At 39.4% G+C, this 461,373-nt stretch carries 382 protein-coding genes, 3 tRNA genes, 1 pseudogene and 1 riboswitch (2 of these 387 cut by a window edge); of the genes and pseudogenes, 190 read left to right on the top strand and 196 right to left on the bottom strand.

Going from position 1 to position 461,373, the window contains the following annotated elements; genetic code table 11:
• The 6 genes from IV512_RS06815 to IV512_RS06790 all read right to left on the bottom strand — a co-directional run.
• Nucleotides 1-169: the 5' end (the start) of an ABC transporter permease gene (locus IV512_RS06815; protein ID WP_209401825.1), read on the bottom strand. 2,210 nt of this gene lie to the left of the window's left edge; 169 of the gene's 2,379 nt are visible here — the first part of the coding sequence; the start codon lies at nt 167-169; its stop codon lies off the left edge, out of view.
• 137 nt (nt 170-306) lie between these two features.
• Nucleotides 307-2,736, bottom strand: coding sequence for an ABC transporter permease (locus IV512_RS06810; protein ID WP_209401823.1), 2,430 nt, complete (start codon nt 2,734-2,736; stop codon nt 307-309).
• A gap of 111 nt (nt 2,737-2,847) precedes the next feature.
• Nucleotides 2,848-5,262, bottom strand: a complete 2,415-nt coding sequence (locus tag IV512_RS06805) for an FtsX-like permease family protein (protein ID WP_209401821.1) — start codon at nt 5,260-5,262, stop codon at nt 2,848-2,850.
• A gap of 75 nt (nt 5,263-5,337) precedes the next feature.
• Complete coding sequence (locus IV512_RS06800) at nt 5,338-6,033, bottom strand: ABC transporter ATP-binding protein (RefSeq protein WP_100869979.1); 696 nt, start codon at nt 6,031-6,033, stop codon at nt 5,338-5,340.
• Between the two features lie 67 nt (nt 6,034-6,100).
• On the bottom strand, nt 6,101-7,351 hold the full coding sequence (locus IV512_RS06795; RefSeq protein ID WP_209401819.1) for an efflux RND transporter periplasmic adaptor subunit: 1,251 nt from the start codon (nt 7,349-7,351) through the stop codon (nt 6,101-6,103).
• Between the two features lie 29 nt (nt 7,352-7,380).
• On the bottom strand, nt 7,381-8,727 hold the full coding sequence (locus tag IV512_RS06790; RefSeq protein ID WP_209401817.1) for a TolC family protein: 1,347 nt from the start codon (nt 8,725-8,727) through the stop codon (nt 7,381-7,383).
• Between the two features lie 214 nt (nt 8,728-8,941).
• Here IV512_RS06790 and IV512_RS06785 point away from each other — a divergent pair, with 214 nt between their 5' ends.
• Nucleotides 8,942-10,309 carry a sigma-54 dependent transcriptional regulator gene (locus tag IV512_RS06785; protein WP_209401815.1) on the top strand — a complete coding sequence of 456 codons (1,368 nt, stop codon included), beginning with the start codon at nt 8,942-8,944 and terminating at the stop codon, nt 10,307-10,309.
• A 10-nt stretch (nt 10,310-10,319) separates the two neighbouring features.
• Nucleotides 10,320-11,666, top strand: coding sequence for a PAS domain-containing sensor histidine kinase (locus IV512_RS06780; RefSeq protein ID WP_209401813.1), 1,347 nt, complete (start codon nt 10,320-10,322; stop codon nt 11,664-11,666).
• A gap of 7 nt (nt 11,667-11,673) precedes the next feature.
• On the opposite strand, the gene IV512_RS06775 is transcribed toward IV512_RS06780, so the two are convergent.
• From IV512_RS06775 to IV512_RS06755, 5 genes are all read right to left on the bottom strand, one after another.
• On the bottom strand, nt 11,674-12,009 hold the full coding sequence (locus IV512_RS06775; RefSeq protein ID WP_209401812.1) for an MGMT family protein: 336 nt from the start codon (nt 12,007-12,009) through the stop codon (nt 11,674-11,676).
• Nucleotides 12,006-12,635 (bottom strand): LysE family transporter, encoded by a 630-nt coding sequence (locus IV512_RS06770; RefSeq protein WP_100869985.1) that lies wholly within the window; start codon nt 12,633-12,635, stop codon nt 12,006-12,008. The genes IV512_RS06775 and IV512_RS06770 overlap by 4 nt, the downstream gene beginning before the upstream one ends.
• 2 nt (nt 12,636-12,637) lie before the next feature.
• A complete protein-coding gene (gene trmB, locus IV512_RS06765) occupies nt 12,638-13,306 on the bottom strand; it encodes a tRNA (guanosine(46)-N7)-methyltransferase TrmB (protein ID WP_209401810.1) in 669 nt (222 codons plus the stop codon).
• Nucleotides 13,307-13,327: 21 nt separating this feature from the next.
• Entirely contained in the window at nt 13,328-14,410 is a 1,083-nt protein-coding gene (locus tag IV512_RS06760) for a cell wall metabolism sensor histidine kinase WalK (RefSeq protein WP_209401808.1), read from the bottom strand.
• A 98-nt stretch (nt 14,411-14,508) separates the two neighbouring features.
• Nucleotides 14,509-15,195, bottom strand: a complete 687-nt coding sequence (locus tag IV512_RS06755; RefSeq protein ID WP_100869988.1) for a response regulator transcription factor — start codon at nt 15,193-15,195, stop codon at nt 14,509-14,511.
• A gap of 226 nt (nt 15,196-15,421) precedes the next feature.
• Here IV512_RS06755 and IV512_RS06750 point away from each other — a divergent pair, with 226 nt between their 5' ends.
• The 4 genes from IV512_RS06750 to IV512_RS06735 all read left to right on the top strand — a co-directional run bounded on the left by IV512_RS06750 (nt 15,422) and on the right by IV512_RS06735 (nt 20,795).
• Nucleotides 15,422-16,879 carry a hypothetical protein gene (locus tag IV512_RS06750; RefSeq protein ID WP_209401806.1) on the top strand — a complete coding sequence of 486 codons (1,458 nt, stop codon included), beginning with the start codon at nt 15,422-15,424 and terminating at the stop codon, nt 16,877-16,879.
• 112 nt (nt 16,880-16,991) lie between these two features.
• Nucleotides 16,992-19,829, top strand: coding sequence for a TonB-dependent receptor (locus IV512_RS06745; protein WP_209401804.1), 2,838 nt, complete (start codon nt 16,992-16,994; stop codon nt 19,827-19,829).
• 147 nt (nt 19,830-19,976) lie between these two features.
• The gene (locus tag IV512_RS06740) at nt 19,977-20,285 is read left to right on the top strand and encodes a T9SS type A sorting domain-containing protein (RefSeq protein WP_209401802.1); all 309 of its coding nucleotides are present in this window, start codon (nt 19,977-19,979) and stop codon (nt 20,283-20,285) included.
• Between the two features lie 192 nt (nt 20,286-20,477).
• A complete protein-coding gene (locus tag IV512_RS06735) occupies nt 20,478-20,795 on the top strand; it encodes a T9SS type A sorting domain-containing protein (protein ID WP_209401800.1) in 318 nt (105 codons plus the stop codon).
• A 59-nt stretch (nt 20,796-20,854) separates the two neighbouring features.
• Here the strand turns inward: IV512_RS06735 and IV512_RS06730 are convergent, their stop codons facing one another.
• The gene (locus IV512_RS06730) at nt 20,855-21,286 is read right to left on the bottom strand and encodes a peptidylprolyl isomerase (RefSeq protein WP_209401799.1); all 432 of its coding nucleotides are present in this window, start codon (nt 21,284-21,286) and stop codon (nt 20,855-20,857) included.
• A gap of 218 nt (nt 21,287-21,504) precedes the next feature.
• Between IV512_RS06730 and IV512_RS06725 the strand changes: the two genes are divergently transcribed.
• Nucleotides 21,505-22,482 (top strand): acyl transferase, encoded by a 978-nt coding sequence (locus IV512_RS06725; RefSeq protein ID WP_209401798.1) that lies wholly within the window; start codon nt 21,505-21,507, stop codon nt 22,480-22,482.
• Here the strand turns inward: IV512_RS06725 and IV512_RS06720 are convergent.
• Together IV512_RS06720 and tyrS are read right to left on the bottom strand one after the other, a co-directional pair.
• A complete protein-coding gene (locus IV512_RS06720; RefSeq protein ID WP_209401797.1) occupies nt 22,479-23,009 on the bottom strand; it encodes a hypothetical protein in 531 nt (176 codons plus the stop codon). The genes IV512_RS06725 and IV512_RS06720 overlap by 4 nt on opposite strands.
• A gap of 96 nt (nt 23,010-23,105) precedes the next feature.
• On the bottom strand, nt 23,106-24,401 hold the full coding sequence (tyrS, locus tag IV512_RS06715) for a tyrosine--tRNA ligase (protein WP_209401796.1): 1,296 nt from the start codon (nt 24,399-24,401) through the stop codon (nt 23,106-23,108).
• Nucleotides 24,402-24,502: 101 nt separating this feature from the next.
• Between tyrS and IV512_RS06710 the strand changes: the two genes are divergently transcribed.
• Entirely contained in the window at nt 24,503-25,510 is a 1,008-nt protein-coding gene (locus IV512_RS06710; protein WP_209401795.1) for an NAD-dependent epimerase/dehydratase family protein, read from the top strand.
• On the opposite strand, the gene IV512_RS06705 is transcribed toward IV512_RS06710, so the two are convergent.
• Genes IV512_RS06705 through IV512_RS06695 form a run of 3 tightly spaced genes read right to left on the bottom strand, consistent with a single transcriptional unit; the run spans nt 25,464 to nt 27,992 of the window.
• Nucleotides 25,464-25,910 carry a DUF4296 domain-containing protein gene (locus IV512_RS06705; RefSeq protein WP_209401794.1) on the bottom strand — a complete coding sequence of 149 codons (447 nt, stop codon included), beginning with the start codon at nt 25,908-25,910 and terminating at the stop codon, nt 25,464-25,466. The two genes, IV512_RS06710 and IV512_RS06705, sit on opposite strands and share 47 nt — an antisense overlap.
• Before the next feature lie 17 nt (nt 25,911-25,927).
• Nucleotides 25,928-27,262 (bottom strand): dihydroorotase, encoded by a 1,335-nt coding sequence (locus IV512_RS06700; protein WP_209401792.1) that lies wholly within the window; start codon nt 27,260-27,262, stop codon nt 25,928-25,930.
• Between the two features lies 1 nt (nt 27,263).
• Nucleotides 27,264-27,992, bottom strand: coding sequence for a polyprenol monophosphomannose synthase (locus tag IV512_RS06695; protein ID WP_209401790.1), 729 nt, complete (start codon nt 27,990-27,992; stop codon nt 27,264-27,266).
• A 159-nt stretch (nt 27,993-28,151) separates the two neighbouring features.
• On the opposite strand from IV512_RS06695, the gene IV512_RS06690 reads away from it, so the two are divergent.
• Genes IV512_RS06690 through IV512_RS06680 form a run of 3 tightly spaced genes read left to right on the top strand, consistent with a single transcriptional unit; the run spans nt 28,152 to nt 31,232 of the window.
• Complete coding sequence (locus tag IV512_RS06690) at nt 28,152-29,819, top strand: glycosyltransferase family 39 protein (RefSeq protein WP_209401788.1); 1,668 nt, start codon at nt 28,152-28,154, stop codon at nt 29,817-29,819.
• Nucleotides 29,819-30,475, top strand: coding sequence for a DUF4271 domain-containing protein (locus IV512_RS06685; RefSeq protein ID WP_209401786.1), 657 nt, complete (start codon nt 29,819-29,821; stop codon nt 30,473-30,475). Before IV512_RS06690 ends, IV512_RS06685 begins: the two co-directional genes overlap by 1 nt.
• A 10-nt stretch (nt 30,476-30,485) precedes the next feature.
• Complete coding sequence (locus tag IV512_RS06680) at nt 30,486-31,232, top strand: uroporphyrinogen-III synthase (protein WP_209401784.1); 747 nt, start codon at nt 30,486-30,488, stop codon at nt 31,230-31,232.
• A gap of 77 nt (nt 31,233-31,309) precedes the next feature.
• Here the strand turns inward: IV512_RS06680 and pckA are convergent, their stop codons facing one another.
• Nucleotides 31,310-32,926 (bottom strand): phosphoenolpyruvate carboxykinase (ATP), encoded by a 1,617-nt coding sequence (gene pckA / locus IV512_RS06675; RefSeq protein ID WP_209401782.1) that lies wholly within the window; start codon nt 32,924-32,926, stop codon nt 31,310-31,312.
• Nucleotides 32,927-32,975: 49 nt separating this feature from the next.
• Nucleotides 32,976-33,365: a DUF423 domain-containing protein gene (locus IV512_RS06670; RefSeq protein ID WP_209401780.1), complete on the bottom strand. Its 390-nt coding sequence runs from the start codon at nt 33,363-33,365 to the stop codon at nt 32,976-32,978.
• A 77-nt stretch (nt 33,366-33,442) separates the two neighbouring features.
• Here IV512_RS06670 and IV512_RS06665 point away from each other — a divergent pair, with 77 nt between their 5' ends.
• On the top strand, nt 33,443-34,816 hold the full coding sequence (locus IV512_RS06665; protein ID WP_209401779.1) for a saccharopine dehydrogenase family protein: 1,374 nt from the start codon (nt 33,443-33,445) through the stop codon (nt 34,814-34,816).
• A 72-nt stretch (nt 34,817-34,888) separates the two neighbouring features.
• The gene (locus IV512_RS06660) at nt 34,889-35,359 is read left to right on the top strand and encodes an Lrp/AsnC family transcriptional regulator (protein WP_100870005.1); all 471 of its coding nucleotides are present in this window, start codon (nt 34,889-34,891) and stop codon (nt 35,357-35,359) included.
• A 70-nt stretch (nt 35,360-35,429) separates the two neighbouring features.
• Here the strand turns inward: IV512_RS06660 and IV512_RS06655 are convergent, their stop codons facing one another.
• From IV512_RS06655 to IV512_RS06645, 3 genes are all read right to left on the bottom strand, one after another.
• Entirely contained in the window at nt 35,430-36,125 is a 696-nt protein-coding gene (locus tag IV512_RS06655) for a zinc metallopeptidase (protein ID WP_100870006.1), read from the bottom strand.
• Nucleotides 36,126-36,250: 125 nt separating this feature from the next.
• Nucleotides 36,251-37,351, bottom strand: coding sequence for an alanine dehydrogenase (gene ald, locus IV512_RS06650; protein WP_209401778.1), 1,101 nt, complete (start codon nt 37,349-37,351; stop codon nt 36,251-36,253).
• Nucleotides 37,352-37,535: 184 nt separating this feature from the next.
• Nucleotides 37,536-40,622, bottom strand: coding sequence for a leucine--tRNA ligase (locus tag IV512_RS06645; protein WP_209401777.1), 3,087 nt, complete (start codon nt 40,620-40,622; stop codon nt 37,536-37,538).
• Nucleotides 40,623-40,702: 80 nt separating this feature from the next.
• Here IV512_RS06645 and IV512_RS06640 point away from each other — a divergent pair, with 80 nt between their 5' ends.
• The 5 genes from IV512_RS06640 (at nt 40,703) to IV512_RS06620 (ending at nt 44,278) form a co-directional block, all read left to right on the top strand.
• Complete coding sequence (locus IV512_RS06640) at nt 40,703-41,581, top strand: ABC transporter permease (RefSeq protein WP_209401776.1); 879 nt, start codon at nt 40,703-40,705, stop codon at nt 41,579-41,581.
• An 89-nt stretch (nt 41,582-41,670) separates the two neighbouring features.
• Complete coding sequence (locus IV512_RS06635) at nt 41,671-41,937, top strand: DUF3098 domain-containing protein (RefSeq protein WP_100870010.1); 267 nt, start codon at nt 41,671-41,673, stop codon at nt 41,935-41,937.
• A 3-nt stretch (nt 41,938-41,940) separates the two neighbouring features.
• Entirely contained in the window at nt 41,941-42,735 is a 795-nt protein-coding gene (locus IV512_RS06630; protein WP_209401775.1) for an undecaprenyl-diphosphate phosphatase, read from the top strand.
• A 32-nt stretch (nt 42,736-42,767) separates the two neighbouring features.
• On the top strand, nt 42,768-43,490 hold the full coding sequence (truB, locus tag IV512_RS06625) for a tRNA pseudouridine(55) synthase TruB (protein WP_209401774.1): 723 nt from the start codon (nt 42,768-42,770) through the stop codon (nt 43,488-43,490).
• A 62-nt stretch (nt 43,491-43,552) separates the two neighbouring features.
• Complete coding sequence (locus tag IV512_RS06620) at nt 43,553-44,278, top strand: hypothetical protein (protein ID WP_209401772.1); 726 nt, start codon at nt 43,553-43,555, stop codon at nt 44,276-44,278.
• On the opposite strand, the gene IV512_RS06615 is transcribed toward IV512_RS06620, so the two are convergent.
• The gene (locus IV512_RS06615; protein WP_209401771.1) at nt 44,255-44,881 is read right to left on the bottom strand and encodes a thioredoxin family protein; all 627 of its coding nucleotides are present in this window, start codon (nt 44,879-44,881) and stop codon (nt 44,255-44,257) included. The two genes, IV512_RS06620 and IV512_RS06615, sit on opposite strands and share 24 nt — an antisense overlap.
• A 223-nt stretch (nt 44,882-45,104) precedes the next feature.
• Between IV512_RS06615 and IV512_RS06610 the strand changes: the two genes are divergently transcribed.
• The 3 genes from IV512_RS06610 to IV512_RS06600 are packed head-to-tail and all read left to right on the top strand — an operon-like array spanning nt 45,105 to nt 46,944.
• Complete coding sequence (locus IV512_RS06610) at nt 45,105-45,668, top strand: DNA-3-methyladenine glycosylase I (protein ID WP_209401769.1); 564 nt, start codon at nt 45,105-45,107, stop codon at nt 45,666-45,668.
• 12 nt (nt 45,669-45,680) lie between these two features.
• Nucleotides 45,681-46,277: a hypothetical protein gene (locus IV512_RS06605; protein WP_245224688.1), complete on the top strand. Its 597-nt coding sequence runs from the start codon at nt 45,681-45,683 to the stop codon at nt 46,275-46,277.
• Nucleotides 46,264-46,944, top strand: coding sequence for a DUF2490 domain-containing protein (locus tag IV512_RS06600; RefSeq protein ID WP_245224687.1), 681 nt, complete (start codon nt 46,264-46,266; stop codon nt 46,942-46,944). Before IV512_RS06605 ends, IV512_RS06600 begins: the two co-directional genes overlap by 14 nt.
• Here IV512_RS06600 and aat read toward each other — a convergent pair.
• The 3 genes from aat to IV512_RS06585 all read right to left on the bottom strand — a co-directional run bounded on the left by aat (nt 46,915) and on the right by IV512_RS06585 (nt 49,054).
• Nucleotides 46,915-47,568, bottom strand: a complete 654-nt coding sequence (gene aat, locus IV512_RS06595) for a leucyl/phenylalanyl-tRNA--protein transferase (protein WP_209401765.1) — start codon at nt 47,566-47,568, stop codon at nt 46,915-46,917. The two genes, IV512_RS06600 and aat, sit on opposite strands and share 30 nt — an antisense overlap.
• Before the next feature lie 98 nt (nt 47,569-47,666).
• Nucleotides 47,667-48,044: a DUF3127 domain-containing protein gene (locus IV512_RS06590; protein WP_209401763.1), complete on the bottom strand. Its 378-nt coding sequence runs from the start codon at nt 48,042-48,044 to the stop codon at nt 47,667-47,669.
• Between the two features lie 125 nt (nt 48,045-48,169).
• Complete coding sequence (locus tag IV512_RS06585) at nt 48,170-49,054, bottom strand: flavin reductase family protein (protein WP_371743265.1); 885 nt, start codon at nt 49,052-49,054, stop codon at nt 48,170-48,172.
• 150 nt (nt 49,055-49,204) lie between these two features.
• Here IV512_RS06585 and IV512_RS06580 point away from each other — a divergent pair, with 150 nt between their 5' ends.
• On the top strand, nt 49,205-50,365 hold the full coding sequence (locus IV512_RS06580; protein WP_209401761.1) for a PAS domain-containing sensor histidine kinase: 1,161 nt from the start codon (nt 49,205-49,207) through the stop codon (nt 50,363-50,365).
• Between the two features lie 10 nt (nt 50,366-50,375).
• A complete protein-coding gene (locus tag IV512_RS06575) occupies nt 50,376-50,729 on the top strand; it encodes a hypothetical protein (protein ID WP_209401760.1) in 354 nt (117 codons plus the stop codon).
• A gap of 12 nt (nt 50,730-50,741) precedes the next feature.
• On the opposite strand, the gene IV512_RS06570 is transcribed toward IV512_RS06575, so the two are convergent.
• Together IV512_RS06570 and greA are read right to left on the bottom strand one after the other, a co-directional pair.
• Nucleotides 50,742-51,131, bottom strand: coding sequence for an HIT family protein (locus IV512_RS06570; protein ID WP_209401758.1), 390 nt, complete (start codon nt 51,129-51,131; stop codon nt 50,742-50,744).
• A 23-nt stretch (nt 51,132-51,154) separates the two neighbouring features.
• A complete protein-coding gene (greA, locus tag IV512_RS06565; RefSeq protein WP_100870021.1) occupies nt 51,155-51,631 on the bottom strand; it encodes a transcription elongation factor GreA in 477 nt (158 codons plus the stop codon).
• A gap of 331 nt (nt 51,632-51,962) precedes the next feature.
• Between greA and IV512_RS06560 the strand changes: the two genes are divergently transcribed.
• Entirely contained in the window at nt 51,963-52,400 is a 438-nt protein-coding gene (locus tag IV512_RS06560; RefSeq protein ID WP_209401756.1) for a hypothetical protein, read from the top strand.
• A 7-nt stretch (nt 52,401-52,407) separates the two neighbouring features.
• Here the strand turns inward: IV512_RS06560 and IV512_RS06555 are convergent, their stop codons facing one another.
• From IV512_RS06555 to IV512_RS06545, 3 genes are all read right to left on the bottom strand, one after another.
• Nucleotides 52,408-53,067: a hydrolase gene (locus IV512_RS06555; RefSeq protein WP_209401754.1), complete on the bottom strand. Its 660-nt coding sequence runs from the start codon at nt 53,065-53,067 to the stop codon at nt 52,408-52,410.
• Between the two features lie 73 nt (nt 53,068-53,140).
• Nucleotides 53,141-54,127: a Gfo/Idh/MocA family protein gene (locus IV512_RS06550; RefSeq protein WP_209401753.1), complete on the bottom strand. Its 987-nt coding sequence runs from the start codon at nt 54,125-54,127 to the stop codon at nt 53,141-53,143.
• Between the two features lie 185 nt (nt 54,128-54,312).
• The gene (locus IV512_RS06545; protein WP_209401751.1) at nt 54,313-56,595 is read right to left on the bottom strand and encodes a TonB-dependent receptor; all 2,283 of its coding nucleotides are present in this window, start codon (nt 56,593-56,595) and stop codon (nt 54,313-54,315) included.
• Between the two features lie 92 nt (nt 56,596-56,687).
• Nucleotides 56,688-56,782, bottom strand: a riboswitch (TPP riboswitch).
• Nucleotides 56,783-56,926: 144 nt separating this feature from the next.
• On the opposite strand from IV512_RS06545, the gene IV512_RS06540 reads away from it, so the two are divergent.
• On the top strand, nt 56,927-59,413 hold the full coding sequence (locus tag IV512_RS06540) for an ATP-binding protein (protein WP_209401749.1): 2,487 nt from the start codon (nt 56,927-56,929) through the stop codon (nt 59,411-59,413).
• Here IV512_RS06540 and IV512_RS06535 read toward each other — a convergent pair.
• From IV512_RS06535 to IV512_RS06485, 11 genes are all read right to left on the bottom strand, one after another.
• Nucleotides 59,388-60,776, bottom strand: a complete 1,389-nt coding sequence (locus IV512_RS06535) for a sigma-54 dependent transcriptional regulator (protein WP_209401747.1) — start codon at nt 60,774-60,776, stop codon at nt 59,388-59,390. The genes IV512_RS06540 and IV512_RS06535 overlap by 26 nt on opposite strands.
• Nucleotides 60,777-60,953: 177 nt before the next feature.
• The gene (locus IV512_RS06530) at nt 60,954-61,259 is read right to left on the bottom strand and encodes a hypothetical protein (RefSeq protein ID WP_100870028.1); all 306 of its coding nucleotides are present in this window, start codon (nt 61,257-61,259) and stop codon (nt 60,954-60,956) included.
• Nucleotides 61,260-61,662: 403 nt separating this feature from the next.
• Nucleotides 61,663-61,968 (bottom strand): hypothetical protein, encoded by a 306-nt coding sequence (locus IV512_RS06525; protein ID WP_209401745.1) that lies wholly within the window; start codon nt 61,966-61,968, stop codon nt 61,663-61,665.
• Between the two features lie 402 nt (nt 61,969-62,370).
• Entirely contained in the window at nt 62,371-62,676 is a 306-nt protein-coding gene (locus IV512_RS06520; protein WP_209401743.1) for a hypothetical protein, read from the bottom strand.
• 460 nt (nt 62,677-63,136) lie between these two features.
• On the bottom strand, nt 63,137-63,439 hold the full coding sequence (locus IV512_RS06515) for a hypothetical protein (RefSeq protein ID WP_209401741.1): 303 nt from the start codon (nt 63,437-63,439) through the stop codon (nt 63,137-63,139).
• A gap of 373 nt (nt 63,440-63,812) precedes the next feature.
• On the bottom strand, nt 63,813-64,121 hold the full coding sequence (locus tag IV512_RS06510; protein WP_100870031.1) for a hypothetical protein: 309 nt from the start codon (nt 64,119-64,121) through the stop codon (nt 63,813-63,815).
• Between the two features lie 219 nt (nt 64,122-64,340).
• A complete protein-coding gene (locus tag IV512_RS06505) occupies nt 64,341-65,882 on the bottom strand; it encodes a DUF4301 family protein (RefSeq protein WP_209401739.1) in 1,542 nt (513 codons plus the stop codon).
• The gene (locus tag IV512_RS06500) at nt 65,879-66,445 is read right to left on the bottom strand and encodes an AAA family ATPase (protein WP_100870033.1); all 567 of its coding nucleotides are present in this window, start codon (nt 66,443-66,445) and stop codon (nt 65,879-65,881) included. Before IV512_RS06500 ends, IV512_RS06505 begins: the two co-directional genes overlap by 4 nt.
• Nucleotides 66,400-67,038, bottom strand: a complete 639-nt coding sequence (gene pnuC / locus IV512_RS06495) for a nicotinamide riboside transporter PnuC (protein WP_209401737.1) — start codon at nt 67,036-67,038, stop codon at nt 66,400-66,402. The genes IV512_RS06500 and pnuC overlap by 46 nt, the downstream gene beginning before the upstream one ends.
• Nucleotides 67,022-67,282 carry a YkoF family thiamine/hydroxymethylpyrimidine-binding protein gene (locus IV512_RS06490; protein ID WP_209401735.1) on the bottom strand — a complete coding sequence of 87 codons (261 nt, stop codon included), beginning with the start codon at nt 67,280-67,282 and terminating at the stop codon, nt 67,022-67,024. The genes pnuC and IV512_RS06490 overlap by 17 nt, the downstream gene beginning before the upstream one ends.
• Before the next feature lie 33 nt (nt 67,283-67,315).
• Entirely contained in the window at nt 67,316-67,948 is a 633-nt protein-coding gene (locus tag IV512_RS06485; RefSeq protein ID WP_209401733.1) for a 4'-phosphopantetheinyl transferase superfamily protein, read from the bottom strand.
• Between the two features lie 83 nt (nt 67,949-68,031).
• On the opposite strand from IV512_RS06485, the gene ahcY reads away from it, so the two are divergent.
• Complete coding sequence (ahcY, locus tag IV512_RS06480) at nt 68,032-69,348, top strand: adenosylhomocysteinase (RefSeq protein ID WP_209401731.1); 1,317 nt, start codon at nt 68,032-68,034, stop codon at nt 69,346-69,348.
• A gap of 75 nt (nt 69,349-69,423) precedes the next feature.
• On the opposite strand, the gene IV512_RS06475 is transcribed toward ahcY, so the two are convergent.
• From IV512_RS06475 to IV512_RS06440, 8 genes are all read right to left on the bottom strand, one after another.
• Nucleotides 69,424-69,903 (bottom strand): GAF domain-containing protein, encoded by a 480-nt coding sequence (locus IV512_RS06475; RefSeq protein ID WP_209401729.1) that lies wholly within the window; start codon nt 69,901-69,903, stop codon nt 69,424-69,426.
• Nucleotides 69,904-69,917: 14 nt separating this feature from the next.
• Entirely contained in the window at nt 69,918-70,079 is a 162-nt protein-coding gene (locus tag IV512_RS06470; protein ID WP_157813189.1) for a hypothetical protein, read from the bottom strand.
• Between the two features lie 192 nt (nt 70,080-70,271).
• The gene (locus tag IV512_RS06465) at nt 70,272-71,288 is read right to left on the bottom strand and encodes a phytase (protein WP_209401727.1); all 1,017 of its coding nucleotides are present in this window, start codon (nt 71,286-71,288) and stop codon (nt 70,272-70,274) included.
• Nucleotides 71,289-71,359: 71 nt separating this feature from the next.
• Nucleotides 71,360-74,236 carry a TonB-dependent receptor gene (locus IV512_RS06460; RefSeq protein ID WP_209401725.1) on the bottom strand — a complete coding sequence of 959 codons (2,877 nt, stop codon included), beginning with the start codon at nt 74,234-74,236 and terminating at the stop codon, nt 71,360-71,362.
• 155 nt (nt 74,237-74,391) lie between these two features.
• The gene (locus tag IV512_RS06455; protein ID WP_209401724.1) at nt 74,392-75,861 is read right to left on the bottom strand and encodes a transcriptional regulator; all 1,470 of its coding nucleotides are present in this window, start codon (nt 75,859-75,861) and stop codon (nt 74,392-74,394) included.
• A 245-nt stretch (nt 75,862-76,106) separates the two neighbouring features.
• On the bottom strand, nt 76,107-76,367 hold the full coding sequence (rpmA, locus tag IV512_RS06450; RefSeq protein WP_100870041.1) for a 50S ribosomal protein L27: 261 nt from the start codon (nt 76,365-76,367) through the stop codon (nt 76,107-76,109).
• A 78-nt stretch (nt 76,368-76,445) separates the two neighbouring features.
• Nucleotides 76,446-77,138, bottom strand: coding sequence for a 50S ribosomal protein L21 (gene rplU, locus IV512_RS06445; RefSeq protein ID WP_209401723.1), 693 nt, complete (start codon nt 77,136-77,138; stop codon nt 76,446-76,448).
• 210 nt (nt 77,139-77,348) lie between these two features.
• A complete protein-coding gene (locus IV512_RS06440) occupies nt 77,349-77,819 on the bottom strand; it encodes a DUF4199 domain-containing protein (RefSeq protein WP_209401722.1) in 471 nt (156 codons plus the stop codon).
• Nucleotides 77,820-77,986: 167 nt separating this feature from the next.
• Between IV512_RS06440 and IV512_RS06435 the strand changes: the two genes are divergently transcribed.
• Both IV512_RS06435 and IV512_RS06430 read left to right on the top strand, forming a co-directional pair.
• Nucleotides 77,987-79,309, top strand: coding sequence for a pitrilysin family protein (locus IV512_RS06435; protein ID WP_209401721.1), 1,323 nt, complete (start codon nt 77,987-77,989; stop codon nt 79,307-79,309).
• A gap of 47 nt (nt 79,310-79,356) precedes the next feature.
• Nucleotides 79,357-81,426 (top strand): pitrilysin family protein, encoded by a 2,070-nt coding sequence (locus tag IV512_RS06430; protein ID WP_209401720.1) that lies wholly within the window; start codon nt 79,357-79,359, stop codon nt 81,424-81,426.
• A gap of 38 nt (nt 81,427-81,464) precedes the next feature.
• Here IV512_RS06430 and IV512_RS06425 read toward each other — a convergent pair whose 3' ends face one another.
• Nucleotides 81,465-82,340, bottom strand: coding sequence for a DMT family transporter (locus IV512_RS06425; protein ID WP_209401719.1), 876 nt, complete (start codon nt 82,338-82,340; stop codon nt 81,465-81,467).
• Nucleotides 82,341-82,635: 295 nt separating this feature from the next.
• Between IV512_RS06425 and IV512_RS06420 the strand changes: the two genes are divergently transcribed.
• Both IV512_RS06420 and IV512_RS06415 read left to right on the top strand, forming a co-directional pair.
• Nucleotides 82,636-83,055 (top strand): hypothetical protein, encoded by a 420-nt coding sequence (locus IV512_RS06420; RefSeq protein WP_209401718.1) that lies wholly within the window; start codon nt 82,636-82,638, stop codon nt 83,053-83,055.
• A gap of 95 nt (nt 83,056-83,150) precedes the next feature.
• The gene (locus tag IV512_RS06415) at nt 83,151-83,582 is read left to right on the top strand and encodes a hypothetical protein (RefSeq protein ID WP_209401716.1); all 432 of its coding nucleotides are present in this window, start codon (nt 83,151-83,153) and stop codon (nt 83,580-83,582) included.
• Nucleotides 83,583-83,588: 6 nt separating this feature from the next.
• Here IV512_RS06415 and gldD read toward each other — a convergent pair whose 3' ends face one another.
• From gldD to mutY, 4 genes are all read right to left on the bottom strand, one after another.
• Nucleotides 83,589-84,167: a gliding motility lipoprotein GldD gene (gene gldD / locus IV512_RS06410; RefSeq protein WP_209401714.1), complete on the bottom strand. Its 579-nt coding sequence runs from the start codon at nt 84,165-84,167 to the stop codon at nt 83,589-83,591.
• Between the two features lie 31 nt (nt 84,168-84,198).
• Nucleotides 84,199-85,512 carry a gliding motility-associated protein GldE gene (locus tag IV512_RS06405; protein WP_371743264.1) on the bottom strand — a complete coding sequence of 438 codons (1,314 nt, stop codon included), beginning with the start codon at nt 85,510-85,512 and terminating at the stop codon, nt 84,199-84,201.
• Nucleotides 85,513-85,642: 130 nt separating this feature from the next.
• On the bottom strand, nt 85,643-86,104 hold the full coding sequence (locus IV512_RS06400) for a single-stranded DNA-binding protein (protein ID WP_209401712.1): 462 nt from the start codon (nt 86,102-86,104) through the stop codon (nt 85,643-85,645).
• 20 nt (nt 86,105-86,124) lie between these two features.
• Nucleotides 86,125-87,171, bottom strand: coding sequence for an A/G-specific adenine glycosylase (mutY, locus tag IV512_RS06395; protein WP_209401710.1), 1,047 nt, complete (start codon nt 87,169-87,171; stop codon nt 86,125-86,127).
• A 176-nt stretch (nt 87,172-87,347) separates the two neighbouring features.
• Here mutY and IV512_RS06390 point away from each other — a divergent pair, with 176 nt between their 5' ends.
• The 3 genes from IV512_RS06390 (at nt 87,348) to IV512_RS06380 (ending at nt 90,077) form a co-directional block, all read left to right on the top strand.
• The gene (locus IV512_RS06390; protein ID WP_013992739.1) at nt 87,348-87,638 is read left to right on the top strand and encodes an HU family DNA-binding protein; all 291 of its coding nucleotides are present in this window, start codon (nt 87,348-87,350) and stop codon (nt 87,636-87,638) included.
• 320 nt (nt 87,639-87,958) lie between these two features.
• Nucleotides 87,959-89,506: an Rne/Rng family ribonuclease gene (locus IV512_RS06385; protein ID WP_209401708.1), complete on the top strand. Its 1,548-nt coding sequence runs from the start codon at nt 87,959-87,961 to the stop codon at nt 89,504-89,506.
• 103 nt (nt 89,507-89,609) lie between these two features.
• Nucleotides 89,610-90,077 carry a regulatory protein RecX gene (locus IV512_RS06380; protein WP_209401707.1) on the top strand — a complete coding sequence of 156 codons (468 nt, stop codon included), beginning with the start codon at nt 89,610-89,612 and terminating at the stop codon, nt 90,075-90,077.
• 33 nt (nt 90,078-90,110) lie between these two features.
• Here IV512_RS06380 and IV512_RS06375 read toward each other — a convergent pair whose 3' ends face one another.
• The 8 genes from IV512_RS06375 to IV512_RS06340 all read right to left on the bottom strand — a co-directional run bounded on the left by IV512_RS06375 (nt 90,111) and on the right by IV512_RS06340 (nt 97,562).
• Nucleotides 90,111-90,611, bottom strand: a complete 501-nt coding sequence (locus IV512_RS06375) for a DUF6646 family protein (RefSeq protein WP_209401706.1) — start codon at nt 90,609-90,611, stop codon at nt 90,111-90,113.
• A 13-nt stretch (nt 90,612-90,624) separates the two neighbouring features.
• Nucleotides 90,625-91,485, bottom strand: coding sequence for a cupin-like domain-containing protein (locus IV512_RS06370; RefSeq protein ID WP_209401705.1), 861 nt, complete (start codon nt 91,483-91,485; stop codon nt 90,625-90,627).
• A 79-nt stretch (nt 91,486-91,564) separates the two neighbouring features.
• Nucleotides 91,565-92,659: a biotin synthase BioB gene (gene bioB, locus IV512_RS06365; protein WP_209401704.1), complete on the bottom strand. Its 1,095-nt coding sequence runs from the start codon at nt 92,657-92,659 to the stop codon at nt 91,565-91,567.
• A gap of 77 nt (nt 92,660-92,736) precedes the next feature.
• Nucleotides 92,737-93,930, bottom strand: coding sequence for a beta-ketoacyl synthase N-terminal-like domain-containing protein (locus tag IV512_RS06360; protein ID WP_209401703.1), 1,194 nt, complete (start codon nt 93,928-93,930; stop codon nt 92,737-92,739).
• A 15-nt stretch (nt 93,931-93,945) separates the two neighbouring features.
• Nucleotides 93,946-95,247, bottom strand: a complete 1,302-nt coding sequence (gene bioA / locus IV512_RS06355) for an adenosylmethionine--8-amino-7-oxononanoate transaminase (protein ID WP_209401702.1) — start codon at nt 95,245-95,247, stop codon at nt 93,946-93,948.
• Between the two features lie 151 nt (nt 95,248-95,398).
• A complete protein-coding gene (bioD, locus tag IV512_RS06350) occupies nt 95,399-96,016 on the bottom strand; it encodes a dethiobiotin synthase (RefSeq protein WP_209401700.1) in 618 nt (205 codons plus the stop codon).
• 1 nt (nt 96,017) lies between these two features.
• Nucleotides 96,018-96,401, bottom strand: coding sequence for a DUF2007 domain-containing protein (locus tag IV512_RS06345; protein WP_209401698.1), 384 nt, complete (start codon nt 96,399-96,401; stop codon nt 96,018-96,020).
• A gap of 3 nt (nt 96,402-96,404) precedes the next feature.
• A complete protein-coding gene (locus tag IV512_RS06340) occupies nt 96,405-97,562 on the bottom strand; it encodes an 8-amino-7-oxononanoate synthase (RefSeq protein WP_209401696.1) in 1,158 nt (385 codons plus the stop codon).
• 121 nt (nt 97,563-97,683) lie between these two features.
• Here IV512_RS06340 and IV512_RS06335 point away from each other — a divergent pair, with 121 nt between their 5' ends.
• The 3 genes from IV512_RS06335 (at nt 97,684) to IV512_RS06325 (ending at nt 101,502) form a co-directional block, all read left to right on the top strand.
• A complete protein-coding gene (locus tag IV512_RS06335) occupies nt 97,684-99,495 on the top strand; it encodes a M61 family metallopeptidase (RefSeq protein WP_209401694.1) in 1,812 nt (603 codons plus the stop codon).
• Nucleotides 99,474-100,019 (top strand): GNAT family N-acetyltransferase, encoded by a 546-nt coding sequence (locus IV512_RS06330; protein ID WP_209401692.1) that lies wholly within the window; start codon nt 99,474-99,476, stop codon nt 100,017-100,019. The genes IV512_RS06335 and IV512_RS06330 overlap by 22 nt, the downstream gene beginning before the upstream one ends.
• A gap of 160 nt (nt 100,020-100,179) precedes the next feature.
• Nucleotides 100,180-101,502, top strand: coding sequence for an ATP-binding protein (locus IV512_RS06325; RefSeq protein WP_209401690.1), 1,323 nt, complete (start codon nt 100,180-100,182; stop codon nt 101,500-101,502).
• A 24-nt stretch (nt 101,503-101,526) separates the two neighbouring features.
• Here the strand turns inward: IV512_RS06325 and IV512_RS06320 are convergent, their stop codons facing one another.
• Nucleotides 101,527-102,735 carry an ATP-binding protein gene (locus IV512_RS06320; RefSeq protein WP_209401688.1) on the bottom strand — a complete coding sequence of 403 codons (1,209 nt, stop codon included), beginning with the start codon at nt 102,733-102,735 and terminating at the stop codon, nt 101,527-101,529.
• A gap of 372 nt (nt 102,736-103,107) precedes the next feature.
• Between IV512_RS06320 and IV512_RS06315 the strand changes: the two genes are divergently transcribed.
• The 10 genes from IV512_RS06315 to IV512_RS06270 all read left to right on the top strand — a co-directional run bounded on the left by IV512_RS06315 (nt 103,108) and on the right by IV512_RS06270 (nt 126,121).
• On the top strand, nt 103,108-105,543 hold the full coding sequence (locus IV512_RS06315; RefSeq protein ID WP_209401686.1) for a hypothetical protein: 2,436 nt from the start codon (nt 103,108-103,110) through the stop codon (nt 105,541-105,543).
• 103 nt (nt 105,544-105,646) lie between these two features.
• Complete coding sequence (locus IV512_RS06310) at nt 105,647-110,347, top strand: fibronectin type III domain-containing protein (RefSeq protein WP_209401684.1); 4,701 nt, start codon at nt 105,647-105,649, stop codon at nt 110,345-110,347.
• Nucleotides 110,347-111,249 (top strand): hypothetical protein, encoded by a 903-nt coding sequence (locus IV512_RS06305; protein WP_209401682.1) that lies wholly within the window; start codon nt 110,347-110,349, stop codon nt 111,247-111,249. The genes IV512_RS06310 and IV512_RS06305 overlap by 1 nt, the downstream gene beginning before the upstream one ends.
• 185 nt (nt 111,250-111,434) lie before the next feature.
• On the top strand, nt 111,435-112,001 hold the full coding sequence (locus tag IV512_RS06300) for a transposase (RefSeq protein WP_209401680.1): 567 nt from the start codon (nt 111,435-111,437) through the stop codon (nt 111,999-112,001).
• 47 nt (nt 112,002-112,048) lie between these two features.
• The gene (locus IV512_RS06295; RefSeq protein ID WP_209401678.1) at nt 112,049-112,198 is read left to right on the top strand and encodes a hypothetical protein; all 150 of its coding nucleotides are present in this window, start codon (nt 112,049-112,051) and stop codon (nt 112,196-112,198) included.
• A 2-nt stretch (nt 112,199-112,200) separates the two neighbouring features.
• Nucleotides 112,201-112,635 (top strand): hypothetical protein, encoded by a 435-nt coding sequence (locus IV512_RS06290; protein ID WP_209401676.1) that lies wholly within the window; start codon nt 112,201-112,203, stop codon nt 112,633-112,635.
• A gap of 174 nt (nt 112,636-112,809) precedes the next feature.
• Nucleotides 112,810-113,376: a transposase gene (locus tag IV512_RS06285; protein ID WP_209401674.1), complete on the top strand. Its 567-nt coding sequence runs from the start codon at nt 112,810-112,812 to the stop codon at nt 113,374-113,376.
• 656 nt (nt 113,377-114,032) lie between these two features.
• Complete coding sequence (locus tag IV512_RS06280) at nt 114,033-119,120, top strand: hypothetical protein (RefSeq protein WP_209401672.1); 5,088 nt, start codon at nt 114,033-114,035, stop codon at nt 119,118-119,120.
• A 1-nt stretch (nt 119,121) separates the two neighbouring features.
• A complete protein-coding gene (locus IV512_RS06275) occupies nt 119,122-121,212 on the top strand; it encodes a hypothetical protein (protein WP_209401670.1) in 2,091 nt (696 codons plus the stop codon).
• A gap of 4 nt (nt 121,213-121,216) precedes the next feature.
• Nucleotides 121,217-126,121 (top strand): T9SS type A sorting domain-containing protein, encoded by a 4,905-nt coding sequence (locus tag IV512_RS06270; RefSeq protein ID WP_209401668.1) that lies wholly within the window; start codon nt 121,217-121,219, stop codon nt 126,119-126,121.
• Nucleotides 126,122-126,198: 77 nt separating this feature from the next.
• Here the strand turns inward: IV512_RS06270 and IV512_RS06265 are convergent, their stop codons facing one another.
• The 7 genes from IV512_RS06265 to IV512_RS06235 form a co-directional block, all read right to left on the bottom strand.
• Nucleotides 126,199-126,477 (bottom strand): F0F1 ATP synthase subunit epsilon, encoded by a 279-nt coding sequence (locus IV512_RS06265; protein WP_100870073.1) that lies wholly within the window; start codon nt 126,475-126,477, stop codon nt 126,199-126,201.
• Between the two features lie 71 nt (nt 126,478-126,548).
• The gene (atpD, locus tag IV512_RS06260; protein WP_209401666.1) at nt 126,549-128,057 is read right to left on the bottom strand and encodes a F0F1 ATP synthase subunit beta; all 1,509 of its coding nucleotides are present in this window, start codon (nt 128,055-128,057) and stop codon (nt 126,549-126,551) included.
• A 183-nt stretch (nt 128,058-128,240) separates the two neighbouring features.
• On the bottom strand, nt 128,241-129,860 hold the full coding sequence (locus IV512_RS06255; protein WP_209401665.1) for a G-D-S-L family lipolytic protein: 1,620 nt from the start codon (nt 129,858-129,860) through the stop codon (nt 128,241-128,243).
• A gap of 7 nt (nt 129,861-129,867) precedes the next feature.
• Nucleotides 129,868-132,675, bottom strand: coding sequence for a TonB-dependent receptor domain-containing protein (locus IV512_RS06250; protein ID WP_209401664.1), 2,808 nt, complete (start codon nt 132,673-132,675; stop codon nt 129,868-129,870).
• 191 nt (nt 132,676-132,866) lie between these two features.
• Nucleotides 132,867-134,714 (bottom strand): glutamine--fructose-6-phosphate transaminase (isomerizing), encoded by a 1,848-nt coding sequence (glmS, locus tag IV512_RS06245; RefSeq protein ID WP_100870075.1) that lies wholly within the window; start codon nt 134,712-134,714, stop codon nt 132,867-132,869.
• A gap of 165 nt (nt 134,715-134,879) precedes the next feature.
• Nucleotides 134,880-136,715 (bottom strand): DUF4270 family protein, encoded by a 1,836-nt coding sequence (locus IV512_RS06240; protein ID WP_209401663.1) that lies wholly within the window; start codon nt 136,713-136,715, stop codon nt 134,880-134,882.
• Between the two features lie 5 nt (nt 136,716-136,720).
• On the bottom strand, nt 136,721-137,530 hold the full coding sequence (locus IV512_RS06235; RefSeq protein ID WP_100870077.1) for a glycogen/starch synthase: 810 nt from the start codon (nt 137,528-137,530) through the stop codon (nt 136,721-136,723).
• Nucleotides 137,531-137,634: 104 nt separating this feature from the next.
• Here IV512_RS06235 and panC point away from each other — a divergent pair, with 104 nt between their 5' ends.
• The 6 genes from panC to radA all read left to right on the top strand — a co-directional run bounded on the left by panC (nt 137,635) and on the right by radA (nt 144,895).
• On the top strand, nt 137,635-138,480 hold the full coding sequence (gene panC / locus IV512_RS06230; protein WP_209401662.1) for a pantoate--beta-alanine ligase: 846 nt from the start codon (nt 137,635-137,637) through the stop codon (nt 138,478-138,480).
• Between the two features lie 39 nt (nt 138,481-138,519).
• Nucleotides 138,520-138,870, top strand: a complete 351-nt coding sequence (gene panD / locus IV512_RS06225; RefSeq protein ID WP_209401648.1) for an aspartate 1-decarboxylase — start codon at nt 138,520-138,522, stop codon at nt 138,868-138,870.
• A gap of 3 nt (nt 138,871-138,873) precedes the next feature.
• Nucleotides 138,874-139,839, top strand: a complete 966-nt coding sequence (locus tag IV512_RS06220; protein WP_209401646.1) for a lysylphosphatidylglycerol synthase transmembrane domain-containing protein — start codon at nt 138,874-138,876, stop codon at nt 139,837-139,839.
• Nucleotides 139,840-139,865: 26 nt separating this feature from the next.
• Nucleotides 139,866-141,008: an alpha/beta hydrolase gene (locus IV512_RS06215; RefSeq protein ID WP_209401644.1), complete on the top strand. Its 1,143-nt coding sequence runs from the start codon at nt 139,866-139,868 to the stop codon at nt 141,006-141,008.
• Between the two features lie 205 nt (nt 141,009-141,213).
• Nucleotides 141,214-143,433 carry a polysaccharide lyase family 8 super-sandwich domain-containing protein gene (locus IV512_RS06210; protein ID WP_209401642.1) on the top strand — a complete coding sequence of 740 codons (2,220 nt, stop codon included), beginning with the start codon at nt 141,214-141,216 and terminating at the stop codon, nt 143,431-143,433.
• A gap of 100 nt (nt 143,434-143,533) precedes the next feature.
• Entirely contained in the window at nt 143,534-144,895 is a 1,362-nt protein-coding gene (gene radA / locus IV512_RS06205; RefSeq protein WP_209401640.1) for a DNA repair protein RadA, read from the top strand.
• A 104-nt stretch (nt 144,896-144,999) separates the two neighbouring features.
• Here the strand turns inward: radA and IV512_RS06200 are convergent, their stop codons facing one another.
• Together IV512_RS06200 and IV512_RS06195 are read right to left on the bottom strand one after the other, a co-directional pair.
• On the bottom strand, nt 145,000-146,040 hold the full coding sequence (locus IV512_RS06200) for an NADP(H)-dependent aldo-keto reductase (RefSeq protein ID WP_209401638.1): 1,041 nt from the start codon (nt 146,038-146,040) through the stop codon (nt 145,000-145,002).
• Between the two features lie 73 nt (nt 146,041-146,113).
• Entirely contained in the window at nt 146,114-146,878 is a 765-nt protein-coding gene (locus tag IV512_RS06195) for an exodeoxyribonuclease III (protein WP_209401636.1), read from the bottom strand.
• Nucleotides 146,879-146,908: 30 nt separating this feature from the next.
• Between IV512_RS06195 and IV512_RS06190 the strand changes: the two genes are divergently transcribed.
• Complete coding sequence (locus IV512_RS06190) at nt 146,909-149,065, top strand: TonB-dependent receptor domain-containing protein (protein ID WP_245224686.1); 2,157 nt, start codon at nt 146,909-146,911, stop codon at nt 149,063-149,065.
• A gap of 76 nt (nt 149,066-149,141) precedes the next feature.
• On the opposite strand, the gene IV512_RS06185 is transcribed toward IV512_RS06190, so the two are convergent.
• From IV512_RS06185 to IV512_RS06160, 6 genes are all read right to left on the bottom strand, one after another.
• A complete protein-coding gene (locus IV512_RS06185; protein WP_209401634.1) occupies nt 149,142-150,086 on the bottom strand; it encodes a DUF4625 domain-containing protein in 945 nt (314 codons plus the stop codon).
• A gap of 19 nt (nt 150,087-150,105) precedes the next feature.
• Complete coding sequence (locus IV512_RS06180) at nt 150,106-150,582, bottom strand: DUF4625 domain-containing protein (protein WP_209401632.1); 477 nt, start codon at nt 150,580-150,582, stop codon at nt 150,106-150,108.
• A gap of 56 nt (nt 150,583-150,638) precedes the next feature.
• Nucleotides 150,639-151,439 (bottom strand): DUF4625 domain-containing protein, encoded by an 801-nt coding sequence (locus tag IV512_RS06175; RefSeq protein ID WP_209401630.1) that lies wholly within the window; start codon nt 151,437-151,439, stop codon nt 150,639-150,641.
• A gap of 30 nt (nt 151,440-151,469) precedes the next feature.
• A complete protein-coding gene (locus IV512_RS06170) occupies nt 151,470-153,746 on the bottom strand; it encodes a TonB-dependent receptor domain-containing protein (protein ID WP_371743263.1) in 2,277 nt (758 codons plus the stop codon).
• 235 nt (nt 153,747-153,981) lie between these two features.
• Complete coding sequence (locus IV512_RS06165; protein WP_209401627.1) at nt 153,982-154,281, bottom strand: hypothetical protein; 300 nt, start codon at nt 154,279-154,281, stop codon at nt 153,982-153,984.
• A 113-nt stretch (nt 154,282-154,394) separates the two neighbouring features.
• A complete protein-coding gene (locus IV512_RS06160; protein ID WP_209401626.1) occupies nt 154,395-154,799 on the bottom strand; it encodes a MerC domain-containing protein in 405 nt (134 codons plus the stop codon).
• Between the two features lie 78 nt (nt 154,800-154,877).
• Between IV512_RS06160 and IV512_RS06155 the strand changes: the two genes are divergently transcribed.
• A complete protein-coding gene (locus IV512_RS06155) occupies nt 154,878-155,258 on the top strand; it encodes a Fur family transcriptional regulator (RefSeq protein ID WP_209401625.1) in 381 nt (126 codons plus the stop codon).
• Between the two features lie 101 nt (nt 155,259-155,359).
• On the opposite strand, the gene IV512_RS06150 is transcribed toward IV512_RS06155, so the two are convergent.
• Nucleotides 155,360-156,904: a glycine--tRNA ligase gene (locus IV512_RS06150; RefSeq protein WP_209401624.1), complete on the bottom strand. Its 1,545-nt coding sequence runs from the start codon at nt 156,902-156,904 to the stop codon at nt 155,360-155,362.
• Between the two features lie 37 nt (nt 156,905-156,941).
• Nucleotides 156,942-157,838 (bottom strand): hypothetical protein, encoded by an 897-nt coding sequence (locus tag IV512_RS06145; RefSeq protein ID WP_209401623.1) that lies wholly within the window; start codon nt 157,836-157,838, stop codon nt 156,942-156,944.
• 95 nt (nt 157,839-157,933) lie between these two features.
• Between IV512_RS06145 and IV512_RS06140 the strand changes: the two genes are divergently transcribed.
• Together IV512_RS06140 and IV512_RS06135 are read left to right on the top strand one after the other, a co-directional pair.
• Complete coding sequence (locus IV512_RS06140) at nt 157,934-158,605, top strand: ComF family protein (RefSeq protein WP_245224685.1); 672 nt, start codon at nt 157,934-157,936, stop codon at nt 158,603-158,605.
• Between the two features lie 39 nt (nt 158,606-158,644).
• Nucleotides 158,645-160,261, top strand: coding sequence for an Ig-like domain-containing protein (locus tag IV512_RS06135; protein ID WP_209401621.1), 1,617 nt, complete (start codon nt 158,645-158,647; stop codon nt 160,259-160,261).
• On the opposite strand, the gene IV512_RS06130 is transcribed toward IV512_RS06135, so the two are convergent.
• A complete protein-coding gene (locus tag IV512_RS06130) occupies nt 160,245-161,021 on the bottom strand; it encodes an amidohydrolase (RefSeq protein ID WP_209401620.1) in 777 nt (258 codons plus the stop codon). The two genes, IV512_RS06135 and IV512_RS06130, sit on opposite strands and share 17 nt — an antisense overlap.
• 92 nt (nt 161,022-161,113) lie before the next feature.
• On the bottom strand, nt 161,114-161,584 hold the full coding sequence (locus tag IV512_RS06125; RefSeq protein ID WP_209401618.1) for an ankyrin repeat domain-containing protein: 471 nt from the start codon (nt 161,582-161,584) through the stop codon (nt 161,114-161,116).
• Nucleotides 161,585-161,827: 243 nt separating this feature from the next.
• On the opposite strand from IV512_RS06125, the gene IV512_RS06120 reads away from it, so the two are divergent.
• The 3 genes from IV512_RS06120 (at nt 161,828) to IV512_RS06110 (ending at nt 164,910) form a co-directional block, all read left to right on the top strand.
• Nucleotides 161,828-164,035: a PAS domain S-box protein gene (locus IV512_RS06120; protein WP_209401616.1), complete on the top strand. Its 2,208-nt coding sequence runs from the start codon at nt 161,828-161,830 to the stop codon at nt 164,033-164,035.
• Between the two features lies 1 nt (nt 164,036).
• Nucleotides 164,037-164,444 carry a response regulator gene (locus tag IV512_RS06115; RefSeq protein ID WP_209401614.1) on the top strand — a complete coding sequence of 136 codons (408 nt, stop codon included), beginning with the start codon at nt 164,037-164,039 and terminating at the stop codon, nt 164,442-164,444.
• Between the two features lie 64 nt (nt 164,445-164,508).
• The gene (locus tag IV512_RS06110) at nt 164,509-164,910 is read left to right on the top strand and encodes a response regulator (protein WP_209401613.1); all 402 of its coding nucleotides are present in this window, start codon (nt 164,509-164,511) and stop codon (nt 164,908-164,910) included.
• A gap of 35 nt (nt 164,911-164,945) precedes the next feature.
• On the opposite strand, the gene IV512_RS06105 is transcribed toward IV512_RS06110, so the two are convergent.
• Together IV512_RS06105 and IV512_RS06100 are read right to left on the bottom strand one after the other, a co-directional pair.
• Nucleotides 164,946-166,322 carry a DUF5689 domain-containing protein gene (locus IV512_RS06105; RefSeq protein ID WP_209401612.1) on the bottom strand — a complete coding sequence of 459 codons (1,377 nt, stop codon included), beginning with the start codon at nt 166,320-166,322 and terminating at the stop codon, nt 164,946-164,948.
• A gap of 60 nt (nt 166,323-166,382) precedes the next feature.
• On the bottom strand, nt 166,383-169,112 hold the full coding sequence (locus IV512_RS06100; RefSeq protein ID WP_209401611.1) for a TonB-dependent receptor: 2,730 nt from the start codon (nt 169,110-169,112) through the stop codon (nt 166,383-166,385).
• 120 nt (nt 169,113-169,232) lie between these two features.
• Between IV512_RS06100 and IV512_RS06095 the strand changes: the two genes are divergently transcribed.
• On the top strand, nt 169,233-170,300 hold the full coding sequence (locus IV512_RS06095; RefSeq protein WP_209401610.1) for an endonuclease/exonuclease/phosphatase family protein: 1,068 nt from the start codon (nt 169,233-169,235) through the stop codon (nt 170,298-170,300).
• Between the two features lie 22 nt (nt 170,301-170,322).
• Here the strand turns inward: IV512_RS06095 and IV512_RS06090 are convergent, their stop codons facing one another.
• From IV512_RS06090 to uvrC, 10 genes are all read right to left on the bottom strand, one after another.
• Nucleotides 170,323-170,910, bottom strand: a complete 588-nt coding sequence (locus IV512_RS06090) for a DUF1080 domain-containing protein (RefSeq protein WP_209401609.1) — start codon at nt 170,908-170,910, stop codon at nt 170,323-170,325.
• 67 nt (nt 170,911-170,977) lie between these two features.
• Nucleotides 170,978-171,418, bottom strand: a complete 441-nt coding sequence (locus tag IV512_RS06085) for a hypothetical protein (protein ID WP_209401608.1) — start codon at nt 171,416-171,418, stop codon at nt 170,978-170,980.
• A 91-nt stretch (nt 171,419-171,509) separates the two neighbouring features.
• Nucleotides 171,510-174,065 (bottom strand): TonB-dependent receptor, encoded by a 2,556-nt coding sequence (locus IV512_RS06080; protein WP_209401606.1) that lies wholly within the window; start codon nt 174,063-174,065, stop codon nt 171,510-171,512.
• Between the two features lie 172 nt (nt 174,066-174,237).
• Nucleotides 174,238-175,875 (bottom strand): glucose-6-phosphate isomerase, encoded by a 1,638-nt coding sequence (gene pgi, locus IV512_RS06075; RefSeq protein WP_209401604.1) that lies wholly within the window; start codon nt 175,873-175,875, stop codon nt 174,238-174,240.
• 68 nt (nt 175,876-175,943) lie between these two features.
• On the bottom strand, nt 175,944-177,242 hold the full coding sequence (locus IV512_RS06070; protein WP_209401602.1) for a peptidoglycan DD-metalloendopeptidase family protein: 1,299 nt from the start codon (nt 177,240-177,242) through the stop codon (nt 175,944-175,946).
• Nucleotide 177,243: 1 nt separating this feature from the next.
• Nucleotides 177,244-178,212 (bottom strand): tryptophan 2,3-dioxygenase family protein, encoded by a 969-nt coding sequence (locus IV512_RS06065; RefSeq protein ID WP_209401600.1) that lies wholly within the window; start codon nt 178,210-178,212, stop codon nt 177,244-177,246.
• A gap of 5 nt (nt 178,213-178,217) precedes the next feature.
• Nucleotides 178,218-178,997, bottom strand: coding sequence for a DUF3108 domain-containing protein (locus IV512_RS06060; RefSeq protein WP_209401599.1), 780 nt, complete (start codon nt 178,995-178,997; stop codon nt 178,218-178,220).
• Between the two features lie 449 nt (nt 178,998-179,446).
• The gene (gene hppD, locus IV512_RS06055; RefSeq protein ID WP_209401597.1) at nt 179,447-180,589 is read right to left on the bottom strand and encodes a 4-hydroxyphenylpyruvate dioxygenase; all 1,143 of its coding nucleotides are present in this window, start codon (nt 180,587-180,589) and stop codon (nt 179,447-179,449) included.
• Between the two features lie 205 nt (nt 180,590-180,794).
• The gene (locus IV512_RS06050; protein ID WP_209401595.1) at nt 180,795-183,056 is read right to left on the bottom strand and encodes a patatin-like phospholipase family protein; all 2,262 of its coding nucleotides are present in this window, start codon (nt 183,054-183,056) and stop codon (nt 180,795-180,797) included.
• Between the two features lie 21 nt (nt 183,057-183,077).
• Complete coding sequence (gene uvrC / locus IV512_RS06045) at nt 183,078-184,865, bottom strand: excinuclease ABC subunit UvrC (protein WP_209401593.1); 1,788 nt, start codon at nt 184,863-184,865, stop codon at nt 183,078-183,080.
• A gap of 501 nt (nt 184,866-185,366) precedes the next feature.
• Between uvrC and IV512_RS06040 the strand changes: the two genes are divergently transcribed.
• Complete coding sequence (locus IV512_RS06040) at nt 185,367-185,942, top strand: 5-formyltetrahydrofolate cyclo-ligase (protein ID WP_209401591.1); 576 nt, start codon at nt 185,367-185,369, stop codon at nt 185,940-185,942.
• Here the strand turns inward: IV512_RS06040 and IV512_RS06035 are convergent.
• From IV512_RS06035 to ileS, 4 genes are all read right to left on the bottom strand, one after another.
• Nucleotides 185,921-186,583, bottom strand: a complete 663-nt coding sequence (locus IV512_RS06035) for a lipoprotein signal peptidase (protein WP_209401589.1) — start codon at nt 186,581-186,583, stop codon at nt 185,921-185,923. The genes IV512_RS06040 and IV512_RS06035 overlap by 22 nt on opposite strands.
• A 36-nt stretch (nt 186,584-186,619) precedes the next feature.
• A complete protein-coding gene (locus tag IV512_RS06030; RefSeq protein WP_209401587.1) occupies nt 186,620-187,237 on the bottom strand; it encodes a hypothetical protein in 618 nt (205 codons plus the stop codon).
• A gap of 76 nt (nt 187,238-187,313) precedes the next feature.
• Complete coding sequence (locus IV512_RS06025) at nt 187,314-187,697, bottom strand: TraR/DksA C4-type zinc finger protein (protein ID WP_100870110.1); 384 nt, start codon at nt 187,695-187,697, stop codon at nt 187,314-187,316.
• A 4-nt stretch (nt 187,698-187,701) separates the two neighbouring features.
• Nucleotides 187,702-191,100: an isoleucine--tRNA ligase gene (gene ileS / locus IV512_RS06020; RefSeq protein ID WP_209401585.1), complete on the bottom strand. Its 3,399-nt coding sequence runs from the start codon at nt 191,098-191,100 to the stop codon at nt 187,702-187,704.
• A gap of 264 nt (nt 191,101-191,364) precedes the next feature.
• Between ileS and IV512_RS06015 the strand changes: the two genes are divergently transcribed.
• The gene (locus tag IV512_RS06015; RefSeq protein WP_209401582.1) at nt 191,365-191,727 is read left to right on the top strand and encodes a hypothetical protein; all 363 of its coding nucleotides are present in this window, start codon (nt 191,365-191,367) and stop codon (nt 191,725-191,727) included.
• A 384-nt stretch (nt 191,728-192,111) separates the two neighbouring features.
• Here the strand turns inward: IV512_RS06015 and IV512_RS06010 are convergent, their stop codons facing one another.
• From IV512_RS06010 to IV512_RS05985, 6 genes are all read right to left on the bottom strand, one after another.
• Nucleotides 192,112-194,523 (bottom strand): TonB-dependent siderophore receptor, encoded by a 2,412-nt coding sequence (locus tag IV512_RS06010; protein ID WP_209401580.1) that lies wholly within the window; start codon nt 194,521-194,523, stop codon nt 192,112-192,114.
• Nucleotide 194,524: 1 nt separating this feature from the next.
• Complete coding sequence (gene recO / locus IV512_RS06005) at nt 194,525-195,244, bottom strand: DNA repair protein RecO (RefSeq protein ID WP_209401579.1); 720 nt, start codon at nt 195,242-195,244, stop codon at nt 194,525-194,527.
• Between the two features lie 109 nt (nt 195,245-195,353).
• A complete protein-coding gene (locus IV512_RS06000) occupies nt 195,354-196,319 on the bottom strand; it encodes a hypothetical protein (protein WP_209401578.1) in 966 nt (321 codons plus the stop codon).
• The gene (locus IV512_RS05995) at nt 196,320-197,420 is read right to left on the bottom strand and encodes an MBOAT family protein (protein ID WP_371743262.1); all 1,101 of its coding nucleotides are present in this window, start codon (nt 197,418-197,420) and stop codon (nt 196,320-196,322) included.
• A gap of 463 nt (nt 197,421-197,883) precedes the next feature.
• Complete coding sequence (gdhA, locus tag IV512_RS05990) at nt 197,884-199,227, bottom strand: NADP-specific glutamate dehydrogenase (protein ID WP_209401576.1); 1,344 nt, start codon at nt 199,225-199,227, stop codon at nt 197,884-197,886.
• 128 nt (nt 199,228-199,355) lie between these two features.
• Nucleotides 199,356-200,510: a cystathionine gamma-synthase gene (locus tag IV512_RS05985; RefSeq protein WP_209401575.1), complete on the bottom strand. Its 1,155-nt coding sequence runs from the start codon at nt 200,508-200,510 to the stop codon at nt 199,356-199,358.
• Between the two features lie 83 nt (nt 200,511-200,593).
• Between IV512_RS05985 and IV512_RS05980 the strand changes: the two genes are divergently transcribed.
• On the top strand, nt 200,594-201,340 hold the full coding sequence (locus IV512_RS05980) for a DUF3298 and DUF4163 domain-containing protein (RefSeq protein ID WP_209401574.1): 747 nt from the start codon (nt 200,594-200,596) through the stop codon (nt 201,338-201,340).
• On the opposite strand, the gene IV512_RS05975 is transcribed toward IV512_RS05980, so the two are convergent.
• Nucleotides 201,341-201,799, bottom strand: a complete 459-nt coding sequence (locus IV512_RS05975) for a DinB family protein (RefSeq protein WP_209401572.1) — start codon at nt 201,797-201,799, stop codon at nt 201,341-201,343. It lies immediately after the preceding gene.
• A gap of 87 nt (nt 201,800-201,886) precedes the next feature.
• Between IV512_RS05975 and IV512_RS05970 the strand changes: the two genes are divergently transcribed.
• A complete protein-coding gene (locus IV512_RS05970; RefSeq protein WP_209401570.1) occupies nt 201,887-202,240 on the top strand; it encodes an arsenate reductase family protein in 354 nt (117 codons plus the stop codon).
• Nucleotides 202,237-203,148: a DMT family transporter gene (locus tag IV512_RS05965; protein WP_209401568.1), complete on the top strand. Its 912-nt coding sequence runs from the start codon at nt 202,237-202,239 to the stop codon at nt 203,146-203,148. The genes IV512_RS05970 and IV512_RS05965 overlap by 4 nt, the downstream gene beginning before the upstream one ends.
• A 70-nt stretch (nt 203,149-203,218) precedes the next feature.
• On the opposite strand, the gene IV512_RS05960 is transcribed toward IV512_RS05965, so the two are convergent.
• Nucleotides 203,219-203,698 carry a thioesterase family protein gene (locus IV512_RS05960; RefSeq protein WP_209401566.1) on the bottom strand — a complete coding sequence of 160 codons (480 nt, stop codon included), beginning with the start codon at nt 203,696-203,698 and terminating at the stop codon, nt 203,219-203,221.
• A 74-nt stretch (nt 203,699-203,772) separates the two neighbouring features.
• The gene (locus tag IV512_RS05955) at nt 203,773-204,861 is read right to left on the bottom strand and encodes a Gfo/Idh/MocA family protein (RefSeq protein ID WP_209401565.1); all 1,089 of its coding nucleotides are present in this window, start codon (nt 204,859-204,861) and stop codon (nt 203,773-203,775) included.
• Between the two features lie 154 nt (nt 204,862-205,015).
• Here IV512_RS05955 and IV512_RS05950 point away from each other — a divergent pair, with 154 nt between their 5' ends.
• The 4 genes from IV512_RS05950 to IV512_RS05935 all read left to right on the top strand — a co-directional run bounded on the left by IV512_RS05950 (nt 205,016) and on the right by IV512_RS05935 (nt 207,876).
• A complete protein-coding gene (locus IV512_RS05950) occupies nt 205,016-205,990 on the top strand; it encodes a nitronate monooxygenase family protein (RefSeq protein WP_209401563.1) in 975 nt (324 codons plus the stop codon).
• 33 nt (nt 205,991-206,023) lie between these two features.
• A complete protein-coding gene (locus tag IV512_RS05945; RefSeq protein WP_209401561.1) occupies nt 206,024-206,986 on the top strand; it encodes a YheT family hydrolase in 963 nt (320 codons plus the stop codon).
• A 42-nt stretch (nt 206,987-207,028) separates the two neighbouring features.
• Nucleotides 207,029-207,514 carry a cytochrome c family protein gene (locus tag IV512_RS05940; protein WP_209401559.1) on the top strand — a complete coding sequence of 162 codons (486 nt, stop codon included), beginning with the start codon at nt 207,029-207,031 and terminating at the stop codon, nt 207,512-207,514.
• A 212-nt stretch (nt 207,515-207,726) separates the two neighbouring features.
• Nucleotides 207,727-207,876: a hypothetical protein gene (locus IV512_RS05935; protein ID WP_209401558.1), complete on the top strand. Its 150-nt coding sequence runs from the start codon at nt 207,727-207,729 to the stop codon at nt 207,874-207,876.
• Here the strand turns inward: IV512_RS05935 and IV512_RS05930 are convergent.
• On the bottom strand, nt 207,871-209,499 hold the full coding sequence (locus IV512_RS05930; RefSeq protein WP_209401556.1) for a SulP family inorganic anion transporter: 1,629 nt from the start codon (nt 209,497-209,499) through the stop codon (nt 207,871-207,873). The genes IV512_RS05935 and IV512_RS05930 overlap by 6 nt on opposite strands.
• A 293-nt stretch (nt 209,500-209,792) precedes the next feature.
• Here IV512_RS05930 and IV512_RS05925 point away from each other — a divergent pair, with 293 nt between their 5' ends.
• Nucleotides 209,793-210,305 carry a DUF421 domain-containing protein gene (locus IV512_RS05925; protein WP_209401554.1) on the top strand — a complete coding sequence of 171 codons (513 nt, stop codon included), beginning with the start codon at nt 209,793-209,795 and terminating at the stop codon, nt 210,303-210,305.
• 86 nt (nt 210,306-210,391) lie between these two features.
• Here IV512_RS05925 and IV512_RS05920 read toward each other — a convergent pair whose 3' ends face one another.
• Nucleotides 210,392-211,300 (bottom strand): nicotinic acid mononucleotide adenyltransferase, encoded by a 909-nt coding sequence (locus IV512_RS05920; RefSeq protein WP_209401552.1) that lies wholly within the window; start codon nt 211,298-211,300, stop codon nt 210,392-210,394.
• A 147-nt stretch (nt 211,301-211,447) separates the two neighbouring features.
• Between IV512_RS05920 and IV512_RS05915 the strand changes: the two genes are divergently transcribed.
• Both IV512_RS05915 and IV512_RS05910 read left to right on the top strand, forming a co-directional pair.
• Nucleotides 211,448-212,449 carry an NAD(P)H-dependent glycerol-3-phosphate dehydrogenase gene (locus IV512_RS05915; protein ID WP_209401550.1) on the top strand — a complete coding sequence of 334 codons (1,002 nt, stop codon included), beginning with the start codon at nt 211,448-211,450 and terminating at the stop codon, nt 212,447-212,449.
• A gap of 147 nt (nt 212,450-212,596) precedes the next feature.
• Complete coding sequence (locus IV512_RS05910) at nt 212,597-214,099, top strand: DUF1573 domain-containing protein (RefSeq protein ID WP_209401549.1); 1,503 nt, start codon at nt 212,597-212,599, stop codon at nt 214,097-214,099.
• A 65-nt stretch (nt 214,100-214,164) separates the two neighbouring features.
• Here the strand turns inward: IV512_RS05910 and IV512_RS05905 are convergent, their stop codons facing one another.
• The 4 genes from IV512_RS05905 to IV512_RS05890 form a co-directional block, all read right to left on the bottom strand.
• On the bottom strand, nt 214,165-215,835 hold the full coding sequence (locus tag IV512_RS05905) for a glycerol-3-phosphate dehydrogenase/oxidase (protein ID WP_209401548.1): 1,671 nt from the start codon (nt 215,833-215,835) through the stop codon (nt 214,165-214,167).
• Between the two features lie 14 nt (nt 215,836-215,849).
• The gene (gene glpK, locus IV512_RS05900; RefSeq protein ID WP_209401547.1) at nt 215,850-217,331 is read right to left on the bottom strand and encodes a glycerol kinase GlpK; all 1,482 of its coding nucleotides are present in this window, start codon (nt 217,329-217,331) and stop codon (nt 215,850-215,852) included.
• A gap of 225 nt (nt 217,332-217,556) precedes the next feature.
• Nucleotides 217,557-217,871 (bottom strand): antibiotic biosynthesis monooxygenase, encoded by a 315-nt coding sequence (locus tag IV512_RS05895; protein ID WP_209401546.1) that lies wholly within the window; start codon nt 217,869-217,871, stop codon nt 217,557-217,559.
• Nucleotides 217,872-217,916: 45 nt separating this feature from the next.
• Entirely contained in the window at nt 217,917-218,273 is a 357-nt protein-coding gene (locus IV512_RS05890) for a hypothetical protein (protein WP_209401545.1), read from the bottom strand.
• Nucleotides 218,274-218,393: 120 nt separating this feature from the next.
• Here IV512_RS05890 and IV512_RS05885 point away from each other — a divergent pair, with 120 nt between their 5' ends.
• The 8 genes from IV512_RS05885 to IV512_RS05850 all read left to right on the top strand — a co-directional run bounded on the left by IV512_RS05885 (nt 218,394) and on the right by IV512_RS05850 (nt 226,222).
• Entirely contained in the window at nt 218,394-218,918 is a 525-nt protein-coding gene (locus tag IV512_RS05885) for a CvpA family protein (protein WP_209401544.1), read from the top strand.
• A 291-nt stretch (nt 218,919-219,209) separates the two neighbouring features.
• Entirely contained in the window at nt 219,210-219,686 is a 477-nt protein-coding gene (locus IV512_RS05880; RefSeq protein ID WP_209401543.1) for a CAP domain-containing protein, read from the top strand.
• Nucleotides 219,687-219,821: 135 nt separating this feature from the next.
• On the top strand, nt 219,822-220,361 hold the full coding sequence (locus tag IV512_RS05875; protein ID WP_209401541.1) for a 3-hydroxyanthranilate 3,4-dioxygenase: 540 nt from the start codon (nt 219,822-219,824) through the stop codon (nt 220,359-220,361).
• 90 nt (nt 220,362-220,451) lie between these two features.
• Entirely contained in the window at nt 220,452-222,056 is a 1,605-nt protein-coding gene (locus IV512_RS05870) for a CHASE domain-containing protein (protein WP_209401539.1), read from the top strand.
• A 41-nt stretch (nt 222,057-222,097) separates the two neighbouring features.
• Complete coding sequence (locus IV512_RS05865) at nt 222,098-222,454, top strand: DUF1304 domain-containing protein (protein ID WP_209401537.1); 357 nt, start codon at nt 222,098-222,100, stop codon at nt 222,452-222,454.
• Nucleotides 222,455-222,562: 108 nt separating this feature from the next.
• Nucleotides 222,563-224,116, top strand: a complete 1,554-nt coding sequence (locus tag IV512_RS05860; RefSeq protein WP_209401535.1) for an aldehyde dehydrogenase family protein — start codon at nt 222,563-222,565, stop codon at nt 224,114-224,116.
• A 599-nt stretch (nt 224,117-224,715) separates the two neighbouring features.
• Nucleotides 224,716-225,627 (top strand): OmpA family protein, encoded by a 912-nt coding sequence (locus tag IV512_RS05855; RefSeq protein ID WP_209401533.1) that lies wholly within the window; start codon nt 224,716-224,718, stop codon nt 225,625-225,627.
• A 25-nt stretch (nt 225,628-225,652) separates the two neighbouring features.
• Nucleotides 225,653-226,222 carry a hypothetical protein gene (locus IV512_RS05850; protein ID WP_209401531.1) on the top strand — a complete coding sequence of 190 codons (570 nt, stop codon included), beginning with the start codon at nt 225,653-225,655 and terminating at the stop codon, nt 226,220-226,222.
• Nucleotides 226,223-226,309: 87 nt separating this feature from the next.
• Here IV512_RS05850 and IV512_RS05845 read toward each other — a convergent pair whose 3' ends face one another.
• From IV512_RS05845 to IV512_RS05830, 4 genes are all read right to left on the bottom strand, one after another.
• Nucleotides 226,310-227,308 (bottom strand): acyl-ACP desaturase, encoded by a 999-nt coding sequence (locus tag IV512_RS05845; RefSeq protein WP_209401529.1) that lies wholly within the window; start codon nt 227,306-227,308, stop codon nt 226,310-226,312.
• Between the two features lie 63 nt (nt 227,309-227,371).
• Nucleotides 227,372-228,097, bottom strand: coding sequence for a metallophosphoesterase (locus tag IV512_RS05840; RefSeq protein ID WP_209401527.1), 726 nt, complete (start codon nt 228,095-228,097; stop codon nt 227,372-227,374).
• Complete coding sequence (locus IV512_RS05835; protein WP_209401525.1) at nt 228,094-229,176, bottom strand: DNA helicase PriA; 1,083 nt, start codon at nt 229,174-229,176, stop codon at nt 228,094-228,096. Before IV512_RS05835 ends, IV512_RS05840 begins: the two co-directional genes overlap by 4 nt.
• A 61-nt stretch (nt 229,177-229,237) precedes the next feature.
• A complete protein-coding gene (locus tag IV512_RS05830) occupies nt 229,238-230,374 on the bottom strand; it encodes an SPFH domain-containing protein (RefSeq protein WP_209401523.1) in 1,137 nt (378 codons plus the stop codon).
• A 170-nt stretch (nt 230,375-230,544) separates the two neighbouring features.
• Between IV512_RS05830 and IV512_RS05825 the strand changes: the two genes are divergently transcribed.
• Complete coding sequence (locus tag IV512_RS05825; protein ID WP_209401522.1) at nt 230,545-231,495, top strand: carbohydrate kinase; 951 nt, start codon at nt 230,545-230,547, stop codon at nt 231,493-231,495.
• 8 nt (nt 231,496-231,503) lie between these two features.
• Here the strand turns inward: IV512_RS05825 and IV512_RS05820 are convergent, their stop codons facing one another.
• The 3 genes from IV512_RS05820 to IV512_RS05810 form a co-directional block, all read right to left on the bottom strand.
• Nucleotides 231,504-232,640 (bottom strand): ATP-binding protein, encoded by a 1,137-nt coding sequence (locus IV512_RS05820; RefSeq protein ID WP_209401521.1) that lies wholly within the window; start codon nt 232,638-232,640, stop codon nt 231,504-231,506.
• 153 nt (nt 232,641-232,793) lie between these two features.
• A complete protein-coding gene (locus IV512_RS05815) occupies nt 232,794-233,549 on the bottom strand; it encodes an SDR family NAD(P)-dependent oxidoreductase (RefSeq protein WP_209401520.1) in 756 nt (251 codons plus the stop codon).
• Nucleotides 233,550-233,565: 16 nt separating this feature from the next.
• Nucleotides 233,566-234,441: an aldo/keto reductase family oxidoreductase gene (locus tag IV512_RS05810; RefSeq protein WP_209401519.1), complete on the bottom strand. Its 876-nt coding sequence runs from the start codon at nt 234,439-234,441 to the stop codon at nt 233,566-233,568.
• A gap of 156 nt (nt 234,442-234,597) precedes the next feature.
• On the opposite strand from IV512_RS05810, the gene IV512_RS05805 reads away from it, so the two are divergent.
• The 20 genes from IV512_RS05805 to IV512_RS05710 all read left to right on the top strand — a co-directional run bounded on the left by IV512_RS05805 (nt 234,598) and on the right by IV512_RS05710 (nt 257,833).
• The gene (locus IV512_RS05805; RefSeq protein WP_209401518.1) at nt 234,598-235,599 is read left to right on the top strand and encodes a MoxR family ATPase; all 1,002 of its coding nucleotides are present in this window, start codon (nt 234,598-234,600) and stop codon (nt 235,597-235,599) included.
• A gap of 89 nt (nt 235,600-235,688) precedes the next feature.
• Nucleotides 235,689-236,555 carry a DUF58 domain-containing protein gene (locus IV512_RS05800; RefSeq protein ID WP_209401517.1) on the top strand — a complete coding sequence of 289 codons (867 nt, stop codon included), beginning with the start codon at nt 235,689-235,691 and terminating at the stop codon, nt 236,553-236,555.
• Nucleotides 236,555-238,216: a BatD family protein gene (locus IV512_RS05795; RefSeq protein WP_245224684.1), complete on the top strand. Its 1,662-nt coding sequence runs from the start codon at nt 236,555-236,557 to the stop codon at nt 238,214-238,216. The genes IV512_RS05800 and IV512_RS05795 overlap by 1 nt, the downstream gene beginning before the upstream one ends.
• Before the next feature lies 1 nt (nt 238,217).
• Nucleotides 238,218-239,216, top strand: coding sequence for a VWA domain-containing protein (locus IV512_RS05790; RefSeq protein WP_209401516.1), 999 nt, complete (start codon nt 238,218-238,220; stop codon nt 239,214-239,216).
• A 28-nt stretch (nt 239,217-239,244) separates the two neighbouring features.
• Entirely contained in the window at nt 239,245-240,291 is a 1,047-nt protein-coding gene (locus tag IV512_RS05785; protein WP_209401515.1) for a VWA domain-containing protein, read from the top strand.
• Nucleotides 240,292-241,149: a tetratricopeptide repeat protein gene (locus tag IV512_RS05780; protein ID WP_209401513.1), complete on the top strand. Its 858-nt coding sequence runs from the start codon at nt 240,292-240,294 to the stop codon at nt 241,147-241,149.
• Nucleotides 241,149-242,933, top strand: coding sequence for a BatD family protein (locus IV512_RS05775; RefSeq protein WP_209401511.1), 1,785 nt, complete (start codon nt 241,149-241,151; stop codon nt 242,931-242,933). Before IV512_RS05780 ends, IV512_RS05775 begins: the two co-directional genes overlap by 1 nt.
• Nucleotide 242,934: 1 nt before the next feature.
• On the top strand, nt 242,935-243,729 hold the full coding sequence (locus IV512_RS05770) for an SH3 domain-containing protein (RefSeq protein ID WP_209401509.1): 795 nt from the start codon (nt 242,935-242,937) through the stop codon (nt 243,727-243,729).
• Between the two features lie 57 nt (nt 243,730-243,786).
• Nucleotides 243,787-244,083 (top strand): hypothetical protein, encoded by a 297-nt coding sequence (locus tag IV512_RS05765; protein WP_209401507.1) that lies wholly within the window; start codon nt 243,787-243,789, stop codon nt 244,081-244,083.
• 86 nt (nt 244,084-244,169) lie between these two features.
• Complete coding sequence (locus IV512_RS05760; protein ID WP_209401505.1) at nt 244,170-245,762, top strand: SulP family inorganic anion transporter; 1,593 nt, start codon at nt 244,170-244,172, stop codon at nt 245,760-245,762.
• A gap of 5 nt (nt 245,763-245,767) precedes the next feature.
• Nucleotides 245,768-246,583, top strand: coding sequence for a universal stress protein (locus tag IV512_RS05755; RefSeq protein ID WP_209401503.1), 816 nt, complete (start codon nt 245,768-245,770; stop codon nt 246,581-246,583).
• Between the two features lie 10 nt (nt 246,584-246,593).
• Nucleotides 246,594-247,247: a carbonic anhydrase family protein gene (locus IV512_RS05750; RefSeq protein ID WP_371743269.1), complete on the top strand. Its 654-nt coding sequence runs from the start codon at nt 246,594-246,596 to the stop codon at nt 247,245-247,247.
• 270 nt (nt 247,248-247,517) lie between these two features.
• Entirely contained in the window at nt 247,518-249,410 is a 1,893-nt protein-coding gene (locus IV512_RS05745; protein WP_209401499.1) for a SulP family inorganic anion transporter, read from the top strand.
• A gap of 132 nt (nt 249,411-249,542) precedes the next feature.
• On the top strand, nt 249,543-250,562 hold the full coding sequence (gene pheS, locus IV512_RS05740) for a phenylalanine--tRNA ligase subunit alpha (protein WP_209401498.1): 1,020 nt from the start codon (nt 249,543-249,545) through the stop codon (nt 250,560-250,562).
• A gap of 12 nt (nt 250,563-250,574) precedes the next feature.
• Nucleotides 250,575-250,973, top strand: a complete 399-nt coding sequence (locus IV512_RS05735) for a hypothetical protein (protein WP_209401497.1) — start codon at nt 250,575-250,577, stop codon at nt 250,971-250,973.
• A 102-nt stretch (nt 250,974-251,075) separates the two neighbouring features.
• On the top strand, nt 251,076-251,561 hold the full coding sequence (locus tag IV512_RS05730; protein WP_209401496.1) for a GbsR/MarR family transcriptional regulator: 486 nt from the start codon (nt 251,076-251,078) through the stop codon (nt 251,559-251,561).
• Nucleotides 251,562-251,580: 19 nt separating this feature from the next.
• Nucleotides 251,581-252,657 carry an efflux RND transporter periplasmic adaptor subunit gene (locus IV512_RS05725; protein WP_209401495.1) on the top strand — a complete coding sequence of 359 codons (1,077 nt, stop codon included), beginning with the start codon at nt 251,581-251,583 and terminating at the stop codon, nt 252,655-252,657.
• A gap of 21 nt (nt 252,658-252,678) precedes the next feature.
• Nucleotides 252,679-255,834 carry an efflux RND transporter permease subunit gene (locus IV512_RS05720; protein ID WP_209401494.1) on the top strand — a complete coding sequence of 1,052 codons (3,156 nt, stop codon included), beginning with the start codon at nt 252,679-252,681 and terminating at the stop codon, nt 255,832-255,834.
• Between the two features lie 10 nt (nt 255,835-255,844).
• Nucleotides 255,845-257,245: an efflux transporter outer membrane subunit gene (locus IV512_RS05715; protein WP_209401493.1), complete on the top strand. Its 1,401-nt coding sequence runs from the start codon at nt 255,845-255,847 to the stop codon at nt 257,243-257,245.
• A 15-nt stretch (nt 257,246-257,260) separates the two neighbouring features.
• A complete protein-coding gene (locus IV512_RS05710) occupies nt 257,261-257,833 on the top strand; it encodes a TetR/AcrR family transcriptional regulator (protein ID WP_209401491.1) in 573 nt (190 codons plus the stop codon).
• A gap of 18 nt (nt 257,834-257,851) precedes the next feature.
• On the opposite strand, the gene IV512_RS05705 is transcribed toward IV512_RS05710, so the two are convergent.
• A complete protein-coding gene (locus tag IV512_RS05705; RefSeq protein ID WP_209401489.1) occupies nt 257,852-258,319 on the bottom strand; it encodes a CYTH domain-containing protein in 468 nt (155 codons plus the stop codon).
• Nucleotides 258,316-258,984, bottom strand: coding sequence for an NAD(P)H-binding protein (locus IV512_RS05700; protein ID WP_209401487.1), 669 nt, complete (start codon nt 258,982-258,984; stop codon nt 258,316-258,318). The genes IV512_RS05705 and IV512_RS05700 overlap by 4 nt, the downstream gene beginning before the upstream one ends.
• A gap of 28 nt (nt 258,985-259,012) precedes the next feature.
• Between IV512_RS05700 and dinB the strand changes: the two genes are divergently transcribed.
• Nucleotides 259,013-260,110 (top strand): DNA polymerase IV, encoded by a 1,098-nt coding sequence (gene dinB, locus IV512_RS05695; RefSeq protein ID WP_209401485.1) that lies wholly within the window; start codon nt 259,013-259,015, stop codon nt 260,108-260,110.
• A gap of 134 nt (nt 260,111-260,244) precedes the next feature.
• Here the strand turns inward: dinB and IV512_RS05690 are convergent, their stop codons facing one another.
• The 9 genes from IV512_RS05690 to IV512_RS05650 form a co-directional block, all read right to left on the bottom strand.
• Nucleotides 260,245-261,450 (bottom strand): FAD-binding oxidoreductase, encoded by a 1,206-nt coding sequence (locus IV512_RS05690; RefSeq protein ID WP_209401483.1) that lies wholly within the window; start codon nt 261,448-261,450, stop codon nt 260,245-260,247.
• Between the two features lie 87 nt (nt 261,451-261,537).
• On the bottom strand, nt 261,538-263,676 hold the full coding sequence (locus IV512_RS05685; protein ID WP_209401481.1) for a catalase: 2,139 nt from the start codon (nt 263,674-263,676) through the stop codon (nt 261,538-261,540).
• Nucleotides 263,677-263,854: 178 nt separating this feature from the next.
• Nucleotides 263,855-264,259: an alternative ribosome rescue aminoacyl-tRNA hydrolase ArfB gene (gene arfB, locus IV512_RS05680; protein WP_209401479.1), complete on the bottom strand. Its 405-nt coding sequence runs from the start codon at nt 264,257-264,259 to the stop codon at nt 263,855-263,857.
• 3 nt (nt 264,260-264,262) lie between these two features.
• Nucleotides 264,263-265,243, bottom strand: a complete 981-nt coding sequence (locus IV512_RS05675; RefSeq protein WP_209401477.1) for an ABC transporter ATP-binding protein — start codon at nt 265,241-265,243, stop codon at nt 264,263-264,265.
• A gap of 89 nt (nt 265,244-265,332) precedes the next feature.
• Complete coding sequence (locus IV512_RS05670) at nt 265,333-267,489, bottom strand: prolyl oligopeptidase family protein (protein WP_209401475.1); 2,157 nt, start codon at nt 267,487-267,489, stop codon at nt 265,333-265,335.
• A 104-nt stretch (nt 267,490-267,593) separates the two neighbouring features.
• On the bottom strand, nt 267,594-268,583 hold the full coding sequence (locus IV512_RS05665) for an aspartate-semialdehyde dehydrogenase (protein WP_209401473.1): 990 nt from the start codon (nt 268,581-268,583) through the stop codon (nt 267,594-267,596).
• A gap of 214 nt (nt 268,584-268,797) precedes the next feature.
• Entirely contained in the window at nt 268,798-269,208 is a 411-nt protein-coding gene (gene mscL, locus IV512_RS05660) for a large conductance mechanosensitive channel protein MscL (protein ID WP_100870177.1), read from the bottom strand.
• Between the two features lie 84 nt (nt 269,209-269,292).
• Entirely contained in the window at nt 269,293-270,402 is a 1,110-nt protein-coding gene (alr, locus tag IV512_RS05655; RefSeq protein WP_209401471.1) for an alanine racemase, read from the bottom strand.
• Entirely contained in the window at nt 270,389-271,039 is a 651-nt protein-coding gene (locus tag IV512_RS05650; RefSeq protein ID WP_100870179.1) for a thymidine kinase, read from the bottom strand. The genes alr and IV512_RS05650 overlap by 14 nt, the downstream gene beginning before the upstream one ends.
• Before the next feature lie 166 nt (nt 271,040-271,205).
• On the opposite strand from IV512_RS05650, the gene IV512_RS05645 reads away from it, so the two are divergent.
• The 4 genes from IV512_RS05645 to IV512_RS05630 all read left to right on the top strand — a co-directional run bounded on the left by IV512_RS05645 (nt 271,206) and on the right by IV512_RS05630 (nt 273,595).
• Nucleotides 271,206-271,901 (top strand): hypothetical protein, encoded by a 696-nt coding sequence (locus IV512_RS05645; protein WP_209401469.1) that lies wholly within the window; start codon nt 271,206-271,208, stop codon nt 271,899-271,901.
• An 85-nt stretch (nt 271,902-271,986) separates the two neighbouring features.
• Entirely contained in the window at nt 271,987-272,658 is a 672-nt protein-coding gene (gene rsmI / locus IV512_RS05640) for a 16S rRNA (cytidine(1402)-2'-O)-methyltransferase (RefSeq protein ID WP_209401467.1), read from the top strand.
• Nucleotides 272,659-272,662: 4 nt separating this feature from the next.
• Complete coding sequence (locus IV512_RS05635) at nt 272,663-273,007, top strand: HopJ type III effector protein (RefSeq protein ID WP_209401465.1); 345 nt, start codon at nt 272,663-272,665, stop codon at nt 273,005-273,007.
• A 9-nt stretch (nt 273,008-273,016) separates the two neighbouring features.
• On the top strand, nt 273,017-273,595 hold the full coding sequence (locus tag IV512_RS05630) for a uracil-DNA glycosylase family protein (RefSeq protein WP_209401463.1): 579 nt from the start codon (nt 273,017-273,019) through the stop codon (nt 273,593-273,595).
• 360 nt (nt 273,596-273,955) lie between these two features.
• Here the strand turns inward: IV512_RS05630 and IV512_RS05625 are convergent, their stop codons facing one another.
• A complete protein-coding gene (locus IV512_RS05625; protein ID WP_209401461.1) occupies nt 273,956-274,558 on the bottom strand; it encodes a carboxymuconolactone decarboxylase family protein in 603 nt (200 codons plus the stop codon).
• 50 nt (nt 274,559-274,608) lie between these two features.
• Between IV512_RS05625 and IV512_RS05620 the strand changes: the two genes are divergently transcribed.
• From IV512_RS05620 to recJ, 3 genes are all read left to right on the top strand, one after another.
• On the top strand, nt 274,609-275,037 hold the full coding sequence (locus tag IV512_RS05620; RefSeq protein ID WP_100870184.1) for an OsmC family protein: 429 nt from the start codon (nt 274,609-274,611) through the stop codon (nt 275,035-275,037).
• 75 nt (nt 275,038-275,112) lie between these two features.
• Complete coding sequence (locus IV512_RS05615; protein WP_209401459.1) at nt 275,113-275,409, top strand: four helix bundle protein; 297 nt, start codon at nt 275,113-275,115, stop codon at nt 275,407-275,409.
• On the top strand, nt 275,394-277,082 hold the full coding sequence (gene recJ, locus IV512_RS05610) for a single-stranded-DNA-specific exonuclease RecJ (protein WP_209401457.1): 1,689 nt from the start codon (nt 275,394-275,396) through the stop codon (nt 277,080-277,082). Before IV512_RS05615 ends, recJ begins: the two co-directional genes overlap by 16 nt.
• A gap of 66 nt (nt 277,083-277,148) precedes the next feature.
• Here recJ and IV512_RS05605 read toward each other — a convergent pair whose 3' ends face one another.
• The gene (locus IV512_RS05605; RefSeq protein ID WP_209401455.1) at nt 277,149-278,702 is read right to left on the bottom strand and encodes an HmuY family protein; all 1,554 of its coding nucleotides are present in this window, start codon (nt 278,700-278,702) and stop codon (nt 277,149-277,151) included.
• A gap of 9 nt (nt 278,703-278,711) precedes the next feature.
• Nucleotides 278,712-280,862 carry a TonB-dependent siderophore receptor gene (locus IV512_RS05600; RefSeq protein ID WP_209401453.1) on the bottom strand — a complete coding sequence of 717 codons (2,151 nt, stop codon included), beginning with the start codon at nt 280,860-280,862 and terminating at the stop codon, nt 278,712-278,714.
• 109 nt (nt 280,863-280,971) lie between these two features.
• Between IV512_RS05600 and IV512_RS05595 the strand changes: the two genes are divergently transcribed.
• From IV512_RS05595 to IV512_RS05585, 3 genes are all read left to right on the top strand, one after another.
• Complete coding sequence (locus IV512_RS05595) at nt 280,972-281,898, top strand: DUF6607 family protein (RefSeq protein ID WP_209401451.1); 927 nt, start codon at nt 280,972-280,974, stop codon at nt 281,896-281,898.
• The gene (locus IV512_RS05590; RefSeq protein ID WP_209401449.1) at nt 281,882-282,454 is read left to right on the top strand and encodes an FMN-binding protein; all 573 of its coding nucleotides are present in this window, start codon (nt 281,882-281,884) and stop codon (nt 282,452-282,454) included. Before IV512_RS05595 ends, IV512_RS05590 begins: the two co-directional genes overlap by 17 nt.
• 294 nt (nt 282,455-282,748) lie before the next feature.
• The gene (locus tag IV512_RS05585; protein WP_209401447.1) at nt 282,749-284,011 is read left to right on the top strand and encodes an MFS transporter; all 1,263 of its coding nucleotides are present in this window, start codon (nt 282,749-282,751) and stop codon (nt 284,009-284,011) included.
• Between the two features lie 232 nt (nt 284,012-284,243).
• Here IV512_RS05585 and IV512_RS05580 read toward each other — a convergent pair whose 3' ends face one another.
• Together IV512_RS05580 and IV512_RS05575 are read right to left on the bottom strand one after the other, a co-directional pair.
• Complete coding sequence (locus IV512_RS05580; protein WP_209401907.1) at nt 284,244-285,002, bottom strand: UDP-2,3-diacylglucosamine diphosphatase; 759 nt, start codon at nt 285,000-285,002, stop codon at nt 284,244-284,246.
• A gap of 50 nt (nt 285,003-285,052) precedes the next feature.
• Complete coding sequence (locus IV512_RS05575; RefSeq protein ID WP_209401445.1) at nt 285,053-285,505, bottom strand: 6-carboxytetrahydropterin synthase; 453 nt, start codon at nt 285,503-285,505, stop codon at nt 285,053-285,055.
• An 89-nt stretch (nt 285,506-285,594) separates the two neighbouring features.
• Here IV512_RS05575 and IV512_RS05570 point away from each other — a divergent pair, with 89 nt between their 5' ends.
• Nucleotides 285,595-286,236: a 2OG-Fe(II) oxygenase gene (locus IV512_RS05570; RefSeq protein WP_371743261.1), complete on the top strand. Its 642-nt coding sequence runs from the start codon at nt 285,595-285,597 to the stop codon at nt 286,234-286,236.
• 9 nt (nt 286,237-286,245) lie between these two features.
• Here IV512_RS05570 and IV512_RS05565 read toward each other — a convergent pair whose 3' ends face one another.
• The 4 genes from IV512_RS05565 to IV512_RS05550 all read right to left on the bottom strand — a co-directional run bounded on the left by IV512_RS05565 (nt 286,246) and on the right by IV512_RS05550 (nt 290,505).
• A complete protein-coding gene (locus IV512_RS05565) occupies nt 286,246-287,448 on the bottom strand; it encodes a histidinol-phosphatase (RefSeq protein ID WP_209401443.1) in 1,203 nt (400 codons plus the stop codon).
• A 388-nt stretch (nt 287,449-287,836) separates the two neighbouring features.
• On the bottom strand, nt 287,837-288,604 hold the full coding sequence (locus IV512_RS05560; protein ID WP_209401441.1) for an enoyl-CoA hydratase/isomerase family protein: 768 nt from the start codon (nt 288,602-288,604) through the stop codon (nt 287,837-287,839).
• 55 nt (nt 288,605-288,659) lie between these two features.
• Entirely contained in the window at nt 288,660-289,994 is a 1,335-nt protein-coding gene (locus IV512_RS05555; protein WP_209401439.1) for an MATE family efflux transporter, read from the bottom strand.
• 10 nt (nt 289,995-290,004) lie between these two features.
• Nucleotides 290,005-290,505 (bottom strand): GNAT family N-acetyltransferase, encoded by a 501-nt coding sequence (locus IV512_RS05550; protein WP_209401437.1) that lies wholly within the window; start codon nt 290,503-290,505, stop codon nt 290,005-290,007.
• Between the two features lie 49 nt (nt 290,506-290,554).
• Here IV512_RS05550 and IV512_RS05545 point away from each other — a divergent pair, with 49 nt between their 5' ends.
• On the top strand, nt 290,555-291,355 hold the full coding sequence (locus IV512_RS05545; protein ID WP_209401435.1) for a universal stress protein: 801 nt from the start codon (nt 290,555-290,557) through the stop codon (nt 291,353-291,355).
• 75 nt (nt 291,356-291,430) lie between these two features.
• A tRNA-Ala gene (locus IV512_RS05540) sits at nt 291,431-291,504 on the top strand.
• A gap of 931 nt (nt 291,505-292,435) precedes the next feature.
• Here IV512_RS05540 and IV512_RS05535 read toward each other — a convergent pair.
• A complete protein-coding gene (locus IV512_RS05535; protein WP_209401433.1) occupies nt 292,436-293,032 on the bottom strand; it encodes an RNA polymerase sigma factor in 597 nt (198 codons plus the stop codon).
• Nucleotides 293,033-293,137: 105 nt separating this feature from the next.
• Here IV512_RS05535 and IV512_RS05530 point away from each other — a divergent pair, with 105 nt between their 5' ends.
• The 4 genes from IV512_RS05530 (at nt 293,138) to IV512_RS05515 (ending at nt 300,843) form a co-directional block, all read left to right on the top strand.
• Nucleotides 293,138-294,307 (top strand): FecR family protein, encoded by a 1,170-nt coding sequence (locus IV512_RS05530; protein ID WP_209401431.1) that lies wholly within the window; start codon nt 293,138-293,140, stop codon nt 294,305-294,307.
• Nucleotides 294,308-294,509: 202 nt separating this feature from the next.
• Complete coding sequence (locus tag IV512_RS05525; RefSeq protein WP_209401429.1) at nt 294,510-297,953, top strand: TonB-dependent receptor; 3,444 nt, start codon at nt 294,510-294,512, stop codon at nt 297,951-297,953.
• 27 nt (nt 297,954-297,980) lie between these two features.
• Complete coding sequence (locus IV512_RS05520) at nt 297,981-299,504, top strand: RagB/SusD family nutrient uptake outer membrane protein (protein ID WP_209401427.1); 1,524 nt, start codon at nt 297,981-297,983, stop codon at nt 299,502-299,504.
• A 325-nt stretch (nt 299,505-299,829) separates the two neighbouring features.
• A complete protein-coding gene (locus IV512_RS05515; RefSeq protein ID WP_209401425.1) occupies nt 299,830-300,843 on the top strand; it encodes a metallophosphoesterase in 1,014 nt (337 codons plus the stop codon).
• A gap of 10 nt (nt 300,844-300,853) precedes the next feature.
• On the opposite strand, the gene IV512_RS05510 is transcribed toward IV512_RS05515, so the two are convergent.
• Nucleotides 300,854-301,081: a hypothetical protein gene (locus tag IV512_RS05510; protein WP_209401423.1), complete on the bottom strand. Its 228-nt coding sequence runs from the start codon at nt 301,079-301,081 to the stop codon at nt 300,854-300,856.
• A 68-nt stretch (nt 301,082-301,149) separates the two neighbouring features.
• Between IV512_RS05510 and IV512_RS05505 the strand changes: the two genes are divergently transcribed.
• A complete protein-coding gene (locus tag IV512_RS05505) occupies nt 301,150-301,491 on the top strand; it encodes a hypothetical protein (RefSeq protein WP_209401421.1) in 342 nt (113 codons plus the stop codon).
• Between the two features lie 105 nt (nt 301,492-301,596).
• On the opposite strand, the gene IV512_RS05500 is transcribed toward IV512_RS05505, so the two are convergent.
• Nucleotides 301,597-302,025 carry an EthD family reductase gene (locus IV512_RS05500; RefSeq protein ID WP_209401419.1) on the bottom strand — a complete coding sequence of 143 codons (429 nt, stop codon included), beginning with the start codon at nt 302,023-302,025 and terminating at the stop codon, nt 301,597-301,599.
• Between the two features lie 128 nt (nt 302,026-302,153).
• Here IV512_RS05500 and IV512_RS05495 point away from each other — a divergent pair, with 128 nt between their 5' ends.
• The 8 genes from IV512_RS05495 to IV512_RS05460 all read left to right on the top strand — a co-directional run bounded on the left by IV512_RS05495 (nt 302,154) and on the right by IV512_RS05460 (nt 310,399).
• The gene (locus IV512_RS05495) at nt 302,154-303,035 is read left to right on the top strand and encodes a LysR family transcriptional regulator (RefSeq protein ID WP_209401417.1); all 882 of its coding nucleotides are present in this window, start codon (nt 302,154-302,156) and stop codon (nt 303,033-303,035) included.
• Between the two features lie 377 nt (nt 303,036-303,412).
• On the top strand, nt 303,413-303,769 hold the full coding sequence (locus IV512_RS05490) for a fructose 1,6-bisphosphatase (protein WP_100870195.1): 357 nt from the start codon (nt 303,413-303,415) through the stop codon (nt 303,767-303,769).
• Nucleotides 303,770-303,887: 118 nt separating this feature from the next.
• Complete coding sequence (locus tag IV512_RS05485) at nt 303,888-304,691, top strand: roadblock/LC7 domain-containing protein (RefSeq protein WP_100870196.1); 804 nt, start codon at nt 303,888-303,890, stop codon at nt 304,689-304,691.
• The gene (locus IV512_RS05480; RefSeq protein ID WP_209401415.1) at nt 304,678-305,184 is read left to right on the top strand and encodes a Rab family GTPase; all 507 of its coding nucleotides are present in this window, start codon (nt 304,678-304,680) and stop codon (nt 305,182-305,184) included. Before IV512_RS05485 ends, IV512_RS05480 begins: the two co-directional genes overlap by 14 nt.
• Nucleotides 305,168-306,670, top strand: a complete 1,503-nt coding sequence (locus tag IV512_RS05475; RefSeq protein ID WP_209401413.1) for an ATP-binding protein — start codon at nt 305,168-305,170, stop codon at nt 306,668-306,670. The genes IV512_RS05480 and IV512_RS05475 overlap by 17 nt, the downstream gene beginning before the upstream one ends.
• Before the next feature lie 607 nt (nt 306,671-307,277).
• Complete coding sequence (locus IV512_RS05470) at nt 307,278-308,579, top strand: DUF5690 family protein (RefSeq protein WP_209401411.1); 1,302 nt, start codon at nt 307,278-307,280, stop codon at nt 308,577-308,579.
• Complete coding sequence (locus IV512_RS05465; protein WP_209401409.1) at nt 308,563-309,726, top strand: TIGR03364 family FAD-dependent oxidoreductase; 1,164 nt, start codon at nt 308,563-308,565, stop codon at nt 309,724-309,726. Before IV512_RS05470 ends, IV512_RS05465 begins: the two co-directional genes overlap by 17 nt.
• Nucleotides 309,719-310,399 carry a phosphonatase-like hydrolase gene (locus IV512_RS05460; RefSeq protein ID WP_209401407.1) on the top strand — a complete coding sequence of 227 codons (681 nt, stop codon included), beginning with the start codon at nt 309,719-309,721 and terminating at the stop codon, nt 310,397-310,399. The genes IV512_RS05465 and IV512_RS05460 overlap by 8 nt, the downstream gene beginning before the upstream one ends.
• A gap of 77 nt (nt 310,400-310,476) precedes the next feature.
• Here the strand turns inward: IV512_RS05460 and IV512_RS05455 are convergent, their stop codons facing one another.
• Complete coding sequence (locus IV512_RS05455; RefSeq protein ID WP_209401405.1) at nt 310,477-311,043, bottom strand: helix-turn-helix transcriptional regulator; 567 nt, start codon at nt 311,041-311,043, stop codon at nt 310,477-310,479.
• A gap of 269 nt (nt 311,044-311,312) precedes the next feature.
• Here IV512_RS05455 and IV512_RS05450 point away from each other — a divergent pair, with 269 nt between their 5' ends.
• From IV512_RS05450 to IV512_RS05385, 14 genes are all read left to right on the top strand, one after another.
• Complete coding sequence (locus IV512_RS05450) at nt 311,313-314,489, top strand: SusC/RagA family TonB-linked outer membrane protein (RefSeq protein ID WP_209401403.1); 3,177 nt, start codon at nt 311,313-311,315, stop codon at nt 314,487-314,489.
• A 29-nt stretch (nt 314,490-314,518) separates the two neighbouring features.
• A complete protein-coding gene (locus tag IV512_RS05445) occupies nt 314,519-316,072 on the top strand; it encodes a SusD/RagB family nutrient-binding outer membrane lipoprotein (protein WP_209401401.1) in 1,554 nt (517 codons plus the stop codon).
• Nucleotides 316,062-317,717 (top strand): alkaline phosphatase family protein, encoded by a 1,656-nt coding sequence (locus IV512_RS05440; RefSeq protein WP_209401399.1) that lies wholly within the window; start codon nt 316,062-316,064, stop codon nt 317,715-317,717. The genes IV512_RS05445 and IV512_RS05440 overlap by 11 nt, the downstream gene beginning before the upstream one ends.
• A 4-nt stretch (nt 317,718-317,721) precedes the next feature.
• Nucleotides 317,722-318,990, top strand: coding sequence for a ComEC/Rec2 family competence protein (locus IV512_RS05435; protein WP_209401397.1), 1,269 nt, complete (start codon nt 317,722-317,724; stop codon nt 318,988-318,990).
• Nucleotides 318,977-320,335 carry an aspartate aminotransferase family protein gene (locus IV512_RS05430; protein ID WP_209401395.1) on the top strand — a complete coding sequence of 453 codons (1,359 nt, stop codon included), beginning with the start codon at nt 318,977-318,979 and terminating at the stop codon, nt 320,333-320,335. The genes IV512_RS05435 and IV512_RS05430 overlap by 14 nt, the downstream gene beginning before the upstream one ends.
• Nucleotides 320,336-320,352: 17 nt before the next feature.
• Nucleotides 320,353-321,939 (top strand): fibronectin type III domain-containing protein, encoded by a 1,587-nt coding sequence (locus IV512_RS05425; protein WP_209401393.1) that lies wholly within the window; start codon nt 320,353-320,355, stop codon nt 321,937-321,939.
• Nucleotides 321,936-323,018 carry a sulfatase-like hydrolase/transferase gene (locus IV512_RS05420; RefSeq protein WP_209401391.1) on the top strand — a complete coding sequence of 361 codons (1,083 nt, stop codon included), beginning with the start codon at nt 321,936-321,938 and terminating at the stop codon, nt 323,016-323,018. The genes IV512_RS05425 and IV512_RS05420 overlap by 4 nt, the downstream gene beginning before the upstream one ends.
• Nucleotides 323,019-323,411: 393 nt before the next feature.
• Complete coding sequence (locus IV512_RS05415; protein ID WP_209401389.1) at nt 323,412-324,278, top strand: UDP-2,3-diacylglucosamine diphosphatase; 867 nt, start codon at nt 323,412-323,414, stop codon at nt 324,276-324,278.
• 21 nt (nt 324,279-324,299) lie between these two features.
• Nucleotides 324,300-325,313: a glycosyltransferase family protein gene (locus IV512_RS05410; protein WP_209401387.1), complete on the top strand. Its 1,014-nt coding sequence runs from the start codon at nt 324,300-324,302 to the stop codon at nt 325,311-325,313.
• A complete protein-coding gene (locus IV512_RS05405) occupies nt 325,313-326,719 on the top strand; it encodes a GH1 family beta-glucosidase (protein WP_209401385.1) in 1,407 nt (468 codons plus the stop codon). Before IV512_RS05410 ends, IV512_RS05405 begins: the two co-directional genes overlap by 1 nt.
• Before the next feature lie 262 nt (nt 326,720-326,981).
• Nucleotides 326,982-328,751, top strand: a complete 1,770-nt coding sequence (locus IV512_RS05400; RefSeq protein ID WP_209401383.1) for an alkaline phosphatase — start codon at nt 326,982-326,984, stop codon at nt 328,749-328,751.
• Between the two features lie 385 nt (nt 328,752-329,136).
• Complete coding sequence (locus IV512_RS05395) at nt 329,137-332,127, top strand: TonB-dependent receptor (RefSeq protein ID WP_209401381.1); 2,991 nt, start codon at nt 329,137-329,139, stop codon at nt 332,125-332,127.
• Nucleotides 332,128-332,146: 19 nt separating this feature from the next.
• A complete protein-coding gene (locus IV512_RS05390) occupies nt 332,147-333,910 on the top strand; it encodes a RagB/SusD family nutrient uptake outer membrane protein (protein ID WP_209401379.1) in 1,764 nt (587 codons plus the stop codon).
• An 87-nt stretch (nt 333,911-333,997) separates the two neighbouring features.
• Nucleotides 333,998-335,899 carry a metallophosphoesterase gene (locus IV512_RS05385; RefSeq protein WP_209401377.1) on the top strand — a complete coding sequence of 634 codons (1,902 nt, stop codon included), beginning with the start codon at nt 333,998-334,000 and terminating at the stop codon, nt 335,897-335,899.
• On the opposite strand, the gene IV512_RS05380 is transcribed toward IV512_RS05385, so the two are convergent.
• From IV512_RS05380 to uxaC, 4 genes are all read right to left on the bottom strand, one after another.
• Entirely contained in the window at nt 335,896-337,206 is a 1,311-nt protein-coding gene (locus IV512_RS05380; protein WP_209401375.1) for a TRAP transporter large permease, read from the bottom strand. The genes IV512_RS05385 and IV512_RS05380 overlap by 4 nt on opposite strands.
• A 1-nt stretch (nt 337,207) precedes the next feature.
• On the bottom strand, nt 337,208-337,678 hold the full coding sequence (locus IV512_RS05375) for a TRAP transporter small permease (protein ID WP_209401373.1): 471 nt from the start codon (nt 337,676-337,678) through the stop codon (nt 337,208-337,210).
• Nucleotides 337,678-338,634: a TRAP transporter substrate-binding protein gene (locus IV512_RS05370; RefSeq protein ID WP_245224681.1), complete on the bottom strand. Its 957-nt coding sequence runs from the start codon at nt 338,632-338,634 to the stop codon at nt 337,678-337,680. Before IV512_RS05370 ends, IV512_RS05375 begins: the two co-directional genes overlap by 1 nt.
• A 164-nt stretch (nt 338,635-338,798) precedes the next feature.
• The gene (gene uxaC / locus IV512_RS05365; RefSeq protein ID WP_209401371.1) at nt 338,799-340,205 is read right to left on the bottom strand and encodes a glucuronate isomerase; all 1,407 of its coding nucleotides are present in this window, start codon (nt 340,203-340,205) and stop codon (nt 338,799-338,801) included.
• Between the two features lie 249 nt (nt 340,206-340,454).
• Here uxaC and IV512_RS05360 point away from each other — a divergent pair, with 249 nt between their 5' ends.
• Nucleotides 340,455-341,168, top strand: coding sequence for an SDR family oxidoreductase (locus IV512_RS05360; protein WP_209401370.1), 714 nt, complete (start codon nt 340,455-340,457; stop codon nt 341,166-341,168).
• A gap of 62 nt (nt 341,169-341,230) precedes the next feature.
• Here the strand turns inward: IV512_RS05360 and IV512_RS05355 are convergent, their stop codons facing one another.
• The 3 genes from IV512_RS05355 to kbl form a co-directional block, all read right to left on the bottom strand.
• Nucleotides 341,231-343,972 (bottom strand): PD-(D/E)XK nuclease family protein, encoded by a 2,742-nt coding sequence (locus IV512_RS05355; RefSeq protein ID WP_209401369.1) that lies wholly within the window; start codon nt 343,970-343,972, stop codon nt 341,231-341,233.
• 64 nt (nt 343,973-344,036) lie between these two features.
• The gene (locus IV512_RS05350) at nt 344,037-345,377 is read right to left on the bottom strand and encodes an OmpA family protein (RefSeq protein ID WP_100870235.1); all 1,341 of its coding nucleotides are present in this window, start codon (nt 345,375-345,377) and stop codon (nt 344,037-344,039) included.
• A gap of 113 nt (nt 345,378-345,490) precedes the next feature.
• Entirely contained in the window at nt 345,491-346,684 is a 1,194-nt protein-coding gene (kbl, locus tag IV512_RS05345) for a glycine C-acetyltransferase (RefSeq protein WP_209401368.1), read from the bottom strand.
• A 126-nt stretch (nt 346,685-346,810) separates the two neighbouring features.
• On the opposite strand from kbl, the gene IV512_RS19950 reads away from it, so the two are divergent.
• Nucleotides 346,811-346,945, top strand: a complete 135-nt coding sequence (locus tag IV512_RS19950; protein WP_256439269.1) for a hypothetical protein — start codon at nt 346,811-346,813, stop codon at nt 346,943-346,945.
• 11 nt (nt 346,946-346,956) lie between these two features.
• On the opposite strand, the gene IV512_RS05340 is transcribed toward IV512_RS19950, so the two are convergent.
• Nucleotides 346,957-350,073 (bottom strand): exodeoxyribonuclease V subunit beta, encoded by a 3,117-nt coding sequence (locus IV512_RS05340; RefSeq protein ID WP_209401367.1) that lies wholly within the window; start codon nt 350,071-350,073, stop codon nt 346,957-346,959.
• A gap of 119 nt (nt 350,074-350,192) precedes the next feature.
• On the opposite strand from IV512_RS05340, the gene IV512_RS05335 reads away from it, so the two are divergent.
• On the top strand, nt 350,193-350,801 hold the full coding sequence (locus IV512_RS05335) for a superoxide dismutase (RefSeq protein ID WP_100870238.1): 609 nt from the start codon (nt 350,193-350,195) through the stop codon (nt 350,799-350,801).
• Nucleotides 350,802-351,750: 949 nt separating this feature from the next.
• On the opposite strand, the gene IV512_RS05330 is transcribed toward IV512_RS05335, so the two are convergent.
• From IV512_RS05330 to IV512_RS05315, 4 genes are all read right to left on the bottom strand, one after another.
• A complete protein-coding gene (locus tag IV512_RS05330; RefSeq protein ID WP_209401366.1) occupies nt 351,751-353,649 on the bottom strand; it encodes an amidophosphoribosyltransferase in 1,899 nt (632 codons plus the stop codon).
• A 51-nt stretch (nt 353,650-353,700) separates the two neighbouring features.
• Nucleotides 353,701-354,627 carry a PfkB family carbohydrate kinase gene (locus IV512_RS05325; protein WP_209401364.1) on the bottom strand — a complete coding sequence of 309 codons (927 nt, stop codon included), beginning with the start codon at nt 354,625-354,627 and terminating at the stop codon, nt 353,701-353,703.
• A gap of 89 nt (nt 354,628-354,716) precedes the next feature.
• Nucleotides 354,717-355,352 carry a viroplasmin family protein gene (locus IV512_RS05320; protein WP_209401362.1) on the bottom strand — a complete coding sequence of 212 codons (636 nt, stop codon included), beginning with the start codon at nt 355,350-355,352 and terminating at the stop codon, nt 354,717-354,719.
• Nucleotides 355,352-355,927, bottom strand: coding sequence for a phosphoribosylglycinamide formyltransferase (locus IV512_RS05315; protein WP_209401360.1), 576 nt, complete (start codon nt 355,925-355,927; stop codon nt 355,352-355,354). The genes IV512_RS05320 and IV512_RS05315 overlap by 1 nt, the downstream gene beginning before the upstream one ends.
• A 263-nt stretch (nt 355,928-356,190) precedes the next feature.
• Between IV512_RS05315 and IV512_RS05310 the strand changes: the two genes are divergently transcribed.
• From IV512_RS05310 to pyk, 5 genes are all read left to right on the top strand, one after another.
• Entirely contained in the window at nt 356,191-356,424 is a 234-nt protein-coding gene (locus IV512_RS05310; protein ID WP_008269813.1) for an acyl carrier protein, read from the top strand.
• Between the two features lie 112 nt (nt 356,425-356,536).
• Nucleotides 356,537-357,790 carry a beta-ketoacyl-ACP synthase II gene (fabF, locus tag IV512_RS05305; protein ID WP_209401358.1) on the top strand — a complete coding sequence of 418 codons (1,254 nt, stop codon included), beginning with the start codon at nt 356,537-356,539 and terminating at the stop codon, nt 357,788-357,790.
• A 5-nt stretch (nt 357,791-357,795) separates the two neighbouring features.
• The gene (gene rnc / locus IV512_RS05300; protein ID WP_209401356.1) at nt 357,796-358,533 is read left to right on the top strand and encodes a ribonuclease III; all 738 of its coding nucleotides are present in this window, start codon (nt 357,796-357,798) and stop codon (nt 358,531-358,533) included.
• 109 nt (nt 358,534-358,642) lie between these two features.
• Entirely contained in the window at nt 358,643-359,107 is a 465-nt protein-coding gene (locus tag IV512_RS05295) for an IPExxxVDY family protein (RefSeq protein WP_209401354.1), read from the top strand.
• Nucleotides 359,108-359,111: 4 nt separating this feature from the next.
• Nucleotides 359,112-360,560, top strand: coding sequence for a pyruvate kinase (gene pyk, locus IV512_RS05290; protein ID WP_209401353.1), 1,449 nt, complete (start codon nt 359,112-359,114; stop codon nt 360,558-360,560).
• A gap of 11 nt (nt 360,561-360,571) precedes the next feature.
• Here the strand turns inward: pyk and IV512_RS05285 are convergent, their stop codons facing one another.
• On the bottom strand, nt 360,572-361,084 hold the full coding sequence (locus IV512_RS05285) for a PAS domain-containing protein (protein WP_209401352.1): 513 nt from the start codon (nt 361,082-361,084) through the stop codon (nt 360,572-360,574).
• Nucleotides 361,085-361,597: 513 nt separating this feature from the next.
• On the opposite strand from IV512_RS05285, the gene IV512_RS05280 reads away from it, so the two are divergent.
• Nucleotides 361,598-362,038: a small multi-drug export protein gene (locus IV512_RS05280; RefSeq protein WP_209401902.1), complete on the top strand. Its 441-nt coding sequence runs from the start codon at nt 361,598-361,600 to the stop codon at nt 362,036-362,038.
• Nucleotides 362,039-362,055: 17 nt separating this feature from the next.
• Here IV512_RS05280 and IV512_RS05275 read toward each other — a convergent pair whose 3' ends face one another.
• The 9 genes and pseudogenes from IV512_RS05275 to pdxA form a co-directional block, all read right to left on the bottom strand.
• Entirely contained in the window at nt 362,056-362,526 is a 471-nt protein-coding gene (locus tag IV512_RS05275) for a 3-oxoacyl-ACP synthase (protein ID WP_371743259.1), read from the bottom strand.
• A complete protein-coding gene (locus IV512_RS05270; protein WP_209401351.1) occupies nt 362,513-364,237 on the bottom strand; it encodes an IlvD/Edd family dehydratase in 1,725 nt (574 codons plus the stop codon). Before IV512_RS05270 ends, IV512_RS05275 begins: the two co-directional genes overlap by 14 nt.
• Nucleotides 364,238-364,318: 81 nt before the next feature.
• Nucleotides 364,319-365,429 (bottom strand): annotated as a pseudogene (locus IV512_RS05265) (NAD(P)/FAD-dependent oxidoreductase).
• Nucleotides 365,430-365,512: 83 nt separating this feature from the next.
• Nucleotides 365,513-366,865, bottom strand: coding sequence for an acetyl-CoA carboxylase biotin carboxylase subunit (gene accC / locus IV512_RS05260; protein WP_209401350.1), 1,353 nt, complete (start codon nt 366,863-366,865; stop codon nt 365,513-365,515).
• 87 nt (nt 366,866-366,952) lie between these two features.
• Entirely contained in the window at nt 366,953-367,447 is a 495-nt protein-coding gene (gene accB / locus IV512_RS05255; RefSeq protein WP_209401349.1) for an acetyl-CoA carboxylase biotin carboxyl carrier protein, read from the bottom strand.
• Nucleotides 367,448-367,476: 29 nt separating this feature from the next.
• On the bottom strand, nt 367,477-368,472 hold the full coding sequence (locus tag IV512_RS05250; protein ID WP_209401348.1) for a beta-ketoacyl-ACP synthase III: 996 nt from the start codon (nt 368,470-368,472) through the stop codon (nt 367,477-367,479).
• A gap of 285 nt (nt 368,473-368,757) precedes the next feature.
• Nucleotides 368,758-368,955, bottom strand: coding sequence for a 50S ribosomal protein L32 (gene rpmF, locus IV512_RS05245; RefSeq protein ID WP_100870255.1), 198 nt, complete (start codon nt 368,953-368,955; stop codon nt 368,758-368,760).
• Between the two features lie 6 nt (nt 368,956-368,961).
• Complete coding sequence (locus IV512_RS05240) at nt 368,962-369,495, bottom strand: DUF177 domain-containing protein (protein WP_209401346.1); 534 nt, start codon at nt 369,493-369,495, stop codon at nt 368,962-368,964.
• A gap of 129 nt (nt 369,496-369,624) precedes the next feature.
• Entirely contained in the window at nt 369,625-370,671 is a 1,047-nt protein-coding gene (gene pdxA, locus IV512_RS05235; protein WP_209401344.1) for a 4-hydroxythreonine-4-phosphate dehydrogenase PdxA, read from the bottom strand.
• 60 nt (nt 370,672-370,731) lie between these two features.
• On the opposite strand from pdxA, the gene IV512_RS05230 reads away from it, so the two are divergent.
• Nucleotides 370,732-371,325, top strand: a complete 594-nt coding sequence (locus IV512_RS05230) for a riboflavin synthase (RefSeq protein WP_209401342.1) — start codon at nt 370,732-370,734, stop codon at nt 371,323-371,325.
• A gap of 23 nt (nt 371,326-371,348) precedes the next feature.
• Here IV512_RS05230 and IV512_RS05225 read toward each other — a convergent pair whose 3' ends face one another.
• Nucleotides 371,349-372,434, bottom strand: a complete 1,086-nt coding sequence (locus tag IV512_RS05225; RefSeq protein ID WP_209401340.1) for an acyltransferase family protein — start codon at nt 372,432-372,434, stop codon at nt 371,349-371,351.
• Nucleotides 372,435-372,837: 403 nt separating this feature from the next.
• On the opposite strand from IV512_RS05225, the gene IV512_RS05220 reads away from it, so the two are divergent.
• A complete protein-coding gene (locus IV512_RS05220; protein WP_209401338.1) occupies nt 372,838-373,248 on the top strand; it encodes a hypothetical protein in 411 nt (136 codons plus the stop codon).
• Between the two features lies 1 nt (nt 373,249).
• Here the strand turns inward: IV512_RS05220 and IV512_RS05215 are convergent, their stop codons facing one another.
• Nucleotides 373,250-375,061, bottom strand: a complete 1,812-nt coding sequence (locus IV512_RS05215; protein ID WP_209401336.1) for a sodium:solute symporter family protein — start codon at nt 375,059-375,061, stop codon at nt 373,250-373,252.
• Between the two features lie 84 nt (nt 375,062-375,145).
• Here IV512_RS05215 and IV512_RS05210 point away from each other — a divergent pair, with 84 nt between their 5' ends.
• The 3 genes from IV512_RS05210 (at nt 375,146) to IV512_RS05200 (ending at nt 380,232) form a co-directional block, all read left to right on the top strand.
• Nucleotides 375,146-375,901 carry a sulfite exporter TauE/SafE family protein gene (locus tag IV512_RS05210; protein WP_209401334.1) on the top strand — a complete coding sequence of 252 codons (756 nt, stop codon included), beginning with the start codon at nt 375,146-375,148 and terminating at the stop codon, nt 375,899-375,901.
• 59 nt (nt 375,902-375,960) lie between these two features.
• Nucleotides 375,961-377,358 carry an AGE family epimerase/isomerase gene (locus IV512_RS05205; RefSeq protein ID WP_209401332.1) on the top strand — a complete coding sequence of 466 codons (1,398 nt, stop codon included), beginning with the start codon at nt 375,961-375,963 and terminating at the stop codon, nt 377,356-377,358.
• A 306-nt stretch (nt 377,359-377,664) separates the two neighbouring features.
• Entirely contained in the window at nt 377,665-380,232 is a 2,568-nt protein-coding gene (locus IV512_RS05200) for a zinc-dependent metalloprotease (RefSeq protein WP_209401330.1), read from the top strand.
• 25 nt (nt 380,233-380,257) lie between these two features.
• Here IV512_RS05200 and IV512_RS05195 read toward each other — a convergent pair whose 3' ends face one another.
• The 4 genes from IV512_RS05195 to IV512_RS05180 form a co-directional block, all read right to left on the bottom strand.
• Nucleotides 380,258-381,319: a mandelate racemase/muconate lactonizing enzyme family protein gene (locus IV512_RS05195; protein ID WP_209401328.1), complete on the bottom strand. Its 1,062-nt coding sequence runs from the start codon at nt 381,317-381,319 to the stop codon at nt 380,258-380,260.
• Nucleotides 381,316-382,389 (bottom strand): DUF1611 domain-containing protein, encoded by a 1,074-nt coding sequence (locus IV512_RS05190; RefSeq protein ID WP_209401326.1) that lies wholly within the window; start codon nt 382,387-382,389, stop codon nt 381,316-381,318. The genes IV512_RS05195 and IV512_RS05190 overlap by 4 nt, the downstream gene beginning before the upstream one ends.
• A gap of 12 nt (nt 382,390-382,401) precedes the next feature.
• Nucleotides 382,402-383,463 carry a pyridoxal-phosphate dependent enzyme gene (locus IV512_RS05185; RefSeq protein WP_209401324.1) on the bottom strand — a complete coding sequence of 354 codons (1,062 nt, stop codon included), beginning with the start codon at nt 383,461-383,463 and terminating at the stop codon, nt 382,402-382,404.
• A 93-nt stretch (nt 383,464-383,556) separates the two neighbouring features.
• Entirely contained in the window at nt 383,557-384,585 is a 1,029-nt protein-coding gene (locus tag IV512_RS05180) for a kelch repeat-containing protein (protein ID WP_209401322.1), read from the bottom strand.
• A gap of 125 nt (nt 384,586-384,710) precedes the next feature.
• Between IV512_RS05180 and IV512_RS05175 the strand changes: the two genes are divergently transcribed.
• The 4 genes from IV512_RS05175 to IV512_RS05160 all read left to right on the top strand — a co-directional run bounded on the left by IV512_RS05175 (nt 384,711) and on the right by IV512_RS05160 (nt 390,766).
• Nucleotides 384,711-385,664, top strand: coding sequence for a 2-dehydro-3-deoxygalactonokinase (locus IV512_RS05175; protein ID WP_209401320.1), 954 nt, complete (start codon nt 384,711-384,713; stop codon nt 385,662-385,664).
• Nucleotides 385,654-386,286 carry a bifunctional 4-hydroxy-2-oxoglutarate aldolase/2-dehydro-3-deoxy-phosphogluconate aldolase gene (locus IV512_RS05170; protein ID WP_209401318.1) on the top strand — a complete coding sequence of 211 codons (633 nt, stop codon included), beginning with the start codon at nt 385,654-385,656 and terminating at the stop codon, nt 386,284-386,286. Before IV512_RS05175 ends, IV512_RS05170 begins: the two co-directional genes overlap by 11 nt.
• A 372-nt stretch (nt 386,287-386,658) precedes the next feature.
• Nucleotides 386,659-387,036: a hypothetical protein gene (locus IV512_RS05165; RefSeq protein WP_209401316.1), complete on the top strand. Its 378-nt coding sequence runs from the start codon at nt 386,659-386,661 to the stop codon at nt 387,034-387,036.
• Nucleotides 387,037-387,202: 166 nt separating this feature from the next.
• Nucleotides 387,203-390,766, top strand: coding sequence for a metallophosphatase (locus IV512_RS05160; protein ID WP_209401315.1), 3,564 nt, complete (start codon nt 387,203-387,205; stop codon nt 390,764-390,766).
• Between the two features lie 133 nt (nt 390,767-390,899).
• Here IV512_RS05160 and IV512_RS05155 read toward each other — a convergent pair whose 3' ends face one another.
• A complete protein-coding gene (locus IV512_RS05155) occupies nt 390,900-391,499 on the bottom strand; it encodes an RNA polymerase sigma factor (protein ID WP_245224678.1) in 600 nt (199 codons plus the stop codon).
• An 89-nt stretch (nt 391,500-391,588) separates the two neighbouring features.
• Here IV512_RS05155 and IV512_RS05150 point away from each other — a divergent pair, with 89 nt between their 5' ends.
• From IV512_RS05150 to IV512_RS05135, 4 genes are all read left to right on the top strand, one after another.
• Nucleotides 391,589-392,737 (top strand): FecR family protein, encoded by a 1,149-nt coding sequence (locus IV512_RS05150; RefSeq protein WP_209401313.1) that lies wholly within the window; start codon nt 391,589-391,591, stop codon nt 392,735-392,737.
• Between the two features lie 89 nt (nt 392,738-392,826).
• Nucleotides 392,827-396,138 carry a TonB-dependent receptor gene (locus tag IV512_RS05145; RefSeq protein ID WP_209401311.1) on the top strand — a complete coding sequence of 1,104 codons (3,312 nt, stop codon included), beginning with the start codon at nt 392,827-392,829 and terminating at the stop codon, nt 396,136-396,138.
• A gap of 3 nt (nt 396,139-396,141) precedes the next feature.
• On the top strand, nt 396,142-397,806 hold the full coding sequence (locus IV512_RS05140) for a RagB/SusD family nutrient uptake outer membrane protein (protein ID WP_209401309.1): 1,665 nt from the start codon (nt 396,142-396,144) through the stop codon (nt 397,804-397,806).
• Between the two features lie 42 nt (nt 397,807-397,848).
• Nucleotides 397,849-399,480, top strand: a complete 1,632-nt coding sequence (locus IV512_RS05135) for an arylsulfatase (RefSeq protein ID WP_256439268.1) — start codon at nt 397,849-397,851, stop codon at nt 399,478-399,480.
• Between the two features lie 180 nt (nt 399,481-399,660).
• Here the strand turns inward: IV512_RS05135 and IV512_RS05130 are convergent.
• Nucleotides 399,661-399,734: transfer RNA gene (locus IV512_RS05130), tRNA-Ile, on the bottom strand.
• 131 nt (nt 399,735-399,865) lie between these two features.
• Complete coding sequence (gene mce, locus IV512_RS05125) at nt 399,866-400,270, bottom strand: methylmalonyl-CoA epimerase (RefSeq protein WP_209401305.1); 405 nt, start codon at nt 400,268-400,270, stop codon at nt 399,866-399,868.
• Nucleotides 400,271-400,342: 72 nt separating this feature from the next.
• Here mce and rbfA point away from each other — a divergent pair, with 72 nt between their 5' ends.
• Entirely contained in the window at nt 400,343-400,735 is a 393-nt protein-coding gene (gene rbfA / locus IV512_RS05120) for a 30S ribosome-binding factor RbfA (RefSeq protein ID WP_209401303.1), read from the top strand.
• A 2-nt stretch (nt 400,736-400,737) separates the two neighbouring features.
• Nucleotides 400,738-401,925 carry an FtsX-like permease family protein gene (locus tag IV512_RS05115; protein WP_209401301.1) on the top strand — a complete coding sequence of 396 codons (1,188 nt, stop codon included), beginning with the start codon at nt 400,738-400,740 and terminating at the stop codon, nt 401,923-401,925.
• 4 nt (nt 401,926-401,929) lie between these two features.
• Here the strand turns inward: IV512_RS05115 and dusB are convergent, their stop codons facing one another.
• On the bottom strand, nt 401,930-402,925 hold the full coding sequence (dusB, locus tag IV512_RS05110; RefSeq protein WP_209401299.1) for a tRNA dihydrouridine synthase DusB: 996 nt from the start codon (nt 402,923-402,925) through the stop codon (nt 401,930-401,932).
• Nucleotides 402,926-403,004: 79 nt separating this feature from the next.
• Nucleotides 403,005-405,434: an outer membrane beta-barrel family protein gene (locus IV512_RS05105; protein ID WP_209401297.1), complete on the bottom strand. Its 2,430-nt coding sequence runs from the start codon at nt 405,432-405,434 to the stop codon at nt 403,005-403,007.
• 244 nt (nt 405,435-405,678) lie between these two features.
• Here IV512_RS05105 and lepA point away from each other — a divergent pair, with 244 nt between their 5' ends.
• Together lepA and IV512_RS05095 are read left to right on the top strand one after the other, a co-directional pair.
• Nucleotides 405,679-407,475 (top strand): translation elongation factor 4, encoded by a 1,797-nt coding sequence (gene lepA / locus IV512_RS05100; protein WP_209401295.1) that lies wholly within the window; start codon nt 405,679-405,681, stop codon nt 407,473-407,475.
• 225 nt (nt 407,476-407,700) lie between these two features.
• Nucleotides 407,701-407,934: a GTP-binding protein LepA gene (locus IV512_RS05095; protein ID WP_209401294.1), complete on the top strand. Its 234-nt coding sequence runs from the start codon at nt 407,701-407,703 to the stop codon at nt 407,932-407,934.
• On the opposite strand, the gene IV512_RS05090 is transcribed toward IV512_RS05095, so the two are convergent.
• Nucleotides 407,931-409,790 carry a sodium:proton antiporter gene (locus tag IV512_RS05090; protein ID WP_209401292.1) on the bottom strand — a complete coding sequence of 620 codons (1,860 nt, stop codon included), beginning with the start codon at nt 409,788-409,790 and terminating at the stop codon, nt 407,931-407,933. The two genes, IV512_RS05095 and IV512_RS05090, sit on opposite strands and share 4 nt — an antisense overlap.
• 252 nt (nt 409,791-410,042) lie before the next feature.
• Between IV512_RS05090 and IV512_RS05085 the strand changes: the two genes are divergently transcribed.
• The 6 genes from IV512_RS05085 (at nt 410,043) to IV512_RS05060 (ending at nt 417,496) form a co-directional block, all read left to right on the top strand.
• Nucleotides 410,043-410,906, top strand: a complete 864-nt coding sequence (locus IV512_RS05085) for an MBL fold metallo-hydrolase (RefSeq protein WP_209401291.1) — start codon at nt 410,043-410,045, stop codon at nt 410,904-410,906.
• On the top strand, nt 410,887-411,795 hold the full coding sequence (locus tag IV512_RS05080; protein ID WP_209401290.1) for an SMP-30/gluconolactonase/LRE family protein: 909 nt from the start codon (nt 410,887-410,889) through the stop codon (nt 411,793-411,795). Before IV512_RS05085 ends, IV512_RS05080 begins: the two co-directional genes overlap by 20 nt.
• Nucleotides 411,796-411,810: 15 nt before the next feature.
• Nucleotides 411,811-413,442, top strand: coding sequence for a S8 family serine peptidase (locus tag IV512_RS05075; RefSeq protein ID WP_209401289.1), 1,632 nt, complete (start codon nt 411,811-411,813; stop codon nt 413,440-413,442).
• Nucleotides 413,443-413,490: 48 nt separating this feature from the next.
• Nucleotides 413,491-415,347: a M1 family metallopeptidase gene (locus tag IV512_RS05070; RefSeq protein WP_209401288.1), complete on the top strand. Its 1,857-nt coding sequence runs from the start codon at nt 413,491-413,493 to the stop codon at nt 415,345-415,347.
• A gap of 96 nt (nt 415,348-415,443) precedes the next feature.
• Nucleotides 415,444-415,842 (top strand): ribonuclease P protein component, encoded by a 399-nt coding sequence (gene rnpA, locus IV512_RS05065; RefSeq protein WP_209401287.1) that lies wholly within the window; start codon nt 415,444-415,446, stop codon nt 415,840-415,842.
• Nucleotides 415,843-415,864: 22 nt separating this feature from the next.
• The gene (locus tag IV512_RS05060) at nt 415,865-417,496 is read left to right on the top strand and encodes a S41 family peptidase (protein ID WP_209401286.1); all 1,632 of its coding nucleotides are present in this window, start codon (nt 415,865-415,867) and stop codon (nt 417,494-417,496) included.
• Between the two features lie 49 nt (nt 417,497-417,545).
• Here IV512_RS05060 and IV512_RS05055 read toward each other — a convergent pair whose 3' ends face one another.
• Nucleotides 417,546-420,188 (bottom strand): glucosidase, encoded by a 2,643-nt coding sequence (locus tag IV512_RS05055; protein ID WP_209401285.1) that lies wholly within the window; start codon nt 420,186-420,188, stop codon nt 417,546-417,548.
• A gap of 404 nt (nt 420,189-420,592) precedes the next feature.
• Here IV512_RS05055 and IV512_RS05050 point away from each other — a divergent pair, with 404 nt between their 5' ends.
• The 4 genes from IV512_RS05050 to IV512_RS05035 are packed head-to-tail and all read left to right on the top strand — an operon-like array spanning nt 420,593 to nt 424,090.
• Nucleotides 420,593-421,984 carry a metallophosphoesterase family protein gene (locus tag IV512_RS05050; RefSeq protein WP_209401283.1) on the top strand — a complete coding sequence of 464 codons (1,392 nt, stop codon included), beginning with the start codon at nt 420,593-420,595 and terminating at the stop codon, nt 421,982-421,984.
• Between the two features lie 30 nt (nt 421,985-422,014).
• Nucleotides 422,015-422,908, top strand: a complete 894-nt coding sequence (locus IV512_RS05045) for an SMP-30/gluconolactonase/LRE family protein (protein ID WP_209401281.1) — start codon at nt 422,015-422,017, stop codon at nt 422,906-422,908.
• Nucleotides 422,908-423,690, top strand: a complete 783-nt coding sequence (locus tag IV512_RS05040) for an SDR family NAD(P)-dependent oxidoreductase (protein WP_209401279.1) — start codon at nt 422,908-422,910, stop codon at nt 423,688-423,690. Before IV512_RS05045 ends, IV512_RS05040 begins: the two co-directional genes overlap by 1 nt.
• A gap of 4 nt (nt 423,691-423,694) precedes the next feature.
• A complete protein-coding gene (locus IV512_RS05035) occupies nt 423,695-424,090 on the top strand; it encodes a VOC family protein (protein ID WP_209401277.1) in 396 nt (131 codons plus the stop codon).
• Here the strand turns inward: IV512_RS05035 and IV512_RS05030 are convergent.
• The 6 genes from IV512_RS05030 to IV512_RS05005 form a co-directional block, all read right to left on the bottom strand.
• Nucleotides 424,083-424,427, bottom strand: coding sequence for a DUF86 domain-containing protein (locus tag IV512_RS05030; RefSeq protein ID WP_209401275.1), 345 nt, complete (start codon nt 424,425-424,427; stop codon nt 424,083-424,085). The two genes, IV512_RS05035 and IV512_RS05030, sit on opposite strands and share 8 nt — an antisense overlap.
• A complete protein-coding gene (locus IV512_RS05025; protein ID WP_209401273.1) occupies nt 424,420-424,710 on the bottom strand; it encodes a nucleotidyltransferase family protein in 291 nt (96 codons plus the stop codon). The genes IV512_RS05030 and IV512_RS05025 overlap by 8 nt, the downstream gene beginning before the upstream one ends.
• Before the next feature lie 114 nt (nt 424,711-424,824).
• The gene (locus IV512_RS05020; protein WP_209401271.1) at nt 424,825-425,286 is read right to left on the bottom strand and encodes an RES family NAD+ phosphorylase; all 462 of its coding nucleotides are present in this window, start codon (nt 425,284-425,286) and stop codon (nt 424,825-424,827) included.
• The gene (locus IV512_RS05015; protein ID WP_209401269.1) at nt 425,283-425,723 is read right to left on the bottom strand and encodes an antitoxin Xre/MbcA/ParS toxin-binding domain-containing protein; all 441 of its coding nucleotides are present in this window, start codon (nt 425,721-425,723) and stop codon (nt 425,283-425,285) included. Before IV512_RS05015 ends, IV512_RS05020 begins: the two co-directional genes overlap by 4 nt.
• An 84-nt stretch (nt 425,724-425,807) precedes the next feature.
• Nucleotides 425,808-426,608 (bottom strand): DUF1080 domain-containing protein, encoded by an 801-nt coding sequence (locus IV512_RS05010; protein ID WP_209401267.1) that lies wholly within the window; start codon nt 426,606-426,608, stop codon nt 425,808-425,810.
• A 27-nt stretch (nt 426,609-426,635) separates the two neighbouring features.
• Nucleotides 426,636-427,742: an acyltransferase family protein gene (locus IV512_RS05005; RefSeq protein WP_209401265.1), complete on the bottom strand. Its 1,107-nt coding sequence runs from the start codon at nt 427,740-427,742 to the stop codon at nt 426,636-426,638.
• Between the two features lie 133 nt (nt 427,743-427,875).
• Here IV512_RS05005 and IV512_RS05000 point away from each other — a divergent pair, with 133 nt between their 5' ends.
• The 6 genes from IV512_RS05000 to IV512_RS04975 all read left to right on the top strand — a co-directional run bounded on the left by IV512_RS05000 (nt 427,876) and on the right by IV512_RS04975 (nt 433,551).
• On the top strand, nt 427,876-428,613 hold the full coding sequence (locus tag IV512_RS05000) for a phytanoyl-CoA dioxygenase family protein (protein ID WP_209401263.1): 738 nt from the start codon (nt 427,876-427,878) through the stop codon (nt 428,611-428,613).
• On the top strand, nt 428,606-429,472 hold the full coding sequence (locus IV512_RS04995; RefSeq protein ID WP_209401261.1) for a fructosamine kinase family protein: 867 nt from the start codon (nt 428,606-428,608) through the stop codon (nt 429,470-429,472). Before IV512_RS05000 ends, IV512_RS04995 begins: the two co-directional genes overlap by 8 nt.
• A gap of 87 nt (nt 429,473-429,559) precedes the next feature.
• Complete coding sequence (locus IV512_RS04990) at nt 429,560-429,910, top strand: pyruvate kinase (protein WP_209401259.1); 351 nt, start codon at nt 429,560-429,562, stop codon at nt 429,908-429,910.
• 60 nt (nt 429,911-429,970) lie between these two features.
• The gene (locus tag IV512_RS04985; RefSeq protein WP_209401257.1) at nt 429,971-432,103 is read left to right on the top strand and encodes a PQQ-binding-like beta-propeller repeat protein; all 2,133 of its coding nucleotides are present in this window, start codon (nt 429,971-429,973) and stop codon (nt 432,101-432,103) included.
• Between the two features lie 77 nt (nt 432,104-432,180).
• The gene (locus IV512_RS04980) at nt 432,181-433,056 is read left to right on the top strand and encodes a hypothetical protein (protein ID WP_209401255.1); all 876 of its coding nucleotides are present in this window, start codon (nt 432,181-432,183) and stop codon (nt 433,054-433,056) included.
• A 3-nt stretch (nt 433,057-433,059) separates the two neighbouring features.
• Complete coding sequence (locus IV512_RS04975; protein WP_209401253.1) at nt 433,060-433,551, top strand: hypothetical protein; 492 nt, start codon at nt 433,060-433,062, stop codon at nt 433,549-433,551.
• Between the two features lie 106 nt (nt 433,552-433,657).
• Here the strand turns inward: IV512_RS04975 and IV512_RS04970 are convergent, their stop codons facing one another.
• Complete coding sequence (locus IV512_RS04970) at nt 433,658-434,866, bottom strand: C40 family peptidase (RefSeq protein ID WP_209401251.1); 1,209 nt, start codon at nt 434,864-434,866, stop codon at nt 433,658-433,660.
• 41 nt (nt 434,867-434,907) lie between these two features.
• On the opposite strand from IV512_RS04970, the gene dcm reads away from it, so the two are divergent.
• The 3 genes from dcm (at nt 434,908) to IV512_RS04955 (ending at nt 437,384) form a co-directional block, all read left to right on the top strand.
• The gene (gene dcm, locus IV512_RS04965) at nt 434,908-436,134 is read left to right on the top strand and encodes a DNA (cytosine-5-)-methyltransferase (RefSeq protein ID WP_209401249.1); all 1,227 of its coding nucleotides are present in this window, start codon (nt 434,908-434,910) and stop codon (nt 436,132-436,134) included.
• Between the two features lie 4 nt (nt 436,135-436,138).
• Complete coding sequence (locus IV512_RS04960; RefSeq protein WP_209401247.1) at nt 436,139-436,741, top strand: hypothetical protein; 603 nt, start codon at nt 436,139-436,141, stop codon at nt 436,739-436,741.
• Between the two features lie 268 nt (nt 436,742-437,009).
• Nucleotides 437,010-437,384 (top strand): hypothetical protein, encoded by a 375-nt coding sequence (locus IV512_RS04955; RefSeq protein WP_209401245.1) that lies wholly within the window; start codon nt 437,010-437,012, stop codon nt 437,382-437,384.
• A 51-nt stretch (nt 437,385-437,435) separates the two neighbouring features.
• Here the strand turns inward: IV512_RS04955 and IV512_RS04950 are convergent, their stop codons facing one another.
• The 3 genes from IV512_RS04950 to IV512_RS04940 form a co-directional block, all read right to left on the bottom strand.
• Entirely contained in the window at nt 437,436-437,882 is a 447-nt protein-coding gene (locus tag IV512_RS04950; RefSeq protein WP_209401243.1) for a GNAT family N-acetyltransferase, read from the bottom strand.
• A gap of 1 nt (nt 437,883) precedes the next feature.
• Nucleotides 437,884-438,798 (bottom strand): cation diffusion facilitator family transporter, encoded by a 915-nt coding sequence (locus IV512_RS04945; RefSeq protein ID WP_209401241.1) that lies wholly within the window; start codon nt 438,796-438,798, stop codon nt 437,884-437,886.
• A 103-nt stretch (nt 438,799-438,901) separates the two neighbouring features.
• The gene (locus IV512_RS04940) at nt 438,902-439,333 is read right to left on the bottom strand and encodes an RpiB/LacA/LacB family sugar-phosphate isomerase (RefSeq protein ID WP_209401239.1); all 432 of its coding nucleotides are present in this window, start codon (nt 439,331-439,333) and stop codon (nt 438,902-438,904) included.
• Nucleotides 439,334-439,998: 665 nt separating this feature from the next.
• On the opposite strand from IV512_RS04940, the gene rnr reads away from it, so the two are divergent.
• The 3 genes from rnr to IV512_RS04925 all read left to right on the top strand — a co-directional run bounded on the left by rnr (nt 439,999) and on the right by IV512_RS04925 (nt 443,715).
• Nucleotides 439,999-442,194, top strand: a complete 2,196-nt coding sequence (gene rnr, locus IV512_RS04935) for a ribonuclease R (protein WP_209401237.1) — start codon at nt 439,999-440,001, stop codon at nt 442,192-442,194.
• A gap of 57 nt (nt 442,195-442,251) precedes the next feature.
• The gene (locus IV512_RS04930; protein ID WP_209401235.1) at nt 442,252-442,932 is read left to right on the top strand and encodes a head GIN domain-containing protein; all 681 of its coding nucleotides are present in this window, start codon (nt 442,252-442,254) and stop codon (nt 442,930-442,932) included.
• Between the two features lie 102 nt (nt 442,933-443,034).
• On the top strand, nt 443,035-443,715 hold the full coding sequence (locus IV512_RS04925) for a LysE family translocator (protein WP_209401234.1): 681 nt from the start codon (nt 443,035-443,037) through the stop codon (nt 443,713-443,715).
• A 64-nt stretch (nt 443,716-443,779) separates the two neighbouring features.
• Here IV512_RS04925 and IV512_RS04920 read toward each other — a convergent pair.
• The 6 genes from IV512_RS04920 to IV512_RS04895 all read right to left on the bottom strand — a co-directional run.
• Nucleotides 443,780-443,853, bottom strand: a tRNA-Cys gene (locus tag IV512_RS04920).
• Between the two features lie 44 nt (nt 443,854-443,897).
• Nucleotides 443,898-444,260 carry a dihydroneopterin aldolase gene (gene folB, locus IV512_RS04915; RefSeq protein WP_209401232.1) on the bottom strand — a complete coding sequence of 121 codons (363 nt, stop codon included), beginning with the start codon at nt 444,258-444,260 and terminating at the stop codon, nt 443,898-443,900.
• A gap of 61 nt (nt 444,261-444,321) precedes the next feature.
• Nucleotides 444,322-445,275: a type IX secretion system membrane protein PorP/SprF gene (locus tag IV512_RS04910; RefSeq protein WP_209401230.1), complete on the bottom strand. Its 954-nt coding sequence runs from the start codon at nt 445,273-445,275 to the stop codon at nt 444,322-444,324.
• Between the two features lie 21 nt (nt 445,276-445,296).
• Nucleotides 445,297-458,985 (bottom strand): T9SS type B sorting domain-containing protein, encoded by a 13,689-nt coding sequence (locus IV512_RS04905; protein WP_209401228.1) that lies wholly within the window; start codon nt 458,983-458,985, stop codon nt 445,297-445,299.
• The gene (locus IV512_RS04900) at nt 458,986-461,106 is read right to left on the bottom strand and encodes a type IX secretion system membrane protein PorP/SprF (RefSeq protein WP_209401227.1); all 2,121 of its coding nucleotides are present in this window, start codon (nt 461,104-461,106) and stop codon (nt 458,986-458,988) included.
• A gap of 11 nt (nt 461,107-461,117) precedes the next feature.
• Nucleotides 461,118-461,373: the 3' end of a gliding motility-associated C-terminal domain-containing protein gene (locus IV512_RS04895; protein ID WP_209401226.1), read on the bottom strand. It continues 2,003 nt past the right edge of the window; 256 of the gene's 2,259 nt are visible here — the last part of the coding sequence; its start codon lies off the right edge, out of view; the stop codon is at nt 461,118-461,120.

Raw genomic sequence — 461,373 nt, 5'->3', positions numbered from 1 at the left:
TACGTTCTTTTTTGGCATACATACCATCAAAACTGCGTTCGTTGGCTATATAAAGTGCCAATAGAATAATAATGGCTAACCCCACTGAAAGTCCGGCCACGTTGATCGCGGAAAACAGGCGATCGGACTTAAAGCCCCGGAATGCCATTTTTAGATAAGTTTTGACCATTTTGGTTTATGGTTTATGGTTTATTGTTGTTCGTTGTTCTTTCATCTCGACTGCGCTCGATGTGACAGTTCGTTGTTCGTAAGGGAGAAAGTATCATTTAACGTCTCACTAGTAACTCATAACTTTTAACTATAGATTCACTCCGTTCGTAAACTCTTCACCGGATTCGCCACCGCAGACCTCAACGACTGCATGCCCACCGTTAATAGGGTAATCATTAGGGCAAAACCGCCACTTAGCACAAATACCCACCATTCAATTTCAATGCGGTACGTAAAACCTTCCAACCAGCGCGACATCAACAGATAAGCTATGGGTGAAGCAATCAAAAAGGCTATCAGCACCAGTTTCACGAAGTCTTTTGTCAGCAATTGCACTACTGAATGCACACTTGCTCCCAATACTTTCCGAATTCCTATCTCTTTTTTCTTTTGTTCGGTTACATATGAAATCAATCCAAATAGGCCCAAACAGCTAATGAATATCGCCAAAAAGGTAAATGCCACGGAAATGAGTCCCAATCGCTTTTCCTCATCATAGAGACGCTCTACTTCCTTATACACAAAACGGTAATCGAAGGGCACGTTGCTTACGGTAGATTTCCATTGGTCTTCCATTCCTGCAAGTAGGCTTCCATAATTATCCGTATTGGTTTTCAAGAATAGCCAATTGGGTTCCGTTTCCTTATGAAGAAACAGGGGCTGAATCTCTTCCCGAAGGGATGCAAAATGATAATCTGCCACCACACCTATGATGCGCATTTCAAAGGTTTCTTCATCTGTGCCTTGAAGTAAGGTACTACTCAAAGCATTCTCAAGTTTTATATTAAAAGCTTTTAAAGTAGCCTCATTTACAATAATTTGGTCAACGGTATCGGCCGCCGTAAAGTCACGTCCTTCCAAAATGGATATACCCATAGTTTTGAAATAACCATCGCTCACTCCATTTCTTTTTACCACCGTTCTGTTTTCGCTGTTCCCTCCGGGAAGGTAAAAACCGTTGTCGGCCAAAATCATTTCCGAAGGGGCATAATTACCACTCGCCACACTGGTCACCCCTGGAATGTTTAAAAAAGATGATTTTAAGGATTCAAACTTGCTGGAAGCTTCTTCCGTACCGATTCTTAAAGCAATTAGGTTGTCTTTTTTATAGCCCAAATCTTTGGTCTGGGTGAATTTAAATTGTTGGGAAATAATGATTACCGTTGCGACAAGTCCGATAGAGACCACAAACTGAAATACGACCAAGGCCTTCCGGAAATTTCCGCTACCAGATTGTAGAACAGTAGCACTTTTAAGTGCCTTGACCGGTTTAATGGAAGAAAGGATAATGGCAGGATAAATACCGGCCGCCAAGCCCGTAACAACTCCTATCACCAACAAAAGTGACACAATCTGCCATTGGTATAGATGCAAATAGGTCAAAGATTCTTGAGTCAGGTCATTTATAATTGGCAGTAAAAGAATTACGATGGGTATGCTGATAAGCATCGCAAAAAGTGACATTAACAGCGACTCGCCCAAGAACTGCCGCATTAAGGCATTTTTTCCGGCACCTACAACCTTACGAACCCCTATTTCACGAGCCCTTTTACTTGCTCTGGCCGTACTGAGGTTTATAAAGTTAATACAGGCCACCAACTGAATAAAAAAGGCCAAGCTCAACAGAAAATATAGAAAGGTAATATCAGAAACTTTGTCCAGTTGGTTGCTTCTACCCTCACTGTACAAATGAATGTCTTTTATTTTTTTCAGTTCTAAAATCTTATTGCCCATTCCAGCACTCTTCAAATCTTCGGAAGCCCTTTCTTGTATAAACCCCGGTAATTTCGCTTCCAATTGGGAGGCATTAACGTTGGGATCCAATTTCACATAACTATGCACAAAGTTGTTGGTAGCGAAATTGTCAAAATTCTGGACGAAGGTGCCCATCCCGGGGGTGCCCATACTTACCAAGTAGTTAGGGTTGAGGTGTGACTTTTGGGCCTTCTCATCAAAAACCCCTTTTACCGTTAGCGTAAGTGCTCCATCACCGCTTCCCCAAACAATAGCTTTGTTCAAAACCTCTTTCTGCCCGAAAAGTTTATCGGCCAAACTAGACGAAAGCACTACTGCATTGGGCTCATTGAGTGCAGTTGTCTTATCACCTTTCAAAAATTTGAAATCAAAAACCTTAAAAAAGGTGGAATCTGCCATATAGACCCGAGATTCGTAGTACGAGTCTTCGCTATCGGCGGCACGCATCAACATACTATAGAAAACGTCGGTTAGCACTACTCTGGTAGCTTCCTCTACTTCAGGATAATCTTCTTTCATAGCAAAAGCGATGGGTGGTGATGAAGTTGACGAGTCAAAAGGCTCTTGGCCATCGCGTTCAATGACCGTTTCAACACGGTAAAGACTATCGGCATTATCGTGATGTTTGTCATAGCCCAACTGCGCAAAGACATACAGAAGAATGGCCAAGCAACTAACTGTACCCATGGTAAGGCCCAAGAGATTAATGATAGTCTGCTGTTTATTTTTCAGCAGGTTTCGCCAAGCGATTTTTATATAGTTTTTTAACATGATGATCTTTTTTATTTATGTCTGTTCGAGTACCTCAACTCTAATTCTGTATAAAATTTGTCTTAAACCAATGACCTCTAGACTGCGCACTAAGGGACAAAGTATACAACTTCATTCTGTTCTTAGACTTTTTACAGGGTTAACACTGGCCACTTTAATCGCTTGAAAACTCACGGTTAATAGCGTAATAAGCAACGCCCCACCAATAGCCAACCCGAAAACCCACCAAGAGATTACCATACGGTATTCATAGTTTTGTAACCATCGATGCATAAAATGATAGATGAGGGGAATTGCAATTGTGCATGAAATCAATACCAGTAAAACAAAGTCTTTCGACAGCATTCTCCATAAATTCAGCATAGATGCCCCCAAGACCTTTCGCACGCCAATTTCTTTAGTGCGTTGTTCAGCTACAAAAGAGGCTAGACCAAAAAGACCCAAACAACTTATAAGAATGGCCAAGAACGTAAATACCCCCGCCAATCTTCCTAAACGTTGTTCCGACTCGAATTTGACAGCATATTCTTGATCTACAAACTTGTAATCGAATTTAGCGGAGGGCACTACCTTGGCAAATACGGTCTCTATTTTAGAAATGGCAGAACTTATACTTGTTTCCGGTTCTAACTTGATGTTTATATGATTTACATTATCATAATCGATATAAAAAAAGGCTTGTTTTACAGGCTCGTAAGGCGATTGCATTACCATATCTTTTGTTACCCCGATTATCTGTGCACGGTTAGGCCCCCCAAATTCAATGAAGGTTCCAACGGGGTTTTCTAACCCCATATAAGCAACAGCTGATTCGTTAATTATAATTGCCAATGAGTCTGAAGCGTAATCCCTTGAAAAATCCCTTCCTTCTACAAATTGCCACCCTACCGTTTTTCCATAGTCATGTGTAACTCTTAGAATTCCGAAATCAGGTGACAATTCGGGATCTTTGCCAACCCAATTAAGACCTCCTCCACCGTTGCTGTGAACACCCATTAAGGGCGAAGATGATTGAGTCATTTCTTCAACTGCACCTGTATTCTTCAGTTCGGCACGAAGCAAATCGTACTTACCGGCGTATTCCGGATTATTCATCGGAACCGATATCAAATTATTTTGGTCATAGCCAAGTGGCCTGTCTTTAGTAAATTCAATCTGATTGAAGACAATGACGGTACCCACGGCTAGCATTATGGAGACCGCAAATTGAAACACGACCAGCACCTTTCTTGGAGCGGTTGCGTAACGACCAGCCTTAAAGGTGCCCTTTAAAACTTTGACCGGTCTGAAAGAGGAAAGATATAACGCCGGGTAACTACCTGCCAATAGACCGGTGATGAGTATGGTAAATACTATGGCCAACCAAAAAACTGGATTTGCCCAAGGGATTTCCATTGCTTTTCCGGCAAGGTCGTTAAACCAAGGAAGGGATAACAGTACCAATAAAAAAGCCAATACCGTTGCCAAACTGGAAATCAATAGCGATTCACTCAAAAAATGAAGTACCAACTGCTTCTTTTTAGAACCAAGCGTTTTTCTAATACCTACCTCCTTCGAGCGTTTTTCGGAACGTGCCGTACTTAAGTTCATAAAGTTGATGCACGCTAAGAACAGAACGAATGCTCCGATTGCGATAAACAGCCATACAAAAGTGATCCGACCCTCAGTTGGTTTGCCTTGCTCATCGAATTCGGAGTATAAGTGCCATTTGTCCATCGGATAGGCAAAGGGATGCAAACCACGTCTTCCAAAAATCTCGAGTTCATCAGAAGGGCCGTATTGTGTATATAGATTTTGTAAGGCGGTATTCGTCGATTCAAAATCGATTCCGGGTTTCAATTGCACGTAGAGCTGAAAAGACCAATCGTCCCAAACCGTTTTGATTCGTTTAAAACGTTCGGGTTCGTTGGCCTCCACTAAATTCCAATTACCAAAAAACTTTAAATACCCAAAACTGTTATTTTTGGGCAAATCTTTATAAACTCCCTTTACAACGGCATCCATTTCGTTATTGATCTTTATGGATTTTCCTATGGGATTTTCATTTCCGAAAATAGCTGTAGAAGCTGATTCTGATAGTACGACGGCATTTAATTCTTCTAAACTGGCATGAGAACCTTGAATCATTTCCAACGAAAACATATCAAGAGCTCCACTTTCAATAAACTGCCCGCTTTGGGTGAAACTTTCCCCAGATTCAGTAAGTACATAATCACCACCCCAAGTCGAGCGTAAAACGTGATCGAAGTAATCGGAATAATTCTCCTTTATAACAGTTCCCATGGTATATAAAGTAGAGTTAAATGTACCTATTTCACCGGTAGTCAAGTTCTGCCCTCGATTATAAATTTGAGCGATTTTATCATGGTTTGTATGGTACTTGTTAAATGTAAATTCATCGATGACCCAAAGACCGATCATGATTACCACAGCCATACCCAAAGCCAAACCCCCGATATTAATAGCTGAATATCCCTTATTCCGTTTTAAGTTTCTCCACGCTATTTTTAAATAGTTTTTGAACATGACTGCTGTTTTTAGATTGATTCTGTTGACGTTTGTCCTTGATTAGAGGCTGCTTGATTGATGAATAAACTCCTTTTACATCATGGCTCCTATAGCTCTATTTTGGCTTTCGGTTACGATTTGGCCATCGAATAAATTGACCACCCGATGTGCATAATGCGAGTCTCTATCTGAGTGTGTAACCATAACGATAGTGGTGCCTTCTTGATTCAGCTCAGTCAGCAAGTTCATGACCTCGATGCCATTTTTAGAGTCTAGATTACCCGTAGGTTCATCGGCAAGTATCAATTTCGGGTTGGTAACGACTGCCCTAGATATGGCCACACGTTGTTGCTGGCCCCCTGATAATTGTTGTGGAAAATGTTTCTCTCGATGGGCAATTTTCATACGCTCCAAAACCACACGTACTTTTTCACGACGCTCTTTTTTATCCATTTTAAGATAAATCAAGGGCAACTCAACATTTTCGTAAACGGTAAGCTCGTCAATAAGGTTGAAGCTCTGAAATACAAAACCTAAATTACCCTTTCTTAATTCGGTGCGTTGTCTCTCTTTAAGGTTGCTTACCTCATGCCCTGCAAAATTGTAGCTACCCTCGGTAGGGTTGTCCAACATGCCTATAATATTCAGCAATGTAGATTTACCACAGCCCGACGGCCCCATTATGGCCACAAATTCGCCTTCTTCGACTTTCAAATTCACCTTGTTCAAGGCCAAGGTTTCCACCTCCTCGGTTCTGAAGCTCTTTTTTAGATTCTGTATCTGTATCATTTTTTGATTGATTTTAGGTTGTTATTATAAAAGACTATCATTTAATAGCTTAGTGACAGTTTTCGGCTTACTTTAATACAATTTTTTCGGCTTCCCCAAAGGAATCATAATTACTGGTAATCACCTTCTCGCCAGCTTCAAGACCTTCAAGCACCTCATAATATCTAGAGTTTTGCTTTCCGATTCTAATATTTCTCTTCATAGCTTCATCACCATCCGGAGCAACTACAAAAATCCATTGTCCGCCTGTGCTTTGAAAGAAACTTCCTTTGGGCAACAATAAGGCATCACTAGATTCACCCAACTGTAATCGAATATTATAACTCTGCCCAGAGCGAATGGTCTCTGGTTTCTCTTCGGTAAAGACCAAATCTACTTTGAACCTGCCGTTACGAACTTCAGGATATACTTTTCTTACCCGCAACGGGAACTGATTACCATTTCTTTCCAACACCGCAACAAGATCTCTCTTGACCCGGTCGATGTAATGCTCATCTATATTGGCTTCAATCTTATAATCGGTCAACACATTAATCTGTCCTATCCTTTCACCTTGAGATATACTTTGGCCAATCTCGGCGTCAAGAAACCCCAATTGCCCATCGGCAGGGGCCCGTACATTTAGATGGTCTAATCGCTGGTAGACCATACCCAATGTTTTTTGCATTCGGTTCAAATCGGCATCAAGACCTGTAAGCGATGTTTTTCTAAGTTCATCGTCTTGCTCCGTTTGTAGCTTTACAATGTCATACTGTTTTTGGGAAAGCTCAAAATTTTCTTTGGACAGTAAATACTCTTCTTTCGAAATAAGTTCCTCGTCATAAAGAGCCTTATTCTGTTCAAAATTTCTCTTTAGACGTTGCAAATCTGTACTTGCGGTTGCGAGAGAGCGCCTACCTTCCACTTGGCGGGAATCAAACGTCAACTTGGTAGACCTTAAATCATTTTGTTTGAGTGCAAGGTTACTTTCGCTCGCTAAAATTTGCTCATACAAATTCATGTTTTCAAGCTTCAAAATAATATCGCCCTTTTTGACCATTGCCCCTTCTTCAATCAATTTTTCGCTAACTCGGCCACCTTCATAGGCATCCATATAAATCGTGGCAATCGGTGCAACGTTGCCGCTGATCGTGATATAGTCATCAAATTTTCCTTCGGTTACCGCAGCTACGGAAAGTTTTTCTTTATCGGTTCGAAAAGTAGATACCGAACTGGCGAACAGCAGTTGGTATCCCACAAAAAGCAGCAGCAGGCCCAAGGCAATGTAACCGTAATGTTTGAGCCGTAATCCTTTTTTCTTTTCTAATTGTATATCCATTATATATTTATTATCGTGGTTAGTTGCTTTTATTGAATGTCAAAAACGGGTAGTCCGCGGTAAAAATCCAATGTGCTTTTATTGATTTCCGACTGAAGCCGTACCTGTAAGTTCTCGTTTTGGGCGCTTGCGAACAAATTCTTTGCGGTAAACAGCTCTAAGGCATTTATAAGTCCCTTTTCATATCTCTTTTGAGCGATGGTAAAAGCCAATTCTTGTGCCCGTACTTTTTGAGTGCTTTGTTCTCGCTGTATTTCTAAAGATTCATATTCTTGCACCAGCTGTTGAATGGCCTGAAAAATCACTTGCTGTTGAACTTTGAGGTTATTTTCCGCCCTAGACCTTTCTATTTTTTGCTGTTTTATTTGAGAGCGTGTGGCCCAAGCATTACTGATAGGAACATTTAGACTCACCCCGATAAACTGGGAAGTATTGTCTCGAAACTGGTCTCTAAAAGGTACTGTAACCCCTAAAGAATCTCTTGTTGTTTCAAAATAACCGGTAGAGGTACCAGCAAATAATGCCAATGATGGGTACAACCCACCTCTTTCCGCAGCCAATCTTTTTTTGGCAGCCTTTACTCGTAGTTGCTGTGCCTTAAGCATGGGCATAAACTCTTGCGCCTCACGAAAAATAGAATCCGATTGCATAGGCTGGCTTTCTTGAGCTGAATCATCAAAACTTAGATTTTCTTGTATTTCTATATCGCTCGCACCTTCTAAGTTCATTTCTTGAATCAATTGCAATTTAGCAGCTACCAATTGGTTTTCACTTTGAGTGAGATTCAGTTTATCGGTCAGCAATAAAGATTCGGCCTCATAGAGGTCTGCACCGGCTTTGAGCCCTAACTCGATTTGTTTGGCGACCAAATCATAGTTGGCTTGAGATACAGACATCTGTTCTTCTGAAATGGCCACAAGGCCCTTGAAAAATTTAATATCGTAAAAGGCCTGCATTACTCGAAAAGCGAGTAAATACCGTTGCTGCAAATTTTCTTCTTGAGTTGCCTTATAAAGAAATTTCGTAGCCTTAATATTATTCAGCTTTTGAAAACCCCTAAACAAATCGACCGAACTCTCTAAGGTATATCGATTGGAAAAGAAATCGGTGGTTACAACATCATTGGTAAAAGGGTCGGTACTACGACCAAAATTAATTACGTAATTACCCGATCCCGTAACCGTAGGAAGCAAATTTCGAATTGATTGACGATAGCTTTCCCGGTTGGCATCGGTGTTATAGGTAAAATCTTTCAGTTGCAGGTTATTTTTTAAGGCATAGGCCACACATTCATCTAGCGTATAAACTTCTTGCGCCGTTAGCTTGGCAGTGATGAGCAGAATAACTAAAACTAAAAATCTAAATAATTGAATCATAATCTTGTTGGTGTGCCAAACTTAATACGATTCCCGTGCCAACTAATTAAAAAACTATAAATCAGATGATTGCAATAATCAAAATGAAGATAATGATTTCAAACTGTAAAATATATATACAACAAATGTCAAATTTTTTGACAGTGTTCAAAATTTGTAAAATTCGAATTGTAGTTTTAATCTTAATTGGTAAAGCCTCTAGCACTAATAACCGATGGTTGAAGCGAACATATTAATTATTGATGACAACAAGAGTGTACTTAGCGCCCTTGAAATTCTGTTACAGTTTGAATACAAAAATATTCAGACCATTTCGAACCCCAATCAAATTACTTCATTCCCCAAGTTAAATGATATTGATATTGTGCTGCTCGACATGAACTTTTCTGCCGGGGTAAATACGGGCAATGAGGGACTTTACTGGTTACGTGAACTGCAAAAAAAGGCGCCCCAAACTTCAGTAATAATGATGACGGCCTATGGGGCCGTTGACTTGGCCGTGAAGGCGTTAAAAGAAGGCGCTTCAGATTTCATACTTAAACCTTGGAACAATGATAAGCTTTTGGCCACAGTTAAGTCAGCCTATGAACTCAGAAAATCAAAGCAAGAGGTCACCGAACTCAAACAAAAAGAAAGTCGTCTAAAGCAGGTCATCAACCAAGGCAAGAACTACATTATTGGCAATTCAAAAGCTCTAAATTCAGTACTGAAGCTAGTTTCGAAAGTGGCGAAAACCGATGTCAACGTTTTGATAACGGGAGAAAACGGTACCGGAAAAGAACTGATTGCACGAGAACTTCATAGGCTTTCGAGCCGAAACAACGAAGTTTTCATATCTGTTGATATGGGTTCGATTTCAGAAAATCTCTTTGAAAGTGAGCTATTCGGGCACACCAAGGGCTCTTTTACCGATGCTAAGGAAGATAGGGCCGGAAAATTCGAGGCAGCTAATGGGGGCACCTTATTTCTAGATGAAATCGGCAACCTCTCATTGCAGGCACAGGCCAAGTTGCTCTCCGCCATTCAGAACAGAACCATTGTACGCGTAGGGTCTAATAAGCCTATTGCCGTTGATATTCGATTAATTTGTGCGACCAATGAGAATTTGGACCAAATGGTGGCAGACGGACTTTTCAGAGAAGATTTGTTATACCGTATCAACACCATACGAATTGAAGTACCGGCCCTGAGAGAAAGAGATCAAGATATTTTGGTTCTATCGGATTTCTACCTTAAAAAGTTTACTTCAAAATATGGAAAGCCCGGGTTACGAATAAATCAATCTGCCCAAGAGAAGTTATTAAGTTATAGTTGGCCGGGGAATATTCGAGAGCTTTTACATACCATAGAAAGAGCGGTTATTTTATCTGAGGGAAATGTGTTGAAACCGGAAGATTTTTTACTTAGCAACAAGACCACGGTCTCATCAAATTTAAGCGGACCTTCAACCCTAGAAGAGATGGAACTCTTTATGATCAATAATGCTCTTGAACAAAACGAAGGAAATTATAGTGCGGCAGCGGAACAGTTGGGAATTTCAAGGCAGACACTTTACAATAAACTTAAAAAAACAGGAAAGTAAGTGCACAAAAATGGTCAGTAAACATATTTACATACAATTGGTTCTACGAATCATACTAATTACCCTTACCGCACTCTTGGCAGGTTTTCTGTTTTTTAGCGAACGCTACATACTTTCTTTTGTCATTCTTTTTTTGCTCGTTTTACAAACCTATTTTCTCATCTATTATGTCAATCAGACCAACCGAAAGATTGCTTATTTCTTTGATGCCATAAAAAATGAGGATTTTACCCTTCGATTTCCTGAAAAGCTTAGCGTGCAATCATTGAAAGAGCTGAACCATAGCCTTAATATGTTGAATTCGTTGATTCAAGATATCCACCTAAAAAAACAGGCCCAAGAACAATTTTACCAAGAAATTCTTAAGCAGGCCGATATTGGTATTATGACCATCAACTCAAAAGGCCATATTCTCTATGCCAATCCCACCATAGAGAAATTACTGAATTACCACCCCTTGAACCATGTTAAACAATTAAAACAAATCGACGAAAGTCTATACTCAAAATTCGCTGACCTAAAACCCTTTGACAGCAGTATACATCAATTGACCAATGAACGTGAAAAAACCGAGCTTGCGATAAAAGCAACCGCTGTAAATGTTGAAGAACAATCTCATTTATTGGTGGTCGTACAAGACATTCGCAAAGAGTTAGATGAGCGCGAAACCGACTCATGGGTGAAACTGATTCGTGTGCTCACCCATGAGATCATGAACACCATTACACCAATAACCTCAATTTCTGAATCTATTCTGAAGTATTACCAACTGGGGGAAACTTCAATAGCAGGGAAAGATTTGCCCGAACGACATTTGAAGAGTACGGTTAAGGGCCTCGAAGTAATTCACGAACAGGGCAACGACTTGATGAATTTTGTACAGTCGTATCGAAAATTTCTTAGCGTACCAGAACCTGACAGAGAGCTTGTACCTGCCTCTAAGTTATTAGAAAAAGTTAGCCTTTTATTAGAAGAGCAATCGAAAATCGAACATTTTAAAATTGAGACCTTGGTCGCTCCTAAAGATTTAGAACTCTTTATCGATGTTAAGCAAATCACTCAAGTTTTGGTGAATTTGGGTAAAAATGCAAAACAATCGCTTGCGGCTCAAGAAGATGGCAAAATAAAATTTTTGGCCGGTGTCGATAAAAAAGATAAGAAATTCATACAGGTTTGGGACAATGGCCCAGGGATACCTTCTGACCTTATCGATGAGATTTTCGTTCCTTTCTTTACCACCAAAAATACGGGTACCGGTATAGGGTTAAGTCTTTCTAAGCAAATTATGAGGTTGCACCGCGGCACTATTCAAGTAACTTCGGGCCAGCAGACCATTTTTACGTTGACTTTTGATTAAAATAAAGCTAACCCAGCTCTTTAAAGGGATCCCAAAAGTGCTTTTCTAAATTAATGATTTGATTATCAACTACCTTAACCCCTTCATTTTCTAACAATTGTTGCATCAAGTTGGTACCGTCGAAATGGTGTTTGCCCGTAAGCAGACCAGCTTTATTGACTACACGATGCGCAGGCACCCCTTCAACCGTGCCGGCCCCGTTCAATGCCCAACCTACCATTCTAGCACTGCGGGCGGCACCTAAATACTTGGCTATCGCCCCATAGGAAGTAACACGACCTTCAGGTATTTCTCTGACCACCTCATACACTTTTTGAAAAAAATTTTTGTTCTCGGGTTTCATCTGTAGAATATTCTCGAAAGCGTTATGGCCAAAAGAATTAGCATTAATAGACTTAAAATATAATTACTGTTCTTAGAAAATCTGTTGGTCTTGTTCTCTAACTTGTTGAAATATACCGTATACATGTATAATACCGCAAAAGTACCCAGACCTGCAGCGAGAATAAAGACAAGAATATCCGCAACCTGAAATTTGATCCATCCAGAGGCATTCCACATAATATTGAGTCCGCTGTAATAGGGTATGGTCAATAAGTTGACAGCCCCCAACAGCATACCCTTGAAATAACTGTTCTTCTTGCTGACCTTAACAAATTCTGGCTTTTTTCGTTTCTTTTTTTTTGCCGCCACATAGAAATAGATGGTGAAAAATGCAAATACCCCGACCGCAAACTTCAAGAGTAAATCGATAATTTCGGGGTTTTTATAAAGAAACTTTGAGATATATACCGCTATTGTGGCCTGCATAAGTACCACGGTCGAAACACCGAGACTAAAGATAATACCGTTGGTCTTTCCTTTTTCTACACTGGTTTTAGCAGCGTTCATGTTCAATAGACCAGGGGGCACCGTTGCCATGAAGGCAGCTGAGAATGTAGCAAAGAATAAAATCAACAAATGCAACATAATCAGTTAACCTTGAATTGAATATAGGTAATCGGTTTTCCGATTTCAAGGTACTGTTTTTCATAAAATGTCTGAAGCTCCAATACTTCTTTGGGGCTTCCTTCATTTTTATACACATCGTGGTTCGCATAGGTAACCTCTAGCCCTAGACCATGTAGTAAACCAAGGGTGTAACCATGCATAAATTCACTATCGGTCTTTAGGTGCATTTTACCATCCGCTTTTAAAATACTCCGATATTTGGTCAGAAATGACTTATTGGTCATTCTATGTTTGGTACGCTTATATTTTATTTGGGGATCGGGAAAAGTGATCCATATTTCAGAAATCTCGTTTTCAGCAAAGACCTCATCTACCAGCTCTATTTGGGTTCGTAGAAAAGCAACGTTCGACATGTTTTCTTCCATGGCCGTTTTGGCACCTCTCCAAAGGCGCGCACCTTTAATATCAATGCCTATAAAATTTTTAGAACCATCCCTTTGGGCAAGTCCTACAGTATATTCACCTTTGCCACAGCCTAATTCTAAAACTATTGGGTTATCATTACCAAAATGTTCTGCCCACTTACCTCGAAGTGAAAATCCGTTCTTGATTTCTTCCCTACTAGGTTGAATTACATTGTCGAACCCTTCGTTCTCTCTAAATCTCTTAAGCTTGTTCTTACTTCCCACTCAACACTACTTTTCTTAATTTCAATTTTCAATATTTTTTAAATGATCTTCTTCATCCTCGTCCGTGGCCTTTTCCAAGGTAAATGAAAATTCAGAGCCTACACCTATTTCACTTTCGACATAAATTTTCTCTTTATGCGCTTCAATAATATGTTTTACAATCGACAGCCCTAAACCGGAACCTCCCTCACTACGGCTACCACTTTTATCGACCCGATAAAAACGTTCGAAAAGACGTGGAATATGCTGCTGAGGAATACCCTCGCCGTTATCGGTAACCCTAATAATGACCTTATTTTTAATAAGATTTTCTACGCTCACCTCTGTCGTACCCTCTGGATGACCATATTTTATAGAGTTCACCAGTAGGTTTGTGACCACTTGTTGAATTTTGTCTTTGTCACCGAATACATATATAGGTTTACTATAATCCATATCAAAGGTGAGAACAATATTCTTTTTTTCGGTTTTCATTTCAAGAAGGTCGAAAACACTCTGAATAAGATCGATAATATCGAATTTCTCTTTTCTTAGATTAAGATCGCCCACCTCAAGTTTAGTAATAAGGTCGAGATCTTTAACAATGTAAATAAGACGTTCTACCCCTTTATTGGCCCGTTGCAGGTACTTCTTTCGAACGCTTTTGTCATTGATCGCACCATCTAACAGCGTTTCTATATAGCCTTGTACCGTAAATAATGGAGTTTTCAATTCGTGGGAAACATTACCTAAAAAATCTTTTCGATATTCTTCACGAATCTTTAAAGTATCGATTTCTACCTTTTTGTCTTTGGCAAATTTCTCGATTTCTTCGGTCAAGGTTTTCATATCGGTGGTAATGGGCCCCGACACCAACGAAGAAGACTCTAACAAAGCCACATCGTCGTAAATCTGTTTGATGCGGCGATAAATAAAATGTTCGATACGAATTTGAAGCACAATAAAAGCGACCACAAATAGCAACAAAACAGTAATAGCGACCATTACCAAGTCAAAGGAATTAAACAGAAATAAAATTCCGGATAAAACCAACGCAAAAACTAAAGAGATAAAGATGGAAGATCTGAGCGCAAACCGGTACGACCGTTTTAACTTTGTGGCCATTTTTTACTTTGAGTTTATAACTAGCTGCACCACGTCGTACACCGTGGGCAAAAGCCCAAAATTAACGCAAATAAGTCAAACCGAAGGAAAGATATGCGCTAGAGTACAAATTTGTACCCAACACCCTTGACGGTTTTAAAGTGGTTTTCACCAATTTTTTCACGAAGTTTTCTAATGTGTACATCGATGGTACGGCCACCGACCACTACTTCATTACCCCAAACCCGATCAAGAATGACCTCTCTCTTGAACACTTTACTAGGCTTAGACGTCAACAATGCCAATAGTTCGAATTCTTTACGGGGAAGAACGATTTCTTCACCGTTATTTACAATTTTATACTCTTCTCTATTTATTACGATATTGCCCACCTTCACAATATCTTCCTGTGGCGATGCATCTTCTTTGAGCCTTCGTAAGAGGGCCTTTACCTTACTCACCAAAACTTTGGGTCGAATCGGTTTTGTAATATAATCATCGGCCCCGGCATCAAACCCGGCAACTTGAGAATAATCTTCACCGCGAGCCGTTAGAAAGGCGATAATAGTGTTTTCTAGACCCGTTGTGCCACGAATAATCTCGCAAGCCTCGATTCCGTCCATTTCAGGCATCATTACATCTAAAATGATTAAGTGAGGCTGCTTTTTTTTGGCGATCGCCACACCCTCTACACCATTCTTGGCAGTAAAAACCGTATACCCTTCCGAAGTAAGGTTGTACCCTATAATCTCCAGAATATCAGGCTCATCGTCTACCAATAGTATTTTAATGTCTTTCTTTTTCATTTGGTACTGGTCTATGTTAACTGGCCGAAGATAAAGATAATACATGATCTCTTAAACCGCTTAACATTCATTTAATGTTATAACGTTAAACTAACATTATTGCAATATACATTTAACATGTGCGTAACTCGACTTTTACAGCCCCTAGCTTTATTTGCGGTGTTCAATTGTTGAGTACCAACTAATAAATACTCACACCTTAATTATGAAACTTAATACTGACAAAATGAAAAGAATTGTATTTGCAATGATGGCTTTTGCCACATTAACCTTCGTTAGCTGTAGCGATGATGATGGCGGACCTGATACTTCATCAGAAACTTGTAGTGACGGAATTCAGAATAATGGTGAAACCGGAATCGATTGTGGAGGACCCAATTGTAATGCCTGCGAAGATTCGGTGGGAGACCCTACATGTTCCGATGGTGTTAAGAATGGTGACGAAACCGGAATTGATTGTGGTGGTTCTTGTGAAGCCTGTGCTGAAAGCAGTGAAGTTACGGTTAGCGACAATGTTACCGAAGATACTACTTGGACTGCTGATAACATGTACTTCTTAGACGGAAGAATTTTCGTTGAGCCTGGTGCCACTTTGACTATCGAAGCCGGTACTATTATTAAAGGTAATCCTGGAACAGGAGCAAATGCTTCTGTACTGGTAATTCCTGCTGGTGCGAACATCGAAGCAATCGGTACTGCTGAAGCCCCTATAATCTTTACTTCTTCTACTGACGATATTGCTATCGGTCAAACTTCTGGTTCTAATCTTGATGAGAATAACAGAGGTGAATGGGGTGGTCTAATCATATTAGGTAACGCACCTGTATCTCTTGACGGTGATGCACCACAGGCACAAATAGAAGGTCTTCCAACTGAGGATAACAACTTCGGTCTATATGGCGGCGATGATCCTACAGATGACTCAGGCACACTTAAATACATCTCTATCAGACACGGTGGTGCTTTAATCGGTGAAGGAAACGAAATCAACGGACTAACCCTTGGTGCGGTTGGTTCAGGTACAGAAGTAGACCACATCGAAGTTGTTGCCAACGTTGATGATGGTATCGAATTCTTCGGAGGTACCGTAAACGCAACGAACCTTTTCGTTTGGGCGCAAGGTGATGATGCAATCGATATTGACCAAGCATATTCAGGTACTATTGACAATGTAGTTATCGTACAAGGTGGTGTTTCTGACCACGCCCTTGAAATTGATGGACCTGAAGGTTCATTGGAAGGTAGATTTACCTTGACCAATGTGACCATGTTCGGAAACGATGCTGCTGAAGATGGTGAATACGCCGACTACAGAAGTAACGCGATGGGTATGACAAGCAATGTATATGCTGTAGGTTTCCCTGCAGGCAAAGATGTTGAACTTGACAACAATGCCGTGGCACAGAACTTTCTTGATTGGGATGCTGATCGCACAATGGAAGTCGGTCTAGCGTTTGATGCTTGGGAAATCGAAGGGTTTGGAAATGAAATCTTCGTCGAAGGTGTTGCCAAAGACGACAACGATGTTGAAATCGAAGATCAAATTATCTTAGATCCGACATTTACTGAGAGAGCTGCAGACTGGACAACGATGATTGAAGCTGGCGCTACCGCTTCTGTGGGTGCCGATGTATCAGCATTCGCTTGGACATATGCTAACGTAAAAGCTAGTTTAGGTTTCTAATAAAAATTGAAGAGAGCCAATTGAATTGGCAACCTAAGATATAATTGCTCGCTTCCATTATCATGAAGCGAGCAATTTATTTTTTTAAAATGATATTGTAAAATTATACGAAATGAAATTTCAAACTGCATTTCTCTTTGTCGTAATGTTGGCCGTTCAATATAGTTTTGGCCAAACCGGAATTATATCAGGTACTTTGAACGACGGAGAGTTTAATGATGTTCTCCCCTTTGCGAATGTGGTAATCAAAGGAACTACAACTGGAACAACATCTGATTTTGATGGCAAATATGCCTTAAATGTAGAACCAGGGTCTTATACCGTAGTATATTCCTATTTGGGTTATGAAACCAAGGAAATTACAGGGGTCGAAGTAACAGATGGAGGGGAAACCACGGTCGATGTGACCCTGAACCCCGCCGCCAATTCTTTAGAAGAAGTTGTTGTAACAACTACTGTTTCTAAAAATACCGAATCTTCAGTCTTAAATTTACAAAAACGTTCGGTAGCTCTTATGGATGGGCTTTCTATTCAAAGTATAAAAAAATCTGGGGCCAGTGATATCGCCGGAGCGGTTAAAAGTGTTCCCGGTGTTTCAGTTCAAGGTGGCAAGTTCGTCTATGTGCGAGGGCTCGGTGACCGCTACACAAAATCTATTCTTAACGGAATGGATGTACCCGGTCTTGATCCTGATAGAAATACGTTGCAATTAGATATCTTTCCGACCAATATACTCGACAATATTATAGTGGTCAAATCTGCAACTGCAGACCAACCTGCTGATTTCACCGGCGGCGTCGTCGATATCGTGACCAAAGATTTACCAACGAGACCTGAATACAGTGCCTCGTTTGGACTTGGTTACAATTCAAGTATGCACTTTAAAGATAGCTATCTGAATTACCAAGGTAGCGATACAGACTTTTTGGGTTATGATGATGGCCTTAGAGATTTGCCTATTCAACAAAGCACCGATATACCGTTGCCGACACAAGATGGCGAAACGGCTCGCCTGCTCACGAGACGTTTTGACCCAAACTTAAAGGCGTTACAGGAACAAAGTAATATGGACTATAATTTTGGCATTACCGCCGGCAATCAATACGATCTTAACGAAGAAGGTTCGAAAAAAATCGGTTATTTGGCCTCGTTGTCCTATAAAAACAGTACCGAATACTATGAAGACTATGTTAATGGTCAGGTTTTCAGAAAAGATGATCAAGATAGATCACAATTAGAACTGAACAACGACCGTACCCAAGCGGGTGATTTAGGTACAAATAATGTTCTTATAAGTGCTCTTGCCGGACTCTCATTAAAGACCGGCAAGTCAAAATACAAGCTGAACGGTCTTCATATTCAAAACGGTGAATCAACAGCTTCATACATAAGACAACAGAATTTTAGCGTGAATTCAAACATTGTATTTAAAGATGTTTTGACTTACACTCAACGATCCATCACCAATGTACTATTGAACGGTGAGCATACCAATGATGATGCAAGCTTCAAAGTAGAATGGAAATTGTCTCCTACACTATCAAGAATCTACGACAAAGACTTTCGTACCACACCGTTTCGTTTTAATCCAGAATCGGGCAACTATAGTATATCCCCTAGTGAATCTGGTGACCCAAGCCGTATATGGCGAGACTTAGAGGAAATCAACCTTGCAGGGAAACTGAACATTACCAAGAATCATAAATTCTTCGGAAGGGATGCTAAATTTAAAATAGGCGGTGCCTATACCAATAAGCAAAGGGAGTTTACCGTTGATCAATTTTCATTTCCGGTACAATCTAGAGGTGCCAATTATAGTTTAAATTTCGAAGGTAATGCCGATAATGTTCTTCTTTCAGATAATATATACCGTTTAGATTCCAGAGAAGGTGTTTTTGTGCGTAGAGATTCAAATACTTCAGATTCTTTTGACTCTGAAATTTCGGTAGCTGCTGGTTATATATCCGATGAGTTTAAAATGACCGATAACTTCAACGCCATTGTAGGAGTTCGTGTTGAAAAATTTGACTTGATATATACAGGTGAACAACAAGACGGCACTCGCCTTGACAAAGAAAAAATATTGGACAAAACAGACTTCTTTCCCTCGGTCAATCTTATTTATGAAATAGGCGAAGATGCGAATAAGAAAATAAGAGGTTCTTTTTCAAAAACAACTGCTCGGCCCTCCTTTAAAGAAGCGTCAATAGCTCAAATTTTCGACCCGGTGTCAAGCACTTTTTTCATCGGCAACATCAATTTACAGCCAACCTATATCAGCAACTTTGATTTGAGATTTGAATCTTATGGTGAGGGCACTAACTTTTTTGCTGTAAGTGCATTTGCCAAAAGTTTTACCGACCCTATCGAACTTACTTTCATTCGTGAAGCCAGGGGTCAGTTCACACCTCTAAATCTAGGAGATGCCAACGTATACGGTGCTGAATTGGAAATACGCAGAAATCTAGGTTTCATCCCCGGATGGGATAACTTCAATATCAATACCAATATATCGGTTATTGAGTCTCAACAATCTTTTAGTGTAGACGAAGAGAGCGCTAGAAGAGATAATCTTCGAGACGGAGAAACCCTTGATGATAACAGAAAATTACAGGGCCAGTCACCATTATTGATCAATTTTGGAATAGATTATGACAATAATGAAAACGGATGGCAAGCAGGTCTTTTTTATAATGTACAAGGAGAAACCCTAGAAATTGTAGGTAATGGCGATATCCCAGATGTCTTTACAAAACCATTTCATAATTTAAGAATGAACTTTAGCAAAGAATTCGGCAAAGATAACAGCAATAAAATATCTCTTCGCTTTTCCAATATTTTGAGCGATAAGATTGAAAGTGTTTATAAATCGTTCGGAGCAGAAGATAAAATCTATTCATTAAGAAATCCTGGTCAGGCGATTTCTTTAAGTTACAGTGTTAATTTCTAGATTCGGCTCTGAATCAAGATATTAAAACCCCGCAAATGCGGGGTTTTTTACTATATGACCATAAAACCATACCGTTCATACATGCGCCGCAACGAACGAAACAAAGATTTAGTATATTTGTGGTACATTATTTGTTCAACCAACTGCATGAAGCACTTTTACTTAATTGTAACATTTTTATTTATCTCCTTTAGTTACGCACAAACGGACCGTAATAATGGGGATATCGATGGGTTCAAACTCTACCCCAACCCGGTTACAGAAGGTAAAATATACATCAGCACTTCAAAAAATGCAGCTAAACGAATTGCCATTTACGATGTTTTAGGTACTCAAGTGTTAGAAACCAAAATAAACGGAAAAGAACTTTTTCTAGGCGATTTAGATGCCGGCGTATATGTTTTAAGGGTTTATGAACTTAACAAAGTCGCAACTCGTAAGCTTATCGTAAAGTAGACTTTGCAATTTTATAGGCATCAACTACATCGGTGTAATTCGTTCATTTTTCATTTCGATAATCGGCTCATAAATTCCGATGAACGACAAGCGACCCTCTAGACACCTACAATAATGTAGCTTTCACAACATTCTTATTCTCTTAATCTCTTCAATCGTTATTTTTAAGGTGTTGATCCCAAATCAATTACCATGCGACTGCTTTACCTGACCTTAACCTTGTTTTGCTCTGTTACCATATATTCGCAAGAAGTAGACAATTTTCAATCTCAAACAGAGCAACTAGAATTAAAACTTTACCCTAATCCCGCCTACGGCGAAACTGTACAGATTGTCACAGATAGTAACCTGCCAAAAGAAGTAACCGTTTATGATGTGTTTGGAAAAATTGTATTGACAGATAGAATTTACCGAAACAACCTTAGCATTACATCTCTACATTCTGGAATCTATATGCTACAAATTACCGAAAATCAAAAAACCGTAAATAGAAAACTAGTTATAAAATAAAAAGCCCTCAATGAGGGCTTTTCCATATACAATAGAAACAAAAATGTCTCGTTAAAATCTTACATAATCTCGACCAATTCTAAGTCGAAAACTAGGTCTTTACCTGCCAATGGATGGTTACCATCGACCACGATAGAATCATCTTTTACATCTTTTACAATTAGGTTTATCTCTTGCCCGTTCGGGGTTTGAGAAACCAAGCCCATACCAACCTGCGGCTCGATATCGTCAGACAATTGACTCTTCGGAACTTCCTGTATCAGCTGCTCATTAGTCTCCCCATAAGCTTCAGTTTTAGGAATATTCACTGTCTTCTTTTCATTCACCTTCATATCGATCAAACCCTTTTCGAAACCGGGTATCAATTGGCCTTGACCCAAAGTGAACTGTAATGGTTCTCCTCTTTCTACAGAACTATCGAAAACCTGGCCGTCTTCTAACTTACCTGTGTAATGTACTTTAACCGTATCATTATTCTTTACCTGACTCATACTTTAGTCTTTAGTTTTAATTTAATATAATCTAGAAATCGATTAGCGCCAAAGGTACAGGTCTAAACTCCGCTTCAAAATCTTACCGTATTATTTTAAATTATTAAGAAAAGATTAACTACTACATAGCTCTAATGTTAATTTATTAACATTAGAGCGGCGTGGATAAATAATATTTAAAACGCTTGATATCGTTACTTTTGTGATACCGAATCTATATGAAAGACAATACTATTTTTACTATTTCTACACCAAGCGATTTTGAAGCTCAGGCCTTGGATACTTTTCGTTTTCAATTTCGGAACAATAAAGTCTATCAAGAATTCTGCAGCTATTTGGGCAAATCAGATTCAAATGTTCATCGATTAAGAGAAATTCCCTTTCTACCTATTTCCTTTTTTAAATCTAAAACCGTTCTGGCCACCCAAGACCGACCGAATACCCTTTTTACAAGTAGTGGAACTACAGGAAATCGGACAAGCAAACATTATGTGACCGATATTCAGCTCTACGAAAAAAGCTTTCAAAAGGCTTTCGAAATATTCTATGGCAATGTTACCGATTACTGTATTCTTGCACTTTTACCCTCTTACCTAGAACGTGAAGGCTCTTCATTGATTTATATGGTCGACCGACTCATTGAACAAAGCGGACACCCCACAGGCGGATTTTATCTCAACGATTTAGATGAACTGAGGAAAAAACTATATCAATTGGAAAAGGAAGGCCAAAAAACCTTGCTTATAGGTGTCTCTTTTGCGCTTCTTGATATGGTAGAAGAAGGCAATATGAAATTAGACCACACCATTGTAATGGAAACCGGAGGAATGAAAGGTCGCAGAAAAGAGCTCATTCGTGAAGAACTACATGAAATCTTAAAAATCGGATTTGGGGTCAACCAGATCCATTCAGAATACGGAATGACCGAACTATTATCTCAAGCCTATTCAAAAGGCAATGGCATCTTTAACACCCCATCTTGGATGAAAGTGCTCATTCGTGATACGGAAGACCCTTTAACTTATCAAGATAATGGTAAAACTGGCGGCATAAACGTTATTGATCTTGCCAATAAGTATTCATGCTCGTTCATAGCCACACAAGATCTGGGCAAAGAACTTTCAGATGGTTCATTTGAAATTTTAGGTCGTTTTGACCATTCAGATATTAGAGGTTGTAATCTAATGGTACTTTAAAGTCCTAAAATTTTTGCATCGACGAAGAAGGTCGAATTCACTTCAATTTCATGGTCTCTGCTAATCGCCTCATCGGTAACAGTCTCTAATCTAAGGTTAAACTTGTCTTTCTTGATGTATTCTTGAAGATCGACATCTATTACATCAACATCAAGAGTGTTTCCTGTATTTGGGTCTACCTCTGCTTCTTCAGCAATCTTGATCTCGTCTAAATCTTCCGCAGATATATATATTACAATAGATTCAAGAAAGCTAAAATCGGCGTCATCAGGAGAGGTGATTTTCAAAATCAATTCTGTCAACCTGATGTCTTCAATCAAATCTTTACGCGTATCGTTTACCTCAAATTCAGAATCAGAATTTGTTTCCATATCAGGGGTAAAAACATCAAAGGGCAAATCGATACCGGTAGTTGAAGGTATGGTAACATTACTTTTATACTCGATGTCAAATTTGGTGAGTTCATCGAGCTTATCGCAACTCAGAAGCATGATAAATGCGAACAGGCCTAAGGCTAAATTTTTCATAGTTATCCAAGATTATAGGGATATATGAAAATCTAACGCAGTAAGGTTGAATTTATTGGCAAGCCCATAAAATTAACACAGCAGCTCTTTGCTACCTTACACCACAACTAGCACAAAATAATTTTTCTTTCCTCTTTGTAGAAGAACGAATTTCTCATTGATAAGATCTGAAGCAGTAATCATGTAGTCTGCCTTCACCTTTTCTTTGTTGACTGAAATTGAGTTTTGTCTCAATTCTCTTCGCGCTTCGCTATTTGAGCCTAAGAATCCCGTTTTATCAGCAAGGGCTCCAATCATATCTAGTCCGTTCTCAAGTTCTGAAAGGGCAATCTCCGCTTGCGGAACCCCTTCAAAAACATCTAAGAACGTTTTCTCATCGAGTTTTTTCAAATCTTCGGATGTCGACTTGCCGAATAGAATAGTACTGGCCTTTTGAGCATTTTCTAAATCATCTTTAGAATGTACCATGGTCGTAATCTCTTCTGCCAAACGCATTTGCAAACTTCGAAGGTGAGGCGCTTCTTGATGTGTCGCAATCAAGCCTTCAATCTCACTCTTAGTTATAAAAGTGAAAATTTTGATGTATTTCTCGGCATCTTCATCAGAAGTGTTGAGCCAGTATTGATAAAAACGATACGGCGAGGTTCGCTCTGAATCTAACCAAATGTTACCACTTTCGGTCTTGCCAAATTTGGTGCCGTCGGCTTTGGTAATTAACGGGCAGGTAAGTGCATAGCCCTTTCCATTACCAATTCTTCGAATTAACTCGGTACCGGTGGTGATATTGCCCCATTGATCGCTTCCGCCCATCTGAAGGGTACAATTGTGATTTTTATAGAGGTGAAGAAAATCATAACCCTGCACCATTTGATAGGTAAACTCAGTAAAAGACATTCCTTCTTTCGCTTCCGCGGAAAGGCGTTTTTTCACCGAATCTTTGGCCATCATATAGTTCACGGTAATATGCTTGCCTACATCACGAATGAAATCGAGAAAAGAAAAATCTTTCATCCAATCATAATTATTGACCAAAACAGCGCCATTATCGGTAGTACTATCAAAATCTAAAAAACGAGAAAGCTGTTCTTTTAACGCCTCTTGATTATGTCTTAAGGTAGCTTCATCCAATAGGTTTCTCTCAGCAGATTTTCCCGATGGGTCACCGATCATTCCCGTGGCACCACCTATTAAAGCATAAGGTTTATGACCCGCCAATTGAAAGTGACGAAGCATCATAACACCCACTAAATGACCGATATGCAGCGAATCTGCAGTGGGGTCTATACCTACATAGGCCGATTGCATTCCGCTTAAAAGATGTTCTTCAGTACCGGGCATTGCGTCATGCAACATACCCCTCCATTTCAATTCTTCTACAAAGTTTGAAGCCATTTTACCTCTTTCTAAATTTTCATGCAAATATAAAGGTAAATCGGGGCTTACCCTTGTGACAAGACAGGAAATTATCCAAGTCTATTCGCTAACTTTGAAACATGATTTTGGTTACAGGCGGAACAGGTTTAGTAGGTGCACATCTTTTGCTTAAACTTCTAAAAGAAGGTTTTGCCGTAAGGGCCATCCATAGAAAAAATAGCGACCTCGACAGGGTGAAAAAAGTCTTCGCTTATTACGGTAAGAGCGCTGCCAATCTATATGATAAAATTGAATGGGCCGAAGCAGACCTCAATGATATACCTGCTCTCGAAACCGCTTTCGTAGATATTGAGTACGTCTACCACGCAGCAGCCTTAATTTCATTTGATCCCAGCGATTATAACAAGTTACACAAAATAAACACCGAAGGCACGGCAAACATTGTAAATCTTTGTATTCTTAACCGTATTAGAAAGCTTTGCTACGTAAGCACGATAGGCACGATAGGCAAAAGTCTTCACGGAAAAAAGGCTAATGAAGATACAGCATGGACGCCCCAGACCGCCAATGTCTATGCCCTAACAAAATATGATGCGGAGATGGAAGTTTGGCGTAGTTCTCAAGAAGGCCTTGACGTCATAATAGTTAACCCTGGGGTTATTATCGGACCAGGTTTTTGGGATAGCGGAAGTGGTGCATTGTTCTCGGTGGCCAAAAAAGAACACCGTTTCTACCCGCCCGGTGGTACCGGTTTTATTTCGGTCAACGATGTGATTAAAATGATGTTGGAATTAATGTATTCCGATATTAAAAACGAGCGTTATATCGCCGTTGCCGAAAACTGGACCTACTTTGAAATTCTTACAAGAATCACCGATAAAATGGGACTAAAGCCACCTAAGAGGGAGTTGAAATTCTGGCAACTTGAAATAGGCCGTTGGTTTGATTGGTTGGGTAATCTACTGTTTAAGAAAGGGAGAAGGATTACGAAAAACTCCGTTAGGTCATTAAAACAACGGCAGATTTTTGATAACCACAAGATCAGTCGTGACCTAGGTTTTGAATTTGAACCACTAAACCCTATTCTTCAGTTTTGTTGCGAGAAATTTCTTGAAGAGAATCCTTGACTCTTTTTGCTTCCTTTTGCTTCTGCTCCATTTCTAGTCTCCGTAGACTATCTTGCTCTGCCTTAGCCTCTTTAAAAACATTTTGTTCATTCTCTAAAATGGCCTCGACCTTTTTATAAATATCTTGATACTCGCCCGGTAAAGAAGCATAATACCTATCACTTTCAGCAAATTGCAAGCTATCAATACCATGTTTTTCAAAAACATAAGTCATAGGCTCTACATTATTATCTCGTAAAACACTGATATTAGTGGTCTTTGCCGCATTTATAATGGCTACATCTTTTAAGACCTGAACCATTTTATCTTTAGCGATAAGGCCATCTGGCTTTTCAAGCAACTTTTCATTGCAAGAGCACAAACAGAGCACTAGAAATAATATGTTGATTTTTTTTATCACTACAACTTAGCTTATGCCTATCTATCGAAAGTCAATCTTCTACCATGTCGTTCTGGAGAAAAATTTCCGTTTTCATAGGCCAAGTGACCGTTGACAAAGGTATGGGTTATTTTTGAGCGAAAAGTATTGCCCTCGAAAGGAGACCATCCGCATTTATAAACGATATTATCTTTGGTTACTGCCCAAGAACTGTTCATATCAACAACAGCCAAATCTGCGAAATAGCCCTCTCGCACATAACCTCTTTTCTCAATATCGAAGAGTATCGCAGGGTTGTGGCACATCTTCTCCACCATTTTTTCTAAAGAAATAACACCTTCATGATATTTTTCTAGCATCGCCGGCAGGGCATGCTGTACTAGCGGCCCGCCAGAAGGTGCCTTGATATAAACATTATCTTTTTCATCCCATTGATGTGGCGCATGGTCTGTGGCTATCACATCTAAACGGTCGTCAAGAAGAGCTTCCCATAGTTGGGCACGATCTTCGGCTGTCTTTACGGCAGGGTTCCATTTTATTAGTGTTCCTTTACTATCATAATCCACATCGGAAAACCAAAGGTGGTGAATACACACCTCAGCGGTAATTTTTTTATCTTTTAATGGAATGTCGTTTCTGAAAAGGTCGGTTTCCTTACCGGTTGATAAATGGAAAACATGCAAACGTGCACCTGTTTTCTTGGCCAATGCTATCGCTTTCGACGATGAAAGATAGCATGCCTCTTCACTTCGTATCAACGGATGATATTTAATGGGAATATCGTCGCCATACTCCGATCTATATTTTGCCAAATTAGCACGTATAGTACCCTCATCTTCACAATGTGCCGAAATCACCATCTCGGTACTGCTAAAAATTTTTTCGATAACCGCCTCATCATCTACTAGCATATTACCGGTAGAAGACCCCAAAAATAACTTTACTCCAGAGCATGCATTCTTATCTAACCGCTTGATTTCTTCAAGGTTGTCATTGGTGCCCCCGAACAAAAAGGAATGGTTTGCATACGACGTTTTCGAAGCTAGGGCGAATTTCTCTTCGAGTTTCTCGATTGTAGTCGTTTGCGGATCGGTATTCGGCTGTTCCATATACGAAGTGATACCTCCGGCAACAGCGGCCCTACTTTCAGAAGCTATATCACCTTTATGGGTCAACCCTGGTTCTCTAAAATGCACTTGATCATCAATGATGCCAGGCAATAGATATTTGCCATCTATATCGATAACCTTTGCCGTATCGTCTGAAATATCTTTACCGATCTTTGAAATCAGGTCACCTTCTAAAAGTACATCACTTTCGAGAACAGTATTTTCATTGACGATGGTTGCATTTTTGATCAGAATTTTCCCCATACTAAAATTTATTTTTTTGAAATAGGCTTCGCACTTTCATCATAAAGACTCCCACTATAGCTTCATTAATAATCGATGATGACATTTTGGATTTGCCTCTCACGCGATCTCTAAAAATTATGGACACTTCTTCTATTTTGTAGTTTTTCAGGTAGGCTCTGAATTTCATTTCGATTTGAAACGCATACCCTACAAAACGCACAGAATCTAAACGTATGTTTTCAAGAACATGTCGTTTATAGCAAACAAAACCCGCCGTGGGATCATGTACTCGCATTCCTGTTATAATTTTTACATAGAATGATGCACCATACGACAATAACACACGATACAATGGCCAGTCTACGACATTCACACCTTTCTTATACCGAGAGCCCACCGAAACATCGGCACCGTTCACACAGGCCCGATAAAGTCGTGGCAAGTCTTCTGGGTTATGAGAGAAATCGGCATCCATTTCAAATACATAATCGTACTTTTTGGCTATCGCCCATTTAAAACCGTGAATGTATGCAGTACCCAGGCCAGATTTTTCCGTTCGAGTTTCCAAGAACAGAGAGCCGCTATATCGGACCTGCATTTCTTTAACCTTTGCTGAAGTGCCGTCGGGAGAGTTATCATCTACAATAAGTACATGAAAATCTTTAGTCAGACCGAAGACTGCCTCGATTATGGCTTCTATATTTTCAATCTCATTATAAGTGGGTATAATGACCAGACTATCTGACATACGATGGTTGCTAGTGGGGCAAAAATAGCATTTTCAAGTGTGTTCGAGCTTCTCAAGCTACGAATTGTGAAATTTTTAGCCATTACGACTGTATCATAATTTGTAATTTTACCCGTTGTATTACCGAAAGCCTGTTAAAACTGAGTTATTCAACGAAAAATGAAGTCTAAATTTCCGCAATTATTCTTACTTCTATTAGGCGCCATTTTTGTTCTCAACCTGCTACAATCGTATTTCACTCCCTTAATTTTTGATGAGGCCTACTATTGGCATTATGCACAAAATTTGAGTTGGGGCTATTTTGACCACCCCCCTTTGGTAGCGTTGATGGTTAAAACGGGCAGTTTAATTTTTGACGGGGAACTGGGTGTTCGTTTTGTAAGTTGCATTCTCTCGACATTGATGTTCGTAGTTTTATGGGCCTGCATAGAAAATAAAAAAAAGAAAGATTACGTACTACATTTTTTCATTCTCATTTTCTCGATGGCGTTATTGAACGCTTACGGGTTTTTCACTTTGCCAGACACCCCCTTATTGTTCTTTACAGCCCTTTTTCTATATGTTTATAAAAGGTTTCTGCAGAACACGACATGGCTTTGGGGCGTTATTCTGGGGCTTACCATGGCCGGATTAATGTACAGTAAATATCATGCGGCATTGGTGATCATATTTGTTTTGCTCTCCAATTTAAAATTGGTCACCTTAAGAAATGCTTGGCTAGCCGTCATAGTAGCACTTTTGTGTTATACCCCCCACTTTATATGGTTATACCAGAACGATTTTGTGACTATAAAGTACCATTTATTCGACCGACCCAACGACCCTTATAATTTTACCAAATACACTTTAGGCTATCTGGTGAACCTCATAGCCCTTTTTGGGCTGACCTTCCCTTGGGTGTATTGGTCCTTATTTAAAACTATAGAGCGCGATAAATTCACCCGTGCAATGCTTTTTTTGACCTACGGGATTATTATTTTCTTTTTCATGTCAAGCTTTAACAGGCGAATACAGACGCAATGGATTATTATTATTGCCATTCCGCTAATCGTTCTTGTTTTCCGACAGGTCATGCTAAATGAAACGATCCGAAAGTGGATCTTTCGAACTGGGCTTATCAATGCGGTTCTTATTTTATACTTGAGAATCGGATTGGTTCACGAACCATTGTCGCCAATTTATTATGAAACTCACGGTAACAAAGAATGGGTCGCTGAGATACAGTCTGAAATAGGTGATATGCCGGTTGTCTTCGAAAATTCATATAGAAATGCACCGATGTATGCTTTCTATGCAGGCGTACCCACTTTTTCTTTGAACAATATGATGTATCGACGCAATCAGTACTCTATCGATGATTCTGAATCAAAAGTTCAGGGGAAAAAAATTCTCTACATTTCAAGACGCAAACAAAATAAAGCAGATCTACAGTTGCCCAAAGGCGATGGAAAAATGTATTATGGCAAGTATTTCGATAATTTTGAATCGTTTCGAAAACTACGCACCTTGGTCGAAGAACCCATAAGCCTAAATCTAGAAAGAGAACAAGAATTCAAATTATATAACCCCTATGATAAAACCATCGATTTGAACAAATTAAAATTTAATGTTGCTTATTTGACTAGTTTTAAAGACGTGAAAGATCGATTTGCGATCGACCCGCTTCCGACAGATAAAGATTTAACTACTATAGCAGCAAAAGATACCGTGACCTTTAAATTCAAATTTCCGAAACCTGAAATGGAAGACCCATCCTATTTTAGAATAGGTATCTCTGAAAACGGCTTATTATATGGTATTAATGGTATAAATACAAAATTCGAGTAATGGAGCCCATTTTACGCACTTCGGGGGTCGCCGATTGGATGACCATCTTACTCATCTTAAGCCTTGTGTTTTTGGTCTTGGCCAAACGTCTTTTTTATCATCGTTTTTTGAACTTTATTATTTTACCTTTTAATAACAAGTACATTTTTATGTACAACAAGAAAGAAAAATTGGTCAATTGGTTCCATATCTTCTTCACCATCTTTCAGACCATCAATTTTGCACTATTTGTCTATCTCTCAAGAAAACTATTGATAGCATCACCTAATGACGAGTACCCATTTATGTTTCCAGTAATTTTAGGGTGCATTTTATTTTTTATCTTGGTTAAAATGGGTTTGCAACTAGGTAATGGATTTATTTTTGGGTCAAATAAGACGATTAGTGAACTAATTTTTAAAAAATTATCATATTTAAATTACAGTGGTCTCGTGATGTTCATTGCGAATTTGCTAGTGATATATGTAGTAAAAAACTCAATCGTTGTAGTATATGCGTCCATTTTCATAATTCTATTGATAAATATAATCGGTTGGGTCACAGTACTGAGGAATCATCAAAAATTCATTACCAACTACTTTTTCTATTTTATTTTGTACCTTTGCGCTCTTGAAATTTCCCCGTTCATTATCATTGGCAGTTATCTGAAATTATAATTAGAGTTATATGAAAGTAAAGACGATTTTGGTCTCTCAACCAGAACCGAAGATGGAAAACTCACCTTATTCAAGGCTGATAGATAAGGAAAAAGTCAAAGTCGATTTTGTACCTTTCATCCACGTTGAGGGAGTAGACGCAAAAGACGTTCGCCAGCAGAAAATCGATTTAAAGAACTACTCTGCTATTATTTTAACAAGTAGAAATGCGGTAGACCATTTTTTTAGAATTGCTGAAGAAATGCGATTCAAGGTACCCGATTCTATGAAATATTTTTGTCAATCTGAGGCGGTAGCATATTACCTTCAAAAATATGTTGTTTACCGTAAGCGTAAGATTTATGTAGGACAAAGAAATTTTCAGGAGTTGGTTCCTTTATTTAAAAAGTATAAGACCGAAAAGTTTTTGTTGCCCTCCTCAGATGTTTTAAAAGAAATCATACCCAACACGTTGAACGATTTAGGTATTGACTGGAAGCGTGGCATATTCTATAAAACAGTTATTAGCGACCTCTCAAACCTTAGAGACGTTTATTACGACATCTTGGTTTTCTTTAGTCCTTCTGGTATAGAATCACTATTGAAGAATTTTCCTGACTTCGAGCAAAAAGACACCCGTATTGCTGTATTTGGTAATTCGACCATCTCAGCTGCTACCGATGCCGGGTTGCGTATCGATATAAAGGCACCGACACCGGAAACGCCATCAATGACTATGGCTCTTCAGAAGTATATTACCACGGTGAATAAGAAGTAAGTAACCTAAAATTTCCACAAAAAAAGCGGTCTATATGCTAGACCGCTTTTTTTGTGGAAATTAACTATACTATTAAATTAAAAAGCATACCGCTGTGGCCCACCGCGTCGAATTTCTTCACTAGCGTAGGCTTCAAATTTCTTAAAGTTCTCTCGAAAGGCATTGGTCAGTTTAAAGGCCGTCGTATAATAGGCCTTATCATCGTTCCATGTGGCTCTCGGACTCAAAACACTGGTCGGCACCCCAGGGCACTCTCTGGGTTGTGCTACACCAAATACGGAGTGTATGTGGTACTCATCGTAATTATATAACCCTAAATCACCATTAAGTACGGCATTAATCATAGCGCGGGTGTATTTTAATTTCATTCGAGTACCAACACCGTAAGGGCCTCCCGTCCACCCGGTGTTCACCAACCACACGTTAACGCCCGCCTCCTGCATTTTTTTACTTAACATCTCGGCGTATTTAGCGGGATGCAAGGGCATAAACGGCGCTCCGAAACATGCAGAAAACGAAGGAATTGGTTCTACCACCCCCGCTTCGGTACCGGCCACTTTAGCTGTGTAACCCGATATAAAATGATACGCCGCTTGACTGGGAGTCAGTTTTGATATAGGAGGTAAAACACCAAAGGCATCTGCAGTCAAAAAGAAAATATTCTTCGGATTCTTACCAATAGATGGGCGCTGTACATTTTCTATATGGTATATGGGGTAGCTCACCCGAGTATTTTGAGTGATAGAAGTATCGGAGAAATCGACATCTCCTTTATCATCTAAAATTACATTCTCGAGAATAGCACCTTTCTTGATGGCCCCAAAAATTTCGGGCTCACTTTCTGCCGACAGGTTGATTACCTTGGCATAACATCCGCCTTCAAAATTAAAAACGGCATTTTCATTGTTCCAGCCATGCTCATCGTCACCTATCAATTTTCGGGAAGCATCTGTTGACAAAGTTGTCTTTCCGGTACCGGACAAACCGAAAAAAATCGCAGTATCCCCCTCTCGCCCCACGTTGGCCGAACAGTGCATCGGCATCGTATTTTTCATAACTGGCAATATGAAATTCAAGGCCGAAAATATACCTTTCTTGATTTCTCCCGTATAACCTGTACCACCGATCAGTGCCACCTTTTTGGTAAAGTTGAGAATGGCAAAATTATGCTGTCTGGTGCCATCGACTTCAGGGTCTGCCATAAATCCGGGGGCATTGATCACAGTCCATTCAGGATCGAAGTTTCTTAACTCTTCCTCCGTAGGTCGAATAAACATATTGTAGGCAAATAGATTAGACCAAGGGTACTCGGTCACCACCCTAATATCCATACGATAGTTATGGTCGGCACAGGCATAACAATCACGCACGTAAAGCTCTTTCTCGTTCAGATAAGAAATCACCTTATCATAAAGCGATTCAAATTTTTCTGGAGTAAAGGGAATGTTTATATCACCCCACCAAATTTTGTCTTGGGTCACCTCATCTTTAACAATGAAACGATCCTTAGGTGATCTACCGGTAAATTCACCAGTGTTGATTGCCAAAGCCCCTGAATAGGCCTCTCTACCCATACCTTTTTCTATGGTAATTTCATGAAGTTCATCAGGCGTCAGTTGATAATTGAAATTTGTGTGCGTGATACCGTAAGCTTTCAAAGAAATTGAACGCTTGCTAGTTGTTGAGTTGTTCATTAAGTTGAGTTTTAGCTGAAAAGATTACTGATATGTAGTTATAAAATATTCATTGACTGAAACGACTATAAATTTTGTACCCGAACAATCCCCATGCAATAATCAATAAGGCACCTCCGATAGGTGTCACGAAGCCAATGGTTCGAAAATCAAAACCCGTCAATGCATTGGTTGCCAATAAGTATATGGAAAAGGAAAAAAAGATAATACCGCTGACGAGAAGATAGAAAACCACTTTTTTGTCCTCAGGCTTTAATTGAGGCAACCCTCCAAGAATCAGCAAGAGTAGCGCATGATACATTTGATAGTCTATACCGGTTTCAAAAGTTTGAACGCTGTTCTGATCAATCAACTTTTCTAGACCATGTGCACCAAATGCCCCAAGAATTACAGCAGACATGCCAAATAAGATTCCAGCACCGCAAATTGTTTTGTTCATAACATCAAATATATTCTTTTTTAAAATTATAACAATTTATACCTTAGTGGATATACGACAAACTTAAAGAAAAGTACATGCTTCGAAAAATTCTGGTTATCGGCGCAGGAAAATCTACCTCATATCTTCTTGATTATTTCTTGGAAAAGGCCGAATCTGAACAGCTTCAAATAACTATAGGTGACTTGCATCCGGAAATGATTCCATCCAGAATTAAAAATCAAGTGGCTTGCGAAATCATACAACTTGATATTTTTGACGAGGCCCTACGAAAAAACCTGATCAGCCAATCAAATATTGTAGTATCGATGCTTCCGGCAAGCTTGCATATATTGGTCGCCCGTGACTGTATTGCTCTCAAAAAACATTTGGTCACCGCTTCTTACATCAGTAAAGAACTAAAAGAAATTTCGCCCGCGGCAGAACAAAAGGGACTTATTTTCATGAACGAGATGGGTCTTGACCCAGGCATCGATCATATGAGTGCAATGCAGGTAATTGACCGAATTCGTGAAAAAGGTGGAAAAATGTTACTTTTTGAATCTTTTACAGGAGGATTGGTCGCCCCTGAAAGCGACACCAACCTTTGGAACTACAAATTTACCTGGAACCCTAGAAATGTAGTTCTGGCCGGTCAAGGTGGTACGGCTAAATTTATTCAAGAAGGCACCTATAAATATATACCCTATCATAGACTGTTCAGAAGAACCGAATATTTTGAAATCGAAGGTTATGGTCGTTTTGAAGGGTATGCAAATAGAGATTCGCTAAACTATCGAGAAGCATACGGACTACAAGATGTACTCACCCTCTATCGCGGCACTTTACGAAGGGTAGGGTTTTCAAAGGCATGGAACATTTTTGTTCAATTGGGCATGACCGATGACAGCTATGTCATCGAAAACAGCGAGAAAATGTCATTTCGTGATTATACCAACCTTTTTCTTCCTTACTCCCCTACAGATTCGGTTGAACTAAAGCTGAGACACTATTTGAAAATTGACCAAGATGATATTGTTTGGGAAAAGCTTTTAGAGCTTAATCTATTCGATTCGAAGAAAACCATTCCCCTTGTGAAAGCCTCACCTGCTCAAATGCTTCAATATATATTGGAACAAAAATGGTCGCTAGGCGATGATGATAAAGATATGATAGTGATGTACCACAAATTCGGTTATGAACTTGATGGTGAAAAACGACAGATCGATAGCAATATGGTAGTTACCGGAAAAAACAGAACACATACGGCCATGGCCAAAACTTTAGGTCTGCCCGTTGCGATGGCCACTCTTGCGATTTTAAATAAAAAAATTACGACGCCCGGGGTACAGATACCCATTCGAAAAGAGGTTTATAAACCTATTTTAGCCGAACTTCAAAAATACCATATCCGATTTAGGGAATATGATGTCCCTTATTTTGGGTATAATCCTGATACACAAATAATTTAACAGGGGAGCTTTTAATCTTGTTTTAATCCTTAATAAATTCTGTATTTTTAACGATAACTTGAAACAAGAACTATGAAATCTAATGACGAAAATGTCAAAATCGACGGAATTGACAAGAAAATTCTAAGGTATTTAATGGAGGATGCCCGAAAACCGATTCTTGAAATTGCCCGTAATATAGGCATTTCGGGTGCAGCCATTCATCAACGGTTGCGAAAACTCGAAGCCTCGGGCCTATTAGCAGGTTCTAAATTCGTCATTAACCCAAAAGTGATGGGGTACACTACCATGGCATATATTGGTATCTATCTCGATAAGGCCATGAGCAACCCTGTTGCCGTAAAGCAGCTGGCCAAAATACCGGAAATATTGGAATGCCATTACACTACGGGAAACTGGTCAATTCTAATCAAAGTACTTTGCCGTGACAATGAACATCTAATGCAGGTATTAAATAAAGAAATACAGCAAATCGAGGGGGTATCCCGTACAGAAACTTTTATCTCTCTGGCCCAACAAATCGATAGACAGATTACTATCTAAAATCACCCTCCTTAAACTAAAAAAGCCTGCTCAAACGAGCAGGCTTTCCCATATCTATTTTCTAAACATCTTAATCTCTACCTCCGAAAACCTGAAGCCCCCAGTAAACTAGAGTCGCCAAAGAACCGATGGCTGCTACCAAATAAGTTCTGGCCGCCCATTTTAAGGCATCTTCAGAACCTTTATACTCTTCGGGAGTCACAACATTTTTCGCTTTTAACCACGCCAATGCCCGGTTACTTGCGTCATATTCTACCGGAAGCGTAATAAAACTGAACAAAGTTGCCAAGCCCATCATGACCAATCCGGCAACGGCGACCCAATATCCAAGCCCGACACCAGCGGCGGCACCCAACATTAATCCCCCAAAAACTACCCACATCGACATGCTCGAAGTAACACTTACCACGGGCACTAATTTTGATCGCAGCGTTAACCACTCGTAAGCTTGGGCATGTTGTACCGCATGACCACATTCGTGTGCTGCAACCGCAGCTGCAGAAGCGTTGCGCTGATTGTATACACCTTCACTAAGGTTGACCGTTTTGTTCGCAGGGTTGTAATGATCAGTTAACATTCCAGCAGTGGAAACCACCTTTACATCATTAATACCGTGATCGGCCAACATTTTCTCCGCGATTTCCGCACCGCTCATTCCATTGCGCAAATGCACCTTTGAATAGTGCTTAAATTTGCTTTTAAGCCTACTACTAACGAGCCAGCTCACCAAGGCTATGGCTCCTATCAATATATAATAACCCATCATAACTTTTCTATTTTAAATTATCTTAAAGATACTAAGTTTCCCTTTTCAATCGGAAACACATTTCAAGAAAAGCAAAAACCCCGCCATATTCGGGCAGGGCATTTTTACTGACAAAATGTACTTTTCTAAACGGCCGATTCGGCCCAATCAAAGGTTTCGGCAATTTCTTTATAAATCACCTTTCCATTACTGATGTTCAATCCCTTTTGCAACGAGGCATCTGCTTCACATGCCTTTTTCCAGCCTAAATTGGCCAATTTTAAAACGTATGGCAAGGTAACATTGGTCAATGCCATAGTCGAAGTGTAGGGCACCGCCCCTGGCATATTGGCTACGGTATAGTGAACCACATCATCAATAATATAAATAGGGTCTTCATGTGTAGTAGGTCTAGTCGTTTCAACACAGCCTCCTTGGTCTACGGCAACATCGACGATGACCGTACCGGGCCGCATTTCTTTCAACATATCTCTAGTAATCAAGTTCGGGGCCTTGGCCCCTTTTAAAAGAACACCTCCAATAATCAAATCATGGGTCTTTATATGCTTTCGGATGTTAAACTCGTTCGAGAACTCGGTTACCACATGGGGCGGCATCACATCGTTTACATAACGCAAACGCTTCATGTTGATATCGAGGATGGTTACATGCGCACCCAAACCTGCTGCCATTTTAGCAGCTTGAATACCTACAACACCCGCGCCAAGCACCAAGACCTTACCGGGAGCGACCCCGGGAACTCCCCCCAAAAGCACACCTCGACCTTTGACCGGTTTTTCTAGATATTTCGCACCTTGCTGTATCGCCATACGGCCTGCAACTTCTGACATTGGGGTCAATAAGGGCAAAGTGCCCTCATGGTCTTCTACCGTTTCGTAAGCAATACAGGTAGCTCCACTTTTGATCATCGCTTTGGTTAGGGCCTCACTAGAGGCAAAATGAAAGTAGGTGAAAACCACTTGCCCTTTTTGAACCATTTCATACTCTTGCGCTATCGGCTCTTTCACTTTTACGATCATTTCGCTGATACCATAAACTTGGCCGATGGTATCTAAAATAATGCCTCCGGCTTTTTTATAGTCTTTGTCAAAAAACCCACTGCCCTCACCTGCGGTAGACTGAATATAAACGGTATGGCCATTTTTGGTCAGTTCATAAACCCCAGCTGGGGTCATACCAACTCTGCTCTCATTGTTCTTGATTTCTTTTGGAATACCAATATTCATAAGGTAGTGGATTTAAAATTTGCCTCTAAATTCCGACAAAAAACAATGACACAAAAACAAACTCGTTAAAAATTAGAGGTCTTCAGATGAAAAAATATATTTTTATAACAGAACACCCCTCAAAATAGAGGGGTATCAATTTATTTACATGTATTTTCTGAAGTTCACATCGAATAAAAAATACCTAGCCTACAATATTCACGATTTTGCCGGGTACCACGATTACTTTTTTAGGAGTTCTACCTTGCAATTGACTCTGGGTCTTTTCATGAGCCATTACCGTAGATTCAATTTCTTCTTTCGACATATCTAAAGGAAGTTCAAGCTTAAAGCGCATTTTTCCGTTAAAGGAAATTGGATACTCTTTACTGCTCTCGACCAAATATTTTTCTTCGAACTTTGGAAAGGGCGCCTCGGAAATCGATTCTTCATGGCCCAACTTTTGCCATAACTCCTCCGCAATATGCGGCGCGTACGGACTTACCAAAATAGCCAACGGTTCTAGAACAGCCTTACTGATACATTTCTGGCCGCTCAATTCGTTTACACAGATCATAAATGTGGAAACCGTAGTATTAAAGCTAAAGTTCTCGATATCTTCTTCGACCTTTTTGATGGTCTTGTGCAACGTTTTCCAAGAATCTTTTGAAGGCTCGGCTTCGCTTACCTCAAAAGCACCGTCTGCTCCTGAATGATACAAACGCCATAATTTCTTCAAGAAACTATGTACTCCCGTGATACCAGCGGTATTCCAAGGTTTTGATTGCTCCAAAGGCCCTAAAAACATTTCATACAACCGCAAACTGTCTGCTCCATACTCTTCACAAATCGCATCAGGATTCACAACATTGAACTTGGATTTAGACATTTTTTCGATTTCACGGCCGACGATAAATTTACCGTTTCCTTCTTCGATAATCTCACCATCCTCCCCAATAAAAACAGCTTCAGCATATTCAGGGCGCCACTTCTTGAATCCTTCTACATCCAACTCATCAGAAGCGTTTACTAAATCCACAAGTACGTGAGTCCTAAAATAAGACCTTAGACCGTTATCTATTACTACCTTGCCACTCAGGCCCATTTTCTCGATATCGCGACCTATAGGTTCTATAAGGAATTTATCTATTTTTTCAACCAATTTATTATGTTCCTCCTGCTCCTTATTATCAACTTTCCTATAAGAAACGCGCATTTTTTTCACAATCCCCTCAGAAAGGTATCTATCCTTTATAATAGAATATTTATCATTTATCAGCTTTACATTTTCCTTTTCTTCATTCGACAAACTATCTAAATAATCTGCTAAAACCACTATTTGGTAACCAACTCTCTTAGCAAAAGCACTCGTCCCTGTAATCATCCCTTGGTTGATGAGTTTTTTAGCAAACTCATCTTTGGGCACTAGACCTTTATCGAACATAAACTTTTGCCAAAAACGGCTGTACAATAAATGGCCGGTGGCGTGCTCGCTACCACCAATGTACAAGTCTACATCTTGCCAATAGTTAATGGCCTCTTGCGAGAAGATTTCCTCATCGTTATGGGGATCCATATAGCGATTGAAGTACTGCGAACTACCCGCCCAACCGGGCATCGTATTTAAATCTAACGAAAATACCGTTTCGTTATCGATTTTACCGTTGCTTACCACTTTATTGGCAGCCGTATCCCAAGCCCATTCGGTGGCGTTGCCCAAAGGCGGTTCACCGGTTTCTGTAGGCAGGTATTTATCCACTTCCGGCAAGGTAATGGGCAAATATTGCTCTTCGATCATATGTGGCAGACCATCGGCATCATAATACACCGGAAAAGGTTCGCCCCAATAGCGCTGACGACTAAAAACGGCATCACGAAGTCGGTAATTTATCTTTCCTTCTCCCTGACCCAATTTTTCCAGTTCAGCAATCGCTTTTTTGGTGGCTTCCTTATAGGGTAGGTCGTTGAGAAAATCAGAATTGGCAATGACGGTATTTTCCTTGTCCGCAAAGGCTTCCTCAGAAATATCGACATCCTTAAAAATATTGGGAATATCGATACCGAAGTGCTTGGCAAAATCATAATCACGTTGATCCCCGCAAGGCACCGACATCACGGCTCCTGTTCCATAGCCTGCCAAAACATAATCGCCGATCCAAATAGGTATAGACTCTTTCGTAAAAGGATGCTCGGCATAGGCCCCGGTAAAAGCACCGGATATCGTTTTAACATCGGCCATTCGTTCACGTTCCGAACGTTTTGCCGTAGCTTCAATATAAGTCTCTACTGCCTCTTTTTGTTCGGCTGTAGTTATCTGTTGCACCAAGTCGTGTTCGGGTGCCAAGGTCATAAAACTAACACCAAAAATGGTATCGGGCCTAGTGGTAAAAACAGAGATTTCTTTATCCGATCCTTTCACTTTAAAACTGACCGACGCCCCAACACTACGACCGATCCAATTGGTCTGCGAATCTTTTAAAGGTTGTGGCCAATCCACTTTTTGAAGTCCATCAAGCAAACGCTGGGCATAAGCGGTTATACGCATGCTCCATTGGGTCATTTTTTTTCGTACCACAGGATGACCGCCACGCTCAGAAACGCCGTTTACGATTTCATCATTGGCCAGTACGGTTCCTAAAGCAGGGCACCAGTTGACCTCACTTTCTGCTAAATAGGTCAATCTATATTTGAGTAGGGTTTCTTGCTTTTCTTTCTCTGAGAAGGCGTTCCATTCCGCGGCCGAAAAGTTAGATACGTCATCATCACAAACCGCATGTATACTGCTATTCCCTTCCTTCTCAAAAACGGAAACCAAATCGGTGATCGCTTCCGCTTTATCGGAATCTTTATTGTACCAAGAATTGAACAATTGAATGAAAATCCACTGTGTCCACTTATAGTATTTGGGGTTGGAGGTGCGTACCTCGCGACTCCAATCAAAAGAAAAACCGAGTTGGTCTAACTGCCTACGGTAGGTTGTTATGTTTTTCTCGGTCGTAACCGCCGGATGCTGTCCTGTTTGAATGGCATACTGCTCCGCCGGCAAACCGAAAGAATCATACCCTTGAGGGTGTAACACGTTAAAACCTTTATGTCTTTTGTAACGTGCATAGATATCACTGGCGATATAACCGAGCGGATGCCCCACATGCAAACCTGCCCCCGAGGGGTAAGGAAACATGTCCAACACATAGAACTTCTCCTTTTCAGAATTGTTCTGCGCCTTGAACGTTTGGTTCTTGGCCCAGTATTCTTGCCATTTTTTCTCTATGCTATTGAAATCGTACTGCATCGGTTGTCCGTTTTTTCTATGTCGCGCAAAAATAAGTTTATTCGATTTACTTTCCTAAATTTACGGTCGTATAGACACTTATGGGAAAATCTTTTGAACAGTATCAAAAACAGAAATTAATATCGTCTTACTTCTCGGTTGCGTTAAGTATCGGTCTTGTTCTGTTTTTATTGGGCATTTTGGGGCTTTTGGTGTTGAATACCAAAAAGATGGCCGACCATTTTAAAGAACAGATTACCATTTCTGTTTTCTTGAAAGACGAGGCCAAAGAATCAGAAGTCGATCAACTGCAAAAAACATTGCTACAGACCGAGCATACGAAAGCGGCCATCTATGTTTCTAAAGAAGAAGCGGCCAAACAACACAGCGAAGAGATCGGCGAAGATTTTCAAGACTTCTTGGGCTATAATCCTTTAAAAAACTCAATTGATGTTCAATTAAAGGCTGATTTCGTAACCCCTGAACAAATCGCAGAAATCGCAGAAAATCTTTCCGCTAAGACCTATGTAGAAGAAGTAAGCTATGACAAACCCTTAGTGGGCCTGCTTAGCGAAAACGTAAAGAGAATCAGTTTTTGGATACTCGTCGCGAGCGGTATTTTTACTTTTATCGCCTTTTTATTGATCAACAGTTCGATCCGTTTATCGATTTATTCGAAACGATTTATTATCAAGACCATGCAAATGGTCGGGGCGACCAAAGGCTTTATCCGCCGTCCTTTTTTATGGACGAACATTAAACTGGGCATGCTGGGCGCATTTATTGCGGCAGCTGTGCTAGGGATAGTTCTCTTCTATTTAGACAAGAACTTTCCTGAGCTTGAACTTTTCAAAGAGGTGGAAATATTGGGTATGCTTTTCGGGGCGATTTTCTTGCTGGGCGTTCTCATTTCGTTAATCTGCACTTTCTTTGCCACCCAACGTTTTTTAAATTTGCGAACCGATGAGTTATACTATTGACAAGCAATTTATGTTGTGTTACGGTCGCAAACATGTTAACTGTTACCAATAAGACCGATAACAAATAACTTTTTCGCTAAATTTGCAGCATGGGCAAAAAACACCAAAAATCGACGAGCCAGCCAAAGCAAGAATTCATCTTCCAGAAGAAAAATTACACCTTTATGTTCATAGGCCTTGCCTTTATCGTATTGGGTTTTATTTTGATGAGTGGTGGAGGTAGTGACGACCCCAATGTGTTCAACGAAGATATCTACAGTTTTCGCAGAATTCGTTTGGCGCCTACCTTGGTCTTGATTGGTCTTGGTATTGAAATCTATGCCATATTGTTGAATCCGCACAAGAATAAAAAATAACTTTTGGATACTTTAGACGCCATCATTCTCGGTATCATTCAAGGATTGACCGAATTTTTACCTGTATCATCAAGCGGACATTTAGAACTAGGCAAGGCCATTCTTGGTGATAATTCAGTACCAGAAGAAAGCCTGCTTTTTACCGTAATACTTCACTTTGCAACCGCCTTAAGTACCTTGGTCGTCTTTCGAAAGGATGTCTGGGAAATTATTAGCGGACTCTTCAGTTTCAAATGGAACGAAGAAACACAATTTTCTTTAAAAATCATCATTTCGATGATACCTGCCGTCATCATTGGCCTGTTCTTCGAAGAACAATTGGAAGCCTTTTTTGGCGGAAATATTCGGTTCGTAGGGTTCATGTTATTGATTACCGCTGTGCTGCTTTATCTGGCCGATAAGGCCGAAGACACCGAAAGAAAAGTAAGTATCGGCAATGCATTCGTTATCGGCGTGGCTCAGGCAGTAGCTATGCTGCCGGGTATTTCGAGAAGTGGGGCGACAATATCGACTTCGGTTCTTTTGGGAGTGGACAAAACAAAAGCTGCCCGATTTTCTTTTCTTATGGTAGTGCCCTTAATTTTCGGAAAAATAGCTAAAGACCTGATGAGTGGCGAACTCGCCTTCAACGGTGACAACGGTGTTGCCATGGGTGCTGGTTTTATTGCTGCATTCATAGCCGGTCTAGCCGCTTGCACCTGGATGATTCGATTGGTCAAGAAGAGTAAACTTTCTTATTTTGCCATATACTGCCTCATCGTAGGTATTATTGCTATCGCCTTCGGCTTCTTAGGATAAGGTCTCGAACCACATAAAATTTGTAAAACGGAATGGACAACCGTACCAAAGAAGAATTTCTTAACGGACAACTATTACTCATTGACAAACCTTTGGGCTGGTCATCTTTTCAAGCGGTAAACAAATTGAAATGGGCCATTCGCAAAAAATTCAGTCTAAAGAAGATAAAAATTGGCCATGCCGGAACTTTAGATCCGCTGGCTACAGGTCTTCTACTTATCTGTACGGGTAAGTTCACCAAAACAATTCCCGAACTTCAGAGTCAGGCCAAAGAATACACCGGCACAATAACTCTGGGTTCAACTACGCCATCTTACGACTTAGAGACCGAAATTGACCAAACCTACCCGATTGAACATATTTCGGAAGAAATGATCCAAGAAGCGGCCCAAAGTTTTCTTGGAGCGATAGAACAACGGCCCCCGGTTTTTTCGGCTATTAAAAAAGACGGCAAAAGACTATACGAATATGCCAGAAAAGGCTTGGAAGTCGAAATTAAGACCCGTACTGTTCATGTTTCGGCCTTCGAAATCACTGAAATAAACTTTCCTGAAGTTAAATTTCGTATCGAGTGTAGCAAAGGCACTTATATTCGAAGTTTAGCACATGATTTGGGGCTAAAGTTACAGGCAGGGGCACATTTGTCTGAACTACGAAGAACCAAAATAGGAGATTACAACGTAAATAAAGCCCTAGACCCCAATGTTTTTGCAGAAAATCTGCTGGGGCCTTCCGAAGATGGAAAAAAGTCTTAACCAAGAATTTCCGTTCAACGAAAAATTAAAATAATTTTAAAAATTTAGGGTTATAGATTAATATGAACCTCAACCGCAAGCAGTTATCTCTTTTAATCACCATGTTCTCAATGGCCATAGTGGTATTGTGCCTATACAACATTCAGTTGGGGGGTCAACAAGAAGAAGACGAGTATGTGGTAGAGATGGTTCTTGACGAAGAACTGATAGAAGAGCTTCTAGAGGAAGAAGAGCCTGAGGAAGAAATGGAAGACATCGACCCGGTCAAAAGTCATATGGCCTACAATGAAACCGCCGAGGCCAGCCAGGGCAGCCCTGAACCCTTAAAAACCTTGCAGGAAATATTGGCCGAACGGGAAGCCGCCGAAAACGCTGAAGATAGCGAGCCCTCCGATTCAGACTATGCCGAACGGGTCAAAGAATTAAGAAAAAAACGTGAAGAGGCCAAACAGAAACTTGGTGAAAAAGAGGCCCATAAGCAAGAATTCACGAACAACTTGGCCAAACGCCGTACATCTGTATCGTTCTCATTGATACAGCGCAACGGTTATAAGCTGCCCCCACCGATATATACCTGTATCGAAGGTGGTAAAGTGGTCATTAATATCGAGGTGAATTCTGCCGGTAACGTAATCGATGCCGATTATAATTCTAAAAGTTCAGGCACTTCCAACGGATGTTTAGTTGAAAATGCCATTGCGTATGCCTACAAATCTAAGTTCAGCTCTGCATCTAGAGCCTCACAAAAAGGTACTATCACCTATTTATTTCAGGGGAAGGCTCGCTAAGAGTTCTTTCAAAATTGTTTGCCCCTTATCTTTATTATACCATTGCTGAAGCTCCTCTTTGAGTTCAGGTAAAATGGTGCCGTGTTCGGCCTTATGGTCTGAAACCAATTTTGCAGCTGGCTTCGGGCGTGGTCCCCAATCTGAAAGTACCTCTTTAATTTTGGAATCAAAGATTATCAATTTAGGTATCGACATTCCCCCATTGGTCAAAAAACGGTTCATTAAACCTAGGTTCTCATCACGAAGAACTACTTTAAAATCTATTTTCGAATTAAGCTCTGCTATTTTATTCATTACCGGTAACGAGGGCGCCGCATCACCACACCAACTTTCGGTAAGCACCAAAAAGGTTACATTCTTGTCTAACTCCTGAAGCTGTTCAATAACTGTGTCATCAAGCTTTACCGTTTTATCGAAACGCTTCATCCGCCTATCGTTCAACATGGTATAATTTGCCAATGCCTCGGTTTGCTCAGGCCCAGTGGCTTTACCCTCCAATGCCAATTGATTTACCATCACCCTGTAGTCGCTATAAGAGATGGCTTGCGATAAAGCTTCTTGAATTAATTCTGAAGTCGATTTATTTGTTATTGATACGGACATTCTTTGGTATAGTTTATTTGTATTTTCAGGATTGTTCCTCTCTAATATGAAGTGTTATTGGTAGGGTTTTCTCCAGAAAACTTACATCCGCATAAAATAACGTTTTGTACCATCAAAAAATATATCAGTTGCTCAAGCAAATTTTCAATTTAAACTCTAATTTACCTATTTGGCTTATTGTATCTTTTTCGATTACTATATCTTTAGTTTTAAAATCATTAAGATGGATAAACACAGATGTGGTTGGTGCATTGGCGATGAACTCTACGAAGCCTATCATGATGAAGAATGGGGCCTACCAGTGAAAGACGATTCGACCTTGTTCGAGTTTTTATTGTTGGAATCTTTTCAAGCGGGCTTAAGCTGGATAACCATTTTAAGAAAAAGGGAAAGCTTTCGGGAAGCCTTTGATCAATTCGATTATCAAAAAATTGCGGCATACGACCAGGCCAAGAAAGATAGGCTCTTACAAAATGCCGGAATTATAAGAAACAGATTAAAGATTAATTCTGCAGTCAGCAACGCCCAAGCCTTCATGAAAATTCAAGATGATTATGGTAGCTTTAGTAGTTACATATGGTCTTTCGTTGACCATAAACCTATTAAAAATGAGGTGGTAAATTATAAAGAGGCACCTGCGACTACGGTTATTTCAGATGCTATAAGCAAAGATTTAAAAAAGAAAGGCTTTAAGTTTGTGGGCAGTACTATTGTTTATGCCTTTATGCAAGCTACCGGAATGGTCAATGACCACGAAACGACCTGTTTTAGATACAACGAAGTTTGAAATGAATATATTATGAGTTTAAAAAAAAGATACCTCACCGTTTTACCATGCATTCTTTTTCTTTTTTATGGTCAAGTGATTCTGGGCCAGAATAAATACGAAAGAGAGTATAGAATCAAGAAATCGCAATTTCCAAAAGCGGCCCTAGATTACATTTCAGATAAAATCGAAGACACTAGACGCTTACGATTCTACAAAGAGACCGACAGCACTAAGATTAGCTATGAGGCCAAATTCAAAAAAGACCGGCTTCGGTATAGTGTAGAATTCGATGAAGACGGAACTCTAGAGGATATTGAAATTTTAATCAAAGAAGTAGATATACCAAATGACTCCTACGCCCAAATCTCAAAATATCTCGACGCACAATTCAGCAAATATCGTATTAGGCGCATGCAACAGCAATATCCGGTAGGTGAAGATGATATTGAGACTACGATAAGAAATGCCTTTCAGAATCTAATGCTGCCCAATATAAATTATGAATTTATCGTTTCGGGCAAAAAGAAGAATGGCTATGAGCAATTTGAAATATTATTTGACTCGCAAGGCAATTTTGTAAACCTAAGAAAATCGTTACCCCCTAATTATGACCATGTACTTTATTAAGAAATGCGTTGTAATTCTTTTCTTCTTATTGGCATGCGCAACCCATGGTCAAGATAATTTCACCTTCTATATAGAACCGGCAATTTCTTTAAATTACGACGTTGCTACCAACTACACCCATAATTTTGAAATTGCCAATCGAAGTTATATTTATGATGAAGATGTAGCACTTAGTGTTCGCCAATTAGAAATAGCCCATTTCTCAAAGCTTGAAATTGGTTTTGATCAAAGTATTGCATTCGGTATCAAATACCGATTTAGAGAAGCTTTTGAAAGTGACGAGGAAAATGAATTAAGACTCACGCAACAATACAACTTCACTAAGCGTGACGGAAATGCCCGTATAGGTAATCGAATAAGACTCGAACAGCGCATAAGGCCATCTATCACTATACACCGTCTTAGGTATCGCTTGGCATTCGACACCCCCTTAAATGGCGAACAATTAGATGTAGGTGAGGCCTATTTTGTGGCTTCAACCGAGGCATTATTGAGCCTGGCCAAAGCGAGTAAACCTGAATTTGACCAACGTTTCACCTCTCAAATTGGGTGGTTATTGAACCCTGAGACCAAACTTCAAACAGGTATCGAATATCGGTTTGAAAATTACGGTCAGAAAACAGAGAATGTATTGTTCTTATTGGCCGGCCTGGTCTTTTCTATGTAGTATTTCAATAAACTCTTGCCTAGGCATTTCCTTAGCACCCAAACTTGCCAGGTGGTCGGTATACAATTGACAATCAATTAAGCGGTATTGCTTTCGCTCCATTTCTTGAGCCATTTTGATAAAAGCGAATTTAGAGGCATTGCTTACCGTACTGAACATGCTCTCGCCACAAAAAACATGGCCTAGGTCAATTCCATAAAGTCCACCTACCAAGAGCCCATTTTGCCATACCTCATATGATTGGGCAAGCCCGTTCTCATGTAAAGCGATGTAAGCCTTTTGCATCTCACTAGTTATCCAAGTACCTTCTTGCCCTTTTCTTTTGATATGGGAACACTTTTCAATAACCTTATCGAAACAGGTATTTTTGGTCAACCGGAAATTCTCGTTTTTAATCACTTTTCGCATACTCTTCGAAATTCGAACCTCACTAGGTATCAAAACCATTCGAGGGTTGGGACTCCACCATAGAATCAAGGAACCCTCATTGAACCACGGAAAAATTCCATTGCGGTAAGAAAGTGCTAATCTAGCAGGTGAAAGGTCTCCACCGACGGCCAATAAGCCTTCATCATTAGCAAGATTTACAGGAGGAAATTCAAGCTTATCGGTAACGAAAAACATGGGTTGTTATTTGCCTTAAAAATACATTTATGGTGCTTATAAAAAAACCTGCAAGCTTAATGGCCTGCAGGTTTTTATTCCCTTTAGAATGTTTTTTTTTAAAAAGGTAGATCGTCGTGATCTTCTTCATTCAAGTCATCAGCCGGAGCGAAGGCTTCCGCTGGTGGCACCGGAGGCATTTGACCGCCACTTGGCTCTTGTTGAAGGCTTTCTATACGCCAACCTTGAATCGAGTTAAAGTATTTTACTTCACCCTGAGGGTTAGTCCATTCCCTTCCGCGAAGGTTGATGCTGATCTTCACATCTTGCCCTACCTTATAATTGTTCAACAAATCTGTCTTGTCTTGAACAAACTCTATCATTATATGTTGCGGGTATTGTTCTTCTGTGGTAACTACCACTTCACGTTTTCTAAAACCGTTATTTCCGAAGGTCTGTGTTTCTCCTACTAGCTTAATTTTACCTTGTACTTCCATGACTATGAATTATATGTTAACTGAAACTATATTACGGTTTAAAAGTAAAATTTAAAGCACGATCCACCTAACAAAAATCAGATAAGTTATCATTGATCATAAACAGGTTTTGCACCGTAAAATTTTCATTGCGCCAATAGAACTTTCCAAGCGGAAAGCACATCATTTTGTTGCAAATACTCTTGCGCCCGACGTTCAAGTGGTTCTCGCTCTCCACCACTGATCAATGTTCGAACTTCCATATTGGAAGCCACAAAATCATTTACTTCACTTGTATCGGGAATTCGCTCTACGTTACCTAAAAGACCCAAATCGTTACCGGTCAAAACCTTGCTCGCCCTAATATGACCTGGCATACTGTCTATACCCACGCCCAGTTTAGACAAGGGTTTTGGCACTTCAAACAACCCTTTATTGGCCCTGCTGTACCAATTGCCACCCATTCGGGCAACTTGATCAATCTTTAGCTGATCGATATTTCCGTTTTCATCAAGAATATTTCTGTCTATATGAATCTTTACTACCTCTGAAAAAATAAGGTTACCTGCCCCACCATCTTTGCCCAAAGCCTCGACCTTGGTTACTTTACATTCAAATTGCACGGGAGATTCCCCTACACGATACGGCTTTACCAAATCTGATTTTACCATGGTTAGCCCTGCCTTTTTAAACTCATTTTCGCCTTTACCATATTCGGTACTCGACAGTGACATCTGTTGTACCATATCATAATTAACGATATTGATCACTACTTCCATCGTCAAGAGTACATTTTGCAACGTATGCTTGGTGGAGTTGTTTCTCACCCTTCTTGCCGGTGAAAAAATTAAGATAGGGGGATTGCTACCAAACACATTGAAAAAACTAAAAGGAGCCAAATTCGGCCTTCCCTTTTCATCGACTGTGCTAGCGAACGCAATAGGCCTTGGCCCAATAGCACCTAATAAATAACCGTGCAATTCACCCGTAGAAACCGTTTCGGGAAGCACTGAAATCATTTCTTTATCCATAAGCCTAAAGATACATATTTTAGTACCGTTTCGTGAAAGGAGCGGGTACCACCACATACCAATTTGCCAGCATTTGCGTTATATTTGACGAGAACCTTGTTGAAGAAGCACCTACCATGTTCAAAAGGGCCTTAAAAGACAATTCGCTCAATGAACTTTAATCCTCAAAAGAAGACTAGCAATTTGATATTATTACTATCATCTTTTGTTATTGTCAGCTTAATTCTTTGGAACACCAATAGTTTTTTTAAGAAGTTCAAGGAAGAAGAGCGCCTAAAAATGGAGATTTGGGCAACTGCTCAATCGGAATTTCAGCAATCATCGGAAGATGCCGATTTGGGCAACCTTCATCTCAAAGTATTTCAGAACAACACCTCTACCCCGATGATTTTGGTAAACAAAGACGGCTCGATAAAGACCAATAATATGTCTGCCGAAAAGATTACCGACACCCTATTTATTCAAAGGCGAATCAAAAAATTCAGAAGTGAAAACACCCCAATATCAATTGACCAACAAGGGGAACATTTAGCAACGCTTTACTATGGAAATTCTGAGGTATTGAACAAGTTAAAATATTACCCCGTAGCCCTGCTTCTTATTATATTTCTTTTTGCGGCCGTAATTTTCTTTTTCTTTAAGACCAACAAGGCTTCAGAACAAAATAAACTCTGGGCGGGCATGGCAAAAGAAACCGCACATCAAATCGGAACACCTCTTTCGTCTCTTTTAGGTTGGAACGAGCTTTTAAAAACGGAAGACATCAACCCAGAAATAACCAAAGAGATACAGAAAGATATCTCACGTTTGGAAACCATTACAGAACGGTTCTCTAAAATTGGCTCGCTTCCGAAGCTAGATGCTTTAGACATTGTAGAACAGACCAAAGAAGCGTATGAATACCTTAAGCTAAGAAGTTCTGACCTGATCCATTTTTCGTTCAGCAGTCAAATAGAACAGGCATCAGTGCTTTTGAACCCTTCGTTATATCACTGGACCATCGAAAATTTGGTCAAAAATGGTATCGATGCCATGAAAGGGAAGGGTAATATCGGAGTTAAAATCTTTTCCGATGGAAAGCACGTACATATTCAAGTTTCCGATACGGGGCACGGTATTGCTAAAAGTGATTTTCAGACCATTTTTAACCCTGGCGTTACTTCTAAAAAAAGAGGTTGGGGCTTGGGTCTTTCGTTGGTCAAGCGTATCGTAGAAGAATATCATAAAGGAAAAATAAAAGTACTTACATCTAACAAAGAAGGTACGATTATGCAGATTACTTTGCGCGTAATGGAAGCTCAAGCAGCATAAAACTATTAAAATGGCGAAGGAAAAATTAGTAGCAATAAAAGAAGCAGACCTCACGAACAACTGTCCGGAATGTTTTAATCAAGACCTTAAGCTATCTTTTTATCAAAAACACTCTTACACTAAACTTGCACATAGAACCACCAACATTATCACACATCAACTAGTCTGCAACAAATGTGGAAGTACTATCTACCCCGTTAGCTGGACGGACGATATTGAAAGAACGTTCGAATATTACCAGAAGATGGTAGAACCCAAACCTAGCGCGCTAAGTCTCACGTCTTTATTTTGGGTTCTGATTTTGGTATTGATTGTAATTGTAGGCGGTGGCATCTACCTACTTCTTCAACAACAGGTTTTTTGATTTTATAATCAACTAAAGTCTTGCACGAATAGCCTCGGCAGTAGCTTCAAACTCATCTTTACTTAGAGAAGCCTTCTTTTGAAAAGTAGCATCTTGCATATCATTGAGTGGAATCAAATGTACGTGCACATGTGGCACTTCAAGACCAATAACGGTCATACCTACACGTTTGCAGTCAATTGCGGCTTCGATGGCCAAACCGACTTTTCTCGAGAAAGCCATAAGCCCTGCATAGGTTTCCTCATCTAGATCCATAATTTTGTCCACCTCTTTTTTGGGCACACATAAGGTATGCCCTTTAGCATTCGGGTTAATATCCAAGAATGCAAAATAGTTATCGTCTTCAGCTATTTTGTAACAAGGTATTTCACCTTCTATGATTTTCGTGAATATAGATGCCATAAGGTTTTGTAATCTAGTGTTTACTAATTTCTCGTAATTTCAAGAATATCGAATTTCATAGTACCATTAGGCACATTGATTTCAGCAGTGTCGCCTACCTTTTTGCCTAAAAGCCCTTTTCCGATAGGTGAGCTTACGGAAATTTTACCCGCTTTTAAATTGGCCTCACTTTCGGCTACCAAGGTATATTTCATTTCCATACCGTTGGTTTGATTCTTCAATTTTACGGTAGAAAGAATCAATACTTTAGAAGTATCTAATTGCGATTCATCGATTAAACGGGCGTTAGCCAAGGTAGCTTCCATTTTAGAAATTTTCATTTCTAAAAGACCTTGGGCTTCTTTGGCCGCATCGTATTCCGCATTTTCAGAAAGGTCACCTTTATCCCGTGCTTCTGCAATAGCCTGAGAAGCCTTAGGCCTTTCTACATCTTTTAATTGATTTAGCTCGTCTCTCAAATTTTTCAAGCCCTCTGCAGTATAGTAAGATATATTGCTCATAATAATTTCATTTTATACATAAAGTTCTCGCCAATTACGCTATCCGTAGAATTCGAAATAATTAAAGATTCACTAAAAACGTACAGTAAATCGCAGAGCGAGAAAACAAATGATGATTCTCAAAACCATTTGTACCGTAAAGTAACCTACGCGCTCTTGAAATTAATCTCGACTTCATGGCCGCTCAAATGGCAGAACCCATAAAAGTAATAAATAAGAAAAATCCTCTACTTACACCGAGATTAGGTCGGCTTTTTTAGAGAGGATTTAACGCAAATATACATAATTTTTGTTCAATTTTGTTGTAATATATTGAAATTGAATTAGTGATATGCCCCGATTTTTGTGTGTTCTGCTTTTAGTTGGTTTGCTCTCGTGCGATAATGATCGGGGAGAACGCAATCCGTTTTTACAGGAAATCGGTTTTCGATTTGACATGAACCTCAACCTACCCCTCTATAGTCCATTAACGAATTTGGGCAATGCAGTTTATGTTCCGAATCCGGGGGTTGGCATCAAGGGAATTTTTGTAATCAAATCAAATTTTGACCAGTATCGTGCCTTTGAGGCCAGTTGCCCCAACCACATACCCAATGAATGTTCTACGATGGAGTTAGACGGACAAATAGTGACCTGTTCGTGCGAAGACTATGAATACTATCTTTTTACCGGTCAACAAAAAGATAGACCAGACGACGGCAGCCGATATTATAACCTGCTTGAATACAGAGCTACACAAAGTGGTAACATAGTAATTGTAACCAATTAGAACATATTTATTCATTACGATACTTCTCCATAGTCGTTTTAAAAAGGTCGCCGGTAGAAGGTGGCGTGTACGATATGGCATTCGCCCCTGAAAGAATAGCCTGCCGAATGGTTTCATCGGTTTTGCCCCCAGTGGCTATAATCGCCACTTGGTCATTGATATCTCGAATTCGCTTCACTATATCGGCGGTGTTAACCGCTCCAGAGACATTAAAAATATCAACTCCGGCATTCAATCGACCCTTGAAGTCATCCTTTTCGGAGACCACGGTCACGGTAACCGGAATATCTATTTTGTCTTTTAGGCGTTTTATCAGATCGTTGGGAGCGGGCTTGTTCAAGACTACCCCGAGCGCCCCTTGAAATTCAGCATGGCTTGCGAGCTCTACGGAACGGTCGCCAGTGGTTATACCGCCTCCAACCCCACAAAAAATAGGTTTATCGGCAGCTAAAATCAAGGCTTGGGAGATTGCAGGCTGCGGAGTAAAAGGATATACGGCGATGATAGCATTCGCATTCGTATTTCGAATAATGGCCACGTCGGTACTGAATAGAAAAGATTTCAGCAGTTGACCAAAAACCCGAATGCCCGAACAGCTGTTAATTACTTCCGGTATCGCTACAATGTTCTTTCGAAGCTTGCTCCCAAACTCGGGTATTTTTTCCATAGCAGTTCTTATACCACCTATTGCACTATAAGCAGGTATACTAAAAGTAGTACAGAAAAAGACACGGAAGGTCTTAAATATTACCCAAAATTTTGTCCATCACCCAACTTGTATGGAGTGCTGTCTTACCGGTAGACGGATGCTTTTCGCCACCGAACAAATCTTCTTTCATACTGGCTACATGATGCTCTTGTACATGCTTGGGGTGTTCGATAAATTCTCTCGTTTCCCCATCTTGATTTTGAAGTACGATGTCTTCTTCTTCAAAAATGGCAAAGCTGATTTTACCTTTACTGCCGAAAATCTCGACAATATCTTCTCTACGGTCGCAACCAAAATTCCATGTTCCTTCACCGGTAACCCCATTTTGATGCCGCCAAGTACCCGTAATGGCATCTTTGGCCGAATAGAGCCCTTGTTGGTTGAGGGAAATACCAAAAACCTCTTTATAATCTCCCAATAGGTAAGCGAACAGGTCAAGTCCGTGACTTGCCAAATCATCAAAATACCCGCCGGGGGCTACCTTAGCATCGGTACGCCAATTGTGCTCTCCGCTTAAATCTACCTCACTAGGGGGCTTACTCAAAAACCAACGTACATGGCGTACTTCACCGATAGCATTATTTTCAAGCCATTCCTTAACTTTCCAAAAACGGGGTAAATTTCTTCGGTAGTAAGCCACAAACAATGGCAATTTCTTTTTCTCGAACGCTTCATATACCGCCAAACTATCTTCATAACTAGGGGCCAAAGGTTTTTCGATACAACAAGGCTTACCTGCCTCAGCTACCTTAAGTGCGTAGAGTTTATGACTATCGGGAGGAGTAGCGATATATACGGCATCGACCTCAGCATCGGCAATAAGTTCATCGGCATCGGAGTAGTGCTTCGCTATATTGTGCCTTCGGGCATAGTCTGCCGCTTTTTCAGCATTACGGCGCATTACGGCCACTATTTCGAAACCCTCGGTCTGTTGATAGGCAGGACCACTTTTTACTTCGGTAACGTCTCCGCAACCAATAATGCCCCAGCGAATGGTTTTTTGATCGGTATTTTCCATTAGATTTATCAGTTAAGTTGAACTCTTTAATGAATATCTATTACTTAAGTATTCAAATGAAAGAAAGCTAAAGTTAAGAGTTTTGAGAATTTTATTTCGCTGAAGCGTTGAATCTAATGAAATAATATTTATAAAAAAGCCACCAACCTCAAGGTCAGTGGCTCCAATTAATACTATAATACTTTCTAGAAAAGTACGGTAGCACCCAATAAAAAATTTGTCCCCGCTTGTGGGTAGTACCCCGCACCCTCAATGGTCTGAACAGTGCCAGATGAATCATCATCATAGGTATAGAAATACCCATTCGAAATGATATCGGCATCGAATAAATTGTTCACCAACCCAGAAAAAGTAATACTCTCTAAAATACTGTCAAATTCAATGGTATACTGAACATTGAAATCGGATTGGGAGTAAGCATCTAATTTCGAACCTTCAGCATCTATATTACCCATATATTGTTCTCCTACATACTTGGTCAAAAATGACACCTGAAAGTTATCAAGCGGAGTATAAGTAAGTCGATTGCCAAAAATAATATTCGGAGAATACGCAATATTGGTATTGCCTAGATCTTGCAACTCTCCGTCTCTTTGAAAGACAAAATCTACATTTTTATTAGTACTCAATGCGATATTCGGGCTTATTTGAAAAGATTCGCCCAAAAGAATAGTAGCATCTAGCTCTAGCCCTGCTCTATAACTATCACCAACATTCGCCCGTAACGGAGCACCTACGTCATTTAACTCACCGGTCAACACCAATTGGTCTTTATAGCGCATATAGTATGTATTTGCGTTCAATCGGAATTTCGGAGAAACATAGCGCCACCCCAATTCAAAATCGTTCAACCGTTCGGGTTTGGGATTTCCACTTTCATAATCGTTACGATTAGGTTCACGGTTAGCCACTGCATAGCTGAAGTAAAAATTATTATTACTGTTAAGGTCAAATACAATACCTCCTTTTGGGTTGAAGAAACGAAAGGTATCATCTACCAATCCGGTTTCATCACCATTGGCCGTATAACCTACCCTTCGGTATTGTAAATCTCCGAAAAGGCTCCATTTTTCATCTAAACTATAGTTCGCCTTAGCGTAAAGGTTAAAGTCGCTCTTGTTCGAATCGTTGTCGTAGTATTTATCTCTGATATTGCTTTTTGATGCATATCGTGCCCAGATGACCTCACCAAAATGAGCCCCTTGATACGAGTTCCATCCTCCACCTAAAATCAGGTTCAATCTATCTTTGTTATAGTTTGCGGAAAACACTGTGCCGTAGAATTCGTTATCGAGCCACCTTCTGCGCACCAAATCGGTAGTATTCTGAGTTTCGCCATCGACCATGAAGGTTTCAAACCCGTAGGTAGCAAAATCGTCATCTTCACGAAACTGTTCAAAATATCCTCGGCCATTGGTAAAATGAAAAGCTATATTGGTACTCCATGTATCTGAAAGTTGTTGGTTCCATAAGAGTTGGGCATGATCTTGACGATAATTATCCTCTTCTTTATCATAGAACTGACGGTTACCATCATCATCAAAATATACCCCTGAGACGTTAAATGTTCTATTCTCATTTATATTTGGATTAGCACCTAAAGCCTCTACAAAGGGGGCTTCAAAACCATACCACGATTGATATGTAATTTCGTGCCCTCCAAAAATGATGGCTTTTAGCAAGGTATTATCATCTTTATATGCGGCCTGCAAAAAATAGGATTCAAGCTCGCAAGATGCCCTGTCGATATACCCATCGGAGGTAATTCGCGACAATCTACCTGAAATTTCAACATGGTCGTTCAACAAGCCTGTACTGAATTTGATATTGTTACGAAGTGTATTAAAGCTGCCAATTGAAGATGAAATTTGACCATAGGCATCTTCGGCAATAGCATCGGTCAATAGATTTAAGCTGGCTCCGAAAGCACCCGCACCGTTGGTGGATGTACCGACCCCACGTTGAAGCTGTAAACTTTCGGTCGAAGATGCGAAATCGGGCATATTTACCCAAAAGGTACCATGTGACTCTGCATCATTATAAGGTATTCCATTAATCGTCACGTTTACCCGAGTGGCATCGCTTCCACGAACACGAATACCCGTGTACCCCACACCAGCTCCTGCATCTGAGGTAGTGACCACTGCAGGCAAGTAATTCATTAAAACAGGAATGTCTTGCCCTAAATTTCTTGGGGCAATCTCTTCTTTTCGTAGGTTGCTAAAGGTTACAGGCGATTCTTTGTTCACTCTTACGGCCTGTACAAACACCTCGTCCAACACCACTTTAGTACCTTCGAGCGAATCTGTTGGTTGTTGGTCTTGTGCAGAAAGGGTGAAGATTTGTACGGACAAGGCCGCAGTAGTAAGGAGATTTTTGAATCGGCCCTTTTGATTTTTCAAGAAATGAATTGAACAACCGGCCAAACCAGTGCTCTTAGAATTGAAAATGGTAAAATGAAGTTTCATTCGTACTAAAAAATTAGACACGAATAAAAGGGGCCATTATTCTAAAGTTAAACATGATTTTTTGGTTTCATAGAAACCATTGGAAATTCCAAATAGCGACTTTATCGCGTCCCTTGGCAGCATTATCCGCCCAGGTTCATTGGGTATAATCTCAGCCCGTTAATACAAGCACCCCTTTGAGACGCGGCAAATATAGTTGCGACTCCTCTAATTTCATAACAAAATTTTCAAAATCTCATAACCCCATTTAGTATCAAACAATTAACGCTTCGTTATAAACCCTATTGGCTTTATATACGTATTTTTATTGATGCTTTTTTAAAAATGAACTATGACGAGCGAATCAGGGAGATCTAAGAACAAATTCACCTTAAAAATTGTTGCGAGTTATTTGGTTTTGGCTCTTCTTACCGCTGGAGTCGGCTATTTTATATACACTGAGATACAGACCTATATTTCTACCGAAACCAACGACAATAATGATGAAAAGCTACTCAAGACCAGCTCTTTGGCAACTAATCTTTACGAAGCGGAAAGCCTCTCTAAATTGGCCATTCAAAATGGCAACCAGCTATCTTTTGAGGCCTACTCCAATAAAATCGATTCGATTCAAATCGAAATAGACACCCTTAAACAATTAATGCTTGGGGAGGAACCAAAAAACCTGTTGGACAGTCTTCAGGTGCTTTTGAATGAAAAAGTAGCCAACAACAGTGAGCTTAAAAAACTTAAAATACGCAGTTCAAATAATAATTCATTAGACAAAGCCTTAAAAGAGTTCGATAAAATAGAGGAGTCTTTAGGAAAATTTTCCGCTGAAAATCTTTTTACGGAATATGATAAGGTATCGCCCGAGGTACAAAAATGGCTGCGTGATTATGCCGAACTTTTTAGTAGCAATGCGCCCAAAGATCAAGATGCCACTCAAAATGCGGCTTATGTCGATTCAATTTTGAACGTTTCGAAAAACATGATTAGAAAGGCCAAGCTGGCCGATAGTCGTTCGCAGCGTTCATTGGCACAGAAAGAGATAGAAATGAGTAGAAACGACCTTGAACTCTCTCAACAGCTTCGCAACATCATCGCGGCCTTTGAACAAGAGGTCATGGTCAGTAGTTACAACAATAGCCTTAAGAAAAGAGAAACTTTAAGACGAACCACCCGTATTGCCGGTTTGGCCGCTTTATTAGGTTTCTTTATCGTAGCCATCTTTTCATTTTTGATAACGAGAGATTATTGGAAGGTTCAAACTTATAGGGTTCGATTGGAGAAGGAGAAAAAGTTCTCGGAATCTCTTTTAAGAAGTAGAGAACAATTAATTTCTACCGTAAGTCATGACCTACGCACCCCGCTCAATACTATTGGCGGGTATTCAGAACTATTGGAGAGCACCAATTTGTCACAGAAACAAATGGGCTACATTGCCAATGTAAAGTCTGCTTTAGAATATGTCGGCAATTTGGTGAACGACCTACTTGATTTCTCAAAATTAGAAGCGGGTAAACTGAATGTCGAGAAAGTGCCGTTTATACCTGCCAACCTTATTCAAGAAACTGCCGAAAACCTACAGGAAATTCATAAAAAAAAGGGTTTACGATTGGTATTGAACATAGACCCACAACTCGAACAGACTGTATTGGGCGACCCTTTTAGAATTCGCCAAATACTTACCAATTTACTAGGCAATGCTTTTAAATTCACTGAAGAAGGTCATGTGAAAGTAGATGCCGTAGTAGAAAAAGGCAAAGGTAAGGCGATAATTGCCAAGATAGCCGTGTCTGACACCGGAATAGGTATTGCCAAAGAGAAGCAGCACTTAATTTTTAAAGAATTTACGCAAGCGGAAAAGAGTACCGAGAAAAAGTTCGGTGGTTACGGGTTAGGGCTTACCATTTCAAAAAAGCTAGCGGAACTGCTGAAAGGTAAATTGACATTGGAAAGCAACTTGGGAAAAGGAAGCACCTTCAGTCTTCAATTGCCCTTAGAAATCACCAAGGCCGTAGAAGAGAAAGATAAAGAGATGCCCTATATGGCACCCAAATTACGCATGCTTATCATAGATGATGATACGGCACTGCTTCACATGCTTAGAGAATTGGCCGAAAGTATGGGCATAACAGCACATACGTATACAAACTTTCTCTCCATAGAAAAAGATTCACATCTCGCTTATGATATCGTGTTAACCGATATACAAATGCCGCAGGTTACCGGTTTTGAAGTTCTTAAGAAACTACAATCAGGAAAATATAAGCACTACAAAAACCAGCCGATCATTGCCATGACGGGTCGTAGAGACCTCGGCCCGGAAGCATACATAGGCGTAGGCTTTACCCAAGTACTTCAAAAGCCTTTTTCGAAAGGTGAGCTCGTAGCCACGTTAAAACTTATGGGCATCGAAGCCGAAAAGGAAGTGCCAAAAGTTGAAACATCAGAACCTGTAGATGTGAAAATTACTTCAACCCTTTATAGTTTAGATATTATTCATTCATTTTTGGGCACTAACGAAGATGCAATTTATGATGTATTGCAAACCTTCTTAAGGGATACGGATACCAATATGGCTCTACTTGAAGAAACGGTAAAGTACAAAGACTACAAACAGGTAAACCAAGTGGCCCACCGAATGCTACCGATGTTCAGACAGCTTAAGGTTGCGCAAAGCGTGTCGATTTTAGAAAAAATGGAATTGGCTACTTCAGATAAAATTGAAGAGAATACCCTTGACCAATGGTTTTATCAATTAAAAAAGGAAGTAACGCTACTCATCTCAGAACTGGAAGAGCGATTGGCTACAAGTCCAAATTATAGTGGTTGATTTTATTGTAAAGCGTTTTTCGGGTCACCTGTAATAACTTGGCCGCTTTCGACTTGTTGAAATTGGTCTTCTTTAAGGCCTTTATAATCCGTTCTTTTTCAAATTCAGATTTCGAAAAGCCATCGGCCACCGATACTTTTTCCTGGGGCTGTAATACTTCTTTCGGTAAAGCAGAAACTTCGACCTCGTCACCAACGGTCAATAGTACCGCACGCTTAATAACGTTTTGAAGTTCTCGTAAATTACCCGGCCAGTGGTATTGCTGAAAGGCCTCCCAAACTTCCTTTGAAAAACCTTGTACGTTCTTGTCAAGATTTATATTTGCTTTATTAAGAAAGTTCTCTGCAAAGAGCATCAAATCTTCAAACCGGTCTTCTAATGAAGGTATTTCAATAGAAAATTCATTCAAACGATGATAAAGATCTTCCCTAAATGTGCCTTTTTCCACAACATCGGTTAAATCTTCATTGGTTGCCGTAATTATACGAACATCTACTTCTATTTCTTTGGTACTACCGACTCTTTTGATTTTCCTTTCCTGTAAAGCTCTTAATAATTGAATCTGATTTTCGTAGCTCAAGTTTCCGACTTCATCTAAGAAAAGAGTTCCCTTATTGGCAGCCTCAAAATTACCTACTTTGTCTTCAACCGCCCCTGTAAAGCTTCCTTTGATATGGCCAAAAAACTCACTGGTTGCCAATTCTTTCGGAATAGCACCGCAATCAACGGCTACAAAATTAAAATCTTTTCTTTTGCTATTATCATGAATCGCCCTTGCCGTGACCTCTTTTCCCGTGCCACTTTCCCCAGTAATCAAAACAGACATGTCGGTCGGTGCTACAAGTTTAATATAGTCTTCGAGTTTTTTTGAGGCTTCACTGATTCCCTTTACAATTTTAGACCCTTTTTTTAAGGTATTGGAGGTAATGGTATCAGTCTCTGAGGCAACCACCGTATCAGAATCTTCGTGAAGTTCTTCAGCAATGATGTTTGTCGCAGAAGCTTCTACTTTTAGGGCATTATCCAACACCATTACGATTTCGTCGGGGGTAAAGGGCTTAGAAATATAATCGAAGGCACCTTTTTTCATCGCATTGACCGCCGAACCAACTTCGGCATAACCGGTCATAACGATTACTTGAGTTTTAGGATTTACCTGTTTGATATCAGTTAATAACTGTATACCATCATAATCTGGCAAACGTAAATCGGTAAGTATGAGGTCGAAAGTATTTTTCTCTATCTTGAGTTTTGCATCGGGGGCCGTAAAACTAGTCTCAACTTCGTAACCACGCTTGGTCAAAAACTTTTGCAACATTTGGCAAAAGGCAGCATCATCTTCAATTATCAAAAGGTTTGGCATACAGAAAATATAGATTCTATTTCTATTTACGTAAAAATAACACAAGAAAGCTGTTTCTCCTTTAAATTTCTCTTAAAAGATGTTCAAACCCAATTACTGCAAACAAAAAAGGAACCGTATTTCTACGGTTCCTTTTTATATATTTTCGGGATTTACCCCGGATAAGAATCTCTATTCTTATTGCTCGATAGCGTTACCTTCTTCATCGACCAATAGGGCACCTGAAGTACCGTCCTCTAGAGAAACCTCGATCTTGTACTGGCTCTCTTCGTTCTTGTGTGCCTTGTTGATAGTAGCACCTGGGTAGTTGGTCTCGATCATTGAAGTAACTGCCTCAGGAACCTCTTCCAAAGATACTTCTGAGAAACCATCTTGGGCTACTGCTTCAGTCGCTGCATCTTGAGCTTCTGTTGCTTGCTCCTCTTGAGCGAATGCTGTCATTGTTCCTAATGCGAATACGGTGGTGATAAATAATTTTTTCATCTTCTTGATTTTAATATTTATGATTAATATGTGTTATTCAAATTCATAATATCTATTGAAAATATGATACCAAATTCATCGAAAAATGCATGTCACTGATTAACAGCGCCTTAAAATAATTTCATATTTTCAATCTGGGTAATACTGTGTATTTCGATTGAGAACTGTGTAAAAGGGAGCAGTTTATACAGCAATAACCCAAGTTGAAAAGATTACGTTTAGATACGGGATTTTGAAAAACGTCTAAGCCGTTCTTCTAAAAGCGCCCGATAGGAGCTGAAAATTTCACGGATGTAGCAGACCTATTCGACTTTCAGATATATTCAAACAAAAAAAAGAACCGTATTTCTACGGTTCCTCTTTATATATTTTCGGGATTTACCCCGGATAAGAATCTCTATTCTTATTGCTCGATAGCGTTACCTTCTTCATCGACCAATAGGGCACCTGAAGTACCATCCTCCAGAGAAACCTCGATCTTGTACTGGTTCTCCTCGTTCATGTGTGCCTTGTTGATAGTAGCACCTGGGTAGTTGGTCTCGATCATTGAAGTAACTGCCTCAGGAACCTCTTCCAAAGAAACTTCTGAGAAACCATCTTGGGCTACTGCTTCAGTCGCTGTATCTTGGGCTTCTGTTGCTTGCTCCTCTTGAGCGAATGCTGTCATTGTTCCTAATGCGAATACGGTGGTGATAAATAATTTTTTCATCTTCTTGATTTTAATAATTATGATTAAATGTGTTATTCAAATTCATAATACCTATTGAAAATATGATACCAAATTCATCGAAAAACACAAACCGCTGATTAACAATACATTAAAATAAATTCTATATTTTTAATCTGGGTAATACTGTGTATCTTGATTGAGGACTGTGTAAAAGGGGGCAGTTTATACAGCAATAACCCAAGTTGAAAAGATTACGTTTAGATACGGGATTTTGAAAAACGTCTAAGCTGTTCTTCTAAAAGCGGCCGATAGGAGCTGAAAATTTCACGGATGTAGCAGACCTATTCGACTTTCAGATATATTCAAACAAAAAAAAGAACCGTATTTCTACGGTTCCCTTTATATATTTTCGGGATTTACCCCGGATAAGAATCTCTATTCTTATTGCTCGATAGCGTTACCTTCTTCATCGACCAATAGGGCACCGGAAGTACCGTCCTCTAGAGAAACCTCGATCTTGTACTGGTTCTCCTCGTTCATGTGTGCCTTGTTGATAGTAGCACCTGGGTAGTTGGTCTCGATCATTGAAGTCACAGCCTCGGGAACCTCTTCCAAAGAAACTTCTGAGAAACCATCTTGGGCTACTGCTTCAGTAGCAGCATCTTGGGCTTCTGTTGCTTGCTCCTCTTGAGCGAATGCTGTCATTGTTCCTAATGCGAATACGGTGGTGATAAATAATTTTTTCATCTTCTTGATTTTTAATATTTATGATTAAATGTGTTATTCAAATTCATTAGGTACATTGAAAAGATAGTGCCAAAAGCGCCACAAGACATATATATCTCAAAAACAGCTACTTACAATTTCATCGTAAACAGAATCTTGTGTATTTATGGGAAACCATAGGGTTTATGGGAAATTTTTATACAAAATAAAAACCTAGCATATTCGTATAGATTATGCTAGGTCTATTGGTAGGTAATGGGACGTACTTAAAAACTAAAATTGCGGAAAAAGGTAATATGGAAAGAAACGTGGGGTCAGAATTAAATAGTAGGTTCAATAAGTTCGAAAAGAAGAAAATATGGTTTTTCCTGGGGACAATAAATATAGGGTTCTTATGTGAAATTGGAAAAAAGAAAAGGGTTACTAAAAGCAACCCTTTTCCGACCAAACCAACTTGATACAAAACAAATAACTCAAGTTATTACATTTCAATCCAGTTACCATTCTCGTCAGCATACAAAGTACCAGCAGTACCATCTTCTAGAGATACTTCCAGTTTGTATTGCTTAGCTTCGTTTGTATATGCCTTATCGATAGACGCAGTAGGATAGTTCTTAGAAACAGCCGCTGTTACCGCTTCCGGTAATTCTTCGGCAGCTACTTCAGAAAAATCGTCTTGTGCAACGGCTTCAGTAGCCACTTCTTCTACAGATGTAGCGTCCTCTTGAGCGAATGCTGTTAAACTTCCTAGTGCGAATACTGCAGTGATAAATAATTTTTTCATTGTTTTTCTTTTTTAAAAAGTTAACTGTAAAGGATATAGAAAAAATGATACCATAAAATCAAATAATTACAAGTATTTGATTTTAAACAACTTAACACTTCGCCCATAAGATTAAAGTGTGTAATAGTGGGTATTAGCGTCTTATAATGTGTAAATTATATACGCAGGTTCGAGTTCGACTTCATAGGTATTTATTTGCAATCTTTTCTTTTTTGAACTCGACTATTATTTCTAGATTTCTAAATCTTAGGCAATATGGATTAATCAAATATTCAAATCACTATATTATTAATAACGTAAAAAAGCCCCGTCGACCATTTAAGGTGACGGGGCTTCTTATCGTCGATAAAATCGACTATTAAATTACGAGGGATTATTTTTCAATCCAGTTACCTTCGGCGTCAGCATACAATTCAGCAGTTTCACCATCTTCTTTAGCAACTTCTAATTTGTACTCAGAAGCTTCGTTCATGTAAGCTTTAGAGATAGTAGCACCTGGGTGCGCAGCCTCTAGGGCTTCAGAGATAGCAGCTGGTACTTCTTCAGCAGCGATTTCGCTATATTCATCTTGTGTAGCCTCAACTTGTTCAGTAGCTACTTCTTCAACAGTTGTTTCTTCTTCTTGAGCAAAAGCAGTCATTGTACCTAAAGACAATACTGCAGCAAACATTAAATTTTTCATCTTAATAGTGTTTTAATTATTATTATTTGTTTTGATAATCGTTTAATATAGAGAGAAAACAGTGCCAATTCTACCAAGCTTTAAAGAATCGACATAAAGCATTGATTATTAAAGTTTTATAATTAAACCTCTTTTAACAAGAATGGGTACCAGTGTGTAAAAACAAAAAAAAGTGTGTAATAGTTACACACTTTTTTTAACATTTTACAAATTAATATATTATTTCACTTGATGTGCAGGTCTCAATAAATCATTGACCGTCTTAACAGGATTGAAAGTTGACGAAGGCACTTCTACAAAAATTGTATTCCAGAAGGCCATGGCACCATTCCATAACCCTGGTAATTCTAAAGCCTTTAATTCTCTACCCTCTTTGGTCTTACCTGTTATAAAGCCTTGCTTGGTATCGACAAAATTCATCAAATTGTATTTCTCACCTTTGTAATTCTTCACTGCACAGACCAAATCTACCGGATTAAAGTGTGTTGAATTCTTTAAAATATTAGATTGGCCGGAATCGTTCATATCTATTTGAGCCGATTCTATAATCTGCAAGGATATATTACCTTTTCGATCATTTATCCAAAAAGGACCTCCACCTGGCTCACCTTCATTTTTCACCATTCCACATATTCTAATGGGTCGGTTTATTTTATCCTTTAAAATTTCAACTTGCTGGTCTAAATTGAAAGCCATAAACTTTTCGGTAAACCTTACATTCAGCTCGGCCTCTAAAAATGCCTTTATCTCCCCCAACTGTTCTGCGGAAAGATTGTCTTCATCTAAACTTTTGGCAAATGCGAATGCTTTTTCTTGTACCTCTAACAAAACTCCGGCCAAAACCTTCTTACTATTGGCCATTTCATCTGCAAATCGAGGTACCGTAACATTATCTATATTCTTGATAAAAATAATATCGGCATCTTGTTCATTTAAGTTTTCAATTAGTGCCCCATGCCCACCTGGTCTGAACAATACAGAATCGTCGGCGTTACGAAAAGGCTCATTCTTTAAATCAACCGCTATGGTATCGGTTGATGGTTTTTGATAGGAATAGCTTACTTTAAAAGAAGTTTTGGTCGCATCAGAAACCCGCTGTTTTACCGATTCAAATTCGGTATTGAACATTTCACCATGCTGAGGAGAGATTGTGAAATGTAACTCTGCGGTATCGCCTGACTTGGCATACTCAGCAGCTTCTTTTAAATGCTCTTCAAAAGGAGTTGATGCATAATCTCTGTACTTATGAAAAGGCAATAGACCTTTGGGGTAAAAACCATAATTCAGACCTTCTTCAGACATCATCTCTTCTACAAAATGGTAAACCTCTTCATTTTTTGAAGAACTTTTACCTGATATTCTTGATTTTACCAAATCGTAGAAAGCAAAATCGGTAAGACCCTCTGAAAATACTTTTAATGCCTTATCTCCTGTTCGTTCAAAATAATCTTCTAGACTTTCATTAGAGGGGTCATATGCCTTTAAAAAATTGAATAGAGCCTTGAACATACGTGAAGCAGCACCCGATGCAGGCACGAATTTAAGTAAAGACAGACCTTCTTTAGAGGCAGCCTCGAATTTTTCGATTTTACTTTTTTCTTCGTCTGGTGAAAACTTAGAGATACCTTCACCAATAGTTACTGCTTTCTCTAATTGTACGAACGGTATACCTTCTTTGAAGGTATCAATCTGTTCAAGTACTTTTCCTTCAGATATTCCTTTTTCTGAAAGTAATGTCAGGTCTTTTTCTGTCAAATTCATAAGTTATTCAATAAGTGGTCTATATGTTTAATGGCCTCGGCCAAACGTTCTTCTTTATTGCCTTTTAATATAGTGAAATTTCGACCATAGCGCTTTAAGGTATCATTAAAATAGGCAAACATTCTTTCTCTTTCATCTGGCTTATCGCGAAGATCATCTGCTTCCCATGGTATATCAATATAGGTTAGAAAATACAGGTCATAAGTGTTCTCCAAAGCGAATTTTTCTAAAAGTGGGTCGCATTGCCCCACGTAATATGCCTCTGAATATACTTTAGTCTCTAAAAGATCGGTGTCGCAAATAAGAACATTTGTAGCTTTTTTGGTCAGCATATTCTCTAATTTCATCTGACCCCTCGCAATTGGCAATAGATCATGAGGTTCACATACCTTTTGCACTCTGTTCCATTTCTCTTGAAGATATTCACGGGCATACTCGGGCACCCAATAGGTATTATAATGCTCGGCCAATTGCTGTGATAGGGTTGTCTTTCCTGTAGATTCAGGTCCGAACAGAACTACCTTAATAAGGTCTGAGGGCTCTTGTTTAAGTGATTCTTCCATGCGAGGTAGCCAAATATGGCTATAATGGTTAAAACGAAATATAAAATGGCGCTAAATATAAGACCTTTATACAAATAGAGTGGCACGGTAATAATATCACCCACAATCCAATACAACCAATTTTCGAGTTTCTTTTTAGCCATCAACCACATGCCAACAAAAAATATTGCCGTGGTCAAGATATCGGTATAGGCCGTCCACGTATCAAATCTGTCAGTTACACCATACACTAAAGTAACAAAGACTATAGTACCTAAAAATAGGAGAAAGGACCATTTTTTTTCTTTTGCCGTAGTGATTGTGACCGGTATATAATGGTTATCATCAACCTTACGTGTCCATTGATACCAACCTACAATACTCATAATAAAGTAATACGCATTAATGAGCATGTCGCCTAGAAGACCATACACCAATAAAATATAAACTGCTATTCCCGTTCCGATAATTCCCGTAGGAAATACGAGTATGTTCTCACGCTTGGAATAGATTACACTCAACAACGCAAAGAATACACTTATCAGTTCTAGTACGACAATGTGGTTCGGCGTATTTTCATATTGGGCGAATAGCCAATCAAAAATGAGGCTCATACTCGCTTCGGTCAGATTTTACCAATTTCATATACATCAAGCCTCTTTCCATAAGTTCAAAAGCCTCTTTTATTTCTGCTTGCAAAATTTTCATGACCTCATCGTAGTCGCCGTACACTTGAGTGCTTAATGGGTTTTCCAGTACCGTAAGGCCCGAAGCTCTTAGTTTTTTGATGAAATTGATAATGTGTTGTTCGAAATCTTCTTGTAAGGGAGAAAAAGTAAGTTCTACTGAAATATTCATTAGCAAAGTAAATGTAAGTTTAGATACGCATTCTCAATTTCTTACGGCATACACACATGTGAAACCTTCAAATTCAAAAAACCGAATATCATAAAATGAAGAGTCGCCATGGTAGAGAATCTCTGCAGTACTTTGTGCGCTATCGAGTCTAAAATCTCTCACATTGATATGATGTATAAAACTTAAACCCGGTTCGGCATATATTTTATAGAGCGATTCTTTACTACCCCAAACGATAGTAAGTTTACGTATCAAAGCATCGGTATTGGCAATAGTTCTATACTCTTCGATAGGCGTGAACTTGTGGGCGATACGCAGAATCTTTTCACGCTGTTTTTCGATGTCGATACCAACCTCTTGATCTTTACTAACAATTATGCCTGTAAAATCATTTGAATGGGTAATCGATATTTTCTTTCCATCTTTTAAATGGGGCTTCCCAAATTCATCATAATACAAATCGGCATCAACATAACCGGCCTCGGCCATTAAATGACGGATACTTAAGAATGCCCTTCGATGCAACTCCGATTTCATGCCATCCATACGGGTTTGGCAATGTTCGGTCAAAACGATACCCTTTGAAAGGTATGACTCTGATTCGAGCACCTTCCAAATATATACTGTAGTCGAGGCATTTACCTTGAGTATCTTGTAAATTGGCATAACGTTCTGTACCTTTTTCTTAACTTTGCAACCACAAAAAGTGGCTTGCCCGCTTATTACGAAAGTAAAAAATAAAAAAGACTATGGATACCAAAACTGTTTCCTATCTACCGTATAAGGTAAAAAATATTTCTTTAGCGGATTGGGGAAGAAAAGAGATTGAACTTGCCGAGGCCGAAATGCCGGGCCTAATGTCACTTCGCGAAGAGTACGGAAACGAACAGCCGCTCAAAGGCGCTCGAATCGCCGGCTGTCTGCATATGACCATACAAACGGCCGTTCTCATTGAAACCCTAGTAGCCTTGGGTGCAGATGTTACCTGGAGTTCGTGCAATATATTTTCTACACAAGACCATGCTGCGGCAGCAATTGCAGCGGCAGGCATACCAGTTTACGCTTGGAAAGGTATGAGCGATAAAGAATTTGACTGGTGTATCGAGCAGACCCTATTTTTTGGAGAAGACAGAGAACCTCTAAATATGATTCTTGATGATGGCGGAGATCTTACCAATATGGTTTTGGACAAGTACCCTGAATTGGCAAAAGATGTGAAAGGGCTTTCTGAAGAGACTACTACTGGTGTTCACCGTTTGTACGAACGTATGAAAAAAGGAACGTTACCGATGCCGGCCATTAATGTGAACGACTCTGTGACCAAATCGAAATTTGATAATAAATACGGATGTCGTGAGAGCGCCGTTGATGCAATTCGAAGAGCTACTGACACTATGCTAGCTGGCAAACAAGTTGTCGTATGTGGTTATGGAGATGTTGGTAAAGGTACAGCTGCCTCCTTTAGAGGTGCAGGTTCTATCGTAACCGTTACCGAGATAGACCCAATATGTGCATTACAGGCTTGTATGGATGGCTTTGAAGTAAAACAGTTGGAAACCGTAATCGGTAAAGCCGATGTAGTAATTACTACTACAGGTAACAAAGATATCATTCGTGCCGAGCACTTCAAAGCACTCAAAGACAAAGCGATTGTCTGTAATATCGGTCACTTCGATAACGAAATCGATATGGCTTGGTTAAACGGAAACTTCGGTGATACCAAAGATGAAATTAAACCTCAGGTAGACAAGTATACTATCGATGGAAAAGATATAATTATTTTGGCAGAAGGAAGATTAGTAAACCTAGGTTGCGCTACAGGCCACCCAAGCTTTGTGATGAGCAACTCTTTTACCAATCAAACTTTGGCACAAATCGAATTGTGGAAGCATAGCGACAATTATAAAAATGAGGTCTATATGTTACCGAAGCATCTCGATGAAAAAGTTGCGGCGTTGCATCTTTCACGTTTGGGTGCCGAGCTTACCGAACTTAATCAAGAACAAGCCGAATATATCGGCGTTACTGTTGACGGACCGTTCAAACCGGAGTATTACAGATACTAATAAAGGTCGATAGAGATTATATTGTACGAAAAAAGGCCCTTGAATAGGGCCTTTTTTATGTTTTTACACTAGATTTCAACCAATTGAAGTTGCGATAGCCTCTCCGATTTTGAGAAGTTCATTTTTCTCAGCTTCGGTAAAATCATAGGGTACTGGTTTAGCGATGCCCAAAGTGCCTTGCAAAACCTCTTCTTTTAATAACGGAACGGCTATAGAACCTTCTACTTTTGTTTCTTTGGCGGCAGGTCTTGCAACCCCAGAATCATCGGTCTGAAGATTGCACATCTCTACCGGGGCTTTTCTCTCGGCTGCTATACCCGCCATACCTTTACCGATAGGTATAGTTTCTAACTTAGGAATTAAAAATGAAGGAATACCAATCTGTGCCTTTAACTGTAAAAACGATGTCTTTTGTTCAAGAAAGTGCAGTGTGCCTGTTGAACAACCAAATCTTACTATTATAGACTTTAGCACGGCTTCCCAATTAGGTTCTTCCTTTAGTATTTCTGTATAAATCTCTTCTAGTTCTGGCAAACCTAGCTTGTTAACATCCATAGAAATAAAATCAACTAATGATTGAATTTACGCATCAGCTCTTTATACTTATCCGATACCTCTTTTGAGTGGTTTCCATAATCATCCATTATGGTATGCTCAATGTTGTTCGCCTTTAAAAAAATAGATACTCTTTCCAATTTTTCAGGAGTACCTTTAATTTCAATTTTAGCCATTTCTTTACACTTTTATTTGAAATTCAATTTATAATGAATTAATCGGGGCAAACTTCGCCTTCAAAAATAAAGGGGCAGGATACAAAATTACAGAAATTGATGAGATGTACTATATCTAAATACACGCAAAAAAGACCCATTTACATATAAATAGGTCTTTTTAACAATTTAATAAGCAGAAAACTGTGTTCTTTACTCAAGCCCAAGTTTACCCAGGTCATAAAAGAAGAAGTTCTTTTCATCGTTCATAGCCACAAAAAGACCATTTTTGAACGTACTGTTCAGAGGTACGGTCACCACATCGCAGCCATCGGTTTCCAGCGTGGTCAAGTTTACAGCTTTGATAAAAGAATTATCTTCTCTTGAATAAATATTGAACTCACCTTGTTGTTGATTAGATACGATAATGTACCCCTTACCATTCGGATATGTAGCTATCGCTATGCCCTCAATATCTTCTTTAAAATTAGCTCCACCGAAACAGGAAATTTCTTCATTGCCTTTAGAAGGTTCGGCATAATATTTACGTATGCAAACCCCTTCATCTGAATAATAAATCAAACCATTTTTATCATCTACGGCGATGGCCTCGATTTCTTTCTGACCGCTGAATGCACCGAACTTTCTGACCAGTTCCATCTGAACACCAGAACTATTTGCCTGCAATTGATATTGATATAAGTAATCTATTTCCGGACCCGATTTTCTACCAACTATAGCATAAATTTCACCATCAATCGGTGACTTATATATAGCAATGCCCATCGGCAGATTATGTTCAGGCTCTTTGGCATCGGTAAAAACTTTAAAGCCCCCATTATCCAATGGCTTCATATCAGGCACACTGAACAAGCGCACCTGTTGCCTTTCCCTTTCCGTAAACATAATAATATCGACTTTGGTAGAATCATTAAGCTCAAACCCATATTCCAGATCAACATTGTTAGGTCTTTTTATATCGGTTATGGATTTCTCCTTGATTATTTTACCCTGTAAATCGTAAGCATAAACACCTCCATTAGTTTCTTTATCCGTGCCAAAAACAATACTCTTCGATGCATCATTCGGGTTCACCCATATGGCAGGATCATCTGTATCGTTCAAAGTCTTTTCCGTTATTATATCGGGAGCTATAGCCGGTAATTTACTTTTTGTCTTACACCCAATAAACCCTATGGCCATAATGGCCATTACTGCTAATTTTTTCATCTTATTTTCTTATGGTAAGAGAAAGCTTCAGATACACACACATTCTGCAGCTTAATAATTAATACTATGTTTTACTTCTTGAACAAATCATATTTAAGACCGAACGTACACTTCAAGCTATAGTACTCAGCTTGCATAGTGCGATTGCTTACTCCTTGATAATAGCGCAAGGGTTGGTTTGTGATGTTATTTAAATCGGCATAAACACTGAGATTCTTATTGATCGAATAAGTTGTACTAAAATCTAGAAAGAACTGTTTGTCATAATATCTATCTTCAAAGGCATTTCCCCCAATTTCATCTACATAGGCATCTGAAAAGTTAGCAGACAATCTCGCACTAAACCTATTATCGGCATACCCTAATGAGCCGTTAAACATGTTTGGGGCGGTATTGGGCAGATCTAAATCATCTCTTTCTTCTCCATCTTCATTTCTAATACCGTTGGCATTTGAACTTAAATAGGTATAATTCAAATAGAGACTTAGATTCTTCAAGAAACCAGGCAGAAAATTCAATTGACGCTGTAAAGCCACTTCTGCCCCAAAAATAGAAGCATCATCACCGTTCAACGGTTGGTAAACCTCAAAACCCTCGGTATCTGTACCAAAGCTATTATCGGTAGTCTCAGCTTGAAAAACATAGATAAAATCATTAATACTTTTATGAAACAACCCGCCCGAGAGTATACCTACACTTTGAAAATAATGTTCTGCCATAATATCGAAGTTCATCGACGTGGTCGGTTCTAATTCAGGGTTACCCAAATAAATTTCATCATCAGCGCTTACAACATCGATATAGGGCGTTAAATCAACGTAATTAGGTCTCGCTAAAGTATTGGTCCAGGCGAATCTCAGAACTGTATTATCGGTAACATCGTATTTCAAGTGAACGCCAGGCAGCAAATTGGTGTATGAGCTCTCTTCGGTAATTTCTCCTATTACATCTTCTTCATCCTCGATCTGATTGCCGGTAGCGGTAATATTTGTGCTTTCTAGACGAAGCCCCAATAACAAACTCAGTTTATCTGAAATGTTTTGATTGGTCATGGCATAAGCTGCCCACACATTTTCTTCAACCTTAAAATTATCTCTTACAAACTCATCCGGTACCGAAGAACCTGTATTTTCGTTAAGGTCTAAACTGCCCAACCACTCTTCAGTAGGAAAGAAGCCTGCGTCATATTGTGTCCCTGCAAGAAAATCATCATCTGTCACGCTTTTTGTCGGAACATCGGCCATGGTAGAGAATTGAGTTTCCAAGCCTTCAAATTCGAAGAAATTATTATCTCTGAATTTATTTTTGAATCTGCCGCGAGCACCAAATTTTACAATACCACCTTCATTACCGAAGAAATCTACAGGTAACTCAAAATTAGCGAAGAAGTTCATGTCTTCTTCTTCGGTATATTGGTTTTCGTTAGTTACTTCATCAAACTCAAAAGCACTTAAATCATTGGTATCTGAGGTGTTTTCTGCACTAATCATCGGAAACTCAGTATCACTATTGTCATTAGAGGCTATATATTCTGCCGCATAAACTGCATACCGTTCATTCAGTCGCTCTTCCGAAGCTTTGGCGTAAGAGGCCATCCAATCAAACTTTAAATTTGCGAACAAGTGATTACCGCCCAAGGTATAATTTTGCATTCTTTGGTCTTCTAGCCTTCTGTTTTTGTTCCTGTCACTATTAATACCTCCTTTGGTTTCTCTGACCGCCTCAACGGGGAATCTTGTTGGCACACCGTTCGTAATGGTAAAATCACCCGCTTCAATATCTTCTGCATCCAATATTTCGTGTGAGATCACAAATCGGTTTTCACGATCATCACGCCAGTTGTACATACTTTTAAAATAAACATTATGAGCCGGGGCTATTTGATAATCTAGATTGGCGGAAAAGCTTCTTCTTGTTCTTCTAACCAAGTATTTTCTTTGCTCAAAAACGTTTGTATAAGGGTCAACCTCTACCCCTTCTATAATAGGCTCTCCCTCTAGGTCATCTTCACCAGTATAAAATTCAAACTCGTCCGTCCATTCTGCTTCTATATTGTCGGAGCCAAAATCGTTGTCGTTGATCGTAGCGGATACCATCCAACCCAACTTGCCGTCTTTAGTACGGTCTCCCACCAAAACCGAACCATTCCAAATAGGCTTGTCCGTGATTAAATTTATTCCTGATCCCGCAGTTGCAGAAAGCCTAAACCCATGGGGAGCGGTACGAGTTACGAGGTTGACAGATCCGCCCATCGCATCGGCATCCATATCCGGAGTTACAGCTTTACTTACTTCTATCGACTGAATCATATCGGATGGAATCAGATCCATCTGAACATTTCTATTATCGCCTTCGGCGGATGGAATACGGCTACCATTCAGAGTTACCGAGTTTAATTGTGGAGAAAGACCCCGAACGATTATGTTTCGAGCTTCACCTTGATCGACCTGCATGGTAATACCGGGTATACGTTTTACCGCATCACCGATATTCGCATCAGGAAATTTGCCGATCTGGTCGGTAGAGACCACATTGGTAATGTTCATATTGTTTTTTTGAGTATTCAAAGCCCGTGATTGACTTCCCAACCCGAAACCAAGAACTTCAACCCCATCAAGTTCTAGTGTTTTAGGAGTGATAAATACGGAAATAGGCGTAGTTTTATCTGCCTCGACCGTTATCTCTTGCTGTACATCTGAATACCCTAAATAGGTAATACTTAAGGTGTAATTACCTGCTGGTACATTTACTAAAGTAAAATTACCGTCAAAATCGGAAATCACCCCTTTGTTCAATTCAGAAATTACAACATTGGCACCAGGTACCGTAATACCGTTTTCATCTGATATCTTACCCTGCAAATTGCCATTCTGCGCAAAAACGGGCAAGACTGCAAAGGCAACAAAAAGTATTGCCAGTGCAAATTTTAATGGTTTTTTAGAATTCATTTTAGATTGGTTTTGTGAATCCAAAATTATGTATATCAACCACATATGATGTTTACAAAAAGGAAACAAATGGGAAACAATTAAAAAATATAAGGAAACAAGAAGGCAACAATTAAGATAAATTTACATTGGGGTAACCTAAAAGAAATAATGGGTCATAAACGGGTCAAATAAGCGCTTAATTCTTCTTTGGCCTGTAAGGGTAATTTCTTTCTCAACCTATATCGTGCAACACGAACACTATCTGGAGTCAACCTTAAGATAGATGCTATTTCCTTTGAAGATAAATTGAGCCGTAGAAGTATGCTCAACCGCTTTTCCGCGGGTGATAAAATCGTTGATGCAGCATTCGATAGTTTTTTCAAAAACTGCGGATGTATCTCTTTGAAAAAAGTTAGAAACTCATCCCACTCATGCTCCTGTGCCAAGTCGAGGTCAATTTCTTTTACCACATTTTCAAGTTTACGTTTCAGGTCAAGATTAGAGCGACCTAAACTGTTCTTTAAGGTCTGTGACAAGTTCGATAACATTTTATTTTTTTGCGCCAAATGAAGACTGTATCTCGAAAGTGAAGCGTTCTTGATATTTACCTCCCGTTGAAGATTCTCTTCTTCTACCTGTTTCTTTTCCAATTCTACCTGTAGAAGTTTTTTCTCATAACCTTGCAGACGAATTACCTCCCCTCTTTTTCGCTTGAGGTATAGAGACCATAAAATCGCAAATAATACAACAGCGCAAATTGAGAGTAACAGTAAGAGCTTTTCTGCCTTATCGATTTTGCTGTCGTGCATAAGTTGTTGAATTCTGGTCTCTTTTTCTTTTGTGTCATATATATTCTGAAGAGCACTGGCTTGATTGGCACGGTACAATACCCTATTAGCCTCATCTAGCTCTAAAAATTTACTGAGTGCTTGATATGCGAGGTCTGATTTGCTAGAAAGTTGATAGCTTTTCGAAAGATCTTTATAGGCACTGGCTTCTTCCTCAAGATTACCTATGAGTTTTGAAATATGTAATGACATTTGGGTATACTCTAGCCCTTTTTCTAATTTACCCGTCTTTCGGTAGATATCGCCTAGATTATTTAAAATATTGGCCAACCGTACATCTTTGTTTTTATTATGATATCCGTATGCGGACTCAAAATATTTTAATGCTACCTTATAATCCTGTAAATCTTCGTGTATACTACCGAGACTCTCGTTTACTATAGAAAGACCGACCGAATCTTGAAGATTCTGATAAATCTTCAAACTTTTGTTCTGATATTCAAGCGCTTGAACATAATTTCCTTTTTTCTCAAAGCAGGCCCCTAAGTAACTGGTAGAACTGGCAAGTGTTTTTAATGAATTATACAACTGGGCCGATTCGATTGCCCGGTTGAAATAGTCTACAGCATTATCGTAATTTTTTAAAAATACATGAACCTTACCTATGCTGTTAAGAGTATTGGCATAGCGTGGGTCGCTTTCATTATTTTTCAATAATATCAGTACCTTATTAAATTGGGTCAACGCTTCGGTATAGACCCAATTATCTTCACAAAAATAGGCCAGATTTAAATGGGCGTCTATGACCTGACTCTTATTTCCCTCCTTTTCTGCAGACTTTAATTTTTGATTCAAGTCAGAAAAAGTTTGGTCTAGGCTATATCCATTTTTGCCGCTACCTTGAGAAAAAGAAATTGCAGACCAAAAGAGAAGGATGAAAAATATTGAAAAACGGAATACCATAATCACTATTGAGACGAGGCAAGATATTCCTTATACAATTTCTTTACTTTAAGTAAATATTATTTTAACGTAAGGGGAAAAAAAAAGGCCTCATCCGTATTCGGAAAAGGCCTATAAAATATTTAAATGGATGTTTCTTAAGCTTCGAAAGGTTCTATCGAAACATAAGACTTACCACCAGCTTTCTTTTGAAACTTTACAATTCCGTCAATACGGGCATGTAAAGAATGATCTTTACCGGCGTACACATTCTCACCTGGATTGTGCTTAGTACCACGTTGTCTTACAATGATATTTCCGGCAATAGCGGCCTGGCCACCAAAAATCTTAACGCCCAAGCGTTTCGATTCCGACTCCCTACCGTTTTTAGAACTACCTACACCTTTTTTGTGTGCCATGATATTAGTTTTTATAAGTGTCTCACCTAAAACGGGAGAACACGCAATTAATTATATACTTTGTTGTCTTCGGTGAGCTTACGCTTTACCACCGTCTAGCTCATCTTGCCACTTCTTCAACTCGTCCCACTTGCCTTCAGCAGCCAATTTAGCTTGTGCTGGCCATGTATCGGTAACGTGGTTACCTCTAACATCAGCAATGATTTCAGAAATTTTGTCAGAATCGGTCTTAGCCAATTCGTCAAAAGTAGAAACACCTGCCGCAACCAAAGTTTCAGCAATTTTAGGTCCGATACCTTCGATTTTCTTCAAATCGTCAGCTTTAGTAGATTTTTTTGGAGCAGCTTTCTCAGCTTTTGGTTTTGAAGCCACTGAAACCTCTACATTAGCATCTTTACCTTTTGTTTCAGGTTTAGCTGCTTTCTTAGGCTCTTCTTTTTTTGCTGATTTTTTAGCTCCTTTGGCAACAATACTTTCAATAACGATTTCCGTCAATGACTGACGATGACCATTTTTGGTTTTGTAACCCTTACGTCTTTTCTTTTTAAAGACGATTACTTTGTCACCTTTTAGGTGCTTTACGACTTTGGCCTCAACAGCCGCGCCGTCTATAGCCGGGGCGCCAACAGTTATGTTCGAACCATCTGCCAAAAGAAGCACGTTGTCAAAAACAACTTTCTTGCCTTCTTCTGTTTGCAAGCGGTGAACATACACTTTTTGGTCTTTCGCAACTTTAAATTGCTGCCCTGCCATCTCTACGATTGCGTACATAATGTATATTATAAATTAGTTTTGAAATACACCCATTTTTCAATAAGCGGATGCAAATATACGCCTAAATCATTAATGTACAACACAATCGAATAGTTTTTACATCATAAAAATCATTGCCAAATCAAATTAGCTACACTATGACTTTAATTTCGCTTAGAATAGGGCATAAAAATAATAACTTATATACCCATACAAAACATCATATACCTAGTGAAGCTCACTTGAAACCTGCTTTTTAACCGGGTTGTTGCTGGTCTTGAACAATTGCATAAAAGACAGCGTCAAAACCAATGAGGTAGCAAAACCCATGATGGCAACAGTAAAGAATACAATACCCTCGAAACTCTTGAAATCATTGAACCAAACCGTGGTCAACTCTTGTAGAAAAGCAGCGTTTATTTCCGTGGCGTACAAAGCGAAAAACAAGGTAAATACTAATGTGGCCACAAAACCGGTAACCAGACCAGCAGTAAAACCTTTACCATAGTCAAACCCTTTCTGTACTTCCAATTTGTAATACTTTATAGATTCATAAATACCAAAGCCCGTTATCACACCATTAAAAAGGCTATAGAAAACATTTGTATGTAAATTAAAAAGAGCCAAAATCAAAAAATAGGCTATCAGGCAGCCACTTGTAGCAATGCCAAAACGAATAGGTAGAGCAAACTGTTTCATATTCTCTATATTTAAAGATTCACCCCTTTAAATTACTGAAAATAAGAATCATAATTCTATATTTCTTGTTAAAATGGATGGCCTCGCAGTGAATATCTTACAAAAATTCAATATTCTTGTAACAATACTTTTTCCTCCGCTACATATTGATATCTAAACAGTTCACTATGACTAAAAAAACTACCCTAGCCTGTTACTTTTTGCTTATGGCGATTACCCTGAATGCCCAAGAAGTAACTTATGAAGAATATAATCTAGATAATGGTTTACATGTAATCTTACACCAAGATGACTCTGCACCTGTCGTGACCACCTCGGTAATGTATCATGTTGGGGGTAAAGATAGAACTGAAGGCCGTACGGGTTTCGCCCATTTTTTTGAACATTTACTTTTTGAGGGCACCAAAAACATAGAACGTGGCAAGTGGTTTGAAATCGTGTCTTCCAACGGTGGTCAGAACAATGCTAACACCTCTCAAGACAGAACCTATTACTACGAAGTATTTCCATCGAACAACCTAGAGTTAGGCCTATGGCTCGAATCGGAACGTATGCTTCACCCGGTCATCGACCAAAAGGGTATAGACACACAACAAGAGGTAGTCAAAGAGGAGAAAAGACTTCGATACGACAATCGCCCTTACGGACAACTAATAACTGTCGTAGGTCAAAGCCTCTTTAGCAAACACCCTTATAAAGACCCGAATATTGGTTACATGAAAGATTTGGATGCTGCCACTATTGAAGATGTTGTCGCATACAACAAGAAATATTACGTGCCAAATAATGCCGTTTTGGTGGTTGCCGGCAATATCGATATAGAGCAAACCAAAAAATGGGTCGACGCTTATTTTGCATCTATACCCAAGGGTGAAGCCATAAACCGCAACTACCCAAAGGAAAACCCGATACAACAAGAAATTAGGGTTCAAGCCTATGATCCAAACATTCAGATACCCGCTTATGTTATCTCTTATAGAACACCTGGTTTTAGAGAGAGAGATGCCTATGTTCTTGAGATGATTTCTTCATATCTAAGCGATGGCCGAAGCTCGAAGTTGTACAAAAAAATGGTCGATGACCAAAAGCAAGCTTTGCAGGTCGGTGCTTTTAACGTAGGCCAAGAAGACTATGGAATGTATCTTGTTTACGCAATGCCCGTCGGAGAAACCAGTGCCGAAACACTACTAGCAGAGATGGAAGAAGAAATTGCAAAGGTCAGGGAAGATCTAATCAGCGAAAAAGACCATCAAAAATTACTGAACAAATTTGAGAACCAGTATGTGAACGCAAACTCTAGCATTTCAGGCATTGCCAATTCGTTGGCAAGAAATTATTTACTCTATGGCGACACTGAACTGATCAATAAAGAGATTGAAATTTACCGCTCGATAACTAGGGAAGAAATTAAAGAAGTGGCCAATAAGTACTTTAAGTCCAATCAGCGTGTAATCATCGATTACCTACCTGAGGAGGCACAAGCCAACTAAACCATATACAAGACCATTCCATTTTAGGAAATTAAAAATTACAACAGATGAAAAAATTATACTCCACCCTATTCTTGATGTTTTTGGCCTTAGGTGTACAAGCTCAAATTGATAGGAGCAAAATGCCCGAACCCGGACCGGCACCTGAAATCAATATTCAAAATCCGAAGACATTCAATCTTAAGAACGGTTTGGAAGTCTTAGTTGTCGAAAATCATAAACTACCCCGGGTATCCGCTCAACTTCGCATTGACAACCCGCCAATCTTAGAAGGCGACAAGGCAGGTGTTTCGAGTTTGACGGCAAGTCTCTTGGGCAAAGGTTCAAAAAATATTCCGAAAGATGAGTTCAATGAAGAAGTCGATTTTCTGGGCGCTAGAATTAACTTCGGATCTCAAAGTGCTTTTGCCACATCGTTATCGCAATACTTTCCTAGAATATTAGAATTAATGGCAGATGCAGCCATCAATCCTAATTTTACCCACGATGAGTTCGAAAAAGAAAAACAAAAAATATTGACAAACCTAAAGGCTGATGAAAAAAATGTACCGGCAATCGCAAGAAGAGCGGTAACAGCATTAGCCTATACCAAAAAACACCCCTATGGCGAATTTATTACAGAGGAAAGCGTAAATAACGTCAGCATAACAGATGTTATTCAATTCTATGAAACTTATTTCGTGCCAGCCAATGCCTATTTAGTAATTGTCGGGGATGTAGAATTTGAAAATGTAAAAGAATTGGTGGAGGAGCAATTCACCCCTTGGACAAAAGCCGCGCCGTTATCTTTCCAATTTTCAAGACCTTCTGATGCGCTTTACACTCAAATTAATTTTATAGACGTACCCAATGCCGTGCAGTCAGAAATCACGGTCGAGAATCTTATCGACCTCAAAAAGAACGATCCCGATTATTTAGCGGCCGTAATGGCAAATGAAATATTAGGTGGCGGTGGTGAAGGTCGTTTGTTTTTGAATTTGAGAGAAGACAAGGGGTACACCTACGGTTCGTACTCCGGAATAGGCTACGACAAACATGCCCCTGCTCGCTTTAGGGCGACGGCAAGCGTTAGAAATGCGGTGACCGATAGTGCGGTGGTAGAAATTCTTAAAGAAATAGACCTCATACGCTCAGAACCGGTAGCGGTCCAAGAGTTGAAAAACACCAAGGCCAAGTATACAGGGCGTTTTGTAATGGCTCTTGAGGATCCTGCCACCATAGCCGAATATGCATTAGACATTGAAACAGAAAATCTACCCAAAGATTTTTACCAAACTTATCTTGAAAAAATAAATGCCATAACCGTTGAAGAAGTTCAGCAAGCCGCCCAAAAGTATTTGAAACCTCAAAATTTGCGTATCGTAGTTACTGGCAAAGGCAGCGAAGTTTTAGAAAATCTAGAACAAATCACATTTAAAGGAAAACAAATACCTATTAGCTATTACGACAAGTTCGCCAACAAAACCGAAAAACCTGATTATAATGTAGAAAAACCTACTGATTTAAGTGCAAACGATGTTCTGCAGAAGTATATTGAGGCCATCGGCGGAGAGGCAAAACTTAAAGAAGTAGAATCATATATTATGCTAGCGGAAGCCGAGATGCAAGGCATGAAACTCAATTTAGAAATGAAAAAAACATCTAAAAACCAATTTAGGCAAGATGTTAAGGTTGCCGGAAACTCAATGAGCCTGCAAGTCTTCAATGGCGAGCAGGGCTATATGGTAATGCAAGGTCAGAAAAAAGAAATGGGAGAAGCCGAAATTGTTAAGATTAAAGACGAAGCGGCTCCGTTTCCTGAACTAAACTATTTGACTAGTGAGACCAGTTTAGAAGGAGTAGAAGCTGTCGGCGATTCGAAAGCTTATAAACTAAAAATTTCCGATGAGAAATCGATTTACTTCGATATTGATAGCGGATTGAAGGTTCAGGAAGTCAATACTGCCGAAATGAACGGTCAAAAAATTACGAGTACTATCAATTATAGTGATTACAAAGAAGTTTCGGGTGTAAAGTTTCCGTTCGTTCTTGCACAGACGGTAGGCCCTCAGAGTTTCGATTTTATCGTTACGGAAGTAAAAGTGAACGAAGGGGTGTCCGATTCAGATTTTGAATAAACAAAGTACCGAGCCAATAGCTATTTTAGGAAAGTATATTAACGTTTACGTTTGTTCACTAACCACACTCCGAAAAGTATAATACCACCTCCCACGAGTTGGTATACGTTCACCGTTTCTCCATCTAGTACTGCCCACATTATGGCAACCAGGGGTATGGTGTAGGTCACGGAAGCAGCAAAAACCGGACTAGATAACTGAATTAAGCGGTTGAAGAATATGTTGGCTATCGAAGTACCGAATAATGCCAAGGCAAGCAGATACCAAAGGGCTCGATGCATTTCTTTGTTCTCGACTACCTCATTAAAAAAATCGGAATACAAGACCAGCAACAAGGCGGGCACAAAAGCAACTGCAAAACTTCCTGTAGTTACCGCCAACGGACTTAAGTGAGTCAAGTGCTTTTTAATTATATTGATATTCAACGCATAACCTAATGCAGAAAGCAATATAAATATTGAATACCAATAGTTCTGGTCGGGATCAAACTCTACCCCGGCCAATACAAGTGCGACAGTACCGAACAAGCCTATAAAAACACCTAAAATTTGCCGCTTGGTGACTAAAACACCGAACAAAACCATACCGACTATCGTGGTGAACAAAGGCACTACCGAATTAAAGATAGAGGTGGTACCACTATCAATTTCAGTTTGCGCCAGCGCAAATAATAAAGGTGGCAAAAAAGAACTTAACAAGCCGGCTATGGCCATCCATTTCCAATCGCTTTGAGTGATTGTGCTCAAACTTTTATATCCAAAAATAAATAAGAAAAGGGAAGCAAAAACAATTCGTAAACCCCCTAGCTGAAGAGCCGTAAGGCCCAAAAGTGATTTTTTAATCAGTATAAAAGAAGAGCCCCAAACCAATGAAAGTAATATAAGATATAGCCATTTTCGGGTATTGTCTTTCAATGGGTCGGTTTTAGGCAAATTTCAAACTAATTTTTAAAATGAGCACTATACCTTTATGAATCAAGACTATGAAAATAGTAGTATCTCAACTTTGATAAAATCTATAAGGTTAGTTAGTTCACAAATAAAAATCGAAGAATTGGTCTAAAATTCAGAAATACATACCGTAACGCCGATTCTATTTTAAAAAGAAAATCACTATACTTAGATTTCCGAAAAAATATAGGTCATTTACGATTGTGAACTGTTTATGTGCTAATGGTAATGGCTTATATTTGTAATAAAGCTATAGTTTATGAGAAAGTTAATAGTGCTGCTTACCCTTCCTTTTCTATTTATAAGCGCCTGCAAAGAGCAGAAAGAAACCTCGCAAATGAAAGAGGTAATGGCCATACATGACGAAGTTATGCCAAAGATGAGCAAGTTAGGTGATTTAGTAGGCGAATTGAATTCTAAAGAGAACGACAGTACTGAAATAGGCAAGAAATATAAGCAAGCTAGAAAAGACCTTCAGGTTGCCCATAAATCTATGATGGATTGGATGCAAAATTTCGGGAACAGATTTGACCCTGACGAAATTTTGAACGGTAAAGAACTTAGTGAGCAAAAACAGCAATGGCTTGATGAAGAAGAAGAAAAAGTAAAAGAACTTAAAGAGCACATCAACAACAGCATCGATAACGCAAACTCACTTTTGGGTCGTGATAATGAGTAAAATTCATGCGTAAAATCGATTAATACCTTACTTTGAAAAAATAATACATCTGTAGCGCCTATAGGTTATCTACTTTTGAGTACAAATGAATTACTATGGCCTTTATAAATAATAGGTTGCCCGCACTTTTTACTCTCTTACTATTGTTAAATATCTCGACAAGTTGTGGTCAAGAGTCTGAAACAAAACCGACTAAAATGGAAGAGGTGATGGCATCACATGACGAGGTTATGGATGAGATGCCCAAACTTTCGAAATTGATTAATAAACTTCAGACCAGAGCCAATGCTTCTTATAAAAAAGATAAATATGAGAAGGCCATTAAAGACCTTAAGTTGGCAAACCAATCAATGATGAGTTGGATGAGTGGTTTCGGCAAGCGTTTTGAAGTTGATGAAATGATGAAAGGTAAGAAGCTCACTGAACAAAAACAGAAGTGGTTACTTGAAGAAGAGAAAAAAATAGCGGTGTTGAGAGAGGAAATTGAGCTAAGTATCGATCAAGCAGAAAAGATTCTAGCCAATTAAGACCACCTATTCTTTCCATTTTAAACTTTCCATAATACCGCGAATGTCATTTCTCAAGTAAGCTGCCGCAGGATATATCGAATCGTAATTGGGCTTGGTAAAAAAGTAAAGCGAACCGGTTACAAAATTGCGAGTACTATCGGTCACATAAAACTGCGCCTGAGATGCGGCATTACCACTAACCTCATAAAACATTCCAAAAACCTTGTCTTCTTCGTTAATGAACGGCTGCTCTAATATACCATCTGCTTTTACCGAATGTTCATAACTGAATTTTTGGGCATCAGACAACAATTGTTCAAGGTTACCGTCGATTTTTTTGTAGTTGATGAAAATTTCACCTTTCATTTCAGGGTACTCTAAAGTCATTGAATTAGCGGTCTCATCTTTAATTTGGGCCAAATCGTTGTATTGAAATTTGAATTCATTCAATTCTAACTGCGCCTTTGTTGGTTGTTCATACTCCAAACGTAACTGAGCCTTTGGCTTTGGCAGCACATCTTCTTTACAAGAAACCATCGTTACTACCCAAAACGCAAAAACACACTTAAGGAAAAATGAGAGAATATTTTGCAAACTGTTCATTATACCATAAAATTAAACTATTTACCAGCAACTATTCCGGTTGGGGCAATGTAACCTTTATCTGCTTCAATCGCTTCTTATCCATACTTTCTACAACAAAGGTATAGTCGTTAAAAACATTCTTTTCTCCCCGTTTAGGAAAACTTCCGGCTATTTCTAAAACAAACCCAGCAATAGTTTCCGCCTCACCTTTTTGCTCTTCAAACACTTCATCATCTTCGATTTTGGTGACCCGATAGAAATCTCTAAGGGCGGTCTTTCCATCGAACACAAAATTATAGTCATCCAATTTCGAGAAAATCAAATCTTCATCATCGAACTCATCGGTAATATCACCAACGATCTCTTCGATTATATCTTCTAAGGTAACAATGCCTGAAGTACCCCCGTACTCATCGACAACAACCGCCAAATGGTTTTTCTTTTCTTGAAACTCGAGCAAAAGATCATCGAGTTTCTTGTTCTCAGGAACAAAATACGGTTCTCTGATCAAGCTCATCCAATTGAATGTTTTACGGTCGATATAAGGTAAAAGATCTTTGACGTACAACACCCCAAGCACATTGTCCATATTCTCAGAAAAGACCGGTATACGCGAGTAACCATTCTTTTTGATTTCCGTCATCACTTCAGGAAATTTCATGTCTTCACTTAGCGCAAAAATGTCAATTCTGGGGCGCATTACCTGCTTGGTGTCCGTATTTCCGAAAGAAACTATGCCTTCAAGAATCTTCTGTTCTTCTTTAGTTGTATCGCCTTCATCGGTAAGTTCCAATGCTTGCGAGAGGTGATCGATACTTAAATTAGACCTCTGTTTGCCCAATTTGTTATAAAGAAACAGAGTACCCGAACGCATGGGTAAACTGAGCGGTGAAAAAAGGACATCTAGCAACTTTAAAGGAAAAGCCATTAAATGTGCAAAAGCTATGCGATTTCTATTCGCATAAACTTTCGGTAGAATCTCGCCGAACATCAAAATAAGAAAAGTAGCTACGACCACTTCAAGTACAAATCGGGCCCATTCTAGTTCAACGTTAGCGAATAAGCTATCGCCCACACTACTGAAAAGCAAAACCACACCTATATTTATAGCATTGTTGGCGATAAGAATGGTCGCCAAGAGCTTTTTGGGCCGTTCGAGCAACTTAACGATAATATTACCTTGGGGCGATTTCTTCTCCGCTACATCCTTCACCTCTGTTGCAGACAGACCAAAAAAGGCTACCTCTGCCCCAGAAATTAGTGCAGAACAAATAAGCATCAAGACCAGTATGGCGACTTTGAAGGCAAATTCGCCTCCGTAGGCAATTAGAAAGGGTAGAACACTAAAAGGGTCAGGGTCCAATCGTTAAATTTTAATGTTAAAACGAGGTTTAATATTAATAATTATATAGTTCTACTAGATTATTTAGAATCAATAGGGGAATCAAAATTTTTAATAGTTTACCAAGCGAAAAACTATCTTCTGTCCATTTTTAAAACGGCAAGTCATCATCTTCGGCCTCATTCACCGACTGTGGCTGATTTGACTGGGCCGGCTGAGCCTTGGGCTGGTTCGAAGGCTGCGATGAACTAGCTTGGCTATTTGCCATACTTTCCTTTTTCGTCGTCAAGAACGTAAAATCTTGCACATGTACCTCTGTGGTATAGCGGGTATTGCCATCTTCACCTTGCCACTGCCTATTTTTCAAACGCCCTTCTACATATACCTTATCTCCTTTGCTCAAATACTTTTCGCAAATTTCGGCACCCTTGTTACGAACCACGACATTATGCCAATCGGTATTGGTGACTCGTTCTCCCGTTTGCTTATTGGTATAGGTTTCATTCGTCGCTATCGGAAATCTGCCGATACAACCTCCTCCTTCAAAATAGTGCATTTTAACCTCATCGCCCAAATGCCCGATCAACATAACCTTATTCAACGTACCACTCATAATCTCGTCTCATTTAATGGTCAAAAGTACGAATTTTTAAATGTTTTCAAGAACTCCGCAATTAAAACCGGAACCGGAAATTTCTCTGCTTCTTGAAATGAAAAACCCTTGTTGATGTCATTTTTCAGCTCGGCGATCCAAAAAGTGGTGTATAAATGACGGTGCGAGAGCTTATGCACTATCGGAACGGCATTATATTGATGAATTTTTACTCCATTTTCTACAGATAGAATTTCGCTTATTCTTGTATTAATAACTTCTTTGTCCGCTTCTTTTTCGGTTTCGAGCAACGGAAACTCCCAAAGATTTTGCCAAATACCCTTGCCTTTACGTTGCCTCAATACTGTTTTGTTCGTTGGTGAAATAGTAACTATATAATTAAAGAAAAGTGTTTTGACCTTTGTCTTGCTCAACTTGATGGGCAGCGAACTTACTTTATCGTTTTGCAGTGCGGCACAACCCGAATTTAATGGACATTCATTACAATTCGGATTTTTGGGCGAACATTGGATCGCTCCGAACTCCATGATTCCTTGATTGTAATCTCTAATATTCTTAACATCCATCACCTCATGTGCCAGTTGCTTGAAGTACTTGATACCTTCTGTACTATTAATAGGAAGTTCGACACCGAAAAACCGCGCCAATACGCGATAGACATTACCATCTACTACAGGCTCAGGCCTATCGAAGCAAATGGAAGCAATGGCACTTGCCGTATAATCACCGACTCCCTTTAATTTCAACAATTCTTTATAGGTATCTGGAAATTTACCACCTAACTCTTCGGTTACCATTTTGGCGGTAAAATGAAGGTTCCTGGCCCTTGAATAATAGCCAAGACCTTGCCAAAGCTTTAAAACCTTTTCTTCTGAAGCACCGGCCAAGTCTTCGACAGTAGGAAAGTTTTCGACGAATTTTTGGTAGTAGGGCATGCCCTGAGCAACACGTGTTTGCTGCAACATAATCTCAGAAAGCCATATTTTATAAGGGTCTCTGGTACTACGCCAAGGCAGGTCACGCTTATTTATACGGTACCAGCTAAGTATTTGTTTTGAAAATGCCATCGATTACAATAAGGTGCCAAAAATAAAGGTTTACCCATCATAGCAAAATGCACTAATATGTTAATTATGAAAAGTAATGGTGAACTACTTAAAATTAGTTCGTTAGCAGAAAAAGAATGAATTTAATTTATATATTTGCATCCCAAAAAAATTATACTGAAAATTTAACACGACAAATGACGAAAGCAGAAATTGTATCAAAAATCTCAGACAAACTGGGAATTGAAAAAGGAGATGTTCAGGCGACTGTAGAAAGTTTTATGGAAGAGGTGAAATCATCTCTTGAAGGCGGTGACAATGTTTACTTACGTGGCTTCGGAAGCTTTATTATCAAGACTAGAGCTGAAAAGACCGGAAGAAACATCAGCAAGAATACAACAATCAAAATACCAGCTCACAATATTCCGGCGTTTAAACCGGCCAAGGTTTTTGTAGAGGGTGTTAAAAGTAACGTTCAGGTTAAATAATATTAATCATATAAATTAGGAATTTATGCCGAGTGGTAAAAAAAGAAAAAGACATAAGGTGGCTACACACAAGCGCAAGAAGCGTAGAAGAGCCAACCGTCACAAGAAAAAATAGACCGTAAGGAACTACGAAAAAGGGCTGATTATTTCAGCCCTTTTTATGCTAGACCCTTATTTTTTCTTCATTACGTTCATTGACATAGAAATTCAAAAGAAATTTCGGCGGATTTTACTACAAATCCGTTTCAATCATTGTTTAATCGATTTTTCCTTTTCGACGGTATATCACCGTTAACAAGGATCAATACAAATACATTCAGGTGAATAGAGAATTAATCGTAAGATCTAGTTCCGATGCCGTTGATTTTGCCCTGCTTAAAGATGGTAAGCTCACTGAATTGCATAAAGAGGAAGACAACAATAATTTTTCCGTTGGCGATATATTTTTGGCCAAAGTACGGAAGCCCGTTACCGGCTTGAACGCCGCATTTGTAAACGTTGGGTATGAAAAGGATGCTTTTCTACATTACCACGACCTAGGGCCACAATTATCCTCTTTACTCAAGTTCATAAAACAAGTGAGTACAGGCAAACTAAAAGATTACTCTCTCAGCAATTTTAAGTTCGAGAAAGACATTGACAAAAATGGTGTGATAACAGATGTTATCAAAGCCAACCAATCTATATTGGTTCAAATCGTAAAAGAACCAATTTCTACCAAAGGACCAAGAATAAGCTCCGAACTTTCCATTGCGGGACGCTATTTGGTTATGGTACCCTTTTCAGACCGTGTTTCGGTATCTCAGAAGATAGGAAGCAACGAAGAAAAAGAAAGACTGAAAAGGTTAGTAAAAAGTATAAAACCTAAAGGATTCGGTGTCATAATAAGAACGGTTGCAGAAGGTAAAAAAGTAGCGGAACTTGACAAAGATCTAGAAAACCTGTTGGCCAAATGGTCAGCAATGTGTAAAAAATTGTACAAAGCGCCAACCCCGTCTAAAGTATTGGTCGAGCTCAATAGGGCATCTTCTATACTTCGGGACATCTTTAATGATACTTTTACGGGTATTCATGTAGATGATGACACGCTGTACGAACAAATTCAAGACTACGTGCAAGAGATTGCGCCTGGTAAAGAATCGATTGTTAAGCAGTATAAGTCTAACGTACCTATTTTTGAAAAGTATGGTATCGAGCGCCAAATAAAAACTTCATTTGGTCGCACAGCCAGCATGAGCAAAGGTGCGTATCTTATAATTGAGCATACCGAAGCACTTCACGTTATCGATGTGAATAGTGGTAATCGCTCGAACAAGGCGAAAAATCAAGAAGACACCGCATTAGAAGTAAATATTCTAGCGGCCTCTGAAATTGCACGACAATTACGTCTTCGCGATATGGGCGGTATAATCGTAGTCGATTTTATCGACATGGTAAAAGCTCCTAACCGCAGAAAGCTTTTTGATCATCTTAGAGATGAAATGAAAGACGATCGTGCTAAGCACAAGATACTTCCGCCGAGTAAGTTCGGACTTATACAAATTACAAGACAACGGGTAAGACCCGAGATGAATATCAAAACAACCGAGGAGAACCCTAATGGTAATGGTAAGGAGATTGAAGCTCCTATCGTTTTGATAGACAAGATCAATTCAGATCTTGAAAAATTATTGAAAGGGCCCAAAAAAGATAACGGTATTACGTTGAATATACACCCGTTTATTTCGGCCTATATCACCAAAGGTTTTCCATCCATACGTTCTAAGTGGTTTTTAGAGCATAAAAAGTGGATTAAAATACAGCCTAGAGATGCCTATACGTATCTCGAATACCGTTTTAAAGACAAAGACGGCAAAACCATTTATTAAAAATTTCAAAGCGACCTTCGTTCAAACGAGGTCGCTTTTTTTATGACCGAAATTTAAGCTTGCAACCCTTACATTTGTAGCACTTATGCATGTACTACTTTAAATGAACAAAGCCTACACCTTACAAGAAGCGATGAGCAAGTTAGAGTATTATTGCGCTTATCAAGACCGATGCCATAAAGAAGTGGTAGACAAACTTCGGCAAATGAGAATGATACCACAGGCTATAGATCAAATCGTTGTTCATCTCATCGAAGAGAATTACCTAAACGAAGAGCGATTTGCCCAGAATTTTGCCCGTGGTAAGTTCAATGTCAAAAAATGGGGCAAACGTCGAATTGTAAACGAGCTGAAAAGTCGAAACATTTCTAGCTACAATATAACTACCGCCCTAAAGGAAATTGATGAGACCGACTATTTGCAAGCCTTCGATAAACTTGCCGAAAAAAGATCAGCACAATTAACCGATGGAAATGCCCAAAAAAGAAGGAAAAAGTTAGCGGACTACCTTCTCTATCGAGGATGGGAGTCTCATTTAGTCTACGACAAAGTTAAAGAGCTCATACCCTAACACAAGAGAGGCCTGCCAAAAGAAACTTCGATTTTAAAGGAAATTGAAAACTACCCCAATATTGGCCGTAAACTGATTATGAAATTTATCGGAAGGGGTCAAATCTTCCGTTTGGTATTTGGCTATCGGAAAACCTAATTCGGTATATACCCCTAGCCCATCAGAAAAGAAATATCGAGCCCCGGTATGAAAACCGAAATTCTTCAGCCCTAAATCTAAACCTGGGTAAAGGTCGAATTTACTACTGGCACCAATTATAGAACCTAAATGTGCACTAAAACGCACCTTAGCATCAAAACGCTCTCGAGTATCGTCATCTACTCCACTAGCTATACCCAATAAGTAACTTGATGTCGCACCTACCGAGATATTCTCCCCTAAACCATAATCATACGAGGCTACGATTCCTGAACCATTTTCCTGTAGGTTGGCCCCCACTTGAAACTTTTGATCGCCTCTACCCGAATAGGCCTGAGCAGAAATTAAGTTGATGGTTAAAACTGTAAATACAAGAGTGAATAAAATGTGTTTCATGTAAAATTGAAATTTATGCGGATAGCATTCGTTGTGTGCGCTTAATTGCACGGTTATTTTTACGTTCGATCCATTTCTGGCCTTGAATTTTACGCATCACGATGTCAAAACTACGCATTACAAATACGTTGTAAAGCCCTTTCGCAAAGTTCAAGGGATTTTTAGGCCACGACCTCAAGCTCATCGAAAAGCCGGGAGTGTGATATTTCATATAATGCCAAAAGCCCTCGGGCATATACAGCACTTCACCATGATTAAGTTCAGTGCGATAACCTCTGGCCGCTTTCAACGCCGGCCATTTTTCGAAATCAGGATTTGAAAAGTCTATACTTTCGTGCGTTATCAAAGAATGTGGCACCTTATAAAGGTATTTTGTTTCCGATGGAGGAAATAGAATGCACTCTTTCTTTCCGTCAAAATGAAAATGAAAGATATTGGCCATATCAATATCGTAATGCATAAAAGTATACGAATCTCTTCCCCCGAAGAAAAGCATCGGAAGGTTCTTTTTCAGTTTGAGTCCGAAATCGGGATAATCAAAGTCTTTCTGAAGTTCTGGTACTTCCTTTAAGATATTCCAAAGAAAAATACGGTATTTGGTAGGTTCAGATTTCAACAACTCAACGTACTCCGCCATTTTCATCTCAGCGTGTGGTTCATTAAAACCATCTTTATGGTTTACTGGTCGATCATCATACAAGGGCACTGTTTTATCACCGGCTACCTGCTGCATATAGCTCAGATTCCATTTTTGAAAAGCCGGCCAATTCTCCATAGCCCTTTCAATAACCACAGGTTTCTGCGGTTTAAAATATTGCTCTATGAACTCTTCCTTCGTAATGGTACTTACCCGAGGAATTGCTTCTAATTTCAATAGTTTGTACGTTGATTTTTGCGCATCAAATTTAATTAACCTTAAGGAAAGATTTTCTTAAAATTTAGCTAATGTAAGATTATTCAACCAACTTCGATTTGGCCTTTGCCTCTTCATTTCTGGGAATGGTATGCCCAGGTCTGCTCCATTTTGGCTTCTCGCCCATGGGCTTAAATTCAGATTCGACCGCTTCGACCGTTTTGGGTTGAGATACTTTGGTAAATGGTTTTTGTGGATTCAAACCTAAAAGCTTAAACATTTCCATATCTTCATTTACGTCAGGGTTGGGTGTGGTCAATAACTTATCACCCGCAAAAATAGAGTTAGCTCCGGCAAAAAAGCACATGGCTTGACCTTCTCGACTCATTTGGGTACGACCCGCCGATAAGCGAACCTGGGTCTCTGGCATTACGATTCTGGTGGTGGCGACCATTCGTACCATTTCCCAAATGGAAATAGGCTCCATATCTTCCATAGGAGTTCCTTCAACCGCTACAAGTGCATTGATGGGTACTGACTCCGGTTGCGGACTCAAAGTGGCCAATGCCACCAACATACCTGCGCGGTCTTCAATAGCTTCGCCCATACCGATAATACCACCGCTACAAACAGTAACATTACTCTTGCGCACATTATCAATGGTATCTAAACGATCTTCAAAAGCTCGTGTAGAAATCACATCTTTATAATAATCTTCCGACGTATCAAGATTATGGTTATATGCATATAGGCCAGCTTCTGCCAAACGTTTTGCTTGGTTCTCTGTCAACATTCCTAAAGTACAGCAGACCTCCATATCAAGTTTATTGATCGTACGCACCATTTCGAGTACCTGATCAAACTCAGGACCATCTTTTACATTACGCCAAGCAGCGCCCATACATACACGTGAACTACCTGAGGCCTTAGCGCGTAATGCCTGGGCCTTCACATGAGAAACCTGCATTAGATCGTTACCTTCAATATCAGTGTGATAGCGAGCAGCTTGCGGGCAATACCCACAATCTTCTGGGCACCCTCCTGTTTTTATTGATAAAAGCGTAGAAACTTGAACTGTATTGGGGTCATGATATTGCCGATGAATTGTTGCTGCATCGTAAAGCAGTTCCATCAAGGGCTTGTTATAAATTTCAAGAATTTCATCTTTAGTCCAATCGTGCCTTTGTTCGCTCATAGTTTTTATAAATCTGGGTCAAAAATAACCTTTCTAAAATTGAATTTGCAAAAATCATCTTCAAAATGGGGAATGTACTATTCCGTAGAACAACGCTCGAGCAAAACACTCACGGCATTTCCCCCGAACCCCACGGCATTTACCATAACCTTTTTAATATCTGATTTGACCTCCTTAATTCTCTCAAAGGGGCTGTCAATAAATTTTTGATGCCGAAGCATTAAAACCGCAAGTTCAAGACTCAACATACCCGAAGTAGCAAACGTGTGCCCCACCTTCCATTTGTTGGTGGTCAGCATCAGCTTGTCATCTCCGAATACTTTCTTGATTGCTCTATATTCAGATAAATCACCTTTTATAGTACCTGGGGCATGCATGACTACCACATCTACCTCATTCGGTTTCGTCGTACCCAATGCCATTTGCATCGATCGTTGAAAACAAATAGCATCTGTAGTAATTGAGATATTGTGTTTTAAAGGTTCGGTGGCATAACCCACCCCAGTTATATGTGCCAATGCATTATTTCGAACCCCCGTTTCTAAACAGGCAACCGAAGCCCCTTCGCCCAAAATCATAGTGTTTTCGCTCTTTTCTAAATCGAGTGCCAAACAAGGGTAGTTGTCCACAGACAATTGCTCTTGATTCTTCAAACCTCTTCTAGAGTACACCTTCAAGGCTTTCATTTGAGAAATGGTAAAAGGCGTTAACGGTGCCTCACTACCGCCGACCAAAAACTTATCGGCCATTCCACTTTTTAACCAAGCTACACCATTGAGTACGGCATGCAAACCGGTCGAGCAAGTTATTGAATGTGAAATTTCTGGTCCCTGCGTCTGAAGGTCATGGGCGAGCCATGAAGAGATATTTCCCAAAGTTGTCGTTGGTGAAGACAAAGTTGAACTTCGTTGGTTCTTGAGAAAATCTTCGTGGTATTTTTCGAATAACTCGGTAGCACCTCTAGATGACCCTATGTTGATGCCGAAATTGTCTTCTGCTCGCCAAGCTGCTTGTCGCACGGCATTTCTAGCCGCAAAAAGTGCGAATAGCACGGTTTTATCTAAATTTTTATACTTTGGGTCCGATTCTCTAAGATTCTCAATTTTTTTATAATCTTCTTCGGATATGGAGGCTACCCATTCAAAACTACCTGAAAATTCTTTCTGAGAAAATTGGTGTTCACGGTTTTGATAAGCTTCCCAAATTTTATCCGTCGAAATTCCTAGAGGGGAAATAGAGGAAAGGCCGGTTATAGAAATAGGTTCTGTCACAGGTTTGATTGAAACTTAAATATTATCTAGAGCACTGGTAATCGTATCATAAATCTTTTTCAGCTGTTCGTCGGTGATTACATATGGGGCCGAAATATATATGGTATTTCCCAGTGGTCGTAAAAACACTCCGTTATCCATGAAATGACGAAATAACCGGTCTCGTAAATTACCGTACCGCTCCATTTTCACATCTAAATCGAGAGCATAAATAATACCACATTGTCGTGTATTCGCAACTTTAGGATGATTTTTAATAGTGGAATCGAACTGTTGATGCGAAGCCATAATTCGACGTATGTTCGCCTGCATAGCATCCGATTGCAACAATGCGACACCAGCTAATGCCGAAGCACAAGCCAGCGGATTGGCAGTATAGGTATGCCCGTGAAAAAGGCCTTTTGAAATTTCGTCACTATAAAAGGCATCGTAGACTTCTTGTGTACAACTGGTCACCGCCATGGGCATAAGCCCCGCCGTTAAGGCCTTTGATAAACAAATAATATCAGGTTTCGTAGACAGATGATCGGATGCAAAGTGTTTTCCAGTTTTACCAAAACCCGTCATTACCTCATCGGCAATCGTAAGCACCCCATACTCTTTCAAGAGTTTCAGAATTGAGTCAAGTTCGCCAGCACCATGCATTTTCATAGCGGCCGCCCCTTGTACCAGAGGTTCGTAGATGAACCCTGCTATATCATTCTTTTGCAAACGAGCTTCAAGTTGGGCTAGAATCTGCTGAATATTGTTCGTGGTCGGCACAGGTATTCTTTCTACCTCTATAAAGAAATCTTCAAACGGGCCGTTATAGACCGAAAGGCTTGAAACCGACATCGCACCAAAGGTATCACCATGAAAACCTTCTTCAAAAGCCAACATAATGGGGCGTTTTTCACCTCGGTTAAAATGGTACTGTAGGGCCATTTTAATACCGATTTCGGTAGCTGTAGAACCATTGTCGGAGAAAAATAGTTTCTCTTGGTTATTCGGTAATATCTTAATGAGCTCTTCGGATAGTCTCACGGCAGGTTCATGCGTAAAACCACTAAATACAACTTGATCTAACTGCTGCATCTGCGCTTGTACACGCTCAAGTATATAATCATTGCAATGGCCGTAGACACTAGTGTACCATGAGGCTATCCCATCAATATATACCTTACCGCTTTCGTCGTACAAAAGTGCCCCTTTAGCCTTGACGATGCCCAACATGCTCGGGTTCAGTTTGTGTTGGGTCAACGGGTGCCAGATATGTTTCTTATCTCGTTCTGAAAGACTGCCGGACACCTTCACATTTGGTTCAGATACATTATTCATTATGCAAAGATGAGGAATAAAAAATTTCTTTATTAAGAATTAGCTCCTCTTTGTTTTACAACGGCACACCATCACAAAACTTTAAAACCTTAACGTTTTACAGCTTGCAGTTGCCTGAATGATAATCTTCTTTAACTATAAATAACAGAACTTAAAGCGTTTGAAGTACCGGCCTAAAAAGCTCAGCATACTTTTTAATTGTTGCTTTATCAAAACTTTTCTCTTCATCGATTCTACCGATTAAAGATGCACCCGTTTTGTGAATAATAATATTTTCAGTTTGCGGATTCGCTTCACCGCTGAACAGTACAGAAACATCGTAGCCCTTCTGCATGAGCCAGTTTATAGTCAAAAGCGAATGATTGATACTGCCCAAATAATTTCGGGAGACCACCACAACCTTATAGGTGGGCATAATAATATCGAGCACCGTATCGCTATCGTTAAAAGGCACTAAAATGCCACCACAGCCCTCGATTACCAAATGATTATCGGTCTGAGGCTCAATAATTTGCTCACGATCAATAAAGACCCCATCAATTTCTGCGGCTGCATGCGGACTCATCGGTTCGTTTAATTCGTAACTGCTTTTATGAATTACCGTTTTTTCATTCGATATCAGCGATTTTACCTTATGGCTATCGGTATTTTCTAAATCGCCTGCTTGAACGGGTTTCCAATAATCTGCTTCCATAGCCTCAGCAATTATTGCAGAAGCTATTGTTTTTCCTACTTCCGTAGAAATTCCTGTTACGAAAAATTGTATCATATTACTCTTGATTTGTGATCATGCCACAATTTAGGCATTTGTATTTTCTTTTCTCAAAAAACGGAAAAAGTTTATTTAACACTCCCTGTCGTTTATAGTAAACTTCTGATTTTTTGGCCTTACAGTTAGGGCAAACGATTACTTTTCCGTCATCGCCGACCGCATAAGCCCTAATTTCATCGTAAATAGCCATAGCCTTATCTTTATCTTCAGTATACACTTGCAACTTTACGCCTCCAATAGCATTACTAATTATAGGGTCAGAATTAAGGGTGTTTTCGTCGCGAAGAAATACGGCAATACCTTCAGACTCTAATCTGCCCTTTAAGATTTGAACATCGGCCGGAAATTCAAAAGAAGCGACCGTAAAAAATTTTTCTGCCATTGGTTACGATACTAAAACTGATAATAATCGAAGCATTTTTAATATTTCTTCGTCTGTATTATAACTATGTAGGCAAATGCGCAAACGTTCTTGCCCCTCAGGAACTGTTGGAGATAAAATCGCTCGTACATCACACGCCCCTTCTTGAAGTTTCAGTGAGAAAGTTTTTGCCTTATCAATATTTGCCACTAGAAAGCAATGTATCGCTGAATTACTATTGATAAATCTAGAAGACAGATTCAACCTTTCAGCCTCTATTTTAAAAAACTCTATATTCTTTCGTAACTGCGAAATCGCCTTTGACTTTTTGTCAAGTTCATCATAGGCCATAAATATGGTAGCCAACGAATGCGGTGACAGCCCTGTAGTATAAATAAAACTTCGTGCAAAGTTTATCAGATATGACTTTAAGCTTTCACTTGTTAATACGACTGCCCCGTGACACCCCACACCCTTACCGAAAGTAACTATGCGAGCAAATATTCTTTTTTGCAAGTTCAACTGTTGTACCAAACCTTCACCTTTATCACCGAAAACTCCAACAGCATGAGCTTCATCCACGACCAAATAACAGTTGTTCACCTCACAAAAATCGACCAATAATTTTAAGTCAGGTGAATCACCGTCCATAGAAAAAATGGACTCTGTCACTACATAGACCACCGCATTTTCTAAAATTTTAGCCCGTTCTCTATTCAGTTTATTTTTTAGGTCGTCTAAACTATTATGCCTAAACTTAATAGCTTTGCCTTGCCCTAGAGATAAACCATCACGTATACTGGCATGAATGTATTCATCGTACAAAATAATATCGCCCCGCTGGGGAACAGAAGCAAAAAAACCTAAATTGGCATCGTAGCCCGAATTGAAAATCAAGGCAGACTCCGATTGATGAAATTCACAAAATTTTTTCTCTAGAGTCACATAAAGTGGATGATTGCCCGTAATCAATCGAGAACCCGTAGAACCATTTCCGAAACTTTGTGTTTTGTTCAGAAAATCATCCGCAGCTCTAAAAAGAGCCCTACTTCTAGCCAAACCCAAATAATCGTTCGAAGAAAAATCTATTAAATCATGGTTGACATCGGGCAAATGCCTAAAGGCATTTTTCTCTCGTCTTTGGTCAAGTTTTCGTGCTAATTTTTGAGGCAAATCTACCATAAGTCAAATGTAACATCTTTATAAGAGAAAAATCTATACATTATTAAACACTCCGCTTCAAAAACCTAGTATAGGCCCTGCCATTATTAAATACTATATTAGCTTTGACAAATTTTTATCAATGAAACTAAGCATTTATCTTTTTTTATTTGCCCCATTTTTAGCTTCGGCACAGACCAATTTCTATGAGATTTCTTTTGAAAATGCCGTGCACCATGAAGCTGAGATTAAAGCCAGTTTTTCAGAATTAAAGTCCGACACCATTGCGTTTAGAATGAGCCGTACTTCGCCCGGCCGCTATGCCTTACATGAATTTGCCAAAAACGTATATAATTTTAAGGCTACCGACGGAAAGGGGAATGTATTGGAAGTTCATCGGCCAGACCCCTACCAATGGCAGGTGTTCGGTCACGACGGAAAAATAAGTATCAGCTACACTTTATTCGCCAATCGCGGTGACGGCACCTACTCTCAGGTAGATGAAACGCATGCGCATTTGAATATTCCCGCAACGTTTATGTTCGTACCCGAACTAAAAGACCGAAAAATAGAAGTTGACTTTAAAGCAAGAGAAGACCTCGATTGGAAGATAGCCACTCAATTACCGCTCGTTTCGGGCACCACCTATATGGCCCCGAACCTTTACTATTTTATGGATAGCCCTACGGAAATCAGCAATCACTCCGTTAGAGAATTTGAAGTCAAAGAAAACGGTACAGCACAAAAAATTAGATTTGTATTGCATCACAATGGTACCGAAGAAGAACTGGACACTTATTTTGAAAACGTCAAGAAAATTGTTTTGGCCGAAAAGCAAGTATATGGCGAGTTGCCCAACTTCGATTACGGCACTTATACGTTCTTGGCCTGCTACATACCCAACGCTTCAGGTGACGGTATGGAACACCGAAATTCTACCATTCTGACCAGTACACGCGCACTTGGGGATGGCGGAATAAAAGGCAATATCGGAACCGTATCACATGAATTCTTTCATGCTTGGAATGTTGAGCGTATTCGTCCGAAATCTTTGGAGCCCTTTAATTTTGAAGAAGCGAATATGAGCAGTGCCCTTTGGTTTGCAGAGGGTTTTACCAGTTACTATACAGGTTTAAGTTTATGTAGGGCAGGTGTAATAACTGATGATGATTATATCGAAGGTCTTTCGGGAACATTCAATTATGTGTGGAATTCACCGGCAAGACAATTTTTTAATCCTATTGAAATGAGCTACCAAGCTCCGTTCGTAGATGCGGCCACCTCCGTCGATCCCGTAAACCGAGAAAATACATTTATCTCTTACTATTCGTACGGAAGTATTTTGGGGCTGGCCCTTGATTTATCGCTTCGTGAGCAAAAACTCAACTTAGATGGTTATATGAATATGGTATGGTCGACCTATGGTAAAGAAGAAAAAAGCTATACCATAAACGATCTGCATGAAACACTGATTGAATATGCAGGAAAAAGCTTGGCCGACAAATTTTTTAATGATTACATCTACAAAAGCAAAATGCCCGACTATAAAAAGTTGTTGCAGAGCGTCGGTGTTAGTTTATCACAGAATCAGGATAAGCCGTACTTTGGGGCAAAGGTCAGCTTGAACGGAGACGGCCATGGTGAAATTGATTCGAACCCTAAAATGAATACCCCGGCATATGCTTCAGGCTTGAACAAGGGAGATGTAATCACTACCATCAATGGTGAAAAATTTCCGAACGGTCAACCCTTCATAACTTTTATCGAAAAACATCAGGTGGGCGATACTTTAACTTTGGGTTTTGAACGCTACGGAGTCTCTAAAAAAACTACTCTGACCTTAGAAGCGGATCCGGAGTACAGTATAATTTCCATGGAAAAAACAGGTGAAGATCCAAATAAAAGACAACTTAACAACAGAAAATCGTGGTTATGGACACCCAATCAGAAATAGTTTATAAAAAATGTTCTTCAGATGAAGAATTGAAGCAAATACTTAAGTTACAAGAGGAAAACCTACGAAGCTCTGTTTCTGGTGAAGAGAAGGAACGAGAGGGTTTTGTAACCGTTCACCACACCTTTGCTATTTTGAAGGAAATGAACGAAACCTGCCCACATATTATAGCCGTAAGCAATAAGAACGTCATCGGCTATGCACTTTGTATGCATCCGAAATTTGGTAAGAAAATAGCCGTTCTTAAACCCCTATTCGATATATTGGAAACGTTAAAGCCAAAAATTGAAAATTATATGGCCATGGGGCAAATCTGTATTTCAAAAGAGTATAGAAAAAAAGGAGTTTTTAGACAACTTTATCGAACTATGCGCGCTGAAATTACACCAGAATTCACCTCAATTATTACCGAAGTTGCTATCGAAAACAAAAGATCTTTAGCAGCACATTACGCAATTGGTTTTGAAGATCTGCTAACGTATCAATCGGGTGATATTACCTGGAAAACCATTCAACTGAGATAGGCCGTTCGTTTACTTCTGAAATCGAAGGTTTCCGTAAGCTTTGAGCATCTTCTATGGTTAAACAACCATAATATCTTAACTTGTGAACCTTCTATGAACTCCACAGGAAAATTAATTAAAAATTCAAAAGTAAGCCTTTCAAAAAGCTTGACTATTATTTATGAAAATTGCTGATGACCATCATAGAGAAGCTGAGCGTCTCGAACACTTAGAATCTTACTCTGTACTGGATACCTTGCCGGAAAAAGATTATGACAACTTGACCAAACTTGCTGCCGAAATCTGTCAAACCCCTATATCTCTGATTACCCTGTTAGACGATGAGCGTCAATGGTTTAAATCGAATCACGGTCTCAATGTTCGTGAGACCCCAAAAGAACAATCTTTTTGCAGTCATGCAATTACCACCCATGAAGACATTTTCACGGTCAAAGATTCTCGTGAAGACTCCCGTTTTTTTGACAATCCTTTGGTCACGGGCAACCCTAGGGTAGTATTCTATGCCGGTGTTCCCTTAAAAAATGCATCGGGCCTGCCCTTGGGCACCTTGTGCGTTATAGACCATGAACCCCATTCGCTCAGCAAAAGTCAAGAAGAAGCCCTTGCCATATTAGCGGAACAAGTGATGAATTTACTTGAATTAAGAAAAAGTAAAATTGAGCTAGAAAACAAAAACCATGATTTACAAGAGCTCTCTAACGAACTTGAAATCAAGGTGCAGCAAAGAACAAAAGAGTTGGAGGTACAGAACAATGAGCTTGAAAAAATGAATGCAGAACTGCAATCGTTCGCTTATATTTCGAGCCATGACATGCAAGAACCGCTCAGAAAAATACAAACATTCGCCTCGCAATTGCTAGCCACCGAACATGCCAATCTTTCTGAAAAAGGTATTCATAGGTTTAACAGAATGCAGTTGGCTGCCAATCGTATGCAAAATCTGATTCAAGATCTTCTTGCGTATTCAAAAGCCGAAAAATCAGGTAAAATATTTGAGCTCACCCGCTTTGAGGTCTTAATTGAAGATATAAAAGACAGCTTAATGGAAGAGTTTCAGGCCAAAAAAGCATCTTTAAAAATATCTGGCGAAAGTCATGCTGAAATAATACCTTCACAATTCAAGCAACTATTTGCCAATCTCATCGTAAACTCTCTAAAATTTGCCAAAAAAGACATTGCCTCGGTTATAAAAATTGATATGACTACGGTGACCGCTAAAGAAGATAACTCAGTTCCTCTTCTTGATCATATGAAGTATGCGAGAATTACATTGACCGATAACGGTATCGGGTTTGAGCAAACATCGGCAGAGCAAATCTTTAAAATTTTTCACAGACTGCATAACCGTAAAGAATATGAAGGTACCGGCATCGGGCTGGCCATCGTAAAAAAAATTGTGCTGAACCATAAAGGCTATATTATTGCGAACAGCAAACCGGGCGAAGGGGTAACCTTTAAAATCTATGTGCCTACAAAACATTAATATCGGGATCGAGTTTTGAAGTCTCTATTTTTCAATAGTGAAAATGAACTTTGAGCCTTTGCCCATTTTTGAAATCAGGGTTATTTCACCACCCAAATTGTTGACCGTACGTTTCACCGTAGCCAAACCAATACCTGTGCTTACCTCGCCAAACCGGTCATTTTCTTCTAATTTCTGAAACAACTCAAAAATTTTCTCTTGATCTTTAATAGCTATACCGGGCCCGTTATCGGCTACTGATATTCTATAGTGAGTATCGCTTTGCCCTACAACCAAATTAATATCAATGGTATCTTTATCATTATGCTTTATAGCATTGGCGATTAAATTGATGAGAATTTGTTCTAAGGCCGTTCTATTTACCTTAATACTAGTCAATTCGGAGTTTATCGTAATTTGAGAATTCTCTACGGAAACAAAAAGTTCGGCCAAGTTCTGATGTAGATCATCGAGCACAACATCTTCATGATGCTCATGTAATACAGATGTTGAAGTGCTGAAGACTAAAAGCCCATCAATAAATTTTCTTAACGTTTCCGATGAGTTTCGAATATGTAAAATAATATCTTCTCCCCGGGGGGTCATATGTCCTTTAAATTCCTCTTTCAAAAATCCACTAAGCGACCATATATTGTTCAAGGGCGACTTTAGATCATGTGCCGCCACCCTAGCGAAGCGTTCTAACTCAGCATTGTTTTTCTTAAGTATTTCAACTGTCGATTCTAATTGCTTCTTACTCTTTCTGAGCTCTAAAAGGTTCATAACCTGTTTGCTCAAAATTTTAAGGGTCTCGATCTGGCTATCGGTTAAAGATTTGCTCTTGTGATCGATAACACACAAGGTGCCCAATGGTAGGCCACTAGGCGTAACCAAGGGAACCCCAGCATAAAAAATCACATTCGGATCACCTACCACTAGAGGGTTGTCGGCAAATCGAACATCTTTACGAGCATCCTCTATAATAAAGGCATCACCATCATTAGAATCATTGATTGCATGTGCACAAAATGCATAATCTTTTGATGTCTCTTTGACCTTTAAACCATGATTCGATTTAAACCATTGCCTATGATCATCGATTAAGCTAACAAGTGAAATCGAGGTACCGCATATCTCAGCAGCTATTTTGGTAAGGTTTTCATAGTCATCTTCAGGAAGCGTATCAAGAATTTTGTAAGACTTTAGAGCCTTAACCCTTTCTTCTTCTTCAGCGTGATCTTCAGGGTATTTCATAGTTTAGCTAGTTTTCATAAGTCAGTCGTAAAACACCCTTAAGCTAACCGTTTCTTGCCGAATAAATGACACAATCACGTCTTTTAATAACCTTTTTACTAGCAAGAATTTAGCATTCTGAAAATTATAATAGTACAAATCACATGAAAAATTCTAGTTATAATAAGGTGATATTATAAAATTTTCTCCCCTGTTTTTAATCAGGGTCAACCCCAGTAATTTACAGGCAATCGAATATAATGGACGTTTTCAGTAAGATTATTCTGTAGAAAGTCAAGTGTTCTTCGTCGAAAAATTTTACGCGATAGATTGCATTAACTTATATTTAACGTTTATAACGACCAACATTTGAGCCGGTTTATAGTTCCCTTTATGATGTATTGTGCATTCGGTTTTTCCCAAAACATCAATTTTGACCAGTTGGGCAAGGAGAAATGGCTACGCTATAATGGAGGCATCGCCGCCAATTCAGTGTACTATGATGGCAACGCCAATCGACAGGCACTTACCTATTACCTAACTGGTAGTGTTAATTTTAATATTGCCGGGCTGTACAGCATACCCTTATCGTTTACTTATTCCAATCAAGAATTCGATTTCCCGAATCCTTTTAATTTTAATAGGCTAAGCCTACACCCTTCGTACAAATGGGCCACTGCACATATTGGGGATGTAAGTATGACATTTTCGCCATACACCTTGGCAGGGCATCAATTTACCGGTAGCGGTTTTGATTTGAATCCTGAAGGAAAATTTCAGATCAGTGCCATGTACGGCCGATTTTTAAAGGCGACGGAGTATGATGAGGAACACCCCGAAGCACTAACGGCCTTTAAGCGAATGGGCTACGGACTAAAAACGGCCTATGATTTTGATTTTATGAAACTGGGTATCATTCTTTTCAAAGCAAACGATGAAGAGAATTCTTTGCTGAACCCGTACCCAATTGAGTTGGGACTTTCCCCTAAGGACAACGCCGTGGTTTCTTTTGAATCGGAGTTCAGATTATTCGATAAGGCTCGAATTCATATCGAATACGCCATTTCCGGGGTGACGGAAGATAGCCGGCTTACCGAAAACAGACCTTCTTCCGGTATGCTTTCCTTTTTGTTGGATGAGAATATCAGCACCCAATATTACAATGCGCTGAACGCTTCTTTTGACTACCCCGCCGGAAACGGAAGTTTAGGTTTAGGCTACGAACGCATCGACCCCGATTACAAAACCCTAGGTGCCTATTATTTTAATAACGATTTGGAGAACATTACGGTAAACGCCAGCCAGTCCATTTTCGATAACAAGTTGAACCTTAACGTGAATGCCGGTTTGCAGCGAGACAACCTTAACAATGCCAAGTCTTCGGACCAACAACGGGTGGTGAGTGCCATCAACGCCAATTATACGGCCTCTGAACGCTTGGGCATCAACGCTAGCTACTCTAATTTTCAATCGTACACCAATATCAGGGACCAGTTCGATTATATCAATCAAGTGGGGGCGTATGACAATGTAGACACCCTTAATTACCGACAAATCTCTCAGAACGCCAATTTGGGGATGAATTACATCTTGAGAAAAACGGAAACCAAACAGCACAGTACCAACCTCAACCTAGTATATCAAAACAGTACCAATCAACAAGAGGGCGAAACCATTGAGGGCGGTGAAAATTCATTTTATAACGGAGTGGCTTCCTATACTTTGGGGTTTCCACAACAAGCACTGAATGTTTCTCTGGCCGGTAACGTTTCGTATAATACAGTGGCGGAAGACAACAACATGACCTTGGGGCCCACTCTTGCTATCGGTAAACAGTTTTTTGACAAAAAACTACGCAGTAATTTTTCGAGTTCGTACAACAGTTCCTTTGCCAACGGCGAACAGCAGAACAACGTGCTCAACTTTAGATTGGGTAGCAATTACACCCTGTATAAAAAACACAACCTGAACCTCAATTTTTTAATGTTGTTCAGAAATTCGGAGCTCAATACCGGTCGCGACCTTACCATCACCTTTGGGTACAGCTATGCCTTTGATAATTTTAAGTTGGACATTGACCCGGGCAGCAGAACACCCAACGACCGCGACCCCAGAACTAAAGAAAATACTCTTAGTTTCCGTTACAGAAATGTCACCTACAGCGGTACCATCCCCAGTTTGAACGAGCAACTGACCAATGTGTACAATAGTTCTGCTTTTAGGGATATTCCTCAATTCAAAAAGGACGAACTCAAAATTCTATTGGCGACCGTTAAAGAGCAAAAAAGAGAAGATAGGTACAAGGAAAGCGCACTTACTTTCTTGGCGGAACTTTACGCCTTTGGCGATTTTGAAAAAGTGTACGAAGAAGCATTGTATAACGTTATTTCAAGCATTCAAGACGATATGAAAAAGATTGATATGGCCTTGGAAAACCTGTTCGTGACCAAGAAACTGGAAGTAGATGCGCACCCGCTACACAACAAAAAAGAGGAGGACTATTCCCAAAGGGATAAAGCTTTGGCCCCTCGTTATCATGCCTTGGTAACCGAACAGCAAGCCCGACTTGAAAAATTGGTGGGCCATCGATGGATGGAAACCCAATTCGCGGAATTTACCAGCATGGAAGACATTGAAAAAGGCACCGGACTTTTAAAGGAATTCAAAAAAGAACATGCTTTGAAGTCTTTTGAAATGTATGAGAAAACGGAAAATGTAAACCAATTGGAAACTTATCTGGAAACCGAAATCATTGATTTCTATTATAAAAAATCGTTGAACTTGGTGAATCCGGAGTTTTTTGAGCTGAAATATATTAATAGGAATTAAACAGTAGGCAGTAGGCAGTAGGCAGTAGGCAGTAGGCAGTAGGCAGTAGGCAGTAGGCAGTAGGCAGTAGGCAGTAGGCAGTAGGCAGTAAAATAAAAAACGAATGTTGTCAAAAACAGTGAAACATTATAACATCAATAAGAACGGTAGACTTGTGTCTTATCGCAAAGCTACCTATTTGTTGCTACAGACAACTATTTTATTTTTACTATTAACTCTAAACCTAACCACCGCCACCGCACAATCTTTTCCCGTACAGGTAATTCCGCAAGTGACGCCACCCCCACCTATTTATTTTTCGGAATACGCCAATGAGAATACCGTTAACAGTCCGTTGCGAGTACAATTAATTTTAAACGATTTTGAGATTGCAAATCGCGAAGTGCGCCTAAGAGTTTCCTTTGAGGGTAGCGGTATCAGTTTTCAAAGTAAAGACCTGGTTACCGGCGCTTCGCCCCTCTTTTTAGAAGGAGGTGTTCCCCTGGTACTTACCAACGTAGAGCTGGCCCCCTATTTTAGGTATGAAAACCTCAACGGTATTTCGGGTAATGTATATGGCAATGCCATCCCCGAAGGAGCCTACAACTTTTGTTTCGAGGTGTTCGATGTGCTTACCGGCAGTCGTCTGTCCCAAAAATCGTGTGCCATTAGTGTGGTATTCCAAAACGAACCGCCCTTTTTGGTATCCCCCAGGAACAAGACCAATGTAGAAGAAATCAATCCGCAGAACATTATATTTCAGTGGACACCCAGACACGTAAACGTTAGTAATGTAGAATACGAGCTTAGCATTGTGGAAATTTGGGATACACAAGTGGACCCACAACAGGCCTTTTTAAGCTCCCCTCCCGTTTTTCAGACCGTTACCAATGCCACTACCTATGTATACGGACCGGCGGATCCGCTCTTCCTATCGGGCAAAAACTATGCCTGGCGGGTGCAGGCAAAGGCAAAACAAGGGTTGGAAGAAGTGGGCCTTTTTGAAAACCAAGGCTATAGCGAAATCTATTCCTTTAGTTATGCGGGCAGTTGTGATTTGCCCTTCGGTATCAACCATGAGGTAAAGGGCAGTACCAATGCCAATATTTTTTGGGACGATTTCTCTACCGACGTACCGGAGTACACCCTACGTTACCGGCAAAAAAACGTGGAAGGAGCGGAGTGGTTTACCAATAAGACTAGTGGCAACCAAACCACCCTGTGGGACCTTAAACCAGGTACGGTCTATGAATATCAGGTTCAAAAACAATGTACGATAACGGGCAGTGATTGGAGTGTTACCAAGCAGTTTACCACTTTTATTGCTGATGTAGAGGCTGCCGTTTATGATTGCAACATCACCCCCAATTTTAACCTAAGCAATAAAGAGCCCCTTGCCAATCTCTATGCCGGGGATGCCTTTAAGGCGGGCGATTTCCCCATTAAGGTTTTGGAAACCAGCGGCAGTAATGGCCGTTTTACCGGTAAGGGATATGTAACCATTCCCTATCTCAACAGCATACGTGTGGGAGTAGCATTTACCAATGTGTTGGTAAATACGGATAATCAGTTGGTAGAAGGTTCGGTGCTGACCGTGTATGATCCCAATATGCAGAATATTCTGGACATAGACGAAGCGGTAGATACCGTTACCGATGCCGTGGATGCGGTGGGAGAATTTGTTGAGGGCGATAATGATTTGGATGAAATCAAGGTCAATTCGGCTATTGATAAAGACGATATAAAAATTGAGGACGGAAAGGTGGTCATTACCAACCCACAAAATGGGGTGACCAAATCTGAACCCTTAGGAGATGACATGGTCATTACCGATAGCGAGGGCAAAACCTATTATGTGGATGCCGAGGGCGAAATCACCGAAGGAGGTACCATAGACCAAAATGGGGCCATTACCGGCAATAACGTAGAAGGGGTTTCCAATAACGGACAACTGGAATCCCTTACCGCTAAAGGCATAAAAGTAACCTTTAATGAGGAGGGCACCTACGGAATGGATATCATGCCCACGGGAAACATTGGCACACTCGCCCAGGAATATACGGTCATTAAAGATGCCGATGGCAAAGATTATCCATTGACCCTTCATGCCGTTAAAAAAGGGGCTACCACCAAAATTAAGGCGACTATTGACCTAAAAAATGGTGACTACAAAGCAGACGATGTTAGTTTTAAGACCAAACAAGGGGGTTCCATTCCCACAACTTTTAACGGTTCTACAGCGACCTTGACCCTCACCGGAAGATATTCCTTTGAAAATGAGGTGATTTATGCCACTGTAGCTAGCAAAGAGGACAATAGCAAACAGCTCACCGCAGGGGCATTTAACCTATGGCACCTTACGGAGAGAAGTGTAAATGTTGCCTTGGTTTCCGTAAACGGTGCTTCACTGGGGAGTATAGAAAGCAATGTCTCCAAAATTTTTGAAAAAGCGGTAGCGAATATACAGTTTGGCAAAAGCTTAAGCCTTTCTATCAAAAAGTCTGAGCTAGGTAGTAACCAAACTTTGGATTTTGGCGAAAGTGCTTGGGCCGCCGCCTACAATGAGGAGCAAAAAATGCTCGTCAATAGGGTAAAACAGTTAGAAGGTTATAATGCCAGCACCTATTACATTTTGGTCTTTAATGACATTGAACCTTCCCGTCCTATTGGTGGGTTTATGCCATTACAGCGCCAAATGGGCTTTGTATTTGGAGGCCAACCTGAGGAAGAAGATAAAGGTGGTGACAAAAGTAAAACACTGGCCCACGAAATAGGGCACGGTATTTTTGCCCTGCAACATCCTTTTTCTGAATACGGCATAAATGAAGAAAGAACCGATTGGCTAATGGATTATGGTAGCGGAGACCAACTGCCCCATACCCATTGGGCCCAGATCCATGACCCCTCCTTAAAGTTTTATTTGTTCCAGGAGGAAGAAGAGGGCGAGATTGCCGGTAAGATTTGGTTTACGCCTAGCTGGGAGGCTTTTTCAATAAGAAATTCTTCAACAATTATATCAGACCCAGAACATTTAACCCCTAAAGGGACTGTACCTGGCTTTAAACTAAATGACGGAACTAAATATTGGGCAGAGTATGATTCAAACGGACAGTTCAAGGGATACTACCATAACTCAAGTATACAGATTACAGATGAGGAATATAAGAACAAGGAAACCGACATTGGTGATGAAGATACCGTTTATCTATTTGAGTATGTCCCTGGCTATTGTAACAAAACTTATCAATCTACCTACACCTATGTAAAGTCAAGTGCCACCGGGGTTTCTTTTGAGGAGCTTAAAAATAATTTTACGGAGGTTGATATTATTAGTAATTGTATTCCAGAGTTATGTTCCGAAGGGAAAAAGTTTTATGACACTTATATAAGTTCTGTTATAGGCGAATCGGAGCAAAATTCTTTTGACCAATTGGTAGACCTGATATGTAAAAATGGCACTGAATACTATGACAATTTAGTTTCGCAAATAGAGAAATTTAACAATGAAGAAAAGAGTAGCCTGATATGGAAAAATCATCGATATTTATATGAATCACTGTCCGAATCATGGTGGGCCAGAGATAATGCCTGGGAGGAATATGCTTCCATACTAATTGAAATAGATAGAATTTTTAAAGAACATACTAATTTACAAAAGGTAAATACAGCGGATTTATTTTTTATTATTGGCTACTCCACAACAGAGTTATTGTCCAACCTTTCCGCCAATGAGAAGGTTGAGATTCTACAATTCATATTGAACAATGAAATATTTATTACGGAAGGAAATGTATTGGGTATTTTTAAAGACAATGTTGATGATGAGGAAGGACTGATACTAAAGTTAATAGCTTCGGTAAGAAAGGAAGAGTGTGGAGAATTTTTAAAAGAAATTCGTTTACGAACAGTAGGTAGAGAATCAATTTTTGAAAACCTTTTCTCTGTCGTTCACAATGCGGGGGGTCAAGAATCTTTCACAATTCTTATTCAATTATTGTTTGATAAATTCGTTCAGTCAGAAGGAGGGCTTGATTCGTATATTCAAAAGTATAAAGAAAGAGAAACGAATTTTAAGTGGTATAGAAAAGAAACTCTGTGGCTTTTAATAGAAGCTGATTTGAACTACATTTCTAAAATGGAGGAAATGGAAAAATTCTCATTTCAGGCAAATTTCGATATAAACTATTTTGGAAGCAACACTAAGTATTACCTCGATTGCGAGGTACAAGACTGCAGTAATATTTGGGGCATTGTTGAAAATCAAGGCTATGGATTTTACAGATTTGAAAACTTTGCTTCTAAAGGTGAATATGATGCCTATGACATATTGACCATTGAATTTACAACCCCAATAGAAGAATTGGGGATAGAGGAGGGAACATATATTCCTATTCCGGCATTTTTCTTTCACGGTATTATCAAGAATAACAATTTGATAATGCTTAAAGAGTTTTTAGGCGATGTTGTATCAGTTGGAACAACAATATATGCAGGAAGTGCTTTACTGAAAGCCACTAAAGGTCTTACTAAGGTTCTTTCTTATGGAACCCTCTTTTATAATCAAATGAATGCATATGTAATGACTAGTGATGTTAGAAATTCGCTACAGTCATCCTCAGAAGGCAAGGCCTTTTTATTAATTTATGAGACCGGCAATTTATTAATTAATCTAGGGTCAGTTTATAAGAGCCCTAATAACTTTGAACGTACGATAAGTAGTTTGGCTACTTATCTAGATACCCATAGGGACTTTAAAGAATGGTTCCAAAAAAATCACAATAAGGAATACAAGGCACTAATCGACGAACTAAATAAACAAAACTAATGGCTGGTATAGGCAGAACACCAATACCAATATTTATAGGAAGCTTTTTGACACTCCTATTCGCGGCATATTTACAACTTTCTCGCCCTTTTTTATCTGATTTTCATCAAAAAAAAGGAATTGTGTTAAAATATGAAGTAGATGAATGTCCAAGCAATAATAGATCCGATTGCCTATACGTTTGGTTAAAAAACATGGACAAACCTTTCTATAACCCTTATTCCAGTGATTATAAGCCCTTTCTTCAAGGAGATTATACAAATAAAGAAATTACAATATGGACAAATTCAAAACGAGAATTTTTTCAAATTGTCGCTAATAACCTTACAATTATAAAATATGTTTGGTTCTTTAATTGGAATCTGATTTTGATATTTATTTTTCTGCTTTTTCACTATGGAGCATTCATGGAGACAAAAAATGCTACATTAAATATAAATACGTACGGGAAAATGTGGGCATATACAATTGGTCAAATAGAACCAATAATGAAACACAATTACAGAAAGTACAATCCTAATGATGTTTTGAACACAAGTTGGTTCGATGATTTATTCACTACAAAAAGGAAGAAAAAAGAAGATTTAGAAAATCAAGTAACTAATTGGAAACAATTTTTCCACATTACTGGAAAGCATGGTATTACAAAGGAGGTCAGAACATGGTTGATGACAATTAAGAAAGGGAAAATTTTTTTGGAAGGATATGACTTGTTTTATCTGATTGTGAATGGAAAAGGTAGTATAGAGAAAATAAACAGGACAACTAATGAAATCTTTGAATTTATTTCTATCCATTTGGATAGGGGCAGGGAGTATTACGAAGTTATAGGGAAACCCTTTAAAGAAAACTTTCCTAAGGAATACTATAAAATAATGGATCAGTTGAATAGGCTAAGATAGTTTCCTCGCTATCCCCCACTAGCGCAAGCGTCACGCTCGTGCCAACAGTGTAAAAAGTAAAGACAAGGATAATGTAATCAGTAGAAAACAATAATAAAACACCCCCCGCTAGCGCGAGCGTCACGCTCGTGCCCGCAACATTAGAAAAGTAACAATGATAAAAAAGAAATAACATAAAAAGTAGAATGAGTAGAAAACACAAATTCAACAACCCTACAGCAGCTTACTTCGTAAGCTTCGCGACCGTGTTTTGGATAGATGTGTTTATAAGACAAACCTATTTTTCAATACTAGAACAAGCTATCAACTATTGCAGGGCAGAAAAAGGAATGGAAGTATTTGCTTATTGTTTTATGCCGAGCCACGTTCACTTTGTCTTTAGGTCGAAGAATGAAGACCCATCAGGGTTGCTAAAAGATTTCAAGGGCTATACAGCTAGAAAATTGATAAAAGAAATTGAAAAAAACCCACAGGAAAGTAGAAAAGAATGGCTCTTATGGATGATGGAAAGGGCTGGAAAAAAGAAAAGTAATGTTACCAATAGACAATTTTGGGAACAACACAACAAACCTATTGAATTATGGAGCGCAGAGGTCATAAAGCAAAAAATAGATTACGTACACAACAATCCTGTGGAAGCCAGTTTCGTAACCGACCCTATCGATTGGAAATACGGTAGTGCACGGAACTATGCCGATGACGAAACGGTTATAAAAATTGATAACCAAGGTATTATCCTAGGTATGTTATGAATAAAATTAAAGAGATACATGTAAACTAAATCTTTAATGCCACGAGCGTGACGCTCGCGCTAGCGGGGGCTCCGGAATGGCACTTGACGAATGAAATAGAAATGTTCGATGGAGCGGAACTGTTTGAAGTCTTATCTGATGGTTCTGAGATCTTACGTGGAAGAATAGTAGATAAAAAATTTGTGATAATTGATTAGATATGAATTTCAGGTTTGGAAGTTATGGAGTCGTTAAAGAAAAAGAGCACCAAATGGGGGGCACAGAGAAAGGATGGAAAATATATGAAGAAACTTCTACAGGTTTAGAACCGATTATGAATCTCACAAATAGTGAAATCAAAGAAGTCGTTCTATCCGCCTATTTTGTAAGGACATATTGCATGTATAAAGGTTTTAAATTGTTTGTATCTCAGACCTCCATGCTAAAAGAACAAAAAAAGGTACGGTTGAACTTAAACAATCTTGACTTTGCTGCCTATGATTATTTTGGGTTTCCTTATCGAAAAGATGATGCGAGTATCGTCATCAATGAAAATGAACTCGAAGAAATATGGGAAGAACGGGAACGTTTGGCCCGTTTTCCGTTTAAGGTCGAAAAGATAAAATATATTAAAAAAGAGGGCGATTTTTTGTAAGTATCTAAAAATGAAGGAATAAAGATTCGTGATATTGACCATTTTATATACTGTAATTGCAGCGGTATTTACATTCAAATTTGGTCCTGCCCCCCCGCTAGCGCGAGCGTCACGCTCGTGCCCGCAACATTAGAAAAGTAACAATGATAAAAAAGAAATAACATAAAAAGTAGAATGAGTAGAAAACACAAATTCAACAACCCTACAGCAGCTTACTTCGTAAGCTTCGCGACCGTGTTTTGGATAGATGTGTTTATAAGACAAACCTATTTTTCAATACTAGAACAAGCTATCAACTATTGCAGAGCAGAAAAAGGAATGGAAGTATTTGCATATTGTTTTATGCCGAGCCACGTTCACTTTGTCTTTAGGTCGAAGAATGAAGACCCATCAGGGTTGCTAAGAGATTTTAAGGGCTATACAGCTAGAAAATTGATAAAAGAAATTGAAGAAAACCCACAGGAAAGTAGAAAAGAATGGCTCTTATGGATGATGGAAAGAGCAGGAAAAAAGAAAAGTAATGTTACCAAAAGACAATTTTGGCAACAACACAACAAACCTATTGAAGTAAGGGGCAATAAAGTAATCAAACAGAAGATAGATTACATACATAACAATCCTGTGGAGGCAGGTTTAGTGACGGAACCTGTACATTGGAAGTACAGCAGTGCCCGGAACTATGCCGATGACGAAACGGTTATAAAAATTGATAACCAAGGTATTATACTAGGTATGCTATGAATAAAATTAAAGAGATACATATAAACCAAATCTTTAATGGCACGAGCGTGACGCTCGCGCTAGCGGGGGGATGGGAAATAAAGACTGAAAAACATCTTGATATTGATTAATGAACCGAACTTTAAATATATTGATTTCTGTCGTTTATTATAGCCTCATAATGCTTATTGTGCTGTCTGAGAGTGGTGATATATTATGGACTGAGGCATGCAATTTTTATAAATTATCCGTTACCACATATTACCAATCAATCGGCTCGTGGACGTTAATGGCTTTTTTAGGCTATTTATACGTTAAAATAAAAAAAATTAAAGATTTGCCCTTAAGATATTATTTTCTCTTACCATTACTCACCCTTCTTTATACTGGGCGCAAGTACGAAAAGAATTTGAACTTGTTAATCGAATCCAAACCGCACAAAGTAATCCCTGCAATTATCTATAATATTTTCATTACTAAGAACTCGGACACATGTTCCTTTAAATTTGAATTCAATGGTAAAATGACCAAATCAATTAAGTCACCTAAGACCTCTCTAAATAATCTAAAGATTGGAGACACTATATTGATTAAGGTAGCAGATGATTGTAAGTATATGAACAAAATATATGATCTATATCCGTCACAACCGGGCATTCAACAGTAAAACCAAATAGATGAAAAACAACTACCCACATATTCTACTTTTCATTCTATGCAGCCTGTTTTGCAGCTTGCAACTGTATGCGGTTACGCCACTTGTTTCCGGTTCTAAAGACAGTTTGGTCCATAAAACAAAGGACACCACCCTACAGCAACAAAAAAGGAAACAACAGCTCACCTATTTGCAGCAATTGGCCGCATTGCAAACGGCTAGGCACGCACAGATTACACCCCTAAAGTCCCCTCAAGGGGACAATTCCCCCTTTGAAGGGGGTGCCCGCAGGGCGGGGGATGTATTCGCTTCTCCAGGGGAGGGTCAGGGGAGTGCTACAAGCACAACCCTAAAACCAACAACAAAGCAGTTCCGTTCCTTCCCTTCCTTAGACAAAAAACTATCCGAAAACCAGAATTTTAATGTGCCCTTTACCCAACGGCAACCGGAGTTCAATGCGACCTTTATGGCGGAGAACTTTCAACAAAACCCGGCCGTAGAAAAATTGATAAACAATGCCAAGGGCGCCGTAGATGCGGTGGCCAAGATGGGTCGCTTTGTAGAAATCTTAACCGGCAATGAATTGTTGGAGCTTCCGGTGGGGCTTAAAAAAACGGACCAAACTTCGGGCAATTCCGTAGAATTGGCCATTACCGAGGTAGAATTTACGCCCAACCATGCCCTACTAAAGGTATGGGCGCGTATGACCGTTCCTGAAAAAGGGGAAGTGGACGATGAAAAAGACCGCGGCATTGAACGACAACTCTTTTTTGGTGCCGAAAATGTAAAGCTCAGTTATGAGGGCGGATTATCAGGCGATATGAAACTGGTACTTTTGGGCAATCAGGCCATTCCCATGCAGGGAGACAACTGGCTGTTGACCCTCAAAGGGGGCATAGACCTCAAGGCCAATTCGTTTGGCGACCAATCCTTTATAGAGTTCGATTGTTCCAACCTAAAGGGCATTAGCTTGGAAGGCGATCTTCGGGTTTCAAGAAACGTGCTGTTGCCCCTAAATGAAGATGGCCAATATACCTGCGGCAATAGTAGAGACAACCAGTACCTAAAGGACATGGAAGATCAGGTAGTAGACAACAAATGCTACGTGGGGGCCTCTTTTAGTGTAAAGTCGGAAGGCTGGAACGACCTTTTGATCAATGTAGACCTTCCCCGTTTTGAGGTGGTAGGCTTGACCGGTTGGGGCTTTGACCTAAAGAATGTGGTCTTAGACCTTAGTGATAGCCGTAGCGCGCCCAACCTCAACCTTCCGCAAGAATACAACAACATTTATTCCGGTGCCGATGAAAAACTATGGCGTGGCTTTTATGCCGAAGAGGTAAGCGTTATGCTACCCCAAGGAATAGAGGACACCAAAAAATCCAGCGGACGGGTAGAATTTGGCGCCAAAGACTTGGTGCTTGACAGTCAAGGGGTATCTGGCACTTTTTATGGGGAGAACGTACTTAAAACAGGTGATGGGGCCGCCGGAAAATGGGCGTTTACAATAGAGGACGTAAGTATTTCCCTTTCCCGAAATTCCCTAACCGGAGGTTCTATGGGCGGTGATATTGCCGTACCTATTTTTGAGGAACCCATGGACTATTCCGGCTATATAGACCAAAACGGTTACGGTCTGGAAGTGGGGCTGCAAAGCAACTACGAAACTCCCGTCTTTTTAGGGGAAATGCAACTGGCAAAAAACTCTAGCGTGGCTATTGATGTAAAAGATGGCAAGGTATACCCTTCTGCCAACCTTACGGGTCAACTCTCCATCGTTGGTAAAATAGGTCAAAAAGAAGGCGAGAAATCGCCAAGCGCTCAAGAGGCCGAAGAAAGTGGTAAGGGTTTCAATTTTCCCGGTATCCAATTTCAAGAATTAAAACTCGAAACCGAACCCGGTAAAAAAGCCATTAGCGCTACCAGCTTAGGGTTTACCGGAGATATGAAGCTGATGAACTTTCCGGCATCGGTAGAAAACTTGCAACTGGTAACCCCGGGCAATCAGGTAGGCCTTTCTTTCGGACTCAAAATTAACCTGGATGGTGACGGATCCCACGCCACCACCAGCATGGACATTTTGGGGAAACTGGAAGAATCTACCAAAATACAGGCCTGGAAGTTTGAAAAAGTAAAAGTAGATGGGGTTGAGATTGATTATAAAAAAAGTGGGGTACACCTTACGGGTGGTCTTCAAATTATGGATGAAGACCCCACCTATGGTAACGGTTTTGCTGGTGAGCTTTCGGTAGATATTACCAAACTTAATTACAAGGCTTCTGCGAAAGCCATGTTCGGCAGCAAGGAATTCAGATATTGGTTTGTTGATATCTGGTCAGACTCAAAAGAAAGTGGCTCTAGCAAACTACCTATTAATTCACTTGCTGGTGGGCTTTCAAATAAAATGCAACGTCTAACCGACGGTAAGACTACTGAATTCAACCCGAGCAAAGCGGTATATGTTCCTGATGCAAATACCGGGCTGGGCTTAAGGGCAGGTGCGGGTATAGGAACGAGCAATTCATCTTCCTTTAGCGCCAAGGTATTTATAGAAATGGAATTTAACTCACATGGAGGATTAAATAGAATCGGGTTTACAGGGGAAGGTTCCTTAATGGGTGGTGACTCTTACACCTCCCCTGAAGCGAAATTGCTGGAAAACAATAAACTCTTAGACAAAATGTCCGATTTTATCGAAAAAAATGCGCATAAGGCCGAAACCTTTCTAAAAGACAATGATTTTCTCGGGCTATCTAAAAATGCTATTCCCAAACGGGAGGTTGCCTCTAGCGGACGTGTTGGTGTATTCGTCGGTATTGAAAAAGATTTTGTCAACGACTCTTTTCATGGTGAATTTGAGGTTTATATAGACCTTGAGGGTATTCGTGGCGGAAATGAAGATAACCTTGCTGGCAGGGCCGTTATTCATAAAGACCCACAAGAATGGTACATACATGTAGGCACACCTGAAACACCTATATCCTTAACATTTGATGTAAAGGTAGCCGAGCTAAATGTACAAGCCTATTTTATGACGGGTACTAAATTATCTACGGCCTTTCCCCCAAGGGATGAAGTAGTAAGAATTCTTGGTGCAGATGTGGCAGAACTCAACAGACAAGGGAAAGATGGACAATTTGAAGCCGCAAAAGGCTTTGCATTTGGTTTAAATTTCTCATATCAATACAAATACCAATATCTCATTTTTTATGCCTATCTAGAGTTTGGTGGTGGTTTTGATATTATGCATGCCTACTATCCTGATGCAAAATGTGTGGGTAGACCAGGGCCTATTGGTAATAACGGCTGGTATTCCATGGGTCAGGTTTACGCCTATTTAGAAGGCGAGTTTGGTGTTGAGGTAGATTTGGCCTTTATAAAAGGGAAGTTTCCTATTGCTTATGCAGGAGTTGCAGCCATGTTAAGAGGTCAGTTTCCCAATCCTATTTATTTAAATGGTTATGTAGGGATGCGTTATGAGATTTTGGGCGGATTGATCAAGGGAAATATGAGAATGAAATTTGAGGCAGGGGAAGAGTGTGAATTTGAAGGAATTTCCGACACTATAGGGGTGCCAATAATTTCAGATGTTGTACCTCGAGAAGGTAATGCCGATGTTTCTGTTTATGCCGCTCCTCAGGCTGTGTTCACCTATCCTGTCAATAAAGATGTTGATGTAAATCTAGAAGACGGAAAGCGCACTTTTAAAATACAATTAAAAGAATTTTCTTTAACCCAGGAAGGAAAGGAAATTACAGGAACTTTTGAATGGAATGAAGATAACGATGCGGTAACCTTCGTTTCTGAAAAGACCCTTCCTTCCGAAAAGGAAATAATTGCCGTGGTTGAGGTAAGCTTCGACGAAAAAATAAATGGGGCCTATAAAACCTTGGTAAAAGATGGAAAACCAGTAGTTGAAAAAAAGGAAATAAGCTTTAAAACAACCAAAGCACCCGACCACATTCCATGGGAACAAGTTAGTTACGTCTATCCTGTGAAAGACATGAAAAACTTTTATCCACAAGAATATTCAACGGGCTATGTAAAACCAAAAAAAGCTCCAGATTACCTTTTTGAAGGAGGATACGAAATGCGAGCACAATTTGTTTCCCTATTGACTAATGAAGGGATAAGATCGCCGTTGCGATATGACAAACAAAAAGGCATGGTATTCTTTGATATACCGGAGTTGGTACCAAACTCTAAGTATCGTTTAGATTTAATGGTCTACCCCCCAGGGCAAGAGGCCCCTTCAGAAATTTTCATTGAAGAAAAAGAAACAGTTTACGATACCGAACAAGTAAATACAAACTGGTATGACCCAGGAACCGATACACAAACAGAAAGGGATGATGTAAACTCTACTGCCGTTGTTTCCCAGAAAAAAGCGACTGGGGTTAAGATGAACGATGCAGCCCCTAAATCTATTTTAGATATGGAATTTAGGACAAGTAAACATGCTAGCTTCAAGGATAAAATAAACAGTTTAGAGGTAGTTGACAACCTAACCAATAATATTTTCTACTATAATGCAGAAGACTCTTTAGATGTTTATGCCAAGGTTCAATCGCTTTCTATAAAGGTTGCAGACTATGAAGCTTTTGACAAACCGGAAATATATGCTAACCGATATAACCCTGAACCTTTGGTCTACGCACAAGCCATTTTAAAAGATGATTACTATAAAAGAGACATTTTGCCTATTATGTATAATAAAACAGGTTCAGATCCGATTTACCCTATAGACGGTATACTTGTTAATAGGGATGAAGCTGTGCTCGGAGTACCTCCCATCAGGTCTTTTTATATCGGATATGAGTATAAAAGGGATTACGAAAACGATCCGAATTCTCCTTGGGTAAAAAATAGAATACCATTTATTTATAATTTACCCTACCAATATTATGAAGATTTCGTCTACTTAAGAGGCGCCCTAAGCAACAAATACCCTGACCCTTCCGAACATCCTGATATATACGATAAATACAATTTGTTATTAAAAAAATCATTCCCAGCGTTTAGATTCAACAAATCCTATCAAGCGGAATTAATCTATAGAACACCAGGAAATTTATATAGCCAAGGATACCAAATAAAATACGTGAACGATTAATATGGTTTTGAAAAAACATACTATACTGATAAGGACACTTTTTGTCTTATTGTTCGCCTTCTGTTGGATGCCTTCTGCTGCACAGGTAGATGAAATTCAGGTTGCAGTTCTGGCCAGAGCTTTAAAAGATAACATTAAACTAAGGTGGTCTCCTACCCGACCCTTGTTATGGCAACAAGGAAATAAAAATGGATATCACATTACTCGAACCACCCTCACCAGAAAAGGCGAAATACTAAAAAATCCGGTAGAAGAGCGTTTAACAGCCAGCCCAATAAAACCCGAACCTCTACCAAACTGGGAAGAATTGGCCAAACAAAATGAATATGCAGCTGTTATGGCCCAGTCCATTTTTGGAACTACCTTCAACACCACAGCACCTGGAACGGACACTGGAGCCATTATGGCCATAAATGATGAAAACGAACAGCGCTTTACCTTTGCCCTGTTAGCCGCTGAGCAAAGCTTTGAAACCGCTAAGTTGGGTGGACTAGCCTTTACGGATAATAACGTGGATGAAAATGAAACTTATGTCTATAATGTAATCTTAGCAGACTCCACTTTGCCTATAGACCAGCAGTCAAAAGGTGCGGTTTTGACCGGTTACCCTTATCACGAAAGATTGCCAATTCCGCTTGGTTATACCATAGTTACCCAAGACAGTCAAATAATTTTGGAATGGAACTACGGTATGCTGAAGCGGTTTTATTCTAGGTATACTATTGAAAAATCGGAGGATGGAAACAATTTTAAAAGGCTTGAGGCCCAACCTATATTTAACGCCCAAACACCCGAAGATGAGCAAAATGTGACTTTAGTCTATAAAGACTCCGTTCCTAACAATAAAGAGTTCTACTATCGTATTAAGGGACTGACCGCCTTTGATGAAACTGGTCCACCTTCAAAAGCACTTTCCGCCATGGCCATGCCAACACCCAAGTTTGCGCCCATAATTGAAAAAAGGATTTTTGAAGGAGAAAATGGGGTAAGGATTAAATGGAGCTTTAATCAAGAAGAGGAGATAAGCATAAAGGGCTTTCAACTTAGACGTGCCAATAACCATGACGATTTTTTTATGGACGTAGGTGAACTTCTACCCCCACAAAGTAGGGAAACCACATACGCACCACTTCAAAGAATCAACTATTTTAAAGTAGTTGCCATAGGTAACAATGAGGTGGAAAGACCCTCTTTTGCTTCTATCGTTCAACCCGTAGATTCTATACCGCCAAAGCCACCGGTGGGGTTAACCGCAAAGATAGACACCACCGGAATTGTACATCTTTCTTGGGAAGAAAATAGTGAGGAGGATTTGTTAGGCTACAGAATATTTAGATCAAACAACCCCAATGCAGAGTTTTCACAGGTGACCTCGGTAGAGGTAAAAGAAAATCTTTTCTCCGACACGCTAAATATTAAAAATCTAAATAGAAAAATTTATTACAAGCTATTAGCGGAAGACCAACGTTTCAATGCCTCTCAACTTTCAGAAACCTTAGAGGTCACCCTTCCTGATGTAACGCCTCCTTCTGCGCCAGTAATCTCCTCTTACCATATGAATGAAAAGGGCACCGAAATAAAATGGATACCCAGCAGTAGCCTAGATGTGGTCTCACACTCAATTTATAGAAGTGACACCAGAAACGAAGAGGTAATTTGGAAAAAAATATATGAGACAGCTAAACTGGACACCTTGTTTTTAGACATGGAAACCTTACCCGCAAAAACATACAGTTATACAGTTGTTGCCACAGACAATAAGGGGCTTGAAAGTGAGCCCTCAAATCCGGCTACTATACGCAGGATGGAAAAACCAATTGAAATGGAAGATTTGTCATTTACTGGTACTGCAAACAGGGAACTAAGATTTATAAATCTTTCATGGAAAATAGGAAATAGAAATGTTACAGAATATAGACTTTTTAAGGGCACTTCAAAGGAAGAGCTAAGTCTATATAAAACAATGGTAGGTGCCAAAAACAGATATAATGACACACAATTAACCATTAACACTTCATATACTTATGGGTTACAGGCCCTTTCAGAAAACGGTCAACTTTCTCCTATTAAGGTCATTGAGGTTAATTATTGAGAATATGAAAAATATTGTTGTTTTAATTCTATTTTTTACATCCATTCACATGTTTGGACAATATGATGTGTATGTGGAATACCGGTATCTTTCTCCTGAGGCTCCACATAGGGCCGAAATTATAATTCAAGTTGGTGATGTAATTGATTATAACAAGATTATCGAACCCACCCCACCTTCAGGAATGGAAAGTGTGACCTATGGAGAGGAGTTTTCCGGAAGAAGCACTAGCCAAACTCTAAATTGGTTAGCAATGGCTAGTATGGGAAATTTTACTTATTTATCCAATAGCGATTTTGGTTCTGTAACTGTTGGTTCTAATGCCCATTTTGTACTCACAAACACAGAAGGGTATTTTTTGAGAGGTTCAATTAGTATTGTTCCAGAAATAGATATTAACGCAAGTCATGCTTCAGGCTCTAAATGTTACACTGAAGACGTTACCTTCAGTGCAACCCCTGGACACCCAAACGAAGCCTATTCTTGGTCTTATTATACCGCTTCAGATCCAACAGAAAAGCCTCTAAACTTCTTTTCACAATCAAAAACTCTTAATCTAACCGATTTATTTCCGGATAACCCAACTGACCATATTGAAGAAGTAATAACATTTGTGGTTACCAATAATTTAAATGGTGGGTATAAAAAAACAATTAATTACTCTTGGCTTTCATGTGGCCTTAACCTGAACCATATTGAACCTGAACCTGAAAAATGTGCAGGTGAAAATAATGGTGGTGTGCGGTTTGAGTTTGACGATGCTTTACCTAACAACAGCAGTTTAAGGGTATATCTATATGAAGGCACTCCACCCAACAACATTGAAGACGACCTAGAAAAAGATAACCCAACTGTTGCCGGAATTACTCCTCAAACTATATCAGATGCCGATGACCAGTTAATCAATGATAACGGCACTTATTACTGGGAGTATCAAGGTCTTGCGGGGGCTACGGGAGGTAAAGACTATTTTGCCGTTCACCAAGTATTAAACGGAGATGGTACCGTGAGTAGTGCGGCTATTACAGATGATTTTAGTATAGAACGCCCAACAGAAATAACCGCTTCATCATCTTTGGTTAGTTCTGCTGCTTGTATTGGGGAAAATACAGTATATCAACTTAATGCTGATGGAGGTTATTTAAGTGGAGGTTCCAGTACATTGTCAGATTATGAGTTTCAGTATAGCATAAATGGTGGCAATTACAATTCCACTACTTCAACCCTTAATATTCCCGCATCCGTAAATGACCAAACCGTTAATATTTTGGTCGAATATACAGGCAATTCAAATAATTGCACCAACGATGAAAACAATCCGTATTCTTTTATAATACTGGCCACACCGGTAGCTTTAGAAATTAATGATGACTCTTCATATTCATTTGGCCTTCCCCCATCCGCTTCAGGTTTAAACAATGGTTCCGTCAGAATTACCCTTGCCCAAGGCAGCGGTAGTTTTAATTACTCTCTTTACAAATATGATGAAGCCAGTAGTAGCTTTGTATTGCATGCCTCAAACACTAATACAACCGAATCCACTTACACTTTTGAGAATTTGCCAGAGGGCAGGTATCAGGCCACAGTATCCCTCTCTTCAGGCTCAAGCTGTTCTGATACATCTCAAGAATTTGAATTAACAGCCAATCAACTTCCCACTATTCAAAATATAAATGCCACTGCACCAAGCTGTTCAGGTCAAATGGACGGTAGCATAACCTTGGAAGTAACAGAAGGCGCACCCCCTTTTCAATTTAGATGGTACGATTCCAGTGGCAACCAAATATCGGGAGAGTCAAGCACTACTTTAGAGAGTTTAACTCCTGGAATCTATTCCTTTAAAGCTATTTCTAATGGAGGCGATTTTGAAACTGAAGGAGCATACTCAGAAGCTGCTGAGATAATAGTTCCACAATCCAATAGCATTGAAATATTGGAAATTTCTCCAACAAATGCCAGTTGTTTTGAAGCCAATGATGGCAGTCTTGAAATTTCTGCGTCAGGTGCCTCCGAATATGATTATTCATTAAATGGCGGACTTAGCTGGGAGCCATTAATAGATCATATAATTTCAAATTTAGATAGTGGATTTTATGAAGTAATTTTGAGAAATAGAAATTCGCCCATTTGCTTATCCTCCCCTTCTGCTCAAGAAGAAATTAAAGAACCTGAAGAAATAACCATTACCCCTACCGTTCAGGATGTTAGTACCAATGGGGGAAATGACGGGGCAATTACAATTTCTGTTTCCGGTGGGCTTCCTGAGATTGACACCGACAAAAATTACACTTTTAGTTGGGAAGGCAAAGGACCTAATAACACTTCCTTCAGTAGCTCTAGCCAGAATATTGGGGGACTAATTGAGGGACGCTATGAAATTACCGTATCAGACGATAATGGATGTTCTTCCATCCCCTTGGAAATAGAAATTACCCAACCCGGCCCCTTATCCATTAACAGCATTACCGTGGTCAACCAAATGAGCTGTGTTGCTGCCAACGATGCCATCATTACCGCTGATGTAGTGGGTACCTCGCCCGTTACTTTTGATTGGTACCGAGATGGCTCTTTGTTTGTTCAGACCATAGATGTAAACACCATAGAAAACTTACCTCCTGGAGAGTACCAACTATTTCTAAACGATGGTTCCGTTCCCAATGCTCTGGAGAGTGCGATTGTGACAATTGATAATATTAACGCCATCACAGCCAATATCGTTGCAACCGGCACCTGTCCTAACACCAACGAAGGCAGTATCGTTATAAACAATATCCAAGGTGGTACTCCCGGATATAGTTACAGCATTGATGGTAATAACTTTCAACCCTCAGGCAATTTCAGCTCTTTGAATGCCGGAAATTATACGGTTACCGTTCGTGATAGCAATGGATGTGAAATGGTGCAAACCGATGTGGTGGTAGATAGTTATCCCGAGATTCTTTTGGATAACGAAAACACTATTGTGCTTTCGGTCAGTGCCGAAGGAAGAAGCGATGGAGCCATCTCCCCTATTTTTGAAGGTGGCGTACCACCTTTTACTTATGATTGGACAGGGCCGAACATAAACGGAACTAACACACAAGATGTCAGTGGCCTAATGGAGGGAGACTATTCCATTTTAGTAACAGATGCCAATGGCTGCGTTCTAAACGAGTCTTTTACCATTACCGAACCAGGTGAACTCATAGTTACCGCCTCTCAAATGGAATTTATCCCTTGCAGTGGGGATACTTTTGGAGAAATTACGGCACAAGTAATTGGGGGTGTAGCACCTTATGTTCTAGAGTGGTTTCAACAAATAAATGGTTCGGACACTAAATTGGAGGAAGATTCCAACTTATTGGTCGATTTAGGTCCGGGAAGTTATTTTCTTCGGGCTACTGATTCCAATGGAATTAGTACCGATTCGGAAATAGTGGTAATCACCGAACCGGATTTGCTTACAGTTTCTATACTGAGCACTACCCCTATCTTTTGCAGTGGAGAAGCTACGGGGGCAGTAGAAATTGCTTTTTCGGGTGGAACGGCTCCCTATGAATTTTCATGGAGCAATGGGGAAACTACCCAAAACCTATTTAATGTTCCCGCAGGGGAATACACCCTGTTTATTTCAGATATTAACGGTTGCTATACGGAAATCACAGCTATAGTAGAAGCAGCACCAGATGCCCTGCAAATCAGTAATAGTAACATCATCAATGTTTCGGAATACAATGCTAATGACGGTAGTATTTCATTGGAATTGACAGGAGGGGCTTTTCCTTTTGATATTGAATGGACTCAACTGTCCAACGGACTGGGAATAGAAGGCAGGGAAAATATTTCCAACCTAACGGCAGGCAGCTATCAGGTTGCCATTTCAGATGATAATGGTTGCCAGTTGATGGAAATTTTTGAAATCACCCAACCCGATATTGTTGAAGAAACCATCGTACAACCTGCATGTGAAGGAGATACAAATGGAAGCATTTCCCTACTCGTGAATCAAGGTAATGGTAACTTCACCTACGACTGGAGTACGGGTGATACCACCAATGCCATTACCGAACTGGCACCAGGCACCTATTCCGTGACCGTAACGGGGCTGGAAAACGGACCCATTACACGAACCTACTTAATCGAATACCCAAAACCGGTAGAAGTCGATTTAGGAGAAGACCAAACCTTATGCGTAAATCAAGAATTGGCTTTAGATGCCAGTGTAGAAGATGAGGGCGCCCTATATAGTTGGACATCGAGTAACGGATTTACAAGTAATTCCCCTAGCATAAATATAACCCAAAGTGGCACTTATATGGTCACTGTAACCTCTTCTTCAGGATGTAAGGCAGAGGGTTCCATATCAGTAGATATAAGTACAGAGGAAATTAATGCGGAGTTGGCCGCCTCTACGCAGGCATTTGTAAATGAAACAATTATTGCCGTAGACATAAGCTATCCGCTTCCTGATAAACTAGAATGGATATTTCCCGATGAGGCCATAATTGTTTCTTCGGATAGCGACGAAGCTCAATTGCAGTTTAGTAAAGCCGGTGAATATGAGATTGGAATAATAACCTATAGAGGGGATTGTATAGCACAACAAACCAAAAAGATAATTATCAATCAATCGGACCCTACCGTAAGAGAGGAAGCAACGGCTAATGGAAGTAAATTAGTAGAAGATTTTCTTATCTACCCTAATCCCACCAATGGGCAATTCACCGCTGATGTACATATGACCGAACGGGGGAATGTCAGTATAAAAGTGTTTAGTTTGGCGAATAACGCGCTGATAGCTTCCAAAAAAGAGCGAGGTGCCTCGTTATATCAGGTTCCTTTTGATATTTCAGGGCTACCGGCCGGAGTATACGCTGTTTTATTGGAAACTCCTTATGGAAAGACTTTAAGGAAAGTAATAAAGAAATAATTTTTGATTCATACTCTAAACTAAAAATGCCCGAAGTAATTCTTCGGGCATTTTTTAATTCTATTATTGGGTAACAATTAATCGGCCAAAACAATAACCTTATTGTCTTTCATTTCTACCGTTCCGCTAGTTATCGGTAAAATGGTTTTGCCGTCTGCATCCTTAGAAAACTTAGAGGTATAAGCCTCTTCAATCACAACGTTACCATCTACCTTCACATTACCTTCTTGCAACAAAGAAATAATAGGTTCATGATTGTTCAGCATCTGAAACTCGCCATTCACACCCGGAACGGTTACCGAGGTAACTTCTCCTGAGAATAAGGTGGCTTCTGGTGAAACTATTTCTAAATACATTTCCTTTTAGTTTTAAGTTTTAAGTCAAAGGCCAAAGTGTTCAAAACTTTGAACTATTAACTCATCACTATTTACGCTTCAGCCAACATTTTTTCACCGGCCTCGATTGCTTCTTCAATAGTTCCCTTAAGGTTAAAGGCAGATTCCGGAAGGTGATCTAATTCCCCATCCATAATCATATTAAAACCTTTGATAGTTTCCTTAATATCAACAAGAACACCAGGAATACCTGTAAACTGCTCTGCCACATGGAAAGGCTGAGAAAGGAAACGCTGAACACGTCTAGCACGACCTACAGCCGATTTATCCTCTTCGGATAATTCCTCCATACCCAAGATGGCAATAATGTCTTGTAATTCTTTATATCGTTGCAACAACTCTTTAACTCGTTGTGCACAGTTGTAATGATCATTACCTAAAATATCGGCCGTAAGAATTCGTGATGTAGAATCTAAAGGATCCACCGCAGGATAAATACCAAGCTCGGCAATCTTACGAGATAATACGGTAGTAGCATCTAAGTGAGCAAAGGTTGTCGCAGGAGCAGGATCCGTAAGGTCATCCGCAGGAACGTAAACCGCCTGTACAGAAGTAATCGAACCTCTTTTAGTTGATGTAATTCGCTCTTGCATGGCCCCCATTTCTGTTGCCAAAGTTGGTTGATAACCCACCGCAGATGGCATACGCCCCAATAGTGCCGATACCTCTGAACCTGCTTGCGTAAAACGGAAAATATTATCTACGAAGAAAAGAACATCTTTACCTTGACCCTCACCAGCACCATCACGGAAATATTCTGCTATAGTCAACCCAGAAAGAGCAACCCTTGCACGGGCTCCAGGGGGTTCGTTCATTTGACCGAAAACGAAAGTCGCCTTAGATTCTTTCATTATATTTTTATCTACCTTGTTCAAATCCCAACCGCCTTCTTCCATAGAATGCATGAAATCATCACCGTATTTGATAATACCAGACTCCAACATCTCACGAAGTAAATCATTTCCTTCACGGGTTCTTTCACCAACACCTGCAAATACAGATAGACCACCGTGACCTTTAGCGATGTTGTTGATCAATTCTTGAATCAATACGGTTTTACCAACACCAGCACCACCAAAGAGACCAATTTTACCACCTTTAGCGTAAGGCTCAATAAGGTCAATAACCTTGATACCCGTGAATAGAACCTCGGTAGAGGTAGAAAGATCTTCGAATTTTGGAGCTTCCCTGTGAATAGGCAAACCGTCTTTGCCAGATTTTGGCAAGTTACCCAAACCATCGATAGCATCACCGATAACATTAAAAAGACGACCGTAAACGTCATCTCCGATAGGCATCTGAATAGCACTACCCGTCGCCAGCACATCAGTTCCACGGCTTAGACCATCTGTAGAATCCATTGATATGGTTCTAACGGTATTCTCACCAATATGTGATTGCACTTCCAGCACCAACTTAGAACCACCTTTGCTAGTGATTTCTAGTGAATCGTAGATTTTTGGAAGAATATCTCCGGATTGAAATTCAACATCAACCACCGGCCCAATGATCTGCGAAACTTTACCTGTAACTTTTGACATTACCTTATCAGTTTAAAAATTCAATTGATTAACTATTGATAGACAGGTTTTTTCACCTGTGTTTTTTCAGGGTGCAAAGGTAGGTTTTTCAACTTTAATTGAAAACTACTTTGCACTCTTTTTTAAGCATAAAAAACGGCGCTCTACAACAGCACCGTTTTTTGTTGATTTTCAAACAATAAACTATCTCAACATGGGAGAATAATTTGTAGGATAATTACCTATATCGTACAAAGAGCCCGAAGTCTCGAAATTAGATTCGTAAGTGGCATCTATCGCTTTCATAAATTCATTGGCCAACAAAGCATAACCTCTAGCCGTGGGGTGTACACCATCTAATGAAAATGCCCCGCCCATAACCAAGTTAGAGGTTAGAGTGTAATCGCCATCGGTTACACCACCATTGGCCAAATCTTGCATCAAGGCATTGGCATCAACAAATGCCAAACCTGCACTTGAAGCGGCTGCCGATATAGTTGCATTAAAACCGTCCGTAGCCGTTTTTATTTCCGCTTGTTCTTCTGGTGTCAATACCCATTTATCACCTAGAGGTAATGTAATACCATTGGTTGAAAATTGCGCGGCCATTGCTTCGGGGAACCCAAAACCTTTAAGAGCATTCAAAGAAAACTCATCAACTTCACCTATTACCCTTCGACTAGATAACACCAATAAGTCATTTTCATTGGCCAATCTAGCTTGGCCATAAGCATTACCCATGAGAGTGGCCACCGTGGGCGCTTGCTCGGCAGATAAACCTAATTGCTGTACGAAACCTGGGAAGGCAGGGTTGGCATTTAAGACCCCGGTAATCTGTTCTGAAAGATTCACTAAATCCTCATCTAAAATTACTACAGCATTATTTACCGAATCATTAAAGGTAATGGCACGTTCTGGTTGGCCCAAAAAATCATAAACCTGGTTCAATGCACCAAAAAAGGCATTTAAGGTAGGCACTAAGTCGGCAAAATTATTTTCCGCTGGATTGATAGGGTCATGAGTAACAGTTGTAAAATGCGGTATGGTCGTTACGTAAGGAATATTGGCCATAACACCCTTGGCTCCGGAAGATGTTAAAGTGGCTACCAATCCATTGACAGCCTCATTAAACAGGGCTTGATCTGTAATCGGATTTGAACCATCACCACCAGAGGTTGCATAGCCTAATACATCGTTATTTCCGGCCCAAAGAGTAAAGAATGTGGGTGATTGGGCCATTGCCAATTCCAAAATACTCGCATTTGGGGTACTTCCGGTCATACGAACGAAATATGGATTAGCGAGTTTTGCTTCCAAGTTACCTATATTACCGTATCCATTAAATAGCAAATGAAAACTTTTGGCCCCGGGAACTCCTAAATTATTAAAAGGCCCACTAGGGTTATTCAAAACAATATCGGTAGTCGGCTCGATAGGTCCTACGACATCTTCCAAATCTTCAGGTCCGGCACCTCCGAACACCAATCTAGGATTAAACCCTTCTAAGGGAGTACCCCCCACCAAAAGACCTCCAATATTATCATTCGTCAATGGTTGTGAAAACGAACCGCCACCCACAAGGGAAAACTTTGCGGCCAAAAGATTTGGCATTGAATTTTGTTGCCCAGCTACAAATAGAGCATTATCAGTAAAACCAGCAGTTAAGGAATTTCCGAGGGAAACATAAGTTGAAAAATCAGCCGACCCCGAAGTTAGTTCTGCCGTTTCCGCCACCTCTTCAGTACGCTCAAAATCAGTTTCATCATTACACGCTATAAAGACCACAGAAAAGGCCCAAATGGCTATATATCTAATTTTCATCATCGTAATATTATAAGTTATTGATTGTCCATGACACGTAGTACATAGAGCCGATAAAACCGGTTCCGAATGCCGTGAAATACTCATCGCCCAAAAGATTGGTCGCTCCGGCCTTAAAGGCGGATTTAATACCAGGAACCCTATAACTGACCTGTGCATCTAGCACATGAAATTCAGGAACCACACCATTACCAAACGTAGCTTCCCAAAAATAATCATCACTAAAGCGGTAGGCCAGATTAAATCCGAAATTCTTGAAAAGATCAGTATTTCCTAAAGAAGCCTTGAATTTATGTTCTGGAGTATTGAAGTTACTCATGAAGTCTGGATTGGCTTTTTGGTCAAAATCTTGTTTGGCGAAGGTATAACTTCCGCTTAAGTCAAAGCCTCCAAAAAGTTGTGCTGTTAAACCCAAGGAAGCACCATAAGAACCTATGTTAACTTCAGAGTTGGTATAGGCACTGTACGCCTGAAAGTCATCATTGGCGATTGCCGCCACAGAAAGCGAGCCATCACCTACCGATCCGTAATATGGAGCTATCACAACTTCTTGAGAAATAAAATCTTTATACTGGTTATAATAAGCACTAAAGTCAACCACCAGCTTATCAATCTTTCCGCGGTAACCCACTTCTACTGAAGTAACCTGTTCTGGCTTAACTATGCTCGGATTAGCAATTTCTAAATCTGCGGGATTACCAGTTTCACCCAGTCGTTGAACCGAACTTAGCGTATAAGAATTCTCATAGGCCACCCTGCCGGTCTGAGTGATCGTAGCCGGTTGTTGAAAATTCGCTTGAGCCGCCCCACTTACTTCAAATTCTCGAGAGTAACGATCAAGGTTATCAGGAGCAGAACCTATCAAAATTGCACGACCTGCATCAAGACCAATAAATAGGTCTTGCGTAGTCGGATTTCTAAATCCGGTTTGAACCGAAGCCCTAATATTATGGTCTCTATTTAAGGTTAGACCCGCAGAAAGTCTTGGAGAAAAGAATCCGTCGAAAAATTCAGACTTATCGTAACGAACAGATCCCGTCAACTTTAAGTTCATATCTTCTGTAAAGTCGAAACCTTTTTGAATCTGGGTATATATACCGAATTCGGAATAGTCTATAGCACCATCATAATCTGTATATATAGTTCCGAAAGAGTTCAAACTAAATCTGCGATATGAACCACCCACCTGAATGTCGGCAAAATCGGTTAAATGACTGAAGTTATAATTACCATCGGCGTGATAGTACTTTGAGGCGTCTCTAAATTGAGAACCTGTCGAAAGGTCAGGATCATTAACACTTCTATTAAATGCCGCTTCAAATTCTGGAGTGCCCGGTTCAAAACGGCCAGATTCGGCTTGAGCCCTAGCTACTGCATGGGCCTGTTCGTTGCTTGCACCGCCTAATGTAGCCTGTACATAAGCCCCTGTATATTCACCGAACCAAGTCTCATCATCTTTCCAAGCCCTATTGATGTTAATTCCGGTGAAAACCATGTCATAAGAATCACCGGCCTTATCGGCAACGATATATCCTCTTAGAAAAAAATTATCATTTCTAAACTCTAATTTATGCTGTTCTTGAAAGAAATTAGCGATACTGTATCGGTTTGTACCTTGGTAAATGGTAGACCCGGTACCTACCTTACCCACATACGACACTTCAAGGTCATTTTCCCATGGGCGATAGTATAGACCCCAATCAGCTTTGACACTTTCTGCATTGTAATTAGTCAAGTGACGTTCGTTGTAGCCCGTTCGGCTCACTTCGACAGAGGGCACCAAGGCATTGGCACCTGCTGGCAAAAAGGGTGCGCCCGTATCAGGGTTAATAGTGGTTTCCAATGTTTCGGCTACACTTTTTATATCTGCGGAAACCTCATCACCATAGACATTGATACCATCGTAGTTCAAATCGGCACGCGTACCACCTAAAGTGGTTTTATCTACCTCACTAGTAGCTGCCCAATCAGTTCCTTTTAGATAACCGAAATTCACTTTACCAGCAAATTTTTCACTGAACTTATAAGCTCCCCGTATTCCAAAATCGGTATAAGGATTATCACCGGCAGCTTCTTGGCTGGTCATACCTCTTTTTACATAACCGCTTAATCCCTGATGATCGAAGGGGTTTTTACTTCTCATGAAAAGGATTCCGTTAAAGGCGTTTGCGCCATACAATGCAGAAGATGCCCCGGGGAGCAATTCTACGCTCTGCACATCGGTTTCGATCATACCGACCAAGTTTCCTATAGGAAAGTTAAGCGCAGGCGTTGAGTTATCCATACCATCGACCAATTGCATAAATCGTGCATTGGCAAATGTTGCAAAACCCCTGGTATTGACTGATTTAAATGTCAAACTATTAGTATTTACGTCTACACCCTTTAGGTTTTCCAATCCATCATAAAAATCTGCTGAAGCGGTATTCTTAATATCTTGAAGTCCGAAACGTTCAACTGTTACCGGAGATTCAAAAATACGCTCAGGAGTTCGAGAGGCCGAAATGACCACTTCATCTAAAAAAGTCTGGGCTTCTGCCAGAGTAATGGTAAGTGTTTGATTATTTGAAGTTACCTCTTCGGTAACCTCAGAATACCCAATACTTGTAATAGTTAACTGAAAAGGGGGGACTTCAGAAGTTTCTAGTGTAAAATTCCCATCGAAATCGGCGGTGGTTCCTATCGTTTTTCCTGTGATAATGATATTCGCACCGGGAATTGGCTCATTGTTCTGATCTACCACTTTTCCGTCCACCGTTGTTTGAGAGTAACAAAAGCCCCCAACGAACAGCAATGCCAAAAATAGTACTGTCTTCATGTTAAGTTTAAGTTAAAAAGGTTCGTATTGGCAAGTTACATTTTTTTTTATACCGAAAATCATAAAATGAAAAAAATTATGCATGCATAATACATTTTTAATAAATAAACCTTTCTTTTTTTAGGAAATCACCAACAAAAAAAGCCATGGATTTCCATCTCCTGTACTTTAAAACTGTGATTTTGTAATTATTATTCTACGGTTACCGATTTTGCTAGGTTTCGGGGTTGATCTACATTACAACCTCTCATTACGGCAATATGGTACGATAACAACTGTAATGGTATGGTCGTCAGCAAAGGCGTAAGACTTTCAAAGGTTTCCGGCACTTCGATCACGTGGTCGGCAAGCTCGGTAACCTGTTCATCCCCTTCTGTAACAATTGCAATAATTTTACCTTTTCTAGATTTAATCTCTTGAATATTACTTACCACTTTCTCGTAATGCCCTTTTTTTGTAGCTATAACAAAAACTGGCATCTGATCATCAATCAAAGCGATAGGCCCATGCTTCATTTCTGCAGCCGGATATCCTTCTGCATGTATGTAACTAATTTCTTTTAATTTAAGAGCTCCCTCTAAGGCTACGGGGAAATTATATCCCCGACCTAAATAAAGACAATTTGTAGAGTCCTTATAGACATTGGAAATAATCTCAACTAAAGGATTAGACTCCAAGGCCTTTTCGACTTTGGAAGGAATAGCCTCCAACTCCGTTAAAAACTCGTGGAATTTCGATTCGGACAACTCTCCTTTCTCCTTAGCTAATTTTAGTGCAATTAATGTTAGTACAGTTATTTGGGTAGTAAAGGCTTTAGTAGATGCCACCCCTATCTCTGGACCAGCATGGGTATAAGCTCCCGCATCCGTCTCTCTTGCAATTGATGAGCCGACGACGTTACAGACTCCAAAAACGAAAGCACCTTTCTCTTTAGCCAACTTAATAGCGGCCAAAGTATCGGCAGTTTCACCGGACTGAGAAATAGCAATGAGCACATCTTTATCGGTAATGACAGGATTTCTATACCGGAATTCAGAAGCGTACTCCACCTCTACGGGCACACGCACCAAATCTTCAAAAATATATTCCGCTACTAAACCTGCATGCCAAGATGTACCACAGGCAACTATAATTATACGATTAGCATTCAAAAACTTTTCTAGGTTATCGTCTATACCAGCCATTTTAATAATACCCTGATTAGCACGCAACCTACCGCGATAAGTGTCTAAAATAGCTCGTGGTTGCTCATAAATCTCCTTGAGCATAAAATGGTCGTATCCCCCTTTCTCGATTTGTTCAATATTCATCTTAAGTTCGAGAATATTCGGGTACGCAATGGCATCATCTTTCACCTTGCGTAATTTTATTTCTTTCCCCAATCTAATAATGGCCATTTCTTCATCGGCCAAATAAACTGCATTATTCGTGTATTCTATGAATGGAGATGCATCGGAAGCGATAAAGAATTCGTTTTCGCCTACCCCGATTGCCAATGGACTTCCTAATTTTGCAACAACAATTTCATCTGGCTTCTTCTTATCAAAAACTGCAATCGCATAAGCGCCAACCACTTCGTTCAAGGCAATTTGAACTGCCTTTCCTAATTTAACATCTTCTTGCTTTTTTACCTCCTCTATTAAATTCACCAACACTTCTGTATCGGTATCGGATACAAAAGTATATCCCCTTTTTATGAGCTCTTTTTTAATAGACTCGTAATTCTCGATTATACCATTATGAATAATCACCAAATCACCTGAGTTCGAGTAATGCGGGTGTGAGTTGACATCGTTCGGCACACCGTGCGTTGCCCAACGAGTATGCCCCATACCTAAAGTTCCGCTAGTAGAAATGTCATTGTCAGCTTTATTCTTAAGGTCTTCGACCTTTCCTTTGGTTTTAGAAAGATTAATCTCATTACCATCGTAAAGAGCGATACCGGCACTGTCATAGCCACGGTATTCTAATCTTCTTAACCCCTTTATTATAATGGGATAAGCCTCCCTATGACCAATATAACCTACTATTCCACACATATTCTAATATTTATAGCTAAAAAATGAAATTAATGTTCAAACAAATTTACAAGAACAAAGAGAAAATATATGTTCTTTAACAGGTTAAACGCTAATATAAATAGGATAGTATGCTGACCAACACCTAGATATCAGTCAAAATATTTGAAGAGGAAATAGTTTTGGTTAATCTACCTCGGTATAAAAAATCTCTAGCTGTAGTTTCTTATCGGCATTTTCATCCGCGATGTTACTACCATAAAGCACCGTTCCTAAAGGGCTCAAAGAACTAGTTACCGGAAGCTCTTGCTCGGTATTATCAGAAAGCATAGCACTTCGAATTCCTGTTTGAAACAAACTGGATGCAACTGTCAAACCTAGGGTGGCATTTTCACCATTACGCAAGATTAAATCGTTTATGTGCTCGGTTAGCTTAATAGTGTATTTTACCGCACTACCATCGCTTGATTTTTCTAAACTACCATCATAGTCAAAGATTCTTGCAAGTTGATCGGTTGCAGAAACTGGTGAACCATAGACGGGGAGGCCCGTTTCGGTATTAAAAAGGTATAAACTTGGCGGTTGCTCTACATCACTTTCTTGGGCCACATAAAAAACCAAATTCGCCTCGTTCACTATCCAGTTACTCGATTGAATCTGTTCTATAGCCTCTCGACCATTTTCACTATCGAAAAGTTTAATTTCTGCATACGTACCGGCCCCGCCTTTTAAAAATATCCGTTCTGCATTAACTTCAGCGTCTAAATCACCTGAAATTACACTAGGGTAAGCATCATTACTAATTGTATTCGCTGCATTACCTGTAACTTGCCCTGTTGCCACACCTTGACTTACAACAGGTGTCAATAAATTCAAGACGAACTCATTTTTTCCACCCTGTTCGGTAACATCCCCATCCGTATCTACCGTATCGTAACCATACGAAATGGTAATGTTGGCATTCTTTAAATCGAGCAAAAGCAATACCTCATCAGAAATCGACTCTAAAGATAAGTGGATGCCTCTAAAAAAATTCTTGAAATTCTCTTGGTTAGAAAGCTCAGGGCTTCCCTCCATATCTAAAATATTATGCTGAAAAAAATCAGCATCTAACGGAACTCGAATACCAGGGTTTAGATAAGTAAACTCCAATGACTCATCTTCGTCCTCTGTACTAATATTGTCTCTACCTTTTAATGCTATTTGGGTTCGATTTATGACTGTCTCACCATCGAAAAGCAAACTATCTACAAAGTTCGGTGAAAACTCCTGATTTGAATAATATTCTTGGGCTTCCTGAAAGTTAGCTGAAGGATCCAAATCACGCAAATAGTAATTATTTCGCTCGACCTTTAAATTAAAGGATGTTTCTGGAGTGTTATTATTATATAGTTTCCCATTTATATAAACACTGTCTAAATCGAACGTTTTCTTGAACTGATTTGCCGTAAAGTCATCATCTTCGCCATCATCGACACCATCCCCATCCGTATCTCTATTATTGGTGTCTGTTCCCCTACTTATTTCTTGGGCGTCGCTAAGTCCATCGCCATCAGAATCTTCAGTAGCATCGTCTGGGAAAGCATCCAATTCATCAACCAAACCATCTCCGTCGGAATCTCCACCCGGATTGGTTAAAAAAGGAATGTATAAATATACTGAATCGATTTTCTCATTTTCCTGAATTTGAGAACCTGTTGGGTTGTCTTCCAGCGATTGCGAGTACAACCCAAAAGGTGAAACCGAAGACAATTGTACCTGAGAGGTTATCGAAGCTTTTGTTTTTCCAAAAATAGGGTCTGTAAAATCTCCCAATTGATATATGGGAAGTTTATTCGTACTAACGGCCTCGACGTTCTTATTATAGGCAAAAACATCGAAGACAGCCTTGTCGGTTTCAAATGGTGAGCTGCCGATAACACCTGACCCTATTGTTGTAGGATCTTGTTCACATGCTACGACTGCTACCAACAGAAAGAATACCGCCAGGGCAGAAAAATTGAATCTTTTCAAAAATGTCATTCGGACTATTTTAAAACTTCAGTGTTATAAAAATTAGCATAGGCTTCTTCGAATTCTTGCAAAGAAACATAAGGCAACACAGGTTTTTCAAGGTTGGAAATATGGTTCTGTAAATCTTCTGGAATTTCTTCCGCGGCTAAAATAACGGCATCGGAATGATCTACAGCGACTTTTAACAAATTATTATAGGAAGGGGTTTTAAGAGCGGCAATACTATCTTCTGGAATACCATCGAAGGCAATCTTCTTGATCATATCTTGATCAAGTTCACCATCGAACGACTTACCATACACCGAGGTCACTATTTTACTAGTATCGAACAAAGGCTCATCTGAATAATATTTCTTGAGGTACAATGGCAATAAAGAGGCCATCCACCCATGAACATGAATAATATCGGGTGTCCAGTTTAATTTTTTAACAGTCTCGACGACTCCTTTGGCAAAAAAGATTGCTCTCTGATCGTTATCAGGAAAAAGATTACCATCAGTATCGGTGAAAGTAGCCTTTCTCTTGAAATACTCGTCATTATCGATAAAGTATACCTGTATACGCTCTCTAGGTATAGATGCTACCTTGATGATCAAAGGCATATCCATATCATTAATGACCAAGTTCATACCCGACAACCGAATAACCTCATGCAATTGATGTCTACGCTCGTTGATATTGCCATATCTTGGCATAAAAATCCGAATTTGGCCGCCATTACTGTTCACCATTCTCGGAGTTTCGTAAGACATTAAGGAAACTTCGTTCTCCGGAAGGTAGGGTACCAATTCCGACGAAACGAACAATATCTTTTTACCATTCATGTATGCTATGTTTTATTTGTGGGTTGAAACGTGGCTGCAAAATTACAAAAATAATGCAGATTAGCCCTAATTATAGTAAGTTTGCTCGCTTTTAAACGAAACCTATGCCAATTGTACGTACAAAAAAAGAGCTTGCAAAGCAACTAAAAACATCTAACTATAGAAAGGGCATAGGCCTTGTACCTACAATGGGGGCACTACATAAGGGCCATGAATTTTTAGTGCAAAAAGCTGTTGAACAAAACGACCTTGTCGTAGTAAGTATTTTTGTCAATCCTACACAGTTCGACAAGCAAGAAGATCTAGAGAAATATCCTAAAACTCTAGAAGCAGACGTTTCTTTGATTAAGAAAGTAGATGAGAACATCATTGTTTTCGCTCCTTCGGAACAAGAGGTTTATGGAGAAAACATCTCATCAAAAAACTATGATTTCGAAGGGCTCGACAAGGTTATGGAAGGTTCTTTCAGAGATGACCACTTTAATGGGGTCGGCACAATCGTTGAAGCTCTATTTCTATTAGTGAAGCCCGATAGGGCCTATTTCGGTGAAAAAGATTTTCAACAACTGCGTATTATTCAAAAATTGGTTGAAATAGAACGAATACCGGTCGAAATAGTAGCCTGCCCAATTGTCAGAGAACCCCATGGGCTGGCCATGAGTTCTAGAAATGAAAGGTTATCTACCGAAATACGACAAAAGGCAGCCTTTATTCATGAAACACTGAAATCTGCCAAAAAGTTTTTTGGCACGAAAAGTGCATATTATGTAAAGGAAAAGGTGAAAGAAAGTTTTGATTCGCATTCTGAATTTGGTTTGGAATATATTGAAATAACCGACGTTGAAACGCTAACACCCGTAAAAGAAAAAAAGGAAGGTCAAAAATATAGGGCTTTTATTGCCGTTTATGCCGAAGGCGTTCGTCTTATAGATAATATTGCCCTTAACTGAAAAACATTGCTTAGTAAAATTTATAATTAACTTTGTGCCATGCAAATAGAAGTTGTAAAATCGAAAATACATCGTGTAAAGGTTACAGGTGCCGATCTGAATTACATTGGCAGCATCACCATTGATGAAGATTTGATGGACGCCGCTAATATCATACGCGGTGAAAAGGTGCAAATAGTGAACAACAATAACGGAGAGCGGTTAGAAACTTATGCCATACCAGGCCCTAGAAATAGTGGTGAATTGACCCTTAACGGCGCTGCTGCCCGAAAGGTTGCCGTAGGTGACGTATTGATTTTGATTACCTATGGACGTATGGATATCGAAGAAGCAAAAAAATTCAACCCTGCGTTGGTATTTCCCAACGAAGAAACCAATTTGTTAAAGTAGCTTTTGAAAAGTACACTTAAAAAATCTCTTAAAACCATACTCCCAATTGCATTGGGAGTTTTTTTGGTTTGGTACTGGTATCAATCAACTTCTAAAACCGAAAGAGACCAAATTTTATTCTACATCAAAAGCGCGGATTTATTTTGGGTTTCAGCCTCAATGCTTTTAGGGGTATTGGGCCATATCTCAAGGGCCATTCGTTGGAATTACTTACTGCAACCTCTTGGCTATTCACCAAAAATAAGCAACAACACCTGTATAATTCTCATGGCCTATTTGACTAATTTGGGCATACCTAGAACGGGAGAAATTTTAAGGGCCACCGCGCTGACCACCTATGAAAAAGTACCTTTTGAAAAAGGGATAGGCACCATAATTACCGAAAGAGTAATAGACGTTATCGTATTGTTGACCATCATTTTGGTAACATTGTTACTACAAACGGAAATCATTTTAGGGTATCTTGAAAATATCGGCATTCCAATAAGTAAAATATTGCTCATGCTAGGCGGGGCACTTATAGCCTTCTTGCTGTTCTTGATTTTCATCAAGAAATCGACCAACACCATTGCTGTCAAAATAAAAAGCTTTTTAAAAGGATTGATGGAAGGGCTTTTGAGTATTTTCAAGATGAAGAACAAGTGGGCTTTCATCGCTCATACCTTATTTATATGGGCATGCTATATAGGCATGCTTTGGGTCATCAAATACACCGTGCCGGAAACTCTTGATCTTACACTCAGTCAACTATTGGTAGCATTCGTCGCTGGGTCTTTGGCAATGATGTTCACCAATGGTGGTATTGGTCTATATCCCATTGCTATAAGCACGGCTTTAGCCATCTTTGGCATTAGCAAGGTATCGGGAGATTCTTTCGGGTGGATTATGTGGATAGCACAAACCCTCATGGTAGTTGTTTTTGGGGCAATATCTTTTCTGGTATTACCGTTATTGAACCGAGACCGTTAAGGTCTTTTTGTACCAAATACTGATCCATGCTACGCAATCTTACATTATTTGCACTTCTCTTATGTGCAAGTGTCAACGCCCAAGTCACTCAAGAAATCTTTGAATCGTTCAAACTTCAAGAACGTAGAGATGTTAAATATTACTTTCCCGAAGATTATGACGAAAAGAAGAAGTACCCTTTAATCGTTGTTCTCGATGCTGAATATCTCTTCGATCAAGTTGTTGCCAATGCCAAATTTTATAATCAATTTCATGGCATGCCTGCAAGTATTATAGTGGGTATCAATCAAAGCGAAAAGAGTATTCGTTTCGATGATTGTGCTTGGGACGAAGAAAATGGACTACCCTCTGAGAAAGGAAAAAAATTCTTTGAGTTTTTAGGAATGGAAATCATTCCATATTTAGATCTTAATTACAGTACTGCACCGTTTAAAATGGTGGTAGGCTATGATATTACAGCAAACTATACCAACTATTGGTTGTTTAAAGAAAATTCATTGTTCAATGCCTATATCAATATTTCTCCAACATTAGCTCCTGAGATGGAAAGCCGAGTACCGTCAAGATTGGCTGCCTTTGATAAACAAATGTTCTACGAATTGATCGTCGAGGGCGAAAAGAGCAAAGAAACTCCGAAAATTATGGCTATGGACAAGGCTATCAAGGCCATAGACAAAGAGACACTTCATTATAATTTTCAATTGTATAAGGGCGCAGATCACATTTCAATTGCGACTTACGGAATTGGTAAGGCATTCGACAATATTTTCGGAATGTTCAAACCTATTAGTCCGAAAGAATATAAAGAACAAATTCTCACTTCCGAAGAACCGGTCTATCAATATTTAGAGAATAAGTACAAAGGTATAGAAGAGCTTTTCAGTATTAAAAAAACGGTAGACCTTAATGATATTATGGCTATTTACGCTGCAAGTCGTAAAAAGGAAGATATAGAATCGCTTAAACCACTTTCTGATCTTTGCAAAGAAGAATTTCCCGAAACTATGTTAGGTTTCTACTTCGAAGGTGAATATTATGAACAAATGGGGGAGCCAAAAAAGGCTTTGAAGACTTTTGAAAAAGCTTTTGGCATGAACGAAATAGATTTTTTGACCAAAGAAATGGCGCTTGAGAAAATTGATGCCCTAAAAGCCGATTTCGGATACTGATTAAGTTCTAAAGCCACCACTTATCCATCAATTACTTAAAAAATAAGTCTCCTTATTTTAAAGATTAATTAAGCTCACAGTTTATAGCACTTCTCATGAGAAGTTAAGCTCTCATATTTCACAGTTGAACTATCGGATTTTTGTATATTCAAATAATGTTTGATTCAGTTACAAACATTTGATTATCCCATCCTTTAGTTATACAATGAAAAAGCGGTCCAATTACTTATCTCTAAGTTTATTATTACTATTCATTTCCCCAGTTATAGCAAGTGAAACCGATTTTGATATCATAAAAGATAGGGTACTTGCAAAGATAATGACTCCGGTAGGTGACTATACAATAGATGGTCTTATAACAACCCTTAGAGATGACGGAACTTGGCCCGGCATCGACTACACAGATGTATCGCGAGAGGGTTTTCTTCACCGGGTACATGCAGATAACATGCTGAAAATTGCCAAGGCTTACCAATCCGAATCCTCAAAATTCTATGAAAATGTCAATGCTAAAAAGTCGGTCGAACTTGCCTTAAACAATTGGCTAAAAAATGATTACATATGTGATAATTGGTGGTACAATCAGATAGGCATACCGAATACGATGGTACAATTGATGCTGGTCATAGGTAAAGATTTACCAGAAGATTTGGTATTAAAAACACAGCCCATTATCAACAGGGCAAATATCAATGCTCAGGGAGCCAGGCCAGGTGGCGATCGAGTAAAAATAGCAGGCATAGAGGCTAAAAACATGCTGTTTCTTGACAATCACAAAAATTTTAAGGCTGTTCTTAAAGTAATTGAAAATGAAATCAAGCAAGTCGAATGGATCGGAATGAACTATGGTTATGGATTTCGTGATGGAGAAGGAGGCTTTGCCACTAGAACTGCCGGTGGGCGAGGCATTCAGTACGACAACAGTTTTCACCACCGAGGAGATGGTGTCAATAACACGCTTTCTTATGGGCTCAACTATGCCAGTGCTTTTATCGAATGGGCTTTGTACGTTGTCGATACGGAATATTCCTTTTCAAATCAAAAAACAGAAGCACTGATCGATTATTTTTTGGATGGAATCTGCAAGACCGCTATTTTCGGCAAACTTCCTGATCCAGGGGCAAAAAACAGAAGTATCAGTCGACCGGGAACCCTAAAACCTTACAGCCCAGAAATGGCTCAAGGTTTATTAAAAGTATCGAGCCATAGAAAGACAGAACTAGAGGAAATCGTTGCTATTCGAGAGAACAAAATGAACCCGACGAAATCGCATGCCACATTTTTTAGGCATACCGAACATTTCACCTTTCAAAGGCCTGAGTTTTTCACTTCGGTACGAATGTACTCGACCCGAACCCACAATATGGAAGAACCATACAATAGCGAGGGGTTACTGAACCATCACAGGGGCGATGGTGCCAACCATATATCTGTCAGAGGGGATGAATATTTTGACATTTGGCCTGTATATGATTTTCAGAAAATACCAGGAACCACAGTTGTTCAAAAAGATAATATGCCAGCTCCGGAAGAGGTAGCAAAATTAGGGGTCACCGATTTTGTGGGGGCCGCAACCGATGGCCGATTTGGCGCTGTTGCTTTTGACTTTAAGAGTCTAGCCGACACCTTGGCGGCCAGAAAATCGTGGTTCTTTTTTGATGATTCGTATGTATGCCTTGGCGCAGGTATCTCAAGTGACAAAGAAAAATTTCCCGTTTTTACCACCCTAAATCAATCACTTTTAAGAAGCGAAGTAACTGTCTCTCAGAATACCACTACAACTAAAATCGGTAGAGGAGAAAAAACATTTGAAGATATCAATTGGGTCTTTCAAGATGGTATTGGCTATATATTCCCCAAACCAACTAAGGTCTATATCAAAAACAAAACAGAAACGGGTGATTGGTGGAGAATCAACAAACAGGTAACCTCTTCGAAAGAGAAGGTTTCGCTAGACGTGTTTACCATCGGCCTTGACCATGGCCTAAAACCTAAAAATGCATCCTATGAATACGTTGTAGTACCTGCTACCTCCATAAAAAGCTTGGAGCAAATGAGCACCGATGAATCTATTTCAATACTATCGAACTCCCCTTACCTTCAGGCCGTGGGTCAAAACGAGCTAGGTATCTACCAAATCGTCTTTTATAAAGCTGGTAATATAAAAATAACTGAAGGCCTAGAATTAATCTCACACACGCCAGGTATACTAATGATAAAATTAGACGGAGACAAAATCAAAGAAATTACGGTGGCGGATCCCAATCGAGAATTGGGTAAAATGCATATTTCAGTGTCTACCAAACTCAATAAAATTTCCGATAAGTTCAAGGCTATATGGAATAAAAAGGAACAGGTATCTGAGATAACCGTAGACTTGCCCCAAGGTGTAAATGCCGGTGAAAGCGTCAACCTATCATTTTAAACCGAATATCACAGTAACAATTTTTCAAATCGGCTACAGTTAGAAGCAAACGATTTGGCAAACTTCTTTTTACCTTTAACACAAATCTTAGAAATCAAAAATGGCCAAAACCAAAATAGCTTTTTTCTGCCAAAATTGTGGTACTCAATACGCCAAATGGGTAGGGCAATGTTCCGCTTGTAAAGAATGGAACACCGTTGTCGAAGAAGTAGTTCAAAAAGAAGAAAAGCAAAACTGGAAAAGCAGTACTGGACCGAATAAAAAAGCTGCAAGACCATTGCGCATTAATGAAATCAGTACCGATAAAGAATTACGGCTTAACACCTTTGACCTTGAATTTAACCGTGTTTTAGGTGGTGGACTCGTGCCTGGCGCATTAGTACTGATCGGAGGCGAACCTGGAGTGGGCAAAAGCACCCTTCTGTTACAAATTGCCTTAAAGCTACCCTATAAGACCCTTTATGTTTCTGGGGAAGAAAGTCAAAAGCAAATTAAAATGCGTGCCGACCGCATTCACCCTAATAGTGAAAATTGCCTTATTCTTACGGAAACCAAGACCCAAAATATTTTTAGACAAATCGAAGCTACAGAACCTGATATTGTGGTTATCGATTCGATTCAAACCCTTCATTCCGACTATATAGAATCTGCTGCGGGAAGCATTTCTCAAATTCGTGAATGTACCGCAGAACTCATCAAATTTGCCAAAGAGACGAACACCCCGGTAATTCTGATCGGACACATTACCAAAGATGGCTCTATTGCCGGCCCCAAGATTTTGGAACATATGGTTGATACCGTTTTACAGTTCGAAGGTGACCGCAACTATGTTTATCGTATTCTTAGATCACTAAAAAATCGATTTGGTTCTACGGCCGAACTTGGTATTTATGAAATGCAAGGCGGCGGATTACGTCAGGTAAACAACCCCTCTGAAATTCTCATATCAAAAAACGATGAAAAACTGAGCGGTACCGCCATAGCCTCGACTATAGAGGGTATGCGCCCTCTAATGATAGAAATTCAAGCGTTGGTGAGCACCGCGGTCTATGGTACACCCCAAAGATCGACCACTGGTTATAATGCGAAAAGACTTAATATGCTCTTGGCCGTTTTGGAAAAACGGGCAGGCTTTAAATTAGGGGCGAAAGATGTGTTTTTGAATATCACTGGCGGTATTTCTGTTGATGACCCTGCAATAGACTTAGGGGTTATTGCGGCAATACTATCAAGCAATGAAGACATCAACATAGAAAAAGGCATTTGCTTTGCCGCCGAAGTAGGCTTAGCCGGTGAAATACGCCCTGTACAAAGGGTTGATCAACGAATTTTAGAAGCCGAAAAGCTCGGATTTAGCTCTATCTATGTTTCAAAAAACAATAAAATAGGGCTAAAAGACACCAAAATAAACGTGCGCCTAGCCGCTCGAATTGAAGACGTTGTCAGCGATTTGTTCGGTTAACGCCTATCTCTCATAATTCTCGAACATACTAATATCACAATAATTACGAGTACAATTATGATAAGTTGGCCCAAGCCCACTTTTAAAAAATGCATATTCGGTGTTTATGGAGCTGGATTAGGTATTTGATTGTGAATTTCTTCGATTCCCTTGAGCACATCATCCGTCAAATCAATATTGATACTGTCGATGTTTTCCTCTAGTTGCTTCATTGAAGTGGCGCCAATTATATTGCTAGTAACAAAGGGTCTGGTATTCACAAAAGCCAGGGCCATTTGAGCCAACGACAAATCGTTGTCTTGCGCTAACTTGTGGTATTTTTCCGTTGCCTTTACGGCATTATCGCCACTGTACCTCGTGTATTGAGGAAAAAGGGTGACTCTACCATCCGCAGGTTTCATATTGCCAAGGTATTTGCCCGACAAAGTGCCAAAGCCCAATGGAGAATAGGCCAATAACCCAACTTTTTCACGAATGGATATTTCCGAAAGACCGACTTCAAATAAACGATTCAGTAAACTGTATGGGTTTTGAATGGTAATCGTACGTGGCAAGCTCACATGCACCTTACTTTCCATTAAAAAGCGCATGGTACCCCAAGGCGTTTCATTCGAAATGCCCACATGCCTTATCTTACCCTCGCGAATCAGCTCGCGTAAGGTTTCCAAAACTTGATGAATGTTGTCTTCCCAGTGGTCAGTAATCTCATGTTTATACCCTCTTTGCCCGAAATAATTGGTATTTCTTTCTGGCCAATGCAATTGATAGAGATCAATATAATCGGTCTGCAATCGCTCAAGACTTCCGTTTACAGCTTCGATTATAGAATCTTTTGAAAACCCGGTGGTACGTATAAATTTGGTCATATCTGCCTTACCGGCGATTTTCGATGCCAAGACCACCTTATCTCTATTTCCATTTTTCTTGAACCATGTACCGATTATTTTTTCGGTAACCGAATGCCTGTCAGGATGCGCGGGAATAGGGTATAACTCTGCCGTATCAAAGAAGTTGATACCTTGGTCTACGGCATAATCCATTTGCTGGTGACCTTCATCTTCGGTATTTTGATTGCCCCAGGTCATCGTGCCCAGGCAAATTTTACTTACTTCAATATCGGTATGGGGTAGGTTGCTGTACTTCATGCTTCTTTGGGTATTGACTTAGAAAGGTGCAAATTTACTAAATATGTGTCGGTCTCGATTTAGAACGAAAACATTAATTTTCAAGCTCTAATAAAATAGGGCAATGGTCACTATGTTTTGCTTCTGAAAGTATCACAGATCTCATCAATCGGTCTCTCAAAGTTTCAGCCACCATACCGTAATCTAACCTCCACCCTTTATTATTTACACGGGCATTGGCACGATAACTCCACCACGTATAGTTGTCAGGGGCCTCATTAAAATGCCTGAAGCTATCAATGAAACCACTTTTAATAAAATTGCCGATCCATTCTCGCTCGACCGGTAAAAATCCGGAGACATTCTTATTACGAACTGGGTCATGAATATCAATAGCTTTATGACAAACATTATAGTCGCCCAAAACAATTAAATTTGGGTTCGTCATCCTTAGGGCATCTGCATACTTTTGAAAATTCGCCATATAGGTCAGTTTATACTCGAGTCTTGCCAAGTTCGTACCTGAAGGCAAGTACATACTCATTACAGAGATATCACCGAAATCTGCACGAATATTGCGCCCTTCAAAATCCATATAATCGATACCTGTACCGTAGACGACCTGATCAGGTTTTGTTTTCGATAAAATAGCAACTCCACTATATCCTTTTTTTTGGGCACTGAACCAATAATTATAAGGGTACCCTGCCGCTTCAAAAAGAGTTAGGTCTACTTGCTCTTTCATCGCTTTGATTTCTTGCAGACAGATTACATCAGGATCGGTAGCAATAAGCCAATCTATAAAACCTTTTTTCATGGCGGCCCTTATACCATTTACATTATATGATACTACTTTCATTCACTGAATTTGTCCGAAAATAGAAAATGAATGAGGATAAAAAAAAGTTTGAAACTAGAATTGAATTCATGTTTTCATTTAAAGCCTATTTTTGTGCCTCATGCCATTTCAATGAAAAAACTTCTATTACTCTTTATATTGATTAGTCCTGTATTCGGCTGGGCTCAAAACAACGCGAAAAATGACAGCATTACCCAATTAGATGAAGTGATTCTATTGGATGCGCTCAAAACCAAGAATGCCAGCGGCATTGAACCTTCTACTACAATTTCCGCGAAAACCTTTCAAAACTATAGTCCTATAGACATCGTATCATCGATCAACCAAATACCCGGGGTACAGATTTTCTCGGGCGCCCTGAACACAAATCGAATTACGGTTCGCGGTATCGGGTCTCGAACCGCCTTCGGTACTGATAAACTCAAATTATATTACAACGATATACCGGTTACCGATGGTTCAGGGTTTTCGACCATAGAGGCTTTCGATTTGGAAAACCTCAGCCAAATAGAAGTTATTAAAGGCCCCAAGGCTTCGGCATTCGGCGCTAATTTGGGTGGGGCAATTATCTTGACCCCAAAAGAGGCTTTAGGTAAATCGACAAATTTTTCCAATAATCTTACGATTGGCTCTTTCGGAATGACCAAAAACAACCTCTCTTTTAACCATTTCGACGGCAAATTGAGGCTAGGCCTTCAATATGGGCATCTAGAAACCGATGGATATAGAGATAATAGTCAATTAGATCGTGATGGTCTTCTACTAAATACGTCTTATCGTATCAATTCGAAAAATACCATTTCACTACTTGTCAACCATATCGATTATACCGCACATATCGCAAGTTCATTAGGGGAAACCGCTTTTAATGAAAACCCTCAACAAGCAGCTGCCAATTGGGGTGGTGTATCAGGATTTGAAACCAATAACTATTCTCTGCTGGGGTTGAGCTATGCCCATAACTTCAGCAAAAATCTAGAAAATACCACAAGTATATTTTATAGTTATCTAGACCACTTTGAACAACGGCCCAGGCCCTTAGGCTTTTTAGATGAGTATACCAATGGCTACGGATTTCGGACTAGATTTTCAGGAGATTTTAAGTTAGGTGAAAAAAACACTGAATATATTATAGGTGCCGAACTTTATAAAGACGAATACAACTGGCAACTCTTTGAAACGCTGGAAGCCCCATTAGATAATAGTCTTCAAGGAGAACAATTCGCCGACAACAATGAATTTAGAACTCAAATGAATATTTTCAGCTCTTTGCTGTTCGATATTACTCCCGATTTTAGTGCCCAACTCGGACTCAACATCAACAAAACCAAATACGATTTCAGAGATCAGTTCAATGCAGGCGCGGATAATAAAAGTGCTCAGCGAGATTTTGAAACGATTTTTCTGCCCAGTCTCAATCTTAACTATGCTATTGCTGAATCGGTCGACCTATTTGCCAATGTAAGCCGAGGTTTTTCGAACCCAACTGTAGAGCAGACTTTAACTCCCGATGGAGTCATTAATCCTGATATAGCACAAGAAACGGGAACCAATTATGAAGTAGGAACAGATTTGTATTTTCACGATAGAAAGTTTCATATCAATTTTGTAGCGTACCAGATGGATGTTCGTAATCTATTGGTCGCCGAAAGGGTGGCCGAAGACCAATACATTGGTAGAAATGCAGGAAAAACCAAACATCGCGGAATAGAAATTATGATGGACTACCTTTGGAACATTAGTCCAAACGTACAACTCTCTCCGTTTTTAAGTTACACCTTGAATGACCATTCTTTTGTAGAATTTGTTGATGAGGATGAAAACTACTCTGGAAATCCATTGACCGGAGTGCCAAAACAGCAACGAACCGCAGGTATACAGCTTCGTCTGTTTAATGATTTTTATTGGAATACTACACACAGGCACATTTCAGAAATACCTTTGCGAGATGACAATAGCCTAGAAAGTGATCCCTATACCGTTTTCACGACCCGATTGGGTTGGCATAAAAACCTTTCGACCAGGTTTACCCTTGGGATCGATTTTGGTGTTGATAATATCTTCGATGAAGATTATGCCTCTTCGGTATTGATCAATGCCGGAAGCTTCGGTGGTGAACCACGTTATTACTACCCGGGCAACCCTAGAAATTTTTATGGCAGTTTAAGATTGGGGTATAAGCTTTAACAGCAAGAAGTTCATTTTGAAATATTCATCTAAAGTGTTCTACAAAGATCTGTATGATTTTTGAGAACCTAAAGAATTAAAAACCTTTAACAGTTGCCTCCATATAATGATATACACTGACATTATGTGTAAAGTTTTCATAGATTATTCCAAAATAGTATTCTCCATTTTCCCAAGCCTTCTCACCTTCTATAGAATTTGATGTTGGGTTGTAATTATCGCTTTGTGCACCAAATATAAATTCTGGAAGACCTCTAATAATCTCATAGGTATCTGGGTCTCTAATAGAGTTGGTAAAAGTAAAGACCTCTGTTTCATTCTCGTGTGCGAAAACATCATAAACAATTGCTTTTGAAAAATCTATATCATCTAGGGATTCAGGCAAGTGGTCTGCACTTTTCTTGATAAAAAGTATATACAACTGTCCGTCATCCTTTACATTGCGAATTGAAACCTGGGAAGTAATGGTATCATTTTTTGCAAACACTATTTCTTCTGGGTTCTCAAGTAGTTCATTTACAAAATACACATTCTCACTACTGCTTTCTGTAAACCACAAATACAAATAGGGATCAACAGGAAGGTTTTCGGGGTCTATCAGATTCACTTCATAGGTCTCTTCCAATTTAGTTCCGTTTTCATCGGATATGGTAATCTTAAACTCAAACCTACCTTCAGGGGCATCTTCGGGAATATCAAAGTGCTTGTGAACGGTACTATTTTTGAGTCCTTTAAAATCATCCCAGACAATTTCAAAAGACCAAGCGTTGCTGTATGTTTCACCCTCCATGGGGTTTATATTAATTTGAACAATGTCAATGGTACTTCCTGCAATAACTCTTGCGTTAAAGTGAAAATCTCTTCCGATAACCCCTTGATTATTTCCGGATCCTATCTCAAGCTCATCCATGCTAGGTTCAGGCATTAGTTCTTCGGTGTCGTCGTCAGAACATGATAAACCCACTAAGGTAAGGAGCAGAATTCCTGTTAATTTTAATTTGCCAGTTATCATGGTGTTCATAGTTTTATTGTTAGAAGATTTACTGTACAATTTTAATATCTATTGATGTTCTACCTTGCCAGCCGCTGGCATCGGTGACCGAATAGGCGCAGTGATAATCACCCGTATCAATATCATCGGGTATGGCAAGTTCAATTTCAATCTCGTGCTCGAGCGAACTTTCTTCAATACTAAAGTTTTGCATAAATATCCAAGGGTTTACTGCTGATTTGCTCTCGTTCAAATCGCAATCTCCTACTTGGTCATCATGAGTATGATGGTCAAAATTGTGATGTAAATTCAAACTATAAGACGCCAAAGCTTCATTATCAGTAACCATGGCCCTAAATACATAGGTTTCACCACGCTTTAATTGGTCGCAACCTTTCGGAAACCCACCACTATAAGCAATACTTATAGTTGGCTTTTCTACATCTTTACTGGCAGAATCATCAGTGGAACACGAATTGATGAAGAGCAGCATAATAAAACATAAGAATTTCTTTATTTTTTTCATCGCTTACTTTGTTTAGCCCAACACCTGTTGAAAGACAAGTGTCGGGCTTCTTACTTCTACTCGGGTATGTCAATATGGGCATCTATTTTTGAGATGTTTTCATCTTCGTCTTCGATAGTGATTACCATATGATATTCTCCTACAGGTGCCGTCGATGGAACATCAATATGTTTGTGAAATTCAGCAGAAGTTTCTCCGTGAAGTCCTTCTTCATATACTTGGGTGAAATGCCATTCTTCCTCCCCTTCTAAGATGTCAAGCCCATGAGCATGAACATCTACTGAAACATTATGAATTCCCTTTACGGCTTCAATCATAAATTCTAAATGAAAGTCGCTACCCCTCACTACCGCTTCGTCGATAGACACATTACTGGTGGTAATAGGGTTCATAATCTGTAGATGACCTTCTACTTCTGAGCTGTTCCCATTTTCATCGGTTACGGTCAAGGTAACGTGATACTCACCTTCGGGAGCTGTATTGGGTATATCGACATGTTCATGAAATGTTGGGTTGATCACTAAATAACTTGCATCGGTGTAGACTTGTTCAAAATCCCATTCTTCCTCATCTTCTGCTACATCTAAATCGTGCGAATGAATAGAAAGAGTAATGCTACTTACGGTTGCTTCTGCATTAATTTCTGCTTCTAGATGTACATCAGAACCTTTATAGGCATATGCTTCTTCTGGTTCATGCTCATGACCATCTTCCTCACCATGATGACCTTCACCATATTCAAAATTGGTGATTTCTGGTGCACTTAATTCGATACTACCGTCATCATCACTGTTACAAGAATGCAATGTGATACCGATCAATACTAGAACTGCTAATTTTTCAAATCTTGTTTTCATAAAATTTAGAATTTGTATAGTTGTGAATATTTAAAAATTTATGGTCAGTGAAACAGAAAGATTACGACCAGCTTCAGGTACATCTATAAGCCTGTAAAAACTGGTGTGGTCATAATATTCCGTATTAAAAATGTTATTGAGTTTAACCTTCAACAAGGCTGGTAGTTGTTCATCAAACAGGTTTAGAGTGCCTAACAGAGCCAAATTGACTACTTGATAGCCATCGGTCATATTTTCGGGTGGTACGATTTCATTTTGGGCAGCGGCCGCCCGTAAATCGGCCTTGAGATTTAACTCTTTGAACATGCCAAAATCACCGAGTAAGTATTGAGCGGAAAGCATACCGATAAGCGGTGGCGAAAATGGTATTGTAAAACCCTCTTTAGGGCCACTGTTCTGTCTAGAGAAAACATATTCTGCAGAAGCATAAATATGTAAATTTGCAGTAACATCAACACCAGCATTTACCTCACCCCCAGTTCTGAATACTTTGGCTTGGGTATATTCATAGACTTGAAGGGTTTCTACATAATCGGAAGTAGGATTGAGGTAGATGTAATTATCGAAGAAATTGATAAACGGGCTTACACCAAAAGAATATCCATTACCGGAATGGGAAACATCCACATCCATCTGATAGGAAGATTCTGGATTTAGTGTTAAACTACCCCGTTCATACCGATACATATGATAATTGACTCCATCTGATGCCAGCTCATGGGCCAATAGCATTCTAAAGCTTTTGCCCACGTTGAATTTGTAGGTGGTATTACCACTAATGTAACTCAGACCCAACGAACCACTATAACTACCAAAATCTAAGGTGGAGTTAGTTGCACGCTGCAAAAAGATGTCAAAAGTAGAACCATCTCCATTATCTCTAGGCGTTTGAAACCAGTCGTAATGCTCATTAATTTTGAGCATACCAAAATCGTAGCGTAGACCGCCCTGCAAATGCAAATTTTTATTGAGTTCAAAATGATCAAAAAAGTATCCTCCAATGGTAAACCTATCGTAGGCTGGAATCAGGTAACCCCAACCACCGATATTATTGTTCTGAAATTCGCTGTTGAGTCCAACAGAAATAGTATGCCCGCCGTTTTTTTTAAAGAGACTTTTTGCGTTTACGGTATAGGTGTTTTTTGTAAATATGCGCTCACGGCTATTCGGTGGCTTAGGCATATAACCATGGGGTACGGGCTCTGAATGCTCTTCTCTATGGTTGTTTTGGTATCCTAAATCAAGTTGCAACTTGTGGTTACCTAGATACATCGTAGCATTATGGGTAACCTTAAAATGATTTACCTTATGATAAGGCAAATCTACATCTCGATTAGAGTTATCGTAATCAATGTTTGAAGAGCGAACCTCTAAGCCATGGGCATTGGCAAAGAAGCCGTTTTTGGCATTTACATTGCTAACAACGGTCTCAAACTTAAAATTTTCACCTACACGACCAATACTAACACTAAAATTGGCCTCACGACCTGCCGTATTTCTAAGGTGGTTCTCATGCAAGTCAAAAATGTAATTCTCATAATTGATTTTATCGGTAGGCACTCTAAAATCGGCATAATCACGGTAAGTTAAACGGGTTCTGTAATACCACTTATCTTTTCGGCTTTGCAATCCGGCAGAAACGGCCCAAAGGTCATTATTCGTTTCACCAAGCAAATTAACGTCACCACCAAAAGAATTCTTCCCAGGTACTTTTTGAGGTAGAATATCAACGACCCCGGCAATGGCATCTGATCCATACATTAAAGAAGCAGGACCTTTTATTATGCGAATATCTTCCAACCCATACTGGTCTATTTCGAGACCATGGTCGCTGCCCCATTGTTGCGCCTCATGTTTTATACCGTTTTGAATTACACTTACACGGTTGAATCCAAGACCTCTAATGGTTGGTTTTGATTGCCCTGAACCTATGGTCATACTACCCACTCCTGGAATTTTACTTAAGGTCTGTATCAGGCTATTTTCGCGGTTCGCATGCAAAAACTCTTCATCTATAGATACCGATACCGTGGCAGTCTCCCTAACCGTTCTTTCCTTTGTCTTCCCATGTACCGAAACTTCATCTAGCTCGGTACTAGACGGTTTTAGTTTGATAAATAATGTAGTTGATTGAGTATGTGGTACCCTCACCTTGAATCTGGCATAACCTATATGCGAAACCTGAAAAACCTGGGTTTTTTTTATCTGTAAGTTGAACTGACCGTTTCGATCAGAGATAGCATACCCTTTTTCTCCTAAGATAGTTACCCCAGAAAGCGGATTTAATGTAAGTGAGTCTACAACCACACCCCTAACCATTTGGGGTTGTTGCGCTAAGGAATACGTGCAAAAGCATATGTTAAGCAGTAAACCAAGCTTTTTAATCATCATATTCGATTGAAAAAATAGTTGGTGTTTGTTCTAGAGGAAATTCAAGAACAGTTTTGTAGCATTATATACCTCTAGAATAAATAGCAAAGCAATAACCTACACCCAGCATTTCAGCTGAAAGGTTTGCATGCTATTTATTCGAACAGAAAAATTAAATTATCGGTGGAGGTCGAGAGAATTGGTTATAGGAAAATAGCCGATCTAGAACAGGCACATCTTCACAACGTATAATTCTGTGTTGAAAGACAAAGCTAAATTCGGGCAATGAAAATTCAGACGCGTACTGTGGTAACATAGGCGAATGATTGCCGGTTTGTAAAACATAACAAATGTTACAGTCATCAACTGATTTACTTTCATCATGGGTAAACACATGAAGACAAACCAATTCCATACTAATGGTAAAGGCCAAAAACAACAAAGCAACGGCTCGTCTTGTCTGTGTTTTCATATTAAGGTTTATCTCTGTATTTAAAAAACTTGTTTTTGCCTCCTTCTTCGGAAAAAACCGTGGAAGCTTCTATACTAGATTTAATAGGGTTGCCCTATTATTTTATATTCATCCTATTCAGTTTTTGCACAACAGCCAGCGGTTTTACATTTACAATATTTTCGATTATATAGATGAAGTGTGATTAGCGATATAGAAGTCATAAACACTAAACTTTCCGGAAGGTGCGGGCCTTCATACTTCTCATTGATTAAAAGTGCACAAAGTATGAACCAACTTAACCACATGGCCGGTTTTATAAATGATGAAGCAGTTATTTTAGTGGAACGATAGACCGCCAAAAAAGAAACGACCAAGAAAATAAAGTCCAATAGTTTCCACCAACTTGGGGCCATACTTTCACACTCGCCTATGCAAGTGGACATTGCAAACAAAAAAGGGGTAGCAATACAATGTACCAAACACAGACCGCTCGCAAATGCACCCCAGATATTCGGTCTTTTTAAAAAGATATCCATATCAACAATTAATGCAACTCAGTCGCAAAAATAAAATTAAATATTGTTAATGCAACCATAATGCATTAATTTTGTTTTATGGGAGTTGTCAGAAATACAAAATCAGTAAAATTGGTAAATGATCTGTTCAATGAAATTCACAGTGCTATTGGTGTAGTAGAACTAGTTGAAAAGTTTAATGGACAAATGAACAAATCTACCATCTACCGGATTTTAGATCGCCTTGAGGATGAAGGGCGAGTACATTCTTTTTTAGGAGTAAACGGATTGAAGCATTATGCTAAATGCCATGATTGTTCAAAATCGGAGCATGTAGACATACATCCTCATTTTCAATGCACCACATGTGGAAAGGTAGAGTGTGTGTCTTACGAGATTAAAATTCCACGTTTGAGCAATAAAAAAATAGAGCAGGCACAACTTTTACTCACAGGTACCTGTGAGGTCTGCTTAGCTTAGACAACTGCCCAAACTCAGCAATTACATTATAGAGTCCGCTTAACAAATGCTGGACCTCTACCTATAGAAAAATGAACCCCTTCAGATAAAAGAAAATACTACTAAAGCATTTTCTTCAACCACGATTTCATATCGACCGCTTTGTGAATAATGCCCTTGAGGTCATCGATAGCCACACGCTCTTGCTCCATAGAATCACGATGACGAATAGTTACGGTTTTGTCTTCTAATGTTTGATGGTCTACCGTGATACAGAATGGTGTTCCGTTCGCATCTTGTCTGCGGTAACGACGGCCGACGGCATCTTTTTCATCATAAAGCACATTAAAATCCCACTTGAGGTCTTCTATAATTTCATTGGCAATCTCTGGCAACCCATCTTTTTTTACCAATGGAAAAACAGCAGCTTTTGTCGGGGCCAAGACCGCAGGTAATTTTAATACTGTTCTAAAGCTTCCGTTCTCTAATTCCTCTTCCTGAAGCGAATTGGCGAAAACGGCCAAGAACATTCTATCTAAACCAATTGAGGTTTCCAATACATAAGGCACATAGCTTTCACGTGTCTCAGGATCGAAATACTGTAATTTTTTACCCGAAAATTTTTCGTGGCTTCCCAAATCAAAATCCGTACGGGAATGAATACCTTCCAATTCTTTAAACCCAAATGGAAAACGGAATTCAATATCAGCAGCGGCATCGGCATAATGGGCTAATTTTTCATGGTCGTGAAAACGGTAATTATCTTCGCCCATACCTAAAGAAAGATGCCATTTCATTCGGGTTTCTTTCCACTTCTCGTACCATTCTTGCTGTGTACCCGGCTTGATAAAATATTGCATCTCCATCTGCTCGAACTCACGCATTCTGAAAATAAACTGGCGTGCAACGATTTCGTTTCTAAAGGCTTTACCTGTCTGTGCTATACCGAAGGGTATCTTCATACGCCCCGTTTTCTGAACGTTCAAGAAGTTCACGAAAATACCTTGTGCGGTTTCAGGTCTCAGGTAAAGGTCCATTGCGCTTTCAGCCGAAGCCCCAAGCTTGGTACCGAACATGAGGTTGAATTGCTTAACGTCTGTCCAGTTTTTAGACCCCGACATCGGGCAAGCGATTTCAAGCTCTTCAATCAACTTTTTCACATCGGCCAAATCTTCCTTTTCCAAAGACTGCCCTAATCGTTTTAGAATCGATTTTGCCTGTTCTTGATAATCGACAACTCTTTGGTTCGTTGCCAAGAATTGCTCTTTATCAAATTTTTCACCAAAACGCTTTGCCGCCTTTGCTACTTCTTTTTCTATTTTGCTTTCAATTTTTGATACGTAATCTTCGACCAGTACATCGGCACGGTATCTCTTTTTTGAATCTTTATTATCGATTAATGGATCGTTAAAGGCATCAACGTGCCCTGAAGCTTTCCAAGTAGTCGGGTGCATAAATATCGCCGAATCGATGCCCACGATATTATCGTTGAGCTGAACCATGGCCTTCCACCAATACTCCCGTATATTCTTTTTTAATTCAGCACCGTTCTGTGCGTAATCGTAAACAGCACTTAAACCATCATAAATTTCACTGGATTGGAATACATAACCATATTCCTTAGCATGGGAAATTACCCGCTTAAAATCGTCTTCTTGTTTTGCCATGCGGCAAAAATAGGATATTAAGGAAAGTCAAAAAAAATTATTTCAATTCAAATTCTGTAGAAGACATGAGTTTTTGACCTTCGAAGATGTTCAGTCTATAGCCACCTTCTTTCAATGAGCCTTGAGGTATCGTGATAAAATCACATATAGTCATGTCTTCACCCGTAAACTTAAACTCTACTCTTTTGCTGTAGACATTACCATTTACGGTAATCGTATTCGCGTTATCTTCAATGACCCGCATATCAGGATCCAAAAATTGATAATAGATAACCTTGGTGGTATTCATTTCCGTAATATCGGCAAGAACTGTTACACAGCCTCTCAACTTCTCAATAATTGAAGCCTTATTTGTGTTGATGGGCTTGCCACTTCTCAATCTAAACCCGTTGCCCTCGGTATTTTGTAAACTAAGATAGTTTTTAGACTTTAGCTCTTGGTTCAGTTCTTGAATCTTTCTGCGCTGTAAAGCTTCTGCCTCTGCTAAAGACATACTCTTGCCCTTTAACTGCTCAAGCTCTTTCTTTGTTTCTTCATATTTGTTCGAAAGCAGCATGTTGTTGTACCTCAAGAAATTATTCTTGAGCTTAAGGCTATCGTTCTTTGACTCAAGTCGACGCAATTCCGTTTTATATTCGCGAAGCTTCTCAACCGTAAAATTAAGCTGGCCTACAGAATCAAGTAGTTGTTGAATTCGGTATTTAGAACTCTCAAGTTCTATTTCGTTGACCTCATTTAACGCTGAAAGACGATCGACATCGGCCTTCATCAAACTCAAGTCTTGCACTAAAATTCCCTTTTCACGCTCCAGAAAAGCAATTTCACTTCTTGATTGGGCATAGCTGTAGTAGAATGCAATCAAAATACCGATAATTACAGCGATCAGGGCTGCAAAAATTACCTTATTATTGATTTTATTATCTTGAACGTTCATTGGGATCGAGTGGGTTTATGTAGGTTGCACTCTAGCACTATAAAGTTTTGCTATACAAAAAGTTAACAAATATACTAATAGATATCAATTCGGTTTTGGTACCCAAGGTATGTTTTGGATGTAATGCTCATTTAATCAGGGGAGAGGAATACTTGTGTACAACTTGTCGTAACAATTTACCCCTCACCGAGTATAGCTTTAACGAAGAAAACCCCGTAGACCGTATATTTTATGGCAGAATTAACATCGAGAAAGCCAGTTCTTTCCTGTTTTTCACTGAAAAGGGCATTGTTCAGCAACTGATTCACAATCTTAAATATCGCAATCAGGAGCAAATCGGAAATTTTCTAGGCGATTGGTACGGTTTTCTTCTTAGAGATAGTAACGAACTCAAAGGTGCAATCGATATCGTGATCCCGGTTCCTTTACATCCTAAAAGAATGAAGAAGAGAGGGTACAATCAAGTATCGAGTTTCGCAAAACGATTGGCGTATCATTTAGATACAAAATACCGTGACGACTTATTAGTTAAAACACTAAATACAAAAACACAAACCAAAAAAAGTCGTATGGGCCGCTGGCAAAATAAAAAATCACTATTTGCGCTTACCGACATTGAATCTCTAAAAAGCAAAAACGTTCTTCTTGTAGATGATGTTATTACCACAGGGGGCACCATGGAAATTTGTGCCAAAACACTATCTCAAGCTGAAGGGGTTAACATTTACATCGCAAGCATGGCAGTAGTACCCAAATTATGGAATTGAATAAAATTAGTTGTTTCTTTGTGCCTAGATTTTTAGATTATGGCCCGTAGATTTCTGGCGTTTTTATTTCTCTTTCTCATCGCCGCCGTGTTATGGCAATGTGCTAGAAAAGGCAGCCCTTCCGGTGGCCCAAAAGACATTACCCCACCTGTCTTGACAAAAACCGAGCCGGATAGCATGACTACAAATTTCAAAGCCAAACGTATTCGAATGTATTTCGATGAGCTCATCAAATTAGAAGACGTTCAAAATCAATTAATAGTTAGTCCGCCTTTAAAATACCAACCCGACATTACTCCGCAAGGGGGAGCAAGCAAGTATGTTGAATTTAAATTTAAAGATACCCTTAGGGAGAACACTACGTACACGCTAAATTTCGGGCAAAGCGTTCAAGACAATAATGAAGGTAATCCAAGTGCTTTTCTTACCTATGTTTTTTCGACTGGAGATTATATTGACTCCCTCACCTTATCTGGTGCCATAAAGGATGCTTTTAAAAAGAAAGCGGATGATTTCATCTCGGTCATGCTCTACGAAATAGACACGGCATATACCGATTCTACCATATATAAAAAACCGCCCAATTACATTACCAATACTTTAGACAGTATGGTCATCTTTAAACTTAAAAACCTTAAAGAGGGCAAGTACAAGTTGTTTGCCCTGAAGGATGCTGCCAAGAACAATATGTTCGACCAAAATGCCGATAAAATTGCTTTTCTTCAAGATACCATCACATTACCCACAGATTCTACGTATGTTCTCACCTTGTTTAAAGAAGTACCCGATTATAGTATGGCCGTGCCCAGTTTTGTTGCCAAAAACCGCATACAATTTGGTTATTACGGCGTAGCGGATAGTGTAAAGATAGAAACCATTACGGCCCTACCTGATACGGTAAAAACTAAAATTCTAAAGGAACGTGATAAAGACACCATCAATTTCTGGTTCACACCCTTTGAAAACGATTCAATAATATTCACGGTCACCAATGAACGACTAAAGGTTAAAGATACTTTTAGCGTTAAGAGTAGAAAGGTGGGCGTAGATTCGTTGCGATTAAACCCAAATCAAAGTGGCTCACTAAGTTTCAACGAACCCTTTTTCATACAATCTAACACTCCATTAATCGAATTGGATTCGACCAAAATAAGTATGATGGACCAAGATTCTCTTTCCGTCGATTTCTCTATTAGTTTAGATACTTTGAAAAACCAGGTCGATTTTGATTTTCCCGTAGAACCCAATCAAAGTTTTCAACTCGATCTTCTACCCGGTGCCATAACCGACTTTTTCGGGCAAGTGAACGATACCACGGCCTACTATCTATCAACAGGGAGTTATGCCGATTTCGGAAATTTAAGCTTTGAGGTTAAGGTCGATGAAAAGGCATACCCGTTAATCGTACAACTGACCGATGAACAGGGAGAGCTTGAGAGGGAGGTTATTGCGAAAGAAACACAGGTTTTTGAGTTTAGCCATTTAGAGCCGGGTAATTATTTGATGCGTGTAATCTTTGATACTAACAACAACGGAAAATGGGACACTGGTAATTATCTGAAAAAACTTCAACCTGAAAAGATCAGTTACTACCCTGATGTTATTGAGGTTCGTGCCAATTGGGAAAAAGTGGAAACCTTTACAATTCGAGACTAAAATCGTCTCTATCTTCTAGGAACCCTAATTTTTCTCGAGTAGAAGCTATGTGCTCTCTGGTTATCACGGTATAAACTACTTCTTCTTGATCTGAATAAACTTTCTCTTCACCCAGACAATCATAAACCGCGGAATGACCATTGTATGAATGCCCTTTTTCATCTGTTCCAATTCGATTGACCCCTACACAATAGGCCATGTTTTCAATGGCCCTTGCTTTTAAAAGCGTATCCCAAGCATTAATTCTGGGTTGCGGCCAATTCGCAACGTACAACAACAAATCATAATTTTCTACATTTCTGGCCCAAACCGGAAAACGAAGGTCGTAGCAGACCATAGGGCAAATTCGAAAACCTTTGTAATCGACGATTAGCTTTTTATTTCCTGCCTTGTAGACCTTGTCTTCGCCTGCCAAAGTAAACGTATGTCTCTTATCATAGTGTAAAGCCTTACCATTGGGCTCAACAAAGTAAAGACGGTTCGTATAAATACCATTGGCATTATTAGCTACGCTACCGACGATGGCCGCACCATATCTTTTCGACTCTTGTTTCATCCACCTAAGAGTTTTTTCACTTTCTTCAGGTGACATTTTTTCTGGCGACATGGTAAAACCAGTAGTAAACATTTCAGGTAAGACTATCAAGTCTACTTCAGTAGCTAAATCAGCTATTTTATTGGTAATAATGCGCCTATTCTCTTGAGGGTCTTCCCAGACCAAAGAAGTTTGCACCAAGGCCAGATTTAGTTGTTCACTCATATTAAAATGAAATAGAATATATTATCTTATTTGCTAAAAAATTATACCTGAATTTCAAACCGTTCGATTAAAGTCAAATACTTAGAATCTATTTAATATTTTTCCAATAAATTAATCAGTTCGTCTGCTCCTTGTAATTTTGCGTGGTCAAGTGCTGTATTGCCCCGATTATCTTTCACCTGGGTATCGGCACCTTTTGACATTAAAAGTTGTGCAATTTCTAATTTATTAAAAGTTGCGGCATAAATTAGACACGTACCACCCATGGTATTTCGAACATTTACATCTGCCCCCTTAGCGACCAAACTTTTGGCAATCTCAGTATACCCTTTAAAACAAACACCCATGAGCGCAGTATTACCCGCGCCATCAGTATCGTCAATCTCCGCGCCCTCTTCTAAAAACAAATCTACAATCTCTTTTTGGTTATAATATGCGGCCAATATCAGTGGCGTTGAACCTCTTTGATCCTTAATATTCAATAGGTCTTTATTTTTTGATAGCATGGCGGTTACCTCTTTGAGGTTACCCAGCCGAATTTCATTGAAGAATGCCTCATTCATACGATTCAAATTTCATTTATATTGATATAGTATCTTAATAATATTGAAATTTACAAAATTCAAGGTTCGATTTACTTTTAATCGAGTAATCAAAAGGCATACCTCTATCAATTTTATCGATGGTCTTTATGACTAATACCAAAGAAATCACACATTATAAATGTAGTATAGAGTTAAAAAGTTTTTAGTTAATTTCCTACTTTTACAATTCAGATAACATTTTCGATAAAACCCCCCTGTTTTTTGGAAACATTGGCCATTAATGCATTGTTGAAAGATTCACCGGTACCTATAGCCGTTCTTGATAAAAATATTACTTTTCAAACATACTCAAAAGTTTGGCTAGAAGAATTCTGCCCTGAGTATTCAGACGTTACCGGTAAAAACCTTTTTAAAGTTTCGGAAGACCTCCCATCCGAATTTCCTGAAATTTTAGCCGACTGTCTCGAAGGCAAATCAAGCGAACACGACGGCAAAAAAATCATTACTAAAGATGGTGCTTTTAAATGGTTAAAATGGAAAGCAAATCCGTTTAGAAATGAAAACAATGAAATTTCTGGTATAGTCTTGTATCTAGAGGATGTAACCGACGAGAGTCGGCGACAAGAATTACGACAAAAGGCTATTGAAGTTGCACGCATTGGTGGTTGGGAAATCGATTTACTGACCGGCGAACTATTCTGGACCGACATCACTAAAGAAATTCATGAGGTTCCTATGGATTTTGTACCTGATGTGACGCAGGGCATAAACTTTTACAAAGAAGGTCGACACCGTGACACCATATCAAAGATAGTCGCTAAAGCCATGAACGAAGGTGTGCCATGGGATATTGAACTTATCATAGTAACTGCCAAAGGCAAAGAACTTTGGGTACGAGCTATGGGAGATGTTGAGATGTTTAACGGTAAGTGTATTCGTATTTTTGGCACCTTTCAAGATATTGACGCTGAAAAACGTATTGAGCTAAAATTTAATGAGGTTTCAAAAAGGCTTGCCATCGCAACGTCTGGATCTAATATTGGTATATGGGAGCATGATATCGAAACGAACCAAGTTGTTTGGGATGAGAACATGTATCGACTCTATGGTGTCAAGCGCAAAACTTTTGACCCGAACAACCTTAATCAATGGCAATCAATATTACACCCAGAAGATTTAGAGTCTATTTTTAAATCTCACAACGATGCCATACAGGGAAAAAAAGATTACGAAACCGAGTTTAGAATCATCAGGCCCAATGGAAAACAGAAACACATTGGGGCAAAAGCTGTTCTTATCAAAGATGACTCGGGCAAACCTGTGAAAATGGTAGGCACCAATATCGATATAACCGAGCTGACCAAAACAAGGTTACTACTTGAAAAAAGTGAAGAATCTTTTCAAGGTGCTTTCGAAAAGTCAAATACGGGAATGGCATTGATAGATACAAAAGGAAACTGGATCAAGGTCAACAAAAGCCTCTGTAATAGCCTAGGCTATTCGGAAGAGGAGCTTTTTAAAATGACTTTTCAAGAAATAACCCACCCAGATGATCTTGATAAAGATTTATTACTTCTCGACAAGGTTCTGGATGGTGATAAAGAGAGTTACCAAATCGATAAAAGATATTTTCATAAAAAGGGCCATATCGTCTATGGTGTATTGACCGTAACAGCGGTAAGAGATATCGATGGCAAACTCGCTCATTTAATTTCTCAGGTTATTGATATTACCGAACGAAAAAATGCCGAAGTAGAACTTACTCGTTTGGTTGACATCACCAAACATCAAAATGAAAGTTTATTGAATTTTGCCCATATCGTTTCACATAACCTAAGGTCGCATGCCACTAATCTTTCGATGTTGACCGGTTTTCTAGAAGGTGAGAAAGATGAAGAAGAAATCTCCGATATTCACGGCATGCTCTCCGATGCCGCCGAAAGTTTGAACGAAACCGTTCTTCATTTAAACGAGGTCGTGCAACTCAAAGTCGGGGCAACTCAAAAATTAAAACCAGTTAATATTTATAGTACACTTAAAAATGTCAAAAAAAACCTTAGTGTACTCATTCAAGAAAAAAATGTCAAGTGTATTACCAAGGTGCCAGAAGATTTAATCGTTATGGGTATACCGGCGTATATAGACAGTATTTTTTTAAATTTAATTACGAATAGTATTAAGTACTCATCGCCAGATCGAGAGCCTGAGCTAACCATAACATCGAAAACATTAAATAAAAATGTAATTTTAAGCTTTACGGACAATGGTCTAGGCATCAATCTGAAGAGACATGGCAAAAAAATCTTCGGCATGTACAAGACTTTTCATAAAAACAAAGATGCGAAGGGCATTGGTTTATTTATTACCAAAAATCAAATCGAGGCCATGAACGGAAAAATTGAAGTTGAAAGCACCGTTGACCAGGGCACAACATTTAAACTATATTTTGAACTTAACCAAACCGCTTAACATGTTTAAAATTAGCAGTACATGCATCATTGATGATGATCCTATTTTTGTATACAGTACAAAAAGAATCATGAAAGATCTAAACTTCAGTGAAAATATTATAGTCTATACAAACGGGCAAGATGCTATTGATGGATTGAAAGAAATGATAACTAATGGTGATAAAATGCCACCCGTTATATTTCTAGATTTAAATATGCCCATAATGAACGGCTGGGATTTTCTTGAAGATTTTGTTCAGATTCCTCACAACAATAGAGAAGAAGTACTAATCTACATTATCAGTTCATCGATTGACCCGCGGGATCTAGAACAAATCAAAAGGTATGAGGTGGTAAACAATTATATATTAAAACCTGTGGTTAGAGAAGACCTACATACGGTCTTGAGCAAAATGAAGGCTGAATAGAATTTCACTTACAGCTTAAAACCAAGGCCCAAAATTAATTAGAGGCCTAAGAACATTAAATCAAATGAAAATTGATTTTTCGGATATTTGTATAATAGAAGACGATGCTATAGCCATATTCGGTATAAAGAGAGCCCTGGCAAAGCTGCACCCCTCTAAAGATTTGAATCTGACCATCTTTGAAAATGGTGAAGATGCGATGGAAAATTTTGAACTTAGGTTTAATAATGGCGAAAAATTGCCTTCCCTAATTTTTGTGGATTTAAACATGCCCATAATGAGCGGCTGGGATTTTTTAGACGAGTTTACCGAAACTTACCCTTCAAAAGAAACTTGGCCCGATATATTTATTATGAGTTCATCTATCAATCCTGAAGATTATGAAAAGGCAAAGACCTATAATCTTGAAAAAAACTACCTAACCAAACCAGTGAACAAAGCTTTATTAGAAAAGGTTTTTGCGTAAGGAGAAGTTTATTAAAAATTTGTATTTTTTCAGTATTAATTTCGAATGCCTGGCGTAAAATCGTTTGGAGCCAATTGTGGCTCGTTAGTGGTTTCTGCATCTCCGCTATCATTAAAAATAGACCACTCTTGATAGTCATAAATCGTGTTGCCTTCGACGACCTCAGGTTTACGAACTGCCTTACCATCTTCAAATTCATGATTTGTACTCGAGCCATCTTCACCTATAACTCCAAAAATATCGATTACCACACCGAAAGGGTCGACCAATTCTAGATTATCATCGCCATTTGAATCAGCTGGGCTGTTTGTTCCCACGCCCAAATCTGGAGCAAAGCCATACACCGCCTCAAATTCATTGGCGTTCGGAGATATAACAAATGTTGATTGAGAACCAATCTCATGCCCCGAAAGGTCTATACTAGAACTTACATCGGTATTGGCGTTGGTATATCTACGAAGACTCCATCCATTTAAACTTAGAGGCTCTGTTGAAGAATTAAAAAGCTCGACAAATCTTGCGCCGGTATTGTTATCGGGGTCGGCCAATTCTGAGATGAATATTTGGGTCGAAGTAAACTCATCGACCAGTTCTTCACAACGGTCTTTTTCAAGTTGCATATCATCCAAATTCCGAATTACTAGGCTATAATCAGAATTTTCCTTTACAAGAACACCTTGTACAGTTCCATTCTGGGTTGGAAGCAACTCTGCCTGAAAATCGGAAAAACCGCTGTTAGTCAAATTAATCTGTCTGTCTTCACAATCGACCAAGGTTCTCAAAGTCTCCTCTTGTGCTAAAGCAAAGGGTAGGCCTAATTCATCTTCAAAAATTTCCATATTATCAAATTGCACCAGGGTACTCAAGTATTGGTCTCCAATAGAATCAAGCGATATAGAGGTAGGTGTTAATTCTGCCGGCTGTTCACAAGAAATAAATATATGCCTGTCGACAACATTTGATGGCAATCGACCCACCGAAATATTACCGAACGATTCAAATGTTGCCCCTAATTTGAAAGCACCACGTGTTTGACCGAGATACAAACCTTTCACTTTTATGAATATCTTACTCCCCACAGGGTAGAACAAATGAGAATCTCGAACATCAATTTCAATTTGCAACCCTTGCGTTGCAGTATCCCGTCTATCTTGAAAATGCAGTACACTAAAAAAATTTCCTTCTTTATCAGACGATATAACGTAACCTTCGATTATAAGATTTTCTTGAATCTGAACAGTCTCGCCTGAATAAAGGTTTTTTATATCTAGAAAGCTTGCGTTAGAGATTAGTTCGTTGCTACAATTACTGATTGCAGCCGCATCAAAATCTCTATTCTTTACACAAGAGTATAATACCAATACTGAAAGTATTACCATTAGCCCCGCTCTAGTCGTATTAGGACGTACCATTTTTTTATATAAAGTTTTATTCGCTCTCATTGTTCAATTCTGAAATCATGAGGTTTTCCCTTAAAAGCTATAGGCTAGATTTAAAAAAAAGGTTCGCCCATAACCATACCAATATTTTGGCGCAAATGATGGACTACCACTTAAATTATCTTGCTGTAATTGACCAAAATTTCCGTTTCTGCTTTGTTCGTAACCTCCTGTTCTAAAAACGGCATCGAAAACATTATTGACACTTGCAAAAACACTAATGTACTTACCATTTTTCAACCATGATTTTCCTCCGACCAAATTCAGCAAGTAAAAACTGTCCAAAGGTGTTTGCTTTAATAATTTGGCGACATTTTCGGAGGAAGCTTCTGGAAATTTTTGACCAGTTTCCGGATTTAAATAAAAACTGTTTGTTCGGGTTATAGCTGAAATATTGGCGTAGTTCTTCGTCAAATAATTTGTAGTCGCCCCAACCCACCAATACTTAGGAGAACGATATTCTATACCCAAGGCATAAGCCTGCTGTGGGCCCTGAGCCAGTTTATAATCTTTGATTTGAGAAGCTCCCAAATCAAGATTACCATCTAAATTGATAAGGTCTTCTTCGCGACCTGCTGTGTCAAAATTTATTACCAAATTCGGGTTACTAGCATATACATATTTTCCGATTGCAGCGACCGCATTTAATTTTACTGAGGAAGAGAGTTGATACTCCAAGCCCATCTCTAAACCCATGTGTAATTTGTCTAAGTCGGTCAGCACCTCTTGTACAAAGTCTGAACCCACCCCCGTATCTACAAAAAAGAAATTGATATCCGTAGTGTTTTGAAATCTTGAGTAAAAAGAACTGAGTCTGCCCGTAAGATTGGGTAATCGAAAATTATAGTTCACATCTACCGATGATATGCGTTCACTTTCAATATCTGAAACCACTACATTATTCTCACGTGGGTTTACAAATACATTTTGCAATACGGGTGGGCGACTTATATATGCCCCATGAAAATCGACCCAATGTCTCCCATTGATTTTATAGGTGAGTCCGGCCTTAAAACCGTAATCGTTAAAACTGACAAGATTACTTTTGCCTAATGAACTAATAGGAAATCGCTCGTTTTGAAAAAGCCCTTCTCGCTGGTAAGTGGTGACTGAATACATTGCAGATAGAAAAAAATTCAGTTTATCCAAATTGTATTTGAACTGGGCAAACCCTTCAAATTGCGAAGCATCAATATTGTAATTATAGTTGAAAATTTGATTTTCCGTTTTCTGTGTTTCGCCGGTTACATCGTTTAAGGTATCTGAAAAAGGATCGATGTCTATATGAAAATCAGCTCCCAACATATCATTTATTTTCGCATAATTGTGAGATTGGAAAATTCTATAGAAAGCACCAAAATCTAATTGGGCTCTATTGCTCAAATAAGCATTGCCAATCGAATTGAGAACCAATTGTTCGTCTTGGGCTATATCATCATAAAGAATATAGGCCGCATTATTGGTAGTATTTGCCTTATAAATCTGTTCCCAGTTTATTTGTGGTGCTTCTAGGAAACCTTCTCTGGCCAGGTTTGCACTTCTGAAGTTGGCCCCGATTGGACTATTGATATAAAAACTTGGCAAATACCTATAGTAAGTAGGGTCAGGGTTGGGGGCGTTGTAATACCCCAATCGACTTCTTGAATTTATACCGGTTTGATAAGCTATACCCGTATTAAAATTAAAGTTAGAGGATTCAAAATTATGGTTCAGCATGAAAATGGGTTCGGCTATTTTACGTTCTCTAGTGTTTCTTATTTTACCGTCTTGCTCACCCCAATACGGATTATACCTTTTACCGGCCAATTCAAAGATCTCTTGGGTCAGGGCAGAAGAGCGACCGCGCCGATTCGAAGCTAAGATACCAGTCACATTCAACGAATGCTTTTTGTTCAAATGATATTCTATAGCGCCATACACACTGAAGGCATCGTAAAGTGTGCCGTCAATATAACCTTGTTTTGCCCATCTTCGAGAAGCTGAAACAGTATATGCAAATCCGTTTTCGTGAAGTCCTGAATTATGCGTGGCCATCAATCGACCGGCATAAGTGCGATTTGACACCGAAGCGGACAACCTTGTACCTGGTCTCAAACCGGACGGTCTAGTATCAATATTCGTGTTGCCCAAAATACCACCGAAAGCAAATTCAGAAGCTTCTAGCCCATTTGTGAACTGTTGGTTTCGGGTTATATCGTTAAGCCCGCCCCAATTATTCCATTGTGGTCTTCCGTCAAAGAACTTGTTCATCGAAATACCGTTTATAGAAACGCGACCATTTTGGGAATCGTAGCCCCTCACCCTAAAAAATGCCTGGCCAAAATCAAATGCTGCACGATTAAGAAAAACATCACGAGTGGCCTGTAAAATTCCAGAAGAGTTTGAATTTGCCTCATCTTCAAGCAATTCAGAATCGGTCAAGGTTATAAGATTATCGGTTTGCTCTGTTTGAATATCACGCTCAAGATAAATAGCTCCCAAATCAACTTTACTATTAGTTATTTTCACCATCAACCGCTTACTCAAATAATCACGAGCCTTTATCAAAATGATATAATCACCCTTCTCGGAAATTGAAAGTGAAAATTCACCTTCGTTTTTTGAAGTTGTAGAAATTAGAAGGTTCTCTATGCTGATTTCCGACCCAACCAAAGGTTTTTTTGAAACCAAATCTATAATACTTCCTTTAACCTGATGAAGCTCTTGAGCTAAAATCTTCTGTGGGCCAAAAAGTATAAATATCAATACTGCAAATACTCGCATTAATCGGGTTTAATGGTCGTTGAATACCATCAAGATATCGAAAAATTAAAAAATCCTACAAATAAGACCTACAAAATTCATGGTTTTTTCGTTAATTAACCATTATATCCCACTAGTCGCATGAATTTTAGAATCACAACTTTCCTCTTGCTCTTTGCTCTTATCGCCCACGGCCAAGAAAGTTCATCGTATAGAATACGAACGATTGCCTTTTATAATGTAGAAAACCTATTTGACACTACAAATGATTCATTGATTTTCGATGATGACCGTACTCCAGAGGGCAAAGACAACTGGACATCAGAACGTTATAATAAAAAACTCAATAATTCGAGCAAAGTTATTTCTGAGATAGGGTTCGGTAGAACTAATTCTTCCCCGGATATAGTTGGTATTTGTGAAGTAGAGAATCTCGTAGTTATCGAAGACCTAATTAACCATCATAACTTAAAATCAAAAGGTTACGGTGTAGTTCATTATGATTCACCTGATGAGCGGGGAATCGACGTTGCGCTACTCTACAAAAAGTCAGTGTTTCTACCTACCTCCTATGCTAGCCACAGGTTATTGTTGATCGACGATGAAGATGAGCGCAATTATACCAGAGATCAATTAGTCGTCGGTGGCATGTTAGATGCCGAGCAGTTTTATTTTATAGTTAACCATTGGCCATCTAGAAGTGGTGGCGAAGCACGTAGCAGACCCAATCGAATAGCCGCCGCAAAACTCAACAAACGAATAATCGACTCGATTCAGCGGCTAGATTTTCAGGCGAAAATCATAAGTATGGGAGATTTCAACGATGACCCGACAAACGATAGTTTCAAGAAAATTCTTAAAACTAAGGGCAAGGTAAATCACTTGGAAGATGGAGAACTATACAATCCAATGGAAAAACTTTACCGAAAAGGAATAGGCTCACTGGCATATCGTGACAAATGGAATTTATTCGATCAAATCTTCTTTACAAAAGCCCTAATTGACGATAAAACTAAGGGATACAGATTTTGGAAAGCAGGTGTTTTCAACCCTAAGTACTTAATCACAAAAAAAGGAAAGTATAAGGGCTACCCTTATCGTACATATGCAGGTGGTAGTTATGCCGGTGGTTATTCAGACCATTTTCCAGTTTACATTCACCTACTAAAAAAAGAAACAAAAAAAACCCCTCTGAAAGAGGGGTATTGATACTATAAATTATAGGTCAGATCTATAACTCGGTTAATTTAATATTACGCCAGTTGACCTTGATTCCCCCACCATCATGAATCTGTAGGGCGATGGAACCATTTCCTTTACCAATTTTTTCATCTTCAAAGGTTATCATTTCTGTGCCGTTAAGCCATGAAGTAATATTATCGCCGTTTACACGAATCTTCATCGTATTCCACTCTCCCATTTTCAAGGCCTTATCTTTAGCAGGCTCAGGCTTGATCAACCAGCCTCTACCATACGATTCGTATACACCTCCTGTATCGTGCCCCGGGGGTGCAACTTCGACTTGCCAACCACTAATTTTAGTACCTTCAATGGTCGACCGAATGAAAACACCACTATTGCCATTGGCCTCTTGCTTAAATTCTAATGTAAGTTCAAAATTCTTGTAATGTTCATCGGTGGCAAGGTATCCGTAACCTTTGTCCGGCCCACTTTCACAAATTAATAGTCCATCTTCTACGTACCACTTTTCAGTTCCGTAGATAGACCATCCATCAAGATTCTTTCCGTTAAATAATTCTTTCTGACCAAAAGTTAAGGTCGAAACTAATACTGCGGTTAAAAAAAATAATTTTTTCATTGGTAATAACAGGTTATAATTAAAGTTAGTTTGCTTACTATAATCTAAAAGTGTTCAATTAAAGGTTTTAATTGAACCACTGCCCCCACGGAATACGGCTAAGTATCAGTACCAATCCGAGGCCGTAGAAAATGGCAATGCTTTTGAATTTTTTGTTGCCTTCCATAAATTTTTTATGCCTTGACCAGCCTATGGTAATGAAAGCAATGGCTATAATATTTATTAGAGGATGCTCCAATGCCAACAAACGGGAAGCCGAATTTAAACCGCCCATGCCCAGCGTTTGAATTGCCTTTATACCGCTCGGAGAAACAAAATAGAGAATTAGCCCTACGAGAAGTTGAATATGGGAAAGGATAAGGGCGAACAGGCTAAGGCGTAAATCTTTTTGCATGGTAAACATCTTATTGCCTACCCAGCCCATCATAGCGTTTGCTACGGCCATAAATAACAATATTAAAACGATGTATGCCAAATAAGAATGAAGTACCTGAATTAATTCGTACATAATATGATTTTTTGAAGCCTTAAATGTACAGTTTTTTGAGCATAAAAAACCCCGCTAATCGGCGGGGTTTAATAATGACTATGATTTATTCTTAGAAACTATAGCGTAAGCTTAAATTCCAGGTTCTTCCAAGACCGAAATAAGCGAAATTAGATACGGCCAACCCGTCATAAGTTTCCTCTCCGGCTGTCGGTAGGTTAGCTGAGGTAAGCTCAGATATGTAAATTTTATGCAGTGCATTATTCACGTTAAACCTTAAGCTTAAATTGTTCGCCCCAGCGATAGGTATATTATAAGTTGCACCTAAATCAAGAATTCCAAAACTAGGTAATTCAAGGTTTTCTTTGATTGCACCTACATCTGCGTAAAGATTATCATAGAATCTGTAATCTGCATCGGCAGATAGGTTTTCCAATATTTGATAATCAGCACCTAATCCGAAAGTAAATTGAGCAGCATCGCCAACTTTACCACCATCAACATCTTCCGTTTCTTCTGACAATATGTTTCTGTCTTCATCTCTAACTAGCGTTCTAGCATCACCGGAATACTCCCAATTACCGATAGATAAGAAACCGCGTAGCATTAATTGATTAATACGACCCTTAGCATCAATTTCAAGACCTGAGTGCAATTGTTTGACACCAAAGTTCGATGTGAATATTTCTTGACCAGTTACGTCATCAGTGGTTGAAGAGGTGACTACTCTATCTTCCCAGGAGGTGCGATAAAGATTCAGATTGGCAGAGAAGTTGTTTAATCGAAGACCATAACCTGCTTCTAAGCCGAATATCTTCTCATTCTCCGTTAGTGGGTTTACATCATTAGTAAAGTTCAAATAGATATTATCGTGGTAAGGTTGTCTAGAATAGTAACCTGTATTTGCATAAATAGTGTGTGCTTCGCTTATCTTATAACTGGCACCACCTTTAATATTATAACCTCCGTTTGAAATTTTTTCAGACTCCTCATTTGCTTCGGTATATTGATATCTATCCCATCTGATGTGCGATTGAGATGAAAGCGACCCTTGCATAAATGCTGAGAAATTCTCGACTGCGTACTCTAATTGAGTGAACATACCACCATAGTTGATTCTTTCATCATAATCCCAAGCATATCTTTCGCTCTCATCTGCAAAACCTCCTAGAGCACTCCAAGGGTTTGCTTTAAAGGTCGCTGAAATCTGATTACCGGATGGGTATCTTATGTGACCATTATCCTGAAAGTAATCGGCGCCTAGTAAATCATGAATCTGTCTAAAGTGAGTTCCCTTATACGAACGTAAATCAAAGCCCACGTTCCAATCAAGATTATCAGTTAATTCAAGCTTGTAATTCGTCACTAAACCATACCACGCATGGTTATTAACTGAGTTACGTAATGCATAAGTGGCAGAACCATCGGCACTTGCCTCATTATTGGCAATAATAGCACTCCAATTAACATATCCGTCGTCCGTACGCACACTGCTTCCGACAGGGCCTACACTACCACCTCGGCCCCAAGATGCATAAAGAACCGAAGAAAGTTGAGACTTATCATTAATATTGAAATCCCAGTTAAGGTTAGCTACAGGCTTATGGTAATAATTACCACGCTCTGAAATAAATTCATCACCCAAATAGCCATTATTATTATTATACTTTCTGCCGTACTCTAAATACGTAGAAATGCGCTTAGAAAAGTTTTGATCGTGATACTGAGGCGCACCGGTAATCAAAAAGTTAAAATTATGACGGTCATTGGGGGAATAACCTAAAGAGATGAAATAATTCTGACCATACCCTTCGGTACCATCATTATAACCATTTCCTTGCCAGTGACTAAGCATTACACTAGCACCGAAACCATTCTCATTCATTCCGGTATTATAGCCCAAAGTACCCTTATAATAGCTATCATTTGCCATACCATAATAAGCAAAACCACCTTCTTTTTTATCAGTTGCCTTTGTCACAAAATTGACAGTACCACCAACTGAAGAAATGGCCAATTTAGATGAACCCAGACCTCTTTGTATCTGAATTCCATTAGCTATATCTGCCATACCCGACCAGTTCGACCAATACATCAAACCATCTTCCATACCATTAATTGGCTGACCGTTCAATAAGAAGGCCGTATTATCTTGACCAAAACCACGAACCGACATTCTTGAATCTCCATAACCACTTGATTGACCCGCAACATATACAGAAGGCGTATTAACCAAGGTCATAGTAATGTCTTGAGTTCCTATTTTTTCCTGTATTTGCTTTGCACCAATAGAAGAAACGGCAATAGGCGTCTCTCTATCGCGAGCCAAGTCAATAATTCCTGTACCTACAACAACAACACCATCCAACTCATCTGCATTAGGCTCTAAAACGATTTGCGGAAGGCTTCCTGTGCTAGAAAAAGGTATACTTTTTGGTGTGTACCCAATGTAAGATATAACCAAGGTTCCTGTAGACTGAGGAACTTCTATCGTAAATTTACCATCAAAATCGGTAGAGGTACCTACCGTTGTACCTTGAACTACTACACTTGCCCCTGGTAGGGGCTCATTAATCTCACCGTCAATAACAGTACCTGTTATCGTACCTTGTGAAAATGCTACGGCCGCGATGAAGAAGGCGACCATTGTAAAATAAATTTTTCTCATTTGTCTGTATTTGTTAGTCTTCAAATTTCGCTGCAAAAATGCTCCATTTTATACTCACAAACATTAACACAACGTTAAATTACTTCACACAAAATTAACAAGAAATAAATACAAAATGAATTGACTAACAGTTAATTATAGAATCTTACACAATTTATAAGAAAATGTTAACTCAACTCTTAAAAGACTGCAATAATCGAAGTGTAGAAGCGTCATGACTGCTAATTTCAAAACCTTCGATATCTTTTAAAATTTTACCCGCCAATTGTTTACCAAGTTCTACACCCCATTGATCATAGCTAAAAATGTTCCAGAGTATGCCCTGTACAAATATTTTATGTTCGTAAAGCGCTATTAGACTACCTAAACTTTTCGGAGTTAGTTTATCAATCAATATGGTGTTGGTCGGCTTGTTACCTTCAAAAACTTTAAAAGGAATTAATTTTTTTATCGCTTCTTCATTCATACCTTTTGCTTCCAACTCACTACGCACCTCTTCGGCAGTCTTACCGTTCATCAAGGCCTCTGTTTGAGCAAAGAAATTTGCCATTAACTTATTGTGATGGTCAACATCTCCATGCAATGATTTTTTAAACCCAATAAAATCAGCAGGAATAAGTTTCGTACCTTGATGTATCAACTGAAAGAAGGCATGCTGAGAATTTGTACCCGGTTCTCCCCAAATAATCGTACCTGTCTCATAGCTCACCCTATTGCCGTTTCGGTCGACACTTTTACCATTACTCTCCATAATTCCCTGCTGTAGATAGGCTGAAAATCTACTTAAATACTGGGTGTAAGGTATTATCGCTTCGGTCTCCGCACCGTAGAAATTGTTGTACCAAACACTGATCAACGCAAGCAAAACTGGAATATTCTCTTTAAAATCAGCTGTTTTAAAATGCTCATCCATTTCATTGGCACCACCTAAAAGAGCATCAAAATTTTCAAAGCCAACAGCGAGGGCAATAGAAAGACCTACGGCGCTCCATAACGAAAAACGACCTCCGACCCAATCCCACATCGGGAAAACATTTTCGGCATCAATGCCAAACTCTGATATAGCTTTGGCATTAGTAGATACCGCAGCAAAATGCTTGGCAATATCTTCTTGAGTAGCATATTTTAAAAACCATTTTTTAATAGTTGTAGCGTTGCTCAAGGTCTCTTGAGTAGTGAATGTCTTAGAAACAACCACAAAGAGCGTAGTCTCAGGGTTAAGTTCTTTTAGAATTTCATGTACATGGTCACCATCAACATTACTAACAAAATGTGTTTTGAGCTGATTCTTGTAAAACTTAAGTGCCTCGGTAACCATAGCCGGACCTAAATCTGACCCGCCTATACCTATATTGACAACATCGGTAAAAGACTTACCGGTATACCCTTTTCTTTGCCCATTGATAACCTCATCGGTAAATGATTTGATGTGTTCTTTTACCTCATAAACTTCAGGAACTACACTATGGCCATCAACTTCAATCTCATCATTGCTTTTGGCTCTTAGGGCAGTGTGAAGAACAGCCCTATCCTCAGTTTGATTGATGTGTTGACCAGAAAACTGTTTTGAAATAGCATCTTTCAATTTAACTTCATCGGCAAGTTCGAAAAGTAGTTGAAGCGTTTCTTCAGAAATTCGATTTTTAGAGAAATCGACCAGAAAATCATTCCATTCCAAACTAAAACCTTCAGCTCTTGCCTTATCGTTAGCGAAAAGATCTTTTAAGTGGAGTTCTTTGGTTTTACTGAAATGTTTCGAAAGCTTATCCCAAACCGGTAAGCTGGTTGGGTCTATATTATGTAAGGCCATATGGGTATTTTAGTGATAGATGGCTAAATTAAACCATATACCAACTAATAACAACCCATAAAATGTGATTATTCCGTTAAGGAGGCCAAATCTGTAGCTTGAATATCTTCCTCTTCTTGTATTTCAGGATAAGCTATACAATCAAGCTGCTCTTTTAACGGACTGATATATGAGAAGTATTCTGGCTGCAATGTTTCTGCCAACGGCTCGGCTTTGGGCAATTCTTCTCGAAGTGGGTCTACCTGTCGACCGTTCTTCCAAAAACGATAGCAGACATGCGGACCGCTGGTATTACCGGTCATACCGACCCAGCCAATTACATCGCCCTGGCGCACAAACTCACCCCGCTTCACCTTTTGTTTCTTCATATGCAGGTACTGGGTCGAGTAAGTACCGTTGTGACGTATTTTTACATATTTTCCGTTACCACCTCGTCGAGTAGATTCAGTTACCGTACCATCTGCCGTGGCCATAATGGGGGTTCCGACTGGTGCTGCATAGTCGGTACCTTTATGAGGTCTAATCTTGTTACCGTAGTAACGTATTCTTCGTTTGAGATTATATCTTGAAGATAAACGACCGAATTCAACTGGCATTCTCAAAAATGTTCTTCGAAGATTATTGGCCTCATCATCAAAGTAATCTACAATACTTTTCAAAGAATCATTCTCGTATGCAAATGCGTAAATAGGCTTGCCATTATGTTCGAAATAAGCTGCTTCTATTTGTTCCGAGCCCGCATAGATTGAATCGTTGATAAATTTTTCTTTGTAAATGACCTTGAATCGATCTCCTTTTTGAAGCATAGAAAAATCAATCGTCCAAGCATAAACATTGGCTAAATTATGGGTCACCATATAATCGATACCCTGTTCTAACAGCGACTCTGATAGGTTGGTCGTAATTACACCTGAAACTTCTTTTTCTAAATACTTAACCTGCTTCTTTTCTTTATATGCCTTTACCGAATCTCTTAAATCGACTACGGTATAATTGATTGGGTCATTTTCGTATATAAAAACTTGTGCCGTGGCCGTAGTGTCTTTAGATTTCAAAATGACGTAAGGCTTACCGACCCTAATTTTACGAACATCGAAAGTATCTCTATACTCTTCGGTAATCTTAGCGATTTTCGGATAATCGACCTTGTGATCCATCATTAATTTACCAAAACTATCTCCGTTTTTAATAGTATCGAGCTGAACTTCAAATTCTTCTAAATTAAAGCCGAAGTGCTTAACAATAGGTTTTTCAAGAACTTCTATTGATGCAATTTCCAATGATTGTTTTTCAACAGTTGTCTTACCACTCTCCTTACAAGAAAAAGATAGCAGTAATATGAAAATAAGGCCCCAGTATTTTTGCATTTTAATTATTCGATTTTTCAGGATTAAAGATATGGTCGACCCACTGTTTACCCCAATCATTTAACTCTTGTTTAGTATATATCTCTGGAAAGAATATAACTTTTTGAAAACTTGGTGGCAAATAATCTTTCCAATTGGTGCCTCCGGTAGCATCTACTTGACCGCCATCTTTAGCTAAATACCTATGGGCAGAACCCATATGCATCAACGGCCAATTGACGTTCGCATTGACATCCATAGTTTTTAACGCATCAATCAGCTCTTTATTATACCTTTTGGTTTCGGGCAACTGCAAGTACTTATGGTAAATGGTGTTATTCTCTACCTGCTTGGCTATACGTACCAATCTAGGGGTGTATCGATATTCGAATTGTTTAAGAGTCAAAGTCTTTTCTCCAGTCGCCATATCGGTGGCCCCTTTTTTCCAATATATTTCTTCGTACAGTTCTTCTATTGTATTTTTTACCGACAGCTTCTCTCTTTTAGAATGATGCACTAAATTCTCTAAAGGAGTAGAATATATTTCAATCATTCGAAATTGAGCGGATTGAAAACCACTTGCCGGCAATAAAGCCATTCTATATTGCAAGAATTGCTGCCGCTCCATACCCTTTATCATTATACTAAAAGAGGAAATAAGAACCTTATAATAGCTATTTATTCTTCTCACCTTTTCAATAAAAAAATCAAGGTTTTGCGACTTATCATCTACCAACTGTTTCTGTTCATGAAGAATCAGTTTAAAATAGAGCTCGGTAATCTGATGATACATGATGAAGATTTCCTCATCGGGAAAATAGGTTCTTGGTTGCTGAAGACTTAATAACGTATCAAGATTAATATAATCCCAATAGGTAAGGTATCTTTGATGAAGAAGACCGTCGAGATAAGAGCTTAAATCTTGGCCAGAGTCTTTATATTTTTCCTCAAGCTTTGAAATTTGTGCACCTATCCGCTCTTTATCTTTCATTTACTTTAATCCATTATAATTTTGAACTGGTGCTTTAGCCCGTTATACCCATCAAGATCCGCTTTAATAGCACCGACCGCCAAGTCTGCCTGAATTCGAATAGGAATTCTATTTTTATCAGCTGAAACCCAAAGAGAAAGACTTTCTTTTTCTTTAAAAACACGACCTGACTGCACCAGGGGCCTAAATTTATAACATTCTACTTTACCGAACTTGGTTTTAAGTACTTCAGTACCCAAATATTTCAACTGAAAGTTGAATATACCATCATCGTCGTATAACATTTTCAATTTTACCGCTTCGCCTTTTACTAATTCATCCGGGTCGTAGTTGTTTCTCAAATAGTAAAAAGCTGATATTAAATCTTGAACACCGTCTTGAAGTTCAAAATTATATTTTTTCTTGTTCTTTTTATCATTCAATACCGCAGTATCTTTTTCGTGGTCAAAGTTGATTTCGATATCCTTCGTATATCCTCCTTCATCGATATTACGTATGAATCTATATGGCTTGCCATCGTTTTTGCCGAAATAACTTTCATAAGTATCATCGACCTTGAAAAAGAGACTGGCCAAACCTGTAGTTTGGCCTTTGCCCACCACATGGTAAACGGGCACATCGTTAATTTTATCAGATTTTAAATGAAGTGTGGCATAACTAGCATTCAAAAAGCCATAGTGCATTCTAAATTTCAACCATTCCCCTGGCTCAAAAGTCGAACTTTCATATTGGGCCTGAACAATAAAGCCAAATAATAGCATAAGTATTGTAAAGACCTTTTTCATAGCTTTTATTTTAATGATAAAATTAAAAAATGCCAAGTGGATTAGTTTAGGATTACAATAACTTAAACAAAATTTATTCCAAAGTATTGTCTGAGTTTAAAACCTGAATTTTTAAGGCTGGAAAGTTAATCAAAAAAAAGCCCCAACATCACTGTCAGGGCTTTTCCTAAATAACCAACCAAACTTTAAATTATGAAAAACCAATACTTAAAGTTGTAAGGGAACCACCCCTTACACCAACAAATTTACTGCTTACTTTCAGACCACCAACGTATTTAACTTACTTTAACTATTACGTTAACAGTAATTTTTACTTACAAATAGAAAATTGGCTATTTCTTAAGAAATACCGCTATTATGGGCACAAATAACCAATCGGCCCGAGCATATTCCTACACAACAAAGCAGTTATATTACCACAAGGCTGTTTTTACAACTTCTCCGAATTTTTAAAGGGTACCTCTTGATTCCTGTTCTCTTTCAATCGCTTCGAACAACGCTTTAAAATTACCCTTACCAAAAGATTTAGCTCCCTTTCTCTGTATTATCTCTATGAACATAGTAGGCCGATCGAGAATAGGTTTGGTGAAAATCTGAAGTAGATAGCCTTCATCATCCCTGTCTATTAGAATACCTAATTCACTCAGCGGGGATAACTCTTCGTCTATTTCACCCACGCGATCGAGCACATCATCATAATAACTTGATGGAACGGTCAAAAATTCTACTCCTCGATTTTTTAATGAAGTTACAGTTTCAATGATATTATCTGTAGCTAGCGCCATATGCTGTACTCCTGCACCATTATAGAATTCGATATATTCCTCTATTTGAGATTTTTTACGTCCGTCGGCAGGTTCGTTTATAGGAAACTTGATCCTACCATTACCATTGCTCATAACTTTACTCATGAGAGCGGTATACTCTGTAGATATATCTTTGTCATCGAAAGATACAAGTTGGGCAAAACCCATTACTTTGGCATAGAACTCGCACCATTTATTCATTTCGTTCCAACCTACGTTACCAACGATATGATCCACATACTTAAGGCCACTTGAAGACGGTTGATAATGCGGTTGCCAGGCACGAAAACCAGGCATAAACACACCCTTGTAATCTTTACGCTCTACAAATACGTGAACTGTTTCGCCATAGGTATGAATTCCGGAAAGTACCACTTCACCATCATCATCACTTATTGTTTTAGGCTCCATATAACTTTCCGCGCCCCTTTTATGCGTTTCATTATAGCTTTTAGCCGCATCATCTACCCATAGGGCAATGGTCTTCACCCCATCGCCATGAGAATCTATATGTCTGTTTATTTCACCACCGGGCTTCAGCGGAGAGGTGAGCACCAATCTTATTTTATCTTGCTGTAATACATAAGAAACCCTGTCTTTTAAGCCTGTCTCTAGACCTGCGTAAGCGAGAGGCTGAAAGCCCCAAGCCGACATATAGTAGTGTGCTGATTGCTTGGCATTGCCCACATACAATTCAATATAGTCAGTACCTAATAGCGGGAGAAAATCTTCAGCTTCTAGATTCTCTTTAGGTAGGTGTAACGAGGTATTATCAAATGTTGACATAGTGTAGTTTTTGAATTGAAAATTAAATACTTGGTAGAAAATTGGTAAGGATCTATTGTTTAAATCCTACAAAAAAACCGGAAAACGGTCAATGCAGTAGCAATACTGCTACCACATGGCTCGAAGATGTGGAGTTATATCAATTCTGTATCGTAACATCTGTTACAAATATCGCAAAAATAAGTGAAACAGAAATATAAGCCTCTTAAAACCAATAACCCAGACTAAAAAAGAAATTACTGTTCTTGCCTTCGGGAGACCATGAATAATGAACTTGTAATGGGCCAAGAAAAGATTCCCAACCATAACCTAGGCCGTAACCGGAAAAACTTGGCATAGTAAACCATTCTCCCGTTCGAAAGAGGTCGTCTTCAGCATTTGCATAATTAGCGGTGAACATAAGGTGATTTTTTGGGGCAAATTCATAGTCGAGACGACTATATGCTTTAACGAAACTGTTACCGGGCAGTGATAAAAAGTCATATCCGAAAAACGGCACCATATTATTGATATCGGCCGAACCGTACCCCCCTAGAACAAAATCATACGAGGTAACGTTAGATGTGCCTAGTTTAAAACCACCCTCGGTCTCTATATTTATCGATAGATTCTCAAAAATCGGTACTGCCGTACCTATCTGTGCCTTGGCAACGGAGAATTCCTTGAAATTGTCATTAAAATCAGAAGAAAGTAAATAGAGGTGGAAATCACCATTAAAATAGAGCCCTCTGGAAGGGAAGTATTTATCATCGTAGGTATCAAGTTTAAGCCCCCCAAATACACTATAAAAATGGCTCTTTTCAAAAAAAGTACGTCCGTCTTGAATTCTAAAATCATCAGGGGTTGGCGCATCTTGATTCCTACCTAATGTTCTTGTGCTAAACTTCAAAAGATTATGTTCGATACCCGTTCTAAATGAAAATTCTTCACGCAGTACCGTCTCAATATAAATTTGATTCATAAAATCGGTCAGGTCAAGATTAATGGTACTTATGTTTGCCGATACCGGAATATCATAATTACCGCGTATCAAATCAAAATCAATTTCCTTATTGGTTTCACGAAAACTCGAATTGATACCGAAACTCCAATACGATCCTTTATCTACATAATATTGAAGATTGTATCGTATGTTATCGCCAATTATAAAATCTAACGAAGTAACATCGTCACGGGTTATCAGGTTTTTCTGGGTCAAGTTTACGATAGCACCAGTTTGATAAAGATTGTCGTAATGAGCCCCTAACCTTAAAAAGGTTTTATTACGGCTTTCTATTAAATTCAATAAAAGTTCTTGGTCAGAACCCTTAGTTAAAATTTTATAGTGAATTGTTTGAAAATTGCCCGTTGCGGATAAATTACTCACCCCCTGCCTAAGTTCATTAAATGTGGGGGCCCTATCGGTATCAAATCGCAGTTTACCTTTCACATAGCCCCGAGAATAGTTTTCGCTTCCGGCAATCGTGAGCCTATCGATTTGAAGCGTATCTTGGGGCCCGACCATATTAAATTTAAACCGTTCTTTCGTATAATTTTCTCTAAATTTTTCGAGCTCACTTATTTTTTCCCGGGCCGCCTCTTCCCCTTTCTCAACTATGGTATTGAATAGATTAAAGTCAATGACCGAAATACCGGAAATATCAGGTTTTATATAAATATCGGTGAGTTCCGACTTTTCTTTCATGTCCAAGGCAGTCCGATAATTATTGATTTGCAAAAGTATTTCCGTGGCCGACAATAGAGATTCGCGATCTTTAAGACCATATTGAACATCAACCCCTATGATAATATCCGCCCCCATTTTCTTAACCTCCATAATCGGGTAATTGTTGACCACTCCTCCATCAATAAGCAGGTCTCCATCAATTTGTGCAGGAGCGAATAAAGACGGTAAGGCTCCACTGGCCATTACGGCCTCCGGCAGATAACCGCTATCCAAAAGCACCTCTTCACCAGTTTCAACATTGGTGGCAATACAAAGAAAAGGGATTGGCAGCTTGCTGAAATCAACTATATCTTTTACAGGATATAATAATCTTACCAATTCATTATATATATTTTGCCCGCCCGATAGCGCTGACGGTACAGACACCTTGAATTTGTTGAAGGGTAATGTAATGGAGTATCGTTCTGAATCTTCCTTTTCATAAAAGGTTTTTGCACTTCTAGGAAGATTATCTTCAATGAGATTCGTAAAATCTATTGTTCGAAAAATCGAATCAAGTTCTACGGCTGAATAACCAGCGGCATAGAGCGCACCGACAATTGCACCCATACTGGTTCCGCCAATATAATCGATCTCAATACCTGCTTCTTCGATGACTTTTAAAGCCCCGATATGGGCCATACCCTTTGCTCCGCCCCCACTAAGCACAAGACCTATTTTTACATCTTTGACCACGGAGTTCTGGGCCATGGACAAAACTCCCAACAACAGAAAAAAACATAATACGCTTATTCGAAGCATAATTTCGAAGATATCTTAATGCTAATGAAAGGTTTCATAAATTTTTTTTGCCCTGGCCATTCCTACCGTTTTCGCCAAATTCTCGATAGAGGCTTCTTTTATTCTTTTGACCGACTTAAAACTCTTCAACAAATCTTGTGCGGTCTTCTCACCAACGCCCTCGATACTTTGCAATTCAGAATTTATAGCCGCCTTGCTTCTTTTTCTTCTATGAAAAGTAATACCGAACCTGTGCGCTTCGTTTCTTAACTGTTGAATAATTTTTAAAGACTCGGATCGCTTATCTAAATATAACGGCACGGGGTCTTCAGGAAAGTAAATTTCTTCTAACCGTTTTGCTATGCCGATTATAGCTATCTTACCTCTTAAGCCCAAAACATCTAGACTTCTTAGAGCAGAAGACAATTGACCTTTTCCGCCATCAATTACAATTAACTGTGGTAGCGGCTCGTCTTCTGCTAACAATCGTTTGTATCGCCTAAAGACTACCTCTTCCATCGATGCAAAATCATCAGGACCCTCGACCGTTTTAATATTGTAATGACGGTATTCTTTCTTTGAAGGCTTTCCGTTCTTAAAAACCACACAGGCCGCAACAGGGTTCGATCCCTGAATATTACTATTGTCGAAACATTCGATGTGTCGAGGTTCTTCAGACAGGCGTAAGTCTTTTTGCATTTGGGCCATTATACGATTTGTATGCCGGTCTGGGTCTACAATTTTTATTTGCTTGAATCTTTCCTGCCTAAAAAATCTAGCGTTTCTTTCCGATAAATCTAATATCTTCTTTTTATCGCCCAATTTCGGCAAACTAATTCGCAGACCTTCTTCAACCGCTACTTTAAAAGGTAGGTAAAGTTCTTTTGATTGCGAATTAAAGCGTTGTCTAATTTCAATAATAGCAAGGGTTAAAAGTTCTTCATTAGTTTCATCAAGTTTCTTTTTGATTTCTAGTGTATGCGAACGAATAATCGAGCCATGAGAGAGCTGCAAAAAATTAACATAGGCATGCGACTCATCTGATATTATCGAGAAGACATCGACGTTATTGATTTTCGGATTCACAATTGTCGACTTTACTTGATAATTTTCAAGCACTTCAACTTTATCTTTAATACTTTGAGCCTCTTCAAATCTCATCTCTTCAGCTAAAGATTTCATTTCTTTCTTGAAGTACTGTAAAGAAGATTTGAAATTACCCTTTATAATTTCTCTTATATCCGCTATTTGCGCGTGATAATCGTCTGCACTCTGTTTATCTTCGCATGGGCCTTTGCAATTGCCCAAATGATATTCTAAACACACCTTATACTTGCCGTTTTCTATTTTTTCTTGGGATAAATCGTAATTACAAGTACGCAAGGGATAGACACTTTTTATAAGTTCTAGCAGAGTGCGTACAGTCTTCATGCTTGTATAAGGTCCGTAATATTCAGACCCGTCCCTAATCAATTTTCGGGTTGGAAATATTCTGGGAAAACGCTCATTTTTAATACATATCCATGGATATGATTTGTCGTCTTTCAACAATACATTGTACCGAGGCCTGTACTTTTTAATCAGGTTATTTTCAAGTAGAAGGGCATCAGATTCAGTAGGTACTACTATATGCTTTATACGCTTTATCTTTTTGACCATTACCCTGGTCTTGCCATATTCATGATTTTTCGTAAAATATGAACTGACCCTTTTCTTCAGGTCTTTAGCCTTACCCACATAAAGTATCTTTTCATCCGCGTCATAAAACTGATATACACCAGGGCTTTTAGGCAAGGTACTCAGTTGAATTTCTATGGGAACTTGTGGCATCGGCAACAAAGATTATTGAAGATTGGCTTTAATGAATTGTATCAAATTAGCGCAGTTAAATTACTATGTTTCGCTTTAAACAGGTGTGGTTTTATACTATTTTAACTATCTCGATAGAAATAATCGCTATAAAAGACAACAGCCCTAAGCGGACTTCTAAATTATCATATCATGAAGAATTTGAAAATCTTCCTTTAAGATTGATACCTCTCAAACTTATCAGTTATGAATTTTATTAAAAAATTCAACAAACTTCACGAAAACGTTAAAATTGAATTAAAATGTGCATTTCATCGATAAAAACTTGCATTTAAAAGTGTTGGTAAACTTAATTTTACTTAATTTTAAAGTATCAAAATCATTTACCGCATGGATAAGTATATAATAACCTTAGGTCTTTACCTAATCTTGATGATTTCTTTCAAGATATATTACCTTGTGAACGCAAAAGAATAAGTTCGACCTAAGTTCCCCAGATTACTAGAGTTTGATCCTGAATCAATGCTTAAAAAAGATTTACGATCTCACTACACGACCCTTAGAGACACTGTTAGCAGTGAATCTTTGTTAGACTTAAGTTTAAGCATCGCCAATCGAGTGCTTCAGTTGCCCATATGTGTTTGGCAACTAGATTACTTTCATATTTTCTTGCCTATAATAGAAAAAAAAGAAATAGATACTTCTTTTATATTGTCTATTCTTCAAGGTAAGGACAAACACATTGTTTTGCCCAAGATGTTAGATAATAGGCAACTTACTCATTATCTTTTGACGGACAGTACTAGGCTCAAAAAAAACCAATGGAACGTACCCGAACCCCTAGATGGTATCGAAATACAGCCATCAAGCATCGATGTTATCTTTCTACCTCTATTAGCTTATGATATAAAAGGAAACCGAGTTGGTTACGGTAAAGGGTTTTATGATGAATTTTTAGCTCAATGTAGACCTGACACTATAAAAATCGGTTTATCTCTTTTTGAGCCTGAGGAAAGAATTGATGACCTAAACGAACATGATATCCCGCTTGATTATTGTGTAACCCCGAAAAATATTCATTCATTTTCTGATGACTGATAATTATTGTCTACACCAGTTTCATCTTCTAGCTTTCCAAAAGCTTTTTTATTGAAAACAATAAGTATACCGACCCCCGTACTGATAGCCATATCGGCTATATTGAAAACAGGTTCAAAAAAGCGAAAATCGTTTCCGCCGAAATAGGGCACCCATTCGGGCCACGTAGTATCTATTAATGGAAAGTAAAGCATATCTACAACTTTACCGTAAAAAAAGCCTCCGTAGGGCTCTTCTGAAAAAGCAGTGGCCACTTGCTGGTAACTGTCGTTAAATATCACTCCGTAAAAAACGGAATCGATAATATTGCCCAAAGCACCCGCAAAGATTAAAGACACAGCTAAAATAAGAATCTTTGAACTCTGTTTTTTAATAGTGTCGTATAACCAATAACCGATACCGGCAACCGCAAAAAGTCTAAAAACTGTCAGTATTAATTTACCGACGGGCTCTGATAGAGGTAAAAAATCGCTTAGCTTGGCACCCCAAGCCGCACCTGAATTTTCTATGAACAATATTTTGAACCAACTAAAAACCTCGATTGATTCACCGAGAACAAAATGTGTCTTTATATAAACTTTGCTTATCTGATCTATAAGAAGAACGGCAATAATAAGCAACAACGATTTTTTTAGACCCATGTTTCTTTATGGTTTGAAGTGGCAAAAATAGACATATTATTCGGTTTTTTTAACGTTGATATTGCCGGTAATACTAGTAAGATTATAATGATTACTTCCGGCAGCAATTTCATCTTCATCCAATTTACCGTATTTGGTATCGGTCTTTACCTCTCCCCTTTTAGCAAAAAGATTAATGGTTCCGCTTTGGGTCAACACCGTTACCTCTTCACCAACTTGCCTTAATGTGCAATTGCCATCGCTCAGGGAAATCGACAATTCTCGATAGCTACCTGAAGCTGAAACATTGCAGCTACTCCCATAGACCGAAGCCGATAAATATTCAGGTATCGAAACTTTTAAAAAAACGGAAACCACTTTATGTGCACTTAATTTGTCGTTCGGGTTTTCGAAAACGGGCTGAAAAACACTGCTTAAATAATAGGTGTCACCCATGTGCTCAAGATTAATCAGTAATTCTTTTCTATACTCCCCATCAATAGTAGCCTCTACCAATATCTCATTACCCTTAGCAGTATCGAGAATTAGTCCATAGCACTTGTCTACATCAATATTTATTGATGTTATTTCATCATTGACAATAGATTTCTTGACCACCTTTTGAGCGTGTGAAATCTGAAAGGTTAGAAAAAGAAACAAAAACAGTTTATTCATCAATCTGACTTTAACCAAAAAGACCTACAAGGTAAAACCTTGCAGGTCGAATATTGTATGCATCGTTTGCGGACTTTTATTTCTGCATATTCTTAGCCTCGATGCTAAGTGTAGCATGCGGCACTAACTTCAATCGCTCTTTAGCAATAAGCTTTCCGGTTACACGGCAGATACCATAGGTTTTGTTTTCAATACGAAGTATAGCGTTCTTCAGGTCTCTAATAAATTTCTCTTGCCTGATTGCCAACTGCGTATTTGCTTCTTTACTCATGGTTTCAGAACCTTCTTCAAAAGCTTTGAACGTGGGTGAGGTATCATCGGTACCATTATTGCCATCGTTCATATATGAGCTTTTGAGCAAGTCTAAATGACTCTTGGCCTTTTCTATTTTTTCTTCAATCAATTCTTTGAATTCGGCCAGATCTTTGTCCGAATATCTAACTTTTAAATCTTCTGCCATTTTACTAATGTTTTTCTATAAATAATCTCGTGTTCACCTCATCAAAGGCAACCTCGGTTCCCTTCTCAAGTTTCTCTTCAAAATCAAGCTCGGCGGTTAATGTCTCGGTCTTGATATAGTTTATATTACTTTCGACGGCCTTCTCAACGTGTCCGTCTTTTAAAATCTTAACATCGATTTTGTCTGTAACCTCAAAACCAGAATCTTTTCTAATGTTCTGAATTCGGTTAACAAGCTCGCGAGCAATACCCTCTTGTCTTAGGTCATCGTTGATCGTTATATCTAGCGCTACTGTGATCGCACCTGCGCTTGCCACCAACCAACCTTCTATATCTTGAGAGGTTATCTCTACATCTTGTAACTGTAATGTAATACTTTTATTATCAATGTCAAGTGATAATTCGCCCTTCTGCTCAATTTTCTGGATGTCTTCTTGATCCAAGGTCGATACAGCCTGGGCTATCTTCTTCATATCTTTTCCAAATTTAGGCCCTAAAGTTTTAAAATTTGGTTTGATTCTTTTTATCAACACACCAGATGCATCATCAAGCAACTCAATTTCTTTTACATTGACTTCAGATTTAATCAGGTCGGCAACCGCTTCTATTTCTTGTCTTTGAATATCATCTAAAATGGGTATCATCACTTTTTGCAAAGGCTGACGCACTTTTATTTTTTCTTTCTGACGAATAGACAACACCAATGATGATATGGTCTGCGCTTTCTCCATCTTGCTTTCTAAATCTTTGTCAACAAATGACTCATCGTACAACGGAAAATCTGCTAAATGTACACTTTCAAAAGATTCGGTTTTGGTGGTATTAGTTAAATCTTTGTACAGTCGATCCATAAAAAATGGAGCAACCGGAGCAGATAACTTCGCTACCGTTTCAAGACAGGTATAAAGGGTTTGATAAGCAGAAATCTTATCTTTTTGATATTCGCCTTTCCAGAAGCGTCTTCTACATAAGCGCACATACCAATTACTCAAATTTTCTTGAACATAATCTGAAATAGCCCTTGTAGCTCTGGTAGGCTCGTATTCGGCATAAGCCTCATCGACTATTTTGATCAGCGAATGAAGTTCAGATAAGATCCACCTATCGATTTCGGGCCTCTCTTCCAACGGCAAATTAGCTTCAGAGTAATCGAAATTATCAATGTTTGCATACAGGCCAAAGAACGAATAAGTATTGTATAACGTACCAAAGAACTTACGTTTTACCTCAACTATACCATCGATATCGAATTTAAGATTATCCCAAGGGTTGGCATTCGAAATCATATACCAGCGTGTAGCATCGGCACCATGTTCGCTCATGGTTTCAAAAGGGTCGACAGCATTACCAAGTCTCTTTGACATTTTTTTGCCCTCTTTGTCGAGAACTAGTCCGTTAGAAACAACATTCTTATACGCTACCGAGTCAAAAACCATTGTTGCAATTGCATGTAGGGTATAGAACCAACCTCTGGTCTGGTCAACACCTTCAGCAATAAAATCGGCCGGATAAGTTTTTCCTTCATCAATCAGCTCTTTATTTTCAAAAGGGTAATGCCATTGCGCATAGGGCATCGAACCACTATCGAACCAAACATCGATTAAATCACTTTCTCGTTTCATCGGTTTTCCTGATTCGGAAACCAATGTAATACCATCAACAATATTCTTGTGAAGGTCTATTTTATCATAATTCTCTTCGGATAGGTCGCCCACAACGAACTCATCGAAAATATCTTTTTCCATTAAGCCTGCGGAAACCGACTTCGCCATTTCTTCTTTCAATTCAGAAACCGAGCCCATTATTTTCAACTCTTGGCCATCTTCGGTACGCCAAATAGGAAGTGGAATACCCCAATATCTAGATCGCGATAGATTCCAATCGTTGGCATTCGCCAACCAGTTGCCAAACCTGCCTTCACCTGTCGATTTAGGCTTCCAGTTTATGGTCTGGTTCAATTGAAACATTTTATCTTTTACATCGGTTATTTTAATAAACCAAGAATCGAGGGGGTAATACAATATTGGCTTATCGGTACGCCAGCAGTTCGGATAGCTGTGCACATACTTCTCTACTTTGAACGCCCGATTCTCTTCTTTAAGCCGAATAGCGATTTCAACGTCGACCGATCTCTCAGGCACCTCGCCTAAGTTATAGTATTCGTTTTTTACATATTTACCGGCCAATTCTTTCATCTCAGGCCTAAATTTACCCTGTAAATCTACTAACGGCACAGGATTCTTATTTTCATCAAGCACCAAAAGCGGCGGTACCACAGGCTCAGCCTGCTTGGCCACCAAGGCGTCGTCAGCGCCAAAAGTAGGCGCCGTATGAACTATACCGGTACCATCTTCGGTCGTAACAAAATCACCTGTGATTACCCTAAATGCATTTTCAGGGTTTTCATATGGAAGCGCATAGTCTAACAATTGCTCGTAGTGGATACCGACCAAATCATTACCGGTGAACTCTTTTACTACATAAAAAGGTATTTTTTTATCGCCAGAGGCATATTCGAGTAATTCAGGCTTCGACTTGACTTCCTGAAACTTACCGGAAAATTGTTTCCCTATCAACTTTTTAGCTAAAACTACATTTATGGGCTTGAATGTATATTGGTTGTAAGTTTCGACCAAGACATACTCAATCTTTGGGCCAACGGTCAAGGCCGTATTCGAGGGCAGTGTCCATGGCGTAGTTGTCCAAGCCAAGAAAAAGATATCTCCTTCATCCTTTAAAAACTCGGGAAGAGTAGATTCTACGGCCTTGAATTGGGCAACAATTGTTGTATCGGTTACATCTTGATACGTTCCCGGTTGATTCAATTCATGTGAACTAAGCCCTGTACCGGCTTTCGGGGAATAGGGCTGAATCGTATAACCCTTGTAGATAAGGCCTTTATCATAAATCTGCTTCAACAACCACCATACAGATTCCATATATTTTGACTTGTAGGTAATATAAGGGTCATTCATGTCTACCCAATAACCTACCTGCTCGGTCATCCTATTCCAAACATCGGTGTATCTCATGACCGCTTTTTTACATGCGGCATTATAGTCTTCAACAGATATCTTCTGACCGATATCTTCTTTAGTGATGCCCAATTCTTTTTCGACCCCTAATTCAATGGGTAGACCATGGGTATCCCAACCGGCTTTTCTTTTTACTTGAAACCCCTTCATAGTTTTATAGCGCGGAAAAATATCTTTAATAGTACGTGCCATTACGTGGTGTATGCCGGGCATACCATTCGCTGATGGTGGACCTTCGTAAAAGACATAACTTGGTTTACCTTCTCGGGTAGAAATACTTTTCTCGAAAATTCCGTTTTCTTTCCAATAAGCTAGTATCTCCTCCGCCACTTTTGGCAAATCCAATCCTTTGTATTCCGCAAACTTCATAACAAGGCTTTCAATTGTTAAAACTCCCTTGAGTTCTATTATTTTAAGGCAGCAAAATTAACGATTTTTAAGCAATTTATAGGGACAGTTAATAAAATGAAACCGTTTATTATCGGTGTTCTATCTACCAGTTAACTCCTTTTTCTTGCTCTCTAATAGATTCATACTTTTCAGACCACCGGAGATTTAACAAAACAGCATCCAAAAAAGTTATTCCTGCGTATATTATTCCAACAACTATTAACTAATATTAAATTTAAAATCATGAAAAAAGTAGTTCTAAGTTCAATCTTAATGCTTGCCCTAAGTACATCTTTTATTTCTTGTAGAGAAAGTGCCGATAAGGCGAAAAGTTCAGCCGAACAAGCTGGAGAATCTATGAAAGAGGCCGGTGAAGATATCAAAGAAGCCGGTAGAGAAGTAGGCGAAGAAATGAAAGAGATGGGCGAAGAGGCAGCTGACAAAGCAAAAGAAGCCGGTGAAGATATGAAGGAAGCTGGTAACGACGCACTTAATGAAGCCAAAGAAGCCGGAGAAAACATGAAGGAAGGTGCTAAAGATGCGGCCAACGATGTTAAAAATGCTGCCAATAAAGTGGCAAATGATGCAAAAGACGCAGTAAACTAGTCACTTTTGTTCAAAAAATAGACAAGCCTCGACCATAGGTCGAGGCTTTTTTATACCCTACATATCTGTTCTTCATAGATTTCGACCTACCGTTCATCGAGAAAAAAGAGCGTCTTATATTTTTCACAACATCATAGGCCAAGTTCACAACAATAATTTACAAATTCACTGAAAACCAAGTAGTTTTACATTGTAATTAAGTGATAGTGTTGACCCCAAATCGTTCTTGAACTTAACCGAAAAAGTTTTGACCCCAAATCGAGACTAAACCTATAAAAGCGAAATTATACCAAACTCTACCAAACCTACTTTGATAAAATCACCCTCTTCTAAAGGGGGTTTTTTTATACCTGAAAGTAATAGGTTGTGACTAGCAAACCTGTTTTAGAAATTATAGCCTAAGCCAAAAATAAAATTAGTTCCAGGCGCCGCGATACCTGAAGAATATGGCCTATAACGTTCATTAGTGATATTTTCAAAACTAAATGAAGCCTCAAAATTCGGGGAAATGGCATATTGAGACCTAAAATTTAAGGTATGCCATGAGGGCGAATATGGGTTACCATCCACATCAACCGCATAAATATAATCTTTACTACGCTCAGAGGCCGCTAAATCATCATAAGGTATGCTACCGTTGTAATTCATGAACAAATCGGCTTTTAGTCTTTGATTTTTCCATTTTAGATGAAAATCACCAAAAGTCGGCGCTACGTGACGACCTGGTGAATCACTGCCATCTTCCTCCTCTTCGACACCTTCGGTAAAGGTCAAATTTGAAGTAACGGAAATATGGTCTGACAAAAATGCTTCAATACCAAATTCAAAACCATACACGAAAGCTTTAGCCGCATTCTGTATGGCCAATACCTGACTTAACTCACCTTTATAATCAATTTCTGATGCCCCGTTAAAATGAAACTCTCTTCGAACAAGGGCATCTACTAAGTAAGTATAATAGGTCGCACCCTTAATGGTCAACTTGTCGTCGAAATTCTTGTATACCCCCAACTCGGCATTATAGGCGTATTCAGGTTCTAAGTCTGGGTTAGGTACTACGACTGCGCCTGGTTCAGAGTCAAAAATCTTACCTACATCATCAATATTCGGTGCTCGAAAGCCCGTAGACCCGTTCAACGTAATCTGTAAATCAGTTTTGGGAAACCAACTGAACCCGACACTACCAGTCAAGGCACCGTTGTTGAGATCAGCATCGTCAAAAGGAAAAGGATAGTAGGTTTTATCAAAGGAAGCATCGATCCAAACATGGCTGTAGCGTAACCCAGAAAGCAGGGTGAAATTAGGTTTTGCCCTGTACTCGGCATTCACGTAGCCTGCCACCGTTTGCCAAATCGATCCGTCAGGGTATCTCGTGGCCGAAGCTGCCGATTCTGTGGTCTGCATATTATATTGGCTCCCGAATGAACTAATGGCATTAAAAATGTACTCGCCACCGTAATAGAGACGAAGGTCTCCTATCTTCTTGTTTTCAAAATCAATATTAGTTGAAATGGCATCAACATTTTCTTTTGTAGTGTATAAAACATCTTCCCCAAAACCCCTGTCATTTCTACTTTCTTCAAAATGTTGATATGCGGTAGTAATCTTCAATCCGTCATAAAAAATACCCTTACCCTGCTTGCGTAATTGCAAATTACCTAACATCCATTTTTGGGGTCCGTAATACCATTCTGCTGAACGAAGACCATCATTGGCACTATTGGGCCTAATTAGTCTATCGTATCTTGAATAGTCTGAAGTTTCAGAATAATGCAGGCCTAAATCATACCTCCAGATATTACTTGGGCGATAAGAAATCTTCTGCATAAAGTTGATCTGATTATATCCCGTAGGCAGCTGTTTTCTGGGTTTTTCATTTTCTTTTAAGATGTCTTGACCATTACTAGTCTCTACATACTTATTTCTTAGATACGACTGCGGACCATGTTTACCCATCACCATGTCTCCAAAATTGTTATAGGTCGCACTGGTCAAAAATGCCCACTTGCGCTTGCCAAAATTGAAGTCAGCATGTATAGTGTTTTCCATATTGGCAGTAGAAAACCTACAATTACCCTTACCGGAAACCGATAGTGAATCTGTTGATGAAAATTCTGGTTTCTTGGTGTAAAAGTTCATCACCCCACCAATGGCATCGCTACCATATATTACTGATCCTGGACCAAAAATTATCTCTGTATTGTTTATCGCATAGGGGTCGATTGAAATCACATTCTGAAGGTTACCTCCTCTAAAAATCGCATTGTTCATTCGCACACCATCGACAGACAGCAAAAGTCTGTTCGTTGCAAAACCTCGAATCATAGGGCTACCACCGCCCATTTGACTTTTCTGAACAAACACCTTACCAGTATTACCCAGTAAATCGGCCGAGGTTTGAGGGTTGTTAAAGGCAATTTCTTTAGCGCTGATTACATCTATTTTGTTCGGAATATCTTTTTTTTGTTGCTCCCATTTGGAAACCGACATGACCACTTCGGCAAGCTCTTCAGCCTTCATAACCATAAATATGCGGTTGCCCTGTCTCGAAATTTGTGATCGAGTGCTTTTTCTCAGTTGGTAACTTAAATGTTTAAAGGTGATGCGCTCGTTAGAAGTAAACACCGAAAGATTCGACAGCCCATGAATATCCGATATTGCGGTTTTTGATTTATCGGAATTAAAAATGGCCACATTTGAAATGGGCTCACCTGTATCTGCATCCAAAATTCTGGTTTCTTGGGCAGACGTTAATTGATACAATAAAAGAACTATGACAAGTAAGATCTTGTTCATACTAGCTGAAAACTTCGTTAAGAACAGCAAGAGATCTAGGTTTACGAAACCCTTGCAAATGCAATTCATAATAGAGCACAAGGGACTGTAAAAGTTCTTGGCGGTTTTTTTTATTCATTTTGATACTATTTATACCATCAAAATTTGTGCCCAAGAAGGTTTTAAAATAATCAAGATTGTCATCGACAAGTATCGGGTTGAGAGAAGGGGTATCTGTAAACTCACCTTCCATTAGGTCAAAACTTGAAGCTTCGATATCTTTCGTGTCTGGGTAAAACCCCAGGTATCTAGTCAGCCGGAGTAATAGATAAATATGAAAATTAGATATTTCGTTGTGAGTATCTAACCATTGCAGCGATGCCTCTAAAAATTTAAAAAGACCTTGATTAGGCTCTTCTTCATGAATACTGTTGCTCAACATTTCAGCTAGAAAAAGGGTCATAGCATTCTTGGCAATATTTGAATGCAACGTTTGATTATGATAACTTACTTTAGCCTCACGAATACTTTCTAGAGTTCCTTTGTTTTTATGATTGGCAACGATTTCTAATTGGGTGAGAGGTTGAAAATAAGCCGATTTCAATTTCCCTTTTTTTGATGCCAACACTCCTTTGAGCAAATACCCTTTTAGACCATCTGAAGCAGTAAATGCTTTTACGATAAGACTAGTATCGCCATACTTTAGCGAAGTTAGAACAATGGCCTTGGTAGTTACTTGCATTCTGATTATCGGGTTTGTCGTAAAGATAAGTTGAAAAAGCGCGAAAGTGCTCATCAACATAATTCTGGGTCGTAGAGCAGTATTGCCAACTCTTAAAAAAACTCGTTGTTCATCTGTTTGTCAATTCTCCTTTTTCGGTCTCACTCAAATCAACATACAATTGTAGTATCGAATCGCCTATTTTTTTAGAATAGTGGTGCCTGTCAAGCCAATAGCACGAATTATTTTCAAATAAACTATTTCCAAAAGGCTCAAATAAATCAAAACCATTCTTTTTCAAGGATATAAGCAGTTGTTCAAACTGCACTAACTTCTCTGTCGATTTCTTCAAGTTATCTTGAGAAGTCGGGTGTATCAAAAAGGTTAAGTTGATTTTATTCTTACGACAAAGGTTCTGAATTTTTTGAAGTGTCTCTATTTGAGAAGAAAAATCAAGCTGTTTTTCTACTTCTTCCACTGGGCGCGGAAGCAACACAAACTCTTCCTTATCGTCACAATTGTCTTCGTAGGCATTTTTTGCGTAGTAATTTCCGTCTTCGTAGATATCGTGCACAATATGTTTTTTATTTTCATCAACACCGGAAATCTTTTTAAACGAAATTGGCAAGAACAAATATTCCCAATGAATTTTATCTTCTTCCATAGGTACAAATTTTCGAGAAGCTTGATTGATATGTGAGCTTGCACGTTCATAAATAGCGCCCTCATCTAAACCCACAACTATATTTTTAACTTCAACATCATTTTTCACGAAAAGAAGCATATCGGTATAAAATTCTTCGGGTGTGCCCAGCGAATAGGTCATATTATACCAACGGTCACTTTCGTTATTCAATTGATTGAAATGCAATGCACCCCCTTTAGAATTGGAGAATAAAAAACTATTGAATTTATCGGTATTCTGTAGTATGTGGTGAACCTTTAAACTATGTTCATTAGGGCGAATGCCCGGAAATTCTTTTCGCTTTTCTAAAATTCCGTAAGGGTCTATGTTATAATTGTAAATACCCGTAATGGTAAAGTACGCCAGTACTATTAAACTAAAAAATGCCGTTTTTTTAAGAAAGGTTCTCATCTAGAATTGAAAATATATAAACTGCCCAGAACTTGTATTTATACTGATCAGATATGCTACAACAGCAATGATGACCGCTTCTGTTATATAAATAATTCTTTTATTGATTCCATTCAAAAACGAAAAAGTGAGACGTTCATCCTTTCTAAAAATCCAATCCAAAAAAAGTAATGAGCCCACACTGTAAAGTCCGTTTTTATAGATTGGGGGAAAGTTGATTTTGGTAAACATCAAAGTCAAATAATCGATGGCCAAACCGATATTTTCACTTCTGAAAAACACCCATGCCAAAACAACGATAAAAAAGGTACTTGCCATTTGAACGACCTCTTTTAAGGTGGGAAACCATGACCTTTCCGCCACGATAGCACACGTATATTTTCTATTGTTCCCAACCACATAACTCGGTACAAAAAGCAGAGCATGAATACCTCCCCATACAATAAATGTCCAATTTGCCCCATGCCAAAGACCACTTACTAAAAAAACAATAAACACGTTTCTAATTGATTTCAATTTTGGCCCTTTCGACCCTCCGAGGGGTATGTACAAATAATCTCTAAACCAGGTGGAAAGCGAGATATGCCACCTTCGCCAAAATTCTCCGATATTTCTTGAAAAATAAGGGAACTTAAAATTCGACTTTAGTTCAATACCGAATAATTTAGAAATACCTATCGCCATATCTGAATAGCCACTAAAATCACAATAAATCTGAATGGCAAAGTAAATTGCACCTAACCACAATACCCCTCCCCCAAAATCGGTATAATTTTCAAAAATGTCATCGACCTTTAGTGCAAGAACATCTGCAATGACCACTTTTTTGACTAGGCCCCAGAGAATCAATCGCAAGCCTTGCATGCCCTGTTGATAATCGAACTTTCTTTTGCCAAGAATTTGGGGTAAAAGGTTTGACGCCCTTTCTATAGGCCCCGCCACCAATTGTGGAAAGAATGAAACGAAGGCGGCAAAAGATATAAAATCAGTGGTTGGCCTTAAGTTCTTTCTATAAACATCAATGGTATATGACATCGTTTGAAATGTATAGAACGATATACCTACTGGCAATATAATGTTCAACGACCACGAACTTTGCATTTCGTAACCAAATTGAGCGAAAGAAGTGAGTAAGGAATCAACAAAGAAATTGTAGTACTTAAAGAAACCTAGAATGCCAATGTTAAAAGTTATACTCGCCCAGAGCAATAGTTTCCTCTGATTATTTTTTTTGGATTTCTGAACTGCTATACCAACGAAATAGTCGACGATAGTCGATAGTATTATCAGTGAAAGAAAACGATAATCCCACCAGCCATAGAAAATATAAGAGCTACAAAGAAGAAATAGATTTTGCTGCTTTAGGTTCTTATTGAATACAAACCAGTAGAGGCCGAAAACTAATACTAAAAAAATAGCAAATTCGAAAGAATTGAATATCAAGCCTAGTTCTTTAAAGATTTAAAAATAGACTAAATACTATAACAACAAAATATTTAAAGGCCTACCTTAAAATTTTAAGGTAGGCCTTTTGTATCTACAACATTGTCTGTTATAATCTTTTTTAAATCACACCTTGTGCCAACATAGCATCGGCGACCTTGACAAAACCTGCAATGTTCGCCCCTTTCACATAATTGCAATACCCATCTTCATCTTTGCCGTATTCGATACATGACTCATGAATGTCCTCCATAATATCTTTTAACCTTTCATCTACTTCCTCACGTGTCCAGCTAATACGCAGTGAGTTTTGCGACATCTCTAGGCCTGAGGTTGCAACCCCACCGGCATTTGAAGCTTTTCCGGGGGCGAATAGAATTTTTGCTTTGTGAAAAGCATGAACGGCATCAGCCGTGCACGGCATATTTGCGCCCTCTGCCACACCGATACAACCGTTGCTCAATAAGGTTTCAGCATCTTTTTCATCTAGCTCGTTCTGGGTAGCACACGGCAAAGCGATATCACATTTGACCTCCCAAGGAGTTTTTCCCTCATGATATTCGGCAGAAGAATACTTATCGGCGTATTCTGAAATTCTTCCGCGTTTATTATTCTTTAAATCCATTACAAACGCTAATTTTTCTTCATCAATACCTTCTTTATCGTAAATGTAGCCTCCAGAATCAGAAAGCGTAACGATTTTTCCACCCAACTGAAGAACTTTTTCAGATGCATATTGTGCAACATTACCTGAGCCTGACACCACAACAGTCTTTCCTTTAAAGTCTTCACCTTTGGTTTTTAACATACTTTGGGCAAAATAAACGGTGCCATAACCTGTGGCTTCAGGTCTTATTTTAGATCCGCCCCATGAAAGCCCTTTACCGGTAAGAACCCCTGTAAACTCATTTCTGATTTTCTTGTACATACCGAAAAGAAAACCAATTTCCCGTGCGCCAACACCTATATCACCGGCAGGCACATCTGTGTTAGGGCCGATATGACGACATAGCTCGGTCATAAATGAATGACAGAATCTCATGACCTCATCGTCAGATTTACCTTTAGGGTCAAAATCAGAACCTCCTTTACCCCCACCCATAGGAAGCGTCGTAAGGCTGTTTTTAAAAACTTGCTCAAAGGCCAAAAACTTTAAAATACTTGCATTCACCGAAGGATGAAATCTCAAACCTCCCTTATAAGGCCCTATAGCCGAATTCATCTGAATTCTATACCCGCGGTTTACATGAATCTCACCGTCATCATCTACCCAGGCTACCCTGAACGAAATCAAACGCTCAGGCTCGACCATTCGCAATAAAATATTCTTACCATTATAAATCTTATGCTTGGCAATGTATGGCAGTACAGTTTCCGCCACCTCTTGCACCGCTTGAATGAATTCTGGCTCATGACCATTTCTGGACTTAACTTCATCCATAAATGCTTTAATCTTTGCTTCCATATCAGTTTAAAAGATATTTAATTACACTGCCCAAAAATAAGGGTAAATTATTTAATTTTGAATATATCGCCTATATTATGTTATTTTCATAATACAAATAGGCGTTTTATAAAAATTCAATAAACACGTTATCCTATTGCCTGGCCCAAATCGGCAATAAGGTCTTCTTCATCTTCAATGCCCACACTCAATCGGATCAAGGCATCAACCACTCCACTTTTTTCACGCTCTTCTTTGGGTATACTGGCATGGGTCATACTCGCCGGGTGACCTGCCAAACTCTCTACACCGCCCAATGATTCGGCCAGAGTAAATACTTTTAATCTTTCGACTATTTTAATAGCCTCTTCATAGCTGTTACCCTTGGTCACAAAAGAAATCATTCCGCCGAAGGCCTTCATTTGACTTTTTGCTATATCATGGTTAGGGTGGTCTTCAAAACCAGGCCAATACACTTTCTCGATTTTATCATGGGAGGACAAATACCTAGCGATTGCCTCACCATTCTCACAATGTCTTTGAATACGTACATGCAAAGTTTTTATTCCTCTGAGCACCAAAAAACTATCCATAGGTCCTAAAACCGCTCCACTGGCATTTTGAATGAAGTAAAGTTTATCGGCCAAATCTTTATCCTTTACCACCAATGCACCTGCTACAAGATCGCTATGGCCTCCTAAATATTTTGTTGCGGAATGCATGACCAAATCAGCACCCAAATCTAAAGGGGTCTGCAAATAAGGTGTTGCAAAAGTATTGTCTACAGCTAGCAGAATATTATATTTTTTAGCTATTTCAGCGACCGCTTTGATATCAATAATATTCATCATCGGGTTGGTCGGGGTCTCTACCCAGATCAACTTCGTGTTCTCATTTATATAATCGGCAACGGCAGCGGCATCGCTCATACCTATAAAGTGAAATTTAATACCGTATTTCTCGAATATCTGTTTGAATAAACGGTAACTGCCACCGTACAAATCATTGGTAGAAACCACCTCATCGCCAGGGTTCAGTAATTTTATTACCGCATCCATAGCTGCGAGTCCGCTCGCGAAAGCTAAACCATAGTTTCCGTTTTCTATACTTGCAAGAGAATTTTCAAGTGCAGTTCGCGTAGGGTTACCACTACGGGAATACTCAAACCCTTGATGACCACCGGGCGTAGTTTGAGCATAGGTAGAGGTTTGATATATGGGTGGCATAACCGCCCCATAAGCCTTATCAGGTTGTTGCCCCCCATGTATTGCCTTACTGTTGAATTTTAACTTTTTTTCCTCCATTTCATGTAATTTATCCTACAAATGTATCGTTATCTTTGCTAGCACACAACGCTACTATTAGTAAGCCAATTTCCACGTCTTATATGAAAACCCAGATTAGCATCTTTTTTTTGCTACTTTTCTTGGTGAGTTGCCAAGAAGAAAAAAACTTGTCGTTCGAAACTTTGAGCCTAGATGAAACTAGATGTTCTGAGTGCCCAGAGGTTGTTATCGATATACCGAAAGCAAAGGGAAAATCTAAGATTGACAAGACCATCAATACCGCATTGCAAGAAGAAATTATCGAAATTTTAAATTTTGATGATGAGGTAGATGCTACCACCATTAAGGATGCCGTTAAATCGTTCAGTGAAGGTTTCTGGGAAATAAAGAAACTATACCCGGAGGAAGCTACAGTTTGGGAAGCGCAAATAGATGGTAAAGTTTCTTACGAAGATGAGCAATTGTTGACCATTGAGTTAAATTCTTTTCTCTTTACCGGAGGTGCTCATGGTTATGGCTCTCGAAGGTTTTTAAATTTCGATAAGGTAAAAGGGACAGAATTAGAAAACTGGCAACTTTTTAAAGACCGTAAAGATTTTGAGGCCTTCGCCGAAGTTCAGTTTCGAACACAAGAAGACATTCCCCTAGAAAAACCCATAAACAGTACAGGTTTTATGTTCGAAAGCGATTCTTTTTATTTACCTGAAAATATAGGTTTCACAGAAGAAGGCATTAAACTACTCTACAACCCTTATGAAGTGGCATCGTATGCCGATGGCCCCATCGAAATTACGTTACCTTACAAAGATGTAAAACCTTTCTTGGTCAAAAAGATGACCCGTCTGTAATTAGTCGACCACCTTTTGCAATGCCAGAATTGCACCAAGGTGAAGGCCTTCGTGAAATAGGTTGAAAGCGATGGCATCATCAACATCGTTCAAGGTAACGTTCATACTTGTAGTGTACGAGTTATATTCTTTGAACAGGCCATTATTGTAATCTTCTTCCATCCATTCTATAGTTGAAAGTAAAAAAGCCGCTATTTCCTTAATTTCTTCTTCTGACGCAGTACCATCGGGAACAGTGCCTTTTTTAAACTTTTCAATAAACTCTTGTGATACTCTCATCTGCAAGTCACTGAACTTATATACCAAAAGCTGTTGGGTCACCACCACGTGAGCTATATTCCACCAAATATTGTTTCTAAATCCTTCAGGAATTTGCAACAATTGCTCTCTAGGCGTTTTATCCAAAATTTTATAGAGAAGTTTTCTGTTTTGTAATGTTGTTTTTAAAATATTTTTCAATGGATATGTTTTTTTATGTGGATGCTAAAAATAGCACAATTGAATGGAAATAGGTTTCTTTGCAACTCCAAATTTCAACGGAAAACCATGAAGAAAATCTATCATTTAAGCACCTGTGATACCTGCAAAAGAATTCTTAAAGAACTTGCCCCTTTAGACCAAGTAGAACTGCAAGATATCAAAACAGTGCCAATGACCGAAAGTCAAGTAGAAGAGATGGCACAACTAGCCGGAAACTATGAGTCTTTGTTCAGTAAAAGAGCAAGACTTTATCGTCAACAAGGCCTACATGAAAAACAACTTTCTGAAGCTAATTATAAAAAGTTGATTCTTGAACACTATACATTCTTAAAACGCCCGGTGATTCTAATCGATGACCAAATTTTCATAGGAAACAGTAAAAAAACGGTCGAGGCGGCCAAAGAAGCCCTACATTCTTGAATATACGCGCACTGGCCATATTAGCTGCCATCGGGGCTACGGTCATCTATGGGCTCAACCACACCATTGCCAAAGGCATAATGCCAAATTATGTGCCGGCATACGCATTGGTAGTTTTAAGGGTAATTGGCGCGGCAATTCTTTTTTGGTCAATTTCGTTCTTCGGCCCTAAAGAGCATGTCGAAAAAAAAGATTACGCCCGAATGTTGGTCTGTGCCCTATTGGGCATGGGCTTTAATATGTTGGTGTTCTTTAAAGGTCTTTCACTATCTACCCCGATCAATAGCGCGGTTCTGATTACCACAACACCCATAATCGTGGTTTTCTTGTCCGCTATTCTGATTAAAGAAAAGGTACTCCCAAAAAAAATAGTCGGTATCGCCATAGGTTTTTTAGGAGCATTGGGCTTAATACTTTTTAGCTCTGAGATTCGGCAAGATGCCCCAAACATACCACTAGGCAATTTCTTTATACTTCTTAACTCCATTTTTTACGGCGCTTATTTGATCGGGGCAAAAACCTTAATAGAAAAATACCATCCATTTACATTTATGAAGTGGTTGTTTACGTTGGGCATTTTCATCTGTCTTCCTTTTGGGTACCAAGAAATAATAGATACAGAATGGACCTCTTTACCATTTGATGCTATTTGGAGGATAGCCTTCGTAGTCATCGGCACCACCTTCTGTACTTATTTGTTCAATATTTTCGCCTTAACACAGCTGAAAGCTTCGACCGTAAGTGCTTTTGTTTATGTACAACCTCTAATAGGTATAATTTTCGCTTTGGTCACAGGGCAAGATAAACTTACCACTATTAAAATTGCCGCGGCCTGTTTGGTATTCTTAGGCGTATATCTGGCAAGCACAAAGCCAAGAGGCCATAAAAACCTCGATAAGCCTGCATAAAAGTATTTTAGCAGATTTTAATGAAGTTTCTCCCTAGAAGTTATAGTTCACTGTTGAAAAGTGTAGCAATTTAAAGAACTAAGTCTTTCGGCACTCTTGCAAACTTTCGAGTATCTTCTTTAGTGAGAACTCGAAAACCTTCTCCCTTTTCCGCAGCACTGAAAGAGGTTAAAAATTCATTGGTCAAACCGGTGAGCTTTCTTGTCGACAAATCCATCCAAGCACCCATCATCTCGCAATGGGCAAAGTTTTCGCCTTTATGGTTGTAAAAATTATGATGAAACTCGAAAAATTTGGCATCTTCGCTCATACCCATGATTTCCATAGATACCTGAACAGGTTTCCCTGGAAAAGCTTCTTTGAAATAGTACATATGCTCATAAAATACCACTGGGCCAATCTCGTTCTGGGCCAGCGTTTTTTGGTCAAAACCAAGTTCGAACAAAAAAGCCATTCGTGTATGGCTCATAAAGTTAAGGTAAGCTGAATTGGCCAAGTGCCTATTGGCATCTACATCGCTCCAACGAATTTCAAATTCTTTTAAATACATAGTACGAGAACTTTTGTTATGCATGCATAATACTAACAAAAATACCATTGTTTGTCAAAACAACTATATTGAAATCAATAAATTTTCACTTCTTCACCTGTTGCAGCAGATTTATTGATAGCCTCTACAATAGCGATATCTCTTAGACCGTCTTGCCCGGGTACCATTACCGGTTTGTTCTCCAAGATAGCCAGGGCATCATCATCCATCTGGCGGGCTTGCTGGTTTTCAATATAAGTATTCAATAAAGTTCCATCGCTGGCCTTACCCCCGACACCGGTGTACGATTGAAAGGGTTGCAGTTTGTACCATCCCTTTTCACAATCGGCCCTTAAAATATTTACACTTTCGGCGGCTGTGGTCTTACCGGTACCCAAAAGGCCGTTCCCGAAATCAAGTGTGAAGTTGGTAGTCTCCTCAACTTCTTTAAAGAGTTCTGGTCTCGTGTTTTTATGATTACCAACTACCGAAATAGGGTTTTGACCTGTGGTATAGCGCATCGCATTTATCGAATAAACCCCTACATCGTAAATTAATCCGCCGCCCAATTCTTTATCCATTCTCCAAGAGTTGCCCGGGTTGCCCGTTTTAAAACCAATTTCTGCCTTCACCGTTTCTATTTTTCCGAAAGGTTTTGTTGTTGACCATTCGATAACAGTTTTTGTATTGGGCTCGTGCTGCATGCGATAACCGATTGAAAGTTTCACCTTGTTTTTATTGCATGCATCTATAATCGCCTGGCATTCTTCGACCGTTTTTGCCATAGGTTTTTCACACCACACGTGCTTACCCGTATTCGCGGCCTTAATAGCATATTCAGAATGTAGGCCCGTTGGTAGAACGATATAGATAACATCAATATCGGCATTATCAGCAATGGCCCCCATAGTTTTGTAGTTGTACACGTTTTTGTCGGGTATACCGTGCTTTTTTTGCCAGAGGGGAATTTTTTCAGGACTCCCAGTCACAATACCACGGAGTTCGCAATGTTGAGTCAGCTGAAGGGCAGGGGCCAAAAGGTTTTCACTATAATTACCTAAACCCACCAAACAGACGCCCAGCTTTTCCTTCTGAAAATTCGAAGTGAAGGCGTAATTTGGTAAAATGCTAATACCACCGAGCAAGAGCCCTGTCTTTTTAATAAAATCTCTTCTTTTTTGCATTTTATATGATTTTAAATCCGAGTACTCTTACAAGATAATCATATTTGAAACATTTAAGAGGCAGTTTTACAGCTCGTTATGATATAATTGGTAATCTTCGAAATACGATGTAGATTTATAAACTTTGCACTTTAATTTCTAACTACATTCGATTATGTCAGACAAGCCATCTTTTATCAGCGACCTATCATTACCCGCTATTGCCGCTCCAATGTTTTTAATATCAGGACCCAAACTAGTTATCGAATGCTGTAAAAATGGAATTGTCGGTACTTTTCCGGCTCTGAACCAACGCACCAGTGAAGGTTTTGAAGAATGGTTAATCGAAATTAAGACCGCTCTCGAGGAGTTCGAAAAAGAGACCGGCAAAAAACCGGCACCATTTGGGGTGAACCTTATCGTACATAATACCAACCCCAGGCTTGAGGCCGACATTAAGTTGTGCATAAAACATAAAGTTCCACTTGTTATCACTTCTCTCGGCGCTGTTTCGATGGTGGTCGATGCCATACACAGTTATGGCGGACTGGTATTTCACGATATAATAAAAAAGAGACATGCCGAAAAAGCACAGGAAGCAGGCGTTGACGGACTCATTTTGGTTGCGGCAGGTGCAGGTGGCCATGCTGGAACCGTAAACCCGATGACCTTGGTCAGCGAAATAAAGAAGTTTTTTAAAAAGACCATAATTCTTTCCGGATGTATCAGCACTGGGCGTGACATTGCCTCTGCGCTTCAAATGGGAGCCGATTTAGCCTATATGGGTACCCGCTTTATCAATACCGAAGAAAGTAAAGCCACCGAGGAATACCGCAAAATGATCATTAACGCCGGAGCCAACGATGTAGTCTATACCGCAGCAATATCAGGGGTTCATGCTAATTTTTTAGGTGCTAGTTTAAAAGCAGCTGGTATTACTGAAGAAGACTTGAAAAAAGACACAAAAATAGATTTCGGTAAAGAATTGGATACTGAAGCCAAAGCTTGGAAGACGATTTGGTCGGCAGGTCAAGGTTCTGCGATGATTGATGATTCATTGCCCGTAAAGCAACTTGTTACAAATTTAAAGACTGAATTTAGGGAAGCTATCGAACAGCAGGCCAAAGTTTTGGAGAATTATCCGAAATAATTGGCTTTACAGTAGCAATCATAAAATTATTTAATGCCAATACTTTCATCAGAGTATAGACCTCCGCTCTATTTTAGGCAGGGCCACATTTCTACCATCTACTCTGGCCTGTTCAGAAAAGTTGCAAACTTGACACAAGAGCGAGAGCGAATTGAATTACCTGATGGTGATTTTTTAGATTTGGATTGGAGCTATTCGAAAAATAAATCACAAAAGGTCGCCATTTTACTTCACGGGTTAGAGGGTAATGGGCAGAGACCCTATATTACCGGAAGTGCAAAAACTTTCAATGCAAACAATATTGATTCCTGTGCCGTTAATTTTAGGGGGTGCAGCGGAGAGACCAACCGACTTTTTCGCTCGTATCACTCAGGTGCTACAGAAGATTTAGATGCTGTGGTTAAACATATTATCAGCTTGAGTACATATGATGAAATTTACATTAAAGGAGTCAGCCTTGGCGGTAATCTAGCTCTTAAATTTGCGGGTGAAGACCGACAAATACCCGAACAAGTTAAAGCCATAATCGGCATATCGGTACCTTGTGATTTGCACAGTTCTTTGAAAGAGCTCTTAAAACTTAAAAATTTCGCTTATGCCAAGCGGTTTAAAAAACATTTGGTGACCAAACTTAGGCTTAAGCTTCCGTTATTTCCCGATGAAATATCTATCGACGACATTAAAAAAATCGGTACCTTAAAAGACTTCGATGACATATATACGAGCCGTGCACACGGTTTTAAAGATGCGTTGGATTATTACAAAAAATGCAGTTGTCTTCCATTTCTATCCAATATTAAAATACCATCTTTAATACTAAACGCAACCAACGATTCTTTTCTTGGCCCGGAGTGTTACCCATTTAAAGAATCTGAAGAAAATGAGCACTTATTTTTAGAAACTCCGAAATTTGGCGGGCATGTAGGATTCTTCGACTACGGAAACCAGTATTATAGCGAAAAAAGAACAATAAAGTTTTTGGAAGAGGTACTTTAAATAGGGGTATTTCTTATATTAGTGCCCATAAATTTTGTTACCATGAAGAAATTAATTGTTGTGTTTGCTTTGGGCGGATTGATGGTCGGCTGCGGAGAAGAAAAAAAGGAAGAGAAAAAGGAAGGTTTTGAAATGAACCGAACTAAAACTACAGAGAAAGCTGTTGAAGCTAAATCTGAAGGTGTACCTGTTGATATGGACAATGAAGGTGTTGGTCCGTTTAAAGACATTACTTTTGATAGTGAAGTAGATAGTGAATTGGCCGCTGCTGGCGAGGCTAAATTCAATACTATCTGTACTGCTTGCCATATGGCCGAGCAAAGAATGATAGGCCCTGCTTTAAAAGGTGTTTATGACAGAAGAAACCCGGCATGGGTAATGAACATGATTATTGGCCCAGATAAAATGCTTAAAGAAGATCCTATCGCCAAGGCTTTGCTAAAAGAATACAACAATGCTATTATGTTGAATCAAAATCTTTCAGAAGAAGATACTCGGGCAGTCGCCGAGTATTTGAGAACATTATAGTAAGCGATACGAACATAAAAAAAAGCCGTCCTTCATTTTGAAGGGCGGCTTTTTATATACTTATAAGCGACAAATTTATTTTGTCGCAGAAAATACTAATGACTCGATTTTAATCCCCCCTCCTTTTCTTTTTTAACAAAATTTTATCAATTGTCTTGGAATCTTCTTCGTCTTTAAAGACAAATACCCTTCATCAATTAATCTGGTACATCATGAAAGAAGAAACTCTAACCCTGAACAACAGAAACAACCTGTCTGAGCGCCTATTACGGGGCAAACGCTCTTATATATCATTAAAATACTGGCTCGGGTGGGCAGGTGGTTACACCAATACTAAGAAAGATCAAGAAGAAAACCTATAGGCCCCAAAGGTTATAGGGGTTTTTCATTTCCGGATCGTCTTTACTATCTACCTTGTCTACAGCAACCTTGTAGGTCGGGTCTTCAAGAACGTTGACATCAATAATTTCATCTGCATTCTCCAATAACCTAACACAGTCTTTACTCAAATGCCTTAAGTTTACTTTTTTTCCAACTTTGGCGTAGCGTTCGGTTATTTTGTTCAAAGCTTCAATACCCGACATATCGGCAATACGACTTTCTTTAAAATCTATGATAACCTCGTCTGGGTCGTTTAAAACATCGAACTTCTCACCAAAAAGTGTAGTAGAACCGAAAAAAAGTGGACCATAGATTTGATAATGTTTTACTCCATTCTCATCGATATGCTTTCTTGCTCGTATTCTCTTGGCATTTTCCCAAGAGTAGGCCAATGCAGAAATAATAACACCCAACAACACTGCTACCGCCAAGTTATGGGTGACAGCAGTAATCAAGGTGACCAATACCATAACTACGACATCTGACTTAGGCATTTTACCGAAAGTCTTAAAGCTTGCCCATTCGAAAGTTCCGATGGCGACCATAAACATTAGTCCGACCAATGCGGCCATTGGCAAGCGTTCGATAAGACTTGAACCGAACATAATAAATACTAACAGCATTACTGCTGCCGTAATACCAGAAAGACGGGCTCTTGCACCTGATGAAGTGTTTATCAAACTTTGGCCGATCATAGCACAACCTCCCATTCCGGATAAGAATCCAGAGAACACATTTGCCGTACCCTGCGCAACGCACTCTCGGTTACCGCTACCACGTGTTTCGGTAATTTCATCTATTATATTCAAGGTCAAAAGACTTTCAATCAAGCCCACACCCGCCATAATGGCGGCATACGGAAACACAATCTTAAATGTCTCGAATGTTAAGGGTATCTGAGGAATGGATAAAGGAGGAAAACCTCCACTTATACTTTCACCTTCCGACATGGTATCGGCAACGGTGATGGTATCAACACCAAAACCGATTACGATAGCTGAAACCACCACAATGGCCAATAGCGACGAGGGAATTGCTTTGGTTAATTTAGGAAAGCCCCATATAATCAACATGGTCAGTAAGGTAAGGCCTAACATGATATACAATGATGAACCTTCAAGTAATTGATCCGTACCCTTTTGATAAAAACTAGGAAATTGTGCCATGAAAATAATAATGGCCAAGCCGTTTACGAAACCAAACATTACGGGGTGCGGTACCAAACGAATAAACTTACCCAAGCGCAAAACACCGGCTAGAATCTGAAGTACTCCAGCGATTATTACCGTTGCGAAAACATAATGCAAAATAGTATCGGGTTCAATACCCGGAAAATTACGTTTTAGCTCTAAAATTAAACCCACAAAAATAACCGCTACGGCACCTGTGGCACCGGATATCATACCAGGTCTACCTCCTAAAATTGAAGTAATCAAACAAAGTATAAAAGCTGCATAAAGTCCCGTAAGAGGTGAAAAACCTGGTATCAGTGCAAATGCAATTGCTTCGGGCACTAATGCCAAAGCAACTGTTAAGCCTGAAAGTATTTCCGTTTTATAATCTACTTTCTGTTTAAAATCGAAAAGATTGAGATACTTCTTCATGGTCGGTTTTTGAGCGTGCAAAAATAGCCCAAAATACCCTATTAGCCTAGTCATGTAGGTTAAATAGGTATTTTAGAACCTCATCCAGAGCCAATTACCTTTAACTAAATTCATGAAATCGTATGACTATTTCAGGCAATTCTATCTTCTCTTATGAGTATTTATGGGATTAGAGGACTATGCTTTACGACATAAATAAGGGCTGTTTTTAAGGCATAAATAAATGTTGAAGCGTCTATCTATTTAAGAATCACTTGTTAATTTCTGACCGAATCAATCTAAACCCATCTATCATGTTTTCAATAGCTATTTCTACCATTCTTAAAATAGCTCTCGCTGGGCTATTTATTTACGTCTACATAATTGTAATCACCCGAATTGCCGGCAAAAGAACTTTTGCTAAAATGAGCAGTTTTGATTTTGCGGTTACCATTGCTATGGGCTCTATTCTCGCTGATGCCGTGAATACCCCTTCGAAGAGTTTTATGCCTGCTATAATTTCTATAGCAGTTCTGGCCCTTTTGCAAGTAATTTTCGCAAAACTTCGATCTTCTTCCGATTCTTTTGAAAATACTGTGACCAACACCCCGATTCTGTTAATGCAAGACGGGCAAGTTTTTGAAGAGAACTTGAAAAAATGTTTGGTAAGCAAATCTGATTTGATGGCCAAGTTGCGAGAGGCCAATGTTCTACGGTTTTCAGAGGTTAAAGCGGTAGTATTCGAAACCACAGGCGACATTTCGGTACTTCACACTTCAGAAAACATCGTAATTGATGAAGAAATCATGAACGAGGTGAAAAGTTGAGTGCATCAACGTGTTACAAAACAAAACCGCTCCGGTTCTATGAACAGGAGCGGTCTCTAACTAAATAACCAACCAAAAAAATCTTATTATCTTTCTCTACTTCTTTCGACCTTCATTGTAGGATTAGAAGTCTTTTCTCTCATTTTATCTATCGCACCGGAACCTGATTTCAAATACTGTCTATAACCTCTTCCGCGAAATTTATAAACGGTTTGACTACTCGGGTGATACAGTTCGATAGTACTGTCATTAATAACGTACAATTCAAAGTAATCATTGCTCGATGAACGGTATGCCAGTGTTAAAGTTTTAAGCATTTCATCGTTAGTGATGTCGTACACCTGATAATCACCTTCAAAATCCCATCTGACTCGAGACACTTGCGTTCCAGGTGCATCTATAGAAGAACGAAAATACCCTGATTGAAACTGTAAAAAGTTCTCATTATCAAAATCATTTAGAGCTCCGGTCTCACTAGTATATACTTTTTCCCAAGCATCGTATTCCTGCAGAAAATAGTTGATATTATCGTAAAATATATAGTCAAAATCAAAACTATTCAATTGATAGCCGTTCAAATAGTACGAAGTATCCGAAAGGCTATCGTAAAGTTCTATAGTATTACGGTCAATTACGAAAAGATCAAGAATATACCGGCCATCGATATCATGGTCTACCTCAACAGCTCCTCTTAAAGCATCATAATAACCTACGTCGACACCTACACCGTTACCGGTCTTACCAATACCCACCATGTTATTATTCGCATAGAGCGCCCCATTAATAAAAGACAGGGTAAATGCCCGTTGAAGAAACGGAACTTCACCAGAGCCTTTCGTAGCATTAATATCTACATACCAAAAATCGTATGATTGTAAAACCTCATGGGTGTTATGAACAGGCTCTTCGATGTAGTCATCTTCAACAATAACCTCGGTATAGCAAGAGGTCATTAAGAAACTTATAAATAGTGTAGCGAGTAGTTTTGTTTTCATAATATGGGCATTCAAATTCAAAATGTTAAAAACAATCACCGTGCCATTATTTTTAACTTTTTGATAATCAATACTTAAGGTTTCAGCTTTTAATTTCGTTAGTTTTGCTTCGGAAGAATAAAAACACAAAAGAAAATTGAATGTTTTATGAATAGACCATTGAAGTTTGCAGTTCTCGGAGGGGGAAGTTGGGCGACGGCCATTGTTAAGATGCTCTGTGAAAATCAGGAAAAGGTAAATTGGTATATGCGCAATTCAGATGCCATTGGTTTTATAAAAATTCAAAAGCACAACCCTAACTATTTGACCTCTGTCACTTTCGATAACTGCAAGTTAGAATTGACCGATGATATTAATGAAGTTATATCAACAGCAGACATTTTAATTTTTGCAATTCCTTCTGCCTTTCTCCATACTGAACTGCAAAAGCTGACTGCCTCAATAAAGAACAAAATCATATTCTCCGCTATAAAAGGCATTGTGCCCGAAACCGGACTCATTGTAGGGGAGCATTTTCACGAAGAATATAATATTCCGTATAATAATATTGGTGTGATTACTGGGCCATGCCATGCAGAAGAAGTTGCTATGGAACGCTTATCATACCTTACCATAGCTTGTGCCGACTCTGAAAAAGCGCAATATGTGGCCAAAAATCTCAGTAGTGATTACATCAAGACCAAAGTAACGAAAGATATTATTGGCACCGAGTATGCCGCCATGCTCAAGAATATTTATGCCATTGCCGCAGGTATAGCCCATGGTTTGGGGTATGGTGATAACTTTCAAAGCGTTTTGATGAGCAATGCTATTCGCGAGATGAAACGCTTTACCAAACGCATACATAAAATTGATAGAAACATCAACAATTCAGCCTATTTGGGAGATTTATTGGTAACAGGGTACTCTACATTTAGCCGTAACCGTATGTTCGGTAATATGATCGGAAAGGGATATACCGTTAAAAGCGCCCAGATGGAAATGAACATGGTCGCCGAAGGTTATTATGCCACTAAAAGCGCGCACGAAATCAAATCGAAATTCGAAAAAAAGGTAAAAACGCCAATTATTAATGCGGTGTACAAGGTTCTGTATGAGGGTAAAAATGCCAAAAGTGTTTTTTTAGAATTGACCGATAAGTTAGATTAAAGAAATTAATTGTTTTTAAAAAAATCTTACTACAAAGTGTTCAAAAATTTTAAACATTATAGATTTAGGTTGTCGTTTACCGAAGATTAAAACTACGTTAACAATATATAAAAGAATTAAAGGTTTAAGTACAATAAAACTTTGAACATGGCTTTAAAACCCACTCTTGTACTTCTACTATTATCTGTAATCTATTTTTCTTCTTGTAGCAAATCTGAAGAATCTAGCGATACTCAAGTTATCCCTCCTGAAGTTAAAGAACCAGAAAGAACTGCAATTTTGAATCTCAATACAGAAATAGCTGACTCTTTAAATTTTGGTAATGTTGTAAAAAATTATTCTAAGACTATCGTATTTAATTTTAGTAATTCTGGTAACTCTGATTTAACCATCTCTAAACTAACTTTACCGGATACGTTTAACACAGACTTTACCTCCGCAATTCTTAAACCAAATGATAGCACAACAATATCGGTCAATTTCAACCCATTGGAGATAGCAGAATACAATGGTTTTTTAGAAATAGAATCTGATGCAACAAATGTAGTAGGCCCTATAGCTATAACCGGAAAAGGAGTTAGTGACGTTTACGATGGTTCAATAAGTCTATTAAATCAAAGTGAAGTTGACGAGTTTTCAGCTTCTGGTTATACTAAAATCACGGGTGTACTATTTATTGGTAATTTGGTTGGCAATTCTTCATCGATATCCAGCTTGGAGAAACTAAGTATACTAACAGAAATTGGTTCCTTAGATGTGGCAAATACAACCCATTTGACAAACCTTAGCGGACTAGAAGACATTATAATTAACCAAAGTATTTCTATAGGAAGAAATTCAAAACTTGAAAATTTAAATGCATTAAGCCATCTAACGAGAGTCGAGAATTTTGTCAATATTTTCGGTAATCCTCTTTTAAACGATTTGAACGGGCTATCTAATATCACCGAAATTGGAAATGATTTATGGATTAGAGAAAACAATTCGTTAACGTCTTTAGAAGCTTTTTCAAAACTAACGTTAGTATTTGATAGTTTTAGATTGGTTAACAATATTGCCATTGAATCACTTGACGGGTTAGAAAACCTTAGGACTCAAAAAGGAAGTTTTACCGTCATGAACAATCAAAAATTATATAATTATTGCGCAATTAAAAATTTACTTTCCAGTGAAACTTTTACAGGTTCGTTTTCATCTACCCGATGGAATCGTTATAACCCAACCCGCTCTTTAATTCTAGGTCAAGATTGCTCAAAAGAAATACCGCTGGATACTTACCATGGTAGTCTAAATCTGGAAAGCGATAACGGTATTGAACAATTTGCCTCAAAAGGCTATACTAAATTTGATGGCACCCTATCAATAAATGGTAGTCGCGATTTAGGTCAAATAACTACACTTGAACCATTATCAAATTTGGTGAGTATCAGCCAAGAATTAACAATATATGATACCGATTTAACAAGTTTAAATGGTCTTGAGAAGATAACTTTACTTAAAAATTTTACAGCTCGGAATAATGAAACTTTGGTAGATTATTGTGCTATTAGCACGTTAGCACAAAATGAAGGAATTACATTTTATATATCAGAAAATAATATTTTTAATCCCACAATTGATAATCTTAAAGATGGCAATTGTGCCCAATAATAATGTTTCCAGTATTTATATTATCCCGTTTTGCGTAAATTTAAGTTTTTTACAAAACGGGATATTTATTTTCTCTCCAGCGAAAAGTTAGAATGCTCGTCTAATTCTGCATTTAAAATTTCTCTCCAAGCCGAAATTTGCGTATCATCACTCTTATATATGGCCTTGAACTCTTCCAATATCGGCTCCATCAATGTGCGTATACTGTCAATATTAAAATATAACCTACCCGTTCTACGAATGAAAAAATCCATGGGGTTTATGACCATCTCGTAGTCGATACCAAAATGCAACTCCGCTTTAGCTAAACGAACATGCTTGTCAGCATCTTTAAGTTTATCATAGCTTTCCAGTATTTTATCGGTCTGCTTGCCATAATTCGTCACTAGAAACCAAGCATCGTACTCACTGAAACCATCGTCTTTTAACCTAGCGTATATTTTAGTTATGTATTTTTGAACGTGCTTAAACTTCTTAAAATCGACATTACCACAAAGCGCGATTTTCTCTGTGTAGCACTCCTTCAGTTCAACATCATGATCTTCTTCCATCTTTTTGGCAATTCTGTTTACCACACGCTCTGCCATTTTACGATAACCGGTAAGCTTTCCTCCCGCGATACTGATTAAGCCCGTATCAGAGGTAAAAATCTCATCTTTGCGCGATAATTCTGAAGCCGACTTTCCTTCCTCATGAATCAGAGGTCGAAGACCGGCCCATGAAGAAATTATATCGTGCATCTCTAAATTAATCTTAGGAAACATATTATTTACCGCTGATATCAGATAAATAGCATCAGCCAAATCAGTCCGAACATTATCTTTGTCTTTATTGAAATTGGTATCAGTGGTACCCACATAGGTTACCTTTCCTCTGGGGATAGCGAACATCATTCGTCCATCGGGTATATCAAAATATACCGATTGTTTTACCGGTAATTTCTTCTTCGGAAATACCAAATGCACCCCTTTGGTCAAGTGTAATTGTTTGCCTTTTTTCGAATTGTTCTTGCTGCGCAATTCATCGACCCATGGCCCGGCAGCACTAATAACATACTTTGAATTAATTTCAAAAATCTCATCAGTGGTACCATCTTTAACTTTGACACCTGCGACCTTGTTATCGGTGTCATAAATAAAATCTTCTACAGAAGCATAATTGAGTGCATTGGCACCAAAAACCAGACTTGTTTTAATGTTCTCGATGGTCAATCTGGCATCATCTGTGCGATACTCGGCATAGTAACCTGCGCCCTTCAATATTTTCTTCGGAAGCAGGGGTTCAAGCTTTAGGGCCTCCTTTTTCTCTAACATCTTTCTTTTGTCGTCACCAGAGACCTGAGCGAGTATATCATAAACCTTAAGCCCTATAGATGTCAGCCATTTACCATAAGAACCATTCTCAATTAACGGAAGTAACATTTTTTCGGGTATGACCAAATGTGGAGCCAATTTATGAACGATCGCACGTTCAGAACCCACCTCTTTGACCAGCCAAAAATCGAACTGCTTTAAATAACGCAGACCACCATGTATCAACTTTGTTGACTTACTACTAGTGCCCGAAGCAAAATCTCCCTTTTCGACCAAAGCTACTTTGAGCCCCCGTGAAGCCGCATCAAGGGCAATACCGCCGCCAGTAATACCGCCACCGATTACCACCAAATCGTAGGCTTCAGAGGACATCTTTTTAATGGTCTTTGACCTATTTAGATTTGAGAATTTTATATTTTTCATGAATTTTGTGCTAACTATTGTTCTTCCCAGCCTTTTGTACGCTCTATGGCCTTTTGCCATTTCTTATATAAACGCTTGCGTTTAACGCGGTCAAAATTAGGTTTAAAAATTCGATTCATCGGACGGTTTTGATCAACATCTTCCTGTTTCCAAAGCCCTACTTGAATACCGGCCAAAAAAGCCGCGCCCATGGCAGTAGATTCGATTACCTCGGGTCTGTGCACTTCAGAATCAAGAATATCGGCCTGAAATTGCATCAAATAATTGTTGGCACACGCCCCACCGTCTACACGCAGGTTTTTTAACTGAATTCCCGAATCGTCTTCCATAGCCTTCAGAATATCTTTTGTTTGGTAGGCCAATGCTTCTAAAGTTGCTTTCGCAAGATGTGCCTTGCCCGTATCACGGGTAAGTCCGAAAACGGCACCTCTCGCGTACATATCCCAGTATGGGGCACCGAGCCCTGCAAATGCAGGAACGATATAAACCGGGTTTTCCTCTTCTATAGATTCAGCCAAAGCCTCCGTTTCTTTGGCGTCATCGATTAGTTCCAGACCGTCACGAAGCCATTGAATCGCCGCACCTGCAATAAAAATACTGCCTTCCAAAGCATAATTGACCTTACCATCAAGACCGTATGCAATAGTCGTTAGCAAGCCATTCTTAGATATCTGAGGTTCTGTACCCGTGTTCATTAACATAAAACACCCGGTACCGTACGTATTTTTGGCAGTGCCCTTTTTAAAACAAGCCTGCCCGAAAAGCGCTGCTTGCTGATCCCCTGCGATACCCGCAATAGGTATTTTTGTTCCATTTAGTTCGTAATCTCCAAAATGATGAGCGGAAGGTTTTACTTCGGGCAGCATTAACTTGGGTATACCCAAAGCTTTCAAGAGTTTATCATCCCATTTAAGATTTACGATATCGTAAATCATCGTTCTAGAGGCATTGGTATAATCGGTCACATGATTTTTTTTGTTGGTCATATTCCATACCAACCAAGAATCTATTGTACCCATCAACAAATCTCCATTCTCTGCTTTTTCTTTCGCACCTTCAACATTATCGAGTATCCATTTTACCTTGGTTCCAGAAAAATAGGAGTCAATAACAAGTCCTGTTGTTTTTCTAACATGCTCTGTTAGTCCCACATTTTTAAGGTGTTCACAAATGTCGGCGGTGCGCTTGTCTTGCCAAACTATGGCATTGTATACAGGCTCACCCGTAATCTTATCCCAAACCAAAGTAGTTTCCCTTTGGTTAGTGATTCCAATCGCAGAAATGTCGGCCGTATCGACTTTCTCTTTCTCGACAAGCTCTCTTAAAACGCTCATCTGACTTTCTAAAATCTCGATAGGGTCATGCTCTACCCAACCTGATTTTGGGAAAATTTGTTTAAATTCTTTCTGAATCATGCCTTTGATTTGGCCTGTTTCATCTACAAGTAAGGCTCGAGAACTGGTCGTACCTTGATCTAGAGAAATAATGTATTTCATAGTAATGTTTAAGTTGAATAGAAAAAGGTCAAAAATTCGCAGAAAGAATTTTTGCGTGGCAATGAACAATTACAAAAGACTTACAAATGTGACGGCGAAGTTTTGACCATTGCTAAATATAGAACTTAAAGTATCCATTTCAAAGCATGAAGAACGGGTGATAATCTCACCCCCTTAGCTCAGACAAGAAAAACTATGGAAATTTTGAAATAGGCTCGCTACTTATTATTCCATTTTATTAAAATCATATTCACGCTCTACACGACAGATTCTAACTTTATACCATGAATACCACTCTTTGATTCCCCTTTCCTGTGCCATAAGATGGTCGGTCTGGGTTTTCCAATTAGCGATACTATTTAGGTCTTTCCAGTAACTGACGGTAATTCCTATTTCCTCCCTAGCGCTTTCAACGCTTAAAAAGCCTGGTTGCTTTTCGGCCAAATCCAGCATTAACTCCGACATTTTTTTATAGCCCCTATCACCTGTGGTTCGGGCAGATGTAAAAATTACGGCATAATAGGGTTCAAAAACCGGCATCAGCTATAAATATTAAACCTATTCATCTTTTGGAAGAGTTTCCTTTTAGGTGATATAATTTTTTTCAACAAAGTAATCGACTATTGCCTCTTTCATTAAAATGGTCTGTTCACCTGATTTTAAAGTGGGCAGTTCTTCCTCTACTTTATAATGGGGCCAACCTTCTTCATCAAAGTAATCGAATTCATAGTAACCGTAGGGCTCCAACAACCGACAAATAGCAATGTGCATTAGGTCTAGCTTATCGTCTTTTTTGTATTTTCTATGATACTGCCCCAATTCTTGAATCCCAACCAGATATATAATGGCATCAAGTTCTAATGGGTCGCCATCGGAAAATTGAGAAGAGAGTTTCTCAACCAAGACATCCCACCTTTCCTTTAATATTGTATCTCTAGACATGCTTCTTTTTTACTAACTGACCAACTAAAAGAATAAATGCTTTCTATAAGCCAAGAAAGCCTAATTTGCAAAGTTCAAAGGTACAAATCAAAATACTACTTTTGTGTAAATTCGACCACCATGAGCTTTCTTGACATTATCTTAGGGTTATTGCTTTTATATGGATTATATAAAGGATTAAAAAACGGCCTTTTCATTGAGTTGGCCTCGATTGTTGCCTTGGTCGCGGGTATATACGGGGCAATTCATTTTTCATATTACGCTGGGGACTATCTCTCACAGAACATGCAATGGGAAGAGCGCTACATCAACATAACTGCTTTCGTTATTACCTTTATCGCGATTGTCATCGTAGTACATTTTGCGGCAAAACTATTGACCAAAGTAGCCAGTATTGCATTGTTAGGGTTATTAAACCGCATTGCAGGCGGCATTTTCGGCGTGGTCAAAGTGGCTGTAATTTTGGGTGCGCTTTTGGTTTTTTTCGAACGAGTAAATAGCTCTGCCGGTATTATACAGAAAGATACCATGCAACAATCGGTACTATATGAACCTATAAAAAAAATAGGTGATTTTGTATTTTCAAAAGTTTTAAGAAATGATGGGCTTGAAAAGAAGGAAACACAGGAAGAAATTATAGTATAAACAGACTACCAAACATTTCAAGACTTACTATTGCTGCCTTCAAACAAGCAGCTATACTACCTAAAGAGTCATATAACAATTAACCTGAGAATAATGTGAGTTTCAACTTACAAGAGACTCACAGCTCAGTGTATTTCATCGAAAATAGAAAATAATTCAACCCCATAAACGCTAATTTTTAGATATTCGCGTATCGATAATTCCCCAATCGATTTTTTTATAGAACACGAGAACACCCCATTTCTCACTCCTACTTTTCGAGAACGCACCTACTTACAAATAGAACACTATATGAAAATGATAAGGCAATACCTTGTCTTAGTTTTATTTGTATGTACCATGGCCTCTTGCACAAAAGAGTCGGTGGATACGGCAGATATTATTGAGGCCAAGAATGTACCTGAAATTGAGAACGAATTGTTAGATGTAGTCAACCAGCACAGACTGTCACTCGGCCAAAATTCACTTGAATTTAGTTCAGTGGCATACCAATACGCTAATGATCATACAGATTACATGATGTCTCGCGGTTCGATCAATCATGATAATTTCAGTAAACGCGCGTCTAGTATTTCTTCGGAAGAAAATGCCCAGTTTGTGGCAGAGAACGTAGCAAAAGATTATAAATCGGCATCGGAAGCATTGAGTGGGTGGTTAAATAGCTCAAACCATAAAAAAACTATTGAAGATGAGTTTACCCATACTGCGGTCAGCGTTAAGGCAAATAGTGACGGAACATTATACTTCACTCAAATTTTCTATAGGTAATTAAACTTTAGAGTCATCACATTTGCCAATGTAGCTAAGGGAGTGGCCTAGTTTTTATAACTTTGTTATCAGTTGCATACCGAGATGAACAATTTCGGTTTCAACCTAAAGTTTAATTTAAAGACTTTCGTACCTATGGCAATTAAGGCACCCTTTAATCTAAATAAGTGGATTGATGAAAACCGTCATTTACTACAACCGCCCGTTGGCAACAAGAACCTCTATAAAGATGCCGGTGACTATATTGTGATGATTGTTGCCGGACCCAATGCCCGTAAAGATTACCATTATAACGAGACGGAAGAACTCTTTTACCAACTAGAGGGCAATATCGAGGTACACATTCAAGAGAATGGTCAAAAGCGGACCATGAAGTTAGGGCCTGGTGACATGTACCTTCACCCCGCAAAAATACCGCACTCCCCAGTTCGCCATGAAAATAGCATCGGACTTGTTATAGAGCGAAAAAGAGCGGACATGAATGTTGATGATGGCCTACTTTGGTTCTGCGACAACTGCAACCACAAACTATACGAAGCTTATTTCACCCTCAACGACATTGAGAAAGACTTTTTGAAACACTTCAAGCATTTCTATCGCTCAGAAGAACTTCGAACGTGCGATAATTGTGCTACGGTAATGCCCGTAGACCAACGTTTTGTTGGCGAGAATTAGGTCAAATTCGGTTTTAATCTTAAAAATGCCGTTCTTTGATGGTTAGAAGACAGTAAAATTGAGCTTCTAGCGGTTCCCAATTCCTAATTTATGACGAGGTTTCAACTTTTCAAATACTTGTCAGTGCTTCTCATTGGAGCCCTAATTTCCTTCTTTATTTTTTACAATATCAATGCAAGATATCTATCCAAGAATAAAATTACAGTAGATAACACGATTTCAAAATCGATATTGAAAATAACAGATGAGTTAAACAAGATTAATCTCGTTATTGAATCGATGGGTTTTTTCTTCGAGAACCACGACGATGTTTCGCAGAATCTTTTTGAACAATTCACGAACCCCTATTTAAAACAACTTCCTAGTATTGGCGCTTTGGAATGGGCTCCAAAAATTGGTGATTCAAAAAATAAAGAAATTGAAGAATTAGTCATTACTGAATCAGATTCTGCAGGAGGCTTCGTACCCATAACGGCCAATGAGGTTCACTATCCCATTGCTTTATTGAATCCCCTAAAACCTCTAAAAGATGCCATAGGGTATGACAATTATTCTGAAGAAAATAGAAAATCGGCAATAGACTTAGCCATCAGTACAAAAGAAATAACTTTCACCGCACCTATCGAACTTGTGCAGAAAAACAATGGCGTACTCGGATTTTTAGCGCTGAAGGCAGTGCAAGATTCAAATTTGAGCAGAACGAAGGGTATTGTGGCCGGTATTTATAGAATGGATTTGTTCGTCAAAAAAACTTTGAAAAACGAACTGCCAATAGTTAATATTACCATAACCGATTCTGCGGCAAACGAAAACCCCCTATTCACTAATCTACCACTCAAAAAGCATAAAGAAGGAAGTGAAATCATTAAAAAATTAAACATAGGAAATAGAACTTGGTACATGAGTTTCATTCCTAAACAAAAGTATATTGACTTCCCCCATGTTCTTGAATCTTACTTAGTGCTTTTATTCGGACTTTTAACCACTGGCCTACTCGTTTATGTAGTCAAGAAAAATGATGATTACAACGATCGTCTAGAGGCGCGTGTATTACTTCGTACCAGCGAGCTCGAAGCGTCGAATAAAATGAAAGAAAACTTACTTCGAGAAATACATCATCGGGTCAAAAACAATCTTCAGATTACGTCTAGCCTTATGAATATGCAAAAGCGTAAGCTCGTGAGCAAAGAAGCGATTACCGCTCTATCAGATAGTCAGGCTAGAATCTCTGCCATTGCCCTTACGCACCAAAAAATTTACCAAGACCAAGATTCGAAAGCCGTTAATCTTCATGACTATTTGGTGGACTTGATGGAGCATCAAAAAAAGATTTCAGCTTCATTTACCTATAAGATAAATTGTCCTTACATATCTATCGACCTTGACCGTGCTGTTCCTTTGGCCCTTATTATATCTGAACTGGTGACCAATGCGGTGAAACACGCTTACCCCGATACCACCAAATACAACGAGCTATTAATCGATGTGACCGAGCAAAGTGGAGAAAATGTTTTATTGTCAATTCGAGATAATGGAAAAGGGCTTCCTGAACATTTCAACATCAAGGAAGCAGAGGGTATCGGTTTTGAAATAATAAGAGCCCTATGTAGGCAAATCTCCGCTAAGCTCACCTACGAATCGAACGACTATGGCACTCAATTCGATCTTGCCTTTAGAAATCAGGCACAAGCTTAATTTCTAAACGTTTGCATTCTTACATTGACTATATTTAAAGTATGATTGAAACAATCCTCATTGGTTTTATCGCTTTTCTGCACCTCTATTTTATGTGGTTCGAGATGTTCGCATGGACCACAAAAGGCAGAAAGATTTTTAAAAATTTTCCGCCAGAGTTATTTGAACCATCCAAGCCACTAGCAGCAAATCAAGGCCTTTATAATGGCTTCTTGGCAGCTGGACTAATTTGGACGTTCTTTATATCTAATCCTTTGTGGAAAACCAATGTTTCTCTATTTTTTCTATCATGCGTTGCTATTGCTGGCATTTATGGCGCGCTTACAGCGGATAAAAAAATATTCTTTGTTCAAGGGCTTCCCGCAATTGTGGCCATTCTTATCGTGATACTGAAGTAAAAATCAAACCAAATGCATAGGCTATATGTTCGCTTTTGATTTCACAATCTTCTTCTAAAAAAGTATATTTGATTATAATATAACAATATCTGCCTAAAAAGTTACAAAATGACTAAATCTATTTTGCACGCAGGAATTTCAGATGTACTTGAAGCCCTTCAAATCGACTCCGTAAACCAAGGTACATCCACAGGAAACACTTGGTTTGGTCAAGGTGAGAATTTTAACTCCAATTCCCCTGTTGATGGTGCTTTGATTGCACAGGTGAAAACTACATCACAAGCAGATTATGAAAAGGTAATAGATAGTGCCGAAGAGGCTTTCAAGCAATGGCGAATTGTACCGGCCCCTCAACGCGGAGAGGTTGTTCGCCAATTTGGTGAAAAGCTTCGAGAACTAAAACAGCCACTCGGAAAATTGGTTTCATATGAAATGGGCAAAAGTTACCAAGAGGGTCTAGGGGAAGTTCAAGAGATGATCGACATCTGTGATTTCGCAGTAGGCTTAAGCCGACAATTGCATGGTTTGACCATGCACTCAGAAAGACCAGGTCATCGCATGTACGAGCAATATCATGCCCTAGGTATTGTCGGTATCATATCCGCATTTAATTTTCCCGTTGCAGTTTGGGCTTGGAATACCGCTTTAGCCTGGGTCTGCGGAGATGTATGTGTTTGGAAACCCTCTGAAAAAACACCTTTGTGCGGTATTGCCTGTCAAAAAATAATTGCTGATGTTCTAAAGAAAAATGACCTGCCCGAAGGTATTTCGTGCTTAGTAAATGGAGATTATAAGATAGGTGAGATGATGACGAATGACCACCGCATACCATTAATTTCAGCTACAGGATCGATACGAATGGGTAAAATTGTTGCCCAAGCAGTAGCTGCCCGTTTAGGTAAATCACTTTTAGAGCTGGGTGGTAATAATGCCATAATTGTGACACCAGATGCAGATATTAAGATGACAGTTATCGGAGCTGTTTTCGGGGCAGTAGGCACTGCAGGTCAACGCTGTACATCAACGCGTCGACTAATTATTCATGATTCAATTTACGACACCGTGAAAAATGCAGTTATCGATGCTTATGACCAATTGAAAATAGGCAACCCCTTAGATGAGAATAATCACGTAGGCCCTTTAATTGATACCGACGCCGTAGCCGCATATCAAGAAGCAATCGAAAAGGTGGTAGAAGAAGGTGGTTCTATATTGGTAGAAGGTGGTGTATTAAGTGGCAAGGGGTTTGAAAGTGGCTGTTACGTAAAACCTGTCATCGCAGAGGCCAAACCCGATTTTAAAATAGTTCAGCATGAGACTTTTGCTCCGGTTCTCTATTTACTCAAGTATTCTGGGGATGTAGAGAACGCTATCGCTATTCAAAATGATGTAGCGCAGGGTCTATCTTCGGCAATTATGACCAACAATCTTCGTGAGGCAGAAAAGTTTCTTTCGGTTACCGGAAGCGATTGTGGCATAGCCAATGTAAATATTGGAACTTCAGGAGCGGAAATAGGTGGGGCCTTTGGGGGAGAAAAAGAGACCGGAGGCGGTCGAGAAAGCGGTTCAGATGCCTGGAAGGTCTATATGCGCAGACAGACCAATACCATTAATTACACTACTGAGCTACCCCTTGCTCAAGGTATCAAATTCGATTTATAAAAGTAAAACCCGCCTATTTCGCTTCCTCGCCCTTCCCCCGAACAGACAAGAAAAAAACACGACGGGTTTTTAAACTAAACTAACTCAAACAATTCTATTGTATTTTATAGATGAGACAAGAAGCCTATAATAGACTGTTTCTCTCATCCCTATCTTAACGTCAATGGTCTCGGGCCTTCTTCAACTTCCACCAAACAATCCTTACTTACATACCTAGAACTGCCACCATACTGACGAAATTTAATATTTTCATAATCCCGTTCTTCATCTTCCATTGATTACCAAATACAGACTAAATATACTGATGCACAGCACAGCACACCACAGTTTTTGTATAAATGGTCATTTTTCCTGTATCAATATGCCTTAAAATGTATTTAGTGTAATTTTCGAATGAGGTTCTGTTCAATCTTAGTCCATATTATAAAGGAAGAATGCCGATTACATTTATAAAATGAATTTCGGGCCAATGCTTTTATAATAAAAATTCAATTAGTAATACTTACCCTACTCAATGTGCGCAATTAATCATATAGCGTTAACACATTTTTTAGTTTTTTTTAATACATTGTAAGCTGAATACTAAACATTTACCTCCCATGACAAAAACGATGACCAACCTGTTGGGCATTGTCATTACCATTTTAGCGGGAATTTACTTCTACATTACTTGTTGTAGCAGTTGTGGTACCGTTACGGTAGAAGACAATCCGAAACAGGTTATGGCACCTCAATCGGAGCCCGAACCCACATTTTATCCGTTTTCACTTAAAGACGGGGATTTTACTTATGAAACCTTAGACAATTTTAACTTCAATCTGTCTTCTTCAAATTACTTGACACCACTATCGAGCAAAATTGAAGCAGGTGTAAATACTGAACTCAAGAATTACCTGAGTTCTAACAACGATAAGGTTATTAATGTTACCGGGTATTATAAGAGTGATGAAATAAACGAAACTGCCTATCCGAACTTAGGTCTGGCTCGAGCAAACTCGGTAAAAAACTATCTCGTTTCCCAAGAAATTCCATCTTCAAAAATCAATATTTCAGGTGAGCTTAAAGACGATTTTATACCCAAAGACAAGGTGCTCATGGGTCCAATAGAATTGAGTTTGAATGAGGTATCGGCCAATGCAGAAGCTGAAATAAAAGCATTGTACAACAAAATTAAAGAAAACCCTTTGGTGCTTTATTTTGATACTGCGCAAGCCTCAATCAGTTTATCTACGGAACAACGGCAGAAAGTAGCCGACATTGCTAGATACTTAGATAAAGTTCCGGATGCCCAAAGTGAAATAATCGGCTATACCGACAGTGAGGGCAAAGTATCAACTAATTTAAGATTAGGTCAAGAAAGAGCTGATTTCGCAAAAGCCTATTTGGTAAACAACGGTATTCCTGAAGGTAGAATTAGTACCGCATCCAAAGGAAAGCAAAACCCGATTGCCAGCAATGATACGGAGGAAGGAAGAGCACAAAATCGTAGAACGGTAATTTCAATCAAATAAAAAATAACAATTAAACTAGAATCAAATGAATTTTGAAAACATGAACATCTGGTGTTGGCTTATACCCCTTCTTGTAGGTATACTCTGTGCTATCTTCGGCTATTTACTTGGTAAGGGTAGTGTCAAAACAATCGATAACTCTGCGGAGCTAAAGCTTTGTCATGATAAAAATGCCAAATTGCAAGCGGATCTCGATGCATGTAATAAAAAAGTAAGTGCGATCCCGGCACAACCTGCTGCTACTGATATCACTTCATCTTTGGGAGCTACTGCAGAAGCAGTTCCAGTCTTAATTCCATTTGACGCAGCTGCTGCAAAAGCAGTTTTCGGAAAAAATATTAAACAAGATGATTTAAAAGTTATTGAGGGTATAGGACCAAAGATAGAAGGCCTTTTTAAAGGCGCTGGAATAAGTACTTGGAAGGCGCTTTCCGAAACCTCGGTCGCCAGTTGCAAAGAAGTATTGGCAACAGGGGGTGATCGGTACAAAGTTCATGATCCCGCCTCATGGCCTATGCAGGCAAAAATGTGCTACGAAGGCAAATGGACTGAATTGGCCAAATGGCAAGATGAGCATGATCACGGCAGATTGTAATCTAATCGCTGACAGGTTTAAACTAAAGACCCCGACTTTTTTAAAGTCGGGGTCTTTAGTTTATTTATATTCTCGTATCGGTAAAGCTTAGACCATTCCATTGGCCTCTACCCACTTGAAACGATATTGATCTTCAGGAAATTTCATTCGGTCTGATATTCTTTCTAAACGAGCTGGAAGTTTTACCAAGTAATCTCTTGCCTTCTCTGCTTCCTCAGAAAGAGTTCGCAACTTTTCAATTTCCCAATAATTATTCAATTTTCTAAGAATATCAACATAATCTTGGGCCGTGTAGACTCCCATTCGTTGCGCGCAGTTCGAAAAATTTTCAAAGGCTGCACCTACTACCCCGCCCGACTCTCTCAAAAAATGGGCCGGCATAACTATTTTCTTTTTCATCATATCGGCAAAAGCCAAAATCATTCCTGAAGGGTCTTCACCGAGAATAGTTTTCACGAATTCTCTATAGGCCAAATGGTGCCTCATTTCATCACCGGCAATAATGGTGCACATTTTACCCAAAAGTGCATTACCTTTTTTCTTGGCCATTATTCCAACTCTTTTATGAGAAATATTGGTAGCCAATTCTTGGAATGAAGTATACACAAAGTTCTTATAAGGATCCCTATCTGTACCTATGTCAAAACCATCGGAAATCAAATGTTGGGTAGTAATTTCAATCTCACGCATATTCACCCTTCCTGAAAGGTATAGATACTTATTGAGTACATCGCCGTGACGGTTTTCTTCGGCCGTCCAAGCTCTGACCCATTTGGCCCAACCGGTCTTTTTATTTTCACCATGCTGATCGATTCCTTCAACATCCATCAACCAAGACTCATAAGTTGGCAAAGCCTCTTCAGTAATAGTATCAGCGACCATAGTCACCCAAAAGTCATAGCCCAGCTCTTTTGATTCACCCCTTAAATCTTTAACTGCTTCTAAAAAATTATCGTTCTCGGAATCGGGCAAAAAGTCGCTGGGTTGCCAAATGTCTTCTACTGGAAGCAAAAAAGAATCCATAAACCCTTCTACCTGCGGCTCTATGGCCTTCATCACCTCTAATCTTATATTCTTCTCGGGCATGATTATGTTTTTTACAAAGTTCGTTAATAAAATACTGAAATTGTAGTAATAGCAAAGCTATTTTCAATTTCTTCCTTGCTCATTCGGGTAAAGTTCATGTACGGGATCACTTTGCCAAACTTGTTTGGTATCGATATCTATCATTGACAAAGGTCCCTTAAATGCTGCTCCTGTATCTACATTCCATACATTGGCCGCTAACTTTGGCTCAACGGCCGTCGTTTTTGATATCGGAGTATGGCCAATATATATCTCTTTGTAATTCGTTAATCTTTTTGGGTAGCGAACATCATCGGGCTTTAGGTTCGGGTCTAGGGAACATACAAGCTCCCATAATGTGCGATCCCAATAAAATGTTTGTGAGAAATACTCAAAATCTACTCCCTTGAGATTGGTGAAACCCGCATGTAAGAACAAACGATTATCAGAATCAAGATGATAATTAGTTAGGTTTTCATAAAAATCTATATGCTCGGCAATGGTCTTTTGGTCAGCATTTTCATAAGAAGACCTAGTGGCCTCACCACCATGTTTGAGCCATAACGGGTTGTCTTTGCGTTGCTGTAACCACTCTAGGCAAAGTACGTCGTGATTGCCCCTTATAAAGATGCACCTATGCGTCTTGCCCAAATTTATCAGAAAATCTACGGTTTCGGTCGCCTCGCTCCATCCGTCAACATAATCCCCTAAAAAAATAAGTTGATCTTGATCACTAACTTCAGCCATGCTCAATAGTTGTTGCAAGCCTTTTAATCCTGAATGAATATCTCCTATTGCCAGTGTTCTCATTTGGCAAAAATCGCAATTATACCGATGACGGCAATAATAAATAGTACCAAAAAGAAAATTTTCCAAAAAGAATAGGGTCTTGTTCCACTTAGTTGGCCCGTTTGCCCGTTTATATAAAATTGAAATTCTGTACCATTATAGCGATATGAACTAATATAGACCGGCAATAAGATATGCTTGAACGTTTCTTCCGACAGTTTAATATCGGCTTGACGAACGCGCTGGGTATCACCACCAATATCTCGCTTGATCCACGTATTGGCAATTTCCTTCGCCTTTTGAAAAGACCAATGATGCCCTTCTTTCAAAGAAACCGTATATTTTTCGGTCACAAAGCCAGAAAGGTATTTTGAATTGAATGGTACCAAGGCCTTCATATTCCAAAAGGAAATCTTGGCGGGTATATCTCGACGTTTTTTCTCGGAGGCATTTATTAAAATATCATCTACAAATCCATCTACCTCACCAGAAACCGCCGACCAGCGCGTCTTACGTACCCGCTTTGTCTGAGTACCGTTTTTTGTACGCACTCTTCTATTCTCATAATAATAATCGCCCCTTTGCCCTTGGTATTTGGCGAGCAAATTGGCGTCGAATGTCCAATATGGTAGATAAAGGCCATGCAATCCTTCGGGATCAAGAGCCGCTCTTTTCAGTTTATTGGGCGCAAACCATAGGCTATTCACCCACTTTTTAAATATGGCTTTAGATTTTTTCTCATCAATCTGAAAAGGGATTATTGCTCCGGGTAAAATCCACCCCTCTTCTTCCACATCTTCTTTAATCAAGGGCTCGCTACAGTAAACACAACTGAGCGATTTATAGTTTTCCTCTACATGTTGATTCGCCCCACAGTTCTTACAATGCAAAAGATCAATCGTCTCTGTATAAGCATTCTCGCCAACAACCTTTAAATAGTGTTGCAGTTCAAGTTCTTCAAAACTACTTTTTGCTTGTTCTATAAATTCTTCATAACCGCAATATTCACATTTAAGTTGATGAGAACCTGGCTTGAACTTCAGCTCTGCACCACAATTGGCGCAAGATTTTTTAAGCTCTGATTTTTGAGGATTTTCCATACACAGAATGTGCTTTTTCAATATCAGCTTGAAAATTCAAAAAAAAAGTGATAATCGAATTTTATGTCGTGGGTAGTGGCGGCGGAGTGTTACCTCCCAAAAAAGATTTTAATTCTTCTACCTCTTTTAAAGCCACCCAATTTGACAAACCCTGTTTCCATATCAGAGAATCTCTATTGATTGAACGATTGGCGAAAAGCTCTTTTAATTTATCAAAAGGTACTGGGCCATTCTGTTGCCCGTTGACGGCGTAATAGTACGAAACTTGTGGCGGCATTGGCGGAGGCACGGCAGCCTGAGGTGTTTGGGCAGCAGTAACCGGTTGTGTTGCAAGGGGGTTCATCATATTGCCCATTTGTTGTGCCAATACAAAACCCATGCCCATACCCATACCTGCACCGGCCGTACCGCCTTCATTTTTAGCTGCGGCTTCCATAGCCTTTGCTGCTTTGAACTGAGAAAGTTTTGCCATGTCCAATTTATCAAGCCGACTATATTCGAAGATTTCTTTTTTGAGTTCTTCGGGCATGGATACATTTTCGATATAAAACTTCTCTAATTCTATACCTACCCTAGCAAATTCTGGCTGCATTACTTCTTGACAAGTATCTGAAAGTTCGGTATTGTTTGCTGCGTAAAGCTCAATAGGCAGGTTGGCTTCCCCTACGGTATCAGTAAATCTAGTTACTATCAGACTTTTTAGATGCTCATTAATCTCGTAATTCGTAAAATTGCCATCGGTACCGACCACATCAATAACAAATTTTCCAGCATCTTCAATACGAAAGCTATAGGTACCATATGCTCTTATCTCAACCAAGCCAAAGCGATCATCACTAAGAACAAACGGACTCTTAGTACCCCATTTTTCATCTGTGAACAAGCGGGTATTCACAAAATACACCTCTGCTTTAAAGGGGCTGTCAAATCCATATTTCCATCCTTTGAGAGTTGTTAGCATGGGAAGGTTTTTTGTGTTCAAAGTATAAGTTCCCGGAGTAAAGACATCGGCCAACTGACCTTCATTAACAAAAACCGCGGTTTGGCCTTCTCTGACCACTAACTTCGCATTATTCTTAATTTCATTCTGATATCGTTCAAATCTATGAACAATGGTATCGTTGGTAGCATCTAACCATTCGATAATATCTATAAACTCATGACTAAGTTTCTTCTTTATTTCATTGAATATGTCCATTTTAACCCACTTTAAAATTTTTCAAAAAGGTAGGGATTTCTACACTGCTGTCAAAGACGGCTATTCTTATTGTTCCCAATCGTACATTTTCACTGTAAATTTGAAACCATTTTATTTTTTTTGGCACAATGCTACATTTGTCAGTACTTTAGAGCGGTAAAGTTGAAGATATGAAGAGCATTTACTGCATAGGAGAGCTATTGATCGATTTTGTTGCCGAAAAGCAAGGCAGTGACCTCTCAAAAGCTGATGAGTTTACCAAAAAAGCTGGCGGGGCACCGGCCAATGTAGCCTGTGCCGTCGCAAAACTCGGAGGAAGAAGTAAATTTGTCGGGTGTGTTGGCGATGATCCTTTTGGTACCTTTTTGCTCGATGTTTTGCAAAACAACAATGTAGACATCTCTTTGACACAAAGATCTAAACACTTTACCACCTTAGCTTTTGTTTCTCTAGCTGAAAATGGAGAGCGCGATTTCGTCTTTAGCAGAGGTGCCGATAAAAGGTTAAAATATCAATCTGGAATAAAGAAAGGTTTTAAGGGCAATATGATCCACCTTGGTGCGGCCACTGCTTTATTGGGCGGCGATCTTGAAGAAGCTTACGGACGTTACTTCTTTGATGCCCTAACACAAAATTCCTTTATCAGCTTTGATCCTAATTTTCGGGGAGACCTTTGGAAAAATGAGGAAAAAATCTTCATTAAAAAATGTATGCCCTTCGTCGAAAAGTCTCATTTATGCAAATTTAGTCTTGAGGAAGCACAACTGCTTTCGGGCGAAAAAGATTTGGAAAAAGCTTGTGACCATCTACACAAGGTTGGGGCACAAATTATTACAATCACGTTGGGCGGTGAAGGCACACTCGTAAGTACTGCGACCAAAAAGACAACCATACCTAGTATAACCATTGAACCTTTGGATACCACTGGAGCGGGAGACGCTTTTATCGGTTGTCTACTTTATCAGATTTCAACCCTGAACAATGCCTTAGAAATAATTGATGACCATCAACTACTCATTGAAATGGTCAAAAAAGCCAATATTGCCGGCGCGATAACCACCACGAATTATGGCGCCATACCTTCTTTGCCCACTTTAGAAGAAGTTCAGGCCCATCTATGATTGCCGTATCAACTGTACTTCACTTTTCTGAGAATTCGAAGTGACTCTTTTAGCGATAGGTAAATGGCCTGGTCGTATTTTTTTAATAACGTTCTTGCTCTTTCCATTTGTTCTCGAGCATCTTCAAAACCGTTCAAATAACAAATGAGATAGGTAGCAGGCAAGTGCTTTAAATCATCCCTTTCGGGGCCACTTAGAGCCATTTGACTTTCTAACTTTTTTAAAAGGGCATTGTTGGCATTATAAATGTGATATAAGTTTTTTTTATCATATTGTGGAGGGTCGAAAATTAAATCGCTTGTAATCTGATATTTACCATTATCATAAAATGTAATCACCATTTTTTCTAAAGGATAATAGCTTTGTTTTGACCCTAAGCCCAGCTGCACATACTCCACAGTAGTAAATGAATTTTCATCATAGGCGATGGTGATTTCATCTAAAGCCGAATAAAATAATTTTACCTGTTCATTGATAAGTTCGATATCAACTCTCGAATAATAGTTCTGATCCTTCACTTTTTTTAGGTGTCCGGCCCAACAAACTACGAATTGTTCTTTGAATACTTTATAATCGCTATCAAGGTCTTTATGCTGAAAGTTCAAAAAATCGATGACCCCATCTAAAGTAAGCTCTATGTTATTACGAGCATGGTGCTCGACGGTAGCGACTTTTTCAGAATTGATGTCTTTTAACTCAATATCAAATGCTTTGGGCAAACTAATACTGCCCTCCCTAAAAAACACCATTCCACCATAATATTTCCAGATATTCTTTCTTAAGGCGCAAACCTTGCCATTTGATTTAATGGTTACCAGCCCGACCACCTTACCTTCAGGAAGATCAGGAAATGGGATGTTTTCATAAGATATTAAAGGTGGATTATCTAAATAGGCATTGACAAGGTTCTGTATTTTACTGTCATCAAAAAAGTCTACACCTACAATTTTATTATCTTCATCTTCTACCCCGATTACGATATACGAATTGTTTCTAGGGTTGCTGTTTGCCAAGGCACAAACGTGTTTTAAAAACTTGGCCTTCCCTTCTTTTTGACCGATGGCAATAAATCGTTTTTTATCATAAAAACTGTTCTCATCGTTATGCGCAAGTAAGTTTTTTACGAGTAAACGTTTATTGATCATTTGAACCTGTGTGACTTATGTGTATTCATGTATAAATGACCATGAAGTTAAATAGGTCAGAGCGAACTACCACTTATTTAAGTTGATTTTTAGAATAAATTCAGAATTTTACAAATCTAGAAGCTCTCAAATCATAAATTCAATATTCAACCGTCAGCTTCTCTTATTAAACACCGTTGCCGACGCCTGAGCGGTAGGGGTCACAATTAAATCGGAAATATTTACATGTTTGGGCCTTGTGACTACAAAAAGTAGGGTTTCGGCAATATCTTCAGCGACTAGGGGATCAAAACCATCATAAACAGAATCGGCCTTTTCATCATCACCTTTGAATCTCACATTACTGAATTCGGTTTCTACCGCCCCAGGGTTAACCGCACCCACCTTGATACCATACTGATTTAAGTCGATACGCATACCCGTAGTAAGTGCATCAACGGCATGTTTGCTTGCGCAATACACATTGCCTTTAGGGTAAACTTCTTTACCCGCTGTTGAACCTATATTGATGATATGTCCCGATTTACGTTCTACCATCTTCGGAATAATTGCTTTCGACACATAAAGTAAGCCCTTCACGTTAATATCTAACATGGCGTCCCAATCCTCGGTATTTCCAGATTCAATGGGATCCAGCCCATGTGCATTTCCTGCATTGTTAATCAATATATCTATCTCGGTGAAATTGCTTGGTAGAGCAACTATTGCATTCGAGACCGACTCTTTATTTCGCACATCAAAATTTAGTATGTGTACATCGGTTTTTTTACCCAATTCGTTTTGTAACGCCTCTAAGCGTTCTTGCCTTCTTCCGCATAGGATCAACCGAAAACCTTTAACTGCGAAAAGTATTGCCGTTGCCTTACCAATTCCGCTTGTTGCTCCTGTAATCAATACCGTTTTACTCATAGTTTATATTTAAGTTTTAAGGAACTTCATTTCCATTAGCCGCTTCCAATAAAATAAACCAATCTTGAAGTTCCATCTCGATTTGTACGGCTTTTGCCGCCATGGTCAACCTTGCTTTCGTAGTGGTTCCCACCACTGGTTTTATTCTTGAAGGGTGTTTCATGATCCACGCCAACAAAAGTTGATCTTCAGTTGCATCATATTTTTCACAAAAGTTCTTAAGGCAGTGCCCGATTTTCGATATCGCTGGGCTATCTTCCTTAAAATAAGCACCCAAAGGGCTCCACGACATCGCTATTCTATCATTGGCCATTATATCATCTAACGTACCATCGTTCATGGCCCTGTTTTGGGTCAGTGAAAACTCTACTTGATTTGCATCTATCTCAATTTCCTTTTCCAATAACTTGATTTGAGAAGGCGAAAAGTTAGAAACCCCAAAATTTTTAATCTTACCTGCAGTTTGTAATTTGTTTACAGCTTCTGCAATTTCAGAGGGCTGCATCAACGGACTAGGCCTATGCAACAACAACATATCCAAATAATCCGTTTTCAAATTTTGAAGTGATCGTTCTACTGACCAAATGATATAATCTGTTAAATAATCGTAGTGCTTCACACGATTATTTCTACTTTCAGCAGAAAATTGTATTCCACATTTACTGATAAGTTGAATTTTCTCGCGCGGAACATTACTTTCGATCAACGCCCGCCCGAACTCAGCTTCGTTGGTATAATCACCATAAATATCCGCATGATCAAAAGTCGAAATACCGTTTTCTAGACAATAATTGATGAGAGCTGCCGATTCGGCTTTAGAAAATTGCTTTCCCCAACTTCCCCAAGTCATTGTGCCCGCAATTATTTTTGAATAAGAATCCTTCTTTTGCATAGAGCGTTAAATTAAAAATAATTACCTTAAAAGCTTCACAAAAATAGGGGCTTACAAATTTTTTTAACCAATCGTTAACAGCTAGGCAATGAATAAATTTTCAATTTGCACTCTATTCAAAAAACAGCCAGCCCAAACCAAAATTTGTAGATATATATGGAGGAAAATACTACTGTAGATATTAGTGCGGTAAACGAAAAAATAGCTCAAGAAAGCGCGTTCATCGATTTGCTGGTATTAGAAATGAACAAAGTCATCGTTGGTCAAAAACACATGGTCGAAAGATTATTGATCGGACTTTTAGGGCAAGGGCATATTTTATTGGAAGGTGTACCCGGACTAGCAAAAACACTGGCCATCAACACTTTGTCGAAAGCCGTCAAAGGTAGTTTTAGCCGTATACAGTTTACGCCTGACCTTTTGCCGGCAGATGTTGTAGGTACATTGATCTACAACATGAAAGAGAATGACTTTTCAATAAAGAAGGGTCCGATTTTCGCTAATTTCGTTCTTGCCGATGAGATTAACCGTGCGCCGGCCAAGGTACAGTCCGCTCTTTTAGAAGCCATGCAAGAAAAGCAGGTAACCATTGGAGACGAGACTTTTATTCTTGACAAGCCCTTTTTGGTTATGGCTACCCAAAACCCAGTTGAGCAAGAGGGTACCTACCCTTTACCGGAAGCTCAGGTCGACCGTTTTATGCTTAAGACTGTCATCGACTACCCTAAAATGAAGGAAGAGCAGTTGATCATGCGCCAAAATCTATTAGGGGCGTACGAAACCGTTAAGCCGGTAGTGACATTAGATCAGATTTTGAGCGCTCAAAAAGCTGTAAGAGAGGTCTATATGGATGAAAAAATCGAGAAGTATATACTCGATCTGATTTTCGCCACTCGATACCCGGAAAAATATAATCTTGAAAGCTTAAAACCGTTGATCAGTTTTGGTGCCTCGCCGAGGGGAAGTATCAATCTAGGCAATGCATCTAAGTGTTATGCTTTTATAAAGCGAAGAGGCTACGTAGTTCCTGAAGATGTTCGTGCCGTGGTACATGATGTACTCCGCCACAGAATAGGAATCACTTATGAAGCCGAAGCGGAGAATATTACTTCAGAAGAAATCATCAATAGAATCGTCAACGAGATCGAAGTGCCTTAATCGGGGCCTATTTGACAATAAATATTACTTGCCCAGCATTTTGACCAATCTATGCTGAAACCTGATTGTTAAGTGCATTTTACTGAATCATGAATACCAAAGAACTACTAAAGAAGGTACGTAAGATCGAAATTAAGACCCGGCGTCTTTCCGATCATATTTTTGGAGGGGAATATCACTCCACTTTCAAAGGTCGTGGTATGACATTTAGTGAGGTAAGGCAATATCAATTCGGCGATGATGTTAGAAATATCGATTGGAACGTAACCGCCCGTTACAACGAGCCTTATATAAAGGTGTTCGAAGAAGAACGAGAATTGACCATGATGCTCATGGTCGATGTCAGTGGTTCTGAAATGTTCGGTACCACCAACCAATTCAAGAAAGAGATTATCACCGAAATATCGGCCACTTTGGCTTTTTCTGCTTTGCAGAACAATGATAAAGCCGGGCTTATTCTCTTCTCTGACGAGGTGGAGCTTTACATTCCCCCTAAAAAAGGAAAGAGCCATGTACTTAGAATTATTAGGGAACTGCTTGAATTCAGGCCTAAAAGCGACCGAACCGATTTAGCAGAAGCTTTAAAATTCTTGAGTAGTGTAATGAAAAAGCGGGCTATCGTTTTCGTCTTATCAGATTTTATAGCGGATGATTACGAAAAAACCTTGAAAATTTCGGGTAACAAGCACGACCTTACGGGTATCAGGGTGTTCGATCAGAGAGAAGAGGTAATTCCGAATTTGGGTATGGTGCAAATGCAAGATGCCGAAACCGGTAAAATAAAATTGGTGAACACGCAATCAAAGAGTGTTCGCAAGGGGTACGCCGACTATTACCATCAGCGGGTAGATTACTTTATGAATACATTCAAAAAATCTGGATGTGGAGTTATTACTTGCCGTGTTGATGAGAGTTACGTTAAAAAATTATTGGGCTATTTCAAGCGCAGAGGTTAATGAAAATATTTAATTTGAAAATACAGTTCTCCCAAATAGCTTTTTCTTGGCGAAAATGCCTCGTGCTCTGTGCTTTCTTATGGTTTTCAATAGGGCATTCTCAAACAGAACCAAAAATAAACTCCGTTGTAGATACCACATCAATTAAAATTGGTGAACAGATAAATTTTACGGTCACCGTAGAAACCGATACACTGGCACAGGTTATTTTTCCTGATGGGCAGACCTTTTCTCCCCTAGAAACCGTTGAAGCTTTTGAAACCGATACTACCCGCAAGGCAGACCGAATGACCCTGCAAAAAATATATGCGCTGACCCAATTCGATTCAGGTTCTTACAAATTGCCTGCCCAACGTATAGAAGTAAACGGAAAAGGCTATTTTACAGACTCTACGCAGGTAAATGTTGCCGATGTTGCCGTTGACACCCTGGCGCAGAAGATGTATGACATCAAACCGCTCAGAGAAGTAGAAAAAAGCCATTCTAAATTTTGGAAATGGCTGCTCGGCATCTTATTGGCTATCGCCCTGATCGGTGGATTGGCTTACTGGTTCTTCATTAGAAAAAAACCGCTCACGGAAGAAGAAAAAGTAGCGTTGCTTCCACCATACGACAGGGCATTATTAGAACTAAAGAATCTTGAAAACTCTAAGTATCTTATTCAAGATGAATACAAAGAATACTATTCAGAACTCACCAATATTGTTCGTTCATATCTTGAGGAAGACGTTCATGTAACCGCCTTAGAGAGTACGACCGACGAACTTATCGCTAAACTAGAAATGCTTCGTGATGCTGGTGAACTTAAAATTGACGACGATACATTGCAACAGTTCAAGCGCATATTGCAAACGGCCGATTTGGTAAAATTTGCCAAATCAAAGCCCGAAACATCCGTTGCGAAAAATGACAGAAAGGCGATAGAGGAAATTGTTATCAAAACCCATGAAGCCTTACCAGAACCTACGGAGGAAGAGCTTATGGAACAAGCCGAGTTTCAGGAAGAATTGGCGCGCAAAAAGCAAAAGAAAAAATGGGTCATGGCCGGTGTTGCCGCATTGGCCTTAATTGTCATATCAATTGCATCATCGATTGCCTATTATGGCTTTGATTATGTGAAAGACACGGCATTAGGTCATCCTACGAAAAAATTATTGGAAGGCGAATGGGTAGCGAGTACGTATGGGTATCCGCCAATTAATTTAGAAACGCCTGAGGTTCTTAAACGTCAAGATGTAAAACTTACCCCAGAGATGAAGGGCAATATACAAGACCTTCAAATTTTTATGTATAGAGATTCCGATGCCTTATTCACTGTCGGTACCACCTCGACAACACTGACTCAAGAAGCAGAACCCGATTTTGAACAGTCTATTGAAATGTTCATCAAGAACCTTGAAGAAAAGGGCGCAAAGAACATTATCACAAAACAAGAAGAATTCACTACCGTAAGCGGTGTAAAGGGAATTAAAGTGTATGGTAGTGGACAATTCGCCGTACCCGAATCCGATGATCTTGTACGCGGAAAGTATAGCGTAATACTTTTCGGGGGCAAAGGTTTTCAGCAACAAGTGATCTTGACCTGGTTAGATGATGATCAGTATGCCGAAGAGATTGTCGAAAGAATTCAAAGAACCCTTGAAGTAAAAACAGACGTATAGAATGTTAGAGAATGTATCATTTGCAAATCCTGAGTTCTTTTGGTTGCTGTTATTGCTTCCATTGGCCGTGCTGTGGTATTTCTACAAAAGGCGTGAACAGTCTGCATCATTAAAAATACCAACTGTAAAAGGGTTTGAAAAACAAGGCATCCTTCCGAAATTAAAACCATTGCTGTTTATCATGCGATTATTGGCACTGGCAGCAATTATTACGGCATTGGCACGACCTCAAACAGAAGATATTTCTACCCGTACGAAGACCACGAAAGGTATCGATATTGTTATGGCCATTGATGTGTCTTCAAGTATGTTGACCCGTGACTTAAAGCCAAATCGACTTGCCGCCCTTAAAGAAGTTGCCGCTAAATTCATAAAAGAAAGACCTAACGACCGTATTGGGCTGGTGGCTTACGCTGGTGAAGGTTTTACAAAAACCCCCATTACAAGCGACAAATCGATTGTGTTAAGCTCACTGCGCGACATTACCTACGGTCAATTGAATGACGGTACCGCAATAGGCATGGGCCTGGCCACTTCGGTAAATCGACTAAAAGAAAGCAAGGCTTCAAGTAAGGTGATTATATTGCTTACCGACGGAGTAAACAACTCCGGTTTCATTGAGCCGCAGACGGCCGCAGACTTGGCCATTGAATTTGGAATCAAGACCTATACCATCGGTCTGGGCACCAATGGAAATGCCCTATCGCCCATTGGCTTTAATGCGAACGGCTCTTATCGCTATGGAATGCGTCAGGTTGAAATCGACGAAGAGTTGTTGAAAGATATTGCCAAGGTTACCGGAGGAAAATATTTTCGGGCTACGGATAATGAAAAGCTAGAAACTATTTACGAGGAAATCAACAAACTTGAAAAAACTGAAGTAGAAGAGTTTAAATATTACAAATACGAAGAAAAATTCAGGTCTTGGGTGTTTTTGGCAGGAGCTTTGCTATTGCTAGAATGGTTATTGAGAAACACGATATTCAGAAGTTTTATTTAATTGCCCCAAGACAAAGTAGAAAACGACAATGATACAGTTCGACGAAAAAATATATTTCTATTTTCTGGCGATTATTCCGGTAATCGTTGTGCTGTTCATATTTCTTCAAATCTGGAAAAAAAGAACTCAGCGTAAATTTGCTGACCTATCGCTGTTCAAAAGAATCACTCCCAATCGATCAAGATATAAATCAACATTGAAGTTGTTATTTTTTCTCTTAGGAATTGCATTTTTGACCATTGGGCTTGTGAACCCCAAAATAGGCACCAAACTTGAAACTGTGAAGCGTGAAGGGGTAGATATCGTATTTGCGGTAGATGTATCTAAAAGTATGTTGGCCGAAGATATTGCACCCAACCGTTTGGAAAAATCGAAAAGGTTGGTCTCTGAAATAATCAATCAATTGGCCAGTGACCGAATCGGAATTATCGCGTATGCCGGTCAAGCATTTCCGCAGTTGCCCATCACTACTGATTATGGCGCCGCAAAAATGTTCTTGCAAAGTATGAACACCGATATGTTGACCTCTCAGGGTACCGCCATTAATGAGGCCATTGAGTTGGCCACGACCTACTATAATGATACGGAACAAACAAATCGGGTACTTTTTATTATTTCCGATGGAGAAGACCATTCAGAAGGCACTACACTAGACGCCGTTGAAAAGGCGGTAGAAGAAGGTATTCGTATTTTTACCATTGGAGTAGGTAAGCCAAAGGGTGCACCAATTCCAATCAAACGCAACGGTGTAGTGGAGAGCCTTAAAAAAGACGCGCAAGGCGAAGTGGTCATTACAAGACTGAACGAAGAGGTTCTTATTGACATAGCTGATGAAGGCAATGGAGAGTATATAGATGGTTCGAATACCGAAGGTGCTGTTGAAATTATAAAGGAACAACTGTTGCAAATGGACAAAAAGGAATTTGAAGCCAAGCAGTTTGCCGAATTTAAAGATCAATTTCAATGGTTTTTGGGCATAGGTCTATTATTTCTATTTTTAGACCTATTCGTTCTGGACAAAAAGACCAAATGGTTGAAGAAATTAAATCTGTTTAACGAGAAGATTGAAGAATAAATGAAAAATCTAGTTTTAATACTGTTTTTTATGACTTCTCTTTCTTTTGCTCAAGAGGAAGAGAAAGAAAAACTTGAAGCCCTTTCAGAGTCTAAGAATCTGACGTGGGAGGCCAATAAGCAGCTTTCAGAAGAGAATTTTATTGAAGCAGAGGTCGATTACCGAAAGGCGATTGCCAAAAGCGATGAAAACTCTGCTGCGCCTTATAATCTTGGCAACGCCTATTACTATAAAGAAACGTATAGCGAAGCCTTCGGCAGGTTCAAACAAGCCGGTGTATTGGCAAATAACAAGAACGATAAACATAGCGCATATCACAACATGGGCAATGTCTTCATGAAGCGCAAAGAATATGAAAAAGCTGTTGAAGCCTATAAAGAAGCATTGCGCAATGACCCAAAAGACGATGAAACCCGCTATAATTTAGCATTGGCCAAAGAAATGCTCAAAAAAGAACAAGAGCAAAACGACCAGAATCAAGACGACAAAGATCAAAACGATAAACAAGACGAAAAAGACAAGAACGAAGACAAAAAGGAAGGGGATAACGAAGAGGACAATAAAGACCAAGATAAAGAAGACGAGGGTGATGAAGGTGAAGATGGCGACAAGAACGAAGAGCAAAAAGATGAAAATAAAGAGGGTGATGGAGATGGGAAAAAAGAGCAAGAGAAGAAACCTGAACAAGGTGATCAACAAGAACAGGAACAGCCACAGCAACCTCGACCTAACCAATTGAGCAAGCAGCAAATTCAGAATCTACTCGAGGCCATGCAGAACGAAGAGAAAAAGGTTCAGGAAAAAATCGATGCCCAAAAAGTCAAAGGTGTAAAGGTTAAAAATGAAAAAGATTGGTAATGTCAATACCCTTTAAAAACATTCTTGTTTTTTTATCGATCGCATTCGTGGTATTTGGCTATGCCCAAAACGGGGAAAATGCTATTACTTTTGAAATGAAGCTCAGTAAAGACAAATTGGGCATCAACGAACGTATACGGGTAGATTTCACCATGAACAAAGACGGTGATAATTTCAACCCACCTGATTTTACTGGCTTTCGAGTGCTTATGGGGCCTTCTCAATCAATCAGCTCATCGTGGATCAATGGGGTTCGCAGTTATTCAAAGACCTATTCCTATACCTTGGTGCCAACGGCAAGAGGGCAATTTACGATTCAGCAAGCGACCATTGTAATCGATGGTGAAACCTATAAATCTTTACCTAGAAAAGTTGAGGTTACCGCAGCTGTAGATAAACCTAGCGACCAGATGACTGTTGATGATGTAGCCGATGAGAGCTTACATCTCGTGGCAGAAGTTTCTAAAACGAGTCCGTACTTGAATGAGGCGATTAGTGTAGTCTATAAATTATATGTAGCCCCATCGATCAGCGTGTCAAATTATCAACCGTTAGACAACCCTAAATACAACAACTTTTGGAGTCAAGATATTCCAGTGCGACGTCTATCGGCAGAAAACGGTACTTATAAGGGCAAACCTTATCGATACGTGATTTTAAAACGAGTGGTATTATATCCTCAGAAATCGGGCAAGTTAGAAATAGAACCTTTATCGTTAGATGTGACGGTTGATGTGCCTACGGCAAAGCGAGACTTTTTTGGTGGCCGAATCTATTCGCAGACCAACAAAACAGTTTCAGCGGGAAGACGCACCATTAATGTAAAGGCCCTTCCCGAGAAAAATAAACCTGTTGACTTCAGTGGTGCCGTAGGTAATTTTAACTTTTCGGTGACCACCAGCAAAACAGCACTTAACGCATCAGAATCTTTACAGGCCAAAGTAGAAGTCAGTGGAAAAGGTAATTTAAAACTCTTTCAGTTACCAGAGCCAAATCTTCCGGGCTCGTTAGAAGTTTACGACCCTGAATTTGATGAGAACGTTCGTACCACACTAGCGGGTTCTCAGGGGAAGGTGAGCAATAACTATACGATTGTACCTTCGTTTAAGGGTAAATATCCGATACCAAGCATTGCCTTTTCATATTTCGACCCGAGCTCCGAATCTTACAAAACATTAAATTCAGATGAGATTGTCATTAATGTGAAAGAAGGCCCGGTTAATTCATCCGTTGGAAACCTTCCAAACAATTCGACAGGCAATAAACAGGCAGTTGCTACGGGCAATCAATTTAATTTCATTAAACTTCAGCCCAACTTGAGTACCATTGGCACGAATTATTTCTTTGGCACTACACGTTTCTATCTCTTTCTCTTGCTACCGCTGCTACTAATTCCTGCAGCAATAGCGTTCGGAAAGAAAAGAGATGCCATCGCGAGTGATGTGGTGGGCAATAGAATACGCCGTGCCAATAAATTGGCCAGAAAGTTTTTATCAAAGGCCCAAAAAGAGTTAGGCAATAAAGAAGCATTTTATATTGCATTGGAAAAAGCATTGCACAATTACCTGAAAGCAAAATTGAAAATTGAGACCTCGGAGTTCAGTAAAGATAAAATCGCCTCTCTGCTCAACGAAAAGGATGTTGATGAGAATACCAATACCGGATTTATAGCCCTCTTACAGAATTGTGAAATGGCACGTTATAGTCCGTTTTCAGAGGTACAAATGCAACAAGATTATGATAAGGCCAGTGAAGTGATTTCACAATTGGATAAACAGTTGTAAGATGGTTAACGAAAGGTATAATTTGAACTTTAGCCCAGTGAAGACATTGTTCTACATAGCACTTTTTTTCTTTGGAGTAACTGCTTCGGCACAGAACGAAGCGTTGTTCAACAAAGCCACCGAAGCCTATAATGTCGGGGAATACCAAAATGCAATTAATGGGTATTTAGAAATATTGGACAATGGTGAACATTCGGCAGAACTCTACTATAATTTGGGCAATGCGTATTATAAGTTAAATCAGATAGCCCCCAGCATCTATTATTACGAAAAGGCCTTGTTATTAAAGCCTAACGATGCAGAAGTCGAAAACAATTTGGCCTATGCCAGAAACATGACCTTAGATGCCATTGATACCATACCCGAAACCGGACTATCAAAAATCTATGATAACATTGTAGGCTTTCTATCTTTTGACCAATGGAGTTACGCAGCCGTTTTTTTCATGATTCTCTTCGTATTATTATATATCGCTTTTTATTACTTCAGGTATTCTTCTAGAAAGCGTTTGGCCTTTGTAACCAGTATTGTAGCGCTATTAATTTCGGTCACTTCAGTAGTTTTTGCCTTCTTACAGTACAATTTATATAAAGCAGACCAGCCAGCGATCGTTTTTGCTAGCGAGAGTAGTGTAAAGTCTGAACCCAATCTCAGAAGCCAAGAGGCCTTCGCACTTCATGAAGGTACTAAAGTTAATATACTGGAGGAGCTCAACGAATGGAAAAAAATTCGAATTGCCGACGGTACAACAGGTTGGATTCCGTCAGAAGATATCAAAACCCTAAAAGATTTTTAAAATTTTCTTAACAAAGAAAAAAAAATATGCCCTTATATTTGCAATTCATTTTTCAATATGAAGCGTATTGCCCAGGTTTTTTTGTTAATCCTATGGCTTTTTGCCATCGCGGCTCCTAGCCTTATAACGCTATGCGATATTGAGAACCCTATTGTGGTCACTAATTTGAACGAAGAAGAGCATCAAGAGACCAGTAAAAAGCCACAAGCGGAAGAGAAATTTGTCAACGAACACAATTGGGATTATTCCCTTATAAAAAACATCAAAGAGTCTGAAATGAACGATTTTCATTTGCTGGGCACCTTTGATTACATTCTTGAAATAGTTCCACCTCCTCCGGAACGCTCTTGTTAGTCTTATTTACATCAATTTTATTCCATTAATTGACTAACCGTCTTCTTTAGAAATTATTAAAAAGAAGGCATAACATTTCGAGTTCTATGTTCAAGCATATTAAAAGCGACCTTCCCGCAAGTGTCGTAGTATTTTTTGTAGCCTTACCCCTCTGTTTAGGTATCGCTTTGGCCAGTGGTGCCCCCTTATTTTCTGGATTGATTGCCGGTATCGTCGGTGGTATTGTAGTAGGGGGCCTAAGTGGCTCTAAAATAGGAGTAAGTGGACCCGCAGCAGGTCTAGCCGCTATTGTATTAGTGGCAATAACCTCTTTAGGCGGTTACGAGAATTTTTTGGTAGCCGTAGTAATTGGTGGTGTTATACAAATTTTATTCGGTGTACTTAAGGCAGGAGTAATAGGCTACTATTTTCCTTCATCTGTAATTAAAGGAATGCTTACAGGTATCGGTATTATCATCGTTTTAAAGCAGATTCCCCATTTCTTTGGTTACGACCCCGATCCAGAAGGTGATTGGGCCTTTCTTCAAGTAGATGGTGAGAATACATTTTCTGAAATACTGAATACAGTCAACAATATAAGCCCTGGTGCTACCTTGATTGCAATTATCGGTCTAGGTATACTTATACTTTGGAATACCGTACTAAGTAAAAAGGGCAAAATTTTTCAATTGGTTCAAGGGCCCGTTGTTGCAGTTGTCGTTGGTATTTTATTCTATATTTTGACCAAAGACCACGAAACTTTGGCCATTTCCAAAGAACACTTGGTAAGTGTGCCCGTACCAGATGATTTAGATTCTTTTTTAGCGCAGTTTAGTTTTCCGAATTTTGGAGCCATCGGCAACCCAGACGTATGGATTACTGCGTTTACCATTGCTTTAGTTGCAAGTTTAGAAACTTTGCTATGTGTAGAGGCTACAGATAAACTAGACCCTCATAAAAATGTGACACCAACGAATAGAGAGTTATTGGCACAAGGTACCGGAAACATTCTTTCAGGTATGATCGGTGGTTTACCCATAACTCAGGTAATCGTTCGAAGTTCCGCGAACATTCAGTCTGGTGGTAGAACCAAATTGTCTGCAATCATTCATGGTTTTTTCTTGTTGATTTCGGTAATACTTATTCCCAACCTACTAAATATGATTCCGTTATCGGTTTTAGCGGCCATATTATTTATTGTAGGGTACAAGCTAGCGAAACCGGCATTGTTCAAGGTCATGTACAAATTAGGTTGGAAACAATTTGTGCCTTTTATCGTCACAATTCTTGGTATTGTTTTTATCGACTTGCTTTGGGGTATAGGCCTTGGTCTAGCGGTTGGTATAGTGGTCATCTTGTTAAAAAGCTACCAAAACTCGCATTTCTTGCATATTGAAGATATTAGCAACGGTAAGCATAGAATAAAAATGACATTGGCCGAAGAGGTTACTTTCTTCAATAAAGGAGCGATTCTAAAAGAATTAGACAGTCTTCCGAGAGACTCTTATTTAGAAATCAACCTCTTGAAAACGAGATACCTCGATAATGATATTATTGAAATTTTAGACGATTTTGCACACAAGGCAAAAGAACGCAATATAGACATTCGTTTAGTATCGAAACGCGGTGAAATAGAGAACCCCTCCAGCTTTATGGAGTTCTTTCAAAACCGGCCTAAATCTAAATTAAGTCTAAGCTGATCATTATGGAAAACAAGAAATACAAAATAGTTCTGCTTTCCGATTTGACAGATTCTATCTATAATACATTGAGAAGCACTTCGAATCTGGCTAAGATGATTAATGGCGAGATTGAAGTATTCAATGTTCGAAAACCTTCAGATGTCGTAAAAAAAGAAAACCAGTTATCAGCAATGCGAACCATCAATTCAGAGCATTCGGTAACCGATAAAAAACTGAAGGATATTATACAGCCCTTGGCGGAAGAACTCGGTTTAAACATTAACTACTCGTTCGTATTCGGTAACGTAAAAAACGAAATCGATAGTTTTCTCAAACTGAAACAACCGGATATTGTGGTTATAGGTAAGAAAAAGTTGCACTCAATACATTTTTTGGGTGATAACATTACTGATTTCGTGCTTAAAAAGCATTCAGGTGTAGTAATGATTGCCCCCGATAGAGAAACTTTAGCATTAAATACTAATTTTTCTATGGGAACGATAAATGGCTGGAAATCAACATCTGATTTTGAAATTCTCGATCATCTATTGAAAAATACGCAAAAACCCTTAAAATCATTCAGAATCAATAGAAAGGGTGATGTACAAGCGTCTTCGGATATCTCTGGTAGAAAAATGGTAGAATACGTATTTGAACATAATGACAATTCTATTCAAAGTCTTCCGAAATACCTGACAAGAAGTAAAATTGATATGCTTCTTGTAAATAGACAGCAAAATAAATTGAATAGTAAAAGCCAATCGATTTCTTCTGATTTAAAAAAGGTCATGAGCAAAATAGATGTAACACTTTTGGTCGGAGCTACAGGATTAGCTTAAAATTATTTATATTAATTTAAAAGAAATAAAATTTATGAAAGCATATACTAAAGAAACTCAAGCAGCCATTTCTCCTGATAAAGCCGTTGAACTTCTTAAAGAAGGAAATAAGAGGTTTACTAACAATCAAAAAGCTGAAAGAAACCTTTTAGAGCAAGTTGATGACACTAAAGGTGGTCAATATCCATTTGCAACCATTTTAAGCTGTATTGATTCAAGGGTTTCAGCAGAATTGGTATTCGATCAAGGCGTGGGCGATATATTTAGCGCAAGGGTTGCTGGAAATTTCGTCAACGAGGATATTTTGGGCAGCATGGAGTTCGCCTGCAAATTGGCCGGCACCAAGGTAGTAGTCGTATTAGGGCATACCGCTTGCGGAGCGGTAAAAGGTGCATGTGACCATGCCCGTTTGGGCAATTTAACTGCATTGATCAAGAAGATCGAGCCAGCTGTAGAGGCCGTAAAAGAACCTATTGAGGCAGATAAAAGAAATTCAAAAAATATTGATTTCGTCAATGAAGTGTCGAAGAAAAATGTAGAAATGACTATTGAAAATATCAGAAGTCAGAGTGAAGTATTAAAAGAAATGGAAGACAATGGTGAAATCAAAATTATTGGAGCCATGTACGATATTAATGACGGTACCGTAGCCTTTTACGAGTAATTAAATTTTTAAATAATCTATTTTGAAAACCAACGCCTTCGCGTTGGTTTTTTGTTTGCTAATAATTAACCAACTCACTATAAAACAGATATTTATATATACAAAACTCTCTAATTTATAATTGCTAGAATTATTAAAAAATCAGAATTCTACTCAATTGACAAATAAATCGGATTTTTTAAAAATATCATTAATCTAAAGGCTGTAATCTAGCTATATTAGTTTAAAATCCATATCTTATACTAACTTATCCCAACTACTAAATCTCCCATGAAAAATTTATTCTCAAACCTTCGAGGTGACCTATTTGGCGGCATCACTGCGGGTATCGTCGCCCTACCTCTGGCATTAGCTTTCGGTGTGAGTTCAGGCATGGGGCCCAGTGCCGGACTGTACGGTGCAATTTTTATAAGCTTTTTTGCTGCCCTCTTCGGTGGTACCAACACTCAAATTTCCGGGCCGACAGCTCCGATGACAGCTGTAAGCATGGTAGTTATTGCTGGTATTATTGCCTTGAATGACGGAAGTCTGGAAAAGGCTCTTCCTGCTATTCTTATCGTATTTCTTTTAGCCGGTCTCATGCAAATTGGTCTTGGCCTTTTAGGCATCGGCAAATACATTCGTTATATTCCTTACCCTGTTGTTTCCGGTTTCATGACTGCAATAGGTGTTATTATTTTGGTAACACAGATTTTACCGGCAATAGGTTATTATCCTAAAGAGGATGCCGAATTTGTAAATCAATTCAAGCCATTGGCGGAAGAAATTATATTGGACAATATTCTTAAAGAGGAAGCAGGCGAAGGTATTCTAGTGCTTGAAGATTTTGAGGAAACCATAAAAAGAGCGGGCAAAATTACCGAGGCCGACATGCTAAAGGAAGCCCAGACCTTAGCTAAAAGCGAGGCTTCTGGCGTGCTTGGCGCTATAAAAGTTTTTCCTCGGGCATTGCAGAATATCAATTGGCTAGAATTGATTCTAGCACTATCGACAATTGTCATCATTTACGGCTTTAAACGTATAACTACCACTATACCGAGTGCTCTTGTTGCCCTTGTCGTGGTTTCGGCAGTCGCTTACGGTTTTGGCCTGGATTATCGGCCAATTGAACAAATACCCAGTGGTTTTCCGACTCCAAACTTAGGTATATTCACTGATTTTGAACTTGATTCTGTGACCCCCTATGTTTTTACCGCTTTGACTTTAGCACTATTGGGTGCTATTGATTCACTATTGACGTCAGTAGTAGCAGATAACATGACCAAAACCAAACATCAGCCCAACAAAGAATTAGTGGGTCAAGGTATCGGTAATAGTATAGCAGCTGTTTTTGGTGGAATTCCAGGTGCCGGTGCTACAATCAGAACCGTTGTAAATATCAATGCCGGAGGTAAAACAAAGCTTTCAGGTATGATTGCGGGGGTGCTTCTTTTAATTATTCTCTTGGCACTTGGGCCAGTTGCATCGCAAATTCCAGCAGCCGTTCTTGCCGGAATTTTGGTCACAGTAGGTATCGGTGTAATGGACTATAAAGGTTTAAAAGCTATACCTAGCCTACCTAAAGACATGAGCTTAGGGCCGATAAAATTTAGTTCTGAAGTGGTAATAATGCTCGTCGTTCTGGTGCTATCTTCTATATGGAATTTGGTCTACGCAGTTGGTGTTGGTCTTGTAATTGCATCTCTTATGTTCATGAAAAAAATGGGCGATTTAACGGCAGAACGCTCTGATGTGACTCCCTTAGATGAAAAAGATTGGGTCGATGAAATAAATTTTCCGCAAAGTTTGAAAGAAGAAGTTTTCATCAAACATCTCAAAGGGCCACTATTCTTTGGGTCGACAAGTGAATTTCAGCAACTGGCAAATCAAATACCCAGAACTGCATCGACAGTAATCATACTCATGGGACGCATGCAATATATGGATCAATCAGGGCTGTACACGCTCGAAGATGTGTTAATAGATTTGAAGAAATCTAATATCAATGTGCTTTTCGTTGAAGTGCTTCAACAACCCCGATACATGATGGAGCGCGTTAACGTTATACCTAAGCTGATTCCTGAGGAACATATTTTCAATGATTTCGAAAGTTGCCTAGTTTGGATAAAAGACAATGTAAAAGACAAACATACCGCCAACGAGAACAATCAAATAATCGAATAACTAGTTTTTCATTTACAAAAATTATGTAAAAGGCCTTGATATTTATATCGGGGCCTTTTGCTTTGAAATGTTGTCACCAAACAAAATCTATGTTCACTAAAATGTCTTAAATTTGCGCCATTAGCCACGACCATGATCGATACATTAAAAGAGCATATTGCAGCGGTTGAAAAATTTACTGCTGACAACAAAGAAGCTGTAGAGACTTTCCGAATCAAATATTTAGGTAAAAAAGGGCTGTTGAACGATTTCTTTGCGGAGTTCAAGAACGTACCCAACGACCAGAAAAAAGAATTCGGGCAAACCATAAACCAATTAAAAACTGCCGCCACCGAAAAAGTAAACAATCTTAAATCAGCATTGGAAAATGCTACTGATGAGAAAGGGGTTTACGGCGATCTTACCCGCCCGGGCGAAGCATTGGAGTTGGGAGCTCGGCACCCCATTTCTATTGTTAAAAATCAGATTATCGAGATATTTTCGAGAATTGGTTTCAACGTATCCGAAGGTCCGGAAATTGAAGATGATTGGCACAACTTTACGGCTTTGAACCTTCCGGAGTATCACCCTGCCCGAGATATGCAAGATACTTTCTTTATTCAAACAGACCCTGATATTTTGTTGCGAACACATACTTCATCGGTTCAGGTTAGGTATATGGAAAACAATCAACCACCGATCCGAACCATATCACCAGGTCGTGTTTATAGAAATGAAGCAATTTCGGCACGTTCACATTGCTTTTTTCACCAGGTGGAAGGTCTATATATAGATACCGATGTTTCATTTGCCGATTTAAAGCAAACACTTCAGTTCTTTACTCAAGAGCTTTTCGGAAAATCAAAAATTCGTCTTCGCCCGTCATACTTCCCGTTTACCGAGCCTAGTGCAGAAGTGGATGTTTATTGGGGGCTTGAAACAGAAACGGACTATAAGATGACCAAAGGTACTGGTTGGTTAGAAATTATGGGCTGTGGTATGGTAGACCCTAATGTTTTGGATAATTGCGGTATCGACTCAAAAAAATATTCCGGGTTCGCTTTCGGCATGGGCATAGACCGAATTGCTCTTCTGCTTCATCAAATATCTGACATACGGTTGTTGAGCGAGAATGACATTCGCTTTTTAGAACAGTTTAAGAGCGCGCTCTAAATTTCGCTCAAGATGAAAAAAGACATCGAAATACCTATTGCCAAAGACGTACATGTGGTCATAGCCCATGAATGGAACGAAGAATTTTTATCTAAAGATTGGAACGCCTACATCATAAATAATAGGCCTGATCCTATCGAAATGGTAATTGTAGTCACCAAAGGTTTCGATGATGAACGCAAGACATCTACCATGAGACATGGTCTCGGTACGATAGCTGCAAAAGGGTTTTCTAAAATTGAAGTACTGCAAGAAGAAATATTGGCTTTAGACAATGAATTTTTCGTTACTTTCTTTGCAGAAGACAAACTTTTCGAAAAACGATTTCTCTTTCCTAAATACACCATTGCCGAAAAAGGCTTAGAACCTCTGCCTATTTTAGATAAACAAGGTATTCTACCCCAAGAATAACTACACTTTATCGGCACTTTTCCCTATTTAACAAAATTTTAGTTCTTGTTAGTTCGGTAAAAACCGAACTAACCGTACTTTTGCACTTCGAATTTTACTATTATGTCTAGAGAAGAAGTCAAAAAACAATTAATTGAAGACCTAGGGGTACATTTTGAAAATATGTATCAAATACCTCCTTTGGCCGCACGCTTGTACGCCAGTCTAGTATTGACCGAACAAGATGGCCTCACCTTTGAAGATTGCCAGCACCGCCGTGGAGCCAGTAAAAGCTCTACTTCCAGCGCCTTAAACCTACTATTAAAAATGGAAACTATCTCTTACTTTACTAAGCCTGGCGACCGTAAACGCTATTTTAAAGTATCAGAAAGTGGCACTTTCTTTTTAAACAAACTGCAAGAGCGTTTAAAACTTTTCAAGGATGAGAAAGTCATCATTAATAAAATATCAGGTTATCATCAATCATACAATCCCGAGAAATTCAAAAAAAACAAACCTAAAACTGATATATACCTCCATTTTGTAAACGAAAGCGAGCATTTGCTCAACAAAAGCATCGATAAATTAAAATCACTAAACGATAAATAAACGAAGAACAGCGAATATCATGAATGTAAAAACCATATACATAGTACTAGCCGGCCTTGTGCTTTTTGTTAGTTGCAAAGAAACCCAACAAAGTGCGCCGCAACAGCAAAGCGCCCCTTCACTAAAGGTAGTGCAACTTAAAAAACAAGATGTAACCACATACGACCTATACTCAACTTCCATACAAGGAAAACAGAATGTTGAGATCAGGCCTAAAGTCTCTGGCTTTATTCAAGAAATATATGTCGAAGAGGGCCAAAAAGTTAAAAAAGGCCAACTACTTTTTAAACTGGAGACAGAGTCTTTAACCCAAGATGCCAACGCGGCACAAGCTTCGGTAAACGCTGCACAAGTTGAAGTTGATAAGTTGAAGCCTTTGGTCGACAAAAATATCATCAGTAGTGTTCAATTGGAAACTGCCAAAGCTCAGCTCGAACAAGCTAAAAGCGCTTATCAGAGTATCTCTGCCAACATAGGCTATAGTCGTGTAACGAGCCCGGTAGACGGGTATATTGGCGAAATACCTTTTAAAGTGGGAACATTAGTTAGCAACACCACAACCACACCATTAACTACAGTATCCGATATTAGTGAAGTACGTGCTTACTTTTCTTTAAATGAAAAAGAACTACTTGAAATTAAACAACGTGTCGCCAAAGAAGGTAGAACCATAGACATAAAAAAAGCTCCTGAGGTTGAGCTCGTAATGGTCAATGGAGAAACCTATGCACATAAAGGTAAAATTGCCATGGTGAACAATATTATCAACAGTTCAACGGGTAGTGTAACCCTCCGCGCAGATTTCAAGAACCCAAACCTCATTTTAAGTTCTGGTAGTACGGGAGAAATCAAGATTCCGACAGTAATGAACGAAGTTTTCACTGTTCCTATGACGGCAACGGTAGATCTTCAAGGAAACAAAATGGTCTATATCGTTTCTCCGGATAATACTATCACCAGTCAAACCATAACCATCGCAGGTCAGACCAAAGACAAGTATATTGTTAAAGAAGGTTTGGAAGAAGGTTCAAAATTGGTTGTTGAAGGTGTATCTAAACTTAAGAGCGGGCAAACCATCAGTCCTGTAGAAAACTAATAGAAAGAAAAGCACAAACTTATGTTTCAAAAATTTATAGATAGACCGGTACTTTCTACCGTAATATCAGTTATAATCGTAATTCTGGGGGTTTTAGGCCTTACAACCTTACCCGTAGAACAATACCCAGAAATTGCACCGCCTACCGTACAGGTGTCAGCTACCTATACTGGGGCAAACGCAACCACCGTATTGAACAGTGTGGTTGTACCATTAGAAGAACAAATTAATGGTGTAGAGGGAATGACGTATATGACCTCAACAGCCAGTAATGACGGTACCGCAAGTATAAGTGTTTTCTTTGAATTGGGTACAGACCCTGATATTGCCGCTGTAAATGTTCAGAACCGTGTTTCTAGAGCTAACAGTGTATTGCCGCAGTCTGTAATTAGTACCGGCGTTACTACTCAAAAGTCTCAAAATAGTTCGTTGATGATATTTTCCATCTTTTCGGAAAACGAGAACTATGATGCCACTTTTGTAGAGAACTATGCCAAAATTAACCTAGTACCAAAACTTAAAAGAATTTACGGAGTTGGTAATGTAAATGTTTTTGGCTCTAAGGATTACTCTATGCGTATATGGATCGATCCTGATAAAATGGCCGCTTTTAATGTAGTTCCATCCGATATTCAAGCAGCCCTAACAGAACAAAATACGGAAGCTGCCACAGGTAAAATTGGTGAAAATGCAGATGGGGTTTATGAATATGTATTAAAGTATAGTGGTCGATTAGATGATATTTCAGAATACGAGAATATTATTCTTAAAACTACCGAAGATGGAGGTTTCTTAAGGCTAAAAGACGTTGCTACTATAGAAATGGGCGCCTTTAATTATGCCCGTAAAAATTACGGTATGGGTAACCCTGGGGTTGCCGTAGGGGTTTACCAAACATCGGGCTCTAACGCCAATCAAATTATTGAGGAGATAGAAACTATTTTAGAAGAGAGCAAAGCTGAATTTCCTGAAGGTTTAGACTATGTAGTTCCTTTTAACACCAAAGATTTCTTAGATGCATCTATAGACCATGTAGTACAGACCTTAATCGAGGCCTTTATATTGGTATTTATTGTAGTATTCCTGTTCTTGCAAGATTTTAGGTCTACTTTAATTCCTGCCATAGCGGTACCTGTAGCTATTGTAGGTACATTTTTCTTCCTGCAAATCTTTGGGTACTCTATAAACATGCTCACCCTTTTTGCTATGATTCTCGCCATTGGTATTGTGGTGGATGATGCGATTGTGGTGGTAGAAGCGGTACATGCAAAACTAGAAGACGGTGCAACCTCGGCCAAATCGGCAACTAAATCTGCCATGAGCGAAATATCTGGTGCCATTATCTCTATTACCTTGGTAATGTCTGCGGTATTTATTCCAGTTTCTTTTATCGAAGGTTCATCAGGTGTATTTTACCAGCAATTTGGTATCACCTTAGCTGTAGCCATCTTAATTTCAGCAGTAAATGCCTTAACATTAAGTCCGGCATTGGCGGCCTTGTTCTTAAAACCTCACACCGAGGAGCACGGTAAAAAACAAAATATAAAAGATCGGTTTTTTAAAGGCTTTAACCGTGGTTTTAATGCGGTTACCGATAAATATATGGGTGCGGTACAAACCTTGATCAAAAGAAAGTGGTTGGGTATAGGACTCTTGGTTATATTCTCTGGTTTGGCAGTTTACTTATTTCAATCTACACCATCTGGTTTTGTACCTAATGAGGATAGAGGTATCATTTTTGCCAATGTGAGTATGCCCCCTGGTACTACTTTAGAGCAAACAGAGAAGACCTTGATGAAACTGGATTCTATTTATGAATCAATGGATATTATAGATAACCGATTAACGGTTTCAGGTTTTAGTTTATTGAACCGAGTTAGTGCCGGATCTTACGGCTTCTCTGTAATGAAACTACAAGATTGGAGCGAACGTAAAGAAGATTCTCAATCTGTTGAAGCTACATTAAAAAAGCTTTACGGAGTATCCGCAGCGTTCAAAGATGCACAAATCATCTACTTTACGCCACCAAGTATTCAGGGGTTCGGTACATCATCAGGGTTTGAAGTTCAGTTACAGAGTAAAGATGGAGCCGATTATGCAGCCATTGATGAAGTTAAAAACCAGTTTTTGGGTGCACTTAACCAACGCCCAGAAATTCAATATGCCATATCGCAATTTAATCCTAATTATCCGCAATATGAGTTAGACGTAGATGTTGAAAAAATAAAGATGGCCGGTTTCTCGACCACTAATATTTTCAATGCTTTACAGGGGTATTACGGTGGAATCTACTCTACCGATTTTAATAAGTTCGGTAAGCAATATCGGGTCATGATACAAGCAAAACCAGAAGATAGAGCTGATGAAAATTCACTTAACAAAATTTATGTTAGAAATACAGAAGGTGAATCAGTTGCCGTAAGTCAGTTTGTAGGTCTAGATAAAATTTACGGTCCTGAGTCGGTTGAACGTTTTAACCTGCTAAGCTCTGTTAAAGTAACTGGTGCACCTAATACCGGTTTTAGTACGGGTGATGCCTTAACGGCTATTGAAGAGGTTGCCGCAGAAGTGCTTCCAAACAGTTATACCTATGAGTATTCTGGCTTAACACGAGAAGAAAGTGCCTCTGGTAGTACGACCATTATCATTTTTATATTGAGTTTGGTCTTTGTGTATTTCTTATTGAGTGCACAGTACGAAAGTTACATTTTACCTTTCGCCATTCTACTTTCATTGCCATTTGGTCTTGCCGGTGCCATACTGTTCATTAATCTTGGCGGCTTGGAAAATAACATCTATTTCCAGATTGCACTGATTATGCTTATTGGTCTATTGGCTAAAAATGCCATTCTGATTGTGGAATTTGCCTTACAGCGCAGACAGTCTGGCATGGGTCTTTGGGATGCTGCAATTGAAGGTGCCAAAGCCAGGTTTAGACCTATTATTATGACTTCACTTGCCTTTATATTTGGATTATTGCCACTGGCGTTATCATCAGGAGTTGGTGCAATTGGCAACCAATCTATAGGCATGAGTGCCGTGGGCGGTATGTTAATAGGAACCATATTAGGTGTATTCATTATTCCTGTTCTGTTCGTGATATTCCAGTCTTTACAAGAACGATTTTCTGGAGTTCCGAACAATGCCAGTGAAGAAGATAAAGTCTTAAATGCTTAAGAATTACAAAATGAAAAAACAGAATAACATCAAATATTTAGTCGTTTTGGTATTGCCGCTCTTGCTACAATCTTGTTTTGTAGCCAAGAACTACGAGCGACCAGAATTAGAGACCGAAAATCTTTACCGAACAGACCAACTGCCACAGGATAGTATTTCTATGGCAGAGGTTTCTTGGAGAGAAATTTTTAAAGACCCTCAACTTCAAAATTATATTGAGAAAGGGTTGAGCAATAACCTAGATATTAGAATTGCGATACAAAATGTCGCTAGCGCGGAAGCTTATTTAAAGCAAGGGAAAGCAGGCTATTACCCCACACTGACCGGAACAGCAAGTGTTACCCGCACCAAAAACTCCGAGAACAGCCAGTTCGGCAGTATTTTTAGTGAAGCGATAGAGCAATACCAATTATCTGGTAATCTTTCTTGGGAGGCTGATATTTGGGGAAAAATACGAAGCACTAAAAGAGCATCAAATGCCAGCTATTTGCAAAGTATAGCCGCTCACCAAGCAGTAAAAACCCAATTGGTAGCAAGTATTGCCGATACCTATTATCAACTATTGGCATTAGACCGACAACAAAAAGTTACCAAAGAAACTTTAGAGGCTAGAAAAAGTAGTTTAGAAACTACGAAAGCTTTAAAAGAAGCTGGTCAGGTTACTGAAGCTGGAGTTAAGCAAACCGAAGCCCAAGTGCATACCACAGAAATTATACTTATAGATTTAGAGAACAGCATTAAACTCTTAGAAAATAGCTTCTGTTTGTTATTAGGGGAACCTTCACATACTATAGAACGTGGTCAACTGAACGGGCAAGAAATCAACACAGAACTTAATACGGGCGTTTCTTCTTTGCTACTTGCCAATAGACCAGATGTAATACAGGCAGAGTATGCCTTGGTAAACGCTTTTGAGCTCACAAATGTTGCCAAAAGCAGCTTGTACCCTAGCTTAACGCTAACCGCTACTGGTGGCTTACAAAGTTTAGAACTTGATAATTGGTTAGACGCCTCCTCTTTATTCTCCACCTTGGTAGGATCATTGACCCAACCTATTTTTAACGGCCGAAAATTAAGAACTCAACTTGAGGCTGCTCGTGCACAACAAGAGCAGGCATTGCTAAGCTATAAAAAGAGTTTACTGGTAGCGGGCCAAGAAGTTTCAAACGCTCTTTATAATTATGAGGCTGAGACCAAAAAATTAGACGCCAGAAAAAAGGAGTTAGATTCTTATTCACTCGCCGAAGATTATTCAGAAGAACTACTGAACAATGGTCTTGTTAACTATTTAGAGGTGCTCACAGCACGCCAAAATGCATTGAACTCAGAACTGAACCTTATTGATTCAAAATATGGGCAATTAAGTTCTACTGTTGAATTATATAGAGCATTAGGTGGCGGGTGGCAATAAGAGTTATACCCGGTTATGTTAAATAAAAATACATTTCTAGAACAAGCATTAACCCTCTTTACCCAATATGGTTGTAAGAGGGTCAGCATGAACGATATTGCCCATGCATTAGGTGTTTCTAAAAAGACTCTTTATATACATTTTAAGCATAAAGACGAACTTTTTCTAGAATGTGTTTCTTTATTGTTACGGCGCTCTCATACGAAAATGAGTCGTTTATTTTATCATGCCAAGCCTTTGGTCGACCCTATTAAAAGTATAATTCATATTTACCGAATAGCCCTAAAAGAACTCAGAAACTTGAGTCCGACCTTTATTTATAGTCTTAAAAAATACTATCAAGATGCTTATAAATTATATGAAGATTTTCGCCAAAAAATAGTGTGGACATACATTCTAAACTTACTTGAACAGGCTAAGAATAGGGGCCAAGTACGTGAAAATATTAATCTGAAGCTGATTTGTGAACTTTTTCTATTGCGAATTGACGATATCATCTTGCCCCATAGTGATTTCTTCAATAGCTATACTACCGAAGAATTGCTTGAGCATTTGATTATCGTACCCCTACAGGGCATCAAAAGGTAATGAACAAAAAATATTTGTTTACCATTTTCTAAAAGGGTTTTTACCCAGCTGTGAATTGTAGTATTTAATATCGCCCGTAACTTCCTCCCCCAACCAATCGGGTTTTTGAAATCTTTCTTTTTCTGCGGACAGCTCTATTTCGGCAATAATCAACCCCTCATTATCACCATAAAATTCATCTACCTCAAAAATATGATTACCCACGGGTACCAAATATCTGGTTTTGTCAATAATTCCTTTTTCACAAAGAATTATAAGCTGCTCAGCCTCTTTAACCGTTATTGTATGTTCCCATTCAAAGCGTGTGGTGCCTGCTTCATTTGATTTTCCCTTAACGGTCAAGAATCCGGAATCACCTTTAATTCTTACGCGTACCGTACGTTCTGGATCGGTATTTAAAAAACCCTGTACAATACGCTCTTTTGAGGAAGCAACCGTCTTATAATCTATGGATTTTACCAAAAATTTTCTTTCTATTTCTATCACTTGCCCGCTAGTTCTTTGATTTTATCCGATTCTATTCTATTAGTTTCATAAGTGTTATTGGCTAACCACAACATACATTCTGCAATAGTGCCGGGTTCTATAGAACGGTATTTTTCTAGACCTCCCACTAAAACCAAATTGGCCAATTTCATCACCTGTTTAAAAATTAATTCGCCCAATCTCTTTTCTTTTCGTTTCCCTCCAATGAGCGATGGTTGTAAAATATAAGTATTTTCAATTCTCTGTTCTAAAACGGCATCCTCCATTTGCCCTTTCATCCTATTATAAAAAATCTTGCTTTGGGCATTGGCTCCCAAGGCTGAAATCACCACAAAGGTTGAGATTTTATTTTCTTTACATAATCGAGCCGCCGTCACGGGAATTCCGTAATCTATTTTTTCATAAACCTCCTTATTTGGGGTTTTAGACTTGGTAGTGCCTATGCAGCAAAACACTTCATCAGCCTTAAGTTCATTCTTAAAACTTGACAAATTCAATAAATCGCCCAAATGTTCCTCTAGTTTTGGGTGTTCAAAACCTACGGAAGAACGGGAAAATAATTTCACCTTACTATACCTATCGTCACTCAATAAAAGTTCGAGAAGTTTTCCCCCTGTGAGCCCAGTGGCACCAAGAATAATCGCTGTCTTTTCTGTTTCCTTCATCCAACTAAATATAACTTAATTTTGTAGCATGCCAAACGATTTTCCGTTACGTAAGATTATTCATGTAGATATGGATGCCTTTTATGCATCGGTAGAACAACTTGACGATCCTGAACTGCGCGGAAAGCCTATCGCCGTTGGCGGAAGTTCTAAACGTGGTGTGGTAGCCGCAGCCAGCTATGAAGCCAGAAAGTATGGTGTTAAAAGCGCTATGAGCAGTGTATTGGCCAAACGCAATTGCCCCGAACTCATTTTTGTAAAGCCCCGATTCGAGCGTTATAAAGAAATTTCAAAACAGATACGTACTATCTTTTATGATTATACCGACCTGGTCGAACCTTTATCATTAGATGAGGCGTACTTAGATGTTACGATCAATAAAAAGGGAAACCCTTCGGCGACCCTGATAGCGAAAGAAATACGTCAACGCATTTTTGATAGTACCGGTTTAAATGCCTCCGCAGGTATTTCAATCAACAAATTTATCGCCAAAGTTGCCAGTGATATCAACAAACCCAATGGTCAGAAAACCGTTAATCCGGAAGAGGTTTTAGACTTTCTTGAAAAATTGGAAATTAGAAAGTTTTACGGTGTTGGTAAGGTTACGGCAGAGAAAATGTACCGTCTTGGTATTTTTACCGGCCAAGACCTCAAAACCAAATCAATTGAATTTTTAGAAGAGCAATTCGGTAAAAGCGGTAATTACTATTATCAAGTCGTAAGGGGTATACATACCAGTGCGGTAAAACCGCACCGTATACCCAAGTCAGTAGGCGCAGAGCGAACCTTCAATGAGAACCTCAGCAGCGAAATTTTTATGCTGCAACGACTTGAGCATATTGCCGAAGAACTGGAGCGCCGTTTAAAAAAATCAAAGATTGCAGGCAAAACGATTACACTTAAAATAAAATATAGCGACTTTACCCTGAATACCCGAAGCAAGACCATCTCTTACTTTATCTCCGATAAGAGCTTGATACTTGAAACCGCCAAAGTATTATTATATCAAGAAGAACTTCAAAATTCTGTTCGTCTGTTGGGTATCTCCCTTTCGAATTTGAATACGGAAAAGAAATCAACGGTCGAAAAAGAATCGGTCTCGGTTCAATTAAAGTTTGAGTTATAAAACTGTAATTAAGTATATAATTTCAAATTTTAATGCTTTTTGAATCGCTTACATAATTTGTTTTCAAAATCGATCCTTAAAAACGTGTGGGATATCAATTTGGGTAAATCTTAAGAAGGCCTATGTGAGGTGAGCTATCGATCAAACCTATAATATTCCTCCAACGGATGCTTTTTGTTCTTTAACATGTTAGAAATTACATCCATACCAATTACAGAGAACGTAATGCCATTTCCACCAAACCCCAAAACAAAATAGGTACTATTAAATTTTTTGTGAGCCCCAATATATGGTAATCCGTCTTTAGTCTCTCCAAAAGTACCTGCCCAGGCAAAATCATTCACAAACTCGTAATCTGGCAATATTTTCTTGAGATACTTCTGAAGCTTTACAGCCTTGTCACCTATAGCGGCATTTCTTTTTTCAGCGTTAACATAATCCTCGTCTTCCCCTCCTATCAGCAATCTACCATCATCCGTTGTTCTCATATAAATATATGGGTCTGCGGTATTCCAGAATAATGTGTCCTTGAGTTTCTCTTGATCAGATTCGTGCTGCTCACCCACCATGGCATAAGTCGATAACAGTTTCACAAAATTGTCTTTAATGATTTCAGTGCTTTCAAAGCCTGTACAGTAAATCAATTTTTTCGCACTGATTTTGCATTCATTTTCCAGTACCACCTTTACACCGTATTTACTATATTTTACATTTTTGATATTGGTTTTATCATATACTCGAAGGCCCTTTTCGGTATTATAGGATAACAAATCATGTGTTAATCGAAATGCATCAATACTTCCTCCTATATCTGAAAGAATACCTCCAAACGTATTCCGTAGTCCATACTTTTTTTCGATGTCGTCAGGTTCTAACCATACGACAGGAAACCCGTATTTTTTCCTTGTTTTGAACTCCTCTTTAAGAGCGGCAACATCTTTCTTATAAGCTGCAAAATATAGCGACTGTTTTTTATCAAATCCGCAGACCGATTTTATCTTTTTTGAAAGTTTGCCCAAAGTGTCGATAGAATTTGCACATGCGCGGTAATTGGCGACAGCGCCTTCTTCGCCAATTTGTTCAATAAGTTCATTGAGCGGCACATCAATTTCGTATTGCAACATCGAAGTGGTAGCCGAGGTGCTGCCATGGGCGATTTCACGTTTGTCTATCAAAACGGTATCGTAGCCGTCATCAATACACTGATGTGCAATCAGGCTTCCGGTAATGCCGCCTCCGACAACTAATATTTCGGTCTTGAGATGTTCTCGAACCGACGGATACGACTTTACGATTCCATTTTTCTCTAACCAAAATGGCTCACTCGAACGTAGTTTCATCAGAAATTTTTAAGAAGTATCCAAAAAAGGCCGCTAGCTTCAATTCGAAGCTCACGACCTTATTCATTAAATTAAGTTTGTAGTTTCTTACACCGGAATTTTTTCTGCTACTTCCATACGGTCCCAATTACGGTGTTGGGCGATTGCAGAGATAAATTCTTTCGGCTTACCATTTATAAAGAGTGCCTTATCGTCTTTATACTCCTTCAATGCACTTTCATCTATCAATTTTTCACCTTCTCCGTCAACCGCAATAGCTTTACAGTGTGAAAAGGCCTCGTTGATAAATTTGATGTATTTCGGTTTTTTCAATAAAGCATCTATAGATTTCTGCCCACCTGGCACATATACTGCATCAAAAAGAACACTTTCGGTGGTCATGATAGAGGCATCTACTTCATGTTCCATATCTTCGTCGCAAGTAATGGTGCCACCGTGAGGTGCTACTAATTTAACAATGGCTTTTTCCTTTTCTAGAGCCTTTTTCATGGCGTCGAACGATTTCATATTGAACCCGTCACCAACTAGAAACGCTACCTGTCTTGTTTCGATAGTGTCAAATTTGGTGTTGGCCTGACTTAAAACCGAAGATTCTTCTAAATACACCTTCTTTTTACCGGGCTGATGGTCTTTTTCTTTAGCATCTGCTCCAATGGCTTGATTTATTGGTTTTTCAATACTTTTGGGCACTTTCATTCCTAAATTATCCGCTACTTTTTTAGCCAAATCAGTATCAATTTGGGCAATAATCCAAAGCATTCGTTCTTTAATATACTTATGGGTACATTTACCGAGTTCAAAAGAATAAGCGCTAATAACATGTTCTTTTTCCCATTTCGCCAAACTCCTGTAAAATAATGCGGGTTGTGAAAAATGATCACTAAAACTATCGCTTCTTGTTCGTATTTTCTTCGCATCGATACGCTCTTGATACGATTCGAACCCACCTTCGGCCACTGTGCTCAAATAGGGGCACCCACCGCTTAAAGAATTCGGAAAATAGGCTGTTTGCCCTTTGGGCACATCCATCTGCATATGTCCGTCACGTTGATTGTTATGAACTTCACCCACCGGACGGTTTATCGGTATTTGGTGAAAATTGGGGCTTCCCAATCGGGACAGCTGGGTATCTCTATATGAAAACAAGCGACCTTGAAGTAGCGGGTCGTTCGTGAAATCTATACCTGGCACTATACTACCTGGCATAAAAGCTACTTGTTCAGTCTCGGCAAAGAAGTTTTCGGGGTTTCGGTTCAGAACCATTTTACCAATAATCTTTACCGGAACCATCTCTTCAGGAATCAATTTGGTAGGGTCGAGCAAGTCAAAATCATATTTATGTTCATCGGCCTCGGGAACGATTTGTACACCCAATTCCCATTCTGGGAAATTACCGGCTTCAATGGCATCCCACAAATCCCGGCGGTGAAAATCAGAATCGGCTCCACTAATCTTCACAGCCTCATCCCAAGTCACGGAATGCACCCCTAGTTTTGGTTTCCAGTGGAATTTAACAAAATGCGCCTCCCCTTTCTTATTGATCAAGCGAAAGGTATGAATACCAAAACCTTCCATCATACGAAGACTACGGGGTATACCCCTATCGCTCATCACCCAAATATGATTATGTAAGGTTTCGGTAGTTCTCGAAACGAAATCGTAAAAGGTGTCATGTGCAGATGCCGCTTGCGGAATCTCATTATTAGGCTCTGGCTTCACGGAATGAATCAAATCAGGAAATTTCATAGCATCCTGAATAAAAAAGATAGGCATGTTATTTCCCACTAAATCCCAAGTGCCTTCTTGGGTATAGAATTTTACAGCAAAGCCACGTACATCTCTCGCTAAATCGGTTGAACCTTTTGAGCCGGCAACCGTAGAAAACCGAACAAAAACCGGAGTCTTACGAGAAGTATCGGTAAAAATACCTGCTTTTGAAAACTGTTCGATGCTCTCGGTCAATTCAAAATATCCATGAGCTGCACTACCCCTAGCATGCACGATACGTTCTGGAATTCTCTCATGATCGAAACTGTGAATTTTCTCTCTTAAAAGAAAATCTTCTAAAAGGGTGGCCCCTCGCTCACCTGCTTTTAAGCTATTATTGGTATCGTTTACTTTTAAACCCTGCCGGGTAGTCATCGGTTTACCATCATAATCCACAGAATACTTATCAAGTTGCTTAATTTTATCTGTTTTGGAAGGACTTGATTTTTTCTTTGCCATAATGTGTTTTTCTAGGTTTTAATTGGAATTCGAAGAATATCAAAATCCATGCATGAAATTAGAAACTTAATCAGGGTAAATCGTGCTTGATAAGTCATATGATTGACTGTATTAAGACTTTGGTGAAGTTTACAACAAGAATATTATGTGATTAGAAAAGTAGTGTAAATGAAACTGCTTAGCTCAAGTCAGGTTTTGAGCGATTTGCCTTTTTCAGGGCATGCTTCTTTTTTGATTTAAGCCGTCTCTCTATCGAAGACCTTGAAGGTTTGGTCTTTCTCCGTTTTTTTCTTCTTTTAAGAGCGTTCTCAAGCGTTTCAATAAAATTTTGGATAACCAGCTCTTTATTTTTGTGCTGACTTCTCGTGTCGCTGCATTGCAATTGCAGAACGCCTTCTTTGGTTATTCTGTTGCCCAACTTTCGAAAAACGCGCTTCTTTTCCTCTAAAGATAGTGCCGAAGAGTTCTCAATATTAAAATTGAGTTCTACTTTCGTAGAAACCTTGTTCACATGCTGCCCACCGGCGCCACTGCTTCTTACAGCTTTGAAATTCAATTCTTGTATAGCGCGCTCCCTATTCATAGATTAAGGTGTAGCCATACGCTGGTTGATAGTCTCTATCGAAATATTAAGGAAAATCATCTTACCGACCTCTAAGGGCTCGTGGTGATGAAAGAAAATGTCATGGCCCTCATAGATGCCTCCGATCATAAAATGGCCACCCATGTAATAAGAGCCCTTTACTACGACTTCGAGTCCTGTTTTTTGGGAAACTTTAAACTCATGCGCGTAAACTATAATCCTACGTTTGGTATCGGCATATGATTTTAGAATGTTTATAGGAATTCTATTTGCCTCCCCGAATAACGATGCGATATACAAGTCTTGCGGATGCTCATATAGGTTTCTAGGGGTATCTTTCGCAATGATAAATTTATCTTTTAACACCACTACTCTATCGGCAAATGGAAGCATATCCATAGGGTCATGTGTCGCCGTAATAACAGTTACTTTTTGCCTACGTAAATAACCAAATATATTGCGTCGCAAACTGTTCTTTCTAAAATTGTCAATGTGGCTAAAAGGTTCATCTAACAATAACACTTTTGGCTCTTGTGCCAAGGCTCTTGCCAAAGCTACCCGCTGTTGCTGACCTCCGCTTAAATATCTAACCTTGGTATCGGCTAAATCGGCCATTTCTATTAACGCCAAAAGTTCATCTATTCTTTCTTCTGATTTTTCTCGTTCAAAAACCGATAAAAATTCTGAAATATTTTCTCTTACCGTCGTATACGGCATCAAATCGAGGTCTTGTGCCAAGTACTTCATGTACGACTCCCCAGGAACCAAATTATAGAGCGGACCTAAGACTTGGGTGTCGTTCCAATACACTTCGCCCACTTCAATATCCAACAGCCCATAAATTATCTTTAAAAGCGTACTCTTGCCACAACCACTTTCTCCAATGATGGAAATGTGCTCTCCCTCTAAAATGCGAAGATTGATATTTTCCAAAACGGTTACCCCGTCTTCATAAGAAAAAGAAACATGGTCTACTTGAAGCATATTTAATTTGTTATTGATAGAAATGGAAAACCCCGTCTATAAAAAACGGAGTTTACGGCAATATATTGAATCTAAAGGTCGCTATTGGATCAATCTTTGAACTCCTTTACGACAGCTTGGTTCGGCAACTTCTCGAAACCCATGTTGTATAGGGTGAAACCAAATATATCGGCATATTGTTCAATGGTCTTGCTTACTGGCGTACCGGCACCGTGACCAGCGTTGGTCTCAATACGAATCAAAGTCGGATTCTTCCCAGCCTGTTTTGCCTGTAATTCAGCAGCAAATTTAAAACTGTGCGCAGGCACTACGCGATCATCATGATCACCTGTAGTGACCAATGTAGCTGGGTAATGAACACCCTCTTTCACATTATGTAAAGGAGAATAGTTTTTGAGGTATTCGAACATTTCTTGACTTTCTTCTGACGTGCCGTAATCATAGGCCCAACCCGCCCCGGCCGTAAACGTGTGGTATCGAAGCATATCAAGAACCCCAACTGCCGGCAAAGCCACTTTCATCAACTCTGGACGCTGGGTCATCGTTGCACCTACTAAAAGGCCACCGTTACTTCCGCCTCTGATGGCGAGATAATCGGAAGAGGTATACTTGTTGTCTATCAGATATTCCGCGGCAGCGATAAAATCATCAAATACATTCTGTTTTTTGGTCTTGATGCCTGCCGTATGCCACTTTTTACCATATTCGCCGCCACCTCTCAAATTGGGCACGGCGTACACACCACCCTGTTCAAGCCATACCGCGTTAACGATACTGAATGAAGGGGTAAGACTAATGTTGAACCCGCCATAGCCATATAAGATGGTCGGGTTTTTACCATTGAGTTCAAGTCCCTTTTTATACGTAATAATCATAGGCACCTTAGTACCGTCTTTTGAATCATAGAATATTTGCTTGCTTTCGTAATCTTTTGGATTAAAATCTATTTCGGGTGTCCAATAAGGTTCATATTCTCCAGTTTCAACATCATACTTATAGGATGAACCCGGCATAATATAATTGGTAAAAGAGAAATAAAATTCTTTGTTTTCTTTCTTTCCCCCGAAACCACTAGCGCTACCAACTCCGGGCAACTTCACCTCACGAACGAGATTACCCTCATAATCATATTGAAGCACCTTACTGATGGCATCAACCATATATTCTGTAAAAAAGTATCCTCCTCCCGTACTTGGTGAAAGCACATTTTCGGTTTCCGGAATAAAATCTACCCAGTTTTCCGTTTTGGGATCAGAGGCATCGACCGTAACGATTTTTTTATTTGGGGCGTTTCGATTGGTAACAATATATAGTTTAGACCCTACATTTTCGATGACATAGTTATCGGAATCGGTATCATTTACTATGGGAATTAACAAGGCATTCGGATCATTTAAATCTTTAATAAAAAGTTTATTTCCTGAAGTAGAAACCGCAGCAGAAAGCGTTAGATATCTTTGGTCTTCACTTACGGAAGCCCCTACATATCGATGTTTTTCTTCAGGCCTACCGCCAAATACCAATCGGTCTTCTTTTTGTGATGTACCTAATTTATGGTAATAGACTTTATGCTGATCTGTTTTCGCCGAAAGTTCACTACCCTCAGGTTTATCATAACTGGAGTAATAGAAGCCATCATTACCTTGCCATGAAAGTCCGCTGAACTTTATATCGGTCAAGGTATCTTCAACAATCTTTTTGGTTTCGGTTTCAATAACGATGGCCTTACGCCAATCACTGCCCCCTTCTGAAATTAGATATGCCGCCAACGACCCATCTTTAGTAAAGCTGAGCCCGGCAAGAGAAGTAGTGCCGTCTTTTGAAAAGGTGTTGGGATCCAAAAAAATCTCTGGCTCGCCTTCTCCCTTTTTTCGATATACGACGTATTGGTTCTGCAACCCATCGTTCTTATAAAAATAGGTGTAGTCGCCCTCTTTGAATGGTGAGCCTAATTTTTCATAGTTCCAAAGCTTTTCGAGCCGCTGTTTGATAGCCTTTCGAAAAGGAATTTTCTCTAAATAACCGAACGTTACCTTGTTTTGCTCTTTGACCCAAGCTTCTGTTTCTTTACTTCGGTCATCTTCTAGCCAGCGGTAAGGATCCTTAACGTCGGTTCCGAAATATGTATCTATAGAGTCTACTTTTGCCGTGGTGGGATATGTCACTGTAATCTTATTTTTTTTTGTCTCAGTTTCACAAGAAACTATGATAATTGCGAGTACTACCAATAAACCGAATTTTTTCATGGCAATTTTCTTTGCTTTTGCAATCGACCAAAAATACCATAAAAAAACCTGTACAATAAATTGATTGTACAGGTTTTAACTTTATTTAAGAAGGATAAATATGTTTATACCAACTTGTTTTTTACCAAATACTCCGCAATTTGCACTGCATTGGTTGCCGCTCCCTTTCTAAGGTTATCTGCAACGATCCACATATTCAAACTGTTTCTTTGAGACTCATCTCTACGAATTCGCCCAACGAACACCTCATCTTTATCATGGGCGTATATCGGCATTGGGTACGTATTCGTATCAGGATTATCTTGTACGGTCACGCCTGGGGTATCATTCAATATTTTTCGAACATCGCTTAATTCAAAATCGTTCTCGAACTCAACATTTACTGATTCAGAATGCCCGCCGGCCGTAGGAATACGAACTGCAGTGGCACTTATAGAAAATGACCTATCGTCCAATATTTTCTGCGGTTCTCGAGCTAATTTCATCTCTTCTTTGGTATAGCCGTTCTCTAAAAAAACATCGCAATGTGGCAGTGCATTTCTGTTTATAGGATAGGGATACGCCATTTCACCATCAACACCGGCCATTTCGTTTTCCAATTGCTTAACCGCCTTAACCCCAGTACCAGATACCGATTGGTATGTTGAAACTAGAACTCGTTTCATTTTATATTTTGAATGTAACGGCGCCAATGCCATGACCAATTGAATGGTCGAGCAATTGGGATTGGCGATAATTTTGTCTTCAGGCGTTAATACATCTGCATTTATTTCAGGAACAACCAATTTCTTGGTGGGGTCCATGCGCCATGCAGAGGAATTATCTACCACAGTAGTGCCCGCCTCAGCAAATTTTGGTGCCCATTCCAAAGAGGTATCACCCCCGGCCGAAAAAATAGCAATTTGCGGCTTTTTGGCAACCGCGTCCGCTAGACCTATAATGGTATGTTCTTGACCTTTATAGGCTAGTTTTTTACCCACAGAACGCTCAGAGGCTACTAAGAGTAATTCCGTAATCGGAAAATCACGCTCGGCCAATACTTTTAACATAACCTCGCCAACCATGCCGGTGGCACCTACAACAGCTACTTTCATCTTTTAAAATTTTGTCAGGCAAATGTACTGCAACATAAACGAGTGAACAAAAGAATTCAATACCAATATTCAAAATATAACAAATTGTTACATAAATAACAATACTGTAAAAAAGAACCGTCACTAAAGTTGCGAACTTCAATGACGGCTTTAAATTTATACTGCAGTGCAGCGGCAACCAACAAAGGGTATCGAAACCCTCGTCAGCTATGTCTTATTGCTTTTTAAGCAAGTCTCTAATTTCTGCCAACAACTCTTCTTGAGTAGGGCCTGCAGGAGCCGCCTCAACTTCTGGCTCTGGCTGACGTACTTTATTGTAAGACTTTACAATCATAAACAATACGAAACCAACAATAATCAAATTGATAATTGAATTGATCCAAGCGCCATAGCGAATAGCACTCTCTGGCTTCTCAACAGTACCATCGGCAGCAACAATTGCTTCAGAAAGTATAACTTTCATATCGGCAAAGTCCATACCACCAGCAAAATATCCAACGATAGGCATCATAATATCGTTTACAAATCCGTTAACGACCAGACCAACGGCACCGGCCAAAATAACAGCAACCGCCAAGTCAATAACGTTGCCGGTCATAATAAAATCTTTAAATTCTTTCCACATGGTTCACGTGTTTTTTAGTTGATAATTATTTATAGTCACTGCAATGTACTAAAAATATTCAGTTGCCAAGAAACTGTTAAAAAATTATTTGTTCAAAATTCTACGTTTGACGCGCCGCGAGATGCCGGTCAGCAATTCATATGAGATCGTACCAGCCTCAGCAGCAAAATTTTCTGCACTTGCGTCCGTACCAAAAACAATGACTTCGTCACCGGCCTTGCATTCAATGTCGGTGATATCTACCATAATCATATCCATACAGACATTACCCAGTATATGAGCCTTCTTACCATTTATAACTACAAAACCTTTACCATTTCCGTACTGTCGGCCGATACCATCGGCATGACCAACGGGCAATGTAGCGGATATCTTTATACAATCAGATTTGAACTTCCTATTATAACCAATGGTCTCACCGGCCGAAATCGTATGAATTTGAGAAATTATCGTCTTGAGCTGCGCCACAGGACGCAGTTGCTCATCTACGGCAGCCTCATTGCCATAACCATAAAGACCGATTCCGCTACGCACCAATTCATACTGCGCATCGGGGTAGTTGACAATACCTGAAGTATTTAAAAGATGTCGAAAGGGTTTCTCTTGAAGAATATCAGTCATTTTCGAATAAATTCTATCAAAAGCCTTGATTTGACCTTTAGTAAACGCTTTTTCGTTCAAATCTTCTGAGGCGGCCAAATGCGAAAAAATCGATTTGACCTGAATTTGCTCCTTCGCTTTAACAAGTTTACATACTTTAACTACTTCATCCTCTTTAAAACCTAATCGATTTAAACCTGTATTAAATTTTAAATGAACCGGATAATTCTTCTGCCCCAATTTATGGGCGGCCTCTAAGAACTCATGAAGTATTTTCTCTGAATATAGGTTGGGTTCTAGGCAATGTTTAATCAATTTCTTGAAACTTACCGGTAAAGGGTGCAATACTAGAATAGGTATCGTAATACCCTCCTTTCTTAGGGCAACACCTTCTTTAACATAGGCCACGGCCAAATAATTGGCCCCTAACTCTTGCAATTTCTTGGCAATGGCTACTGAATCGCTACCGTAGGCAAAGGCCTTGACCACCCCCATAAATTGTGTGTCAGGCTTTATTCGCGATTTGAAATATCGATAATTATGTTTTAGAGCCGCAAGGTCTATTTCTAAAACCGTCTCTTTAGCTTTTGGCATTCGACCCCTTATCTTTTGTGTTCAATATTTCCCCGTCAACATTTATGTGTTTAACCCTTTCTTTCAACATAGCCTTATAATATGCCGCTCTGCTCAACGGCTCATATTCTTCAGTTTCTCCTAAGAGAACCAAGTTGTCATTACTTGATTTTCGATAGCTATAATTGGCCAAATTACCTGTGCGCGTACAAATAGCATGCACCTTGGTTACATACTCTGCAGTGGCCATAAGAGCCGGCATAGGCCCAAAAGGGTTTCCTTTAAAATCCATATCTAGTCCGGCGACTACAACCCTAACTCCCTTATTGGCTAAATCGTTACAAACGGTTACGATTTCATCATCAAAAAACTGGGCCTCATCTATACCTACTACATCACAGGTATCGCCTAAAATTCTAATATTTGCAGCGGCAGGTACGGGTGTAGAGGGTATTTCATTGGCATCGTGCGACACTACCATCTCTTCATCATACCTCACATCGACCATAGGCTTAAAGATCTCTACCTTTTGCTTGGCAAATTGAGCGCGTTTCAAACGTCTGATCAGTTCTTCGGTCTTACCCGAAAACATAGACCCGCAGATGACCTCGATCCATCCGAATTGTTCTTTGTGATTAACAGTGTTTTCGAGAAACATTTTGTAATTTTAGACGAAAATACATGCTTTTTCGTTCCTATTTATAGCGTACTTGTTCAAGTACTTTATTGCAAACGCAAATTTAGGGTGAAAAATAAATGTGGGACAAGTTCAAACCCTAAAGTTAGCAACTTTACCTAAAAGTGCTACTTAAAAAAATTGACTGATGAAGAAAAAATTAAAGGAAGAGCTAAGAAAACTGTCAACAGATATCATTACATCTCGCGACATGAACAACCTAGACGATTTATATACAGCGGCAAAAGACCTTTATGAAAAATTGGCCGTTCTGAAGTTTATAGAAGAAAAATTACACGACATAGAAATTGACGTGTCGAAAAACGTAATTGCAGAAAAGTTTGAAAAGATGGCTACTGCGGTCTTGAGTGCAAACTCATCAGTGCCCGAAAGCAACCCCCATCAAGAAGATATAATGATACCTGGTATGGATACTATCAAAGATATCGTATCAGAAATGCCAAACGACCCAGAAACTCCGGTCGACGAAGTACTGGCCGAGTTTTTGTCTCAACCCGACTACATGAAAAACGACAAAGAGTTATTCATGCCACAAAAAGAATCGGTGCCTGAAAAAGAAGCCACCATCAAATCACTAAATGATAGATTGGTCAATAAAGAAATCAAGGTCGACCTCAACAATCGATTGGCCTTTGTAAAGCACCTTTTTAATGGCAGTACTGCAGACTATAACCGTGTGCTGTCACAATTAAATACAATTGATAGTGAAGAGCGTTCTATTTCGTTTATTGAGAATATGGTGAAGCCCGATTATGCAAATTGGGTGGGAAAAGAAGAATACGTTGAACGTTTCATGCAGTTGATTGAAAGACGATTTTCTTAAAGACATTATAAAACATGGCATAGGACCGGATTTCTCTTAGAGGAAGCCGGTCTTTTTTTGTTAATATTGCCAAAAGCGGATGCATATGGGAAAACTATATTTGGTACCAACACCAATAGGAAATTTAGAAGACATGACCTTTCGTGCCGTTCGCATTCTAAAAGAGGTTGATCTAGTACTTGCCGAAGATACCAGAACAAGCGGAAAGCTCATGCAGCATTTCGATATTAGCACCCCAATGCAAAGCCATCATATGCACAACGAACACAAAACCGTTGCCGCGTTAACGAGCCGAATACAATCTGGCGAAACCATGGCCTTAATTTCAGATGCGGGAACCCCCGCAATATCTGACCCCGGTTTTTTACTGACGCGTGCCTGTGTTGAAAAGAACATTGAGGTCGAATGCCTGCCCGGGGCTACAGCCTTTGTGCCTGCCTTGGTCAACAGCGGCCTGCCCAATGATAAATTTGCTTTCGAGGGCTTCCTTCCTCCAAAAAAGGGGCGACAGACACGGTTAAAGCTTTTGTCCGAAGAATCTAGAACTATGATTTTTTATGAGTCTCCCTATAAACTATTGAAAACCTTAGGCCAATTTTCCGAATATTTCGGAGCTGAAAGAAATGCATCGGTATCGCGCGAGCTTACCAAACTTTATGAAGAGACCGTTCGTGGCAACTTGGCAGAAATCATAAAATATTATACCGAAAAACCTCCGAAAGGCGAAATCGTAATTATTGTTGAAGGAAAAAAATAAGAATATGATGCTTACCCAATTTTTACAAAAATTAAAAGAAACGCCCAAGTCTATTGAATTTAACGAAACTATGGCAATAATAGAAGAACATTATTATTTTGAGCCCACCTCTTTTAAGAACGGACAACTCAAAAACAAGGTCGGCGAAAACTCAGGTTCTTGTAAGCTATTGGCCTTTGCGCAAGACCAAGAATTGAACAAAGAGGAAACTTTGGCCTGTTTCGGCAATTTCTATTTTAACGATGTTTTAGAAAACCCCGATGGAGAAGGCCATCAGAACATACGAAACTTCATGCTGACCGGTTTCGGTGGGGTTCATTTTGACCGTTTTCCATTGAAAAGAAAATAAAAAACACCTATGGAAAAGCTGCTTTCTGAAATACGTGAGTGTACCGTTTGCAGCGAGCATTTGCCATTGGGACCTAGACCCATAGTAGCAGGCACCTCGAAATCAAAAATAGTTTTGGTAAGCCAGGCACCGGGCAGAAAGGCCCATATTCACCACAAAGCATGGGACGACCCTAGCGGAAGAAAACTACGGGAGTGGCTGGGCGTTACGGATGAGGAATTTTACAACCCCGATAATTTTGCCATCTTACCGATGGGCTTCTGTTATCCTGGAAAGGGAAAAACCGGAGATTTGCCACCCCGAAAAGAATGTGCCCCCTTATGGCATGAACTATTCTGGAATAATTTAGAGGATGTCAAACTAACTCTGGTGATAGGCAAATACGCTCAAGACCGTTATTTAAAGAATTTTTCTAAAGGCAACCTTACTGAGAACGTGGCCAATTATCAAGAATTCTTCCCCAAATTCTTTCCGCTACCGCACCCCTCGCCTGTTAACCGCTTTTGGATGGCGAAAAACCCTTGGTTTGAAAGTGATGTGTTACCGGAATTGAAGGAGCGGGTTAAGCAAACCTTGGAGGTTGGTTAAATGAGCTGTTTTAGAGGTTAGAAAATCTCTTGAAGAAATAAAGGTTTTCAAGTGGTTACCTATTTAGGCTCTTTTAGTAAATTAAGCTATTCATGTTCAGGCGCAGGCTGGCCTGCCTTGGAAGACGTTCAAAAAAGCATTTTGCCTTGACAAAAGAGTCTGGGCGCTGCGAGAATCAAAAAGTGTATATTTCAAAAAATTATAAATCAGCCTAGCGGTTTTTGACTCTTTTTTTTGGCAATGCCAAAACTGAACGTATAGGAGATTCTGAATATGTCCCAAAAGTTTCTCTCTTTTGGAACAATATGTTATCCCTTTGACGGCTCTTTAGGGGTGAACTAAAAAATTTACAACCTAAATTTAGTAAACACTCCCATCATGCTTCCCCTTTTCCCAACCATATTTTCCTAGGTATTGCTCGCCACTTTCTACAGCACCTTCTTCGATGGCGGTTCCCATAGAATCGTTCCAGCGGTTGAGATAGCCAAAAAGAGAAATCACACCTAACATTTCGACAATCTCGCCCTCGTTCCAATACCGATAGAGCCGGTTCTTAATTTCAGCATTCACAGCGTTGGGCACCTGTGAGGCCGCCAACGAAAAATCTAATGCGGCCCGTTCCGCTTCCGAAAATGCAGAATGTGTCCGGTATTCCCAAATATTATCTAACTGTTCCTGTTCCGCTCCATAGCGCTCAGCGGCCCGAATGGCATGTGCTTGGCAATAACGGCACCCCGTAGCATTACTGCTTACCCAGGCTATCATTCTCTTTAATGCCGAACTCACCTTGCCTTCATTTGCCATTACGGCCTTGTTGAGATTAATAAATGCTTTCGATATTGCAGGACGGTGCTGCATGGTCAATACCGAATTCGGACAAAAGCCCAGCGTCTCATTGAAAAACTCTGCCAATTGTTTAGTTTCTTCATCATGGTTTGGGTCAAGAGGGGTTACTAAGGCCATAAATTCTATAGTTTAAGTTACTTTTGTAGTTCAACAAATAACGAAAAATTATGCCCACAACAAATCATATCAGCACAAAATGGTTAGGTAAAATGGCCTTCGAAAGCACCAACCCATCAGGTCTTAATTTGAAAATCGATGCCAGCCCAGATGATGGAGGCGAAGGAGGCGGTCTTAGACCAAAGGCCCTTATGCTTTCCGGACTTGCAGGATGCTCAGGTCTTGACGTTGCGGCCCTAATTAAAAAAATGAAATTAGAGGTAGATGATTTTCATATTGAAACGATAGCCAATCTTACTGATGAGCACCCTAAGTTTTATGATGCCGTTACAGTAGAATATCACTTTCACGGCCCTAACCTTGCGGAGAAAAAATTACAGCGGGCTGTAGACCTCTCCGTAGAGAAGTATTGTGGGGTCATGGAAATGTTTCGCCAATTTGCCAAAATGGAAATCAAAACGATTTTTCATCACGGGTAAGATAATAAGTTCAAGGTTTAAGTTCAAATACCAAGCTAAAATGCAGATTTAAATTAGAAACAAGAATTGCCCATTTTGGAAGAAAAAAAGTATGATTTAGAAGATAGGTTGGTGAATTTTGCCGCTGATATTGCCATTTTTTGCCGTGAGATTCCTGAAGATTTTACTGGAGAATATTACGGAAATCAACTATTACGCTCTGGTGGAAGCGCGGCATTAAACTTTGGAGAACCCCAAGGAACCCATACCAATAAAGATTACATACATAAAGCTAGTATAAGCTTAAAAGAGTTGAAAGAATCTCGGGTGAATCTGAAAATTTTGAACTTGTACTTTAAACTTGATTTTATAAAAACATGCGCTGGACGATAAAGCCAAAACCTGAACAACATCAAATAGATGCACTGGCCAAAGCCCTTAAGGTAGATAGTTTGGTGGCACATCTGTTACTGCAACGTGGGGTGTCCACTTATGAGGAAGCCAAAAAGTTTTTTCGTCCTGAATTATCAGATCTGCACGACCCTTTTTTGATGAAAGATATGGATGTGGCGGTCTCCAGAATCGAAAGGGCCATTACCAACAATGAAAATATATTGGTCTATGGCGATTATGATGTGGATGGAACTACAGCCGTGGCATTAGTATCCTCTTACCTTCAATCTTTCTACCCGAATATAGCAACTTATATTCCCGATAGATATGGTGAGGGCTACGGCGTGTCTTTTCAAGGTATCGACTTTGCCCATGACAACTCGTTTTCATTGATTATTGCATTGGACTGTGGAGTAAAGGCCATAGATAAAGTAGCTTACGCCAAGGAAAAGAACATCGATTTTATCATCTGCGACCACCACAGACCGGGCAAAAGTTTACCAGAAGCAGTAGCGGTTTTAGACCCTAAACGAGAAGATTGTTCATACCCCTACGATGAACTTTGCGGTTGTGGAGTCGGCTTTAAATTAGTTCAAGCTTTGGCCTCAAGAAGGGGTGAAACCATTGAAGATTTGTTTTCATATTTAGACTTGGCCGCTACCGCAATCGGCGCGGATATTGTTCCTATAACCGGAGAAAATCGGGTTCTGGCCTATTTTGGGCTTCAGGTCATCAATACCGATCCGCGAGCAGGTTTCAAGGCCATAATCAGTCAAATAAAGAAGAAAACATTGACCATTACCGATGTGGTCTTCATTATAGCCCCGCGTATAAACGCCGCCGGTCGTATGAAACATGGCCAACATGCTGTAAACTTACTACGGGAAACCGATTTGGAACAGGCGACGACTTTTGCCGCAGAGATAGAAAAATTTAATACCGACCGTCGGGGGTTGGATCAAGAGATTACCCAAGAGGCGCTGCAACAAATAGTAGAAAATAAAGAAGAGGAACGTTTTACCTCGGTTGTTTTCAAAGACAGCTGGCACAAAGGGGTTATCGGTATTGTGGCTTCACGTTTGACGGAAACCTACTATCGGCCTACTTTGGTGTTCACTAAAAGTGGTGACAGACTGGCGGCTTCGGCCCGTTCTGTCAAAGGATTTGATGTCTATAACGCCCTGCAAGACTGTGCAGATTGTATAGAGCAATTTGGTGGACACAAATATGCTGCTGGACTTACTTTGTTGGAGGGACAATTCGAAAATTTTAAAACACAATTCGAAAAAGTGGTTCAGGAAACCATCGACCCTAAATTATTGACTCCTGAAATTTCAATAGACAGCCAAATCGAATTAAGTGAAGTTACACCGAAATTGATTCGTATACTCAAACAATTTGCCCCATTTGGACCCGGTAATATGACACCGGTGTTTATGGCAGAAAATTTAAAGGACACCGGTTGGGGTAAAGGTGTAGGTGAAAATGAGGCGCATTTAAAAGTAACGCTTACCCAAAGCGGAAGTGAGCCCATTGGAGGAATTGGCTTTAATCTCGGTGATAAAATCGACCTGATTGCCAATAAACGCCCCTTTAGCGCCACGTTCTCTTTAGATGAAAATGAATGGCAAGGCAATGTGAGCCTTCAATTAAAGCTTAGGGATATCAAATAATAAAATATAAAAGCCCAAGCATTACACTTGGGCCTTTCACCAATGAAGAAAGATTTGAAACGAATCTTATAATTTTTCGTAAATGAACTGAGGATACCCTCTCTCACCATTGGCGCTCAATACCGCGGTAAATCTAAATTTATAGAGGTTTCCACTGGCGTCTTTAATGATGTAGTATCTATCATCTTTTACCGAAGGCGCACCCCCGAAACCGGAAACTCGCCAATCACTACCAATAACGGCCCTATCGTCATAAATAAAGGCACTGTCGTCAGCGTCTGCCAAAGTAAAATCTGTATACGATGGAACATTGAAATCGGTACGCACACCTTCCCCGTCAACTTCGTACGTCAGAACTTGATAGACACCAACTCCACCCAATGTATTGTGCGTTACAAAATCGGAATAGGTGAGTCCGGCACCGGCAAAGCCGCCGAAAGGGCCGTAATAACTAAATACCGAAGGCACTTGAATGTCCCACGCCTCTGCGGCCGGTTCTATATCTACGGTTTGCCCCGAAGTCAAACTAAAGGCCGATTGAATTTTAGAGGCATCTTTGGCGATAACCGCTTCCTCAAAGGTAGTAGCATCCAATTCAGCATACTGAATGGTATATTCATCTCCATCGGTCAAAATACGCACCTTCATAAAACCTCGATGTTCGCCCGTTGTAGCTATGGCGCCAGCGTCTGGGGTCGTATCGGGAATTTCAGCGCCAAGACCTACGATGAAAACATTATTTTCTTCGGCAGTTGTTGAAATGGTTCCAAATGCCGTTCCTTCCAAAGAACCCTCCTTATCATCAGTAAATTTTATTCCTTCGGAAAGATTTCCGTATTGTGAATATCCCACAGGTAGGCCAACCAAAAGCTCTGCTACATTGGTCACTTGTACTTCTTCAGGTTGAAAAGTGGTAACGTTCAACGTATATAAATTCATCGGCTCGTCAAACTCAGTAATCGAACTTACTGCATTTAAATCGGTCACCCCCTGCAATTCAGCAGCGGAAACCAAGAGGCTAGGGTTTAAAAAGACCAGGTTCTCAGTTCCATTATAAACGGCAATTTCCCAAGCATCACGCCTAGACGAAACTTGTTGTTGAGAGCTCAAATCAATAAATACGGCATTGGGTTGATTGGGTCCCCCTGATTCAGGTTCGATTGTTCCGCCAGCTGACGCCGTAGGCGTAAAACTGACCAAAGTTGTCGAGGGACTGCTAACAGTCCAATCCGTATTGCTCACAACTGATAAAGTGAACGAAACCGAAGCCGTGGTGCCTTCAACGGGGTCGGTTAGCTTGTTCAGTTCAAATGAAACACTAGTCTCGCCTACGGCGACGGGAACTGACAAACTACCTGAACTAGCCTCTGGCGTAGTGGTAAAATCGGTGCCGTATTCGGCATTGTCACCCGTTAGACTGATCGTAACAGTGCCCGCTTCGGTAGCAGCCCGTGAAAAGTCAATGGTAATGGTCTTGCTATTTTCATCCTCCGAAAGACTTGCTGTCTCATTATCGAAGGAAGCGGAAAAGTCAATTAAAGACCCACCGCCATCATCGCTGCTACATGATGCGAACATCATAAGGCTAGCACAAACAACATAAAGAAAGGATTTTTTCATTTTCAAAATTTAATTAAAGGTTAATAGGTATGATAGTTTTAGAAAATAGGAACGGCCGTTCCCAAAGAGTTGGGTGCCCGTACCGGAAGAACCGTGCACCCCTGAGGATACGTTACCGGCATTAACGGTCACAACATCCAACACATTACGCACCCCGAAAGTGAGGTCTAACTGGGGTGTAAGCTCGATTAGGGCGGTAGTATCTAGCCAAGTAAAAGAATCGGTACGATCTAAGGTGTTTTCACCGCTGCCATCATTGACAATAGTCTGTCTTCTACCCGTATATTTTAATAAAGCGGACAAAGTGGTGCCCCATTTTGGTATGGTATGGCTTAAATTTGAATTTAGTGCGAAACTCCATACATACTCAGAGTTATCTTCGTTATCTGAATCGTTCAGGGTTGTCGATTCACCAAGATAAGTGGAGCCAAGACCAATATTCCATCTTTTTAATTGTAGTCGATTGTTCAAGGTAACCCCTAAAATCTTCTGTTTTTCGACGTTTTGATACGTAAAAAGAGGCGTGTCTTCCGAATCATCGCCTACTAGCGTAATTTTATCTTTTAAATTATAGTGAAAACCTCTGAAGGCAGTAGAAAGAAAACCCTCATCATTAGCTACCGACCATTTTTTATCGGCATTTAAAAATATAGAAATACCATCTTCTGGCTGTAGGTCTTTATTGCCCTGAACATTGTGGTTACTATCGACGAAATAGAAAAAAAACTCTTCAAAACTAGGTGCCCGAAAGGCAGAACCGAAGATGGCCTTGAGCTTTAGGTCGTTTTCGAAATCGTAATTGGAAGAAAAAGACCATATAAGCTGATTACCGAACTGAGAGTTGTTCGTTATTCTCATGCCAGGATAAATAGACAGTCTTTCGGACAAATTCACGTCTAAGTGGGCGAAAAGGTCATAATTCTCCAACGTATTTTCAGAAGTATTGGTCGAGTAATTTCCTGAGGCTGTGGCATCAAACCCTTTTTGAAAAATGAGCTCATATCCGGCAAGCAAATTAAATCGCTCCGATTTGGAGAAAATATTGTTGACAGTCGCCTTCGAATAGTAAATTTTACTTGATTGATTGAGCTGGTTTAAGTTGAAGGCCTCTATTCCCCTTTGCAAAATATTATAAGTGTATTCTTCAACATACCTTTTCTGGTTTTGATATGATAGGGATAGGTTGTAGGTAGTAGGCCCGAGAAAATTACCTGCCACATTTAGGTTATTGACCCAACGATGAGTGGTGAACAACTGGTCATTCGCAGTAGGGTTGGGTTCGCCATTTCCATTAAGCCTACCATTTACCAAATGATTATAAATATCTAGCTCTTCGTTGTAATACTGAGATTTGAAATAGAAGGTGTGTTTGCCGACTTTTTGTCGAGCATCGAAGAAAGCCGTTATCTGTTCTTTAGGATTCCATTCCAGGCCTCTTAAACCGTCATTGACTACGGTACCATCTTGAATATTTACATAATCACGGCCTTTGTATTCATTGAAAAAACCGGCAAAATCATTACGAGAAAAGCCCGCCGCTATTTGGGTAGCATCAAATAGTTGATGGCTTATTTTGAGGTTTTGTATATGCCTGCCTTCATTGGTCCATGCGTACTCGTTTCCTAAAGTTTCTTCTTGTAAAGAGGTGCTGATAGTCCACTTATTACCATCAAGTCCATTCTTTGAAACTATATTTATAACACCTGCCAAGGCATTGTCTCCGTAAAGTACGCCTACGGCTCCTTCCACAATTTCGATACGTTCAACCTCTTCAAGGTTTATTTGTGTGATATCGATATTGTTACCCATTCCGTTATCACTGGCAATCGGAATACCGTCCATTAATATCTTTACATATTGCCCATCAAGCCCAAACATACTAATTGTACTTCTACCGGTAGACGGGTTGGGCATAACGGTAATGTTCAAATTCTGATTGAGAACATCGGCCAAATTATTTCCCGCCAATTGCTTGATGTCTTTATTAGTAATGGTTTCGACTCGGAACAATTTTTTGCTAACGGACAATACTTTGCTTTCTCCAGTAAGAACCACTTCATCCAACTCCGTAATTCGGGTCGTGTCGGCAAACGACCCATTTTCCTGACCTAATATCAGAATGGGTAGCAAGAAAAAAGACAAAAGTGATATTCTCAACATTATTTAGAATAAATCTTAATAAAAATAATTTGAGAAAATATATTAGTTATTTTTAATCAATCTAAATTAATTCAATAATTTTAAGCCAGAGCAACTAACATTCTAGATTATGAAAACAACCCTAAGCGTATTGGCGCTACTTCTCGTATGCGTTAGCGGCACAAATGCCCAGAAAAGCCAAAAAGAAAAAGATATTAAAGCAATCAAAGCCATGTGTGGCTGTTATGATATCACTTTCAAATACACCGAAACATTTTCTCCAGAAATCGATTATGAAAAGCATCTTGATTATACGGCCTACGGCAAAGAATTGGCATTGTTGATTGAAGATGAACCTAACAAACTTTCGATTCAACACATATTGGTAGTTCATGATACCATGATCATCAAACATTGGAGACAAGACTGGGTTTATGAAAACCAAAAAGTATTTCATTACGATAAAGACAATACTTGGGTATTTACCGAACTACCTAAAGAGGAGGTCAAAGGGCAATGGACCCAGAAAGTTTACCAAGTCGATGACAGCCCTAGATATAGCGGATCCTCTACATGGGTACATGTTGATGGCAAGCATTACTGGGAAAACACCACCGATTCACCGCTACCTAGAAGAGAATACAGTAAGCGTGACGATTATAATGTGATGCGTCGAGGTAATCGGCAAGAAATTACCGACTTTGGTTGGGTTCATGAGCAAGACAACGATAAAATCATTAGAAATGATGGGGAAGAAGACGTGCTATTGGCCCAAGAAAAAGGCTTTAATATTTACACCAAAACGGAGGATAAAGAGTGTGCGACCGCCAATGCATGGTGGGCCAAAAATGAAAAATTTTGGTCAAAAGCCCGAAATGTATGGGATAAGACCTATGATCGAGACGGAAGTCTAACCCTTAAAAAGAGTGTTGGTGGCCAACCCATGTTCATGAAATTCTATGCTCTTGAAAAGGAAAACGCCAATAAAAAGTCGATTGCAACCACAATCGATGAATTTATAGTGGATGAAAATGAAATGGATGTCAAGGGTAAATAAAAAACTAGGCTTTACTCTAATGTTGGCTACCCTCTTTTCGGCTGCTACCGTATATCCACAGCAATCATCAAGGCTTCAAGAAAAAATAGATAGGGCCATAAAAGGCACCTTTGAAATTGACAGTTTTAGAACTAAAGCCATTTCCATACCCCCGAAACTGCAAGAGAAAACTATAGCGAAATTTGATAATAACCAATTTTTTCAAATTATGGCCGCTGAGCAATCATTGGGCTATGCTTATGTCGGCTCTGCAGCAAGTATGAAAAAGAAATTCGAATATATTCTGATGTTCAAGCCTGATTTGAGCATTAAAAAATCAAAAGTGTTAATTTATCGAGAGAACTATGGCCGGCAGATAGGAAGCCAAAGATGGTTGATCAAATTTGTAGGTTTTACTCCAAGCGATGAATTGACCTATGGAGAAAATATTGATGCTATTTCCGGAGCGACCATTTCGGCCAGTAGTATGACCAATGCTACGGCCGATGTTCTGAAATCTATCAGTGTTCTAATTCAAAATGAAGTAATAACACCAAGTTCGCAATTAAACAACTGACGACACGAACTTCTACACTACTCTTTTTCATTAGTTGCGACTCATAGTTACCGACTATTCGGTCGGTACTCTTTACTCGGGAAAGAGCCAAAAATAACATCTGAACTACTTACGGCAAACTTGATGCTGTTTATCGACAAAGCCCTATTATATCGATGTAAAGCTTTTAGCTAAAACCAACTACTTGGTCGGTTTACCACTTTTAAACCATTTTTCACATTTAATATAACTATGGTTCGCTGCTTAATCACATAGTAATATCTTTACGGCTTATTTCGTTCGCAAATTGCGCTTATGGATCCGTACGCAGCCCTTCGCTATAGAGAATTCAATATTTTTTTGTTGGTCCGTTTTGCTATGGTCTTCGCTTGGTCGATGCAGTTTATTGTCATCGAATGGCAAGTCTATTCTATGACCAAAGATCCACTTTCGTTGGGCATCATAGGTTTAATGGAAGTCATACCTGCGGTATCAACGGCACTCTTTGCCGGCCATATAGTTGACCAAAAGGAAAAGCGCAACCTCTTGGTGAAATGTATTTTTGGTTTTTCAGTCATCAGTCTAGGGCTGTTTATATTGAGCCTGCCCTCAATAGAACTGCGCGCCTCACAACAAATAATTCTGTACAGCATCTACGCCTTAGTATTTTTGGGTGGTATCGTTAGAGCCTTTATTGGCCCGACCATATTTTCATTGATAGCTTTAATTGTTCCAAAGAAAATTTACCCGAATGCTGCTACTTGGAGCAGTACGACTTGGCAATTGGCAGCAGTGATGGGGCCTGCTTTGGCCGGCTTTTCAATTAGTTGGATAGGGGTTCACTGGTCGATGTGCGTCATATTCGGTTTTTCGGTATTGGCATTGTTGTTCCTTTTTCAAATTGGCCGGAAACCGATTTTGAATCCGAAAATCGGGGAACCTGTTTTTCAAAGCCTTCGAGAAGGTCTGCGCTTTGTTTTTAGCACCAAGGCTATTTTAGGCGCCTTGACTCTGGATATGATCGCCGTACTGTTTGGTGGTGCCGTTGCCTTGTTACCAATTTACGCCCAAGATATATTGCATGTAGGCTCCGAAGGTTTTGGGGTTCTACGGGCGGCCCCGGCAGTTGGTGCAGCTATAACCATGCTGGGCTCGACACGTTTTCCCTTGCATAAAAATGCGGGCAAGAAACTGCTGTTGGCCGTATTTGGATTCGGCATTTGTATGATTGTCTTCGGATTGTCAACCTCTTTCTGGCTTTCTGTCGCCGCCTTATTTGTCAGTGGGGCCGTAGACGGAATTTCAATGATTGTTCGACAGACCATTCTACAACTCAAAACCCCAGATAATATGCGTGGGCGCGTAGCTTCGGTCAATTCAATGTTCGTAGGTTCGTCAAATGAACTGGGAGCTTTTGAGAGTGGACTTACGGCCAAACTCATGGGAACCGTTACTGCTGTGGTATTCGGTGGCACAATGACATTATTGACCGTTGGACTCACCGCATTTGTCTCTCCTACATTTAGGAGACTCGATTTACAAAAAGATATCGACGAACATGAGTCAGATACAAAATAGGCAAAAAAAAAGCCTCTACAGTAGAGGCAATTTCTTTAGGTAGGTAACACTTAAGATTTGGGATCGTCAAGTGAAAAATGTAGGTAAAATGAAGATTTGGGATCAACATTTGATTTTAATAACACTGTAAAGATATGTACTCGATCCGGATGTCGGTAACTTTTGTTGTCAAGCATCCAAATCATGTTGTAGGAAATATATTACTTGTTGTTTGGCGTTTGTGGCCCAAGCTTTAGTGCTCGAATTTTTGCAACCTGAGCTGTACTCCATCAAAAACTGCGTAGGTATAGTAGTTGACCCAATCGCCGAGATTGGTATATTTTGATTTTCCGTTGAGGTCTATTTCTAAAGGAAGGTGTCGATGACCGAATATAAAATGATCGTAGTGCAGGGTTTCCAATTTTTTTTTGGCATATTGAACCAACCACTCATTATCATCACCAAGGTATTTGGCATCATCATCTCCCGAAATCAACTTATTCTTTACTGAAAAGTATTGAGCCAAGCGCACGCCTATATCTGGGTGCAGCCAACGAAAAAGCCACTTTGCCAAGGGGTTGGTGAACACTTTTTTCATACGCTTGTAACCCTTGTCGTTCGGGCCAAGCCCATCGCCGTGACCTATAAAGAATGTAGCCCCATTGATATTGAATTGTTGTGGTTTATGAAAAACGGGGATGTTGAGTTCTTCCTCAAAATAACCGTTCATCCACAAGTCATGATTGCCGACAAAAAAGTAAATAGGTATACCTGAATCTGAAATCTCGGCCAACTTTCCTAAGGTTCTTGTAAACCCTTTCGGAACGACCGTTTTATACTCCATCCAAAAATCGAACAGATCACCCATTAAAAAAATTGCGGCTGCATCTTCTCTAATGGTATCGAGCCATGCTACGAATTTTTTCTCTCTGGGGCGACTATCTTCCATCGTGGGCGCACCCAAATGATTATCACTTGAGAAATACACCTTTTTGCCCGCTGGAATGTCAATCGTTGTCATGATGGGGCAAATATAAATATTCGTAAAACAAGGTTGGTATATTATGGGTTGTCGCTACTGTACCATTCGGCATAAGAAGTATCTGTCTCTTGTAGCTTTAAGGAGTGTAATGTGATATTCTCTGGTAACCTGCCACCTATTTTCTTGGCAAAATCTATCACCATATTCTCACTGGTAGGCTGGTAATCGGCCAAAATTACATTGTGCCCCCTATCGGTCAATTCTTTGGCCAACTCTACATGCGGTGTGTTTTTGTTGAAAACCGTGGCATGATCGAACTTGTCGACAATTTCTTCTTTGACAATTTTCTTTAAATCACCAAAATCGATAACCATTCCCAGCTTAACATGAGAAGTGTCTGTAATAGGCCTGCCGATTACCGTAACCGAAAGTTTATAACTATGCCCGTGAACATTTCTACACTTGCCATCATAACCGTACAGGGCATGCCCCGTCTCAAAATTGAATTGTTTGGTGATTCTAATATTGTCCATCACATACTTTTGTGAGACAAAGGTATTCAATTTAAAAAACCAATCCGTTTTTAGTCTACATTTACCCGCTTTTTTAAATATAAATTATAGTGGCAGAACTTTTTGAGCAACTTAATTTTGAGACAAACTATCTATATGAAAGAATTATCGATGATATTCTTGAACAAGGGTATTGCATGGTTGACGAACTTTTTTCTACTAAGGTTGTTGAGGCTTTGAGGGCAGACCTTTTACAAAAATATCAGGACGACCAATTTAAAAAAGCGGCCATAGGTAATCGTACCAACGAAGTTATAAAAGCTGGTATTCGGGGTGACTTTATCTTATGGATGGATGAGAACCTTCAAGATTATGCCCAAAAGTTATTCTTCGATGAAATCAATAATCTCGTCAACTACCTCAACCGAACGTGTTTTTTAGGCATTTTTCGAAAAGAGTTTCATTATGCGCTTTACCCAATAGGAAAGTTTTATAAAAGACATCTCGACACTTTTCAAAATGATGACCGAAGAAAGTTGTCGCTCGTATGCTATTTAAATGAAGATGATTGGCAACCTGAAGATGGCGGAGAATTGGTGCTTTATCTGAACATCGATAATAAAGAAGTACCGAAGACGATTTACCCGTTCCCGGGCAGAACGGTGATATTTGAAAGTCAATTATTGGAACATGAAGTAAAACCTGCCATCCGAGAGCGTTTGAGCATTACCGGCTGGCTAAAAACCCACTAGTCCATCAATTTAATGATCTGGCCTCACCGGTTGCGTCCACGCCATTTCGTACACCATATTTTCAACAGGGTTATCTTGTAAAGCTGTCGAGCTAATCTTAGCTCTTACGAAGAGCATATCAGATTCTAAACTAAACTGGGCTTTCTCTCCCTTGACGGTTTTGAAACTTTGTGTTTGGGAATCTCCCTTCTTGCATCCAATAAACTCAATTACATATTCAATATCTTCTTCTACATCTACCTCAACTTTCAGCACATTATTTTCGAACTGAACTTCTTTCAGTTCTACTCCGGTGGTCGAGTAAAAATCACCGGCCTCCAAAGCATTTATAAGTTTTATAGCTGAGAGCGTATCGGCTTGCACCATGACCCAGCCTCTACCTGCATTACTCCATTTTTTGCCTTTTCTGTGGTAATTATGAGAATCATCATTAGCAAGGCCGTACATCATAGGTTTACCTTCGGCCAAGTAATTGATGTTAATAATATCCCACATTTCTTCTGTAGAAATATGTGTTGAATCACCCATGTTGTGTACTGCAGGGTGACCATTATAAACTTCAAAGAAACGCTCGCCTTTTAAAGCAATCATATCTTCTAAATCAATACTATAATAAAAGTTGGGGTGATTGATGTGCGGAATGATAGGTACTCCCGTAGTTTTCCTTTGTTCGAGCACCTGGTCGATATTGTTTTGCATCACTTCAAGAACACTGTTGCCCCCTTGAGGCTCAATCATTTCTTGAATGTTGGTGGCATTCATATGAATATGCTTATCCTCATATCGATCTGTAATTTCCTCGGAAGGAATTACCAAAAACTTGCCTTCTTCCTGAACCCACCCGCTATACTCTTCGAAGGTCTTTAACCTTACCATGGTTCTACCTGAATCTACCTTATGGTTCACCCAATCAGAACCATACTCTTTGAGATACGTTTGAAAGGCCTTTTGCCGAAGCGTATCTTCAGAAATAGTGACCCACTTCTCATCACGTGCAATTGTATTATGATCAGAAAGTGCTAAAAAATTATACTCGTTAGCCTTATACCAATCTAGAATAACTTCCGGAAATTCATCGCCATCGCTCCAATACGAATGGGTGTGCAGGTTGCCTTTGTACCAATTCAAAGTTTTAGCAGGCTTCTCTCCCTTCTCTTTTTCGGTACAGCCAATAAGTAGAAAGAAAATGAATAAAAAATACGCAGTTCTCATCTTTTTTGGTTTGGTGGTGACCAAAAATAATGATAATTAAACAACACTGGTTTAAATTACCATTAAACCTTTAGGGTGTAGCGTACTATGATAAAAGAAGACTATAAAAATTGTTATTACCGCTTAAACCTCTTTCTGGTTTTAACTCGATTTACAAAGTAAATGGCCACTACAAAAAGTGCCAAAAGTGGAAAGATAAGGTCTCCGTTAAGAAAGTTTAGAATATCCATTAAAAAGTAATTTTAGAGGATAACGTATGGGATGTCGGTCTTATTATTTCTTGTGCATTTTATTGCCTCGCATACGGTTTATGATATAAACGACGATGACGACCACCGCCAATATCAAAAAAATCATATTTCCGCTTAAATATTCAGCCATATCTATTCTATTTTTTGAATTTAGAAAGTGCGTTCTTAGTAAAGTCCGAAAGCACCAATTTACCTGTGATACCTGCCCTATCGATCAACAATTCTTTCCAATGGTCGGTATCGGCCCAAAGCACCTTTTTCCATTCCGTAAGTGCTTCAGGGTTATAACTCGACAATTTCTCTACATAAAACCCGAGTTCTTTATCGAGTTCTTTCACACTATCAAAAACACGCGAAAACAACCCTTTTTCTTGAGCCCAGTAGGCATTTTTCCAATCGGTAGGTGCCAGTGACATTTCAGACAGCGCACCCTTGCCCATTTTTCGTTCTACCGCCGGTTCAATCACCAACGGTGCAATACCAATAGTAAGCTCTGATAATCGAATCGAGGCATCGACAGAAGCAAAAACATAGTCACAGGCCGCGGCCAAACCAACACCACCACCAACAGTTTTGCCCTGAACCCGACCCACGATTACCTTCTTACAAGTACGCATCGAATTGATTACATTCGCGAAACCACTAAAGAACATTTTACCTTCTTCGAGATTGGAAACAGCTACCAATTCATCGAACGAGGCTCCACCACAGAAAGCTCGATCACCCTCCGATTTTAAAACAATTACGTTAATATCGTTATTGTCGGAAAGCTTGTTGAACTCTCTGGTCAATCGATCTAAAAGCTCAGCTACAAATGAATTACCCGCCGGATGGCCAAATTCTATAGTGGCGACCTTACCGTCGATTCGCGTATAAAGACTTCCGTTTTCTCTTTCGGTTCCCATTTAGTATAAGTTTAATGCGTACGTTGGAATCTTTATCGTACCCTTGCCTTCAAAATTAGTGATTTTGCAAAAGGGGCAGAAATTTTCTTCTAAACTCCCATACCAAAGCACCTCCACGAATAACCATCCAAACGGTGAAGGCTATCCATATACCATAAAGCCCCCAATTTAAGTACTTACCGAGAAAAAGTATGGGCACGAAACCCATAAAAGTAGCAACGAGTAGGGTGTTACGCAGATACTTCATTTCGCCCATCCCTTTAAACAATCCATCAAAAACAAAGGCAACGGTGTTCATGGGCAAACTTAGAATCACGATAAAAAATACAGAGTAGAAAGTGTTGAGTACCACATCTTCCTTAGAAAAAAGATAGCCGATAGGTTTGTAGAAAATAAAACCTGCGGCAACAAGCAACAAGCTGATCAAGAGTCCGTATTTAATTATCTTTTTGGCCAAAAGCCAAAGTCCGCTGTAGTCTTTGGCCCCCAATAACCGACCTCCCATAATATTACCGGCTGCGGCATAGCCATCGATAAAAAAGGCGGAAAACAACCAGATATTTATGGCTATGGTATGGGCCCCAATATATTTCGGACCCAAAGCCGTGGCTTCCCTTACCGCCAAAATAAGCGCGGTATTCAAGGCCAAGGCTCGAACGAACAGGTTCAGGCTCATAACGACCAATCGACCGAGTTCGACATGAACGGGTAGTTTCAGGCGTAAACTAATATCCGTTTTATTCCAGAGAAGAACAAATGCAATAATAGCCATGACCCCTTGTGAAATCAAGCTTGCCCAAGCAGCACCTTCTAGATACATCGGTTCGATGTAACCCGCTACACCATACACCAAAATAAAATCTAGAACAATGTTCAAAACGGCACCAACTATCGCAATCAACATAGGGTAGTACGTGTTTTGTAGCCCACGAAAAATGCCCATTACCGCAAAAACGAAGAGCGTTAACGGAAAACCCCAAACTCTGATAGAGTAATAAGAAATACAATATTCAAGTATCTTACCCGAGGCATTGAGAAGCTCAAAAATTTCACGCACAATGAAAATGGTCGATAATAGCACGACTATGCTCAAGCTGATATTCAGAAAGATGGCTTGAGCGGGCAAGGTCTTTACCTCTTCGATTTTTCCGGCACCCAAATATTGGGAAATAATGGCGGAAATAGCGCTGCGCGTTTGACCTAAAATCCAAATCAACATCGATAAGAAAGAACCCACTATACCTGCAGCGGCCAAAGACTCTAGGCCATCGACGGGAATATTGCCTACGATGGCCGTATCGGTAATCGACAACAAAGGTTCGGCAATACCCGCTATAGTTGCCGGAACAGCCAGTTTATTTATTGTTCTAAAGTTGATCGCCGCTTTCAAGTGGCGCAAGTTACAGCACTAATTCGTAACAATGAAAAGGATATTCGCTCTGTTTCGGAAAATAGATATCTTCAAGCTTTTGATAGCCTCTCTTCTCATAAAACCTTTGGTTTCGCTTGTTCTGACTAAATGTATCTAGGCGCACCGAGGTAAAACCATTTTCGCGTGCATAGCACTCAGCAAAAGACATCATTTTTTGGGCTTGGCCTTTACCCTGTTGATCGGGGTGAACGCCCAAGCGATGAATGTAGAAATTCTCCCCGTTTTCGGTGGTCCATTTTATCAGCTTATACTCCTCATCCATCAACGTAGAAATAACTATAGTACCGATAACATTCTTGTTTTCTTCGAGCACATAAAGTTCATTTCGTTCTATATCTTTCTCAAAGGCATTAGTAGAAGGGTATTCATCGTTCCACTGATAGATTTCTTGCTTTATCATGGCCTTGGTACATGCCTTGACTATACTCATTATTTGTGGGATGTCGGATAGTTTTGCCGGTCGGATCATTGAAAAAATCTAATTTAATCGTAAATTTAAAGTTAAAACCTCGAATTTCATGAAACACATTCTTGTACCAATCGGAATTTCACCCGATGCAAACCACACTTTACAATACGCCATAGATTTTGCCAAAGAATTTTCATCAAAGATTTTTTTGATGGAAGTTTTTAGCGTTTCGGTAGGAGCCGGAAAAAGTTTGACCAATGTTACCCAAAAGGTCGCCGAAAGTGGAAAAGAACGAATGAAAGAGGTACTGGAAAAAGTGGACTCAAAAGGAGTTGAAATACAAATTGCATCGTATAACGGTAATATTGAAGATGGATTAAAAAGTATAGATAAAGAATTGGGCATTGACCTTATAATAGTGGCTCCACGAAGCAACGATGTAAGTGAAGCACAATATTTGGGCAATACCTCTGGCCGTATCATTAAAAGAACGAACATACCTACTTTGATTGTACCAAAAGGCACCCCAATAAGGCCATTGAATACCATATTAACTGCATTTAAGTCAGGTGTTTTAAAGAGAAAACGCATTCTTAATCCTTTATTGGAAATTCGAAATAAATTCGATGCCAAGGTGAACCTTTTACTGGTTAAGACTCCCGGCTATACCGACGACGATCTTCAGGTAAATACGGCTTTGATGGATATCAGTTCGCAAATGACAATGGCCGAGGCCCCGACTACTTACCTTGGTGTTTTAGAACACCTGCAATCTCAACACCCAGATTTATTATGCGTGTTTCGACGTAAGAGAGGTTTCTTTAAGAAGCTTTGGGAAAAAAACACCATACCAAAGGCAGAGTTTTCGGCACGAATACCTGTATTGGTGCTTAGTGTGAAGAAAGATTAGGCGACAAAGACCATTACTTTATCAAGAAGTACTTTGATACCTTCATAAAAAGTATTTTCTTTGCCTTCACTAAAAGGGGGATTAGCTCAGCTGGCTAGAGCGCTTGCCTGGCAGGCAAGAGGTCACCGGTTCGACTCCGGTATTCTCCACTAATTTTTATAGGGCTTCAAGAGTTTTTTACTTTTGAAGCTTTTTTATTTGCACGCAATTTGCAAGCGCAATATGTTAAAAATTATTTTGACATCAAATAACACCATTTGATGTCAAATTGTAGCAAATATATTTCATAGACTTCTGTTTTCATTATTCAATCCATATTTTTAGAATCTTTCAGTACTTATATTGGGACAAATAATATGCCCCACTTGTCAAAGTTTTCATCTGTGAACCTAATAATTAATCTATTGTAAAAACCTCAGTAAATCCCACTTACAATTTCAATTCCATGAAAAGTCACTAATCGAAAATGTTTATAAGTTTCAACAACTAAATACATTGACGAAAGATTTACTGTACAGGAAAAATTCCATTCAAATGCGCCATTTTAGATATTCAACAATTTTTAAATATGGGTTAAAAGATGCCTGCAATTGTAAGCTTCCTCTTTTTGAATTGCCAATACATCTTATGTTTTCTTTGGGGAGTATTTTTTGATATGAGTGGAAAATAGATAAGAATAATGTTCCATAAACTGGAAGATAATCTTCAAAACCTACGTTTGATGCTTTTTTAAGGCTAAGCAATGTAATGAGTATTGTACAAATATTTATTAAAAAAACATGGGGGTAACCCAATTTTTGTTTCGTTATATAAAGAAAAGAAGAGTTTAATAAAAGCAGGCTAAAGTTCTATTATTGTTTTTTTATTTCTGACAATAAGTTTTGTGTAATCAAGAAATTAAAAAATACTGAAAACCAATTTTAACTATTGGTTTTTATACGCATGCAATCTTTGAGTTAGTTTGAGTTAGTTTAGTTAAATTAAAGCGGAGGTAATCTCCGCTTTTTTTATCAATCGCATTGCAAAATGTGATAAATATTGTCAACCCTAAAAGTAAAGTATACTAGGTTATAATGAAAGTTACGCTTTGAGAATCGGTTTAATCCTAAACCATAAAAATAAAATAGAAAGCAATTTCCCTTTTATTTTATTGCGAATAAGACAAAAGGCCTTTTTCATCTGTTTCTCAACTGTACCAACAGAAACATTTTGAAATTCAGCAATTTCAACATAAGTTAGTCCTTCTTTTTTATTTAATAAAAATGTTTCCTTGCATTTTGGAGGTAATTGTTCGATTTCCTTTTCTACTAGTGCTATTAGTCGTTCTGTTTTATCGTTATCTGAAGATTCAATGTTAGAATTTACAAAATCTATGTATTTTTTTTCTAATAATGTTTTAGCAATATCCTTTCGATATTGATCTACAAATTCATTATAAACAGATTTATATAAATAACTTTTAATAGAAATATTAAAATTCAGCTTTTCTCGTTGTTGCCACATTCTAATAAAAACATTTTGTACTATGTCTTCTGACCTGAAACTATCTCTGGCAAGATTGCTTGCATACTCACATAGCTTTTCATAATAAAGTTCGATTAGATAAGTATAGGCAATTTCATTGCCTTTCTTTAAATGCTGTAAAAGATCTCTATTGTTTAAAAATTTTGTTTTCAATAATTAAAGTTAGTTAAGATATAATCAAATATAATTTTTTTTAAGAAGTCATGGGGGTAAGGGAAATTTTGATTCGTCTTAGGTTGTATAGGGCATATAAAAAGAATGAAAACGGAAATTGAAAATTTAATTATAAAATTCTTAACAAATGAGGCCAATCTCTGCGAACTTCAGCAATTGGAAATGTGGATCAGTAATCCTGATAATGAAAGCTTGTTTTTAGAATATATTAAGACCAATAACTCTATAAATAGGGCAATATTCAGGTATAATAAAAACGATGCAAAGGTCAATGTTATTAGTTTTATACGACGTGAAAGAAATATTCTTAATAAAAGGCGCAGAATTAAAAATTATAAAAGATACGCAGCTGCGGCTGTTATTTTTGTTATACTCTCGACCACATTATATATTAATAACGGTTTGTTAGATTCTGACTCTATTGATAAAACTCCAGTAACTGAAAGTTATATTATCGAGCCTGGTACTGATAAAGCTACTTTAATACTTGAAGATGGTTCTGTTGTAGCATTGGAAAAGGGTTCATCTTTCCAAACACAAAGCATTAGCAGCAATGGAAAGCAAATTGTATATGAAGAGCAAGGACAAAGTTCAAAAAAAATAGCATACAATATACTGAATATACCTAGAGGAGGACAGTTCCATTTAAAATTATCGGATGGCACGGAAGTATTACTGAACTCCGAATCGCAATTGAAGTACCCTGTTTCATTTTCGGATGGGAAAACCCGAAAAGTTGAACTCATTTATGGAGAAGCTTATTTTAATGTGTCCCCTAGCACAGAACACCATGGCGCAAAATTCGAAGTGGTTAATAATGCACAGAAAGTTGTGGTAATAGGCACTCAATTCAACATAAAAGCCTATAAAGATGAAGCGAACATCTACACAACCTTGGTCGAGGGCAAAGTACAGATAAATTCTTCCACGGTAAAACAAATATTGTTGCCAAATCAACAGTCAAAACTAAATATTGTGAATAACGAAATGTCAGTCGACATAGTAGATGTGGAAAATGAAACCTCATGGATAAAAGGCATTTTCAGTTTTAAGGGAAAACCATTAAAAGATATCATGAAAGTAATTTCTAGATGGTATGATATCGATATAATTTTCGAAAATAAAGATTTGGAATCTATAAAATTCAAGGGGACTTTGGATAAAAATCAAGCAATTGAAGAGGTTTTATCAATAATGAAATCCAATTCTATTAATGATTACGAATTAAATGACAAAACAATTATTATTAAATAATAATTAGGTTTAACATATACGGTATACTATCAGTATACAGATAACAAATAGATTTTAAAAACCAAATAAAATATATGCCAATGAAATGAATTTTAATAAAAAAAAAGAGGATAAAGTTTAACCCGCAAAAGTTCATAGCTCTATCCCCTTGGTACTATTATCAATTAATTAAAATTTTAATCAACCAATAACACACAAATTTATGGAAACTAGATTGATCAAGGGCTGTTTTCAATTGAGAAAACGCCTATTATTGATTATTATGAGAACATTCATTTTCTTATGTTGCGCAACTATTTTTGCTATAACGCCTAGTAATCTTTTGTCTCAACATTCTAAAGTTAAAATAACAGCGGATGAATCATTGACAGTGGACGAAGTTTTTGATCTCATCATGGAGCAGACCGAATATAAATTTTTCTATGAAGAAGGTATATTCAAGGATTTTCCCAAAGTACAAGTAAAAAAAGGCCGGATTAGGACCAATATGTTGCTTAAGCAAAGCTTGGCTAACGGGAATCTTAACATTGAGGTGACGACTAATAACGCTATTCTTATTAGCGAAAAATCTCCAAATAGTTTATTAGAGAGCCCGCAAAATAAAGAATTCCAAAATAATATTTCCGGAACCATAACTGACCAAAATAATCAACCTTTACCTGGGGCAAATATTCTTGAAAAAGGAACTACAAATGGTACACAAGCTGACTTTGACGGTAATTTTTCTCTAGAATTAGGGAATAACAATGCCACTTTAGTGATTTCCTACATTGGGTTTGCCACAAAGGAGGTGTTGGTGAACGAACAAACTACTGTGAATGTGCAGTTAATTGAAAGTTCCCAAGGCCTGGATGAAGTAGTCGTTGTAGGATATGGAACTGTTAGAAAAAGTGACCTTACAGGTTCAGTGGGATCTGTGAATGCAAAAACGCTTGAAAAGCGGCAGATAACTAATGTTGGGCAAGCTCTATCTGGAAGAGTGACTGGTCTCGATGTTTCAATTAATTCGGGAAAGCCCGGAAATTCTCCGACTATAACAATTCGTGGGGCTACTTCTGTTAGTAACACAAATAGTCCGCTTTTTGTAGTAGATGGAGTTATTATGGGGATGGAATCATTGCAAGGTGGAATTAGTCCAATAAATACTATAGATCCCAATAGTATTGAATCCATACAAGTTTTGAAAGATGCTTCTTCAACAGCAATTTATGGAGCAAGAGGAGCTAATGGAGTTATCTTAATTACAACAAAAAGAGGGAGTACAGAACCGCGTGTCTCTTATAATGGTTATACTAGTATTAGCACAGTTTCCAGGAGGATGGATCTAATGAATGCTGCTGAATATTTAAAGGTGGAAGACATTGCCTATCAAAACGCTGCTAAATTTGATCCTGTAGGTTTTGCCAACGGTAAATTTATCGACCCAAAAATAAAGAGAGAGTCTTTTATGATAGGTAATGATAAAGGTAACCCTGTTTTGTTTGATGCCAATTTAAATCCACTATATGATACAGATTGGCAAGAGGAAGCATTTCAGACTGCCATAGCTCAAAATCACAACCTGTCTTTTACAGGCGGAAATGAGCAAACGCGTTTTGGTATTTATACAGGCTATAGAGACGAAGATGGGGTAATGAAGAATACTTGGCTAAATCGCTATTCCTTGCGCTTTGTAATCGATTCTAAAATAAACAACTGGTTATCAGTAGGTGGCAACATTAACTATAACAAGGAATCTCAGAGATTTCTAAGCGGTTGGGGTATGAGGGCGGTATACCAAAGTATCCCAATTATCCCCGTTAAGTGGCCAGATGGGACATGGGCGAAAAATGGAATATATCCGGGCGAAGGCCCGAATCAAAGGCAGGTGGCAGAAGAAGATAATAACTTCAGAAATACACAAAATACAGTCGGTAATCTTTTCACCGAGATTGAGTTTATCAAAGATTTAAAGCTCAAGACGATGGTTGCAGCGAATGTTATTCGCCAAGAAACTAATAGGTACTCTGGCCGTAATGTGGATTGGATTTCAGAAAATCAAGGTGGTATTGCTAGTATCTCTTCACTACAAGCAGAGAACTGGCAATTTGAGAATCTTCTTAGCTATGCTTTGGATATTAATGATAAACACTTTGTTGCTGCTTTATTGGGTCAGTCCCTAACTACAACAAGTAGTTTTTCTTCGGGCTCATCATCATATGATTTTATAGACGATTATTTTTTATATAATAATTTAGGTATTGGAAGTAATCCACGTCCTCCTAGTTCCTCAGCGAATGAGTATAGCATGGCTTCTTTTTTTGGAAGAGTTAATTATACCTTATCTAATAAATATTTGTTAACAGCAACTGGTCGTATTGACGGATCTTCAAAATTTGGGAAAAATAATAGATTTGCATTTTTCCCTTCGTCAGCAATAGGGTGGATAGCCTCGAAAGAAGACTTTTTGAAAGATAACCCAGTAATTTCATTTTTGAAGTTACGTACGAGTTTTGGGATGACAGGTAACTCGGAAATTCTTAATTATCAATATGAAGCTGGACTGGGACAATACACTGCTATATTTAACGGAAATAGAAGTACTAGCATCGGGATATCTACATTGTCTAACCCTAATTTAAAATGGGAGGTTAATACTCAAACTGATATTGGATTGGAGGTTGGATTATTCGATGGCCGAATTTCTCTGGAAGCAGATATTTACAGGAGAGTTTCTAAGGATATGCTTCTAAATAAACCAGTTCCCCAATCAAGTGGCTACACTACAGTTACAGAAAATGTCGGGAGTATGAGAAATCAGGGATTAGAGCTGGCATTATCAACTTATAATATATCGAAACCAGATTTTTCGTGGAGTACAGATTTTAACTTAACAATTAATGAAAATAAAGTTTTAAAATTAGCCGGAGGATCCGATATCCTATTAGGTAGTGTTCCAGGTGGTACTCCTGGAAGTATTGTCAGAGAGGGTTTGCCTGTTAATACTTTTATAGGTTACGTTCGTTTGGGCACTTGGAGCACTGATGAGGCAGAGGAAGCTGCAAAGTATCAGCGTCGTCCAGGTGATATTAAATATAAGGATGTCAATAATGATAACGCCATTAACTCACAGGACTGGCTACCTATAGGTAATGGATTACCGGCCGGGTATGGGACTTTAGTTAATACATTTACTTATAAGAGCTTCGAGTTATCTGCAGATATTCAATTTGTTTATGGAAATGATGTGATGTGGGAAATAACACAAGTATTACAGGATCGCACAGGTGCATATAACAATATGGTGAGAAATACTTTATATGATGCCTGGACTCCCGAAAACCAAAATACGTATATCGCACAAAATAAGCCTTTATCCGTGGGGTATGACACAAAAAATGATACATACAGACTAAAAGATGGATCTTTTATCAGAGGGAGAAATTTTACACTCTCTTATAACCTTCCGCACGAACTGGTGAATCGTTGGAGGCTATCGAATTTAAGAGTTTATACCAGTGCCCAAAATCTTTTCACAATTTCAAAATTCCCTGGATATGATCCTGAGGTTTCTACCACGGATGGACAATTTACCCGAGGACGTAGTGCCTTTAACGATTACCCTAAAGCCAAGACATTCACGGTTGGTATACAAGTAGACTTATAATTATCATTTATATTAAATCGAATTATCATGAATTATATACATAAATTATTAAATGCTTTCCTTTTGGGTTTTGTGCTAATTGTATTTCTAATTAGTAATGGTTGTACAAAGTTTTTAACTCAAACTGATCCTTCCAATATTACATTGGACAACTTTTACACTACGGCTGAACAAGCTCAGAGTGTGGTAGATGCTACCTATGCGGATCTGCGACCCATTTATGATGGTGGTGGATTCGGAGGGTCTCCTTGGTTGATGTTAGAGTTTCCAACTGGACTTTCAAATACTACCATTTTCGGGTCAGCAGGCTCAATAAATTTCCCTATCCGAAATCTTAGCATGACTGCAGACAACCAATACCTAACAACCTTTTGGCGCAGCCACTATCGGGGAATTGCCAATGCCAATGTTGCTATTGCAAAACTTCCTGATATCGAAATGGATGAGAATCAGAAAAATAGGCTACTTGGGGAAGCTAGGTTTTTGCGTGCATACTATTATTTCAACTTGGTAAGATTATTTGGTGATGTTCCTTTAATTCTTGAGCCTTTAGATTTATCCTCAGAGCAACTAAATCCAAAAAACGCATCTGCTGTAGATATATATGATGCGATTGTTGATGACTTGGAATATGCTGAAAATTCGGGATTACCATTTACAGATATGAATGGTCGTGTATCTTTAGGAGCAGTAAAAACATTAATGGCCAGTGTATATCTTACTATGGCAGGTTATCCATTGCAGGCAGGTTCTAACTATTACACACTAGCTAAAGATAAAGCCAGCGAAATCATTAATTCCGATATGTTTTATCTTTTTAATACTTATGCCGACCTGAGGAATAAGGACGCCGAGAATATAGGAGAAAATATATTTATGGTTCAATACGATGAAAGCATTGCAAATCGTAATGGTTTTCAGCAATTATTATTACCTGCGAGTGTTGCCATTTCTCTTTATAGTGCTAACACTGGTATGATTTATCCAACAGCAGAATTCCTTGAGTCCTATGAGGCGGGGGATAAACGAACCCAGGAAAAGGAGTTTTATTACCGCGAGTTTACGCTTGCATCTGATCGCACTGAAACTGTTACTTTAGAAGATTGGTTTATATATAAATGGTTTGATCCGGTAGCACATACTGAGACGGCTTTAAGTGGTTTAAATTGGCCATTATTCAGATATGCTGAGGTTCTATTTATTTTTGCAGAGGCTTCTAATGAGATAGACGGACCGACAGAAGATGCCTTTAATGCAATAAATGCAATCAGGGAAAGAGCAGAACTTACTCCTCTTTCTGGATTAAATCAAGAGGAGTTTCGCAAAGCTATTTTGCTGGAAAAATGGCATGAGATGTGCTTTGAAAATAAAACTTGGTTTGACATGGTGCGACTAAGAAAAGCCTATAATTTTACAACTGGAGCATTTGATGATTTCGTAGGTCATGAGTTTGTGTTTGGGCCTATATTAACTGAAAATAATTTGCTTTTTCCTATTCCAGAGGCCGAAATCCAAAATAATGAGAATCTTATACAAAATCCAGGTTATTGAATGTCATGAATAACTGACAATGAATTTTTTATTTATTAGAGGTTGATGCTGCTCCTGCAAGCAGCTTCCGAGAGGTCCGCAGGAGCCGCATTCAAACCAATTGATAAGGACGGGATGTTAAGTATTGGAATAGGAGTTGAAAGCGTTGCTATTTATGACTTATGAAATTTAGGGGAAAAACGGATATATTCCCCTATTCTAAGCTCTTTCATACTGCCCCCTATATGAGAAACGGTAGCGCAGGGGCATCATCAAACCTATCTGTCCTAAAATGCAAGGTATTGTAAATATCACAGCTTTGTTGTTTAACAATTAAAAACACTATATGAAACGCCGATTATTTTTTAAAAATGCAGCTTGTGCCTCAATTGGATTCGGAATAACAAAGTATTCTACTAATGAAAAATCCAAAAGGGGCATACAGTTTTGCTTTACCGTCGAAGAAAATAGGCTTCAATTTTTTTCAGAGGTCATAAAGGAACCTATAAAGATTGTACATATAGCCGATACGCATTTATTTAAAGATGATGAAAGGGGGATACCTTTCCATAAGTATAGTAATCGAATGGCAAAGGCTTATAACCAAACTACACATTTTCAAACACGCATAAAAACGAATCCAGAGGAAGCCTTTGAACAAACACTAACATTTGCAAAAGAAGTAAATGCTGATGTAATTATTTTGAATGGGGATATTTTTAGTTTCCCGTCTGAAGCGGCAATAGAGTGGGTTCAATCAAAATTGAAGGATACGGGCATTCCTTACATTTATAATGCCGGGAATCACGATTGGCATTATGAAGGGATGGAAGGGACGTTGGAGTCTCTACGTGATACTTGGATTGAAAAGCGATTATTGCCATTGTATCAAGGCAATCACCCTTTAATGGCGGCTTATGATATTAAAGGAATCAGATTTTTGGCTATTGATAATTCTACCTACCAAATTAATGAGGAGCAATTAGGCTTTTTTTCAGACCAAGTTACTAATGGAATGCCATTGGTTTTATTGGTACATATACCAATGTATGCGCCAGGAAAGAGTATTTTATTTGGTTGCGGGAATCCGAATTGGAGAGCGGCCACAGATTCCAATTTTGAAATAGAAAGACGTCCTAAATGGCCGGAAGATGGACATACTTCAACAACGCTGAAATTTCACAAGAAAGTTTTCACTGCTCCGAATCTACTTAACATTTTATCAGGACATGTCCATCAAAATTCTATTGAAATAATTAAAGGAAAACCTCAAATAGTTGCAGAAGATAACGCCAGTGGAGGTTATTTAGATATCGACCTTTTACCTATGAATGAACAAGATAAAAAGTTGATATTATAATTAATTATTGCTATTGGTCTTGGTAGTCTAAACGGGTGTAATTTTCCTTAGTCACCATCATTTTTTTCTCTACGTTCTTGATATTGTCAAATTCAAAGGTACACATCTCCAAAAAATGGTCAATAGCCGAAGAAACCCAACATCTTTCCTTGTCGATTTTACCGATTAATAATTTGCTTTCCCAACTGCCGCTAATAACGGAAAGGTGGGGCCATTCCAATAGAAAATCAAAGAGCATGGCATCATTTTTTAAAGAATTATAAAGAAGCAGTATCTAATCGAAAATGGAAAGCACTTCCACCTTTTGTGCAAAAAACTGAAAGTGAGAGTCCAGATTACCCAAGTCTTCATTATACCAGTGACCAAACCGAAATAAATGAGTTTTACAATTTAACCGGTAAGCAAATCGAACTCTTGCGTGAGAAATATCAGATTTCTAGGTCGACAACTAAGAACGACATAATTAGAATTTTTGAGGAGCAATCAGGAATACTACTATCCATTTCAAAGAAAATAGATGAATTTCAAATGGATAGTATTCAGCTACCGTTACCATATATTGGTTTGGTAACTTTTAAGGAAATTCTATATTTTACACTAAATCATACATCACATCATTTTAACTCAATCAAAAACCTATCGAAGTAGACTTTTTGACCTTTACAAATCAATCTCGATTATTTAAAATCACAAGATTTGGGGAATTTCACATTATTGAAGAGGATTTAGCAATAATCCTCAAATTTAAAAATGTCACTTAATAATTTCACTAATTAAAATTACTGGTCTTATATCTGTATAATTAGCAAAATCAGATCTTATGGTATCAATGTTTGATCCAATTGATGCCTGATAATCGCTAAGGTTTTTCACATAAAAAGTACCAATAGCTATGAATGCCATGGGTGTATTAGGAGCACCGCTGGCAAGCCCTTTTTCAATAGTGTAGTTTACCAAGTTTGATCCAAGATACTCTGCAACCATAGGCATATGTTTGGTTTCATAATATTTCATATCAAAAGTTGTATCCTCTGAAAATGGGTACATGATAGACACTTTAATCTGACCTATTTTCGAGGTTTCCGAACTGCGATTGTTAATTTTAGTAGATGACTTGTTCTGACTTAATCCATTATAATTTATAGTCAAAATTAATACCGAAACAATAAGTTTGAATTTCATAGTTTACTTTTTAAAAATTAAACGTAACATTCTTATTTTAAGAATGAAAAACCAAATGTCAGGATAAACTCTATATTTGCAAAACGCTATTTTTCGATGAAAACAATCGATAAAATCGATTTAGGATTATGGAACTAAGGCAGCTGAAATATTTTCTGAAGGCAAAAGAATTATTAAACTTTACCGAAGCTGCTAAAATGTTGAATATTAGCCAGAGTACACTGTCGCAGCAAATTAAACAACTTGAAACAGAATTAGATGTGCCATTGTTTGATCGAATTGGTAAACGAGTACTTCTCACAGAGGCAGGAAAAATGTTCAGTGTGTATGCGTTGGAATCTATAAATAAGGCCAACGAGGGGCTATTGCTTTTAAAGGATCTGAACAATCTAATTACTGGAAAAATTATAATTGGCGTAGTGTACTCCATGCGAATTATCTTTGCAAAGACTCTTGCTGAATTTGCGGTCCAATACCCCAATATTAAAATACAAGCCATCTTTGGTACCACGAAAGACCTTCTTGAAAAGCTTAATTCTCATGTATTTGATTTTGTCTTGACATTTCACGAAGGTCCTAAATTATCTCATTTGAAATATCAAAATCTACTAAGTTCAAATATGGTATTGGTAGCTTCTAAAAAATTGGCGCTGGCGAGTAAAAAAAGTATTAGTCTTGAAGAAGTTGCCCAGCTTCCATTGGCATTACCCTTCAGTGGTTATAGCACAATTCAATTTTTTGTCGATTCATTCAACGAAAAAGAACTTTATCCCAATATCTGTATGGAAATTAATGACATTCCTACTTTATTTGAAATCGTTAAGACAGGTAATTGGCATACTATTTTGAGTGATGCTAGTATAAATGACTCCCAAGTGATAGGAATACCGATTGAAGGAAAAAAAATGAAACGAAATATAATGATTATTTCTCTTAAAGAAGCTTATGAAAAGAAAGCTGTGAAAAAGTTCTATGAACTATTGATGGGAATTTCAGAGTATAAATCGTGAATTGAGTCCAGCAATTTTGTTCTGATTTTAGTTTTATTGGAATTGAGTTGCACTTAGTCTTAAAGAAGGCCTGGGCTAAGCTCTGATTCAATAGATGTTTTCTTTCATGTACAAATATCAATATTACGGTTTAAAAAAATCAGAGATTTTAGCGTACAAAACTGCTGTGAACAGTTTAAACCGTTCAGGTACAAGGCCATGAAGTGCAAGGTTCTTAGCTGTGCTAGACCATGTTCATTTCAGTAATAAATTTTATATCTTAGTATTTTAAAATACGAATCAACTGGTGTTCATTAATGATAACCATTACCTGGCTCTCCCCCGAGCAATTGAATTTTTTCAAGATAAAACCTAAACTATAACTAAAGATAAATATCATGGGCAAAAATGATAAGGTGGTGCCATTAAACACTCCGGAAGAAGAAGCATCATCAAAAATTGAAATCATCAAAAACCTGATTTTTGGTGAGAATATAAAGACCTACGATTCTGAATTTGAGACCCTAAAGAGAGATATTCTTGATAAAAAGAAGATTTTAGAAGATTTAATCGAAGAAGTAAGACAAGATTTAAAAACGGCCATTGATAATGTTGCTACTGATGTAAACATCAGAATTACCGAACTTGAAGATAAAGTCGATGAAAAAATCGACAGTCTTGAGACGGAGAAAGTGGATAAGAAAATGCTTGGTAAATTGCTTATCGACCTCGGCGAAAAAGTTAGTGATAAATAGGTAGGTTGCGCTTTGCAACAAAGCTCCGTACCAAACTTTAGTTGATTCTTTTAGGTTCTGACTTAGCAAGTTCAAGGTTTAAGAAAACCGTGAATATAGTTCTGAAAATTTTGCGCTAATGAATGAAAACGATAAAATTCAGATTTTAAAGGATATTCTTTTCGCAGAAGATAGCGTGTATATTGAAAAAATTGCCCATCGCATTGAAAACCTTGAAAATACGATAAACGACAAACAAAAATTCTCTTCTAAAGTAGACCCGATCATACTTCAACAACTTGAAGAGTTTAAAACAAGCATTCCTATTACTCTAGGGCCAACTATTACCGCGACCCTAAAAGCCGAAATCAATAAGAATAAAGATGAGGTAGTTGATGCACTTTTTCCTATTCTAGGAAAAATGATTAAAAAGTATATAGCGCACGAAATCAAAATGCTATCAGAAAAAATAAACCGTCAGCTTAGCTTTCAAGATAAGGTAAAATCTTGGTTCGGTAGTTCGTCAAGAAAGCAAGAGATTATCAATGAACTTGTGGAGAGCCATATTGAACAGGTTCTTCTGATTGAAAAGGAGTCCGGTCTTTTAAAGGCCAGTTATTCGATTACCGAAACAATTGATGAAGAAATGATTTCAGGTATGTTGACCGCCATAAAACATTTTGTCGAAGATGCATTTGGAAAGAAAAACCAAAATTTAGAGCTTATCGATTACGAATTATATCACATTCACCTTCAGAGCTTTAACGATTATTATATAGCTGTAATACTTTCAGGACATTATACCACCCAGGCCAAAGATAAGGTGCAGAACCTTATTTTTGACTTCTTCGAAAAATTCACGCAAACGGAAGGTTATAGAACCCTTGATACAGAAAATATAAATCAACAGTTAGCACTCAATTTTAGGCATGAACATCTCTAAGAAAATAGTTGTTTTGGGGCACTTTGGCGTTGGAAAAACGTCTTTGATCCGTCGCTTTGTTGAGAATAGCTTCTCCAACGATTATAGAGTTTCTATAGGTGTACACATTCTTAAAAAAAAGGTAGAAGTCTCTGTAGACGAAACAGTTTCTCTTATTATATGGGATTTGGAAGGCACCGATAATATTGCAGCTATTCGCCAATCTTACTTACTGGGTACCCATGGGGTCATATATGTTTTCGATGTTACCAGACCTATAACTTTTCAAGCCATAGAAGAAGACCTTACAGCCCTGAAATCTAAGGTTCGCAATGTACCTATGAAAGTCGTGGGCAATAAATTGGATATGGTTGTTGAAGAAGAAGTTAAAAAAGTACTGTTAGAAAATAAAATATCATTTGATTACCTGACCAGTGCCAAAACAGGTGATAAAGTCAATGACTTGTTCGAACAATTAGCTAAAATGCTTACCCTTGATGCTAAACAAATTTAAGGAAGAATTTAAGAAGCATAAACTACAATTCATTAGCACTGATTTGAACGGAATCGTGCTTGAAACTGATCAGACTTTATTGCCGATTGAAAAGAATGTCGATATTGGCACCATACACCCCTTTTTCTTCAATCTTTCTGAAGTTCTAAATATCGAACAAGAGAAGGCAGTGTTTCATTGCATACAGCTGGGGGAAACTGTTGAAGAGCTTACGGTCGACATTGAAATTTATCGCAAAGAGGATCATTTTCTTATAGTCATCGAAAATCTCACTGAACATTACCTAAATTACCAATCATTGGCCCAATCGCGCAATGAAACTAGCATAGATTCTGAACTTGTACTTCTCAAAAATCTCGAGCTACAAGAGCGCGAACGTTTCAAAAATGAATTTATACAAAATTTCAGTCATGAATTAAGAAATCCGCTGACCAACATTATCGCCCTGACCAATATTCTTCAACGCTCTAGACTTACAGAAGAGCAAGAAGGTATTTTAGATGTGCTCAAAAATGCAACTTCTGACCTAAAATTGATGTTAGAAGATATTTTGAGCATAGCAATGATAGCTAAGGGTAAGTTAGCGCTGAACCCTTCTGTTTTTAATTTTGAGCAATTTTTAGAGTTCTTAAGGCTGACCTATACTGCCAGGGCCAAAGAAAAAGGACTTGACTTTTCAATTTCGACAGATTCAGCCATACCAAATTATCTCGAAGGCGATCGACTAAGATTACTTCAAGTATTGACCAACTTATGCGATAACGCCATAAAGTATACTGAAAAAGGTAATGTTAAGCTTCAGGTAAAGCTAAACCAAAAGAGGGCGAATACGGTCAGTTTGCGATTTAGCGTACAAGATACAGGCCTTGGTATTTCTACTGAAAACCTAGACCGAATTTTTGAAAGTTTTGAGCAATTAGGTCGAACAGAAGGGGCCGGGCTGGGTCTAGCCATCGTGAAGGGCCTTTTACAATTAATGGGCAGCACCATAGCCATAGAATCTACAGTAGAAGAAGGTTCACATTTTTATTTTGACCTAAAGCTTAATTTTCCGTTGCATGTACCTGAAATACCCAATATCGACAATGCACGTCTAAAGACAGTTAGAAAAGAAAAATATAGTGTGCTCTTGGTTGAAGACAACGAACAGGTTCAAACCAGTCTTTTCAAATCGCTTATAGAATCAGGGGAGTTTTTCATAGATGTTGTTAGTGATGGCGCTCTGGTTATGCAAGAAATTATTGATTCGGGCTATGATATTATTTTGATGGATGTGAACTTGCCCAATATAAAGGGTGATCAGTTAACAAAGGTAATACGAAGCTTTCCTTTTAAGAATATCAAGAACATACCTATTGTAGGCATCACGGCTAATTCATTTGAAGAACAGTTAAGAGCTTATAAAAAAGCAGGTATGAATGCCGTGCTAACCAAACCTTTCGATGAATTGGAACTCATCAAAACCATGCGCCGATTATTAAAATAGGATTTTAACAATTGTAAGAATTGGACTACTATTTATGTATTTCATCGAATTTATCACGTCTTTGGTCGATATCTTGAAATACGATTATTCATATTCTTTGAATCAATTACTTACCTATACTTTTATAAAGCTTTGAAAAATATAGCTCTTCGCTATACTGAACACTAACCATGTTTTAGAGCAAAAAAATATCGAATCTATACTATTATTTAGAACAGATTCGCATGTTTGATTCAATTGAAGTTCCCCCTTTTATTGATATTAAAAACATCACTGTAGTAGTTTGGTTTAGGTTACACAGAGATTTTTCGAACAATTATAGGCTATGTATAGGGTTAGGAAAGTAGCCTATATAAATGTTCCCCCAGGGACATTCAAGTTAATTCTTGAATTGTCCCTTTTTTGTTAAACATCCGAAATACTAGTGCTCGGTATTCTTATATCTGCCCAATTTTCCGTTAATTTTAAAATTCTCCCATTCAAATTTTGGTTAAATTCACTAAAAGTTAATTACTGCATAAGTATTTCTTAACACAATAATATTTACAAATAGTAATATTTTGTCGATTATTGCATAATAAAATTTACTATTAGTAAACTTATAATTTTGAAACTCGGTAAGAAAGATATTCGTTTTATTACCTACGGAGCCCTAGCTTCCTTTGGCACATACTTCTGTATGTATGCCTTTAGAAAACCGTTCACTGTGGCCACCTATGAAAATCTCTCTTTTATCGGTATAGACTTTAAAATTGTGCTGATTATTTCACAGGTTATTGGCTATATGCTATCAAAATTCATAGGTATCAAACTAATATCTGAATTAAAGCCGAAAAATCGCCTCCCCTATCTATTGGTAATGATTATTTTGGCAGAATTGAGCCTGATACTTTTTGGCTTTTCAGTTGCTCCCTATAATATTTTATTCATTTTTCTTAACGGCCTTTCTCTAGGTATGATCTGGGGGGTCGTTTTCTCTTATCTAGAAGGTCGAAAACTGACTGAAATATTGGGTGTTATACTGTGTTCAAGCTTCATACTTTCAAGCGGCATAGTCAAATCTGTAGGCCTTTTGGTCATGAAACATCTTAATGTAAGCGAGTTCTTAATGCCTGCCATTACCGGCGCATTATTCTTGCTTCCATTTGCTGGTTTTGCCTTCATGTTAGACCGAATGCCACCGCCTACACTCGAAGACAAGGTGCAGCGTGAAGAACGATTGCCCATGACCCGTAAAGACCGTAGAAAAGTAATCGCTAACTTTTTCTTTCCGATAGTAATCCTTGTTTTCTTTTATATCTGTCTTACGGCAATGCGCGACTTTCGTGATAATTTTTCGCGTGAAATTTGGGATGAAGTCGGTTATCAAGGCAATACCTCCATATATACACTTTCAGAAATTCCTGTGGCTATTATCGTTCTACTTTCCATAGGTATGTTTGCCTTTATCAAAAGTAATTATAAGGCCTTTTTATCATATCACTATCTATTAATAGCCGGTTCATTGCTGGTGGGCCTTAGTACTTTTCTGTTTCAGTTGTCCGTTATCGGCCCTGCTCTGTGGATGGTGCTCGTGGGTCTTGGTCTCTATGTTTGTTACGTACCCTTCAACTGTATATTTTTTGACAGAATGATTGCCACGTTTCACATCAAGGGCAACGCAGGTTTTTTGATATATATCGCCGATGCTTTTGGTTACCTGGGTAGTATGGCAGTTTTACTCTATAAAAATTTTGGGCAGGGGTCTATTTCTTCTTTAGAGTTTTTCACCCAAGGCACTTATCTTATTTCAGGTATAGGTCTAGCCGTAGCTATATTATCATTATTCTATTTTAAGAACAGGGCCAAGAAAGCATCACCCGTTCAAGATGAACCTAATTTAACGAACACCTATGAACAACTCATATGACCTTATCGTTCTGGGCGGTGGGGTACTCGGTACTTTTCATGCCTACCATGCCATTAACAAAGGGTTTAAGGTGGCTCTGATAGAGAAGGATGCCCAGCCGCAAGGTGCTACCGTTCGAAATTTCGGGCAGGTGGTTCCTTCAGGTATGGATAGTAAGTGGCAGAACTTCGGAAGAGAAAGTTTAGCCATCTATAAAGAGATACAATCACAATTTGATATTTCGGTAAGACAAGAAGGAAGCATCTATTTGGCTTCCAATGAAGAGGAAGTTCAACTGCTTGAAGAGTTGAAAGAAATCAATGACTCTAACTCCTACTCATCTGAACTACTGACCAAAAAACAATGTTTGGAGAATTATCCTAATTTAAGGGAAGATTATGTAAAGGCCGGACTATTTTTTCCTGAGGAAGTAAAGGTAGAACCCCGTGTAATGATCAATAGACTGCATCAATACCTCAAACAAAAAGGTTTAGATATATATACTGGGGAAACGGTTCTAGAGTGTGATGCCTTACGGAGTGGGGTTCAATTATATACCTCAAAAAGTCGCATTCTTTCCTCTTCCAAGGTCATTATTTGCAACGGGAGCGAATTTAAAATACTCTATCCAAAGCTGTTTGAAGAAAGTGACTTAATCGTGTCTAAGCTTCAAATGATGCAAACTAAGGCACAACCTAATTATATGTTGCCCAGCTCGGTACTTACCGGACTGTCGATCAGGCGATACGAAGCTTTTGCCGAATGCCCATCTTATGCAAGTATAAAAGAGAAGGAAGACTCCGAATCGTTCGAAAGAAAATGGGGTGTTCACATTTTATTCAAGCAAGCCGCCGACGGCTCTATAATTATAGGCGATTCTCATGAATATGCCCCTGCCGGCAGAATCGATAAACTTGGCTTCGACCTTAATATGGATGTTGATAATTTCATCATCGAAGAGGCCAAAAAGATATTTGACCTACCCACTTACGATATTCAAAACCGTTGGTTCGGTATGTACTCGCAATGCCAGAATTCAGACATCTTTCAACATACTATTGATGAAGATATTCATATAGTTACCGGAATCGGTGGAAAAGGTATGACCGGTAGTGCCGGTTTTGCAAAACAAAATATAAACTCAATATTTAATTTAGAACATGCATAACATTGAACTTGCTGTTTTCGATATGGCCGGTACGGTCGTAAATGAAGACAATGTGGTATACAAAACTTTACAAAAAGCTATTAATGAAAATGGGTACGACCTCAGCCTAGATTATGTTTTAGAACATGGTGCCGGAAAAGAAAAGCATCAAGCTATAAAAGATATTTTGGCAACGGTCGGTGCCGATCCTGTACAAGAACCATCAGAACCTATTTTCGAAAATTTTAAAGTTTTACTTGACGAGGCCTATAAAACACTTGAGGTCACCACTTTTGAAGGGGTCGAAGCCAGTCTGGCCAACTTAAAATCACAGGGAATAAAAATTGCTTTAAATACGGGCTACAATCGAAAAATAGCAGAACTCTTACTTCAAAAGATGAACTGGAAGCAAGGTGAACAATACGACGCCTTGGTTACTGCAGATGATGTCACAAAAGGTAGACCAGACCCTGCTATGATTCTCGAAGCCATGAAGGTTCTCGATGTTCAAGATTCAAAAAAAGTTATTAAGGCCGGTGACTCAATTATAGATATTGAAGAGGGTAAAAATGCTGATTGTATTGCAACAGTTGGGGTGACGACAGGTGCTCACACTGAGGCTCAATTAAATTCTGCCCAACCCACTTATGTTCTCAATTCTTTAAAAGATTTATCAAATTATTTTAAAGGATAGAATGAGCCAACGTTTTTAAAACGAACCGGCTGTGAGAAATAGAGTCTACGCGAAATCTATTTTCTTGCAGCCTAATTTTAAATAAAGAAATAAAGAACTAACATTTTCGAAGAAATCGACCCCTTATTAATCGGCACGTGTGGAATTCTGCCATCAAAGAAAATAGAATCCCCTTCTTTCAAAAGCACTTCTTCACCTCCGATATCATAGTAACATTCTCCTGATAGAATGTACTTAAACTCAAAAGCATCAGTAGTAACCTTATCGCGTTTCGAGTTGGGTGCCACTTCAAGTAAAACAGTTTCGAACCCTAGAGAAGAAAGTTGTTTGCCGAAAATATAGGTATATGAAAAACCGACGGCCTCATCTTCTTTTTCAATAGCAGAATTATCCTCTTTTCTCGATACGATAAAATTCGCTCCGTTTACTTGGGGCATTCCGTTAAAAAAATCGGTTACCTCAAACTCTAACGAGTTTATTATTTTTAAAAGCACGGGCAAAGAGGGTATGGTACGCCCGTTTTCAATTCGCGAAATCAGCCCTCCGGTAACGCCGGCTCGACCAGCTACATCGCTAATGGTCTTACCTCCGCCCTTTCGAATTTCCTTTATTCTCTTTCCTATGCCTATTAAGTAATCTTCCATGGTAATATCAAAAATACAAACTTACCCCTAAATTGAATTGTCAGAAATTTAGCTTTCCGAATATTAAAATATCATAAAGTACGCCTTCCACAAACAAATACTCAAAAATTAATAAAAATTGAGTATTTGTAAATAATAATTTCATAACTTTTACGTAACACTCCCCCGTAAAAAGTTGCAATTATTTAATACTAACAAGCATTTTATCTAACCTCGAGCTTAGATATTTGCCAATCTACAATAACCAACAATTTACAAATACGAAAAAAATGAAAAAATCACTACTCTTGACAATCTTTGCTCTTTTTGCAGGCATTGTTGCTCGTTCCCAGACTACTTTTCAGGGTTTGGTTCTAGATGAGAACAATGTTCCGCTACCTGGAGCTTCCGTAGTAATCAAAGGAAGCTCAATCGGTACAGCCACCGATTTTGACGGTAACTTTGAGATTGCTTTACCAAAAGGCAACGAAATACTTTTAGTATCTTATATCGGGTATCTTTCCTCTGAATTTGATGCCTCTGGAAAAACAACCGGCACTATAAGTCTACAATTAGATTCTCAACAATTAGACGAAGTTGTAGTAACAGCTCTGGGCATTGAGCGTGAAAAAAAATCTTTAGGTTATGCCTCCCAAGAGTTGGGTAACGACGAAGTTACCCAAGCGAGGGAACCGAATCTACTAAACAGCATCTCCGGAAAAGTGGCCGGATTGCAGGTAACCAATAGCCCAACCGGTTTAGGTGGCTCGGCGAGGGTCTCAATTCGAGGTGATGCTTCTTTGAACATTAACGGCAACTCGCCTTTGTTCATTATTGACGGAACACCGATAAGCAATGAAATAGTTGGCTCCAGCGGTTCTGGTACTCAAAGTGTAGATTATGGTAACGGCGCTTCGGAAATCAACCCCCAAGACATCGAATCGATGAACGTTTTAAAGGGTCCCGCGGCGGCGGCTCTTTATGGTTCTCGGGCAGCGAATGGTGCAATTATAATCACTACAAAAAAAGGTAAATCGCAAAGTTCGAAACTTGGGGTGACCATAAATTCGGGGTTGACCATTGAAAATGTTTTGATGTTGCCCGATTGGCAAAATGAGTATGGCCAAGGAAACAATCAACAATTTGAATTCGTTGATGGCAGCGGCTCAGGTAATGCTGATGGGGTAGATGAAAGCTGGGGGCCACGGTTGGACGACGGACTAACAATAGCCCAATTCGATTCTCCCAGGGCAGACGGAACAAGGGGAGGAGACACCTTTGTAAGCGACTCCCCGATTACACCTACACCTTGGGTCTCTAACCCGGATAATACGAAAGATTTTTTTGAGACCGGTATAACCAAGACCAACAGCATTGCCGTCTCCAAATCAGGAGAAATGGGAAATATGCGCCTATCTTATCAGAATCTAGATCAAGAAGGCACATTGCCCAATACAGATCTACGAAGAAATAGCTTAAGCTTTACCGGCAGTCTTAACTTAAGCGATAAATTAAAGGTTAATGCCAATTTAAATTATGTAAAAACCGACAGTGACAACCGGCCGGCCGTGGGTTATGGCACAGAAAGCATCATGTATCTCTTTATCTGGTACGGAAGACAATTAAATACCAATAACCTTAGAGATTACTGGCAACCAGGTTTAGAAGGGGTACAGCAGTTCAATTACAACTATAATTATCATGACAACCCTTACTTTACAATGTATGAAAACACGAATGCACAAGATAAAGACCGTGTTTTCGGTAATGTAAGTTTAACATATGATATTAACGACAACTTTAGTTTCTTGTTCAGAAGTGGTCGAGATTTTTATCGTGACTTCCGAATAAGAAAACGAGCATTTAGCACTCAACGTTTTCCTTTTGGCACTTATCAAGAAGATGATGTTTTCTTCGAAGAAAGCAATACCGACTTCTTGTTGACTTATGATAATACCTTCAACGAAAAATGGAATATTAACCTATCTGTTGGCGGTAACCAATTGCGTCAAAAGCAAGATTTTAAAAAGAGTGTTGCTCCACAACTAATCAACCCTGGGGTGTATTCATTCAATAACAGTAGACAAGCAGTTCAAATTGGGTCTGACAATTATTCTAAACGCATTAATAGTCTTTACGGGTATGCACGTCTTGCCTATGACAATTTGTTGTTTCTAGATCTAACGGGAAGAAACGATTGGTCTAGCACCTTACCATCAGACAACAATTCTTATTTCTATCCGTCTGCAACATTAAGTGCGGTGGTGAGCGAGATGATAGAGAAACCTGATTGGTTATCTTTTCTAAAACTAAGGGCGGCCTATGCAGAGGTGGGTAACGATACAGACCCTTATAGGTTAAGAAGTTTTTACCAGAACGAAACTTCTTTTGGTGATTCAACCCCAATCTTAACAGAATCGGCATTGATTCCTAATGCAAATCTTAAGCCTGAAATTACAGGTTCTTATGAATTCGGATTGGATTTACGTCTCTTTCAAAGCAGGGCAAACTTTGACCTTACTTATTATGACAGCTCTACTAGAAACCAAATTATCAATATCAGCACCGATATCGCCAGCGGTTACTCAAGCCAGTTAATCAATGCCGGTGAGGTTCGCAATTATGGTTTTGAAGCCATTGCCAACTTTGTTCCGGTTGTAAACGACAACTTTAAATGGAACGCAATTTTCAACTTCGCTACCAACCAGAGTGAAGTTAAAGACTTGGGCGGTGTAGACTTTACACTGACAAGTGCAAATGGCGCATTTATTCAGGCTAGAGAAGGCGGTTCGATAAGTGCCATCTACGGAAGAGGTTTTCAAAGGGTAACCGATGAGAACAGCCCGTATTTTGGTCAGAAAATCATTAACAATCAAGGCATACCGATTCGTACAGACGATTTGGTATATCAAGGGGATTATGCACCTGATTTCACCCTAGGTATACAAAACACTTTCAAGTATAAAAATCTTGACCTCGGATTCTTGGTAGATACCAGACAAGGCGGCATAGTGGTATCGAGAACCAAGACCATAGGCAGCACTTCAGGGCAATTACAAGAAACATTGGAAGGTAGGGAGACGGGCATTGTTGCCGAAGGAGTGATAAACACCGGTTCAGAGGAAGCGCCGAACTTCGTCGAAAATACCATTAACGTCGATGCCCGAACTTATAACAATAGATATTATGAAAGGGATAATGTGGAAGCTGCTAAGTATGATGCTTCATATACCAAGTTGAGAGAAGTGACTTTGGGTTACTCCTTTCCACAGAAAATCACCGATAGATTGTCTCTATCTAACTTGCGTTTATCACTAACGGGAAGAAACCTATTATTATGGGCCGATAATCCTCATTTTGACCCTGAAACGGTTGGTGTTTCCGGAGGAACGCTGCAACCTGGCATAGAGAACATGTCTTACCCAAGTACCCGTTCATTTACGTTCAACCTACAGTTAAGTTTCTAAAGTAGTATTACCAAAATAATTATAACACTATGAAAAATATAGTATTAGTATTAGCTACCCTCTTGATAGTTGTAAGCTGTACAGAAAATTTTGAAGAACTAAATATCAACCCCAATTACCCTGCATCCGCACAACCAGAACTATTGCTGCCCGGCATACAAAGAGAAATGGCTTACAACTGGGGCGACCAAGGTTGGGAAGAAGGCTTTACCGTGGTACAATATGGCGCCCGATTACAATTTACCAGTGGTGATACCTATAACTGGTCTCCATCTGGCGACCCATATGACAATGCCTATGCCTCGTTAAGAGATGTAGAAAACATTCTTAGGGACACCAAAGATGTGCCAGAAGCGCAGAACTATTATGGGGTAGGCCTCGTAATGAAATCTTGGATCTATTCTTACCTGACAGATGCCTACGGAGATGTGCCGTATACCGAAGCCACGAAAGGCATCAGCGATGGAAATATTACTCCGGCGTTTGATAGACAAGAAGTTATTTATGATGGTATTCTGGCCGATCTTGAAACAGCGAATACGCTCTTGGCCGGACAAAGCAATATTTCCGGCGATATCTTCTATGATGGAGACATTCAGAAATGGCAAAAATTCGCCAACTCCCTAAGGTTACGCCTCCTAATGCGAATTAGTAATGTGGCAAATGCCAAGACTGTTGCCGGCATGCAACAAATACTTGCAGACCCTGCCACCTATCCAATTTTTGAGAACAATGACGATATGGCCTTCGTTCAGTGGAACGCGCTTAACCCGCAACCAAAATATGAGACAAGGTCAGGTAGTTTTGATGAAGTGCGTTTGAGCCAAACCTTAGAGACCAGGTTAAAAGAATTGAACGACACACGATTGGTAGTTTTTGCCCAGCCTACTACAAACTCTGAAAAAGGAATCTATTCTGATAATTTTGACGATTATGTCGGTATGCCGAACGGTTTGGATGACGAGGCCGCATTAGGATATAGCCCTACCGGCAACCCTGAGGAATCTGGGTCTAACTATATATCAAGATTAGGAATATTATTAGGATGTAGGGCCTGTAACCCAGAACAAGCATCGGCTACCGCATCACAAACCATTATTATGAGCTATTCAGAACTTCAGTTCATTCTTGCTGAAGCACGGGAAAAAGCATGGATAACTGTTGGTGATGCAGCTACCTATTACGAAAATGGTATTAAGGCCTCTTTTGATTACTATACCCAACGTGTTACCGCCGGCGGATGGTCAGAAATTGCCACAGCTATGCAAGCAACAGATTTAGATGCTTACATTGCCCAAGAAAAAGTAGCCTATGCCGGAACGGCAGATGAAAAACTGGAAAAAATTGCCCTTCAAAAGTGGATTTCCCTTTTCTACACGGGATTTGAAGGATGGTCTGATTGGCGAAGAACTGGAATGCCAGAGGTAATTCCAGGACAAGATTCGGCAAACGATATGATGGTACCCGTACGTTTTCAATACCCGAACTCGGTAAAATCTACCAATAATGCCAACTATGAAGCGGCCGTGCAACAGATGGGCCCCGATAATATCAATACAAAACTTTGGTGGGATGTGGACTAAATCACCAAAATATCGAACTTCAAAAATGACCATAGCGCTTTTTGTGCTATGGTCTATTTACATGCATGCCCAAAAGGCTCCAACACAAAAAATCGAACACGTAGTGGTAATAGGTTTTGACGGACTCAGCCCAGATGGACTTAAAAATGCCGACACCCCGACCTTTGATAAATTAATTGCGGAAGGCGCTTCGACTATGCACGCCAGGGCCGTACTGCCAACAAGCTCGAGCAGTAATTGGGCCTCTATGATCATGGGCGCAGGTACCGAACAACATGGCATTACCTCCAATGCCTGGGAACGTGACAACTTTACTTTACCGGCCGTAACCCAGAGTGAAGAATTCTTATTCCCCACAATATTCAAGCTGGTTGACACGAACTTTCCTAATAAAGAGGTTGGCGCCATTTACCACTGGGGCGGTTTTGGTAGATTATTCGAGAAAAGTGCTGTCGATTATGATGTAAACCCTGAATCAGAAGATGAAACGGCTAAGGTTGCCAGCGAATACATCCGATCAAAAAAGGCTAAATTCACTTTTGTTCATTTTGATCATGTCGACCATGCGGGTCATGAATATGGTCATGGAACCCCACATTATTACGAATCCGTAGAAAAATCAGATGAACTTCTCAAAGAAGTCATGAACGCTATTGAAGCAGCAGGCATTTCAGATAGAACCTTGGTCATCATTAGTGCCGACCATGGCGGATTGGGTAAAGGTCATGGAGGCGAATCTCTTCAGGAAGTTGAAATTCCATTTATTGTTTGGGGGCCGTCGGTTAAAAAAGGACATACCATTTTACACCCCGTTTATCAGTATGACAATGCGGCCACCGTTGCTTTTGCTTTAGGATTAGAGATACCCCATGCTTGGATTGGCAAACCTGTCAAGTCGGCTTTTAAAGGTTTTATATCGAATGATGTTTACCCTACTTTGATTCAGTTACAACAACCTTCAATTTTACCTAAATCTGAAGGTTATAAAAAGGCAGGCGGCCTTTTTAATGAGAAGGCTGAGGTGATAATAGAAAATCCCAATACCGAAGGTGAAACTCGCTATACCACAGATGGTAGTTTTCCGACTAAATCTTCCGAACGCTACCTAAAGCCTTTTCAATTAACCGAAAATTCAGTGGTGAAAAGCGCTATCTTCAAAGAAGGTAAAATAAGAAGCATGGTAAGCGAGGCCTATTTTAGATTCAATCCTAAAGACACCCCAAAGCCAGTTCAATATGAGGTTTTTTATTTAGAAGGATTGAAATTTGTCCCCGAATTGAAAAATAAAAAAGCTGACGTTTCCGGTCATTCTTTTGAAATTGCTTCCGATGAAATTAAAGATAAAATCAAAGCAAATACCGCAGTTCGGTTCACTTCTCAGATTCAAATCAATGAAGCGGACACTTATACATTTTTTACGCGCTCCGATGATGGCAGCAAACTTTTTATAGATGGAGAACTGGTCGTAGATAATGACGGCGACCACGGGGTCAAAGAGAACGGTGGGCAAATGAAATTAGAATCGGGGGCACACAAGCTTGAGGTTCTTTGGTTCAATGGAGGTGGTGATGGTTGGCTCGATGTTTTCATCGAATCGGGAAAAATGGCCAAACAAATACTACCAAGCTCCATGTTAAAAAAATAGATCGATGAACCTTAGATTGCCCTTATATTGTTACTTGTTTTTGACAATTAACGTTCTTTTTGCCCAAAACGGGCAGCAGTTACCCCCTTGGGAAGAGGGCATGTTAGATATTCATCATATCAATACCGGTAGGGGCGATGCAGCTTTCTCAATTTTACCTGATGGCACTACCCTTTTAATAGATGCCGGCGATATGTCAGAAACCCGTGCCAGAACACTGTCGGCACGAAATGCCAATCTTGTACCCAACCGCTCAAGGTCCGCTATGGCGTGGGTCGTCGACTATATCGAACAATTTTCACCAAAAAGCAATAAAAGCCAATTAGATTATGCCATGATTACCCATTACCATGACGATCATTTTGGTGAGATGGATGCGGAACGAGAATTTATATCTAAGGGAAACTATGCCCTCACTGGCTTGGTCGAAGTGGGGCATCATTTGCCCATAAAGACCATAATAGACCGGGGAAGCTCTTTTCCGATTGACCTAAAGAACCCAAAAATACAGTCCGAACTAAGTAAAGATGATGAGTTCGGAATGATTTCTTCTTTGACAAATTATTGGAATTTTATCGAGTACCACTCAAAAACTTCTGGTATCGAACACGAAGAGCTAATTGCCGGAAAGCTGAACCAAATAAAGTTAAAAACATCACCTGAAAAATTTCCCGATTTTAGCATTCGAAATATTGCCGTCAACGGACAGGTATGGACGGGCAAAAACGACAGCACTTATCCCCTTTTTTCCGAAGGGGAATATCCAGGGGAAAACCCGTTGAGTACGTGTATCAAAATCTCTTACGGCGCCTTTGATTATTTCACTGGGGGAGATATCAGTGGTGTCGGACCTTTTGGGGCATCTGACATCAACTCTTTAGAATCGAACGTCGCACCGGTTATTGGGTCGGTTGATGTTGCCACGTTGAACCACCATGGCAATCGTGATTCTCAAAACGTCGAGTATGTTCGAACCCTCAGACCTAGGGTATGGATTCAGCAAAACTGGTCTTCAGACCACCCTGGGGAAGAGGTATTGCGACGAATTACTTCTAAAGCTTTATATCCGGGAGACCGAGATCTATTTTCAACCGTAATGCTTCAACCACTAAAAGAGGTCATCGGAGAGCGTTTGAACCAATACAAAAGTCAAAATGGCCACATAGTCGTTAGGGTTGCCAAAAAAGGAAAAAGTTACGAAGTATTTATATTGAACGATTCGACCACAAGTCGAGAAATTATTGCGAAGCACGGACCTTATGAAGCACGATGATCCTAAAAAAATAGCACTCAATAAACGTACCGAAGGCGATATAAATTTTACACCCGAAAGAGAAAAATGGTTGAATGAAAACGTTGATCCAGAAACCAAAAAACTTTTAGAAAAAGATGCGAAATTCTTTCTGCATCAATCGCTATCAACCCCATGTTTAGATGTACTCAAAAACTGCGAAGGGCCCTATATCCAAAATATTGACGGAAAGAAGTATCTTGATTTTCATGGTAACAATGTGCATCAATTAGGGTTTTCACACCCTAAATTGGTTCAAAAATTGACCGGGCAATTACAATCACTTACGTTCTCAACACGTAGGTATACTAATGAAAATGCTATCAACTTTGCTGAAAAATTGGCTTCCCTTCTTCCCTCAGACTTAAATCGAACCTTAATGACCCCCAATGGCAGTTCTGCTATTGGTATCGCCCTTAAATTGGCAAGGGCCGTAACCGGAAAATTCAAAGTGGTCTCTTTTTGGGATTCTTTTCATGGCGCATCGCTTGACGCCATCGGTGTGGGTGGAGAAGCTGTTTTCAGGGAATATATGGGTCCGTTAATGCCCGGGGTAGAGCGAATTCCGCCACCTGTATCTTACCGAGGTATCTTTGAAGGTGACGAAAATAAATGCCTAGAACATTTGGAGTATGTTTTTGCGAAAGAAGGTGATATCGGGGCATTTTTGGCCGAGACTATCAGAAATACAGATGTTCAAATACCCTCCAAAAAATTCTGGCAAGAAGCACGAGCGCTATGCGATAGGTATGGTGTACTATTGATTCTTGATGAAATACCGATTGCATTGGGCAGAACGGGCAAGATGTTCGCCTTTGAGCATTTTGAAATCGAACCCGATATTCTTTGTTTAGGGAAAGGCCTTGGCGGAGGCATTTTTCCACAAGCAGCAATGGTCACAAGAGATGATTACAACCGTTTCGGCGATATCTCTTTGGGGCACTACACTCATGAGAAGAGTCCGCTAGGTGCTTTGGCCGCCTTAAGTACCATAGAAATTATTGAAGAGGAAAACCTATTGGAAAAAACTCAGGAAGATGCCAAGTTCATGTCTAACGAGCTTTTAAAACTTCAAAGTAAATACGGCGTAATCGGTGATGTTCGTGGGGCAGGCCTCCTTTGGGGCATAGAACTCGTGAAAGACAGAAGCACCAAAGAAAAAGCAATTCTTGAGGCTGAAAAGGTCATGTACCATTGTTTAAAACACGGACTAAGCTTCAAGGTTTCCGCGGGCAACGTATTGCAACTGTCCCCAGCTTTGACCATTTCTAAAAAAGAACTACGGAAAGCTATTGAGATTATTGACAATGCACTAGAACAACTATAATTCAAACTATACCAAAAATGAACAAAAAGATTACTCTTTTATTATTGCTGTTTGCGGTTTGTATACAGGCCCAAAAAACGGCAACGGAATTTGTAGTGCATCCATTTTTACAAGATGCAACTCCCCATTCTATTATCATCAAATGGGAAACCTCCAATGGAGAGCAAAGCGTGGTGGAATACGGCACAACACCCAAGCTGGGCAAAAAGTCTGAAGGATTTTCCTATGACATCAATTTTAGTGATTCACGGGTACACGAGGTTAAAATTGAGGGTCTAAAACGATTTACGGTTTATTATTACCGCGTTCGTACGGGCAAACTGGTTTCCGATATATTTCAATTTAAAACACCCCCTTTCGGCAGCGATAATCAATCTTTCAACATGCTTGCTATGAGCGACATGCAGATTGACGGTCAACATCCTGATAAGTTTTCAGAGATAGTAAACGATGGCATTCTTCCTTATTTAAAAAAAGAATATGGTAAGGATGTTGCTGAAAATTTGGCCTTGGTGATGATCCCCGGTGATCTGGTTTCAGACGGCACTAATTATACCCACTGGAACGACCACTTTTTTAGACCTTCAAAAAATTTGTTTTCCGAAATACCTGTCTATCCCGTTTTAGGCAATCACGAAAAAAACACCACTTACTATTTCAAGTACTTCAGTCTTCCTGAAAATGGCACGCCTGCCTACGCCGAGCATTGGTGGTACAAAGATTATGGCAATACCCGAATTATCGGCCTTGATTCCAATGAAGGTTTCCGAAATATTCAAAAACAATATGATTGGTTGAAAGAGGTGCTGGAAGACACCGAGAAGAACGCCGATATCGATTTTGTGTTCGCTCAACTTCACCATCCGCATAAATCTGAATTATGGATTCCCGGGGAGGAAGAATCTACCGGAAAAGTGGTTAAAATGTTAGAAGAATTTACCACAAAAACGGGCAAACCAAGTCTACATTTCTTTGGGCATACACACGGTTATTCTCGCGGTCAATCGAAAGACCACAAACACCTATGGGTGAATGTGGCCAGTGCCGGTGGCGCAATTGACAATTGGGGCGAATTCGAAGGTAGAGATTATGACGAGTTTACCGTAACCCAAGATGAATATGGTTTTGTAATGGTAGAGGTCGATGCCTCTCAAGAAGGGCCGAAGTTCACTTTAAAAAGAATTAGTAGGGGCAATGAGAATGTTTTTCGAGAAAACGAAAAGACCGACGAAATTACGGTATACGCCAAAGACCGAAAGCCCAATACTCCAGAAACGGTTTCCACTGATGCTACCATCCCTTTTACAGGCACTGTCTTAAAGGCCAAGGCATTTAGCAGTTCGCACGAGGGCGCTTATCATGCAGCTTCCCATTGGCAAATATCAACCAAAAACGATTTCTCAAAACTTGTACTTGACAGCTGGAAACAATCTGAAAATTGGTATTATCTTGAAAATAGGCAGAAAGATGACGACCTTACAGACGAACCTAGCAAACGTCTTTCCCCTTCGACAACCTACTATTGGCGCGTGCGCTACAGAGACCAAAACCTGAATTGGAGCGAATGGTCAGAAACCGGAACTTTTAAAACCTCTTCAAAATGAAAAAAATAGAACTTTTGTTTTTGTTTATTTTGGTTACGAACCTTATTGTGGCTCAAGATAAACCTAAAGTGGTATTGATAACTTTAGATGGATTAAGGTGGCAAGAACTTTTCTCTGGAGCTGACCCTCTTTTGGTCGCCAACAAAGACTTCGTACACGACACCACTGCCTTGAAAAATCAATTTTGGAAAGAAACAAAGAAAGCTAGACGGGAAGCTTTAATGCCGTTTCTATGGAACGAGGTAGCTAAAATAGGCCGATTGCACGGGAATCGAGCGCTAGGCAGCAAAGTTGACCTGACCAACAAAATGTGGTTTTCTTACCCAGGATACAATGAAATTTTGACCGGCCATGCCGATGACGAACGAATAACCAGCAACGATAAATTAAACAACCCCAACACTACCCTGCTCGAAATTGCAAACCATGATAAAAGGTACAAAGGCAAGGTTGCCGCTTTCGGAAGTTGGGATGTGTTCCCATATATCGTAAACGAAGAGCGTTCGGGAGTACCTGTAAACGCAGGTTTCGAGGTTGCAGCGGGAGCTAACCTTTCTGAGCGCGAAAAGTTTTTGAACGAATTACAGCCGAAAGTGCCCAGCCCCTGGGGTACGGTGCGCCTAGATGCCTTTACACATCATTATGCCCTGGAGTATATGAAAAAAGAGCATCCTGAACTGGTATATATCGCCTATGGGGAAACTGATGATTTTGCCCACGATGGCGAATATGATGCCTATCTAAAATCGGCAAAAAATACCGATGCAATGATTGAAGAGTTGTGGCGCTACACCCAACAAGATTCATTTTATAAAGACAACACGCTATTTATCATCACCACCGACCACGGTCGTGGTACTCAACCTCTTGAAACTTGGAAAAGTCATGGAGAAAAAATAAAAGGTGCAGGTGCGGTTTGGATGATTTTGTTCGGAAAAGGCGTATCCCCTCAAGGTGAAAGTGCACAGAATGAACAGCTGTACAGCAATCAAATTGCGCCTACGGTACTGAAAGCTTTTGATCTTCAAGACAGCTCTAAAAAAATGAAAGGTAAACCGTTAAACATCTTAATAGAATAACGCTCTTTTTCGTAATGATTACTTCACTTTCAATTAACCCGAATACAAGCTCTAAAGCCGATTTTTGACCTAATTATTTGAGTTAGTCTAGTTTGAGTTAGTTTTAAAACCGGTGTTGATTCTACGCCGGTTTTGTCTTTTAGCATAAATACAAAGCGCCTACAAACTACATGCTTCACAAAGTTGATGATTAACTAACAATTAATTAATCAAGGGTTTACGACTAGGTAAACTTAATTTTGCAAAATTTGGTATACCGTATTTTCTGCATATGAAGCTAATTGTAGTTTACGTTTCAACCCTGTTGGTCAACTTCTTCATCTCACGACTTAGAAGCTACTTTTCGCCCCTCAAATTCAAGAAAATAAAAACCTCCAGATTTCATTCCGCTACATGAAAAAAAGACCCGTTGACATTGTGGTCATTTCCGATGTGCACTTAGGTACATACGGGTGCCACGCTAAAGAATTAATCAAGTATTTGAAGTCGATCAAACCAAAACAAGTGGTATTGAACGGTGATATTATCGACATCTGGCAGTTTAGCAAACGTTATTGGCCTAAATCACACATGAAGGTTATCAAGATTATTATGGAGTGGATCGCCAAAGGGGTTAAAGTACACTACGTTACAGGAAACCATGATGAAATGCTGCGAAAATTTGTTGGTTTTCAATTGGGATCGTTCAGTATCGTGAACAAATTGGTCTTGACCGTACACGGTAAAAAAGCTTGGATTTTTCACGGCGACGTGTTCGATGTCACCATGCAGCACTCGAAGTGGTTGGCCAAACTTGGCGCTGTCGGTTATGACACCCTAATTTTATTGAATAGGGGTGTCAATTTCTGCTATAAAAAGTTGGGTCGCGGACCGGTTTCAATGTCTAAAAAGATTAAAAACGGAGTGAAATCCGCTGTGAAATTCATCAATAATTTTGAGCACACCGCAGCTGAAATTGCTATAGAGAACGAATTCGACTATGTTATCTGCGGCCATATTCACCAGCCCGAAATAAAAACCATTAGAACAGATAATGGTGCCGTGAAATATCTCAATTCAGGGGATTGGATCGAAAACCTTACCTCGTTGGAATACTCAAAAGGTCAATGGAAACTGTATCATTATGAAGAAGATTCGCAACTGAAGATCTACGAAGACACCGACATCAACGACCCTATTGAAATGCTCGAAAAGAGGGCGCTTTTCGAGAGTTTACTGGCCGAATTCAACAGTATGTCAGCTTCAAGGGCCAACAAGTAACAATCAAAAAATTGCTTAAAGATGAAAGTGCTATATGCGATACAAGGTACGGGCAATGGTCATTTAAGTAGGGCTAGAGACGTTATACCTGCCCTTCAAAAAAAGAATATCGAACTCGATTTACTGGTCAGTGGTACACAGGCCGATATACAAATTCCGTATCCGGTTAAATTTCAACTTCGTGGTTGGAGCTTTATTTTCGGTAAAAAAGGTGGGGTCGATATGTGGCGAACCTATGTACGCACAAACTCGTCAAGACTTCAGAAAGAAATAAGAAGTATTCCTGTTCAAGACTACGACCTGGTCATCAACGATTTTGAACCTGTATCTGCTTGGGCTTGCAAGTTAAGACATCGACAGTGTGTTTCTCTGAGCCATCAAGCAGCAGTTTTGGCACCCAATGCCCCAAAGCCTAAAAAAACCGACCCCTTGGGTAGGCTTATACTCTCCAAATATGCGCCCACGACAACTCAGTATGGCTTCCACTTTAAAAAGTACGACGATAAGATCTATACGCCTATTATTCGACAAGAAATAAGAGATACGACAAGAACCATAGGCAATCACTATACGGTGTATCTGCCCTCTTATAGCGACGAAAAGATTCTTCAGGTCTTATCAAGCATCAAAAATTGCTATTGGGAGGTATTCTCAAAACACAACGACACTAAATTTTTCTGGAAAAACATTACGATCAGGCCTATCGATAATGGGGCATTTATCAACAGTATGGCGAGCAGTAAGGGGGTTTTATGCGGTGCGGGTTTTGAGACCCCGGCCGAGGCCCTGCATATGCAAAAAAAACTGATGGTCATACCTATGAAAGGCCAATATGAGCAACAGTGTAATGCTGCAGCTTTAAAAGAAATGGGGGTTCCGGTAATAAAGTCGTTGAAAATGAAACATGTAGACAAAATCAGGAATTGGATCGACAGCGAAAATCATTTAGATATTCATTACCCAGATATTACAGAACAGATTATTGACCAAGTACTTCAAGAGGCCAAAATTGGACAAATAGGTGAATTCTCGTAATGCCAAACGATAATAAACCTTCACATAAAGATTTGAAAGCTTTGGATTTTTCTTCGGATTTTATCTGGGGGGTCTCCACAGCCGCATATCAAATTGAAGGTGCGTATTCTGAAGAGGGAAAAGGTACATCTATTTGGGACCAATTCGTTTTAAAAAAGGGAAACATATACGCCGGTCAACATGGTAGGGTCGCATGTGATTTTTATCATCGCTACAAAGAAGATATTCTTCTTATGAAAGCGATGAACATAAAGAATTTTAGATTCTCGTTGTCATGGACAAGAATATTACCCAATGGAACAGGTGAAATAAACAGTCACGGACTAGAATTTTACGACCGAGTAATTGACTTTTGCCTCGAATGTGGTATCACTCCTTGGGTAACCCTCTACCATTGGGACCTACCCCAAGCTCTTGAAGAAAAGGGAGGTTGGACCAATAGGGAAGTGTTGAATTGGTTCGAGAATTATGCCCTGGTATGTGCAAAACATTTCGGTGACCGTGTAAAAAACTGGATGGTTCTTAATGAACCTATGGTGTTTACAGGTGCCGGCTATTTTTTAGGGGTTCATGCCCCGGGTCGTAAAGGTCTCAAGAATTTCTTACCGGCCGTTCATCATGCTACTTTATGCCAGGCCATTGGCGGCAAAGTACTCAGAAAAATAGTTTCGGAAGCACATATCGGAACCACCTTTTCCTGTTCACAGATAACACCTTTTTCTAAAAGTTCAAGAAATATTAGAGCTGCAGAAAAGGCCGATGCGCTTCTTAACCGTCTTTTTATTGAACCATCTCTTGGGCTCGGGTACCCAACTGAAAGCGTTTCGATCTTAAAAAGAATCGAGAAGTATATTCAACCCGGCGACATCGAAAAAAGTGTGTTCGATTTTGATTTCATAGGTATTCAAAACTATACCCGAGAAGTAGTTAAACATAGCTTCACCGTGCCCTATTTAAGGGCTAAAATTGTGAAAGCAACCGAACGTAATGTTCAGACTACTTTAATGGATTGGGAGGTTTACCCCCCAAGTATCTATGAAATGATCTCTAAATTCGATGCTTACGAGGGAGTGCAAAAAATTATCGTTACCGAAAATGGATCGGCGTTTGAAGATTATTTAGAAAATGGTAAAGTCGTTGATGTTGAACGCACCCAATTTCTGCAGAATTATTTAAAGCAAGTTCAAAGAGCTAAATCTGACGGGCATAATATTGCAGGTTATTTTGTTTGGACGTTCACGGACAATTTCGAATGGGCCGAAGGTTATCACCCTAGATTTGGTTTGGTTCATATAAATTTTGAGACCCAAAAAAGAACTATAAAATCATCAGGTAAGTGGTATTCTCAATTTTTAAGGCCTACCGTTGCCCTTACCGATTCCGAGAATTTCAGTAGGGAGTTTTGAGATATCTTAAGAAAACCACTGAATAAAATAGAGTTGAACAAATTTACCTTGTTTCCACAGAAAATTGGCACGAGTTATTTTGATAATATTACGATGACATTTAGTTAATATTCAAACAATCATTTGTGCCGATTTTTGCGACATCATAATTTGAGTTAGCAAAGTTTGAGTTAGTTTATGAAACCGGTGTCGCTCTCGTCGCCGGTTTCTTGCTTTTTTACTTTTGCCTAAATTTGAAACCAAATACCTACCTAAAACTAAAATGAAAAAGCTTCTTCTAATTTCCGGCCTGTTTTTTAGCATTCAACTATTATTTGCTCAAGATTCGACATCCTATAAAGTACACTCGCATAACGACTACCTACAGAATGTACCTTTTTGGAAAGCTTTTTCGGCGGGAGCCAATTCTGTTGAAGCTGATTTGTTTTTAGTAAACGACTCCCTATTTGTAGCCCATACCCAAGCCGAAATTGAAAAACACCGGGATTTTGAACGCCTTTACCTACAACCCATTCGAAAAACTATTGAATCCGGAGGTGGATTCGACACCCCTTTTCAACTTTTGGTAGATATTAAATCGGAAGCAAAGCCCACTTTGGAAAAGTTGATTGCCGTATTGAACAGCTATCCTGAAATAACGACCAACAAAAATTTATCCATTGTTATTTCAGGAAATAGGCCCGAACCAAAGAACTATGTGAACTACCCTGGTTTTATCCGTTTCGATTATCAAAGTGTTCAGCCCATTGAAGACCAAAAAATAATGGACAAGATTGCCTTGGTAAGTTTAAGCTTTAAACAAGTGACCGCGTGGAACGGAAAAGGAAGATTGACTGCTGGCGATTTGGAAAAAGTTACCACTGTGATTGAAAAAGCGCATAGACTAGGCAAACCATTTCGTTTTTGGGCCACGCCAGACTCCAAAACAGCCTGGAAGGCCTTGGCCCATTTAGGTGTAGACTTTATCAACACTGATATGCCGTTTGAATGTGTGACCTATATGTCAACCTTACCAGAAAGGGAATATCAAAATCAAGTTTTCTCCGAAGTTTACAAACCAAGTTTTGCCTCTGATCAGAAAAAATCAAAAGTCGAGAACGTGATTTTAATGATTGGCGATGGAAACGGACTTACCCAAATTTCGGCAACGGTCTTAGCGAACAATGGTGAAACCACCTTGACCCAATTAAAAAGTATCGGATTTTTAAAAACACAGTCTGCTGATGACTTTACAACCGATTCCGCTGGGGCGGGTACCGCTTTAGCTACAGGTCACAAAGCACCCAATAGGGCCATAGGAATGACCGCTGACGGAAAAGTAGAAAACATCACTGAACTCTTATCTAAAAAAAGCTTTGTATCGGGCATAATTACTACTGACGAAATTTCCGGTGCAACGCCATCTTCATTTTACGCCCATCAAATAGACCGATCCCTTTCAGAAGGCATTCGCCAAGATTTGGAAAAGAGCCATATTGCCGTTATTGCCACCACAAACCGAAGCGAAAGTTTTAAAGGTTCAAAGTATACCCTTTTTGAATCACTCGAAGAACTGGCTTCTTCCACGCGAAATAACATAGGTTTTCTTATGGGGAAGTTCGATGATCAAGAAAAGAAAGAACTTGCAATTACAACGAAACACACTTTAAATTACCTAAAGAATACCAAAAAACCATTTTTCTTAATGGTAGAAGGAGCAAAAATAGACTCCTATGGCCATACTAATGAAATTGACGGAGTTATCAATGAAGGAATTGGTTTCGATCAAGCCATTGCCGAAGCCTTGAAATTTGCCGATAAGAATAAAAATACTCTGGTAGTCATCACTGCAGATCATGAAACAGGTGGCCTTACCATACCGCAAGGCAAAATGGACATGCATGAGATTGAGGGAGATTTTACCACTCATGACCATACGGCGGTCATGGTGCCCATCTTTGCTTATGGTCCACAATCTCAATTGTTTCAAGGTGTATACGAAAACAATGAAGTGTTTCACAAAATTTTAGAAGCGCTGGATGTTCAGCCCTAACAATTTTTTCTAAAAAATGTTCTTTTTTAGAAGAAGGTATTTTTTTCTTTTGCAAATGTTTTATCAGGTTTCATTTATATCAAAATCTCAATACTCTCGCTTACAACTGTTTGAAAAAAACACCTAACATTAAAATAATACTACCTCTTAAAACCAAACATTTTGGTAAAATAAGTATGACTTTTCTCTAACTTCCTCACCTTTCACTTCAATTACTTTTGCTCCTTCCTAAAAAGAAATGTCTCCCAGACACTTTTTTATCAAAAAACAACTAAAAGAAACTTAAAATTCAATGAAGATTTTTATTATTGTATTAATTATGTTAATGTTTAATTAACAATTACTTAATCTATTCTTAAAATAACTAACTCTAAACCACACTAATATGAAAAACAGCAAGTTATTATTTTTACTCTTTGGGCTTCTATTTGCCTCCGCAACCTGGGCCCAAACCGTTGTTACCGGAACGGTAACCGATGAACAGAACTTACCTCTGGCAGGGGCCACTGTTCTTGTAAAGGGCACCACCAATGGTACATCTACAGACTTTGATGGTAATTTCAGTATTGAGGCCAATATTAATTCAGACATACTTGAAGTTTCCTATATCGGTTTCTCACCTTTAGAGGTCACTATTAATGGACAGACCACTCTTAACGTTCAGCTAAAAGAAGATGCTACCCAATTAGAAGATGTAGTGGTAGTAGGCTACGGTACCCAAAAAAAATCAGATGTTACGGGCTCTATTGCCTCTGTTAAAAGCGAAGATTTTAACCAAGGGGTGGTCGCCAACCCGGGCCAATTGCTTCAAGGAAAGGTATCGGGTGTTAACATTACCAACGTTAGTGGTGAACCAGGAGCATCTCAGAACGTAATTATTCGTGGTGTAGGTAGTCTTCGTTCTGGCACCGCGCCTTTATATGTCATCGATGGCTTTGTGATCAGTAACAATGATATCGGCATGGGTTCAAGCCCATTGAACTTTATCAACCCACAGGATATAGCATCCATGGATGTTCTAAAGGATGCCTCGGCTACTGCTATCTATGGTGCACGTGCTGCAAATGGAGTGATTATGATTACCACAAAAAAAGGACAAGCCGGAAAATCAGAAATAAACCTTTCAGTTTCCACGGCCATGTCTTCCATTGCTAAGAAATTAGACTTGTTCACCGCAGATGAATTTAGACAACAGGTTGTAGCTGCCGGAGGAACTTTAGATGATCAAGGTGGCAATACCGATTGGCAAGATGAATTGACCCGCACCGGAATCACCAAAAACGTGAATCTATCGATGAGCGGCGGGGTTAGTGAAAAATTCTCCTATTTTGTATCAGGAGGGGTTCAAGACCAACAAGGTATTTTTTATAATAGCGATTTGAAAAGATACTCCGGAAGGGTAAAACTAAATCAAAAGGCCTTTGACAATAGATTGAATATCGATTTTAACCTGACCGCATCGAAGACTATAAACGAAAGACCTGACATTGGTTCAACAATTGTTGACATGATTCAGTTAAACCCTACCTCCCCCGCCTACGATGCTAATGGCAACATTACCGTTTTAGAAGGCGCGAGCGGTTTAATCTTAAACCCTTTGCAACGAAATGATATTTATTTAGATGAAGCCCGCAGTAACCGAATTCTAGCCAACATATCACCATCTGTAGAAATTATAAAGGGCTTGACTTATAAGGCCAACCTTGGTGTAGACTATTCCCTTACCAATAGAGATATTCAAAGTAAACCATATACCTTAGGCGAAGGGCTTTTTGCGGGTACCTTAAATACCATTTCTACAGAAAACAGTAATTTTTTGATAGAAAACACCCTAAACTACAAATTAGAATCTGGCAATCATGCACTCACTTTATTGGCCGGCCATTCATACCAAGAGACCAAATTTGAAAGAAAAGACATCGATTTTCAAGGAGGTTTTGCCAATAACGGCATTGAGCCTCGCCATCAAGACCAGTCAAGTACAGAGGTTACAGCCACTACAATAGCGTCTACCGCTGTTATTGATGAGCTTCAGTCTTACTTTGGAAGATTAAACTATGCCTATGCGGATAAATATTTGTTCACCGGAACCTTACGTGCAGATGGCTCCTCAAGGTTTGGCGCCAATAACAAATATGGCTATTTCCCTTCCGTTGCCTTGGGTTGGAATATCTACAAGGAAAACTTTTTGGAAGATAGTAATGTATTTAGCAACCTAAAATTACGTGCTTCTTGGGGGCAAACAGGTAACCAGAACGGCATTGCCAGCAAAGCGAGCTATGCTAGTTATAACGATTCTAGAAGCGATAACGACACCTACCCTTTAGATGGTAATGAGAACACTTTGGATGATTATCCATACGGTACGATTGCCGTTAGAACGGCCAACCCTGACTTAAAATGGGAAGTGGTCACACAAACCAACATAGGTCTTGATTTTGGTTTCTTGAATGGCAGTCTAACGGGAACCTTAGATTATTTCAACAAAGTTACCAATGATGTTATTTTGTTCGCCACTACTCCAGACCCTGTCAATCCAACGGAGAAGTATTGGACCAACTTCCCCGATATGAAAGTAATAAATAATGGGTATGAAGTAGCTTTGGACTATAGAGGTAGTGCCGGTGAAGATTTCACCTATAATATAGGCGGCAATGTTTCTTTCATTGATAATGAAGTGGAAGGGTCTATTTATTCTGTAATCACTTCAGGTGCCGCTCAAGGATCGGGTCAAACAGATGCAACCATTAACGGGTACATTAACGGCGAACCTATTGGAGCCTTTTATATGAAAGACTTTATAGGAATTGGAGCTGATGGCCGAAATCAATTTAGAGACCTGGTGGAAGATGGAGTTTCCTTGGACAATGACCGTTTTGTACCTGGCACTGCCCTACCAGATCTATTGTACGCTTTCTATTTGAATTTTAACTACAAGAATTTTGATCTTGGTTTTAATTTCAATGGAGTTTCCGGCAACAAAATATTCAACCACACTGCCATGTCATTGTACAATAAGGGGCAATTGGCGAACAATTTGAACACAACTGATTTTGCAATACAATACCCCAGTGAAATACTAACGAATTCAAATGATGTATCTACAAGATACTTGGAAGATGGTAGCTTTCTAAGGTTGAACAATGCCAGTCTTGGGTATAATCTTGATCCAGCGGTTATTGGTCTTAGAGATTTGGTAAACAATATTAGATTTAGCCTTACCGGGCAAAACCTGTTTACTATTACAGACTATTCTGGTTACGACCCAGAAGTTAATACCGGAAGCGAAATCGATCAAATTCAAACATTTGGTATCGATAGGTTTAGGTATCCGTCCGCAAGAACTTACCTGTTCGGTTTAAACGTATCATTCTAATTAAAAAATTGTGCTAAAGATGAAAAATATAATTAAAATAGGAGCATTTATGATGCTAGTAGGGCTTTTAGCCTTAGGCTGTACCGACCTGATCGAAGAACGGATCGACGAAACCGAGTTTGGTGCCGAAGCCGACCCCATAGACGGAGCAATTGCCCCAGCCTATGGTTATATTTCCTGGACCTGGCGTCATACCAATTATTTTGGTCTTCAAGAAGTTTCTTCAGACGAGGCCATTTTGCCGTATCGCGGTGGTACGGACTGGTTTGATGGCGGTAAATTTTTAGCGGCACATCAGCATAATTTTACCCCTAGTAACGATTTGGTCGCTTCTGGCTGGAACCAAGTTGCCATTAATATTTCTAGAACGCTATCGGCTATCGAGGTGCTTACTCCTCTTTCAGACCAAGGTAACGCCGAAGCAACAGGTGCTTTATATGAAATGAAGGCGCTTAGAGCTTATTTGAACATGCTAATGTTGGACAGTTGGGGCATCGTCTTTAAAAAAGAATCTTCAGATGCGCTTTCTGAAATCTTGCGAACAGATGAGGCCATCGCCTATATTGAAAGTGAACTACTTTCTGTTCTTGACGGCATTAATAATGATAAAGGCCCAGGAAGAATAACCCAAGACGCCGTAAAAGGCTTTTTGGCCAGATTGTACCTCAATGCCGCTGTATATAGAGAGCCCTATGGCACACCTAATTTCACGGATGCAGACATGGACAAGGTCATCTCATACACCAACGATATCATCAATTCAAACAGTTACGAACTTTCCCCAGAGTATTTTGAGCTTTTTAGTGATGAAAACCACGAAAATGCCGAGCTAATTTTTGCATTAGATCAAAGAGGTGTACTTAGTGCAGAGCATAGCCGTTGGGCCTATTGGTCGATTGCTGGGGCCATGATCGCAAGACCTGAGTTTTTTCCGGACAATACCGCAGATGGTACTGATGGGCCTGCCGTAACATCTGATTTTTACCAAACTTGGGTCGATGCCTATGGCGATGTAGATCCTGCTGAAGCTGACGCCCGTTTCTATCAACGTAATACTATGGTTCCGGAAGCCCAACTTTCAGATTTAGAAAATCGTGAGCCGACATTGGAAACGGAAACCGATAACAGCTACTATTGTGTTGAAGCTACCGATTTTGAAATGGACAGAGGTATACTTCGAGGTATTCAGTGGGGGCCTCGTAGAGGTGATGGCGACCTTGTGAAATGCGATGATGGATTAAGAATTTACCCTCTTCAACAGACCAAAGGTAATGGCCCAGATAGGGACACGGGTTATGTTGATCACACGCTACAGGTAGATTTTACGACCGAAGGATCCTTACACCGCGCCGGGTATCGTTTTTCAAAGTATCAATTCAGCCGTACCTCACCTAATGGCAACAATTTTAGCAGTGTAGATTTAGTTTTGATGCGCTTGGCAGAAATTTATCTTATGAGGGCAGAGGCAAAACTTCGCAAGGGTGACAATGCAGGTGCATTGGCAGATGTAAATATGGTGAGAACCTCTAGAAATGCCAGACCGGAACAAACACCTGCTGCATTAACAGAACTGGATTTGGATATTCTTTTTAGAGAAAGAGGCTTTGAGTTCTATTGGGAGGGTCTTAGAAGAACCGATCAGATACGTTTTGGCAAGTACGAAGATTCGTGGACAGAAAAAACAGATGCGGATCCTAATAAAAGGTTATTCCCAATTCCACAAAGTGCCGTAGACGGTGCTTCTGGTATAGATGGCTTCTTAGAACAGAATCCTGGATACTAAAAATTTGGATTTCTTTTTAAAAAAAGGGTGGGCAATGGTCCCACCCTTTTTATTTTTACATACCAGACCAATAATTGCAAGTAATAGATGCGAATAAATATAGTTCTTTCAACAATTGCATTTTTCATATTGCTTTCCTGTAACAATGAAAAAACCCAACATCAGGAAAATATCAGAATTGCCTTTATTTCAGATGTTCATTTGCTTGACGTCAAAGGCACTTTACAAGATATTGGCTACGATGGCATAGATAATCCTAAAACGGGGCAGAAAGCCTTCATTCGAACCATGGAAGCCCAATTGCATTCGACCAGGCTTTTTAATGAAAACTATTTTGCTTTTAAGGAAGCCCTTAACGATGTAGCTGAAAGGGGTATTAAATTGGTGGCCCTTCCCGGAGATTTTAGTGATGATGGCCAACCGATTAATGTGAAGGGGCTCAATAAAATTTTAAACGAATATCGCGAGAAGCACGATATCTCATTTTTTATTACTACTGGAAACCACGATCCTACTAGTCCGTTTGGGAAAGAGGCCGGCAAAAAAGATTTTATGGGTGCGCAGGGTCAGCGACAACCAATTATGAGTTCAGAAGACCTTTATCAATCCAAACTTGGAGAACTTCCGGTTTTGGTAAGCGAAGACATTCGGGAAATGGGATACGAAGAAATTGTAAACGAACTATCTCAACATGGCTTTTTCCCTTTGGAAAGCTATACCTATTGGGAAACTCCCTTTTCCAAATATTCCTACGACACCTATTCATTTTCCAAAGCTAAAAAGCATTCCTCCTTAAAAAACAGAACGTATCAAATAACCGAAGGTTCTACCCCGCAACCCGATGTTAGTTATTTGGTGGAACCCATAAAGGGACTTTGGTTGGTGGCCATCGATGCCAATGTATATGTGCCCAAAGAAGACGGTCTTCATTATCACGGCACAAGCATTGGCTACAATCAGGTTATCAAGTATAAAAAACATCTAGTAGAGTGGGTTGGCAGTATTGCTCAAAAAGCCAAAGAACATGGCAAAGAAGTAGTGGCCTTTAGTCATTACCCCATGATCGATTTTAATGACGGTGCTTCTTCTACTATGAAAAAACTTTTTGGAGATAAGGCCCTTCAAGCCCATAGAATTCCAAAAAACGAAGTGGCCCGATTGTTTGCCGATGCCGGTCTCCAAATTCATTTTGGCGGACATATGCACATTAACGACTCGGGAATAACCACCACAGAAAGAGGTAATACCCTAGCAAATATTCAAGTACCCTCACTGGCCGCCTATCAACCTGCCTATAAAATTTTGGAAAAGAAAAGTGACCGCTTTTGGGATGTGGAAACTGTGGTTCTTGACAAGGTGAAAAACTATGATGAGTTTTTTGAACTCTATCATAGGGAATATGATTACCTCACCCAATCAAAATCTCAAAACATCTGGAACAAAGAAGTTCTAAATGCCAAAGACTACCTCGATTTTACAGATTTTCACCTTCAAGAACTGGTAAGGCTAAGGTTTTTACCTTCGGAATGGCCAGCAAGTCTAAAGCCACTGCTTTTAGGCAACTCGGGTATGGAGTTGCTTATTCTTTCTAATATGAAAACAGAAAATTACTCGGAAGGATTACAACCGTTGGAAGCATTACAAGCAACCAAGGCATGGAAAACCTCTCGTGAAATGGTAAAAGAACAATTGTCTTCCTCAAAAATGTCAGAAACTGATTTCACCAATTGGATGGGCCTTGATTGGATTACCGATTTCTACCGACTGCGTAGTGGTGATGAATTGGCAAAAAAATCTATTTCTGATAACCGGCTTAAAGCCTACCAACTTATTGCTCAAAATTTAGAAAATCATCCATCCGAAGCTTTAATTGAGTTGAAAGATTTCGCACAAATTTTTCAGTATCAACTCAACTCAGAGCCCGCCGCTAATTTCAGCATCGACCTTAAAAAAGGTATGCTCATTCCATATGAAACAGTAAACGATTAATCAATTAACCCAAATGCTCTTGGCAACCAAAGTGAAAGCTCTGGAAAATAAGTAATGGCCATCAGCACAGCTATCATAACGCCCAATAAGGGCAGTAGAGGCTTGATTACCTTGGTAACGGGCACTTTTGCCACTCCACTACCAACAAACAACAAAGTTCCTACAGGCGGCGTACAGACCCCAATACAGAGGTTCAAGACAATGATCATACCGAACTGTACCGGATGCATACCCAAAGCCATCGCAACAGGAAGAAAAATGGGTGTAAATATCAACACTGCCGGTGTCATATCCATAAAAGTCCCAACAATCAGCAAAATGAGGTTGATCATCAGAAATATCAATATAGGGTTACTCACGTTATCCAATAAGGCAGAGGTCAACATTTGAGGTATTCCCTCAAAAGAGAAAAGCCATGACATCGCCATAGAGGTCGCAATAAGAAACATAACGATTGCAGTGGTTCGTGCACTACGCAAAAGCAAAGGTTTGAAATCGCTGTATTTGAGCTCTTTATTAATAAAGCCCAAAAGCATCGCATAGACCACAGCGATGGCAGCAGCTTCGGTAGCGGTGAAAACTCCCACTACTATACCGCCAACAACTATTATAAGGAGTGTTAAACTTAAAAAGGCTTTTCTAAAATCAAGGAAGAGCTTTTTAAAACTTACTCTCGGCGCCTTTGGCAACCCTTTTCTTTTGGCATATAAAAAAACCATGATCATAAGGGCGAGCCCCACTAAAATACCGGGTATATAACCTGCGATAAAAAGAGCGGCAACGGAAGCCGTACCCCCACTTGCCAAGGCAAAAATAATGAGTACGTTACTTGGCGGAATCAGCAAGCCTGTTGTCGAAGAACTAATATTGACCGCGGCACTAAACTCTCTTGGGTAACCTTCCTTTTCCATCTTTTCGGTCAAAGTACTACCAATGGCTGATGCGGCCGCCACCGCAGATCCCGAAATAGCCCCGAAAAGCATTGCTGCAATGATATTTACGAAGGCCAAACCACCGGGCAAGCTACCAATAAGCGATTTTGCAAAATCTATGAGCCGCTTGGCGATACCTCCTGTATTCATTATCTCACCGGCCAAAATAAAGAATGGAATGGCCAACAGGGCAAAATTATCGATACCCGTAGTCATACGTTGCGCTGCCGTAGTAGTAGCAGGTAAATAAGCGATATTCAATATTAAGGTCAAAGTGGTAGAAATACCTATGGAATAGGCAACCGGTACCCCATAGGCCAATAAAGCGATAAAGCTTACAAAAAGTACGATAATGCTAATGGTCTCGATGCTCATCTTAAAAGTTTTGTTTCTTTATATTGTAAATCGAAAAGAATATGATAATTAGCCCCGAAATGGGAACAATGGAGTAGACCACCCCTAATGGTAGTTGCAACGCCGATGAAGTCTGGCCCAAGGTTAAAGTGATGTAAACCAAATTACCTCCGCCGATCACCATAATGATCAAGGCAAACAAGGCCATTAATATTTGAATGATTTTTTGACGTTTCACTTTTCTATCCGCCGGAAGTTTTGACAAAAGAAAATCCATTGATAAATGACCATCTTTACTACCATTGATATGAGCGGCACCTAAAACAGTCAACCAAATCAAAGAGAATCTGGCGAACTCTTCAGTAAACGAACTTGATTGGCCGACCACATAACGCGATACTACTTGCCATACGACATCGATAACCAGTAAGCCGAAAACTACAACTAAAAGGGCTTCTATTACCTTGTTCAGAGTGATATAGATTCTTTCCATTAATTTGCGTTTATCTTTTCGATGATGGGTTTTAGTTTAGGGTCTTCCAATAGTCTTTCCATAACGGGTCTTGACTTTTTAACAAAGGGTTCTTTATCGGGGTAGATAAATTCAACACCTTCCTCTTTCAGCATTTTCATGTTTTCGGCGACCGTTTCTTTCCAAAACTGTTTTTGCTTTTCAACACTTTCATCCGCAGCCTCTTCAAGCCATCCCTTTTCTTCATCCGAAAGGGAATCCCAAAATTTTGTACCGATAATAACAACATCGGGCACCATGGTATGCTCGTCAAAAATGTAATATTTACATACTTCAAAATGATTCGAACTTACGAATGACGGTATATTATTTTCCGCCCCATCAACTACGTTCTGTTGCAGGGCAGTATACAATTCGCCGAAAGACATGGGGGTTGCGGAAGCCCCTAATGTATTGGCCATGTCAACCGACATCTGGTCGTTTTGAACCCTTATCTTGAGACCATCAAGGTCATCTGGTGAATTCACCGGTTTATCTTTGGTATAAAAACTTCTGGCACCGGCGTCATAAAAACAAATGCCTCGTAATAAATACTCGGTTCCACTTTCTAACAATTGTTTACCAACCTCACCCTCTAGGTTTGCAAACAAATGATCATTGTCACGAAATAAGTACGGTATGACCGTGATTTGATATTCAGGTGCAAAATTTGAAAGTGCAGAAGCACTTACCTTTGTCATTGCAATACTACCTATCTGTAAAAGTTCAAGGGCTTCCCTTTCAGAACCCAATTGCCCATCAGGAAAAATCTTGATCTGTAATTTACCATCGGATTTTTCATTCAGTGATTCTTGCATGGCCAAAATGCCCTTATGTACAGGGTGGGAAGTTGGCAGGGAATGGGCAAAGAAAAGTACCTTCTCGTCGCTTACTGTCGAGCAAGAATAGAAAGTCAGCGCCAACGATATAGTTATCATAAGCAAAAAGCACTTTTTCAATACCATAGGTTTTAAAAATTGTTTCATTCGTTGTCTGTTTCTAAGGCCTCGGATTATTTTAGGGTCGATTACTACGTTCTAGACCCCATCCTACAAACTAAACCAATATTAGTATTTAGATAAATTGCATTCAAGAAAATCGATTAGAAATCGAAATACTCCTTTGCATTGTTGTAGCAAATATTTTGAACGATTTTACCGATCCATTCCATATCATTTGGCAATTCACCGTTTCTGATATCTTCGCCGAACAGGTTGCATAAAATGCGACGGAAATATTCATGACGCGGAAAAGATAAGAAACTTCTTGAGTCGGTAAGCATACCGATAAAGCAACTGATCAAGCCCATATTCGATAGGGTATTTATTTGCTCGGTCATACCATCTTTCTGATCTAAGAACCACCAACCTGATCCCCATTGTACCTTGCCCCTAACACTTCCATCATTAAAGTTGCCGATCATGGTCGCCATCATTGCGTTATCACTAGGATTCAAGTTATACAATATTGTTTTTGTGAGTTTATCTTTGCCGTCTAGGGTATCTAAAAACTTAGATAGGCTCTGAGCTTGAGGGTAATCACCTATGGAGTCCCATCCCGTATCCGGTCCCAGTACGCTCAACATTCTTTTGTTATTGTTTCGTAACGCCCCTAAATGAAATTGTTGCACCCAACCGAACTCATGATAGGTTTCGGATAGATAAAGCATCAATGCACTTTGAAACTTAGCATTCTCAACTTCCGAAATGGTTTGCCCCTCTCTTCTCTTTTTGAAAATACCCTTGATTTCATTCTCGGTAAAATTTTCTGCATACAAATGTGCCAAACCATGATCGCATAAGCGACATCCGTTTTCATGAAAATATTCAATTCGATTTCTTAGCGCCGAACACAGCTGGTCATAAGTCGAAATGGTACTGTTACTGACTTTTTCTAGACTGTCTAGGTAGCTATTGTAAGCGTCACTTGCAATTAATATGGCCTTGTCGGGCCTGAAGGCGGTACTTACCTTGGTACCGAAAGTGCTTTTGCTCAATTGTTGGTGGTACTCTAGCGTATCGATAGGATCTTCCGTCGTACATAAGACCTCAACGTTCATTTTAGAAATCAACTCTCTTGAACTGTATTCGGGAGTTCTTAATTTTTCAGAGGCATTCTCAAAAACAGCATCCGCATTTTTATCCGATAATAAATCATCGATGCCAAAATAGCGGGAAAGTTCCATATGCGTCCAATGGTATAACGGATTTCGCATGGTATATGGCACGGTATGCGCCCATTTAGAAAACTTCTCTTTACTAGAGGCATCACCGGTTATATACTTTTCATCTATACCTAATGTTCGCATAGCACGCCACTTGTAATGGTCACCATCTATCCATGCCGCCGTAATGGAATCGAAGACCGTATTTTCCGCTAATGCTTTTGGCGATAAATGGTTATGGTAATCGATTACAGGCATGTGCGCAGCGTAGCTATGATATAGCTCTTGGGCATATTTACTTTCCAATAAAAAATTATCGTTGATGAGTTTGGTATCTGTTGCCATTTTTAAACTTATGAGCTCTAGTAATTTAGAATAAAAGATTTATTTGCCTTGCAATTAGTAAATCTGCAAGGTTTTAAAAATAGGTTTCTATTTGCGTTTAAGCAAGAAAAAAGATAAAGAATACAATCGTTGCCCATATCGTATTATACTTGAATAAAAATTGGATTCTTGCCACGTTTTTAAGAAAACTATAACGTCAGGTTTTTTTCTATTACTGAGCTGCGAGGTACATTGAACAAAAATATTCTCATGAAAGAACTAAAAGATAAAGTAGCATATATTACAGGAGGGTCAAAAGGTATCGGCTATGCCGTTGCCGAAAAATTGTTGGCCTCGGGAATGAAAGTTGCCATAAGCGGTCGAACATTACAAACGGTACGCAAAGCAGCTGATCAACTGGGCGACGAGAATCAAGTAATCGGTGTTGCCTCTGATGTTTCAAAATTGCGTGATGAAGAAGAGGCGGTCAAGAAGATTATTGATAAATGGGGAAAAATAGACTTGGTTTTGGCCAATGCAGGACTTGGAAATTTCGCCCCAATCGATGAAATGACCGAAACCCAATGGCATCAAATGATCAATACCAATTTAAATGGTGTTTTTCATACGCTAAAGGCTTCAGTTGACGCTTTGAAACAATCAAAAGGGTATTACATGACATTGGCAAGTCTCGCAGGTACGAATTTCTTTGCTTCTGGTGCTGGTTACAATGCCACCAAATTCGGAGTGGTCGGTTTCACCCAAGCGGCGATGCTAGACCTCAGAAAGTATGATATAAAGGTTTCCACTATCATGCCGGGATCCGTTGCCACTCACTTTAATGGAAACGAACCTGATGATCAAGACGCTTGGAAAATTCAACCTGAAGATATTGGCGAATTAGTGGTCGACTTATTAAAAATGCACCCTCGAACACTGCCAAGTAAAATTGAGGTTCGACCCAGCAGACCTGATAAAAAATAGAAGTATTCAAATTGATGAAGGCCCGAAGACATTTTATTTTTCGGGCTTTCTTTTTATATGGATTAAACCTCTTTTTCTTCAAAAGCACTATAAGGGTTACAAATCTCCAGAATCAAGGCCTTTAGTTCATTAAAGAACAGCGCCAAGGTTTCTTGGGTAATCTGATAATCTTTTTTCCTGCTCATTTTTCCTTCTTTAGTAGCGAAACGTAAAAGTCCGGCGCTTAAATTTTTAAAGGTAAAAATACCTGACTCAATCGTTTCGATAGGTTGTTGTGCATTATACATTACGGCATAGCAGAGCAGTTGAAATGCCTTACTGTATTCATATTCGGAAGCGATTTCGACCCAATCGACAATTTCTACCTGCGATTGATTTACTCTACCAGTTTTATAATCAATAATACGTAACGTACCGTCATATGAATCGACGCGGTCAAGTTTTCCTTTTAATTGAACCGGAAACTCCAGTTCCGGTATTTGAAGTTGAACTTTGAGATTTTGTTCAAGGGCGATAATCTTTATTTCATGTGCTTCGGCTTCCTTAATTTCCAAATCGATAAAGTTCTCAATATAGCGCAAGATTACATGATATGCTATCAAGTTTTTACCTTGGCTAATATCTCCTTCCAAATAAGACTTTGAAAAGTGTTGTTTCACCAACCTAGTTATTTTGCCCTTAGCTTCGGTCAAGTTCTTCTCAGTAAGAATCTGACCTACCAACGGCGTATAAATATCTTCTAGGGTGTCATGAACAATAGTGCCAAAAGTGTTGGCCGCAATTGTCTCCTCAACCTCTAATACATCATCTATTCCCAAAAGATTGCGCTTGTAGAAGTCTATGGGGTTTCTAATATAATTGCTCAAAGAAGTTGGTGAAAAACCTCTGGACGCATGAGCTTTGATCAACGAGAGTAAATGTTCATCTTTTTCAATGATTTCAAGCGATTTCATCACCGGACTTATCTCAGGTGCGGCAATCTTTTCTTTTATATGGGGATATTTGTTCTCATCGGTGAGCAATTGACTGATCAAACGACTTTTCTCACCACCTTCTAGCACATCGGGCTCTGTATTATACAGAAGGTAAATATTCTTTGCACGCTGCAACAGTCGATAGAAGTGATAGGTGTAGACGGCATCTTTTTCTTTATAGGTGGGCAGACCTAAACGAACTTTTAAATCAAATGGAATAAAAGAGTTGTTCGATTTGCCCGAGGGAAGTATTCCTTCATTAACCGAAGTAAGAATAACCGTCTCAAAATCTAAATTTCTGCTCTCTAACATTCCCATAATTTGAAGCCCTTCTAGTGGCTCACCCTGAAAATCTAGCGATTCTGCGCTTAACAGTTCACGATAAAGTGCCTGTAGCGATTTTAAATCGGCTACAAATGAATGGTCACGCACCAAATCGACCAACTGATTGAACAGCGTATAGAACCTATATAAATATTCTAAGGCTAGGGCATCATCAAGTAGTTGAAATTTCTCCTTTAAAGCTAATATAAGATCAATACATCGCTCGATAAACTCGTTCGGTTTTAACTCATCATCAGTGAATAGCCGTGATGCATGTTCACTGTCTATAATCTCATTGAGCTTATCGGCACTTAAATAGCTCCAGTTTTTGGTTCGAATAATTTCTACTATACTGCTAACCGAAACTCTGTCGTCATTGAGAAGCACATGAAGATAGGGATGGCTCAACAAAGACTGAATATTCTTATGAAACCATTTACCGTTACTTTTAGAAATATATAAATCAATAAACTGATCAAAGAGTGAAGCCAAGGGGGTTTTATCCAATGGGTAACCCATGGTAATGTTAATACCATCTACTTCTTCTGGAATAGAATTGATTAACGAATTCATCAACGTTTCATCACCTAGCACAACCGCAGTGTTTTGCAATTTGGCAGCTGATTCAAAACGTAACTTTGACAACAATTGACCAGTATACTTAGCCTGCGAAACATTTTTTGGAATTCCGATTACCTCAATGTTTTTCGATGATAAATAGTAATCACTAATTCCTTTAGGAGCAGAATTTTTATAATAGGGCCAATTATTAAGATGTTGACGGATAAACAGACTTGCATCATGAACCGGGTCGTTCAAAAAATAAGTATCAAGATCCCAATAAATATCAGAATCAACTTTCGAAAGAATACTTTGTATAATTCGACTCTCAGCAGTGTTCAATGCATTAAAGCCGACAAACAAAAAATGTTTTTCAGCTTGACCCTGTAAATAATCATCTAGTCTATTACAGGCCTTTCGATAAACGAGACCCTGGTGACCGATACCTTTCTCGGATAATTTAGAATTGAACTTGTGATATAAGGGTTCGAGGTTGTTCCAAAAGGCAAGATAGTCTTCCATCATCTTGGTCTTGTTTTCCTCTAAAGACCAATGGTTGATTTCTTGAATCGCAGCTAGATTGCCAAATAGTTTAGATACATCAATAAGATATCTATCTATCTCATTATAATCTTGAAGCAAGGTTTGCGCCCATTTAGAGAAAGTGAAAAAATCATCTTTTCTTTCTAAGGGCTGTTCGCAATATGCTTCGTATAATGTGAACAGTTGTTGGGTCGCACTGGCATAGGTAAGTCCGGATATTTTTTCGACAAAGCTTTCTATGCTATGAATTTCGGGAGAGAAAATAGAACCTTCTATATTCTTCGCTATAGCCTTCTTTAAGAAGGTACCCGCCCTCTTACTGGGCAGTATGAAAATCAACTTCTCAAAAGAGTAACCCTTTTTGGAAATTTCAACAACAACATCTTCTAAAAAACTCTGCATAATCAAAAATAAAAAAGCCCTGACAAATGTCAGGGCTTAATGTATTCAATTGTGTGAAATTAACTTATTTCACCAAGTTGATTTCAACTCTTCTGTTTTCTTTTCTACCACTTCTTGTGTTGTTAGAAGCGATTGGCTTGTCTTCACCGTAACCGATAGCAGACAATCTGAACTCTTCGATGCCTTTGTCAACCAAGAACTCTTTTACAGAAAGGGCTCTAGACTCAGAAAGACTTTGGTTCAATTTCTGGCTACCAACACTATCAGTGTGACCTTCTACTGTAAATTTAGCAGTTGGGTACTCTTTCAAGATGGTGATGATATCTACCATAACTGAAGTTGATTCAGCTTTGATTGAAGATTTACCAGTGTCGAACAAGATTGTTCTAGCGTACTCATTCAATTGCTTTTGAACTTCTTCGGTAACTTCAGGACAACCGGCGTTAGCTACAGTACCAGCAACATCTGGACACTTATCATCTTTATCTAATACACTATCACCGTCAGAATCTGGCCATGGGCATCCTTTGTTTTCAGCAGGACCTGCTTCATTAGGACACTCATCATCACCATCAGCAACACCGTCACCGTCAGCATCAGGACAACCAGCTAAGTTAGCCAATCCAGCAACATCTGGACACTTGTCATCTTTATCAGCAACACCGTCACCGTCAGCATCAGGACAACCGTTCATTTCGGCAGAACCAGCTTCGTTAGGACAAGCATCTTTGCTATCTTCGATTCCATCACCATCAGCATCAGGACAACCGTTGAAAGCTTCTAGACCAGCAACTTCTGGGCAAGCATCATCTTTATCGTAGATACCATCACCGTCAGTATCAGTTCCACCGAACTTAACTGCGATACCGGCCATATGTTGCCAGTGCTTAGCAAGGTAATCTTCGAAAGCATGCTTGTAAGAAGTCTGAACTGTAAGACCAATGTTATCGGTAAACCAGAAGTTGATACCAACTCCACCGTTTGCTGTACCAGCACCGATTTCATCGATCCAAGTGTAACCACCACCAATCTCAACGAAAGGATCGATTACAGTACCTTCAATAAAGTTATATTTAATCGTACCATCTATAGCGTAATGAGAAAGATCATCAACACCAACATCTCCTAATTTGTCGATTTTGTTCAAAGAACCTCTAGCACCAACAGAGAAACCGTTGCCTACGTACTTTGATACACCAACGTAAGAGATAGAAGGAAGAATGTTCCAGTGGTCGGTCGCGTTGAAAAGCTGACTACCGAAACCGCCATCGTCACCAGTTGGGTAAGTGTCTATGGCATTAACCCCAAAACTTACCTGCCAAGGGTTATTCTCGTCTTGCGCTTGTATGTTGTTAACCCCTACTATTAGCAGGACAACAACCAATAATTTGCTAAGATGTTTCATGTTCAAATTTTTAAGTTTAAGTGTTTATTAGCTGCAAATGTAAGTTGTTAAATATTATTAACAAAATCAATTTCCTATTTTTTTTAACGCTTTTTATAGGGAAAATAATGCATTTAAACGATTTTTAAGGCCTTGCCGACTTCGGTAAAAGCATCGATAGCTTGGTCTAAATGCTTCATCTCGTGGGCCGCCGACAATTGTACGCGAATTCTTGCTTTACCTTTAGGAACTACCGGATAAAAAAATCCGATTACATATACATTTTTCTCTAAAAGTCGCTTGGCCATTTCTTGGGCCACTTTCGCATCATATAACATTATTGGTACAATGGCTGAATCTCCATTAACGATATCAAAACCTGCTTTTTTAATTCCTTCCTTAAAATATTCAGTGTTTTTCTGGAGCTTATCGCGTAGTGAAGTGTCGTTTTGTAAAAGTTCAAAAACTTTGATAGACGCCCCTACGATTGCCGGGGCCAGTGAATTTGAGAACAAATAAGGTCTAGATCGCTGACGTAAAATTTCAATAATTTCTTTCTTCGCAGTGGTATACCCTCCCATAGCACCACCCAGGGCTTTACCAAGGGTGCCCGTTATGATATCGATTCTACCCATGACCCCTTTTTCTTCCAGGGTTCCACGACCGGTTTCCCCTATAAAGCCTGTTGCATGACATTCATCGATCATCACAAGGGCATCATATTTATCTGCCAGGTCGCAAATAGCGTCAAGTGGTGCTACCAAGCCATCCATAGAAAAGACTCCATCAGTAACAATAATTTTAAATCGAGCTTTATCTGCGTTAGCTTGCTGCAATTGTTTTTCCAAATCTTTCATATCGCTATTGGCATAACGGTATCTTTTGGCTTTGCATAACCTTACCCCATCAATAATCGACGCGTGGTTGAGCGAATCTGATATGATAGCATCTTCAGCAGTGAGCAAGGGTTCGAAGACCCCACCATTGGCATCGAATGCCGCTGCATATAATATGGTGTCCTCAGTCCCGTAGAAATCAGCAATTTTAGATTCTAACTCTTTATGAATGTCTTGAGTACCGCAAATGAATCGAACCGATGACATACCAAAACCATGGGTATCTAGAGTATCCTTTGCTGCTTGTATGACTTCTGGGTGTGAAGACAGCCCCAAGTAATTATTGGCACAAAAATTTATAACCTCTGATCCATCGGCCAATTTTATTTCGGCGCCTTGAGGTGAAACGATAATCCGTTCATCTTTATAAAGTCCATCTTCTTTGATTTGATTGATTTCACTTTTTAAGTGCTCTTCTATTTTTCCGTACATATAATTGTTATCTGAATATAATATTAGATGAATCTTCTAAAAATCAAGTTATTTATTAAATGATTAGGGTTCTTTTCAAAAATAGAAAATAAGTATGTTGCGTCTATTAAATACAAAATGAATATTATGAAATCTAAATTATTAGGAGTAGCGGCAGCTTTGACACGAAGCCGGAAATACACATTGGCCCTTGTTGGTGCACAATTTGCATATTTAGGCTATAAATATTGGAAAGAGAAGAAAACCAAGAAAAATCGATAATGTATAGTAGACTATACAAATTCGGTAAGCACTAAATCATTTATATAGACTATAATTCTCTTTTCGACAATAAACCCCATACTCTCAAGTGTATCTGAATATCTGTAAAGTTGTTCTTTATATTTCGGATTTCGCTTACCCGTTTTATAGTCGATGAGCACCGCACTTTTATCGTTCAAAACAACTCTGTCAGGCCTCAATAGTTCGCCTGTTTGGGTGATGATGTCCTTTTCATTCTTAATGATATTACCTGCTAGATAGTAATCATTCAAGTCTGGATGTTTCAATACTTTATTCAGACTCTTCTCAAAAGCGGATAGCTCTGATTGAGTAATAATACCTTGATTAATACTTTTCTCAAGCGCGGCATCAATATCATCTTCGGTTTCAATTAATCCGAGAATATGATGCATACGATTACCTTGCAGAATGGCTTCCTCCCTCGCACTATCCCAAAGCATGCCTCCTCTGGTCAATATTTTAAATGCCGGCCTGTCTTTTTGAGTTACAACAAAGTCTACTCTGCTTTGCTGAATTGCCGTAGTTTTGGAAGCGTTCTTGATTAGCTCACCAAAGGTATACGTCAAAATTTCACTGTTCCATAGGCCCTTACTAATGAGATATTCAATGAACAGCCCCGAATAATAATCGGTTTTGTGCGCTCCGTTTCTATTCAAATCTTTCTCGCTTACAATATATAAACCCTTTTCAGCTCGTGTAAGTGCCACATATAGCACATTAAATGAATCAAGTTCCATGAGATGCTCTTCTTCGGTAAACAACCTTTCAGCTACCGCCCCATACTCAACAACTTCTTTCTTTTCATTGATCAACACTTCATCAAAACCATCTGAAAATTCCGGATTCAGTGGTAACCACATTTTTTTCTGCCCTGCCAAGCGTTTGTAAATATTGTCATTAGCAAAAGGAAAGATTACAAAAGGAAACTCTAAACCCTTAGATTTGTGAATACTCATGATTCGCACCGCAGCAACGTGCTCAGGGGCTGAAAGGCTTAATTTGTCTTTCTTTTTTTCCCAATACTCTAAAAAAGTATGTATTCCAGCACCTTCTTTTCTTTCTACATCTAATACTTCATCTAAAAGATAGATAACGTAAGCGTCAGAATCGGGCATTAATTCAAATTGCCTAATGGCCAATTCGATACCATCGTAAACCGAAATTTGTTTTAAGGCTTCGATACTAAAACCAAACCTAGACATGAATAGCTGTGACACGCTATTCAAATTCTCATAAATGAGCCGATGTTGGCCTTCTTTTTGAGCTGAGAGATAATTTAAGAGGTCGTAGGCCACTTCAGAATTTTCACCATCTGCGGTGTATTTCAGTAAATTGATAAGAAATCGAACCTTATCGCTGCTATTGAGCAACAGGCTCTCCGATGATATGGTCGGTATTGCATTTTGAGTGAGATAATCCGCAAGAAAAACTCCATCTTTATTACTACGTACCAAAATACATATCTCACCGTACGAGTAATTTTTATCTCGAATGCCTTGAATTAAATTCAAAACTTCTTTACCGTACATTTCATTCTTATCGATGTCATCGTCTTTCTCGAGAAAATTGAGCTGTACTATACCTCCCGTTTTGGGATTTACGCCTTGTCGATTGCCATCTTCGAACATTGTACCATATGTGCTATTGTTCAAATAAGAACTGGTAGCCGTAAAGAACTCATTGTTAAATTTTATTATTTGATCGTGGCTTCGGTAATTTACAGGTAGGTTGTAGGTCTCTGGAGGCACTACAAAAGGATTGGCGACCTTGAGGGCCAAGTTCAAAAATTGTTCGGCCCGGCCCCCGCGCCATCGGTAAATAGCCTGCTTGGCATCACCCACCAAAAATAAAGAACCTTGTTTGCCCAACATGTCTTCACTTTCAAGAGCGTTCGCTATGAGCGGCACTAAATTATTCCATTGTAGTACTGATGTGTCTTGAAACTCATCAATAAAATAATGTCGGTATTTTTCACCCAAACGCTCGTATATGAAAGGGGCGGGCTGATTTTTTATCTCTTTTGATATCAATGTATTGAATTCAGATATAATCAGCTGGTCACGTTCTTCCTGTAAGGTCTTTACTTCTTGCTGAATAGCATTGAGAACGGTTAAGGGTACTATATTACCATAGGCGTTCTTTAGAAATAACAATTGATAAAAATCTGTTCGTATAGCTGTAAACAGCTGAGCGAATTGTACGTGAAGTAAGTCTAAGGTCGATTTGACTCGCTCTGGTGCCGATTTGTTGTATAGCTTGGTGGTGTCAAAATTTTGTTTCCAACCCGCATTGTAATCGATATCAAAATCACCTTTCGAAATTTTCAACATAAAATTAGGAAAAGAGCTTCGAGTAAAATCAGAGTACTCCAAACCATTGTCGTCAATGATGTCCAAAGCCTTTTCCGCAAGTTCGACCAAATGCTTTTCAATAGCTTTTTGACCTTTGCTCAACTTGCTTTTGAGTTGTAAGAAGTCTTCTATTTTCTTATTCCTTAATTTAGCTAGGTGTTCAGCATGATTTTCACTAAAAATCAACTTACCGATATTATAAAGGTCATAAGTAATATCCCAACTTTTATCACCATCTATTTTTTCCAAAGCAAAATCAAGCAAGACTTTGGTCAATTTTTCATTTGACCCCGCTTTCTGCACTAATCTTGCAATCGCTTCATCAAGTAATAAGTCGGTGTCTAAAATAACTTCAAAATTCTGGGGAATTTTAAGGTCTTTGGCAAAGGTTCGTATAATGCGATGGGTAAACTTATCTATCGTCGATATATCGAAAAAAGCATAATTGTGCAGAATTTCTTTAAGTGTTTCTTTTGAACGTTCTCGAAGTTCTTCGACATCCAGAGAAAGTTCTGTACATATATCTTTAAATATTACTGGTGCACCCTCTAATTCTGTCACCTTAGAAAATTCAAAAAGACTGTCTAAAATTCGTCTTTTCATCTCGTTTACCGCCTTATTGGTGAAGGTAATTGCCAATATTTTTTGGTAACCGCCCTTTCTCTGAAGTATAATTTTCAAGTACTCTTTGGTAAGGGTATGGGTTTTTCCCGAACCCGCGGATGCGTTGTATATTTTGAAGGGTGCGTCTTGCAAGTGCTTTTTTACGCAAAATAAGGATTCTATTAGAGTTCTTAACAAATAATTAAGGGATTTTGTTTGTTAAAAAACGTACTTTTCAACTTACTAAATAATAATCTAAAAAATTAAGTAATATGGCTTTTGAACTACCAAAATTACCCTATTCATACGATGCTCTTGAACCTAATATTGACGCTCGTACCATGGAGATTCACCATACAAAACATCATAATGGTTACACGACCAAATTGAACAACGCCATCGAAGGCACAGATTTGGCCGGAAAGTCTATTGAAGACATTCTCGAGAATCTTGACATGTCTAATAGCGCAGTTCGAAATAATGGCGGGGGCTTTTATAACCATTCTCTTTTTTGGGAAGTCATGTCACCTGACGGCGGCGGAAAACCTTCTGGTGAACTAGCCGAAGCGATTAATGATGCTTATGGCTCATTCGAAGACTTTAAAGAAAAGTTTAGCAGTGCTGCTGGCGGTCAGTTCGGTTCTGGCTGGGCATGGCTTTGTGTTCACAAAGGTGGAAAAGTAGAAGTATGCAGCACGCCTAATCAAGACAACCCGGTAATGCCTAATGTTGGCTGTGGAGGTCAACCGATTCTTGGGTTGGATGTTTGGGAACATGCCTATTACTTGAACTACCAAAATCAGCGCCCTGCATACATCGATGCATTTTTCAATGTAATCAATTGGGACAAAGTTTCAGAATTATACTCTAGTAATAAATAGAGAAAGAAAGCTGACTAATTAAAAAGTCCCGGTCGTAGTTAACGACCGGGACTTTTTTTTGTTTAAAATTTTATGGTTTCATTCAAAGAAAGCCCTCTGAACAGTACTTTTTTAAAATAGAAAAGGGCGGAGAAGTCTCCACCCTTTTCGTCCCAAATCTTACCATAAACTTAACCTACTTATGCTATGGCAGCACTAAAATACTGGTATTGTGGGAAATAAAAAAAGAAATTTTGGAAATTTTAAAGCTTTTTTTTAACAAAAAATGAACTTGAAAGTGTTAACACTATGAATTACTGGTGTTTCGCGAAAATAAAAAGGCGGAGCATTGCTCCGCCTTTTCCCCAAATCTTACCATGAACTTAACCTACTTATGCTATGGTTCTCCAAATATAGAGTGATTGATTTCGCAAGAAAAAGGTTTTAGATAAACGTACGTTTAAGTGGTCAAAATACCTATCGAGTTCTGCTCATTCATATATAGGGAGACATTTAGAAAATGCTTGCGGAACTAAATAGTATTCTTTGTTGTGGAAATATTCGAATGCCTACTTCTGAAAATAAAAAGGCGGAGCATTTGCTCCGCCTTTTCCCCAAATCTTACCATGAACTTAACCTACTTATGCTATGGTCCTCCAAATATAATGCGGGTATTTACGGTTCTAAAAGTTCTTTGTTGAACGGTCTATAAAGTAGGTTAAAGTGCTATATCAACACTTGGTCGCAGATCTCAAAAATTTGCTCTCTCGATACCCCCAAGCTTATAGAAATAAAAAAGGTGGAGAAATCTCCACCTTTTTTGCCCCAAATCTTACCATGAACTTAACCTACTTATGCTATGGCAAGACTAAAATTATGTATGCACGCTGCGTATATGTACAAAAAGACGTTGAAAGACTTAGAATATCGATGAAATACCCTAATTTATGTATTTCATCGAGTAAATTGATCAATATGCCCTCTGGTTCTTGCCTTCATAAAAATTGATAAAGGCTCTGTTTACCACTCGATTACCACCTGGCGTTGGGTAATCGCCTGTAAAATACCAATCCCCTAAATTTTTAGGGCAAGCTTCATGAAGACTGTCTATAGTCTGATATATAATATCCACTTCGGCCTTTATCCCCTCAGGACTCAATAACTCTCCTATTTTTTCCGATATCTCTTCCGCAGTAAATGGAGCATAAAACTCCTTTACATAATTTACGACCTCGGCATCTTTTGAGTTTACTTGTTGTAAACACTTGTCGTAAATATCATCTACAACGTTCATAGTCAATCGTTCTTGATGAAGTGCCAAGGCTGCCTTGAATGCAATAAAGTCTTCCAACTTGGCCATATCAATACCGTAACAGTCAGGATACCTTATTTGTGGAGCGGAAGAAACTACAATTATTTTTTTTGGCGAAAGTCGGTCCAGTATGCGAAGTATGCTCCTTTTCAAGGTGGTACCCCTTACGATACTATCATCAATTATTACCAAGTTATCGCCCTTTTTAACAGAACCGTACGATATATCGTAAACATGGGTGACTAAATCATCTCTACTACTATCTTGTGTAATAAACGTTCGAAGTTTGGCGTCTTTAATGGCTACCTTTTCAATACGCGGCCTGATTTCTAAAATAGAATGAAGCTCCTCACTGGTAATTTTAGAGCCGATAGCCAAAATTTGCTCTTCTTTACGCTTGTTCAAGTAGTTCTGGGCCTCTTTGACCATTCCGAAAAATGAAGTTTCGGCCGTATTGGGTATATACGAGAAAACGGTATTCTTTATATCGTGATCAATAGACTTCAGTATTTGGGGGAAAAGCAACTTCCCTAATTTCTTTCGCTCTTGATAGATTTCCTTATCACTTCCCCGTGAAAAATAAATACGCTCAAAAGAACAGGCCTTACGCTCTACCGGAGGTAAAATCTCCTTAAGGGAAAAGCTTCCATTTTTCTTAATAATAATAGCATTTCCGGGATCAAGCTCAATAACCTCATCATAAGGCACATTAAAAACCGTTTGAATTGCAGGTCGCTCAGAGGCCACGACCACAACCTCATCATCTTGATAGTAATAAGCTGGGCGAATACCCGCGGGATCTCTTAAAACAAAAGCATCGCCGTGACCCAATAATCCTGCCATGGCATAACCACCATCCCAGTTTTTTGAGGCCCGTCGTAAAATCTTACCTACCTTTAATCGGTCTGCAATCAATGGTGAGGCTTCTTGTTTGGTATAACCCTCTTTTTTGATTTGTTTGTAAAGCTTGGCAACGGCATCATCTAGAAAATGCCCGATTTTTTCCATTACGGTAACGGTATCGGCCATCTCTTTAGGATGCTGACCTAATTGCACCAAATTGTCGAACAATTCATGAACATTGGTCATGTTGAAGTTACCGGCAACGATAAGGTTACGGTGCATCCAGTTGTTCTGACGCAAAAACGGGTGTACACTCTCTATACTGTTCTTACCGAAAGTACCGTATCGCACATGCCCCAATAATACCTCGCCAATATATGGTATGTGTTGTTTCTGTAAAGCAACATCATCACGATATTCAGGGTGCTCAAGCAAAGTTGTATTGATCCTGTCGTTGATCTGTGCAAAAATATCTTGAATAGGCTGTTGTGCACAAGAACGAACACGGCTCATATAGCGTTCCCCGGCGGTTACATCAAGTTTAATGCTGGCGAAACCTGCACCGTCTTGACCACGATTGTGCTGCTTCTCCATCATCAGGTACATTTTGTTTACCCCATAAAAGGCCGTACCATACTTTTCTTTGTAATATTCTAAAGGCTTTAACAAACGAATTACCGAAATACCGCATTCGTGTTTGATAGCGTCGCTCATTTTATATCTCCTTATTTATTAAAAAAGCCCCTGTTTAGATAGGGGCGTGTTTTATTTTAATTCTATATCAAATTGGGTGAGGGCTTTAAACTCATGGAGTCTTTTATCCACCTCGTGCCTTCTTAAGTTTTCCATTCGTTCCGTGCCAAACCTTTCTACGCAGAAGGAAGCCAAGTTAGACCCATGAATGACCGCATTTTTCATGTTTTCAAAAGACAAGTCGTTCGTTGCCGCTAAATACCCCGTAAAGCCACCGGCAAAAGTATCGCCTGCTCCCGTTGGGTCAAAAACCTCTTCTAACGGTAGTGCGGGTGCAAAGAAAATTTGCTCTTTATGAAACAAAAGCGCCCCATGCTCGCCCTTTTTAATAACTACATATTTAGGCCCCATCTTCTGAATAGCCTCTGCAGCCTTAACCAAAGAATATTCTTCGGTCAATTGCCGGGCCTCTTCATCATTAATAGTGATAACATCGATATGTTGAATGACTTCTTTCAATTCAGTAAGTGCATTATCCATCCAAAAGTTCATCGTATCCAAAACAATAAGTTTTGGTCGTGTTTTCATCTGCTGAATTACACTTAATTGAACGGAAGGGTGCAAATTACCCAGCATCACCACATCCGAATCATTAAAGTGCTCAGGCACCTTGGGCCGAAAATCTGCCAGCGTATTTAAATCTGTGATAAGCGTATCTCTGCTATTAAGGTCATTATGATATTTCCCTTTCCAATAAAAGGTTTTTCCCCCTTCTACAATTTCGACACCTGTGAGGTCAATATTTTTAGACTTTAAGGTCTCTAGATAAGCGTCGGGTAGGTCATCACCAACAATGGAAACAATACCTGATTCAACATCAAATTGTGAAGCCGCCAATCCGATAAAGGTAGCCGCACCGCCCAGCACTTTTCCTGTTTTTCCAAAAGGAGTCTCGATTTCATCAATGGCAACAGTACCTACAATCAAAAGTTTACCCATAAGGTCTTGCAATTTTGCTGCAAATATAAGGTTTTGCAAAGCGAATATACCTTACGGCGGATATCAAATTACAAAATTCGGCAAACGGTTTATTTTCTTCCAAAATCTGCAGGAATCTCTCCCCAAGCCTTGGTCTCCCATTTGACAATTGGTGTACGGTAAGAGTTGTTTTTTAGCCATAGTATCGCTCTGCGAATCAATTCGAAGAGTTCTCTATTTTTTTCGGTTTCCTGCAACTTGGTATTACAGGTTTTTTTCCGAACCCAGCTCATTGCCGTTCTAGAATCGGTATAGATAATTCGATCACTGTTATTTTGCTTTAGAAAGGCCAACCCGTGTACGATGGCCAAAAATTCCCCGATATTGTTGGTTCCCTGCGCAAACGGACCTTGCCTAAAAAGCTTTTTTCCCGTTTTGGTATCCACCCCTTGGTATTCCATGACCCCAGGGTTTCCGCTAGAGGCAGCATCTACAGATATAGAATTATGATTGGGAGAGCCAAATTTTAAAAGTTCTTGAGGTGAAAGTGTAGAACCCACTTTTTTCTTCCCTTTAAAATCATCATAATTGCCATTATAAGCTTTTTTGGCTTCAGCAAAAGTTAAAAAAGATTTGTACTGCGCTCCTTTAAAACCTTCTATTGCGGCTTTGCAATTTTTCCAGGTGGTGTAAATTCCAGGGCGCTTGCCTTTCCAAACGGTATAGAATTTTTCTTTTTTGGCCATTAGTTCTCTGCTAACAGTTTTGCAATAACTTTTGGAAAATGCTCATACTCCAATACATGAACCTTGGCAGCAATAGTTTCAGGCGTGTCATCAGGATCTACAACCGTTTTGGCTTGTTGTATTATAGCGCCCTCATCGTAGTTCTCGTTTACGTAGTGGATTGTTATACCGGTTTCAACCTCATTATTGGCCTTGACGGCTTCATGAACTTTGCTTCCGTACATTCCTTTGCCGCCATATTTAGGCAGTAAGGCGGGGTGTATATTGATAATTTTATCGGGAAAGCTTAAAATTAAATCTTCTGGTATTTTCCAGAGAAAACCGGCGAGCACAATTAAATCGGGCCGTATCGACTTTAACACATTTAAGACAAAGTCGGTTTTAAGAAAAGAATGCCGATTAAAATAAATTGCATTAATACCCAATCTATCACACCGATCCAAAACTTTCGCATGCCTTTTATTGGTTAAAACAGCAGCTATTTCAATTCTTTGGCTGTCTTTAAAGTAATTGACAATGTTTTCGACATTGGACCCAGAGCCCGAGGCAAAAAGTACTATACGTTTCGTTTTCAAAAAATTGGAATTTAAACGAGCGGTTAATCAATTGATATATCTATCGAACAGAAGAAGTATGGTTAAAATTCTTCTTGAATTCAACTCATCTAAATTAAAATTCAAAGATTTTTTTAAAAAGGATGAGCTAAAAATATTTGAAGCGAAAATAGCACTCTTGCATTTAAATTTAGTAAATTACCATACATTTTATCGGTTAATAGTGTTATTCAACCAAAGTTTTTTATTTTTGCCAACAATTTAAATTTAAAACCAATTTTATTATGTCAGACATTGCATCAAGAGTAAAAGCTATCATCGTTGATAAATTAGGTGTTGATGAAAACGAAGTGGTAACGGAAGCTAGCTTTACAAACGACCTAGGGGCAGATTCTTTGGATACAGTGGAATTGATTATGGAGTTCGAGAAAGAATTTGATATCCAAATCCCAGACGATCAAGCTGAGAACATCGCAACAGTTGGCCAGGCCATTAGTTATATAGAAGAAGCGAAGTAATCTTTATGGTTCTTTAAAAGAGATTCAAAATTATCCATGTGGTAACCTTATCGCATGGATAATTTTTTTTAATTTACGGTTGGCTTAAAATCAAAACGAAAAATTAAGTTCAATGCAATTAAAGCGAGTAGTAGTTACCGGACTTGGAGCATTAACTCCTATAGGTAATAATATTGAAGAATATTGGGAAGGTCTCAAAGAAGGCAAAAGCGGTTCTGCACCGGTTACCTATTACGACACTGAAAAATTCAAGGTCAAATTTGCTTGTGAACTCAAGAATTTCAATGCAGAAGATCATTTCGACCGAAAAGAAGCTCGTAAGCTAGATCGATTTGCGCAATATGCATTGGTTTCTTCTGATGAAGCTATAAAAGATTCAGGTCTTGATCTTGAAAGCCTTGATAAATTTCGTGTTGGCGTTATTTGGGGTGCAGGTATCGGAGGTCTCGAAACTTTCCAGAACGAAGTTATGAACTTTGCCGAAGGCAACGGAACACCTCGTTTTAATCCTTTCTTTATTCCGAAAATGATTGCAGATATTGCTCCTGGGCATATTTCGATCAAACATGGTTTCATGGGGCCTAACTATACAACGGTTTCTGCATGTGCCTCATCGGCCAACGCATTGATCGATGCGTTGAATTATATTCGACTTGGCCACTGCGACGTAATCGTTTCCGGCGGTAGTGAAGCGGCCGTAACCATTGCAGGTATGGGCGGATTTGGTGCCATGCACGCCTTATCTACAAGAAATGAAAGCCCCGAAACAGCCTCAAGGCCTTTCGATGCGACGAGAGATGGCTTTGTTTTAGGTGAAGGTGCCGGTGCACTTATTCTTGAAGAATATGAGCATGCCAAGGCACGTGGAGCAAAAATATATGCGGAAGTCGCCGGTGGCGGACTATCAAGTGATGCCTATCATATGACCGCACCGCACCCTGATGGAATTGGTGTTGTTCGAGTTATGGAAAACTGTTTACGCGATGCAGGCCTCAAACCCGAAGACGTAGATGCTATCAACACCCACGGTACTTCAACTCCGTTAGGTGATGTTGCCGAGCTGAAAGCAATTAGTGAAGTATTTGGAGATCATGCGCCGAATATTAATATCAACTCTACAAAATCAATGACCGGTCACCTTTTGGGGGCCGCAGGTGCAATTGAGGCTATAGCTTCGATTTTGGCCATGAAACATGGGGTAGTGCCACCAACTATAAACCATTCAGTTGTAGATGAGAATATTGATCCAACTCTAAACCTTACCCTTAATAAAGCACAAGAGCGAGAGGTCAATGTTGCATTGAGCAACACTTTCGGATTTGGCGGTCATAATGCTTGCGTTATATTCAAAAAAATAAGCGAGTAAAACTGATGGCGTTTCCTTCCAATATATTCAATTCCCATTCCAAACAGGATGGGGATTTTTTTTTGGGGATAACTAAAATATTAGGTTTCAAGCCCAAAAAGCTCGATATCTACAAACGAGCCTTTTTACATAGATCTGCCAATAAAAAGGATGATAAAGGAAACCCTATGAACTATGAGCGTCTGGAGTTCTTAGGCGATTCGATGCTAGGTACTATTATTTCAAAGCATTTATATGATGAAGTACCCGATGGAGACGAGGGCTACTTGACAAAAATGCGTTCAAAGATCGTAAGTCGTAAACACCTTAACGAATTGGGCAAAGATTTAGGCCTTATCAACTTTGTAAAGAGTAGAATACCCAAATCACATTTTGGCGAGAATATTCACGGTAATGTTTTTGAAGCTCTAGTGGGTGCCATTTATCTTGATCGGGGGTATAAGTATTGTGAAAAATTCATCGCCCATAGAGTAATAGGGCCCTATGTAGATATCGAACAACTTGAAGGTAAAGTAATCAGCTACAAAAGCCTAGTGATCGAGTGGTGCCAAAAGCAGAAAAAAACCTTCAATTATAATGTTTATGAAGACACCGGCAACGATACTTTAAAACATTTCGCGGTCAAACTCAGTATTAGTGGAAAAATAATGGCAAAGGCCAGAGCTACCTCGAAAAAGAAAGCGGAAGAAATCGCCTCAAAAAGAGCTTATTACGCGCTTCAAGACAAAATGAAAAAATCTTAAGCCGCCTCTTTTGTAACTAAAACGTTATAGAATGCCAAAATTTAGGTTTAGACTTCACTAACCTAGGCGTTGTTCTGTATTAATATTATATTTGCTGCTTTCTGTGGCTATGGTAGCGATACATAAAATTTCGACGGACTTTTACGAAGATTCCTTCGATTTGATTGCTTTGCACAGCAGTCTTGAAGATTATGCCATGGCCTACGCTCTTAACCTGTGTCTAAAGTCAAATTTTAGAAGAAGGCGTAAAGATCTTGATTTATCGGCACATGTAGCTGTTCCCATTTTTGAATGGCAAGATGATTTCAACGATAGATATTGGACGTTCTTTCCCAACAATACTATTAGGGAAGACACCTCATTAAGAACAGATCTTTTCAGAGATGAGCCGGCCTATTCTACATTTACAGTGGTTTCAGAGTACCGAGATGTAGATTATTTTATCAAAATCGAGCAAGATGACCATGACAACACAGAAGAACTCTTAAAAATGCTATTGGCCGTACCGCGTATAGTTACGGCTTACCATATAGATACAGACAAACTAAAATCTAAGAACAACTTAATTTATTGAATCAATGTCTAGCAAAAAGAAGACAAAAATAGTTGCCACCCTTGGGCCGGCTACTAGCAAAAAAGAGGTATTAAGAGACATGATCGAAGCTGGGGTAGATGTCTTTCGCATAAATTTTTCACATGCCAATTACGATGACGTTACCGAGCGAATAAATATGATTCGTGAACTTAATGAAGAATTAGGTTCATATACATCAATACTAGCCGATTTACAGGGTCCAAAACTCAGAGTTGGGGTTATGGCCGGTGAAGTAGTAGTTGAACCTGGTGATGAGATAACGTTCGTGACCGGAAAACCATTTGAGGGCACCAAAGAGAAGGTGTATATGAACTATGAAGCTTTTCCTAGAGATGTAAAGGCCGGTGAACTTATACTTTTAGATGATGGAAAACTCATGTTCCAAGTCGTAACTACGAACGGTGAGAATGAAGTTAAGGCGGAGGTTATTCAAGGTGGCCCTCTAAAGTCTAAAAAGGGGGTAAACTTACCCAACACCAATATTTCTTTGCCTGCCCTTACGGAAAAAGATGTTAATGATGCCATCTTCGCCATTTCTCAAGATGTGGATTGGATCGCTCTTTCGTTCGTTCGTTTTAGCCAAGATTTAATTGACCTGCAAAACTTGATCAAAGAGCACTCGGAAGTAAAAATTCCGATAATTGCCAAAATCGAAAAGCCGGAAGCGGTAGAAAATATCGATAAGATCGTTGCCTATTGTGACGGACTTATGGTTGCACGTGGTGACCTTGGTGTTGAAGTTCCTGCGCAAGAGGTTCCGTTAATTCAAAAACAACTTGTTTTACGTGCCAAGAAAGCCCGTATACCCGTGATTATTGCTACCCAAATGATGGAGACCATGATTACGAGCCTCACTCCTACGAGAGCTGAGGTAAATGATGTGGCCAACTCTGTAATGGATGGTGCAGATGCGGTAATGCTTTCTGGAGAGACTTCAGTTGGAAATTATCCTGTTCAGGTAATCAATAAGATGACAAGTATTCTTGAAAGTGTTGAGAGCTCTGAACTCATTCAGGTACCACATGACCCTCCACACATTCGTACCAAGCGGTATATAACAAAATCTATATGTTATCACGCGGCTACAATGGCCAATGAAATAAAGGCAAAGGCAATTTCAACACTCACAAATAGTGGCTATACAGCCTTTCAAATTTCAGCTTGGCGGCCAAGCGCACATATCTTAGTGTTTACTGACAACAAGCGTATTTTAACTCAGTTAAACCTTTTATGGGGCGTTAGGGCTTTTTATTATGACAGGTATGTAACCACTGATGAAACCATCGACGATGTAAATCAGATTGCTTGTAAGAAAGGTCTGTTAGAGGAAGGGGATATGCTCATTAGTCTTGCGGCAATGCCAATCAGAGAAAAGGGTATGGTCAATACGCTTAGGGTAACAGAAATAGAAAGTTGTAATTTTGACAGCTAGCATCTAAAAGGCTAGGCAACAGCTTTTTCATAGGCGATGAAATTTACAAGTTCGCCTTTTTTATCAAACAACGGCTTGCCCTCTATATTACAAATATAGGGTAAGCCGTTTTTCTTATAATTAATTAACGTTTCTTCAAACGAAAGCCCTTGCCCTACCGCCGCTCTAATACGTTCTTTTACAGTTTTACTCGTCTCCGAGCCTTGAAACATTGAAGGTTTGCGCCCGATGACCTCATTTTTCTTATATCCTGTTAAATCTCTAATATTAGAACTGGCATAAACAATCTTTAAATTCATATCGGTCACAATAACTACGATATTCTCTTTGAAAGAACTTTTATTTCCTTCAGTAAAACCATCCCAATTATTTGCTTTAGATAATTGCTTTAACCCTCTAGAATCGTGAAAATGTTCACAGAAAGCATCAAAATAGTTGCAGCTAAAATCGTGTGACAGTAAAGGAAAACAATTTAATGGCTTAGAATGATAAAATCGCTCCGCAGCCTTGTCATAAATTTTCATTTCGCTCATCTGAAAACAATAAATGTTCACGCCAATAGTACAAAATCCCATGACTACGCACAAATATCAAGCTATATAGAAACGACATAAAACTACCTTCGCCTCTTCAGTAATCGTTCTGATTTTTTATAACAAACTATTTGTTTGTTACCATCTCAGAAGTGATCTGTGCATTGTTTCCTCTTTCTATTTCATCGGCCATATCTTCAAGTTCAGACTCTACACTACAGGAAAGGGCTGTCATTAAAACAGCTATTAATAGGGATAATTTAATAAAAAATGTTTTCATAGTTCTTCGATTTGGGGGTAAAACGAATTGCTCTACTAAAACTCATTGATTCCAATAATATTGTGTTCGAACACATTGTTCCAAATTATGGGCTCAACGCCCCTTAAAAGCTTATTAACGGAATAAAACATACTTTAATCATTTTTTATGATTTGATATTGGTGGAGAATAGTAGTTTTGCCTTTCCTTAAAATTATACTGATATCATAGATTTCATAATCGCTATACTCTGGAGTTTATCCCCTTTTGGGGAAGCCAAGGCCGGTATTCCCTATGGAATGCTAAATGGCATCAATATCTACTTGGTGTTCATTGGCTGTTTTTTGGCCAATGTTCTCGTATTTCCGATGATGCTTTTTTTTCTAGATAAAATCAACAAATATTTCTTACGTTGGTTTTTCTATAAAAAGTCGGCAATATATGTGGCACGTAGAGCTAAGACCGGTAGTGGTGAAAAAATTAAAAAATTCGGTTTTTGGGGCCTCATACTGTTTGTTATGATCCCGTTGCCCGGTACCGGAGTATATGCAGGTAGCATTGCCACTTATCTGTTCAAGATAGAGCGTAAAAAAGCTTTTTGGGCCAATACCATAGGAATCTTTCTATCGTCGGTAATTGTTTGGTCTGCGACTCTTATCTCAATGAAAGGTATGGGTACGGTGTAGACCCTCTTCTGCCAGATTTACTTGATCGAAAGTATTTCGAATTGGTTTTCATTGAACAAAATGCTGTCACCAACTGATTTACCTAACAATAAACGACCTATTGGTGTACCAACGGAAATACAGAATACCGCATCTTCCCCAACCTTAAACTCTCCAGCCGATATCGCTATAAAATAAAAGGTCTTAGAAGTTTTCACTAAACTACCCAATGCCACCGAAGTTGATTCATTATCGATATTGACCTTATTCAAGACTGCTTTCATCTTTTCTGCCTCCATCAATTGTTGGCCTAGCTTTTCCCTTTCGAGTTGAAGCATGGCCCGACCCGTTTCATGTTTGTCGCCTGCGGAGCTCTTGGTCTCGCTTTGTAAAGACTCTTGAACCCCAGAAATATTATCTTGTATTCGAACCATTCGATTCGCTACAAATTTATGGCAGTAACCAATTAAATCGTTTTTATCTATCAATGCTCTCTTAATGTGAATCACGTTCCACTTTAGAGCCCGAACCTCCTACCAAAAAATCTAAATCGGCGCCTTTATCGGCTTGTTCGACATGGTCGATATAGAGTTTTACATAGCCCCGCTTTGCCATAGGCTCAGGAGCGACCCAGACTTTTTTACGCCTGACAAGTTCTTCATCGGAAACATCTAAATGAAGTTTTCTATTCTCAACGTCAAGCTCAATCATATCACCGTTTTCCACCAAGGCTAAAGTGCCACCAACGGTTGATTCGGGCGATACATGTAAGACCACTGTACCCCCTGCTGTACCACTCATTCGGCCGTCAGAAATTCGTACCATATCTTTTACGCCCTGCCTAATAAGTTTCTCCGGTAAATCTACATTACCTACTTCTGGCATTCCCGGGTAACCTTTGGGGCCCACACCCTTTAAAACTATCACGCTATCTTTGTCGATATCAAGGTCGGGGTCATCGATGCGGCTGTGATAGTCTTCCATCGTTTCAAATACGACTGCCTTGCCTCTATGCTTCATTAAATGCAATGATGCTGCGGAGGGTTTAATAACGGAGCCATTTTCGCATAGATTTCCTTTTAAGACTGCAATACCTGCTTCGTTCTTTAAGGGATCATCCAAGGTGCGTATCACATCCTCTTCATAGCATATGGCATCTTTATAATTTTCAGCCATTGTGGTGCCATTTACGGTAATAACATCCTTATGTAGCAAGGGCATTAAATTCTTTAATACCACAGGCAGACCTCCTGCATAGTAGAAATCTTCCATTAAGTATTTACCGGACGGTTTTAGGTTGACCAGCAACGGTATCTTGCTACCATGTATATCGAAGTCCTCCAACTTTAAATCTACGCCCATACGGCCCGCTATGGCCGTTAAATGAATAATGAGATTGGTAGAACCGCCAACCCCGGAGTTGGTAACTATAGCGTTTTCAAATGCTTTTCTAGTAAGTATTTTTGATAAGGTTAAATCTTCCTTGACCATTTCTACAATACGTCTACCGGAAAGCTGTGCGTACATTTTTTTTCTTGAATCAGCAGCCGGTATGGAAGAGAATCCGGGCAATGTTAGTCCTAAGGCTTCCACCATAGTGGCCATTGTTGAGGCCGTTCCCATGGTGTTGCAATGACCGATACTCCGGGCCAGGCAAACCTCCGCCTCCCGAAAATCCGCATCTGTAAAGGCTTCATTGCTCTGCTTTTCCTTTACCATCCAGTTCATAGATCCAGAACCTATTTTCTCTCCTCTAAAGCGACCACTCAACATAGGGCCTCCCGGAACAACAATGGTAGGTAAATCTACACTGCATGCCCCCATCAACGTAGACGGGGTGGTTTTATCACAGCCTGTTAAAAGAACAATACCATCCAAGGGATTGGCTCTAATGGACTCTTCGGTATCCATACTGGCCAAATTTCTAAAAAGCATGGTAGTGGGCTTCATAATAGTTTCACCCAAACTCATCACCGGAAATTCCATAGGAAAGCCACCTGCCTCCAAAATTCCTCTCTTAACTACTTCCGCAAATTGCCGTAAGTGTCCGTTGCAAGGTGTTAAATCAGACCATGTATTACAAATTCCAATGACCGGCTTTCCTTCAAAATAATCATCTGGATACCCCTGATTTCGCAACCATGAACGGTGTACAAAATTCATTTTCTTATTGTCACTGTTGAACCATTCTGAGCTACGTAGTTTTTTCTTTTCTGACATTAAGTTTAAGTTGGAGTTTTGATTGGATTAAAATAGCGATAATCAATCAGACAAACAACGTTGAACCCAATTACCCCAGACCTAAACTAAATCTGCCACTTCCTTACCAACTAGGCCACCTATAGCTATGCCCATGCCGCCCAATCTCACGCCGCAATAAACATTGTTCGAAAGCTGTTTAACAATCGGTCGTTTCTGTTGGCCCATACCCATAATACCGCTCCACCGACTTTCTATCTCAAAGGGAATATTAGGTAGTTATATCTCTTAGCAAACATTCAAGACGGTTTTGAACCAATTCGGACACACCGAATTCAATGGTTTCTTCAGCTTTAAAATCTAAGTTTCTGCCCCCGCCAATAAGTATGCGATTATCAATGTTTCTAAAATAATAATAGCCCCTTTCGAAGTGAAATGTACCCGCTACCATAAGGTTTTCTATCGGTTTGGTCAATAGCACCTGTGCTCTAGCAGGTTTTATAGATTCGTTCAAGAGGTTTGCAGCAAATCCATTTGTAGCGACAATAAGTTTCTTTGTTTTGAATTCAAACAGATTCGTTTTGACCGTAATGTTTGTTTCATTTTCGATGAACTCTTCTACCTCTACCGCATTTAGAAGAATTGCTTTATTTTTTTGAACCCTGTGCAGCAAGGCATGCATCATTTTACCGGTATGAACTTGCCCCTCAAACTTATGGCTGATATAATAGTCTTTAACCTTATTAAAATTAAAGATGTTTTTCTTTTCAAAAAATGGTTTCCCTTGGAAAATAGGTTGCAAAAGTTCATTGACCGACTCAAGTTTCTCTAGGCATTCATTATAAAGCGAACCGTCTTTGTCAAGAAATATTTCATGCCCGCCCAGTCGTTGAAAATCGATGTTCGAATCACCCAGTTTCTTTCGAAGTAATTGAATGCCTTGCCATCGCTTTTTTACCAACTGTTGTACTTGTTCTTCGGAATGAGAGCGTAAATCGTCTAGAATCTCGGAAATACTACCAAAACAGGCAAAACCCGCATTCTTTGTGCTAGCGCCTTGAGGTAGAAACCCTTTTTCCAATATTAAAATTTTTGCTTTGGGAAAGCGCTCATGAAGCCTTAACGCACAATTGAGCCCTACGATGCCACTACCGACAACAGTAAAGTCGATGTTAGAGAGCCAAGTTTTATATTCCCAATAGCTTAAGTTCACTGTACTTTGGTGTTTAATTCTGAGACACCCTTAAAATTAAGGTCAAAGCATAAAAAAACCCCGAATTTTTTCGGGGCTTTTACTTAATCTTCTTTCTCGGGCTTCATCTTGAAATCTTCCATGAACTTGGTGGTATAATTACCGGCCAAATAATCAGGGTGATCCATTAACTGCCTATGGAAAGGAATAGTTGTTTTAATACCTTCGATGACAAACTCGTCTAATGCCCGCCTCATTTTGTTGATAGCCTCTTCCCTTGTTTGGGCGGTGGTAATCAACTTAGCAATCATAGAATCATAGTTCGGGGGTATGCTATACCCACTATACACATGGGTATCCATACGAATTCCATGTCCACCTGGCATATGTAAAGTGGTTATTCTACCAGGGCTAGGTCTAAAGTTGTTGTACGGGTCTTCCGCATTGATACGGCATTCAATAGAATGAAGTTTCGGCAAATAGTTTTTACCTGAAATAGGCACTCCACCGGCTACCAATATCTGCTCACGAATTAAATCATAATCAATCACCTGCTCAGTTATAGGGTGCTCTACCTGAATACGGGTATTCATCTCCATAAAATAGAAATTTCGGTGTTTGTCGACCAAAAATTCTATGGTGCCCGCCCCTTCATATTTGATAAATTCTGCAGCTTTGACCGCAGCCTTGCCCATTTCATCGCGAAGTTTATCGGTCATAAAAGGGGAAGGTGTTTCCTCTGTTAATTTTTGGTGACGACGCTGAACGGAACAATCTCTTTCAGAAAGGTGACAAGCTTTGCCATATTGATCCCCAACGATTTGAATTTCAATATGTCTTGGCTCTTCAATCAGCTTTTCCATATACATGCCGCCATTGCCAAAGGCTGCGGTAGCTTCTTGTACGGCGCTTTCGAAAAGGTCTTGCATTTGCTCTTCTTTCCATACGGCGCGCATTCCTTTACCACCGCCACCGGCGGTTGCCTTGATCATAACGGGGTAACCCATTTTTTTAGCCTCCTTCTTGGCGTGATCAATGTCTTTAAGCAAGCCTTCAGAACCCGGTACGGTGGGTACACCAGCTTTACGCATTGTTTCTTTGGCGGTAGCCTTATCGCCCATTCGATCTATCTGCTCACCAGAAGCACCAATGAACTTGATATCGTGCTCTGCACAAATTTTTGAAAACTTAGAGTTTTCAGAGAGAAAACCGTAGCCTGGGTGAATCGCATCGGCATTAGTAATCTCAGCCGCCGCAATAATATTTGGAATTTTTAGGTAAGATTCACTACTGGGCGCCGGACCTATGCACACTGCCTCATCTGCAAAACGAACATGTAAACTTTCTTCATCTGCCTTAGAGTATACGGCAACGGTCTTAATACCCATTTCTTTACAGGTTCTAATTACCCGTAATGCTATCTCTCCCCTATTGGCAATCAGTATTTTTTTGAACATAACTTTTAAAATTAAAAGCCAAATTGCAAGTGCCGAACTCCAAATTATAAAACTGGAATTCAGGTTTTGTTATTTGGGGTTTCTAAACTATGAAGGGTCTACCAAAAATAAGGGTTGGTCAAATTCTACCGGTGAAGAATCTTCGACCAAAATCTTCACAATTTTACCTGAAACTTCAGATTCGATATCATTGAAAAGTTTCATTGCCTCTATGACACATAAAACATCACCTTGACCAATGTTCGTACCTACCTCGACGAAAGCGTCTTTATCAGGCGAAGGCTTTCTATAGAAGGTACCGATAATCGGCGATTTGATGGTAATGTATTTCGAATCTTCTTCTCCTTTCGTTTCTTGCGTCGATCCCGAAGTGGACTCTGGGGCGGGAGCAGCTGCCTGAACCGGACCTTGAGCCATTGGCGCCTGTGCCATAGGTATTTGTTGAACGAAAGTAGTTTCCGGACCGGAATCTGAAGAACCTGTTTTGATGGTAATTTTGATATCTTCCATCTCCAATTTCACCTCACTGGCACCAGATTTCGCTACGAATCTAATAAGGCTTTGAATCTCTTTTATATCCATGAATTTGAGTTTGTTTAGTATTCAGATTTTTAATTATAGGCCCATTTAAGGTAAATGGAACCCCATGTAAAGCCTCCGCCGAAAGCGGCGAAAACTAAATTATCCCCTTTTTTAAGTTGGCTTTCAAAATCTGCCAACAATAGAGGTAATGTTCCAGAAGTGGTGTTTCCGTAACGGTGTATATTCATTAAAACTTTTGAATTATCGAGACCCATTCGATTAGCTGTGGCATCAATAATTCGTTTATTCGCTTGATGGGGCACCAACCAAGTAACATCGGTATCTTTTAAGTTATTGCGTTGCATAATTTTTTCGGCAACATCGGCCATATTCGAAACAGCAAATTTAAACACTGTTCTACCATCTTGGTAAATAAAGTGCTTGCGGTTTTTGACCGTTTCTTCGGTTGCGGGCATCAAGGATCCACCAGCATCCATACCGAGATACTTTCTACCGTTACCATCCGCTCTCAAATATTCATCTTGCAGCCCTAGACCCTCTTCATTGGGTTCAAATAAAGCTGCACCGGCACCATCACCGAATATAATACAGGTCGTTCTATCGGTATAATCGATAATCGACGACATTTTATCTGCGCCGATCAATAGTACTTTTTTATATCTGCCAGATTGAATATAACTGGCCGCGGTCGACATTCCGAAAAGAAAGCTGGAACAAGCCGCTAAAAGGTCGTAGGCAAAGGCATTTTTGGCGCCAATCTCAGCCGCTACAAATGCTGCGGTCGAGGCCACCATACTATCAGGTGTGGCAGTCGCAATAATTACCAGATCGATTTCTTCAGGATCTATATTTCGTTTTTGAATAAGGTCTTCGGCCGCCTTTATTGCCAAATAAGAAGTTCCTTCCCCTTCTTCTGGTTTAAGAATACGCCTTTCTTTAATACCTGTTCTAGAAACGATCCACTCATCATTGGTCTCGACCATACCTTCCAACATTTTGTTGGTCAGTACAAAGTTGGGAACGTAACCCCCTACAGCGGTAATTGCTGCCGTTATTTTACTCATTCTAAAGTTGATTTGATATCAAAAACCTTCCAAAATGCCTGAAAATCGGTGAAAATTAAACATTTTTCAGCACTTTTTACTGAAATTTCAGTCGTTTTTGAAATTTTAGTTCGTTATAGGATTACTATATCCGCGAGGCTGGCAAATTATTTTTCAATATAAACCTCTCTCCTAAAGATTTAGTGTTTTACCGAAGAATATTCATATAAAATCAGAGTAAACCACATAAAAAAACTCCCGTTGATATACATACGGGAGTTGGGTATTTTCTACTGAAAGATACAATTATGCTTCTGCTTCTTCAGTTTTGTCTATCAAGACCTGACCTTTATAATACAATTTACCTTCGTGCCAATGCGCTCTGTGGAACAGGTGCATCTCACCAGTTGTAGGGTCGGTAGCCAAAGTAGGGGCAACCGCTTTATAATGGGTTCTTCTCTTATCCCTTCTGGTTTTCGAAATTTTTCTTTTAGGATGTGCCATTTCAACTTATTTATCCGTTAACAGTTTCTTTAATTCGTCCCAACGGGGATCGTTTTCTTTTATTGTTTCCTTATCTTCCTTAGGCTGCAATTCTTCTAGTTTCTTTAGGGCCTCAGACTCTAAAGTACCATCGAGTACACCGGGGTGTATACGCTTTTGCGGTACTGCCAGTACCAACATCTCATAAACGTATTGTGCAATGTTCACTTGGTGCTCACCGTGCGGAATGACCAAAATATCATCATCCTCGTCGTTGAACTCTTCCCCGAACTTGACGACCAATTTCAGTTCTGCAGAAATCAGTTGTTCAAAAGGCTCAGCGGTCAAATCACAATTGATGTTCACTGTACCCTGTGCGCCCATTTCAAACTCGAGCATGGTATTCATTTTCTTTAAAACTACGTTTAAAGCAATGTCTGCACCATTGAACTCATCATACCCAAAAGATTCAAAGAACTGGTTATTAATCGTATAGTCAAAATTGTGTTTTCCTTGCTTTAATCCTGAGAAAGGAATACTAAACTCCTTTTGCTTCATCATTACAACACTATTTTTAATACACACGCCTAATCAAAGGCGGGTGCAAAGATACTATTATTTGACAATATTACAACCCTTTTTTACTTGAAATCAACACAGTGCTAAAGTTTTAGGGCTATCGAGAGTTTGCTAACGTCTTACCCTTTGTTTTTGAAGCGGATTTTCGGTCAGTTCTTGATACTCTCCACGATTTTTAAAAATCTGCAATGCCATAAAAACCGCTTCTTTGAAAGAACTAAAGTCGGCTTTGCCTTTTCCTGCTATTTCATAAGCGGTGCCGTGGTCGGGCGAGGTTCGTACTCTAGAAAGACCTGCAGTAAAATTCACTCCCTTTCCGAACGATAACGTTTTAAATGGTATCAAACCTTGGTCGTGATAGGCGGCCAATACGGCATCAAAATTTTTATACGCATCAGAGCCAAAAAAGCTATCGGCAGAATAGGGCCCGAAAACCAGATGACCTGCATTGGACATTTCTTTGATGACTGGCTTTAATATCTCATCGTCTTCTTTACCGATTATACCATTGTCACCACTATGCGGATTGATGCCCAGCAAGGCTATTTTTGGCGCTCGAATGCAGAAATCCATCCGTAACGATTTTTCGATAGTTCGTACCTTATTTCTAATCAATATCGCATTTATCGCCGATGGAGCATCTTTAACGGCCACATGATCGGTAAGCAAACCTACTTTCAGCTCATCGGTAACCATAAACATCAGGCTTTCGCCCTCAAGTTCTTGTGCCAAGAAATCGGTATGGCCCGGAAATTTAAAATCTTCGGCCTGAATATTATTTTTGTTGATGGGTGCAGTGACCAAAGCATCGATATCTCCGCTTTTTAAAGCGTCCACAGCCGCACGAAGTGATTTGATTGCAAATTTACCCGCTTCTTCGGTGGCCTCGCCAAAACTAATTTTTGGCACTTCTTTCCAAACGTTGACCACATTAATTTTACCGTCCAATGCTTTTGAAGCACTTTGAATTCCGTGATAATTGACCTCAATGCCGAGCTCTTTCTTTTGAAAAGCAATGGTTTTACTGGAAGCAAAAATGACAGGCGTGCAAAAATCGAGCATTCGAGCATCTTCAAAGGTCTTAAATACTACCTCACAACCTATTCCGTTCAGGTCTCCTATTGAAATCCCAAGTTTTATTTTAGCCTCTTCCTGCATGATATTCTTTACCTTTGCGTCAAATTTACAATCTACAAAACTACTTAATTTCTACGGAACATGTTCACAGGTATTATTGAAACTTTGGGTACTGTAAAACACTTGGAAAAAGATGGCGGAAACCTTCATATAACTGTCGCTTCCAGCCTTTCCCAAGAATTAAAAATCGACCAGAGCGTTGCCCATAACGGGGTCTGCTTGACCGTGGTTTCCTTAGCGGAAGATTCTTATACCGTAACCGCCATTTCAGAAACATTGGAAAAAACGAACCTAGAACATCTTCAGACCGGAGATCAAATAAATTTGGAACGCGCTATGATTATGGGTTCTCGACTTGACGGACATATCGTACAAGGCCATGTTGATCAAGTGGCGACCTGCTCGTCGGTAGAAGAAAAAGACGGCAGCTGGTTTTTTACTTTTAAATACGACCCATCTATCGGAAACACGACCATTGAAAAGGGGTCTATAACCATAGATGGCACCAGTCTAACGGTTGTAGATTCAGGGTCGGACTCATTTAGTGTAGCCATAATACCCTATACCTACGACCACACGCGATTTAATACCTATCAAGTAGGTACGGTTGTAAACCTTGAATTTGATGTTATCGGTAAATATGTAGCAAAACTATTGTCGCTAAAAAGCACTTAAAAAAGCAAGCACCTAATTTAGCACTATACCTTGATAAATATCTTTCTCTGATAGAGCACATAGGCCAATAAGCAATAAAAGGCAACAACTGTTAGCCCGTATAGTAGTGATGACATTTGTAACGACATGAAACCATGTACGTAAATCGTATCGAACAACCAGCCATGCAATGAAGTCTCCCCGACCTTGATCATACCCAGCACTTTACTTATAAAACTAGAAAAGAAATAAAGTACGATAGCATTTGCCCCGGCATACCTGAAAATAGTACCGAAACTGACTTTCTTTACATCGGTCAAATAATAAATAAGAGCCAAAATGAGATTTGCCCATCCCGCGGTAATCAACACAAAACTACTTGTCCACAATGCTTTGTTGATAGGGAAAACAACATCCCACAAGTAACCTAGTATTAAAAACGAGCCGCCCAGCCCCATTAAAATAGTCGCTTTTTTAGGCTGTTTCGAGACTAAGATAAGGCCTGTGAAAATACCCAATAAAGAAGTCACAATAGAAGGTAGCGTACTTAAAAGCCCCTCGGGGTCATAATCTTCTTTGTAACTATGGCTACCGAAAACCTGAACATCGATGTAATTCGCCAAATTATTAGGCGCTCTTTCGAAAGTTGATTCAACTCCGTTTACGGGAATGAGGTCCATCATAAGCCAATAACCGACCAATAAAGCTACGGCGACGCCAATCAAAGCCTTCCAATTCAGGTTAAGAAAGAGAATCGATGCAAAGAAGAAAACAAGACCGATACGTTGCAAAACACCAGGAAATCTAATATCGGCGAAATTCTTTATAAAAGGAAAGCTGAGAGTAAAAGCCCCCAAAAACAGACCTAAACCTATCAATTTCAAGGTTCTAATTATAATTTTTTTGTAGGTGCCAGAATTGACGGGCTTATTTCTGTACGAGAACACAATAGACGTACCCACAATGAACAGAAAAAATGGAAACACTAGGTCTGTAGGGGTATAACCATGCCATTTTGCATGTTTCAGTGGTGCATAAACTGCTTTCCAAGTTCCTGGGGTGTTGACCAATATCATCAAAACGATGGTCATGCCCCGAAAAATGTCAACGGAGAGAATTCGTTCTTTCATAATAAAGCTAATCGTGGGTTTGGTTGAAATTTGAACTAAAGATAAGTTATTAAGTACTTATACCCATTGCCTATAACCCCCTCTACAAATAAACTATTCGGTATACTAACGACGGCCTTCTGTAACTTACTATATTTTAAATACTTAAAAAATTTTGTCAGTAAAAAAATAGCGGAATATCTCCTCAAAGTCAAAAACACATCTGTTCGGCTTATCTATAAAAGAGTCGTTCTCTTCATAAAAATGAATATAATTTTTAGTACTTCGTTCGTGCAAAACGTTCAACAGTGTTGATGGTAAATACAATAGCATAACGAATTGGACGTTAATTCTAAAGGCTATTTTTAGAATAAGCCCAGAACCCAAATCGGGAGATTGAAGAAACTCCTTAAAAAAGACCCTCATGAAAAAGTGCATATACCTACTGTGCGCAGCTTCGTTCATGTTCACGATCAGCTGCTCAAAAGAGAAAGATGAGATAACCTTGGTGACAGGGGAAGCTCAAATCAAAAGCGAAACAGGACTCTCTTTCGTAAATTCTTCGGGATTTTCAGCCGATTTCGTGAATTACAAATTAAGATATGGCACCGGCCTTGAAAAAGAATACGGCCAAAGCCTGGTTGGCTACAACCACATTCAGCTGCAACAAGGCACCAAAACCATTTACCAAATAGAGGTATTTAAAGATGGCTCAAAAGTGCCTTTCAAAGCGTATATCAATGATGATTCAGGCAATGAGGTAGAAGTTAAATCAACCTCGATAATCGATATCGACCCCGATGAAATTCTTGAGATTTTATTGGACGACCAATAGTCTATAAAATATTTTCTTTCATTCTACCCCAAGCTTTAATCAGTAAAAAGGCGGAAATAGCCGCAACTACGGTTAAAACTAATGCTGCGGTGGTTCGCCCGTAAATCCAATACCCTGTAGCGAACATGATAGTGTAGATCAGTATAACGCCTATAACCATGGCCGTTAGACCTTGTGGTACGCTCCACTTTTCATTGTTTTTCTTAATTTTTTCACCATCGGTATGTGCATCATCAACAACCTTGGCCCAACCTGGGCCTCCTGGTTGAATTTTTATATAAAAACTTCTCAAAACTTCTTTAGACTCGGGTTGTGTCATAAAAGTGGCAAGCAACCATATTACGGTAGTTACTATCATTACGAAAGGCAGCTGCCCCCAATCAGGTAGTATTCCGTTTTCAGCATCGAACAAAAACGGACCTAACGAAGTGGTCGCCAACAAAATGGATAATATACCTGAAGAAAACATGGCTGAAATTTCACTCCATGCATTGATCCGCCACCAAAACCATCTTAATATGAAAATAAGTCCGGTACCCGCACCAAACGAAAGCAATAAATCAAAGACTCCCATAGCATTTTGCATGGCGAGAGCTAAAAAGGCACTCAATACCATTAAAACCACAGTTGAAAGTCTACCAACGGCTACCATCTGCTTTTCGGTAGCATCAGGATTTATCTGTTGCTTGTAGAAGTCAAATACGATATATGACGAGCCCCAATTCAATTGGGTCGATATGGTACTCATATATGCTGCAATCAATGAAGCCAAAACTATCCCTAATAAACCGCTGGGCAGTTTGGTCAACATCGCCGAGTAAGCCAAATCGTTACCCAATTTATCTGCTGGTACATTGGGGAAGGCTTCAGAAATACTGGCAACATCAGGATAAACTACTATCGACGCAAGAGCGACCAAAATCCACGGCCAAGGGCGCAATGCATAATGCATAATATTGAAGAAGAAAGTGGCACCAATAGCATGGTTTTCATCTTTTGCAGCTAACATTCGCTGGGCGATATATCCACCACCGCCTGGTTCTCCACCTGGGTACCACGAACTCCACCATTGCACTGCCAATGGAATTACCAATATGGTTATTACTGCTTTAGTATCGCTTAAATCAGGTAGAATATTGAGTTTGTCCTTTACATTCTCGTTACTCATGATAGCTTCTATACCCCCCACCTCAGGAATATTCACCAAATAATAGGCTGCACCAACAGCACCGGCCATCGCGACAAAGAATAGAAGAAAATCGGTATAGACCACACCTTTAAACCCACCTAAAGCACTGAACACCACAGTTATAAGCCCTGCACCCACAACGGTTTCCCATGGTTCGAGGCCCAACATGATACCCCCAATCTTTATGGCCGCCAAAGTCACGGCCGACATGGTGATAACATTGAAAATAACCCCTAAATAAATGGCTCTAAATTTTCTTAAAAAGCTAGCTGCTTTGCCTCCATACCTTAATTCGTAAAACTCTAAATCCGTTTTAACATTTGACTTACGCCATAATTTGGCATACACGAAAACGGTCAACATACCGGTCAGAAGAAAACACCACCATCCCCAATTGCCCGAAACACCTGTAGTTCTTACAAAATCGGTGACCAAGTTAGGGGTGTCGGTAGAGAATGTTGTGGCCACCATAGACAAACCTAAAAGCCACCAGGGCATGGTTCTTCCCGATAGAAAAAACTCAGATGAATCTTTTCCCGATTTCTTGGAAACATAAAAGCCTATGCCCAAAACAATGGAGAAAAATACGATGATGAAACTGTAATCGAGGGTAGATAACTGCATAGGGTGGAGGTTGGTTTTTTGGTTAGCCGATAAAGATATTATTTTTTTAAGATACTTTTGCCATTTGCCAACTAAACCGTACTCATGCTTTTAGCTGCTTCTTTTGACATTTCACTTACCGCTTGGGCCCTTGCATTTACTGCCGCTATCGTAATCGGACTTTCAAAGGCTGGTATTAAGGGCATTGCAATAGTAAACGTCACCCTAATGGCGCTGGCCTTCGATGCCAAGGCTTCTACTGGTATTGTCGTTCCTTTATTAATTGTGGGTGATGTTTTTGCCGTCATATATTACAACCGCCATGCCAATTGGTGGTATATCGTAAGATTTCTACCTTGGATACTCTTCGGTATATTAATAGGGGTGCTTATCGGAAACGATCTTGATGAGGGTGTTTTCAAAATTGCCATGGCCATTATTATTTTACTTAGCGTGATAATGATGTATTGGTGGGACAGACGAAAATCAAAGAATGTTCCGACTCACTGGGCTTTTGCCGGTTTCGTAGGAACCATAGCAGGAATAACCACCATGATCGGAAATTTAGGCGGGGCTTTCAGCAATATTTATTTTCTGGCGATGCGCGTACAGAAGAATGAATTTATCGGTACCGCCGCATGGTTATTTTTAATTATCAATGTCATCAAGCTGCCCCTTCACATTTTTGTTTGGGAAACGGTGACCACAGAAACATTGCTTTTCGACCTTAAACTGGTTCCTGGTATATTTTTAGGCGTTTTTCTAGGCGTTCGATTGGTGAAACTTATCAAAGAAGATTTTTATCGCAAGATGATATTGGTACTCACAGCCTTAGGGGCCGTTCTGATCTTGATCAAATAACTCTTTCTTTATTCAGTCAATAATAAGTAGTTTTATAGAAATACCTAAACTACTTGATAATGAAGCTCTCAACCTATTCGCTTACTTTATTAAAAGGGTTGACCATTATTTTGACCGCCTTCATAATTTCTTGTCAGCAGAACAAGTCAGCCGAACCCAACAAAGACAACCTTCACATAGAGTTACAAACCGCATTGAATGACCTCGCCGACGTATGGTACCCCCGAACAATAGATTCAATTCATGGTGGTTTTTGGTCAGATTTCAATTATAAATGGGAGAAAGAAGGCAAACAGAACAAATTCTTGGTGAGTCAGGCGCGCCATGTTTGGACCACAGCTACCCTAGCCCATTATTTTAAAGACGACGATTATGAAAAAATAGCTGCCCATGGCTATCATTTTCTTCGGGATAAAATGTGGGATAAAAAACACGGGGGCTTCCATTCGTTATTGGCAATTGATGTAGATTCACTGAAAGTACTTTCCAATGGTAAAAGTGCCTACGGAAATTCATTTGCCATTTACGGACTTGCAGCATATTACAAGGTTTCAAAAGACACCTCGGCCCTTGAACTGGCCAAGGACACATTCAGATGGCTAGAAGAAAACGCCCATGATTCCCTTTATGGCGGGTATTTTGATGTTTTAAAACAAGATGGCTCCTGGATGTTGGACATAAATGAAAATGACCGGAATTACGACAATTTCATTCGAAAAGACTGGAAAGACCAAAATTCATCCATTCATTTACTCGAAAGTTTTACGGCCCTCTATGAAGTTTGGCCTGACCCTTTGCTTCGAAAACGATTAGAAGAACTTTTAATTTTGATACGAGATACGATTACCACCAACAAGGGGTATCTAAGTTTACACTTGACAAGAGATTGGACTCCAATTTCCTTTCGAGATTCTTCAGAAGCCTATAGAAAAAAACACTTTTATCTTGACCATGTCTCTTTTGGCCATGATGTAGAAACCGCTTTTCTATTGTTGGAGGCATCCCACAGATTGGGTTTTAAAAACGACAGCTTGACCGATAAGAAAGCAAAACAAATGGTAGACCATGCCCTTGAATGGGGTTGGGACGAACAAAATGGAGGCTTTTACGATGGGGGCTATTACCGGAGCGATAAAGAACGTAGTATCGAAAATAGGGCGAAAGTCTGGTGGGCCGAGGCCGAGGCTCTCAATTCGCTGCTGTTGATGTCTCAATTACATTCAGAAGACACGCGTTATTATTCGCTCTTTGAAAAACAATGGGAATACATTAAAAACAATCTCATTGATCAAAAATATGGTGGGTGGTATCCTGAAGGTATTGATACCGACCCGAAAGCCACAACAAAAAACAAGGCCCAAATATGGAAGGGCAACTATCACAACATCAGGTCATTGATAAATACTATACAAATGATAGAGGGCAAATTTGAATTGAGTAAAGGCCATCTTCAATAAACTTCAATACTTAAAGGGTTCATAAATTTGAACTCTTTAATTGACTTCCTGTTAGCAGAATTGTATATTGGTATTCTAGTCTTTCTGGCAGAAAACTGCGTATATATTAAAGTTCATGAGATTAAGCCACTTGTGACGACCATATTTTCTGTTAAAAGAACCCCCGACCCTGCCAAAACCATACTAAAGTATTATTTGAAACGTTGGCTACTTAGGGAAGTCCGGCAACGGACAACATTTATTCCTAAATCAACTTCCAAATAAGGGGCGGCAACCTACCGATAAAATCGGTAAATTTTTAAAACAATGAAACATTACTTTGCGTATATAGCAGTTTTGCTTTTGGTATCTTCTTGCGGTAGTGTAGGACTTGTTGGTAATTCTGGAAAAAAAGGAAAAAAGGAGAATGTTTCCCTTACCAGCTCTAAGGCCTACGATCGTTTTGTTACTGATGGCACCGTATCTAAAAAAGGATTGTTCGACGTTCACAAGACGGGCAACAAATACTATTTCGAGATTCAAGATAGTCTACTCAACCGCGAAATGTTGGTGGTAACCCGTTTTATAAAAACTCCTTCCGGCGCCAGTAACTATGGGGGCGAGAAAATTTCAGAAAACACCATCCTTTTTGAAAAAGGCCCTTCAGACAATATTTTTCTTAGAATATCAACCTTGGTCAGTTCGGCCAGTGAAGATGATGCCATTTCAAGGGCGGTCAACAATTCTAACATAACTCCTATTCTTGAGGCTTTTGAAATCAAGGCCCATAACGATGAGAAAAACTCTTATTTAATAGAGGTCACCGATTTCATAAATAGTGAAAATCCGTTATTGGCCCTAAGTTCTGATGCCAAAGATGATTACCGATTACTTTCTATAGAAAAAGACAAATCTTTCATTGAAGAGATAAATACATTTCCGGTCAATACGGAAATAAAGACCGTAAAGACTTACAGGGCAAAGGCTGGTTCCGATAAACGTAAAGAACTACCTGCAGCTGTTTTGGCAGGGGTCGTTACCTTAGAAATCAACAACTCGTTTATTCTGTTGCCCAAAGTGCCCATGCGAAAAAGGATGTATGATGAACGTGTAGGCTATTTTGCAAGCTCATATCTCGAGTACGGTGATGACCAACAGCAGGTTGACCGCAACACTTACATACATAGATGGCGTTTGGAGCCAAAACCGGAAGATTCATTAAAATGGAAGCGCGGGGAATTAGTAGAACCGAAAAATCCTATCGTCTATTATATCGATCCGGCCACGCCGAAAAAATGGAGGCCATACCTCATTCAAGGTATTAATGATTGGCAAGTGGCCTTTGAACAGGCCGGTTTCAAAAATGCGATCGTGGGTAAAGAGTGGCCTCAAAACGATGACCGAATGAGTTTGGAAGACTCTCGTTTTTCTGTATTACGTTATTTTGCCTCCCCATTTAAGAACGCATACGGGCCAAATATTGTGGATCCGCGAAGTGGTGAAATTTTAGAAAGCCATATCGGATGGTACCATAACCTGATGAGCCTGCTTCACAGTTGGTATATGGTTCAGGCCGGTGCGGTCGATGAACGGGCCCGAAAAATGGAATATGATACCGAGTTAATGGGCGAGCTCATTCGTTTTGTGGCCTCTCATGAGGTTGGTCATACCTTGGGCCTGAGACACAATATGGGTGCGAGCCATGCAACCCCAGTCGAAAAATTGCGTGATGCGGAATGGCTTGAGAAAAATGGTCATACCAGTTCGATTATGGATTATGCCCGATTCAATTACGTGGCACAGCCTCAAGACAGCATACCACACAAAGACTTAATGCCGAGAATAGGTGACTACGATAAATGGGCGATTCAGTGGGGCTATTCAAGATTCGCTGAGAATATGTCGACCATAGATGAAAAAGAAATGTTGAGCCAAATGGTGGTCGATAGTGTATCGGCCAACCCTAGACTTTGGTTTGGCGGTGAAGGCCGTGATTTCGACCCGCGCTCACAGACCGAAGATTTGGGCGACGATGCCATGCAGGCCAGCACTTACGGAATTTTGAACTTGCAACGAATTGCGCCATATCTTAAAAAATGGACGCAAAAAAGCAGCAGTGACGATTATACCAACCTTGACCAAGTGTATAAAGATTTAGTTGGTCAGTACAGTGATTACATTTTTCATGTAGCTAAAAATATAGGCGGCATCTACGTAACCCCTAAAACCATGGGCGAAGAGGGCGAGGTATATAGACCCGTAGAAACCCAAAAACAAAAGCAGGCTCTCTTGTTCTTGAACAACTATATTTTTAAAGAGCCCAAATGGTTGTTGAGAAATGAAATCTTGAATGCCATTCAATCTCCGCAATCTAAAGAAGCCGTAACAAAAACTATGGAAAGCGTAATGTTGAACCTTTTGGGTGGCAGCCGCTTGAGCAGAATGACCTTTATTTCTGAACGTTACGAAGATGAAGATCCCTATGCTCCACAAGAATATATGGACGATTTGAGCCAATTGGTTTGGGGCGATATGAATGTTTTTTACCAAACCAACGCCTATCGAAGAAAATTACAAAAGTCTTACGTATCGAATTTGATAGCGCTCTACAAGCCCAGTGAGGCAGAAGGTTTGGTCGAAGGTATTCTCGCTAAACTCTCTGAGGGCTACACCGTGAATACCGATGTACGTTCATTGGCTTTAGACAATTTATTGACCTTGCAAGGGAAAATAAAGCGTACCATTCCGGTAATGACCGATCGCCTTACGATTGCCCATTTAAACTATTTGAAAAGGGAAATCGAATCGGTAATCGGAGAGACCAAAGAGGTTGACCCATTATTTATTCCTTTTCGTAGAGATGTCTCTATCAAGGAGCAAAGTGGGGACGAGTAAACCCTTCCGCACATCACGAAGCATTTCAATATTTTATTTCGCCTAGACCCGGCGCTTCCGTCGGATACAGCACACCATTTTTTAAGTGGAACAACCCTTTAAACGGATCATCTAGAACATCAAGGTGCCCATCTAAATCTGCATAACGAATGTTGGGCCTTGATAAGGCAAAGTGCAATCCCGCTGAAATACCCAAGGCAGATTCATCGTTACATCCGATCATACTTTCGATACCGGCAGCTTTTGCTACCGAATTGATGTGCATTCCCTCTAAAATACCGCCGACTTTCATGAGTTTGATGTTCACCATATCTACCCTTTCGTTCTGGGCCAAACGAAAAGCGTCGGTCAACGTCTTTAAGCTTTCATCGGCCATCACAGGAATATCGACTTGATTCATAACCTCCCCTAGGCGTTCTTCTTTTTCGAGTTTGGTGGGCTGCTCGAAGATTTCAATTCCTATCTGGCTGGTCGCCTTTACAAATGCGACCGAATCAATTACCGAATAGCCTTGATTTCCATCGAAACGAAGGGTAATATCAGGGAATTCTTCATGTAACCTGGTCATTTTCTCAATATCCTCTTCCAAACTATGACCGCCCTTAACTTTCAGTATCGTAAAGCCCTTTTCGACAAATTCCCGAGCTTGGATCAAAGTATCATTAAGCGGCAATATGCCAATGGTTATACTTGTGGCTATACTTTTTTGAAATCCTCCTAGAAACCGATATAAAGGTACATCTGCCTTACGGGCAATTAAATCATGTAGGGCCATATCGACCATGGTCAATGATGACGATTTTTTGCCCAACATACCTTTAAGTTCCATTAAAATGAGGGCATAGGTGAACGGGTCTTTGCCTTTTAAAAGAGGAATAATGGTGTTGGTGATAGCGTCTTCAACCTCAGCAGCAGTTTCACCGGTAACAATCTTGTCGGGAGCAGCGCACCCATAACCAACGATATGAGAGTCCGTCTCTACCTTTAAAATAAAGTTTACCGTGCTATCAATAGTCTCATACGCAATGGTATAAGGCTCAGAAAGTTTTAGGTTCAAACGCTCATAACTAATATGGGTAATTCTCATTTGATTTTCTCCTTCAAAAGTTGAATTAAATCTTTGACACCATACTTCAACACATCAAAGGCCGGTAATTTGGTCTCTAAGGTAATCTGCTTGCAAGCCTCTAAAATTTCATCTTCTTGCATATTTTCATGGTTAACGGTAATGGCGATTACCTTCTTGCCCGAAATGACTTCAATGGCATTGATTTGTTCGGGTAGGGAATGCAGTTTATAACCAGGAAAACCATCATACTCCTCTCTTTTGGGCGCATGCTGAAGAATAACATAATCGGGCCTACCCGCGGCCAATATTTCAAACCCACCCGGATAAGCGGGATTCATCAAACTACCCTGCCCTTCAATTACGATAACATCGGGCTTTTCGTTATTATAGGCGCTTACCACCGCATGTTCGATTTCACCGGAAACAAAGTCGTTTATACAACTATCCATCACCATGCTGTATTTGGCCCCTTGCATCCACGCGGTTTGCCCGGTACCGATCATTTCAGATTTTAGCCCCGCATCTCTGAACCCATGAACCAGTAACCAAGAAGTGGTTCTTTTGCCCAAGGCAGAATCAGTGCCTAACACAGCCAATTTTAAACAATCGACTTTTTCGATTTCTCCCGTAAAAAAGTGCAACTTGTCTCGATCCGGCGTCTTTCTTACATCACGAATGCGACAATTGTTCTCCGCTGCTATTTGTACCATTACAGCATCGTTAGATAAGAAATCATGTAATCCGCTATCAACGTTCCAGCCCATCTGAAGGGCTTTTTTGATCGTTGCCGTAGCTTCGTTGGGCAAACGGCCCCCATCGGGCGCCAAGCCGACTACCAATGATTTTGGCATATTTCCGTTGGGCTCCAAGGCATCAATAGCCGCTTCGAGGTTTTCAAATATTGGAATTCCGTTCGGCTTACCATCAAGCACTTTACCGGCATCCCTCCCTTTATACTTTTTATCTAGCACGCCTACAATTTCATAACGCTCGGTAAAACGTACAAGCCCGTGCGCTGTTTTTCCATTAGGGGTGTTGAAGGCTCCTTCACAATAAACAAGGGCCTTACCATCGATTGATTCTTTCATTATAAAAATATTTTAATTTTTTGCGGTCAATACCGCAACGAACCGGTCGGGTTCAAAATTCATTTGTTCGTCTAGCTCCAATAAGGCAATTAGGCCAGCAGTGGAAGCCGGTAAAATGCGAAAGCCTTCTTTTTTCGCCAACAGGGCGGTCATATCTCTTAATTTCCTATCACTTACGTTATAAGCCTCCCCTTCGGATTCTCTCAACGCGTACAAGGCCTCTTCACCATCAAAACTGTGCCAGTTGATCAAGGGTTCATTGTATTTGGTCTCCTTGATCTGTTCCGGTTTCAAATCTTTACAATAATCCAAGCCCTGCAAAAAAGACTGGATAATCGGGTTCTTTTTCGAGGAGGATGCCGCCACCATTTTCGGAATGCGCGACGTTTTTCCTCGTTTGTACAGATTCACGAATCCGCGATAAATACCGGCGAAAAGGGTACCGTTGGAGACGGGCACCGCACAATATTTGGGCGCATCGCCCAAGTCTTCAAAAATCTCGGTGGCAATTTGGGAGTAAGCACTGATCTGCAGAGGGGTGTTCGATCCGCCAGGGTTGGCGTCATACCACCCATTGGCCACTGCCAATTCGCTGCTGGCCTTGACCACATCTTCATAATTACCAGGTAAACGAATAATTTTAGAGCCCAGCAGCTCCATTTCGGCAATTCGTTCGGTATGGTACGATTCCGGAATATAAATATGGCACTCTAGCCCTGCCAAATGTGCGGCAAGGGCCACGGCCACACCATAATTTCCGCAGGTGGCGAGTGATACCGTACTAAAATCGCGACGAAGGGCATCGTACATTTGGGCAAAGGCTATGCGGTCTTTTTGGGTACCGGTCGGGTTATCGCCTTCATATTTGATATAGAGCTGGCGAATATCAAACTCGCGCTCTAAAGATTTGGCTCGGTGGAGGCCCGTATCACCGACCTCAAGGTTGATGATGTCTTCGTACGATTCAAGTCGGTCCATGAGCGATTTGCTCTTGTCCCGAACGAACGCGCTTAGTTTTTTGGTCTCCGAAGAGACCTTGTTTTCAGCGGTTTTAACACCGTCTCTTAAATCCATTTCATAAGTATTCTAAACTGGAATAGTGGTATCAAATGTAATTTCTTTTTATACATGTTTTCACAAATTAGTGCCAAATCGAAGCAACGAGTTTTAGGGTTCTGACACGTACTTTTCCATGGAAGTCAATTCTGGTGAACCGCCCCTGTTTCCACAACCCGAAGCAATAAAAACATTATTTTCGAAAAGGATAAGTCCGGTACCATGCCTTCCTTCTTTTAGGCTGGGAAGGGTTCTCCATATATTGTTCGTCAAATCGAGTGCCTCAACATCGGCATGGGCCTTTTCTTGTTTCGAAGATTCACCCCCAACAACCCATACTTCGTTCTCAAAAAGTATAGCCGCATTACCCGCACGTTTTGTTGGAATAGGGTCGCTCAATGTCTGCCAAGTATCGCTCTCAATATCGTAGACATCTACCTCTGCTACCGTTCCCCCGAACGGGTTATCAGGTTCACTGCCCGTTCTTCTACCGGCCGGGGCATAAATTTTTCCATCGGCCAGTACCGCTTGAAAATGGTCACGTGCTCGGGGGGCATCGCTCAAAACTTTCCACTCTCCCGTTTTGGGGTCATAGCTATCCATCCAGTTTTTATGGTCTCCAATATGACCATTCTTAATACCGCAGGCCACATAAATTTTACCGTTGTGCAATGCGTTTCCGGTAGAGCCCCTTCTTCTATCGGCAGGTATCATATCGCCTTTCGACCATTTGTCGGCCTTCGGGTCATACACATAAATGTACTCTGTTGGAGTCTCACCAGGCCACTTTCCTGTTAAGGCTGTAATTACATATATTTTATCTTCGAATACCACAGGCTGAAAATGATGAAGCTCAATCGGTGGCTTTTGCCCTTCTGACCAAGTTTTACTTTTGGTGTTATAAATGCTTAAGGGGCGAATATCCCTTCCCCCCAACAAATAAAAGGCAGCGCCCACCTTAACAAAGGCGGCTTCATGTCTCGCAACAGGCTCTGTGCCATCTTCGGTAATTACAGGTTGCCATTCAGCGGAAGCCTGGCCTTCGATTTTTTCAGTAGTTACCTCCTTCTCGACTTTTTTGGTTTCTTTACAATTGATCATTAAGATGACCAAGCTTATCAAAGCAATAAATCGTATCATACAGATTAATTAATTCGTGGAATATCTTAAAAGTAAGGTATAATTACAAGGCCACGAAGTGTATATTTAGAAAAGAACTGTGGCGTTAGGGCTAATTTCTTATATTTATTGGCTCGCCAACAGATATGAACTTACCCTCTTACTTTATTAGCTGCGATTGGGGCACTTCCAATTTTAGACTTCGTGCTGTAGACACTTCTACCTTCGAGGTGCTATCTGAATTTAAAAGTGACGAGGGTATAAAAAAGAGATTTCAAAAGTTCAACGAGCAAGAAAGTTTCGAACGTAAAGAGTTTTTTCTTTCTTATTTAATGGAACAGGTCACGAAACTGAAACTCGCCGATGCCAATAAAACCGTAATTGTGGCCTCGGGCATGATGTCTTCATCGATTGGCATGAAAGAATTGCCCTATGGTAATATGCCCTTTGCCTTTACCGGGTTCGATCTTTTAAAAGAGATGATTGAGTTTCCCGATGCCCCTGATCTTATTCTGGTCTCTGGGGTGAAAACCGATAACGACGTTATGCGCGGCGAAGAAGTTCAGGCCATCGGTATCGCCAATCACCTTCCGATGACCGATACCGGCATTCTAATTCAACCGGGAACCCACTGTAAACACATCAATTTTAAAAATGGGCGCTTCGAGAATTTTAAGACTTTTATGACGGGCGAACTTTTTGAAGTTATCAGCCAACATAGTATTCTGGCCGCTACTACAACACATGCAGTTTGGGACGATTCTTATGAAGATGTTTTTTTAAGCGGTGTTAAAAAGGGCTTGTCAAACGGACTAATGGAACACCTATTCGCTATAAGGGCAAATAGCCTACTGAATGGGGTTTCATCTATAGAGAATTCTTTTTTTCTTTCAGGATTGTTGATCGGTAGTGAGCTATCGGGGCTCGTAGATAAAAATGAGAAAGTATTTCTTGGTGCTACGGGAATCTATAGCAAACTTTATAGGCTCGCTTTAACCTATTTTTTATCGCAAGACGACTTGATATGCTTCAATAGCGGCGATATGGAAAATGCCCTTTTCGCCGGGCAACTAAAAGTACTGAAAACGTATGTCTCATAACCCCTTTTCTTGGCCCCGCTTCAATCAGAATCCCATCGTAGGCATATTGCGCGGCCTGTCTACCGATGAAGTTTTACAGCTTGTACCCATTTACCTAAAGAGTGGTTTTTACACCTTGGAAATCACCATGAATTCTCCTGATGTTGTCAAAACCATTTCGGTTTTACGAGAAAGATATACCGACCTTAATGTAGGCGCAGGTACCGTATGTACTCAAGATGATCTTGAAATAGCGCTTTCTGCTGGCGCCCAATTTATCGTTACGCCCATTATTGATACCGAAGTTATTGAACGATGCGTGAGAAGAGATATTCCGATATTTCCCGGGGCGTATACCCCAACTGAAATTTATACGGCCTGGAAGTTAGGTGCCTCGGCGGTCAAAATTTTTCCTGCAACGCAATTAGGTCCGAAATATGTCAAAGACGTCTTGGCCCCTTTGAACGATATCAAACTTCTGCCTACAGGTGGGGTTTCTGCCGATAATATCAGTGCCTTTTTTAAGGCTGGTGCCATAGGTGTGGGTATGGGCAGCTCGCTCTTCGATAAAAACCTCATCAAAAACCAAGATTTTGAGGGCTTGGAGAAGCATTTTCAAAAGGTTGCCAGTTTGATTCTATAGGTCGTTACTGCTTTGGCCAAAATTGATCCAAAAAATAGAAATTCCTAATTGATCTCAAAGAGTTCGATAATAGTTAAATTCGCACTCAACTTACCAAGATGAAAGAAGAAGTCGTTAGAACCAAAGACGTTTTTAAAAGCTGTTTTTTTGTCGGCTGCTTTGGTATCATCATTTTTATTCTGGCCGCCCTAGGGTATCTTTTTCTATGGCCTTATGATTAGCTTGGTCGACCCAGCCCCAAAATTTACCCAAACCTATTGTCTAAAGGTACCTTCGAATTTTTCAGGTCATTTAAATTATGTATTGCGTCATCTTGATGGCTGGTTGATCTCTACCTTTATATTCCAATAATTTTTATCAAAACATTGTCTTATGATTACAGAAAACAAACATCGAGATAACGAGAGAAAGCATGAAGGCTTGGAAAATGATGTTCAGCAGAACCGAGGTATGAATTCTGAGCATAACGATAGAGAACCTAACGAAAATAGTAATGAGGATAAACCCAGCCCCGTTGACAATGGAGGAGCTCGGTCGACCAATTTTGATTCAAGACTAGAAAAACAATGGTTAGCGGTGCGGGATGAATATCTTGCAAATTATCCCGATTTAAAAGATGTAGACACCGATTATGAAGAAGGAAGTTTTCATACCGTAGTGGCCCGACTGGCAGAAAACAAAAAAAGTAGTCCAGAAGAGATTCAAAATGAAATTTTAGAATGGTCTTCAGTTAATTCAGCGCAGCAATAAATCTCCTTTTAAATAAAATATTATCAAATCTTAAATCCGGATTCTTATCGATTCGGATTTTTTGGTTTGTTAAAAATCCTATTTCTATTGTAAGGTTGAATCGGCTATTATAAATCATATCTTTTTATAATTCAGATTCTTACAAGTGCTAAACAAAAAATACTACATGCGTTCACAATTTTTTATTTATATCTTTCTTATTTGCTACACTGGTGTATTTGCACAAAAATCGCAGGCGCCAAACTACCCTTCTGATAAGGAAGCTTCCCACTCATTTTATATCACTTCAAACGTGGGTAACGTACCGTTTGAAGAGGCTCAAAAAATTTTAGAGCAAATCAATACCGATTCAAAAAATGATACCGATGCAACCTTACTCTTGTTGGGTAATGTTATAAATGAAGAGGGTTTTCCGTCAAAGAACAAAAAGCAAGACAAAGAAAAAGAGTATTTGAGGCCCTTGATGAAAACCTGGGACCATTTTAACGGGAACGTAATTCTAACACCCGGTAAAAATGAATGGTTGACCGATGCCCCCCAAAGTATCGATGACCTAGAATCATTTTTGCAAGATAACAGTACTGCTAAATTTTGGCCCAATGATGGATGCCCGCTGGAGCGTGAGACAATTAATGACGATGTGGTACTCGTAATGGTAGATTCGCAATGGTTTTTAGAAGATTGGGACGACCACCCGTATATTAACGAGAAGTGCGAACTTAAGACCAGAGATCAGTTTTGGGCGGAGTTTAAAGATGACTTAAAAGACAGTCAGGGCAAAACGGTCATCGTTGCCGTCTATCAACCGGTAATGAGTAACAGTACGATTTCCGTCATAGATAAAATGGGCGGTTTTAGACCCGAATCATATCAAAATGAACAAAATCGAGCTTTACGTGGGCGCCTAGAGACCATTGCCAGTCAGTTCGAAGATGTCATATTCGTGTCGGGTAAAGACCGTAATCTACAGTATTTAGAAGATGATGGCATTCCGCAGATTATCAGCGGGGCTGTGGGCAAAACCGAAAAAGCAAGAGCGCCAAAAGATGAGCATTTTGAAAGTGATAAGCAGGGGTATGCAAAATTGACCGTTTTTAAAGATGGTAGTTCTGAGGTTGACTTTTTTGAAATAGGTGACGATACTTCCAAATCGATTTTTACCCATAAAATTCAACGTGAGCGGCTCTCTGTAGATGATATTTCATTTCCAAAAAAACCATATGGCCCTACCGCTAAGGCATCTATATATACGAAAGAAGAAACCGATAAGAGTGGTTTTTACAAGTGGCTCTGGGGAAATCATTACAGAAATCTTTACAGTAAAGAAATTGAAGCTCCAGTTTTACAAATAGACGAGCTACCAGACAATGTAAGGCCTATTTCCGAAGGTGGCGGAACGCAATCACGGTCACTTCGATTAATCGATGATAATGAGCATGAATATACATTGCGCGCGCTACGCAAAAGCGCCGTTCGATTTCTGCAGACCAATGCCATCGACAATCATTATGTTGAAGATTACCTCAAAAATACGGTCGCAGAGCGATACTTGCTCGATTTTTATACCACGGCGCACCCTTATGCGCAATTTTCAATGAACGAGCTTTCTGAATCGCTCGGTGTGCTTCACGCAAACCCGAATATATATTATGTGCCCAAACAAAAGGGGTTGGGCATTTATAACGAAGACTATGGCGATGCACTTTTTATGCTCGAAGAACATGTGGGAGATGAAAACAAAAGTTTTGAAACCTTCGGAAAACCCGATGATATTTTAAGTACGAAGGATCTACGCTTAGAGCTGAGGGAGTCGAAAGAATCTTATGTAGATGAAGCAAGTTTTATACGGGCCCGGCTATTCGATATGCTGGTCGGCAATTGGGACCGCCATCAAGACCAATGGCGTTGGGCACAGTTCGAAACCGAAGATGGCCGTAAAAGATATGAGGCCATACCACGTGATTGGGATCAGGCTTTTCCTAAATACGACGGACCTATAATCGCCATGTTGAAGCTTTCTTTTCCAATACTACGAAAAATGGAAAGTTTTGATGCCGATGTCAAGAATGCCAAATGGTTCAACTATTCCGGTTATCCCCTAGATAAAGCGTTTATAAAAACTGCAAATTGGGAAGATTGGAAAGCGCAGGTAGATTTTATTCAAGAGAACCTGACGGATGAAGAAATCAACGCAGCATTTGAGTCCCTCCCGAAAGAAGCGCAAGATAGCAGCATAGAAACCATAAAAAAGAACTTGCAGTTAAGACGTGATGGATTAGAAAAAATAGCAAAATCGTACTACGACTACCTTAAAAAATTTGAGGTTGTTATTGGAACAGAAGATGATGATGATTTTTTGATTACCAGAAAACCGAACGGCGTGACCAACATTAGCATTTCAAAAGATGCTATGGTGTTCAATAACTCATACGATTCCAAACAAACCAAAGAGATTTGGTTGTATGGGCTTGACGGTAAAGATTCGTTTACCGTCACCGGAGAGGGTAATAACCCTATAGATATTAAAATTATGGGGGGTAAGAAAAACGACACCTACGATTTTAAGACCGCCAAAAAGGTGAAGCTCTACGATTATAAGAGCAAGAAAAATACTATTGTGAATCCGAAATCAAAAAAATGGCTTACAGATTCATATAATGTTAACAATCACGATTATCAAAAGAGAAAATATCATGAGAATATTGTGTTCCCAAGCCTAGGGTATGATGGTGATACCGGGTTCAGGTTAGGACTCAAAAATCGTTTTACCACTTATGGGTTGGTTAATAATCCTTTTGAAACACAGCATACTATCGGTTCCGAATACTTTTTCGCCACCAACGGATTCGCGATTGATTATAATGCTGAATTCGGCCATATATTTTATAATTGGAACCTAGGTCTCGATTTAAGATATGCCAGCCCCAATTTTACAATGAACTATTTTGGAGAGGGCAATAATTCACAGTATGATAATGACCTTGACCGCGATTACAACCGAGTTCGTATCAGGCAATGGAAATTCTCCCCTTATTTAGTGCATAAAAATAGAGGCAGCAGCTATCATTTAAGAACAGCTATAGAGTCTTTTGATGTGTCTAATGACAGCAACCGTTTTGTGGGACAGTCATTTGCTGCCGATGATGATGTCTATGAGCAACAATTATATGCTACGACCGAGGTAGGCTATAACTATAAGAACCAAAATGACCCAGCTTTTCCAAATCGGGCGATGGAAGCCGATGTGATTGCGGGCTATAAGTCGAATATTGATGGCTACGGCAATCGTTTCGGGTATGTGAAACCTACGCTGTCATTGGTATATCCGTTACACCCGAGCGGCATAGCCGTAATCGCCACAAAAGTTGCAGGGGAGGTGGTCTTGGGCGATAATTATGAATTCTACCACGGTGCCCTTTTAGGTGGAAACCAAAGTTTACGGGCCTATAGAAACGAGCGATTTAATGGGAAGAGCGCTTTTTACCAAAGTACAGATTTAAGGGTCGGTATAACTAGGTTCAGAACCAATTTTATTCCGCTTCAGTTGGGGGTAAGTGCAGGTTTTGACTATGGACGCGTTTGGGCGGAAAATGATAATTCATCGAAATGGCATAATGACTACGGAGGTTCGGTATGGGTATCGGGTTTTAGCGCATTTACCGGAAATCTTGGTTTTTATCATGGGGAAGATGGCAACCGATTAATATTCAGTGTTGGCTTTAATTTTTAGGAGAGTGGGGAGATATGGGACCATATTTTAATATTGCTTCGGATATTAAGTCGCTATCAACTCATTTTATCATTGTTTTCGCAGTATGGGAGTAGTTCTAGAGTATATGAACTGCTTTCATATTTAGAATTAATCATTTAGTACAGATATCTGTAGCTCTATTTGGAAATATAATAAATAATACTGGTCTAACATTTTCCTCTAGGCTATCTTTTAGAGTCTTAAAGGCCCTTGTAATATGCCCCTCAACGGTTTTGGTAGAAATATTCAAGTGTTCGGAGATTTCAGTGTGTGTTAAGCCATCTTTCTTATTAAGCAAGAATATTTCACGACACTTTCTGGGTAATTTCTCAATTTCACGATTCACCAACCGAATTAAACGTTGTACTTCCTCTTGATTACTTTCCATTATAGCATCAACAGCGTCAATATGTTTTTTCTCAAGATAAATGACTGGCTTTTCTTTTCTGTATTGAGATATAAACCCATTATATACTGATTTGTATAAATAATTTTTTAGGGAAAGTTCTGGTTTGATTTTCTTTCTTTTAATCCATAAATCGACCATTACATTTTGTACTATATCTTCTGCATTATCACGGTTCTTTGTAAATGTAAAAGCGTAATTGCACAACAGTACATAATACTGGTTCATTAAAGTATCGTATGCCATTTCATCACCACTTTTTAATCTCGCAGCAAGCAGTCTATCTTCATTAAAATCAATCTTCATATTAGTGTTATCATAAAAAATTATAAAAAAAATAGAGGGGTTTATAATTTTTGTGCGTATTAATTATATATCACATAGAGTTTTCAGACTTGAAGATAGAAAAAATAATTATTAAGTATTTAAATCATGAAGCAGACATTCATGAGTTGGAGATGCTCGATAAATGGTTGAAATATGATGAAAATGAACACCTTTTCACTAGCTATGTAAAAATAGATTTACTCTCCCAAGTTACTATGGACCAGTATGATTTGAATGCAGCTAAAAAGACCATTAAAAGCAATATCAAGCAACAAAAGCGCTCTAAAAGAATTACTGTATATAAAAATGCCCTTATCGCTGCCTCTATTACAGCTATTTTATTTACGGGATTTAACTGGAAGTTAGATGAAAATTCTACATCGAACACAACTGAAGTTGAATCTGAAGGCAAAATACAAGCGGGTGAAAGCAAAGCGGTATTAACTCTAGGAAACGGGAATGAAGTTATATTAGGTAAAGGTAAGGAATACAAGGATAAACAACTCATTAGTAATGGAGAGGAAATTCGATACAATAAGAAGGCTGGTCAAGAACAGAACCAACTTAATCAGTTAAGTGTTCCTAAAGGCGGTCAATTCTATATAGAACTGGCAGATGGTACCGAGGTATGGCTAAATTCCGGTTCCAAGCTTAAATACCCTACTAGTTTCAAAAAAGCAAAAAAACGTGAAGTAGAACTTCTATTCGGTGAGGCCTTTTTTAAGGTCTCAAGTAGCAATCTACATAGAGGCGCTCCTTTTTATGTGAAAACACAATTTCAAGGCGTAAAGGTAATGGGAACGGAATTTAATATAAAAGCCTATGCTGACGATGACGAAATTAAGACAACTTTAATTGAAGGAAAAGTCGAAGTTTCAAAAAACAATACTGTTAAAGAGATAAAGCCTAATCAACAGTCAATAGTCTCAAATAAATCAGAAAACATTATTATAAATAAGGTTAATGCCAAACATGAAATCGCTTGGATTGATGGATTATTTTCATTTAATGATGAATCGTTGAGGGATATAATGGCCACACTATCTCGTTGGTACGATATTCAAATTGTTTTCGAGAATGCAGAACAAAAAGATTACACTTTTACCGGAGTAGTAGAAAGATCAGAGTCTATTCATGATTTATTAAATCTAATAGAACGAACCAGTGATAACCAAATAAAATTTGAGACTAATGAAAAAACCATAGTTATAAAATAATAAGGGAAAAGACCTGCACCTTCCACAGCTAAGGCCCTTTCCCTATTGAAGAATGATTAAATCAATTTTAACCAAACTACAACTAATTTATGCAAACTTATTTTAACGGAAGGGCTCCCATAATTATTATGGTTGCTTTTTGTAAGCAACTAGTGAAACTATATCTACTTCTATTTTGCTCGCTCGCATTCGCACTGGGTACCAAGAATGGCATATCTCAAGATGCCAATATTGCCATTTCATCTGAAAAATCGGTAAGTGTCAAACAGGTGTTTCGTATTATACACCAACAGACAGGGTACAAGTTTATCTTTAGCGATAAGTTTTTAAGAAATGCGCCCCGTGTTACTTTAAACAAGGGTACAATTAAAACCAAAGACTTGCTGAATAACTGCTTATCCCCTTTAAATCTAATCTACGAATTTACCGATTCTGAGACTATCGTAGTGCAGAGAAATAAACTTCGTCCGAACAAAATCAAAATTGCTAAGAAAGGAGTCCAACTTGCTATTACCGGCATCATTACGGATATTGATGGCACACCATTGGCTGGTGCAAATATTGTTGAAAAAGGAACTACCAATGGCACGCAAACAGATTTTGATGGAAAATTTTTACTTAATATCGAAAATGATAAGGCTATTTTAATTGTTTCCTATATTGGTTTTACCACCAAGGAAATTCCGGTAGATGGTCAAAATAGTATAATAACAGTGCTAGAGGAGAGCGCAGCGGGATTGGACGAAGTAGTAATTGTGGGCTATGGAACACAACGTAAAAGTGATGTGACCGGGGCTGTAGCCTCTATATCTGGCTCTGAACTTTCAGAGACCGCGTCTTCTAGTTTAATCGGGCAGGCACAGGGAAGATTGGCAGGCGTTGATATCGTAAATAATAATGGGTCGCCTGGGTCTCCCACAACTATAAGAATCAGAGGTAATAGATCCATAAATGCGGGAAACGAACCTCTATTTGTGATTGATGGTGTACCTACCACACAAGGTATAGATGATTTTAACCCAAGCGACGTTGAGTCACTTGAAGTCTTAAAAGATGCAAGTGCGGTCGCAATTTATGGTTCTAGAGGAGCGAATGGGGTCATACTGATAACAACCAAGCGAGGTAACAAAGGTAAGGTAAATGTTGGTTTTAATACATATTATGGTCCGAAGAGGCCTATTGAGAATATTAAAACTATGGATTCGCAACAATTCATGGAGTATAACAGAGTAGCAAGAGGCCTTTCAAAGAATGATGATAGTGAGGACGTACAGGCACTAGGGCAAGGTTTAGTCGATAGTTTTCAACAGGGTATTGATACTGATTGGCTAAACTTAGCGCTAAAATCAGGTTCACAGCAAGAGCATCAGTTATCAGTGAGTGGAGGCTCCGAAAAACTTAATTATTATGTTTCCGGGAACTATTATAAAGAGGAAGGTATTCTAAAAAATTCCGATTTTGATAGATTAGCTCTGAGAGTTAATCTAGATGCTCAAATTAACGACAAAACGAAAATTGGAGTAAGCCTTAGTACTTCTGAAAGCACTAGAAATATTGCTTCTTCTAGACCTTATAACGCTGCTCTCAGATATCTGCCTCTAGTAGACCCTTATGATGAGAATGGAGATATTTTAGCCTTCCCAAACCCTAGCGAAGGTCTATTGACATCGCCGTTACTAGATTATGCGCCAAATCAGTATGTAAATGAAAATCGGAGCTTTCGCTTTTTTTCTAATGTGTTTGGGGTTTTTGACATAACAAGTGATTTACAATTTAGATTAAATGTGGGCTCTGATTTTACTTCTGAAAGACAAGGAACCTTCAATGGAGATCTTGATGGGAGTACGACTAGGGGCAGCCTGAGCAATGCTCGTGAAACTTCAACTACAATAGAAAACATACTCACTTTCGATAAAAATTTAGACATTCATAATATTAATTTGGTCGGCCTCTTCAGTTATCAAACAAGCAGGACAGAAACTAGCAATCTGATTGGTGAGAATATACCCATTCAAAAGTCTCTTTTCTACGATTTAGATAGCGCCGAAAGGCTTATTGAAATCGGAAGCGATTTGAGTGACTGGTCTTTACTCTCATATATGGCTAGGCTTAACTATCGCCTTAAAGATAAATATTTGTTAACCGCTTCTGCAAGAGCCGATGGTTCCTCTCGATTGGCGGAAGGGAACAAATGGGCGGTTTTTCCAGCATTATCTGCCGGTTGGATTTTGTCAAAAGAGAATTTTTTGAATGATTCTAAAATTTCATTTTTAAAAATTAGACTTGGTTATGGTGAAGTTGGCAATACTTCAATAGACCCCTATCAAACATTGGGCGGGCTAGATAGAACATCTTATGCATTTGGTAATGAAGGAGCGTTTGGATTTGGTCAAGCAGAAATTGCTAATTCAGAACTAAGTTGGGAAATTTCAAAGACTGTAAATCTAGGGTTGGACTTTGGGATTTTTCAAAATAGGATTTCGGGATCACTTGAATTGTATGACACTAAAACGAAAGACCTATTGCTTAGACGCCAAATTCCCACTACTTCTGGGTTCAATAGCATATTAACAAATGTTGGGTCAACAAGAAATAGAGGTTGGGAATTTTCGCTATCTGCTAACTTAGCTAATACCGATAATTTTAGATGGGATGTTGACATGAACATTTCTTCAAATAAAGAAGAAATTACTTCTTTGTTTAATGGCGCAATTGATGATGTTGGTAACAACTGGTTTATCGGTCAACCTATAAATGTCTTTTACGACTATAAATTTGATGGCATATGGCAGACCAATGAATCTAGCGATGCAGAGCAACAAGGTCAACTTCCTGGTGATATCAAAATTGCCGATGTTAATGGACGTGATGAAAATGGTGTGCTTACAAAAACGGCAGATGGTGCCACAAATTCGGATGATAGAACCGTATTAGGTTCCGTTGTTCCAGATTGGAGTGCTGGTCTAAACGTCAAAATGAATTACAAAAATCTTGATTTTTCCGTTCAAATTAATACTCGACAAGGGCAGATGTTACAAAGTCTGTGGCACGACCTGGGGGGCAATCAATGGGAAGGAAGGTTCGCTAACCAAAATTTCAACTATTGGACACCTGAAAATCCGAGCAATCAAATTCCTATTCCTAGAGCAGGGGGAGCACCACTATATCCAACTGCTGTTCGCTATTTTGACGGGTCGTTTACCAAGATTAGAAATATAAGCTTAGGATATACCATTCCGAGCCTGGAAACTTGGTCAATGAGAATTTATATCTCCGCTGTAAACCCATTGGTGTTTTCAAGCTATGATACTGTCGACCCCGAAAGTTCCACTGGGGTAGTTGGGCCGTCCACACCCTTATCGACATCGACATATTTATTTGGTCTAAACATAAAATTATAAATCATGAAGTTTATCCATATAATAAATCTCAACTCTATTAGTAAAATAACAGGTGTGCTTTTCATTATCACTTTGTTTCTAGCATGTGAAGACACAATTGTAGAAGATCCCTTGTCATTAGCAACTGCTGATGCATATTATACAACCCCTGAAGGCTTGGGTGATGCATTAAAAGCTGCCTATTCTCCATTGAGAAGCTTTTATGGTACCCAAGGGGGGTTTTTCATAACAATAACGGGTACCGATATAATCACCAATGGATTTGGCGGAGATCGAAATAATCCGTCTTTTAATAATTATGATCAAAATTTACTAGGTGTTTCTGATTATTTTGGACCCGTATGGAATGAGTTCTACAAGGGTATAAACCAGTGCAATACGGTTGTTAACCGAGCAAATGATATCGTCGGACTTAATACTGCTGAAAAAACGCGATTAATGGGAGAAGCCCGATTTCTTAGAGCTCTCTATTATTTTCATCTTGTACAGCAGTTTGGAGACGTCCATTTTACCTTGGACGAAACCGAAGGGGTGGAGACAGAATCTAATAGAACCTCGTTAAAAACTATTTATGAGGAGGGAATTGTACCAGATTTAGAGTTCGCCTCCATAAATTTGCCAGAGATTGCAGCAGATTACGGTAGAGCCACTTCCTTGGCCGCAAAGGCATTATTAGCAAGAGTAAAATTAACTACGGGTAAATGGGAGGCCGCAGAAGCCTTGTCCAAATCAATTATCGAAACTGGTGTCTTTTCTTTGGTTGAACCATACGAAAATCTTTGGAAAATTGACAACGATGTTAATGATGAAATAATTTGGTCAGTACAATATACGGACGACCCAATCACTAATGGTTCTGGTAATAACGCACATCTTTATTTCAATTTTGATTATACACAGAACCCTGCTATGGTAAGAGATACGGAGAACGGAAGGCCATTTCAACGTTTCATGCCTACCAATCACTTTCTAAATCTTTGGGACACCACTAGTGATCTGAGATTTGCTGGTTCCTTCAAGACTGAATGGTTCGCCAATATATCAGCAACTATCAATGGTCAAAACCTAAATGTTGGTGACCTAGCCATTAAGATTGTCTTAGAGCCTATCGATGATAACATACAAGACTCCGCATCTTATTGGCTAGTTGACTATAATAACGAAGATGTAACTGCCCAAGAAAATAATTTGGAAATCGGCGGAAATCAAAAGCGAAACTTTCCAGTTCTTAAAAAATATTTAGATCCACTTAGAACAAGTATAAATGCCGAAGAAGGTCGTAGGGATTTCCCGGTAATTCGACTGGCCGAAATTTACCTCATTGCAGCCGAAGCAGCGTTTAGACAATCAAAACCAGAGGTTGCCGCAGAATATTTAAACATTCTTCGGAAAAGAGCCATAGCTCCGGGGAAAGAAGCAGAAATGTTAGTTACGGCCGGAGATATTGATATTGATTTCATTCTGGACGAGCGAGCAAGAGAGCTTTATGGAGAAATGCATAGATGGTATGATTTAAAAAGGACGGGGACATTAATCAATAGAGTGAAACTTTATAACCCTCCGGCAGCTCAAAATATCAAAGAAATGCATTTGGTAAGACCTATTCCCCAAACTCAAATAGATCGTGTCACCAATCCTGGTGACTTTTTGCAAAATCCAGGATATTAGTCCAATTAGAAACATTATAGGTTTTTCAATCAAATAAAGAATATGGTAAGATGTATTTCTATATATACGAAGTCAAAGAGTAGCCTTATAATTAGTACACAATTAATTTTATTTGTTGTAGTCTTAGTTGGCTGCAAAAACAAACTACCCTCTGAAACAGAAAGTTTAGAGAGGCCCAATATTATTCTCATAATGGCAGATGATTTGGGGTATTCTGATTTGGGGTGCTATGGTGGTGAAATAAACACACCGAATATTGATAATCTGGCCTATAATGGGCTCAGGTTCACTCAATTTTACAATGCGGCAAGATGCTGCCCAACTAGGGCCTCATTATTAACCGGTCTCTATCCCCATCAGGCTGGCATGGGTGGTATGGTAAAAAATCCGACATATAGCAATCCTGGGCCTTACCAAGGTTATTTGAATAAAAAATCGGTTACTATTGCCGAGGTACTAAAAAAAGCAGGGTACTATACGGCCGCCTCTGGAAAGTGGCATGTGGGAGAAGAAAGACCTCATTGGCCGATCGATAGGGGTTTTGATAATTATTACGGTTTAATTAGCGGTGCTGCGAATTATTATGATATTTCTAAAACTAAGTTTCCTGAGGTAGTTCGACATTTTGCAGTCGACAGCCTGGAATACTTTCCTAAAGAGGACTTTTATATGACCGATGCCATAACGGATAATGCTCTTCAATTCTTAGACAGAACTAATGAAAGTCAGCCTTTTTTTCTATATATGGCATATACCGCACCTCATTGGCCATTACATGCGGAACAAGAAGACATTGATAAATACAGAGGAAAGTTCATGGAAGGTTGGGATCAATTGCGAAGTAAGCGCTATGCCAAAATGCTTGAAATGGGAATTATTCAAAATGATTGGTTACTAAGTGAGCGTAATTCAGATATTAAACCTTGGGAGCCCTTGAGCGAAAAAGAAAAAAAAGATATGGATTTATTGATGTCTATATATGCCGCTCAAATTGACCGAATGGATCAAGGGATAGGAAAAGTTCTAGAAAGATTGGAGCAAAAAAATATCGCAGAAAATACACTTATTGTCTTCCTTTCAGATAACGGGGGGTCTCATGAAGGAGGGCCAGAAGGTCAAGATTTTTGGGGAAACTTTCGAGATGAGAATATTAGACCAGGTTCTGGGGATTCTTATCAAAGTTACGGTCAATCGTGGGCAAACCTGAGTAATACTCCTTTTCGAATGTTTAAGAGTTGGATCCACGAAGGGGGGGTGTCAACTCCTCTAATAGCATATTGGCCAAAAGTAATAAAGGATAGAGGTGCAATTACTGATCAAGCCGGTCATGTAATAGATTTAATGGCCACCTGTATCGATATAGCGGGCCAAGAATACCCAGAATCTTATAACGGTAGCAAAATTATACCGATGGAAGGCAAAAGTCTTTTTCCAATTTTTCAGGGTCAAAATAGAGAGCCCCATAAACTAATTTACTGGGAACATTTAGGAAACAAGGGGGTTCGAATGGGGGATTGGAAATTGGTTTCAAAAAATAAGAATTCTTGGGAACTTTACAATTTGGACGTTGACAGAACAGAAATTGTAGATTTATTTTCAGAAGAAGTTGAAATAGGCAAGCAAATGATAACTTTTTATGAAGGTTGGGCTGAGAAAATAGGTGTAAAAGAATAAAATCAAACACAAGCTTAAAGCCCTTATCAAGAACTCCAATGGAATAGGTATGATTACTTGCCTTCTATTTCAGAATAATTAGAAAGTAAAGGAAGTTGTCTAATTCAGTGCGTAGGTAGCCTACTCTAAACCAAAAAATCCGCAATCATCTAAAGTTTAGATAATTACGGATTTTCTTTGTGGTCCCACCTGGGCTCGAACCAGGGACCACCTGATTATGAGTCAGGTGCTCTAACCAACTGAGCTATAGGACCGGTATTCGAAATAATCGCCCAAAAACTCTAGCTTCACCCAGAGGTATGGTCGAAAATGAGGGCAAATTTAACCATTACGTACAACTACACAAAATAATGTTCTTCATTTGTGCTAAAATAAACGCTCCAGACTATTTTGGCAACTCTTGACAAAGTTCAACTAAGACTCCGTTGCTGCTTTTAGGGTGCACAAAAACTACCAGTTTATTGTCCGCGCCCCGCTGAGGCTCTTCATTCAGTATGGTAAACCCCTCTTTTTTTAACCTATTGATTTCCATTCGAATATCATCTACCGCGAAGGCAATATGATGAACGCCCTCCCCCTTCCGTTCTAAAAAGCGAGCTATAGGGCTATCTTCACTTGTAGCCTGCAAGAGTTCAATTTTGCTTTCACCAGTTTGAAAAAATGAGGTTTTTACTCCTTCAGAAAGTACTTCTTCCACTTTATAGTGCGACCGACCGAGTAGCTTCTCAAAAAGCAAATTGGAAGCTTCCAAATCTTTCACCGCAATACCGACATGTTCTATTTTGTTCAAATGACACGAGTTTTTGCTGCCCAAACGGCTTTATCTTCCTAATTTACATTTAATTCTGCGTATTTTTGCCCTATGGAAACACAACGACAGAAAAAAATTGCAGGCGTGATCCGAGAAGATATCGTTGATATACTTCAGCGTGCTGCCATAGAGGGAGGCTTGCAGGGGACATTAATTTCCGTTACCAAAGTAAATGTGACCACCGACCTCTCGATTGCAAAAGTTTATTTGAGCATTTTTCCAAATAATAAAGCTGCGGAGCTCATGGAAGGTATCAAATCAAATCAACCCTTGATCAAGCACGAATTGGCCCAGCGTACCAGGAACCAGTTGCGCAGGGTTCCTGAACTGCTATTCTTTCTAGACGATTCGCTTGATTACATAGAAAACATAGAAAAGTCTTTGAAAGGCGATGAAAACCCTATTGAAAACCGAGATCTTCTAGATAAAAGAAAAAAACTGTAAGGTTGAACTTTCCGCTTTATATCGCCAAACGCTACGTTCGCTCTAAAAGCAGCCAAAATGCGATAAATATTATTAATCTGATTACCTTTTTGGTCATCGTAATCGGATCGGCAGCCTTGTTTATCGTTCTTTCAGGCTTTGCCGGCCTTAAAAGTTTTAGCCTTCAATTTAGCAATACGTTCGATCCCGATCTAAAAGCACTACCCGCCGCTGGCAAATTTTTTGAGTTCAGTGCCGAACAAGAAGAAAAGCTAAAAGAATTAAATGGGGTGGCTTCGTTTACCAAAGAGCTAGAAGAAAAAGTCTATCTTAAGCATCAGGGCAAAAGCCATATTGCAATCATTAAGGGTATCGATTCGAACTACAATCGGGTCACGGGTATAGATAGTACGGTTTTATATGGCAACTGGCGAATTAATTCAGAACAGGCAGTAGTTGGTATTGGAGTAGCTAACTTACTCGGGTTATCGGTCAATCAAAGTGCACTGACCGTTCTGGCCCTTAAACCGGGCAAGGGTTCACTTTCTCTAAAAGACTTAAAGACCCAGCCCTATTTTATTAGTGGAGTGTTCGGTGTTGAAGAAAATCTTGACAAAAAATATGTATTTGCCGATTTGGCATCGGTTCAAAACCTTTTGGAAAAAGAAAAAAGGCAAATTTCTGGATTGGGGTTCAAACTTGAAAACTCCGAAGAGGTTTCCACTATTAAAGAGAAAATCGCCGCTGTTCTTGGGAGTACCGTGATACTGCGCGACCGACAAGAACTGAACAGTACCCTTCACCGTATGTTGAACACTGAAAATTTAGCGACCTACCTTATTTTTACCTTGGTATTGGTTATAGCCCTGTTCAACGTAGTCGGAGCGATAATTATGATGGTGCTAGATAAGCAACAGAACCTAAGAACCCTCTATAATCTAGGAACTACTTTGAAGAAGCTTCGAGCTATCTTTTTCGTTCAAGGGCTTTTGGTAACCGGTATCGGTGGTTTTATAGGTGTCGCCCTAGGCTCGCTGTTGATTTGGTCTCAATTGGCGTTTGAATGGCTGAAAATCACTCCCACTTTACCCTACCCGGTAGAATATCAATTTTTAAATGTACTCGTGGTTCTGGGCACTATAATGGTTTTAGGTATCGTCGCATCAAAAATTGCCAGTAGCCGCATCAATAAAAAATTGATTACCCAATAAGCGGCTAAACGGAAAACTCATAGTCCCCGAATTTCTGCAATACCTCATCAAAAGCAGAAAACACATCGGCCGCATCGTCGCTGGTGACCATTTTCATACGGTATTCCTTAAAATTGGGTATTCCCTTAAAATAATTGGTATAGTGTCTTCGGGTTTCAAAAACCCCTAGCTTTTCACCCTTCCAGTCGATAGCCATTTGCAAGTGCCTTCTAGCAGCCTCTACACGTTCTACCATATTTGGGGGAGACATGTGCTCCCCGGTCTTGAAATAGTGCTTCACCTCATTAAAGAACCACGGGTAGCCAATACTTGCACGACCGATCATAGCGCCGTCCAATCCAAATTCATCACGCATTTTCATTGCCGCCTCTGGAGTATCAACATCGCCATTACCAAAAACCGGAATATGCATTCGTGGGTTGTCTTTAACCTGTGCTATGGGGCGCCAATCGGCATTACCTTTATACATCTGTGCCCGCGTTCGCCCATGAATCGCTATCGCCTTACAGCCCACATCTTGAAGACGCTCGGCAACCTCAACAATTTTAATAGAGCTCTCATCCCAACCCAAACGGGTTTTTACGGTTATGGGCAACTTAGTACGCTCAACCATAGCCTTGGTCAGAGAAACCATTAAATCTATATCTTTAAGTATGCCCGCACCCGCACCTTTACTGACCACTTTTTTTACGGGGCAGCCAAAATTAATGTCAATAATATCGGGGTTTGATTTTTCGACGATATCTACCGATTGCAGCATCGAATCTAAGTTCGCACCAAAAATCTGAATGCCGACCGGGCGTTCCTTTTCATAAATATCGAGCTTCATCACGCTTTTGGCGGCATCTCGAATCAAACCTTCTGAAGAAATGAACTCCGTATACACCACATCGGCACCTTGCTCTTTGCAAAGCGCTCGAAAAGGGGGGTCGCTAACATCTTCCATAGGCGCGAGAAGCAACGGAAAATCAGGCAATTGTATGTCTCCGATTTGGGGCATAACTTTTTTCTTTTAAAAGGATGGCAAAATTAATGAATTTCTTCGGATGACCACTAGTCGGTAGCTGAAGTGTGCAATTTTACAGTCGGTTGCGCTCCTCAACCCTCTTTGATTTCTTATTGCTCTTGATTTTAGAATTACCGAACTTATAACGGAAGCTTGCCGTAAACAATCTATTTTCTAAACGACTAAGTGAAGTACTGTTCTGGTCTTGGTAGATTCTTGTGCTAAATAGATTGCCCTGATTGAATATATCATCTACGCCTATTGAAATACTCGCCTTATTGTTCCAAAGCGATTTTCGAAAAAGAATATCGATAGCGCTATAGCTATCATACCTAGAGTTTTTAGAAAGAAGAGGCGAAGTATAGTAGAAACTTAGATTGGCGGTCAATGAGCGGTCTTCTAAAAAGGTAAAATTGTTGTTAGACCTAACAAACCAATTAAAGAGTTGGTTCTCGACCATTTGGCCGTTGTTTATGTTCGTAAAGGTAATTTTCTCATCAAAAAAACTTCCAAGAACATAACTGTCCCAAAAACTGGAAATCTCTTTATTGAAAATGACATCAAAGCCGTAGCTCGTGTTCTTATCTATGTTCGAGTTGATGAACCGTAACCAATTCAAATCGTTATTCTGAAAAATCAATTGCCCTAAACCATTCTTTCTGTTTTTATAAAAAAATTCGAGGGTATAGGTATTTTTCAAGGTATAACCGGCCGCCAAATAACTGTTTGTTGAAGGCATTAGCTCGGGGTTACCTTCTATGGTTGAAAAATTACTTTGAAATATCTGGAATGGATTAATCGAGGAATATCGAGGCCTTGTTATTCTTCTATTATAGTAAAAGATGAAATCATGATTTTTGTTCGGTACGTACATAACCGAAAAAGAAGGGAACAACTTGAAATAATCATTGTTCCTGTTTTCGTTCCCTTGGCTCCATTCGCCTTGGGTGTCGGTATATTCGCCTCTAAGTCCTCCTTTAATGCGCCACTTGTCCAACTTGGTATTAAAAGAGGCATAGCCGGCCAAAATTGATTCATCATATTTGAACGTGCCGGCCTCCGTTGGGGAAACACCCGGGGTTTCTTGGTCAAAGCCCTGCTGTACCACAATACTTTTAGAGGCAATATCTGCGTACCGGAGTCCGGATTCAAATTTGGTCGATTTCCCCAAAGGAGTAGAAAAGTCGACTCTTAAACTATATAAATTAATATATTGTTCCGTATTAACCGTGAAATCATTTTTCCCTATATAATTACCCTCTAAACCATAGAAATCGGTATCTAAAAGTTGCCCTCTACTCTGGTCGTAAAATGTGTAATGTCCATTTACAGCAATTTCCGCCCCTTTATCATTTAGCTCATGTTCATAATCTACATAATACGAAGTGTTGATTTCCCTTCGTTTCGAGAGATTGGCACTACTGAAACGTGAATACAGTGTATCACCGTTCAAACTCGTTTGGGTATCGAAAGAAGTGTGAATATGAGGCTGCCATATGGTAATAGCGGTCAGGCTTAAACGGCTTTTATCACTGAGGTCGTAATCAAAAAATGCCGATAAATTATGTCGCTTTCTTCTTGTTACCACTTCTTGATCGGCCACCCAATTAGAAGTAATATCGCCACCATCTATAAAATTTGTAATATCAGTATATTTTGTAACCTTTCGCGAATGGCCAAAATTATAATTGACCGACAAGCCCATCTTTTCCCCTTTAAAGTAATGGTCGGTACCTATGGTATGTTTTGGTAAAATACCTTGAACATAACGGTTGTAAATTGCTCCATTATAACCAGCGACCAAGTTTTTTTTCATTTTAATATTGATGAGTATGTCTTCCTCAGCACTATATTTGGCAGGTGGGGAGGTAATCACCTCTATTGCCTCGACCGAACTCGCCGATGCACCAGATAAAAGGTTAATAATATCGCCCTTGGGTAAATGCACTTTTCGACCGTTTATCAATATGCCTACATCGCTGCTACCCTTTACCGATAGTTGGTCGTTTATGATCATAACGCTGGGAGTTCGTTTGAGAACATCCCAGATTTCAGTATCGGTCAAAGCTGTATTTTCAACACTAAATACCAGTCGGTCTACTTTTCGTTCAAGACTGGGTTTTTTATGGGTTACAATTACTTCTTCCAATTTAGAAGCTGTAGATAATTTTAATGCTTCTAAATTTAAATCTGCGTTTACTTCAACTAATGTCAAAGCCGATTCGTTTTCTAAGTAGCTAGCTTTCAGCAAATAGGAACCTTTTTGAACATTTTCTAGTATAAATGCTCCGTTTTCATCACTAGATGTGCCGTCGATAAGGACAGAATCTTTAGCGGCCATCAATAATATATTCGCATAAGCGACGGGTAACAGCTCTTCGTCTTGAACATTTCCGGAAACCGAAAAACTTTGGGAAAAACTAGGTACGGCAAAAATGAGGCATAGCAAAAGAGGGCAAACAATATTTCTCACGTAGGGTAATAGAATATAGGGTCTGTTCAAAACTAAACAATAAAGTAAAGTCTTACAACATCATTGTCATAAGATTACAAAACGAAGCGCCACAATCTTATATTAATTTTGGTTTTTCATCATGAGAGTGTTCGTTTGGTTCCGCTATAATTTTGAACAATGCAATTCACTAATCGCTTGAGTTTTTCATCAAACAAGCGGCAAGGTTTTGATATTTACCAAAATCGCAGCAAAATAACGTATCTTTGCGCCCTTAAACGCCGTTCATTCGACTATGAAGAATATTAGAAATTTCTGCATCATTGCCCACATTGACCATGGTAAAAGCACACTGGCCGATCGCCTATTAGATTTTACCGGTTCTGTAACCGATCGTGAAAAAAAGGAGCAATTGTTGGATAGCATGGACTTGGAGCGCGAACGTGGAATAACCATTAAAAGTCATGCGATTCAGATGGATTATGTCTACAAAGGTGAAAATTACGTTTTGAACCTTATCGACACTCCCGGCCACGTTGATTTTTCATATGAAGTTTCGCGCTCGATCGCTGCTTGCGAGGGTGCTCTTCTTGTTGTAGATGCGGCACAGAGTATTCAGGCCCAGACAATATCAAACCTGTATCTGGCCTTAGAAAATGACCTCGAAATTATTCCTGTGTTGAATAAGGTCGATTTACCAAGTGCCAACCCAGAAGAAGTTACCGACGACATCGTTGACCTTTTAGGCTGTAAGGCCGAAGAGGTAATTCCTGCAAGTGCAAAAACGGGTATTGGCATAGAAGATATACTTACAGCCATAATTGAGCGTATTCCTGCACCTGTAGGCAACCCTGATGAGGCGTTGCAGGCGTTGGTATTCGATTCGGTCTACAATCCGTTCAGAGGGGTTGAAACGTATTTTAGGGTCATCAATGGTGAAATCAAAAAAAATCAGAAAATAAAATTCGTTGCAACTGACAAAAGCTACTTTGCCGATGAGGTAGGTACCTTAAAATTGGTGCAACACCCCAAACAAAGTATAAAAGCGGGCGATGTTGGTTACCTGATTACGGGTATAAAGGATGCTAGGGAGGTAAAGGTAGGTGATACCATTACCGATTCGGCAAATCCGACTAAAAACGCTATCGGCGGATTCGAAGATGTAAAACCCATGGTTTTCGCCGGAATTTATCCTGTGGATACGGAAGATTTCGAAGAATTGAGGTCTTCAATGGAAAAACTACAGCTCAATGATGCCTCTTTGGTGTTTTCACCGGAAAGCAGTGCTGCATTAGGTTTTGGTTTCAGATGTGGTTTCTTGGGAATGCTTCACATGGAAATCATTCAAGAACGGCTCGAGCGCGAGTTCAATATGACGGTAATTACCACCGTGCCCAACGTAAGTTACCATGCTTACACCAGAAAGAACCCCGATGAGGCCATAATCGTAAACAACCCTTCCGATTTGCCCGACCCATCAGGTATTGATCGTGTAGAGGAACCCTACATTAAAGCAACCATAATCACCAAGTCCGATTTTGTAGGCAATGTCATGTCACTATGTATAGAGAAACGTGGTATTATCACAAATCAAACATATTTGACCACTGAAAGGGTCGAGCTTACTTTTGATATGCCCTTGGCGGAAATCGTATTCGATTTCTATGATCGTTTGAAAACTGTTTCCAAAGGGTATGCATCTTTTGATTATGCCCCTATCGGTATGCGGGTCTCTAAATTGGTTCGTGTAGATATTCTTTTGAATGCTCAACCCGTAGATGCCCTGTCCGCATTGATACATGCCGATAATGCCCAGCATATCGGTAAAAAAATGTGTGAAAAGCTTAAGGAACTTATACCTCGCCAACAATTTGATATACCTATTCAAGCCGCGATAGGAGCTAAGATTATTTCAAGGGAAACCATCAAAGCTTTACGAAAAGACGTTACGGCAAAGTGTTACGGTGGTGACATCTCAAGAAAAAGGAAGTTACTAGAGAAGCAAAAAAAGGGTAAAAAACGTATGCGTCAGGTAGGTAATGTAGAAATTCCACAACAGGCATTTATGGCGGTGTTAAAACTCAATGATTAATTCTGGTTTCGACATTTTTCACCTCTAAAAACATCATTGTTTTTCAATAGACCGACCGTTGTTTGTGTTAAAATTTGAGGTCTTCAAAACCTAACTTTTTAAGTATCAGTCTACTTTTTGAAAGTTGCAGATTATTCTTACAATTTTTCGTTCAATTGCATAATTTCAAACAATTTTTTTGGCTTCTTGCTGTTTTAAATAAGTTGAATTTAGTTCCCAAAATCTATGACAACCTATATTGCGAAGTTTATTGCGAAACACGTATTAAGTACTACCAAGCAACACTCTATATTTATCTGGCGCCAAGAAAGTGGAGAGATAGATACTCAATTATTAGAGAATAAAATAAAAAGAGAGGCGGCAATGCCCTTTTATCGTTTAGAAAATGATAATAGCCGCGAGGTTGAAGCTGAAGAAATATCGGTTACCATATTAAAAACAATGCCATTTTCTGGTTAGCCGTTTTCCTTATCTTGTTTATCATCGGTCTCATCAGCTTCCAGAATTTTTCCTAAATATACCAATCGGCATCCTTCGCTTATATCATTAAAATCAGTACTAAACGATGATATAATTTTAAGGTCGCCATCTGGGGTTTTAAGAAATATAGGAACTATGTTTTCGTCTGCCTTGGTAATTTCAATAAGGCCTTCATAATGCTCCTTATCCTTTAATTCTATCTCATGAACGGCAGGAAATTTACGAGCTGTCTCCGTAAGTTTGATAAAATCATCGGTATGCGAGAACAATCCCTCTTTCGGATTGTTTTCTGGGTCGTTCATTTCATCGGAATCGATTAATCTGAACGAACCGTTTTCCCCGAATTGACTTCCAAATTTATTTACCGCATATTTATTGATATCTGAGTTTCCGGTAAGCGCCATAAGGTAGCCAACATCGTTCAGTTCAATATTGTCCGTCAAATTATCGGAGTAAATGTTGGCAGTAATAGCTTCAATACCCAATTTTTTAGCTTTTTGAATGTTCGTCTGATTATTATCTACCAATACCACGTGTCGTTCGTTCTTTCGTAAATAGTCACCGATTAATCTTGAAACCTTAGAAGCTCCGATTATTACAATTCCCTCTGACTTCTTTAAAAACACGCCTATCGCCTTGGCGAACAAACGGGCGGTTGTAGCATTTAATAATACCGTTCCTAAAACTATCATAAATACCAAAGGGGTGATGTACTCTGCGCCCTCCTCGCCTTTCGCCAATAACTTAGATCCGAACAGTGAAGCTATACCAGCCGCTACGATACCTCTCGGGCCTACCCATCCAATAAAAAGTTTCTCGTTGAATTTAAGATTTGAACCTATAGAACTTAAAAACACACCAATCGGTCTAATTAGAAAAACCACTACCAAGAAAAGGGCGACCGTCTTACAGCTATTAATTAATTCCAGGTCAGACATATTAATGTTCGCGGCCAATAGAATAAAGAGTATTGATATGAGCAATACGCTCAGCGATTCTTTAAAATAGAGAAGTTCTTTAATATTAGGTAAGTCTGTGTTACCCATGACCATACCCATAATTACAACCGCCAAAAGTCCAGACTCATGAGCGAAAACATCTGACATTACAAATACCAGTAATACAACTGACAATGAAACCACATTGAGCAAATAGTGGGGTATAAAATTCTTTTTTATCGCAAAAGTCAATGCGTGCGCAAAAGTGAAGCCAAAGGTAAAGCCGAACAATAAAATTTTTCCGAATTCGACCAAAGCCGTCATAGTATAGGCCTGCCCTTCTCCCACGCTTATAAATTCATATACCAAAACTGCTGCAAGGGCACCTATGGGGTCAATAAGAATGCCCTCCCACTTCAAAACAGCCGAAAGATCCTTTTTTAATGGAATATTCCTCAATATAGGTGTAATCACTGTCGGCCCTGTTACAATGATCAGCGCTGAAAACAAAAACGAGATTTGCCAGCTCAGACCAAAAATAAAATGGGAAGCAATGGCCGCGCCAAAGAAAGTGACCAAGCTGCCTAGGGTAATCAATTTGGTAATTACTGGGCCAACATTGCGAATCTCTGCCCGCTTTAGGGTCAAACCACCCTCGAACAAAATTATACTTATCGCAAGAGAAACAAAGTAATAGAGTCCATCGCCTGGAAATAATCCTTTTTCCCCCGTCCAAATAGGTTCTATAAGTTTAGAGCCATCCTCGGTAAAAAGGGTTGCAATTGGCCCAACCAAAAGACCTATTAAAATTAAGGGCAATATGGCCGGTAGTTTAAAACGCCAAGCTACCCACTGTGCTATAATACCCAAGATGATGATGCCCGCTAATTCTACCATTTAATTCATTTTAGCCAAAAATAGTGATTTTTAGACCAGATAAATGACCACTGACGCCCATTTTGAATCTTATTAAATTAACATCTTTTTCAGTCATCTAAATATCTAGTTTGCAGGCCGTAGCAATATAGACCACATTATTTTGTTCATCCTTTAGGTTTTTAATTTACACAAATTTGTTTCTCTGCATATAGGTATTTGTTGTACTTGAACTGTGCTTTTCTTAATTTGCAGGTTCTTACCATACCGTTAATGACCCTCTACCCCATAGAAACTGGAAACTTTAAGTTAGATGGCGGAGCCATGTTCGGGGTTGTGCCAAAAACCATTTGGCAAAAGACCAATCCGGCAGACGAAAAAAATCTCATCGATATAGCCGCCCGCAGTTTACTGATCGAAGATGGCGATAGGCTCATCTTGATTGATACGGGCTTAGGTAATAAGCAATCTGATAAGTTCTTCGGATATTATCATTTATGGGGCAACCACACCCTAGACAATTCTTTAGAAAAAGCCGGATTTCATAGAGATGATATTACCGATGTTTTTATGACCCATCTTCATTTTGACCATTGCGGCGGAAGCATTCAATGGAACAAAGACAGAACGGGTTATGAACCCGCGTTTAAAAACGCCAAGTTCTGGACCAATCATGATCATTGGGAATGGGCCACACAACCTAACGCACGCGAAAAGGCTTCTTTTCTAAAAGAAAACTTGTTGCCCATGCAAGAAAGTGGACAATTAAATTTCATTCAAAGAGAAGGTCGATCATTTCTCAAAGGCTCAGAATTAGGTTTTGACATCTTGTTCGTCGACGGGCATACAGACAAACAAATGCTGCCCTATTTAAGTTATAAAGGCAAGACGCTTGTTTTCGTTGCCGACCTGATACCGACCGTTGGGCATATACCCCTACCATACGTTATCGGCTATGATACAAGACCCTTGATAACACTTAAGGAAAAAGAAATTTTTCTGGATCAAGCGGTAAAAGAGAATTATTACCTTTTCTTCGAGCACGACGCACAAAACGAAATTTGTACATTGCAATCAACCGAAAAGGGAGTGCGCTTAGATAAAATCTATAGTTTCAATGAAGTTTTCAACAACTAAAATCAGTGTACGACTCTTCGGTATTACAAGTGCTATTCTATTTTTAAGCGCGTGCAAAACCCAAAATTTAATCAGTACAGACTTCACGCCCGAATGGGGATTCACGAAGGGCATAGAGGGCCCGGCCGTAGATGTCAATGGTAACCTTTATGCCGTAAATTACAAAGAACAAGGAACTATCGGAATCGTATACGAAAATGGAAAAAGTGACATTTTCACTAGACTTGACGGGAAAAGTGTTGGCAACGGAATTCGTTTTGACACTTCGGGAAACATGTTCATTGCCGATTATGTGGGCCACAATGTATATCAAATAAAAAATGGCAGCAAAGAGGCTGAGGTTTATGCCCACAACCCAGAAATGAGCCAACCTAACGACCTTGCGATTGCACCCAATGGCACTATGTATCTTAGTGACCCAAATTGGGCCGAAAGCAAAGGTCGTATATGGATTGTTCAAGAGAATAAAGAAATTGTTCTTCTAGAAGACAACATGGGTACCACGAATGGTATCGAGGTCAGCCCTGATGGTAAGAGATTGTATGTAAATGAGTCAGTTCAACGCAACGTCTGGCAATACGACATCAACGAAGATGGCACTCTCGGCAATAAATCGCTATTCATAAAATTCGATGATTTCGGTATGGACGGTATGCGCTGCGATTCTCAAGGAAATCTTTATATCACCCGTTATGACAAAGGTACCGTCGTAATCGTCACACCCGATAAAAAAATCATAAAAGAGGTGCAATTGAAGGGAAAAAAGCCCTCAAATATTACCTTTGGGGGCGAAAATGGCAAAACATGTTATGTAACCATGGCCGATCGGGGCAATTTTGAAACCTTCCCCGCCCTGAATTCAGGCGCATTTTACAAACGCTTACACTAATCTCAATTTATTTATATGACACGATTATTCCCAAAATCCGTACTCGGGTTATCTCTAGCATCCCTACTCATGGGCTGTGGAGCCACTGCATTGGTATCGACACCAATCGAGAACATTGACACCACCCCACTTAAAATTGCTGACCTTAGTGAAGCGCAAAAGCAAAATTGGGGCCATCTAGACCTTGTTGCAGATACCATTCCCGGAATGAGTGTAGACAAAGCATATTCAGAAATTTTAAAGAATAAAAAGGGAGAGACCATAATCGTTGCCGTATTAGACTCGGGCATCGACCTAGAACATGAAGACCTAGACGATGTGCTTTGGACCAATAAAGACGAGAAGCCAGGTGACGGAATTGACAACGACAACAATGGCTACGTAGACGATATTCATGGTTACAACTTCTTGGGTGAATCGTACAATGAGCAACTTGAGGTGGCCCGAATCGTAAAGTTAAAATTAGGTGATGCCGCACTTCAAGCGAAAGCAAAGGCCGAAGTTGAAGGGGAATACGCCAAAGCTGTTCAGCAAAAACAGCAGTACGAGCAAATTTTTCAAGCGGTCAAAAATGCGGATGCGGCCGTCAAGAAAGAATTAGGCAAAAACGAATATAACAAGAAAGACCTGGCCGGTATAAAGTCTACCGACGAAGCTATGCAGCAGAACGTCGGTATCTTGACACAAATGCTGACCTACGAAGACAGTATTCCCGAGGTCTTGAAACAAATCGAAGGTGGTATCACTTATTTTACCGATCAGGTCAACTACAATTACAATGTTGATTTCAACGGTAGAAAAGTGGTTGGTGACGACCCATACGACATCAACGATACCGATTATGGTGACGGCAACCCACAAAGTCGCTCAGAAGATGAAAGTCATGGTACCCACGTTGCCGGTATCATTGCCGCTGAACGCAACAACGGCTTGGGAGCCAATGGTGTGGCCAATAATGTAGAAATCATGAGTATTCGTGCCGTACCTAACGGTGATGAGTACGATAAAGATATCGCCTTGGGTATTCGCTACGCTGTAGACAACGGGGCTAAAATTATCAATGGCAGTTTTGGTAAAGGGTATTCACCAAATGCACAGTGGGTATTCGATGCCATCAAATATGCCGCTGACAACGATGTTCTTTTTGTGCATGCCGCGGGTAACTCAGGTGAAGATTTAGATAATCCTGCAAATCCGAATTTTCCGAACGACCAAGTAGATAATGGTCCAGAAATTGCGGACAATGTGATTACCGTAGGTGCTTTGGCGCCAAAGTATGGCTCAGAAATGGTGGCTTCCTTTTCAAATTACGGAAAAGTAAATGTAGACGTTTTTGCTCCTGGAGACGAGATTTATTCGTCAATGCCCGGTAGTAAATATGATTATCAAGGTGGTACTTCTATGGCGGCACCGGCGGTTGCCGGTGTAGCAGCTTTGATACGTTCTTACTATCCAAAATTAACCGCATCGGAGGTCAAAAAAATTATAATGGAGTCTGGGTTAACGCCTAGAGCTAAAGTGATTTTAGGGGGCGACAATGCCAAGACCGGTAATTTAGAAGAGATTTCAACCGCGGGCACTATGGTCAACGCCTACAATGCTTTGATTATGGCACACAATGTATCCATGGGAAAAATTAAGCTATAATCGCTGTCAGCGGATTAAAGTAAACAACAGAATTTTAGATTTAAAGATATGAACCATTTTTTCAAAGTCATCTGTCCATTTCTTTTGATGTTCTCGACAATTGGTCTCGCCCAAAACACTTCGTATTGGCAACAACATGTCGATTATACCATGGAAGTGGGCATGAACGTGAAAAACTATCAATATACGGGTACGCAACAGTTGGTGTATACCAATAATTCGCCGGATGAACTCAATCGGGTCTACTTTCATTTGTATTTTAATGCCTTTCAGCCCGGTAGCGAAATGGACATCCGTTTACAGAATATTGCCGATCCTGACGGGCGCATGATGAACGAAGAGCAGAGTAGAATCGCTTCATTGAGCGAAGAAGAAATGGGCTACTTGCATGCTACCTCCTTGCTTCAAGATGGGCAAAAAGTTGATTTCACAGAAGAGGGTACCGTTTTAGTCGTAGAGTTGGCAAAACCGATTGCTCCCGGAGAAAAGACTACGTTTGACATGGTTTTTAGAGGGCAAGTGCCTTTACAGGTTCGTCGAGCAGGCCGAAACAGTGCTGAAGGCGTTGCTCTTTCTATGAGTCAATGGTACCCAAAGTTAGCAGAATACGATTTTGAAGGATGGCATCCTGACCCATATATAGCTCGAGAGTTTCATGGGGTCTGGGGCGATTTTGATGTAAAGCTCACCATTGACAAAGATTATGTTGTTGGCGGAAGCGGATATCTTCAAAACCCTCAGGAAATAGGTCATGGTTATGAAGCGTCCGGAACAAAGGTCAAAAAGCAAAAGGGCAAGACTTTGACTTGGCATTTTAAAGCTCCAAAAGTTCATGATTTCATGTGGGTTGCCGATCCTGATTATATTCACGATACCCTTCAGGTCGAGAATGGGCCTATGCTTCATTTTCTGTATAAGGATGACAAAGAAATTGTTGATAATTGGAAAAAGCTTCAGCCCAAGACCGCTGAGCTCATGCAGTTCTTTAATAAAAATATAGGCGAATATCCCTATAAACAATACTCTGTTATTCAAGGTGGTGATGGTGGTATGGAATATGCCATGTCGACCTTGATTACCGGAAAGCGAAAATTCGGAAGTTTAGTGGGTGTTACCGCTCACGAAATGGCCCATTCTTGGTTTCAGCATATACTTGCTACCAATGAATCGAAGCATGAATGGATGGATGAAGGCTTTACGTCATTTATCTCAAACTTAGCCATGAACGAGGTGATGGAAGAGAACAAAGAAAACCCGTTCGCAGGTTCTTATAAGGGTTATTACAATTTGGTCGGTTCCGGTAAAGAGCAACCGCAAACCACCCATGCCGACCGCTACGATCTCAATTTTGCTTATGGCATTGCGGCCTATAGCAAAGGTTCTATCTTCTTATCACAATTGGGCTATATCATCGGTCAAGACAAATTGATGGAAACGGTACGGAAATACTATGACGACTTTAAATTTAAGCACCCCGTACCCAACGATATCATACGCACGGCAGAAAAGGTTTCTGGAATGGAGCTAGATTGGTACCTGACGGATTGGACACAAACAACGAACACTATAGATTATGGAATTAAAGATGTAGCCGAGGATGGTGAAAAAACGAAAATCACACTTGAGCGAAAAGGTCTTATGCCTATGCCCATAGACTTATTGGTGGTTTATGAAGATGGTACTCAAGAAAGTTTCTATGCGCCGCTTCGAATGATGCGCGGCGAAAAAGACAACCCTTATGCCCAGATTGAAAGAACTGTAATTGAAGATTGGCCGTGGGCGTACCCTACCTATGGTTTTACAATCGATAAGCCTTTAGAAAGCGTAAAAGCGATTTTGATTGATCCCAGTCAATTGATGGCCGATGTAAAACAAGAGGATAATCTTTGGCAAAAATCTGAATAATAGTATAGCGCATATTATCGGTAAGAAGTATATTAAGGGCAGTCGCAGGTTTTGTGCCATGCGGGTGCCCTTTTATTTATTTGCAAATAGTTGAAAATGGATTTTAAATTTTCTAAAAAGGAAAAGCTGAAAAGCAAAAAGTTGATCGACCAACTTTTTGCCGAGGGAAAGTCCGTTACAGCCTTCCCCTTAAAGCTAATTTATTTAAGATCACAACTTCCGGAAAATGTTCAGGTACAGGCTGGGGTGGCCGTTCCTAAAAAGAATATCAAAAGCGCAGTTAATCGCAATCGTATCAAACGATTAATGCGAGAAAATTATCGATTAAACAAACATCAGGTTTTTAACAATAGTGAGGGCTCTTTTGCGTTTCTATTTTTATACCTTGGTAAAAAGATGCCTTCATTCACTGAAATCGAGTCGGCTATGGGCAAAACTTTATCCAAGTTTTTAAGGGCAGAGGGGCTTAAAAGTGAAAAGATCAACCCAAAGTAAATCTTCAAACATTCTGAATTAGATGAAGACTTTAGCGAAAAAAAGAATACTGATTCCCGCAATGGCCATAACCATGTTTGTGGTCGGAAGTGGTTTTGTAAAGAGTGATTTTTTCGAAATCGCCAAACAGATTGAAATATTCACAACGCTGTTCAAAGAGCTCAACATGAACTATGTTGACGAGACCAACCCCGCTCAATTAATGGACACCGCCATTAAGAATATGCTAGACGATTTAGACCCCTATACCAAGTTCTTGAACGAACAAGATGTAGAGACCTATCGCATTAACAATGCCGGTGAATATTCCGGTATCGGCGCCTTGGTGCGTTCGTACGATGACAAACTGTTGATCGTTGAGCCTTATAAGGGCTACCCTGCGGATAAAGCTGGTCTCAAAGCAGGGGATGAAATACTTAAAATCGGTGATATCGACGTTTCTAAATTTGACGATAACGCCAGTGAGCTTTTAAAGGGAGCGAACGACACCTCGGTCGAGGTGACTTTTACGCGACAAGGCGAAACCAAGACCGCTACTATCACGCGCGGTGCCGTAGAGGTTGACGCCGTTCCGTTCTATAAGATGGCCAATGATAAAACAGGCTATATTGTATTGGCAAAATTTAACGCTAAAGCTTCTAGCCAAACGAAATCGGCACTTGAAGATTTAAAGTCGCAGGGGGCGGAAAGAATTATTTTAGACTTGCGGGGCAACCCTGGCGGACTTCTTTCGGAAGCGATAAATGTGACCAACCTATTTGTTGATAAAGGTGAGTTGATTGTTACGACAAAATCAAAAGTAAAAAAGTTCAATAGAGAATATAAGACCAAAAACCAGCCGATAGACACTGAAATACCTTTGGCGGTATTGGTTAACGGTAGCAGCGCCTCTGCCAGTGAAATTGTTTCTGGCGGATTACAAGACCTTGATAGGGCCGTTGTGATGGGTGCGCGCAGTTTTGGTAAAGGGTTGGTGCAGCGCCCGTTAAAACTCACCTATGGCACCCAATTGAAGGTCACCATAAGCCGTTATTATACCCCATCAGGTAGATGTATTCAATCACTGGACTACTGGAACCGTGACCAAGACGGTAACGCCGTTCAAAAAACCACCTTCAATGACTTTACCACTCGAAACGGACGTAAAGTGCAAGATGGCGGAGGCGTATTGCCAGATATCGAAATCGCTTCGGCCAAAGCAAACGAATTGACCACGGCATTACTGAACAACAATGTCATCTTTGATTTCGCAACGGACTACTATTACAACAACAGTCTAGAGAACATCGCTGATTTTAAGTTCTCTGAAAATGATTATCAAACCTTCAAGAGCTACGTCTCGAAAAGTGATTTTTCTTTTGAAACCAAGACTGAAAAAACGCTCAAAGCCGCAATGACCGATCGGGAAGAAGTTATTTTCAACGAAGAAATTGAAAGTGATTTTGAAGCTTTACTGCTTGATATTGAAAAAAGTAAGGTAACCGCCCTAGAAGACTATCAGAAAGAAATAAAAAGTAAGTTGGAAGACGAAATCGTCAAACGCTACTTTTACAGAGAAGGTCTTTATGATTTTTATCTTAAAAACGATGAGGCTATTCTAGCCGCAACCGAATTATTGGGCAATACGTCTAAGTATCAAAGCATACTTCAATAGATAAAAAACAGTTTTTTTAGGTTCGTTTACCGCTCTTGTCTGCTGGTGATCATAACGAACCCTCTTTAGGTTGCTGTTCCATTTCCATGATCAAGTTGGCAATTAGAGCGGTCCATCCGGTTTGGTGCGAAGCACCTAATCCCTTACCTGTGTCCCCATCGAAAAATTCGTAGAACAAGTGTTGTTCTTTAAAATGCTCGTTCTTGGTGAAAACAGATTGGATATCATCTGAATGATATTGGTATTTGCCTTCGGCATTTCTTTCGAATAGCTTCGTTAAACGTTTCGTGATTTCATCGGCAATCTGGTTCAAATTCAATTTGTTGCCCGAACCGGTCGGAAATTCGTAAACATAAGTAGGCCCATAAAATGAGTAATATTTACGTAACGATTGAACAATCATATAGTTTAAGGGCATCCAAATGGGGCCGCGCCAGTTTGAATTACCCCCGAACATATTCGATTTACTTTCGCCTGGCTCATACTGAATCATATGATGCCCGTGGTGCTCAAAAACATAAGGGTGGTCTTTATGGTATTTTGACAAAGAGCGTATGCCATAATCCGATAGAAATTCATTTTCATCTAACAATCGTTTCAACAGATGCTCCAATCTGAAACCTCTCATTATGGAAAATAAATAATTTCCTTCTTCATTTACCTCCTCAATACGCGAAATCAAAGAGGCCAAATCGGGCCGTGTCAATACAATTTTGGCAGCCCTGGTCTTGAACTCCTTTAACTGCTGAAATAGGTCTTTATGTAAAACCTCAACAGCGAACATGGGTATTATACCCACCAATGACCTCACTTTTAAGCGGTGCGAGGTACCGCTCGACATTTCGACCACATCGTAGTAAAAATTGTCTTTATCGTCCCACAATGATATATCTTTTGCTCCAATATGGTGCATGGCCCAAGCGATATTCAAAAAGTGCCTGAAAAACTTCGCGGCCGCCTCTTCGTAAGCGTCATCACCCTCTGCCAACTCTAATGACATTCGAAGCATGTTCAAGGTGAACATCGCCATCCAACTTGTGGCATCGGCCTGTTGCATTCGTGTGATACCGGGCGGCATATGATTTCGGTCGAAAACGCCGATATTGTCGAGGCCCAAAAAGCCTCCTTCAAAAAGGTTGGTGCCGTGTTTATCTTTTTGGTTGACCCACCATGTAAAGTTGACCAATAGCTTTTGAAAGGCCTTTTCCAAAAAAACGCGGTCACCCTTTCCGGTGCGCTCCTTATCTTTTTCATAGACGTTCCAAACGGCCCATGAGTGCACTGGGGGGTTTACGTCACTAAAGTTCCATTCGTAAGCAGGTATCTGACCGTTTGGGTGCATGTAGCTTTCCCGTAAGACCAACAATAACTGCTCTTTCGCAAAGTAGGGGTCTATTTCAACGAACGAGGCCATGTGAAAGGCCAAGTCCCATGCGGCATACCAAGGATATTCCCATTTATCGGGCATAGAAATTACGTGGCGGTTGGTCAAATGCTGCCAACTAAAGTTTCGGGCATCGGCACGATAAGGTTTCGACTCTCCTGGGCCGCCGAACAACCATTTAAACACGTCATAATAGTAGAATTGCTTCGTCCATAGCAATCCGGAAAAGGCTTTTTTCGCAATTTCTTGATGTGCTAAGGGCAGTTCTTTCTTAAGTGTTTCGTTATAAAATTCTTCGCACTCATTTACCCTTTCCTCAAAAACGGAGTCAAAGTTCTGCCAAGGCTTTTCAATTCTTTTTTTGCTCAACCTGACCTTAACTACTTTTTCTTCCCCGGCCTTTAATTTAAGCTTGTGCCAGACCGCAAACTTCGAACCGGTTTTAGCGGGATTTACCGCTTTTCGTTTCCGATTGACAACCCGCTCGTTAATGCCGTCTTTTACATATTCAGTTTTATTGGGCACGTTATATATGCGCTGGTTGTTGGTTTCGTTCTCGCAGAACAGCTGCTTGCCCCTTTGATGGTACAAAAAATATCTGCCGTTTCTTGTACTTCTAGATTCTACTGAATTAAGACCTGCAGAATTAATTTTAGGTCTCGTAAAACGTCGGTTATGTTTCCAAAAGTTTCTAAACCAAAGGTGCGGTAATACATGAATAGCTGCTGTCTTTGACCCACGGTTTACCACCGTTATTTTCATGAGAATATCGTCAACATCTGCTTTGGCGTATTCTACGAAACAATCGAAATAGGCATTGTTCTTAAAGCTTTCGGTATCTAATATTTCGTATTCAGGTTCTTCACGACTTCGTTGGTTATTTTTGACCAATTCGGAATATGGAAATTTCTTGTGCGGGTATTTATAAAGGTACTTGCAGTATGAATGTGTGGGCGATGAAACTTGATGAAAGTAAAGTTCTTTCACGTCTTCGCCGTGGTTTCCTTGATTATTCGTGAGACCGAAGAGGCGTTCCTTTAGAATAGGGTCTTTGCCATTCCAAAAAGCCGGTGCCAGACAAAGAATTTCTCTAGAGTCACAAAAGCCGGCAATACCTTCTTCTCCCCACCTATAGGCATTACTGCGAGCTTTTTCATGGTCGATAAAGTTCCAGGCATGACCATATTCACTATAATCTTCGCGAACGGTGCCCCATTGTCTTTCCGCCAAATAAGGGCCCCATTTTTTCCAATTTCTATAATTATCCGATACAGTTAATCTTTGCGCTTCTATCCCTTTTTGCACCATGAACTAGTCTATTTGTTAAGAGTGAATAACTTCTTGGGAAGATGTATTCTACACATAAGCAGATATAAATGTACCCTATATTTTTCTGTGATATGGGTCTTAAAGCAATTAGCTATAATGATTTGTGAAATAACGAATTAGCTTTGCCGATTTTTGATATAATAACAGTTACGGGTTCAAATTATAATGAATGCTCACGGCTAAAAACCCTAATTGTAGCCTGTGCGCCAACTAAGTGGGCGAGCTACACGTATCATTTTATGTCTCTGGTAATATGAAAAGCTAAATTTCCATCGGTTACCATCAAAATTCTTTAGCCTCATAGCTATTGTTCTTTGTAGTTTTACTCATCATAATATTCTAGATCCGTATCACTATTCAAACCATCGCCCTACCCTACTTTCATGAAAAGAACAGCATTTTCCCTATTAGTTTTAGTCGCCCTGATTACTTTTGAGGCAGCTTTTGCACAAGAACATAAACACGGTAACGAGCATCATGCCCATTATGCCGACCTTGATTCTATCTTAGACCATAAGTTGTTATTTCCCTCAAGAACTCCAGATCGAATTATTACAAATCTTACCGTCGATCCAGCGCATAGCTTTGCCGTAAATTGGCGCACCAATCAACAGGTAAACTCGGGGTTTGTAGAAATAGCGAAAGCTACCGATGGTCCTGAGTTTCTTTTAGGAGAGGTCAGAAGAACCAAAGCTATGACGGAGAAATTCGAAAATCAAAATAGCAGGGAGCCGCTTGTTAAGACTTCATTTCATTCTGCTGTAATAGACGACTTGGAGCCGGAGACCATTTATACCTACAGAGTAGGCAGTGGTGGAGAAGAGAATGGTTATTGGAGCGAATGGTTTCAGTTTACCACGGCTAGTGCTTCCGGCAACAAGCCGTTTAGTTTTATTTATTTTGGCGACGCCCAGAACAATGTTAAATCATTGTGGTCTAGGGTTATAAGAAATTCATACAAACAATACCCGAACGTAAATTTTATGTTGCACGCCGGTGATTTGATCAATGACCGCGATGCGAATCTCGAATGGGGCGAGTGGTTCTACGCGGGCAGCTTTATTCATGCGACCGTACCCAGCATAATGACCCCTGGAAACCACGAATATAGAGATGGTGAACTTTCATCTTTGTGGAGGCCGCAATTCACATTACCCGAAAATGGTCCTATCGAAGCCCTCATGGAAACTTGCTATGCCTTGGATTATGAAAATATGAAGCTCATTTCAATTGATGCCGAAGGTTTCGATGAGCATGAAGAAGCGCGTACGGCCCAGACCAAATGGTTAGATTCGGTTTTACGCACAAATAAGAAAAAATGGACGGCCATTACCATGCACTACCCCATTTATTCAACGGCTAAGGGCAGGGATAATAGAGAACTCAGGGAAGCCCTAAAACCATTGATTGATAAATATGAGGTCGATTTAGTGCTTCAAGGCCATGATCACACTTATGCTCGGGGCTATACCAAGAATGAAGGGCAGGGGCTTACCGTTGTTAATGATGCGGGTACGGTTTATGCCGTTTCTGTCAGCGGACCCAAAATGTACGAATCGAAAGACCAAGACTGGATGGTTCGAAGGGGTGAGTTCACCCAGCTTTTTCAGATTATCACTGTCTCACAAGACACCATCACCTATGGTGCTTATACGCCGATTGGCAACCTTTACGACTCTTTCGAACTGATTAAAAAAGACGGTAAGAAGAAACTAATCAATAAAGTGCCTGATACTAAGGTTCGATTGAAGAAGGATTTCGTAAAAGAGAAGTAAATACGTAACTTTCTTTCTATAAATTACGGAATGTCGGAGACAAAAATTCAAAAAGCGGAACTCTTACTTGACACCCGGTCAACTCTAGGGGAAGGCCCCGTGTGGGACTGGAAAAAGCAGGTTTTATATTGGGTCGATATCGAAGGGAAAAAACTTCAATGCTATAACCCTAGCACAACAAAATATACCGAATGGACTTTTAATGAAGTGATAGGTGCCGCCGTACCTTCCGAAGAGGGTCTCATGCTCCTTGCCCTTGAAAGGGGTCTAGCCACCTTTGATTTCGATACGGAACATTTGAACCGAATAAGTGTGCTTGAAAACGAGGATTCCAAAATGCGTTTTAATGATGGCAAAGTTGGTCCTAACCAGCAGTTCTATATCGGAAGTATGCATAAAGAGTTCTTACCAGAAAGCGGAAATCTATTTCGGGTTGATAGTGAATCAAATGCGACAATTGAAGTTTCTGGAACTACTATTTCAAACGGTATGGCTTGGACTCAAGACCAAAAAACTTTCTATTTCAGCGATACAGATATTTACAAGATTTTTCGATTCGATTTTGATATAGAATCGGGTGCCCTATCGAATAGGAAAACCGCTTTTGAAATACCCAAATCATATGGTGGGGCCGACGGCATGTGCATCGATTCAGAAGATATGCTTTGGATAGCCCATTGGGGTGGCGGCTGTATACGCAGATGGGACCCTGAATCAGGTGTAGTGATGCAAAAAATCGAAGTAGATGCCCCACATGTAACCTCTTGCTGCTTTGGTGGTTCGGCGCTTGATACACTTCATATCACGACCGCCCGAAGCGGAATGACTAAAGAACAACTTAAGAAGTATCCAAAAAGCGGTGGGCTTTTCACCTATAAAACAAACGTGAAAGGAATGCACATAAACTACTTTAAGCAAACCTAATGGCTTATACAGGAATTCAAAATAAAACCGCTATTGTTACTGGTGCGGGAGAGGGTATTGGTTATGCCATTGTTGAAGCTTTGCTCAAACAAGGTGCAAGAGTAATATTGAACGATGTAAACCCTCAACTTGCCAAAGAAGCTGCCAAAGAAGTATCAGAAAAATTTAATGGTGATTGCCTGGCGTTTGCTGGCGATGCTGGTTCTGTTGAATTTATTGATCAAATGGTAGACTTTGCTTTATCAAGCTTCGGTCGAATAGATTTTATTATTCCCAATGCGGGGATTACCCTCTTTGGCGATTTTTTAGAATTTACTCCAGAGTCTTTTAACAGAGTGGTGCAACTAAACCTACAGGGCGCTTTTTTTCTGGTACAAAGAGCGGCCAAAGAAATGATTAAACTAAAAAGTGGCGGCAAGGTTGTGCTACTCTCTTCGCAGGTAGGCATCAGGGCCTACAGAAACCTTACGACCTATGCCATGACCAAAGCGGCGCTGCGCATGATGGCCATCAATTTGGCCTTTGAGCTCGATAAGCATCATATCAACATCAATGTTGTGGCCCCTGGTGCCACATTAACCGAGCGCACCCGAAAAGAGCAGCCCGACTACGAGGGAATTTGGGGGAAATTAAACCCGAACGGAAGAGTGGGTAGACCCGAAGACATTGCCAATACCTGCCTTTTCTTACTTTCCGACGAGGCCAGCCATATTAACGGGCAGACCATTTCTGTGGATGGCGGGTGGACAACAGCCGGGAAATATCCAGAAGATCTTAATTAAAACTATGGGTTTAAAGCGAGTTCACCACATTGCCATTATTTGCTCCGATTATCAGAAATCAAAGACTTTCTACACAGATGTTTTAGGACTGGAAATTATTAAGGAAGTGTATCGAGAAGAGCGCAAATCGTATAAGTTGGATTTAGCCTTAAACGGGGAATATATTATTGAATTGTTCTCATTTCCTGACCCACCCAAAAGGCCGTCACGACCGGAAGCCATGGGACTTCGCCATTTGGCTTTTGAAGTTGAAAACGTTGAGCAAGAAAAATACCGATTGGAACAACTAGGGATAAAGGTAGAAGATATTCGCGTAGATGAATTTACCGGAAAACGGTTTACTTTTTTTACAGACCCCGATGATTTGCCTATTGAAGTTTATGAGGGCTTGTCTAATTAAAAGAATTAATAATACGTTTTAATTCATCAATAAGAACAGTTATATTTTCCATAATGATGGCCCACATTATTTCGTAATCGACTCCAAAATATTCGTGAATTATACGATTTCTAAAACCCGTTATCCTTACCCATTCTATTTGCGGATGTGTAGTTTTAAATTCAGAGCTTATCCTATGAGCAGCCTCCCCGATGATTTCAAAATTGCGTGATACAGCATCTTTTACCAATTCGTTTTCTAAGAATTCGTCGTAATCTAGATTTGAGGTATATCTTAGAATTTTTTCTGCCGATTCCAGCATGTCCGATACCAAAAGACCGTTGTTTCTTCTAGACATAAATCAAATCTTCTTCAATAGATCGAAGATATCTTTCTTTAATTCCTTTTCTGGATACAAGATCAACTTTTAATTCAACTATTGTTTCTAATTCGTTGGCCAAATCAATAAACCCGACGCCTACCCTGTCGGAGAACTCGACTAAAATATCCAAATCACTAGCTTCTTCCGCCTCATTTCTAGCAAATGATCCGAAAATAGCCATAGATTTAATAGGATAGGATAGGAACAATCTACTTTTGTTCTTTTGCAATGTTGACCTTATCTCATTCAGCGACTTCATAATACTAATTTAATCAAAAATATTACCGGCATTGAAATTTGAATCGGAAAACACAGGAATGCTCAGTAATAACTGTCTCAGTTCTATTTCACTTCACAACTATAATAAGCATCCTCAAGGCCTAAACAACCGCTTGTCAAAAGAGAATTGTTCAAAGGACAGAATTTTTACTTTACCTATATCTTGATGAACGGGATTGATCAAATAATTGTAATCTCCTTGTACAATTGCGGAAGGGACCCTTAGGGCCAAAATTTTGTTCTCTTTGATAAATTTATCTCCTTCCCCTTGAGTAAATTCGGAAGGTGGGTGTGTTTTCCAATTCTTATGCTTCAATCGCTTTTCGGAATACTGTAGAATGCATTCATTCGGTATTTCAATAATGGTCAAATAATAGTCCGTAGGTACTAATTTCAGCGTCAAATGTACCGCTACTTCCAAATTGGCCAAGGCCCTAGATTGTGAAGTATAGACCATTCGTACCCCTTTGCTGTTCCAACGGCCGCCAAATTTTTCGGCACCAATACCTGATAGGTCATTTTTATATTTCTCTTTTCCCAGCCTATAAACAATCATGTCAGCACCCCATGTTCTAGGCGACCCAGTTCATCTTTTACCATGTGAATGCCAATGCTGGTGTCTAAAAGTTCTTTGGGTTTAATGCCCCCAAGCGCAATACTTTCGGAACCCAACCACTCATAAAAGTTTTCGTCATGGCCAAAAACTGATTTTCCATAATTAAGTAATTGATAGATGGAAAGTATTCTTTCACTCTGTTCTTGACGAAAAACCTTGTTTTCTTCACGGTTTCTTTCTAGGGTTCGAACGGAAATATTGAGATACCCGGCCCATTCTTGGGTGCTAAATGGAGCTAAATTAGTAACCTTGTTAAAATCGCTATAAGTAATACCCTCCCTTACCAACTTGATAAGAAGATACGATCGCTTATCGTCGTTCCAATCGTAAGAAACCTTTCCACTTTTACTATCAAAGAATTTTACCGCAGTTGCCATATCCAAAGTACAATTAAAATAAAAATACAACATTTGTCGCATACAAAACGACAAAAGTAAGTTAAAATTGTTTTTAAGGTATTCTTACTTCTTAAGATTTTTTAGCTTGATATTTCTAAAATCAATAGGCTGCCCCTCACTTTGCAATGCGATCATGCCCTGGGTTAGCGGGGTGCCATCGACTTTGAATTTAGGGTCAAAACCATCAACTACTTCGCCCCCAACCCGAGGTTTGGTATATTCCAATACCATTTTTCCGTTGATGAGATGTTTTACCAAAGAGTCGCCATGAACAATCAATTCCGCTTTTACCCATTGGTCTCCGTAGTACGTATCTGAAGTGGAGTTCAAGCAATGTCCCGCATACTGCTCTCCCTGAAAATCGATTTCCGTACCAGGGGAACACATGTTTCCGGTCGGTCTATCTTCTCCCTCGGTAATACCGGCCAGAAATTGCATTTCTACCGAAATGGGCCAGTTTTGCTCTTTAAGCATGGTTCTAGGGTCTTGGGAATGATACATAACCCCGCTATTTTTTAACGTATACGAAGGGGCGCCTTGGTGCAGCTCTCCTACAAACCGGTACTCCATAGAAAGATGAAAATGCGAGTAGGGCGTATCGTAGTATAAGTGCCCGAACCGGTCATTAAAATCGCCTTCATATTTATCGTACCGTACTTTTATGATGCCATCTTCAACCCTAAACGTGTCGCCGTGATTATCCCCTGTTTCGTAATGGTGAATTTTGGTCGTCCATCCCTCTAAATTATTTCCATTAAAGAGATTGATCCACCCGTCTTCTGTGTTAGTGGTTTTCTGCACTCCACACGCAATTAGAATTAGACAGGCAAAGGAGAAAATAGCAAGGCTTAGCTTAAGTTTCATAGGATTGTTTTAGTCGAATAGAAGGTTTTACACTTTAAAGTAAATTTTGCGTTGGTCTAAAAAGTAGGTAATGTACCAAAAGATAAAGAGTGTTACAAGAGAACTGATGACCATTATGGTTGGGTTGGGTACGCTCAATGGCACCAAAATGCCTTGCGCCCAGATTTGCCCAAACCCTCGGAACCACTGCACGCCTACGGTTTCTGCAAAAAGGTATATAAATATGGAATTGGTACCCACAACAGAAAATACTCTTAGCCACTTGTAATGACCGTTTCTCACATCGATCAGCCAATAGAAGAGTGTCAAGGTCAAAATAGCAAAACCGCCAGAGGCCAATGTAAAAGATGAGGTCGCTATTCGTTTTATAATGGGTGTAATATTCAATGCATCCATAGCGAAACCCAGAACAAGAATGCTGGTTCCCCAAATTACGAACTGTTTGATTTTTTCCTTTTCCGTGATATGTGCTAGCAAAATTTTTCCGCAGACCACACCCCATATGGTATGTGCCGCAGTCGGTATAAAATTGATAAAAGCCCAATAACCATTATTTACTTGGCCCATGACCAGTAGGTCTGTAAAAGAGCCGAAACTATCATGGCCCTGAGCATAGGGCGCGTCTGGGTTATAGGCTCTATAAAGCACTTCGGTAAGCACTAATAAACCTATAGATATACCAATCTGTATTTTATTGGGCAGGTGCATAAGACCATATGCAATAAGTATGGTAAAGGCCAGCTGTACCAGAACGTTCCACAGTTCCCAAACCAAGGCGTGGCTATAAACACAGTGAAGCAGTACGCCAAAAGCAAACAATAAAAAACACCGTCTAAAAATATGCTTATGTACCGCTCTACGGTCACCTTTCGCCAATCGTTTACGCAAAGAAAAAGGCATGGCTACCCCAACAATAAACATAAAAAAAGGCTGGATCAAATCCCAAAACCGGAGTCCGTTCCAAGGGTGGTGATGCAATTGTTGGGCAAGTCCTTCGAAAAAACCTCCTTCCGCCCATTCCGTAAAATAATGATGAAAGCCAGCGGCCTCGGCGATGAGTAAAAACATGGTGAGTCCTCGGAATACATCTAAAGAGAAGAGGCGTTTAGAAACATTATCTGCCAATTGTGACATGGTATAGGGCGGTTATCGGTTGAATTCTTCTAAAGTAGCGAAAATATAGAAGTTAGGATAATCGATTTCCGTTCTCAGGAATATTCATTTTATCTTTATCTTCAACATACCGGTCATATACTAAGGTTTTCCTATGGTTCATTTACTGCTCAAACTACAAAAACAATTTTTTGAAGCTGAAGGCTATTTAGTGGTCGAAAACCTCTTAACACCTGAAGAGGTTGACTATTACAGTACGCTTTACAATTCATTTTTAGCCAATAAAATCGATGCTTCGCGTTATCGTTCGGATTTATCGGGTGCCAATGGCGAAATTGAAAAAATTACTCAAATTATGGTGCCAAGTCGTCTGCTGCCAGAGCTGCTAGAAAAACCGTTTCACCAACAATCGTTACAAATTGCCAGAGAACTGTTGGGGTACGATATCAATCTAGATTTTGATATGATGATTAATAAGGCTCCCTATACCAACACCATTACCCCTTGGCATCAAGATGTGGCCTATTGGACCGACATGCCAGATAAGCGAGCGGTTAGTTGTTGGGTTGCAATCGACCCTGCCATCAAAGAAAATGGCTGCATGTGGTATACTCCAAAATCACATTTACACCCACCCTTAACCCACGTTCAAACAGCTAATAAAGGTGCTCTAAAATGCGAAGGAAGCGAAGCAGGTTCTGTATGTGTAGAATTAAAACCTGGCTCATGTGTGTTTCACCATGGCGGTACGCTGCATTATAGCAGAGGAAATTCAACTGCCAACCACAGACGTGCTTTAATTACCAATTTTAGGCCAGTGAGCATGATTGCCCTAGAACGCGAAAGGGGTATTGATCATACCGGAGAAAGAAAGGTGAAAGCTGATGGATAATTCCATCAGAAAACATATTGAGTACCTGCTCTGCACTAAGATTATTGAAATTCGACCTATGTCTGGGGGCGATATTTCCCAAGCTTATATGTTGAAAACGGAAAGCGAACGCTTTTTCTGTAAAATTCATAAAGACCAATTGGCGTTTAAAATGTTTCAAGCGGAGCGTTCAGGCCTAAAGGCATTGAGAGAGACAAAAACCATCGGCATACCTAAAGTGCTTTTGTGCGAACCGTTGGAAGAAGGGGCTTTATTGATTATGGAATTTGTCGAAACCAAAACGCCCACTTCTTCCGATTTTGAAAGGCTCGGCCATCAATTGGCAACGCTTCATCGGTCTAGTGAGGCTAAAAAGTTTGGATACGCACAAGATAATTTTATCGGAAGTCTGCCCCAATCAAACCACCAAAATATAAATTGGGTAGATTTTTATGTTTCCGAAAGGCTATTGCCTCAATTGAGGCTGGCTCAAGACTCCGGTAAACTTCTTTTTTCTGAAATTCCCTCAGAGACATCGTTATCAAAGGGATGTCATAATTTGTTTCCAAAAGTGCAGCCGGCTCTACTACATGGTGACTTGTGGAGCGGAAATTTTTTAATCGCTTCCGGCGGAAGGCCCTACCTCATCGATCCAGCAGTTTATTTTGGGCACCACGAAGTAGATTTGGCCATGACCCGATTATTCGGCGGCTTTGATGAAGGCTTCTATCGTGCGTACCATGAGGTGATTTCATTAGAGCCCAGTCACCAACAACGCCGAGACATTTATCAATTGTATTATATATTGGTACACCTGAACCTTTTTGGTCAGTCTTATAAAAGTTCCACAAAGCATATCTTAGGTAAATATTTTAATTGAATAGTATCGCTCTTATGTTGATAACAAATACCGAAATCTCTAGGCATGTCTGGTAGAGGCTCTTATTTTTGTTGGCTTTTTTAGTGCATGAGACCCCTAGAAGTTGGAGATAAAGTATACGGTGTTACCCAAGAAGGGTTTGACGATTTTAAACGCTATTCATTTTCCGTAGTGGTTAAATTGACAAAAACACTGGCGATTCTAAAGAACGGTATTCGCCTAGTTAATGATCCTAGACCATCTTATATTATAGAAACCATTGGCTATTCGGTATACAAGCAGCGAGGTATGCATTGGTATCTGGTATCTATAAACGCCATACGCCAGGCACAAATAGAAAACCGAAAAATTGAGGCGCACGATTGGTTCAAGGACCGACAATTTACTATTGAGGAAAAGCAGTTGATTTACGAGTTTTTTACCAAAAAGAATGAATAGCCGTATTTCAGAAAGTGTTTGAAGATTTATGATTACATTTAATGAGACTTCTTCTCGACCATGCTTTCAAACAAAACCTTCGCTCGTCTTCTTTGTTTCCTTTTTATTTTACAAATCGGTCAATCTTGCCAACAAGAAACTACCTATGATGAGAAACCCGACAAATACAAAACCTGGTCTTCATACTTGGGTGACCCGGGGCGAAGTCACTTCTCTACCCTATCGCAAATCACACCTGAGAACATTAAAAACTTAAAACTCGCATGGGAATACGAGGCCGATGATTGGGGCCAAATGCAAATGAACCCGATCATTGCCGATAGTCTAGTGTACGGCGTAACCGCCGCTCTACGTATCGTGGCGATTCATGCGGGTACCGGTAAAGAAATCTGGCAATTCGGAGATTCGGTAAAAGTTTGGCATTCTACCAGTCGTGGTATATCTTATTGGGAAAAAGCAAACGATAAACGCATTCTGTGTACGAGAGGTTCTGAGTTGTATGCTTTGGATGCCCTTACCGGCAAGCCAATTTCGTCCTTTGGAGATAATGGTAAAATAGATATGCGCAGTGGTTTGCCCGAAAGTGAACAAAACAAGTTTCTAATATCGAATACCCCAGGTGCCATTTTTAAAGACCTCATCGTTATGCCTTTACGAGTATCGGAAGGTTCGGGTGCTGCTCTGGGCGATGTTATGGCCTTTAATATAATTACGGGTAATTTGGAGTGGAGCTTTAAAACCATTCCCGATTCGGGTGAAGAGGGTTCCGATACTTGGGGCGATTCAAATATTAGACAAAGTGATATTGTCGGTGCCGCGAATAACTGGTCGGGTATGGCGGTAGATGAGGAACTTGAAATCGTATACGTTCCAACGGGTTCTGCCGCCCCAGACTTCTATGGGGGCGTGCGAAAGGGTAGTAATCTATTTGCAAATTCACTAGTTGCATTAGATGCCAATACAGGGGAGAAATTGTGGCATTTTCAATTTACCCATCACGATATTTGGGACCGTGACCCACCTGCTCCCCCCAACTTGCTTACTGTGGAAAGAAACGGCAAGAAAATAGATGCTGTAGCGCAAGTGACCAAACAGGGGTTTGTTTTTGTTTTTGACCGAAAAACCGGTGAGCCCCTATTCGATATCGAAGAACGGCCAGTGCCTATGTCAAAGTTGCCTGGGGAAACCGCATGGCCTACACAACCTTTTCCTGTAAAACCGAAACCCTTTGCGCGGCAATCTGAAGACCTCTCGGAAGCTAATTTGAGTCCCTACGCAGAAAATATAGATGAGCTTCGAGAAGTTTTTAAAAATGCGGATAAGCGCATGTATGGCCCACCAAGTTTAGACCCGGTGTTGCTACTGCCCGGTTACGATGGGGCAGCAGAATGGGGCGGTGCGGGCGCCGACCCCAATAACGGTATTCTTTATGTGAATTCTAATGAAATGCCCTGGATTCTACAGATGGGTGAGGCTGAAAACGATATTTCGGGGTTGCCCAAGGGCCAGGCCATCTATCAGCAGAATTGCGCTACCTGCCATCAACCCGATCGTAGTGGAGCTGTGGCAAGTGGCTTTCCCTCACTAATAGGTATTCAATATCGTAAAGAAAAAGATGAGGTATCGGGCATTGTTAACAATGGAAAAGGTATGATGACTGGTTTTCCTCAAATCAAGGGTGATGATATGGATGCTCTTTTACGGTTTTTATACGATCAGGAAATTCAACATTCAGTAGAAGAAAAGGTTGTTAAAAAAGATAGTTTAACGGTGCCCTATAAACATTTGGGTTATACCAAGTTTTTAGATAGTAATGGTCTACCTGCGATTAAGCCCCCATGGGGTACATTACACGCTATAGATTTAAATACCGGCGAGTATATTTGGTCTATTCCGTTTGGGAATACCCCCGAGCTTGGTGAAAAAGGTGTCGGCTTAGGTGCCGAAAGTTATGGCGGACCTGTAATCACCGAAAACGGATTGCTATTTATTGCCGCTAGCCGCGACGGTTTCTTTCGCGTGTTCAACAGACATAGCGGAAAGTTGCTTTTCGAATATGAATTGCTTGCCCCTGCCTTTGCTACCCCCGCGATGTACGAATACAATGGCAAACAATATATTGTTATAGCCTGTGGCGGCGAGAAGCTTGGAACCAAGAAAGGGAATAAAATCGTTGCGTTTGCATTAGAGTAAAGCTTATTCTAAGTAGATATATCCTCAGTTCTCTGCACGTTTTTTAAAATAAGTTCAACTTATAAATATTAAAATTAATGTCTAATTCTTTAGCTGAAGATGAGTGGGATATCCCGAATGCCCTTAAACCATCTGTAAAAATGGAAAAACCCAATATAGATGTTAAGATATATTCAGGGCGTTTTTCTATTAAAAGAACCGATTACAACACTTCTGTAAAGGGACAAATCATATTTAAATGGAATCCAAGGCCAAGGGTTGTTTTTGAAGCTAAGTCAGAAAACCAAAACAGTCCTTTTGAAGACCTAGTTGAAAAACTTAAACCTTTCGAAATAGAAATTAATTCCCTGATTTTCGGAAAGGCCAGTTTTACCCGAATTTCTGGTAGGTCAATAAGGGGTGAGCTATTTAACCAGGCAATTTTGGGCGATAAAACGAAAGCTTTTGATAAGGTTCGCTTTAGCATACCAAACCTAAGGGGATTTCATGGAGAAACAATAAAAGACTTTGAAGAAAATAAATTACGAACATGGAATGGTAGGATAGTCTTTGAGAATGACCTCTATAAAATTATCATTGATAAAACTAAATCCTTCACCGAAAAGAAAGATTTATTAGAATTAAATGGCGGGTATCATATACTATACAGTGGTTTTTTAGAAGCAAAAAATTCGCATATGACTTATGGCGATGTAAAGGAACTACTTTTCTCTTTCAGTATGTATTTATCGTTCATCAATGGCAGGAGAGTATCTTGTATGTTCGCAGAAGGCTTTGAATCGAACAAATCAATTTGGAGTGATTTTTCCCCTTTGTTGACGGATTCATATCATCACTCTGTCAGTTGTATTCCTGAATTTCAAACGAAAGGTTTAAACGATTTATGGAATCAATTTTATAATATTTGGTTTAAACAAAAGGAAAAAGACTTTTTAGCAAGTGCTATAAAATGATACTTGGAAGCAAATGCATCAGAAATAGGCCTAGACACAAGAACCATAATGGCTCAATCTGCGCTCGAATTAATTTTTAATTGGTGGATTATAGAAAGGCTTAAATTGTTGAAGCCGGGCAGAGATATCCAAGGCCTAACAGCCGCAAATAAAATTAGAACAATTTTGGCTCAATCAACAATTCCTTTTCAAGTTCCTAATCATTTTTCAAGTCTTGAGGCAATTATCGACCAAAATGTTAGTGATGGACCGGATGCAATCGTTCTAATTAGGAATGCTTTTGTTCACTCTCAAAAAAAGAATAGAATCAAAATTCAAAATATTTCTATACATGCAAGAATTGAGGCTATCAAATTAGCCCTTTGGTATGTTGAACTTTCTATTTTAAATATTCTAAAGTACGACCTTATCTATAGAAGTAGAATATCAAAAGCACAGCGTCTAAATCAACAGGAAGAACAAGTACCATGGAATGTTAAGGCGCCAACAAATTAATGAATGCATCGACTGATACAAAAAACCTTAAAATATTGACACTTCTTAAGAGCCGAGCCGGCCTATGATACATGTTTTTCAGTGAAAGAACATTCTTTTAAAACCCTCAATCTTTAAAAAGAGGTATGGTAGCTAAGTTGATTAAATCGGGGTCCCGCTCTTCGAGTATACGTTTTGTACGTAGGTATCGATTGCGATTGTACTCGTCAAAATTTTCCGCTTGACTATTCATACTGCTGATGCGCACCATATCGGAGGCGTGAATAAACTCATCGTTTCCAATCCACATGCCAACGTGTACCACCTTTTCGGCTGTAGAATCGGTGGCCTTTTTCCCGAAGAACAATAAATCGCCTTTTTCTAAATCATCAAAATTCTGAACAGAGTCTATCGCCTTGCCGGTTCTTACCTGTTGCGATGCATCACGCGGTATCACCATCCCATTTAAAAAATAAATAGTTTTTGTAAAGCCGCTACAGTCCATTCCTTTGGTCGAAGTGCCGCCCCAGAGATACGGTACACCCATAAGTTCTTTTGAAGTTGCCACTAAGTTTTCATGTGAGGGGTCTAATTTTTTAATCCAATCACCGAAAGGCTCAGCAACGTTTTTGGCAACAAACGCCTTCCGGCCATCAGGATACACGACCTGAAAAAGGGCATCAGTTTCATTGATAACTTCTAGAACATTACCCGCGACCAGGTCTGATACTACCTGATCTTGGTTTTCATCTGAATAGGAATGCCCATAAGTTTCTGTGAAAATTATCTTGTCAGCGGCCTGCCATTCATCAAAGGTGTTCTCGTCCATAAGTTTTAATCCGCCATCATCTACCCAAGATAAATACTTGTCAGGGGTTTGTATATAGTACCAGCCCCCCTCTTTTTTTAGAACTTTCACAGGTGTGCCCAAGGTGGCTTGTGTGGCCAGTTCAGCGGAGTGCTTCGGATTACTACGTAAATTGGCTACCGAAATGTTAATAACCGCTTGAGAATTACCTTCTAAATCTTCGGCCGGTAACAGCTTTATTTTTTCAGTGTACTCAAAGTTCGAATTGCTCAGTGTTTCCCGCAATTCGTCCAACGCTTTTGCGTTATCGGTCTCCCCTGTTAAGATATATTTTTTACTATCTGAATATACATGAACATCAAAAAGAGAAGTGCGTTTGTCGGGTGCATATTCTTGGCGTACTTGCTTTATTTTTTGAAGCAACATTTGTTCCTCAGATGTTACTTCATCACAGCCTCCCATTACTATAACCAATAGCAGAACCAAACCACTCCATATATTTTTCTTAAACCTATCAGTTCGTATCATTGCGTTTCTTTCCCTTGTGAAATTATTTAACTTTGACCCAAATGGGTAAAATCAAAGTTATAGAACTTTTCGCAGGCGTGGGCGGTTTCCGTTTAGGACTTGAAAAAAAAGGAAAATTTAACGTTGTTTGGAGCAATCAATGGGAACCTAGCACGAAAACCCAGCATGCATCTATGGTCTACGAAGCTCGTTTCGGAGCTGAAAACCATTCGAACCATGATATTTCGGAGGTCTCTACTGCAGAAATTCCCGATGCGGATCTACTGGTTGGTGGTTTCCCGTGTCAAGATTATTCCGTAGCAACGACCCTTCAGAATTCAAAAGGCCTCATCGGTAAAAAAGGAGTGCTCTGGTGGAGTATTCACCGTATTCTTTCAGAAAAGAAACAACCCATTAAATACTTGTTTTTAGAAAACGTTGATCGTCTATTAAAATCACCTTCCGCCCAACGGGGAAGAGATTTTGCCATTATGCTCAAAAGTTTGGATGAGCTAGGATATGCCGTTGAATGGCGGGTTATAAATGCCGCGGATTACGGAATGCCCCAAAGGCGCAGACGAATTTTTTTCTTAGGCTATCACAAAACGACAGCAACTTTTCAGCAAATAAAAAAGGCCCATATAGAAGATTGGGTTGAAAGTTTGGGAACTATCGCTCAGGCATTTCCTGTTGATGAATTACAGAATAAACCTGTAAACTTTAACTTAAGTGATGATTTGGTAACGATTTCGGACCAGTTCAACAAGGGAGAAAAGTTGTCTCCTTTTCAAAATTCAGGTGTATTTATCAACGGAAAGGTCTATACCGTTAAAACGACTCCCGCCCTTAAAGAAAATGGAACGGTGCTTAAAGATATTCTTCAAAATGGCGAGGTTTCAGATGATTTCTATATTCCTGAGGAAGAGTATGCAAAATGGGAGTATTTAAAAGGCGCCAAAAAAGAGGTGCGTACCGCTAAAAGTGGTTTTACCTATAATTATAGCGAGGGCAATATGGTGTTTCCTGATGCCTTGGATAATGCCTCACGAACCATTATTACCGGCGAAGGAGGTAAATCGCCTTCACGCTTTAAACATGTGGTACAGACCAAAAAGGGGCTTCGGCGTTTGACCCCTGTAGAACTGGAGCGCTTAAACATGTTTCCTGATAACCATACCCGATTAGAGGGTATAAGTGACACCAAAAGAGCCTTCTTTATGGGAAATGCTTTGGTTGTTGGGGTTGTAGAAAAAATAAGTGAGGCTTTATACGAAAGAATCAATTCATAAAGTTTTGGAATCTAAAAGCAGTTTTAAAACGGATTTAAATAAAGAGAAAAAGCTACACGCCCTACTTGACCATTATTACAATAAACACCTTAAAAATTATAAATTTGAGCGGGTTCACGATTTGAAGAACCAGATTGCGGGAGTCGACGTTCTTTTTAAACAGTATTCAAGTGACATCACTTATAATATCGACGAAAAAGCTCAACTTGATTATATTAATGACGACCTGCCTACTTTTGCTTTCGAAATCAGTTATCTAAAAAACGAAAAACTTAAAAAAGGATGGCTATTCGACAAAACAAAGAAAACGGATTTTTATGCTTTGGTAACTGCTATATATGCCGATGAACCCGAAAGGTTTACGACCTGCAAGATTACTCTTGTCAACAGGCAAAAACTGCTTCAGTTTTTAGAAGGTAGAATAATCAAATCAAACCGCTTTGAAAACAGAAATTTACCCCATGGTAAAATTTCAATCGAAGAGCTAAATGATAAGAGAGAAGGATACCTTTATTTCTCCAGTTTTAACAAGGCAGAAAAACCGCTAAATTTAATTCTTAGACTTGATTTTCTTATCGAACAAGGTATAGCAAAGCGGCTAATTTAAAAACGAAGACCGACCGCGCGGTTGGTTTTATTTAAAAATTTTAGAGTTATACTCAAATACGTGAAGTTTATCTATACTTCATATCATTTTAACCTTGCTTACACCTTATAAAACAATGGTAACTTAGGTATTACAGACTAATCGGTCGGTAATCATATTTGAATGATATAGACCCATTTCTTTAATTTTAAAAAAAATTAATTCTTAAACTGTTGTTAATCAAAGTGTTTAATTTGCATATCTGCTCGAAAAAGTTATATTGTAAGGTATGGTAAAAATAGAAAAGTCAGAAAATCAGGAATTTTTAGAGAAATCAATCGGTCATTTAGAGGCGACAGGATTTGAAAACATTAAAGCGGATATGGAAGGGTATGATACACCCAAATCATACGTGCGCAAGGGTAGCGATTCAAAGATAACTCCGGACATCGTTGCCGTTAAAAATGGTCGCAAGTATTATTTTGAAATCAGTCTAAAATCGGCAAAACCCAGATTGCTCAAATCAAAGTGGTTGTTTTTAGATACGTTGAGCAGAATGAACTCGAACCGATTCCGAATAATAACTACACGGGGCCATTACAAATTTACCGACAATATGCTCGAAGATATCAATTTGAGCAACAAAGAGCCTATTAAGATTTAACAAGGTTTTCTCTAAAGATTTGACATCATAAAAAGGCTGCTATTGCGGCCTTTACGCATTTCGTATCATAGCGATATGGGGTATACCATCTTCAAGATACCCCTCACCTATCTGATTGAAACCAAAGAAGTGATAGAATCTTTCAAGATATAATTGAGCCGATACCTTTATTTTTGATTCATCAAAGTAGTTTTCAATAGCATCTATTGAAGCCCTGACTATATCTTTACCATAACCATATTTACGTTCAGATTTCTTGACCGCAACTCTACCAATGGAAGCTACTTCGAAATATTCACCTGATTTAAAAATACGGGAATAAGCAATTATTTCACCGTTTTTTCTACCTATCACATGTAGTGCATTTGTGTCTTTACCATCTATATCTTGATAAACACAATCTTGTTCTACCACAAAAATCTCGCTTCTCAGTCTTACTATATCATGATATTCCTTTGCGTCTAAATCGTAAAAAGGTTTTACTTCGATAACTATCATATCAATCTTGCACTATAATATGTTTACTGTCACATTTACCGTATTCCGGTTGAATATTCACGTGATTGATTTTGTATTTGTGGTATACTTCTTCCTCAATTTTTTCAAGAACAGCATCGAATTCCGATAGTTTAATATCTTCATTAAAGTCGATGTGGGCCTCTAAATGTACTTCGGCTTCATTGAGCTGCCATATATGTACGTGATGAACATTCTTAATGGATTCTATTTTAGAGATGGTCTCGACTATTTTTTGCACTTGAATAGTGTTCGGGGTAAACAACATAAGTACCCGAGTAGAATTTTTAAGTAAATCGTATCCCATGTATATCAGGTAAATCGCAATAGCCAAGGTTAGTAAAGCATCTACCCAATAAACTTGATAAAACTTCATTAACAGACCACCGATCAAGACGGCTACAGATGCCATCATATCCGTTAAGAGATGTAAATAGGCCGATTTCATGTTCATATTGCTATTCGCATCTTTTTTGAGCAATAGCACACTAAATCCGTTAGCAACAATACCTAACAATGACAACCAGATGACCAAATCTGACTCTATTTCTTGTGGATTTAAAAAACGCTCTACGGCCTCTTTGATCAATATGATTGCCACAATGATTAAGCTAGAGGCATTTACGAAAGCAGCTATGATTTCTGCACGTTTATAACCAAACGTTCTATTTGTAGATGCCTCTTTTTTAGAAAGAAGGGTAGCAATATAACTCACCACAAGTGAGAGTACGTCACTAAAATTATGAAGGGCGTCTGATAAAAGGGAAAGACTACCGGAAATCAAACCACCCACCACTTGGCAAACGGTAATGATTATATTGAGTAAAATTGAAATTACTAAGTTCCTTCCCCTAAAATGAGAGTGATCGTGTGTATGATGGTGATTGTGATTACCCATCTTCAAAAGTAAGTAATATGCACTATTACCATTGAGTTATTAACTTAAAAGTTCCCTAAAAATAAATTTGAAAATGAGAACTTAAAATAAAATATAGTAGCTGTTAGGCACATGGTATTTTTTCTATTCGGCGCTCGTGTCTACCACCTTCAAATTTCGTATCAAGAAAAGTCTTAACCATATCAAGGGCCTGAGGTAATGAGATAAAACGTGCTGGCAGACTTAATATATTAGCGTCGTTATGTTCTCTGGCCAATTGAACAATTTCTTTTGTCCAGCACAAGGCACAACGAACCTTTTGATGTTTGTTCGCGGTCATAGAAGCTCCATTACCGCTTCCACATACGATAATACCCCAATCTACTGTTCCGGCTTCAACATCTGAAGCTACAGGGTGCACAAAATCTGGGTAGTCTACACTATCACTACCATCGGTACCATAGTTTTCTACATCAATATCCATAGATTTTAGTAAACCGACAATTGCTAGTTTATACTCCGTTCCTGCGTGATCATTACCTATAGCTATTTTCATCTTTTAAATATTAAAATTTTAAACCCTCAAATAAAGTATATTCTCTTTAAATACCGTATTCTCGATACTTCTATTTACTACCTGCAAATGTACGAATACAAGATCTTCACCACAAGATAGATGCGTTTCACAACAAGAGTTTTTAAATAGTTTAGTGTTATTGTTCATTTGTATAGTAGATAGGGTGAATTAATTGTTAATAACCTCGCAACAAAAAATTGATCTTTGATTTTGTATTCTTAATCGAATAGCTTCTTACAAAACCTATCTTAAATCAAGCAAAATATTTATTCCATTTTTATAGCCAACTATTAAATAGAAATCAACAGTAATTAACAATTAATTTACGTTGAGTTGTTAAATAATTTATGTTGATAGGTGTTATTAACCTATTCTTATAAAAATTGTAAACGTTTGATTTCGTGCTGTATCATTACTGTACAAATTGTCAACAACTTTTAGAATCGGTTCGTAGCAAGTTTTACTCTATATTTTTTTAAGCCTTATTAACAAGCTATCATAAACACCATTTTAATTTTAAATTTAAAAAAGAAAAGAATGATATGAATATATATGTTGATAACCTTAACTTAAACTAGATAAACCGATTGAATCAAGCTTATGGATTATAATTCGTAATTTTCCATTTTATAAGAAATTACTTAATGTCGAAAAAGAAGAAGAAAGCTAGAAACCACAGAAATAACGAGATTACCAAAGGAATCTTCACTATACTGGAGAAAGACCCTAATAAAAGTTTTAACTATAAACAAATCGCTGCTCAACTTGGGCTTGATAATACGCAAGACCGTAATCAGTTAATTAGAAAGTTAGGCCAATTAAAAGAAAGTAAACGAATTACTGAAGAAGAACGTGGGCGATATAAAGCCCTGACCGCGGCAACAAAAAAATATCATACCGGTATTGTTGATCTTACCGGTCGTGGTAATGCCTACATTATTATCGAAGAATTTGAAGATGATGTATTTGTACCCAACAATAAGCTAAAGAAAGCCTTTCATGGCGATACAGTTGAGATTTACATTTTTCCTAGAAGAAAAGGTAAAAAACTAGAGGGTGAGATTACCAAAGTAGTAGAACGAAAGAAAACGGAATTCGTTGGTATCGTAGATCAGCAAAAAACTTTTGCTTTTGTACGCCCTACCGATTTTAGAATGTATACCGATTTTTTTATTCCTAAAGGCAAAGATAATAATGCCAATGATGGCGATAAGGTAATTGTCAAGTTTGAAGAGTGGCCCGATGATGCCGATTCACCTATTGGCACTGTTACCGAAGTACTTGGTAAACCTGGGGAGCACAATACCGAAATACATGCTATTTTGGCAGAATACGGTTTGCCGTATGAGTTTCCAACAGAGGTACAGCGATTTGCAGATACGCTAGATACTTCGATTAAGAAGGATGAAATAGCCAAACGAAGAGATATGCGTGAGGTTTTGACCTTCACCATCGATCCTAAAGATGCCAAAGATTTTGATGATGCCCTATCATTTGAAGTTCTTGAAAACGGAAATTATGAGATTGGTATTCACATCGCTGATGTTTCGCACTATTTACAGCCCGATACTGTGCTTGAAGATGAGGCTTATGAAAGGGCTACATCAGTCTATTTAGTAGATCGTGTAGTACCTATGCTGCCAGAAGTATTATCGAATAACGCATGTTCATTAAGGCCGAACGAAGAAAAATACACGTTTTCCGCAATTTTTGAAATCGATAAGAAAGCCTCTATTAAAAATCAATGGTTCGGCCGAACGGTGATCAACTCGAACGAGCGTTTTGCTTATGAAGAAGCGCAGCATATTATTGAAACAAAAAAATCGGACATACCTGAAAATATCTCTATTCGCGATAAAGCATATACCGTATCTGATGAAATAGTTGAAGCGACCTTAGAAATGGATCGATTGGCGAAAATTATGCGTGACAAACGTATGCAACAGGGCGCTATATCCTTCGATAAAGTTGAGGTTCGATTTATACTTAATGAAGAGAGTGAACCGACCGGTGTTTATTTTAAAGAGTCAAAAGATGCCAATAAACTTATCGAAGAATTTATGTTGCTTGCCAATCGAAAAGTGGCCGAGTTTATTGGAAAAAGAAAGCCGGAACCGACTTTTGTTTACAGGGTACATGATGATCCGAATGAAGATAAATTAATGGCGCTTAATAGCATTATTTCTCGTTTCGGGCACAAGATTGACTTTAAAGACAAAAAGTCTATCAGTTCGTCTTTAAATCAACTTCTCGAAGATGTGAAGGGAAGAAAAGAACAAAATTTGGTAGATACCCTTACCATACGTAGTATGAGTAAAGCTATTTATACAACCGAAAATATAGGCCATTATGGTTTGGCCTTTGATTATTATACACATTTTACATCTCCCATACGCCGGTATCCCGATGTGATGGTGCATCGTTTGCTACAGCATTATTTAGATGGGGGCGATTCTGCCAAAAGTGAAGTGTACGAGCAAAAATGTAAGCATTCTTCAGATATGGAGTATTTAGCATCTAGCGCAGAGCGTGATTCGATTAAATACATGCAGATCAAGTTTATGCAAGACCACCAAGACAAAGAATTTGTAGGGGTCATTAGTGGGGTAACCGAATGGGGAGTCTACGTAGAGATTATTGAGAACAAATGCGAGGGCATGGTTCGTATCAGTGATATAAAAGGCGATTATTATATCTTTGATGAGAAAGAGTACGCCATAGTTGGGGAACGTACCAAGAAAACTTATCAATTGGGCGATGAGGTAGTCGTTATGGTCAAAGATACCGATTTAGTGAAACGCCACCTTGATTTTTCCTTATTGGGAAAGCACGGGGAATAGATAATTTTTTGGAATAGATTTTGTTTATAGAGTAACAAATCAACCTAAAGAAACATCATGAAACAATTCGTGTTGCTTGTCGCGGTTTTAATGCAAGCCTGTTTTTTACAGGCTCAGGATACTAAGATAACCCAAGACCTTACTCGTTTTACCGAAGTAAAGGCTTTTGATGGTATTTCTGTAAACCTTATCAAATCAGATGAGAACAAAGCAGTAATCACCGGTGAGAATATTCAAAAAGTGGCCATAGTGAATAACAACGGTGTTCTAAAAATTAGAATGCAAATTGATAAAATTTTCAGTGGATACCGAACTTTCGTAGAGTTACATTATTCCGAAAAGCTAGTAATTATCGATGTAAATGAAGATGCACGAATCACTTCGGCTAATACTATTACACAAGATGTGCTGGAGTTAAAGGCCCAAGAAGGTGGTGAATTGGTCATAAGCGCCGAAGTAGAACAGTTGTTGATCAAAACCGTAACGGGTGGGGTCATTGAAACCACGGGTACCTCTGATTTACAAGATGTAGCTATAAATACAGGTGGTGTATATGAGGGCAAGCAATTAAAGACCAAGTTCTCTACGGTCAATGTAAATGCAGGTTCTAAAGCAGAAATTTATGCCTCAGATTATGTTAAGGCTACTGTAAAGGCTGGTGGCGAGGTGTTGGTATATGGTGACCCTGCAAAAATGGATGAAAAGACGGTTTTCGGTGGCACGGTAACCCGAATGTAGTGCACCTTTAGGTATCTTAAACAAATAATCAATCCCCACTTAAACTATAAAAATTCATGGGCTAGATGTAAATCTAATACCCAAATTATTAGATAGAAACGAATGATCGAAGATATACAGGCAGCAATTCCTTTAGGCTTTTTATTAAGTTTTATGATTGGTCCTGTTTTCTTTGTGCTTTTAGAAACTAGTGCAATCAGAGGTTTTAGAGCTGCATTGGTATTTGATTTAGGGGTAATTATAGCGGATATTATATTTTTGGGTATCGCCTATTTCAGTAGCTTTCAATTGCTTGAAAATCTTAGTAATCAACCCGGGCTCTATGTATTTGGCGGTGTAATTCTTCTGGTCTACGGAATAAGTACCTTTTTTAGAAAACCCAAAAAACAAAAACATACCCATATAAAAGCCAGTAAACGAAGTTACTTAGGTTTAATGGTGAAAGGTTTCTTGCTAAACTTTATAAATATAGGTGTTCTCATGTTCTGGCTAGGGGTGATTATTGTAGTGGGCCCTAGTGTTGACAATGATCCCCAACGTATGATTACTTTTTTCTCTGGTATGTTGGGGGCTTATTTTGCTATGGATATTCTTAAAATATTATTGGCGAAACAATTGAAGCGAAAATTGACGCTAGAACGCATTCATTTGGTCAAAAGGGGTTTAGGTGTAGTTTTAATGATTTGTGGAATCGTACTCATTATAAAAGGATTTCTGCCTAAAGATAAATTCAATATAGAGGAAGGTATCGAACGTATTGAAATAGGCCAATTTATAGAGTAATAATTATTTCAAAAGGGAATTGAAAAAAGAAAACCTCCAGTACAATCAAGTATTGGAGGTCTTTTGGAGGCATCGAGCGGATTCGAACCGCTGTACAAGCTTTTGCAGAGCTGTGCCTAGCCACTCGGCCACGATGCCATTTGCGATTGCAAAGGTAAGCCGTTTATTGGATACTGGAAAACCTAAAGGATTCTTTTTTCTTCAAGAACTACCGTAACCTTCTCAACGTCACCGCCAATAGGTGGGTTTATTTTTGATACCCAAACGGCTGCGGCCGTAACTATAGGTATTTCGTTAAATATACGTTTGATAATTCTATGGCCAACATGTTCGAGTAATTTAGAGGGGGTTTTCATTTCCTCTTTTACGATATGATTGATGAGCACATAGTCGACCGTGTCGGATAACTTATCGGAAACGGCCGCTTTTGATATATCGGCATCTACGGAGACATCTACCCGATATTCACTACCGATAGCGGTTTCTTCTTTAAGGCATCCGTGATGTGCGTAGGCGCGAATGTTTTCTACTTTAACCTTTCCCAAGATGTAATGAATTTTATGCGAATTTACGTCAATCCGAACAAAATGCTATATCGAAAATGAATTAGTAGGTACAGCGACAATTACTTAATCCTTGAAAGAGATCTACACCTATGGTTACTACATGTGTACCTGTGCTGTAGGTAATAATTTCGTTAAGAATAATCTGATATGAATATCCGAAGTAAAAATTGCTCTTTTTAAGACCTGCGAACGGTGCAATATATAATGGGTCACCGATTTGATCGTTCAAAAAACGGTAATTAACACCGGTATAATAATAATCTTCAAAGTCGTACCATCTGAATTTAAGGTTTAAATCAGTTTCTGAACGCCCGTCACTTTCAAACATTTTAAAGAGAATAGAGGGTTCTATCTCAAGATTGGTGTTTTTATTCTTTCTGTATCGATAACCTGTGTAGGCATAATAATTTCTCAGTTCGTTTGGCTCATCAACATTAAAAGTAAAATTGTTGGGATCTTTACCTAAAAGGTTTGATGCATTTGCACTAAAATAGAATTTACCAAAACGGTACATGGCACCGACATCGAAGTTATGGTTACTGGTTTGGCGATTGTTGATAACACCAGGGTCTAGATTAGCATCAACAAATTCGTCTATATCTATTCTAAACTGGTTAAAGTTGTAAGAAATACCAAATGACAAGAACTCGTCATCATACCTATCTAAGGTTAGATGATGGGCAAAAGATACCCTAGCACCCTGTTGTTTGGTGTAGCCGTTTTTGTCGTTATATAGAAAAACACCAATACCTGATTTTTCACCTAAACGCATATCTGCAGCTAGCGATTGGGTCTGTGGGGCATCTTTTATACCTACCCACTGCGTAAGACCATTGAGCCTAATTTTCACATGATCCCCAATACCTGCATATACCGGCGAAAGAACAAATGGGTTATCAGCTAAATATTGTGAAAGCTGGGGAGAGTTTAACTCTTGGCCCCGTGTAGCTATGACGCTCGAAAAGAGCAGCAAGGTCCAAATAAATTTACGCATGGTTCAGTTAGGTTAAGTTTTTTATCGATATAGGGTAAAGTGGCCTACAAATTCTCTTTCATCATTTTCTCCGTTGAGTCGAACAACATACCAGTAATCACCTGTAGGTAATTCTTTTTCATTGTACGTACCGTCCCATCCTAAATGATTTTGAGATACTTCAGCAACTACTCTACCATAACGATCATAAATTTTGATTAGTATCTCTGGAAAATGTTCTATGTTTCTAGGTTTCCAGAAATCATTTTCACTATCCCCGTTTGGAGTGAAGAAATTAGGAATTTCAATATCTATAAATTCCATATAAATTTCTGCAACCGCTTCGCAACCATTGGCATCTATCACTCTAACTTCATAAGTGTCAGTTCTATTGATGACAAATGTATTATCTTGACCATTATCGTAGTCATTAAAATAATAGTTATAGGGCGCCCTGCCACCATCAACAATTGCAGTAATTTCATTAATACTGTTTTGCTGAAGTGTAAGAGTTAATGGTTCAAAATTCTCGATGACAAAATCTATAGTTGTTATACAACCATTTTCATGTGATATTGAAATGAAATGATTTCCTGGTGACATATCCCTGAAATAAGGGTTTAACTGCATTTGAGTTGGATCAGTGGTGTCTAAGCCGTATAATACCTCCTCGGAAATACTTTCATCTTCGAGAGCAATATTAACATAGTTATTGGGCAGTTGACCGTTACAACCATATATTGGTTCTACTGTAGCACCAAGGTTAACACCAGGTTCTACCGTAACGGCAATATTAGATTCACAACCATTGGCATCTTCTATGAAAATAATGTAATCACCTGCTGCCAAACCAGAGAAGGTAGTTCTATCTTGAACAAAAGTACTTTCAACGGCTATTCTTGTACTATAAGGTGCTGTACCACCCGTTATCGTCAATTCAATTGATCCGTTCTCTTCACCTTCGCATACTTCAGGGAGAACCTCTGCACTAACCTCAATAATGGTAGGTTCAGTAATGGTATACTCAAGTTCGATAAAACATCCATTAGCATCTTGAGCTATTACCGTGTAGTCGCCTGGGACCAAACCATCAAAGGTGTTTTCATCATCAAATTGGTCAAGATTAGGTGTAATTGCATATTGGTAGTCTCCTGAGCCACCGGAAAGGGTTACAGTAATACTGCCATCTTCTTCGCCATTACAGCTTACGTTAATGACCTCATCGGTATAATCAAGAGCTGTTGGTTCAACAATATCTACCCTTTGTGCCGGTGTAATACAATCTTCACTAACTACATTTACGTAATAGGTTCCTGCATATAGGTTTCCGAATATTCCTAAAGATTGAGGACCAGCAATTCTGGAGGCAGGGTTTAAGGAAACATCTGTAAATAATTCATATTGATAATTTCCTAATCCGCCCTCGGCATCGGCGTAAATGACTGCAGTATTGTCACCCGTACAGTTGATAATGGCTGCACTATTATCCACGAATAGAACTAATTCCGGAATTTCTTCCACACTAATACTATTGGATATGTTTGCTTCACAACCCTGGGAATCTATTACAAAGTATTGGTAAGTACCTTCATTTCCTTGTGAAATGGAAAATGTGTGCGTATTACCACCACTCATTGGATTAAAGGTGATGTTATCGGTACTGTATCTATAGGGCCCGGTACCTCCGGAAGCCGTTAGTACTAGTTCTGCATCAGAGGCGCAAGTCATTGCCCTCGTTTGAACAAGATTGCTGATGACCTCCGTAGGTTCATTGATTTGAACGGTATTAGTATTTACGTCACAATTCCAACCATCAACAACGGTTACACTATATATGCCTTCTCCTAACCCAGTAAAGGTAGCTGATGACTGTTGACCCGATGTGAATTCAATTGATGTTCCTGAATTATCGTAATAGTTCAGACGATATTCATATGAACCGCTTCCGCCACCCGTAACAATTGCAGTTACGGTGCCATTGGTGTCATCGTAACACATCAAGTCAGTTACTAATGGTATTGCATTAGCAACTATTGGGGTAGGTGCAGTCAAAGTTTCTGTATCATTAATAGCACAACCCAAAGCATCGGTAATAGTAATATCAAAGTTCCCTGCCGATAGCATGGTAAAGACATGAGCTTCTACATTGGATACCGAAAAATTTTGACCCGTGATAGTATTGATCATGTCAATAGTGTATGGAGCATATCCCCCATTAGGATCCACCAGTATCTCTCCTCTATCATCGGTACATGTTGCTTCCGAAACTGGATCAACAATAGCCGTTAGGGCTGTATCTGGAGACACGATAGTCACCATATTTGAATCTTCGGTACATCCTGGAGAAGTCGTTTCGGTTACCCTTACAAAATAATTACCTCCAGAAAGACCCGTGATTGTTAAAGGATTTACACCAGTATTACCCGATCCTATTTGAACACTTGTTCCTGCTTGAGTGAATACTTCAAAATTATACGGACCACTATAACCGCTAACCTCTATTTGTAAGCTACCATTAGAATCACCGAAACATACAACGGGATCAATTGCGGTAGCTGCAACTTGTATCAGGTCATAGGGAGCAATTTCGTATGGTGCTGTATCTACATAACATCCTGTATCTGTATCTGTAATTCTAAAGGTATAACTTCCCACTTCCGTTAGTTGATAATCTGCCGATGTACTCGTAACGGCTACCTGAACACCATCGGTATTACCCAGAGGTAACAATTCAAAAGTATAGTTATGAGGATTTCCGTCATCGGTAACAGTAATTCTAATATCTTCTGGACCTGAGCAAGAGATTGCTGAAAGTTGTGAAACTACTGGAACAAAATTGTTGATTGGATTGATAGTTTGTGTAGGTAAAACAAATGTACATCCATTTGCATCCCGTATAGTAATATCATAATTACCAGCGCTGTTAACAAAATGGGTAAATACATTACCACCCGTAGGTAAATAACTACTACCATTAACACTGTAGAAATAATCAGGTGTACCTGTACCTGTGGTGATGGTAACCTCAATTTCCGCCTGTTGTAAACTGTTGTCGATATCACATGCAAAATCTACAACGTCGGTAATATTTGCAACAAGGTTAAGTGGCTCATTAATTACAATCTGATCAGTAGCAACACAATTTCTATTGGAAGTTACGGTAATGTCATATGTTCCGGCAGATAAGCCAGTAAACAAATTTGAGCTCTGCGTGAGTGTTATGGTACCATCAGTAATTTCAAAAGTGTAGGGAGGGTTGTCATTAACTCCGGTGCTGCTTGGCTCCATGTTAATAACAATACTTCCGTCTGAAGCTCCATTACAACTAACATCTGTTTTATCCGTTGTCAACAAGGTTACGGGAGTAGGCTCTTCAAGGCTTATAGAAGCCTCAGAGATACAATTTGGGCTTCCTAAATTAGTATCTGTAACCCTCACTATATAATTTCCAAAAGGAACATTAGTGAATTGGTTTCCTGTAGCTGCAATTCCTGTGGATGATAAATCTGCACGAAGTAATTCAGTTGTAAAGCTTCCTGAACCACCAACTATATTAAATTCAATTACTCCATCATTAGTATTACAAGTAGGTTGGGATATTACGGTAGATGTAATTACAAGTTCCGCATCAATATTAAGGTTTTCTGTTTCATTACATCCATTAGCATCGCGAACCGTAATACTATGATTCCCTGATGATAATCCTGTAAAGGTATAGGGGAATGCGTTAATATTTTGAAATGCAGAGCCATTGATGCTCATGAAATATGGCGCAACACCTGTATTAACGGCGTCTAAGTTTACCGTGATGGCGAATTGACCCTCATCTGCACAGGCATCATTAAGTGATAAGCTGATATCTGGTTCTGAATCCATGGCAACCGTGATTGCAATGGGAGTGGAGATGATACAACCATTTATGTCCCTAGCATAAAGATCCCAATCGGTACCCGTTAATGGATCCAACTCAATTGTATGATCATAAGGGAAGGTAGCGGGCACGGGTGCGCCACTCAATACGGCACCATAGGTATATGGAGCTGTACCTCCAAAGGCTTGAACAGTTACAACGGCGTTAGGTGTGTTACAATTTGCATTTACATTGTCTAGTACCGTCATCGTAATTGGGTCAGGAGCATCAATAGTAACCGTATTAGTGGTAACCGAACATTGAGGATATGCGGTTTCCGTTATTTCAACAGAATAGGTACCAGCAGGTAAGGTGCTGCTAACCGTAAATGTAAACGGATTTACAGTTGCATTATTCGAAGCTGTCGTACCAGCAATAATGTTACCATTGATATCTAACACATGATAATCAAAGGTGCCTAGATAATTGTCGATCGTTACTTCAATACTGCCATCCGTACTATCGCTACATACAGCATCGCTCAATATTGTGGCAGTAGCCTCAATCAAATCATATGGAGCTATCACATGTTCAATGAGTATAGAACAGTTAGTGACCGTGTCCAAGATTTCAAAAGTATAGGTACCCGGTTGTGTTAGTGATACCGATGCCGGATTTGAAATGATAGTTCCGGAAGGCACTTGCGTATAGGTGTAAGATCCAGATCCGTTGGCAGCAATTATTTCAATAACCTCTTCACCATTAGAACAATCTATGGGCTGTAATTGATTGATTGTTGCGGTTACCCTTTCTTCAACAGGTATTGATACAACTACTGTATCGGTACATCCATTATCATCTCTAACTACAACAGTTATGTCAGGTGATCCAAATGCTACCTGATAGGTATTGTTAGCCTGGAAGTTACTTCCTCCATCATAACTGTACACATAAGGCCCAGTGCCCGACGGATTTCCAGTACCGTCATTATTTATGGTCACTGTTATCGTGCTTGCAGCATCATCACAACTAAAGCTAGATGCAGATGCAGATATATCCAATTCACTTGGACTTTCCACATCTATTGGTAATGTTGCTCGACAACCTTTATCGGAAATTACGGTGACGTTATAAGAACCTGCGCTCAAATTATTGAATACGTTAGAAGATTGAGTTGTGGTACCACCGTCTGAACTATAGAGATATGGAATATCAATATTTCCTGAATCAAGAGTAACCGTAATGGATCCATCAGACCCACCAAAACAACTTACGTCTGTCGCGTTTAAGGTAAATGTAGGGTCAACCGGGGCCGGTAAAGTTATAGAAACCTGATCTGTACAATTTGTGGTTGTATCCAAAACCTCAAAGGTATAGTTGACCGAATGGGTAAGACCCGTAAAAATACCCGTGGCATTTGTAGCACCCGCAGGTGTTATTTGGCTGTAAGTATAGGTGCCCGAACCTCCGTTTGCCGTGATGGTAACCTCTCCTGAATTAGCTGGAACACAATTTTCATCCGCAGTCACATTGGCAAATAGATTCAATGGTTGATAAATGGTGATATTCTCAGTTTCACCACAACCATTGGCATCCAATATTTCAAAAGTGTGCGGACCTGAACTTAATCCAGTTATGGTCATAGTATCCCCAACACTGTTTAGCGATGTAGCCGCTTGGGGAGCAGAACCGTCGATTCTTATTGAATAGGGTGCTATTCCCGCAACATCAAGCGTTACGTCTACACTAAAGCTACCGTCTTCAGCGGTACATTGGTTGGTGCTGATAACGGAAATCTCTGGTGAAGGGTCTAGCAGAACCGTAATACTGTCAGACTGTATACAATTATTGGCATCTTTTATATAAACAATATAATCGCCACTTTCAACATTGAATACGTTTGCAGAACTACCTGCCCAAGTACTAACAGTTGGGGCGAGATCAGAACTCAGTGCAATTTGATACTCATAAGGTGCTGTTCCAAATTGTCCTACGGCAGATACTTGACCGGCGTTTATGTTACAATTATCGTTTTTCTCAAGATTTGCCGATACCTGCAACAGGTTAGACGATTCTGATATGGTGAAATCCGCAGATGCCACCGTACAACCACCATAGGTTCCACCTACTTCGGTAAATTGAATATAATATACCCCATAAGGCAATGGACCTAAATTATTGACTGTTACACCAGTACCCACACCCGGAGGATTGACTGCCGAGGAACCAGTAATACCTGTTGTAGTATTCGATTGAAAATTGAATATTTCATAATCCACACTGGTTGCATCTGCTGCGTAGTTATCAAAAGTGAAACTAACATTACCATCGGTGCTTCCTGTACAGGTAATATTATTTACCGCATCTAAAGTTGAAGTCAGATTCGAGGGAGAATCAATTGGTGCAGCTGCTGTTTCAAAATAATAGCAGTTAGTTGTAATGTCATGTACCACGAAAGTGTAGGTAATACCTGGGGTCAGACCTGTAAAAGTTCTAGTAGGCCCACCACTGGTATCAGGTGGCAAAAATGAAGACGCATAAGGTACGCCAAACTGATCAAGAATCCCAAATTCGTAATCGGTTCCTAGTATAGCGGTAGTTACCGTCACTACGGCAGTTCCGCCGGAAACACAGTCGGCAGTGACTGTAGAAACGTCAATATCTAAATCATCAGGTGGAGACGCTATAATGTTCGTAGTTAATACTGAACATCCGTTGTTATCTACCACGTCTATTTCGTAAATACCAAATTCCAGTATTGTAAAAGTATAATTAGCACCTGTAGGCTCAACCCTTTGGGCACTATAGCTGTTATTACCGGTCAAGTAATACGTATAACCAGGAGTACCTCCTACAACATTTTCAACGGAAATTGAACCCGGATTGGTACCCGAAGAAGTATCACAGGTTATTGGGGTCAAATTAATGTTATAAGTAATTGGGTTTGGTTCTCCTATTACGATAACCTCCATATCTGTACAGGACTTGGCATCCGTTACTGTTACCTCATAAGTTCCGGCAGGTAAACCAGAAGTTTGAGTACCATAAGAAGTGGCAGTGGTTGTATTGTATACAGAGATTGTATACGGGGCTACTCCCCTACTATTATCAAGATTTACCTGAATGGAGGCACCGGAATCCCCATTACATAAAATTGCTGCTGTTTGTACTAGGGATGTTATGTCAGGATTGTCTATAGGATCTATTTGTGCCTCAGTTATTACGGAACAGCCACTATTGTCAGTAATTCTAAAACTATAATTGCCAGCATTAGGTGTACTATATGAAAAAGTTGTTCCAACAATAGCAATAGGAGCTCCCCATGAAGTACCTCCATCAGTACTAACTTCATAACTAGCATATGGTAAATATCCATTGGCTATGTTAACATCAATAATGGCGTCTGGAGAGGCGGTACAATCCAAAGCCTTATTTACTGTGGCATTCGCTGTAAGTTGCGGCTCTATTGTTTGTGAAATGCTGTTAGAAATACATCCATAAGCATCGGTAACTTCAATAGAATAGGTGCCGGGAGTCAGATTTGATATGGTTATAGGGCTAGACCCGCCCAAAGTAAGTCCACCCCCATTTATACTGTAATAATAGGGAGCAATACCATCTGTAACGTTGATTACCAAGGAGGCTTGATCAGTTGCATCAAAACACAGGTCGGAACTTGAATCAAAGGCAATGGATGGTGTTTCAGCAGGGTTAATGGTAATGGTGTCAGTGCTAATACAATTGCCGGAATCCCTCACGTAAACCGTATAATTTCCGGCCGGTACGTCAGTGAATATATTAGAACCTTGATAGGGGTAAATGATTGCGGGCCCAATAGTATTTTCTAGTTGATATTCATAACCGCCCCATCCACCTGTTGCGGTAACGGTAATGGACGCATTTTCACGACAAGTAACGGGGGTACTGGTCATTGTAAAACCAAGAGCAGTTGTTGGTCCGGCCACAGTTGTTACCGAAGTAGCAGTACAATTGGTTGTGTCATCCGTAATGGTTATGGTATAAGTGTCCGCAGCTAATGATGTTACAGCTATTGGTGTGGTCAGATTGATGTTATTTTGACTTTGGACCGTAATGGACGAACTATTCTCAACTACATAACTATATGTGGAGGCAAAATCACTAACAGTAAATGTAAAGGCACCATCGGTTGCCCCAAAACAACTCACATTGTTCGTTAGTTGCGAAAGAACTTCCACCTGTGGAATATCTGCAATGGTATAATTTCTCTCAATAATACAACCTCTGGCATCTGTAATCCTAAAAGTATAAGTATCTGGACTTAGGCCGGTAAATACGTTATTGTTACCATTGTTTGTTGTACTTGCACTTGGAGCAATAATTTCATAATTGAAAGGAGCGGTTCCATCGGTTACGGATACCGTTACATCTGATACTATTGCTGGACAAACCGGAGCAGTTTGAGCGAAAGAAAGATCAGTTGGGGGATCTAATGGGTCGATTACTACTGCTGTGGTCTCTTCCGTACATCCATTGCTGTCGCGTACCGTAATAGTGTAGGTACCCGCGGTAATACCGGAATTAAAAGTATCTGAGGCCTGAAAATTTATACCATCAATACTAAAGGTGTATCCGGTTGTTCCTCCTGAATAATTTATAGCCTGTAATGTTGCAGATGTGTTATCGCAACGAAAGTCCTGAAGAATATCAATTGTACCAGGATTCAACGCAGGTGGAGCAACCAACGTTACTGAGCCACTTGCAGAACATCCTTTGGCATCAGTTACAGAATAGGCATACGTGCCTGCTCCAAGATTTGCATAGATTGTTTGAGCGGAAGGCGTACTACCGTCAAAAACAATTTGGTAAGGCGGAGTACCGCCTGTAATCTGAAGTTCAACGTTTCCATCCGTACTCAAACTACATAAGGGATTTGCAAGAACTTCCGTTACAGCTGGATTGGTATTGGGAGTTACCGTAATTTGATTTGTCGTAATGGTACAGTTTTCACTATCCGTGATAATAAACTCGTATGTTCCAGCTACGGATGTAAAATAGGAGAATGGATTGCTTGGTAGGGCAGTTGGTGACTGTACCGAACTTCCATTTCTAATTACTTCATAATTAAAAGAAGGATTTCCACCAGAAACGTTCAGACGAATTTCTGCATCGGGCGATGCACTACAATCCAAGTCCTTAATTAATGAGGCGTTGGCAGATAGGGTTGGAAAAACTGTTATACTGGCGGTACCCGTACAGTTTTTACTGTCTATTACCTCAATGGTGTAACCGCCCGGTCCCAGCCCAGTAAAAGTTGAATTTGATTGATAAGCACCGCCGTTAATCCTATATTGAAACGGAGCTTCTCCTCCAGATGTTACGGTAGCACTAAGTTCAAGTCCAACAGAACTATCATAGCACATATTATTGGCCGCTATGCTTAACGTTGGAGCGACAGCAGGATTTAAAGAGAATACCTGTGATGTCTCACATCCTCCAGAATCCCTAACCGTTACGGTGTAATTGCCGGAAGTATCGGTAAGACCTGAAAATGAATTGGTAGATTGCGGACCCGTGACCGTTCCCGAAGGGTCTTCTAACTCATATTCATACCCACTCCATCCACCGGTCGCAGTGATGACTACAGATCCAGGATTAGTGCCGGAAGTTGAGCAAGTTATGTCCGTTACATCCAAATCTGCAATTACCAGAGATGTAGGTGGAGCAGAAATAGTTACATCTGTCGTGGCTGTACAATTGGTATCGGTATCAGTGACCGTAATACTGTAAGTTCCTGCTGCTAGCCCATTGAAAGTTTGAGTCGCTGAGGTTTCATTAGTACCTGATAAAGACGATGGACCGGAAATGGTATAATTATAATTGGTTGCAAATCCTGAGATATGAAACGCGATATCTCCATCGGAAAGACCAAAACAAGTGATATTATTGTTAAGTTGACCTGCTACCGAGATAGGTGTAAGAGGGTCTATAGTATAGCTTTCGGTGATAGAACAACCTTTAGAATCACTTACCCTAAAGGTATAGGTGCCAGCTGATAAACCATTAAATACATTATTGTTTCCATTATTACTGATGGCTGATGCCGGTGCAACTATTTCATATATAAAAGGACTGTTTCCATTGGTTACATTGACCGTTACATCAGAGGTCTGTGCTGGACACTGTAAAGTGGTTGAGGTAAATGTTAAATCGCTAGGTTCATTTAAAGGATTTATCGTAATGGGCGCAGTGTCAAAAGTACAGCCAGCATTGTCCCTTACCCTAATTGTGTAGGTTCCAGCGGTTAGATTTTCAAATCTGTGGGCATTAGGCGTAGTATCGGGAATGAAGTTAATGCCGTCAATACTAAAAAAATATGGAGCTGTACCTCCGCTAATGTTTTGCGCTTCTATTATTGCATCTTGAGTACAAGTCAAATCTTGTATTAGGGCAGAAGTGGCCGTTAATGCATTAGCAGGCGTGCTAATGGTATGGTATTCAAAATAATCACAGGAAGCACTGCCCTTTCGCTGATTAATTACCACAGCATAATCACCAGTAGGTAAACCAGGAAAATAGCCTGAGGCGTTGGTAGCTAGTGCATTTATGTAATCGTAATTATCTTCTTCAAATCCTGTAGCGTCAAATAGGTAATATGTAAGTTGATAACCGTTGTCATCTATTAAATTAAATTGAATGGCACCACTGGAATCTCCAAAGCACAAAACGTCTGTTACAGAGGTTGCATTGTACTCAGCGGCCGGCCTAAACTCTATTGTGACTTCATTTGAAAAAGCCGCACAATTATTTCTGTCTACGACTATAAATGTATAGTCTCCTGGATCATATATATCAAAAATTTGGCTTGTCTGATATTCAGAGGCTGGGATTTCACTGGGATTATTATAGGAGGTGATGGTTGTACCACTTTCATCTACAAAGCTCCAAATTGCATAGACATGAGGTGTTTGTCCTCCGTCTGAACTCATTAAAATATTTCCTTCCCTACAAGTTATATGTTGAGATATCCTTGCCTCTATTTCAAGGTCGGACAAGTCCAAAATTTCAACTTGTCCAGTACCCAAACAACCATCATCCGTTCGAACGGCATAATCATAGACCCCAGGGTTTAGATTGACAAAGGTGTAATTGTTGTCCGTAGAAGGTCCGGAATTGTCCACAGGAGATCCTCCTTGGGTTAGTTCATAGTAATATTGGCCTTGGGCATTCAATGCGGATAGTCTTATGCTACCAAATCCGCTACATGTAGCGTCTGTTTTGACTGCTTCCACACTGAAGGCAGGATTAAGAATACCGATATCCGGAGTGCTAAAAATACACGCCCCGTCAATCGGCTGACCGCTGCTATTCAATTGAACTGCTTCTACCCTATAAGATCCGTTAGTTGAAATGTCAAAACTTGGTCCATTGTTAGCACTGAAAGGGACTTCTATAACATTTGTAGATACATTTACAAGTTGGAAACCATAGTTACTGCCTAAGTTTGTAATTGTAATGTTACCGTTATTGCCACATAACATATCTGTCTTGTTGTGCCGTATATCCAACGTATTTTGGAATACATCAAAATAGAACCTGTTAAAACAACCGTTTTGATAATTTATAACCAATCGGTATTTACCTGCAGTATCAACAGTATAGTTGCTTCCTACAGCAACTTCATTCCAAGTACAGGTTAAATTTTTATTGGCGCAGTCATCAGGAGCATCTGAACAACTACCCTCTACCAATCTTTCCCAATGAATTTCTTGGGCATCTAGGATATTTAGTTGGATGGGGTGAGAATCATTAATACCACATAGAAAAAGTTTGGGTAATAGGTCCCCGTCTACACTACATTGAACTATTTCGCCTTGAATATCATTTGTGGGGTCCGAGTCATTGTTAACAGTATTGTAATGTTCAATGATTGGGTTAGTTCTATTATCTCCAAATCGTTCTACGATCATTATCTCCTTAAACCCTTTACAAGGGTCTGCAACTATTTTGTCAACAATATATGTTCCTACTTGATTTACGTTTATAGTGCTTAGGTCCCCATCTGGGTTTCCATCATTAAGAACGGTATCAGAGGCGTCTATTTGACCATTGTTGTTGTCGTCCCTAACCCATATATAATCATCAAAATTATCCCCGGCATCCAAGGTTACATTGGTACCGCAGAGTTGTACGGTTCTGGTAAAATTACAGTCGGAAAGGTCGTCCAAAAGAAAGTTGGTAGCACCCGGGGTTACAAATCCACAACTATCAAAATCCGTAACACTGGGATCATCGGTTATTTGGTTATCATTGATGACACCTTGATAAGTAGAATAAGCTAAATTTTGGATAAGATCCGTACAGGCATCTATGAAATCAAAGCAGTTTTCTGCTACTTGAACTCTCATTCTAATAGAAGCTACGGGGTCACCTGCATTTATTAAATATTCCGGTATGGTAAATGTAACCTCCCTGGTTGCTGGGTTAAAGGTATAGGTGGTACCCGATGGCATTGTAATATTAGATTCATCTAAAGTTACATTTATGGGAAGAATGTCCCTTATAGTGTAATTGGTTGCGTCATCATTTCCCGTATTTTCAAAGGAGAGTACGTAGTCAAGAATTTGACCAAGATTTACTCCTTGGCCTGTAATATCGTTACCTGCTATATCTTCAACCCTTTTTTCAAGAACGATATTTGGCTCAATTATTTCAATATTAAAAGAATTAAAAAAGGGATAATACTGATCTCCATCGGTTTGAAACCTAAAAGTAGCAGCGGTTTCATTGTTTGGTATGGCAGAATTACTGGGATTGAGTAATCTGAACATATCCGTGTCATAACCTAAAGTATTAATACTATTAGGATTTCTATTAGTGGTAACTGCTCCGTCTAAGGTAATATCACTATTAAAAAAATTGTTAGGGTCTATAAAGCCATTTTCATCCCTAACAATAGAAAAAGAACCATTTGAGGCGGCCCTTATGCTCATATTGTCACCGTTTATTCTAAAATCACCCTCCAAAGCTGCGGCTCCTATATCTGCATTTACAGGGCCAGCTGGAATTGTGTTAAAGCCTGAATAATTAATTTCTACTGTATCTGTGTCCCTTACCCTGGCAAATCCGTCAAATGTGGACATGAGTTTACCGGTTAAATTTGGGTTTTCATAAACTACAACCAAGGTCCACCCTCCAGTGGTACCACCTCCCGGGGTAAGAGTTCCAGTAGTTGCCCTGATATTTGCAACAGTATAATCGCCCGTAGGGTTCCCCAGAGGCGTTATTAAACTAGTTACATCTGCATAGCAGGCGTAGGGACTATTTTGCCTTACATCTGGATCTGTACTTGTAAAACCATCATAAAGAACTTCATCGGCCGTAATGTTTACATAAGAACCTCCCGGCACCCTTAACCTTACTTGGTTAAAATCATTTTGTCTGTTTTGACCTATGGGGACGTTATTTTGTTGATAAGTGTTACCATCATAAAACCCATTAGCGGTATCGCTAGGATAGGTGGCTGACCAATAAAGCCCAGCGTATCTAACGCGATTACAATCCGGGTTTGGAAAGTTAAAGGTAGCGGTACTCGAACTAAATGTAGAGGGATCCGTATCTACATCTATGTATTGCATGTTTTTATAGTCATTGTAATTAAGTCTACCCCCTGTTTCCGTATTCCAACTGGTACTGCTGCTCAAATTATTGTAAGCATCATTTGGTTCAGTGGTAGATGTACCCCCGTCCCGATTGAGTATATTATTTGATATAAAGGTTAAATCACCCTTAAGGTTTGCTTGATAGCGTACCTCAAAATCGTTATACTCTTGTGAAAAAACTGTGCAGGTAACTATAAATAGTGTACCTGCAAGAATGTTTTTTATAAGTTTTGGTATCATTTATGCCAGTAGGTTTGGTTTGACCCTCATGATCCACATTTTGTCATCGTAAGAGTCATTTAGATTGGTATAGTAAGATATGAGGGCATTATTCCAAGATTCATGTCGCTTCAAATAGACATATCTCCAATTATTTTCAGGGTTTATGAAATAACTTGCACTAAGGCCGAACGAGTTTAGAAGCTTAACAAACCGATTGGCATTTTTTGGATTGGAAAATACATTGGCGATAATATAATACCCCGATCCAATACCATCGATTTTATAAGTTTTAGAGGTAAGCTCTTTAGAAGTCACTTGATCTTTAACGACTACATTTTGTTGTAATACATCATTATCATATTCGTATTGAGCAGATTTTTCCTTTAATTTATTAACGTTGTTGGCATAAGCCTCATTAGTATATTTGTTGTCAACGTTCATAATCCAAAGATCACCATTGTAAGAACCGTTCATTTTTGATTCGTGTGCGGCAACTGCTTGATCCCAGGTATCATAGCGCTCTAAATAAACATATTTTAGTCCGTTCTCGTTGTTGTCTATATAGTTGGTTGAGAACCCTTTGGCATCCATATCATTAATGAACTTTTCCATATACTTGCCTCCTTTATAAACATTGGCGATTACATAATAACCGTCATCGGCGCCTTCGAGATTTCTAAACTTTCTACTTTTAATCTTATTCTGAGCTAGCTTATTGCGTTCGTTAGTCTTTACTTTATTTTTAACATTGTCTTGTATTGTCGCAGGTCTTTTTTTAAGGTTTATTTCCGCTACGCCGGTTTTGTCCTGAACATTAGAATTTGTACCGATAGGTTTATTCGTGTCTTTAGTCTGGCTTGATGTAGCTACTGTAGGTCGTTCTTGATTGCCTAAGAATAAATTCTCTGCCCGTTTTTCAAGATCGGGACGCTTACCGTTCGTTTCGTTACGTACCATGCCCATTACCATATTAAACCTTCGTTCAAGATCTTTTTGGCGGTCTGCCTCTAAAGAGTCTTGGCGGAACATCAATTCTTCGATAATAGCATCGTTTTCCGCTAGTTTTCTTTTCAGCTCTGCAATCTCTTCGTTGGAAGCAAGATTATTCTTATCTAGGTCTTCGCTTTCAGCCAGTTCATCTTCAAAATCCTCTTCTAACATTACGCGGTCTTCGGTTAGGTTAGGGGTGAATGAGTAGGCGAACGAAATTTCGTGCGTTACACCAAGGGCTTCTAAATCGGTCGTGAAGCCTTTTTCCATGGTATACCCAAGGGAGAGTCTCTTGTTGATGTTAAAACCAGCTCCTGCCGATGCCCCGAAAAAGCTATCATAGCCCCCTTGTAACCAGCCTAGTTTTGGCAGGTCTAGTATTAAACTTCCGCCAAACGTAATGTCTTGGGCTTCTTCTGCATCTGCAGAGGCAAATCGATTTTGACCGTTCATTCGAACCCGTGCAAGAGGCATTAATCTGCTCCCCTCCATAATGCCAGAATCTTTATTAAAGGCATGGGTATACTGTAGATGTCCGGAATACGTTTTATTGGCAAATTCTGTAAGAGATTCACTTGTTTTTAAATTGTAATCAAAAAGGTTCTCAGCAAAAAGGCCAAAATCGAATTTGTCATAGGAAATATTGAAACCCGGCTGAAAAGACAGCACGTTGCTATCTTCTGTACCGTTCAGTCTAAAATCTTCTGAATCAATAGCATCAATATTATTGCGATCAAGACCTGTACTATAGTAGGCCAAGTTTGCTCCGAAAGTTAAATTACTTTTGTCGCTTAGCTTTACACCATAAGCGTAATTCGCCAACACACCGATATTGGAAACTGGCCCAATAGATTGGGTATATAGACTAAGACCGAGCCCGCTTCTATCGCCTACCCTACCGCTATAACTCAAAAAGTATGTTTGGTCATTATCCTTAAACTGTACCGATTGGTTTCTATGTAATAGGTTAATGTAAGACTTGTCTTCTTGAACTGTAGAAAAGGTTGGGTTGATCAAAAACCTATTGTATTTCAATAGGTTTTGAGATGCGGGACTATACAGAAGTATAGGGTCGTCTTCTTGCGCCTTGACATCGGTAAATGAGAAGACGGCAATTAGGGTTAACAGTAGGTATTTGGCTAGTTTCATGGTGTGGTGACTTATCTGATAACTGTTATGGTACCTTGTTTTAATGTTTCGGCCTTATTCTTGATAACATAGTAGAAAACCATGTTCTGGCTAGAAAAAGCCATTGATGACTCTGGCCAATTATTCGAATAGTTGGTAGCATTTAAAACTTCTGCTCCTTTCGCATTATAGATGATTACGTTTACATCAGATTTGTTGGAATATGAATTTGGTATAATCCATTGATCATTTGCCCCATCTCCATTGGGAGTAATTACATTCGGTATG

The organism is Pseudozobellia sp. WGM2, from assembly GCF_017810075.1.
Taxonomy (GTDB): Bacteria; Bacteroidota; Bacteroidia; order Flavobacteriales; family Flavobacteriaceae; genus JADNYK01.
The sequence above is the reverse complement of the archived record's forward strand: the minus strand, read 5'-3'. Positions and strand labels throughout refer to the sequence as shown.

What these genes read in the sequence shown, in the direction of transcription:
- IV512_RS06810 (WP_209401823.1), bottom strand. Translation starts at nt 2,736, where the DNA reads ATGTTAAAAAACTATATAAAAATCGCTTGGCGAAACCTGCTGAAAAAT.
- IV512_RS06805 (WP_209401821.1), bottom strand. Translation starts at nt 5,262, where the DNA reads ATGTTCAAAAACTATTTAAAAATAGCGTGGAGAAACTTAAAACGGAAT.
- IV512_RS06800 (WP_100869979.1), bottom strand. Translation starts at nt 6,033, where the DNA reads ATGATACAGATACAGAATCTAAAAAAGAGCTTCAGAACCGAGGAGGTG.
- IV512_RS06795 (WP_209401819.1), bottom strand. Translation starts at nt 7,351, where the DNA reads ATGGATATACAATTAGAAAAGAAAAAAGGATTACGGCTCAAACATTAC.
- IV512_RS06790 (WP_209401817.1), bottom strand. Translation starts at nt 8,727, where the DNA reads ATGATTCAATTATTTAGATTTTTAGTTTTAGTTATTCTGCTCATCACT.
- IV512_RS06785 (WP_209401815.1), top strand. Translation starts at nt 8,942, where the DNA reads ATGGTTGAAGCGAACATATTAATTATTGATGACAACAAGAGTGTACTT.
- IV512_RS06780 (WP_209401813.1), top strand. Translation starts at nt 10,320, where the DNA reads ATGGTCAGTAAACATATTTACATACAATTGGTTCTACGAATCATACTA.
- IV512_RS06775 (WP_209401812.1), bottom strand. Translation starts at nt 12,009, where the DNA reads ATGAAACCCGAGAACAAAAATTTTTTTCAAAAAGTGTATGAGGTGGTC.
- IV512_RS06770 (WP_100869985.1), bottom strand. Translation starts at nt 12,635, where the DNA reads ATGTTGCATTTGTTGATTTTATTCTTTGCTACATTCTCAGCTGCCTTC.
- IV512_RS06760 (WP_209401808.1), bottom strand. Translation starts at nt 14,410, where the DNA reads ATGGCCACAAAGTTAAAACGGTCGTACCGGTTTGCGCTCAGATCTTCC.
- IV512_RS06755 (WP_100869988.1), bottom strand. Translation starts at nt 15,195, where the DNA reads ATGAAAAAGAAAGACATTAAAATACTATTGGTAGACGATGAGCCTGAT.
- IV512_RS06750 (WP_209401806.1), top strand. Translation starts at nt 15,422, where the DNA reads ATGAAAAGAATTGTATTTGCAATGATGGCTTTTGCCACATTAACCTTC.
- IV512_RS06745 (WP_209401804.1), top strand. Translation starts at nt 16,992, where the DNA reads ATGAAATTTCAAACTGCATTTCTCTTTGTCGTAATGTTGGCCGTTCAA.
- IV512_RS06740 (WP_209401802.1), top strand. Translation starts at nt 19,977, where the DNA reads ATGAAGCACTTTTACTTAATTGTAACATTTTTATTTATCTCCTTTAGT.
- IV512_RS06735 (WP_209401800.1), top strand. Translation starts at nt 20,478, where the DNA reads ATGCGACTGCTTTACCTGACCTTAACCTTGTTTTGCTCTGTTACCATA.
- IV512_RS06730 (WP_209401799.1), bottom strand. Translation starts at nt 21,286, where the DNA reads ATGAGTCAGGTAAAGAATAATGATACGGTTAAAGTACATTACACAGGT.
- IV512_RS06725 (WP_209401798.1), top strand. Translation starts at nt 21,505, where the DNA reads ATGAAAGACAATACTATTTTTACTATTTCTACACCAAGCGATTTTGAA.
- IV512_RS06720 (WP_209401797.1), bottom strand. Translation starts at nt 23,009, where the DNA reads ATGAAAAATTTAGCCTTAGGCCTGTTCGCATTTATCATGCTTCTGAGT.
- tyrS (WP_209401796.1), bottom strand. Translation starts at nt 24,401, where the DNA reads ATGGCTTCAAACTTTGTAGAAGAATTGAAATGGAGGGGTATGTTGCAT.
- IV512_RS06710 (WP_209401795.1), top strand. Translation starts at nt 24,503, where the DNA reads ATGATTTTGGTTACAGGCGGAACAGGTTTAGTAGGTGCACATCTTTTG.
- IV512_RS06700 (WP_209401792.1), bottom strand. Translation starts at nt 27,262, where the DNA reads ATGGGGAAAATTCTGATCAAAAATGCAACCATCGTCAATGAAAATACT.
- IV512_RS06695 (WP_209401790.1), bottom strand. Translation starts at nt 27,992, where the DNA reads ATGTCAGATAGTCTGGTCATTATACCCACTTATAATGAGATTGAAAAT.
- IV512_RS06690 (WP_209401788.1), top strand. Translation starts at nt 28,152, where the DNA reads ATGAAGTCTAAATTTCCGCAATTATTCTTACTTCTATTAGGCGCCATT.
- IV512_RS06685 (WP_209401786.1), top strand. Translation starts at nt 29,819, where the DNA reads ATGGAGCCCATTTTACGCACTTCGGGGGTCGCCGATTGGATGACCATC.
- IV512_RS06680 (WP_209401784.1), top strand. Translation starts at nt 30,486, where the DNA reads ATGAAAGTAAAGACGATTTTGGTCTCTCAACCAGAACCGAAGATGGAA.
- pckA (WP_209401782.1), bottom strand. Translation starts at nt 32,926, where the DNA reads ATGAACAACTCAACAACTAGCAAGCGTTCAATTTCTTTGAAAGCTTAC.
- IV512_RS06670 (WP_209401780.1), bottom strand. Translation starts at nt 33,365, where the DNA reads ATGAACAAAACAATTTGCGGTGCTGGAATCTTATTTGGCATGTCTGCT.
- IV512_RS06665 (WP_209401779.1), top strand. Translation starts at nt 33,443, where the DNA reads ATGCTTCGAAAAATTCTGGTTATCGGCGCAGGAAAATCTACCTCATAT.
- IV512_RS06660 (WP_100870005.1), top strand. Translation starts at nt 34,889, where the DNA reads ATGAAATCTAATGACGAAAATGTCAAAATCGACGGAATTGACAAGAAA.
- IV512_RS06655 (WP_100870006.1), bottom strand. Translation starts at nt 36,125, where the DNA reads ATGATGGGTTATTATATATTGATAGGAGCCATAGCCTTGGTGAGCTGG.
- ald (WP_209401778.1), bottom strand. Translation starts at nt 37,351, where the DNA reads ATGAATATTGGTATTCCAAAAGAAATCAAGAACAATGAGAGCAGAGTT.
- IV512_RS06645 (WP_209401777.1), bottom strand. Translation starts at nt 40,622, where the DNA reads ATGCAGTACGATTTCAATAGCATAGAGAAAAAATGGCAAGAATACTGG.
- IV512_RS06640 (WP_209401776.1), top strand. Translation starts at nt 40,703, where the DNA reads ATGGGAAAATCTTTTGAACAGTATCAAAAACAGAAATTAATATCGTCT.
- IV512_RS06635 (WP_100870010.1), top strand. Translation starts at nt 41,671, where the DNA reads ATGGGCAAAAAACACCAAAAATCGACGAGCCAGCCAAAGCAAGAATTC.
- truB (WP_209401774.1), top strand. Translation starts at nt 42,768, where the DNA reads ATGGACAACCGTACCAAAGAAGAATTTCTTAACGGACAACTATTACTC.
- IV512_RS06620 (WP_209401772.1), top strand. Translation starts at nt 43,553, where the DNA reads ATGAACCTCAACCGCAAGCAGTTATCTCTTTTAATCACCATGTTCTCA.
- IV512_RS06615 (WP_209401771.1), bottom strand. Translation starts at nt 44,881, where the DNA reads ATGTCCGTATCAATAACAAATAAATCGACTTCAGAATTAATTCAAGAA.
- IV512_RS06610 (WP_209401769.1), top strand. Translation starts at nt 45,105, where the DNA reads ATGGATAAACACAGATGTGGTTGGTGCATTGGCGATGAACTCTACGAA.
- IV512_RS06605 (WP_245224688.1), top strand. Translation starts at nt 45,681, where the DNA reads ATGAGTTTAAAAAAAAGATACCTCACCGTTTTACCATGCATTCTTTTT.
- IV512_RS06600 (WP_245224687.1), top strand. Translation starts at nt 46,264, where the DNA reads ATGTACTTTATTAAGAAATGCGTTGTAATTCTTTTCTTCTTATTGGCA.
- aat (WP_209401765.1), bottom strand. Translation starts at nt 47,568, where the DNA reads ATGTTTTTCGTTACCGATAAGCTTGAATTTCCTCCTGTAAATCTTGCT.
- IV512_RS06590 (WP_209401763.1), bottom strand. Translation starts at nt 48,044, where the DNA reads ATGGAAGTACAAGGTAAAATTAAGCTAGTAGGAGAAACACAGACCTTC.
- IV512_RS06585 (WP_371743265.1), bottom strand. Translation starts at nt 49,054, where the DNA reads ATGGATAAAGAAATGATTTCAGTGCTTCCCGAAACGGTTTCTACGGGT.
- IV512_RS06580 (WP_209401761.1), top strand. Translation starts at nt 49,205, where the DNA reads ATGAACTTTAATCCTCAAAAGAAGACTAGCAATTTGATATTATTACTA.
- IV512_RS06575 (WP_209401760.1), top strand. Translation starts at nt 50,376, where the DNA reads ATGGCGAAGGAAAAATTAGTAGCAATAAAAGAAGCAGACCTCACGAAC.
- IV512_RS06570 (WP_209401758.1), bottom strand. Translation starts at nt 51,131, where the DNA reads ATGGCATCTATATTCACGAAAATCATAGAAGGTGAAATACCTTGTTAC.
- greA (WP_100870021.1), bottom strand. Translation starts at nt 51,631, where the DNA reads ATGAGCAATATATCTTACTATACTGCAGAGGGCTTGAAAAATTTGAGA.
- IV512_RS06560 (WP_209401756.1), top strand. Translation starts at nt 51,963, where the DNA reads ATGCCCCGATTTTTGTGTGTTCTGCTTTTAGTTGGTTTGCTCTCGTGC.
- IV512_RS06555 (WP_209401754.1), bottom strand. Translation starts at nt 53,067, where the DNA reads ATGGAAAAAATACCCGAGTTTGGGAGCAAGCTTCGAAAGAACATTGTA.
- IV512_RS06550 (WP_209401753.1), bottom strand. Translation starts at nt 54,127, where the DNA reads ATGGAAAATACCGATCAAAAAACCATTCGCTGGGGCATTATTGGTTGC.
- IV512_RS06545 (WP_209401751.1), bottom strand. Translation starts at nt 56,595, where the DNA reads ATGAAACTTCATTTTACCATTTTCAATTCTAAGAGCACTGGTTTGGCC.
- IV512_RS06540 (WP_209401749.1), top strand. Translation starts at nt 56,927, where the DNA reads ATGACGAGCGAATCAGGGAGATCTAAGAACAAATTCACCTTAAAAATT.
- IV512_RS06535 (WP_209401747.1), bottom strand. Translation starts at nt 60,776, where the DNA reads ATGCCAAACCTTTTGATAATTGAAGATGATGCTGCCTTTTGCCAAATG.
- IV512_RS06530 (WP_100870028.1), bottom strand. Translation starts at nt 61,259, where the DNA reads ATGAAAAAATTATTTATCACCACCGTATTCGCATTAGGAACAATGACA.
- IV512_RS06525 (WP_209401745.1), bottom strand. Translation starts at nt 61,968, where the DNA reads ATGAAAAAATTATTTATCACCACCGTATTCGCATTAGGAACAATGACA.
- IV512_RS06520 (WP_209401743.1), bottom strand. Translation starts at nt 62,676, where the DNA reads ATGAAAAAATTATTTATCACCACCGTATTCGCATTAGGAACAATGACA.
- IV512_RS06515 (WP_209401741.1), bottom strand. Translation starts at nt 63,439, where the DNA reads ATGAAAAAATTATTTATCACTGCAGTATTCGCACTAGGAAGTTTAACA.
- IV512_RS06510 (WP_100870031.1), bottom strand. Translation starts at nt 64,121, where the DNA reads ATGAAAAATTTAATGTTTGCTGCAGTATTGTCTTTAGGTACAATGACT.
- IV512_RS06505 (WP_209401739.1), bottom strand. Translation starts at nt 65,882, where the DNA reads ATGAATTTGACAGAAAAAGACCTGACATTACTTTCAGAAAAAGGAATA.
- IV512_RS06500 (WP_100870033.1), bottom strand. Translation starts at nt 66,445, where the DNA reads ATGGAAGAATCACTTAAACAAGAGCCCTCAGACCTTATTAAGGTAGTT.
- pnuC (WP_209401737.1), bottom strand. Translation starts at nt 67,038, where the DNA reads ATGAGCCTCATTTTTGATTGGCTATTCGCCCAATATGAAAATACGCCG.
- IV512_RS06490 (WP_209401735.1), bottom strand. Translation starts at nt 67,282, where the DNA reads ATGAATATTTCAGTAGAACTTACTTTTTCTCCCTTACAAGAAGATTTC.
- IV512_RS06485 (WP_209401733.1), bottom strand. Translation starts at nt 67,948, where the DNA reads ATGCCAATTTACAAGATACTCAAGGTAAATGCCTCGACTACAGTATAT.
- ahcY (WP_209401731.1), top strand. Translation starts at nt 68,032, where the DNA reads ATGGATACCAAAACTGTTTCCTATCTACCGTATAAGGTAAAAAATATT.
- IV512_RS06475 (WP_209401729.1), bottom strand. Translation starts at nt 69,903, where the DNA reads ATGGATGTTAACAAGCTAGGTTTGCCAGAACTAGAAGAGATTTATACA.
- IV512_RS06470 (WP_157813189.1), bottom strand. Translation starts at nt 70,079, where the DNA reads ATGGCTAAAATTGAAATTAAAGGTACTCCTGAAAAATTGGAAAGAGTA.
- IV512_RS06465 (WP_209401727.1), bottom strand. Translation starts at nt 71,288, where the DNA reads ATGAAAAAATTAGCAGTAATGGCCATTATGGCCATAGGGTTTATTGGG.
- IV512_RS06460 (WP_209401725.1), bottom strand. Translation starts at nt 74,236, where the DNA reads ATGAATTCTAAAAAACCATTAAAATTTGCACTGGCAATACTTTTTGTT.
- rpmA (WP_100870041.1), bottom strand. Translation starts at nt 76,367, where the DNA reads ATGGCACACAAAAAAGGTGTAGGTAGTTCTAAAAACGGTAGGGAGTCG.
- rplU (WP_209401723.1), bottom strand. Translation starts at nt 77,138, where the DNA reads ATGTACGCAATCGTAGAGATGGCAGGGCAGCAATTTAAAGTTGCGAAA.
- IV512_RS06440 (WP_209401722.1), bottom strand. Translation starts at nt 77,819, where the DNA reads ATGAAACAGTTTGCTCTACCTATTCGTTTTGGCATTGCTACAAGTGGC.
- IV512_RS06435 (WP_209401721.1), top strand. Translation starts at nt 77,987, where the DNA reads ATGACTAAAAAAACTACCCTAGCCTGTTACTTTTTGCTTATGGCGATT.
- IV512_RS06430 (WP_209401720.1), top strand. Translation starts at nt 79,357, where the DNA reads ATGAAAAAATTATACTCCACCCTATTCTTGATGTTTTTGGCCTTAGGT.
- IV512_RS06420 (WP_209401718.1), top strand. Translation starts at nt 82,636, where the DNA reads ATGAGAAAGTTAATAGTGCTGCTTACCCTTCCTTTTCTATTTATAAGC.
- IV512_RS06415 (WP_209401716.1), top strand. Translation starts at nt 83,151, where the DNA reads ATGGCCTTTATAAATAATAGGTTGCCCGCACTTTTTACTCTCTTACTA.
- gldD (WP_209401714.1), bottom strand. Translation starts at nt 84,167, where the DNA reads ATGAACAGTTTGCAAAATATTCTCTCATTTTTCCTTAAGTGTGTTTTT.
- IV512_RS06400 (WP_209401712.1), bottom strand. Translation starts at nt 86,104, where the DNA reads ATGAGTGGTACGTTGAATAAGGTTATGTTGATCGGGCATTTGGGCGAT.
- mutY (WP_209401710.1), bottom strand. Translation starts at nt 87,171, where the DNA reads ATGGCATTTTCAAAACAAATACTTAGCTGGTACCGTATAAATAAGCGT.
- IV512_RS06390 (WP_013992739.1), top strand. Translation starts at nt 87,348, where the DNA reads ATGACGAAAGCAGAAATTGTATCAAAAATCTCAGACAAACTGGGAATT.
- IV512_RS06380 (WP_209401707.1), top strand. Translation starts at nt 89,610, where the DNA reads ATGAACAAAGCCTACACCTTACAAGAAGCGATGAGCAAGTTAGAGTAT.
- IV512_RS06375 (WP_209401706.1), bottom strand. Translation starts at nt 90,611, where the DNA reads ATGAAACACATTTTATTCACTCTTGTATTTACAGTTTTAACCATCAAC.
- bioB (WP_209401704.1), bottom strand. Translation starts at nt 92,659, where the DNA reads ATGAGCGAACAAAGGCACGATTGGACTAAAGATGAAATTCTTGAAATT.
- bioA (WP_209401702.1), bottom strand. Translation starts at nt 95,247, where the DNA reads ATGAATAATGTATCTGAACCAAATGTGAAGGTGTCCGGCAGTCTTTCA.
- bioD (WP_209401700.1), bottom strand. Translation starts at nt 96,016, where the DNA reads ATGATACAATTTTTCGTAACAGGAATTTCTACGGAAGTAGGAAAAACA.
- IV512_RS06345 (WP_209401698.1), bottom strand. Translation starts at nt 96,401, where the DNA reads ATGGCAGAAAAATTTTTTACGGTCGCTTCTTTTGAATTTCCGGCCGAT.
- IV512_RS06340 (WP_209401696.1), bottom strand. Translation starts at nt 97,562, where the DNA reads ATGGTAGATTTGCCTCAAAAATTAGCACGAAAACTTGACCAAAGACGA.
- IV512_RS06335 (WP_209401694.1), top strand. Translation starts at nt 97,684, where the DNA reads ATGAAACTAAGCATTTATCTTTTTTTATTTGCCCCATTTTTAGCTTCG.
- IV512_RS06330 (WP_209401692.1), top strand. Translation starts at nt 99,474, where the DNA reads ATGGACACCCAATCAGAAATAGTTTATAAAAAATGTTCTTCAGATGAA.
- IV512_RS06325 (WP_209401690.1), top strand. Translation starts at nt 100,180, where the DNA reads ATGAAAATTGCTGATGACCATCATAGAGAAGCTGAGCGTCTCGAACAC.
- IV512_RS06320 (WP_209401688.1), bottom strand. Translation starts at nt 102,735, where the DNA reads ATGAAATACCCTGAAGATCACGCTGAAGAAGAAGAAAGGGTTAAGGCT.
- IV512_RS06315 (WP_209401686.1), top strand. Translation starts at nt 103,108, where the DNA reads ATGATGTATTGTGCATTCGGTTTTTCCCAAAACATCAATTTTGACCAG.
- IV512_RS06310 (WP_209401684.1), top strand. Translation starts at nt 105,647, where the DNA reads ATGTTGTCAAAAACAGTGAAACATTATAACATCAATAAGAACGGTAGA.
- IV512_RS06305 (WP_209401682.1), top strand. Translation starts at nt 110,347, where the DNA reads ATGGCTGGTATAGGCAGAACACCAATACCAATATTTATAGGAAGCTTT.
- IV512_RS06300 (WP_209401680.1), top strand. Translation starts at nt 111,435, where the DNA reads ATGAGTAGAAAACACAAATTCAACAACCCTACAGCAGCTTACTTCGTA.
- IV512_RS06290 (WP_209401676.1), top strand. Translation starts at nt 112,201, where the DNA reads ATGAATTTCAGGTTTGGAAGTTATGGAGTCGTTAAAGAAAAAGAGCAC.
- IV512_RS06285 (WP_209401674.1), top strand. Translation starts at nt 112,810, where the DNA reads ATGAGTAGAAAACACAAATTCAACAACCCTACAGCAGCTTACTTCGTA.
- IV512_RS06280 (WP_209401672.1), top strand. Translation starts at nt 114,033, where the DNA reads ATGAAAAACAACTACCCACATATTCTACTTTTCATTCTATGCAGCCTG.
- IV512_RS06275 (WP_209401670.1), top strand. Translation starts at nt 119,122, where the DNA reads ATGGTTTTGAAAAAACATACTATACTGATAAGGACACTTTTTGTCTTA.
- IV512_RS06270 (WP_209401668.1), top strand. Translation starts at nt 121,217, where the DNA reads ATGAAAAATATTGTTGTTTTAATTCTATTTTTTACATCCATTCACATG.
- IV512_RS06265 (WP_100870073.1), bottom strand. Translation starts at nt 126,477, where the DNA reads ATGTATTTAGAAATAGTTTCACCAGAAGCCACCTTATTCTCAGGAGAA.
- atpD (WP_209401666.1), bottom strand. Translation starts at nt 128,057, where the DNA reads ATGTCAAAAGTTACAGGTAAAGTTTCGCAGATCATTGGGCCGGTGGTT.
- IV512_RS06255 (WP_209401665.1), bottom strand. Translation starts at nt 129,860, where the DNA reads ATGATGAAAATTAGATATATAGCCATTTGGGCCTTTTCTGTGGTCTTT.
- IV512_RS06250 (WP_209401664.1), bottom strand. Translation starts at nt 132,675, where the DNA reads ATGAAGACAGTACTATTTTTGGCATTGCTGTTCGTTGGGGGCTTTTGT.
- glmS (WP_100870075.1), bottom strand. Translation starts at nt 134,714, where the DNA reads ATGTGTGGAATAGTAGGTTATATTGGTCATAGGGAGGCTTATCCCATT.
- IV512_RS06240 (WP_209401663.1), bottom strand. Translation starts at nt 136,715, where the DNA reads ATGACATTTTTGAAAAGATTCAATTTTTCTGCCCTGGCGGTATTCTTT.
- IV512_RS06235 (WP_100870077.1), bottom strand. Translation starts at nt 137,530, where the DNA reads ATGAATGGTAAAAAGATATTGTTCGTTTCGTCGGAATTGGTACCCTAC.
- panC (WP_209401662.1), top strand. Translation starts at nt 137,635, where the DNA reads ATGCCAATTGTACGTACAAAAAAAGAGCTTGCAAAGCAACTAAAAACA.
- panD (WP_209401648.1), top strand. Translation starts at nt 138,520, where the DNA reads ATGCAAATAGAAGTTGTAAAATCGAAAATACATCGTGTAAAGGTTACA.
- IV512_RS06215 (WP_209401644.1), top strand. Translation starts at nt 139,866, where the DNA reads ATGCTACGCAATCTTACATTATTTGCACTTCTCTTATGTGCAAGTGTC.
- IV512_RS06210 (WP_209401642.1), top strand. Translation starts at nt 141,214, where the DNA reads ATGAAAAAGCGGTCCAATTACTTATCTCTAAGTTTATTATTACTATTC.
- radA (WP_209401640.1), top strand. Translation starts at nt 143,534, where the DNA reads ATGGCCAAAACCAAAATAGCTTTTTTCTGCCAAAATTGTGGTACTCAA.
- IV512_RS06200 (WP_209401638.1), bottom strand. Translation starts at nt 146,040, where the DNA reads ATGAAGTACAGCAACCTACCCCATACCGATATTGAAGTAAGTAAAATT.
- IV512_RS06195 (WP_209401636.1), bottom strand. Translation starts at nt 146,878, where the DNA reads ATGAAAGTAGTATCATATAATGTAAATGGTATAAGGGCCGCCATGAAA.
- IV512_RS06190 (WP_245224686.1), top strand. Translation starts at nt 146,909, where the DNA reads ATGAGGATAAAAAAAAGTTTGAAACTAGAATTGAATTCATGTTTTCAT.
- IV512_RS06185 (WP_209401634.1), bottom strand. Translation starts at nt 150,086, where the DNA reads ATGAACACCATGATAACTGGCAAATTAAAATTAACAGGAATTCTGCTC.
- IV512_RS06180 (WP_209401632.1), bottom strand. Translation starts at nt 150,582, where the DNA reads ATGAAAAAAATAAAGAAATTCTTATGTTTTATTATGCTGCTCTTCATC.
- IV512_RS06175 (WP_209401630.1), bottom strand. Translation starts at nt 151,439, where the DNA reads ATGAAAACAAGATTTGAAAAATTAGCAGTTCTAGTATTGATCGGTATC.
- IV512_RS06165 (WP_209401627.1), bottom strand. Translation starts at nt 154,281, where the DNA reads ATGAAAACACAGACAAGACGAGCCGTTGCTTTGTTGTTTTTGGCCTTT.
- IV512_RS06160 (WP_209401626.1), bottom strand. Translation starts at nt 154,799, where the DNA reads ATGGATATCTTTTTAAAAAGACCGAATATCTGGGGTGCATTTGCGAGC.
- IV512_RS06155 (WP_209401625.1), top strand. Translation starts at nt 154,878, where the DNA reads ATGGGAGTTGTCAGAAATACAAAATCAGTAAAATTGGTAAATGATCTG.
- IV512_RS06150 (WP_209401624.1), bottom strand. Translation starts at nt 156,904, where the DNA reads ATGGCAAAACAAGAAGACGATTTTAAGCGGGTAATTTCCCATGCTAAG.
- IV512_RS06145 (WP_209401623.1), bottom strand. Translation starts at nt 157,838, where the DNA reads ATGAACGTTCAAGATAATAAAATCAATAATAAGGTAATTTTTGCAGCC.
- IV512_RS06135 (WP_209401621.1), top strand. Translation starts at nt 158,645, where the DNA reads ATGGCCCGTAGATTTCTGGCGTTTTTATTTCTCTTTCTCATCGCCGCC.
- IV512_RS06130 (WP_209401620.1), bottom strand. Translation starts at nt 161,021, where the DNA reads ATGAGTGAACAACTAAATCTGGCCTTGGTGCAAACTTCTTTGGTCTGG.
- IV512_RS06125 (WP_209401618.1), bottom strand. Translation starts at nt 161,584, where the DNA reads ATGAATGAGGCATTCTTCAATGAAATTCGGCTGGGTAACCTCAAAGAG.
- IV512_RS06115 (WP_209401614.1), top strand. Translation starts at nt 164,037, where the DNA reads ATGTTTAAAATTAGCAGTACATGCATCATTGATGATGATCCTATTTTT.
- IV512_RS06110 (WP_209401613.1), top strand. Translation starts at nt 164,509, where the DNA reads ATGAAAATTGATTTTTCGGATATTTGTATAATAGAAGACGATGCTATA.
- IV512_RS06105 (WP_209401612.1), bottom strand. Translation starts at nt 166,322, where the DNA reads ATGGTACGTCCTAATACGACTAGAGCGGGGCTAATGGTAATACTTTCA.
- IV512_RS06100 (WP_209401611.1), bottom strand. Translation starts at nt 169,112, where the DNA reads ATGCGAGTATTTGCAGTATTGATATTTATACTTTTTGGCCCACAGAAG.
- IV512_RS06095 (WP_209401610.1), top strand. Translation starts at nt 169,233, where the DNA reads ATGAATTTTAGAATCACAACTTTCCTCTTGCTCTTTGCTCTTATCGCC.
- IV512_RS06090 (WP_209401609.1), bottom strand. Translation starts at nt 170,910, where the DNA reads ATGAAAAAATTATTTTTTTTAACCGCAGTATTAGTTTCGACCTTAACT.
- IV512_RS06085 (WP_209401608.1), bottom strand. Translation starts at nt 171,418, where the DNA reads ATGTACGAATTAATTCAGGTACTTCATTCTTATTTGGCATACATCGTT.
- IV512_RS06080 (WP_209401606.1), bottom strand. Translation starts at nt 174,065, where the DNA reads ATGAGAAAAATTTATTTTACAATGGTCGCCTTCTTCATCGCGGCCGTA.
- pgi (WP_209401604.1), bottom strand. Translation starts at nt 175,875, where the DNA reads ATGGCCTTACATAATATAGACCCAACCAGCTTACCGGTTTGGGATAAG.
- IV512_RS06070 (WP_209401602.1), bottom strand. Translation starts at nt 177,242, where the DNA reads ATGCAAAAATACTGGGGCCTTATTTTCATATTACTGCTATCTTTTTCT.
- IV512_RS06065 (WP_209401600.1), bottom strand. Translation starts at nt 178,212, where the DNA reads ATGAAAGATAAAGAGCGGATAGGTGCACAAATTTCAAAGCTTGAGGAA.
- IV512_RS06060 (WP_209401599.1), bottom strand. Translation starts at nt 178,997, where the DNA reads ATGAAAAAGGTCTTTACAATACTTATGCTATTATTTGGCTTTATTGTT.
- hppD (WP_209401597.1), bottom strand. Translation starts at nt 180,589, where the DNA reads ATGTCAACATTTGATAATACCTCGTTACACCTACCTAAAGAGAATCTA.
- IV512_RS06050 (WP_209401595.1), bottom strand. Translation starts at nt 183,056, where the DNA reads ATGCTTCGAATAAGCGTATTATGTTTTTTTCTGTTGTTGGGAGTTTTG.
- uvrC (WP_209401593.1), bottom strand. Translation starts at nt 184,865, where the DNA reads ATGCCACAAGTTCCCATAGAAATTCAACTGAGTACCTTGCCTAAAAGC.
- IV512_RS06040 (WP_209401591.1), top strand. Translation starts at nt 185,367, where the DNA reads ATGCTTAAAAAAGATTTACGATCTCACTACACGACCCTTAGAGACACT.
- IV512_RS06035 (WP_209401589.1), bottom strand. Translation starts at nt 186,583, where the DNA reads ATGGGTCTAAAAAAATCGTTGTTGCTTATTATTGCCGTTCTTCTTATA.
- IV512_RS06030 (WP_209401587.1), bottom strand. Translation starts at nt 187,237, where the DNA reads ATGAATAAACTGTTTTTGTTTCTTTTTCTAACCTTTCAGATTTCACAC.
- IV512_RS06025 (WP_100870110.1), bottom strand. Translation starts at nt 187,697, where the DNA reads ATGGCAGAAGATTTAAAAGTTAGATATTCGGACAAAGATCTGGCCGAA.
- ileS (WP_209401585.1), bottom strand. Translation starts at nt 191,100, where the DNA reads ATGAAGTTTGCGGAATACAAAGGATTGGATTTGCCAAAAGTGGCGGAG.
- IV512_RS06015 (WP_209401582.1), top strand. Translation starts at nt 191,365, where the DNA reads ATGAAAAAAGTAGTTCTAAGTTCAATCTTAATGCTTGCCCTAAGTACA.
- IV512_RS06010 (WP_209401580.1), bottom strand. Translation starts at nt 194,523, where the DNA reads ATGAACAAGATCTTACTTGTCATAGTTCTTTTATTGTATCAATTAACG.
- recO (WP_209401579.1), bottom strand. Translation starts at nt 195,244, where the DNA reads ATGCAAGTAACTACCAAGGCCATTGTTCTAACTTCGCTAAAGTATGGC.
- IV512_RS06000 (WP_209401578.1), bottom strand. Translation starts at nt 196,319, where the DNA reads ATGAGAACCTTTCTTAAAAAAACGGCATTTTTTAGTTTAATAGTACTG.
- IV512_RS05995 (WP_371743262.1), bottom strand. Translation starts at nt 197,420, where the DNA reads ATGCAAAGTTCGTGGTCGTTGAACATTATATTGCCAGTAGGTATATCG.
- gdhA (WP_209401576.1), bottom strand. Translation starts at nt 199,227, where the DNA reads ATGGAAGCAAAGATTAAAGCATTTATGGATGAAGTTAAGTCCAGAAAT.
- IV512_RS05985 (WP_209401575.1), bottom strand. Translation starts at nt 200,510, where the DNA reads ATGGAGGAAAAAAAGTTAAAATTCAACAGTAAGGCAATACATGGGGGG.
- IV512_RS05980 (WP_209401574.1), top strand. Translation starts at nt 200,594, where the DNA reads ATGAAAACCCAGATTAGCATCTTTTTTTTGCTACTTTTCTTGGTGAGT.
- IV512_RS05970 (WP_209401570.1), top strand. Translation starts at nt 201,887, where the DNA reads ATGAAGAAAATCTATCATTTAAGCACCTGTGATACCTGCAAAAGAATT.
- IV512_RS05960 (WP_209401566.1), bottom strand. Translation starts at nt 203,698, where the DNA reads ATGTATTTAAAAGAATTTGAAATTCGTTGGAGCGATGTAGATGCCAAT.
- IV512_RS05955 (WP_209401565.1), bottom strand. Translation starts at nt 204,861, where the DNA reads ATGCAAAAAAGAAGAGATTTTATTAAAAAGACAGGGCTCTTGCTCGGT.
- IV512_RS05950 (WP_209401563.1), top strand. Translation starts at nt 205,016, where the DNA reads ATGTCAGACAAGCCATCTTTTATCAGCGACCTATCATTACCCGCTATT.
- IV512_RS05945 (WP_209401561.1), top strand. Translation starts at nt 206,024, where the DNA reads ATGCCAATACTTTCATCAGAGTATAGACCTCCGCTCTATTTTAGGCAG.
- IV512_RS05940 (WP_209401559.1), top strand. Translation starts at nt 207,029, where the DNA reads ATGAAGAAATTAATTGTTGTGTTTGCTTTGGGCGGATTGATGGTCGGC.
- IV512_RS05935 (WP_209401558.1), top strand. Translation starts at nt 207,727, where the DNA reads ATGAAAGAAGAAACTCTAACCCTGAACAACAGAAACAACCTGTCTGAG.
- IV512_RS05930 (WP_209401556.1), bottom strand. Translation starts at nt 209,499, where the DNA reads ATGAAGAAGTATCTCAATCTTTTCGATTTTAAACAGAAAGTAGATTAT.
- IV512_RS05925 (WP_209401554.1), top strand. Translation starts at nt 209,793, where the DNA reads ATGTTTTCAATAGCTATTTCTACCATTCTTAAAATAGCTCTCGCTGGG.
- IV512_RS05920 (WP_209401552.1), bottom strand. Translation starts at nt 211,300, where the DNA reads ATGAAAACAAAACTACTCGCTACACTATTTATAAGTTTCTTAATGACC.
- IV512_RS05915 (WP_209401550.1), top strand. Translation starts at nt 211,448, where the DNA reads ATGAATAGACCATTGAAGTTTGCAGTTCTCGGAGGGGGAAGTTGGGCG.
- IV512_RS05910 (WP_209401549.1), top strand. Translation starts at nt 212,597, where the DNA reads ATGGCTTTAAAACCCACTCTTGTACTTCTACTATTATCTGTAATCTAT.
- IV512_RS05905 (WP_209401548.1), bottom strand. Translation starts at nt 215,835, where the DNA reads ATGAAAAATATAAAATTCTCAAATCTAAATAGGTCAAAGACCATTAAA.
- glpK (WP_209401547.1), bottom strand. Translation starts at nt 217,331, where the DNA reads ATGAAATACATTATTTCTCTAGATCAAGGTACGACCAGTTCTCGAGCC.
- IV512_RS05895 (WP_209401546.1), bottom strand. Translation starts at nt 217,871, where the DNA reads ATGCCGGTTTTTGAACCCTATTATGCCGTAATTTTTACATCTGCCCGA.
- IV512_RS05890 (WP_209401545.1), bottom strand. Translation starts at nt 218,273, where the DNA reads ATGTCTAGAGATACAATATTAAAGGAAAGGTGGGATGTCTTGGTTGAG.
- IV512_RS05885 (WP_209401544.1), top strand. Translation starts at nt 218,394, where the DNA reads ATGAGCTTTCTTGACATTATCTTAGGGTTATTGCTTTTATATGGATTA.
- IV512_RS05880 (WP_209401543.1), top strand. Translation starts at nt 219,210, where the DNA reads ATGAAAATGATAAGGCAATACCTTGTCTTAGTTTTATTTGTATGTACC.
- IV512_RS05875 (WP_209401541.1), top strand. Translation starts at nt 219,822, where the DNA reads ATGGCAATTAAGGCACCCTTTAATCTAAATAAGTGGATTGATGAAAAC.
- IV512_RS05870 (WP_209401539.1), top strand. Translation starts at nt 220,452, where the DNA reads ATGACGAGGTTTCAACTTTTCAAATACTTGTCAGTGCTTCTCATTGGA.
- IV512_RS05865 (WP_209401537.1), top strand. Translation starts at nt 222,098, where the DNA reads ATGATTGAAACAATCCTCATTGGTTTTATCGCTTTTCTGCACCTCTAT.
- IV512_RS05860 (WP_209401535.1), top strand. Translation starts at nt 222,563, where the DNA reads ATGACTAAATCTATTTTGCACGCAGGAATTTCAGATGTACTTGAAGCC.
- IV512_RS05855 (WP_209401533.1), top strand. Translation starts at nt 224,716, where the DNA reads ATGACAAAAACGATGACCAACCTGTTGGGCATTGTCATTACCATTTTA.
- IV512_RS05850 (WP_209401531.1), top strand. Translation starts at nt 225,653, where the DNA reads ATGAATTTTGAAAACATGAACATCTGGTGTTGGCTTATACCCCTTCTT.
- IV512_RS05845 (WP_209401529.1), bottom strand. Translation starts at nt 227,308, where the DNA reads ATGCCCGAGAAGAATATAAGATTAGAGGTGATGAAGGCCATAGAGCCG.
- IV512_RS05840 (WP_209401527.1), bottom strand. Translation starts at nt 228,097, where the DNA reads ATGAGAACACTGGCAATAGGAGATATTCATTCAGGATTAAAAGGCTTG.
- IV512_RS05835 (WP_209401525.1), bottom strand. Translation starts at nt 229,176, where the DNA reads ATGGAAAATCCTCAAAAATCAGAGCTTAAAAAATCTTGCGCCAATTGT.
- IV512_RS05830 (WP_209401523.1), bottom strand. Translation starts at nt 230,374, where the DNA reads ATGGACATATTCAATGAAATAAAGAAGAAACTTAGTCATGAGTTTATA.
- IV512_RS05825 (WP_209401522.1), top strand. Translation starts at nt 230,545, where the DNA reads ATGAAGAGCATTTACTGCATAGGAGAGCTATTGATCGATTTTGTTGCC.
- IV512_RS05820 (WP_209401521.1), bottom strand. Translation starts at nt 232,640, where the DNA reads ATGATCAATAAACGTTTACTCGTAAAAAACTTACTTGCGCATAACGAT.
- IV512_RS05815 (WP_209401520.1), bottom strand. Translation starts at nt 233,549, where the DNA reads ATGAGTAAAACGGTATTGATTACAGGAGCAACAAGCGGAATTGGTAAG.
- IV512_RS05810 (WP_209401519.1), bottom strand. Translation starts at nt 234,441, where the DNA reads ATGCAAAAGAAGGATTCTTATTCAAAAATAATTGCGGGCACAATGACT.
- IV512_RS05805 (WP_209401518.1), top strand. Translation starts at nt 234,598, where the DNA reads ATGGAGGAAAATACTACTGTAGATATTAGTGCGGTAAACGAAAAAATA.
- IV512_RS05800 (WP_209401517.1), top strand. Translation starts at nt 235,689, where the DNA reads ATGAATACCAAAGAACTACTAAAGAAGGTACGTAAGATCGAAATTAAG.
- IV512_RS05795 (WP_245224684.1), top strand. Translation starts at nt 236,555, where the DNA reads ATGAAAATATTTAATTTGAAAATACAGTTCTCCCAAATAGCTTTTTCT.
- IV512_RS05790 (WP_209401516.1), top strand. Translation starts at nt 238,218, where the DNA reads ATGTTAGAGAATGTATCATTTGCAAATCCTGAGTTCTTTTGGTTGCTG.
- IV512_RS05785 (WP_209401515.1), top strand. Translation starts at nt 239,245, where the DNA reads ATGATACAGTTCGACGAAAAAATATATTTCTATTTTCTGGCGATTATT.
- IV512_RS05780 (WP_209401513.1), top strand. Translation starts at nt 240,292, where the DNA reads ATGAAAAATCTAGTTTTAATACTGTTTTTTATGACTTCTCTTTCTTTT.
- IV512_RS05775 (WP_209401511.1), top strand. Translation starts at nt 241,149, where the DNA reads ATGTCAATACCCTTTAAAAACATTCTTGTTTTTTTATCGATCGCATTC.
- IV512_RS05770 (WP_209401509.1), top strand. Translation starts at nt 242,935, where the DNA reads ATGGTTAACGAAAGGTATAATTTGAACTTTAGCCCAGTGAAGACATTG.
- IV512_RS05765 (WP_209401507.1), top strand. Translation starts at nt 243,787, where the DNA reads ATGAAGCGTATTGCCCAGGTTTTTTTGTTAATCCTATGGCTTTTTGCC.
- IV512_RS05760 (WP_209401505.1), top strand. Translation starts at nt 244,170, where the DNA reads ATGTTCAAGCATATTAAAAGCGACCTTCCCGCAAGTGTCGTAGTATTT.
- IV512_RS05755 (WP_209401503.1), top strand. Translation starts at nt 245,768, where the DNA reads ATGGAAAACAAGAAATACAAAATAGTTCTGCTTTCCGATTTGACAGAT.
- IV512_RS05745 (WP_209401499.1), top strand. Translation starts at nt 247,518, where the DNA reads ATGAAAAATTTATTCTCAAACCTTCGAGGTGACCTATTTGGCGGCATC.
- pheS (WP_209401498.1), top strand. Translation starts at nt 249,543, where the DNA reads ATGATCGATACATTAAAAGAGCATATTGCAGCGGTTGAAAAATTTACT.
- IV512_RS05735 (WP_209401497.1), top strand. Translation starts at nt 250,575, where the DNA reads ATGAAAAAAGACATCGAAATACCTATTGCCAAAGACGTACATGTGGTC.
- IV512_RS05730 (WP_209401496.1), top strand. Translation starts at nt 251,076, where the DNA reads ATGTCTAGAGAAGAAGTCAAAAAACAATTAATTGAAGACCTAGGGGTA.
- IV512_RS05725 (WP_209401495.1), top strand. Translation starts at nt 251,581, where the DNA reads ATGAATGTAAAAACCATATACATAGTACTAGCCGGCCTTGTGCTTTTT.
- IV512_RS05720 (WP_209401494.1), top strand. Translation starts at nt 252,679, where the DNA reads ATGTTTCAAAAATTTATAGATAGACCGGTACTTTCTACCGTAATATCA.
- IV512_RS05715 (WP_209401493.1), top strand. Translation starts at nt 255,845, where the DNA reads ATGAAAAAACAGAATAACATCAAATATTTAGTCGTTTTGGTATTGCCG.
- IV512_RS05710 (WP_209401491.1), top strand. Translation starts at nt 257,261, where the DNA reads ATGTTAAATAAAAATACATTTCTAGAACAAGCATTAACCCTCTTTACC.
- IV512_RS05700 (WP_209401487.1), bottom strand. Translation starts at nt 258,984, where the DNA reads ATGAAGGAAACAGAAAAGACAGCGATTATTCTTGGTGCCACTGGGCTC.
- dinB (WP_209401485.1), top strand. Translation starts at nt 259,013, where the DNA reads ATGCCAAACGATTTTCCGTTACGTAAGATTATTCATGTAGATATGGAT.
- IV512_RS05690 (WP_209401483.1), bottom strand. Translation starts at nt 261,450, where the DNA reads ATGAAACTACGTTCGAGTGAGCCATTTTGGTTAGAGAAAAATGGAATC.
- IV512_RS05685 (WP_209401481.1), bottom strand. Translation starts at nt 263,676, where the DNA reads ATGGCAAAGAAAAAATCAAGTCCTTCCAAAACAGATAAAATTAAGCAA.
- arfB (WP_209401479.1), bottom strand. Translation starts at nt 264,259, where the DNA reads ATGAATAGGGAGCGCGCTATACAAGAATTGAATTTCAAAGCTGTAAGA.
- IV512_RS05675 (WP_209401477.1), bottom strand. Translation starts at nt 265,243, where the DNA reads ATGCTTCAAGTAGACCATGTTTCTTTTTCTTATGAAGACGGGGTAACC.
- IV512_RS05670 (WP_209401475.1), bottom strand. Translation starts at nt 267,489, where the DNA reads ATGAAAAAATTCGGTTTATTGGTAGTACTCGCAATTATCATAGTTTCT.
- IV512_RS05665 (WP_209401473.1), bottom strand. Translation starts at nt 268,583, where the DNA reads ATGAAAGTAGCTGTTGTAGGTGCCACCGGCATGGTTGGCGAGGTTATG.
- mscL (WP_100870177.1), bottom strand. Translation starts at nt 269,208, where the DNA reads ATGTGGAAAGAATTTAAAGATTTTATTATGACCGGCAACGTTATTGAC.
- alr (WP_209401471.1), bottom strand. Translation starts at nt 270,402, where the DNA reads ATGCCAAAAGCTAAAGAGACGGTTTTAGAAATAGACCTTGCGGCTCTA.
- IV512_RS05650 (WP_100870179.1), bottom strand. Translation starts at nt 271,039, where the DNA reads ATGTTTCTCGAAAACACTGTTAATCACAAAGAACAATTCGGATGGATC.
- IV512_RS05645 (WP_209401469.1), top strand. Translation starts at nt 271,206, where the DNA reads ATGAAGAAAAAATTAAAGGAAGAGCTAAGAAAACTGTCAACAGATATC.
- rsmI (WP_209401467.1), top strand. Translation starts at nt 271,987, where the DNA reads ATGGGAAAACTATATTTGGTACCAACACCAATAGGAAATTTAGAAGAC.
- IV512_RS05635 (WP_209401465.1), top strand. Translation starts at nt 272,663, where the DNA reads ATGATGCTTACCCAATTTTTACAAAAATTAAAAGAAACGCCCAAGTCT.
- IV512_RS05630 (WP_209401463.1), top strand. Translation starts at nt 273,017, where the DNA reads ATGGAAAAGCTGCTTTCTGAAATACGTGAGTGTACCGTTTGCAGCGAG.
- IV512_RS05625 (WP_209401461.1), bottom strand. Translation starts at nt 274,558, where the DNA reads ATGGCCTTAGTAACCCCTCTTGACCCAAACCATGATGAAGAAACTAAA.
- IV512_RS05620 (WP_100870184.1), top strand. Translation starts at nt 274,609, where the DNA reads ATGCCCACAACAAATCATATCAGCACAAAATGGTTAGGTAAAATGGCC.
- recJ (WP_209401457.1), top strand. Translation starts at nt 275,394, where the DNA reads ATGCGCTGGACGATAAAGCCAAAACCTGAACAACATCAAATAGATGCA.
- IV512_RS05605 (WP_209401455.1), bottom strand. Translation starts at nt 278,702, where the DNA reads ATGAAAAAATCCTTTCTTTATGTTGTTTGTGCTAGCCTTATGATGTTC.
- IV512_RS05600 (WP_209401453.1), bottom strand. Translation starts at nt 280,862, where the DNA reads ATGTTGAGAATATCACTTTTGTCTTTTTTCTTGCTACCCATTCTGATA.
- IV512_RS05595 (WP_209401451.1), top strand. Translation starts at nt 280,972, where the DNA reads ATGAAAACAACCCTAAGCGTATTGGCGCTACTTCTCGTATGCGTTAGC.
- IV512_RS05590 (WP_209401449.1), top strand. Translation starts at nt 281,882, where the DNA reads ATGTCAAGGGTAAATAAAAAACTAGGCTTTACTCTAATGTTGGCTACC.
- IV512_RS05585 (WP_209401447.1), top strand. Translation starts at nt 282,749, where the DNA reads ATGGATCCGTACGCAGCCCTTCGCTATAGAGAATTCAATATTTTTTTG.
- IV512_RS05575 (WP_209401445.1), bottom strand. Translation starts at nt 285,505, where the DNA reads ATGGACAATATTAGAATCACCAAACAATTCAATTTTGAGACGGGGCAT.
- IV512_RS05565 (WP_209401443.1), bottom strand. Translation starts at nt 287,448, where the DNA reads ATGAGAACTGCGTATTTTTTATTCATTTTCTTTCTACTTATTGGCTGT.
- IV512_RS05560 (WP_209401441.1), bottom strand. Translation starts at nt 288,604, where the DNA reads ATGGGAACCGAAAGAGAAAACGGAAGTCTTTATACGCGAATCGACGGT.
- IV512_RS05550 (WP_209401437.1), bottom strand. Translation starts at nt 290,505, where the DNA reads ATGATCCGACCGGCAAAACTATCCGACATCCCACAAATAATGAGTATA.
- IV512_RS05545 (WP_209401435.1), top strand. Translation starts at nt 290,555, where the DNA reads ATGAAACACATTCTTGTACCAATCGGAATTTCACCCGATGCAAACCAC.
- IV512_RS05530 (WP_209401431.1), top strand. Translation starts at nt 293,138, where the DNA reads ATGAAAACGGAAATTGAAAATTTAATTATAAAATTCTTAACAAATGAG.
- IV512_RS05525 (WP_209401429.1), top strand. Translation starts at nt 294,510, where the DNA reads ATGGAAACTAGATTGATCAAGGGCTGTTTTCAATTGAGAAAACGCCTA.
- IV512_RS05520 (WP_209401427.1), top strand. Translation starts at nt 297,981, where the DNA reads ATGAATTATATACATAAATTATTAAATGCTTTCCTTTTGGGTTTTGTG.
- IV512_RS05515 (WP_209401425.1), top strand. Translation starts at nt 299,830, where the DNA reads ATGAAACGCCGATTATTTTTTAAAAATGCAGCTTGTGCCTCAATTGGA.
- IV512_RS05510 (WP_209401423.1), bottom strand. Translation starts at nt 301,081, where the DNA reads ATGCTCTTTGATTTTCTATTGGAATGGCCCCACCTTTCCGTTATTAGC.
- IV512_RS05500 (WP_209401419.1), bottom strand. Translation starts at nt 302,025, where the DNA reads ATGAAATTCAAACTTATTGTTTCGGTATTAATTTTGACTATAAATTAT.
- IV512_RS05495 (WP_209401417.1), top strand. Translation starts at nt 302,154, where the DNA reads ATGGAACTAAGGCAGCTGAAATATTTTCTGAAGGCAAAAGAATTATTA.
- IV512_RS05490 (WP_100870195.1), top strand. Translation starts at nt 303,413, where the DNA reads ATGGGCAAAAATGATAAGGTGGTGCCATTAAACACTCCGGAAGAAGAA.
- IV512_RS05485 (WP_100870196.1), top strand. Translation starts at nt 303,888, where the DNA reads ATGAATGAAAACGATAAAATTCAGATTTTAAAGGATATTCTTTTCGCA.
- IV512_RS05480 (WP_209401415.1), top strand. Translation starts at nt 304,678, where the DNA reads ATGAACATCTCTAAGAAAATAGTTGTTTTGGGGCACTTTGGCGTTGGA.
- IV512_RS05475 (WP_209401413.1), top strand. Translation starts at nt 305,168, where the DNA reads ATGCTAAACAAATTTAAGGAAGAATTTAAGAAGCATAAACTACAATTC.
- IV512_RS05465 (WP_209401409.1), top strand. Translation starts at nt 308,563, where the DNA reads ATGAACAACTCATATGACCTTATCGTTCTGGGCGGTGGGGTACTCGGT.
- IV512_RS05460 (WP_209401407.1), top strand. Translation starts at nt 309,719, where the DNA reads ATGCATAACATTGAACTTGCTGTTTTCGATATGGCCGGTACGGTCGTA.
- IV512_RS05455 (WP_209401405.1), bottom strand. Translation starts at nt 311,043, where the DNA reads ATGGAAGATTACTTAATAGGCATAGGAAAGAGAATAAAGGAAATTCGA.
- IV512_RS05450 (WP_209401403.1), top strand. Translation starts at nt 311,313, where the DNA reads ATGAAAAAATCACTACTCTTGACAATCTTTGCTCTTTTTGCAGGCATT.
- IV512_RS05445 (WP_209401401.1), top strand. Translation starts at nt 314,519, where the DNA reads ATGAAAAATATAGTATTAGTATTAGCTACCCTCTTGATAGTTGTAAGC.
- IV512_RS05440 (WP_209401399.1), top strand. Translation starts at nt 316,062, where the DNA reads ATGTGGACTAAATCACCAAAATATCGAACTTCAAAAATGACCATAGCG.
- IV512_RS05435 (WP_209401397.1), top strand. Translation starts at nt 317,722, where the DNA reads ATGAACCTTAGATTGCCCTTATATTGTTACTTGTTTTTGACAATTAAC.
- IV512_RS05430 (WP_209401395.1), top strand. Translation starts at nt 318,977, where the DNA reads ATGAAGCACGATGATCCTAAAAAAATAGCACTCAATAAACGTACCGAA.
- IV512_RS05425 (WP_209401393.1), top strand. Translation starts at nt 320,353, where the DNA reads ATGAACAAAAAGATTACTCTTTTATTATTGCTGTTTGCGGTTTGTATA.
- IV512_RS05420 (WP_209401391.1), top strand. Translation starts at nt 321,936, where the DNA reads ATGAAAAAAATAGAACTTTTGTTTTTGTTTATTTTGGTTACGAACCTT.
- IV512_RS05415 (WP_209401389.1), top strand. Translation starts at nt 323,412, where the DNA reads ATGAAAAAAAGACCCGTTGACATTGTGGTCATTTCCGATGTGCACTTA.
- IV512_RS05410 (WP_209401387.1), top strand. Translation starts at nt 324,300, where the DNA reads ATGAAAGTGCTATATGCGATACAAGGTACGGGCAATGGTCATTTAAGT.
- IV512_RS05405 (WP_209401385.1), top strand. Translation starts at nt 325,313, where the DNA reads ATGCCAAACGATAATAAACCTTCACATAAAGATTTGAAAGCTTTGGAT.
- IV512_RS05400 (WP_209401383.1), top strand. Translation starts at nt 326,982, where the DNA reads ATGAAAAAGCTTCTTCTAATTTCCGGCCTGTTTTTTAGCATTCAACTA.
- IV512_RS05395 (WP_209401381.1), top strand. Translation starts at nt 329,137, where the DNA reads ATGAAAAACAGCAAGTTATTATTTTTACTCTTTGGGCTTCTATTTGCC.
- IV512_RS05390 (WP_209401379.1), top strand. Translation starts at nt 332,147, where the DNA reads ATGAAAAATATAATTAAAATAGGAGCATTTATGATGCTAGTAGGGCTT.
- IV512_RS05385 (WP_209401377.1), top strand. Translation starts at nt 333,998, where the DNA reads ATGCGAATAAATATAGTTCTTTCAACAATTGCATTTTTCATATTGCTT.
- IV512_RS05380 (WP_209401375.1), bottom strand. Translation starts at nt 337,206, where the DNA reads ATGAGCATCGAGACCATTAGCATTATCGTACTTTTTGTAAGCTTTATC.
- IV512_RS05375 (WP_209401373.1), bottom strand. Translation starts at nt 337,678, where the DNA reads ATGGAAAGAATCTATATCACTCTGAACAAGGTAATAGAAGCCCTTTTA.
- IV512_RS05370 (WP_245224681.1), bottom strand. Translation starts at nt 338,634, where the DNA reads ATGATAACTATATCGTTGGCGCTGACTTTCTATTCTTGCTCGACAGTA.
- uxaC (WP_209401371.1), bottom strand. Translation starts at nt 340,205, where the DNA reads ATGGCAACAGATACCAAACTCATCAACGATAATTTTTTATTGGAAAGT.
- IV512_RS05360 (WP_209401370.1), top strand. Translation starts at nt 340,455, where the DNA reads ATGAAAGAACTAAAAGATAAAGTAGCATATATTACAGGAGGGTCAAAA.
- IV512_RS05355 (WP_209401369.1), bottom strand. Translation starts at nt 343,972, where the DNA reads ATGCAGAGTTTTTTAGAAGATGTTGTTGTTGAAATTTCCAAAAAGGGT.
- IV512_RS05350 (WP_100870235.1), bottom strand. Translation starts at nt 345,377, where the DNA reads ATGAAACATCTTAGCAAATTATTGGTTGTTGTCCTGCTAATAGTAGGG.
- kbl (WP_209401368.1), bottom strand. Translation starts at nt 346,684, where the DNA reads ATGTACGGAAAAATAGAAGAGCACTTAAAAAGTGAAATCAATCAAATC.
- IV512_RS19950 (WP_256439269.1), top strand. Translation starts at nt 346,811, where the DNA reads ATGAAATCTAAATTATTAGGAGTAGCGGCAGCTTTGACACGAAGCCGG.
- IV512_RS05335 (WP_100870238.1), top strand. Translation starts at nt 350,193, where the DNA reads ATGGCTTTTGAACTACCAAAATTACCCTATTCATACGATGCTCTTGAA.
- IV512_RS05330 (WP_209401366.1), bottom strand. Translation starts at nt 353,649, where the DNA reads ATGAGCGACGCTATCAAACACGAATGCGGTATTTCGGTAATTCGTTTG.
- IV512_RS05325 (WP_209401364.1), bottom strand. Translation starts at nt 354,627, where the DNA reads ATGGGTAAACTTTTGATTGTAGGTACTGTTGCCATTGATGAAATCGAG.
- IV512_RS05320 (WP_209401362.1), bottom strand. Translation starts at nt 355,352, where the DNA reads ATGGCCAAAAAAGAAAAATTCTATACCGTTTGGAAAGGCAAGCGCCCT.
- IV512_RS05310 (WP_008269813.1), top strand. Translation starts at nt 356,191, where the DNA reads ATGTCAGACATTGCATCAAGAGTAAAAGCTATCATCGTTGATAAATTA.
- fabF (WP_209401358.1), top strand. Translation starts at nt 356,537, where the DNA reads ATGCAATTAAAGCGAGTAGTAGTTACCGGACTTGGAGCATTAACTCCT.
- rnc (WP_209401356.1), top strand. Translation starts at nt 357,796, where the DNA reads ATGGCGTTTCCTTCCAATATATTCAATTCCCATTCCAAACAGGATGGG.
- IV512_RS05295 (WP_209401354.1), top strand. Translation starts at nt 358,643, where the DNA reads ATGGTAGCGATACATAAAATTTCGACGGACTTTTACGAAGATTCCTTC.
- pyk (WP_209401353.1), top strand. Translation starts at nt 359,112, where the DNA reads ATGTCTAGCAAAAAGAAGACAAAAATAGTTGCCACCCTTGGGCCGGCT.
- IV512_RS05285 (WP_209401352.1), bottom strand. Translation starts at nt 361,084, where the DNA reads ATGAAAATTTATGACAAGGCTGCGGAGCGATTTTATCATTCTAAGCCA.
- IV512_RS05270 (WP_209401351.1), bottom strand. Translation starts at nt 364,237, where the DNA reads ATGTCAGAAAAGAAAAAACTACGTAGCTCAGAATGGTTCAACAGTGAC.
- accC (WP_209401350.1), bottom strand. Translation starts at nt 366,865, where the DNA reads ATGTTCAAAAAAATACTGATTGCCAATAGGGGAGAGATAGCATTACGG.
- accB (WP_209401349.1), bottom strand. Translation starts at nt 367,447, where the DNA reads ATGGATATAAAAGAGATTCAAAGCCTTATTAGATTCGTAGCGAAATCT.
- IV512_RS05250 (WP_209401348.1), bottom strand. Translation starts at nt 368,472, where the DNA reads ATGAGTAAAATAACGGCAGCAATTACCGCTGTAGGGGGTTACGTTCCC.
- rpmF (WP_100870255.1), bottom strand. Translation starts at nt 368,955, where the DNA reads ATGGCACATCCTAAAAGAAAAATTTCGAAAACCAGAAGGGATAAGAGA.
- IV512_RS05240 (WP_209401346.1), bottom strand. Translation starts at nt 369,495, where the DNA reads ATGATGAAGCAAAAGGAGTTTAGTATTCCTTTCTCAGGATTAAAGCAA.
- pdxA (WP_209401344.1), bottom strand. Translation starts at nt 370,671, where the DNA reads ATGCAGGAAGAGGCTAAAATAAAACTTGGGATTTCAATAGGAGACCTG.
- IV512_RS05230 (WP_209401342.1), top strand. Translation starts at nt 370,732, where the DNA reads ATGTTCACAGGTATTATTGAAACTTTGGGTACTGTAAAACACTTGGAA.
- IV512_RS05225 (WP_209401340.1), bottom strand. Translation starts at nt 372,434, where the DNA reads ATGAAAGAACGAATTCTCTCCGTTGACATTTTTCGGGGCATGACCATC.
- IV512_RS05220 (WP_209401338.1), top strand. Translation starts at nt 372,838, where the DNA reads ATGAAAAAGTGCATATACCTACTGTGCGCAGCTTCGTTCATGTTCACG.
- IV512_RS05215 (WP_209401336.1), bottom strand. Translation starts at nt 375,061, where the DNA reads ATGCAGTTATCTACCCTCGATTACAGTTTCATCATCGTATTTTTCTCC.
- IV512_RS05210 (WP_209401334.1), top strand. Translation starts at nt 375,146, where the DNA reads ATGCTTTTAGCTGCTTCTTTTGACATTTCACTTACCGCTTGGGCCCTT.
- IV512_RS05205 (WP_209401332.1), top strand. Translation starts at nt 375,961, where the DNA reads ATGAAGCTCTCAACCTATTCGCTTACTTTATTAAAAGGGTTGACCATT.
- IV512_RS05200 (WP_209401330.1), top strand. Translation starts at nt 377,665, where the DNA reads ATGAAACATTACTTTGCGTATATAGCAGTTTTGCTTTTGGTATCTTCT.
- IV512_RS05195 (WP_209401328.1), bottom strand. Translation starts at nt 381,319, where the DNA reads ATGAGAATTACCCATATTAGTTATGAGCGTTTGAACCTAAAACTTTCT.
- IV512_RS05190 (WP_209401326.1), bottom strand. Translation starts at nt 382,389, where the DNA reads ATGAAAGAATCAATCGATGGTAAGGCCCTTGTTTATTGTGAAGGAGCC.
- IV512_RS05185 (WP_209401324.1), bottom strand. Translation starts at nt 383,463, where the DNA reads ATGGATTTAAGAGACGGTGTTAAAACCGCTGAAAACAAGGTCTCTTCG.
- IV512_RS05180 (WP_209401322.1), bottom strand. Translation starts at nt 384,585, where the DNA reads ATGATACGATTTATTGCTTTGATAAGCTTGGTCATCTTAATGATCAAT.
- IV512_RS05175 (WP_209401320.1), top strand. Translation starts at nt 384,711, where the DNA reads ATGAACTTACCCTCTTACTTTATTAGCTGCGATTGGGGCACTTCCAAT.
- IV512_RS05170 (WP_209401318.1), top strand. Translation starts at nt 385,654, where the DNA reads ATGTCTCATAACCCCTTTTCTTGGCCCCGCTTCAATCAGAATCCCATC.
- IV512_RS05165 (WP_209401316.1), top strand. Translation starts at nt 386,659, where the DNA reads ATGATTACAGAAAACAAACATCGAGATAACGAGAGAAAGCATGAAGGC.
- IV512_RS05160 (WP_209401315.1), top strand. Translation starts at nt 387,203, where the DNA reads ATGCGTTCACAATTTTTTATTTATATCTTTCTTATTTGCTACACTGGT.
- IV512_RS05155 (WP_245224678.1), bottom strand. Translation starts at nt 391,499, where the DNA reads ATGAAGATTGATTTTAATGAAGATAGACTGCTTGCTGCGAGATTAAAA.
- IV512_RS05145 (WP_209401311.1), top strand. Translation starts at nt 392,827, where the DNA reads ATGCAAACTTATTTTAACGGAAGGGCTCCCATAATTATTATGGTTGCT.
- IV512_RS05140 (WP_209401309.1), top strand. Translation starts at nt 396,142, where the DNA reads ATGAAGTTTATCCATATAATAAATCTCAACTCTATTAGTAAAATAACA.
- IV512_RS05135 (WP_256439268.1), top strand. Translation starts at nt 397,849, where the DNA reads ATGGTAAGATGTATTTCTATATATACGAAGTCAAAGAGTAGCCTTATA.
- rbfA (WP_209401303.1), top strand. Translation starts at nt 400,343, where the DNA reads ATGGAAACACAACGACAGAAAAAAATTGCAGGCGTGATCCGAGAAGAT.
- dusB (WP_209401299.1), bottom strand. Translation starts at nt 402,925, where the DNA reads ATGCCCCAAATCGGAGACATACAATTGCCTGATTTTCCGTTGCTTCTC.
- lepA (WP_209401295.1), top strand. Translation starts at nt 405,679, where the DNA reads ATGAAGAATATTAGAAATTTCTGCATCATTGCCCACATTGACCATGGT.
- IV512_RS05095 (WP_209401294.1), top strand. Translation starts at nt 407,701, where the DNA reads ATGACAACCTATATTGCGAAGTTTATTGCGAAACACGTATTAAGTACT.
- IV512_RS05090 (WP_209401292.1), bottom strand. Translation starts at nt 409,790, where the DNA reads ATGGTAGAATTAGCGGGCATCATCATCTTGGGTATTATAGCACAGTGG.
- IV512_RS05085 (WP_209401291.1), top strand. Translation starts at nt 410,043, where the DNA reads ATGACCCTCTACCCCATAGAAACTGGAAACTTTAAGTTAGATGGCGGA.
- IV512_RS05080 (WP_209401290.1), top strand. Translation starts at nt 410,887, where the DNA reads ATGAAGTTTTCAACAACTAAAATCAGTGTACGACTCTTCGGTATTACA.
- IV512_RS05075 (WP_209401289.1), top strand. Translation starts at nt 411,811, where the DNA reads ATGACACGATTATTCCCAAAATCCGTACTCGGGTTATCTCTAGCATCC.
- IV512_RS05070 (WP_209401288.1), top strand. Translation starts at nt 413,491, where the DNA reads ATGAACCATTTTTTCAAAGTCATCTGTCCATTTCTTTTGATGTTCTCG.
- rnpA (WP_209401287.1), top strand. Translation starts at nt 415,444, where the DNA reads ATGGATTTTAAATTTTCTAAAAAGGAAAAGCTGAAAAGCAAAAAGTTG.
- IV512_RS05060 (WP_209401286.1), top strand. Translation starts at nt 415,865, where the DNA reads ATGAAGACTTTAGCGAAAAAAAGAATACTGATTCCCGCAATGGCCATA.
- IV512_RS05055 (WP_209401285.1), bottom strand. Translation starts at nt 420,188, where the DNA reads ATGGTGCAAAAAGGGATAGAAGCGCAAAGATTAACTGTATCGGATAAT.
- IV512_RS05050 (WP_209401283.1), top strand. Translation starts at nt 420,593, where the DNA reads ATGAAAAGAACAGCATTTTCCCTATTAGTTTTAGTCGCCCTGATTACT.
- IV512_RS05045 (WP_209401281.1), top strand. Translation starts at nt 422,015, where the DNA reads ATGTCGGAGACAAAAATTCAAAAAGCGGAACTCTTACTTGACACCCGG.
- IV512_RS05040 (WP_209401279.1), top strand. Translation starts at nt 422,908, where the DNA reads ATGGCTTATACAGGAATTCAAAATAAAACCGCTATTGTTACTGGTGCG.
- IV512_RS05035 (WP_209401277.1), top strand. Translation starts at nt 423,695, where the DNA reads ATGGGTTTAAAGCGAGTTCACCACATTGCCATTATTTGCTCCGATTAT.
- IV512_RS05030 (WP_209401275.1), bottom strand. Translation starts at nt 424,427, where the DNA reads ATGTCTAGAAGAAACAACGGTCTTTTGGTATCGGACATGCTGGAATCG.
- IV512_RS05025 (WP_209401273.1), bottom strand. Translation starts at nt 424,710, where the DNA reads ATGAAGTCGCTGAATGAGATAAGGTCAACATTGCAAAAGAACAAAAGT.
- IV512_RS05020 (WP_209401271.1), bottom strand. Translation starts at nt 425,286, where the DNA reads ATGATTGTTTATAGGCTGGGAAAAGAGAAATATAAAAATGACCTATCA.
- IV512_RS05015 (WP_209401269.1), bottom strand. Translation starts at nt 425,723, where the DNA reads ATGGCAACTGCGGTAAAATTCTTTGATAGTAAAAGTGGAAAGGTTTCT.
- IV512_RS05010 (WP_209401267.1), bottom strand. Translation starts at nt 426,608, where the DNA reads ATGAAACTTAAGCTAAGCCTTGCTATTTTCTCCTTTGCCTGTCTAATT.
- IV512_RS05005 (WP_209401265.1), bottom strand. Translation starts at nt 427,742, where the DNA reads ATGTCACAATTGGCAGATAATGTTTCTAAACGCCTCTTCTCTTTAGAT.
- IV512_RS05000 (WP_209401263.1), top strand. Translation starts at nt 427,876, where the DNA reads ATGGTTCATTTACTGCTCAAACTACAAAAACAATTTTTTGAAGCTGAA.
- IV512_RS04995 (WP_209401261.1), top strand. Translation starts at nt 428,606, where the DNA reads ATGGATAATTCCATCAGAAAACATATTGAGTACCTGCTCTGCACTAAG.
- IV512_RS04990 (WP_209401259.1), top strand. Translation starts at nt 429,560, where the DNA reads ATGAGACCCCTAGAAGTTGGAGATAAAGTATACGGTGTTACCCAAGAA.
- IV512_RS04985 (WP_209401257.1), top strand. Translation starts at nt 429,971, where the DNA reads ATGCTTTCAAACAAAACCTTCGCTCGTCTTCTTTGTTTCCTTTTTATT.
- IV512_RS04980 (WP_209401255.1), top strand. Translation starts at nt 432,181, where the DNA reads ATGTCTAATTCTTTAGCTGAAGATGAGTGGGATATCCCGAATGCCCTT.
- IV512_RS04970 (WP_209401251.1), bottom strand. Translation starts at nt 434,866, where the DNA reads ATGATACGAACTGATAGGTTTAAGAAAAATATATGGAGTGGTTTGGTT.
- dcm (WP_209401249.1), top strand. Translation starts at nt 434,908, where the DNA reads ATGGGTAAAATCAAAGTTATAGAACTTTTCGCAGGCGTGGGCGGTTTC.
- IV512_RS04955 (WP_209401245.1), top strand. Translation starts at nt 437,010, where the DNA reads ATGGTAAAAATAGAAAAGTCAGAAAATCAGGAATTTTTAGAGAAATCA.
- IV512_RS04950 (WP_209401243.1), bottom strand. Translation starts at nt 437,882, where the DNA reads ATGATAGTTATCGAAGTAAAACCTTTTTACGATTTAGACGCAAAGGAA.
- IV512_RS04945 (WP_209401241.1), bottom strand. Translation starts at nt 438,798, where the DNA reads ATGGGTAATCACAATCACCATCATACACACGATCACTCTCATTTTAGG.
- IV512_RS04940 (WP_209401239.1), bottom strand. Translation starts at nt 439,333, where the DNA reads ATGAAAATAGCTATAGGTAATGATCACGCAGGAACGGAGTATAAACTA.
- rnr (WP_209401237.1), top strand. Translation starts at nt 439,999, where the DNA reads ATGTCGAAAAAGAAGAAGAAAGCTAGAAACCACAGAAATAACGAGATT.
- IV512_RS04930 (WP_209401235.1), top strand. Translation starts at nt 442,252, where the DNA reads ATGAAACAATTCGTGTTGCTTGTCGCGGTTTTAATGCAAGCCTGTTTT.
- IV512_RS04925 (WP_209401234.1), top strand. Translation starts at nt 443,035, where the DNA reads ATGATCGAAGATATACAGGCAGCAATTCCTTTAGGCTTTTTATTAAGT.
- IV512_RS04910 (WP_209401230.1), bottom strand. Translation starts at nt 445,275, where the DNA reads ATGCGTAAATTTATTTGGACCTTGCTGCTCTTTTCGAGCGTCATAGCT.
- IV512_RS04905 (WP_209401228.1), bottom strand. Translation starts at nt 458,985, where the DNA reads ATGATACCAAAACTTATAAAAAACATTCTTGCAGGTACACTATTTATA.
- IV512_RS04900 (WP_209401227.1), bottom strand. Translation starts at nt 461,106, where the DNA reads ATGAAACTAGCCAAATACCTACTGTTAACCCTAATTGCCGTCTTCTCA.